The sequence below is a fragment of the Stratiformator vulcanicus genome, from assembly GCF_007744515.1.
Lineage (GTDB): Bacteria > Planctomycetota > Planctomycetia > Planctomycetales > Planctomycetaceae > Stratiformator > Stratiformator vulcanicus.
In genome coordinates, this window is sequence record NZ_CP036268.1 from 3,603,755 (window position 1) to 4,065,127 (window position 461,373).

Here is a 461,373-nt window from a genome sequence, read left to right on the forward strand (position 1 = left end):
GGCGGAGGTGAACCGCGTCTTGACCTGCCTGACGCTCACGCCCGATGTCGCCGCCGAAGCCGTCGAGGACGAAGCCGACCTGATCGTGACCCACCATCCGATCTTCTTTCGTGGGACGAAGCGAATCACGACTGAGACTTCAGACGGGGCGATGATCCTGAAACTCGCTCGGGCCGGGGTGGCGGTATATTCGCCACACACCAGTTACGACAGCGGCCCCGCGGGAATCAATCGCCAGATCGCCAACCGCCTCGGCCTCGACGATGTCCGCCCGCTCCGCGTGATTGAGCCCGCTTCTACACAAGCCCGCAGCGCCAGCAAGGGACCAACAGAGGAATGCCGAGCAGATTTGAACGAGTCAACAAACGAAAATCAGTCCGACCCCGCCGAACTCGGCGCGGGACGCTACGGAGTGCTGAACCCGCCTTTGGAAGTGCATGAATTCCTACGACGGGTCAAAGTCGCCTTCGGGATCGACTCCTTGCGTCACGTGCCGGCTGATACCGAACTGGTCGGTCGCGTCGCAATCGCCTGCGGCTCGGCGGGCGAGTTCCTCTCCGACGCGTCAGCGCACTGCTGCCAATATCTGCTGACCGGTGAAACGAGCTTTCACACCTGCCTGGAAGCCCGGGCCGCAGGAATGGGGCTAATTTTGCTCGGCCACTATCGAAGCGAGCGGTTCGCCATGGACCGACTGGCCGAGATGCTCTCCGGCGAATTTCCGGAAATCTCGGCCACGTCGAGCCACGCCGAAAGCGACCCCATCACCAGGAGCTAAGTGCAATCACCACAAGCCGCGATTCCTGAGAACCGCGGACCGAACGCCGCGTCAAACTTTGAAAAGCACTCTCAAACTGGCAACGCAATCGATCACCGCCAAATAGGAAGCGATACTTTTTTGGAGACCGTTCATTCGATGCTGACTTCTGACGAACTGGTCGCAGCCGACAGGTTGATTGAACTCGCGCTGGCTGAGGATCTCGGGCCAGATCGTGACGACATCACCAGTCGCGTAACGCTGCCGGAAGAGGCGACCGGTTCGGTCGAAATTGTCGCCCGCCAAGCCGGCGTCCTCGCCGGATTGCCGATCGCCGCGCGGGTCTTCGAGCGACTCGGGGCGGAGGTCGCCTTCGAAATGCTGACCCGAGACGGAGCGAACCTCGAACCCGGGACGGCGGTCGCGGCGCTCTCGGGACCGCTGCGAACCTTGCTGACCGGAGAGCGGACGGCTCTGAATTTTTTGACGCTTCTGAGCGGTGTCGCGAGCCTGACGCGGCAATTCGTCGACCGCGTTGAAGGGACGAGTGCGGTGATCCTAGATACGCGAAAGACACTGCCCGGTTACCGCCTGCTGGAGAAATATGCCGTTCGAAAAGGGGGTGGCACGAACCATCGCATGGGTCTGCACGACGGCTGCCTGATCAAGGACAATCATCTTGCCGGTCGGAAGTCGACCCATCCCAATGAGTCTTTAGCCGAGATGTTGCGTAATGTTCGCCGCGAGCTCGGCGCTGAGCGATCGATCGAGATCGAGGTGGACACGTTGGATCAATTGCGTGAAGCGCTGCCGGGGGAACCGGACATCGTGCTGCTCGACAATATGCCCCCCGACACGCTGCGAACCGCGGTCCGACTGCGAGACGAACTCGCACCGGCAGCACTGCTTGAAGCGTCGGGTGGCGTGACGCTTGAGACGGTGCGGGGAATCGCGGAGGCAGGCGTCGACCGCATCAGCATCGGTGGGCTGACGCATTCGGCCCCGGCACTCGACCTCGGATTTGACTGGTCCGACCGGGCGACAGCATGAGCCGAAGATCGATGACCAAGTCAGACCAAATTGCCGCGAGCGAGGATCGTAGTTCTTTGGTTCGGCTGATTCCGATTGCGATCGGAGCCTGGCTGGTACTCGCCGGGATATTGTTCGCCACAGTGACACTCACCAATGCCGGGAGCGACTGGACACGGCTCAAGATCGCATTCGTGCTGCTCGATGGTATCGCAAGGGAACTCCCATCGGGCGTGCAGTTCCTTCCGCAGCGGATCGATCTTCTCCTCACGGCGATCAGTATCGTCGCGGGAGCGTTCGCGATGGGTCGCCTGCTTGTGCGGTCGGTTATCCCGCGAGATTTCGCGACGGCGTTAGAGCGTCAGCTCTTCGCGATCGCGATCGGTTACTCCGCCGTCTCGCTTTTGACGCTGGCTGCCGGACTTGTCGGCGCACTTTCGAGACCGCTTTTCATGGTGGTTCTTGTCGCCGCGGTGCTTGCAGAATGCGCGCTGACGGTGGTCGACCGACGATGCAACAGCGGTACGAAATTGCGATGGCCAAAGCTGGGCCGGGTCGAGATTATCTGCATCGCGACCGCCACTCCGTTTGTGATTCTCGCTTTGCTCGGAGCGATGTTTCCGCCAATGGAATTCGACGTGAAGGAATATCATTTAGGCGGCCCCAAGGAATTTTTCGTAGGCGGAGCGGTCACGTTTCTGCCGCACAACGCCTATACAAGTTTTCCATTCTTCAGCGAGATGCTCTCGTTGTGCGCGATGGTCTTGCGAGACGATTGGTATCGCGGCGCGTTGGCGGGCAAGCTGGTGCTCGCGACGTTCGGCCCCCTGACGGGCTTAGCGATCTACGCGGCGGGCAAGCGATTATTCTCACCGGCCACCGGAGCCGTTGCCGGGCTGTTTTACGTCAGCGCGCCTTGGACGTACCGCCTGTCAGTGATCGCGTACGTGGAAGGCGCGCTCTCGTTCTACGTGGCAATGGCGATCTTGTCCGGTGTCGTCGCGGTCATTGCGATCCGAGAGGGCACCGCGGGTGCATGGAGAGTATCTCTGCTACTCGGACTCATTAGCGGAACCGCGGTCGCGTGCAAATATCCCGGGCTGGTGCAGGTTGTGATCCCCGCGGGTGCCCTGATGATCGCCGCCGTACTCTTTGCTCGGAGACGGTTTGCTCGGAGAAGATCCCACCAACCGGCAGAAGATACCGAATCGACTGAGAGACCGTCCGGTCGTCCGATGCGACTTCTGACTGGTTCCGTCTTCGCACTCGGAGTCTTGCTCACCTGCGGCCCCTGGCTGCTGAAGAACACGATCGAAACTGGCAACCCGGTCTATCCGTTGCTCTTCTCCGTACTCGGCGGAGCAGACTGGGACCCCGAACTCGATGCCAAATGGGGCGATGCGCACTCGCCGCCGCACTTTCGCCCGGTCACATTAGCCACCGAGGCGTTCGGAATTGCTGCTAAGAACGACTGGCAGACTGCTGTGGTCCTGTTGTTCGCGCCTCTCTCTCTCTTAAGAGTCCGAGAGCCTCGGACCGCGATTCTGTGTGGCCTGTCTCTTTACCTTTATCTGGCGTGGTGGCTGCTGACTCATCGCATCGATCGCTTTTGGGTGCCGATGCTGCCTGCGCTCGTGTTGCTGAGCGCTGTCGGATTTGAAACGGCGAGGCGATCAATCGGTAACGCGATGCCGGTCGGAATGGCGGGCATCGCAATCGCCTTCAATCTGGGGCTGATCTTTACTGGCATCTGCGGCCCGGCTGAAGTTCTGGCTGACCTCGACGCCGCCCGAAAATACTCGGAGCGCAGTTCGACCGGCATCGCCGCAGTCAACAAGTTGGTGGAGCCGGGTGACCGAGTGTTGCTGGTCGGCGAAGCGGAGATCTTCGACGCACGATTCCGCCCGATTTACAACACGGTCTTCGACAAAAACATCGTCGAAGAATGGATGGGTGATCGCAGCGGATACCAACCGTTCGGCGGAATGGATTCACTTCCGCCCGAGACTATTGCGAAGACACTCGAAGACCAAGAGATCAAGTACATCCTCGTCAACTGGAGCGAGATCGCACGCTACCGCACGACCTACGGCTACAGTGACTTTGTGACTCCGGCGATCTTCGACGACCTGGTCGCAGCCGGCGTGCTCGGCGAGCCGATTGCCGCGGCGTTTGTCGAACTCGATGCCCTCCCTTCCAATCAGAGGAAGCTCATCGAACGGGAATTCCCGCAATTAATAAAAGAAGGGCGACCGACCGTTTTTCTCGCGGAGACGATCTACCGCATCCGCAGTCGGGCGAAAAAATGATTCAGACTCGCTACTCGGTCGGAAATTGATTCCGCTGCAGTTCGCGATTCGTGCCACCGCGGACGCAGCGCTTGGCGACCTCGGGGATCGCGTAGTCTTCCGGCAGAAAACTGCCGGTATCGACCAATTGACGGTCGTCATCCGCCGCGGTGCCGTACTCCAATGTGCGGTCCTGCGGCCCGGCGAATTCCTCACAATGAGGTTTGAGTTCGTCGATTTCTCTCATCGCTAGGTCTCCCGGGCCCGCACCAAACGAAGCTTGCCGGGAAATGGCCATTTCGAATTCGGCCCTTCCCGACGAGCAGCACCGTTCGCTCACGCGAATGCGCAACGCCAGATTGTGACACGACGGGCGAGAAACTTCAAATTTATTTCGTGCGACAGGCGGTTAGACAGGGAGGATTCCGCTCAAATCGCGATCGCGTGCGGGTCTTCATCGTCCCGTTCGGTCGTCGTTGCCACGCTATATGCGTCACGGTCGCGGGTCGTGTAGGCGACCAGCAATTCTGCCAATAAGCCCAGCGACAAAGCCTGTGCCCCCAGAATGACCGCCACGATCGAATACATCAGCAACGGGCGGTTGCCGATCGGCGTCGGTTCCCACACCCCGAACACATTCATGAAGACCCACTCGACGGCCAGATACGTCAGCCCAGCCGAGCCGATTCCAAAGAAGCCAAGCCCGATCGCTCCCATCAGATGCTGCGGTCGCTGACGGAAGCTGATCAAGAACGCCACCGTGATGAGGTCGAGCAACCCCCGCAGAAACCTGACGACGCCGTACTTGGAATAGCCGTGGACCCGCGGCCGGTGATGTACCGGTAATTCAGCCACGCGAAACCCACGCGAGTGTGCCAGCACGGCAATGAAGCGGTGCAGTTCCCCGTAGATGCGAATTTCCGAGGCGACTTCGCTCGTGAAGAGTTTCAGTCCGCAATTGTGATCGTGCAATTTTAAGCCGGTCATCGCCCCGACGAGCCAGTTGAAGACTTTGCTGGGGTACGTCTTGTGCCACGGGTCGAGACGCCGTTCTTTCCAACCGTTGACGACGTCGAAACCCTCGTCCATCTTCTGCATGAACTTCGGAATCTCCGCCGGGTCATCCTGCAGGTCGGCGTCCATCATCAAAATGCGTTCGCCGCGAGTGGCACGCATTCCGGCAGTCAGCGCCGCGGCTTTGCCGAAGTTACGGCGGAGTCGAATGCCGGAAACGCGATCATCTGCGCCGGCGAGTTCGTCGATGATCGCCCAGCTTCGATCGGTCGAGCCGTCGTCGATGAGAATCAGTTCGAACGTAATCTGAGCGGACTCACACGAACTCTTCACTTGGGTGAACAGTTCGCCGAGGCTGTCAGCTTCGTTCAGGACGGGGACGATGATGGAGAGTTTGGGGCATTCGTCTTGCATGACGACTCCTCAGGGGGGAGGTCGGCTTCCTGCCGAGAAATTGATTCATCCATAGGGCGGGACGCCGACTTGGCCAGTCGGCGCGGGTGGACTGCCATATAGAGTACACCGGCCACGATGATTTCGGTAACGAACCAGACCACTCGGACCAGGACCGTTGCCAGGATCGCCGCCCGAGGGCCGACGTCGGGTTGTAATTTCAGTAGATTGAGCACCAGTCCTTCACGCACGCCGAGTCCGCCCGGCGAGAACACCGCGAGGAATCCGCCGACAGTCCCGATCGTCGATATCTCGGTCCAGACGTTGATGTCGGCCAAGGCCGCATCACTTCCGACGGCCCGCAGGCTCGCCCACAGGCTCAGCCCCTGCAAATACCACGCGACGACAAAACTGACCAAGCCGGCACCAATCAACTTCCAGTCGATCGGTCGACGCAGCGTTTCGGCATCGACACCGGCTGGCGCCGCTTTGACCGCGACGATCGTGAGCAGGCGAGAGATTAATGGCAGAGCGAGCAGGCAGGCCACGAATGTGAGAATCGGGGCGAGGTAGGGCTGCTCGACGAGTGAAATAAGTGACGTATCGGCCAGAAATTTCTGCATCGCTTCGGGCACGCGCGAACCGACTTCGGCGGGGAACAGGGCCGGGGCGAGTGCGACCATCACCGCCAGCCCGCAGCCCATCATGATCAGCGTTTCGTAAAACACCGTCACGACCGCCGTCCGCATTCGGCCGCCAGCCGCGGCACACATCTGCCCGCGAATGATCACCACGAACGCTTTGCCGGGCAGGTATTTGCCCAGATGGCCGCAGTAATAAGCTCGAGCAACCGCTTGCCACGGGATGTGGTCGCCCATCCGCCGCATCAGCCGCTGCCAGAACCAGATCGAAGGGAACCACCCGACCGCGTAAAATAAGCCGGACAGCGCGAGCCACCCGTAGTGCAACTGAATTTCTCCGGCCGAATCACGACCGTCGTTCCAGAGTTTCCAGCCCTGCATTCCGACGAAAATCAGAACGGCAACGCACAGCAACCAGTTGAAGACTTTCCAACTGATGGAGCGGGCTTTGGGGCTGAGCCGAACCGATTTGAACCGTTCGCCGAACGTCATGGCAACTGTATTACTGACCGCCGACATTGTACTCGCCCGAAACCGCTCTGAGGAAAGTCGACGCGGCGGTCACAGGAACTCATCTCCCTCGGCGAGATCCTGCTCCGTCACGACCGTCAAATCTGTCGGCTCCAGCGCCGTCAGCGCCAAGTCGAGGTCATCGACATAAAGCGCGACCGATCCTTGGCCCCTCCGACGGTGCATCAGCGGGTACGCATAATGAATATTGACTTCAGCCCGCAAGAGCGGTCGGCAGATCTCAGTGAACGGTTGCGGATCATCCGGCAGGACAATCCCGATGACATCGTTCTCGAACACGGTCAAACCGGTGAGAGCAAAGATTTCGTGAGCCCGCTCATAATTGTCCATAATCATGCGGGTGACGGCGAAGTCGACCGAGTCGAGAATACTCAAACCGACGACTTTCAGATCATCGCGCTCGATTTGTCGCATCAGGTCGGTCAGATTACCGACGCGGTTTTCCATAAAGACGCTGAACTGCCGCAGGCACGCCCAAGGACGACCGCGCGCGGTCTCTGTCTCCGTTGGTGTCATTGCTCCGTAATCACTCGACATGGCCCGTCCCCGCCCTGTCCGTTACCGATTGCCGACGCATCACGATGAGCCGAGACACTTGTCTCGCCAACGTCGCGAACGCCCGAACTCTTTACCAAGCGGTAAGTTACGAGAAATCATCTGGCGGGTCAATCACCCCGTCAGCGGTCTGCACCGCAGCAGGCGATCGGCATGACCTAAAATGGGCAAGCCTGACGCGGTTGCGATCGGAAATCACTGACCCCAATGATTACTGGGAACCCGGCTTTTCTTTCCGGCCAAATCCGGAGGATCGTCAGCAGTCTGCCGCGTTCAAGAATTGGGCACCAGCGACAATCAGGGAGGCGATTTGCACGGCTTCAAGGATGGCTTCGTCCTGGACGCCGAGAGTTCTCGCCTTCTTGACGTGCCCGGCGACACAGGGCTTGCAGGCGTTGAGATTACTGACGGCGACGCTGAGCAGTTCCACCGTCTGATCGTCGAACGAAGTATTTTGAAACGCGTGCGCCCGCAAACTCACCGGCATGCCTTCGAACACGTCACTCCCGGCGATATCACGAAATTTGAAGAACGAGTTGTACATGGCGTTCGACGCCACAATGGCTCCGATGTCGCCGATGTGCTTTTCGTCGAGACCGCGCGATGAACCCATGTCGGTCAGAAAATCGACGAGGGGAGAACATTCTTCCTTGAGGGCGACCGCGAGCGCGATCGCCGTTTTCGTAGGCGGGTCGAGCTTGCCTTCTTTCACCACGAACTTCTTGAAGTTCATGTAGAAGTCCTGCAGGAACGCCGGCACACGGCCCATGACCAGAAAGACTGGCGGGACCTCGTCGGCGTCCAGCATCTCTTTGATGCGGCCGTAAGTCGTTGCGGTTTTATCGGTCGCTTCGCTTTCCCGCAGTGGCGCAATCCGTTTCATCTCAGCGTTCCTCTCCGAGGAGTTTTGGAGGAGTCTTGATAAAAAAGCCCACGGGTGAATCCCCGCGGGCTTTCAAATTCTTGAACCAGCTCATGCACTAGTTGAGCGTATCTTCGCCCTTTTTCCAGTTGCAGGGGCACAGTTTGTCTGTCTGCAACGCGTCGAGCACACGCAGGACTTCGTCGACGTTTCGACCGACCCCCAGATCGTGAATGGCCATCCAGCGAACGATGCCTTGCGGATCGATCAAAAAGATTCCCCGATAGGCGATGCCCTGAGTTTCATCGAGCACACCGAACGACTTCGACAGGGTATGTCCCGTGTCGGCGAGCATCGGGTACTTCAGGTCTTTGAGCTCAGGGTGCGACTCGCACCAGCCCTTATGCGAGAACACGCTGTCGGTGCTGGCCGTGAGCACCGCACACTCCCGATCTTCGAATTCGTCCAGATTGTTGTTGAACGAGACGATTTCGGTCGGGCAAACGAAGGTGAAGTCGAGCGGATAGAAGAACAGGCAGACCCACTTGCCCTTGAAGTCCGACAGTTTGATGTCCGTGAACTCGGCATCGGCATCGCCGTCTTTGGTGCGATCGTATGCTTGCAGTTCAAAGTCGGGGGCGGGATGGCCTACTCGTGCAAATTCAACGGCTGTGGCAGACGCGCTCACTCTACTGTTCCTTAATCTCAGATGATTCGATTGTCTTCGGGACGGAAAAATGGAATCGGCTCGTGCAGACGCAAAGCCGATATGAGTCGCTATTCAGTAAGGAGTATAGACAGCCCCTTGACCCGTTCAAGCAACGCCGATCTCGAACGGGCCGAGGCCGCTACTACTGCTGAGGCCGCACGGATCAAACCGTATTCGGCTCTCACGACAGTTGAGAAGTGCCCGTATTTCAAAGGCACAAACCGTCTTGGGCGGGAGAGCCGAACGCCTCCCGCCGACCGATCGAGCTGACGCCGAATTACAGTCCGGCATCAATCACGATCAGCGTTCCGGGTGAGAGCGGTTTGCCGTCGCTGGCCTTTTTGCTCTCGTCCGCGGTGCCGACGACACAGACGAACAAACGCCCGTCCTTGTCGAACGCAATCCCCGCCGGTTTATCGAGGCTGAGGACCTTCTTTGTCGTCACTTCATCGCCGTCAATCATGACTTCGAACAAGCCGGCGTTGTCAGGCTCGGCCCAAGCGAAATCGGTGACGTACATCTTGTCGGTCTTCGGGCTGATCGCGAGACCGGCCGGGTCGCTCAGTCCGAGTTCATACTTCTTTTTCAGTTCTTTTGATTCGGCGTCAAAAGCGAGCAGCAGGGCATCGCCCGGGAGATTGATCTCTCCCATCTGCCCGACGTAGAGCGTCTTGCCGTCTTTGCTGAGCTCAACCGGCACGGGAGCATCGACGCCGACCAATTCTTTCGTGGCAATTCCCGGCTTCAGTTCGGTCGGCTTGCCATCTTCAATGGGAATTTCGAGTACCCAGCCCTTGGTGTCGTCGCCATTGGCACTGACGAAAATCGAATTTTCGCCGACGGCCACGTCGTAGAAGTTACCCTCGCCTTTGCCGACTTCGGCATCCGGCTTGAGTGGACCAAGGGTGAACTTGGCGTCTTTGGCCTCGTCCATCGGATTTTCGGCCGGCTCGTTCTTCACCTGATAAATGCGGACGACCTCTTCGTTGTCGGGTCGGCTTCCGTCGCCGACCACGAGCATGTCGGCTCCCATGAAGTCGAGTCCGAGCGGGCCGATGTCATACTTCGGACCCTTGCCGTAGACATCTTTGGGGTAGCCGGCGATCTCAAGCGAAACGGCGTGTCCTTTCGGATCGTAGCGGTAAATGCCGTAGCGGCTGGCGACAAACACGTGGCCGGTCGCTTCATGCACGGCAACGCCTGTCGGCGTTTCAAGATTCGTGACAAGGACCGTCGGCTCAGGGCCTTCCGGCTCCTTCTCGCCTTCTTTCTCTTCGCCCTCTCCGGTCACTTCCTCAGCCGCTTCCTCAACTTTTTCTTTGACTTCTTTTGCGGCTTCCTTGGTTTTTTCAGCCGCTTCTTTGGCGGTCTCTTCGACCGACTCCGCGGCATCTTCGACAGCTTTCTTGGTCTCTTCAGCCGCATTTTCAGCAGCCTCTTTGGTCTCTTCGACGACTTCTTCGGCGGTCGTTTCGCCTTCCTTCTCGCCCTCTTGATCCTGGGCATAGAGCGGCATCGATGCCGCAAACATGAAGAGTGCCGTCAATAGCCAAGCCGCAGTCAATCGAAGGTTCATCGTCGTCCTCAATCCGTATTGTCCGAACGGTTATTCGTATATCCGCGGGATTTCGTCGATCACCCGCAACGCTGAGGCTATCCATCCTGCCCCATTGATTCAAATTGATCCGGAGTAATTCCCGACCAACGAGACGATCACGGGGGTCGGATGAAAGCTTCGTCTACTCCGGTAGGTCAGGTGCGCTGATATCCGGATAGGATTCGCTGCTGAGTCCTTCTTCCAAGAAAATCACGAGGTCGCTCTTCTCGTTCTCCGTCAGGTTGAGTTCGAACAACTCCTCGTCGAGATACTCGTTCTTGATACCGCCCTTGTCGTAATGTTCGACGACTTCCCGAAGCGTCTTGATGCTGCCGTCGTGCATGTACGGGCCGGTCCGTTTGATTTCTCGAAGCGTCGGCGTTTTGAACGACCCGGTGTCGCCACCGAGCCCGCTGACCACGACGCGGCCTTTGTCGAAGTCGGGTTTGTCCATCCCGATTCCGATGTTGTGAAACGCGTTGTCGGTGAAGTTCGCCCCGGCATGACAGGCCGAGCAATTCGCCTTCCCGAAGAACAACTCCATCCCACGCTTCGCCGCGGGCGAGAGGGCCTCTTTGTCGCCATCCTCGAATTTGTCGTACGGGGCGTTGCCCGACAGGATCGTCCGTTCGAATGCTGCGATGGCGACGGCAATTCGCCCTTCGGTCACTTCACCACCGAAGACCTCTTCGAATTGCCGGCGGTACCCGTCAACGGAATTGAGCCGTTCGATGACACCGTCATTGCCTCCCATGGCCATACCCATTTCGATGGGGTTCTGAATCGGCCCGAGCGCCTGTTCTTCGAGCGATTTGGCTCGGCCGTCCCAGAATTGGAAGCGGTTGAATGCCGTGTTGATGACGGTCGGTGCATTGCGACCACCTTTTTGCCCGCCGACGCCTGACGAAACGGGATTCGGATCGGCCCAACCATGTTTCGGATCGTGGCAACTGGCGCACGAGATCGACTTATCCTTCGACAGCCGTTTGTCGAAGTAGAGCTGCTTGCCGAGGCTGACCAGTTCGCCGGTCATCTTCGTTCCCTTGGGAATCGGCACTTCGTCGAGCCCTCCCGGAACCTGCAGAAACGAGTGCACGTCATCGGCTGCGGAACAGATGCCGCAGCAAGTCAGTGTGAAGAGTGCGAACAGGATCGGTCGCATTGGGAACCTCGCAAAAACTGGAACATGCCGTGAGTGATGATCTCCCGTTGTAAATGTCGTTCGAACGCGACACAAGCCGCGTGCGATGTCCACGAGCGCAATCGAGCACAAGCCGCGCACGAAGTAAGCGGGTAAGGGAACACGCCCCACACGCTATCCGCTTACTTCGTGCGCGGCTTGTGTTGTCCCTTCGAATCCCGTGGGCGGCTTGTGCGCGAAATTCGTGGCAGGGATACTCGTCATTCGGAGCGACATTCCATCATTTGCAGGACGCAGCATGACCGCCCTTCCGCGCATCAATCACTTACTCACCTCCGGGAAACCGGGAGAGTCCGTTCGCATCCGCGGCTGGGTCCGCACGCGCCGCGACTCGAAGCAGGGCTTCTCGTTCGTCGAGGTCAACGACGGAAGTTGCATGGGCAACATCCAGGTCGTCGTACCGGGCGAGGTGCCGGGCTACGCGGAGACAATCAAGTCGGTCACCACCGGAGCGAGCATCGAAGTTGAAGGCGAGTTGAAGGAGTCACCCGGCAAGGGGCAGCGGGTTGAGGTCGAAGCGTCATCGCTCCGCGTGATCGGTTCAGCCGACCCGGAGAAATATCCGCTCCAAAAGAAGCGGCACAGCTTCGAATACCTGCGCGAGATCGCTCACCTGCGGCCGCGATCGAATACCTTCGGAGCGGTCGCCCGCGTGCGAAACCGCATCAGCTACGCTGTCCACGAGTTCTTTCAGTCACGCGGATTTCTCTACATCAATACCCCCGTCATCACGACCAGCGACTGCGAGGGCGCCGGCGAAATGTTTCAGGTCACCACCCTCGACCTCGCCAAGCTCGCACAGCTTCAGACGACGCTCGACTTCTCGCAGGACTTTTTCGGCAAGCCGGCTTCGCTGACAGTGAGCGGGCAATTGGAGGCCGAAATCTACGCGACGTCACTCGGTGACTGCTACACCTTCGGTCCGACGTTCCGCGCCGAGAACTCGAATACCGCTCGGCATCTGGCCGAGTTCTGGATGATCGAACCGGAGATGCCCTTCTACGAACTGCCGGAGAATATGTCGCTCGCCGAGGAGTTCATCAAATCGGTCTGTCGGGCCGTGCTCGACGACTGTCAGGAAGATATGGATTTCTTCAATAAGCGGATCGACGACACGGTTCTCGCGACGCTCGACAACATCCTCGCTCACGAATTCATCCGGCTGCCCTACACGGAGGCGATCGACATCCTTGAGAAGTCGGGCCAAGAGTTCGAGTACCCGATCGAGTGGGGCCGTGACCTACAGTCGGAGCATGAGCGCTATCTGACCGAGCAGCACTTCAAGCAGCCGGTGATCCTGCACGACTACCCGCGAACCATCAAACCGTTCTACATGCGGTGCAACGAAGACGGCAAAACGGTCCGGGCGATGGATGTGCTCGTCCCCCGCGTGGGCGAGATCATCGGCGGCAGCCAACGCGAAGAGCGGCTCGATGTCCTCACCGATCGCATGCAAGAACAGGACCTCGACCCCGCCGAGTACTGGTGGTACTGCGAACTCCGCGAATACGGCACCGTCCCCCACAGCGGCTTCGGCTTAGGCTTGGAACGTCTTGTCCAGTTAGTGACCGGGATGCAAAATATCCGCGACGTGATTCCGTTTCCTAGAACGCCGGGACATGCGGAGTTTTGATGATTTCGCGCGAACCTTCAGCCAGCTTGTCCTGTCAGGACCGGAACAAACCGGGAGATCGGCGAAATTCCGCGCGGTACTGTTGCCGATCGCCCCACATCGCCGATAGTATTCCTCGCCCACACATGACGCGGGGTGGAGCAGCCAGGTAGCTCGCGAGGCTCATAACCTCGAGGTCGTCGGTTCGAATCCGGCCCCCGCCACTTTTTCAGTGCAGGTGCCAAGCCAATTGGCACCTGCGACAGAATTTCAGTGCCGGAGCCAAGCCAATTGACTCCGGCGAATCGATCTCAAAGCCCACCGGTTGCAACCGGTGGGCTTTTTGCATTGGCGACATTTCATCTGGCAAAGTGGTCCGTTCGTGTTCTAACTTTCCGGCAGAAGGGAAATTCACAAGTCGCAGCATTCAAGCAGACCCGACATGCCATTTCGCATCCTTTCCCTTGATGGCGGCGGCATCCGTGGCGCCTTTGGGGCCGCATTTCTCGCTGAGATCGAAGAACGGTGCGAATGCCCGCTGGCCGAGTATTTTGATCTGATCGCCGGCACTTCGACGGGATCGATTATCGCGCTGGCGATCGCATCAGGGCTGAAAGCCTCGGAGGTCGTCACGCTTTATGAAGAGCACGGCCATGACATCTTTCATCCGCGGCCGCGATTCGTCCCCCAAAATTGGACGAAGATGGTTTACCCGCTCGTCCGTTTCATCTTTCAGCGGCGCACCGGTTCCGACATCGACGACTTCTTCCGCTCGCTGTATTGCCCGCAGGCTCTTGAATACGCCTTTGAGTCGACCTTCGGGGACCTGCGGATGCAGGATCTCCGTGATTCGCGGGTGATTGTACCATCGGTCAACCTGAGCCGCGGCAAGGTCCATGTATTCCGCACCCCGCACCTTCCCGGCGTGGGTGACGCGGCTGACCTCAGATTGGTCGACATCCTACTCGCGGCCACGGCGGCACCGACTTATTTCCCGCACAAGATGATGCCCGACGGCGACGCCTACTGCGACGGCGGCGTGTGGGCGAACAATCCAGCCGTCATCGCCGTCGCCGAAGCCGTGAAAATTCGCGACTACTACCGCTGCCCCGAAGATACCGCGCCGGTCGACTTGTCCGATGTCCATGTCCTGTCGATTGGCACCGGAGATCTGCGGTACGAACTAACGCCGCCCGGCAGCGACGCCGGCTCGCTGTTCTGGGCGCGACACATCGCCGATGTGATGGGCACCTCGCAGGTGCAAGGTTCGCAGCTCCCGCTCGATTTCATCCTTGGAAATCGGTACGTGACGATCAATTTCCCGCTTGAAGACCCATCGTGGACGCTCGACGCCGTCGATCAGATCGACAATTTTCTCCAACTGGGGCGGGAAAAGGCGAACCGACTGTCCGAGTTTGTCTGCGACCAGTTTCTTGACCGACCGACAGATCGATTCGTTCCCTGTTCAGAGGCGGAACATCGAACCGCGCCGGTCTCGGCGGCGTCTCGTCAATAAGATGATCCGCAGCCGGAGGTATCTCGTTCAGTTCCCACGTGTCGGGATTTCCCCGTTGCCAGTTCGCAAGAGTCGGGATTTCCCCGTTGCGAAGCCCTCTTTCTCCGCGTGGAATCAGGTGAGGCATTTCACCGCAGTGCCTCTTCTTAAATTTCACAAACTTCTTGAATTTCGCAATTCCTGCATCTCGATCCACAATCACCATGTACCGAATTTTCTCGGCCCCCGAGGCGGCAACTGTCTACATCGCCAAGCAAGCGCTGGAGAATCATGGGATCGAGTCAATCGTCCAGAACGATGGCCTCCAGCAAGCGGCCGGCGATCTTGCGCCAATCAATGCGTGGGCGGAGCTCTGGATTCTCGACGAAAGTCGACTCACTGAAGCGTCGGCGGTGCTAAGGGATGCCTTCGAGAACCGTGGCGAGGATGAAAACAGTCTCGGCGCCTGGCAATGCGAATCGTGCGGCGAGAAACTGCCACCGAGTTTTGACGTCTGCTGGAAGTGCGGCGACAACCGGCCGGAGCCGATCACGGGCACGATCAGTTGAAAATAAAAGCCTTCGGGATTGCTACGACGGCGGTTCAGAGGTATTGTCCTGCAGCGATCGTGATCATGATTTCACGATCCACCCACCAACGCGGCGCTGCCGAACGAGAGGCCCACTAAGAAATTCGGGCCACTGTAACGTCGCTTTCTAGACTTTCGGTAAGCTTATGGGGCGATCAGTCGCCCGAGACGCTTGCCACCGCTACCCGCCCTTGGTTCGCTGAACCGATTCGGCCGGTTGCACGCGTTCATTGAAACGCACGATCTCTGCGATCCACTCGTTTGTCGCCGGGCTCAAACCTCGAAATCGACGCGTCAGCAATGTCGCCGACTCGAGGAGCCAACGGCGCGCTTCCGCTCCTTCCCTATCACGGGAATGGTGCTCAAAGCCCGTACGGGCGACATCACGCATCAAATGACCTACCGGACGAGCATTCTTGTCGAATGACCGTCCAACGCTTGGCAGCCGAACCCCTGAAGGGAACTTACGGCTCCGAAGCGACCACCGTTTCTGAAGGAAATACGTTGAAGAATTTTGCAGACTCTCAGTTAATCGCTCCGGTACTTAAAGCACTCGTTCAAGAGGGCTACGAAGTACCGACCGCCATTCAGGCCGAAACGATCCCCGCGGCGATGGCCGGCCGTGACGTTCTCGGCTGTGCGCAAACAGGCACCGGCAAGACCGCCGCGTTCGCGTTACCCCTGCTGCACCGGCTCGGCACCAAGCCCGGCAAGGCAAAGCCGAACCAGCCACGGGTGCTTGTGCTGGCACCAACCCGTGAACTCGCCATCCAAATTGGCGACAGCTTCTCCACGTATGGTCGGCAAATGCATCTGCGGCAGGCCCTCGTCTACGGCGGTGTCGGCCAGCAAAAGCAGGTGCAGGCGCTCCGTCGCGGTGTCCACATTCTCGTCGCAACGCCGGGACGGTTGCTCGACCTGATGAATCAGGGACACATTTCGCTTGATCAATTGGAAGCGTTCGTTGTCGATGAAGCCGACCGGATGCTCGACATGGGCTTCCTGCCGAGCCTCAAGAAAATCATCGCCACGCTGCCCGTTGAACGGCAGTCGCTGTTTTTCTCCGCCACGATGCCGCCGAAGATCGTCGAACTGACCGAGCAACTGCTCAATGATCCGCTTCAGATCACGATCGAGCCCGAACAGGCCGATACCGAGCGGATTGCCCAGCGCGTGTTGTTCGTCGAGCAGAGCGATAAGACCAAAGTGCTCGAAGGGCTGCTGACCGCCGACGATGTCGGCCAAGCGGTCGTGTTTACGCGGACGAAACGCCGCGCGAACGACCTTGCCGCCCGGCTCAGTCACCACGGCCTTGCCGCCGACGCGATTCACGGCAACAAGTCTCAAAACGCCCGGCAGCGGACGCTCGACGCGTTCCGACGCGGCAAATTTCGAGTACTCGTCGCGACCGATCTTGCCGCTCGCGGAATTGACGTCGACGGCATCACCCACGTCATCAATTTCGAACTGCCCGATGAAGCGGAGAACTATTTGCACCGCATCGGCCGGACCGGACGGGCCGGAGCCACCGGCTGGGCGCTGACCTTGTGCAGCGGCGGCGAGCGCGGAGACCTCAAAGCGATTGAGCGGCTACTCGGTAATGCGATCCCGGTCGATCCGGAGCACCCGGCCCGCGGCTTTTCCGGTGGTGGCGGCTCCGGCGAGAAGCCACGTCGCAATCGCCGACGAGACTCGGGTCCCGGCAAACGACCCAAAGGGGGACCTCGTTCAAAGTCGAAGTCGTCGGGTGGTACGCCCTCATCCGGTTCATCGCACTCAGGCTCGTCGAGTTCGGGCTCGTCAAGTTCGCACTCAGGCGGCCCGAAGTCGTCCGGCAAGTCTGATGGCAAGGTTCAACGTCGTCGCCGGAATCGAAGCCGGACCGATCGAAACGCCGCAACGAACATGCAAAGCAGCTGATCGGCGAGTTTGCATCGGCCCCGCAAAGCCCGTGGTGTCGACTGCGGGCTTTCGCGTACTCGGTTTGATTCGGTGTCGCGGTTGATTAGTTTCGTTCAGGCATTCGTCGTTGCGATGACGAATGCCTGTTCGTCTCATTCTTCAAGCTGAACCGCGTGCCCGCATGTCATTCGTTGCGTCGCCAACTCTCTTCGCGAAATCGCTCATCGTCGCCGGAATTCTGACGGTAGCAGCCACCGTGTCGGCTGATTTTAAGGTCACCGACCTCGGCAAGCAATTTTCGCCGAGCGCGTCCGTGATCGTGTCTCAACCGGTGTGCAATACCGGCGGGAACACGAGCGTCCGCAACTTCGACCGCGACAGCATGGTTTGGAAAGACAAAGGCTACTACCAACGCAGTCGCGATCTCGGCCAGACCTTCACCGCCCCGCGCGATTTTACGCTTCAATCAATTGTGCTGAGGACAGGGCCCGCACACTTGGCAGTGCTTCCGGGCACACCGAACGCACCGCTCTTCGTTCAGTTCTTCGAGATCATCGGAGAGCCGGTCATCGACGACAACGGGACGCCCCGCGGAACCAAGGCCAAGCACGGTTTCAGCAAGAATCACCGCTGCGACGATTTCATTGAAGGGATCGAGTACCGCAGCATCGCTGTCGTCAAAGGGGCGGTCTTCCCCGATATGCCGTTGTCGAGAAATGAGCAGGGGGTCACGCTGCCCGGCGACGATGCGAATTTTCGATACATGCGTTGGGCCTTCACCGGCGAGGATCGCCTGTCGTTCGAAGAAGGACGCCGATACGCATTTATGGTCGGTTTTGCCGAACCGGGCGACGGTCGCAATTTCACGCTCGCCAATTCGAATGCCGCGGCTCGACGCGACAAACCGGCAATCAACGGAAAAGGTGACCTTTATGGGGGCGGTTGGGCCATTCGTCGCGAAGGTGACGGCACACTGCCTCCCGACACGGTCCCGGGGGCTGATCCGCCAAAGAACACTGAAGTCCGGAACGAGCTAATTTCGCAATCGCTCTTCGGCGAGGGCGAGGCCCACTACAAGCTCAGCCCCACGACCGAAGGGTATCCCGACGTCGACACCTATCGTGATCTGGAGTTCTATCTCGAAGCGAGCGACGCAGATGGCGAGTAGTTTTGCCGCCGGGCAACGCCGACCGCTGCGTCATCTGCTCATGATGTCGCTCTTGCCCATAGTGGCGATAGCGAATGGCGGTGCCGCCGAGAGCGTAAGCGGTGTTTCGCATGACATCGCCCGGCTGGATTCCGAATTTCTTCCGAATGCCATCCGAGTCCATCCGAGAGTGATTTCGGGCGGAACACCGGACGGCTCGAACGCATTCGCAGAACTTCGCACCATGGGCGTTAGAACGTTGATCAGCGTCGACGGAATGACGCCAGATGTCGAATCGGCGAAGAAATACGGCTTGCGATATGTCCACCTGCCGCACGGCTACGACGGCATCGCCGATGACCGTTTCAAATCGCTGGCTAAGGGGGTCCGCACGCTGCCCGGCCCGATCTACATCCACTGCCATCACGGCAAGCACCGCAGCCCCGCGGCCGCGGCGGCCGGTTGCGTCGGCGCAGGACTCATCTCGAAGGATGAGGCAGAAGAACTGCTGAAATTGGCGGGGACCGGCAAGAACTACAAGGGGCTGTTCGCCGTGGTGCATAAGGCTGAGCCGCTCGACGAAGATGAGATCGACGCGATTCCCGCCGACTTCCCGGAGACTACTGAAATCGCCCCGATGGCCGAGGCAATGGTCAAAATCGCGCAGGCATTTCACAATCTTGAACGATTGCAGGCGTCGGGTTGGAAAGCACCCGCTGATCACCCTGACCTCGACGCCGTTCACGAGGCACTGCTTCTCCGCGAACATTACACCGAGATGCTTCGGACGGACGATGCCCGAAGTCGACCAAAGAGATTTTATCAGATTCTGGCAGAGGGTCGCGATCTGGCTCAGCGGCTTGAGGTTGAGCTCGATGAGCACAGGGCATCAGCGGCGCAGCCGCGAAGTGGCGAGCGACTGCTGACGGCCCTCGGCAACAACTGCAAAGCCTGTCACGTCAAATTCCGCGACAATGCTTTCGCCGATTGAATCGCAGCGGTGGGCGCAGTTCGTCCGGCTTACTTCTCGCTCGATGCTGATCGGGACGCTTCGAGAACCTGAGCCGCTCGGGTAACATCCGGCTTGCCACAACCATCTTGAGCCGACGAGCCGCCTTGCATTTCGACGAACTCATCCATGACCTGCTTGTCATCGTGACCGCAGGATTTTTGGCCGGCTCGGTCTGCCGACGGCTAAATATCTCGATGTTGATCGGCTATTTAATCGCCGGTGCGGTCATTGGTCACGGCGGACTGGGATTCGTTGCCGAGGAAGGCGACGAGTTGGCGCACATTGCCGAAGCCGGCGCGCTGCTGCTGCTGTTCGCCGTCGGAATCGAATTCTCGTTAGAAGAATTAAAACGGCTCAGCCGCTTCTTCCTGATCGGTGGGCCAACGCAGATGATCGCCGTAGCGGCCCCTCTGATCCTGGTGGGGCGGTTTTACGGCTTGCCGTGGAACGCGGCGATTCTGGCCGGAAGTGCCGGTGCTCTCAGTTCGACAGTACTCGTCTTCAAAGCGTTGACCGAACTTGGCCAAACACCGACGCCGCATGGCCGGCGGGCGATCGGGGTGCTGCTATTTCAGGATGTCGCGCTGGTTCCGCTGATGCTGTTGATCCCATTGTTGACCGGCGGTGACGACGGACCGTCGGCCGACCAGTACGGGCGATTATTGGCAGAGTCGGTCATATTTGTGGCTGCCATCGCGGTTCTACGCTGGCTCTTCGCGTCGTTCATGGTGCCGTGGCTGATCCGAATGCGGAGCGTCGAGCTTGTGGTGCTGTTCACGCTGACGCTGTTGGGAGGGATTTGCGTCGGATCGGAATGGATCGGCATTCCCGCCGCCGTCGGTGCTCTGGCTGCCGGGCTTGTGATGAGCGGAAATCGACTCAGCAAACAAATCGATACCGTGGTTCTACCGTTCCGTGAAACGTTCGCCGCGATCTTCTTCGTTTCACTCGGCACGTTGCTCGATGTCCGCACGTTTCTGGAGGCGCCGGTCCTGCTCAGTACCGGCCTCGTCGCGATGATCGCCTTGAAGACCGGCGCCGCCGCTCTCGCCTTGCGCGCAACGGGCCTCAGTTGGCAGGCTGCGTTCGGTATGGGACTAGGGCTGTCACAATTAGGCGAATTCTCTTTTCTGGTGGTTTCCGCCGGCGTCGGCACGGGACTGATCGATGAGGACACGTACCATCGCATGTTGTTCGTCGCGCTCGGAACGCTCATCCTCACCCCTCAATTGCTAAAGATCGGATTGCGTTGGTGCCACGGGTATGCCGATGAATCGCACGACCGCGTTCGATTCGGCGAGGACTTAACGGAACTTCCGCGAGCCTTGATCGTCGGGATCGGCCCGATCGGCAAGGCCGTCGCGTCCCAGCTTGAGACGTCGGGCGTCGACACCGTGCTCCTCGACCAAAGCCCAATCAATGTCTATCCCTTTGCGCAAATCGGGTTTTCCACCGTGGCGGGAGACGCCCGCGATCCGAGAATATTAAGAGACGCAAAAATTGAAGATCGAACTCTAGTTGTCATCTGCGTGCCGGACGACGCGGTTGCACAACAAGTCGTTCGGTCGGTGCGGTCGCTGAACCAATCGGCCTCGGTCTTGGTCCGCTGCCGCTATCAAAGCAACTCGCAAGCACTTCAAAGTGCGGGCGCCGATGAAGTCGTTAGCGAAGAAACGGAAGCGTCGGGCAAACTGTTGGGCCTCTGCCGCGACCTATTAATGCGAGAAAGTGAACACCATGAGCAAGATGAAAGTCTTTAATACCGAACCACCCGAATACGGCAAAGACTACGGGCGCGGATGGATCGGCTTTAATCATGCGGGCTCATGGTTCTCATCGGCGATCGCGCACGTGCAGCGCTGGGACAAGAAAGAGGACATCGACATTTCCCACGTCTTGATCGTCAGCGGTGAAGACGAGTGCATTGAAGCGGCGTACCCGAAAGGCGTTGTTCGCACGGGCCTGACTGAAGGCTATTGGGACAAGACAGATCGCTACGTCGTCTTCCGCCAGCCCAAAGACTTGACGGAAGATATCGCCGATCAATTAATCGAAACGGCCGAGAGAGAGTTGGGCAATAAATTTGATTATTCGTCGGTCGCGAATATGGCGGTCCAGAAGAACTTCGTCGGCTGGATGATTAATAAGATGTTCTTTAACAAGCCTGCGGAACTGGCTGACAAATTAAACACGGATGACGACGAATGGGTCTGCAGTTCACTGGCGGCCTACTGCATGGCACAAATTGATCAATATGAGGACGCGGAATTGCTGCAACGACCGCCCGGCGTGATCTCGCCACAGGAATTGTTCGAAGCGGACGGACTCTTCGAACCGTTTCCCGACGATGACGAGGTCGATGAGTAGCGACCGTTTAAAGGCCGCCGGAGATTTCCTGCCTCGCGTTGAAGCGATTGAAGCCATCTAAGCGGGAAGCCGGGCGATCGGGTCCCTTGCTCGCGCTGCGGGCTTGTGTTTGAAGGCCCCTTGTTCGCGCTGCGGGCTTGTGTTTGAAGACACGCTGGTGCGTGTTTAACGCACCGTAAAGTTCGCCGAATCGGTCGTCACTTTGCCCGAGAGGGTGTCCGTGATCGTCAGCTTAAGAATATGGGGTCCCAAGGCCAGCTTCTGCGGGACTTTTAACTCATAGCTGTGAAAGTAGTCCTGCCGTTGTGAGCGGCATAGATCGACTGTTTCCGGGAAGTCGATCTCATGGACGAGCGGTCCGCCGTTGCCGGAGCGATAAATCTCGATCCGCGACTTAAGCTGGGTGCGATACATCCCGTCAGCCGGCTGAGTCTTACTCGCAAAGTTCTTTACCTCGCAGTACAGCAGCAGACGTTGGCCGGGATTAAATTCATCCCGCTCAAACCGCTCGTAGTTGCCGAAGCTCGCGATTTTGTGGCAGAAAGATAAATTGCGTAGCTCAAGCCGGGCTTTGCCCTGCAAATGTGACGCGGCTTTGCGGAACTGTGAGACCGCCTGTGTCGCGCGATCGGCATGATCGGGCATCGTCCGCGTGTCAAAGTAATTCACCATGCCCCAGATCGCCTGCTGCCAGAACTCCTGTTCCGACGACTCGATGCCGGGGACCGCCAAGACCGCGCGAGATTGATTTCCCGCCATCATGTAAAGCATTCTCAGGTCGACCTGCGCCTTCACATATTCGGCTTTAATTGCCGACGGGTCACCGGTCTCCTGCAAACCGCTCTCGGCTTCGAGGTACCTGGTCCGTGCAGTCTCGGCCCGCTCTTCGGCGAGAGCGATCAGTTGATCGATTTCGTTGTCCCAATCGGAACGTGATGAACCGGAAGCCGGTGAAAGTTCGATCGGAGGCATCTCGGCTGCGTCGACTGGTAATGGTGCCGGAGCCGGACTCGGCGATTTTTCGGCCGACGAGCCGCGGCCGAGAAGGCGGTTGGTAAATCCGATCGGCCCCCCGGCAATGATCGAATGACCGAAACCTTGGTTTTCGGGTTGTCGATTTCCGGCAGGGCGGACCTGCGGATCGGCAAAGGCGATACCGTCCCGTTCTGCCTTCGGCTCCTCGACGACAGCGGGCGTCACAAGCGGATCGGACCGAAACTGCCCCGCGGTCGAGAAACCGTCATCGATCCGCCCCGGGAATTCGCCCCCGGCGAGCTGAATGTGATCGCCCGCCGTCGGGGTCGCAGGGAAAGAACCGTCGGCGATGCCTGTCGATTCGGAATCCTGCATCTGCCTCACCATGCGTCGAATGCGGATGAGCTGACGCACAGCCGGTTCGTCTAATTTCTTCCATTCGGTGATTAACTGCTGCCGTTCGGCGTCACTTGCCTGATCGAGTTCGGATTTGACCAATTCGGAAAAGTCGCCGTCGGTAGCCAAGTCAGCGATTTCTTGAGCCGCAGTGGCGCCCCCGGACTTCTCAGGTTTGAAAGGCGAGTCTGCCCCGGTCAGTTCGATTGCGTCTGGTTCGGCCGACGCTTCGGCCGAATCGGAATCGTCTGGAGAGGCCTCGGCTGCCAACGATTTCGGTCGTTCATCGCGACCGGCAAAAGGCGTCCCGAATCGCGACGAGGCGCATCCCGACAGCGCAAGCGACATCAGCACCGCGTATGCGGCGAATTGTCGATGTTTGCTCGGAGGATTCAGCAGGTTCATGTGCGAAGCGTCAATCGGCGACTTCGACTGTCGGCAAGTCCGGCTCGGCCGTGTCCAATACATTGGGCCGAACGCGCACCGCCGCGATCGTTCTCAGATGGCGGAAAAGCTAGAACAGTCGGCTTGCCACCACAAGATCGGATTTAACACGTGTAAAATGAACAGGTTCGGGCGACCCTCGGCATCGAGTCTGCGGCCTCGCTGCGTTACACTCCCCGGCGGCCTCGCATCCTTATGGCAGACGCGCTCATGCACACCGTTTTCTCCGGCATCGAAAAGCAGTTCGCCGGGCTCGCCAAAGCGAAGGCGTCCTCCCGCCCATTGGCAGCGATGATGTCCGCCATCGTGATCGCTTTCGTCAGCGGCTGCGACTCGACCGAACCGGCAACCAATCCCGGCACTAAGCCACCGGTCATCTCGCCGGAAGTCGTGACGCGGGAATCAAATCAAGATCAGCGGAACATCAAGTCGAGCGAAGACTGGAAGAGCATTTCGGAACTTTCGGCCGAACAAACCGCGGAGCGACTTATGTTGTTTGTCGAGGCCGAAGCATCGACCGAACAGCAGCATCCCACTCTTTCAGACGCACTTTCAGACACATTGGCTTTGATACCGCTGCAATTCCAACATGATCTTGGAACCGTCTGGGACGACTACCAGACGTTGACGCCCCCGGTACGCAAGTCCATCCGCTCCGCGGCGGCTTCGCTGAGCGATCTCATTGCGGAGCAGCAAACGTTCCTCACAACGACTGATCGAATCGAGTTTGGAACCGGTCCGTATCGCGGCGACCGTGAGTCGTTCTTCCGAAACATCCGCACGATCGCCGAATTGATCGCAACCGTCGATCCGGCTTCGCCCTCCGATCGCGATCGTGCCGCCATAAGGCTATTCGCGAGTCCGTTCGGCCCGGCCGACGATTTTGAAATCGTGGGAAGCCGCCCCTCGAACGACGAAGGCGTCCGAGCGCAGGGGGGGAGCGAACCGGAAACGTCGCGCCAACGGGTCGTGCTCATTCTGCAACGCAGGACGAGCGGGCCCAATGATACCGACGAGACTTTGGTGCCCATGATTCGGATCGGAAACCGATGGGTACCGGAACAGATTGCGGGCCGTTGGGAGGGTCTCGTCTCTTCGCTTCGCCAGCAAATCACGCGGTTGAACGACGAGAATGAAACTGAAATCGGATCGACGGTGACCTGGCTGGCACAATTCCGCGATGAGACCGAAAGCCTGACCTCCGCCAAGACGCAGATGGAATTCGATGCGGAGTTGGATCGCATTCGACTGGCGATGTTCGCTCAGCTCGCCGACGCATCGGGAACTGGCGACGAACCAACGACCGCGAACGAGCCGGTCAAGGTGACAGACGAAGAGTCGGTGCGAATCGAGATCGTCGGAAATATCCCGAAACCAATTGCAGCGTCGCTGCTGAAGGCGGCGGCTGACGCGACGGACCGGCCGAATAGTGCCGTCGTTGATGCCGTGACGACTGCGGACCCCGGACTGACGATCTTCGCGGGGCCGATCACCGATGTGCCGACGTTTGCGAATCGGCTCAAATCGGTTCGGGGGTTGTCGATCGATTCCGTTGATGAAAGAACACGTGTCGTCCGTGGGAACTTCTCCACGGACGACACGTGAAACGCTACGGACGACCGACGCAATGGCTCGTGGTCGGAGATTTGCCTGAGGAAATCAGGCGGCTTCGGCGATGTCAGCATCGCCTTCTTCTTCGTAGACGAGGAGGTAGATTTCGTTCGATGCCTCTTCGAGGATTGCGCGGATGTTTTCGCTTTCGACTGTTTCGCTCAGTCGTTCCAGCGCCATGACGACACGATCGACTTCATCACTTTGGATTTCTTCGTATTCGTCGGCAGAGTCAATCTTGAGAATGTTTTCTGACATAGAAGGCGGCTCCTGGGTCGACGGTCTGACCGCCGAAATTGATACAATCCTTGTCCAATCGGGACATTGCCCGGCAAAGGAATTTATCGGAGCTTGACTCGGGCGAATTGAGCATTTGAAGTCTGGCCCCGCAGGGACGGAATGTCCGTCAATGTCCCCCGGTTCGCTCCCTTGGTTACAGTTAGACCCGGTCCACGCTGAATTTTGTTTGAGGCGACCGGCGTTCAAGTCGAGCGGCATGTCCGACAGCGTTGTGGCCCGCCAGACTTCGTTCCGGCCTGACATCGCAGCGGTCACGACTAGCAGTTCCCCTTATGCTCCACCGGTCGAACCGTGATTCGAAGTCCGGTTGTGCGTTCTGGTCGGAGTTCACACAATCCACATCACCATTGGACCCCCGGGGGCCGAGCAGTCGAGAATCTGCGGGACGCCTCGTCGAAATATGTGACTGAAAATGACGACAGCCGAAGTTATCACGCTCGCCCGCTCTCAGGATGGGGGCGAACCATTGCCGGATGATTTTGCCCCGGCTGCATCGGGAACGGGCTCGGCTACTTTGAAGGAAGAGTCGACAGAAAGTGTCGGTTCCCAAGAGAGTCCCGCTCTCTTTGAACAAAATGAGGTCGCGTCGAGTTCGTCGTCGGACGGGACAACGCCACCATCAATCCGGGCGATGCTCAGAGACATCGGGGTTATCTCTACCCAACCATCCAAGTCGGCGAGTTCCTCGTCGCAAAAGCCGGCAGCACGCTCCGCTCCTCCTTCGATCGGACGAATGCTTGCGGAAATACGCGGGGAACAAGCGGTTGGCAATAACGGCTTTGGGAAAGTCGAGCCGCCTTCGATTCGTCAGATGCTGTTGGAGGTCGGCTGCGAACCAAATCGTAGTGCCAAGTCGTCGATTCAGACGAATGAGCAATCTGCCGCCACTGCCGGCAACGGCAGGTCGAGCATTTCTGACGTATTGGCCGCAGCGCGACACCAAGACGCCGGCGAGCCAGCAGCGTCGGCTTCGACTCCGCAACAAAATGAGCAGAAGCCCGCGGGCGAATCGACGCAACAGCTATCGGCGGACGAGTTAGAGGAGCTGCAAGCATTGCCGGTCGAGACGATGCTTACCGCGTTTCGCGATGATGCCACTTACAAAAACTCTGTCCGCGACCGGGTTCGGCGGAATTCGAGGCGATTCCGCTTCATCACGCCTTCGGCTCTGTGGCACCATCTGCTCGGTCGCTGAATCGAGCTTTCGCGACTCCGCTCCAGCGGATTGCGGGGCGGATGCGGCAAATTTGCGGATCGACGCATACCGACCCGCTCGCAAGGATACTGAAGAACTCTTCAGGAGCCTTTTTTGCCATGTGCTCAAGACGACGGGCACTCCCGTTCGCTCTATCACTCACGTTCGTAGTCGGCGGCCTCAGCGGATGCGGCGACGGCAGCGGCGATCAATTTACGCCGAGCGAAGGGTTTCTGAGTCTCCCTGAGATTCTTCGCGACGGCCCGCCTGAGGGAGCGGCCTCAACAACGACAGAATCAAGGAATCTCACCGACCCAAGCCGGACGGTGACCGGACTCGGTCCGCACCTGAATCGGCGATTCGGGACGCTGAAAGATCCCAGAATCTGGAAAGATCTCCCGCTCGACTTCCATACGTTAGAGCAATCGGAATCGGCAGTGTCCGATCACGCGGCTGCGACGGACAATCTGAGCAAGGCAGGAGTCTTGTTTCGCAAGAATTGCGCTCAGTGCCACGGTTCTTCAGGTGCCGGAGACGGGCCGTCCGCGAAGTATTTTTCGCCCCGCCCCCGAGATTATCGGCCCGGCATCTTCAAGTTCACGTCGACCGGCTCGGCAGGTCGACCGAGCCGATCCGATTTGGAAGCGACCATTCGGCGGGGAATTCCCGGGACGAACATGCCTTCGTTCGATCGGCTCGCCGATTCCGATATTCGCCTGCTGGTTGAGTATGTTCGTTGGCTCTCGATGCGGGGCGAACTTGAACTCGCGTTGGTCCGCGAGGTCGAATTCGATTTCGGAGACGAGATATGGAAGGCCCGAATCGCTGATGGTGAGTCGGAAGCCGATCTCAATCAGGAAGCGATCGATTTTTTGCAGCACGATCTTCCATTCGTAGCCGCGAATGCCGAACAAAATTTGATCGAGCGCTGGAGCACCGACGACGTTGACTCGTCAGCCGTAAGCTCCGAACACGATCCGCCGCCTGATACGCCGCAGTCGCGGCGCCGCGGAGAGCTCTTATTTCTGTCCCAACGCGGCAAGTGTGTCTCCTGTCATGGGAAAGCGGGGCGAGGCGACGGGCCACTGACGGCTTCATTTCACGTCGACCCGCGAACCGGCGAAGAGTACCCGCAGCGCGGTCTGCACGACGTCTGGGGCGACGTGATCGTGCCGCGTGACCTGACCGGGGGGGCATTCGGCGGCGGCGACCGTCCCGTTGATCTTTATCGGCGTATCGCTTTCGGAATCAACGGCACACCGATGCCGGCCTATCAACCGACGCTCGACGAGCAGGAGATTTGGGATCTCGTCCACTACGTCAGGTCCTTGTCCGGAACGCCGATACCAGTGTCGCCGTCTGAGGATAACAATTCCGATAAGGGGGAGGGGACATGAGTGCCAATGTGACTGAAATCGCACCAAATCAATTTCGGGTGGTCGACGCAACGCCCGCGGTCGACCACAATGCGGGTGCCCGCGCGATCCTTTCCTCGCCACCTGTCCCCGTTCGAATGCGCTACAAAGCTTGGAATCACTGGATCGCCGTGCTGACGGTCGTGACGTCGCTCTTGCCGATTACCGTCGGCGTGTTGACGACGACGTTCGATGCCGGGATGGCGTTTCTCGACTGGCCGACCTCCGATCAGCAGAACATGTTTCTGTACGACATGCTCAGCGATATCCGGGAAGGGCGAACCGACAAGGTCTTGGAACACGGGCATCGTCTGGCGGGAGCGCTGCTCGGTGTCGTATCGATTTTGCTTGCCGGTGTGCTGTTCGTGAGGGACGAACGGGTTTGGGTCAAGCGGTTGGGAATCCTGGTACTGTTGGGCGTGATCGTGCAGGGTTTGATCGGCGGGTTTCGTGTCCGGCTCGACGAGCGGTTCCTCGCGTTGTTTCACGGAACCTTCGGAGCGATCGTCTTTTCGGCAATCTGTCTGGCGGCGTTGGTGACGTCCCGTCGCTGGCTGTCGTATCGGGTGCCGATTACCGATTCACGACCGCGGGGGCTGATGCCGGTTCTCGTGATAATTCCTGTCGCGATTGTCGTGCAGTACAGCCTTGGTGGTATGGTCAGACATCTCGGACTCGGATTGTATGAGCATCTCGGGATGGCGGCGGTCGTCTGGCTTCTGGCGAATATCGGAGCCGCATTGTCGATTCGCACCGGCGAGAAGTTCTTGATTTCCAACGGTTATCTGCTGGCTGCTGCGGCTACGATGCAGGTGGCGCTAGGCTTTGGCGCGTGGATCGTGAAGTTCGGGTGGAAAGCCCAAGGCTACGTCGCGGTCCAAAATTCCGCGGAGCAGGTGCTTTTCCGGAGCGGTCACACGGTCGTCGGGATGGTCTTATTGGCCGCGGCGGTTTGTCTGCTGGCCAAAGCCGTTAAACTTTCACGTCTTGGGTGGAAACCTGCGGAACGGGAATATTCGAATCACTTCGACGTCGGCGGTGAACCTGCCGGGACTTCGGGCGGGAAATTAGCATGAGTGTTGGCGAAGTCGGAACCGCAGACGGAACGGCCATGGCGCCACACGTGTTTCCGCGTGAGGATGCCGCGCCCGGTCTGCTCGTGCGACTGGCGGATTATCGCGAACTCGCGAAGCCCCGGATCGCTCTGATGGCTCTCATCACCGTTGCCGTCGGCTATTTCGTCGCAGGCGGCGCGGCGGAGCCGTGGCGGCTTCTCGCCACATTTGCCGGGATCGGACTCATCGCCGCCGCCAGCGGTGCCCTGAACCAGTGGCTTGAATCGGATACCGACGCCCTTATGCTCCGGACCGCTGATCGGCCACTGCCGGCAGGTCGACTTTCATCAAATTCCGCGCTGCTGTTTGGAGTCTTTTGCGCGGTCGGCGGAACGGTCTGGCTGCTGGCAGGTGTCAACTTGCTGACGGCGGCATTGGCCGTAGCAACTCTTCTGCTTTACGTCTTCGTTTACACACCGCTCAAACGTGTCAGCTCGGCCAGCACGGCGATCGGCGCAATCCCCGGTGCTTTGCCGCCGGTGCTCGGTTGGACGGCGGCAACCGGCGAGTTGTCGAGCGGAGCGCTCGTGCTGTTCGGAATCCTGTTTCTCTGGCAATTCCCCCACTTCTTGGCGATCGCGTGGTTATATCGCCGCCAATACGAGTCCGCGGGGCTGAAGCTGTTGCCGGGTGGTGGAATCATCGATGGCATGACGGGCTGGATTGCTGTTGTCTACGCCGTGCTGCTGATCCCGACGAGTCTGTTGGCGATTTCGCTCGGCCTTGGCGGGGTAGGCTACGCCATTGTGGCGGGCGTCCTGGGAGCGGGATACGCAGTGTGCAGCGTGGCTTTTGCACTTTCAGAGTCGACGAAGACCGCGCGGCGACTGCTATGGGCGTCACTCGTTTACCTGCCGACCGTGCTGATCGCTTTGACGATCGATGCCTTCGGCGTCTACGGTTAAGCAACACGCCTTCGCGCTCACTCTGCCTCATCGCACCCACATGATCCCTTCGTCAGACGCCATCACCATCAGCGACCTGGAGCACCATTACGGTGAACTCCGGGCGCTCGCGGGCGTAAGTTTCGATGTCCGACCCGGCGAAATATTTGGTCTGCTCGGACCAAACGGTGGCGGGAAGACGACCCTCTTTCGCATTCTGTCGACATTGCTGCCGGTCCAGAAAGGGCGGGCTTCCATCGGCGGTTTTGATGTCGCCACGCAACCCGGTCGGGTCCGCGCCCTTGTTGGAGTGACGTTCCAGTCACCCAGTCTTGATGGAAAATTGACGGTCCGAGAGAACCTTAAACATCAAGGTCACCTCTACGGGCTACGCGGCAAAATGCTGCAGGAACGCATCGAACACGCCACGAATCGTCTGCAATTGAGCGATCGATTGCATGACCGGGCCGATTCGCTATCAGGCGGGTTGAAGCGTCGGGTCGAAATTGCGAAGGGGTTGCTGCACAACCCGGACGTGCTGCTGCTTGACGAACCCAGCACCGGGCTCGACCCCGGCGCTCGGCACGACCTGTGGCGATTCTTGGGCGACCTGCGGGGCGACGGACGGATGACCGTTCTCGTCACGACCCATTTGATGGAAGAAGCCGAGCGATGCGACCGGCTCGGCATCCTGAATCGAGGCGAACTGGTCGCTTGCGACACGCCGGATGCCTTGCGGGCGTCGATCGGCGGGGACTGCCTCACGATTCGCTCCGGGGAACCGGAAGTACTTGCCGAACGGGTCAGAGACCGCTTTCAGGTCGACGTCGGACGGTTGGGAGACCAACTTCGCATCGAATCACAGGACGGTCATGAGTTGCTGCGCGATCTTGTCGCCGAGTTTTCACCGCAAGTCGAAGCGGTCACGCTCGGCAAACCCACGCTGGAGGACGTATTCATCGCACGGACCGGCCACCAATTTTGGGAGGAGGAAAGCCCATGAGTGCTCCCGCCCCTCCTGAAGACGCCGTGGCAACTGTCGATGCTCCGGTTGAAAATTCGAAGACGGAAGCTCCCGAGTACGCGGCCGTTTGGCTCCCGGCGTGGTCGCTGGCGGTCCGTGAGTTGGTCCGTTTCTTCAGACAACGAACGCGAGTAATCGGCGCCGTTGGTCAGCCGGTCGTGTTCTGGATTTTGCTCGGCGCCGGACTTCACGGTTCGTTCGAACCGCCCGAGTGGGCTCCTGCGGAGATGACCTATCAGGAATTCTTCTTCCCCGGCATCGCGGTCCTGATCATCTTGTTCACGGCGATTTTTTCGACCATTTCGATCATCGAAGATCGGCGGGAGGGCTTTCTGCAAGGAGTGCTCGTCGCACCGGTCCCGCGCATTTCGATTGTGATGGGCAAGGTCGGCGGCGGGGCGGCGATCGCGATACTGCAGGCCACGATCTTTCTAATCGTCGGTCCGTTGCTGTCGTTGGTGGGACTGGCTCCGGGCCTGGAACTGTCGGTTTCACTCTCCGTCATTCCGGCAACGCTGGCGATGCTTGTGGTCATTGCCGTCGGATTGACCGCGTTGGGTTATTGCCTGGCATGGCCGATGGAATCAACGCAAGGATATCACGCCGTCATGAGCGTGTTCCTGCTGCCCATGTGGCTGTTGTCGGGTTCGTTTTTCCCGGCCAGTTCTGGATGGCTCGGCTGGGTCGTCTTTCTTAACCCCTTATCGTACGGAGTGGCGGGGCTCCGGCGGGCGATGTACCCGGCCGGCACCCTCGGCGAGGCCGCGGGCCTTCCGTCGGGACCGATTTGTGCCGCGGTCTCGGTCGGTTTCGCCGTCGTCTGCATGGGAGTTGCCGTGTGGCTGTCGAATCGACGCACCACAACTGATCTGCGGTAGAGGTTGATCGCTACAATGTGATGGCTGAACACAGCGTCTAGATTCTCAGCAGCGTTCCGCAAGGATCGAGAACTTTCCGTGAGTATTCCGCAGCAGAGCACTCGTTCGACCGCGCCGATCCGTCGCCCCGCGTTAATATTCGGAGGCGTTCTGTGGCTCGTCGCGTTTGGAGCATTAATTCTTCTGTTCTATAAGATGCCGGAGGGGGCACTGACGTCCGAAGTTCCACCTGTCGAAGAACAGTCGGAATCGATCTGGGGGAATGAACCGATCCGCAATTTCTCGCTCACCGACTCCACCGGGTCGGAAGTGACGCGTCAGGATCTCGCAGGGAAGCCGTTCGTCGTGGGTTTCATCTTCACACGATGTGCGGGACCCTGTCCGAGGGTCAGCGGACAGATGCGGCTCTTGCAGGACAAGATGAAAGCCTTAAAGATCGACGCCCGGCTCGTCACATTGACCGTCGACCCCGATTACGACACTCCGGAGATACTCGCTCAGTACGCTGAAATCTTCGGGGCCGACTCCGAAAGATGGATTTTTTTGACCGGTCAGAAAAGTAATGTCTATCAATTAATTACCGACGACTTCCTGATGCCGGTACAGGAGATGGAAGGCGACGAGCGACAGCCCGGTTTCGAAGTCTTGCACACGACGAATCTGTTGCTCATCGATGAAGACGGCGTCGTCCGCGGAAAATATAACGCGGTGCTGCCGAATGAAATGGAAGACTTGAAACGTGAACTGGCAACGAGGGCTGGCTCCTAAGTGAACGAGCAGCCTGTGAGAGAGATGCTAACTCTCAAATATTATTTCACCAATCGCATTCCCTGCGAACACTGAAGACTTTGAAGAAACTATACAGCCACGTAAACGAAAACCGCCGTGCCTGACGAACTACCAGATTGGATTGCCGCATTGCCCGCGATCAATGCGGCGCTCAATTCGCTCGCCACGCTCTGCCTGGCCGCTGCGTTTATTGCGATTAAGAAGAAGCGAGTTCATCTGCATCGAAATTTGATGCTGACGGCCTTTGGGATCTCGATCGCATTTCTTGCCTGCTACCTGACCTACCACGAGGGCTTGCGACAATACACCGGCGAGGCGGGCCGCGCCTTTACGGGGCAGGGCATCATCCGGCCGATTTACTTCACCATCTTAATTTCTCACATCATCCTGGCTGTCACCGTCCCGGTTTTGGCAATCGCCGCGATTTACCAAGCCTGGCGAAAGAACTGGTCGGCCCACAAAAGCGTGGTGAAGTATGCGTTTCCAGTTTGGATGTACGTTTCGGTCACCGGTGTTGTGATATATTTCATGCTGTACCACTGGGTCGGTCCCGCATTGTGAAAGACCACAAGCCCGCTCTCGTCTTCCGGATGGCCTACACAGCTGCCGGCTTGCTCGTCCTATTCGCGATCCTCACGACCGGTTTTCGGTGGTTTGCGACCGCCGAGCGTGCACTTTCGCTGAATGCGGATCAAATCGTCAAAGCAGAGATGACCGTCTACGACGACCCAGACATCCTGCCGTGGGGCGAATACGAAATCGACCCGGCGGCGGCTCGCCGTGTCTATCACCAATTAGGCAAGAGCGTAACCGGTAGCCCATCGCCTTGGTTTTCCTCCTTCGACATCCGATTTAAGACAGACGACGGCACCGTCGATGAAGTGCAGTTTAGCAGCGAAATTAAACAAGTGAGAGTGAACGGCCGGTACTTTCGAACCTCCGAGTCCGCCCGGGAATTAATTCAAGAGATCTTTCACGAATTAAGCAATCAGAACAAGCAATCTGCTTCGGGAACTTGAGCAGAAGTTATTCCCAGTCTTCACCCACGAGCCAGCGGTAATTCAAGACACGCCGGCCGCCTTCCTGTTCAGCCCGAATCCAGAGTTCTTTACCCCGATGGGCCTCGGCATCGGGGAGCTTGTAAAATTTGGTATCGGTGCCGCTGCCCAGTTTTGTAACGGTTCGAATCTGACGTTGAGAGCCGGGGACGAATAAGCTGCAACGGAAGTCGAGAACCTCGACGGGTGACGTGCGGTTGGTAATTTTCTGTTCGATCTCGAGTAGACCGTCGTTTAATTTCCGATCAGTCACGAGCAGATGCAGGTCGCCGAAGCCGACTTCAAGAGTTCGCCGGACCGTGAATCGGTAGGGGCGATCGCCGACCACCGAGAACTCGAGTTCGACCGGCGTCGTTCCGAGACTGGCGTTGGGCGGCAAAGACAATCCGACGGGCAATCGAAACGCTTCGCCCGGTCCGAGGGAGAACTCCCAGCGATCTCGGTCGGACTCCCACTCTCGTGGTAAATGAAGCGTGACGGTCCCGCTGACTCCCTGATTCAGCGAATTGCGTCCGACGATGGCATCGCGTTGTTCTCCGTGCTGACTCTGCAAGCGTCCATTTTCGAAACGGACGGACGTGCGCCAGCGAGCCACCGCCTCTGAGCCGCCGGTGATGATCAGTGGTTCCGGGCCGATATCGAGGAGCTGACGCCCGGTCGAATCCTTCGGGATCGTCCGCTGCAGGCCGAAGATGTCGATGCTCTTGGCTGTTTCGCCGAGATAAATGATTTCGCGAACCGGCTCATCACTCCAAAGCACGATGCTTGCACCGCTTGCGCCCACGAATACTTCGTTGCGGACGCCGGGGCTCATCGTCAAAGAGCCGAGATGTTCGGCCTCGCGCAGGGCGAGCGCCGTCGTTCTCCAAGGTAGAAACAGATCGGTGGGTGCACCGTCGTCGCGAAGCAAACCATGCTCTTTGTCGAACACGTCCGCTGCAAAAATGAGGTCTGCGCCCGATGTCCGAGCCGTGATCATTCGGCGGATTAAGTCCGCGGCCCGAACGGCGGTTGAATGTTCGCTACGTGGAAGTGGCGTTAATACATCCCAATGGGCGTGCGGACCGTCCCAGGTGGGCGACGTCGAATCGAGAGTGGTCGAATTCCGAGAGAAAACCAACGGAAACTGCGGTGTGATGGCTGCGGTTGGCCGGCCGCCTTCCCAAGGCACGATCAGTTTGGCTTCGCGGCCGACACGTTCGAATTCCGACTTCAGCACCTCGAGCATCGACTCGAAGTCTTTCATTCCGGTGAAGCCGGTATCATTGTCGCCGCCGACCTGCCAATGCCTGACCCGCGACGAATAGCGGGCCACGACCGGCTCGAGCGACGGTAGCCACACGTCGGACGGCAGTGTGAACAGTTCGCTCGCCCCCTTCCAATTGTGGGCAAACTTCGCGCGAAGTTCTCTAGGCGGGTGGTTCAACGTACCGACGGTGCGAAGGCCGGCGGAGCCAAGCTTGTCGATCAATACGGCGGTGCGTCCGGCTGCGATCGGGTCATCAACCGCCTGCTGCCAGACCGGATACTTAATCCAGTTGATCCCCGCCTGTGTCGCCGCAGATGCCAACTCGTCTGCCCCGAGTTTCGTTGGTCGGTCGATGCTCCAACCGAAGTCACCATGGTCGACCGGCTCCACCAAATCCATCACGGCGAACGAAGTCATTTCCCTAAGAACAGGTCGGCCATCGTCTAACAACGTCGCGCGGACTTCGTAATAGCCGTAGTCGAGCGGATCGAGCTTCCACAAAATTTCGCCGGTCTCGTTGGAACGTCCGTCAGCGGCTGCGGAAAGCCGGACCGGCGTCACTTCGAGCGAACCGCGGTCTGTAGCTGCGTAAATGGGCATTCGATCGGATGTGCTGATCGAAAGGAGCGGGTGATTAACCGCGCGGGCCAAGTTCGGCGCACCCAGTGAGAAATCGCGACTAAGAATCGTCTTTTCGCCGGCTACCAATTCGAGTTTCAGGTTGTACTCGTGGCCCGGCTCCAAACCGGAGGCTTTCGATCGGATCTCGACCGGGACGTCACGTCGTCGAAATTGCGAGTGAAAATTGCTGTGAAGTTGCAACTCGGGCAGTCGCCCCAGCCACAAGTCATCGAAGTAGACGCGCCCGGCAAGATCGTGACGCTGCGAACCGACGAGATGGCATCCGATGACCAGAAAATGCTGCTCCGGCGTCGATTTGATCGGTCCGACCGCTAGCCGGACCCAACCGTTTGAGGTCGCAGTGACGGCGCCGCTGACGTGGCGAGAGATGCGGTGACGGCGATGATCAAGGATCGAGACGGTAAACCGCGCCGCGTCGAAGCGAAGCCCCTCGGTCTTCACCCAGCCTTCGAACACGTGTCCGTGAATCCGATCGATGCGGATCGGATCGGAATAGATGGCACACGCCCCGCCATCGGGAGTGATGCTCAATGAGCCCGGCTCCGATCGGCCGACATCGAGATCAAGTTCGACCTCAATGTATCCCGGGAAGTCCGGGCCGCGGCGTCGCGACCATCCGTCCGGAAACCGATCGAAATCGCGATCTGCTTCGTGTCCGAAGCGAAATTTGGTGACTTCCGTCGCCGCCGCGGACATGCGGGCAGACTCTTTGTCAGCAGCGCGCACATCGTCTTGCCCCGCGGCAATGCCGAGCAGGAAGAGAGCCAATGTGCGAAATCCGAGCCGCCAAGTCACAGCGTACCGCCTTAACCACAAACGATATTCGTCGCGCGCGATCTATTTCCATTCTGAAAATTGCGTTGAAATCGAACGCCCGCGTACTTATTGCTTCGGCTATCGACACCGCTTGTCTGCGTGGAAACACGACTTCTGTCGCCGGACACCTCGGGTATTCCGAGTCGAGTCGATTTTGCCGTGAAGTCGACCGCGGTAGAGTGATCCCCTCTCAGACAATCGACTCCCCCCCGCAAAGACACAGCGCCGATTCATCATGCCGGAGACGCTTCTCAAAGCCGCCGTTCCCACGCGTCTGTTCGAAACGGGTATCAAGCAGGCCATCGAAAATGCCGCCACCTTTGGTGTCACTGGCGTGCAAGTCGACGTCCGCAGCGAATTGACGGCCGATGAATTTGGCGAGTCCGCGCGGAGACAGCTCACGAATCTGCTGGGAGATTTCGGCCTGAAAATCGCCGCCGCGGAATTTCCGCTGAAGCGCAAATTTATGGACGAATACGGTCTCGATGAACGCATCGCCGTACTAACCGCCGCCATCGAATTTGCTGCCGTGATGAAAGCGCCGGTGCTCTCGTTCCCGATCTGGGGACTGCCGACGGCCGATCACGATGAAGACCAAAATGAGTACCGATTGGCGGTCGAGTTATTGGCCGACCTCGCCCGTCTCGGCGACCACTTCGGCGTGCTGCTCGCCCCGATGCCGGTGGGCAATGAGGCGTTGCGGCTCGGTCGCATTTTGGCCGAAGTCGATACCGGTCCGACCGGCGTATATCTCGACCCCGCCGCAGTCGCAGTTAGCGGCGACAAACTCCGGACCGTCGTTTCCGAGCTGCACGACCGCATCGCTCAAGTGCGAATCCGGGACGCCGTTCGTGATATGGACGGTCGCGTCCTCGAGGTTCCCGTCGGTCGCGGTGAAGTCGATTGGAGCGAGACGATCGCCGTGCTGCAGGAGGCGTCGTTCGATGGCTGGTATATCGCCGATCGATCCGAAGGATCAGAAAAACTTGGCGACGTCTCGCGGGCACTGAGCTTTCTCCACAATGTCGCGTTCGGATCGTGAGGCGGTGCGATGAATGTTCCCGAGCCGCTCGGCGTTGCCGAATTAACGCGTCAACTCAAGGAACTCGTCGAAGCGAATTTTCCGCACGTCGCGGTCCGCGGTGAAGTCTCCGGGCTGATGCGGGCGGGTTCGGGGCACGTCTATTTCACGCTGAAAGATGAGAAAGCCCAAATCCGCGGCGTCATGTGGCGAACCCGAGCGAGCCGCCTGCGATTCGACCTCGAAGATGGCATGGATGTCATCGCGGCCGGGCCGGTCGAGATTTACGCTGCCCGCGGCAGCTATCAGCTCATCTGCGAAGAACTCATTCCTGTCGGCGTTGGCCCGCTCGAACTGGCTTTTCGGCAGTTGCAGGAAAAGCTCTCGCGTGAGGGCTTATTCGACTCCGAACGAAAGCGACCGCTGCCTCGAATTCCGAATCGCATTGCGATCGTCACCAGCCCGACGAGTGCGGCCGTTCGCGATATGCTGCAGGTGATTTCGCGCCGCTGGCCGGCAGCGCCGATCGTCATTCTGCCGGTTCGAGTGCAGGGGGAGGGTGCCGCGAAGGAGATTGCCGCAGCCCTTGGCCAAATTCACCGACTCCTCGACGTCGACCTCGTGATCACCGGCCGCGGCGGCGGCAGCCTCGAAGACCTGTGGGCCTTCAATGAGGAGATTGTCGCCCGCGCCATCGCGGAGTGTCCGGTGCCGGTCGTTTCGGCCGTCGGGCACGAGATTGACGTGACGATTGCCGATCTCGTCGCCGACCGCCGGGCACTGACCCCCAGCGAAGCGGGCGAACTTGCTGTTCCCGATCGAGCCGAGTGGCGAGCGTTGCTCGATCGCCAGTCCGACCGACTGATGCGGGGACTGCGATCCACAGCCGATCGAGCCCGCACCCGGCTCGAATCCGTCAAGAATCATCGCGTCTTCAACCGCCCCGAGGAGATCATCCGCGAACGGACGCAACACGTTGACCTGTTGCAGGAACGCTTTACCCGCGGCGCCCGCGAACTACTCCGCCGGCAACGCTCGGCCCTTGATGCCCGCGCCGCCGAGCTTGATGCCCTCAGCCCGCTCGGCGTCCTCCGAAGGGGATACAGCGTCACAACTCGCTGTGAGAGCGGGCAGGTCGTCCGCGATGCTTCCTACGTCGAAGTGGACGCCACGATTGAAACCCGGCTCGCATCGGGCAAACTCATCAGTCGCATTGAACAAGTCATCAAAAGCGAGCCGGAAGCGTCAGCGCCCGGAGTTGAGTCTTAGCAACCCGCAATTCTCCGGGCGCTGACGCTTCCGGCTCGCCATGCACCAGTGTTCTAGCCTCTCGCCTTTTTATGCCAAAGAAGTCTGAATCATCCGACGAGCAGCCCAGCTTCGAGTCGTCTGTCGACGAACTGGAGCAGATCGTCCGCGATCTCGAAGAGGGCCATCTCGGCCTGCAGGAGTCGCTGGGACGCTTCGAAACAGGGGTGAAGCTGCTGAAGACCTGTTACCGGACGTTGGAGGACGCCGAGAAAAGGATCGAAGTCCTGGCCGGCTGGAGCGAAGACGGCTCACCCGACCTCGAAGACTTCGACGCCTCCGCAACCGCTGATGAATCGGACAAGAAAGCGGGCCGCAGGAAATCGGCAGGCCGGAAGAAGGCCTCGAAAAAGAAAGCTGAGCCCGAAGAATCCTCCAACGAAGACAATCAACTCTTTTCATGAAAATGCTTACTCCCATGAAACAAGCCCGCAGCGCGAGTAAGGGATATTCTGAGTCGGGTTTGCTAATTCGTGACGCTTCAATTGAGTCCCTTGCTCGCGCTGCGGGCTTGTGTGTCCGCTACAATAGTTGAGTCAGGGCGAACTCCGTTAATCGTTGCCGTGTCGATTCCGAGTCCCACCAGAATATCTGCTTCCCGAGCCCCGCATGTCGCCTTTTCGTCCCGCCGTCGATGCCATCGAGGGCTACGTGCCCGGCGAGCAGCCGCAGGAGACCGGCTGGGTCAAACTCAATACGAACGAGAATCCTTACCCGCCGTCGCAACAAGCGATTGAAGCAATCGTCGGCAAAGCGAACGATCGCCTCAACGTTTATCCCGACCCGCTTGCCCGGGGATTCTGCCAACTCGTCGCGGAGCAGATGGACCTCGATCCCGAGTGGATTCTCCCCGCCAATGGCAGCGACGAAAACCTGACGATTTTGCTCCGCTCGTTTGTCGAGCCGGGCGAGCAGATCGCGTGTCCGTATCCGAGCTACATTCTTTACGAAACCCTCGCGGCAATTCAGGGAGCTGGTACGCAGCGACTGCTTCTCAACGCGGATTGGTCATTCGATTTCGCTGCTGCCGAACGCACGATTGCGAATTCAAAGCTGGTCCTCGTCCCGAACCCGAATTCGCCCTCCGGCACGAAATGGTCGCACGACGATCTTCTTCGACTCGTCCCGCCGAAGGGCGTATTCGTATTGGATGAAGCGTACGGTGCGTTTGCCGACAACCCGCACGATGGTTCAGTCTTACAGTCCGAGGCGGGCCGACGCATCGTAATGACGCGGACTGTAAGCAAAGCGTTTAGCCTCGCGGGGCTGCGATTCGGATACGCGATCGCCCACCCCGACCTCATCCGCGGCATGAGGAAGGTCAAGGACAGCTACAACTGCGATGCCCTCGCGATCGCCGGCGCCACCGCCGCTCTGGCCGATACCGAGTGGCTCACCGAGACGACCGCCAAAATCCGCGCCACCCGTCGACGACTTTCCGCCGCCCTCGCAGAACTCGGATTCGAAGTCACGCCGAGTCAGGCGAATTTCGTGTGGGTCACCCATCCCGACCGGAATCATCAGTCGATTTACCAATCGCTCAAAGAAAACCGCGTTCTTATCCGTTATATGCAATATCCGGAGGCTCCCGCCTTCGGCGCGCACGGCCTCGACGGGCTCCGTATCACGATCGGTACCGACGCCGAAATTGACCGCTTTCTTGACGTGCTTCGAATCGTCCTCGGCCGCGATTCGACTTCCAACGTTTAGCCGCGACCGCCAGGAAGCGCGCCTGATGTGTTTCACGAAGTGAAGAACTCATGCCCCGCACCGCAACGATTAATCGCTCCACCAAAGAAACGACGATCGAACTCTCCCTCGATCTCGACGGGGCAGGCAACAGCGACATCGCAACCGGTGTCGGGTTCTTCGATCACATGCTGACGCTATTGGCCCGACACGGTCTGTTCGATTTAAACGTTAAAGCCGATGGCGATCTTGATGTCGATGCCCATCACACTGTCGAAGACGTCGGCATCTGTCTCGGGCAGGCGATGCGCGAAGCCCTCGGCGACAAAAAGGGCCTGACCCGTTATGGCTCGATTACTCTACCGATGGAGGAAACGCTGATCACCTCCGCCGTCGACTTGGGCGGGCGAATGATGCTGGTCTTCGACGTCGCCTTCGAGACCGAAAAGATCGGCGACTTCGATACCCAACTCGTCCGCGAGTTCTGGCAGGCGGTCGCTTCAAACGTCCCGATGAACCTGCACTTGATCCGGCACCACGGCGAAAACAGCCATCACGTGGCCGAAGGAGTATTCAAGGCGACGGCCCGCGCCCTTCGCACCGCCGTCGCGATCGACCCCCGCGAACCGGGCGTGCCGTCGTCCAAAGGCACGTTGTAGTAAGCGTTTAGCCGCGACCGACGGGGAGCGCTCCCTGTCGGTCACGGCTAACCGATGCCTGCAATCTGGCAATCTAGGCAACCTGCGTTGCCCGCTCCGATTCCGGCGGTTGTAACGATTTTGCTGAGCGCGCCACCCCTTCCGGTCCGATGAATTGATTGGACCACCTTCAAGGGACATGGCTGCGCGATGATCTACGGACTGTATCAATCCGCCCAGGGTGCTGAAGCCCGGCAATTTCAGCTCGATGTCGTGGCGAACAATCTCGCCAACGCCGGGGCGAACGGATTCAAACGCTCACTCGCCGTCTTCGCCGAATTTCCGCCGTACGATCCCGACCACCAGATTCCCGGCGATCCGGGTCACAATTTGAACGAACACTCCGGCGGCATGGGAGTCGTCGGCACGTTGACGGACTTCAGCCAAGGGCCGCTGCAAGAAACCGGCGGGCGATTCGATCTGGCGATCACCGGGCCCGGCTTCTTCGTCGTTTCGGATGCCGAGGGCGACTATCTGACGCGCGGCGGCAGCTTCGCACTTGACCCGTCCGGCCAGTTGGTGACCGCCGATCACGGGCTTCAGGTCAAAAGCGTTCAGGGCCGACCGATCAACATTTCTGCGGACGCCGTCAATGTCTCGGTCTCAGCCGACGGGTCAGTAATCGAAACGAGTTCGGAAAATACCTCGAGTGTTGTGGGGCAGATGGCCCTTGCCGTACCAGACGACTTCAACACCGTCGAACACCTGGGTGAAAATCTCTATCAGGCACGGTCCACATCGCCGCCGGGTCCCGATACCAGAATCCGACAGGGTTACCTTGAGGGTTCGGGCACCAATCCGGTCGTCGAAACGGTCCAGATGATCGAGGCCAGCCGGGCCTTTGAAGCCAACCTCAATATGATTCGCTTTCAGGAAGAAGCACTCGGTCGACTGCTGCAATCAGCCGGCGGGCGATAGTCCACCATTAACGCGACCGAACGGCCTCATTTAATCTGACAGGAAAGGCGACAGCATGAGCCTCAGAGCACTGCACTCGGCCGGCACGGGAATGAACGCGTATTCGTTCAACCTCGATGTCATCGCCAACAATCTCGCCAACGCCAGCACAACAGCCTTTAAGAAGTCTCGAACAAACTTCGAAGACCTTTACTACGAACATATTAAGCCCCCGGGGGCTCCCGATCAGCAAGGACTACCTGCTCCGATCGGCATCGAAGTCGGTCTCGGTACGCGGGTCGCCGGAACTGAAGGCGACTTCACTCAAGGCAGCCTTCGCCAGACCACGCAGCAACTCGATCTCGCAATCACGGGGGACGGCTTCTTCCGAGTGCAGGATCCGACCGGAATCGACCTCTATACCCGCGCGGGAACATTTACCGTCAATGCGAACGGAGACGTCGTGCTTGGGACTGCCGACGTGAGTCGATTACTCGCCGATGGGCTGAACATTCCGCAAGATGCCCTCGACCTCACGATCTCCGGCGACGGTGTGGTGGCAGTTCGAACTGCCGGGAACAACCAGTTGCAACAGGTCGGCAATATTGAACTCACCCGTTTTATTAATCCACAGGGACTGCTTCGCGTTGGCGAAAATCTCTTCCAGGAGACCGATGCCTCCGGCCAGGCCCAGCAAGGCATACCGGGACAGGACGGCCTGGGCACGCTCAAACAGGGATTTCTTGAAGACTCCAACGTCGAACCCGTTCGAGAACTCGTCGACCTCATTAAATCGCAGCGAAACTTCGAATTAAACACCCAAGTCGTCCAAGCCGCCGATCAATTGTTGCAACTGGTTGCCAATATTCGAAGGTTCTAGGGATGAGGTGCGGAACCGATGCCGTTGGTTTCAATCCGTCCGAGATAAAGACCATGAACTTGTACCGCAAGAGCCGACCCTATATCGCCGTGCTCGCCGCTTGCATCTCAGCATCCGGGGCGCACGCGGCGTTGATCACTTTTCATTCCCCGGTCATCGTTAAGTCTCCCGTTATCACCCTCGGCCAGATCGCCGATGTCATCGATGCCGATTCGGAAACGGTTGCCCGACTGAATAATGTGACGCTCGGCCCCGGACCGAGTGACGGTCGCGACAAGCGTTTCGACTTCGAAAACGTCAGAGCGCGGCTCCGGGCCGTCGGAATTGATCTCTCGACAATCGAATTCAGCGGACCGACATCGGTCACGACCACAACCGACGCAAACCTCGCACGCACTCAATATGCACCCAGGCCAACTTCGCCGCCGACCGGCAAGCATTCACAAGCACCGACCGCATCGCGCGAACAATTCGGACCGTCCACGGCCGACACGCGTCTCGCCGAACAGATCGTGGTCGACACCGTAAGAATTTACTTGGGAGCCCGTGCTCCGGCCATCGGTGAGGTCGACTTCACACCGATGTTTAACAGCGAAGACGTCGTCCGCATTCTCGCGATCGGCCGCCGCGGCTTAGATGTCCGCGGTGGTACAGCGCCATGGACCGGGCGTCAGACATTTCAGTTCTCGGCAGCGGGAAGTACGCAATCGACTTCCGAGATTTCGGTGACCGGGCGGGTCGTGCAACGACCTTTTGTTCTCGCAGTCAAACACTCCGTGCCGCGCGGTTCCATTATCACGAAAGACGACCTCGTGTGGGAACAAAGCCGAGAGGATGGTATCTCTGAGCCGGGCCTCGTCATCGGTTATGAAACGACCCGCCCACTGACGGCCGGAAGCATCGTCGCGGCTGACTTCCTGCAGGCCGCCCCGCTCGTGCGTACGAATAATGTCGTGACGGTCACGGTTAAAATGCCGGGATTGGAAGTCAAACGACTGATGCGTGCCCGGAGCGACGGAAAGCTGGGTGAAACGGTCACATTAATGTCTCTCGAAGGGCGCGAGCAAATTGCCGGGCGCGTCGTCGGGTTCCAAGAGGTCGTCGCCGTCACCGACGTCTCCGCGGATTCCGAATCAGGCAAGTCATCCCGACCCGGCGTCATCATCCGACGCGAAGCCAACTCAATATCACGCTGACAAGTCATTAAGAGTTAGAACATTCCGTTCGTACCTTTTGATCACGATCGAGCGAATCGATGACGGTTCATCAATTATACACCGCGACACTCATCGCTCTGGCGGTCGTGTTGTCCCCATTAACAGACGAAGCGGTCGCTCAACAGCAGAGACCGCTCACAGGACAGGTCCCAGCCCCCGGCGTCACTGGGGGAACGGCAATCGTTCCACCACCACCCGCGCCGGGAACACGATCGATCCCGAGTCGGCCATCGCCCCTCGCGCAGGACGCCGGGCGTTCTCCTATGGCAGCAACCGGTCAGTTCCAACCACCGTACAACTCAGCGGTGATCCCCTTCATCCCCGCCATTCCGCGGCGGCGTCCGGGGTTGGTCAGTGAGTACTCGCTCACATTTATTGAGCAACCGCCGCCCCGAGTTATTAAAGAGAATGACATCATAACATTCCTCGTGAACCACAGCTCTGAATTAAGTTCCGATTCACGCTTCAACAGGCAACGAAATGAATCGTTCTCTGCTGAGCTATTGGAGTTCGTGGCACTCGACGGTCTAATCCTTCGCAACTCCGCGGCGACCTCCCCGACGATCGACACATCGGTCCAAAACCGAATTCAAACAACCGGTCAGCTTCAAAACGGGGAAGGTATTAATTTTCGCATTGCCGGGGTTGTGACTGACGTGCTGCCAAACGGCAATTTGGTGATCGAAGCCAGAAAAGTCTTCACCGACACCGATGATGAATGGGAATACCGGCTGTCGGGAATCATCAGCAGTGAAAAAGTGAATAAGGATATGACCGCCTTAGCCGAGGACGTGGCCTTCCAAGGAATTAAGCGATTCCAGAACGGCCGCATCTACGACAGCACAAAACGAAACTGGGGCACGAAGATCGTCGACAAAATATTTCCGTTCTAATCATCTCGCGGCGAACAACATCGCATCAGTAAACCCGAGCTTCAAATGATGCCGACTTCGCAGAACCACTATTCACATCGCATCGCGCAATCGGCGTTCGCGATCGCTGTCGCGATCATCACCGTGTGCGGAAGCGGCTCGGTCTCTGAGGCACGAGTTCGGCTGCAACACATTTGCTCGGTCGCAGGTCAGCAGGAGATTAAACTGACCGGAATGGGACTCGTGGTCGGTCTGGGCGGAACCGGCGACGGAGGACGGAGCCTCCCGGCCATGCAAGCCCTCGCCACGGCGCTTCAAAACAATAACAACCCGGTCCTCTCGCCTCTTGACCTGCGCGACTCGAAGAATGCGGCGATCGTCATGATTGAAGCGACGATTCCAAAGACCGGGTTGCGACGCGGCCAACGCATTGACTGTTACGTCAGTTCCGTGATGGGGGCAAAAAGCCTGCGGGGAGGGCGATTGCTATTCGCGCCCGTCGAAGCACCTTCGGTCACTCGAGATGTCGGCGCGCCGGTTGCCCTCGGTTTCGCATCCGGCCCGGTTTATATCGAGGACGACCTCGTTCAAACGAGCGGCAAAATCCCCGGCGGTATCACACTTCAGGAAGACACTCTCTCCTATTTCATCAATCGAGCCGACGACAAACAGGGAATCACCTTGTTGCTCGACGCATCGCATTCCAGTTTTCACTCGGCCTATGAAGTGGCTCGGGTGATTAACTCGGAGTTCGCCTTTGAAGTCGGTCGGTCGGTTGCCCAGGCGACCGGACCCGGCACAATCAGCGTCGATATCCCGCAGCAATATCATCGCGACCCGGTCAAGTTCGTTGCACTACTGCTCAACGTCGGCATCGACAATCCGCACACGCAGGCGCGGGTCGTCGTCAACGCGAAAACGGGAACGGTGATCGTCACCGGGGAAGTCGAACTGAGCCCCGTCATTATTACCCACCGCAATCTGACGGTCCGCGTCGGTGCCCCCGGCTTCGGACCTCCGCCCGAAGTTCGGTTCAGCGCGATCTCTCCGGAGCCCGATCCGTCACCGAGTCTCGAGCAACTCGTCGAGGCACTCAACCTTTTGCGTGTCCCGCCTGAAGGTGTCATCGACATCCTGAGAGAGTTAAATCGGACCGGAAAACTACACGCCGAGTTCATCGAGTATTAATCGCGGTTCGGCTATATCGCCTTTTCTTCACACTTTGATGGCAGAAAAATTCGATGAATACCAGCAGTTTGAATCCGCAACTCGCAACGCAGCTTGCAACGACGCGGGCCGCCCGTCCGGAGACCTCGAATCTTCCTGAAACTAAGGAGGCCTTTCGAGATTTCGTCGCCGGCACATTTTATCGGGAGATGCTGAAGTCACTACGCCAATCGCACGACAAGCCCGCGTATATGCACGGAGGACAGGCCGAAGATGTCTTCCGCGAGCAACTCGACCGACAAATTGGCGAGCAACTCAGCGTCTCACATGGAGACTCACTCGTCGGAGATCTGTACGCATCTTTCGAGGCGACACAATTAAGATCAACGCGTCTGTAAGGCATCGAATTTAGGTCGCGCGCTCACCTCTCTCAATAATTGATTCTGCCCGCAAGCGTCGCCTGCGGTCATGATCGCGAAGTTCCTGCTCGCTAATGTCGATATAATCCGATAGTCGAATCGGAGACATCGACAGCGCTCTACTGCTACGCGCGCTGACGAATGGGCGTGTTACTAGCGAGCGGGCTAATGTCGACTTCACTACATTCGAAATTCGCTGAGGCGATTGACGGTTTTCTCGACCGCATCGAATCGCGGCAATCCGACTTCTTCACTCACTACGAAGAAAAGGACGCGGCGCTGAAAGCTTCGGACGCAAAGCGTTTGCTCGCATTCGCCGCGCACGAAGAGCAGCTCTGTCATGAGCTCAGGGCATCCGCATTAGAGCGCAATCAGATTCTGCAGGCCGCGCGCGGTGGAAGACTGCCCACTGACTCGCTCAAAGACCTTTGCGAGTCGCTGACCGACGCCCCGGCAAATGAACTGCGGCGCCAGCGCATTGAACGAGTCGGAACGAACGCGGCCCGACTCAGGCAAAAGACATGGTCGCATTGGGTCGTCGCGCAGCGGTCTTACGCCCAGTACTCGGCGTTAATTGACTTGATCGCTCATAGGGGTCGGCAAGCGCCGACCTATTCGGCCGGCGAAGGCGAAGATGGCCGCTCAGAAGGTTCTCTCATGGACGCATCGGCGTAAGCCCGGCAGGAGGCCGCGATATGTCACTTAATTCATCGCTACACGTCGCGGGCCGCTCGCTCGAAGTCTTCAGCGCCGGCCTTTCGGTCGCCGGGCAGAACATCGCCAATGCGAATACGCCCGGTTATGTTCGCGAAGAACTAAAGATCAATGCCAATACGCCGTTCAAGGTCGGCCAGCACATCTTCGGCACGGGCGTGTACGTCGAGGGAATCCAGCAGCAGATCGACCTGTTTCTCGAAACCAGAATTCATACCGCCAACGGTGACCTTGCACATGCCGAAGCCCGGTCCGATATTTTCCTCGCACTCGAAACGACGCTCAACGAACTCGGTGACAGCGATCTTTCGACCGCACTGAGCGACTTTTCCTCGGCGCTCAACAATTTAGCAAACGAACCCGATGACCTCACCCTCCGCTCACTCGTCGTGCAGCAGGGTGAAGAACTTGCCAGAGACGTGACTGACCTTCGTCTTCGGATTGACGAATTAAGATCTCAGCAATCGCTTAACTTGGACAACCTTGTCCAGGAAGCAAATGAATTAATTGACGAAATCGATCGACTCAATCCACAAATCGCGAGGCTCGAAGCATCCGGCCTCTTGCAAAGCGATGCCGGCGCGCTGCGAACCCAGCGTTATCAGGCCCTTGAACGACTCTCCGAAATCGTTCCGGTGCGCTTTCAGGAACGGTCCGACGGGGGAGTCGACGTTTTCAGCGGTTCGAACTGGCTCGTATTGGGAGGCTCCACGCAGCACCTCGAGACGTTTAAGACAGCGGACCGCGGAATCAGCATCACTAGTGTTCAATATGCGACGACGCAGCAAGTCTTAAGCGAAGGGGCCGGCGAGATTCGCGGTATTATCGATGGGCGAGATGAAATCCTGGGATCGTTCGTTGATGATCTCGACACGCTTACGACCAACCTTATCGGAGCGTTCAATGAAGTTTATACATCGGGCGAAGGTCTCGCCGGACATACGTCATTGACCGGGCAGACGGAAGTCGCCGATCCGACACTCGCGTTGAACGCTGCCGGCCTCAGTTTCACACCTCGGCACGGCTCGTTCGAGGTCAAGTTGGTCAACCTTGGAACCGGCGCGATCGAAACGACGGAGATCACGGTCGATCTCGACGGCATCGGCGGCGCCAATACGACTCTCAATGACTTGCAAGCGGCCTTGGACGGCATCATAAACCTGTCCGCGACGGTCGACCCGCTTGGTCGGCTGCAACTATCAACGACAGACGGCTACGAAGTCCGGTTCGCAAATGATTCCAGTGGAACACTGGCCTCGCTCGGTATTAATACATTCTTTACCGGCACCGATTCCGGCGACTTCGGCATCAACGCGAATGTGAAGGCTGATCCGAATCTGCTGGCGACCGGCCGGGGCGGCGGCCCCGGAGACAATAAGAACATCGTCGCCTTGCAAACATTTCTCGAGGACGACCAAATAGACCTCGGCGGACAATCGCTTCGTGGATTTTACGAATTAACTGTCGCCGAAGTCGCGCAGCAATCGGCCGCAGCCAGCAGCCTGCGGAGTGGCTCCGATGCATTTGTCGCCTCCCTTCAAAGCCAGAAGCAACAATTCTCGGGAGTCAGCCTCGACCAAGAGACGATTAAGATGCTCGAGTTTCAAAGAGCTTATCAATCAGCCGCACGATTGATCAGCACGATCGACGAACTCTACGACGTTCTATTAAATGTATGATCGACCAGTATTTATACAACTTATCCGCACCAATATCAGTAGATGAAGTTTTCCGATGCCAGTTAGTCCGATCCTTCCCGGCCGACTTCCCGATACGCTGCGTGCTTCGCGGCTGACGTCGCTAATCGCGCAACAGCAACGGGCGATGCTTCAGTTGCAAGATCAGGCGGCTACGGGTCAACGCTATTTCCTGCCGAGCGAGGCACCGAAGGACTCCATTCGGACGATCTTTTTCCAGCGCGAGATCGAACGCAATTCGCAATTGCAAACGAACGTGCTGACCGATCAATCACTGCTGACGGTGACAGAAACGTCTCTTAATTCCGTCGCGGATTCCTTAAACCGTACAAAGTCGATCATTCTCGCGGGGGTCGGTGATCTGGCCGGCCCGGATGAGAAGGCAGCCCTCGCAGCGGAAATTGAATCAATTCTGTCCGGGGTCCTCAACACTGCTAATTCAACGCACCGCGGACGTTATCTTTTTGGCGGCAGCGAAACTCAGGACCAACCGTTTACCGATCTCGGTGGCGGTCGGATTCTATATCACGGCGATTCGGCTCAGATTGATTCACAGATCGATACCGGTTTCCTCCTCGGCAATAATATCGACGGAGCGACAGCCTTCGCCGCACTGACACCCGCCGTTTCAGCCGATGTCGACCCGGCTTTGACCACGTCTTCGAAGCTCGGCAATTTGTTCAACGGAATCGGCGTCAGCAGCCTGCAATCCATCGAAATTACGCTCGATGACGGAGGAGGGACGAGCGAGACGGCGACGGTGGATCTTTCGACGGCGAAGACGATCGGTGACATCGAAGCTTTAGTCGAAAACGCGTTCACCGGAGCGCTTACGGTCGATGTCGCCGTGAATGGCAACGGTGACGGATTATCGTTGACAGCAACCGGCACCGCCACGACCGTCGCCGTTGCCGACATTAATGGCGGAATTACGGCCCGCCAACTTGGCGTTAATTCCGCGGCGACTGCCGCAATCACCGGGGGCGACCTTAATCCGGCATTAAGTCTTAGAACACCGCTGGCCGATCTGAACGGCGGTGCGGCCGCGACATTCACGGACGGACTCGTCATCACCAGCGGCACGCGATCGGTCACCGTCGACCTTTCCGGCGCCACCGATGTCGAAGACATTTTGAATGAAATCGAACTTCAAGCACGGGCGGCTGACATTCATGTGGAAGCCGGTATTAACGAGCAGGGGAACGGCATCTCCATCCGCAGTCGCGTAAGTGGAGAGCCCTTTTCGATCGGCGAAAATGGTGGGGACGACGCGGCGTCACTCGGAATCCGAACGCTAACCGGTTCGACGTTGCTTGCGGACCTCAACAATGGCCTGGGCGTACCCACCGGCGACGGCAATACGCTCGACATCACGCGACGTGATGGAACCGACGTTTCGATTGACTTGAGTACCGCGGCAACCATTCAGGACGTGCTCGATTTGGTCAACGCCGTCGATCCGGGGGTTCTGACCGCCTCACTCAACTCCGTCGGCAACGGCATCTCGTTCGTCGACGACGATGGCCTCAGCACCGGTGATCTGATCGTCGCTGAGAACGCCCTTTCAACGGCTTTGGGGGTCGCAGGCGAAGAGACCAGTGGCACGACAACGGGAGTTCTCTCCGGCGAAGACATCAACCGGCAAGAAACGGCTGGGGTGTTCAATCTGCTGGTCCAGACCGCCGAAGCCCTGCGGAATGGCGATGATGCGGAGCTGACCCGGTTAGGCGGCCGGATCGACGGCGAGCTCAGCCGATTCGCCGCCGTCCGGAACGAAGTCGCCGCCCGTCTGCAAACCCTCGACCAAATCGAAGAGCGTCTACTCGATACGGAGCTGACGCTCAACCAGTCGCTCTCCGAAACGTTTGATGCCGATTTGACCGAGGTCATCACCAAGGTCACCGAGTTGCAAACCTCGCTGCAGGCGACGCTTCAGATCTCTTCGATATCGATGCAGCTCAATCTCATCAACTTCATTTGATGCGTTCGCGAGATTCGGCGGCGAAACGTCACTGATTCGGCGTGATAGCGTTGAATCGATTCGGGCGTCGGGCTAGACTCCTCGATTCCTTCGCGGTCCGGCCATGGGCATTGTTTTCAGCGAGACGCCCGCTTCTGCCGACCGCCGGCCCGAGATGTTTCAGAGAGTCGTGATGCCCAGTTTGCAAAAATCGCACATGGCGAATGAGTCGACTGTCGAACCGAATTGGTTCGTTATCGATGCCGATGGCCAGATCGTCGGTCGATTGGCGACCCGGATCGCTACCGTTTTGATGGGCAAGCATAAGCCGGAGTACACTCCGCACTGCTTGACCGGTGACTTCGTGATCGTCACGAATGTCGAGCGGGTGAAATTCGGGGGCAAGCAAATGGATCACCCCGAACTGCCTTATTACAGCAAAAAGTGGGACATGAAGTCCTACGATACGTATTCGGGCTATCCCGGAGGCCGAAAGGTCAAAACGGCCTTGGAGACCTGGCAACGACGACCGGAAATGATTTTGCACGAAGCCGTCCGGCGGATGCTGCCCAAGAACAAACTTGGCCGACAGATGATGAAGCGATTGAAGCTTCATGTCGGCGGCGAACACGATCATCAAGCTCAGCAGCCGGAAGCCTTTCCGGATCATATCTGAGTCGATCATTTGCTGAACGAACGCAAAACGTGCCAGGCACGATAATCATCCACCTGCTGCAATCCGACGGAAACCATGGCAAACGATCAGCCCGAAGAAAAACCGACCGAAACTCCGGCAGACGAAGAAGTAACGTCGGCGGAATCTCCGACCGCAGAGACTGCGCCGGAAGAGCCAGCGCTGGAACAGGCAGCAGCCGATGAACCGGCGACGGAAGAATCCGATCCGGTCGCTGCGGCGATTGATGAAGGCGACGCGGCGCCGGCCGAACCGACGCTCGTGACGCCGGAAGAGGCACTGGATGGGACTGATGTCGTTGAAGGGTTGACGATCGGCGAAGGCGGACCGCCGGAGCAACTCGTTCTGCCGGCTGAGTCAGCCATCCGCGGAAAGGTCGATCGTTTCGGCGTTGCCCTCGGAACGGGTCGCCGTAAAACCTCGGTCGCCCGGGTGCGAATCTCGAAAGGGGACGGAAAATTCACCGTCAACGGCAAAGCCCTCGACGAGCATTGCTGCATCGAACGTGATCAGCTCGCAGTGATGGGACCACTCCGTGCGACTGAAATGGAGGGCAAGGTCGACATTTGGGTTCGCGTTGAGGGCGGTGGTCCGACCGGACAAGCCGGAGCCATGATCCTCGGAATCGCCCGTGCCCTGCAGGCGATGGATCCGACGCTGCACCACATATTGCAGCATGGCGGGTTTCTGACCCGTGATGAGCGAATGGTCGAGCGGAAGAAGTACGGGCACAAGAAAGCCCGCCGCAGCTTCCAGTTCTCGAAGCGATAAGTCGCCTCGACTTCTGCAGACAATTTGATGTTCTCTCACGCCTCCGGCTGTTATCGGCCGGGGGCGTGAGTCATTATTGCCGGTATTGAATTGCCCGCTTCGGAGTTGCGCTCCTCTCTCCGGCGGACACTGCCCGCCCCTTGTGCTCCTCGCCGCTCTCACCGCCATGTATCACGAACTTCTGCTGCCCGACATTCGGCAAATGATCGACGAGGGCGATGAAGCCGGGCTGAGGGAATTCTGTGACATCCTGCACCCTGCCGCCGCGGCGGAAGTGCTGCGCGAGATGGATCCGGCTCGAGTCTGGCAGGTACTCGCGTTCGCCCCGATGGAAACACGGGTCGAGATCTTCGAGCACCTCGGGCTGCCGCATCAGGTTGAGCTCGTCGACGAAATTGATCGCGACCGGCTCTCGAAAATCATTGAGGCCATGTCGTCAGACGACCGAGCCGACTTGCTGGGTCGAATGGATGACGAGCAGGTGGAGCAACTTCTCCCGCTGGTGACGAAAGCGGAGCGGGCCGACATCCGGCGGCTGCTTTCTTACCCCGAGGAGAGCGCCGGTTCGATCATGTCGACCGGATACGCTTCGCTTCGAGAAGAAACGTTCGTCCGGGATGCCCTATTACAACTGCGATCGCAGGCGCCAAAGAAAGAGACGATCTACTACATCTTCGTACTCGACGACGGGGGCCGACTCGAAGGCATCGTGACGCTGCGCGATTTGATTCTGGCCAAGCCGGATAAGGTCGTGCGCGACATCATGAACCGCGATGTCATTTCGGTCCGCGTCGACGAAGACCAAGAGCACGTCGCCCGCGAAGTGGCCCGGTATAACTTTCTGGCGATGCCGGTGGTCGACAATCAAAATCGACTGGTCGGAATTGTGACGCACGACGACGCGATGGATATCGTGCGGGAAGAGGCAGATGAAGACGTTCAGCGAATGGGTGCCGTTGAACCGTTGCAAGATGACTACATCGACACCGGCGCGGCGACGCTGGCGTGGAAGCGGGGAAAATGGTTGCTTTTCCTGGCCGTTGTGGCGCTCTTCACGGCCGAGGTGCTCGACCGGTTTGAAGAAACGTCGGCCAAGCACGTTTGGGCGGTCCTGTTTCTTCCGCTGGTATTGGCGAGCGGAGGCAATGCCGGGTCGCAGTCGGCGACTTTGGTGATCCGCTCCCTCGCCCTGAGCCAAGACCGTCGGCAGAATCGCCTGTTGGGTCTACTCGGACGCGAATTAATCGTCGGATTGATCCTTGGCGGATCGCTCGCGTTGCTTGGGTTTGTCGTCGCGGCGACTTGGTTCGAGCGTCCTGTCCTTCAGGCATTGATGGTTGCGATGACCGTGTTTCTCGTCGTGATCTTCGGTACCATCAGCGGGCTCGTGCTCCCCTTCGCGACCCGCAGGGTCGGTCTCGACCCGGCATTGATGTCGACCCCCTTAATCACCGCGCTGGTCGACATCGCGGGCGTGCTGCTTTATTACGGCCTGGCACTTTGGCTGCTAGACGTCTTGGGATGACCCGAGGTCTCGACGGTCCGAAACCGACACAGTCGTCTGCGAAGTGGTATTCATCGCAACAATTAAGCCAGCGTAGTTCTACGCTCGATTCGTGGTTCTCAGGAACCTCGGCTTGTTTGGTTATCACACGAGCCCTTAATTAAGCGTGCCCGTGTAGTTCTGCTCGAACGCGTTCGAGCAGTTTTTTGGTGGCTGTGATGCCCGCTTTTTCGCCGAGGCGATTTCCCTCGTACTCAATGCCGACGTAGCCGTTGTAACCCCAGCCGGTGACAAGGCCCATCATCCGTAGATAATCAATCGTGGTTTCATCGCCAGCGGCATTGAAGTCGTAAGACTTCGCGCTCACCGCTTTCGCGTACGGCATTAACTGGGCGACGCCTTTGTACTTATCATATTCATCGTCGGAGCTGATCTTGAAATTCCCGAAGTCGGGCAGGGTGCCACACCGTGGGTGATTCACGACCTCCATCACCGTCGAGAGCCAAGCGCCGTTCGATGAGAGTCCTCCGTGATTTTCAACAATCACGTTAATACCGTGTTGATCGGCGAACTCCGTCAACCGCCCAAGGCCGTCAGCGGCGAGTTCAACCTGTTCGATGAAGCTGCCGCGACTGGCGGCATTGACGCGGATGGAATGACAGCCCAGCTCTTTCGCCGCGACGACCCATTTTTTGTGGCGGTTGATAGCGGTATCGCGCTGCTCGTCGTCCGGGTCGCCCAGATCGCCTTCGCGGTCAATCATGATTAGGAGCGCCTTAACGTCCGCATCCTGCAGGCGTGACTTTAATTCGGCGAGGTACTTTTCATTCTCAGCCTTGTCGAACATGAATCGATTAACGAATTCAACCGCGCCGATGCCGAGATCTTTCGCCGCCTGCGGGAACTCGAGGTTTGTCATCTCACCGCCGAAGTGGGCTTTGTGAAATGACCATTGGGCCAGCGAAATCTTATAAAGCGAATCGTTGCCAGACTCGTGATGATCGGCAGCGGCACTACTCACCCCGAGACCCAAGCCGACGGCGCCAGCTGTCGCAGTTCCTAAGAAGTTTCGACGAGAGAAGTTCATGTGATGTCCTCTGAGTGAATGCTATCTGTTCAGCAAACCCCTTGCTTGCGCTGCGGGCTTGAATGAGCAATTAAGCGGAGTACTCGCTCCGCACTTTTTTAAGAAGTTCGAGCGTCAGGCGGATGCCTTCTTTCTTTGGGTGATTGCCGCCGCCGAACTCGATGCCGACGTAACCGTCGTAGCCCCAGCCGGTCACGATCCCGAGCATCCGGCGGTAGTCGGTATCAATGTCTTCGCCTTGGTCGTTAAACCGCGTCGACTTCGCGCTGACGCCCTTCGCATAGGGCATCATCTGCATCACGCCCTTATAGCGGTCATATTGCTTACCGTTGCCCAACTTAAAGTTGCCGAAGTCGGGCAGGGTGCCGACGCGCGGATGGTCGGTCAATTCCATCACGGCGCATAGCCAAGCGGCGTTGGACGAGTTCCCGCCGTGATTCTCGACGATCACGTTGATGTCGTGCTCATCAGCAAATTCGCACAGTTGTCGCAAGCCGTCAGAGACGTACTGCATCTGTTCCAGGAACGTGCCCTTGCTGTAGGCGTTGACGCGGATCGAGTGGCAGCCGAGCAGTTTGGCTGCTTCGACCCACTTGAAGTGCTTCTCGACGACCTTGCGCCGATCGGATGGATCGGGCTCGCCGATCGAGCCTTCCTGATCGATCATAATCAGCACGCTTTTGACACCGAGATCATCGCAGCGGGTCTTCATCTGGTTGAGGTAGGCGGTGTCCTTACCCTTGTCGATGAAGAACTGATTGACCCATTCGACGGCATCGATGCCGAACTCTTCCTTGGCGACTTTAGGGAAGTCGAGGTTGTCGAGTTCGCCCCCTTTGAGCAGCGAGACGAGCGACCACTCGGCCAGCGAAATTTTGAAGGGTCGGTGCGCGTCTTTGGAATGGTGATCGGCAAACGAGTTGCCTGCCAAGGCAACCGTCCCGGCAGCGGCGGCAGCGGCCAGAAAGTTGCGACGTTCCAACAGCGGCTGCGATCCTGAATTCATCACGTACCCCGAACGGCTACAGGTCAAAGAATGCTGATAAGTCCGGGAGTATAGGCGGCCTGCGCGGGGGATTACAAACGGTTGCGAATCGTCCCGCATCCAAGCGGCCGACAAGCCGCGCACGCAGTAAGCGGATGAGCGACGATCGCCACCAGCCCGATCGATCAGCTTACTTCGTGTGCGGCTTGTTAAGCGTCTTTCTTCTCCTGCGTCAGCAGCGAGACGACGATCAACGTCAGGAAACCCAGCGGGATCGTCACGATGCCCGGTTGCGTGAACGGGACGATCGCGTCTTCGGCGTTGAGGCCGTAGATGTCTTTGTAGCTGTCGGAGCTGAGCAGAATCCAACTGAGCGAGCTGATCATGCCGACGAGGACGGCCGCGATGATTCCCTGCTTGGTCGTTTTCTTCCAAAACAGCAGCATCACCAGTGAGGGCAGATTCGCCGACGCCGCGACGCTGAAAGCCCATCCGACCAGATAGCCGACGTTCAATTTCTCGAAGAGAATGCCAAGGACGATCGCGATCGAGCCGACGACAACCGAGGCGATTTTCCCGACCCTCATCTGCTGATGCCCGGAGAGCTCGTAACCGCCGACTGCTGTAATCAGATCGTGAGTCACCGCTCCGGCGGAAGCGAGAATCAAACCGCTGACCGTTCCTAAGACGGTCGTGAAGGCGATCGCCGAGATGATCGCGAACAGCAGGTCACTGATGCTCTTGGCCAAAAGCGGCGCGGCCATGTTGCTGTTGGTCGGGTCCATCGCCCCACTCGTCATCGCCCCCAGTCCCATGTAGAGAGTGAGGACGTAAAAGAATCCGATCGTCGCGATGCCCAGAATCGTGCTCTTCCTCGCTGCGACCGAGTCTTTCACGGTGTAGTAGCGAATCAATATGTGTGGCAGCGAAGCCGTCCCGCAGAACAGCGCGAGCATCAGCGATAGGAAGTTGAGCTTCTTGAAGGGATCCTCACTCCGGATTCCGGCGAACTTGGGGTGCTCACCGGGACGCAGCAGGTCCGAACCCTGCTTCAGTTCCGGATAGTAGGCCGTTAGCGTGCGGCCATCATCGGTCGTCACCTTCGACGATCGAGGCACCCAAATCTCCGCTTCGCCGAAAGTGCTGAAGTACTCAACGGGCCCGACCGGGTCTGATTTCTTTCCGGCTCCCGTCTCCAAGTCGGTATCGGGCACGCCGTCCAAGCTGGCAAGTCGCCCCATCGATTTAATCTCGCCGTCGGGTCGACCGTTAATCAATCTGCCTCCCGCCGCCGAAACGATAATTGTTTGACACTCGATCAAGCGGACGGTCGTCGCATCGACCTCACCAATTCGCTTCCAAATTCGCGCGGGGTCACCTTCGGACTCCCTGATCTCGAAGAACGCCGTCTCTCCGCCGTCTTCATCGACGATTGGTGTGATCTCGTGGAGTGACCGCGCCGAATCGACTGAGTCAACAACCTCATTATTGAGGATTGAAACCGTCATCGTTTGGGGCTGATCTTCAGAGACTTCAAAGCCCTGGGCGAGGATCATGCAGACCAGCACAAAGCTGAAGATGACCAGCAGCGTCCCCTTCAGGAATTGCACCCAGGTCGTCGAGACCATTCCGGCTGTGACCACGATCAGGATCACCGTCGCGCCGACCATCACAACGCCGACCCAGTGCGGGAAGCCGAGCAGCGGCTGCACCAGCACGCCGGCCCCGACCATTTGGGGAATTAGATAGAACACGCTGACGGCGAGTGTGCTGATCCCGGCAGCGAGCTTGATGCCGCGGGAATTGAACTTCGCGTCAAGCGCATCGGCAAAGGTAAACTTGCCCATCCGCTTCATCGGCTCGGCTACGACGAACAAGGCCACGACCCAGCCGGCGAGGAAGCCGATCGAATACAGGAAGCCGTCGTAGCCGTAGAAGGCGATCATTCCGCAGATGCCGAGGAACGACGCCGCAGAGAGATAGTCGCCCGCGAAGGCGACCCCGTTGATGGCCCAGGGAATTTGTCCGTGGGCGGCGAAATACCCCTCCGATGATTTCGCCTTCCGGCCGAGCCAGAAGCTCAGAACTAACGTAAATGCGGTGAAGGCACAAAAGACGACGACCGCTAATGTAGACGGTTCGTAAATCATTCGGACGCCCCCGATCGATCATTATTGGCGGCATCGCGGGCCGCGTCGGACGCGTCTTCCGGTCGGCAGGCAAATCCGTAGATGAGTGCGGCGATCAGCGCCGCCACGATCAGGGCGAACCCGTAAATGATCGCGACGTTCAGGCCCCACAGCGGCGTTTGCTCCATCACGCGGGGCGCGAAGGCCGCCAAAAAGACGAAACCTCCGTAAAGCAACAGATATGCGGCAAACAGCGCGAAGCCGATCCGCTGGTTCCGATCCCGCATGGCGACCTCAAGGTGCGAATCACGACAGGTGCTGAAGAAATCGACGTTCGATACTCATGGTGAGATCGAAGCATAACGGCGTGATGATGCGTTTGGGAGTGAGCGCGTTTGCCATCGGTCGAACCGTCAAAATTTCAGCCCGGCGACTTACGATTGGCGTGATGTTCCCGATCAAATTGACTAACCTTCCACAGGCCGCCGCTGCCCGCGGTGGTTGATGTTCCCCGCCATCTTCTAGCCGTCCGGAATCGCTTCTATGGCATTGACGCCACCGCTGTTTGAAGATCAGGAAGACCGCGTACTGACCGCCGACGAGTTGAGCTTCGTGCAGGCCGGCTACGAGCGAGCTATCGACGCTCTGCGTCGAAACATCACCGAGAAGGGATTTACGGCGTGCTCGCTGAACGACAACGAGGTTTACGGCACTGATGAAAACTACCGGGCCGTCTGGGCACGCGACGGGGCGAAGACCATCTGTTGGACTCTCGATTTGGACGACGAAGACATCGTCGCCTGTCAAGATGCGACGCTGCGGACTCTGCTGGCGAAGCAGAGCGATTCCGGACAGATCCCCGGCAATGTGACGATCGATCATGACGAAGCCGAGTTCGGCGGCGTCGGTAACATCGCCTCAATCGACAGCGGATTGTGGGTGATCATTGCCGTATGGGCGTTTTGCTCGACTCGTAAAGACTTCACACTGGCGAAGGATTTCGAGGAGGAGCTCTCCAAAGCGATGGAGTGGCTTAACGCTCACGACTCGAACAACGACGGCCTGTTGGAAATTCCCGAGGCGGGAGATTGGACCGACCTGTTCGCTCGGTCCTATCACGTCTTGTACGACGAAGTGCTGTGGTTCCGCGCACTCGAATGTTTCGCCGCCTTGCAGCGGGAGCTAGGTCACCCTCAGGCCGCAGAACGATTCGACAACATGGCGAGCCGGGCACGGCGGGCAATCTTGCGCAATTTCTGGCCGTCGACCGGTGCGAAGTCTCAAGAGGACGGCCTGCCGAGTTTCGCGGAAATGCAGTTCGGTTTGGGAGATGCCCGCTACCTCGTCGCCGAGGTCTCACCGTTTCAATTCAGTTGGCGGTGCGACGTGTATGCGAATCTGCTCGCCTTTCTGGTCAACCTCGTTGACCGGCAACGAGCTATGATGACGTTCCGCTTTATGTGGGGCAGCGGGGTCAATGAACCGGGGCCGGTCGCGAACCTCTACCCGGTCGTGCAGTCGGGCGATCGCGAATGGCGTGATTATTTCACGGTCAACCTGCTGAACCTGCCGTATCACTATCACAACGGCGGCGTCTGGCCGTTCGTGGGTGGTTTATGGGTCCGCTACATCCACAAGCTCGGCATCCGTGACCTGGCCCGTCGCGAAATGCTGAAACTCGCGCAATTGTGTCATCAGGGCATTCACCGCGAGTGGGAGTTTAACGAATGGCACCACGGCAAGACCGGCCGACCAATGGGTAAGGCCTTCCAGGCATGGAGTGCGGCCAGCTACATCAAGACCTGCCATTCGCTGCACGTTGAGCCCGATTCCATCGAACTCAATTAATGTCTGCGTCGCTCTCGCATGGTATCGGATCGATATGTGCACCGCCGAAGTGGTGATAATTTGTCGCGCGTGGGTGATTCCCCGGCCAACCGGCGTTGAGTTTTTGACATGATCCCATAAGTTCAGGGAGTCGGGGCGGCGGTGCTCCGAAGTTCGAGTTCTACAGGAGAGATGCGTGGCTGCCGCACGACCCACCAAACGGATCATGATGATCTCGACCCACGGCTATGTTGCCGCCGAACCGGAATTCGGAAAGCCGGACACCGGGGGGCAAGTCGTTTATGTGCTGGAATTGAGCCGCCACCTCGCTCGCCTGGGCTATAAGGTCGATATCCTTACCCGCCGATTCGATAAGCAGAAGCAGATCGAAAAAATCGACGACCGGGTCCGTGTCATTCGCATTCCGTGCGGCGGCAAAAAGTTTATTGAGAAAGAAGTTCTCTGCGATGACATCCCCGAATGGGTGGAGAACGCGACGGAATACATTCAGAACAAGAAGCTCAACTACGCTTTCATTAATAGCCACTACTGGGACGCCGGTCTGGCCGGGCAGGGGCTGGCGAATCGACTCGATATTCCGCACCTGTTCACGCCGCACTCGATTGGGGCGTGGAAGCGGGAGAATATGGATGGCGAGCCGGAAGAGCTCGAGAAGAAATACAATTTCGACCGCCGCATCCGTGAAGAGAAAGTGATCTTCGACGAGTGCGACGTCGTGATCGCAACCACCGGCCAGCAGCGATATGTATTGCTCGGCGGAGATTATGACGTCCCCGAAGAAAAAGTCCGCGTCATTCCGCCCGGGTATGACGACACACGCTTCTATCCAGTGTCGAATGCGACCAAGTCGGCACTTAAGAAGGAGCTCGACGCGGAAGGCCCGATCGTTCTCGCTCTGGGCAGACTGGCGCGGAACAAAGGCTACGACTTGTTGGTCGACGCGATGCCCGCCGTGTTCGAGCGCGTCCCCGAAGCGCGACTGCTGCTCGCGGTCGGCTCGAACGAGCTCAACGAAATGGAAGAAGGGCTGATGCAGGAACTGAAGGAGAAAGCCGCCGATCTCGGTATCTCCGACAGAGTAATCTTCCGCGGCTACGTGCCGGACGAACTCTTGGCTGATTACTACCGCATCGCCGATGTCTTCACGCTGTGCAGCCGCTACGAGCCGTTCGGTATGACCGCCGTCGAAGCAATGGCCTGCGGAACGCCGACCGTCGTGACGACCGAAGGCGGCCTCTGGCCGCTCCTGACTTGGGGGGTCGACGCTCTATACGCGAATCCCTTTGATCCGCCGGCCTACGGCCACGCGATTGCGAACATTCTGCAGTTCCCGCGTGTCCACGATCAGCTCGCCAAGTACGGCTCACAAACGGCCCGAGCTCGATTCACCTGGACCGGAATTTCGCAGTCCATCTTGCATCTGCTCAACGGCATTAATCAGCCCGCAGCGTCAGCTCGCAAGACCGGCCCGGAGTTGGCGACGTCGCCCGTCGGCGGAATGCATCCGCCTGGAGAAGATCAATTCGCCGCAACGACACCGTTGATGGAAGCCCAACTCGGAATCCGGTGACCCGCGGCAGAAGACGACAATCGATTTAAGGCCGGACCGAGGTGGCCCGGCCTTTTCTTATAGCGGCTGATCCTCTTCGAGTCGGTCGAGCAGAAATCGATTCACTTCGTCGGCATTGCTGAGGTTGATGAGATGACCGCCTCCGGCAATGACGACATCGGCGTCGCCTGCTCTCACGGGCAAGACGCGATCCCGCTCGCCGTGAATTTGATGCAGAGGTGTCGTCAACTCGCCCGCGTCACCATTGGTGAACGACCATTTTGCGATCCCCTCCGCGGCCCAGCCGAGCAGTTCGAGGTCGGCCTCGCGAGCCATCGACCGGACCAGTCCGATATGCTCCGGCGCGAGCCGATCGATGGCGGTAAACATCGTCGTGACCGGGCCGACCAACACATCGCGGACGATTCTTGCGGGCAGCGACTTCCGCATGTCCTGACGGAGCCGGAACTTTTCGGGAATCGCATCGTAATGCCGAACAGAGCCGACAAGCAGCAATCCGCGCGGCGTCACATTTCGCCGCTGAAGTTGCCGCGTGACCTCGATTGCGACCGGCCCGCCGAATGAAATTCCACCAACGTAAATCGGCTCGTCCTTGTCGATGACGCCTGTTGCTCCACCGAGTCGGATCTCGACCAGGCGATCGGCGTAGTCGGCGAGCAATTCGTTCTCTTCGGGCTGCAGCCACTCCGGCACGATCAAATCGGGGATCGCCTCACGCTGGGGCGCAACCAGTCGTTCGTCGGCACCAGGCGGTGGAAAGAGAATGAGACGAGAACTGGTCATCGAGCGGTCGGGGTCAGCAGCGGAAAATCGAGGCCAGAGCGCGGCCCCATAAGAATCAAACAGGGTTTCGTATTGGGTTCAGCGAAGCAGCCGGGCCGTCTCGACGGCGAAGTAGGTCAGGATGCCGTCAGCACCAGCCCGTTTGAAAGCCAACAGACTTTCCAACATCGCCATTTCGCGATCCAGCCAGCCTCGCTCCGCCGCTCCGGCCAGCATCGCGTACTCGCCGCTGACCTGATAAGCGTACGTGGGCAGACCGAAGGTTTCCTTCACGCGGTATACGATGTCGAGGTAGGGCATCCCCGGTTTGACCATCACCATGTCGGCCCCCTCGGCAATATCGAGGGCCACTTCACGCAACGCTTCGTCCCCGTTCGCCGGATTCATCTGATAGGTCTTCTTGTCGCCCGACCCGAGACTCCCCGCACTGCCGACCGCATCGCGAAACGGTCCGTAGAACGCGGATGCGTATTTCGCCGCGTAGGACAGTATCTGCACGTGCTCGAATCCGTGGCGGTCGAGTACCTCGCGAATGTGTCCGATGCGCCCATCCATCATGTCGGACGGCGCAATCACATCGCACCCGGCTTCCGCTTGCACCAGCGCCTGTTGCCCGAGGGCTTCAAGCGTTTCGTCATTGACGACATACCCCTCTTTGACGAGTCCGTCCTGCCCGTGGCTCGAGTACGGATCGAGGGCGACGTCACAGATCACGCCGATGTCGATCTTCGCCCCTTTGATCGCCCGAACCGCGCGGCAGACGAGATTTTCGCTGTTGTATGCCTCAGCAGCATCGTCGGTCTTCAGCGAGGGATCGGTCTTCGGGAAAATCGCGATTGCCGGGATGCCCAATTCGGCCGCTTCGCCGACGGCTTCCACGAGCAATTCGACGCTCAACCGTTCGACGCCCGGCATCGATGCGATCGATTCTCGCTCATTGTCCCCTTCGATCACAAATACCGGCCAGATGAGATCGTCGACCGTTAGATGATTCTCGGCCGTAAGCCTGCGCGACCAGTCATGGCGTCGATTGCGGCGCATGCGGGTTGTGGGGAATTGACCCGGATTTGAGGGCAGTCGCGGTGATGACATCGGCGAAGTTGATCCACATCTGATTGAGCGATTGAGCAGCCACGGTATCATCGGTTCGTCAGCACGAAAAACGAATCAGCACAATGGAACCAGGCTAATGAGCGATTTCCGCACGGAACACGATTCGATGGGCGAGGTCAAGGTGCCTGCCCAAGCGTATTATGGAGCGCAGACGCAGCGAGCGGTTGAGAACTTCCCGATCTCGGGGGAGGGGTTACCTACCGAACTGATCCGGGCGATGGGACTTGTGAAGTTCGCCTGTGCGACCGCGAACCGCGACCTTGGAAAGCTGACCGGCAGCGGCAAGAACCCTCTGACCGACAAGCAAGTCGATGCACTGCTGAACGCCGCGACGGAAGTAGCCGAGGGGAATCTGGCCGATCAGTTTCCGATCGACATCTACCAGACCGGCTCGGGCACTTCATCGAACATGAACGTGAACGAGGTCATCTCCGCCCGCGCGACGGAATTGCTTGGCGACGATCGCTTCGCCGAGAACAAGAGCGTGCATCCCAATGACCACGTCAATATGGGGCAGAGCACCAACGATACATTCCCGACGGCCATTCACGTCGCGGTCGGGCAGGGAATTCAAGACCGATTGCTGCCGGCATTAAAGCAGTTGCACGAAACGCTCTGTGCAAAAGCCGATGCCTGGGACAAGATTATCAAGATCGGCCGCACGCATTTGGCGGACGCGACGCCGCTGCGACTGGGACAGGAGATCGGCGGATTCGCGCGCCAGTTGGAATTGTCGGTCGGGCGGGCTGAACGCGCTCTGCAGGCGGTACTGGAACTCCCGGTCGGTGGCACGGCGGTCGGCTCCGGTATCAATACGCATCCCGATTTTGGCGCCCTTGTCGCGACTGTCATCGCCAATAAGGCCGGTATTTCATTCGTCGACGCGGTCAATCACTTCGAAGCCAACGCGGAGCGTGACGGTCTTGTCGAGTGCCATGCTCTGCTCAAAGCGGTCGCAACGACGCTGTTCAATGTCGCCAACGACATCCGCTGGCTGGGATCCGGGCCGCGCTGCGGATTTTACGAAGTGAAGATTCCGTCGAAGCAGCCAGGAAGCTCGATCATGCCGGGGAAGGTCAACCCGGTGATGTGCGAGTCGATGATGCAACTGGCGGCCAAGGTCATTGGCAACGACACCGCCATCACTGTCGCGGGGGCCGCGGGGGGTAATTTTCAGCTCAACATCATGATGCCGATGATGGGCGCGACAACGCTCGAATCGATCCGCCTGCTCGCCAACGGCGTAAAGGCTTTCAACGAACTGTGCATTGCCGATCTGGAGCCAAACGAAGAGGCGTGCGAATCGGCGGTCGAGAAATCTCTCTCGATGTGTACCAGCCTCAATCCTCACATCGGCTACGAAAAAGCAGCAGCGTTGGCCAAAGAGGCCTTCAAGACCGGCAAAACGATTCGGGAACTCTGCCGCGAGAAGCAGATTCTGCCGGAGGACGTCTTGGAGGAGGCACTCGACCCGATGCGGATGACCGAACCACAGGGATGAAAGTCGGGAAGGCAAATTCGACGTCGAGCAGCAGCCGTCGTCGAAAGGGTCCAATTCAGAAGCTTCGTCGAACCGAAATGCGAAGCCGCTCCCCTATCGTCCACTAGGGGAACCACGGTGATCCGGCGAAATTACCCTCACACGCGCGACTTAGGCGTGCGACAGATTGGGCCATGACATATACTCGCGAACGCTGATATATCGCCCGAAATCATTTCGGGCTCTTTTTCGGGCGCGGGCAACCAGTTGAATTCTATGCAGAATGACCGGTCCCTTCTGGACATCGGCAGCTATAAGACTGTGCTCGTCGTCGACGAGCCCGGCAACGCGAAGATGCTACGCAGCGCCTTGGAGGCGGAAGGTTTCGAGCCGATCATCGCCACGAACGCCGGCGAAGCCCGCGTGCTGACGCGTACGCGTGAGCCGGCCTTTATCGTGACGGAGCTCGTCCTGCCACGGGAAACCGGCTTCGAGTTGTGCGCCTACCTGAAGGATAAGAACGACACGCTCCCGATTATCATTTTGACGGAAGTCGACCTCGACGCCGCACGCAACCTTTCGATCTGGTGCGGTGCGGATGCCTATTTGACGAAGCCGACCGACGGGAAGACGATCGCCGCGACGCTGCACGAAATCGCCACAATCATGGCGCTTCGCGTGCGGAAAAAGACGAACGTCGAGGGCCGGATCGAATTCAAATGCAATCGCTGCGGCCAGCAACTGTCGGTCAAGCCGGACAATGCGGGTCGGATGGTGCAATGCAAGGGCTGCCAACACATGGCCAAAGCCCCGACCATGAGTATGCAGTCGGGCGGCTACTGGCGTCAGACAGAAGAGGAAGCTGACGGCGAAGCGGACGACGGCGACGGAGGTGGATCGAAAAACCGCGCTAGTTTCTTCTGTGATCTGTGCGGCCACATGCTCGACGTGTTCGACGCGAATGAATCGGGCAAAGTGAAATGTGGCGACTGCGGGAAACAGCACCTCATCCCCCGCTGGATCATTCGTCAGCGAAAGTTCTTCTTCTCTCGCCCGACGGAAAAACAAACCGAAACCATTTCATTCAATCCCGCCCGGTACGTCACCGTCCGATGTGGAAATTGCCAGACGCACTTCCAGTTCTTTCCCGACCGCGAAGGTACCAAAGCCACCTGCCCGCATTGCGACACGGTGCAAACGTCGGTCTCGATCAAAGGCTCCCCGCTATCGCGCGCTGCACTGACGAGTACCGGGCGAATGTTCGTACTCAAAGACGGCCCGATGAAGGGAAAGCGCTTCCTGGTGCCCGAAGACGGTGAAGTTGTGATAGGCACGGGGAAGGGCTGCAACCTCCGATTTCCCCCGATGGAAGGACTCGCCGCGAAACACGCGGCCCTCCGGCACGTCAATGGCATGGTCGCGGTTCTTCCGCTAGACGGTCAGGTGACCATCAATGAAGAAGCCACCGAGCATCGCCACTGGATCAAGCCGGGCGAAAAGCTGGCACTCGGGCCGCTCCACATGAGCCTTTTGGGCAATGTCGATCTCTCCGAGAACCAGTTGCTGAAGAAATCGAGCAAGGCGGCGCAAAAGGCCGGTATTGAAGAAACAGGAGGAGCGGACGAATTTTCCGGCAGTTCGGAGATTGGTGAGCAAGCCGCGAGCATTCTGCAGTTGCATTGGGAGCGATTGCGGAAGAAGCCCGAGCCATCCGATTCAGCTCCGAAAAAGAAACCCGCCAAAATCGGCCCTGCGGCGAAGGCGCCGGACTTAAACCCTACGGTCGCGCCTCCCGCAGACGCACCGGCGGAGAAATCGAGTAGGGAGGATGGCCCGTCCCTCGATTCGCTGACCATGCTCTAGAAGCAGTTTCAATACCAGCCAGAGGCGCAAGCCGATGGTCGATCAACCAGCGATTTTCCCGACGGCTTGCGCCTCGGGCTGGTATCACAAACGAATTGAAACCGCTCCTAAAACATCAGCTATCTCGGTGACGGGGCCATTTTGATTGTCGCTGACGATCCAGCAACTTCGGGTCGGACAAGCGCCGGACGTCACTGTGGACCGTCGCCGTTGGCCGATCCCGACTCGGGCGTTGAGACATCAAAAGGGCAGAAACGAGCCGAAGAATCCGCGGGCGTTGGCGTCGACTCCTCGCGTGTCCCACACATTTGAACCGGCCCCCAACTGCGCGAGAACATACTCGCCGAACGCGAGTTGGCCGATCGCCACATAACCTGTCGCGAATTGACCAAGAGCGAAAATTGCTCCCGCAGCGACCTGGCCCGTCGATGCAGCGCCGATCGCTACTTGCCCGAATGCTGCGATGAGGCCAACCGAGATTTGCCCGACAGAGATCAGCCCGAACGCAAATTGACCCACGGCGATCAGGCCGATCGCGCGGCGGCCGATCGCGACGACACCGCGGGCCGTCGGTGTGCGTCCCTTCTGATTCTTCCCGACCGCGTAGTGTAGGACCGGCAGACGACCGAGCGTCGCCGTGCTTCGGAATTCTCGGTAAACCAATGCCCCCTGCAGACTCATTTCCCGCCAGCGTCCCCAGCGGGTCGACCGTTCATTCCACAGGAACTCGCCCGACTCGATGTCGTCGAGATCGAAGCCGGCCATCATCGCTCCGGGAATGGCCCATTGATCTTGGTCGTCATGCATTTTCGACCTGCAAACCCATTTGTTGCGAAAGGGCCGTTGCCCGAAATCGACGCCGACTCATAACCCTAACGAGCAAGCCACTCAGGCGGTGCAACGATTTCCAACGAATTCGTACGACATTTTTAAAGCCATTGCCCCAACCACCTCGCATATTAAGGGGTGAAGTTAACGTCGCCCCAATCGAATTCCATGCGCTACAGAATCCTCAGTCTCGTTCCTTTGCTCGCGTTGCCCCTTCTCGGGGGCGCGAATGATCTTCCCGATGAGAGAACGTCGCCGTCTGTCTCGGTGGAAATGCGAGAGGCAACCCGCCGCATCGGACGCAGCATCAATCTGGGCAACGCTCTTGAAGCACCCGTTGACGGCGAGTGGGGCCTGACGATCCGGAAGTCTCACTTGGTAAGCATCCGCGATGCGGGCTTCACCGCAGTGCGAATTCCCGTCCGTTGGTCGGCCCACGTCCGACGAACTCCGCGACAGCAGATTGACGAGAAATTTCTCTCCCGTGTCGACTCGGTCATTGATGCCGCTTTGGAGAACGGTCTGGCGGTCATTTTGAACGTTCATCACTTCGAGGAGATGTATCGCGATCCGGCTCGGCATGAACCGACTCTACACGCGATTTGGCGACAGTTGGCCGCACATTACAAAACCTATGATGACCGGCTGATGTTTGAGTTGCTGAACGAGCCGCACGATCGCCTCGACGCACAGACTTGGAACGCCGTCAGCAGTCGTCTCATCCGCACCGTCCGCGAACGCGATTGCAATCGAATCTTGATCATCGGCCCGGCGCGTTGGAACGATCCCGATTTATTTCCTTCGCTGGAACTCCCGCCGGAAGACCGCCGGCTAATTGCGACCTTTCACTATTACAGCCCGTTCGAGTTCACGCACCAAGGTGCCAGTTGGGTCGACGACTCCGAACAATGGATCGGCACGAAATGGAGCACCAACTCTCCGTCAGCCGCTCAGATCAAACGCGACTTTGCGCAGGTCGCTCAATGGGGAAGTCAGCAAGGACGACCAATTCTGCTCGGCGAGTTCGGTACTCGTAGGCAAGCTGACGCTCGATCGCGAATCGCTTGGACGCGGTATGTCCGCCAGATGGCCGAAGAGCACGGGTTTGCCTGGGCCTACTGGGAATTCGGATCGGACGAGTTCGGCATCTGTGAACTCCCCGGACTTCGGTGGGATGAAAAGATGCGGGCAGCACTATTGGGCCATTGAACCGCCGCGACGTGCCCTTGGGGGCGCGAATCATCAGGGTCGCGTCGACTCGCGTGCGAACGACAACATTGACTTCGACGGGCTTTGGATCGGTCAGGTAAGCCCTGCGGGGTCTCGAGGAGAAGCGGCGGTTTCTCCAAACGTCATGATCGCTACCAGCGACCGCTTGCGGAATTCTACAGGCGAAAATGTGGAGGCCGAATCAATGGCGGACGAAGGACCGGACGATGAAAGTTGTGCACGACGGGAACTGCACTCAACGCACCGTCGGCCGTCTCGCCGGGAGGGTGGGGCGAATCGTGAATCGCCAAGACGCGGGCCGGAGGAGGGCGTCCGTCGCGATCCAAACCCCCTCAACTTGCAAGATGTAGGAGTCGAGAAGTATGCGTTTTGCCATCGCTGCGATTGCGATCTTCAGTATGGCCGGCATCAGCGAAGCCGGTTTCATGTCGAAGTCGCCGAGCTGTGCTTGTCCGTGTGAGCCGACCTGTGCCGCTCCCTGTGAGCCGACCTGTGCTTGCCCGTGCGAGCCGAGCTGTGCTGCCCCCTGTGAAGAAGCCTGCCCCTGCGAGCCGAGCTGTGCCGCTCCCTGTGAGCCGACATGTGCCTGCCCGTGTGAGCCGAGCTGTGCTGCCCCCTGTGACGAAGCCTGCCCCTGCGAGCCGAGCTGTGCCGCTCCCTGTGAGCCGACCTGCGCCTGCCCGTGTGAGCCGAGCTGTGCTGCCCCTTGCGACGACGCTTGCCCCTGCGAGCCGAGCTGTGCCTGCCCGACCGCCAAGAAAGACAATGTCTTTCAACAGCTCTGGAAGGCTGAGCAGCGCAAGAACAAGTGGCTCATGGACACTCTCGTTCGCTAGTCGAACGGGAACCTGAGTCGTCTGCTGAACTCCGAAGTGCCGCAATTCGTGGTGAAACCTGCCTGACACGTCCGCCGTCCGATCGGTCCATCCGACGGCGGGCGACAGGCCGGACGAACGGCGGCAACCGAGATCGACGAGGACATCGCGGGAACGAACGTCTGGTCGATCTCTCGCGTCCGAATTCTCTCCCGGACAGCGCACTAACCCTCGGCGGAACCTTCCGCCGAGGGTTTTCTTATTTGCGCATTGATCTTCACGGGACATCGAAAACGAAAAAAGCCCACGGGTCGCAACCCGTAGGCTTTTCGTATGACTCGTTGAGTCTCTGCGTCTTAGTACCGGTAGTAGTCCGGCTTGAAAGGACCATCGACCGGAACGTCGAGGTAATCGGCTTGTTCCTGCGTCAGCTTGGTCAGCTTCACGCCGATCTTCTCGAGGTGCAGGGCCGCAACTTCTTCGTCGAGCTTTTTCGGCAGGACGTAGACCTGCTTTTGATACTTGTCTTCGTTTTCCCAAAGTTCCATTTGGGCAACGACCTGGTTCGTAAAGCTGTTCGACATCACGAACGACGGGTGGCCGGTCGCGCAGCCGAGGTTCACCAGCCGACCTTCGGCGAGAATCAAAATGGCCTTGCCGTCCGGATAAATATACTTGTCGACCGGACCGCCGACATCGGAGTCCTGCTTGACCCGGATCTTTTCGATGTCTTCTCGTTTATTCAGGTAAGCGACCTGAATCTCGTTGTCAAAGTGACCGATGTTGCACACGATCGCGTTGTGCTTCATCTCGTCCATATGATCTCCACAGATCACGTCGACGCAGCCGGTCGTCGTGACGAAGATATCGCCACGCGGCGCGGCTTCTTCCATCGGCAAGACCTGAAAGCCTTCCATCGCAGCCTGCAGGGCACAAATGGGATCGACTTCGGTCACGACCACTCGGGCACCGAGCCCGTCCATTGCATCGGCGCAGCCTTTCCCGACGTCGCCGTAGCCGCAAACGACAACCTCTTTGCCGGCGATCATAATATCGGTGGCTCGCTTGATGCCGTCGGCCAGCGATTCGCGACAACCGTAAAGGTTGTCGAACTTGCTCTTGGTCACCGAGTCGTTGACGTTGATGGCCGGGCAGCCGAGCTTGCCCTGCTTGCTCATCGCATGCAGGCGATGCACACCGGTCGTCGTTTCTTCAGTGATTCCCTTAATCCTTTCGAGAAGCTCCGGGTACTTCTCGTGGACCATCACGGTGAGGTCGCCGCCGTCGTCCAGGATCATGTTGAGCGGCTGACCATCGGGCCAGAAGATCGTCTGCTCAATGCACCAGTCGAACTCCTCTTCGTTCATGCCCTTCCAGGCAAAAACGGGAATGTCCTCAGCGGCCATCGCCGCCGCGGCTGAGTCCTGCGTCGAAAAGATATTGCAGCTCGACCAACGGACTTCGGCCCCCAGTTCGATCAGCGTTTCAATCAGAACGGCGGTTTGAACCGTCATGTGCAGGCAGCCGGCGATCCGGGCACCTTTGAGCGGCTTTGACTCGCCATACTTCTCGCGGAGTGCCATCAGGCCGGGCATTTCCACCTCAGCGAGCTCAATCTCTTTTCGGCCGAGTTCGGCCAGGGCCAAATCCTTGACCTTGTAGGGAAGCGCGGCTGTCGCAGACATGAAAACGAATTCCTCTGAAAATTTGGCAGGGGTGCAGACGGGTTGCGTTCAACACCGTCACGGCTACGGTAGGGTAGAAGGTTCACCCCGATGCGGCAACTTAGATAGAAATTATCGATCACTATTGCGAGTCAAATTGTTACTCTGTCATGGGCGTCTGACAGACGTATGATGCAGAACGGGTTGCCACCAATCGAGAGTGTCTCGCCGCGATCAGATTGGATTTCTTCGCTCTCAGATCATGGCGGCAGACCTGCCTGTAACGACCTGCCACACGATGGAACTGGCAGTACGCCGGAATCAGAATTTCGACTGAATTTCAGAATTCGACGAGAGAAACGGAATGCGTATCGCAGAGATGTATCGAGACGGCGGCTTCGGGTTATCGATCGAGATATTCCCGCCGAAGACCGAGGTCGGTGAAAATAATCTGAAGCGGACCTTGCAACGCGTCCGGCATTTCGAGCCGAAATTCATCTCCTGTACGTACGGTGCTGGAGGGACGACCCGGGGTAAGACGCTCGAGTGGTGTCGGACGATCATTGAAGAGTGCAACTTGCCGGCAACCGCTCACTTCACCTGCGTCGGATCGACGCGAGAGGAACTTCTGCAGTGGCTGGAGGAAGCCGCCGAGGTTGGCGTTCAGAACATCATGGCCCTCCGCGGAGACGCACCGCAGGGCCAGGACAAATTTGAAGCCATCGAAGGCGGATGCGCCTATGCGAACGAACTCGTCGAACTAATTCGGGCAAATCACCCCGAGTTCGGCATCGGCGTCGCCGGCTACCCCGAGAAGCATCTCGAAGCCCCGAGTCTCGATGTCGACCTCCAAAATCTCAAACGCAAGGTCGATGCTGGTGCGGACGCGATCTTTACCCAGTTGTTCTTTGTCAACGACAGCTTCTTTCGCTTCCGCGATCAGGCGCGAGCAGTGGGGATCGACAGGCCGATGATCGCCGGCATCATGCCGATCACCAGTTTTGAGCGCATCAAGAAGATTACTGCGATGTGCGGCGCAATCTTTCCCGTTGACCTGGCGAAGTCGCTCGAGTCGGTCAAAGACGATGACGAGGCGCAATTCGAGATCGGCGTCGATCACGCGATTAAACAGTGCCGCGAATTGATTGAAGCCGGAATCCCGGGCATTCACTTCTATGTGCTGAATAAATCGCAGGCAGCCGAACGCATTCTCGGAGCCCTCGATGTCGCCCCGGCTATCCCGGCCGGAGTCTAAGCGGAGGACCGGCTATGCCTTCACCTTTTCCGGGAATGGACCCGTATCTCCAGTCGCCTCGCCTCTGGCCAGGTTGCCACAACCGACTGGCAGACGAGATATCATCGCTCCTCAACAAATTGCTCCCGGAAGGCTACTACGCCGACATCGAAATGCGCGAAGAGATCGATATCGTTGGCGACATCGGGCCGAAACACTTCGTGGCAGACGTGAGCATTCAGCGTGAGAAAACTTTGGTGGATTCTGCAGTCGCTACGGTGCCACGCGCGGAGACCTCAGCTTGCGTCGAACTCGTGCTGGAAACGGAACCAGTTCGATACGCCAACGTGATGATTAAGGAAGCCGATCAACATGCGGTCATCACCAGTATCGAAATCTTGAGCCCGGCGAATAAGAGGCCCGGCCAAGACCGACAGGCTTTCGTGACAAAGCGAGACGAACTGCTCGCCGCCGGAGTTTCGATTCTCGAAATTGATTTGCTTAGAAATGGGCAGAGGACATGGGATCAACCTGTGTTTCAGCAGGCGATTGAAAACCTTGAACCGCGACCGCAGTACATGGTGACCGTCAGCCGAAGTTGGGACCGCGGTCAGAGATCGAAACTCGCGTTTTACCCTGTGACCCTCCAACAGACGCTCCCGGTTTTGGCCGTTCCGCTTCGGCAATCGGACCCCGACGTCGCCCTCGACCTTCAATACTGCTTTCGCGAAGCCTATGATTCCGGCCCCTACCGTCGCGGAGCGGTCGATTACACGAAGCCGCCCGAACCTTCACTGCCGGAACCGTTGTCCGACTGGGCACGCCGACGGATTGAGCAATGGCGAGATGCCTCGTCCTAAGATTGCCGCCCTCGTTGCGACGCGTTTGCACTTCACTACTAAGATAACCCGCCCACTCTTATAGCAGACTCAGTACACAGGCCATGTCAGTGCGTGCCGAACACAACACATCCGACGTTCTAAAGAACCTGCTCGACGATCGCATCCTCTTTATGGACGGTGCGATGGGTTCGATGATTCACGTGTACGGACCGACGGAAGAGGATTACCGGGGCGAACGTTTTAAGAGCCACTCGATCGATCTGAAGAACGCCAGCGATGTCCTTAATTTCACCCAACCGAGGATGATTGAGGAGATTCATGCCAAGTACTTCGAGGCGGGGTCGGACATCGTTGAGACCAACACGTTCAACGGCAACGTATTGACGATGGAGGAATACGGGCTGGGTGACTTGACATACGAGGTGAATCAAGTCGCGGTGAAGTTGGCCAAGGGCGTTGCGGATCACTTCACGAAGAAGAATCCGGACAAGCCGCGGTTTGTGGCGGGATCGATCGGTCCCACAAAGATCATGCTCTCAATGTCGCAGGACGCGAATGACCCCGGACATCGCTCGCATACTTACGAGCAGATGGTCGACTCGTACTACGAGCAGGTCCGCGGGCTCGTCGATGCGGGAGCCGACCTGCTACTGCCCGAAACGAGCTTTGACACGCTCAATATGAAGGCATGCCTCTTCGCAATCCGCAAGTACTTTGACGAGTCGGGTCGCGAAATCCCCGTGATGGTCTCGGGCACCGTGTTCGATACGGGTACGACGCTACAGGGGCAGTCGGTCGAAGGCTTCTTCCGTTCGATCGCACACTTTCCGTCGCTGACAGTCGGCCTCAATTGCGGCGTCGGCCCGAAGCAGATGAGGAACCAGTTAGAAGCGGTCTCCCGGATCGCCGACCGCCCGATTCACTGCTATCCCAATGCCGGGATGCCTGACGGAATGGGAGGCTTCGACAGCAACCCGAATGAAGTGGCCGAAGAGTTAGAGGGCTTCGCCCGCGAAGGCTGGGTCAACCTTGTCGGAGGTTGCTGCGGCACGACTCCCGAATACATCGCGAAAATTGTGGAGAAAGTCGGGCCGGTCGCGCCGCGAACGATTCCCGACCTTGATCGACGGTCGAACTATTCCGGCCTGGAGCAATTGGAGATTGGTGAAGACTCGACCTTTATGATGGTCGGGGAACGGACGAACGTAACCGGCTCGCGGAAGTTTGCTCGCCTGATTAAAGAGGAGAAGTACGACGAGGCTGTCGAGGTCGCCCGCGATCAGGTTGAGGGCGGCGCGAACATGATCGACATCAACATGGACGAGGGCCTCATCGACAGCGAAGCGGCAATGACTCGCTTCTTAAACCTCCTCGCCGGCGAGACCGAAATCTATCGCGTCCCCATTATGATCGATAGTTCCAAGTTCTCGGTCATCGAGGCCGGAATGAAGTGCGTGATGGGGAAGGGCGTCGTTAATTCGATCAGTCTTAAAGAGGGGGAAGAGAATTTTCTCAAACAAGCCCGACTGATTCGTACTTACGGATTCGCAACGGTCGTGATGGCCTTTGATGAACAGGGGCAGGCGGTCGAAGCCGATCACAAAGTCGCGATCTGCAAACGGGCGTACAAACTCCTGACCGAAGAAGTCGGCTTCCCACCCGAAGACATCATTTTCGACCCGAACATCCTCACCGTGGGCACGGGCATGGAGGAACACGCAAACTATGCCGTCGAGTTCTTCGACGCGGTTCGGCGAATTAAAGAAGAATGCCCGGGAGCCAAGACTTCCGGCGGCGTGAGCAACGTATCCTTCAGCTTCCGCGGCAACAACACCGTCCGCGAAGCAATGAATGCGGCGTTCTTGTACCACGCCATTGAGGCCGGCCTCGACATGGGCATCGTCAATGCCGGCCAGCTTGAAGTCTACGACGAAATCGACAAGGAACTGCTGGGTTACATCGAAGACGTCCTTTTGAACCGCCGGCCGGACGCCACCGAACGGCTGATCGAGTTTTCCGAGTCGGTCAAGGAAAAAGCGGCCGGCGGCAACGTGAAGAAAGACGAATGGCGTGAAGGCACCGTCGAAGAACGCCTCCAGCATTCGCTGCTCAAAGGCATCGACAAACACATCGAAGTAGACACCGAAGAGGCTCGGCAGAAATACGGTCGGCCGCTTAATGTCATCCAAGGCCCACTTATGGATGGCATGAACGTCGTGGGCGAACTGTTCGGTGCCGGAAAAATGTTCCTCCCGCAGGTCGTGAAATCGGCCCGCGTGATGAAGAAGTCGGTCGCTTATTTAACCCCATTCATGGAGGCCGAAAAAGAAGGCGGTGAAAGTTCAAGCCGAGGTAAAGTCTTAATTGCCACGGTCCGCGGTGACGTTCATGACATCGGTAAAAATATAGTTTCAGTTGTTCTTAATTGTAACAACTTCGAAGTCATCGACCTCGGCGTCATGGTACCCACCGACACGATCCTTGATACCGCAATAAAAGAGCAGGTTGATATCATCGGGCTCTCGGGGCTCATTACACCTTCCCTCGATGAAATGGTAGCAGTTGCGCGAGAAATGCAGCGACGACACATGAACCTCCCGCTCCTGATCGGCGGCGCCACCACAAGCGCCCGCCACACTGCGGTTAAGATTGCGCCGGTCTACGACCAACCGACCATCCACGTGATCGATGCCTCGCAGAGCGTCCCCGTCGTCGAAAGACTGCTCGATCCCGACACGCGCGAGAAACTCAACGCCGAAAACCTCGACCTACAGGAACGCCACCGCGAAGCCTTTTCCGGACGCCAGCAAAAAAACCTCGTCTCGTACGAACACGCCCTCGACGGCCGTTTTCAAACAAATTGGGATGAAATCGACATCCCCAAACCGGAGTTCCTCGGACTCCGCACGCTCGAAGACCACCCGCTCGAAGACCTCGTCCCCTACGTCGACTGGTCCCCCTTCTTCCAAGCGTGGGAACTGCACGGTAAGTACCCCCGTATCCTCGAAGACGACGTCGTCGGCGAAGAAGCCCGCAAGCTCTTCGCCGATGCCGAAGAGATGATGGCGCGAATTCTGAAAGACAAGCCGCTCACCGCCCACGGCGTCTACGGCTTCTGGCCCGCCAACTCCGACGGCGACGACATCATCGTTTGGAAAGACGAATGCCGCACGACCGAGCAGTGCCGTTTCCCCATGCTCCGTCAGCAGTGGGAACGCCGCGGCCAAAAAGACTTCCGCTCGCTCGCCGATTACGTCGCCCCGCTCGACTCAGGCCAACCCGATTACATCGGGGCCTTCGCCGTCACGACCGGTCACGGGTGCGATGAACTGGCTAAGAAATTTGAAGCCGAACACGACGACTATTCCAGCATCATGGCCAAAGCTCTCGCCGATCGCTGTGCGGAAGCCTTCGCCGAACGCCTTCATAAAATCGCCCGCGATGCGTGGGGCTTCGGCAAAGAAGAGCAACTTAATAACGATCAATTAATTTCTGAAAAATACCGCGGCATCCGCCCCGCTTTCGGCTACCCCGCCTGCCCGGATCACCTTCCCAAAGGAACGCTCTGGGAATTGCTCCGGCCCGAAGAACACTGCGGAATGACATTAACCGAAAGCTTCGCCATGTATCCCGCCGCCAGCGTCAGCGGGCTCTACTTCGGCCACCCGAAAGCCCGCTACTTCAGCGTCGACCGCGTCACCAAGGATCAGGTCGAATCATATGCCGCCCGCTGCGGCCAATCAGTCAAATATATGGAAAAATGGCTCGCCCCCAACCTCGGCTACGAACCCGGCCAAACCCCAGCCCCCACCGAACCAACCCCCGCTTGAGCCCACCCGTTGAGCCGCGCCCGACAGGAAGCGCGCCTTCCCAAACAATTGAACACGCAATCGCAAATACCCGTCACCGGTTGCGCGGGCACTATATAGATTCGCTTCGCGAATCGGGTGAGCGTTGAGAGTCAAAGGGTTAGAGAAGTTGTTTCTCTCTCACCTCTCATCCCTAAACTCTTAACGGCGAGCGTAGAGCCCCGATCCTCAACCCACCTACAAGCCCAGGCTCCTGAGAGCCGCGGACTGATCGATTTCCATGCCCCCCATCCCGCGGAGGATGCGATTGATCAGACGCCTCCCCCCGCGCTCGATCGGCGTCTCTCAGGAGACGCGGCTTGTGCGACGCTTCTCACAGTTCGCTCAACCCATACGCTCCGAGCATCGCGGCGTCGAGAACATCTTGAATCTCGTTCAGGACCGAGACGAGCCCCTGCTCGCGAATCGTTTTCTCTTTTGCAGTCAATTTCATCTCTACTCCCTGGGGAGAAGATGCCCGCAGGGCAGATGAGGGGATCGCGGGGGCGTTCATCTCGCCGCCATCGCCAAGCGCGTTCTCCCGCCCGCCGCCAGAGCTTCCAACAATGTCGGCGGGATCACCGCCCCCGTAGCCCCTCACCCGGTCCTCCGGACCGCCCTCTCCCGAGGGAGAGGGCACGAGTGCGGCCCCTTCTTCGGTTCGACTTCGCCCCCGGACACCAGCCCGAAGCGCAAGCGAGGGATTCCGCTCTCGACCCCGTCTTACCCAAGGAACCCTCACCGCCGCCGGTCCCTTGCTCGCGCTGCGGGCTAGTAAAACCCTCACGCTCAACCGCCCGAAGTTTTTCGAGGAAGTTATACATCGTTCCTCACGAGCGCCTGATGCTGGGGCACCTCCGCCCGCACCTCGAATTAACCGAGTACTCCGACTGTTGGCGCAACGATATCAAGATTTAGGCCCATTGGGGGCACGAGCGCGAGATGTGTTTTTCAGTCCACTTATGGAGCCTCTCCATCGGGCGGCGAGGGTTCCAGTCAATGGTCCATTCATAGGGAGGGTGGCCATGAAGCCGCGACTGGTAAGGAGCGGATCATCTGGAGGCAGCGATCTCTATTGCACCGATGGCGGCTCGCCTCTGATCCGCTTCCTGCCGGGCGCGGCTGCAAGTAAACCACAGCTATCGTTTTTTGAGAAGTAAGGCACCGCCACACACAAGCTGCCGCAGGCCTAAACACACGAAGTGTGATCCGCTTACTCCGTGCGCGGCTTGTTTGTGTGATATTCAATTTCGCGAAGGCACCGCCGCGCCCAAGCTGCCGCAGGCACAAACACACGAAGTGTGCGCAACCAAGTGGGAAAGGGTGGATAGACTTTTTCTCGAAGAGGGGTTGTGTGTAATGGCTAAACGACGAAATCCGCAGCCGGTCGACTTGCCGACGGAGCGTTTGGAGATCGTGCATCGGCTGGTGGTGTTTGCGGAGGGGCGGGATCCCGCGGACGTGACGGTGGAGCGATTCACGGAGGAGACGGGAATTAATAATCGCCGCATTTACCGACATTTTAAGAGCTGGCTCGACCTGCGGGAGGAAGCGGGGCTGCCTCGGCGGGTGGCCGGGCGGCGGCAGTATTCCGACGACGAATTAATGATCGAATATTACAGCCTGACGCTCAAATTGCGTCGGCTGCCGACGTTTGCGGAAATTAATCAGCACGCGCGAATGTCGGATAATCCGTTTCGCAATCGTTTCGGGTCGATGGACACGATCCAGCGGAAATTCCGCAAGTGGTTGAAAACGGCAAGGAAGGACTTAAATGAAATGGAAATGCATGGGGAGGCAGCCCCGGACGATGGCGGGGCGAGGTTGGTCTTTCAGCGCTGGTCGGCGTTAAAGCCCGGGTTCGCCCTCAAGTCGAGCGAGTATCGCACGGGCGAACGGATCGACCGGCACCACATCGATTTTCTCGTCGTAATGGATCACGACTGGCCGGGCTGCCCGTGGCCGGTCGTGTTGTTGGGCAATGTGTGGCGCGGGCAGGTCGCGTCCGAAGACGACGAGTCGACGCGACAGGGGTGATGATCGCTGCGCCGGAACCCGAATCGTCTTGCGAACAGTAATTGGGGGGCGTAGTTTGGAGTGCCCATTTGATCGGTCTGTCAAACGGGCGGCGTGCGGGGTCGCCGAGCTGCGCACCTGAGTTGAGCGACCGATCCATTCGAACTCTCGGCAGGAGATTTTTCTGATGTACGGCGTGATGCGGTTTGCCGCTGTGTTCTGTTGCCTTAGCCCGCTTGCTCACGCCCAGCTTGGAGGCGAATCGGGAGCGACCGACGGACCGGTCAGCGTGGAAGACGGTCAGGTAATCGATTCGAGCCCGATCCTGCAGGAGCAGGAGAACAATCTCGGCATCTTCCCGAAAGATGATCCGAAGAATAAGAAAAAGGACAACACCGAGCCGGGCGCGTCAGATCGTCATTTCATGTCGCTCTCTGAGGCGGCCGACTCGGTCAAGACTGCGCCGCAGCAATGGGACTATTTTCGCCACGTGAATCTGGCCGCCGATCACCTGCGAGCGGCAACCTTCCATTTGCATCAAGCCGGGCATCACAAGCTGGCCACGGCTTTGGAGAAAAGGCTCGCCGAAGGTGATCTCGATGCCACGCGGGACGGCAAGTCAGGCGATGCCGACGAGAGCGATCCGTCCAAGCCGCCGAAAAAATTGACTGCCGACGAAGCCGATCAGGAGATTCAACAGTTAATCGACAGCACCAAAGGCGACTGATTGTCGATAGCACGGTGATTCCAATCGTCGCCGGACCTGCTGCAACTGTCGCGAATTAATTCGATCTCAAATTAAAACGGGGTCGCCGCTTAATTGCGGCGTCCCCGTTTCGTATTCACCAATAGTCGTTTAACGCACTAGGCAAGCCATGCGGCTTCTTAATTGACCACCGAGTCCGCTTGCAATTATTGGATTCCACCGGCGGTCACGAGCGAAATACCAAGAGCGTTGAGGCCATTGGCCGAACGTTGAACATAACTGGGGAATTTGTTCCGCACAAAAAATCCAGCATCGGGTTTCTTTTGTCGAAAAGAGGCCATTGCTTCGCCCGCCGGTTTATCGTCGGTGCGTAAATAGGCTGGTGCAGTCTTATACTTACTGCTTCGGCTCCAGGCGGTCTCTCCGCCGGCAACAATTTTGATACTGAGATCGTACACCGGCATGCTGAACGTCTCACCAGGGCCATCGGGTCGCGCGAACGAACGGAGCGGAGGCCCGAGTCGGCTCTGAGTCTTGTAGTAGGTCACGTCTTCATTGCCGGCCGACGTCGCGCTGGCAACGACTTGCACATTTGCATTCGGCGTGACGCGGAATCCGGCATTCTCCAAGTTCTCTTTGATCGCGGCTTCGACTGCCGACACCGACTCGGCCGCTCGAACGTTCGAGACGTCGATTGAAACCTCTGACCCGGGTTTCAGTACAAAAAGCGTCGGATCATTGGCCGCGACTTCAAGTGCTTTCAGCGCCGCCGGATGAGGGAGCTTGCCGCCGTAGATCACTTCCGTCTTCGAACGGTAGTCCTTAATTACGAACCACGTCAGCCCGCCAACTGTAAACACGGCTTCTTTGGAGCCGGAGTAATTCCAGAGCGCGATGCGGCTTTCAGTGTCATAGACAATTGAATCCTTAATCATCAGATACCGGTTGTCGAGCATCAAAAGACCCCGCGTCGAGTGATCATCCGGATCAATTGAGGCGACCAGGTCACCGGTCCGAAAATCCCAGATATGCACGTCTCGAACGCCGGCAGCGACAAGTCTTTCCCCAGAGGGAGAAAACGTCAGCCTGGAATTTCCGATTTCCACCTTCGGTATTGAAGCGACTGTTACGCGGCGCTCCAGATCGATAACCAACAGATGCTTTTTGGGCGCCACAACGAGATATCGCCCGCCAGGACTGACCGCAATCGCGTCGCTATCTACTGATGGTAACCTGGCCAAAGGACTAAATTTAATGCCATCCCAGATAATTAGTTCGTTCGCCTTCCCGATCGTCAAAAAGGTGTCCCCGGCACCATAAGCCCCCCATTCAATGTCGCGACGGGTAAAAAGTTCTTGTTGATAAGGTTCGGAAATGAATTCACGCGAAATCTTACTCCCAGAAATATCCCACTGCTCCAAACGGGCCGCGTTGCCGAAGCCCCTTCCTTCGCTGCGGACGAGGATTTTATGTCCGGTCTCGTCGATTGCTAGCGGGACACATTCCGAATCTTCAACTAAGGAACGCGTCATCCGTCCTTCTTTGAGATCGCAAATTTCCAGTCGAGTCGATTTGCTGACACGGTCGGCGAATCCATCATGCGTGTAGCCCAACAGCAATGTCGCGGACTTTGAGCTGATCAGCGTCGCCTGGTGCTTCTCGAAGGCATCACGTCTGGGCGGCGTTGTAATCGGACGACCACCGCGTACCGTCACCCGCGGCTGAGGATCGGGTTCGAGCGACCACCTGGTCTCGATCGGGTCGGTATTGAGTTCGGGCACCTCTTGCAGATCGAATTGAACGTATTTCAGGTCGTTCGACGATCCGCCGGAAGAGTCATTCGAATTACCACTGTCGTCGACGGGGGCGAACGGATTCTCGACCATCGCTTTTGCCGCACGTTCAGCGAAATCGCGGTCCGCAGCACTGAGTTGAGATAGCTTGACTTCAAATTCTTTGCCGGAAGGTTGCTCCAGCGTGACGGTCTGATCGACCAGTTTGACGAACTTGCCTTCCAGATCGAATCGTCCGGTCGCGTCTTTCCACGTTCGCTGCTGGTCGAATTCACCGGCCGCCGCCGGCGTCGCCAATGCCACCACGAAGATGAAAGCGAGCGATGTCGAGAATGCGCGAAAACAATGTGACATCAGTGTTCTTCCAGTTTGTGATCGAAACGAAGTTTGGCTGACCGGGCAAATTAGACCTGAATGGCCCAAATGAACATGACTTGAACGCATTTGACCACCAGTGAATCCAGAGACTAAATAGCGCTGAGCGATCAAGCAACCGGGAGCGTGGCTCGCTTGAAATATTTCGCAGCATCACGGCCACTCGCCCCGAAATCGTGCAACTCGGACGAAAACTTTGCGAAGCCAGTGCCCTCAAGCCATCCGGACACTACAATGCGTCATTCGAGTTGGATCACTAATGAGGAGAAATATAATGCTGCGATCTCTTGTTGCTGCCTGTTTCGTACTGTGCGGTGCCGTTGCGTCAGCCGAAGATTCGGAACTGTTCGACCGAGAAATGGACCTGCTCAACGGGCAGACCGTTGATCTGTCTCGTTTCGAAGGTCGTGTCGTGATGATCGTGAATGTGGCGAGCCGGTGCGGCGCGACTCCGCAATATGAGCCGCTGCAGGCACTTTACGAGAAGTACAAAGACCAAGGCTTTGTCGTTGTCGGCTTTCCCTGCAATCAGTTTGGTCGTCAAGAACCGGGCACGGCGAAGCAAATCCAAGAATTCTGCTCGGCGAACTACGATGTCACCTTCCCGCTGTTCGCCAAGATCGACGTCAACGGAGCCGATGCCGCCGACATCTACAAGCACCTCACGTCCGAAGAAGCCTACCCGGCTGACGCCGGCAAGGTGAAATGGAACTTCGAGAAGTTCCTGATCAGCCGCGATGGCGAAGTCGTCGAACGTTTCCGGACGCGGGTCCAGCCCGATTCGGAAAAAGTCGTCAAAGCGATCGAGCGAGAGTTGGCCAAGAAAGCGTCCGATTCTTCAGCGGAATGACCGCGGTTTATCCGCAGATTTGCAGGCGGGGGAGGGGAGTTCGCCTCCTCCGCCTTTATTCAATGGCTCTGACGAGCCGCTCGCGTGACGTATCTGGCAGGATGGCTGCTTTGGGTGAAACACAGAGACCGGACCCGCAAGCGGGCTCCAAGCGCATCATGCAATTGCGGGGCGAGGTGCCGACCGAAGCCGATCGTGCCAGGGTCGACCTCGCAGGGCTTTGCCGTGCGAGTGCCGATCCGGACGAAACCCGGCGAGAGCAAGCCGTCGCTACGATCGAGAATCTGGGCACCCCGCAGCCGGAAGCGGTCCCGGTGTTGACCCCGTTGATCGGGCCGGACGAACCGGCCGATTCGGTCTATTGGGCCGTGACCCTGCTCGGACGGCTCGGCGATGCCTGCCCCGACGACGCTGCCGAAGCGGTTGCTTCCGCTCTTTCGAAGACCTATTCGATGCACGTGCGGCAGCGAGCAGCGTGGGCGCTTGGCAAAATCGGTATCCGGAGCGACTCGATCAGGGAGTCTGTCGCGGCGGCCGCAAAGGCCGCAGACTCTCGCTTGGCACGCCTCGCCGAGCGGGCGATCGATCAAGGTTGACTCGCACCCAAGGTCGATTCTCAAACTCTTTGGGTGAAAGCATTTCGCACCGCCGTCCCGCTATGGACCGGCCTGCGGAAATTTCCTAGCTTTCCCGCCCCTTCATAAAAAATCGAACCGTCATCGGATGACGGTTCGAATCGCCACCTCGCAGGGATGCGACTCATGCGATCGCACTTCCGTTATCGTTTGACCGCCATCTGCTGCTGCGCCGGGCTGATCTTCGCCCTCGTCGGGTGTGATGCGCAGAACTGGATCGAACAGTTGTCGCAGCAGGCCGAACAGGCCGCGCCGATTCTGTCGGTCTCAGGCGGCGCGGGAGGTTCGAATCCGGACGTCATCCGCATCGCGACGTTCAATATTCAGGTTTACGGTCAATCCAAAGCTGGCAAGCCGGAGGTTATGCGAATCCTGGCCGACACCATCCGGCGGTACGATGTCGTCGCCATCCAGGAAATCCGATCAAAAGACCCGGCCCCGGTCCATGAATTGGTCCGGCTCGTCAACGCCACCGGCCGCAGTTACGACGTGGCCCTCGGACCGCGACTCGGACGGACCTCCAGTAAGGAACAGTACGCGTTCGTGTACGACACGAAGACGCTCGAACTGGCACGCAAAACGGTCTACACCTTGACCGACCGCCGCGACTGGTTGCATCGAGAACCTTATGTCGCCCGATTTCGAGTTCGACGGGAAGATCCGGCCGAAGGCTTCACCTTCTCGCTGGTTAACATTCACACCGATCCGGATGAAGTCGACCTGGAAGTCGACGCCCTCGACGATGTCTTAAATGCGGTCTGGAACGATGGCAGCGGCGAAGATGACGTGATCTTACTCGGCGATTTAAATGCCGCGCCGGACAAATTTGGTGAGTTGGGCCGCGTTCCCGGCCTCTACTGGGTCATCAGTTCGGAAGCAACAAACACGCGACGAACCAAGCTCTATGACAATGTCTTGTTTGATCGTCAAAGAACGCCTGAGTTTACCGGCTCCGCGGGAGTGTTCGACTTTCAAAGCGAGTACCGCTTAAGTCGCGACAAAGCTCTCGACGTTTCCGACCACCTGCCGGTCTGGGCTGAGTTCAGTGCCATCGAAAGCAAGCCGGGCTCGATCGCCACCGCCCCCGGCACTCAGCGACTTTAAGAGCATCTTAAAATCTCGACTCTGGACACTCGACTCTCGACTCTCGACTCTCAAAAAAATTGTCGCGACGAGCTGTCTTAGGTGCTCACCCCCGAAAGCACCGATCGAACAACTCGCCGCGACAAATCTCACGAATCAGTTTGACCGCTTATTGCTCCGTGTCTTCGTAGAGCAATTGCGGCGGCGGGACATTGGCCGCGATTTTGCCGAAAGCGACTCGTAGCTGATCTTCGAGCTCTGCGATCGTCGAACCGCCGGGAGCATCGATCCAGAGGCCGCGGCCGGCGAAGGCCAACGCTTTCATTAAGTTTCGGTCGGCACCGGCTCCCAGGCTCATTGTGTGGACCGTATATCCCGAATTAACGGCCTCTCGCACCTGCCAGAAGACGTACTGACGGTGACGGTTTCCGGTCGTGTAGTCGGCATTTCCGTCGCCGTCGAAGTCGGTCATCTTGTCCCAATCCCAGTCGCTGGGCAGGCTGAAGTCGCCGGGGCTCCGGTTCGCGTTACCATCGGTCATTAAGAGAATCGTCGGCCGCGCGCCGAACCGACCGTGCTCGTCGAGCATTCCGCGGGCTTCTTCCATTCCGTAGCCCATGCCGGTAAAGACATCATAGTGCCCGGCTTGTTTGTGACGCTGAATCGTGTCGAGTGTATCGTAGCTGTTCGAGATCGGATCGCACGAAACATCGACGCCTTCATCGGCGAGATAAAGCTCGGTCTCCCAGCGGGCGTCGCTATCGTAGGTCACCAGTCCGGTGTAATCCCCGAACTCCAGACCTTCCAGAAATTCGTAAAACAGTGAAACGCCGTTCTTCATTGCCGTAAACGGCTGATGGGGCGCCTTCCACATGTCCTGCGTTTTATAATTCTGAGTCTTTTGATCCAAAAGATAATTTACGAAATTTGCCTGCCCGTACTTCCAGTCGTACTCGGCATCTTCGACGGTATCGCTGTACCGGCAGTAGTTGATGAAGTCGCTCCAACTACCGGAGTGGTAGGGGTAGTCGATGTCGTTCAGACCGTACTCTTCGCGAATGTCATAGTTTGTCGCGCCGAACTCTTCGCCGTAGTAGCCAAACCTGTCGTCGTTGTTCCATGACTGAACCCACACGCCGTCGATCATGTCATTGGAATGATCGAAGAACTCGCCCGAGGACACACCGGGCGAATTAAACGAGCGGTAGTTTCCATCCGTATCTCGAAGCCAAATCATGTTGATTTCGTGAGTCGACGTAATATCGACGGAATTTCCTTTGAACGTCACTTCGATATGCGGCGTTCCCTGACTGTTATTTTGCGGCACGCCGACTTGAGTGAAATACTCCGGCTCGAAGGGCAGACTGCCCGTATCGACGCCCAGTGCTTCGATGATCTCCGCCTGATTATCGAGGACGGCTTGACGACCAAGGTGATCAAATCCTCGAAACTGACTGTCGTAGTTCATCGATCGCGAGTAGTCGAGCACGACGACAATGTCGCGTGCCTCGACGAATGCGGCAGCCGACGCGGAAATTTGCTGCGAGTCTTTCCCGAAAATCGGGGCAAAGAATAGTTCCATTTCAGAATCGGGCGCGCTGTGATCAGGATTATCCATCCGGGCGGTCACACCGACGACGTTATAAGGCGTGGCGTCCCACACGACCTGAAATGTTTCCGTCCCCTCGTCGAAAACCCGCTTTCCAAACCGAACGTCGCTGTCGGGATCGACATACACCCCGTTTAATTCCGCGACCTTGGACGCCACTTCACGGGCAGCCGCTTCGGCGATCGAATTGACGTCGGCCGCAGCCGAACCGCCTTCGCCACTCTGACCGGCCGCCTCAACGGTCGCCGTGATCTCTTGCGCCGCCGCCAGCGCGGCCGCATCGACCGCGTTTTGCAATTTCGTTTTCATAAACGAGATCATGGCGATGTCGACACTGAGTGCGACAAAGCCGAGCGCCGCGACCAAGGTCGCCCCCGCGATGACCGCAAAAACCCCTTTGCGCTCGCGTCGCTGCCGCCAAAGTCGGCGGAATTTCTCCCCGAATGGCATCCGATAGTTCTTCATGGCGACTCTCCAGTACTTGTTTCTTGCGAATGGATGCGTGTGGGGGACTCGATTCCAACCCGTCGTTCTTCTTCGTAAATGCTTCCCAATAGCAGGGAAGAAATCGCCTCACCGGATTAACCGGTCCCCTGGGCTCGTCCCGCCCGGAAGGTCATGCTCGACTGAACGCCGTCACTCCCGAGGACCCACCCGTTGAGAAAGGACGACCCTTGCGGAATACCGACTTCGATTGTGAAGAGTTCGAGGTAGTTCTCATCGATCCCGAGTTCAAACGGCTGCCCCTTCTGAGCCCCTTCCGCATGAACAATATTGATCTCCATGTCGTCAGTGGTGATACCGCTGGCGTTCAAGAAATTCTCGATATCGGCTTCGACCTTTTCGTTCGGCGTGGTGCCGTCCGGGAGAACCCCGGACCAATCCATCGACGCCAGACGGCCGCCTTCGCGAATCGCTTGCGAGAGCTGCGTAGTGGTTTGGACGGCTCGAATCGCGTCAATCGACCCGAGAACGAGCGTCAAGAACAGCGGCGCGATGAGTGCGAACTCAACGAGCGCCGCCCCACGCCGACGGTCGTCGCAACGTCGTTTCTTCATTTGGTTTCGTTTTATTGTCAGCGGACTCATGATGGTTGTCCTTCTGTGACTCTTCGTTTCTCAAGGGGAACCGCAATGATTCCGAATTCGTCAGCCCGTCACCGCAATCTCACTCGTGTCGCATGACGCTTTGCCCCGAAAGCATGACGGGTGAGCTTCCACCACCTCCTGTTTTCTTAACAAAGAACGGCGGCAACAAACTGACGGCGTCATACGGAACCTCTGCCCGTACGATAAATAACTGCCGCGGCTCGGCGTCGGAGAGATTAATATCGGAGAGGGCGGAGTAATTCACCGCCGTAGGATCGAGGCCGGGGTTATCAAAGACCGATCCGTCTTTGATATAGACGGTCACCTGGCTGGTATCGATCGCGGCGGAAAGAATTTCGAGCAACCGTTCTTTCACCGCCGTCGTGCTGACATTATCGGAGACGCCTTGCCGGGCAGCCTGCTGACACGCGGCCTTTAGCGTAGAGGAGACCATATAAGCATGGTTAATCTCCATCAGCCCGGCGAGAAAGACGGTGAAGACCGGCAGTACAACGGCCAGTTCCACAAGCGTGGCACCCCGCCGATCGCGGCGGGACCGCAATTGACGATTTCGGCGCATCACAGCAACCCCCATTGAAAATTCACTCGATTAACGGCGCAGTCGTCAAACCATGACCTTGCCCGTTCCATCAACTCGTGATTTCGGGCACTACAGGCGGGGGCAACCTGCCGAGGTCCATCTCGTCGCTATCAAACCATAGGACACGCTTTGCACCTGTGGCGGCGGAGATTTATTCAATCTTGAGGATTTTTCACCTTTGTCGTGGAGGCGCGACTGGTGACGCGACGCGTGTGTGACGATCCGGCTCAATCGTCAAGACCCTCACTGACCGGTGACCAATCGATCGAGAGCGAGGTTTCGCCCACTTACCGCGCACGAAAAAACCGGCCGGGGAAGGTGCCATTCCCCGGCCGGTCGAGAGAGCTCCAAAGGAGCGTTGTCGCTATTTGAGATCGCCGCATAAGCGATGGCAAGAGAGAATGCATTTAGCGTGCCGCCGACTCTTGTTTTTAATTCCACGCAACTATCGGCGGCCGCTTCTTAATAATTGCCAAGCACTTACCTTGATTCTCGATCAGCCGAAGTCGTTAGTCAGCCTACATTAAGACGTCCCGACGTTGCATTGATGCCACACGCCCGATGCCGGTTCGCGACGCCTGTGGCAAGACGGCATCATTTCGCCATTGAACGCTCCGTGCACCGGAGCTAGACTCACACTCAGGTCGAATGCCGCAACACCGGCCGGATCGCAGCCGCGATCAAACGGCGGCTCCCTATTGATGGCGAATGAGAAGCTGCGGCGGCAGATCGTGTTCGAAGCCGCCCGCATGATGTATTCACGGCAGGAGACAGAGTACTACCGAGCCAAGATGAAGGCAGGGCGAAAGCTCTGTCGCGGCTGGGTGAAGCCTTCCGATCTGCCCAGCAACGCCGAAATCCGGCAGGAAATCCAACGCTTCGCCCACCTTTATGAAGGGGAGGAGCGAACCGCCGGCCTCCGCGAAATGCGGCTGGTTGCACTACATTATATGCACTTGTTCGCCGCCTGCCGACCGAAGCTCATCGGCAGCACCCTCACCGGGCACGTCCGCAGAGGCTCGGACGTCGACATCCATCTCTTTACCAATAGCCTTGAACGCGTCACCGGCACGCTCGACGAACACGCAGTCGTCTACGACGTCGAACACAAACGCGTCCGCAAGCACGGCGAAGAGCGGGTCTTCACCCACGTGCATGTGCGGGATCGATTCGATATCGAACTGACCGTCTACCCCACCGACAAAGCAAGCTACCCGTTTAAGAGTTCCATCACGGGGCGGACCATGGACCGGGCAACCATTCCCGAACTGGAAGCCCTCCTAGCCGAGGAAGACCCCGACTTCGATCCCGAGTCGGCTCTGGAGCAATTGGAGAGCGACGTCGATCGCTTTCACATCTATCGCAGCTTGCTGCTGCCCCTCGAAGGCGTGCGCCAAAGCCGCAAGTATCACCCCGAAGGCGACGCCCTCACGCACAGCCTGCAGGTCTACGACCTCGCCAAAGATGAACTGCCATATGATGAGGAATTCCAACTCGCCGCGCTCTTACACGATGTCGGCAAAGCGATCGACCCGCACGACCATGTGAAAGCCGGATTGGAGGCGCTCGACGACTCCATCACCGAACGCACCGCCTGGCTGATCGCCCACCACATGGAGGCCCACCAATTAAGAGACGGCACCCTCGGCACCAGAGCCCGCCGCCGCTTAGCGGAGTCAGAAAACTACGAAGAATTAATGTTACTCAACACCTGCGACAAAGCCGGCCGGCAGCGAAACGTCGCGGTGACCGATGTGGATGACGCGCTGGATGAGGTTAGAGAACTGGCGAGGATGTATGGGTGAGGGCCTCCGTTCAGTCAGACTGATTAACTCTGGTATCTTTCGCGGACCTGAGCGCTACTCGACGTAATCTAAGCCCGTAACCCGATCCAAGTATTACGGCAAAAACTAACGCGACGAGCATCGCCTCTTTATTTGTTCGGAATAGCATTTCAAAAAACAGGATGGTTACTATCGCGACGAACACGCCAACGATCATTGCAATGAAAATCGAGAACACCTGAGTGCCGATGGTCGGGCCGCGAAATTGAGTGCCGTCGTCGTCGTTCATATCACCGAGGTTCCGACGGATGGCTGGAGACGGTCCCAAAGAGCCGCCGTGAACGATCGCGGGCAACGGGGGCCGTCTTAAAATACGCCAGAGCAATGCTTTACCTTGCAGATAGTTAAGCCTCCCCGTACTTGGCCCACAGCTTGGGGAAGCGGCGTTGCAGGTCGTCGCCGTCCTCTTCCCACGGGTCGCCTGCAGGATCGGACGAGTAACTTCGCTGCGGGTCCGGCATCTCCGAACCGGTCTTGTTCTCGTAGGCTTCGCAGGCAATGTAGGCGAACTCTTCAAAGAACGTATCTTCTTCGGCATCAGGGCCGAGATTAATCTCTGCCAACGAGTCCGGGTTCGCGATCGCTTCCTCGTAGACCACGCGCCCCATCGAGATCAGCCAGCTGCGAAAGTCGGTAAATCCATCATCCGAACAACCGCCGCCGATGATGTAAGCAGCCCCCCAAAGGTCCCAGCGATACGCCCGGTCGGCGTACTCCCCGAAGACCCGCTCGAAATCAACGATTTCTTCAGCAGATAGGTGCGATAGCTGACGCCGTAACTCTTCAGCCTGAGCGTCCATGTCGCCATCAGAAGCTGACTTCGACTTAGCGATCATGTCCCAGAATAGCTCATTCGTCATGCGTTTGCCTTTAAGATCAACACATCATTGAAGCCCTGGCAGGTGGCCGAGGAACGGTCTCGAAGAGCCGCCACTAGCGTGCGCGAGGCATCGGTTGCCGTTTATCGTAACGCAATTGCTTATCGGAGCGACCGGTCACGTCCAGGTTCTCAAGGCACTCTGACTCGAACCACCCTATCCAGAGATGAAAATGGCCCCGGCAATATGCGGCCCTCAAAATCCTACGCGATCGTCAACTCTCGTGCATCGCCCGGTTATTCGGCGTAAGGCACCTCCACTTCCAAAGAGTCTCCAATATTCCATCTCGAAAAACCCACGTTGCCACGCCGGACACCATCACGGCAATCGCAACGTTTCCCGCCATGGCCCAAGGATTGAACCACAATACGCCGGCAATCCCGCCCATCTGTTAGCAGCGAAATGGGAAGCCTGCGATTTCGATTCCATCTGTTTCGTATGCCCCACGGGTGAGCACGTAGGGGACGATGTTCGCAACGCCCATCACAATGCCGAACGCCACAAATCGGACGACGCACGCGGTGTCGATCTTGAGTTGACGTGGCGCCGTCATCAATATTCCTCAGGGGAAAGCAGATAGCGGATTAGGCTCCAAGTCCGTTCGCAATAGCGTCACCAAAGCTGAAATCATCGGTGTCAACAAATAATGAATCTTCGACGAGTGACGCTTGGATTGCATCCTCCCAGAAGACTGCTGATCCATCAATCGGGCCGTGTGAAATATCTAGCCGCAAGATGCGATTGTGCCCGCGCCAAGTGAGTCGCAGGCATGGCCGACCTCTGAGAGTTGCTATGCACCCCCGGTTGTCAGCCGCATCGCCGGTTATTTCTCTAAGAGTCCCGCCATGGGCGAGTACCATCGTTCGAAACTTTTCAAACGCGTCATCAACAGTCATTTATATTTTTGGGCCTATAGTCGGCGGGGTGGCTGGGGACGGTCTCGCAGAGCCGCCCCCAGTGAGCGCGGGGTGAAGTTGGCATTGCTTGTTGATCTTAACCACTGGAGGCAGGCGGTCGGCTTGTTCCAGTTAACTCCACGACAAGATCGAAGCCGCAATCTCAGACGCGCCCGTCCTCAGCCACCCGCCGCCAACCCAAAGGAGTGAAACAGTAGGGTTTTTGTTCGGCTTGGAGAAATTACCAATCGTTCCGTTCGGTCACACGGTAGATATAGTCGTTAATTGCATCATTTACGTCGGTATGACATTTTTCGTCAACAATCGAATCATCATTATCCAACGTGCCAACGCACCATTCGCCTCCCTCAAGCGACCGTATAAACGTTGTTCCTGATGACTCAACGCGAACCAATTGTCCGGATTCAGACAATATCCAACGTAAGGATTCGCGGAATTTCTGTGATGGCATTGAGTTTTGAAAAGGCGGGTAAATAGTGTTTGTCAAAAATCATCTTGAATAACGTGCACATGTTATCGTTTACGAAAATCGCCGAGATCGGCCTGGCTCCGCACGCCGCGCCCTCTGCGCTTAAGTATATGTGTGTCGGCCATTACCGTCCGAACATCGCTGCGGCCAAAGAGTTACCGCACTGGTTCGGATGCGGTAGCCGTCTTCCCCGAAGTTAGCGGCGAATCCTCCGACAGTCCGGTCCATGTTTAAGTGTGAACCTCTACCGCCCACGATGTCAATCAATTCGTACAGTGAAAATCGAGCGGCATCAAAACAGATAGCGTGATCGTCGGGCTTGGTCGTCCTTCAACGCCACGCCTGCCTCTACTTGGCCCGTCAGCCGATTTTCAACGCGAAGACGTTCGGTGGCAGACGGATTGGGCTTATTGCCTACAATCCTCCACCCAACCCACCCGGAGGACATCGATGTTCGGACTATTCAAAACCGACCCCATCGCCAAGCTTCGCAAGGAGTACATGCGCAAGATGGAGGAGGCCCGTGATATTCAGCGCAATGGTGACGTCGTGAAGGCGTCGCAGCTCACCGCCGAGGCCGAGGAGATCGGGCGGCGAATTGATGAGTTGGAGGCGCAAGCGAAGTCGTGAGCGCAAAAGGAAGCCCACGGACTGCCCCCCCGTGGGCTTTGAGGGCATTCAAAATGCCCTTTAATTCTCGTCGAGGTTGACGTTCCAGTACGCCTCGCTGAGGAATCGGTCCCAGCTTTCGATACGGACATTCTTCGCCGAGTAAACCGGGTTCCAGGAAGGCTGCTTGGGGCCGCTCTTGAGCGGCATGTGGGCTTCCTTCGGGGTCCGATCCGCCTTGCGATGATTGCACCGCACGCAGGCCAAGACGCAGTTCTGCCACGAAGTGTGGCCGCCCCGCGATTTCGGCAAGACGTGGTCGATCGTCAATTCGCTGGTTCCCGGCGTCGATCCGCAGTACTGACAGGTGAACTCGTCCCGCCGGAACAGGTTCCGCCGCGTGAACGGCACCGTCCGCCGATGCATCTTGTCGTACTTCGTGAGCGAGATCACCTCCGGGACTTTGATCTCGAAGCGGACCGTCCTGACGACGGGCTCGTCGCTTTCGGGCCGCAGGCGCGTCCAGTCATCCCAGGTGTAAAGCTGGAAGTCGCGTGGATCGACGACCCGGGCCGTGTCGTTCCACAACATAACCAGCGACCGGGCGACACTGGCAACGCCGACAGGCTGCCAGTTCCGGTTCAGGACCAGTGTGGGTTGTTTTAATACCGCAGTCGCCATCGTGACGGAAACTCCGTGCGATCGAGGACAGGGGGCCGGCTGATTCTTCCGCTGAAGAATTCTAGCGCCGAGTCAAAGCGAAGACGAATAAGGAATTCGCGAACCCGCGGAAGCCACGCCCCTTCGGCGTCGTCCTCCGTTGCGGCCCGACTAGTCGTCGTGCCGCTGCTTGTCGTCCCGCTCTGTGACGGTGTGGACCGTGTTGGTGCGGTTTGGGTTCGCAAACCAATGCCTTTGGGAGCGAACGGCTGACATCGGCCAGTTGGCGAAGTCAATTCGAACGCGGGGCGGTGGGTTGCACGGGGAGCGTCGGTTGCCCCCGTGGCTCGTTCAAAAAACGATACCCCGCCCGCAACCTCGACGCAACATCCGCAACCGGTCTGAGTCCGACCCTCACACGATATTCATCTTTGTTCGTGACCAGATCAGGGCAAGTTCTGACCGATCGTGACCGAAGCTGTCTAAAGATCAGATACCACGCGCGCGATGCGAGGCAAGTTTTTTGGCCCGTCGACCAAAACGCGACCGCTCTGAAAATTCGCCCGAAGACACAGCGAACAAGAGCGAGCCGCCAAAAAAAACCAAGAAGCCACCAATTCGGAAATCCGATGCGGTTTCTGACTCTCCCGAAGGCGAGTCGGTGCCCAGTCGGAGCCGATTTGCTTGGTTGGGCCCGGCCTTTCTGATCGTGCTTGCCGGAGGAATTTGGTTCGCGCCGGAAATCGTCGCCCGCACCGCGCTGCGCGAAGCAGTGCTGGAGCGAATCTTTCCCGCCGAGGTGCGAAGCCGATTGCAAATCGGAAATGTCTCGGCGGGCTGGCTCAATGGAATTCGAGCCGACCGCGTTCGGCTGCGTGGATCTGCTGATCTTGACGTTTTCCGGGCCGAGACGATTGAACTGCGGCAGCCGCTCTGGAAGTTGATTCTCGACCCGACCGACATCGGAACCGTTGCACTATTCGATCCGGTCGTAACCAGCGCGATCCGTCCCGGCGGAAGCGAATTAGAGGACGCATTGGCGCCTCTGCTGGAAGGGGAAGGGGGGACGATTCCGGCCGGTCGTGTGATCGTCGAAAACGGAACGATCTCGTTGACGTCACGACTCGGGACCCGCGTCACGCAATTGGACGCCATTGACGCCGATTTCACTTGGCCGCGCGGCGTCTTCGATCCGACGCGACTCAGCGCGTCGGCGCGAGTTTCCGACGGCGAACAACATGGCCAACTTAAGATCACATTTCAAGATTCCGAACAGCCGGTTGACACCGCTCAAGATGAATTCCAATTAGTCGGTTCTACCAACGTGACAGCGCGGGCGGCACAATTCTCGGCAGAAGACATTCCGCTGGCAGCCGCTTTGCCAGCGTTCGATCGGCTTGGAATTGACGGTGAGTTGTTTGGCACGCTCGACGGGCGGCTCAGCGGTGCGGCGGTCCCCGCAACAGAGAACACAGCGGCTCAATTGTCGGTCGAAGGACAGATCGACGTTTCACGTTTGATCGCCAGAGGCGGCCCGCTGGCTGAAGGAGACCGACTGACCCTCAGCAAATGCCGACTACTCGGCGAATTAACCGCAAAAAATGGGCGGCTTCACTTCCGAGACGTCGCTCTCGAAAGTGATATCGCCAAATGCGAAATCGACGGCACGCAACAACTCCCGAACCTTGATCCGCAAAATCTCTTAAGAGACCTGCTCGCCAACGCGCCGAATCAGGACTTCAATTGGTCCGGGTCGATCGATTTGGCACGAACCTCCGATATGCTTGGTCGGACACTTCGCCTGAAAGAATCACTCGATTCCGGATCAGTCCGATTCAATTACAGTTCTGAAGAAACTACGAACGGTCGCGAATGGTCGACACGATTGAATGTAACCGACTTGGTCTCACAAAACGGGACTCGCTGGCAAAAGCCATTTGAACTAATCGCCGATGCAAGTTCGACAAATGGGCGATTCTTAATCGACCGGCTGGTTTGCCGTTCCGCTTTTCTTAACGCCGATGGTTCAGGATCGGAATCTGGCGCGACGATTAAGATGGATTGCGACCTGGATCGACTACGTTCAGAGCTCGAACGATTCGTCAGCTTCGGCGACAACCAATTGTCAGGGGTCATCGCAGCGGACCTCGGATTCGAACGCTCTTCTGACAAAGGCGTGACGACGGTGGCCGCCAACGGCATCGGCCGTAACCTGAAACTGGTTTGGGGCGACTTATCGCTTGCCGAGCCGCGGATCGGTTTCGATACAAAGTTCAGCGGTTATCCCGAAGGGCAGAGCTTTGACACTATCGAGTCGCTGACCTGTCGCCTCGAAGCATCCGGAGATGAACTTGACCTGACTCTTCTGTCGCCCCTGACATTAACAGACCGAAATGCCCCGCAGTCATTTCAGTTGAAACTGTCCGGAAATCTTGCCCGCTGGCACGATCGGGCTAAACCCTGGATGCCGGACGATTCCCTAAAGGTAAAAGGAACGGGAGAGCTCACTTCAGAGCTTCGCATTACGCCAACGGAATTGTCCTTGATCGAAGCGAAGCTGAATGCGAATGATTTTGCTCTTGATACGCCCCAACTCGCCATCCGTGATCGCCGTGTTGAAGTAGAGACATCGGCCGTCATCGATCGCCTCACGGGTCGGATTAGAGCCCCGGAAACCGTGTGGATCAGCAGTTCCCTGTCCGCACGAATTAAGAACTTCGAGTATGTCCCTGAGCCGAATGGCGCGCGGGTTGTTGCAGTCGCTTTATTTCGCGGCTCCGTCGGGCGCGTCGGCCAATGGTTCTATACAGCCTCGAAATCACCTCCCTATTGGATTTCCGGCGTTGGGGAAGGGCGAGTCGCGCTCGAACATGATACGTCGGGCCCCGCAATGCAGTGGCAGATGAATGTCGAGAACCCGGTCGTCTCTCGCCTCGCTCAAACCGCGTCGGCTATGCCTGCCGGCAACTGGGAAACCGTATGGAGCGGTCGCCTCGCACAGTTACGTGGGACCGCGAAACTCGTATCGCAAGTCGATTCCGCGGAGCTAATTGACTGTAGCATCGAATTGCCGGAGGGGGCGGCGACGTTCAACGGCATAATTAACGAAGTGTCGGGCAGAGCAATCGCCGACATCTCAGGTCAAGTTAAGTTGGACACTGCGACGCTCGGCCCGGCGCTCTCAAAGATTGTCGGCGGAGAAGTCGCTTTCGTTGGCAGGACCAATAAGCCCTTCTTTATCCGCGGACCGTTGGTTCCACCGGCCGATGCGCTTGTCTCCCCAGAATTGCAGGCCGAAGCCGGTTTAAGTTGGTCGAGCGGACGATTCTATGGTTTGGAAGCCGGGCCCGCCGAACTCGATGTGATATTAAAAGACGGCACGGCATCGATCACGCCGTTCGAAATGCGTTTGAGTCAGGGAAAACTTCTCGGCCGCGGTGATATCGACCTCAAGTCGTCTCAGCCGGTGCTGTCGATGACGCCCGGCCCTCTTGTCGAACGGATGAAAATCACACGCCAGGTCGCCAACGGCTGGCTTAAATATATCGCCCCGCTCGTCGCCGACGCGGCAGAATTGAACGGCAGCTTTTCCCTCGCGTTGGCGGAGGCACAATTACCGCTGAACAATATTTCTTCCGGGCGTGCCGCCGGTACGATTGAAGTGCATTCCGGAACCGTCACGCAGGGAGGCCTGGCGACTTCGCTCTCAAACACCGTTCGCGATGTCAGCCGAATCCTATCGGTCGGCCGGATAAAAGCCGAGCCGCTTCCCCCCCTGAAGCTGCCCCCGCAAAAGGTCGTTTTCCGCCTGGCAAACGGTGCCGTCACGCATGACCGATTTATCGTGCGGGCCGGTGACAATCTCACCATCCAGACGAGAGGAACCGTAACAACTGATGGCCGCCTCGACATCGTCGCGTCGGTTCCCGTTCAGGACCGCTGGGTGAAAGACGACGGCCCCTCCGCCGCACTCAAAGGTCAAACGGTCTCGGTCCCACTTCGTGGTTCATTCTCCCAACCGAGGGTCGAGCCGACGTTTCTGAATAATCTAATGCAACAGGTCGGCGCTCAGAAACTCCAAGAGTCGATCGGACGCGGACTCGACGGCGTGGGCGACGGAATTAACCGTGCCCTCGACGGGCTGTTTGATTAAGCTTCGGAGGATTCATCGGGACTGCTCGCCCCTCTCGACCGCCGTTTCTTGCGCCGCGCCGTCTTTAACCGCCCGAGCAGCCGCTCATAATCTTTCAAACATTCCCGCAGGCCATTTTCGAGATCCTTGAGTTCGCGTCGCTCGGAGAGCGACATCTCCATCAACGGCTTCATCCAGTTTTCCATGAGCCGAAATTGCTCCACGAGCACATTTAACAGCGTCGGCGGAATCTTATTCACAACGGTGATTGATCCACTCGGTGCATCGTCGGCATTGTCCACGACGGACGCCGGCCCCGCCATCGGCTTGGGTGGAGCTGATTTCTCGTCTTCATCATCCGCTTCAACATCCTCGGGCACGGCCGTCGCAACCGCGGCATTTGCAATCGACTCCCGCACCAGTCGAATTTCATCCCGCAGCAGTTGCATCAACTCTTCATTATTGCCGTTTTGCGTAGGGACGGTCGCCGGAGCCGAACTCGCGGTCTTTTCCATCACAGATCCGAACGTTTCGCCGACGGACCGAATCGAACCGTGCAACTGTTCAAGATGCGGCGTGATTCTGGCGTCCCAATCGACCGTCGCGTCCACATCCTCCGGCTTCGCGAGAAGGGCCGCTCCTTCGCCCACCGCCTTTTCTATCTCCCTTAATCCGTCGCCAAGCAACGTCAACTGAGCGATGACCTGTCCCGCGCTGTCGGAGGGATCGACTCCTCGAAGTTTCACATTTTCTTTAAATGTCCGCTTGATGTCTTCCCACCGCTGCCGCTCGTCGATTGTCAGCCAACCCATCAACTCTTTAAACTTCAGAAGGTTCGCCTCGGTCCCGGAGGTCAATGTTTGCGCATCGTTTTGATAATTACTTAGGATTAATGTTTTCATTTCTTCATCGTTCATGACCGCCGCGATCTTTTCAGCGATGCGGTTCATATTGCGATAGGAACCCTGCAGCAGGAAAGGAGGCTCCGTCCGATAGTCATCCGCCTGCGCAGCCGATCTGATATATTCCTGATTGACCTTGAGCACGACGTCACGCACGCGAAGCAGTTTTCGCATCACGCCAACATATTCGTTAAGTTCGGAAGGCGAGAAGTTTCCTTCGAATTCAACGCCGTCAGCATTTCCGCGGTCGGCCACCCGCATGATGCCGTAGATGTCCTTTCGAGACGCCGTCGCTAGCGGAGCAAGGGTAGGATTCGATGTCAGTGAGTTCTCAATATAACTTGACTCAAAAGCGTCGCCGTTGTCACCGATAATTTCGCCGAGGTTATAGATATCGGCCCGGTTGGCGAGCATGTCGGGAATCTTGAATTGCTCACCACTCTCCGTGTAGGGATTGCCCGCCATGACAACGGCGACCTTCTTGCCGCGAAAATCGTACTGTCGGCTCTCGCCCTTCCACACGCCTTCAATTTTTCGCTGAGCGTCGCACAAGCTGATGAATTTCTGGAGAAACTCCGGGTGACAATGCTGAATGTCGTCAAGGTAAATTAAGATATTGTCGCCCATCTCGAATGCGAGGTTGAGTTTCTCCAGTTCCTCGCGTGCTGCGGCATTGTTTGCCGACATCGGGTCGATTGCGGTCACGCTATGGCCGAGTGCCGGGCCATTAATCTTCATGAAGATGATGCCAAGCCGATTGGCGACGTACTCCATTAAGGTCGTCTTGCCATAGCCCGGGGGCGAGACAAGCAGCAGCAACCCCATGCGGTCGGTCCGCGTGTCGTCTCCAGCCGTGCCGATCTGTTTGGCGAAGTTGTCGCCGATCAGCGGCAGATATACTTCGTCCAGCAGCCGGTTCCGCACGAAAGACGTCAACACACGCGGCCGGAATTCTTCCAACCTGAGATCATCCCGGTAGGCGTCTACCAAATCCTTCTTTTGCTCACCGAATGAGCGAAACAGCGGGGCGACAACATTGGAATGCTGCTCAAGTCGCCGCACGAAGTTATTATAGTGAAATTGATACTCGCCGCTTTCGATTAATTGATGAGAACCGACCAGCCCTTTGACCGTCGCGGCAGGATCAGCATTAATCACACGATCGGCGATGCTCCCCGGCGCGCCTGAATTTAAGAGGAGCAGGGCGGCTTCTTCAACAAACTCAAGTCGCTCGTCTTCTTGAAGAGCGAACGCCTCGACCCAATCGAGCGTTAGTCGATAGAGGTCAGCAACTGACTTCTTCAGCGGATCTGTCGACGCACGGAACTCGTCTTCGGTCCCCCGATGTCTGAGGGACGCCTTAAAGTGTTCTGCCAGTGTTTCGGCTCCAGCCGCGATTGCAAACGGTCGCCCCGCGGCAAGCACGTCGACAAGGTAATCGATCGCTTCACTGCGATCGTGGCCTTCAATCGCGAGAAATTCTTCCAATTCTGACAGCGCCAACGCCGTATCAAACACCTCCCGCACAGTGTCGCGATAGGCGTTCTGTTTACGGGATGCGCTGAAGGCTCGATCGACCGTTCCGACGCCCTTTAACTGGGCTTCGGCGCGCAACCGGTCCCGCTTCGGAACGAAGAACTCCCAGACGAGTTCAGCCACGGTTCTGCTTCGACTGCGGTACCTCAAAAGGTCAAGGTGCCGCGCTGTTTTGAAAAACGTCTCAAGAACCAGCGCCGCGTCTTTGTCATGCACGCCTTTTTGATAACCCTCGCTGTAACGCGGCGCCATAAACTTCGCGACACGCTCCACGCGGTCTTCGTGCGTTTCGTCGAGCACCCTACGCACGGCGTCCTCGCCCTCGGCGGTTAACTCACCCGCCATCAAATACGCGAGGAATTCCGCTCGATAGACGGTTTTCGTTTCAGAGACGGTGTCCTGCCCCCACACGTCACGGGTTTTGAGAAAGTCTTCATCATCAATCGGTTCAAAAAAGCCTGTCCCAGTCAGATGCAATTGCATCTGATCGTCTTTCGGAACGATCGTCAAATCGAGCGGCTGCGTATTGACGCTGAAGCGATGCCGGCCAAATCGGATTGCGCTTCGACCATCAACGAACAATTCCTTGCGGTCCTTTAATTGCCGGACGGCATCCTCTTGAGCACTCTTCAGTTGGCTTTGGATGTCGCCCGATTTAACCGCATCTCCCAACTCACTGAGTTGCTTGATGACATCTCTGACCTTGCCAACCATTAAGTCGGACGCGAAATAGCCGTTGATGTCGGCAATCGAATCGAAGCTGTCGGATTTGTTCTTTACACCTTTCAGTATCCGATCGGCGGCTTCCGCCAATGAATTTGCCCGACGGTTTCGAGCCTCGACCAGCGACAGTTTTCTCGATTCGAACGCATCATAAATCTCTTCCCGCTTTAATGAGATTTCGCCAATAAATTCGGGAAACTCGGCGAAGCGGCCTTCGAGTTCTTCTAGCTGCACCATCAGTTTCGTCAAAAACTCGTCACAGCGTTCGGGCGTGTCGGCGACGTCGAGATAGCCCGCCACCGACTGCGAGATTAATTTCATCTGCGAGGCGAACTCAGCCCGCCCCTCGACTGAGGCCAATTCCTGCCGGCGGTTTTTTAAGCTCGACCGCGTGCGATTCACCGAAGCAAAGACCGATGAGATATCATCGATGATCTGCGTCCGCTTCGTCGCGTCATCAATGTCGAGGTTGCTGACAACTTCGATCAGCATCTCTAATTCAGAAGCCGTCTTGTCGATTCGCTCTCCGAGACTTCTTGCCGCCGCAACGGTCTCAAGCTGCGGAACTCCCTCAGACGCCTCTTGGATGGCGGCAATGAAGGGCTTGAGTGCATCGTCCTTCAGCAGGAATTCGACCGTTCGCCGAGAAACGCTTTCTGCCTGATCGACGAGTGACCGCTCCAACTCATCGACAAGATCAAGTTCGACATACTTAAGATCGCGGAGCCCGATGACCTCGCCGCGGGCAGCCCGGAGTTCGCCGAGCGTGTCGACGAAATCCTGAATCTCATCAAAGCGTCGCCGACCGATCGACGAGCGAATCTGATCGACCTTCTGCCGCGCCGCCAACGTCCGCTCTTCGGTCGTCCGGCGAATGCGAACAACCTTTTCGTATTCATCGATCGCCGATTGGGCGGCATCTCGAACTCCGTCAAGCGGTACTCTTAAATCAGCCGCTTCTTCGCGTCCAATCCAGAAGTAAGAGTCAATAATGTCGGTCGTGGTTCGAACGAGATCGACATAGAGATTTTCGTAACTGTCGTCCTTGTCGAGCAGGCTGAGTACTTCCTGGCACTCGCCCATGCCACGGACAAGGTCCCGGTTGCCGATTTTGCCGAGAAACGATTCGGTCACCTCGGGCGTCGAAATCGCTTCGGACGAAAAAGGGGTCTGCCAAATTTGAATTGCGTGATGCTTCTGCGGCTCTTCGTGTGCTTTAAAGCAAATCAGTTCACCGCCATCGAATACGGTAAAGCCGTTGCAGATTAAAGGCGTATCGACCTGTTGCGCGATCAGATTGTAACGCAACAGCACGTAGGTTCCGTCCAGCGGCTCATAAAAGACATAGAGGAAGTCCTCACCGTTTGGGGACAAAATCCGCTGCCGGTATCGCGTCCCCGAAGGAATACCGTCGAATGTCTTGTAGTCGCCGGTCTGCAAATAGTAACCGTTCGGGAAGATCAGGCCCTGATCTTCAGGAAGCAGTACGCACGCATTGGCAATCGCATCGATACGGGTGACCTGCTTCTGCTTGTCGTTAAAAACAAGATATCGAAACTCCTGCTCTTGATACGGTCGCACACGCATTAAGATCAGATTTCCGACCGTGGCGTAGTGTATTTCCGCGTCGTCGAGAACTTGGTCAGGGTTATCGACCGGCTCCGCGTAGATTCCCTCACCGCTATCGGTATTGTCTTCGACCTTAACCGTTAGGTCACCACCAACTGTCTCCACAAAGACCCGATCAAGAATATTAACGTGCGGATGGAGCCCGTGAATGTGCTGTTCCCGCGTCGTCCGCTTCCACTCGAATTCGTGCTGCGGCGGGTCCTTGACCTCGTGGTCGCTGCGATTGTCGAGGTAGCGAAACTCGCCCCCGCGATTGAGCCACTTCAGTGTCTTGAAATCTGTCGCACTCTTGCCGACCTGCATTTGCAAGAAAAGGTGAGGCCCCTTTGTGACGAAGCGTGCGAAGCGAGCATCTTTGTAATAGCGATAGATGTCGCGGAAGTCTTTTGCGAAGTCGTCGCCGGAGAGCAGAGACAGAGACTCGGTATGAAAACCACCCTCACGGAACTTATACTGCGCGAAGACATCGACGAGATTGCGTTCGGTCTTTAATCCGAAATGGACGTTGTAACCGAACAGCAGTTGATCGCCGATCGCGACGATGTCACGGGGAAAGCAATTGTGGTCGGTTGTGATCCGCTCCGTGCCGACCAATTCGACATCGACCGAGCCGAAGATTTCTTTGCGGCGCTCGTTCAGAGTTGCAAGCCGCTGCCGCAGTTCTTTCCCTTGCGCCTGCAGCCGTCCCCGCAGGATCTCGTAAGTCCCGCGTTCGAGTTGGCGTTGCGGCTCGTTCGTCGATTCGGACATGTTTCACGGCTGTCGGCTATCGGCGGTCGGCTGTCTGCAAACGATCGCGATGATAGCCGAAATGACTCAGACTCGTTCGCGCTAAGGATGAAAGCTGATCGCTGAGAGCCGATGGCCCTCAACTGACAGCATCCAAGATCAGTTCTTGTTATCGGCGAGCCCCAGTCCGAGTGCCGCAACTTTCTTGTCTCCGTCGCCGGAGCCACGGACGGCGTCGAGGATATTTCTCAACGCACTCTTATCATCGTCCGACTTGGCCCGTCCGAGCAGATCGAAGATCAACGCCGACACCGAAAGGTCTTTAACGTCCTCGAAGCTTACATTGAACTTCTCGACAAACTCGCCCAGTCGCTCAGTGAAGTAGTCCGGGTTGCCGTTGAAAAACGTATTCTTAATATCGCTGATCGTTTCACTATTGTTGACGAAGCGATCAACGGCCTTTCCACTCTTAATGCTGTCGACGATCTTATCGAAGAACTCGGTCTCGCCGCCGACGATATCGATGCGGGCGGTGCGGAGGGCTTCGCTGACGATCTTCGATTGGAAGTCGGCGATGCGGGCTTGAGCATCGATCGCGGCGATTTCGATATCCTTGTCTTTGTTAAGCCGCAATTTGAACTCTTCATGTTCGCGACCGACGCCGTCGAACAGTTTCATTGCTTCCGCCTTCTGTTCGATGCCGGTCGCTTCGGCCTCGAACTTCTGCTGCATGACGGTCGCCTCGGCCGTACCTTCTTTCTGAATCGCATCGGCCTTGGCTTCCTGGCCTTTAGCTTCGGCAACAGCTTTTTTCTCGATGACCGATGCCTCGGCCAAGCCGTCTTTCTCCTTTGCCGTCGCTTTTGCCGAAATAACTTCGGCCTCAGCCAAGCCAGAAGCGGCTTCCTGCGCTCGCGTCGCTTCGGCAAGCATCTTCGAAGATTCCATCTCTTTCTCGGCACTTTTCCGCTGGGCTTCGGCCTCGACGACGATCTGCTCGGCCGTCTGTTCGGCCGCCTGCCGCTCGGCTTCGGCTTCCTTGACCCGCTTGACTAAAGATTCCTGAGCTTCCTGCTCGGCGAGCGTTACGGCCACTTTCTTTCGACGATCAGCCGTCGCGAATTCTTCGGTGTCTTTAATTCGCTGCTCTTCCTCGACCACCGCTCGCTCAACGACCACGCGCTCGCGGATGACATCTTGAATATTACGTTTTTCGACCTCGATCGCCTTCTCTTTTTCGATATCGGCAAGGCCCACGACCTTCTCGCGCTCGGTCTGCTCGAGTTGCTGATCTTTCTTAACTCGTTCCGATTCAACAGCGTCAGTCCGCTCCTTGCTCTTGGCAGCGACGATGGTCTGACGCATGCGGTTTTCTTCCGCCACGTCGATTTCCTGCTGTGTCTTAATTCGTGCCGACTCGGATCGCAGGCGTTCTTCTTCCTCAACCTGTTTCGCTGCGGCTTCTTCGCGGGCGGTGATCGACGCGATTTCCCGCTTCTGCTGCTCTTCCGCTTCGACGCGTTGGCGTTCAAGCTGATAGATCGCCTCAGATGCCTCGACATCCTGCTTCTTGATCGTCTTTTCTTTTTCGCGGGTGATGCTGTTTGAAAGGACGTGTTCACGGGCCGTAAGGTCCGTGATCTTCTTAATACCTTCGGCATCGAGAATATTTTGCGGATTCAGGAACTCGACCGGAGTCTGCTCCAGATAATCGATCGCGCAGTCGTCGAGAATATAACCGTTGAGGTCGGTCCCGATATGTCGGAGGATTTCTTCTTTGAATTTCTCACGCTCTGTATAAAGCTCGACGAAGTCGAAATGCTTACCAACTGTTTTCAATGCTTCGCTGAATTTTGCGTCGAACAGTTCGACGAGAGCCTGCTTGTCGCTCGCCCTTCGGCAACCGAGTGCCTGCGCGACTTGCAGGATATCTTCCCGCGTGTTGTTCACGCGTGTGAAGAATGCGACCTCAATATCTGCCCGCACATTGTCTTTACAGATTAGACCCGACGCACCTTTTCGCGGGATTTCGATCCGCTTAACCGAAAGGTCCATGTGCTCGGCCATGTGGAGCACGGGAATGACCCAGATGCCCTCGCCCGTGGCAGACTTCAGACCGCCGCGGCCGGAGCGGATGATCGCCTCTTCGGGTCCTACCTTGCGATAGAACTTTGAGAACATTGAGAGCACGGCCATGATGCCGATGATCAGCACGAAGAGCACAACCAAACCGGTCACCAAGGTGCCCGTTTCAAGCCATGCCTGGGCGAACGTCAGGTTCGCGAGAATTGTCGAAAGCATTAGGAGTTCTCCGGTTCACCCTGAGACGCAGGCCCGTCGTTCGGTTTAAGCGGTACAGGTTCGATCCAGTAAAGTCGCTGTTCGGGGTCGTAGTCAACAACAGTCGCCGCGCTACCTTTTGCGATCGGCTCTCCATGCGTTCGTGCATTGAGCATTAGGGGCGCTCCGTCTTCATTAATGCGGATGCGACCGAAGTCGCTATCTACTATTGAGGTCTCCACCTCGCACCGCCGACCGATTAACTTTCCGGCGTCGATGGTTTCCACCTCTTTGAATTTTCCTCGCAGCGGCTGGGTCATCACCTTGGCGCCAACAACGCCGAGCGCGAAGGCCCTCGCAATCGCTCCTAAGATCGGAATCCATGCGAGGTCATAATTCACTCCCTGATCAATCAGCATCGAAGCGGTCCAGTACGACAGACCGAACGCGGTCAGCCAAATCATCAGCGGAACATCACCAATATTCAGAAACTTCAGCGAGAGCGCGCCCCAATCCGCGACCGAGGGGGCCGCCTGTTCCGCATCGAACTCAAGGTCCAAATCGAGATCAAGATCGATGTCGAACATGTCCAGGTCGACCGCGCCGACAATCACGAATGACCAATAAGCCAGGCAAAGTCCGAGCAGGACGGTTCCGGGCAGCGTGGCCGGCGAGAGTAGGGCGGTGAGGAACTGATCCATTTTCGATCGGGGACGCGTATCGGTGTCGGCGCGAATTCAAGAAAACGCGTCTCCACGTTGCGATTGTGGGACACGCGTGAGCTTGCACACTCACCGAACGTCAATCCAGCCTGATCGGATCACAAAATTTGCGCAGCGGGCACAGAGTATTCCCCTCAGCGTGAACGCAACAACATTGCCGGTTCCCGCGATTATGCGGCGGATGTCATTGCCCGCGGATCGCGTTGATCGAATGGCCATCGATTTGCGAAGAAGAAATTGACTTTGGTCAAACACACTCGTGCCGAGTCAATGTTGCCGAAGTGCGTGCAGCCGCACTCCGTTTTGAAGAAGAGGGCTCGCTCAAGCCTAAAAAAACGGCTGGGCCCGCTTCACCAATTGCAGGCAGATGCCCCAAGGATCGCGGAGCATTGCAATTTCGTCGCCGTTCGCAATCGTCGCGGGGGCGGCGTGGACCGTTGCGCCCGCGGCGACCAATCTGTCGACATCGGCGGCAAGATCGTCAGACAACCATGCCAGATGCACAACGCGCGGGTCGGCAGAGCTGTAGTCGGGCGTGGGCACGTCTTCGAACGAATATAGCTCCAACAGCACGGTCCCGCTTTCGTCAAGCAAGAATTGTCCGAAGGGCTTTTCAGTGGAATTGACTTTGAATGTCAAACCGAGATGTTCCGCATACCACCGGCCCATCGCAAGAGCATCCGGCACCTGCAGCGCGACATGTTCGAGTTTCATAAATTCGTTCAGAGTTAAGAAGAACGAAGAGTCCTTTTTAGACTCTAACTTGCCGACCCGAATCACTAAACCGTAAAGCCGTAGCTCCGACGGGCCGCGAGGTGAATAGCGGACTCATCAACGGTCACACCAAGCCCCGGTGCGTTCAAGGCAGGAGCGATGCCGCCGCGGCCGAAGGTCAGGTTTTCGTTGACCAGAGGCGTTTTGACGAGATATCGGTCAAAACTTCCCTCTAAATAGCGGATTCCGCCGACGGAGGTCGCGAAATGGCGCCCAGCGGCGGAAAGGATCCCCGTCTCGCCGACCATACAACCGAGTTGATAGGAGAGCCCGGCCCGATGCGCAAGCACGGCGAGCCGATGACTTCTCAGGATTCCGCCGCATTTGGAGAGTCGAATATTAAAGACGTCGCAAAGTCCATCATCAATCGCGCGGCGGCCGTCGCTCTCACTGCACAGCGATTCGTCCAACATGATTGGTACCTCTGTCTGTCCGCGAATTTTACGCAGCCCTGCAATTTGATCATGGGGCACGGGTTGTTCGACGGCGGAGATTCCGGACTCTCCCAGTGCATTTAAGTGCGGCGCGAGATAGGCAACGTCCCACGCTTCGTTGGCATCCACACGAATATCGATCGACGGACCGATCCAACGCCGCACGCGTTGAAGCGAATCAATATCGTCCACGCCGGGCAAGCCAAGTTTTAATTTGCACTGCTTGAACCCATAGAGCCGGTAGAGCAACGGGTTGACGCACTCCTTCCATCGATTCATCGCCGTAATGACGATACTGTAACGCACTTCATCGACCGACGTGCGAATCGGTTCAGTCACGCTATGTGCTTGTGTGACGGCGCTGAAGGGAACATTAAAGCAGCGGCAAGCGGCGTCGAGAAAGGCGATTTCGATGGCGGAGCGAACCGAATTGCCGAAGCAGTCGCGTCGGCCCGGCGGCGCGACGGGCAGCTCTATCAAATCGACCTGCCCAATGGCATCCGCGAGCGATTCGAAGTCACCGGTGAGCGGTTTCACGTTGATTTCTGGAAGCATCGACCAAGCATCGTCGATCGACTCACCGGTTACGTATGGTCGCGGCAAGCCTTCACCCCAGCCGACCGTGCCGTCGGAAAGTTCGGCGCGAACGATCAGCGTATCGTTCTCACGCCGAACATATCCGGCATGTCCGATCTTTTTCTTAAGCGGAATGCGAAGGTGAAAGGCCTTCAGGGAGCGGAGTCGCATAAATCGCAAAGACCTTAAGCGGCGACGGTCTCGGACTGAGGCTCGGCCGTCCGCTGGTCACGGAACCACGCAATCGTTTCCCGCATCCCCTGTTCAAACTCCACCGCGGGCGCATAGCCGAGCTGGCTCTTGGCCTTTTCAATGCTGAAGTCGAGATTCAAACCCAAAAATTTGTACTTCGCCAATGACAAAAGCGGTGCTTCTTTCTTACCGAGCAGTCGCCAGGCACCTTCCATCCCCTTCGCCAACAACTTTGCGACGCCGAGCGGTACGTGCTTTTGCGGCATCTCGTAGCCGGCCTCTTTGCAAATCGTGCTGATGAATTCCGTTTTCGATACGAGGCGCTGGTCGGTGATATTAAACACCTCGCCGACGACATCATCGGACTCGATCGCCAACATCACGGCGGCGACGAGATTCTTCACGTTCGTGTTGTTGAGCAGTTGATCGCCGGAGCCAAGAAAGGCGAACTGACCGCTCTTAATTTTCTCCATGATCCGCGGCAGCACGGTGCGATCGCGGGGCCCATAGATAAAGCCGGGACGCAACACGACGGCTGGCAGATCGCGCGATTCGACGTGTTCGAGAACGAGTTGCTCCGATTCGAACTTCGTCAGCGTATAGCCGTCGATTCCCGAAGCGTTCGGCGGGGTTGATTCATCGGTGCCGTGATGGTCACGGGCCTCGTAAACGCCGAGAGAACTGATCTGCACAAATCGCTTGAGTGCTTCGGTTTGTTCGGCGAAGGTCAGTAACTTTTCCAACCCACGCACATTGACCGCCCGATAGTCTTCGACCGGTCCCCAGTCGCCAACTTTGGCGGCGCAATGAACAATGACCGTGACATCTTTCACGGCGGCTTGCAGTGCGATGGGATCGGTGAGATCACCCCAAGCCGGTTCGACACCCCATTCTTCGAGCAGGGCGACATCGGCGGACCGCCGGACGAGTGCCCGCACGGCGACGCCGCGCCGGCGAAGCGCCTCTGCCACATGGCTTCCGACGAGTCCGGTCGCACCGGTCACGAGGACGAGGTCGTTTTCGGTCAACGTCACAATCCACTCCGACTAATTCGATTCTCGATCAGAAATCTATGCCTCTGATTTTTTCATCGGGTGGGGAACTCAGAGAATCGAGCCAGAACGCCGAAGGTCGTCACTGCCGCGGCGATCAAGAACCATGATGTGTCTCAATCGACAGAACCCGTTGGTGGCTGGCGGCGGGAGGCTACCTGACGTTCGCGACGATGAGCGTGCGGTCGTCGGACATCGTCTCTTCATCGGCATATTCGGCAACATCCGCGGCAATGTTGTCGGCAATCGCTTGCGCATGCTCTCCGCAACCGACTTCTAGCAGGTGATCGAGCCGTCCGAGCCCATAGAGTTTGCCATCGGCATTCATCGCCTCGGTGATTCCGTCGGTATAGAACACGACTCGGTCGCCGGACGAGAAATAGTGCGTGCTGTTCGCGTATTCGACATCGGGCATCAAACCCAGCGGAATGTTCGGGTCGCCGTCCAGAGAACTGACCTCGGACTGTCCGCATCGCCGTAATCGCGGCGGATTGTGACCGGCGGAGGCGTAAACCAGTTTGCGGCTGGACGAATCAAACACGCCGTAGAATGCGGTCACAAAAGCTCCGAACTCACCGGTATATCGCTTCGAAAGGTGCTCGTTGATGAACTGAAGCATCTGGCCGGGATCGACCGACTCCGTCGGAAACATGTGCGCGATGCTGTGTGTGATCGCCATCACGACAGCGGCGGGGGTGCCATGACCGCTGACGTCGGCAATCAAGATTCCCCACTTGCCATCACGCAGCGGGAAGAAGTCGTAATAGTCGCCACCGGCTCGGTGTGACGTCCGGTAATAGGCGGCGACCTCCAGATTTTTGATCTCCGGCATTGCTCTTGGCAACAACGCTTGCTGAATGTCGGCGACGACCTTCAGTTCTCGGTCGACGATCTCATAGGCCTCACGAAGCTGATCGTTCAGCACCAGATTGTGAGTCGCCCGACCGAACAAATTGGCCAACCAGACATGCTCGGGAAAGTCCTCTCGATCGAACGCTGCTGGCTCGTCCCGCGCCAGCAGCACCATGTTGAGCGCGGCGCCGCGATCGAGCATCGGAATCGCCATCAGTGAACGCTGTCCATCGAGGAATTCCGCCGCCGGGTCGTCCGCATCGACATCCAGTTCGTCGATTACGACCGGATTTTCACCGTAAATAAGGTCAGCGAACAGGCCGCCCTCGAGTAACGGCAACTGGTCTTTTTGCTTCCACGGATTGACTTCTTCTTCCCACTCGCTGAATCGCGTCACCCGAACATACGGCTCGTCCAAGCCGCGCCGGCTCAGTGAAATTCTTCGATTCGCGGGAAAGACTTCCGCCATCCGCCGGCCATAGGCGCGGACCATCTCCTGCGGATCAGACTGCCGGCTCATTTCGCGCATCGTCTCGACAATATGGTCGAGCCGTTGCTGCCAATTCGACTGAATCCACTTCGGCCTTTGCACAGCAGTGGTCTCGCCGACTGCGTCGTCGGCTGAATCGCCGACCGTAGATGTCGAATTCATTCCGTCCCCTCGTGATGGTTATATCAGCGTAGGGAGCACCGGCGCGATCGTAAAGCGCCGGAAAACGTCGCCTTGCCCGAAAACGGACAGGTTTAGGTCTGCGTCGATCTGATCGAAGACGAATTGTGGACGAAACGGACGTCAGGTCGTGGGCCGGTGCAACCACTCGGAGAGTACGATGCGTGGGAAAACGCAGGCATCGCGAAAGTATCGTTTGAATAATCGGCGAGGCTCCGACGCCAGCCGATGCAGCCATTCCATTCCGATCCTTTGGGCCCAGCGTGGCGCCCGCATTTTTTCGCCGGCAAGAAAGTCGATCGTCGCCCCGGCGCAAAGCACGGCCTTCGCCTCAATGCGGTCGCTGTGGCGGGCGACCCAAAGCTCCTGTTTCGGAGCCCCGAACCCGACCACGAGGACATCCGGTGAGACTTCAGCAATTTTCTCGACAATCCGGTCGCTCTCGGCTGTGGAATGCTCGAATCCGAGGGGAGGGCTGTCGGTCCCCACGACGGTCACGTGAGGCCATCGAAGTTCAATTTGCTCCGCCGCCCGCGCGGCCACACCGGGAACTGCCCCGAGCAAAAACACCGTTATGGATCGTTCGATGCTTGCGCGATCAAAGATCGCCGGCACAAGGTCCGATCCGGCAACCCGTTCGGGAAGCGGTCGACCCAGCAAGCGGGCGGCGAGAACGAGCGGCGCACCGTCCGCGGTGACCAGTGAGGCGGTACGATAGGCTTCGTGGAGTTCTTCGTTCTCCCGCAGCATCACGATGTGATCAACGTTGGGAGTGACGACGAATCGCGCTTCGAACTGTGATTCGTCGAACCATCCGACGACATGATCGGCAGTCTCAGCCAATGATGCGGCGGCAATGTCGATATCGAAGATGCGGACGTGACGCAGTCGCTGGGGAGCGATCGTGGCGGTACTCATGGCGAGGCTTTCGTGGAAAGGCGTGAGGGCGAACCGGATCGTGCGGTGCGGACCCAGGAGGTTTGCCCGCGGCCGAGGAAATACCCCGCGTAAATCGGCAACTTCCGCACGATGTACCACGGAATGCCCAAGATGGTCTTTAACGGCACTGTGCGGCGGCAATACGCGGCCCAGCCGCAAAGAATGGTGAAGGCGAAACAGACTCCGGCGGCGGCCAGCACTGCCGTCCCCAGCCACGCGCCGCTTAAGACCGAGATCAACAGGTTCAGCGCGAATAGAGCTGCACCGCCCAGCACGAATAGACTTAAGGGCGGGATCGTCAAATCCAAGCCCAACGCAACCAGCGACAGACTCCGGCGTAAAAGACCGGCGACGACCAATGCGGGAAACAGTTTTGCGGTACTAAGATGCCCCTGTTCCCAACGAGTCCGTTGGCTGCGAAACGCTTCGCCACCGGCTGGCAAACCACTGGCAACCCGAGCCGTGGGGCAGAATAGCGTAGGCAGACCGGCTAACGCGAGGTCCACTCCCAGCTTCATATCTTCCGCAAGCTCACCACCGAGCGACGGAATTTTGCGAACGGCCGACCAAGGCAAAGCCATACCCGTTCCCATTAAATGGCACGGCAGTCCCATCGCATTAAGGCCAAGCGGTCGAATTAAGTTCTTAAACCGTATTCCCAATTCTGAAACCGCCCCGCTGGCAGATGTCTCGCCCGAGCGGCACAAATTCAATGACTGCACGGGGCGGCCCGTTTCGTCAGCCAGACGTGGGGCATCAATGAAGGTAAACCGTCCGACGCGACAATCAGCGTCCAGCACGAAGACGACGTCGGGAGGATCAGCCGAGAGATGCTTAAAGCCGAATTCCAACGCGTAGCCTTTGCCTCGAAGCTTCGCATCGCTGCGTTCGATCACTTCCGCCCCAGCGTTCTTGGCCAGCGCTGCCGTGTCGTCTTCGCAGTTATCGGCAATCACGACGACCCGCCCGTTGCCTGCGAGCCGATCAATCACATGCCGAGCCGTGCGTTCGATACAAGCCTCTTCATTATGTGCTGGAATCAGCACCGCGAGAGACGGCAGTGAAGCCGCCTCATCCCGTTGCCTGCGCTCTCGGATGCCCCGTTTCAAGTCGCGTCCGAACAGCAACGCCGCGAGCGATTCGCCGCAAAACACGAACGCAGCGAAAACCCAGGGCAGGCTCGCGAGAATTGCGATCGTATTCAATATGATAATCGACATTTCAATCTAGTCCGGCTTCCTAAAATGTGCAGGCTTCACTCATCATCTAAAGCGTCATTTCTTTTTCACTCACAGTCGCCGCTCAGCGGAACGACATGCGGTCCTTAATCGGTCTCAGTAGCGCCGCGGTGTTTCGTGCGGGTCGGCCGATCGACGAGGACTTGATGAAATGGCCGATCGCTTTTCCCGCCCGATGAAATGCGACTGAGGCCGCAGTCGACCGCAGCACGCCTTCTCGGACATACCCAACCCTGTCGCCGAATTCATGTTTAAATCTTGTATCGTCTTTTCCGAGATCGATCCGATGGATGCCAAGCTCTTCGCACCGCTTGGCGGTCTCCAGCAAGAGCAGACAACCCGGCGAATATCGGCGATACCGGGTGTTGTAGGACGGAAACCAATAGTGGAGCACTCCCCCGCAGACAATTCCGAAGTGAGCAGCCACCAGACGATCCCCGGCAAATAATCCGCTGACACAACCGCGCAGGTCCCCTTCACTTTGCACAAGCCGTCGGGCCAATTCTTTCGTCCACCCGAACGAAAAGATGTCCGTGTAACCGGTCCGAGTATATTGTTCCGATTTCCAACTCATTAATTGAGAAAGAATACCGTCCGGGCTTCCGCATAGCGTGAAATGAACGGGACCGAGCTCACGGACCATTTTCCGCAACTTCTGAGCCGACTGCTTGACCGTTCGGCAACCGCGATCTTGAATTCGTGCTCGATAGGCGTCGTAGCCGTCTTTCAGGTCGAGCGATCGCACCCTCATTTCAGATACAACACCTCGATCAAATGTAGACTGCCGCCCGACCAGATGACTAAATTCAACTTTCTTCAGCCCGCAAGCCCGCAAGAGAACTCGCCAGTCGCAGTTAAAGTCGGCAGACGCGACAATCCCGTGACTATCATTAAGCCGGCCTCCAACCGGTCGACCTTGTCCGAACAGACTTCGCTGGAACGGAAAGAATGCGACAGGCTGGCCGTACCGCTCGATCACGGCAACGAACACATCCGACCGGACGGCCCCAACGGCCTTTGTAAATTCGGGATGGAAATACGGACTGTCAAACTCATGAGACGAAGAACGGATCGCGTTCCACGCCGCGCAGTGGTCGGCATCAAGATGCCGTGCTTCAATGATTTCGATTCGCGATAACATGCGAGGGTCACTTGCGCCGACTTCGACGGTGCTTTCAGACTCTTAGAAAGATGCCAACGATCTCTTTAACTTTCGGGCGTATCGGACGGGCATTCGCAACGGCTGCGCAATCCGCATCGTGCGGGCCTGTGTCTTCACCAGCTTCCAGTTCCGCCGGAACGCTGACAGCACCGGCCTTAGGTCAACCCCCCCTTCGGCCACCGCGATCGAACCTGAGGCAAAGCTTGCCTTGTATTCTTCCGGTCCTTTTCCGAGCTCGAACCGCCCAAAACCGAGTTCGTCGCAAGACCGCGCGATCTGGATCGTCAACATATGCCCCGGGCAATACGATCGATAACTGCGATCGTACGACGGGAACCAAGAATGCAGTACGTCTTCGGTCTGCATCCCCAGATCGACCGCAATCGGTCGACCGTTCAATCGAAGAACAGACATCCGACCGGTCAACTCACGGCTGTTCTCTTTAAGAACAGTCTGCAGCAGCGAGACGGTCCAGGGCCACTGAAACAGATTGAATATATTGGTCCGCTCGAACTGGTCGCTCTTCCAACGGATCAATGTCTGAAACAAGTCTTCATCGATTTCATTAGGCAAATATTGAACTTCGCCGTGCTCTCGCACGAGCTTCCGCTGTTTGCGGTCGATGCTCTTAATTCGATTCGATCCGGCCGCCCGCCGCTCGGCTCGGTACGCCTCGAAGCCGTTTGACAGATCAAGATAGGGGGAGGGCTGCGTGTCGACGTGGTGGGCTTCAAGCCAGGACTGCGATGCGATGAGGTGATCAAAGTCAAATGCCTTTAATCCGCAACCACGCAGCAGTTCCTCGGGTGTGATCTGCAAATCGTTGGGAGCCACGATCGCTTGGAAATCGGACATCGGCCAACCGACCGGCTGACCGACGCGACGTGACCGCCCCAGGTATTGAAACGGGAAAAAGCCGACCGATTCGTTTCCCGATTTCATAACACCGACAGCCACGCCACCGCGCGCCTCGTCGACTAATTCGGCGAACCGGGGCGTCAAGAACGGATTACACAAACCGACCTCATCCCGCAGCAGTCGCATCCATGTCGCGCGATCGCGGGGACTGAGGTTGTGTGGTCGAATCACGGTAATCTTCATAAATTCTCCTCATGCCTGCGCGACATGATCTGAGGTCGTCTTAGGAACCTCTCCGATGAACGATGAAAACAACAATTGCCAACCGTCTTCGAGGACATCCCGCGCGATGCGGAGCCGACAACGCAGACCAAGAATTGTCTCTGCATCGCCCTGAATTTTGGCAAGCAACAACCGCGGCCACAAAACCCCGAGATATTGCACCCAGCGGGCGCCATAGACCAATGGGTACATTAATTCGCCGCGTGAGGTCCGCTCGTCCTCGGCCATACCGACAGCCATCCGAGCAGACAGGTCTAGCAAGAACTCTCCGGAGAGTCGCTCCGGCGGAATAATGTGATGAATGACGGCTTCCGGAGAGTACCATCCGGTATCGCCCGAGCTGTGAATTCTTAAATAGAGCTCCGTGTCTTCCCCGCGACCGTTCGGCTGCACGCGGAATCGCCCGACGTCATCAAACACGTCGCGCCGAATCATTAAGTTCCCGGCCCCCGGTGTGATTGAAGGGGAATACGGTCGCTCCTTCTCAAGGCCAACGGACTCGCCCAACAGCATCCGGACAACCGGATGCAGCTTACGATCGCAACCTTCGGGCAATCGCAGCACGACTTTCCCGCCGACGCACCGCGTCGCCCGTCGCTGTGTCAATTCGAGGAGTTCAAGTAACCACGCTGGGTCAGCTGCTTGATCATCATCGAAGAATGCCAGCCAGTCGCTACCGCATTCGGCAACAGCCCGATTTCGCGCGTGCGTCACTCCCGGTTGATCTTCGCGGACATACCGAATCGGCACGGCGGATTGAGAACTGAGCTCTTTCCACACGTCGTGCGTGTGGTCATTTGACCCGTTGTCGATAATAAGAATTTCGAATTCGAATCTGTCGTTGGTTTTTAGTTGGCAGAGGCTACGAACTGCGTCGCGGAGCGCGTCAGCACGGTTTCGCGTACAGACGGCGACGGTAATCGTTGGTTTCATAATAGAATTGGAGGTTTCGCTCATGCGACATCTCCTTCAAATGCTGACGAAGCTTGGGGGTCTCGGCTTTGAAAGTCATCCTCCGCGAAAAAGGACAGATGCAACATGCCGGTGATCATTAGGAAGGGAATATACAACGTCATCGCCATCGCCGATTCGGTGAAAGCATTAATAAGACCGAAGACGAGCAGGGCGAAAAGCCAGCCTGCCAACGGATGCTTCGATCGCACATAGAGTCGACCGGCGCGGGCTAAGTGAGCAAGCAGGGCTGCGACTAACAGCGACAGTCCGATCACCCCGACGCTCAAGATCGTATCGAGATAGGCCGAATGGGCCTCGCGCACTCCCCATTGCACTTCTTCGGAGACATCGGCGATATGAGTGGGGGTCCAGAAGGAGTCATATCCGAAACCGAGCAACCAGTTTTGTGCGGCATACGGCATTAGTTCGGTCCAAATCGGCAGGCGTCCGGTCAGCGACTCCGCCTGTTCCTTTCGTCCCATTAATGCCGCATCAGAGACCTCACCGGCAAGATCGACGCCAGCGAGCAGCAGCAATACGACGATCCCCGAGAGCATCCAGCCGGCCAGCGCGATGAGAGTCAATTTGACGCTCAGACGTGTGCTTAATGTCCAGAGCAACGCGATCGCGAAGACCAGACCGGCGGCGGAAGTTCTTGATTTGGTTAAAATCAGAAAAAAGACACCGACACCGCAAATGGCGAAGAAGTACCAGGAACGCCGTGATTCGAATCCGAGCGCAAGGGATGCAAAGCAGAGGGAAGCGATCCCCAGCCCGGTCGTGTTGGGGTGCTGCGTGCCGCTGAAGCGGTATTCGCCGGCCCACGGCCGGAAGCTTCCGAGAGCAAGTTCCGCCAGCACACCGATTATTAAGAAGATCAGCGGTGCATAGATTGAGAGCCGCACGATTTCTCGCCCGCGGAGCATTCGGGCAACGCCGAATGCACAACCGCAAAAGCAAACGAAGGTCGCGAGCCGTCGAGCCGTCATTGAGAATTCATGCGACCACAAAATGCTTGCCAGGCAGAACAGCCCGTAAAAGCAAAGGAGCGGTCCGCCCATACCGTCAATTCGAAATCGACGTCCCGCGCCGTAGCACAGCCCGAGAATCCCGAGCCCGCCCATCATTAAAAATGCGACCCGCCTGAGGGAGTTGCCACCCGACGCCGTCGCCTGCATCTCGTCTGCTGACTGCGTAAATGCGTCCGACAGTGACGTATCGAAGGAATGCTCGGTGATAAAGAAAATGCCGCCTAAAGCGATCGCGATCCACCAGAACGCGGGTCGCAAATTAATCGCTGGCATTTCTGTTGCCGTAGTGAAAGTCGCACTAGCCATTGCGCGCTCCTTCCTGCCGTCTTCGGTTCGCCACGGCGACCCGCAGGATGGCGAAGCGGATGACACAGTCTGCAACCCCCGAGGCGAGCAACGCGAACGCCGCCCCCGCAGCACCGAACGGACCGATCAAGGCGACCGTTGCGATGACACCGACAACGATGGATGCGACATCAGCACGAAAATTAGCCGCCGGCTCATGCATTGCCCACAGGCCGTTACCGGCGGTGATCGAAAGGGCATTGGCGAACATATTCAGTGAGAGAATGGCGATAATTGGCCCGGCCACCGCAAAATCGCCGCCGTAGACGAAGGCCGCCAACACGTTTCCGATACCGAATGCACCAATGCAGAAAATGCCGAGTACCACGATGAAGAGCGTCACTGTGTTTTTAAGAACTGCCACCAATCGATTGACACCACCTTCGGCATAGGCCTCGGCGGTTTTCGGTCCGATATAGTTCGCCACACCAATAACGAACATATTTGCGATGCCGACCAAAGTGCTGCCGGCGGCAAACACGCCGGTCGCCGCTTCACCATGCGTCAGGACGATGATCCACGGGGCAACAAAGGTCATTGCCGAGCCGAGAAGTTGACTGGCGACCGCCCACTTGGCGAAGAACCAGTTTCGATTCCAGTCTTTCACGGACCGCCGAGCATTGAATCGGAACCGTGAAGCTCCGGCGATAAGCCAGACCACCGTGGGCACAAAACAGGCAATCGCCATTGCGGCCAATGCCGTCACAGCCGTCAGGCTGTTCCAATAGAGCAGGGTGGCTAACAGGATCAGTTGAAGAGCTGTCGCCGCTCCGTCGAGCGTGATCGCCCGATAAATCTTAAAGTGGGCAAAATCATAGTGCCTCGCGAATTCCCGCAGTAGCACGGCGGGAATCGCTAAAGTCAATATCGCCAGCACCGATACCATCGGGCTACCGGGACTTTGCCACAACACAACGGGAATCGCGGCTGACAACCCCGCGATTGATAGAAGTGAGAACGTGCCTTGGTGAAGCAGACTGCTCCCCGCATAGCCGGCAAGTCGTCGCCCCGTTTTACGTCGGCAATAAATAACGTAAGGAGCTGAGACGACCTGCTCCTGCACGCTGCGGAGAAAGAGCGTTAAACTCCATGCGAGCGCATATAACCCCAGCATTTCTTTCCCGCCGTATCGTCCGACGAGCACGCTGGTCACAAAACTCGCCCCGGCGACAAGCCCCTGATCAAAGATTGACAAGAACGCGTGATGAGTGGCGAGACCCTTCACCCGTTCGATGATCGACACACGTTGCTGAAGAGCGATTTTCTCCGGCTCAGGAAGACATTCCTGCGACGGACAGCACTCTTGAGCCTCAGCAATATCTGGATCGGAATTCACAGACCGACTTGGCGGGGGTGCAACAACACTCATGAGTCGCCCCCCGTTTGAGCGACATGAATCGGCCCAGTGTTCTTAAAGCCTCCGCGTACGAAGTGCCAGCTTTCTTTAACGACTTCGTACCACCCACTTAACTTGGCAGCTAAAGTCGCGCCGTTATCATCGGCCTCGGCCGTAAAGCGGCCCCAGTCGAAAGGGGTTCGACCCCGCGGTACTAATTCGTCTTCGGTCGTCAGCGCGCACCGCATTCCGGCCCGCTGGGCGATGTCTGCGAAGACGGGTCCCGAGAACCCTGTGGCTTTGGTCCCATAGGGGAAGGCGAACATTGGATCGGCGACGCCGAATTCTTCGTTGAGAATGTCTGCGTTAATCTTCAGGTCAGATAAGAGATCGTCTGGACGCCCGCGAAAATCGTCGTGGGTGTGCGTGTGACAGCCGAGATCGATGAGCGGATGCGATCCCAGCGCTCGGCATTCCTCCGTCGTTAAGGGTCGCCAAGCTCGCTTCGGGACATCGCTTCGACCGGCGGCTTCCCAATCATCGCTGGGAAAGGGTTGGTCGCTGTCCAGATAGGCCGTCGAAATAAAGACCGTCGCCGGAACATCGAGCGATTCAAGGATCGGTAACGCCTCGAAATAATTGTTCGCGTAGCCGTCGTCGAATGTCACGACAAACGCATTGCCCGGGACCAGAGTTTCATTCGCGCTCGCATCGAGTACGTCGCAAAGCCGCCATGGCTCGAAACCACGACGAATCAGTCCTGCAAGTTGCTTGCGGAATTGAGCGGGTGGAACATTCCAAGTCGGCTCAGTCACACCCGGCACCGAATCGGTCACCCGGTGGTACATCAAGATACCGAAGCCAGTAGCTCGACGGCCGAACGAAGCCGCAAGCGGTCGTGAAAGCTGCGCCGCGACTTTAGCCTTCCAGCGCGAAGCTGTCGGCCCGGATGGTCGTTGAATCTGCGGCGCGGCAATCATGTTTCAGCGATAACTTGAGTACAAAGCAGTGCTTAAGAAGTGGGGAATTCGAAGCATCAGCGGCCCGACATCTTGTTGCGTCCGATCGAGGCACATCGAGACAGCCGCGCTTAATGGCTTCCACGATGAAGAATGACTGCGAACGCGGTTCGGATGATTAACGCGGCATCATTCCACAGCGAGCGGGCACGAATGTAGCGGATATCCATTCGCATCCATTCCTTAAACGGCACTTTGCTTTTGCCATGGACCTGCCAGATGCACGTCAGCCCCGGGGTAATCCAGCGACGGCGACGCTGCCAGACTTCGCATTCGGCCGCTTCGCGACTGTCGAGCGGCCGAGGACCGACCAACGTCATGTCGCCTTTTAATACATTCCACAATTGAGGAAGTTCGTCGATACAAGACTTACGCAGGAAACGTCCGATCGGCGTGATTCGAGGATCATTGGCCATCTTAAAGGCCGGACCGTCCTGTTCACTCTGCGCCCGCAACGCGGCTTTCCGTTGCTCCGCATCGCGGTACATCGTGCGAAATTTTAAGATCGAAAATGGCTTGCCACCCCACCCGTCCCGCTTTTGAAGAAAAAAGATCGGGCCGGGCGAAGTGAGTTTAATCAATAATGCCGTCGCGAAGAGCAGCGGTGACAGGGCAACGATCCCGACCGCGGCACCGACGACGTCAAGCGTTCGTTTCCAGCGGGGCATCGGATTAAGCAGTAGCTCTTCGAGGGGACGGACCGGCATCGCCCCGTCGGAGTCCGAGTCGTCCGAGTCTTTGGTGCCACGCTTATTCCGTACACGATCGAGGTCTACCGGTTCTCCACTGGGATGCGTGAATAGTTCGACGGCGGGCAGGGGGCGGATCGGACAATCTTCAAGGACCTGATTGACAAATTTGCGGGCCCCGTCCTCATCCGTATTCCACAGCACCACGCCGATGCGTCCCCCACCGAGACAGCCGGCATGATCGGTAGCACGCAGACGGTTCAATATATATTCGGCGAAGCGGAAATCAGCCGGCGGTACTTGCTCGCGACACGCCACGGTGTCAAAGACGGCCAGGCAGAATTGGGATTCGCTGCGATCGGCGCGCATCAATTCAACCTGCACGATGCGATCAAATCGATCGGCTGCGGGAAGTACGTCTTCGGCCTTCGGGGAGTTCGTTTGGCGACCAAAAAAACTAGCGACCATGAAATCATGCCTCCTGTAACGTCGTGCGCCGACGCGGGATTGAAACGTCTGAAGGAAGTCGGACGCCCTGCGGAACGAGTCGTGGCCAGTACTCCAGTCCGAGGGCGGTCCCGATAGCTGCCAAGACTGCAAAGATGAAACCGGCTGCGAAAATCATTTTCTTCTTCGGGCTGATCGGTTTCGTTTCAAGCGTCGCCGTTTGATAGACGTTCACGTTTGAAATGCTGTCATCTGCCAAAGCGGTATCGATCCGGGCCTGCTCATATTTCTCGGAGTAGGTCCGGAAGTTGGTTTCGAGAATGTCCCGACGTTGCTCGAGCATCGTGAGCTGTGATTCGTGAGCGTTAAGGTTCTCGAGTCTGGCGGTCGCCTGCAGGAATTGTCGGTTTAATGCATCTCGCCGTGCGAGGAGCGAATCGGCCTTCGTTCTCTCATCGAGCAGCCGCAGCGAAATCTGTTGGTGGCCGGGGTTTACAGCCGCGGTTTCCTGAGCGTCCGTCGAATCGAGGCGACTCAATTGCTGCTCAGCCCGTTCGACCTGTTCGTTGACCGACAGGATCGCCGGGTGTGTGGGTTGGAATTTCGCGAGCAACGTTCGCTCGCGAATTCGCATTTCACTAATCTGCCGACGAATCTGATCGGCGGCCGAGTTCGGGGAACCGGTGATCCGCGACGTGACCTGCTGCTGCGGGATTTCTTCCAATACGCGTTCCATCGATGCGATTTGTGCCTTCGAAGTCGCGAGAAGTTTTTCCGTCTCCAGGATGTCGGCTTCGAGATCATTAATCTGCGATTCGATCGCGGAGCGTTTGCCGTCGAGCGTGACCAGGTTCAATTCGGTCTTCATCTCCTGGACTTCGCCGGCGGCGACCTCGAATTGATTCTTAAGCAGTTCGGTTTGCTTCTCGAAAAACTCCTGAGAACCGTCGGTGCGGTGAACCTGCATATGCTTACGGCGGAACACGTCGACAATTTCCGCAGCGATCAATTGAGCCAATTCGGGCGAGCCGGCCGTGGCGACGATCGAGACGACGCTCGATTTTTTACCGGAGCTGAATTGCACGTTTCGGCTCAGCATCTGCACGGCCTGTTCCTGTTCGCTGACGGCGTCGGACAGCCCGATCGTTCGCAGCAGCGGTCGGACCAACTCCATCGGCGACCAGTCGAAGGTCGCTGCGTTGGCCTTGTTGTCGATGGCGACGAGTTCACCCGCTTCGTTTTGAATCGGAGCATCGTGCAGCAGGACGTCGGTTCCGATGCTCGCGGCAACTTCTTCGAGCAGAATGCGGCTGTGGAGCACATCAAGGACCGAGTTCAGTTCGCTTTCGCGTGACTCGTACACCGAAATCGTTTGAGCGGTGGTCGCGGTCGGATCGAGCTTGATGCTCTCACCGCCGATGCGGACGAAGAGCTTGGCTTCGGAGCGATACGTCCGCGGGGTCACCATTACCGCGAAGACGATTAACCCCATCAGCGAGGCGAATACGATGAGTGACTTAAAGCGATGACGCCACACCGCTGCGGCGACATCCCAAGCGATACGGACGATCTGCGGGGAGTCGTCAGACCGTTGGCTCGGAGCGATCATGGTCAAGGCCAGATGAGGGGGACGAAGTTCCTGCGACTACCACGGGAGGAACCGTGGCATCGTTCGAACTCTACGTCACATCCGAGTGCGGTCGGACCGAACTGTAACCGATCCCACAATTAAACCGTTCCGATTTTGCCGGTCGTACGGCCACGTGAGGCAGGACGCCAAACGCCAACGTTTGATAAGTCGAAAGAGACGAGTCGGGTTTATAACGACGAATCGTCCGAGGTGTTGCGATTCGGAAACAAATACATGCACACAAAAAGCCCGCGGGAATGAATCCCGCGGGCTTTCGATCTCACATATTCGCTGCGAAGTATTTAATTACTTTGAGGGACGCCGTAGACAACCGTATTAATGCCGTTTCGTGGTTCGTCGCCCTCGGCCCGTTGCCAATCAGTCCCGTTGAGCGAGTACCACATTTTCCCTCGCCATTGGGTTCCGATTCCGATTTTTTCGTCGGCGTAAATGATCGAGCAGGGGATTTTGGCCGGAAATTTCAGCCAATCGATACCATCTTCGGAGTAATAGCTATCTCCTTGGCCGCCGGCGACAAAGGCTTTGCCGGTCCACACGACATTGCGAAAATTCTCTTTCAAGGCGGGCGTGCCTTTCTCCCAATTCTGGCCGTCTTCGGAGTACAAACGAAGTCCGTCTTTACCGACGGTGACGAATTTACCGGCCCCGAACGTCAGGTCGCTCATCGGGTCCATCTCGCCTTGGAAGTGGGTGATCGTCTCACCGTCCGGGGTCGTCGCGACCCAGTGAATCGAATTGCCGGGACCACCATTGCCGGAGATGACGAACACACCGTTGCCGAAAGCCCCGCGGCGGCGCTGCATTCCGCCATCGTAGGGCCATTCGAGCTTCGCTCCCTGCTTCCATGTTTCGCCATCGGTCGAAGACGCGAGATACGAGAAGCTGCCTTTGCCCCAACCCCCGCCGGGCATCCCGACGACAAAGCGATCGTTTCCGAACACGACGGGAATCACCCGATTATTGAGTGCGTCGTGTTCCACTGCTTTCCAGTTCTTGCCGTCGCGTGTGACGAGGATATGCCCTTTTTGAGTCTCGCGGCTCCAACCGCCGCCGCCGGTCACGACGAACATTCCATTCCCGAAAGCGGCCGACATCAGGTTGTCGGAATCGTCTCCGCCCTCGGCTTTCCACTCCTGAATGTTCTCCCAGTGGATTCCGTCGTTCGACGACATGCGACGACCACCATAGCCGACCGCGACGAACAGCCCCTCCCGTTCGCTTTGTGCGAACGCGGCTGAGGGGGGAAGAACACAAGCAATGACGAGCGACGCAGAAAGGAAGCAGCGGGCGAACACGACGGAATCTCCTGAACGCGAATATTGTCGACAGAAGCCGACTTTACTCGGCCGAGGCAGGCGATTTCCAATGCGGCATGGCTCGATCAGTCCAAGTCGTCCAATTTCGCTGCGACTTCATCGACATGGCCTTTGACTTTGACCTTGGGCCAGACAGCCGCAACTTTGCCCTGCTTGTCGATCAGAAATGTGGCTCGCTGCACTCCGAACGATTTCTTGCCGTACATGTTCTTCTCGGCCCACACTCCATATTTTTCGCAAATGGCGTGGTCTTCGTCCGACAGCAGCGTGAAGGGAAGCTCGTACTTCGCGGCAAATTTCTCGTGCGATTTCAACGAGTCGGTACTGATTCCGAGGACGGCGGTGTCGGCATCGTCAAATGTCGCGATCGCGTCGCGAAAGTCACAGGCCTCGGTCGTGCAGCCGGGCGTCATATCACGGGGATAAAAATAGAGAACCACGTTTTTTTCGCCCTGAAAACTGCTCAGCCGGACCTTCTTTCCTTCGGGGAAGGCGGGCAGATGAAATGCAGGGGCTTTTTTTCCGGCAGCGGGCAGATCGGCCATCTTCGGTTGCTTTCTCGATAGGGTCAAAACTGTCAGCCAGCGATTCGGCTCATTTCCCGATCGCTCACTCTGCGAATGAGTGTAGCTGGATTCATCCCATTTTCGATGTTTCGACCGCAGGATGACCTGGGGCCGCTTATCGGCACGACGGCGGAAGCGGAGGTGTCACCGCGGCAGGTCTTGCAACCGAACGTAAGGAACGCCAGTCTGCCGCCCGGCAAAGCGGTATCCGCAATCATCAGCGAGGCAGGGCATGTCAGCCGGCGACGAGCAAATTGATCCGTTTCATGGAGAACTCAACCGCGTTCAGCGGCGGATATTGGGGACGCTCTCTGAGAAAGCGTTCACGACGCCGGCGCAGTATCCGCTTACTCCCAAAGCGCTGCTGACCGGGTGCAACCAAACGAGCAATCGCTCGCCGGTCACCAACTACGGTGAGGATCAAGTTCAGACCGCGCTGGACGAACTGCAGGAGAATGGGCTGCTCGCCGTCGTGCATACCGAGAGCGGACGCACCGAACGATATCGCCACTATTTGCGCAAGCGATTCCCTCTTTCCGAACCGCAATTGGCCATTTTGACGGAACTGCTGCTCCGTGGGAGGCAGACGGTCGGAGAGTTGCGTGCCCGAGCCGCGCGGATGGTCCCGATCGAAGGGCTTGGCGAGCTGCGAACTGAATTGCAGGGAATGATCGATCTCGGCTACGTCCGCTCGAGTGGACCGCTTGAACGCCGGGGCGTGGAGGTTGATCACGCACTGTATACCGCCAGCGAGAGAGCAACGTCATCGATGGACACCCTTTCCGGAGACGTCGATGAAGCCGCATCGGTCGAAAACGGAGCATCGCCATCACCAGATTCCAACGCCGACCTCGATCAACTGCGTACTGACATTGAGAAGGTCAATCGTCGAGTCGAACTGCTCGTTGAGGAATTCGAGTCTTTGTCGCGCGAATTCGGCCGTCTTCGCGATTCGTTGGGCGGATGAGACAAAGATGGGATCAACCGAAGGTTGCGGGGCGGATGACAGCCGACCGGCTACCGCGTAGGCTTCCTCAACTGACGAAATGACAAATTCATTGGTTGCTTTGATTCGGCAGCGGCGACCCCATTGAAAAGGGTTCGCAGCGGATGAATTCATAATCTCAAACGCTTTGCCCTCTTTGGGTGAATCACAAACTCGACGGAGTTCGATCGTGCTCGACTTTGGTTTTTCGCGAATTCAGCGGACCTACTTCCAAGAATGCTTGCGGGCCCGATCGCTCTTCTCGCTATTGGCATTGGCGGCCGTACTGGTTTTTGCGTCATCCGGGTGCAACGAACCGACATCAGTCGGCGAAGAAGATTCGACGGTCGAGAACGGTTCGTCTGCACTCAGACCGGGTGCTTCGCTGGTACCTGCCTCCGAGCAACAGGGGTCTCGTCGTGAGACCGTTGCGGGAACCTGGCAGTTTCTCTTTTACAATTCGGGAAGCGGCGAGCAACGAGTCGGGCGCGACATCAGCGGCGGATTTATCACATTTGAGAAAACGGACGACGGATACCGCGCCAAAGACTTCAAATCGAACTCGATTTTCAGCGATGCCGAACTCGTCGACTCAGAAGTCACCGCTGAAACGGTGAAATTGACGTTCAAAAACAACAACACTTTCGAGTTCGATGGTTCGCTGTGGGAAGACGGAGTCATTCGTGGCGGAATGCAGTTCAATTTTCCGATGCACTTCCTCCTGCGGTTGGTGCCGCACAGCGGCGAAATTACCGAGGCAGATTTGAAGCCCATGTCGGTCGGCATGACTGATGGATTCGGCCCGGCGAAGATTGCCTACCGATCGGGCGATCCGGTCGATGCGTTTACGAGTGTGCTCGAGGAATACCCGGGCAGTCCGGCCGGATTTGAAGCGGTCGATGACTTCCTGTCGGACATCTCCGAAGTCAAAGCCGTCGATAGCAACGGAGTGCGGGAAATCGGCGACGCACTGGTCGAGTTCGGCAAGCGATGGTCGCCAGCGACGGCGAACTACGCCCGAGTGACCATAGCAACCAGTCTGATGTCGCAGGGCTACCAACTCGACATCGCCGATGAATTTCTGGCGACTGCCAAAGAAGAATCGTCGCCCGAATTCTGGTCGTACTGGGAAGAGGTGATCGACAGCTATCGGGACTTCGCGATCATTTTGTCGGCCCGGCGCGAAATCAAACAGGCTGCCCGCGCTATCGAGTCCGCTGATGACTCTGAGGACTTGGAAGTGGTCCGAAGCATATATGGCAAGCATCCGTATGACCCGATCGTCATGTACCGAGCGGCCGATGCTGAAACGAAAGCGGAGAATCTCGAGCAAGCCGCGGAGATCCTGGGACAAATGGTGGCTCTGCCCGGTCTCGAATCTTCGATCTTGCAAAGCAGCGTTTCGGACGAACTGAGTTTTATCGCGCCGAAGGGACGACTCGGCGGTATCTGGTCGCGGCTCGACCGTGAAGACGATGCGCTCGATGACTTTCTCGACGAATTGCGCGAGAAGCATTTGTTCTACTTTCTCGATAGCGTCGAGGTGCCCTCACTTAATAGCGACGGACGCACGGTTCTCACTGAAATGTTCACCGGACAGGGTTGCCCGCCATGTGTGGCGGCCGACCTCGCGCTCGACGGTGCCCAGCAGGCCGTACAGGGCGATAAACTGATTTCGTTGCGATATCACCTGCACGTTCCATATCCCGATCCGTTAACGAACCTCGACTCTCAGCAACGCTCTGAATACTACGGCGTTCGCGGGACACCGACCGTCTTTGTGAACGGGGTGCAACCGACCGAACCGCTCGCCGGCGGTTTCACGAATGCTCCCGACTCCTACGAGCGACTGCTCGACGCGATCTCAGCGGAAAATCAGCAGACGGCAAGCGGCATTCAGTTGCAGGCTAATTCTTCCGTCGGCGGTCAAACTCTTCATGTCTCCGCACGTGCGACTGCGGAAAAATCGATCCCTTCGTCAGTCCGATTGCGATGCGTGATCGCCGAGCCGGAGGTCGTATACGCCGGCCAGAACGGAATCGTCGAGCATCGAATGGTCGCTCGACTAATGCCCGGAGGGCCGGACGGCGTGGGCGGTCAGGACAACGCGATCAACTTCGAGACGTCAATCCCGTTGAGCGACATTCCGAAGAACACGAACGAGGCCCTCGACCAGTATGAGCAAGCGGTGACGGCCCGCAGCGAGTTCCAGTTCAAGTTTCTCGTTCGCCCGCTCGAGCTCGATGAACTGCGACTGATCGCCTTCGTACAGGACGACGAAACAAAGGAAGTACTCGCAGCGATCGAAGTGCCAATCACCGGCGAATACGACTTCGCAGCCGTCAGTGAAGAGCACGCGAAAGCGAGCGACGCTGAGGAAAATGCGAACGCCGGCACGGAAGAAAGTGGCCCGGCGCTTCGACCGGCCAATCAAAGTGACTCAACGGAAGACGGCGATGAAGCATCGACGTCAGACTCGCCGCAGGAAGCTGGCTCCGCCGAGGAAGCGACTCCGACTGAGTCCGACCAGACGGACAACTCTGAAGAAACAGGCGAGCCGAGCGAGAGCGGTTCGGACGAAGACTGATTCCCTGGAAGCGATTTCAATACCAGCCAGAGGCGCAAGCTGATGGTCGATCAACCAGCGATTTCCCGACGGCTCGCGCCTCGAGCTTGTATTCCGAACGATCTGCGATCGCTTCTTTTGCTTAACTACGGTGCCACATTCAATCCGCCCGCTGACGGCTCAATTGCTCGCGGACGGCGATGACTTCGCGCGCGATCCCGCTGATGATGGATTGCTCGGCGGCGGGTGCCTCGGCGCGATTCATCACCGGCCACGTGTAGGTTTCGATTTCGAGGTGCGGTGCGTACTCAAGACCATCGATCGCCAGCAGGGCTTCATTGAGTTGAGCCCGCGTCGTCGAAAGGCATCCCAACTCCTGCGCATCGACCGGCACATGAAAGTGAATCCGCCATTCATCCGCTTCGGCGAAATCGGGCGACGGCTCGTGACACAACTGCGAGGTTAGGTCGTCCGTGCGACACACGACCCGTCCCGATTTTGCTCCGAAGGTTTGATGCAGGTACTTCGGCTCGGCGAATGCCGCCAGTTCGTCTCGCGCTTGTTTGTTCGACGGGTCTTCGAGCCGAATAGCGCAACTGAGTTGAACCTTATTAAGACGAATGCCGGCTTCGGCGACGGCACGAATCGACTCGGTAATGTCTTCAAATTCGACCGCTTGGTGGCACACATCGTAGCAGAGCCCGATGTGTTGACGGACGACCGCCTCAGCGTCGCCCGCTGAGTCGAACAACTCTCCGAAGAAGGCGACCGCCTGCGGTGTCGTTTCGAGAACGCAAAACGGTTCTGGCTCGATCGCAAGCCGCACGACCCTTCCGGTTTCGTCGTGTAGTTCGTCCAGGAACTGCGCGGTCTCGATGATTTGTTGTCGACAGGTCGCCATGAAATCCGGCGACGGCTCATTCTCCGAGTAGCCTAGCGGGACCGTCGACACGCTCCCTTCGACTCCCTCCGGCATCAGGTCGGCGAGGAGGCGTGCACAGTCTTTGGTGAATTGCAGTCGCTCGGGGGTTGTCCAATCGGGCTGATAGACATCGTGCTTGACGCGTTCGGCGTGAAAGTCACCGAAGGGGAAAGCATTGAGCGTGTAGCACGAGAGCCCGGCGTCATCAATCACCGGACGCAACGAAGCGGCCGCGGTCTCGTCGTCGAGTAGTTCGGTCGCAACGGGGCGGGCCAACCACAATCCGACTGACAGGTCTCCGCCGACCTCTCGAGAGATTACCGAAGAGTACGTGCGCAGCCCGGCGACGACTTCATCAACCGATCGACCCGGATGGACGTTGGCACAATATGCAAGGGGCAGGGTGCTGATGGACATTCTCGCAGCGGTACCTTGGTGGAATCAGAATCGGTTCAGCACGCCGGCCTCGGACATCCGCGAGGTCGTTGACCGCTCGCGTGGGCGTTTGTTCGGCGCTACAATGGATTGACGGAGAATTCGCAACCTACGCCTTCAGACGTTTGACCGAAACTCTGGGGCCGGGGCGGTGTTCCTTCTCTCGGTGTCAATCTTGTAGGACTGACTTGTGGCTGTGGCGGAAGCGGAATCGACCAAGCCGGCGCGGATCACCGATCCAGACGCGCAGCTGATGATGCGCGTCCGCGACGGCGATGAAGAAGCGTTCGCCCAACTCGTCAGCGCTTATCAGAATCGATTAATCGGAGTCTTTTACCATATCGCGGCAACCCGCGACGAGGCGGAGGATTTGGCGCAAGAAACATTCTTGCGCGTTTACCGAGCCCGCGGAACTTACGAACCGACGGCGAAATTTTCGACATGGCTGTATCGCATCGCGCAAAACCTAGCCAGCAATTCGCGTCGTGGAGCCGGTCGTCGCAAAGAAGTTGCCTATGGCGGAAACGAATCGGGACCGCTCGGGCCTCGTCCTGCGGAAAACGTGGCGACCGAGAAGTCGGCCCTCATGCCCAGTCGCATGCTCGCCAAAGCCGAAGTTCAAGATATCGTCCGCCTTGCGCTCGACGAACTAGGAGAGCGGCAGAAAATGGCGGTGTTGCTGCATAAGTTTGAGGGGATGAGTTACGCCGACATTGCCGAATCGATGGAGATGTCGATCCCTGCTGTGAAATCGCTGCTTTCCCGAGCTCGCGAGAAATTACGTTCCCGATTGGAGGCCTACGTCCGCTAGTGCAAGTCGAATTGATCAGAGGGCGAGGGGTCCGCGGAGCATGATCTCGCGTCCCCAAGCCTGACCGATTTCACGAACCGGATGGTATCGACCGATGCCGAAACTCAGACGCCTCACCAACGAAGACCGAGCCGATCTCACCGCCTACCTCGACGGCGAGTTGGGAGAGGACCGCACGCAGCAAATCGACTCGCTCCTCGCAGAGAACGACATCGCCCGTAAGGAAGTCGCCCGCTTGGAGCAAACGTGGAACCTGCTCGACACGTTGCCTCGCACAACCGCCTCACCGGAGTTCACGTCGCGTACGGTCGCGTCGATCCGAGTGGAGCGCAAGCCGCCGCCGGCAGCACTCGTCAAAGCGGCCGAATATGGTCGACGGGGACTGCTGACCTTAGTCTGGATCGCGTTGATCTCCGCCGGCGCGGCCGCGGGGTATCTTGGCGGCCGGGAATTGGTCCCTTCGCGACATGACGACTTAATTCAAGACTTCGAACTGATCGACCGCATCGATCTTTATGACGACGTCGGTGACCTGCAGTTTCTGCAGACGTTGCACGATTCGGGCACGCTGAGGAATTGGAATGCGAACAACGCCGCGTCCGAAGACGGGAGTCCCTGATGACCGATCTGCCATGCGGCTATCGTCAATCACGCCTGGGCCCTGTCGTTTGCCTTGGCGCGGCACTGATCTTGTTGCTGGGCGGCGATTCTTACGAAGCGGCTCGTAGTCGAATCGAGTCGATGACCAAGGCCGAACGTGCCCGTCTGAAGGTGCGATACGAGAGTTTCCAGCAACTCTCCCAAGCAGAGCAGGCTGAGATTCGAGCGATTCACACAGCCGTCTCACAGAACTCCGCCCTGCTGCAAACGGCCCGCACTTACCGAGAATTTCTCGACGTGCTTCCGACCTATCGTCGCGAAGAACTGCGTCAGGAAACGGACCCTGCGAAGCGGCTGACCCTCATCCGCGAGTCACTGGACGATCTCAACGGGACCGGACAGGACCCCGGCGGTGACGTTGACGACAATCGCCGTCGATTCAATCGGCTCGATACCGATGAACTCAATGCGGTCATGCTGGCGGTCTCGCGGGGCCTCGAATTCACGCCCGACGAGCGAAAAAAGTTCGCCACAATGCCAACCGCCGCCAGAAACGCTTGGATCGTAAGTCGCGCGATCCAGTCGGTCGAGAATCGCAAGCCGTCGGCGTGGGCATGGCTCGCCAAAGACGCCGACACGATCATCGCCGCACTACCGGAAGATCGGCGGTCTCGCTTGGAGTCGGCAACACAGGATGAAGGCCAGATGCGACGGGCGCTTGTTCTCGGCTTCCTGATTTTTGACCCGCTGATGCAGCAGTGGCGCGACTATCTCGAAGGACTCGTCTCGGAAGAGGATTTGGAGAAATACGTGACTGATACGAACGATCTGAAACTGTTGTCCGAACTTATCCGCGATCCCGACAACGTCCGTCGCGAAATGACCGCGGTCTACCTGCGCGAAAATCCCGAAAAAATCGGAATCCCGGCTGACGATCTGACCGTACTCCGCGACGCCGCCCGCTCGATGCGACAGTTTCCCGGAGACCCTCGCCGCGGTGGATTTCGTCGGGGCGACGGCCCGCCCGGCCGGCCCGACTTCCGCTTCGGAAGAGACCGTCGTGACGACGACGATCGGCGCCCGCGCCCCGATCGCCGAGGCCCGCGGGGCGGCGGCTCACCTCCTGAGAACTGAGAATAACTCGGGGGAGTGGTGCCTGAGCGGATGAGCCGTTACCTTGCATCGATCGACCGCATAGGGAGACGGTCGGCGTATCGGTACAGGGACGGAGTCCGATGCATTTCGAATGGGCCCGCGATTCTTTCGACGGCTTCGGTCCGAACCCCTACGCCCCAGGAGGACGTTCGGGGAAGGCGTTTCGCGTTGATGGTGCGTCCGGGGCCACGTTGAAAGCCGGCGTCCGGCGGTCATGTGAGAATCGCCCGGGTGTGTATGGCATGCTCGACCACAACGGTCGGCTCATCTATGTCGGGAAGTCGATCAAGCTACGAACGCGATTGCTCAGCTACTTTCGCCGCAAGGTCGCCCGCGAAAAACCGGGACAGATCGTCCGTGAAAGTCGGTCGATCATCTGGGAAACCGGGCCGAGCGAGTTCGCCTCACTGTTACGCGAGTTGTATCTGATTCGCACGTGGCGACCTCGGTGGAACGTACAGGACCGGCCGCGCAACGTCCCGCCGAGCTACCTGTGTGTCGGACGCGCACCGGCGCCTTATCTCTACGTCGCCCAAGGACCGCCCGACTCGGCCGATGCGACCTACGGGCCGTTTTCGAGTCGCGGCCGGCTTTCTCTCGCAGCCGAAGCGCTCAATGAATACTTCCATTTGCGCGACTGCACGCAGCGTCAGCGGATGACGTTTCGTGACGACCGCGATTTGTTCGACCCGCCTGAAAGCCTGCGTCCCGGATGCCTGCGGTTTGACCTTCAAACCTGTTCGGGCCCCTGCGTCGCGGGCTGCAGCCGACGGGAATATGCGGCTCAAGTGCGTAAGGCGAAACGATTTTTGGATGGAGAGGTCGAGGGCCCCCTCGCAATGTTGGAGCAGGCGATGGACCGCGCTTCGCAGGAGCAACGTTATGAAGCGGCCGTGCGACTCCGAGATCGAATCGACGCGGTCGGTTGGCTGATAGACCGCCTGGCTTACCTCCGCGAGGCACGACGGCGGTACCACTTCGTCTATCCGATCACGAGCGGCAGCGGTCGCGTGCTGTGGTACCTCATCGACCGCGGCTCGGTTGCGGGGACGGTCCCGGCTCCGCGGCGAGGACGGCCCTCGAAATCAGCAGAGGCAGCGCTGCGGTCCTGGTTCGAAGATGGAACGGCCCCTGAAACCAAAGACGCGACCGCCCATCCGACGATCACCATCCTCGGCCGATGGTTCAGGAAGCACCCGCAAGAACTCAAGCGAGCGATCGATTTGGAAAGTGCCTTTTCGCTCGCCGTCGGCGAGACGATGGAGGCCGTCGCCTGAGTACAGCTTCAAGACTGTCGGCTCCGATCGGGCAGCTGATCGCATCGGCGCCTTGCGATTGGTCGGACCAATGGGAAAAATGAATTGATTCCTCAAAGACGCTCCAATGCCTCCCTCCTCCACACCAAATAAGTCAATGAATCTGACCTCGCTGCTTCGAAATGCTTTGCTCGCCGGTTGCCTGCTCGCGGTCGTCCTGCTAACGACCGTCGCTCGCGCGGCCGATCGCGAATTCCCGGCGTTGAAAGACGCGAACAAAGAGCCCGCGGCAACGCTCAACGAATTGCCGCTAAAATTCTTTGCGGACTTCGAAGAGGGCGATGCGGCGAAATTCCAACTCACCGACACGTCGGCTTGGAAAGTCACCAAGCAGGACGGCAACTCGATCTTCGCACTGACGAAGCGCAAGAGCGATTACAATCCGCCGGTGCGTGCCCCATACAACCGTGCCCTCGTGAAGGATCTGGATGCCGGGTCGGTCGTGGTTGACGTTCGGGGTCAATCCACAATGGAGCCTTACAACCACCGCGACCTGTGCCTGTTCTTCAATTACGTCGATGAAAGTCATTTCTACTACGTGCATTTCGGCCAGAAGGCCGACCCGCACGCGAACCAGATTTTCATCGTCAACGACGCACCGCGGAAGATGATCACGACCGACAAGTCGGACGGCACGCCGTGGACCGATGACTGGCATCATCTGCGAGTCGTCCGCGATGCCGAGTCGGGCAAGATAGCGGTTTACTTCGATGACATGGATGAGCCGCACATGCAGGCGTCCGATAAGACCTTCACCAGCGGCACCGTCGGAATCGGATCCTTCGATGACACCGGCCACTTCGACCGCCTCGCCGTCTACGCGGAATAGGCGCTGGTACCGGCATCCGTTGGCGATCACCTGCTTCGCACTGTTAATCGGCGTCCATCTGCTCTTCACGCCGCTGGTTCTAGCGCTCTTAGAGCATTGGGCTCTCGGCACGGATCATGTCGAAGACTTCTGTCGCACGCTGGGGATCCACGGCTTTCTCAGCGCAATTTATCGACCAGTGATTGGGTTCTTGGACCTTTGAAGGCTCTCCATTGGCTCCGAATTCGATCGACCCAGTGAGATCGGGCTAGAGTCAACGAGTAGGAATCGAATTACGCGGTCAATCGGAGCTGCCGAAGTTGCAATGGGACTCCAACCGGTTTCAATTTGGTATCAGCTACTGATCACGACCGGTCGGCAACTTTTGCAAGGAGCCGTGATAGCAGCGCTCGCGATTGTCTATCTCGTCTACACGCCTTACATCGTTGTGCGAACAGAGCACTTGGCATTCGGGACAATGCGAACCGCGGAATGGCTGGTTGAAGCCGGTGTTCCGCCGTGGGTCGGTATTTTCTGGAGGCCCGTTGATGAAGCGATTTTCGGTCGCCCCGATTCGGGCTATCGCGCCGGATACGATGACCCGGTCGACATCACCTGAATCGTTCACATTCTTAGCACCAAGCGTTTTGTAAGTTCGGATTGCTCCAGAGTGGCACGGACATCGTCCGTGTCGCGCAGCGACCAGAGCATTCAGCTCACTGTTTGAAGCTTGTCGGGGCGCTGACCATTATTGAAAGAGTCAGCTGGATACTCTTGCGGCGACGCCGCCCGGACGGTGTCCGGGCCACGCTTCAACTCAAGCACAGTAGGTATCCGCGGGTCTGTTATTTGGTCCCTTGCTCGCGCTGCGGGCTTGTTTGGCTATGTGATTCGGCGGTTCAGCCGGACGCTGCTGAAGAGGTAGTAATAGACGTAACGCGCGATGACAGCGGAGACGGCGAGGCCGATCGGCGCCGCGTAGACCGTCAGCGCATCCTGGCCGATTCGTCTCAGGAAGATCGTCAGTGCTGCGTTGATGGCGACGTCGACCGTCGCAACCGGGACGAGGCACATCACGCGGAAGGCCGAGCGCCCCAGCACGTCGGCGGCGTGTTCCGGGGGAGGGAAGTTGGTTTGTCGATCAATCCAGCGCTGCCGCAATCGATCGCGTTCCTCCGGAATGACTTCGCCCGAAAGCACAGCCCTTGGAGCCCCCACCCCGGTGAGCAGCCGCGGGACGTTGTCGAACCCTCTGACGGCTTCGTAGATGTCGAATTGATGGCCCTCGATCGTTTGCACATGAAGACAGCGAGCCGGTCGCCCGAAGAACGCCCCGATCGATTCGCGCACCGAAGAAATCAGTCGCACGGGAATGACGCGACCGTTCGTCGAAAGCAGTGGCTCGTCCGATTCGGAAACAGAAAAGCGGACCGAGCCGAAATGGAACCGGTGCAGCCACGTCGACCGGATCAGCATCGCGATCAGAATGGAGTAAAGCCCGGCCGCAAGTCCGAGATGGACCATCCGACTCAAATTGCCGTCAACGGCGGGCCACGAGCCGACGAACAGGGCCGTGACGATCAATGACAGCAGGACCGTCGAGATGTATTCCGGTAGGTAGACGCTGTTGTAGCGAAGTCGAATCGAACGATGAGGCACGGCGATCGGCGAGGGTTCGAACCGGGTGAGCGATCTATCTTAGACGGCAACCGCGACCTCGGACAGCAATGCGGGGTCGTGACGGCAATAGTACAGCGATCGACCTATCTTGGCGGAGGATCATCTCCCGAAAGGATGCGGACATAGCTGTCGTATCGCACCTTGGGGATCATCTCTTCGTCGACCGCTCGCTTGACCGCACACTCGGTTTCATGAGTATGCGAGCAATCGGGGAAGCGGCAAGACGGCACGAACGGCCGGAACTCGGCGAAGTAGGCTTCGATTTCGCCCGAAGACACATCCCACAACTCGAACTGCCGCACGCCTGGAGTATCAATCACATCCCCCCCGAACGGCAGCGGCAACAGAACCGCGCGGCGGGTTGTGTGTCGGCCCTTCGACGTCCATCCGCTCACGTGAGACGTTTCGAGGCCGTAGTCGGGATAGACGGCATTAAGCAACGAACTTTTCCCGACGCCGCTCTGGCCGGAGAACACGGTCGTGCGATCGGTTAGCAGCCTTTTGAGCCGATCGATGCCGAACCGGTCGGGGACACTTGTGATCGCGACCGCGTAGGCAAGCCGGGCATAGATGGCGGCGACAGCTCGCAGATCGTCGATCGGGACAAGGTCGGCCTTGTTGATCACGATCAACGGGCGGATCGATTCGCGTTCGCAGGCGGCAACGAAGCGGTCGATCAGGGCCGGTTTCAGCGGCGGCTCATTGGCCGAGGCGATCACCGCAGCCTGATCGACATTCGCGGCGATAATGTGTTCCCGCTCGTTTTGCCGACGCGATAGGGCGGACGAGCGGGGCTCGACGCGTTCGATGACACCTTGCTCATCGTGTTCGTCATTGGCGGGGCGGACGAGAACTCGGTCACCCGTGACGACGACGTTTCGCGTATCTCGTGCGAGAGTGCGAAGTACCCGCCGGACGGTGCATTCGAGTCGGCGTCCGTCGTCGAGATGAACCAGAGAATTCAGTCCGATCGCCGACAACACGCGGCCGGGAACGCAGACCGATTCGTCGACTTCGAGCCGGGCGTCGTCGCCTTCGCCTTCGACGATAATGGTCCGCTTGCGGTTGAGGTCGCCCTTGCCGGAAATCCGCTCGGTGCCGGCAGTAAAGTCGTCGGCAGTCGTCGCGTCGACCTCTCGCGTCAGATCGTTGTTGCGTGCCCGTCGTCCCCGGTTCTTATGAAAGTCGACCCGAACTTTGCGACGCTTCTTACCCACGCGGATTACTCCGAGGGAGAGCAGGCCGGAGGTCGCTTATGGTCGATTCAATCATCGAGCAGCCTGCGTATTTCCTCGTCATCGTCACCCCAGGAACGAGACATCGGATCGCGCTCGCGGGTTCGTTCGGCTGGTCGCCCGGACCGCGAAGGCGAACGCCGTTCGATCCCGGCCCGCTCGATCAGACTGCGTTCCTGATCGTCTTGGGGATCCTGCGGCCGCTCCGAACTCATCGGCTCATACTGAATTTCGTACGTGAACTTCCGGGCGATCGTCAGCGTGTCACCGGGCATCAGCCAGTGTTCGTCGATTCGCTCGCCGTTGACCTTGGTCCCATTCTGACTGTGATTGTCGCGGGCTTTCCAATAACCGTTGATGATCTCCAGAATGCAATGCTCTCCGGAGACCTTCGGATACTCGAGCACGATATCACAGGTCCGCCGTCGCCCGATCGTCAACTCTTGTTTGACGAGCGGGACGGGATCACCGCCGCCGATGGGAATCAGTTCGCCGTGCATGATCGTGTAGAACCTGAGGTTAACTACGTGTGTCAAGCCGTGGGAAACATGGGTCGTGGATCAGTTTCGAAAGAAAGTTTTGCTATTTCCTGGGTGGCCGGGGACGGCGCTTTCGCCGCCCCCGGAACGCGAACTCTCAAATCAGACCGGTTGACGAAGGAGTCGCCGGAGACACGTTCCCTGTGGGCGTCGTAAAAGCGCCGTCCACAGCCACCCTCCCGAGCTTCTGATCCCTGCGAACTGACCCGTTACAGAAACTTGCGTGCCGCCGGAGGGCTCCCCAGACAATCGCGGCTTTGTTCCTTCGATCAGTTTGAAGATAGACGCGGCGAGCGGTGCGGTCAATTCGCGGTGCGAGTTGATCGCGGCCGACCGGAAGGCATTCACGTGGGCACGTTGCCATTGAAATGACGACGGAGTGCCCTCAGACGCGGGAACGTGCTAAATTGCCGATTGCGGAGTGGGCCGAGCGGTCGCGACCGAATTCGCTTCGTGCGAATTTGATCGAGGAAAGTCCGGGCTCCACAGGACAGGGTGGTGGGTAACGCCCACCGTCCGTGAGGACCGGGAAAGTGCCACAGAAAGCAAACCGCCGAACGGCGCGACGCTTCGCAAGAGGTTCGCGCGCGTGGTAAGGGTGAAAGGGTGCGGTAAGAGCGCACCGCGGCGCGGGTGACCGGGCCGGCAAGGTAAACCCCACCCGGAGCAAGACCGAGCAGGGGGGAAGGGGGCTTCGGCCCGCTGCGGGTTTGTTCGGCCCGTCACTACCCCCGGGTAGGTTGCTGGAGGCGGCGGGCAACCGTCGTCCGAGAGAAATGACCGCTCTCGACAGAACCCGGCTTACAGGCCCACTCCGCATTTTTTCCGCATCGGTCGAAACCATCTGCAATTTACGGCACGACCGCCGGATCGCCGGGCGACGTGTTCGAGGTCATTTCGCACGCTTTTCGTCCCGAAATGTGAGTGCGCATTCTCCGGCAATTCGCGCGCGGCGGATTCACCGGACCATTCGGTCCTGTCGAAACAAGAACCAAACGGGGGACCTCCGATTTCTGATCACGTTTTCCGGTCGGACTTCCGATTAAAACCGATGCAGTCGTTGCCTTCGGCAGCATCGGAAACCCCTTCGGAATGCTGTCAGGTCAGAGTCGTCTAGTCGTTGAAATGACCGACCCGCTTGTGAATGAGATGAACCTTCCCTATCGCTCGACTCCCGGAGTCCTGTTTCTGTGCGCAGCTGCGGCGTTTGTCGTAGTGCTGCCCGGTTGCGGGGCGGTCCGCGCGGTTTTGGCCCGTCACTCCGATCGTGGCTTTGAGTCACCGGCAGCGGATCAGACGTTTTTCGTCGACTCCGACATTCACGCCGAGCATCAACCGATTCAGACGGCTTTGGCGACCTCCGAATACGCTGGGGAATCCGCTCTGCCCTCGTTCAACTCCGATCACTCAACGGTCGCGAGCTTTGAGGTCGTCACCAAAACCGAAGACGCTGCATCGCCTGCTTACGACTGGAGCAATTGGCTGCGGCGAATCACGCACTCATCGGGATCCGATGAGGCGGTGCCCAAGAAGTCGATCCCACTGCCCCGAACCGACGGATCGTCGAATGGGATCGGCGGTTTGGGCGGCGGATTATCTAGTTTCCGCTCGCTCTTTTCGACCGAAGACGTCGAGTCTTCCACGCCGCCGGAGTTCACCGAGGGAAACGATTCCAACGAGTCGAGTTCGAGCTTCATCGATGCGAGTAGTAACGCCGAGAGCGAAGAGTTCGGCAAATTTTGAGCCTCCGGTCGCCGGCTGAGCAGCAACACCGGGCTGAGACGCTGCGATAATTTCGTGGCCGAAGACCGTTCGGTAACGAGACTTCAGCACCCCATTCTCGCCGGACGAAACTCGACGCTCGCATCTCGATTGTGCGACACCAAGAGGCCAGCCGAAACTTCGCAACGTCGTAGGTTGATTGCAAACGCCCGTGGGCCGACTACAATCGCCGATCCGATGGAAACCGGCCGGATCGACGCGAGAAATTTGCTGGAGCAACCAGGGTGCAAATCGAAGTTGCCGTTCGTCACGGAAGCCTTCGTGATGAGATCCGTGATCTCATTGTGCGAAAGTCTGAAAAACTAGTCACCTACTTCGAACGGGTCACCGCGATCAACGTGACCGTGGAGTTCGCTGGCGAGCGGGTGAAAACCGAACTGCTCGTCGACGCCGAACACAAACACGATTTCGTCGCATCGACTGAGGGCGACGAAATTGTGTCGACCTTCGAAGCGACGCTGCACAAAATGGAGCAGCAGATCAGGCGATACAAAGACAAGATTCAGGATCATCGGCGCGATAAACCGACCAGCGAAGTCGTCACGGACGGCATTGACGACAGTGAAGAATAGTCGGAATCTTAACTTCAATTACTAACGCGATTGACCGGGCGTCGCGGCACGGTTGATCGTTAGGCAGGTCGACCAGAACCTGTTCGACGGGAGATATTGCGACGATGAATTTGAACGATTTTGTGATCTCCGAGGCGATTCTCCCTGATCTGAGCGTCAGCTCGAAAGAGGATGCGATTCGCGCCATGGTCGGATCACTTCGCGAGTGCGACGCGATTCAAGCCGACGATGAAGACAGTATCGTTTCGGCGATCATGAAGCGGGAAGAACTCGGGTCGACCGGCATCGGCAACGGTGTGGCGGTTCCTCACACAAAGCATCCGTCGGTCGATCGCCTGATCGCAACCGTCGCGTTGGCCCATGACGGTGTTGATTTCGCCAGCCTCGACGGCGGCGACGTTTACATTCTGTTTTTGCTCGTCTCGCCGCCCGATAAACCGGGCGACCACCTCCGCGGGCTCGAGAACATCTCGCGGCACTTGCGAAGCCAGAACTTCTGCAACTTTCTAAAGCAAGCAAAGACCCGCGAAGATGTGGTCGATTTGCTCCGGGAAGCCGACGAAGATCAGTTGAACTGATTTTCGGCGGATCGTCCACCCTCGTGTGAAGTCGTCAGCACCACGAAAATGCAGGTGACCGACCTCGCAACCGGATCGGGTCGGCCCTTATCTGATTGCCCCCGCGGGTTGCTCTCGGATATTCTGCAATAGTGCTCACGACTTGCTGCCGGGGCAGGCTCTGCCCCGTGACTACAAATTTCGCCGTCAGCCCGGCGGAGTTATTTGCTCTCGATTCAACATCCGTCGAATTCGACCATGTCGTGCCCGACTCCGGAATTTTGCACCACGGTCGTCATCGAGAACGATGAAGGATTTCATCTGCGCCCGATTTCGATCGTGGCAAAAATTGCCTACCGGTATCCCTGCGAAATTTTGATCGGTCGTCCCGGGCACCTCGTCAACGCTCGGCAGTCGCTGGAGATGATGGGGTTGGGAATCGAAAGCGGCGAGACGGTCGAGATTCTCACGCGCGGCGATCAGGCCGAACAGGCCCTGAATGAAGTTCGCGAGCAATTCCTGAATCGGTTTCCCAACTGAAGTCATTTCCTGCGATCTACGGCGGCGACCAGACGCGTGGGGCCTGCGGATCCGAATTGATTTGCCGACCGAGTCCGCTACTCGCTCATGGCATTCGCATTTGCCCAGAGATCGAAGGACTCGGCGATCGCGGCTCAGGTTGTCTCATTGCCCACGCTTTAAGCATCGGGCCAGAAATAAAGTGACCCGCATTGATTAGTCGCCAAATCGATTGGAGCGGAGCGTCATCCCCGACTAAACCAGCCCTATTGGTCCGCGGCGACCGAACGCGCTACTGGCAGGATCACATCCGGGCGCTGAGAGTGCGAAATCACCTGAATCCTGTTATCCTGTGGGGAAAGGGCATGATGATTGCACGACCACCTCTCATGGGAACATCGATCTCGTCGAAGCCGCCGTCGGCTCCGTCGGTTCGACAAACCTGTTTGAGAAAACTGATCACTCAACGATGTTGATTAAACGGGGAATCGCCGTTTCGCCGGGCACTGCCATCGGGCAGGTGCTCGTGCTTGGTACCGAGACGTTTCGCATCCCGTCGCAGTTCGTCAGTGTCGACGCGGTCGATACGGAAATCGCTCGCTTTCACAGCGCCGTCGATGCGGTCTGTCGCGAAATCGGCGAGAACGAGCAGATCGCATCCGACCATCTCGGCAAGCAATACGGCGCCATCTTTGCGGCGCACCAGCAACTCATTCGCGACCCCGATCTGATCGAAAAGATCGAGTTCCTCATTCGCGATAATTGCTACGCCCCCGAGTTTGCCGTCTCGAAAGCCATCCGGCACTACGCGCGGATGTTTCAAAGTCTCGGCAATCGTTACATGGCCGAGCGTGTCAGCGACCTGTTCGACCTCGAAAAACGCATGCTGCGGCAATTGCTGGGGCAAAGTCGCGAAGAGTTAGCGAATCTGTCGCACCCGGTGATCATCCTCGCCAAGAACCTCACGCCCAGTGAAACGGCCGCTCTCGACAAACGACTGGTCCTCGGCTTCGCGACTGAGGCGGGCGGGCGAACGAGCCACACGGCAATTCTGGCCGGTGCGCTGGAGATTCCGGCAGTGGTCGGCATCGGCCGATTTATGGCAGACGTTGCCGGCGGCGAGACCGTCATCATTGATGGCGACTCCGGCGAAATCATCATCGATCCGTCGGAAGAGACACTCAAGGACTATCGGCGGCGGTTTCGCGAGCAACAAACCGAAGCAGCCCGACAGGAGACGTTCGCCGACGTCGAGCCAATTACAAAGGACAATGTGCGGGTCTCCGTCATGGGCAACATCGAGTTTCCGACGGAGGTCGAGCATTGCGTCAGTCGGGGTGCCGACGGAATCGGGCTCTATCGAACCGAATTTCTATACTTGCAAACCGACGTCGAGCCGGACGAGCAGACGCACCTCGATGCGTATCGAGCCGTGTTGCGTGAAGCCGGCGGCCAGCCGGTCATCATCAGAACGCTCGACCTCGGAGTCGACAAGGTGCCGCCGTCGTTGACGCGAGGTTACCCGGAACAGGCGGCCGAGACGCATTCGGCACTGGGGCTGCGGAGCATTCGATTGAGCCTGCAGCACCTGCCGCTGTTCAAGACCCAGTTGCGGGCGTTGCTCAGAGCTTCGGTCGACGGTGACGTCCGGATTATGTTCCCGCTGATTTCGACGCTGATGGAGTTCCGCAAAGCGCGGATGATCTTCGCCGACGTCATGGAAGATCTGGAGGAAGAGGGCGTAGACTTCCGCCGGGACATCCCTTTGGGCATGATGGTCGAAACTCCTTCAGCCGCTTTGCTGGCCGAAGAGTTTGCCAGAGAAGTCGACTTCTTCTCGATCGGCACGAACGATCTGATCCAGTACACGCTGGCAGTCGACAGGGCCGAAACCTTGGTTTCATCGCTATACACGTCAGGGGACCCCGCGGTGCTGAGGTTGATTGACCGCATAATCAAAGCCGCCGTTGCCGCCGATATCCCCGTATCGGTGTGCGGGCAAATGGCCTCCGACCCCGATTACGTGCCGCTGTTAATCGGCATGGGGTTGCGGCAGGTCAGCGTGACCCCGCACGCGATCGGCCAAGTGAAAGCAGCCATCCGTCGAGTTTCGGTTGAACAGGCCGAAGCCATCGCGACCCATGTATTGAGTTTGGAAACGGCTCGCGATGTCGAAAGTTATCTGCGCAACGTGCGTCGTCGGCAGGAGTCTGCCGCATGACCTACGCTGTGAATCAATTCGATCTGCATCACGATACCCGCGAGTTCGGCGTTGCCGATCAAGTTTCCGAACAGTCGCAACCAGATACAGCTTTATTGCCGATCAACCTATCGCCACCGAATGAACCAGGCGGCGAAACGGCATCGGCCCAAACAGTCAATTTGTTGAAACAGGATCGACCCGATTGCGGCGATCCCGACCTGTCGGCGAATGTTGTCGATGGCGTCATCCAATCACACGTCGAGTTCCTCGACACGAACAGCCTGCTCCCCGAGAGTCCCGCGGGTGGCTTGTCAGATTCGACCGGTCACGCTTCTGAAGCAATACCGGAGACTGTCACAGCTATCCCCACTCGATCGATGGTCTCGATTCGCTCTTCTCTTCCCTCTCGTCGATCCGTAAGTAACCGATCAATTGACGGTGCGGACATACGATCGCTTCGCTCAAATGAGCCGCATCGTCACGACGTGAGCGAGTTCAAAGCGATCGAGCGGAGGGCGAACGAATATCGTCGCCAAGCCGATGTCATCGGCATTGATCAACTGCTCCCGGGAAACAGGCCAATTTCGTGTCCGGACCGATCAACCGATCGAAGGACACCTGATGAAAAAAGAAATGCTGGTCAACGTTCTCCAGCCCGAAGAGTGCCGCATCGCGGTTCTCGAAGACGGCACTCTGGAAGAACTGTACTTGGAACGCAGCAGCCTCGAGAACTTCTCGGGCAACATCTACAAAGGCCGGATCGTCAACATTGAGCCGAGCATTCAGGCCGCGTTTGTTGACTTCGGCGTCGGACGCAACGGCTTTCTGCACGTCAGCGACGTCGAATACCAGTACTACAAGCACCTCAGCCCCGACGAAGATTCTTCGGGCAGTAATGGTCGCGGACGTGGTCGCAAGGATGATCGCCGAAACCGCGACAAGCCGCCGATCCAGGAAATCTTCAAGCGCGGCAGCGAAGTCCTCGTGCAGGTCATCAAAGAGGGCATCGGCAATAAGGGGCCGACGCTCTCGACCTACATCAGCATTCCGGGTCGCTACCTGGTGCTGATGCCCGGATTGGGGCGTGTCGGCGTGAGCCGTAAAATCGAAGACGACGACGAGCGGCGGAAACTCCGCTCGATGCTCAATCGCCTCGACCCACCCGATGGCCTTGGATTCATCATTCGAACCGCCGGTCTCGACCGCACCGACAAAGACCTGAAGCGGGATCTGAACTACTTGATCCGGCTTTGGAAAACCATTTTCAAGCGGCTCAAAGAGAGTAACGGCCCCGGCGGAATCTACGAAGAATCAGATATGATTCTGCGGACGATCCGTGACATCTTCAATTCCGAGATCGATGCCATCTACATCGACGAGGAAGCGGCCTACGAGCGGGCCCGCGAATTTATGAAGGTCGTCATGCCGAAGTCGGTCAGCCGAATTCATTACTACGACAGCGCCGAGCCGTTATTCGAGAAGTACAACGTCGAAGAAGAGATCGCGAAAATCCAATCGCGTCAGGTGCCCCTCAAAGGGGGCGGCTCGATTGTCATCGATCAAACTGAAGCCCTCGTGGCGATCGACGTCAACAGCGGCAGCACCCGAGCCGACGACGATGCCGAAGCGAATGCCTACCAAGTCAACCTGCGTGCGGCCGAAGAGATCGCCCGGCAGTTGCGATTGCGTGACCTCGGCGGAGTGATCGTCAACGACTTCATCGACATGCGGGAAGAGAAGCATCGCCGCGGGATCGAAAACGCCCTTCGCGATGCGATCGTTCGCGACCGCGCCCGCACCAAGATCAACCGCATCAGCATGTTCGGATTGATCGAGATGACTCGGCAGCGCATCCGCCCTTCGTTGCGACGCAGCGTTTACGAAGATTGCCCCTGCTGCCGGGGAACCGGCTACGTCAAGACTGCAGAAAGCATGGCGATCGAGGTCATCCGGATGCTGCTGAACGTCTCACGCGGCTCAGACGTATCCCGCGTCACGATCGAAATTCACGACCGGGTTGCTCATTACGTCTACAACAAGAAACGCCGAGAGCTGACAGAAGTCGAAGAACAACAAGAGGTTACGGTCTTGATCACTTCCCGCGGAGATGTCGGACCCGAGCACATGGTCGTCAAGTGTGAAGACGACAACGGACGGGAACTGAAACTTCTCACTGCGAATGCCTCGCAGTCCGGAGTTTGACGGATTATACTCCCCGACCCGCCGAAATCGGTCTTATGGCCGATGGGATGCTTATTCGGAGACTTCGCTCCGAACATATTCTAATTGAATCTCCTACCGCAGCAGTCGATCGAGTTATGTTCGCGATTATCGAAGACGGAAGTCGTCAATACCGTGTGGAGCCGGGTCGCCGGTTTTCGATCGATTACCGCGACGGTTCCGAAGAAGGCGGCACGATCACCTTCGACAAGGTCATGCTCGCCAATGGCGGAGCGGCCAGCGTCATCGGACAGCCGTTGATCGAAGGAGCGACGGTCGTCGGCGAGATCGTTCGTCCGGAAGAGAAGGGCGAGAAGCTCGAGATTCAAAAATTGCGTCGCCGAAAGAACTCTCGGCGTCACACCGGCCACCGGCAAAAGTACACGTTGGTCTCGATCTCGGAAATCAACGTGCCGGGGCTTGAAGTCGTGGAGCCGGACGACGAAGAACAGGCTCCAGAACCTTCCGCGACGGCAACCGAAGAAGCGGACGCCGAAGAGTAGATCCGCGGTCTTCGCTTCCTGACTTTGCTACCAGTCTCGGCGATCAAGCGCACGACGCCTGTAAAGCGACAAGAGACGACTCTGTCATCCGGCTCAATGACCGGGACAGTTCGATCCGTCAGATTCACTCTTCGTCGGTATCGGCATTGTCGTCAGGGGTTTCCATCGCCTCCTGTTGTGACGGCGTCCGCCGGAAGACGGCGCACACATCGTCGATCGGCACGACGAACAGCACGTTGTCCGGCTCAAGATCGACCGGAATCGCCCGCTTTGGATTGAACAGCACCTTGTCGTACTTCCGCACGGGGAAATCTTCATCCCGGTGGATCTGAGCGCTGATTTCAACGACCCGGCCGGTGATCGTCGGTATCTCGGCGTCATCGGGTAGGACGATCCCGCCGCGCGTTTGCTGGCGACTCTCGTCTTTGCGGATCAGAATCCGCATCCCGAGCGGTTCCACAAAATCATCCAACGGCAGACCTCCACTCCACAACAAATGACAAGAAGTGCTTTCCCGCCTCAGCATTATGCACAGGGGGAAGCATTACGAGCTTTCAACGTCCCCGTCCGGGTTCGCGTCGCGAACCACTGCAATGCCGGTTCCCATCGTACGCGACCGGTCAACCGCCGACGAGACTGTCGCCGACAAATGCCGTTTGAACCGAAGATTAACGCGGCAATCAGTTGAAGCCGTCGCCGCCGTGTGTCCGCGATAGTCACCGCGACCACTGAAGTTCTAGCCTACTTGTTCGGTGCGGCTGTGAATCCTTCGAGCAGTTCCTCGTCCCATTCTTCCAGCAGCGGCCAATCGATCGCGCAAGTGCCGAAGTCGGAGAGGTGCAGGTAGCCCTCGAGCCGCTTGATCGCTTGGTCGAGCAGAGCCGGATCGTTGCGAAAAATCGGCCCGTGACTCGGCAGGAGCCATTGAATGTCGCTGTCGCGAATTCGTTTGAGCGAGGTGATGAAGTCGGGAATGTCGGAGCCGTGATGCGCGTCGATATTTCCGACGCCCCCATCACGGTAGATGTTATCGCCGCTGAACAGCAAATCTCCCATGCGGAACGAGAGCTGGCTGTCGGTGTGACCGGGCGTATGCCAGACATCCAATGACAACGAGCCGAGTTCGACGGCATCGCCTTCGCCAATTGTTTCGTCGAACTTAATCTTCGGCATGTCGATCGAAAGCTCCTGAGCGGGGATCTCCGCATAGGAGGTGATGCGATCGCCTTCGGCGAGTACCCGACCGGCGCTTTCGTGCCCGATCACCGCGGCCTGCGGCATCAGTTCCTTGAGCCGCGCCAAACCTTGGATGTGATCGACATCCGCGTGGGTGGCGATCAGGTATTTGCAATTGGAGAGAGCAAAGTCCATCCGCCGGATCAGGTCGATGATCTCCGGCACCGTATCTTCGAATCCGATGTCGATTAGCATCCAATCGGGGCCGTCGAAAATCAGATAGACGCAGCATCCTAATCGTCGCCGCGCCTGATAATTCATCTCAATTACTTGAGGAAAGACTTCCAATCGGTCGAGCATCGAGCAAACTTTGTAAAACGTCACTGGGGATGGCGAGCGGACTCGCCTGCCTGGCCGCCAGATTTTAGCGCGGGCTGACGACCGCCACAACCTGCGCAGTTCCGATCCGTTCGTCTCGCTCCGGTTGCGTCAGCCGCGCGAAGGCGAAAAAATCAATTCTGAGAGCCGATTTCCGCCGCCGGCGCTTCGCCGGGACTCCCTGAATGCCGCTGGAGAGATCTCGCGACTTATGACGATTGAGTTTGACTGTCCCAACTGCGGCGTCGCAATCCGGGTCGACGATTCGGCCGCGGGAAAAAAGGGCAGTTGCCCCAAGTGCCGCATGAAGCTGAGGGTCCCGGCGATCGCCCCCGCCGATGAACCGCCCGAGCCTGATCCGCCGACCGCGCCCCCTGCGGCAGTTCCGGATCAGCCGGTCGCAGCCGCGCCCGAAGCTCCGCCCGAGCAGATCGCATCACCCCCGGTGCCACCGACAGAGACTCCCGCATTCAACCCGGCAGAATTTCTGACAGTGGAGGAAGAATCCGTCACAGGCCGAACGACAAAGCACCGGCGGAAGCGTGGCCGAGGTCGGTCATCGGGACTGATTTTCAGCACGGTCGTCGCGGTCGTTTGCGGCTTGATGATCGCGGTCGTCGTCTATCGGTATGCTGTCGACACCGGGCCACGGCTGACCGGCGAAGCCGTGGCCGCACCATCGGCTCGCGCGGCATTGCCACCGAAGTCGATCGTGCCTCCGGCGGCGGGCCTACCTGAAGAATCGGTCGCGTTGGTCATGCAAGCGCTTCAGCCGCCCGGCGTTCCGTTTAAGAGTCGGCTGATGGAATTGCGATTCGTCGCCGCGGAGAACGCGATTCTGGTTTCAGTGGCCGAGTCGAGCGCAACGACGCTGTTCGCGGTTCCGCTCGGACAGGAGTCGAAAGTGGCGGCAATCGTCCGCCTCAATCGCCAGCAAGTCGCCGCCTTGAAATATAAAGAACGTCGGGATGAGGTCCTGCAGTTCTTTCGCGTCTTCAGCAATACACTGCGCAACGGAGAAGCCATCGTGCCCGACGATCAGGGCTTTCGCGATACCGTGGGTCTCAATGCACTGACCGGTGTGCTCGGGTATTCGGTCGAAGCGGTGGCCGAAGGCCGCGTTTATCGCTGCGTCTATGAGGACGAGTCCGGCCGAATTTATTTTGCATTGCCGGAATTGACGACCGAGTTTCAAATCCGCGGCCGCGTTCTTCCGGACGGTTCGACACCGATTCCACTCGACTATCAAGTGACGGTCGCCGAGCAATCCCTTGAACCGCCGCGCGTACCCGAGCGATCAGAATTAATCGATTCCGAAGCCGGCGACGTTTCGGAGGCGGGGTCTGTATTCGGCGAGGCAGAGGATGCCGCTTCGCCAGCCATGCCCCAAGTCATCGATTGATCCGGCTTCACTGTGAACACGCTGCACCTTGTTAAGCGGCGTCTGCTCGTTTGCTAAAGCAGATCGGAGACGACCGAGTCCGCCACGAAGCGCCCGGCATTGGTCAGACGGATGCGGGAACCGCGTTGTTCGAGCAACTGCTCGCGAAGCTGATGCTGAAGCGTCGCTCCTCCCAGTTCAATCAGATCGAAGCCGGTTCTTCCGCGAAATTCGTCGAGGTCCAGGCCGTCGACCATGCGCAAACCCAGCATGATTAATTCGCGGGCCGCCTGCTCAGGTTTTAAGCGTTCCTCTTCAGCGACCGGCGAGTGCCCTGACTCCATTCGCTTCAACCACGTAAAAACGCTGCGATGGTTCGAGCGGCGAACCCCATCAATATAGCTCGCCGCTCCCGGCCCAAAAGCCAGGTAAGGCTTTGCATTCCAATATCCGAGATTGTGTCGGCATTCGAATCCCGGCTGAGCGAAGTTCGAGATTTCATAATGCCGATATCCCGCTTCAGTCAGTTGACCGATCGCGTGGGCATACATCTCGCGCTCTAATTCTTCGGGCACCGGCGAGAGCGTGCCTTTCGCCCGCCGCGTCCAAAAGCTGGTCCCTTTTTCGAATGTAAGGCCGTAGGTGGAGAGGTGCCGCGGTCGCAATTGCACCGCTTCGTCGAGGGTCGACTTCCAATCAGTCAGTGTCTGTCCCGGCACTCCAAAAATCAGATCGAGAGCGACATTCGGGATCGATTCGCGAATCGCAGCGGTGACTTCGCGGACGATGCCGCCGTCGTGATCACGTTCTAATATTGAAAGCTCGCTCGAGTTAAATGATTGAACACCCAAGCTAATACGATTAATGCCCGACCCGGCCAGCGACGTCAATTTGTCTGCGTCGAGCAAGTCGCGGGGATTGGCTTCAATGCTCCACTCATACCCGGGAGCAAGCGAAAAGCGGGACCGGAGGACACCGATCAACTCACACAGTCGCTCGTTCGGCAAGTGCGTCGGAGTTCCCCCGCCCAAAAACATTGTATCGACTTCAATCGGCTTATCGATCGACTGCAACTCTCGCTTTAAGGCTGAGAGATAGTCGCCAATAAGATCATCGCGACCGGCAACGAGTGTGAAGTCACAATATCCGCAGCGGTGCCGGCAGAACGGAACGTGAATATAGACCGAACGCGGCAATGACACGCTCAATGAGACCGGCCTATTCTGCATCGGGCCGCGGCGGATTTTTCCAATGTCCGCTCGGATCGGAACCCGAGACGATCACGCCCTTTTCATTCCAGTCCATTCCGGCGCGGACATCAGCTGCCGCGTATCGCAGCGTCAACGCGCATCGCCGGCGATCCGATTCGTTCGCTTCCGATCCGTGAAGAAGCAAGTCGGAATGAATGGAACACTCGCCGGCCAATAGGGGATCATCGACCGGCGTCCCATATTGTTCGGGATGATCAATCGTCTGATTGAGGACGTTTTGCTCATGCGAGCCGCTGGGGCGAAAGGTCATGTGGCCATAATGATGACTTCCGGCAATAAATCGCATATTCGCATTCCCGGCGTCGGCATCATCAATCGCGAGCCAGACCGTCACCGCCTTCGATGGTGACAGCGGCCAGTAGCTGGCGTCCTGGTGCCACGCCACGCTCTTGCCATCATGCGGCATCTTACAAAAGAAATGCGACCCCCACCCCACGACATCGTCGCCCAGCAGGTCTTTCACGAGTGCGACGATCTCCGGCTTCTTTAAAATGTCATAGACGCGGCCATGCTTTAAATGCGCGGTGCTAATCGAATAACTATCCTTTCCCTCCGCAAGATATTTCTGAAGCAATTCGTCGAAATAGGATCGAATCTCAGAAATTTCATTTTCGCCGAAGACCCGAAAAGGACGCAGATAACCCTCGCGGTTGAACCGCTCGATTTGATCTTCGGAAAGTACCGTTGGATCATCATTTCTGATTTTGTGAAATCGCAAGTCGCGTTCCATTGTCGCGAGCGCGTCACCGTCGGGAACTGCTTTGAATTCTTTGTCCGATGCCATCGCGAAGTCGCCTTTCCTCGCTCGTATTAATTTCGAAAAAACTGATTTTATTCGCCATTGCTGTCATCGCCACTGTCGTCACTGGCACCCAGATAGTCGCTGAGAATCTCATTCGGTGGAGGAGCAAACCAGTGCTTCGGCGTCCCTTCCTTGAGTTTCACGACATCGTGCGTGATGCCACCCTCGACTGTTTCCTGACGTAATTGATCCACATCGACATCGAAGTCATATTCGACGAGCTTGAGCATTGCGGAAAACGGGTACTTATACCGTGCATCTTTGTTCTTACGAAGAATATCATGGTACTTCGCCAACGGTCGAAAATCCTCTGGCAACTCATCGCCGTTGTTCTGCATGTAAAAGACAAGTAATTCGGCCGACCAAGCCATCGCGTAATCCTGACGCATGATCGTTGTGGCGCGACCTGCCAACCAAACCAAACCAATGCAGATCGCAACGAACACGAGAATCGCCACGAGCCAGCGTCCGCCGGACCGTTTCTTATTCGGCGATTCTTTATTTTCTAAGCTTTGATCAGATGAAGTCGTCGACATCGTCTCGATTATTCTTTCCGAGAGTATTTAAATTATCCAACAATAAGTGATTTAAAATCGCCCGGCATACAAGCCGTCGGGAAAATCGCTCGTTGATCGACCATCGGCTTGCGCCTCCGGCTGGTATTGAATTCGATTCTCGATGTCCGTCAGGACTCGCGAATGACGGGATTTATTAATTCGCCGATACCGGCGATCGAAATCTTAACGGCGTCGCCGTCCTGTAACGTGAAATCATCCGGCGGAATAATGCCCGTACCGGTCAACAGGACCGCACCCTGCGGGAGCGCGTATTCCTTACCGAGCCAGGCGACGAGATCGGTAAATGAACGGGCCATCTCCGAAAGTCGCGTCTCATCATGAACGACTTCGGTGCCGTCGCGTTTGACAATTAATTCAATCGTAATTTCTTCGAGCGGCAGCGGCTGATCGGCCAGTTTCACATACGGGCCGATCGCGCAGCTTTGATCGTAGACTTTCGCTTGAGGCAGATAGAGCGGATTCTCACCTTCAATATCGCGAGCAGAGACGTCATTCCCGACGGAGTATCCGACGATTCGCAAATCGGGGCTGACGAGCAATGCCAGTTCCGGCTCTGGCACGGACCACTTACTATCGGAGCGGGCTCGGATCGGTTCAAAAGGATGCACGACCCGCTCGGGGAGGGACTTAAAGAACAATTCGGGCCGATCGGCCGTATAGACACGATCGTAATGCGAAGCGCCGCTTTCCGATTCTTCCATGCGAGCCGTCTGGCTGCGTTTATATGTCACTCCGGCCGCCCAGACCTCCTGTCCATTGACCGGCGCGAGCAACCGAATATCGCCCAGCGGCACCGGCGGCAGGTCATGTTCAAGAAGCGATTCGACGAGAAGAATCGGGTTCTCGTCGTGCAGGATGTCAGAAAGCGTCTCCACGGCCGGGCCGCGACCGCGGTCGAGTAGACGGACTGATGCGCCATCGACGACGCCGATCGCATCGTCATCCAACGAAGTTTGCAAACGGCAAAGCAACATGATGATTCTCCTCCGCCGAATATCTTACCGCTTGGCCCGGTCGGTCGTCACGGCTTCGCGGACCCCGTTTTGTTCGACAATCCAATCGCGATTCGATCACTAGAATTACTGCTCGGCACCGGTCTCACCAGCCCGCAGCAGGGAAAGTAACTCCATAAAGTCTGGCGGCAATTCGGCCTCGAATGCAACACGCTCTTCACTCACGGGATGGCTGAATTCGAGCCGACGAGCGTGCAGACACTGGCGTTTGATGACGGGGGCGTGGGCCGGCTCCAGATGAAATTCACTCCGTTTGACGGTCCCGCCTCCGCCGTAGACTTTGTCCGCGACAATGGGATGCCCGAGGTGCTGCATGTGAACGCGTAATTGGTGAGTCCGGCCGGACTTCGGTCGCAGTCGCATCAATGTGTAGCCGGCAAATCGTTCGATTACCTCGTAAAAGGTAGCCGCTTCGCGGGCGTCGCCGCCGGGGCCGGACACCTGCATTTTCTCGCGCTGTGCGGAGTGAACGCGAATGTGTGTCTCGATCCAGTCACTATCGAATGCGACCGACCCACGGACGATGGCCCAGTATTCCTTTGACACCTCGCGGCGTTCAAACTGTCGGCTGAGTCGATGGTGCGTCTGATTGTCTTTGGCAACTACGAGGACGCCGGTCGTGTCGCGGTCTAATCGATGCACAATTCCGGGTCGGTGCACGCCGCCGGCGTCACTGAGCCGGTCGAAGTGATATTGCAGCCCGGCGGCCAGTGTGCCGGAGGGATTTCCGCGTCCCGGATGAACGATCACGCCAGCGGCCTTGTCGAGGACGACGAGAGAGTCGTCCTCGTGAAGGATGCTCAGCGGCAGCGGTTCAGCGGGAATGGTCGCCGCGGGAGGCTCAGGCAACGCAAGGTCGATTTGGTCGCCCGATCGCAATCGGTGTCCGGGCTTCGTTTTTTCACCATTGAGCCGCACGTTCGAGTCGCGAATCGACTTTTGCAGCAACGATCGACTGAGATCGGGATACCGGCTCGCCAGAAAATGATCGACGCGACTTCCGGCATCGGCGTCTTCGACACGATGATGATGCCGAGGTTCCGCACCAGCCGTGTCCGACCCCGGCGATTGCGGCGGTACTATCGGCTCAGACATGGTCGATCATACTCCCGCAACTCGCAATCGGCCTCAGAGTAAACGACCCATTCTGCTTCAGAAGCAAAATCGTTCGCCCTTGCCGAATGAGGACCTCTAAGACCCGGTCGCAGACCCGGCTTCGGTCTCCGGCAGTGGCGGGAACTCGATTTCCGAGGCCCCGGACGACCCAGCGCCACTTCCGCTTTCCGTCGTAGGTGCGGGAATGTCGGGGAATTCAATTTCAGGCAGGTTCGGACCTTCGTCCGCCGTTCCGGTCGTTGAACCCGCTTCGACCTCGCCGGTCGTGCTCTCTGCCGGGGCTGGCAGGGGAAGGCTCGGGCCGTCCTGCGGTGTTTCGAGGTCCGCCGGCTTCGGATTCTGTTCGGCGTACCACGCGTAGAACTCTGAGATTGATTTGTTTTCCAGCGAAGCGACCCGCTCTTCAGATATCTGCTTGTAGACCGACTCCGGGTAGGTTTCGATCAGTTCCTCATAGCGACTGATCGCCCGGGTCATATCACCATCGGAAGTCGCTTCCAGCACGCGGGCCGAGCCGAACAAAGCCCGCTCCCGCGCCATCGGCGGTGCCGAACGATCGGCAAGGATTTGCTCATATTGCTCGCCTGCGCCGCTCAGGTCCCGCAAAGCACCGTCACGGTCTGTGAAGATCAGATCGAGGCCGCTGCGAAGCCGGGCGTCAGCCGCATTGAGCTGTGCCCAGACCGCGACCGGAGAACCGGGATAGGCTTCAGCGATATTCTCAAATTGCTCTGCGGTCGGCACCTGCGACGTCAAAGCGGAGGTCAGTTCCCCCCACTCGGTCGACGAAGCGGCGGCTTGCGAACGGAAAAAATAGATCGCAAGGGCCGTCACCAGCAGCAAACCGGCGACGACGACCGCCACGATGTTCCAATATTTTTCGGCAACGGGACGCACCCGTTCGGTCAGCTTTTCGAGATCGTTCTCGTGGAGCCGGTGGCGTTCTTCCGCATTCATAAACGAGATCTCCCGGATTGCCTTCAGGGCATCCTTGCAGTCGCTCGGGACGCGTCGCACGAAATCGAAGCCGAGCGAATGAATGACCCGGCAGCGTCAAACGGCGAAAAGCGATCATTGCGGCCTCTTGAAATGGCACGAGCCGCTTCAAAAACCCGCTGTCGAACCCGCGAGTATAAAACCGCGAAAAAACGACGGCAAGCCGCTCGCCGGAACAACTCTCGAAGTCGGCTTCGGCATCCAGACGTCAAATGGTCTGCCGACGCTCACTTGGCAGCGACTTCGACGCAACACATTAAATCTCGCTTCACGTGACGTTATGGATGAGCATCAAATCGTGGCCTTCGGTTCCCCAGTCGGTGCTGCCGACCATCACGGCATGGTCTCCGGACTTCACAATCCCATGCTGCTTTGCCCAATCGATCACGATTCGCATCAGCTCACTTTGGCGTTCGTTGACGGCTTCGGAAACCGCCGGGATGACCCCCCAGTACAGCGCCATACGGCGGGCGATCGCTGCATTGTCGGTGACGGCGAGGATCGGAAACGAAGCGCGATATTTGGAGACCGCCAACGCCGTTCGTCCGCCGTGCGTCGTCACAATGACCATGTCGGCCCGAATTCGCTCGGCCGCGTAGACCGCACCAACGGTGACCGCTTCGGTCGCTTCGAGGGTTCGGTTCCGTGTCGGGTCGGTCGGCTCATTAACACCGACCGCATTCGACATGGCTTTTTCAGCTTCTCGGGCGATGCGAGCCATCGTGCTGACGACCCGGTCCGGATGCCGACCGATCGCCGTTTCACCGGAGAGCATGACCGCATCGGTCCCGTCGAGCACCGCGTTACACACGTCGGTCGCCTCAGCCCGGGTGGGGAAGTCGGCGTCGATCATACTTTCGAGCATCTGCGTCGCAGTGATCACCGGGATGCGGCGCTTGTTGCACATCTTGATGATCCGCTTTTGCAGGATCGGAACCTTGGCGAGATCGGCTTCGACACCCAAGTCACCGCGCGCGACCATCACGCCGTCGGTCTCGGCGAGAATCCGTTCCAGGTCGCTAACCGCCTCGACCTTCTCAATCTTTGCCACAATTTGGGGCGGATGAGCCGGGTTCAGCGCGGTAATTGCCTCCCGCAAATCAACGATGTCTTCGGCCTGTCGGACGAAACTGAGGCCGACATAGTCGAGTCCGATCCGGCAGGCGAACTCCAGATCGACACGATCTTTCTCCGTCAGGCTCGGCGTGCTGAGCGTTGCGCCCGGAAGATTGACCCCCTGTCGACTGCGGACACAGCCCGCCTGCTCGACCTTGCAGACGATCCGGTCGGGATGTTTCTCTACGACGCGGTTAATCACCGAACCGTCGGCGAGTACGACCAGATCACCGACTTCCAAGTCGTCGATCAGTTGCCCGTAGGTGCAGGTCAATTTGTTGGGATTGCCGGGCACCGCTTCGCGGACGAACTCCCAAGTTCCACCTTGAATCCAGCAAACCTCGCCGCCTTCGATTTCGTTGAGGCGAATCTTCGGCCCCGACAAGTCGCCCAGCAGTGCGATCGATGCCTCAAGTTCCGTTGCGGCCTCTCGGATTACGCCGACGACCTGCTCAAGCCATTCATGCTTCCCGTGAGCGAAATTTAGGCGAAATACGCTGACGCCCGCTCGGATCAGCTTCCGAATCATCTTCTCGGATGCGGAAGCCGGCCCGAGGGTGGCCACAATCTTGGTCCGTTGAGGCGGGGCAGCAGCGGTCTCTTCATTCGACATCGGTGGTTCTCGCGGCGATTGGATGCCGCCGGAGAATAGCCGTTCCGTTTACGTACCGGTAGACGCCAAGACCGCGTTCGCAGAGAATTCACGGGGAATCCGGCGATCCATCCGGTCGGAACGAGGTCAGTTGCCGATTGACACGGCAATCGTGCTAATTCGACTGGCGTTCTCGCGCCGCTTGCGGCCGGAAGAGCTTGTCGTTGATTGGCCGGACTTTCTCGCCGGGGCGGGCGACCGAGATCGTTCCGTTGAGGCTCTTCGTTTCCGGACGACGACATTCCTGATCGTCGCAAGCCTGATAGCGGACTCCGACGGCAATCGTCTCTTTCTTGCCCGCGGCATCGGCCGGAATTTTCAGCTTGCCGAACAAAATGACCTTGCCGTCGTAAGTCATTAGCGGCTCGTCGATGCCGGCGACGCGGATCGGTTCGCCTTTTGGATACTTCATATCAGCCAGTTTGGTGCCCAACTTTGACTTAATGGCGATGGCCGTGGGCACTAGAAAAGCCGGGCTGGCCGGGTTCGCGTTGATATGCCATCCACGATCGATATCGAGAACGACGGCAAACGGGACGGTTTGACCGGCAGGCAGTCGATCGGTCGACAGGAAGACCCGGCTCGTTACCAAGCCACTATCGTCGCCCGCTGCCAGAACGATCGAGTCATCTCGGTCACTCGAAGTCTTGTCGTCGCGCTGGGCGTTGGCGTCGCTTCCGACGGCACAGCCGACCGCGAGGCCGATCAGCCCGACGTAGACAATCCGATTACTGAATGAACGCATTGAGTTCTCCTGAGTCTCGTTAAATCCGCAAGTGGCCCGCTCCTCGAGAGGAAGCCGCTTAACTGGGGACGGCGACCTCGTCGAGGATCTGATGGATGATCGCCCGCGACCGGTCACGCTGTCGTTCGCGCAAGATGCTCTTACAGACGATCCGATGCGCCAAGACCGGCACCGCAAGTTCCTTGACGTCGTCGGGCGTAACGAACGTCCGACCTTCGCAATAGGCATATGCTTGCACCGCGCGGTACAGCGTCAAGATGCCGCGGGTACTGACGCCGAGTTGCAACTCGTCGTGGTTCCGCGTCGCTTCGACGATGTCGAGCAAATAGTCGTTGATACTGTCCTCGACGGTGACGTCACGCACAGCGGCTTTGAGCCGCTGCAATTCGTCGCCGCTGATCGCAGGTTCCACGACTTCGACCGGTTCGCCCCGTCGATGCTGCTCCAACGCCTGCTTTTCGAATTGGCGGTCGGGATAGCCGATATCCGTACAGATCATGAATCGGTCGAGTTGGTTCTCCGGCAGCGGATAGGTGCCTTCGGACTCGAAGGGATTCTGCGTCGCGATGACAAAGAACGGGTCTTCGAGCGGGTATGTCCGTCCTTCGACCGAGACCTGATGCTCGCTCATCGCTTCCAGCAGCGCGCTTTGCGTCCGCGGCGTGGTGCGATTGATTTCGTCGGCCAACAACACATTTGTGAAGATCGGTCCGCGGCGGAATTCGAATTCCCCCATATTCGGCATGAACAGGCTCGCCCCCAGAATGTCGCTGGGCAGCATGTCGGGGGTAAATTGCAGCCGGGTGAACGTGCCGGCGAGCCCTTTCGCGATCGATTTCGCCAGCGACGTCTTACCGACGCCGGGCGAGTCTTCGATCAGAATGTGACCGTCGGCGAGCAGGCAGACGACCGCCAATCGAATCGGCCGCGGCTTTCCCAACAGCACGCTGGCGACGGTCTCTTCGAACTGTCGTAGCGGAGAAGTAAGTTCGGCAGTCGACACAAGAGGCCCGATCAATTGGTGGCAGGTGGTCTCGGCCGGTTGTTCTTCCGGCGATTCAGCCGGTCTGCATGCAGACCGTTCCATCTAAGGTTATCGCCGCAATCGAGTCCCGCCTCAACCATGGACGCTAACGGGCAAGCTGCGTACGAACTCAGTGGTGACACGCAGAGCGACGACGCCCCCGTGTGACGAACTGACTGTTTGACCGTTGCGTGGGGTCGCTTGATAATGTTCTGACACGTAAATCCGTCTTCATCTTGAAACCCGCCATGTCCGCTTCGACACCCGTCGCGACTCCTGCATCCTCCGCCGTGCCCGATGCGTCCGGTCGTTTCGGCGAGTACGGCCGGCGTTTTGTACCTGAAACGCTAATGTTCGCCCTCGAACAACTCACCGAGGAGTACGCCAAAGCACAGGCCGATCCGGAATTCCAAGCCGAACTCGATGGCTTACTCAAAGACTTCGTCGGACGGGCGACGCCGCTGTATTTCGCCGAGCGGCTCACCGAAAAGTGCGGCGGGGCGAAAATCTGGTTCAAACGCGAAGACCTCAACCACACCGGCGCCCACAAAATCAACAACTCGCTGGGGCAGCTCCTGTTGACGCGGCGGATGGGCAAGAATCGCGTGATCGCGGAAACCGGGGCCGGTCAGCACGGCGTCGCCACCGCGACCGCCTGCGCCCGTTTCGGCATTCCGTGCACCGTCTTTATGGGGGAGGAAGACGTTCGTCGGCAAAAGCTGAACGTCTTCCGAATGAAACTGATGGGTGCCGAAGTCTGTCCGGTCACTTCCGGTTCCAAGACGCTCAAGGATGCAACTAACGAAGCCATGCGCGATTGGATGGCGACGGTCGAGTCGACGCACTATATCATCGGCTCCGTCGTAGGGCCGCACCCGTTTCCGATGATGGTCCGCGACTTTCAAGCGGTCATCGGCCGCGAAACACGCGAGCAGTGCCTTGAGAAGTTCGGTTCACTTCCGCAGGAAATCGTCGCCTGCGTCGGGGGCGGATCGAACGCGGCGGGAATCTTCTATCCGTTCGTTGAAGACGACGACGTCAAATTAACCGGCGTGGAAGCAGGAGGTCGAGGCATCACCCCCGGCGAACACGCCAGTACGCTCAGCTTCGGCAAACCGGGCGTGCTGCACGGCAGTTTTTCATATGTTTTGCAAAACGACGACGGGCAAACGTCCGACGTGCATTCGGTCTCCGCCGGGCTCGACTACCCCGGCGTCGGCCCTGAGCACAGCTACTGGAAGGACACGGAGCGGGTCGATTATTACAATGTGACCGACGCCGACGCGTTGGAGGCCTTCCAGCAGTGCAGCCAACTCGAAGGCATCATCCCCGCCGTCGAAACCGCCCACGCCATCGCCCACGTGATGAAAGCCGCCGCGGAACGCGGCCCCGATGAGCACGTCGTGCTGTGTTTGTCTGGTCGGGGGGATAAAGACGTCAATGAAGTGGCCCGACTGTTGGGGCAAGAAATTTAATAACTCAGGCGAGCCGCAAGCATCAGCGCCCGGAGTTCGACAGTGCCTTCTTTGAATCCAGCAACTCTGATTTTGAGCTGGCTCTTTATTGCGATCTCAACAGCGCAAGCCGGAGACCTCGGTTTCATCCCCGGCGATGCAGTGTTCTTCAGCAGGCTCACCAAAGACTTCATTAATAATTTAGAGCCCGACTCCGGTGAAATCAGCCTGTCTTACGACTCACCGCTCGAACCCGGCCTTTGCGGACATGCCGGCATTTGGAAGCTCAAAATCACCGACTGCGAACCAGCACTCTATAACCGCTTGAGAGAAGCCTCGCCGGGGATCCGAAACTTCGTCCGTGCGGAAGACGGCACCGAATGGGAAGTCAAAGCGCCGCACCTGTTCGCCTATCCAAAATCGTACGAGCCTCATTACCCATTAGGCTTACGCTTCAACGAAGGCTGGCCTGATATCGAAATTGAGGTCCCTAAGCTGTTCGCAAAAGATCGTTGGGGAACGGCTCGCCTGGGAAGCCGATCATCTTCCTACCGTGGCCACCTTTCCGACCCGGACGCAATCTTATACGAATGGGCTCACGCAAAGTCAGTTTCGCCCTTACCAGTGAGAATGCCGGCTGACGTAAACTGGAATCGATTTGCTGATCCAGTTGAGGAACCGGCTACGGTTCGGGCCGATGACATTCGCCTGTTCGTGATCGAAGACGGGGCTTTGCTAAAGCACTATCGGCGTGAAATTAAGAATGGAGCGGAGATTTCTGACCTGAGTTTAAAAGTGCTCGGAAATGAAGAGAGCCAGGAATTATACTGGATTCCCGGCGGAGAATTGATCAATTGGAAAGAATACGAACGCCGCGAGCTTGATGATTCCGGCCGAATTGATTGAGCGAGGAGACGAATGATGAGCACGGCAATCGAAACCTGCGAAGTCGATGAGTTCATCGCCTTCATTCAGAACGTCGTCGGCGATCGCCGCAAGCAATCGACGCCGGAAAAGTGCGTGAAGGCATTTCGGCGGTACCAAGAGATGAAAATCGAGCTCGACGAAGCAGCCGAGCGGCTCGATCGGGGGGAGGGAATTCCATGGGACCCGGAGAAATTTAAGGCCGAAGCCCGAAAACGACTCGCCGAGAAAGGCATCTTTGACTGATGGCATCAGTTGAACTTGATCCAATCGCTCAGGCCGATATCGACCGAATCTATGACTATCTCGGCGACGCGTCTCGCAGTCCTGCTGCAGCCGATCGACTTGTCGACGATATGACGCAAAAGTCGCAAATTTACGCCGAGAATCCCCTCCTCGGTACCGATCACTCGGACTTGCGACCGGCCCTACGCTCCTTCACATTCGGCACACCGCACAACCGCAACGGCTGGGTCGCGTTTTACCGCACGATTGACGGCGGCATCGAAATCCTGCGAATCTTCAGGGGCACTGAGAGTTACGATTCCGAATTTTGATTAGCGCCGCCGCATGTCGTCGACCATTGCTGAAACTTTCAAATCCGCGAAGCGGGGGAACCGCCTCGCCTTCATGCCGTTCGTGACCGCGGGCGATCCCGATATCGGGACCACAATCGACGTCGTGCGGGCGCTCTCGGAGCAGGGAGTCGATCTCATCGAAGTCGGCTTCCCCTACAGCGATCCAATCGCCGACGGCCCGGTGATTCAGGCGTCCTACTTCCGCGCCTTGGGCAACGGCATCACGATCGATCGCATCTTCGACGCCTTCGCCGAGGTCAAAGATGAAGTCAAACCGGTCCGGGTCTCGATGGCTTCGTTCTCCCTGATGCACCGCTACGGGTTGGAGAAGTTCCTCAGACGCGCATCGGAGAGCGGATTCAGCGGCTGCATTATTCCCGACCTGCCGGGCGATGAATCGGCCGAAGTCGCCGAGAGAACGAGGGAAGCCGGGCTCGACCTGATCCAACTCGTCTCGCCGCTCACGCCTCCGGCGCGTGTGGAACGCATCGTCAAATCGTGTAGCGGCTTCGTCTACTGCATCTCAGTAGCCGGGACGACCGGAGAGCGCGACGGACTTGATCCGAAACTCGCCGGTCATCTGAAAACGCTGCGTGAGAAGACTGATGTGCCGCTCGCTGTCGGCTTCGGCATCAGCAAACCTGATCAAGTGGCGATGCTCAAGGGGCAAGCCGACGGTGTGATCGTCGGCTCCGCCATCGTTCGCCGCTTCGAGAAATTTGACGGAGGCAATCGCGACGTTGTGCTTGAAGAAATCGCTGACTACGCGAAGTCGATGGTTGAGGCGTGTCGTGATTCCTGACTTTGGAACCTTGAGAGCATATCCGCTTACTTCGTGCGCGGCTTGTTTGTAAGTCTCTGCGAGAACGTCGTCATGAGAGTGCTTGTGATCGGAGCGAACGGCCGGACGGGCGGGTTGTGCATCAAGCGACTGGCCGAATCGGATCATCAGCCCGTGGCAATGATTCGCAGGCCCGAGCAGCAAATCGCTTTCACCGAGGCCGGGATTCCGACGGTGCGAGGCGATCTCGAACACCCGATCGACGAGGCGGTTCAAGGCTGCGACGCGGTGATCTTCGCAGCGGGCTCCGGCGGCAATACGGGCAAAGATAAAACCGTCTTGATCGATCATCTCGGCGGAATACGTGCAGCCGTCGCCGCGGCGACGAACGGGGTGAAGCGGTTCCTCATGCTCAGTTCGATGAATTCGACACCGACTGCTCAGACGCCGATCAAGCACTACCATCGGGCCAAGGCCGCGGCCGACGACTTTCTGATGAACATGGACCAGGTGCTCGACGAGCCCCTCGATTGGACGATCGTGGCTCCCGGTCGGCTCAATGACGACGAGTCGACCGGCTTTGTGGAAATCCGTTCGGAGATCACCGGTTCCGGCTCAACGTCCCGAGCCCATACGGCGGATGTCCTCGTGGCCTGCCTCGACCTGCCGAATACTGTCGGCAAACGCTTCGCCGTCATCGATGGAGCCCAACCGATGAATGAAGCCCTCGCCGATATTTGAGGTATTCCACTGCTGCAATCGGGAAAAATCGTTGCTATCGGGAAAACACCGAGAAATCGTGACGCGATAAGCGGTCGGCTCAATGGCGGTTTCAGACCGTTTGGCTTAATCTAGGGTCTGCCTCGCGACGCACACCATTGAGGATCCCGCCATGATGATGTTTCGAACGGTTCACGACGACCATGAGCAGTTGTTCGAGGTCAAACGCCTGTTCGATGCGTATGATGGTCGAATGCTGGGCTACTACGTTGAGTTTCTGGTTGCCGGCGAATTATTTTTTCGACGCGGCGTCCTGAAAGACCCCGAGAGCGAAGGCACAATGGTCTTCGGATCTCCGGATGAAGCCCGTAGCTTTGCACCGCAATTGATCATCGAGCAGTTGTCGTCCGACTAATGCGACCGAACCCGAAGCCGATTCGGCACCCGCGGTCGTGACTCGACGAATACGCTACGGCCCTGCGCTCACCACATCCTTTTCCGAGAACAATCCGCCTCCATGTCGACGACCGCCCCGAGGAAGACGGGCTCTGCTAAGAAAATCGGAAAGTACACCGGAGCCGATATCGAGGTTCTTGAGGGCCTTGAAGCGGTCCGACGACGCCCGAGCATGTACATCGGCGGTGTCGACAATAAGGGCCTGCATCACCTGATCTGGGAGATCGTCGACAACAGCGTCGACGAATTTCTCGGAGGTCATACCGACCGGATCGACATCACGCTGCATAAGGACGGCCAATCGATCACAGTTCGCGACTATGGTCGCGGCATCCCGGTCGATCAGCATCCCAAGCTGAAACGGAGCGCACTTGAGGTCATTCTCACCACGCTGCACGCCGGCGGAAAATTCTCCGATAAGAACTACGCTCGCAGTGGCGGCCTGCACGGCGTGGGTTCGTCGGTGGTCAACGCGCTCTCATCGCAAATGACCGCCGTCGTGCACCGCGACGGCAACGAATGGACGCAGGAGTACGAGAAAGGTCTTCCCACCGGGCCGGTCAAGAAGGTCAAACCGTTCCGCGGCAACGGCACGACGATCACATTCCGCCCCGACAAGAAGATATTCAAAAAGACCCATTTCTCAGCCGACCTGATCCGGCAGCATCTTGAGGACATCGCCTACATTCACGCCGGGCTGAAGATCAAATTCGTCGATGAGACCGTCAAGGGCGGGCAAATCGATGAGTACGTCCAGCCGGAGGGCATCAAGGCCTACCTCGAAAAGGTGATGAAAGACGGCAAGAAGCGACCGGTCCACGAGCCGGTCTTCTATGTCGAACGCGACGAAGCGGGCGTGAAGGTCGAAGTCGCGCTGCGCTGGACCGAATCGACCGACGAGCAGGTCCGCAGCTACGTCAACGGCATTCGCACGCACGCGGGCGGAACGCATGAAAGCGGACTTCGCTCCGGCGTCGCCAAGGCCGTTCGCAATTTCATGGACGTGCATGACGTCAAAGTCAAAGGGGTCTCGATCGGTAACGAGGACGTCCGAGAGGGTCTCGCCTGCATCCTCTCCGTCTTTCACGGCGACCCGATGTTTCAGGGGCAGACGAAGGAAAAGCTGAACAATCCCGAAGTCTCTGCCGTCGTCGACGGGTTGGTGCGGCCGAATCTCGAAACCTGGCTCAACAACAACAAGTCGGTCGCCGACGCGATTATCGGTCGGATCATCATTGCCGCCCGGGCACGAGCGGCCAGTCGTGCCGCTCAACAGGATGTGCGACGCAAAAGCGGCACGGGAAAGAAAACGAACCTTCCGGGAAAACTGCTCGACTGCCGCAACAAGAGCCGCGACGAGTGCGAACTGTTCATCGTCGAAGGTGACAGCGCCGGCGGTACCGCCGCGATGGGACGTGACGGAAACTATCAGGCCGTTCTGCCGCTCCGCGGAAAAATTCTCAACACCGAGACGCTCGCGCTTCCCAAAATCTTGCAAAATGCGGAAATCAAAGACCTCGTCGACGCCATCGGCACCGGCGTCGGGCCGAGTTTCGACATCAGCGGGCTCCGCTACGATCGCATCATCCTGCTGATGGATGCCGACAGCGACGGGTACCACATCAGCACGCTGCTGCTGACGTTCTTCTTCCGGCACATGAAAGAACTGGTCACGGCCCGCAAGCTCTACATTGCTCAACCGCCGCTCTACAAAATCACGATCGGCAACAAGGTCGAGTACGCCCGTGACGACGCGATCAAAGAAGAGATTCTCGAAGCGGCGCCGGCAAATCGCAAAGTCGAGGTCCAACGGTTCAAAGGCCTCGGCGAAATGGATGCCGAGCAACTCCGCGAGACTACGCTCGACCCTAAGAACCGAATCCTGCTGCAGGTCGATGTCGAGAGCCAGGTCGAAGCAGACGCGACCTTTGCCCAACTGCTTGGCAAAGACGCGAGCGAACGCTATCGCATTATCATGGACGAAGCGACATTAGCGGACGATCTGGACCTTTAAGTCGAGGTCGTCACGCCCTGTCCCTGAGACCTTCGACATTAGCCCCTCGACTCAATTCACGTCCTGCCAGGCGTCGAACGCGAGGTAGCCGAGAATTCCGGCTCCGACCAGGAACAGGATGTCCATGAGCATCTGCCCGGAGAAGGGGATGCCGAGAACGAGGTCGAGCAGGCTGAGCAGGGCAACGAATCCCGCCACGGCCCAACCGAAGATCGCAGCTCGTTTTGTCAGTTTGACTTGGGACATACTTGAAGAGCAGGGAGCGAGGAGCAGGGAGCGAGGAGTCACCGCGGACGCCTTAACTCGTTGATTTCTCTTCGGCAAGCATAGCTTCTCGTCACTATCATCCGCCAGCTACGGATGACTCCTGATAGCCGCATTTTCAATTCGGCCTTGGCCAAGCCGCACATCCTGACCCCATACCTGCTCCTCGCTCCCTGCTCGATTATCCCGAGCACAACTCCACCACGTGCCCGTCGGGGTCGGTGACGAAGACCTGACAGGCTCCGTCAGGCCGGAGTTTGGGGGGATCGAGAAACGGGACGCCGGCGGCTTCGAGTTCGGACGCCGCCTCTCGGGCATCGGGGACGCTGAAGGCAAGATGAGTGCAGCGGCTGTTCTTGTTGCGGCCATCTTCATTCACACCGGCGGGTCCAGATCGTTCTGACTCCAAGATCAGGTGGATCAGCGTTTCCCCGGCACGAAACCAGCTTCCGGCAAAATCAAAGTTGGGGCGTGGGACGACCTCCATCCCGAGCGTATCGACATAAAACTGCCGACTCGCTTCCAGGTCTTTCACCACGAGGGTGACGTGATCGATTTGCTGCACTCGCATGTTTCTATCCGTTGAGCCACCGCCGCCATGGCGCGCACTCGAAAGGTGATTTTCAGTTCGCCGCGGGGCGCTCCCTGCCTGTCGCGGCTGAACACGAGGTCGCATTCACTCTTTCGACGCCCCGTGATTCTCCAACCATGTCCCGTATGAGTGCCGGTGGCTGCCGACGTATTCGTAGGTGTCGAATATCCAGCCGCGGCCGAGCATCCGGGGGTCGCCTTCGTCACGAAGCATCTCTTCCATTCGGCTGCCCAGCTTCGCTTTCGTATTGGCCAATTCGGCCTTTTCGGTCAGATTGTCTACGCACCGCGGGTCTTGGTTGATGTCGTACAACTCCTCCGCCGGACGTTTGCCGAAGGAAAGTTGATAGTATTTATTGTAGTTGCGGATCAGCGATTGCATCGTCGGTGACCAATCGCAATTCGGGTAATTCGTTTCGGGATTACAGGCCGGCCAGCGATCGGGTTCGTAGTTGCGGAGGTAGAGGTAGTCCCGCGTGCGAATGCCCCGCGTCGGATACCCCCAGTCGTGAGGCCGACCGAGGTCGTGCCGTTCCTTGCCGACGAGCATCACGTCGCGTGACTCGTCGATCCAGCCCGACTTTTTACTCTCCAGAATATCGACGAAACTTCGCCCGGTGACGGTTTCGGGAACCTCAACCCCTGCCAATTCGAGGTAGGTCGGCATGAAGTCGCGGACGTTGATGAAGTCTTCGACGACACGGCCGCCGGTAACTTTGTCTTTCCACATCACGGCGAGCGGCAGGCGGTAGCCATCTTCGTAAATCTGCCCTTTCACCCGCGGGAAGGGGCAACCGTGATCGCTCGTGACCACGATCAGCGTGTTCTCCATTTCTCCGGAACGTTCGAGGATGCCGAGCGCGTCGCCCAGAACGGAGTCGAACCACTCGACTTCGATCGCGTAGTCGAGAAAGTCGCTGCGGATGACGCTGCTGTCGGGGAAATAAGGCGGAATCACAACATCCTTTGGATTTCTGCCCGATCGGCGTCCCGCCCCCTCTTCATAACTGCGATGCGGCTCGTAGGTGCCCAACCAGAAGCAGAAGGGCTGCCCGCCCTCACGTTCTTCAAGAAATGTCGCGAAGTTAGCCGCGTAGTCGATCCGACTCATCTCCTCATGCGGCGGAGAGAGTTTTTGCCTCTGATAGGGCTTTCCGGCGGGCGTCGTCTCGAACCCGATCGCTTTGCCCGGTCCCCAGCCCTTGCCGGTGTATCCGACGTGATAGCCGGCCTCGGTCAATATCTCGGTGTAAACGGACCACTTCTTTTCGAACTTGCCGAAGTGATTGCAGGCTTCCTCCAACTGCCAGGTGTTCCGCCCCGTCAGGATCGATGCCCGACAGGGCGAGCATTTGGGGTTCGAGGTGTAGCAGTGTTCGAACCGAACACCCTCATTGGCGACGCGGTCGAAATGGGGTGTCTTCACCCAGTCGCAGCCGTAGACTCCCGCGTGCTCCCGCGACCAATCGTCGGCGATCATAAAGAAGATGTTTGGCCGCTCGGCAGCGATCGCAGGCGAGGCCAAAGACAGCCCGAACAATAGCAGCGAACAGAGCCGGAGCGTCATAACAAGTTGGTGTTCGTAGACTCGGAAACACTCGGATCAATACATACCGAGCAGTCAGTTGCCCGAGAGCCTGTTCGATAAACCCGGCCAAAACAAGTCCGCGAAGTGTGGCCCAAGCTTTGCGATCAAAGTGTGGCGAGGATCAGCAGTAGGAGTGGAGCCAGCAGCGTCATCACGGCGACGATGAGGAAACAGTAAACGAACACCACCAGACCCGGCGGCGGTTCCTTCTTCGCTCGCAGATCGAGCCACATAATCCAAGCGACGACCGACAATCCGAAGCCCGGCGTGGCGGCAAAAGCGATCGCCGCAGCAGCAAACCAATGGTCTTGATCACCGAGCATCACGAAACTCACGGCTTCAGCCAGAACCACAGGAAGACCGCCACGGGGACCGGTCCGGTCACGACCCACGCGACGGCGGCCAATCCGTACAGTTCCAATAGCCCCGCCTGCCGCGACGCCCGATTACGGACCTCATTCGTCATAAAGACAAGGAGCCCCGCGATGAACGTCGCCGGCAGGAGCCCGATGGCGATGATCAGGATGACGGTCGCGTTGATCATTCTAATTGCAATCCGGGGAAGGGGACTCCCGATTAACCGCCGCCGAGGCCGATGATCTGGTCGCCATCAAAATAATAGGTCTTCCGCGCCGGAACGTCGGCCCCGCCCGCGGTCTCCCACTTCAGGCCGGTGTCGTCGAAGAGGAAACCAGTGTCGATAAGATCACCCCGCGGGAGATTATGGGCACTCGATCAGAACTCTTGAGTATTCAGCGCGCTGACGTAGGTTCTGGCGCCCTATCGCGAATTGCTTCTCACCCAGAGTGAAATGCGACCGCAGCGGCGTCAACCGCCGCGCGGGCGGAACGGATAGAACCAGACACCGTACGGCAGGAAGCGGACCTTCAACGGCTCGTCGAGCGACACCGGATCAGCCACTTCCCAGGCATACTTCCCAGCCAACAAGGTCGGCGAGACACAGGCCGCCGGCGCATCCTCGACCGCAGCGGGTCGGCAACCGACCAAGCGTACCGTCCCCACAATTCGCCCGAGGGTCAGTGCGGAGACATCGATCCGTCGGGTCCGGGCAGCCTCCTTGGCGGCGGGAATCGTCGCAATCTTCTGCGCGGCGTAGATATAAATCAGCCCACGCATCCGCGTCGGTTGCGACCGAATCTCCAACGATTTCTCGCCCCGGACGAGCAGCTCCGCCCAAGGTTGCCGAACCCCGAGCGCGGGAACAGTCGGGTCCGGAGAATGACTCGGCACGATGACAGTTGCCTCAATATTGATGGACCGGCCGGTAGCGAAAAATTGATCTCGCTACCTGAATCCTACCGGCTGTGACCGACGCGACGATACTCCGCGAACGGGCCGACAATTGGCGCGTTGGTCGACACGTTGACCCGGCGAAAATCAGACGGTTACACTGTCGAGTCGGCGTCCGTCGCTTTGCTGGAGCGCGGCGGACGCGATGAATCGGCTCTGCCGTCATTGTGGAACCTCGTTGTGCCGTATCTGGTTGTTGATCAGGGGGCGACCCCGGGACATATCTTCGAACTCGATCGTGAGACGACGATCATTGGTCGTCATCCGACTTGCGATATCGTCGTTGAGAATGCCGCCGTCAGTCGGCAGCACGCCGCCGTCGCCGAAACGCACGGCGAATTTCATGTCGAGGACCTTCGCAGCCGGAATAAGACGTTCGTCAACGGCTGCCTGCTCGAAGGCACAGCGGCCCTCGAAGACAATGATCTGATTCAGATCTCCGACCACCTGTTCCGCTACCGCGTGGCGAAGCCGGCGACGGGCGACGCGGCTGACACGGACCCGAATCTCAATGCTCGCGGGCAGATCTTCTCGCTCGACGAAGACACCCTCGACGAAGGTCCGACACATTTCGAATCGTCTTCGGTCCTCGGCACGCTCAATCTGAGCGATCCGCAGGCCGTCAGGCGTGCCGATCCAGAGCAGAAACTGCAAGCCGTCCTCGACATCGGACGGTCGCTCGGCAATTCCCTCGACCTCAGCGAATTATTGGCGTCGGCACTCGATTGCCTCTTCCGCGTCTTCCCGGAGGCCGATCACGGATTCGTTCTGCTGACGGAGACCGATCAGCACAAAATTCGTGTCCATGCCGCGAAATCACGCGACGGCAGCGAAGCCGATCCGCGTGAGCACGTCAGCATGACCGTTGTGAAGCGAACATTGTCGACCGGTGACGCGGTCCTCAGCGCCGACGTGGCCGACGACACGCGGTTTCAAAAGAGCGAGAGCATCGGCGAGTTGCAGTTGCGATCGATCCTCTGTGTGCCGTTGACCGATCCGAACGGATCGACGTTCGGCGTCGTCCAACTCGATACCTCTCAGATCGAACGGCAATTCGGGTCCGAAGACCTCGACACACTCGCCTCGGTCGCCTCGCAGATCGGATTGGCCGTCCAGAACGCGCGGCTGCACAAAGAAATGCTCACGCAGCGTGACATGCAGCGCGACCTTGAGTTCGCAATGCAGGTGCAGCTCGGCTTCCTGCCGAGCACGCGGCCGAACACGGACGGCTATGAATTTTATGACTATTATGAAGCCGCGAAGCGGGTCGGCGGCGACTACTTCGATTACATCCTTCTGCCGGGAAACCGCATCGCCGTCACGATCGGCGATGTAGCCGGCAAGGGAATGCCCGCGGCCTTATTAATGGCCCGGTTGTTCTCATCGGCCCGGTACCACCTGTTGACGAAGCCAACGGTCGAGAGCGCGCTGACCGAGTTGAATCAGGAAATCGCGGCCAGCCGTTTAGGGCATCGCTTCATCACGTGTCTGTTCGCAATTGTTGACCAAACCGCAAATACGATTACAGTCGCCAGCGCCGGGCATCCTGGAAGTCTGATCCGCAGCACCGGCGGCCAAGTCGAAAGTTTTCCTGTGAAATCTCGCGGCTTGCCGATCGGCATTTCTTTGGATCAAACATTCGAGTCGGTCACTCGACCGCTCGACGTCGGCGACACCTTCGTCATCTTTACCGACGGCATTACCGAAGCGATGGATCCCGAGAACGACCTGTATGGAACCGACCGCCTCTCCGCCTACATATCGAGCGGTCCGGAGTCGATTGCCGACCTGATCGAAGGAATCGTCCAGGACGTCGACAAGTTCGCCAAAGGGCAGGGCCAGCGCGACGATATGTGCCTGGTCGGATTTCGAAGAATTCAATAATGATCGCAGCCGCGTCATCATTTCGAGCTGGTGAATTGAATCATCGCTTTGAGCAGCTTGGCAGTGAACGGCGTCAGTTTACTCTTTTGATATTGATCCCCTAATTTACGGACGGCTTCAGCGCGGGTCGGGTAGGGGTAGATCGTTGCCGCGAACTGACCGAGGCCGATCCCGGATGTCATTGCGAGACTGAATTGAGAAATCAATTCTCCGGCGTGCTCGCCGACGACCGTCGCTCCGACAATTTTGTCCGTTCCTTTTTTGACATGGACCTGGACAAACCCGGCGGTCTCTTCTTCAACAATGGCACGGTCGATATCGCTAAATTCCTGGCGAAACGTCCGAATCGCCGGGCCGTTCTCGACTGCTTCGCTTTCGGTCAGCCCGACATGAGCCAATTCCGGTGACGTATATGTGGCGTGCGGAATGGTTAGCGCAGAGGCTTTCCCCCGCCCCCAAAAGAAAGCATTTCTGATGACCGTGCGGGCGAGGAAGTCAGCGGCATGGGTAAATTTATATTTTGATGCGACATCGCCGGCGGCATAGATTCGGGAGTTTGAGGTTTGCAATCGGTCACTAACCTGAATGCCCTGACGCTCGTCAAATTCGACACCCGCCGCATTAAGATTTAGATCGATATTCGGCACCCGGCCCACCGCAATCAATAGCCGGTCCGCCTGAATTGATTTCTCATCCCCGTTCGACTGATACCACACAATCGTTTCTCCGCCGCGCGACTCGACCCGTTGAACGGAGCTATTTAGTTTCAGGTCGACCCCGTCTTCAATCAAAGCATTTTGTACGACGGCGGCGGCCTCGGAACTCTCCCGCGCCAGCACATGTGCGGAGCGCTCAATTAGAGTCACGTCGCTACCAAATCGTGCGAAGCACTGCGCTAATTCACACCCAATAGGCCCGCCTCCCAAGACGACGAGCCGCCGTGGTAGTTCGGTCAACGAGAATACCGTTTCATTAGTGAGGTAGTCCGCATCCACCAAGCCGTCGATTGGTGGGGCCGCCGCGCGACCGCCGGTGGCGATGCATGCCTTGGAAAACTCGAGTCTGGTTCCCTCGACTTCCACAGCATCTTCGGCAACGAACTTCGCCTCGCCAAGGTAAACGTCGACTCCGAGCGATCGAAATCGCTCGGCCGAATCGTTGGGGCTGATATCGGCCCGCAACCGCCGCATCCGCTGCATCACCGCCGGAAAATCGACGATGAGTTCTTGCCCATTTGCGACAATACCGTCGACCGCTCGACGGCGCCGGGCGGCCGCGTGTGCTGCTGAAAGGAGCGCCTTGCTGGGAACACATCCGACGTTCAGGCAGTCGCCACCCAACAGCGATTTCTCGATGAGTGCGACTTTCGCGCCCAAGCCCGCGGCTCCCGCTGCGGTGACCAAGCCGGCCGTTCCGGCACCGATGACGACCATGTTGTACCGGCCCTGCGGCGTGGGGTTTTCCCAAGTCTCCGGTCGGACGTTTGCCTGCAATCGAAGATTATGGTCGATCAATGGCTCCAACGCCGTGATTCCAGATGTCATAAACTCGCTTTCACAGGCTTTGTTAATTGCACCGAATTATTCGATTGATAAAGTCGCTCTTCAATCGCGATTATAGATTAAATCGGGCGTTACTCGAACATCAGATCACCGGGCCATCGTCCGATAGTTCACAACACTGACTGTGTATAGCGACCGACCACTGTAAGTGAAGGCGAAAAAACGTCTCAACGTCACTCTCTGTTAGCGTCTTTTCTCGTCGATTCATGCGACGCATCGGGTGCTTCCGAAGCACGTTTGGCAACGTCTGGGGCAAGTTTCTTAATTATAAACCGAGCGAATAGGGGAAACAGGCCGAGGGCCGCAAACGCGATTAAAGTCGGCCAGGTGAGCACACTCGAAATGCCCCGTTGGGCCAATACTTCCAGCGTGGGAACCTGCGCCCCTGCCAGAATATAAACGACCGTCCCCGGCAGCATCCCTAACTGGCTGACCCACCAGAATGTCAAGACGCGGATCGGCGTCAAACCCATGACCGCATTGATCACAAAAAACGGGACCGCGGGGATTAATCTCAGCGTGAACAGGTAAAACGCACCTTCATCTCGAAACGCCCGATCGAAGCGCTCCGCATAGCGAGGAAAACGATCCCGTATCGTCTCACGCAATAAATATCGGCTGATTAGAAACGAGATGGTAGCCCCGGCCGTCGATGCGAAGCTGACCAGAATCACTGCCGTCACAACCCCAAGCCCGCCGGGCATGAGCCGGGCAAAGAGCCAGCCGTAAAGCAGTGTCACGGCCCCCGCGGCCGGCAGCGACGCCGCGGTGATCACGACATAGGCGGCGAATGCAATCGCGATCATTGCCGCAAGATTTCGTCGACCGAAATCGAGAAACGTCGACTCATACCCCGCTAATGCCGAAAGTTTGAACAAGTCGCCGAACGCGAGGTAGAGTCCGCCAACTGTGACGGCCAGAACGGCAATAATGAGTACCCGCTTCCAGAGCGTTACGTTTGAACGTTCTTTCGAAACATCTTCGGTATGGGATTGACTCCCTGCTTGATCATCGACCATCAACATCGCTCCGGAAGTGCTGGGCGACGTTCGTCCTGCCGCTTCAAATTAATAATAAGATCACCTCACGCATCTATGGCGAATTTAATAGTTCAGCGACGACGCCGTCGCCCTGATGCCCCGGCTCGAACTGACTTTCTCGAACCGGGAGCATCGTCTTCGAGTTCGGAAATATCTTTCCGAGCATCGGCGATGGTCGGAGCCCCCGAGTCATCGGCCAGTTCTTTTAATTGACTGAATCCACCACGAATTTCTTTATTGGTCAGCAATCGAATGACCAACGGCACCATCCCCACGACGGCAAGACTCCCCCACAAAGCAACGCTCTCGACTGATTCACCGGGACCATTAAGCAGCAATGTCTCCAGTGAGGTCAAATCGGCCCCCGCGCTGGCATAGATGAGATAGATCGGCAGCAGTCCCAACACGCTGACGAGCGTAAATGTGATCGTGCGGATCGGACTCAGTCCGATCACGAGATTCGTAATCAGATACGGCATGCCGGGAATCAGCCGCAACGAAAACAGGACGAAGGCCGCCTCGGATCCGAAGATCGTGTCAATCGCTTTCACCCGCGACGGATTGACCCGCTTGACCATATCGCGGAGGAACCAATGCACGAACCAGTATTGCATCATCGCACCGATCGCCTCGCCCGCGGCCGCACATAAGACCGCATAGATAACGCCGCTATCGTCATAAACCTGGTGAAATAAATACCCGTACGCTGCCACCAATGTGAGCCGAACCGGCAGACCGATCGCCGCCGCCATTAGTGAAAGGCCAAAGCAGATGCAAAGAAGTCGGAATCCGTCCGCGTGGCCGTAAGCGACGTAAGACGCTTCGCGTTCTCGCAACTCGGCCAGATCGGCGGCCCGCGCCTCACTGGCTTGCGTGATTTCAGAATTAATCCGTGTGACCTCGCCGCGAGCTTTTGCCTCGGCATCGGGGCTCAGTCGAGCGCGCTCTCGCGCCGCAGCCGCCTCCATCTGCTGTTGGAGGTCCGTGATCTTGGCATCGTGCGCGGGCAGCCGATCAGTGGGGAGCAGCGCCTGCCCGTTCCAGTAGATCAGCGCAACGCCCGCGTACAAAAGCAGCAAAATCACTGCTTGGATGAGCAGCGTCGTCGGCGAACTTACTTTCAGCGTCGGCGGTTTTTCTTTCACCGCACGGCGAACAGCGGCGCCGCGAGGGTTCGACCGCTGACGGCCGCCGTCCGACCGAGAACTTCCGTATGACATCGATCAGAAAACTCCGTGGCTGTGTCAGGACGACATCAATTGGATGGCCGCGATCGACCGGTCATGACGCACACGCGGTCATGTCCCCGAGTCGATCGCCCCCTGACAGCCGGAACCCGCACCTGCCATGCAACCGAAACAATGTCGGTTCACGATCACCCGTCGGCCCGCCACCGCTGGTCGGTCCTCCGCAACCTCCGGCTGATCGAGGTCGCGGATATTGTTCGGGATCGAGGCGTCGACTTCCAGACCCAGCATCTGATTGAAATCGCAGTCGTACAGCCGCCCGTCCCACCCAACGCTCAATGTATTGCGGCACATCAGCCCGTCGACGGCCGCCGGGTTAAATGCACGCACAAGTTTCATCAAATATTCATCGAAGCGACCCTGATCGACGAGTTCCTCCAAGAACCGACTGATGGGCATATTCGTGATCGTAAACAGCCGGGTGAATTCGACACCGAAGCGCGACCTAAGCTCTTCGCGGTAGTCGGCTTCGAGCGATTTCTGCTCGGGCGGCAGTGAAGGACCAACCGGATTGTAGACAAGCGTGAGCGACAGTGGTGAACCGGGCCAGCCGTACCCGAGTTCGTTCAGCCGGAGCAGCGCCTCGATCGACCGTTTGAAGGTCCCGTCGCCGCGCTGCTTGTCGGTGTTTTCTTCGAGATAGCAGGGCAGCGACGCGACGACCTCGACCTGATTCTCAGCCAGAAACTCCGGCATGTCGCGGAACTTGGGCGTGGTGAGAATTGTCAGATTGCAGCGATCGATCACGTGCACCCCGAGCTCGCGGGCCGATGTCACCAAATGGCGAAACTGCGGATTCATTTCGGGCGCCCCGCCCGTCAGGTCGAGCGTATGCACGCCACCGCGCTTTAAGACGCGCAGGCACGCGTCGGCCGTCTCCCGATCCATCATCTCCCGCCGATCGGGCCCGGCGTCGACGTGACAATGCCGACAGGTCATGTTGCAGAGCTTGCCGACGTTGACCTGCAAAATCTCCACCGGCCCCGCCGTCAATGGCCCGAGGCCGTGCTGTTCGAGATGTTCCTCGAACGTCGAATGCTGCTCCGCCTCAGACAGCAACCGCACCTGCGCCTGCCCATCGGCAAGTGCATGCCCCCGTCGGGCCAGCGACTGCGTCGGTCGATGGAGTTGGACCAAGTTCATCGGCAGATTCTTCGGGATAAAATATCGGGTGGCCCGGCCGAACATCGGCCGGGTCGCGCAGCGACAAGATGCTGTTCGAGAAACTTTCGCATGTTCTACAAATGCCCAACGCTTCAAGCGATTGATTCACTGCCGAAGATCACTCAAGACTATCCGGCCAACCAATCGGCACGCCGACCGAACGTCCTAACTCGTACCAACCCACTGATGACCAACGCCAGTCGGTGGCTCGGTCAACCAGCCCCGCTCGAACAGGATTCAAATGCATGTAGTTTAATTTCTCCTCGGCCTTCGCAATGTTCAGCACATTGAAGTCGTAGTACCGTGCCTGCCAGACTGTTTTGTCATCAAGACCATTCCAGTATTTGGGCATCCATATCTCATAATGTCTCGCAATCAATGAGGATGTCTGCATCTTCCAGACATCCATGAATTCACAGAGTTGCCCCGGCGTCGGAAACCACACCATCGCATGCACGTGATCCGGCATGAGTACAAATCCGAGGCATAATCCGCTTCTGTCGGAGAGGCGTTGGCCGAGTTGGCCGAGGACGATCCGACATTGCTTGTCATGCTGAAGAAGTTTGCGGCGTTTAAAGCATGAGAACGTAAGAAAATGGACCGTCGGCTGGTCGTCGATGACCTGGCGGTGAGACATCTTTAAATCAGGTCACTGTGACTGGCGAATCGGTAAGGTTCTCGAAAAGCATCTTGTCGCTGCGCGACCCGGCCATGAAAGGCCGGGCTACCCGTTGGTTTCAACAACACGCCCCGCCGTCGCAGCCCTCCGTCTCTGCCTCGGTCGTCGCGTCGTAATCCTTACCCTTCGTTTCTTCCGGGTGTCGCCGTGCGTTCTTTCGGCAGTCGTATTCCGCAGCTTGTTCGAGCGGGATGTTGTGCCGCGGTTCGACCGGTAAGAACTGGCCTTCGTACGGGCCTTGTTGCAGCAGTCTAAAAGTCTTGTCGCAGACGGCCATGCGTTCGCCGCGGTAGTAGGTGTGGCCGTCGTCGTCGGTGACGTGTTGAAAGGGGCCGCGGTAGATCATCGCCTGATTACGGTCGAGGCACGGGCCCTGTTTGCCCTTGTACGCGACGACGGTAACAGAGCGGAATTCGATCCCATTGACCGTCCGCCAAGGTTTTTCTTCGCGTTTTTCGATCGCAATGCCGTGGAAGCCGGCCGCTTCGAATTCCTTAAGGAACTGGTCCTCCCGCCAAGCACCGGAGATACAGCCGGACCACAGCTCGGGATCATTGCGCATCTGTTCGGGGACGTCTTCATCGCTGACGATATCACTGATCGCCGCTTTGCCGCCTCGCTTGAGCACGCGGAAAATCTCAGCAAAGAGCTGCCGGCGGTCGGCTGGGCGGACAAGGTTGAGCACACAATTGGAGACGACACAATCGACCGAGTCGTCGGCGATCATCGGCTCCTCGCGGCGGATACGATCTTCGATCCGCCGGGCTTCGAGGATGCCGTCGACTGTCGAAACGTCGACATCGCTAAGCGATTCAGCAAGCTCTTCCAAATCGATCGCGAGGTCCTGAATTCGGCCGTTGCGGAAGTCGACATTTGAGAATCCGAGTTTGTCGGCCATCTCGCCGCGATATTGGCGGGCGAGTCCGAGCATTTCGCAATTGCAGTCGACACCGATGACCCGGCCCGACTCGCCGACGACCTGGGCGGCGATGTAGCAGAGCTTGCCGCCACCGGAGCCGAGGTCGACGACGGTGTCGCCCGGTTTCAAGAAGGGGGAAGGGTCGCCGCAGCCGTAATCGCGCTCGATGATTTCGTCGGGAATGATCTCCAGCAGCGAGCGGTCGTATTCAACGGGGCAGCACAGCGCCTCTTCCCGCTGTGTCGCAGCGGCGGAGTAGCGTTGCCGCACCGAGTCATCTTCCGTGAGAACCTGCAATCCCTTTGAGCTAACGGTGGCCATCGCGTTCCTGATGCTGATCGATTTCTGTTGGATCGGCGTGACGTGCCAGCCGAACCTTCGTGCTTGTTGCAACAAAGATACGCATCTTGTCAAACGTCATGCTGTGATGCATCCCACAAAAACTGACACGCGCTGGATGCGGGCGACCACCGCCGGAACCGGTAGAATCGGCACATCTGTTCGGACTGATCGCCGACAGTGCTCAAAAGTGCGAGAATCGACAATGACCACGTTTCGATTTGACAGCGCACCGGTGCGACCTAAGTTTTCGGCGAATCGCAACTCAACGACGGCGATGACCATCTCCAAAAGCCGTCGCAAATTCATCCCCGGAAAGAGACAGTCCCCATGCGGTGCCCCAACACTCGTCGCCAGCGACGCGGATTCACGCTCGTCGAAGTCTTGATTGTCGTCGTGATTCTCGGAATTCTGGCCGCGACGGTTCTGCCGTCGTTCACCGATTTCAGCGGTGACGCCCGCGAATCGGCACTGAAGCAAAACCTTCAGATGCTTCGGAGCCAGATCGAAATGTATCGGCTCGAACACAACGGGAAATTCCCGGCCAATGGTTCGACGACAGAGTCCGATTTCATTGAAGCCTTGACGCTTTCGAGCGATACCAACGGCACCACTGGTGCGATCGGGACGAAGCCGCACGGGCCGTACATTGTTGGATCGGTCCCCGCGAACCCGCTCAACGGCGAGAACTCGGTTACGATCATCGCCACGTCGGTTTCGGCCGCCACGCCGGATGACTCGACCGGCTACATTTACAACCCCAGTACCGGCCAAATCAAAGCGAACAGCACCGGGGTTGATGCCGACAACGTCGACTACGATTCGTACTAAGTCGGTGCCGGGTGATCCTCGGGTCGAACGACAGGTCATCCACGTTTGACCCGCACCTTTTCAAATTGAACCGGCAACCGCTTGCGGTTGCCGGTTTTTTCGTGCGCCCTATTGTGGCACTGTCCTCTGATAGTCCGCCCCCCAAACTTCGCCACGCTTGTCGGATGAGCCTGCCGATCGACCTTCCCGTCCTGCAGAACTGGAGTTGCCACAATTGCGGCGGCTGCTGCCGACAGCACCTCGTCGAAATCACGGCGGCCGAAAAAGACCGAATCGAGAAGCAGCGGTGGGCCGACGATACCGCCCTCGGCCCCGGGACACCCGCGGTGGTGCCGCTCTCGCCGAGACAAAAGCGTTGGCGATTGAATCAACGGCCCGACGGCGCCTGCGTGTTCCTTGATGAAAACGGCCTGTGCCGAATTCACGCCAAGTTCGGGGAGGCGGCCAAACCGCTCGCCTGCCGCGTCTATCCGTATGCGTTTCATCCCGCGGGCAAAAATCGCGTCACGGTCAGTCTGCGCTACAGTTGCCCCTCCGTTGTCGGTAACCGCGGGGCCTCCGCCAAAGAAAGCGCTCAGGAAATACGAAAGATCGGGCGGGAAGTTGTCCCGAAAAAGAAGCAGGATTACCCGGCGCCCCGAATCTCCGCCCACGAGAGCGTTGGCTGGGAGGATGTTGGTCGATTCGTCACCGCGCTCGACGCGACCTTCGATCGCGAGCAACCGGTCTTGCACAATCTCCTGACGGCCGTGTTCTGGATGAGCATCGTCGATCAGGCAAAGTTCGAAGACGTCCGGGGCAAGCGACTCGAAGAATTTCTCGATCTGATCATCGCCGGAGCGGCCGCCGAAGTGCCCGATGACCTCGGCGAATTCGATCCGCCCTCGCGGATGGGTCGGCTGCAATTTCGCATTCGCCTCGGATATTACGCCCGCAGGGATACCGCGGCGATGATGGCCACGGGGCTGCGCGGGCGATGGCGTTTACTCTCGGCCGCGCTCGGCCTAGCAAGGGGGAAGGGACAGCTTCCGATGCTGCGGGACGATCTGCCGCGAGTGCCGTTCGAGGCCTTGGAGCAATCATTCGGGCCGCTGCCGGAATCGACCGATGCCCTCTTCGCCCGCTACTTCCGAACGAAAATCACGGGTATGCACTTCTGCGGCCGGGCGTACTACGATCGCCCGCTGTGCGAGGGGCTGTTCTCGCTCGCCCTGGTTTTTCCGATCACGCTCTACCTGGCCCGCTGGATCGCCGCCGCCGATGGCCGGTCGACCCTTTCGGACGATGATCTCGCCCATGCGCTCACGATCGCGGACCACAATCACGGGTACTCCGAGGCGCTCGGCTCAACCTTCGCGACCCGGCAAGTCCGTCAACTGATGACACTGGGTGACCTGCCGAAGCTCTGCGTGTGGTATGCGAGGTGAGTTGAGTGTTGAGAGTCGAGAGCTGAGAGCTGAGAGTCTCACGAATCGGATTTCATTTTTGGCCGTCTGACTGCTGAATTCGACGTACTCAAGACAATCGTTGGCTTCGTCGGTGCGCTTTAAGACGCTCAGCGATTCGCTTAAGCTGGGGGAACATTCGTACCAGAACGGAATCGGACATGTCGACATCGCCGAACGGGTTGTTTCGCGGCTACGAGGACGACGAAGCGGACGATATTCAGAGTCTGCCGGTCTCGATCCCGCTTGAACTCGTGGTCCGCGATCACGAAGTCATCCGCGAACTGCTCCAACATTCTGAAGGTCGCGACCGGGACGATTTTGCCCTCTCGGCGCTTCGGCTCGGCGTTCTCTCGATTCGACAGGCCTCCGGCGAAATCGACTCCTCAGCCGTTCGGCGGGAAGGGGAGCGACTGATCGAGGGTGTCGAACAGTCTCTTTCCCAACACAAAGCACTGCTCGAATCAAAACTTCAGGACACGCTTCGCACTTACTTCAATCCTGAAGATGGCCATTTCACCGAACGGGTCCAGAAGCTCGTCGACAAAGATGGCGAATTTGCCGGCGTGATCGAACGCATGGTGACGGGCGAAGGCTCCGAACTGGCCCGCCGGCTCGATCAACAGTTCGGCCCCAATAGTTCTCTTGCCCGCATGCTCTCGAGCGATCCCGAAGCGGGGGACGGCTTCCTTTCGGCGCTGCGACGGACGATCGAGGGAGACGTCACCCGGCAGCGGGAAATGTTGCTTAAGGAATTTCAGATCGAGAATGACCAGTCGGCTCTGTACCGCCTGCTGACACATGTCGCCAACAAGAATAAGGAACTGCGCGAAGGTCTGGCTTCGGAGGTCACCAAACTGACCGACGAATTTGATTTCGGCCGTGACGAGTCGGCGATTTCACGCATGAAACGGTCTCTGGAGCAGACACAGTCGAAGATCGATCAAAACCTGACGCTCGACCAGGAAGACAGCGCCCTGTCGCGGCTCAAACGAGAGATGTTCGAACTGCTCAAGGAACAGGGCAAGTCGGCCAGCGAGTTTCAGGAGGAGATCAAGAGCACGATCCGAGAACTGAAAGCCCGTGAGAAAGAACGAGCCGCCTCAACGCGACACGGCGACGACTTCGAGGCCGATGTGCTCGCCGCTTTTCAAACGGCCGCCGAGCCATCGGGAGCGATCGTGACCCCGTGCGGGAACACGACCGGCAGCATTCCGTACTGTAAGAAGGGCGACATCGTCATCGAACTCGGTTCCGATCACGCGGCAGCCGGAAGCAGAATCGCGATCGAAGCCAAGGAAGACCGGTCTTACTCGCTGAGCGCCGCGCTGGCTGAGATCGAAGAAGCGCGGAAGAATCGCGGAGCCGAGGTCGGCATTTTCATTTTCTCTTCGAAAGTAGCCAGCGAAGACTTCGAACCCTTCTCGCGAATCGGAGACGATCTGCTCGTGGTGTGGGATTCGGAAGACCCTGACGATCAGCTCAAGGTCCGGCTCGCGTTCAGCGTGGCCACGGCGCTGTGCACTCACAAAGGGGCACAGCGAGACCGAGTCGAAGTCGACTTTACGGAGATCGAAACTTCAATCCGAGCGGTCGAGAAGCAGGCCGGCAGCCTCGACGAAATTCGCAAATTCGCTGAGGGCATCGAGGATCGGGCGGGCAAAATCATTGCCAAACTCGATACCCGGCAGAAGACACTGCGTCGGCAAGTCGATCGTCTTGACGATCAGGTCGAGGAGCTGAAGAACGTATTCAAGACCGTGGCCGAGGATGCGTGATCAGCGACGATTCCAATCCTGATTCCGGTCGAAAACCAAACAATCGCCAAAGTCGGGCGTCCTTACTAGCACGAGCGACGGATGCACATTAGGGTGCCGATCTGTTGGCACAATTCAGTCGCAACAGCGGCTTGAAACGTCAGTTTTACCTCACGACCTTGGAGCATGACGTGGCAGACGAAACGACGAATGGCGATGCGGCCGATGACGGCAATCCTCCGCAGCAGCAGGTCAAATTCAACGTGGATGATTCGAACGTCCACGCGACCTACACCAACTTCTGCCGGGTCAACAGCACTGCGGAAGAGTTGATTCTCGACATCGGGCTCAATGCTAATCCCGCGACCGCGCAGGAAGGCAACGTGCGGGTCGATCAGCGGGTGATCATGAATCATTACACGGCGAAACGACTCTTGGCCGCGCTTTCGATGGCGGTTCAGCGACACGAGCAGGCCTTCGGTGCGATCGAACTCGACGTTCGCCGTCGGGTCCAGGCCATGCCGCCCGCGTCATCTTGAATTCCAGCTGGCGTTGGCCGCGCTCGCTAAATCGATCATTCGGACGTTCCGATGCCCGACGTTCGCCGAATTGACCAACCCCCAGAGCCCCCCGATCGTGAATCGGGGGGGCACAAGGGGACGTTCGGTCGCGTCGTGGTCGTGGCCGGATCCCGCGGAATGTCAGGAGCGGCTGCGCTTTGTGGCTTGGGGGCTCTGCGCGGCGGAGCCGGGCTGGTTTTTGTCGCGATCCCCGATCGCATTGTCGAGACCGTCGCCTCGGTCGAGCCGGCGCTGCTGACGGTTCCGATACCGGATGACGCGACGGGGCGATTCACGGCTTCGTCACTTCGTCCCGCACTCGACGCGATTTCCAAAGCCGACGCCGTCGTGCTTGGCCCCGGCATTGGTCAGATCGATGAGAGTCGCCAATTCGTGCGGTCGGTCCTTGACGCATTCGAGGGACCGCTCGTGCTTGATGCCGACGGCCTTAACGCGGTGGCTTCGAGCGGTCCGCCGTTCGACTTTGGCCCGGGACCGCGAATACTGACACCTCATCCGGGCGAATTTTCTCGGCTGACGGGGCGATCGATTCATGACGTGCAGGCGAGCCGTGAGACCTCGGCGATCGAGTTTGCCAAGCAAACCGGGGCGGTGGTCGTGCTGAAGGGAGCGGGGACCGTCGTGACCGACGGCGAGCAACTCTTCGTCAATTCGACTGGCAACTCCGGTATGGGAACGGGCGGAACCGGTGACGTCCTCGCAGGACTTCTCGCAGCGCTCCTCGGGCAGGGGATGTCGCACTTCGACGCGGCCTGCTTCGGTGCCCATTTGCACGGACTGGCCGGCGATCTGTCCGCGGCGGAACTGACCGAGCCGGGAATGATTGCCACCGACCTCGCGTGGTTCCTCACGCGGGCTTGGGAAGTCGTGCTTGGTGAGGAAGGGTAGCGGAAATTGAAATGCCGACGCAGGGACCCACGGGGCGGTGCCCGTGGGCTTTGCGGAGGGACTTTTTGCTATTCGATGCGCAATTGGAACGGGACGAATGTGAGGACGCGTTCCTCGGCGAGCTTGTTGACGATGTCGAGGTGACGCAGTTCTTCGCGAACCGTTTGGGGCAACAGCCTCATCGCCTCTTTCGCTGTGGCTTTCGCTCGGACCTCTTCGTCGAGCGAACTGAAGAGCGATTCGAACGGGCTCTTGGCCTTAGGCAACTTCAGGCGTTCGACGCGATCGCGCTCGCTCGCCTTCAGGGTTCCGGCTTTGATCGCCAGTTCCTCGGCCGCCTCAACCGCGTCGTCGAGCGTGCCGATCTCGTCGACCAACCCGAGTTCTTTGGCGATTAACCCTGTATAGACGCGACCGCGGGCGAGTTCCTCCAACTTCTCGACCGGCATGGCTCGACCGGCCGCCGCTTTCTCGACGAACAGTTCGTAGGTCTCGTTGAGCATTTGCTGCACGGCTTTACGTTCAGAATCGCTGAAGGGCGTTAACAGACTGAACGTGCCGCTATTCTTGCCGCGGGCAACGATGTCAGTCGTCACGCCGACTTTATCCATCAATCCCTTCACTGCGACTTTGCCGCCCACGACTCCGATCGAACCGGTCAGCGTGCCCGGCTCGGCGAAAATCTTCTCGGCTCCCATCGAGATGTAATAGCCGCCGCTCGCCGCGACGTCGCCCATGCTAACGACGAACGGTACTTCGAGGGTCTCCAATGACCGCCACATCAGATCGCTGGCGAGAGCACTTCCGCCGGGACTGTTGACCCGGACGACGACCGCTTTGACCGTCTCATCCTCTTTCGCTTTCTCAACCGCTTTAACGAACGTCTTGCTTCCCAACGACTCGCCGCCGAACAGGTCGGACGAGCTCTTGCCGTCCATAATCGCCCCGCTCGCGTAGATGACGGCGATCTTCGGACGAAATGTCTTCTGCTCGACGGTGTCTCCCGAGAGCAGATTCATCAGCTTCACGAATCCGTTGAAGCCGCTGAAGTCTTTGTCGATATCCTCTTTGCCGAATTTCTCGGCCACCTTCAGTTCGTCAACCGTATCGATCGCCTCATCTCGGGCGGCGAGGTCTTCCTTGATGTAAGCATTCAATTGATCGGCATAGGCGAGACGATCAACCAGCCCCAGCTTCTGTGCCGACTTCGCCGTGTGGGGTCCGGAATCAATCGCGGAACGCACGGCGTCTTCGGTCATCCCGCGTGACTCGGCGATTCCGGAAACGGTGTAGGCGTAAAGGCTGTCGAGCAGCGTCTCCATTTCTTCGCGAAAGGGTTCGCTCATGCTGGTGCGGGTGTAAGGCTCCGCCGCCGATTTGTACTTGCCGACGCGAAGAACCTCGGGGTCGATGTCGAGCTTGTCGAACATGTTCTTGTAGAAGGATATCTCCGCTCGGATTCCGAGAACGGTCAGCGAACCGCTTTCCGGAATCACAATCTTGTCCGCCGCGGACGCGACGACGTACTGGGGTAGATTCGCCGAGTCGAGATAGGCATAGACCGGCTTTCCCTTCGACCTGACTTCGCGGATGACCTGCACAAACTCATGCACCTTGCCCCAACCGAGGGTCGGCGAATCAAGCTTCAGAATAACGGCGTTAACGCGTTGGTGGTCGCCGGCTGAGCGAATACGGCCGAGCACGTCATCGAGCGTTTCGCTGACTTCGCCGAACAGTCCCGGCAAAGGTGCTCCTTCGCGGTAGGAGCCTTTGAGCGTGATCTCTGCGGCAACCCGCGAAATCTCTTTACCTGTATTCTTTTCGCCGCTGTCTTTGTCTTTCGCCAAGGCAATTTGAGGAACGCTGAGCGTGAGTGCGCAGCCAATCGCGAGGGCGGCCAGCAATGCGCGTCTCGCCCGAGGCACATTTCCCGTGAACGTTGCGTTGTCCGTGAACATAGAGCGGTCCGTCGATCGTGGGGGGAGTTTGATATGATTGAGCCCGGTGAGAACTATCTGACGCCGTCGGCAGAACATTGATTTTGCCAACACGCCGTCGGGAGTCGCTCACGCAAGTTGTACCGGTTGAAAATAGGATAGCGGGCCCCGCGTCATCCGACCAATGCCCGCACTCCCGGCAGGATCGCTACGATCCGATCGACGCCGCACGATCGGGCTGCCTCACCTCCCAAAGTCGAGCGTTATCGCAGTTGAAGTTCCTCGGGCGCGCGGCGACACTTGGTGACCTTCCATTTCTCGAAAAGGTATCGCCGTCCTCATGACGCACACCCTGAAACGATTGGCCCGCGGGGCATTCTTCGCCATTGTCGCCGGATGTTATGCCGCAAGTCCTGCCGCGGCGCAGGGGTTGATATGGTACCCGCCGAAAGAAGACGGTGCGGAGTTCCGCTACGAAGGCACGTTCGAACAAACGAACTTCGAACCGAATAGCGTCGAAGACACGTTCACGTGGGATCGTCGGCTGACGATTCGAACTTTCGGGCCGGTCGATGCGGATTTCGACGGCAAGACGCAACCGTGCTGGTGGCTCGAGTTCAAACTGGAAACCGGAAAGATCTCTGAGACCGGGATCGACACCGGTCCCGCCGGCCCCGTCCTTTCCAAGGTTCTGGTCCCCGAGTCGGCAATTCGCGACCAACCGGTTGATGAACTCGGATTGCCGGTCTCTTTTCTGCCGATCGTCCGCGGTTACATTCGCGTCGGAAATGGGCCGGTGCAGGAGCTTGAGGCCAAAGCGTTTCAGGTGTTCCCGCGATTGGCCACTCTCAGGCACTATCGGCCGACGGAACTGACTAAGGGTTCGGAGTCGACAATCGACACGCCGGCCGGCTCATTTACGGCGACGGAGTATGAAGCCGACTCAAACGTCGAGAGCCGAGACTTTCAGGTCAAGAATCAGGCGACGCTATTCGTCTCACCTGAAGCCGGCGTCGGCCCGGTGCGTTGGTCGTCAAGGACCGAACGCTCTCGGAAAGAGAGCACGCAGCCAAGGGCGACGTTCGAACTGAAGTCGCGCACAAGCGAGACGATGGAACTGCGAAACATCGGCACGGCGCTGCAGAGCGAACTGATCACGCCGGGCGAATGAGATTCGAGTGGCCCGGGGCATTTTTTTCGCCACTCCCGGACGGAGAAATCTTGAATTCGCAATTGCATCAGTGATTTATGGTCAACACCGAGTTGGCGTCGGGATCGGAACGATGACTCTTGCCGCCATCGCCGCGTGAACGAAGCAACGCAAACTACCGCGACAATCGGCTGTGGCGGTCGACCCACGGGTCGTTGAGGTCACGCAGTTTCTGATCGAAGAAACCGGTGATGCGTTCGACGATCTTCGTCGAGCGCGCGACCTGCGGTTGAAACAGGTCGGTACCGCGTTGGCCGACGCCGGGGAACTCGCGCAAAAATGAGTTCATTTTGCTTTCCGGGACGTTCTGATATTCGGGCCAGCCGGTGACCTTTTTGAACGCTCGATCCGCGGCGTTTTTGTCCTCTCGATCCTTTTCGCCGACGAGGATAAAGAATGAGACCCCGAAGGCTGGAACCGACAACTCCCGCACCGCGTTGTTCATGGGCATGCCGGGCGCACCTTCCGATGGCGAAAGCATCACGATGGCCCGCACATCCCGGCCGCGCGGCGTGCGTGTCTCGAAGGTCGGGGCATCGGGATAGGGCTTCTTGTACCAGTCACGCAGGGCGAACGTGACTCCGACGGCGCACATCGTATCGGCGCACACGATGCCGGTCTTACGAACGTTGAGCCGCTCCGCGTGATGCTCTTCCATCAGAAATTCTTTGACGGCTTCCAGATCCTGCGCCGCCATCGCGCGATAGTCGAACGGCGTCAAACGCTGCCCGCCGCGCTGATTCTGAGCCGACTGGCTTTCGCCGTGCTTGCGTAAATCAACGGCCACGACGGCATAGCCATTGTCATGCAGATGCTCCGCCAACGGCTTCCACAACACGCGGTTTCCGTCTTTGCCATGCACAAGCACGACCGCCGGTGACTCTTTGCCGGCACCGGAGCGATAGTAAGTGATCGGAAGAGTCCACCCATCGTCGGTCTGCACGGAAGTCGTGATGACCTTCTTGTCGTCATCCTGCGCAATAGCCGGCGAAACGGCAGTGACGCACAACGCAAAAGCGACGGAGCAGGCGACGCCGGTTCCGATCTGATAACGTCCGGGCATGGCTCGTTCCTCGACTTGTTGAAAAACAGTGTTGTTTCCGCAGTGATGTTTCGATCCGAACGCCGTTGTGACCGAGGCGTCGATCGCAACGACGATCGGTCTATTCAACGAAGTTTTTGAAAGCGGGCGATTGCCCATCGATCCTGACAGGAAAGACCGCGAGTCAATTCGCTGTCCGCCGACGCAAGACCCGCACGGGGCGATCAGTCACCCGGCAAGAAGGCCCAACGGCGGCTCCCGCGATCCTATCTGTTGACGCGACGGTTCGCAGCGAAAAAACTGCGTTTTAGGTAAGCCCCATCGAACAGAATCGTCTCACCAGCAGTTTATGAGGCTCACGCATCCGTGGTCAATTACGACCGACCTTGCGGCTCCGAATGATTCCCCGAGTTCGACTTGAGTACCGCGACAGCTTCAAGCAGTGACAAGCTGATGCCGACTGACCGCCCGATCGTCACACTGATGACCGATTTCGGACTGCGCGATACCTACGTCGCTCAGATGAAGGGCGTCATGACGTCTCAGCGACCCGGCGTCAACATCGTCGATCTCACCCACGCGATTCCACCGCAGGATATCGTGGCAGCCGCGTTTCAATTGGACGATGCGATTGATGCGTTTCCCCCGGGAACGATTCATCTCGTCGTTGTCGATCCGGGCGTCGGAACCAATCGCGACATCCTCGCGGTGCGAAGCGGCGGCCAGTTCTTTGTCGGACCCGACAACGGAATATTTTCTCGCATTCTGCGGCGTGACCAAAGCGCGATAGTGATTGCCGTTGATCAGTCGAAATTCAAGCGGAAAGCCGGCTCAGCCACGTTTCACGGGCGCGACATCATGGCACCGATTGCTGCCCGACTGGCGACGTTCAAACGAGAAGTCTCCGAAGTCGACCTTCTCCAACTCGGGCAACCGACTCGGCCGATGTTGCTCGACGCCACAGCGGACATCGAACCCGATCTCTTCGAGAATACCGAAGGGCGGGTTATCTGGTGTGATCACTTCGGCAATTTGATCTCGAACATTAAGGTCGGTCAAAGATCTGACTTACCCGAACGCGCTGACGTATCGATCGGCGAAACGGAGGAGATTCCTGTTGTTCGCTGCTACGCAGAAACCCCGCGAGGTTCCCTATTGGCGTTGATCGGCAGCGCCGGGCGACTGGAAGTTGCGGTCAACGGAGGGAACGCCTCGGAGCGTTTGAATGTCGGCGTGGGTACCTCCATCACTCTGACCTGCACTCCGACGGAGGCAGCGGACCGATGAGTGTGAATCTTGCATCTGAAGCAGTTGCCAAACCGGCAACCGGGCTGTTTGTCGTCGGCACCGACACTGACATTGGAAAAACGTACGTCACATGCCTGATTGCCCGCCAACTCGTTTCAGCGGGGAGCATTGTCGGCGTCTACAAGCCGGCGTGCAGCGGAGCGATCTCCTTACCGGACGGCTCGCAATCGTGGGGGGACATCGAAGCACTTTATGCCGCGACCGATGGCCGGTTCGAACGATCGCTGATCTGTCCGCAACGATTCGTCGCCCCGTGCGCACCTCCCGTGGCGGCAGCAATGGAGGGCTGCCGAGTCGATGATCAGCGCCTGACCTCCGGATGCGAGCTTTGGCATGACCGCTGCGAAATACTGTTGGTCGAGGGAGCAGGGGGCCTTTTGAGCCCGGTCAGCGAAGAGTCGACCGTCGGTGACGTAGCGGGTCGGATCGATTACCCCCTGCTGCTGGTGGCGGGAGCCGGGCTGGGCACAATCAACCACACGCTGCTCACGATCGAAGCGATCGAGCGTCGCGGCCTCAAATTGGCCGGAGTCATTTTGAACGAGCATACCCGTTGCGAGGACGACCAAAGCGTCGCCACAAACTGGCAGGAGTTAGCCAAGCGAACGAACGCCCCGATCCTGGGACGCATTGGGCACGGAGGAACCGAGGTCTTGCGGGACGACGGCGGCTCGGCGAGAATCGACTGGCTCAACATTGTCCACTCTTCAGGTCACTCAGCCCGCGAGTGAAGATTGATGCAGCGATGACGATTCGAGTCTGAGTAACACCGGGCATTGACTCGTTGTCTGCACGCGATGGTTGGGAATTTTCGGGGACCGTAACCAGTGTCGACGAATGCGAATTTGCCGTCATCCTTCGTGATCCGTTGCGGTTCGTGTGGCGAGAGCGTGCGTATCACGCTGACGAACGATGAGATCGTCTGTCCGCATTGCGGGTCGCGGTTGATGATTCCCGACGAGCCGGACGAGTTGAAAGACGAGCCACTTCTGGCCGTCCGACCGGTCTCGCAAGATGCCGAGACCGTTCCGATCGACCCGCGGACTGATGTCGACGACTTCGATGACCAAGGCGAAGACCCGCCCCAAACCAGCCCCCTCACCGCCGACGACGTAGCAGCCGACGACAACGACGACGGTGAAACCGATTTCTCACTGGATCAAACGATGAACGACGACAAGCAGACCGACGAAGACGGCGCAAAGCCCGGTGACGCCGATACGGTGGCTGAGGCATTCGACTGGCCCGATACCGAGACGCCTGACCTCGGTAATCCCGACACGACCGAGACGGTCACCATTCCTTCGGGCGCCCCCTTGGTCGATGAAGATGCCGAGACCGCGGAATTCGTGATCCCCGCGATCGATACGTCGGCCGATGATTCGCCGGCAACGCGGTCACCGAGCAAGCCGTCCCGATCGCGGAAAAAGAAACCCGAGAAATCTGCCGAGGACGGCGAGACGGTATCACGTCAAAAATTTCTCCTCGTCCTGATTTACGCCAGTGCGGCCTCAGCCCTCTGTCTCGTCTTACTCTATCTGCAGTTGACGGCGCGGACCCATCAGCTCGAGTCCCTTCCTGACACCGTCGTTCCCAGCGTCGATCAAGACGGAAATGTGACCCGCGTGCGGATTCCGCCCAGTTCTGAGTTGCCGCCCGGACACACCCTTGAGTTGGGCGAGTCTCAGCGTTTCGGTGACCTGCGCGTCACGCCGCTACGAGTCAGTCGCGGGCCGCTCCAATTCACGCACTATTCGAACGGCACCACCCGCACGGAGGATGACTTATCGACCCTGAAACTCTCGGTAAAGTTTGAGAATGTCGGCGATGAGGCATTCGTTCCGCTCGATGCCGACCTGCTGTTCTATCGCGCGGTCGAAACCGGAGGCTCGGAGGGAATCTTCCAATGGGCCAACAATTTCGTTCGGGAGGCGGGGGCCGAATCCGGATGGGAAGACGTGTCTTTCCTGTACGATCACGTCACCACCGGCGAATGGGATCTCCAAGACCAAAAACTGGGCACAAAACTCGAACCGGGCGAATCGATCGAGACATACATCCCGATGAATCCCGAAGCCGCTTCGGATGTGAATGGCCCGCTTTTTTGGAGAATCCACCTTAGAAAAGGAATTGCCGACAACGGCTGGGGGATCACGACTTTAATTGAAATCCCATTCGACCCGGCGAAAGCGACGCCTGAAAGTCAGTCGAAATCGAAGGAGTCGCAAGGCCCCGACGCATAAAGATGTTTTCTTCGTAATTAATTTTTCGGCGGCTCAGGCGCCGTCAGCAATAACTCCGGAAGTGAACTACTTCTGGTTTGAGGCAGCGGCGAATTATTGAACGATCGAAACGTGAACACGGCCGAAAACTTTGGTTCCTCGGTAAAATTTCGAGTCGCCGCGTGAAAGAGACGGGCGTGAAAAAATAGCACGTCGCCCGGGTCGAGCTCCACGTCGACCGCATTGTCGATTAGTTTCGTGTTCGCCTCGAGATCGGGGATTAAGAATTGTTCGGAATCAAACTGTTCCGGCTGATATGAACCGCGGTGCGAACCGGGAATGACTCTGAGGCATCCGTTGCGGCGATACTCCGGGCCGAGCGCCAGCCACAGGCTGACGAGATCGGGCTGAGAAAAGGACCAATAGCGAACGTCCTGATGCCACCCGGTGTCGCTGCTGAATCGCGGCTGTTTCGTCATCAGGCAATTGTGATGCGATAGCGGCATCACCACGGGTGGATCGAGTAATTGCTCCAATCGCCCGCGGACCCCGCGTGAGACGATCCACTCCATAAAAATCGCATTGCGACTGAGCGCCGCCTTTAATCGCCGGGCCGTCCGTCCGCCAGTGTCGGTCATCGCGGACGGAGCGCCGGGGTAGTTTAATTCGGCTTCATATTCGATGGGCTGAACTTCGCGCCCCAAATCATCAATCGCGACTTGCAGAATCCGCTGCCAGATCGATTCTCCCACCATCCCCCGCACGACGACGTAGCCGTCTTCCTGGAATTGCTGAAGTTGCCGCTCGGTGAATCGATCTTGCACGTTTAAGCCTTCCTTCCGTTTTATTTGCCGCCCCGCGATCCGTTACTCATCTGCCGTTGTTTCCGAAGTGATAAATTGCGACATGAGTACGGTCGCGTAGCTGCCGGGGGGAAGCATAAATTGAAATTTCGTTCCGTCCGAGACCGGTTCGATCTCTAAATCCTTAACGCGGACCATCAATGGTCGGCGAGTGCCGGTCGTTAATTTCGGGAAGCGGCGAAAGTCTTCGCTGGTGAGCCCGAATTCATCCAATACAGCAGTTTCCAGTGTCGCCGCATCCGATTGCGGGGACCGCATTTTCGGCCCGGAGATCGGCCCCGTCGGCACGATTTCGCCTTCGTCGAACCGATGCTGTTCTGCATCCACATCCTGAACCACGAATGGCCCGCCGGAGTCGACCTTTGCCGCTACGTCGCCGGAGATCAACCTGTCGAATCGCCCGCTTCGCATTCTGATCGCGACGACCCGGTTGAACAGGGCCGATTGAACCGACGAAAGAGCCAGACGCAGGAGGAACTTCCGTCGTCGGGGCGGAATTGCTTTCTTGGTCGTTCGCCCTGTTAATAAATTGAGACCGAGTTCAAGCGTCGAACCGTCGCGGCCGAATCGCTGCGGCCCAAAGAAATTCGGCATCCCTTTCGACTTCAGCAGTTCGGATGTCGCGGCGGCGGTCAAGGTCAGTTGATCCGGAGCGTCTCGAACGACGATCTCGAAGCGATTGGCCTTAAGATGCCCCGTCCTCAATTTATTCGTATGTCGCTTGGCCGACAGAACGGTGATCCCGCCCCCGTCAATATCGGCGATCTGTTCTTCGCACGAACCGGGTACCGAAAGGAACTGACGGGTGACAGCGAACCGGTCTTTCATGCCGGCGACGCCGACGTCTCCGCGGGCAATATTCAATCGGCGGGCGACCTGATTGACCAGCTCTTCGGCGGAGACGTCACGTTTTTCGACCTCGATAAAGAGGTGGTCCCCCTCACCGCATGGCTCGTAGGCGGGAACTTCAGTCACTCGAAAGTCTTCGGGGCTCGCTTTGAGCCGACCGGGGCAGGGAGCAGTGGCGCCGATGATGCGAGGCTGATCGAGCGCCGCCTCCAATATGGCCGACTTGAGACCGGTGAAGTCGTCCTCCGGCCCGACCTCCGATTGATCTTCCCCCACCGGAACCGTTGTTCTAGATTCCACGCCCTCTCCTCAGATTCCCAAATCCTATCTTAGTCACCCCGTCCCGATGCTCTGTAGAGCCGGCACGTCGCACGTTGCGCTTTTGGCGACCGTCATCCTGATTGGATGCACGGCTGACGGTAACGTTTCGCGCCTTGAGCACCAGCTTCGGCGACAGGAAGACGTGATTTATTCGCTGGAGGAAAGCCTCGATCGCGCCCGCAATGAACTGACCGTCACACGACGCGAAGTCAACGAGTTGCGGACGCAGGTGGCTCAGGACGGGCCTCCCGCGATTCTCGCCGAACAGGCAGATGCACTCTACCGCGTCGAAGAGATTTCCATTTCGAAGATGCTTTCGGGAGGGCTCGACACCGACGACCGGCCCGGCGACGACGTGCTGATCGTGCATCTGGCACCGCTCGATGCCGATGGCGAGTTGATCAAACTTCCCGGCGACGTCGAAATCGAAATGCTCGATCCTCTTTCAAGCCGATCGGACCGCACGATCGGGCAATGGTCGTTTACGGCGGAAGAATCGCGTGAGTTCTGGCAGAACGGATTGATCGCAGCCGGTTTCACCCTCCGCCTGCCGTGGCAGGGCATTCCGCAAAGCGACACGGTCGTGATCAATGCGAGATTTCGCTCCGCCGATGGTCGCGAGTTTCGGACAACCGAGACAATTCAGGTCGATCCCCCACGCGAAGACCTGATTGCCGTTCCGGCGGCCCCGGCCCCGCGTGCTCCTGCCGCACTTCCGTCGGATACCGACGAAAACCCGTTCGCCAAAGTGAGCGATCGGGAACAATCCGGCGCGACAAACCGAAATTGAGCGTCGACTTCGCATGCGGGCATTGAGCGTCGCGCAAAATCGGTAATTTGCCCGGCTGCGACTACTCGACCGTTCGCGGCTACCCGCCCATTTGCAACTGCCGGGCATGAGCCATCGCATCTTCGGCTTCGGGGATCTTCCCGCACCGTTGGCAGATCACAGAGAGCTGAGTGAACGAAAACGGATCGTTTGGTTCCAACTCGGTCACCTTCGTCGCGTGAGCGAGCGCCTCATCGTGCTGTCCGAGTTTTTGCAAATGAACGGCCAGCGCCGAATGCGTCAACGCATGCTCGGGCGCGAATTCGAGGATCGACTTCCATTTGGCCACGGCCCCTTCGACATCACCCGATTCCTTAATTGCCATCGCCTGATCGTACATGGCGTCGGCATTGTTCCCTTCGCTCATCGATTGCTCCTGATTTCATTCTTCGCGGAAGCGACCAGCCGACATCCCGTCGACGGCGTCCGCATTGCGACCCGTTCTCGAATTCACCACGATGCGACTCTAAACCGTTTCCCACTCCGATGGAATCCGCCGCGGGCCAGATATGCCGCGCTCCCCCCGCAATTCCGGCGGCCGACGCAAATCGCGAGAGAATTCACCAACGCCGGACGCAGTCGTTCGCGATCGTCCGTCGCGGAGTGAAGTGCTGCTGGTACTGGCCCTGACGCTGTGCGGCATCGCGATTCGTCTCGCGTTCCCCGGTCGGATGGCGATCGAGCACTACGATGAGGGCATTTACGCGTCGAACATTTTTTTCGGTCCCGATCAGGGGGGAACGCATCCGGCTCTTGGCCTGCACGCACCACCGGTCGTGCCGTTTCTGATCGAGATGTCGTTCGTCCTGTTCGGGATCAGCGATTTTGCCGCGATGCTCCCCGCGATTCTAATCGGCTCACTGACCGTCCCACTCGTCTGGAAGGTCGGCCGGGATTGGTTCGGACCGGGAGCGGGACTGATTTCGGCGGGCCTCATCGCAACGAGCGATATCCATGTGCTCTACAGCCGAACCGCGCTGACTGACGTGCCCGCGGCATTCTTCCTGATCGCCGGAACCTGGGCCGTCTGGAAGGCGTTGGTCGTACCCTCGGCACGTTCGGTCTTAGTCGCAGCCGTGCTGATCGCCTTGGGATGGTCGACGAAATACACGGGCTGGTTGCCGATCGCGATCGGTTGGTCGGGAGCAATCGGCTACTACGTTGTCGAATCCAACCTGCGAAAGAGTTCTTGGCGACCGTCACTGATATCAATGGCCGCCGTAACGGCACTCGCGATCGTTTGCTGGCTCCCGACACTCTATTGGACGCAGCGATTCGGCGGGATGTCGGCGGTCTCCGGTAATCAAGCCGGATACGTCGTGGCCTATTCGCAATGGGTCGTCACTTGGGCAGCGCAAGTCGTCAACCAATCTGTCTTGGAAAGTTCCGTCTCTCGTTTCGCGATTTGCGCGTCGGTGCTCGCCGCGGTGGTGATTGTCCCGGGGACGCGGTGGCGAATCGCCTCCGCCCTCGCGGTCGGCTGCGGATTGTTGATCTTCGTGATTGCGACCGGCGTCACGGCAGCGTTGTTCTTGATCGTTGTCGGCGTGTTTGGATCGGTATGCCAATTAGCATTTCCTTCCAGCAAGGAAATTCAGCGAAGCGAATCGGCCGCTGTTACTACCGGGTCGGGTACGCCACCGGAACGGCTCGCGTCTTGGATGCTCTTGGCATGGCTCTGCGGATTGATTCTAGCCGTTGGTCGCTACACGCCGTATCCACGGCTAATTTTGCCGCTGCTCTGCGCGGCCTGGCTTGCCGCAGGGCCGACCTTCATAGCCGTTGGTCGCGTGCTGACTCGTTGCGGGGACCGATGGTCAACCGCGAAACTCTTCGCGTTCGGTGGTAGCGCGCTCGTGTTGGCAGCCGTCGGATTCGCCGTAATTCCGACTACCAATCATCTCCCTCTTGCGGTCGCACTTCAGGATCGCACTGGAACCCGTCTCGCAGCCGAAAAAGTCATTGCCGATTGCGACGGGCTTCTCGCCGCCTCGCAAGGCTCTGTCGACTATGTCATCGCGACACGCTCCGACCCGGCACTTTATTTCCACCTAATGTGCAGCACTAGAAACCGGCCGGATGTCCTGATCGGACTCAGTCCGATCTCCGCAGTCGAGCGAGTCGCGGCCCGCGGTGTTCCCGCGTACTTCGCGCGCGGGATTCATTCGAGCCAAGAGACAGCACTCACTTCAGAATTGACGAAAGCCGGTGCAGCCGCCGTCAATCTCCCGAAAATCGACTGCTCGATCAGTTCGTTCGTCGCCCTGAACTACGAGCCCGGTCTCCGCGATCCGGACCGGCAGGGCACTGTCAGTTTGCTGAAGTTTCCTCAATCACCGTGAGCGACTTCGCCATCTTGCCGAACCGGCACGATTGCGCGAAAAGGCCGGACCGTCGCACCCGTCCCGACACGTCTGCCGGTCGTGCGGTTCTCACGTCAAATCCTGATTCCTCGGACTGATCGGTTCGATAATCTGCGTAAGCCGACGAACGCGCCGGGCCGCAATGGATTGCAAGCCCGATCGGAACGCAGGAGCAAAGTCATGGATGATCACGGTCAGCAGTCGCAGGATGCCCACGATGACCAAGCACTGACGCCAATGCGTCGGCTGGGGCGAGGATTGAACGCCCTGCTTGGTGGCGAAGAATCCACCGAAGGTGCCGCTTCGGTCGGTGGGGCCACAGTGGAATCGAACCACATCCACGTCGAATTGATCGACCGGAACCCGTTCCAACCGCGCAAAGACTTCGGTGAGCCGGAGATCATCGAACTGGCGACGAGTATCCGGCGTCACGGCGTGCTACAACCCCTTCTGGTCCGTCCGGCCGAAGGCCAGTACCAACTGATCGCCGGAGAACGCCGCCTGATGGCCGCCCGGCAAGTCGGATTGGAAACCGTGCCCTGCCGTGTGCTGGAGGTCGAAGATCGACTCGTCTGCGAAGTCGCGATCGAGGAGAACCTCAAACGCAAAGACCTCAACGTACTCGAAAAAGCGCAGGCTTTTCGCGACTATATCGATCGTTTCGACAGCACTGTCGAGGAACTCGCTCAGAATCTCGGTCTGAATCGCTCGACGGTCAGCAATTACATCCGGCTGCTCGATCTGACCGAGCCGGTGAAACGGTCGATCCGCAAAGATGAAATTTCGAACGGTCACGCCAAGGCGTTGCTGACGCTCGATGCCGACGAACAGGTCGCCCTGTGCAAACAGATTGCGAAAGAGGGACTCTCCGTCCGTGCGACCGAAAAAGCCGTCCGAGAGTTGCAAGGCCGCGGCGAATCGGCAACCGAAGCACAAACGGACGAAGCCGCGGCCGGAGTCGAAGGCGAAGAGCCGAACCCCGATGTCCTCCCGATGAATCCGGAGGGAGCCGATGACCCGCACATGACCAGCCACGTGCAATCAATCGTCGATCAGCTTCGCGACATGCTCGGAACGAAGGTCGAAATCAAGATGCGCGGCAAAGACGCCGGCAAGATCATGATCGACTTCAACACGAGTGAAGAATTCGAACGAATCGTCGGGCACCTGCGGTCTGCTGCCTGACGCCGCTGACAACGAACTGCGGGACGTCGTTGCGAAAACAGCCGGTCGCCTCAGGCGACCGGCTGTTTTATTTGGGGTATGACATCGGGATGAAGATATTCCCGTCTTTGCGGAATCAGCGAATGCGTCGATTCCGCTTGGGTGGGAGTCCGACAGAACTGGTGACCTTCGCGGGCGGCAGGTCGACCGTGTCTCCGTCAAAGCCGTTGATCGCCGCAACGCCGCGGAAGCCGGGATTAAAGAACGAATCCCCGTTCTCATCGACAAAGTTTTGCACCGACCCGTCGGCCATCAGCAGATTCAGCGACTTCTTCGACCCGGCCCCGTGCCGTGCTGCCCAGCCGCGCGAATCTTGAAGCAAGTGGTCAAGACTCTGACCATTCACCGTGCCGGGATTGGACACGTAATTCGTCATCGACGCGTCGACGTTTTCATCGTCGATGAAGCCGTCCGACTCTGCGGTGAGCGGTACTGCCGTGCCGATGTCTTTATACAGCCCGGCGACCGTGGAACCGGTAACGTAAGAGGGTCCCATCGTAAAACTCTCGGCGAGTTCACTTCCGGAATCGAGGAAGCTCTCGTTGCGCTCATCGGTCAGCCCGGCCACTAGAGTCACGAGGGTGTTGTCCGTCGCTTTCATCTCCAGCGCCTGTGCCGGGGCTCCGCAGCCGACGAACGGCAGCGTATTCGAAAACACGCCGGAGTTGTCCATCAGCAACGTCGTCAGTGGACCGCGTGTTGCGTTCAGTGCGATCGAATTGACCGCCGTCTGATCGTCATCGATCCGCTCCAATCCGCCACGGACCAGAAACCAACTGGCCGTGTAGTTCGTGTTGTAACCATCGCGAAGAATCGTTTGAGCAGCGGCCGGGTCGACCGAACTGCCAACCGTCAGATCGGCCCCGGCTCCGACGTCGCCGGCACTGCCGACCGTCGTTGCGATCGTGCTCGCGCAAATTCCCGATTGGAGTTGCGACTGATAATCCTCGTCTTCGTCGGCCGCCCCCATCACGCCCGCCTCGCCGTAGTACCAAAAGTCGGATGAACCTGCCGATCCGTTACCCGGCGCGGGATCCCCGAGCAAATGCGCCAGCGTTTCACTACCAACGGCGGTCGAACCGGGGCAGAGCATTCCGCCCGCGTCGACCGTGCTGCTATTGACCACGTCGGCAATCCATCCGTAGCTGTCCGGGCAGCCGTCAAAATGAAAGTCGGAAGCACCCGTGCAAAATCGGTTACTCGGATCGCCGGTGGCAAACGCGTGCAGCGCGATTCCAACCTGACGCAGGTTGTTTTGGCACTCCGCTTTCCGCGCCGCCTCACGAGCGGCGAACACAGCGGGAACCGAAATCGCGACCAGGATCGCGATGACCCCGAAAACGGCCAGCAGTTCGATCAGCGTGAAACCACGTCGCATTGAAATTCCCGCGAATGAAGACATTTGATCCGAAAACGGCCAGCGGTTCTCGAGATACGAGCAATCCGAAAATTCTTCCGATCCGGATCGCGACCGCGCCACCTAGATTACGCGGAACCGGCATTCGATTCGCCCGGTCAGTACGAAATTCGCGAAATCCTCATAATTGAGAGGCTTTCCGCCATATTCGACGAGAAAGAGAGTTCGAGGTGAGTACGCGTTACCCTGAACCAATCGCCAAAATGACATGTCATGATGTCACCGCTTCGGTGACCACAGATTGCAACGATCCCGTGGCTCATCTACGATACGCTAACTGAAAGACAAACTCGGGGCGTAGCTCAGCCTGGCAGAGCGCCTGCTTTGGGAGCAGGAGGCCGCACGTTCGAATCGTGTCGCCCCGATTTGAAGTTTCCCGGTTTGGGATGAATGCCGCGGTGCGGTGAGTTCTCCGCTGGAATGCGAAGACGACCAGCATCAGCCGATACAGCGCGGCGGCCGACGAACATTGGCGGGTGGCTTGGGACGGTCTTGTAGAGCCGCCCACACAGGCGCGGCCGGCCGATTATAGTTCTCAACAGCGGCGGTCGCGGCGTCCGTAGCCCCGCCGACTTTGGCGATTTCCGTTCCGAATAACGTGCGCACGTTATTCGGAATCATTCTTTGTAAACACTAGTTATCTGCTAAGCATCTCATCATGACCAAATGGAACCATCCCGACCTCGGCGACTTTAAGTTCGACTGCACCGGATGGGCAAAGCAATATGACTTCGCGGCGTTCAAGCCATTCATCTATCGGTGGCACGGTCGCAACGTAGGATGCAGCAAGATCAAGCTTGAATTTGAGGCCGAGGACGAGACAGAACTTCCGTCAAAGCAAGCCGTGACCGTCGCGCGACGCGTCATCAAGAATCAAGAAACGCTGGCGAAACGGATTGCCAAAGCCGTCTGGAATGATCTCCAAGGCAAAGGCGAAGATTCAGGCATGTGGTGGCACGGAGACACAAACACAATCAACGAGATGATTGATGCCGGCTTCAAAGATCGCAAGCGTAAACCATTTGACAAGCTGGATGACATTTATCATTTGATTGGCGGTGCATCCGTGTGGATCCGGGAGTCGATTTGGCTTTACGAGAAGCCTTCGGCAACAATCACGTTCGAAGCCGCGTTTGACATCGAACACGGCTTGGGTGTTCTAACGGATGGCAGTCGCATCTTGGGTACGGGCTACCAAACGTCCGTCACTCCATATTTCAAAGAACAGTTCCACAAGAAAAGCAGATAACAATTCAATGCACCGGAGTTGCCGTCCGGGCTGAATCTGAAATCAACGTCGCTGACGGCAACCCGGTGATCGTGGTCGTTATGCTTAATTGAGACATGCCGAGATCACACTGGAAACTGCACCTTAACTCCGATAAGGAGAAAAACGCTACGGCGACTGTAAATCGCTGCACAAAGCTAATTAACCGCCCACCTATAGAGTCAGAAATTAAGGAGTATTCTAAGGGTGGTTTCATAGCAGATTTACAGCTCTTCCACGATGAGGAAATGCAGTGGTCTGAAGTGGTGCTAGAAGTAATAAGATTTGGAGAGTGTTTAGGTAGTGGATGGCTTTTGACCGGAAAAATATCGGAGAACCCATCCGGTGTACTGAGTAGTCAATCTCCCTCTACCACGATAAAGGAAGCAGGACTGAATTGGGTATTGTGGGAAATCGAAAATTAAGCATAACAAGCGCATGCAGTTCGACCATCTCATTCGCTCCGCGAATGATCTTGCGGATGATGCGAGGCGTTATGCGTCAATGCTGTCAGGGGCCGATTTCCTGACTAGATGCTCAATGGCAATCAGGGTGTCCGTATCGAGCCAAGGCTGCCGCTGCAGCAGATAGTTCACAACGGCTTCGGCGTGCTGGGGCTGAAGAAGCAGGCAGCGAGTAATTCAAAGGCGTATTCGCCAACTCGCTCGGCGGGTGGCTGGGGACCGGCTCGTAGAGCCGCCCCCAGCGAGCGCGGGTTAAGGCTGCTGTTGTTTTTGAATCCCGGTAATTGGCATCTCTTCTCCGCGCATCACCTGGCGATTGCTGCTCTGCTAAATGTCGCTCAACGGTCCGTCACTGTCGACGAATGAATCGACAGGGCAGCCCGCGATTTGAGCCATCCGCACGTAAAGGTTGGCCAGCGGTTGTCGCCCGCTCGCAGCGTAATTGCCCGGGACGCCGATGTTGTCATAGTCACGAAAATCGACGTGACGATCGGGCGACAGTGCTCCACCGCCGTGTCCGGCCAGAAGATTGGCGAGATGGTCGCCGTCCGGCTCGCCCTCACCGTGCCGTGAACCCATGCCCGCGCCGTAGTGGACCATGCTGTGATAGAGCAGGTCGTGGCCGCCCTCGTCCACGTTTCGCATTTTCTCGAGCAGGTAAGCGAAGTGGTCGACGCGCTGCCGGTCAACCGCGACCATTTTGGAGCGTGCGACCTCGGAGCCGGTCGCACCGTGAGTATAGCCGTGATAGCCGTCCGGGCAGCCGATCTCCGGATACTGGCATCCCATTTCACCGAGCCAGAACGTGACGATCCTTGTCTGGTCGGTCTGCAGGGCGAGCACGATCAGATCCATTAATGTTCTGACATGCTCGTTCCGTGATTTCGGCACCCCCTTCGGCGCGGTCGCGCCGGCAGGCGCGGGGACTGGTCCTTTCGAAGCCCACTCACGCTCGATCGCGAGCCGTTGCTCGACTTCACGAACCTGAAACAGGTATTCATCGAGCTTCTCGCGATCGGACTGACCGAGGCGCCGGTTAAGGGAACTCGTCTGCTCGGACACGCTGTCCAAGATGCTTTTATTGCGACGATGCAGCGCTTCGAGCTTCGCGAGCGAATCTTGACTGCGTTCACCGAACAGGCGATCGAAGATGATTTCCGGGCGGTGCTCGCTCGGTGACGCCGAGCCGTTTTCGCTGAAAGAGATGGACGACCTGTTAATCGAAAGATTTAAGGTCGGCAGCCGAGTCTTATCGCCGATCGAGCGGCTCATCACCTGATCGATGGAGACGCTGTTGCGAGCGGCGACCCCCGGGATGCGGCCCAAGTCGGCCGCCGTCAGGTGACATTGATTATCTTGCGAATGCCGATTGACGACCGGATTGCGTTTAAAAGCGTTGGCGTGACGCAGGCCCGAAAGGACCGATACGTGCGGCTTTAAATCGGCTAACGGTTCGAGCGTGGGTGACAGCTCCCACTGTGATTTTGTCCCGGTTTTGGCGGGAGTGAATTCCTCCATCCACACGCCGCTTTGCGTGAAGAGGAACACAGACCGAACCGGAGACTGCTGCGATTCGGTCCCGCGGTCCGCACTGGCCAAGCTGTCGAGCAGGGGCAGAGCGATAATCGAGGACGAACCCCGCAATACGGTGCGTCTCGAGATGGAATGATTCATGGGGAGACCTCGTGATATTAATCGAGTATTTGTTGATGAAAGGTGTTCATTAAATATTTTTTATTGTCACTCGCAACGAGTCACCGGATTCGAAGGAGTTAACGGGTCCGAAAGGGTTCGGACAGAACCACTTCGCGGATGAGTGCGTTAAAGCGATTGTCCTGTTCTCTAACACCTTCGACAATTTGCTGGACGGCCTCTTCATCGGTGACAAGTAACTCACGGCCGATCGCGTAGGTCAGCATCCGCTCGGTCAGGCCGAGCAGAAACCGATCTTGGTTTGAGAGCAGGTGGGTTTTCAGGCCGCCGAGTCCGGTGAGCGGCTCACCCGATCCGAGTGTCGCGTCGGATGCGACCGCAAACGACTTTTTGCGGCGTTTGTAATCGGGTTTCGAGAGGTCGTCCCAATGGATGACGATGTCTTCGTCACGCCAGCGTCCGATGGGATCGAAGTTTTCCATCGCCAAGCCGTAGGGATCGATTCGTTGATGGCAGGACGCGCACGCGGGGTTCTCCCGGTGGGCAGCCAGCTTGCTCGACACGGGTCGCAATTCGTCGGTCTGCTGTGCCTCGAGCGATCCCGCGTTCGGCGGCGGCGGGTCGGGCGGGCGATTAAAAATTGTTTCCAGCAGATAAATTCCGCGCTTGACGGGCGACGTGCGAGTCGCTTCCGACGTCATCGTTAAGATTCCCGCTTGCGTCAGCAATCCGCCCCGCGGACTGTCATCGGGCAGGTCGACTTTGCGAAATGCGAAGCCTTTCACGCCGTCAATTTGATAGAGTTCCGCCAGCGGGGCATTAATCACGACAAAGTCGGAGTCGATAAAATTAATCAGGCTGCGATTCTCTCGCCGCACGGTATCGAAAAATTCGCTCGGCTCGCGAGCCATCGAGTCGTGCAGGGCGGTCGAAAAAACGTTCTTAAATAGAAACGGTTCGGGCATGACCCCGCGAATTCGATCCGCACCGGTCCAACCGACGCCGAACCCCTCGCTCAGCTCCGCGGCTTTCGGATCGGCAAGCATGCGTTCGGCCTGTCGCCGGAGTTCTTCGGGCTTGGACAGTTTTCTTGCGCGGGCGACGGCGAACAATTCTTCATCCGGCATCGTCGACCATAGAAAGTAGGAGAGCCTGGACGCGAGCTCGAAGTCAGTGAGTTGATAGGAGCCTCGTTCCGCGTCCGAAGGCGGTTCTTCGACGAGATAGAGAAAATGAGGCGAGTTGAGAATCGCCGCGAGTGTTAAACGCAGTGCCTCCGTTCGGCTCGCACCGTCGGCACTGGCTGACTGCCCGATCGCGACGTAATGCCGAATCTCCGCGTCGTCGACATCCCGTCGGAAAGCGAGGGGAAGAATCCGATTCACCAGTTGTTCGATGGAGAGATTCGAGAGCGATTCGGAACTAATGACAGATGACGTTGCGTTCTCAATCGACCCGCCCGTTGTTCGCGGCCCCTCCACCTCGACTTGAACGTAGCGGAAGTGGGGCCACTCAACTTCTTCCGGCCAATGCGTGAACGCCCGCCCGCTCTTAATTCCCTGATCCCGCGCAAGCTTGCTGATCTTGTAGTGAACCCGTGGGATCGTCGCCCGAATTCCGTTGCGCCACGTCAATTCCGCCGTGTTCAATTTCTTATTATGAGGAACGAATACCTCGGTATCTAATAAGACTCCGTCTTTGAAGTCTTCCTCGGTCAAATCGAAGTCGGCGACCTGTCGGTTATTCACCGTAAATCGAAACGAGAGCACTCCGTCGTCGAGATCGACCGGACGACAACGGACGATGAAACGGTAATAGCCCGAGGCGGGGGACCGAAATTGGACATGAAACGGGCCGTCGATCCAGTAGTGGGGCGAGTTCTTCCCGTCCTCGCCGACGGCGATAAAGCTGTTGCCGTTACGAACCTTAATCGGCCCGTCGACCTCGAACGGGTTGCCTTTATAGAACTGATAATCGAATGCCGTCGTCATCGGGGCGGGAGAGGTTTTTTCGGGAATCACTTCCTCCGCGATCCGTTGAGAAGCGCTCAGAAAACTATTGATATGCGTCGGTGATACCGACAGGCTCTCGCCGATATTATCGAATCCGTGAAATCTCGGCTCCTCCGGGAATCGCGAGGCGAACGGATAGTCAATCCCGAACAGGTCTCGAATCGTATTGTTGTACTCGCGGGCATTCAGTCGACGCATCGCCCGCGGTTTTTGCATCGCCAGAGCCTGATCGACCTTGCGAATGCTGACCTTTAGCGAAGCAATGGTCTGCTCGTACTCCGCTTGCGTAGGCTGTTCGGAGTCGGCTGGCGGCATCTCACGATGGATCAGCCGCCGGAGCATCGCCTTCCAACCGTGGATGTGATCCGCATAGCTCGCCGACCGCCCCAGCTCGCTTAGGTTATAGCTCGCCTCGGCATCAGCCCCGGAGTGGCAATCGAGGCAGTACTTCTGATTGAAGGTGAGGACTTCATCCGCGACGGGCACCTGCGGAAGTTTAAGATGGTTCGACTCAATATCGGCGGCCTGCGACAGACGGCTGGCTGGCAGCAGCAACGCAAACAGCAATGCCGTTCGTACCAAGTAAGACGGCCGAAGTGATGACACCTTAAACGCCAGGCGAATCGGCTTCCCAATAACCATTTGTGAATTTGGTCCACTATTCATATTTGTAATGCCGGGGATATCGAGTTGCCCGCCCTTTTTCAGCGTCAGAATTAATCGTCGAGTATCGAACCATACCGGGCGGAAATGTTTTCCGTCGGGTGCGCGTCACGTTCTTCATGAAATGCGGAGATGCGGCCGAGCAAATAGGTCCGAATGGCCTCGGGTACGCGTTCGAACCCGCGGTCCGAATACGGCTGCGAAAGGGCACGCCGCATCATGTTGTGCATCAGGAAGCGGCCGGGGCCATAGGTCATATGAATATCGTCTCGATAAAGATCATTCAGGTTCTCGACGGGTCGGTCGCCAGCTTGCAAATCCTTACCGATGAATTGCAGGATTTCGGTCGAGTCGGTCGACACGATCCGCAGGTCGGTGAAAGTCTCGTTTAATCGCTTCGAGAGGGCCGCAAAGTAGACCGGTCCGTGGTGCATGCGATCATCGACGGTTGACTCATACTCTGCGTCACGAGCTTGTTTCGTCGCCCAGCCCTGATGAAGTACCAGCACGCACTCGGGTTGCAGGCGAATCCAAGCCGAGATCACGCGAACGTCCTGTTCCAGCGTCGTACTGCCGTGGGGCTGCACGCAGAGGTAATTAAAAATTTCGGAACGCAAAGTCTTCGGCCAAAGCACTGACGTTTTTACGCAGGGTTTTTCGGGCGAGTCATGAAGTTGTTGCAAGGACTTTCCGCACCCCACATGCCACGTGACATCGCCGTCGAGGCGTGACGGCACCGTGTCCCAAGTCAGCGAGTTACCGATCAGATAGGTTCGCGGTTGCTTCGAATTTTCTTCGGCGCGCAGCAGGTCGGTGCCGGAAAACAACAGTGCCGGCACAGCCAACGCGATGAGTGTGACGCGACGGCTTAACTGGCGATGTTTCAATCCCGAAAAGCAATAGTTCATCGGCGGCCTTCGAGTGGGATGTCATGCCACGGTTTGTGAACCGTCGACGGTGGCGGTGAACTGCACTCCGCGCATGGGACGACGTTCGCCTTGGACAACAGCATGTCGGCGTGGATTATCCCGGCGAAAAGCTGCTGCTCGTCAAAAAAGTTCAAGCTTTCGCTCGACGATCCAATTTCAGGGATAAGCCGCACCACGGGCGTAAGTTGTTTCACAGAAGTGTTTTGTGGGGTGCGCGAGGACCGGTTTGTTGCGTCGGGTGACGCGATCTGGTTGCGTGAAATGTTTTGCGTGAGAAAAGTGCGTCCGTAACGCTGTCTTTTATCTGACACCCGCAATTTTGTAGCCACGTTGCCCGCGCAGCCAGCGGTTTCGGATATGCAAAGCACCAGAAATCAACAGGCGATTTTTGCTGATGAGGTGCCGAGCGTGAAGAGTGCGTTGCAAGCGCAGATCTCCCGAACGGCCTGCGAACTGAAATTCCCCGCTCGGGAAGTGCGGAGACCAAGTCGCTTTGCCGGAGCCTTACGCTCCATTGCGGCAGTCCTCGGAGCCTGCACGATTATTGGAGGCTGTGGTGGCGACCCGCAGAAGCCTGATCTCGTTTCAGTCTCCGGTCAGGTCACTTTGGACGGTGACCCGCTGACGACCGGTGTCGTCCTGTTGCAACCTTTAGATCCGACAGTCGTGTCGCACACGGCGAACGGACTCATTGATAACGAAGGACGTTTTAATTTGGGAACTTTCGAACGTGGCGACGGCGTGGCTCCCGGCGAATTCGCGGTCGCCATTATGTCCTACGAAATCGACCCCGAAACCGGTGCCGAGGGGGACTTACTAATACCCCGGCGGTACACCTTCGCCGATCAGTCAGGTCTGTCGGCAGAAATCCCTCACGACTCCGTGGGGACCGAACTGGCTTTTCATCTCAACAGTGATTCCGTCGACTCTGGTTCGACAGCGCCATAAATCCGTTCCCTTCACTTCTCGGAGTTCTCATGCGGCCGACCGACCCCCGAAAACGCGGCTTTACACTAATCGAATTACTTGCGGTCATCGCCGTGATCGCCATTCTCATTGCACTTCTGTTGCCGGCGGTGCAACAGGCACGCGAGGCGGCTCGGCGGTCCGACTGCAGTAATCGAATGAAGCAGTTGGGATTGGCACTGCACAACTACCACGACACGTTTCAATCGTTGATGGCCGGTTCTCATGATCGCGTTCCCCGGCCCGGTGGCGGTACGACGGCCCTGAGCTACAACTGGGGGGTGCTGGCTCTTCCATTTATCGAGCAGGGGGCGCTTCGTCGGCGGATCGACATAAGCCAACGCATTTCAAACGGATCGAATAAGAGCAACTTGCAGTATCAACGCTGGCCGGTATTTTCCTGTCCCACCAATCCTTACGCGCATCTATATGCCAAGCGCGACGGAACTAATTTCGGTTATATGGGGGGCGTGCAGGCCCAATGTTACGTTGCGTGTGTTGGCCGGATGAACGTCAACGGCGGAGCGACCCACGATTGCTCCTCGAAAGGAACCTACTGCCTGGGTCCCGACGGCAACCTCCGGCAGAAGGTGGGGATTATGGGGCCTTGGGATTTCCAGAACGCCACCCAAACGTGGAAGGGCGTACCGCCCACGAAATTTCGGCAGGTGACCGACGGCCTCAGCAACACCTTTATGCTGGGCGAAAAAAATAATGAGTCGTATCACAATGGAGCCCTGTTCTGGAATCAGGCCGGTATCGCCCGCACTTCGCTAAAGCTGAACAGCCCTTCCATGGTGTTGCCGGCCGCCAGCAGCGAGAGATCTCAGGGCGGCTTCTCAAGCCACCACCAAGGGGGGGCGTTCTTCACGCTTGCGGATGGGTCGGTGCGATTCATGTCCGAAACGGTCGACTTTCTCTTGTATAACTCCTTGGGCGATATTGCCGACGGTCGGACCGTCGGAAAATTCTGATGAAACTTAAATTGTGACGTTACGGCGTTCAATGAATATCAGCCGCACTTGATGGCTCACCGATGACTTCATTTTTCAGTTCATCCGATCACGATGACTCTGAATTCGTGGTTTTGATTACCAAGTCACAGCGAGCGATTTATGGATATATCCTGTCACTCGAACCGAATCGGAATGCGGCGGATGACATTCTGCAACGCACGAACGTCGTGCTATGGCAGAAACAGAATCAATTCGAGCGAGGAAGCAGCTTTCTCGCTTGGGCCTGCCGAACAGCCTACTTCGAGGTACTGGCATTTCGTAAGGAAGTTGCGCGGCGGCGCGTTCGTGTTGACGCCACGCTTCTGCAGCAGGTCGCCGATCGGTCTCTGGGCATTGCGGAGGAATTGAATGACGCCACAGAGCGGCTGACTCAATGCGTCGAACGATTGGCGTCGAAAGATGCCGAGCTACTTCGTCTGAGGTACACAGAAGGACATTCGGTCAAAGAAATTTCGACCATCGCGGGCCGAACCGAGAAAGCGATTTATCGAGCCTTAGCGTCAATACATGCCCGACTACTTCGCTGCATCCGTGTCGGCGTCTCCGACGGCGGGCGCAATACATGACATTTGGGATCAATTCATTGTCTGAGACAGATTTTAATGCTGTCGACGAACTGCGAGCTCGAGTTGCCGATTCCTCGGCAACCGAGTCCGATGTCGTCGCGCTGCAGGAATTATTATCCGACCAGCAAAACTTGGAATATTACTGCGGTCTCGCGGTTCTGGAATCACACCTGCGTTATGAGGGCGCGTCGCCAGGCGAATTGGCGGGGTTGATCCTGCCTTCTCAGTCGGAAAGTCATTCATCAGCATATTCAATTAAACGCTCTCGCTTTCGTTTAGTGACGGCCGGCTCGGTCGCACTCGCAGCAGTGGTCTGCATCGTGATGGCCCTTGTGTGGACGATGCCGCCGGGAGGTCAAACCGCTTCGCCGCTCGCGACGGTGACGGCCGCTGAGCATTGTCGCAGCGTCGCGGGCCGGAGCGTCCACCTCGGCGATGAATTCGGGACCGAACGCATCGATCTTGCCGAAGGGCTGTTGGGTCTCACGCTTGCCGGTGGCGTCGAACTGTTGCTGGAGGCCCCGGTGCAATTGCGACTGGAGAGCGCCCAACGTTGTGTATTGCTCGACGGGTATGTGGTAGCGAAGGTGCCGGAGCAGGCGATCGGATTCGAAATTACGACTCCCGATGCCACCGTGGTCGATCTGGGAACGGAGTTCGGCGTTGCCATCGACTCCGACCGTCGGACCGTCGTGCAAGTATTCGACGGCGATGTCGAAACGCACTTCAATCGTGAAGAGCATCAACCGAAGCAGTATTTTCAGGCCGGCGACGCGGCGGTGCTCTCCGACAACGGTTCCACCGAGGTAGAGCGAATTAAGTTCGATCCGAATCGATTCGTCCGGCGGTTCCCGCTTCCCGAAAGCAGGGAAGGGGATGAATTAAGCCCTTATAATACGTCAAAACTTAAGTCCGTCACCGTGGCGAAAATCGAGACCCCGCTTCAAATCGATGCGGACCTGTCCGACTGGCCGAGCGACTCAACATTCTCGGCCCAGTGCGACCCTCCATATGCGAAAACATATCGAGTCGTCGGTCGCCTCGGCTATGACGAGAATTTCCTCTATGTCGCCGCCGATGTTTCAGACCCGTTTCCGTTAAGAAGCGTCATCACCCCGGACGGTGATCCGAATGTTGTCTGGCGCGGGGGCAGCGTCCAACTCCGCATTTCCTGCGATCGCGCCATCGGCTGGCCCGTCGATGCTCACATCCGACGGCACGACGTTCCATTAAATCCCTCCGAACCGCGGACCCGGCTCGGCTATCGACCGCAGGATGTCAATCCGAAGCTGGCACACCTCACCATGTGGCATCACCAACCGGCCGGTAAATCCTGCCTGCAGATTGCCTACGGCATGGATTTCACCAACGTGAATAGCCATCCGGCTGGCTGGCGAGGCCGATTTCGACAGAAGGAGCAGGGCCGCGGCTACCTGATGGAATATGCGATTCCCTGGGAATTACTTAACGCGGGCGACGATCCACCCCAAGCCGCGGATGTCCTGGCCGCCAACTGGACCGTCCACTGGAGCGATGAAGGCGGCCGTATCTGGCGAGGGCATCTCGTCGAAGTCACCAATCCCGATGAGCCCGGACTGACCTTCCATCGCGCAGCGACCTGGGGACAGGCGATCTTCGAGTAGCTTCGACGCTCGATATCACGCGACTGCCAATCGCGGCCTATTCGCAGTCATGACTTAACATTCCGCCGCATTATTAAAGATGCGTTTTGTCTGTGCGGACTCATATTTTTATTCTGACAACCACAACTTTAGGCCTGACGCATATGCACCCCCATTGTTCGATTGCGATGTCCTTAGTTCTTCTTGGCGTTGCAAGCACATTCAGTCACGCGCGTGCGGAGGATGACCCGTCATCGAAATTGCTCCCCCCGCTGAACTGGCAAGAGTGTGATGATTGGATCAACGTGACTACCGACCTCGATCCGCCCGCGCTAGGCGACGGTCGTTCTGATGACACCGCTGCGATTCAATCGGCGCTGGATCAGATGCACGGACTCGGAGGCGGTCCGAAGGTGATCTACCTTCCGCCGGGGACGTACCGTATTACGAAAACGCTGGTCATGCCGAGCAGTGTGAGTTGCCAGGTCGTCGGTCACGGTGGAGAAACACGCATCCTCTGGGACGGAGTCGCATCGACGGCCAAGAATTCGCCCAGAATGTTTCTCAGCAATGGATCGGTGATGACCCGTTATACCGGAATTATCTGGGACGGCAACGACCGTGCCGCGACAGGAATTCATCATCAATCCGAGGACCGATTCGAGAATAAAATTCTGCACGAGTACGAGGCATTCATCAATTTTCGCGATGCGGGTCTCGCGATGGGACCGGCCACTCGGTTCGCCTCATCGGAGAGCGTACTCCGCAACTGCCGCTTTATTAATTGCGACACCGGCGTGCGGATCGAAAGCTTTAACTACTACAACGAAGTGGTGGAGCAGTGCGAATTTATCGACTGCCGGGTGGGGATTAATTGTTTCAAGTACGGCGAAGTGTTCGCGCGAAATTGCCTGTTCGAGCGGTCGCGTGCTTCCGACATTTGGGCGGGCGAGTCGCACGGGCATTCCGTCCGGTGGTGCGTATCGCGGGGCTCCAAGCAGTTCTTTGCAGGGCGGGATACCGTCATGCAAGGATGTCGCATCACCGATTGGACCGGCGACGGGGCCGCGATCAAAGTTCCTCGCAATCGCACGAAACCTATCTTGATTATTGACAATATCTTCGAGAAGGCGACTTCCACAACGCCGCCGATCGCGATTGGTGATCCGAAGCTGGAGGTCATCGCAGCCGGCAACGCCGACTCGGCTGGCAATCCGATCTTTGAAGGCGGCGAAGGCGTGCTGAATTTATCGGCTGTCGACCCGTCGCTCGGCGTCAGTCCCGAGTCGGACCAGCGATTCTTTGACGATTCCCCACGCATACCCGGAAAGGTGTTCGATGCCGTGCGTGATTTTGGTGCGGGCGGGAAGGATTCGACCGCCGCTGCTCAGGCGACAATTGATGCTGCCGCAGCTCACGGGAATGATGCGGTCGCTTACTTCCCACCGGGTCGATATCGAATTAGTCAAACGCTGCAAGTGACCGGCGGTAATTTCTTTTTGGCGGGGACTGGTTATCACTCCGAGTTTCATTGGACCGGTGAACCGGGCGGTGTGGCGATGAACGTCCACGACTGCGAAGACGTCGTCCTTCGCGAGTTTCATATCCTCGGCCACACCAAGCCGAAGGCGTTCATCGCAATTGTGCATCGCGGCGGATCGTCCAAGACAGCAGTAACCTACGACCGGCTCTATCTCCCGAAAGGTTGGCAGCCCGACTCGCAAGAGCAGGTCAGAGGAGTCGTCTTTAAGAATTTAACGGAAAGAGATCATTTGCGTGTCTTGAGAATTAACGGCAGTGGCCAATTCCAGAATTGCAACTACTCAAACGTGTTCGTGAACTTCTGGGACGGGGCTTCACCGTTGGTTGTCGAGGGTGATGCGAATGGTGACTCGCCGCTATCAATACTTAATGTGAACTGCGAGCAACTCGTTTTACGCGACGGACCGAACATTGTGATCGGCGATCTTTACGTGGAGCAGGCGAAACAGAGCGTGTTTAAGGTGACGGGTCATTCGGAAGCGAATGAAAGCCAAATTACGATCGGCGCCGCCCGCATGCACGCGTGGGAAGAAGCCCGGCCCTTCGCGCGGTTTGACGGCTACAAGGGACAGTTTTCCTACTTTAACCCCCACGTCACCGTTCATGATCGCGGGAAGAAACCATTTGAGTTTGAGATCACCGGTAACGATCCGATGACACTCCTGCTGGCCGGCTTGAGCAGTCCCGACGTCACCGTCCAACCCGCACCTACCGCGAATGTCGTCTTACTGCAGAATCGCAAGCTGGAGAATTCTGGTTCCAATCGGACCGAAGCTGCCGAGGCCGCCATTAATCAGTTCCGCACACTCGGTCGCAGGAATCTAGATGTACTCCGCGCCGGGCACAATTAGCCAAGAGTGGAACGCTCTATAACGATTAACGAATTGATCAAGTTGTTAATCAACCGATCACGCGTTGCACGAGCTTGCGTGAACGCCGGACGAAAGTGCCTCTTTGTATTTATTCTCCTCTGAATTGGTACGGAGAGGTCGTTCAAGACTGCCAAAGTTCGGTACGAGGTGCTGCTCGCGTTGGCAACGTGCCCGCTCTCAACATTGCCCGACGCCTCACGGACCTCACAAACTTTGTGATCGATCTGGTTGGTACCGGCGAAAATCCTGATCGTCACTCGGCGATATGGGTTTTGCTCGCACAAGTTGCGACTGAACCAGTAGCATAGTTGGGCTGTCGATCCTTCGACGCGATCGGTTCGCGTTGCCGAAGTTCTTGCAGTCCCAACTTGCGAATTGACGTGCTGCTCACTCTTTCGACCACGCACCAACCAGCCACCGACCTCGGCTATCTGCTCCACAAGCATCCCGATCGGGTCCAGACTTTCCGGCAGAGTTTTGGGAACGCAGTCGTCTACTATCCCCATGTCGCTAACGACCGCTGCGAGGCGTGCCTGCTACTTGACGTCGATGAAGTCGCACTCGTGCGGGGGAAGGGAAGGTCGGCCACGAAATTCTTGTCCGACAATCAATACGTCAATGACCGTCCGTACGTGGCGTCTTCCTTGATGAGCGTCGCGATCGCCGATGTCTATCGCACGGCGCTCAACGGAGCCTGTAAAGATCGCCCCGAACTTGTGGAGACCTCGCTGCCACTTAAGGCTCGCATTGACGTCCTGCCGATGAGAGGCCCTGAGAAGTTTCTGAATGAAGTTTTTGAACCGCTGGGATACACGGTCGAAGCCGAGCGCAAACCGTTGGACCCTCAGTTCACGGAATGGGGTGACAGCCCCTACTTCTCCGTCACACTCACCGGAACAAAGACTCTTGTCGATCTTCTGAAGCACCTCTACGTGCTGATTCCGGTCTTCGACGGGCGAAAGCACTATTTCATTAGTGACGATGAGTTGGACAAATTACTCACAAAAGGCGAACACTGGCTGGCGGCGCATCCCGCAAAGGAAACGATCACGCGGCGCTATTTCAACAACAAGCCGAGCCTCTATCGGCAGGCGCTGGCCCGACTGGTCGAAGAAGAGCAATTAGATATCGACGAGGCGCAACCATCGCGGGCCGAGGAGTCGCTCGAACGAAAGTTAAGCCTGAACGAGCAACGGCTCGGCACTGTGTTGTCGGCTTTAAGATCCAGCGGAGCACGCAGCGTTGTCGATCTCGGCTGCGGAGAGGGCAAGCTGTTAAAAGAATTGATCGAGGATCGTCAGTTTCATCGCGTTGTCGGCGTCGACGTTGCCGTCCGTTCGCTCGAGATCGCCTCTCGGCGATTAAAGGCTCACCGCCTGCCGCTGTGGATGGCGGAAAAACTCGAACTCCTCCACGGCTCCCTCATATATCGCGACAAACGATTGGAGAACTTCGACGCCGCCGCCGTGGTCGAAGTCATTGAACACCTTGATCCGCCGCGGTTGAAAGCCTTCGAGCGCGTGTTGTTCGAGTTCGCGCGCCCGAAGACGGTCGTCCTGACGACACCGAACCGCGAATATAACGTGATGTGGGAAACCCTTCCCGAAGGAAGATTGCGTCACCCCGACCATCGCTTTGAGTGGACAAGGGCAGAATTTCAGGAATGGGCCGACGGCGTGGCAGAACGATTCGGCTATCAGGTGCGTTTCGCGCCGGTGGGGCCGGTCGACGAAATTGTCGGTTCACCGACACAGATGGGGGTGTTTACTCATGACAAATAAAGTCCACCTCTCCGAGTCGCTCATTTATTCCAGCGGGTCCCAAGTCGTCACACGGTCTGACGTCGTGGGTCCGTCCGGAGTTATTCTTCATCCCGCCGGTGCCGTCGGCGTGGTGGTGAAGTCGCCGCCCGATCTGGATCATCATTATCGTGTTCGGTTCCCGGACGGCGTGGAGGAGTCGCTGAAGCCATCCGAATTAACGCTGCTCGCAAAATATAAAGAGGGCCGCATCGGCGAAGGTGCCGAAGGACTGCACGACGGCGACCTGTTCGACCGTGTCATTTTTCGATGCGTGATCGGCTCGCAAGCATACGGCCTTGACGATGAAGCGTCCGATGTCGATCGCCGCGGGTGTTTTCTCCCGAAGGCGGAGCGACACTGGTCGCTATTCGGCATTCCGGAGCAACTCGAGTGTCACGAGACGCAAGAGTCTTACTGGGAAATTCAGAAGTTTGTCGTTCTCGCCCTGAAAGCGAACCCGAACGTGTTGGAGTGCCTCTACACACCACTCGTGGAGAAAGCGACGCCGCTTGCCGAAGAACTTCTGGCGATGCGGGAGTCATTTCTCTCGCGGCTCGTCTATCAAACTTACAACGGCTACGTGCTATCACAGTTTAAGAAAATGCAGGCGGGTCTCCGCAATCAGGGCCGGGTTAAGCCGAAGCACGTGATGCACTTGATCCGCCTGTTAATCTCCGGCATCGGTGTGCTCCGTGACGGTTTCGTCCCGGTTCGCGTCGATAAGCACCGCGACGAACTGCTCGCGATTAAACGGGGTGAACTGCTTTGGCAGGAAACGGAAAAGTGGCGGACGCAACTGCATCAAGAATTCGACGAAGCACTACAACAAACATCGCTACCGGAGCGGCCTGATTATGAGAAGGCAAACGCCTTTCTGGTCAAGGCAAGGCGGGCGGCAATGGCGAAAGACCTCCCGTGACCGACGATCCCCGGCTGACTCAACAAGTCGAAGACCATCCCTACCCGCTACTGTTCGCCACGATCAGCGGGGCGCATCTTTACGGCTTTCCCTCGCCCGATTCCGACTATGACCTCCGAGGCGTTCACCTGCTGCCGCTCCGGGATGTGATCGGTTTAAAACGCGGTCAGGAGACCGTCGAGCGGTCCGGGGTGCATGACGGCTTGGAGATTGACCTCGTTACGCACGACGCAGCCAAGTTCTTCGGGCTCATGCTGAAAAAGAACGGCTACGTTCTGGAGCAGGTGCTCTCTTCGCTCGTCGTGCACACCACGCCCGAGCACGAAGAATTAAAGGCAATTGCACGGCAATGCGTAACCCGTCACCACGCCCACCATTACCTCGGTTTCGCCGCCACGCAGTGGAAGCTGTTTAATAAGGAGGACCCACCACGTGTGAAACCGCTGCTGTATGTCTATCGCGTGCTACTGACCGGCATCCATCTGATGCGCACCGGCGAAGTTGAAGCGAACCTCGTCCGGCTCAATGAAGTGTTTCAACTGCCTTACATCCCGGAGTTGGTCGAGCGAAAGACGCAAGGCACGGAGAAAGGCACGCTCGACGATGGGGACTTGATGTTGCATGAGCACGAGTACGAGCGGTTGCGGGGAGAGTTGGAGCTGGCTCACTATGCTAGTGCGCTACCGGATATAGCAGAGGTCACGGAGCCGCTGAATGAACTCTTGATCCGCGTTCGCCTTTCCCAAACCTGACTCTTATCCGTAGACGTTTCAGATTGTGCAGTGAAGATCAACGTCCCCAAACTCTCTCTCGTTGTCCTCATCGGCCCCAGCGGGTCGGGGAAGAGCACGTTTGCGCGGACGCATTTTCTGCCGACGGAGGTGCTTTCGTCCGACTTCTTTCGTGGCTTGGTCAGCGATGATGAGAACGATCAGGATGCCACGCAGGATGCGTTTGCTCTGCTGCATGAAGTGGCGGCGACACGGCTGAAGCGAGGGAAACTGACGGTCATCGATGCGACCAACACGCAGCCGGAGGCGCGACGGCCTTTGGTGCAAATCGCGCGAAGGTATCACTGTCTGCCGGTGGCGATCGTGCTCAACCTCCCCGAAGCCGTCTGCCGGGACCGAAACCGCGATCGCCCTGATCGCGACTTTGGGCCGCATGTGATTCGCAACCAGCGGTCGCAATTAAGACGGTCACTGAAGTCTTTAAAACGCGAAGGCTTCCGGCACATCTTCGTGATGGACTCTGTCGAGAAGGTAGACGCGGCGACGGTCGAGCGCGTGCCGCTTTGGAACGATAAAACTGACGAACACGGGCCGTTCGATTTCATCGGTGACGTCCACGGCTGCGCCGATGAACTTGAGACCCTTCTGTCCGAACTCGGCTACGAGAATACGAATGCCTCGGACCTCGGCCCCGGTTGGGGAGACACGCGCTATCGGCATCCCGAAGGACGCAAAGCGGTCTTCGTGGGTGACCTTGTCGACCGTGGGCCGCGGATCGTCGATGTGTTACGGATTGTCCGCAATATGGTCGAAGGTGGTTCGGCGATTTGTGTGCCCGGCAACCACGACATGAAGCTGCTGCGAAAATTAAATGGTCGTAATGTGCAGGTGACGCACGGCCTCGCCGATTCGCTCGCTGACATTGAAGCATTGCCCGACGCCGTTCGCGAGTCCTTCGTTGAAGATCTTAAGACCTTTCTCGACGGACTCGTCAGCCACTATGTCCTCGACGATCGCCGCGTCGTCGTCGCACACGCGGGTATTAAAGAGTCAATGCAGGGGCGCGGCTCGGGGAAGGTCCGCGACTTCTGCCTCTATGGAGAGACGACCGGCGAGACCGACGAATTCGGCTTGCCGATCCGGCACAACTGGGCCGCCGACTACCGCGGCTCGGCAATGGTCGTTTACGGACACACGCCGGTTCCGGAGCCGGAGTGGCTGAACGAGACGGTTAATATCGACACCGGATGCGTGTTCGGCGGCAAGCTGACGGCGATGCGCTATCCCGAGCGGGAATTTGTTTCAGTTCCTGCACAAATGATGTACTGCGAACCTTCCCGCCCATTCTTGACGCCTGACGTCGAAGCCCTCTCCGCGCAGCAGCGGCACGATGACGTGCTTGATGCCGAGGATGTCATCGGGAAGCGGATCGTATCGACACGGCTGCAGCGGAATATCACGATCCGGGAGGAGAATGCGACGGCGGCCCTCGAAGTGATGAGTCGCTTTGCGGTCGATCCGAAATGGCTAATTTATCTACCGCCGACAATGTCGCCGTGCGAGACCTCGTCGGAGCCCGGAATGCTGGAGCACCCTGCCGAAGCATTCGCCTATTACCGCAATCAGGGCGTGCCACGGGTGATCTGCGAAGAGAAGCACATGGGCTCTCGGGCGGTCGTTGTATTGTGTCGCGATGAAGAGGCTGCGGTAGCGCGGTTCGGCATCGACACCGGCGAAACGGGGATCGTTTATACGCGGACCGGTCGACGGTTTTTTAACGATCAGACTTTGGAACGACAATTCCTTAACGTGCTGCACGGTGCAATTAATGACGCCGGGTGGTGGGAGCAATTCGAGACGACGTGGGTTTGCCTCGACTGTGAATTAATGCCGTGGTCAGCAAAGGCGCAAGAACTTCTGCGCTCGCAGTACGCCGCGGTCGGAGCCGCAGCCGGCGCGGCTTTGCCTCGCGCGGTGACTTCGCTGCAACGCGCTGTGGCTCGGCTTAGCGGCAGTGACGAAGAGACGGCCACGGCTCTGGTGGATCGATTCGCGCGGCGGTCATCCGCGGTTGAGAAATATGTCGCCGCCTATCGGCATTACTGCTGGCCGGTCGCGTCGCTGGCCGATCTCAAGCTCGCCCCGTTTCACCTGCTCGCCACTGAGGGCCGTGTTCACATCGATCAGGCCCATCCCTGGCACATGGAAACGCTCGCCAGCTTAAGTCGAAACGGTAACGGGCTGATCACCGCCACCGATTGCCAAACCGTTAGTCTGACTGATGTCGACAGCGTTGAGGAAAGAGTGCGGTGGTGGAATGAAAAGACCGCGACCGGCGGCGAGGGAATGGTCGTGAAGCCGACCGACTGGGTCGTCCGCGGCAGGAAGGGACTGGTTCAACCGGCCGTGAAGTGCCGTGGCAAAGAGTACCTGCGGATCATCTACGGCCCCGATTACGATGCGGAGGAGAACTTGTCACGGCTCCGCAATCGCAGCCTCGGTCGTAAACGATCATTAGCACTGCGGGAGTTCGCCCTCGGAGTCGAATCTTTGGAGCGATTCGTTCGGCAGGAACCTCTGCGACGCGTCCACGAGTGCGTTTTCGGCGTGCTCGCGTTGGAAAGCGAGCCGGTCGATCCGCGGTTGTGAGAGTTTCCGGGTAAAATCGCCCGATCAACAAAAGGCCGGTCGACCGTTCTTCCGGCGAATCTCAATCAGTCTGGACCGCAGGCGACCGGGACGGATCTCGCGAATTGGTCGAAATCGCCAATAATTCTTGGCCGGTCGACAGTCCCGCATCCGCTGAGTGAGAAGGACGGTCCGCATTTGGGCGATTGGCCCGGCTTTTCATCCCCTTTTTGAAACAGAATGAATTCTCGAAGCAACGCTTTCACTGACTTTTAGAGCGGGAAGTCTCATGATTTTTGAGTAAAGCGCCCCATGGACTACTCACCCTGCCACTTTTGAATCGATTAATTTCCTACCGCGCCGCTCGCCCGATCGCCAACTGCCGTTTCCGCTCATCTCCGTCCTGGGAGTCGCACCGCGGGAACTGCGTTCACCACTTGAAATCTCTCGACGGACCGAGCCACGTGCTCTCTCGAAGCCAACGACAAATCGCACTGCTCGGTGCCGCCTATGTGGCCGCGGCGTTTCTACCGGACGTCGGCATTTGGCTGCGCGGAGAATGGTCTTTTGAATTGGCCGCCGCGCCGTTCACGTCTTCGCCGGTCCACTTTTTGTTGGCGTTTCTGCTTTTCAGCCTCGGCATTAAGTCGGGCGGGAATTGGCTCGCTCAATGGCGAAAATTACTGCGGGGGTTGGCTGTGTTTTGGACGATTCGCACAGCCGCGGTGCTTGCCATACTAGCGGCGATGTGGAGTTACACGATCATTGTCGGCCCAGTCGCCGATGCCATTAGTCTGCTTGCCATCGGGATGCTGCTTGCAGTGACATTACCAGCGGCAGGTTCGTCGGCCGGTTGGATCGTGCGTGCCCATGCTGACGCACCGATGGGGGCTGCGGTCGTGGCGGGTTCGACTTTGACCTCTGTGGCCATGACGACCGTCTTGCTTTCCTTGCCGCTGCCGCAACAAACAGAATCCTCGCAGGTCTTCTCGGCAATCCATTCCGCCTTCCAACCCGACTTCGCCATCGCGTGGGTCTGCCTGCCGCTGCTCGCGGGAATGATCGCACAGTTTCTGCTCAGACGGTCGGGGCGCGACATCAAGAGTCGACATTTCGATACGCCGAGCCTAGTCGCACTGCTCTTGCTCAACTACGCGAACGGAGCCGTTTGCCTCCCGCAATTGTTAGCTCGCGGGCAATTCGGAGCCGTCGTAGCCACCGCGCTGGTCGCCCTCGTTGGCACGTTCGCCCTGCGCGAAGCAGCGGACCGGTTCGCGCGACTCTACTTTCCTGACCGGGCTGCGGCGGATTCGCTCGGGATTACAACCGCGATGAGCAATACCGGGCTCGGACTGATAATCGCAACCACCGCGGTTCCAGACGAACCACTCGTTCCGCTGGCGTTAATCGGATTTACATTCGGCCAACATGCGGTCGCGGCTTGGCGGGCCGACCCTGTTCTTAATGAACCGAGCGAGGACTGACGCGACGTCGCTTTCGATTTCAATCAATATCGATTGCAGCGCGTGATTTCTCAGCCGATTCGGAACTATCGATGAGGACGACACCCCATTGCGTGTTGGCCAACGTCCACTCCCGGCCCTCGAGAAAGACCGGTGCAAAGAGCGCCGGTCCGACTCTTCCGGTGACCGGATCGGAAAATTTTTCGATCATGTGCAGCGGTGTTCGCCGCAAGCGTTGCTCTTTATTCCACTGCCGCTCAGTCTTTTGAAATAACTTGTCAACGGCCGTCACCAATTCCTGATCGACCTTGTGAATCTTAGGGCTGTGAACGGCATCGGAGTGGTGCAATATCCACCCACGCCCGGCCGAAACCTCGTCGATTTCGTTTGGGCGAAGATCGATCACTGAGACGCGATGATTGCCCGACAATTGCTCTTTTAATTCGCCGAACTCGTTGACGCCGATCGACAAACCTAACACCCCTAAGAACTGACGACCATCGGTGTCGTCCCAAATGGGGGCGGACAGCGCGACCTTTAATTCCGACGTGTTCGAACTGCGATAAACCTTCGAAAGGTTCGGCTGCCGGATGTATCGAATCGTGTCGGTCGGCTCGTCTGAACCCAGCCCGTGGAAGTAGTCGCGATATGCGTAATTGTTCTGCCCGACTGTCTCCTTATAAGGAAATCGACCGACCTGAAGACCATCGGCCCGACAGATGAACCAGCTCAGCGCGTTAGCGGCACGATGTCGGGCAACTCGGTCTCGAAAATACGCATCGAGCCGATCGAGCGTCTCAGCGGATATCGATTCGCCTTCCTGATTGGCCGCCTTCATTAGCTTTAAGAAGGCCGGGCGAGACGTCTCCATTTCGAGAATTCGGAAGCGGTCGTTTTGCTTTAATGCAATCGTCTGCGCCGTCATTCGGGTCGCGAACTCCATCGACTCGTCCCGTGCGACACTGGCGGCCAAGACCGCCGCCTCCGCCGACTGCCGGGCCGTTGACTCCGCCTCGGCCTGCTCGACGCTCCGCCAGGCAAACAACGAACTGAGCACCGCGAGCACGACACAGGCCGCTCCCGCCGTGCGCATTAACCCGTAGTGGTGACGCATCCACCGCGAAACGCGGTGCCCCATTGTCTCATGCATGGCCTCCGTCGGTTCGTCGGCCAGATAGCGTTCGACATCCCGTGCCAGATCCGCTGCGGTTAAGTATCGCTCGCGATGTGACTGATGCATCGCTTTCAGACAGATCGCTTCTAATGAACGATGAACCTGCTTACGGACCGTTCGCGGCTTCGGATAATCGGCGGCGACGGCAGCTTCGCGGATCTGCGAAAATCTCCTCATCCCCTGAAAGGGACTCTGGCCGGTCAGGATGAAATAAAGCGTGACGCCGAGAGAATAGACATCCGCCGCCGGCCCAAGGCTCGGGTCGTCCGTACACAGCAGCCGTTCCGGGCTCATATAAGGCACGGTGCCGCCTGGGTCGGAGCTGAGCCGCTCCGGCACGGGAGGGTCTTCCGAACGTGGCAACGTCCCCTCGACATCGCCTGAGTAATGCGAATCACGGCCGGTAATCAAGGCCGAACCCCAGTCGCTGACGAGCGTCTCGCCGAAGCGACCGATTAGAATATTCTTGGGTTTAATATCGAGGTGCAGCACGCCGCGGGAGTGGGCGTATTCGATCGTGCGGGCGGCCGACATAAAGGAGTTGAGCAGCCGGCGAAAGTGGATGTCGTGACGGGCCCGCTCACCCCGATCCTGGGGTTGATGCCGATAGTATTCATTGACGGCTTCGTCCAGCGTCCCCTGCTCGAGATAACGCATCGCGTAGAACGGCTGACCGGTCGAGGCGTTGCGATCGCGTGCATAAATCGGCACGACGCCGGGATGATCGAGCAGGGCGGTGATCCGCGCCTCCTCGACAAATTGTTTCACGGCAAGTTCGGTGTCGACGTGATCCTGTTTCAGGAACTTCACCGCGACGGTTCGACCAAGCCGAATATCGGTCGCTTCATAGACTTCGCCCAGCCCGCCTGAACTGACAAGGTTTAAGTTGGTCAGACGGGTCGTGAGCTCAACATCTTCCATATTTTCGCTCGGCGGCGCCGGCGTCGTATGAGCCAGGTTCGTCGGCTGTTCCAGAAAGTCGTTGGCCCGTCGGAGTTGCTTGAGCTTCTCTTCGATGACCGGAATCGCCTCCGGGCAATCACGACAAAGTTGCGACGAACTGAGAACGACGCCCCTATCACAAGCGGCCTCCCACTCGTCGAGCAGGCGGTCGATCAGATCGTCGGGAGCTTTCGAATTATCCAACTCTTGCGAATTCTCGGAGGGTTCTGAGATCATTTCGGTTTCCCGGGCTGCTCGGGCGCCAAACGCCCTGCCAACTCCAATTTTGCTGCCCGCCACCTTCGCCGGACTGTCCGAGCCGACGCGTCGAGCACCGTCGCGGCCTCCTCCTGAGTCAGCCCATGGTAATACAATAGATCGAACATCTCACGGCTGTCGTCGTCCAACCCTTCAACAAGCTGATGAAAATCGCTCCACTCGGCCAATGTATCGGGACGATGTGTTTCCGATCCACCTTCATAAGGGAGTCGTGATTCGCTATCGCCCCCGCGGCCAGCGGCCTGAGTCTGGTGTTGGCGAGCCGCTCCTTCCGGACCGAAATGATGCCTGGCCATGTCGATCATCGTGCGCCGCACGATCAGCGCGGCTGAGCGGTAGAAGTGCCGGGCGTCGACATAATCGCGACTGCGGACTTCTTCGAACAACTTGATCGCGACTTCCTGAAACACGTCCTCGGTCTGCTCCCAGCGATCGAGCCTGTCATAAGACAGCTTCACCCGGCGGACGATCGCCATCAGACGACGTTCGCACAGCCGAAATAGCTTATCGTCGGCACCTGGTTCCCCGCGCCGGGATTCCGCCAACAGGCTTTCGATCTCTTGGGATTCGGCTTCCATGGGCAATGGGGGCGACGTGGCGTCAGACGGAACTGCAGGGGGTTTCTCAAAGGCTGACCTGTATCTCATGTCCCGGATCGATCACGGTCAAGGAACTGACCGGGCTTTCTGCGAAAATTGATCAATCGACTGTGGAGAACCGAGGCTGGTGAAAATAGCGAATTGGGTACGGTCAGACAGACGAGACCGTCATTTCGTTCGGAAACCGGAAGGCAAGCAGAAGGTTTGCAAGAACCGAACTCGGCCCGTATCGAGCGGCAACAATAAATGCCTCACAATGCTCTTCAGATCGCGACCGACCTGCGGCAAAGTACGATTCGCAGTCCTCGAGCAAGCCTTTTCTGCCGAATGATCTTCGCCGTTGGCTTTCGGCGTCACCGGGCAACATTATGGCCAAGCGTGGGTTGTCTTACTGCACCGCCACAATCGACTATAGAACCGGGTATCTGCCCGGTCGCATCGGTGTTTCTACCCGGTACTGTTCAACGGGCGAAATAGAAATTACCGGGCGAACCGAGCCTCGACCCGGATTCTTGGAGCGAAACAATACGCGAGCGCCGCCCGTCTTAAAATCGACCTGTGCCCGCAGGGCGAAGATATCCGCATTGCTCGACGGAACGGCAGTGCCGTCGAGCAACGCGTGAATCCAGTTGAATTGAAACTTCGTGTGCTGATTTAAATACCAATTCAAGCCGACGGTCGTGTCGGTTAACCGATTGCCGGTCACGGGGTCGTCGTCGAGATCGATCCACGACAGCCGACCGGCGAGTTCCCAAGCTCCGAGCCCTCGGCCCCATCGAAACGACTGACGGGGCACAACGGCTCCGAACACGCCGGCCGCACGTTGATAGGGCCGCACCTCACCTGTTAGCAGCCAAGCAACCTGTCCGTAGGCAGACCAGAATTCGTTTGTGTCTCCGCCCAATTCAAGTACTGCGCGGCCGAAATGACCTCAAAGTCGATGTCGCCAACCGCCGCACATTTATCAGCCTATCGCCTCAATCGGAATAATCGCCGCGACCGCTTGAGATCGTTTGATCGGTAAAGGTCGCCCAACCCCCACAATTTGACCACGGCCGCGGGATGACCTCTCGGGAACCCTCTAAACATGCTTTGAGAGTTTTGGCTGCCAAACCTCATGACGCGCGAGAGAGTCGGTCCCTTCAGGACGCTCTTTCTGGCTCAGCCAAACCGGGCCAATGGGCCGCCTCGGCGATGCCGATGAGTCCGGGACGATTTCAGGTTGAGGATTCCAAGGGATCGATGTCACAATGCGTTCGCCCCGTCGTGTTCCAAGAGGTCATTCGATGCGTCACCCGCGTTTCGCCTTTTTCCCGGTCATTTGTCTGGCTGCCTGTGGTGCGGGCCTGCACGTCACGAAAGCGTTCGCGCAAGACCGATACGCTGGCGTCCGGGCTGAAATGGTCGCTGAATTCATTGAAGCGGAGGGCATCGACAATCGCAGGGTGCTGGCAGCGATGAGGACCGTGCCGCGTCACCTTTTCGTGCGTCCGCCGATGCTTTCAAGGGCATACGAAGATGCTGCGTTAGCGATTGGTCATCGCCAGACAATCTCCCCGCCATTCGTCGTGGCCTATATGACGCAGTCGATCGACCCGCAGCCTGAAGACAAAGTCTTGGAGATCGGCACCGGCAGCGGCTATCAAGCGGCCGTGCTGGCCGAATTGGTAAACGAAGTCTACACGATCGAAATTGTCGAACCGCTCGGCAAGAGCGCCGCCCGGGTGCTTAAACGGGTGAAAGCCGACAACGTGAAAACACGAATTGGCGACGGCTACAAAGGTTGGCCGGAGGCCGCGCCGTTCGACAAAATTATCGTCACCTGCTCGCCCGAGAAAGTGCCACGACCGCTCGTCGATCAACTGGCCGAAGGCGGCCGAATGATCATTCCGCTCGGCGAGCGGTATCAGCAGGTGTTCTACTTATTCCGCAAAGAGAACGGGAAACTCGTCTCTGAAAAACTGATCCCCACGTTATTCGTTCCGATGACCGGCATCAGCGAAGACAATCGCGAGCAGAAGCCCGACCCCGCCAATCCGAGGGTCGTCAACGGCAGTTTCGAGATCGATGCGAATGATGATGGGAAGGCCGACAATTGGCACTACCAACGGCGGACCGAACTTGTCGATGAGGGTGCCGCCGAAGGCTCGAGGTTTTTGCGGATCACCAACAGCGAACCGGGGGAACTCTCTCAAGCGCTGCAGGGAATGGCGTTGGACGGGCGAGAGGTTCCCGCGATTCGGCTTATGGTCAAAGCGCGACCGCAGGGTGTGACGGCCGGCCCTGATCGCCGTCGCCTGCCCGGCCTGTCCGTCGTGTTCTATGACTCGATCCGCAAGGAAGTCGGCAGCGTCGCCCTCGGCCCGTTCGGCAGAACGGAGAGCGACTGGCGCACCTACGCCAAGACATTCCGCGTCCCCGCGAACGCCCGCGAAGCCATCATCCGCGTCGCCTTAAACGGCGGAGCGGGGACGCTCGACATCGATGCGATTTCGCTGGAGGCGGTGCGTTAGGCTTCGTTCGGCGCATTCGGAGTGATGTCCTTGGCCTCGTTCTGCCTGAAAAGAAGCTCGTTTCGGAGATTTTGGATCGAGAAATCGTCTGCCCAACGGTGGCGATCTACAGCGTAATCGCCTTCGCCTCGCTCAAATTGAGCCAGGAAGCGAAGCATGCCTCCTTGCCCAAGCCGCTCACGCAGGGCTTCGAGCCCTTCGCGTCGAATTTCTTCTTGCGTCTGCATCTTCGGTCTCTAATTCCGGCCGGATCTCGCCTCAGGTTGACGCAGGATACAGCGATCTCGTCGAATGTAGTTCGGAAAAATATCAGGTCCTTTCGGACGAAAAAGCTATGTTGGATGCCAATCAAGATGGAAGTCCCGTTGATGGAGTCGATTGCGCTCAAGATCACACCCTCCTGTTCGACTTCCCCAACCGCACCCAGCTTCGGCTGACGGGGGACGATCGGGCGAAATTGCTGCAGAATCTCTGCTCGAACGACGTTTCAAAGTTGCAGCCGGGGCAGGGGTGTGAGGCGTTTCTCACGAACGTGAAGGCGCGAGTGCTGGGGCATATCTTCGTCTACGCTGCGGCAGACGAACTTTGGATCGACTCCGCCCCCGGACAGGAGGATGCCCTGTTCGAGCATCTCGATCGATACGTGATCACCGAGGACGTGACGATCGAACGGATGACCGAGAGCCGGGGCGATCTGCTGCTCGTCGGACCGCAGGCGGAGTCGTTGTTGACGCAGTGCGATCTGATGCCCGCGGAACTGGAAATCGGCCATCACGCGACACTCAGCGACGAGCATCACACGCAAGTCCGTTGCACCGGCTGGCTGAAGCAGCCGACCTTCGTCATTTCGTCGGGGACTGCTGGTTGTGCGGCTATTCGAGGTCGACTGACGGAAGCTGGCGCCAACGACGGAGACCCCAAAGTCTGGGACATCCTCCGCATCGAAGCTCTGTTCCCTGAGTTCGGGCGCGACATCACTGAAGACCGCCTCGCACCAGAAGTCGGTCGAAATGATCTCGCCATCAGCTACACGAAAGGCTGCTATTTAGGGCAGGAGCCGATCGCACGCATTAAGGCACTCGGCCACGTGAACCGTGAGCTTCGGGGCCTTCTGATTGAGGGGCAATATGACGAACTTGCGGATGCACCGATCCTGGCGGATGGCAAGGAGATCGGTCGCGTCACGTCGTTCGTCGCGGTTCCGGGAGAAAATCGGACCGTTGCCTTGGGCTACTTGCGAATGAAATGGGCGGGCCCCGGCACGACTGTCGAAATCGGAGACCAAACGCAAGCGATTGCGGCGAAAGTGTTTGCAAACGAATAACGCACGCCCACGGCCGTTCAAACCGTTCGCCGATTGTCAGCAAGAATTCGCCCGTCGTCTGGTCGCGACGCGGCAACCGCGCGGTTACGATGGGTGAGATTCATTCCACCCACTTCCGCATTATTTCAGCGCCGCCCTCGCCATGAGTCTCGGTCATAAATTGCAGCGACCGTTCCGCGCCGTCAGCCGTGCCGGTTTCGATTTCATCCATCCGCGGATTCTCATCTACAACCAGTGTTGGGAAGATCCGCGTCTCGATCGCAAGGCGTTGGAGCTCGGCCCGGACGACTCGGTCGCGATGATCACGTCGGCCGGGTGCAACGCGCTCGACTACGCGCTCGTCGGCCCCAAAGCGGTGCACGCGATCGACATGAATCCGAATCAGACGGCTCTGCTCGAGCTCAAGCAGACCGCGATTCGGAATTTGTCCTTCGAGGATTTCTTCGACCTGTTCGGCAAAGGGTCGTCGCCGCGTTGGAAAGAGATATACCGCGACACACTTCGCCCCGAATTGTCGGAACGCGCTCAGAAAATCTGGGATCGCCAAGGCAGCTTTTTTGAGGTCCGGCGCAGGCGGTCGAGCTTCTACTTCCGCGGCTCCTCCGGCACGTTCGCGTGGATCGTCAACATGTACATCGACCGCATCGCCAAGGTGCGGGACGTCATTAACGAATTGCTCGAAGCCGAGTCGGTCGAGGCGCAGACCGAGATTTATCGCCGGCACCGCATGAACGAAATTTTCTGGAAGCCGATGCTAAAGTGGATGCTCCGTCGTGACGCGACACTCGCAATGCTCGGCGTCCCGCAGCCGCAGCGACGAATCCTCGACCAAGGATACCCCGGCGGCATCGTGCAATTCGTCGTCGATCGCGTCGATGAGGTCTTCACAAGACTTCCGCTCTCGGACAACTATTTCTGGCGGGTCTACTTAACCGGTTCGTATTCCGAGGACTGTTGCCCGGAATACCTGACACGAGCGGGCTTCGATCAACTTCGAGACGGCGCCGTCGACCGGGTGCATCGCCATACCACGACCGTGACCGACTTCCTGAACGGACACGACGAGCCGATCTCACGTTTTGTTTTGCTTGATCACATGGACTGGCTCAGCGTGCCGAAGCGCAAGCACCTGCTCGACGCCGAATGGCAGGCGATCGTCGACAGCGCCGCGCCGAACACGCGGCTGCTGTGGCGCAGCGCCGGACTTGATGTCGACTTTATTGATCCGATCGAGGTGACGATCGACGGCGAACAACGACGCGTCGGCGATGTGCTCAACTACCACCCCGAATTAGCAGCCGAGCTTCACAAGATTGATCGAGTCAACACGTACGGCAGCTTCTATATCGCGGACCTAAATTCGTCGGCTTAAGATTGGCGCCCCCTATATGAACGCGACCAAACAAGCCCGACGCCCAAGCGAGGGACGCGAGGGAAAACTCACGAGTCTCTTCCGCGATTGACCGCCAACCGAAATTACTGATTCGACTTCGTTAAGACCATTCTCCATGTCTGCTTCGGCCGGAATTTTTAACGACCTGCGCATCCTCTGGCAGCTCACGTTTAATCGCGTCAAAGGTGATTCCCACGCCGAGCGGCTCGAAAGTTTCTACCGGCATCAAGCCTCTGGGTATGACGCCTATCGCCGCCGTCTGCTTCACGGTCGGACCGACATGATTCAATCCCTGCCCGTCGTCGAAGGCGGTACGTGGATTGATATGGGAGCCGGCACCGGCGAGAACGTCGAGCACATGGGCGACAACCTTTCGAAATTTGGGAAGGTCTATCTGCTCGATCTCTGTAGGCCACTACTGAAAATCGGAGAGGAACGGGTTGCTGAAAAAAATTGGCAGAACGTCGAACCGGTCCACGGCGATGCCACCGCGTGGACGCCAACCGAAGGAGCAGGGCAGGTCGATCTCGTCACGTTCTCCTATTCATTGACGATGATTCCCGATTGGTTCGCCGCGATCGAACACGCCTACCGCTTACTCAAGCCGGGCGGCACAATCGGGATTGCCGACTTCTACGTCGCTCGCAAACACGCCGGCGAATCCGAACGTCGCCACGGCTGGCTGACCCGCGAATTCTGGCAGACGTTTTTCGCGGTCGACAACGTCTTCTTAAGTCCCGATCACCTGCCTTATCTCAAGAACCGGTTCGAAACGGTTCAAATCAAGGAACGTTTCGGGTCCGTCCCCATCGTCCCTTTCCTGTATGCTCCGTACTATATTTATCTGGGTCGAAAGCCCGATGACGTCGCAGCCCCGGAGTAACAGCCGTGCGCAATTCCCGACCGAATCCGTTCTCTTATTCGCAGGAAATTGACGGTCGCTGGAAACGGGTCCTCGCCCGGCAGGTGGAGAACCTCTCAGGTCTGCGAAAGCTCGGCCGGGTCTACGAAGAAGAGCGTCGCGAGGCCGACCGCTACCCCAACCCCTGGGCAGTCGCACTGGGGGCACTTGATTTGCGAGTGCATATCAGCGGGCCCGTCGAGGACATCCCACGCCAAGGGCCATTAGTCGTCATCGCCAACCACCCGTTCGGCGTGGTCGACGGCATGATCCTGTGTGATCTGATCGCCCGCGTCCGACATGACTACCGCGTGATCATTAACCGCGTCCTCGAATCGGTCGAAGACATCCGGCCCTACCTGCTGCCGATCGACTTCACCGGCACAAAAGAGGCCACGCGGGTTAATCTGGAGTCACGCAAACAGGCTCGCCAATTCTTAAAAGAGGGCGGCTGCGTCATCCTGTTTCCGGCCGGCGGCGTCTCGACCTCCAAAGGCCCCCTCGGCCCCGCCGTCGACCCCGAGTGGGGCACCTTCGCAGCGAGACTGATCTTACAGAGCAAAGCCGACGTCCTACCGGTCTACTTCCACGGCCAAAACTCCCGCCTCTTCCAAGTCGTCAGCCAGTTCAGCAAAACACTAAGGCTCGCCCTGTTGGCCCGCGAGGTGCGCAAAAAGGTCGGCGAGGCGGTGGAGGTCACCGTGAGACCAGTTTGCCATTTCCGCGACTATGCCGAAATAAACGACGCGCAAACGCTCACGACAACGCTTCGTAGAGCGGTTGACGGAAAGTCGACTTGTTAGACGGCAACAAAAAACGCCCCGACGTTTCCGTGGGGCGTTTGCGGGTTATCTATCTGCAACTTCTTAAAACGCACCGACTGTTTGCCGGTCCTTACGATTCAAGAGCCGTTGAAAGACCGCCGAGCCATTAGCCGTTGCATCCTGCCCGGGATTCTGCTCAATGTTCTCACTAATGAAATGCACCGAGCCATCGGCTAGAACGAATTGAACGCCACCCGAATGCGGACTACTGAAACCCATATAAGGGCTTCCGCAAGTTGGGTCGTTTAATTGGCACAGCGTGTTCGAAGCGATGACCGAATTTGCGTATTCTTCGCCTTGATCAATCCGAGTGGTATTACCGACAGCAGGAGTGCCCAGGGCAACACCCGCGCCAGCCACCGTGCCATCTCGGAAGGAAAATATCCGCTCACCGACCATAATCGTATTGCTCGTTCCATCAGCCACGTTTTGGAAGGCAACCGACGCGCCGAACACTAGCATACCGTCGATCCGGCCATTCGTAACGACGAGTTCGACATCCGAGCCGGGACCGGCGGTTGCGACGTTGTGATCATCTTCATCCATCACGCCGATGTAGTTCGACGTTGCCAGCAAGAAATCAGTTCCGTCATTGAAAGGCCGCTCATCATTCAGTTGCGGGCCGGTATCGGACGGGCATCGAAATCCGGGAAGAATCGATTGAACCGCAGTACGATCGGCGTCGGCAATCGTCGTCTGCCCGACCTGTAACCGGTCATAGAGCGGCTGCTGATCCATTTGAGCCAGAATGCGAGCGCCCCAAGCCCAGTGCCCCTCAGTATCAGTTCGGTTCCCAGTCGAATTTACCGATACTCCGATTGGCAACATGTCGTAGACGTCGTGATAGTTGTGCAGCGCCAGCCCGATCTGTTTCAAGTTGTTCTGGCACGCATTTCGCCGCGCCGCCTCTCGAGCCTGCTGAACTGCTGGCAAAAGTAGCGCGATCAAGATCGCGATGATCGCAATCACGACCAGCAATTCGATCAGTGTAAATCCGCGAGCGCGAGATGATTTGTGCGACATGATATCCTGAAGTGTTAAGTTATTTGGCATTTCGCCAATGGGCCGAATGAAACGAACACCTTTTAAAAGGCTCCAATTGAATTACCGTCGCGACGATTTGCGAGACGCTGAAACACGCCGGAGTTGGCATTTCGACCGTCCACGCCGCTGACGAACTCAATATTTTCGCTGATGAAATGCACGGAGCCGTCGGCCATGACGAACTGCATGCCGCCAGCATGAGAGCTCGCGTAAGTTCGGCGGAAACTATCATCTGAACTGCAGTTAGCCTCGACCGGGTTGAGAGGACAGCTCGTGGCCAGATTCATGACTGAGGTCAGTCCTGTCCAGCCATAGCCCGTTCCTTCAAGAATCGAAGGCGATGCATAGATCAACGCACCGTTCTTGCGTGGCGTGTAGCCGTCTCGATAGGCCCAGACGCGTTCGCCGAGAGCTATCGTGTTACTTGTACCGTCGGAAATGTCTCCGGTATTAAGAGATAGGCCAATCCCGAAGACGCCGTCGAACGAGGTTGGTCGTTTCTTCTGCGTCTTTTTGAACAAGGCACGCGGCGTTGTATTCCCTTCGTCCTGCTCTTCGAAATAACCCCGACTCGTCGACGTATCTTCGAAGTTCGCCACGTAATTACTAGAAGCGTGCGAATCGCCGTTAATCTCATTTGCACTATTAAGTTTCGGCATCTCATCCGACGGACACAGAAAGACCGGCAATGATGTTTGGAGTGCCGAGAGCGGCGAACTCGAAACGGGAAGCACTGTCATTTCGAGTTGTTCGTATAACGGCTGTTGATCGAGGAACGGCAAAATCCGCGCCCCCCAAGCCCAAACACCACTGGCGTTTTGCAATGCGTTGTAATTCGTAGTCGAATTATTGAGCCAGGCGTTGTTCGGCGTTACGCCGGGCGGAAAAGCGCTGTTCGCGTCGTGGTAGTTATGCAGTGCCAGCCCCAACTGCTTTAAGTTATTCTTGCACTGACTCCGACGCGCGGCCTCTCGAGCCTGCTGAACGGCGGGAAGCAACAACGCGATCAATATCGCGATGATTGCGATGACCACCAGCAACTCGATCAGAGTGAAACCACGTCTTGTCCCTAATTGATCAGTCATTATTTTCAACAACAATTAAAGGATCGGCTCGTCAATGAAATACTTGCCATTACTCTCGCCAGCACTAGAAGGCTCCCACCGTGTTACCATCGCGACGGTTCGCCAAGCGTTGAAAGACGCCCGAGTTCGCATTACGACCGTCGAGACTCGTCGAGAAATCAATGTTCTCGCCGATAAACTGAACTGAGCCGTCCGCCATCGCGAAGTGGACGCCCCCCGCGTGAGCGCTGTGATAAGTCCAATCATAATCTTGAGAACAGGTGGCCGCGGTCGGATTGAGGCCGCATCTGGACGCCAGACCGAAGACCGAAGACCCCGCGGAATCAGTCTGAATGATATTGTTCCCTTCAAGGACCGAGCGAGCCCCATAGATTGTGCCAGCCTCTGCGATTGTACCGTCTTTTAAAGCCCACGCGCGTTCGCCAATCGCAATAGTATTGCTCGACCCGTCCGAAATATCGGTCACTTTAATCCCGACTGAGTAAACGAGCACCCCATCTTGGTTTCCGTTTGTATCCAGCTTCGCACCCTCGGCGTTGGCATACTGCCGCGTGTCATCGAAGTTTCCGACATAGTTCGAAGTAGCGACCGAAATCGTTGTCCCCCCACCGCCACTTGCGGTATTGAATGTACGGCCTGAATTGACCTCAGGGGCTTCGTCCGACGGACAGCGGAAGACGTCTAGACCTCGCTCGATATCATCACGATCAGCGACGCGGCTCAGAAAATGAACATTGTTGATATTCAATCGCTCGTACAACGCTTGTTGTTCCAAGAATGGCAGCAAACGAGCCCCCCAGCTCCAAAACCCGACATCGGGGTCATTTCGGTGATTTGCTGGGACCGAGGTTGGATTAACCATTCCGATCGGAAACATGCCGTTGGCATCATGGTAGTTGTGTAAAGCAATGCCGAGCTGCTTCAGATTATTCTTACACTGGCTCCGACGCGCGGCCTCTCGAGCCTGCTGAACGGCGGGAAGCAACAACGCGATCAATATCGCGATGATTGCGATGACCACCAGCAACTCGATCAGAGTGAAACCACGTCTGCCGGAATCTTTAATTGTTCGTCGATTATTGACCACTGTTTCCCCTCGATGAGCTTGAGCGATTGACTTCGTTCGTATCTGAAGAATTAGAACTTGCCGACGGTCATTCCATCCACTCGATTGACAAGCCGATTGAGGACACCAGAGTTGGCAAGCCGAGCATCGCCTGAGCTTCCGCAGCAGGTGAAGGAAATGTTTTCACTCAGAAAATGGACCGACCCGTCACCGAACACGAACTGGGAACCACCGGCGTGCTTGCTGCTGAATCCATTGCCAGCAGCACGGCGTGCCTCGGTCTCATTGGTGTCGAAGTCGCCAACACCGGCCCCGTTGATGCCGCCATAGCCCAGCGTTGCGAACGCTAAATTGATCCCGTTACTGTCTTGCGCCCCGTTTAGCCGACGAGTGGCATAAGCAAATGCCCCGTATGCCCGGTTCGGATAGGAGGTGTCGACCTGAAAAGCCCGCTCGCCGACAAGAATGGTGTTACTCGTACCGTCTTTAATCATATCCAGGGTATAGGCGACATCGATTCCGAAAGCACCACTAAACTCCTCCCGGTCGCCTATGATCCCTGATCCGCCCCAAGTATTTTGTCGCAAGATATCACTCGTACTGGAGACGTAGCTCGAATAGGCGGCAGGAACGTCATTGTTGAAGTCTTGAAACGGGTGAATCGGATCGACTTCGTCAGCCGGGCACCGATACTCCGCCATCGGAGTACTGATCAATGCGCCAGCCGCTTCAGGGCTCTGTCGTCCGGGTGAAAATTGATCGTAGAGTGGCGCCTCATCCATATACGGCAATATGAAGCAACTCCAAATCCAGTGCCCCCGCGTATTCGTGTAGCTCCCGTTGACGTTCGCCCCATACAGCCAAACCGATGCTCCGGTCGGCAGGTAGCCGAAGGTGTCACTGTAGTTATGCATCGCCAGACCAATTTGCTTCAAATTGTTTTGACAGGCACTTCGCTGCGCGGCGGCGCGTGCCTGCTGCACGGCTGGCAACAGAAGGGCGATCAGGATCGCAATAATTGCGATGACCACCAGCAATTCGATCAACGTGAATCCACGAACCCGATCATGACGCATGAGCTAACTCCAAACCAATTGTATGAATTCAGTACGAATGCCTTCGACGGCAAGAACCACTGAGGTGTTTCCGCGTTAGAATTTCCCGATGGGCTGACCATCATTCCGGCTGCAAAGCCGTTGCAAGACGCCATAATTTCTTGACGAAGGCGCACTGGGGGTGCCCCCAAGCGTCGGGTCGGCATCGAAGTCAATATTCTCACCCAAGAAGTGAACAGAGCCGTCGGCCATCAAAACGAACGCGCCCCCCGGATGCTCGCTTCCGATCGCCCCCATCGTGTTCGGGTAACAGTTGCGGCGCTGCTCGTTATTGTCCCACGAGTCTATACTGTTGATTGGCCGGCCTCCTGTGGCAAGAACGGCGCCCTGCGTTCCCGAATGCGTGTAAAGTGTTGAAGTTGAGCACTGCGTTCCGGTCCGCCCCAGGTTCGAAAAACCGAGAGCAATTCCAGCCGCATTCCCGTAAGCCGGCTTTTGCCAACTCGCCAAACCGACTTGAACCTCGGGACCCCATGCCGCCTCGGCCATCGCGATCGTATTGCTTGTCCCGTCCGTGACGTCGCGTAACCGGAGAGAGGTATTAATTCCGAACAACCCGTCAAAGTTCGTCGACCCCTCAAGCGGTAAAGACCGGAATGCGTTAGAGTCATTCATCGCCCGATAGTTCGATATCGCCAGAGCATAATTTAAGATGCCCGAGTGCTTAAGCCGCCGGGTGTTCAACTTGTCGGCACTCGTGCTCGGGCACCGAAATGCGGGAAGAGCCTTCTGCAATTCATTCTGATTATTGCTGAGAGCCTGTTGAAAAGTCCGGTCACCCGGTTGCAGTGTTTTGAATAGTGCTCCCTGATCGAGGTAGGGCAAGATGAGCGAACCCCAACCCCAGTAACCTTGGCTGCCCGATTCGGTATCGCCTGAGCTGTTGTTATTGATCGCTGCGTTCGGGTCATTGGTGTGAGCGGAAGCCCCCATCGGAAACCGCGACAGCGCCTCATGATAGTTGTGCAGAGCCAACCCGATTTGCTTCAGATTGTTCTGACACTGGCTCCGCCTGGCCGCCTCGCGGGCTTGCTGCACGGCGGGCAGCAGCAGGGCGATCAGGATCGCGATGATCGCGATCACCACGAGCAGTTCGATGAGCGTGAATCCGCGGCGCGAGGCGCGAAGGCCGGCGTGGACCTGCATTCCGTTCTCCAATGATCAGAGTTTTCTGTGACGATGCACCCGGCTCGTGAAATTCTGCCGGCACATCGCGATGCGGGGAAATCCCGCAAGAAATTTTGAATTGTCTGCCCGATTCCACGTAGCGACGGGGGAAGTGAATACGCCCCTACGAAGACATACTACCTGCGACTGGCCCTCTTATCAACACGTGCTGATATACTTCGCCCACTGAGGTAGCACCTGTAAATGCCGATCTCGCAGAAATATTCTCAAGAAATCTGGTCGGATTGATAATTTTTGCCCAATTGACGTTCGACCAGATTCTGCGACGATGCCGCGAACCTCATGATTTCTGAGTCCCCTCCTGCCCAACGCCGAGGACACCGATATGACGCAAACCGCATCCAAAAAACGAGTTATGATTTTCGCCGGGGCTGATTACGAGGACCTTGAATTGTGGTATCCGAAGCTCAGGCTGGAAGAGGCGGGGTGCGACGTTGTGCTCGCGGGAGCGGCTGCGGGCGAAGCATTTCAGGGAAAACACGGCTACCCCTGCCGGACCGATGCCTGCGTTGATGAGCTCTCAGCGGCCGATTTCGACGGCCTCGTCTGCCCCGGCGGGTGGATGCCCGACAAATTGCGGCGGCACGAAAAAGTGCTCTCGCTGACTCGCGACTTCCATGAGGCCGGCAAATTGGTGGCTGCGATCTGTCACGGCGGGTGGATTCCTATATCCGCGGACATCTACGAAGGTGTGCGCGTTACGGGATCCCCCGGAATCAAAGACGATCTGGTCAACGCCGGAGCCGCGTGGGAGGACGCGTCGGTCGTCGTCGATCGGCATTTCGTCTCGAGCCGACGTCCTGACGACCTGCCTGATTTTATGAAAGGGATTTTCGAAGTCATTGGCTGACGGTTATGTTGATCAGCCCGGCACCGCTTGAATCACTGAGATCAGCAGCGGTTCTCGAACGTCGGGAACAGCCGGTGCTGACTCATTTCGCGTGATCGAGGAAAACATCGATGGTCCGAAGTCGCGTCCGCTCTGCCTCTTGCAGTTGGGTGGTCTTGCTGTTGGTTTTCGGTGTGTCGTTAGTTTCAAGCGCGGCAGAGCCTGTTGAAGCCCGGCACCCGTTGCGGCCGATCGAACGGCTGCTGGTTGAGTTGGCGTCCCCTGACTTTGCCGTTCGCGTGGCCGCCGAGCAGGAACTGGTAGCCCACGGCGAGCCGGCCATCGAACCGCTCGCGAACGTGATGGATGAGAAGTATCCCGAAGTCACCGCCCGCGCGCTGGCCGCAATGACCGAGATCGCGTGGGCCGCCCGGGACGACGATCGCTGGGACATCGTCGACAAGGTCATGACCTTGCTCGAAGACGCGGGCAAAACGGACGACCCGCTGGTCGCGATGATGGCCCAAGGCCGACTCGATGAGCAAGAACCGCTCGATGAAAAGAGGATGGTCGCCAAGGTCCGTGAACTGGGCGCGATCGTTGAAATGATCGAGGACAAAACTCCGGACGCTAACGGCAACCGGCAGAACGCCGCGCAGATTCAGCACGTCTTCCTTGGACATCGTTGGAAGGGTGGCGAAGAAGGGCTGCGTTACATCGGCCGTCTCGCACCGTTCCAAACCCTTTATTTCACGAAGAATGCCAAAGTCTCCGAGCAAGCGTTGCTGAAGTTAAGGCAGTCCCGACCGCAAATGACATTGCAGCGTCGAGGACCGACCAAATTGGGCGTGTCCGCCGACCCGTTTGCGGGCGTGTGCCGTGTGGGCGAAGTCACTCCTGATTCTCCCGCCGACCGGGCCGGGATTCGATCCGGCGACGTAATCACGTCGTTTAACGGCCAGGAAATCACCACGCTGCAGTCTCTCGTTCTGGCCATTGAGGACGTCATTCCGGGCGACAAAGTCGACGTGATGATTCAACGCGGGTTTACCGACGTGGAACTGGACGTCACCATGAGGCGGTGGGGCGAATGAGTGCGGAAGAGGAGCCGTCAGATGGTGGACGGCCGGGACAGATCGTACTCGCTTCGAGCTCACCGCGGCGACGGGAATTGCTCGAACTGATCGTCGACGCAAGCCGAATCGAAGTCGTTCCACCTCCCGATGCCCGTGAGCAATCACTCGATCACCTTCGATCGGTCCCGGAGATCGTTCAGGGTGTTTGCTCAATCGCCAGTCAGAAGGCCCGCAGCGTCGGTGAAATACTCGGCAGTCGCAACGATGTCGCGGCGATCGTGGCGGCCGATACGACGGTCATCGTTGATGACCGCGACCAAGCCCGCTCGCTCGGAAAACCGGACGGATCGTGCTGGCGTGATCAGGTCAGCGAGTGGTTTCGGCGATACTACTCCGGGCAAACTCACTCTGTGGTCACGGGTGTGTGCGTGATCGCGGCGGGAAGGCAGTTCGACTTTTCGGTGACGACGGCTGTCACAATGGTCGACGATCTGGATCGCCATCTCGAATGGTATCTTGCCACCGAAGAACCACTCGGAAAGGCAGGGGGATATGCGATTCAGGGTGCCGGTGCGACCCTCGTCAAACGAGTCGACGGCAGCCTGACCAACGTCGTCGGGCTTCCGCTGCGCGAACTCAACGATCTCTTTGGCGAGTTGGGAATCGATGTCGGCTGACCTGGCTACGCCGCCCCGACCCGGCCTCCGGATCGGCGACCGCGAACTCGCAACACGATACTTTCTGGCCCCGCTGGCCGGATACACGCACCTTGCCTTCCGGACGGCGATTCGCGAACTCGGCGGTCTCGGCTTGGCGACAACCGACCTGATTCCGGCCAAGCACGTGATCCGCGGATCGCGAAAGTCGGATCAGTTGTTGGAAACGTCTCCCGAAGACAGGCCGCTCACCGTGCAGATTTTCGGCCGTGACGCCGCAGAAGCCGCTCAGGCCGCGCAGGTTCTCGAAGACGACGGCTACGGCGGGGTCGATCTTAATATGGGTTGCCCCATGCGAAAGATTAATAAGTCGGGCGGGGGCGCCAAATTAATGTGCGAGGCCGACAGCGCCGTCAATATGGCCCGGACTGTCATCGCGGCCGTCTCGATCCCGGTCACCATTAAAATGCGGTTGGGCTGGGACGCCGATTCCATCACGGCTCCGCAACTGGCCCGGATGTTCGAACAGGAAGGCGTTGCCGCCGTCACCGTGCATGGTCGAACCCGGGCACAGGGTTTCTCCGGAAGCGTCGATCTTAATGGCATCGCGGCCACTGCCGCGGCCGTCGACTCAATGCCGATTATCGGCAATGGCGATGTTAGAACACCCGAAGATGCACTTTACATGCAGCAGTTCACTGGTTGCGATGCGATCGCAATCGGTCGCGGTGCGATGATGGACCCGTGGATATTTCGCAAGCTCGACGACATCGCCGCGGGGCGTGAGCCTCACGAGCCAGAGCCGGCCGAGATCATCGCATTCCTGCGTCGACACTTCACCCTGATGACCGAGCAGCACGGCGATTACTCATGCACGCTATTCCGCAAATTCGCCGCCTGGTACGGGGCGAAGCTCGGGGTTCCCGAAGACTTGGAAGACCGACTTCGCCTGATCGGATCCGTCGAGACCTTTAACGAGATCGTCGACGAGATTGAGCAGCGACACGGCGAACGAGAGTCATCGATCCCGACGGCATTGGTTAAGGTTCCGAACGGTCCAGTGGAGCGGTGGTAGCGTTAGCTTCCGCCAGTGCGAACATCTCGCAGCAAGCCTGGTGTTCCCTTTGCCCCGCGGGACCAGATCGCTGCCAGGAACGGGCCGGTGATGTTCATCATGGTGGCGAAGATCACCGGGGCAGCTCCCATCGTACCGGCTTTTCCGATCGAGGCGGCCAGCGCCGAGGCGAGGCCGCCGTTCTGCATACCCACTTCGATGGCGACGGTCCGGCAGTCTTGCTCGCCGAGCCTCAGCAGTCGCGAGAGTCCGTATCCGAGGCCGAACCCGCAGACGTTGTGCGTGGCGACGGCCGCAATTAAGAACAGGCCTCCGCTGGCGATCGCATCTCGACCGAGAGCCGTGATGATCGCCACCACGATTGCGATCGAAGCCATTGAGACGATCGGCAAAACCTGATGTAGGTATTCCGCTCGTTTGCCGAGGATCGCGTTGAAAACCAGTCCCCCGGCAATCGGCAGCAGCACGATCTGCACCATGCTCCACATCATCGCGACGGCATTGACCTCAATATAGGCCCCCGCGAGATACTTCATCAGCGGCGGTGTGACGAATGGGCCGAGCAGCGTCGCACAGGAGGTCAGCGTTATCGATAGAGGAACGTTCGCCTTCGCGATGTAAGTAATGACGTTTGAGGACAGCCCGCTCGGGCAGCAGCCGATGAGGATCAGACCGGCGGCGATCTCATCGGGAAAGCCGAACGTGCGGGCGAGCGTCCAGCCCAGCAGGGGCATGATCGTGAACTGGCAAATCAGACCGACAAACACGCCCCAAGGCTGCGTCGCGACTCGGCCGAAGTCGCGCCACGTCATCGTGGCCCCCATGCCGAACATAATCACTTGCAAAAGGGGCACGATGGTCGGCTTGAGTTCGATGCCGAACGGCGCGGTACACGGCCCCGGAAACACGTACCCAAGCACGGCTGCGGCCACGACGGCGAGGGCGAAGGCGAGATGCTGCATGTCGGCAGGTTAGCGACTTGTGACTGAACCTGCGAAAGCAAGCACTCTTCGCTTTGCGGCCAACACCGCATACCTACGGACAAAGGCAAGTTCGCTCTGCCGGCTACGCAGTCGGCGGTCCGAAGGTGATCACGCTGCCGCCGAGGCCCAGTTTCCAGGCAAGTACGATGATCCAGTGAAACAGCACCGGTGCCCAGACCGATCCGGTCCGGCGATAAAGATAGGTCGCCCCAACGCCGAGAATCGCCGCGATCACCAGAAAATCGAGTCTGAAGAACAGCGGCTTCGTCCACGGTGCAAAGAGCGCCGCATTCATCGGGTGCCACAGCACGAATAGTATCAGCGAGACGGCACAAGCAAGACGTAGTCGCCGCTCGGAGACTCGCTCCGACGGGTGCGGAATAAATAGCACCCGGAAGATCGTCTCTTCGATCAGGCTCGGCAGCACGAACGAGGCGGGGATGTAGAGCAGCAGCGTTGAAATCGCGTCGGCCGGCGGCGCAAGCCGGAGCAATCCCGTCGCCAGACCGAGCGGAACGGCAATGAGGCTGAAGCCCCCGAGGCAGCCGGCCAGTTGCAACAGGTCGCCAAGCGTCAGCCCCGACCGAAAAGCACGGATGAACCGACTATGGACAAGCTTCAGCGGCTTCATTCATCACCACCGTGCGACGCCACTATCCCCGGTCGGAATCGAACCGACGCGGACGCGTCTTATAAGGACGCCGCTCTCACCACTGAGCTGCGGGGGCGCGATCGTTGTCGCGGCCCCGTATTCGTTTGGCCGTTTCCATTGTAGTGCCGATCAGGCCGATTTCGAAATCGAAGTGATGGCGTCCCTCCAAATTTCGTCAATCCATTCGAGGTCGCCGTATGGGACAGTGCGGCGGACATCCCAGTCGGCATCCGCCAATTCGAACTGCATGGCGTCGGCTGCGGCCCGGTTCGTCGAGTGGATTATGACAGGGCAAATCGGCGATCGGTTCGCGAGGTACTTGCTCACGTCGCGCCCGCTGCCGAAATCGTCGACGTGATCGCCGTGCGTCATCAGCGGGAGGTCGTGATCGAGGCAAATCAGGTCGAGTTGCTGCCACAGCAACTCGACAATCTCGATGAACGCCGATGAACGGTCGGAGTCGACCAGTTGATGCGCTGGGAAGTGGGACGAGACTACCGGCCGCATTCGTTCGAGCCGAGCGGCTTCGTCTTCGAGAATGGCGACGCAACGTCGAGCCAACATCAGCACGCACCTCAGTCTGCGGCACTGTCCGTCAATACTTAACCGACCTCAAACCTTGATGGCGTGACTCAATATTCCCCGCAATCCTGCAGAGCTAGTCGACAGTCTGCACGACTTTGCCATACGGAAAAGCGCCCTGCATGAGATCGTAGAGTCGGTCTTTATCCTCATCCACGACGCTCCGATACTTCTCAATTCGTGCAAGGCATTCGGCCAGGACTCTATTTTTTTCAGCCTGAGTCAGCGGCGGCACGTCTTCGAACGGGTCATCGTCTAGTTCGTATTGCAACTTGATCGCAGTTGCCGAAGCCCCTTCGCGATGGAAGGGGCCTTTTACCAATTCGTTATTTTCAAACTTCGCGCGAACCGCAGCTGCCAAGCTGTCGAAGTACCAGTTAAAAACCGCCGCCATCGACTCCGGCGATTCGAAGAGGGCGACAACCAACTCGTGAGAGTCACGCGGTGCGGCAGAAGCATAGGAGCCGTAAACGTGATTATGAAACACGAACTGAAGGTCGAAATAAGGATGGTGCAGCGCGAATGGCTCTAAACGATGCCGCTGATCCGGCGTCAGGGCAATCTCAAAGTACCAGCCGTTATCGGGTTCGACGGTACGGCGAAGTGACGTGGCAATCGCCCAGCCTTTCGGCTGCTTAGAGTCGACCTGAATGATTACCTCCTCGACACGGTCGGTCGGCCACTTTCGCTGAGGATAGCTTGCGCCCACAACGATGGTATGCAGGATGTCGTCCTGGACCGAACGTCGACCTTCCCGACTCAACGACCTCTCCCACCGGACCTCGAACAGAGACTTCCGACCTCCTGCGGGATCGCTATCGATGCGCACGGCGTCTTCCGGCATTACTGAATCGGCGGCGGCAAGACTCGCGGTAAAGAGCTTTCGCAACGACGGATCAGCAAATTCGTGCTTCGAGAGGTCAATCCGTCCAGACGTGTGTGTGACGTATTCAGAGGCTCCGAAGATGGTCGTGGCGATCAATACGCACACCGCTATCGCGGGTGCAAGTCGCCGGCAGCGGATTGCCGACGGCCGTTGTGGAGTCTGTCGGGTGGTATTCATTCGAGTTTTGGTCTCAATTACGTCCTCTCGAACCCAATAACCCCGTCCTCCGGGCTGCTCGCGGTGGCGTAGAGCTTCTTTGGGATCCGCCCCGCTTCGAATGCTTCCCGACCTGCGAGGCAGGCGTGTTTCATGGCGGACGCCATCTTAAGCGGGTCGGTGGCGCCGGCGATGGCGGTGTTGAGGAGGACGCCGTCGCAGCCGAGTTCCATCGCCCCGGCGACGTCGGAGGCGGTGCCGACGCCGGCATCGACGATCACCGGGTAGCTCGGGTCGCCCTCCTTCAGATACTCAAGGCAGATGCGGATGTTGTTGGGGTTGAGGATGCCCTGGCCGCTGCCGATGGGGCTGCCGGCGGGCATCACGCTCGTCGCCCCGGCGTCTTTGAGTCGCTTCGCGGTGATCGGGTCGTCGGTCGTGTAGCAGAGGACTTGGAAGCCGTCTTTGACGAGTTGCTCTGTCGCTTTGAGCGTGCCGACGGGGTCGGGGAGCAGCGTCCGCTTGTCACCCAGAACCTCGATCTTGACCCAGTTCGCACCGGGGTTGTCGAGACCCTCCAGAATCTCGCGGCCGAGCCGGGCGACGCGGACGGCGTCCTCCGCATCGAAGCAGCCGGCGGTGTTGGGCAGGATCGTGTATTTCGCGAGGTCGATGTAATCGAGGATGTTCCGTCCCTCGGCATCGACCAGCCGCTCCCGCCGCACGGCGACGGTAATCACATTCGAGCCGGACTCTTCGAGGCAGTCCTTCATCAGTTCATACGTGGCGTACTTGCCCGTACCAACGATCAGCCGGGAAGTGAGAGTGTGCGTGCCGAGTTGGAGAGACATCGATTTGGTTGATTGTTGAGAGATGAGGGTTGAGGGGCGAGTTCGAAGTCAGAAGTCAGAAGCCAGAAGTTAGAAGTTAGAAGTTAGAAGTTAGAAGTTATTTAGCCGACTTCCAGCGTAACCGAAGACGAGCCGCGCACGAAGCAAGCGGATGACGGGGTTGAGGTACATCCCACTCGAGGGCTGGAAGGGAGGAGCGGGGAGCAAGGAGCAGGACGACGAAATTCGGCGAACGGGTCTCCGACCCTCGCCGCCGATGCGGGGAGCGAACGCGTCTCTAAACTCGCTCGGCACAAACGCGGGCTGTGCCCGCTAGCCGCCGCCAACCAACGTCACGATCTCCACGCGATCCCCCTCCTCTAACACGCACTCGGCGTGACGGCCGCGGGGGACGAGTTCGCGGTTGCGTTCGACGGCGAGGTACTTGTTCGACTTGCCGAGGAGTTCGAGCAGGCCGGCGATGGTGGTGCCGTCGGGCAGGTCGTGGGGTTCGTCGTTGAGGGTGATTTGCATGGGACGATCAGAGGCTAGCCGCGGACGCCAGACTGCGGGTCTTTGAGCTGTGGCCCATGAACCATATCCCCCCCATTTGAGCGTGTCTATTGGCGGCGACCTGAGGTGGAGAGTGGCCCGCACATCGTCCGGGTCGCGTAGCGACTAGAGCACTCAGCTCAATGCTTGAAGCGTTTCGGGGCGCTGCCCATCATCGAAAGAGTCAGCTGAATGCTCTTGCGGCTCTGCCGCCCGGACGTTGTCCGGTCCACTCTCCGAAACGCTAGCCCGCCTCTTTCGCCACGCTGGGGGCGATCGTTTTCTGATTCCCGCGCTCCCGCTTCCGCTCGCTCAGGCCTTCGCCGGAGATCAAGTGGACGACGTCTTGGGCGAGGGCGTCCATGTCCATGACCAGCGAGTCGATGCGGCCGGCGAGGTACATGTAGAGGATCAGGCTGGGGATCGCGATCGTCAGGCCGAGGGCGGTTGTCGAGAGGGCCGTGACGATGCCGAAGGCGAGTTCTTCGGTGCGGTTCGCCCCGGTCGGGGCACCGGCGATGTCGACAAAGGCGATCATCATCCCGAGTACCGTGCCCAACAGCCCCATCAAAGGCGTGACGGTCGCGACGCCGTTGAGTACGCGGAGGTGCTTTCGCAGTTGAGCGACCTGACGTTCGCCACCGTCGATGATCGCTTGTTCGACCTCGACCGAGGGCTTGCCCCATTTGCGAATGCCATGCGCAAAGACGTGGGCGACCGGACTTTGGTTCTGCTCGCACAAGTCGAGTGCCGACTCGGCATCGAGTTCGCCCTCGCGTAGCAGATGCAGGAATCGGCTCACGAACGGTTTCGGTATGACCCGGCCACGGCGGAGCACGACCATGCGCTCGATGCCAAACCATAGCGCGATCAGCGAGGCGATCGCGAACGGCGCGGCGGCCAACGCGATCACGATCGGCGTCGCCTCCGTGAGTTCGGCGAGCGATCCGAGCGCGTCCTGTCGGTCGATGGCCGAATTCGAGACATCGTCGGGGCTATCGTCCGTCGCGTCGGATGCCGTTGACGAGTCGACGGCGGTCGCCGCACCGTCCGTCGCTTCGACCGCCGGGGACTCGCCCTCCGACGGATCCTGAGCGACGACCGCCGAGGAGACGGCGAGGCAAAGGGCGAGGGCGAGCCACATCTGATGCGGCAAAGCTAAGCGTCCGGTCATCCGTTTCGGCCGCAATTCGAGGTCGTTCGCTTAAGATTCTGATCGAGCGCGTGGGCAAAACGGTAACGACCGACGAACCGATGGTCTATGGGAATCGGCCCCAGGCGCGGGGCGGAGACACAATTTGCGGTCGAAACCGGTGCGCAGCTTGCCTCAATTACTTGAACCGTCATTCAATTCTTTCAGACGTTTGGACGCCTGTTCGGCAAAGACGGTGGACGGGAACTCTTCGGCGACCGAGGCGTAAAACTCGCGGGCTTCGGCCGTATTGCCGAGTGCTTCATCACAGCGGGCGGCCATCAGCAGGGCAGGGGCCTGGACGTCAGGGACCTCGTAAATCGAATAGGCGCGAAACGCCGCATCCCAAGCGGCCTGCCACTTCTCCTGCAAGAAATAACTCTGGGCGATGCCGTATTGGGCACGTGCCGCCGTCGCAGTCAGTTTTGCATCGGGATTATCGAGGACCTTCTGAAACGAACCGCGAGCCTCATCGAATTTCGCTTTCTTCAGCAGTGCTTGGCCGAGCAACTGATCGGCCTGATAGACAATTTTGGGGACCGGATCGAATGCCCGAAGCTCCTCCACATAGGACTTCACGGCGGCAACATCGCCTTTTTGTCGCTCGACCTCGGCCGAGAGTACCCATGTCCGCGGGAACCATTCGGACTCGCGGGCGGCATCAGATTCGGGGGTCTCGCGGACGGTTTTGAGAATCGGGCGGGCCGCGTCGAACTCTTCGAGTTGAATCAGCGCTTCGGCCAATTGATAGCCGATCGCCGGTCGATCGGGCGCATTCGGAAAGGCCTGAAGATACTCGGTTCCCGATTTCTTGACCGACTCCCAGTCATTGCTCTGCCCGGCGATTCCGACCATGAGCGCGAGCGACCGCCGTTTGACATCGGCGTCAGATTTGGCCGACGTGGCCAGTTCGCTGAGCATTTCACTCGCTTTGTCGAGACGACCGGCGGCGATTTCACTTTCGGCGAGCGAGAGTCGCGCGTTATCAGCGACAGGGCTGTTTGGCCGTGCCGCGATCAATCGCACAAAGAGTTCGTCAGCCCGGTCGTAGTCGCCCGCCTCGTAATGCAGCAACGCCCACTCGTCGAGGAGGCGATCCAAATTGCGAGGTTCGGGAAAGGCGTCGAGGACATCTTTATAGGCTTCGGACGCGTCCTCCAACTTGCCGGCGGTGCGCAGGTTTCGCGCCAATTGAAGTCCAGAAAGATAGACGTTGCGTAAGGCCGTATCCTGTTCGAACTCCGCGGGCGCCGGTTTCTCCGGCCGGTAATTTGCGAATGCTTTTTTGTACGCCTGCCGAGCTTCGTCCGGCTTCCCCGCTTCTTCGAGCGACCGCGCGGCCATGTACGCGGATTCCACGGCGACCGCCGGTTGCAACTGCGCCGCTTGCACCGCCGCTTCAAATCGTGTCGCCGCGTCGGCATATTTGCGGGCTTCGAACATCGCCCAACCGGCCCCCGACAGCAGCCCGGCCTTCGCCTCTTCATCGGCCAGATCAGCCGCTACGCCGAAGAGTTCGGCTGCCTCCGCGTAAGACTTCGATGCGTAGGCGCGCTCGGCTAAATCGGACGTCACCCCGGGGAGCAACTTCGACTTGGGATAGTCGTCCCGCAGGCGATTCCAATCCAGCATGGCATCGTCGACTCGACCGGAAGCCATGCGACTGATCGCTCTGGCGGCGAGCGCGGCGTCATCGAGCGGCGAGTTGCCCGACAGAGACAGATAGGCATCGGCCAACTGATCCGCTCTGTTCCAATCCTTTTCGGCAACCAAGGCCCGTGCGGCAAATACGAACGACTCGGTAAATGCTCTCAGCGATGCCTGTTGATCGGGCTCCGCGGACGCATAGGCAGCTCGAATTTGTTCGGCGGACTCGGCCGCAACATCAGAATTGCCGAGCCGTTCGGCCAAAGCGGCGCGATAGTAATGGGCCTTCATCCGTGTCGGCATTTTCGCGTCGGACTTGGTGACGACCGTGTAACGATTGATCGCTCGGCCCAACTCTTGTCGTTGCGTTGCCGAAAGGTCTCCGTCTTTGGATTCAATCGACGCTTCCAGCAAACGGGCCGTCAGGATCTGATTTTCTTGCGATAATGATCCTTCAGGAAACTTCTCCGCGTATGCGGAGGCGATCGAGTTCGCCCTTTCCAGTTCGCCTGCGAAGAATGCCGCCTGCGCGGCGAAAAAGGTCGACTCTTCCGTTCTCGGGCCGTCAGCAACGAGCTTGAAGGATTGTTCGAAGGCTTGGCTCGCCTCGGCATATCGGCTTGCGCGGTACTCGATTTCGCCGAGCCGATACAGGCTTTCCGCCCGCAGCTCTTTGTCGCCCTCGGACGAGGCGATTGTGCGGTAGATTTCCGCGGCCGCTTCCGGCTTCTCCTGCTTTTCAAGCGACAGCGCCGTCCAGTATCGCGCGGTTGGGAACTCCGGGGATTTATCCTCGACCTGCGCGAATCGTTTGATGGCCTCGTCAAACTGACCCTGACGGTAAAAGGCGAACCCGGCATTGAGCCGGGCCGTGGTCGTCACCTTTCCGGGCGGTTCGAGCTTCGCCGCTCGATCGAAGAATTCCGCCGCGGCGGCGAAGTCGTCTTGTTCGAATCGAATGGAACCGAGACTGACCAGCGCATCATCGAGGTACGGGCCCGGTCCGCTCTGGATCAGTTTCGTATAGGCCGAGGCCGCTTCCTTGGGTCGATCGAGTCGCTCCAACGCCCGTGCGAGCCCAAATTGCGACTCGTCCGCGAGGGAACTATTGGGGAACTGCTTCAGCGCAGCCTGAAAAATCGGCTCGGCCTTGCCCGGGTCCCCGAGCCGCAACCGCGCGTCTCCCAAGTAGGGCAGGGCCCATTGGCGCAGGCTGTGCCGGGGATAGGCGGTTAAAAACTCCGAGAGCTGCTCCTCCGCGGCTTTGTAGTCCCCGAGGTAATAGCTGGCTTCTCCGATGCGGTACTTCGCGTCGGCGAGATTTTTGCTTTCCGGATAGCGTCGCACGAAATCTCGAAGGACGTCGCGAGCCTGCCGCTGCTGATTCAGATTGATCAACGTCAGCCCATAGTAAAGCTGAGCATTCTCGGCTCGCGGATGACGCGGGTTTTGCTGCAGAAATGCCTGAAACCGCTGGGCTGCCTGATCCCAGCGCGATTTCCGGTACAAGGCGACGGCGAATCCATAGTCTTCGTTCGGACCGCTCGACGCGACCGCGGCAAATGTCGCCAGCATTGCGCAGGTGAGAACGCCGATCGTCAGCCTCCGCATGAGCGATGAAACCGGTGATCGATTCAACGTCCGCGGAACGGGGCGGTTGAAATCCGTTGTCGAAGGCAAAGCTTACTCCGCAGCGGTAAAGTTCGCGTCTGCGTGCACTGGGGACGCGGCAGGGAATGCATGAGTGTATCTCCGCCTAAACGAACCCGACAACCCGCGGTCCGTTCCCAAGTTCAGATTCGCCGGGGAACGGCTTCCGATCGGCGCAACAAAAAACCGCACCGGAGTGACTCCGGTGCGGTTTGGTCGAATTGATTTTCCGGCGACGACCTAAATCGGGCCGATCTGACCGGCCGGCGGACCGGCACAGCGAATCAGGTGGTCATGGTCGATGTAAACGACTTCGGTCGTCTCATCGGTGAATTCGTGGGGCACCGGCCAACCGGAGCGGATCGTCTTATCGTAGTAGACGGTGCACTTATAGTGGCATTTGTGAAGGCGGGCCGGCCCGACAAGCGGGTAGAAGCGGCACTCTCCGACATCGTCGACCATCGGCTCGACGACCATCCGCACGTTGTTGCGGAACGACTCGGCGACGAACGGGATTCCGCCGCTGATGTCTTCCGGTAACGCCCGGATGACTTCATCCGGCGTTGGCGGATCGAGACAGAACAGCGGGGCAAACTCGCCCTCGACCGGATCGAGGATCGGCGTGCGGCCGTAACGCTCTTCTTCCCAGAGCGTATCTTCGATCTGGTTGCTCATGTAGGAGGTGACCGGAATTAACCCGGTCGTTCCCCAGAACTCGCTGAGTGTCCACGTCACTTCGGCGAAGCCGGTGACGATCCTCAGCCCGTTGAAATACGTGCATCCGCTCATCGAGCCGGTGAGACACGAGAGTACGGCAAGTGCCACGATTCGGCGAAGCAGACGGCTGGGCGTCTTCCAGAGTTGCATCTTTGCCATCCCCTCAAGGTCGTCTCGGAAATCTTGACTGTCGCCCGACAACCCGGACGCGCTGTTTCCTACTGGGTTTATCGTTCGTTCGGGTTACGCAGCTTGTGAGAATCTTGCTGTTTTTTCAGTCTCAGTACGATTCGTGCCTTCGGACCGGGTCGCGCGCTCCCTGGCGGTCGCGGCTAAACAGCCCTATTGCTCATGACGCGTCGCTCATTGCTTTAACGCGAGGCATCAACGCGAAAAAGCGGGTACCCGATGAACGGGCACCCGCTTGGCCTCTCGCGTCACGTCATCCGACCCAACGGGCCGGCCATGCCGGAATCGTTACCAGTTCTTCGGGCTGAGGAACCACCACCAACGATCGGTCCGGTCGTTGAAGTCGAGGTACCATTGGCCGTCATCCCATTCGAGCGTCACGCTCCGCCAACCGAGCGGAACCTGCGGATAGGGATAGAACGGTCCGATGTAGGGCCAGGCACTCGCGGAGTACTGCTCCGGATAGGTGACGGCCGCGTAGTTCGGGTACTTGGCGTAAGTCGGCCAGGCGTGCTCCGGAACGCTCGGGTTGTTGTAGACCGGCGAGGCCATTCCCGGCGGCACGAACTGAGCCGGAACCGGACCGCCCTGAGGCGGCATTCCCATTTGCGGACCCATCGGCATGCCTTGGGCCATGTAGTTCGTCGGCGAGACCGCCTGGCCGCCCATCCCGGCCTGAGCGGCCGCGTAAGGATTGCCGTACGACTGAGGAGCTCCCAACTGATTGTTGACCGACTCGACACCCGGAGTCGACGAAGCGGCCTGAACCGCCGCGACGATATGAGCCGGCGAAGCGACTTGCCCGCCGAGCGTGCAAACGCCGTTCGAGTAGCGGATTTCGATGTCGTAGCCGCTCAGCCCTGCCGACTTGAGCGAGGTCGCGACCTGTTCGGCCACTTCCTGATTCGACAATCCGCCGTTGTTGAAGTTGCCGACCTGACTGACCGGCGGCTTAGCGGCACCAAACTGCGGAGCCGGGGCCGGGGGTGCCGAGGGGTAGTAGGTCGAATCGGCCGTCGGTGTCGCAGCGACCGGCGTCGTATTCACCTGCGGTGCGACGGGGGGCCGTTGTTGCGCTCGCGGCGTGTACTTCGGCTTGGGCTGCTGCCGCGACTCGGTCCGCTTAGGCTTGTGGGCCGCAACGGTTTCGATCGCCGACTTTTCACCGAAGGGCGACTGGAAGGCGGCGTTCTGAACCGACTTCGTGGGAGCGGCAGTGGTTTCGGCCGAAACCTGACGGATCGGCGAGGCGACGGTCATCTGGTTTGTGACGCCCTGAACGCCCGGAACGCGCGAACAAACCGAGCTGGCCAGAGCTTTCTGCCCCGCGTCGGAGACTTCTCCGACCAGAGTGACGACGCCGTCCTGAAATTCGATTTCAATGCCCCGGCCCTTCAGTCGGGCGGAGCGGAGGGCGTCGGCAATCGCCTCGGCCATCTCCTGATTGTTCACGGCGGGGGCAGCCGAGGCTTGCTCTCCGCGACGGAACATGTTGAGCGGGTTCGACAGACCGAACGGTCCGGCGAGGGCCAGCGTCGGGCTCGCGACGAGTCCCAACGTCAGGACCCATGAGGTCATCTTACGCATCGGAGTTACTCCTTCTGACGTCTTGCGAGAGGCGGCGGTCCGGCGACGGGCGTTGCCCGCGGCGTCGACGGAATCCCGTGACGGCGAATTCCTGAATGTCGATCGCCGAGCGGCGACGCAAAAAACAGTTCATGCGCCCGCCGACCGCCGAGGGTGAGCGGACTCACTGCCCTCTACATCGGACACGTCGGACCGATTCGGTGAACTTTTCTGGTTGGTTCGGTCGAATCGGCCGTATCGAAGTTGCCGCCTCTAAGGCCGCCCGGTCGCGGTACGGTGGAGGATTCGCGGGGGCCACGTTATTCTCTTCCGCTTCGGAACTGAACGATTTCATCACCCCCTCGATTGGGCGGGGAGAGGACTTATGGCACGTAAAACAAAGAGCCGCGTTGACTTACGACGCGAAGCCGAGGCCGCTGAGGCGATCGACGCCGCCGACGAGAAGTCGGGCGTCAAGAAGAAGAAGAAGGCGACCCGTAAGAAATCGGCAAGCCGGGCACGAACAAAAAAAGAGGCGCCGCGAAAACGCCTGATGTGGGCGATCTTCAACGGCAGCATGAAAGAAGAGGCCCGTTTCACCTACGGTGAGCGGAAGCAGGCCGACGAAAAACTGGAGCAATTGCGGGCCAAAGCGACCAAGAAGCTCTATTTTATCCAACCGCTCAAAGTGTCGCTCAGTGACTCGACCGGGACCCTCGAAGTCGAACTCGACGACGAGATGGATACCGACGATGAGCCTGTCAAGAAGAAGGCGAAGACCGATTCGGACGAGGAAGAATAAGCTCGAGCAGAGCGATTTTCGCGACGACCGAAGATAGTCAACGAAAAGCGGGCGGTCAGAGTGATCTGACCGCCCGCTTTCTATTTCAATTGATTCGAACTGATTGCAGTTCGGCAGAATCCAAGCCGCTGGCAGGACTACTGTCTGCTCTAATTGCCGCTCAGTCGGCTCAAGCGTGCGCGACGTTCCGCACGTCGGCGGGCTCGGCGATTTTCGTCGCTGGGCTTCTCGTAATACTCGCGACGCCGCATTTCCTTCTTGATCCCGGCGTGTTCGACCAGTTTTCGAAACCGCCGAACCGCGTCGTTGATCGATTCATTCTCACGTAACCGCAGCCGAACCACGCAAATCTCCCGTGAATTGTGCAAATATCGGACGGACCGGGCGAAAGCTCGGTCAAAATTTCAGCCTACAAGCTAACAGTCTCGCCGTCGTCTGCAAAGTCAATCGTCTGACGTCTCGTCGGTGAGTAACCCAAGTTTGACTAATTTCTGGTGACACTCATCTCTTTCCCGGCAGCGTTTCAGGTCGCGCCACTTGTCATCCTGGGCTGAGAGAAACGCGTCAGCCCCATAGGGAGGGGTATGACCGGAGGCAGCCAGACGGGTGATGACCCCCCGATCCTGATTGGTCAGGAACATCGATCCGAGCCGGTAATCCTCGAAGGCCTCCCACACGACCGGAAACAGAGGTTTGACGATTTCCTCCCCGATCATCGCGGCGTATTCACGAATCTCAAGTTGCGCGTGGGCATCCATTCGCAACGCGAGGAAGTGCAGCAAATTGTGCAGGTCAATCTTCCAGTAGGCTTCCGTGTAGGTCGAAAGCGGAAGGTCTTTGCGGGCCTGTTCGCGAGCCACACCGGCTTCAAGTCGCTGTTCATACAGGTGACGGGCCGCGGACTGAAATTCGGTCTCGGAGTCGGTCAGCGCGCCGCCTGCTTCGGTGGGGAGAAACCCTTCGCTTCCCTGTCGGTTACTTTGAGCCTGCGAACGCCAGGCGTCCGGCGGCGTTGCTTGAGCCGCGTCGATCGCGACCGAGTAGCGTGTGCTGTACTCGTTGACGTTCGCGGTGCGATGCCGAATCCATTGCCGCCACGTATCCATCGGTACGCGCACCAGCAATTTCACTTCCGCCATTTCGAACGGTGTCGAGTGGCGGTGCCGCATTAGATATCGGATCAGCGTGCGGTCATCCGAAACCTTTTTGGTTCCCTCGCCGTAACTGACGCGGGCCGCCTGAACGACGGCGCCATCGTCACCCATCACATCGACGAGACAGACGAACCCGTCATCGAGCACTGGAAATTTCTTCCAGCGTAAGTCGTCAAGAAATTGCTGTCGCTCCGACATGAACAAAACCGCGGCGAGGAACTGGGCGCTGAAAGTCTGGGCGATCCTAGCGCGGAGGTCGCCGGGCGGCAATCGAACCGCGGCAACTGGCGGCCTCAAAACCCAGGCCAAGGCTCTTCGTTGCGGTGATAACGGCCGTATTCAAACCCGTCGAAGTAAGTCGCGATCAACGGATGAGCCAGCGGATCGCCCGCGTCATCCATTTCCAGATTTTCTTCCGCCGGATAGGTGCATTCGGAGGTGCCGTCGACCAGCACATGATACCAAGGCTGATCACGGGCCGGCTGCGTCACGTTGGCGAAATACCACGCCGGGTCGGCCTTGCAATGACCATCGACCGAGACAATGACTCCCCGATAACCGTAGCGACGATGTCTGACGATATGCCCGACGGCGAAGATCGGTACGCGATCCGGTAGAGGATCGACGAGGAAGTTCGTGTTCACACTAATCATGTAACTGCCTTTCGAGGCCCACCGACCTATCAATCCCTACCCGGTCTGTGCCGGACTCGCAACCACCGTTTTTGCAGAAGCGGGTAAGCAGATCGGGATTCGGCAATCTTTTCTCAGGACTCCGGGCGGAGGCGACGACGGCAGGCAATGTCGGTTAGACTTCGCCACTGGTGACGTTCAAGAACTTCAACGACAGTCCGGCGCATCAGTTTCAGGGCGGTATCCGTGTCGAAATTTGCGAGCTTTGATACCGACCTGGCACCCGGCAAGCCCGACGGTGTTCGGGCATGGGTTCGGGAGCGACTACGCAAAGACCTGATCACCTATTTGGTCGTCGCTGCGGTCCTGCTTCCGGTGGCGATGGTCGCAGCCGGGATCACATACGCCGTTATCTTTGCCGTATCCTACTTTCTTTTGGCCGTCTGGCTGGGCTTTTCGATCCCGCTGTACGTCCTCCACATCATCGCCTCGGTCGGCCTTGTCGCCTTGTTCTGGCTCAACAAGCGGGTGGAGCAGGCGGCATGGGCGCCGGTCCGAATTCGCAATGAGGTCGTGAATACGACAGTTCGGGTCTCACAGATGACCGGTGCCGGCTGGCTGCTGCTCCTGCAAAGCCCGCGCGACATGAATCCGGTCCTGCGGGGAGCGTCCAATCTCTTTTTGTTCGCCCCGCGCCTGTTCGATTTGTTCGGGGCGATCATCGGCCGGGTTTGGAACATGCGGACGATCGACGTCGCATCATGCGGACGGGCCGTCACGCTTCTGCTCAACGCCCGCGGAAAGGTCAATCTGGCAGAACTCGTCAACGAGTTTCAGCAGCACGACCCGCAAAAACTGGTGGACGATCTCGCCGCAGTCGATGGCGTCGTATTCCTGGTCACAGATCCGCCCGGGGTCACGCTCTCCCCGTTGGTCGCTGATGAATACAAAGCATGGCGCGATGCGAAACGCGGGCAGACGACGTCCACCACTGATTAACGGGGCTGCCTCGTTACTCGTTCTCGTTACCTCACGGAAACCTCTCACTCATACCATCGACCGTGGCATTGCAATCGACCGACGACCGGCCCGACCCGGTATTCGAAATCGTTCCGGCCATCGGGGCCGCTCCGATTGAGCAACTCGTCGCTGCGTTCTATCGGCGAGTCGCCACCGATGATTTGTTGCGACCGATGTATCCGGACGAAGCGCTCGACGAAGCCGAGCAACGCCTGCGTGACTTTCTGATCTTCCGCTGTGGCGGCAGCGAGGCTTATTTGACGAACCGCGGACATCCACGCCTGCGGATGCGGCACGCGCCGTTCGCGATTGACCAAGCCGCGCGAGATCGGTGGGTCAAACTGATGGACGAAGCATTCGAGGAGGTCAATATCCCCGACCCGCAACGTTCGACGCTTCAAGAATTCCTCAGGGCGACAGCGACGTTCTTGCGGAATCGCGAATAACCAATTCGACGCCGGATCGACGGACCAAGGGCGTCGCCTAAGTATTACAGGTCGTCGCTCTTCTTGATCGCTTCCCGTGCGGTCGAAGCCGCGTACCGGACCGAAGACTCTTCGTCCTCGCGTTGAAGCCGCGTCATCTGTTGCACATAGCGGCTCGCTCGCGGTCCGAGGCTCTCGATGCTTCGAATCGTTTCCACTCGGACATCGGTCTCGGAATCGTCAAGCCCCGCTTCCAAGGCATCCAGTGCGCGATCGTCATCAATCGCCATATGCGCCAGCACCCGGACCGACGTCACCCGCTCTTCGACGGAGCTCGATGTCGCCAGCACTTCCGTCCAATGACTTCTGGTTTGCTGATAAGCCACTGCCGGGCCGCGGAGAGACCATATCCACAGGCAAAGGATCAGCAGCAAGGAACCCGCTGCCGCGATCGACCACGAGGGAAACTCGAAGCGGGTGGGGAATCCCGCGTTTGTGCGGCCCGTCTTCGTTGATCGTGTCGACGTACTTCGACTCGAACCCCGCCGCACCGGGGCGGTCACGGTCGCTTCAGGATCGGAGTCTTTCGAGGCCGCCTTCTTTGATCGTCCGGTGCGTGAGACCGGAGCCAGAAATACGTCATCCATCCGGTCGAGCGCACGGGCCACTTCGGTGGCTGACTCGGGGCGGTCTTCGATCGCCTTTTGAAGCAGGTTATCGACCACCCCGACCAGTTCGTCAGGCGCGTCGGGCACGACCGACGACAGCAGCGGCGGTTCTTTTTTCAGATGCTGGTTCAGGACGTCAGCCGGGTTATCCGCTTTGAATGGGGGCTGCCCCGTCACCAATTCGAACAGAACCACGCCGAGCGCATATAAGTCGGTCTGTGGACATGGCTCCGGGCGACCGCGGATCTGCTCCGGGGCCATGTAGCGAAAGGTTCCCAACGTCCGCCCGGCAGCCGTCAATTTTGAGGCCGCGTGCACCGTTGCGAGGCCGAAGTCGGCAAGCTTCAAACGGCCCTTGGACGTGAGCAAAAAGTTGCCCGGCTTGATATCGCGATGGATGATGCCCCGCTCATGGGCGAATTGCAGCCCGGCACACATTTGCCCGGCGTACAGAATCGTCAGGTCGGAAGAAATCCGTCCCTTGTCGCGCAACTGGTCATCGAGCGTTCCCCCGTCGATGAACTCCATCGCGTAGAAGCGACGATCGCCTTCACAGACGCCACCGAAACTCGACACGATGTTCGGATGCTTCAGACCCTTAACGATCTCAATCTCACGCTCGAAGCGGGAGAGGATCGTCTGATCGCTAATGTCTGTGGGCACTAACTTAACCGCGAAAATGCGATCGTTCTTGACGAATCGAGCCTTGTAAACGACTCCCATGCCCCCTTCGCCGACTTTCTCAAGTAGCTCGAAGGGCCAGAGCCAGCGGTTTTCGATCATGGCCCGATCAGGAGAAGAACGTTGTGGGCATTAAACGTCGCAGTTGAACGTCGAGACTGACAGGAGTCTGAGAAACCGTCCGCCAGCCGATCGACCGAGAGTCCGAATCGATCGTGGATGGTCACAAAGGTCTATCGTAATTGACCGGATGCCTCCGACGCAAAAGCACCACTTTGTTCACGACTCTGTGCGGGGAGTGATCCTCGAATCGCTAGTGGGTGAAAGCGTGTTTGGGTCCTCTGTCTCAGTCTTCGAACGAGGGCAGCCTCATCTTGAACTGGTCGACCAAAAAGGCGAGTTCATCGGCCGTTTCCTCGATGATTTTACTCGTCGGTTTTCCCGCCCCGTGGCCGGCTTTCGTTTCGATCCGAATCAGCACGGGGGCATCGCCGGCATGAGTCGCTTGCAGGCGCGCGGCGAATTTGAAGCTGTGACCGGGCACCACGCGATCATCCGTGTCGGCCGTGGTGATCAAAGTGGCCGGGTAGCGCGTCCCTTCCTTCAAATTGTGATAGGGGGAGTAAGCCAGCAGGGCTTTAAAGTCTTCGGGGTCGTCCGGGGAGCCGTAGTCGTCGACCCAATAGCGCCCCGCCGTGAAGCGGTGGAACCGCAGCATGTCGAGCACCCCCACCGCAGGGAGGGCGGCCCCGAACAGTTCGGGTCGCTGGGTGATGGCCGCCCCCACGAGCAGCCCGCCATTGCTGCGGCCCTGAATCGCCAATCGTTCCGGCGTCGTATAACCCTCGTCGATCAGCCACTCGGCGCAGGCGAAAAAATCATCGAACACGTTCTGCTTTTGGCCCTTGGTGCCGGCACGATGCCACGGTTCGCCAAACTCCCCGCCGCCGCGCAAATTCGCCATGGCGTAAACGCCGCCGAGTTCCAACCACATCAACCGCGTAATCGAGAACCGCGGCATCAACGAAATCTCGAAGCCCCCGTAACCATAAAGTAACGTGGGGTGAGAGCCGTCGAGTTCGATGCCGCGCCGGTGTACGACGAACATCGGCACCCGAGTCCCATCTTCACTTTCACAAAATACCTGTCGCGACACGTAGTCGGTAGGTTCTATATCGATGTCCGATCGATTGAGCAACTCGCTCTCGCCCGTGTCGAAGTCATAACGATAAATGCTAGGCGGCGTGATCATCGACGAGAACGAATAAAAGGTCTCGTCGTCGGACTGACGGCCGCCGAAGCCTGCAGCCGTGCCGAGTCCATCGAGCTTAATTTCGTCGCTTGGGGTACCATCGACCTGATACAGCAGCACCTTGGACCGCACATTCTCCAGGTATTCGCAGATAAACTGACCCGCGACCAAATCCACACTTTCGAGGACCGAAGCCGCTTCGGGGACGATCTCGGTCCAGTCGACTTCGGGTTTTGATACATCGACAGAAATCAACCGCTTCCGCGGAGCGTCTTTCGTCGTGATGAAGTAGAATGTCGACTCCCGCGCGGCAACAAAGCTGTACTCAAGATCGAAACTGTCGATGAGTCTGCGGAAGCCAAAATCTGGCGCAGCCTCGTCGCCCGAATTAAGGTCTTTGTAGTAAACGCGATAGCCGTGGTCGGTCCCCTCGAAGATCGTGAGGATGAGATATCGGCCGTCCTCGGTCACGTCACTGTAAAAGCCCCATGTCGGCTCATCAGGGCGTTCGTAGATGAGAACGTCGTCGCTTTGTGGCGTCCCAACTTTGTGAAAAAACACTTTTTGATTCAGGTTTAAGTCCTGAAACGCGGCTTCCTCATCGGGCTGCGGATAGCGAGAGTAATAGAAACCCGATCCGTCGGGCTTCCATGAGATGCCCGTAAATTTAATCCACTTAAGTTCCTCATCAAGCAGCGAACGATCTGCAATATTCATAATGCGATAGGTTCGCCAATCAGAGCCCGCTTCCTGCACGCCGTAGGCCACGTAGCGACCGTCATCGCTGAAGGCGGTTCCCGCGAGCGCGACGGTCCCGTCTTTTGACCACTCGTTCGGATCAATTAAGACCTCGGGCTTCTCATCGAGCGAATCCTGCACGTAGAGCACGTACTGATTTTGAAGCCCATTATTCTTGCGGAAATAATATCGTCCGCCGGCCTTGAACGGAGTGCCGAACTTTTCATAGTTCCAAAGCTCAGTCAGTCGCTCTCGAATTGGTTCCCGGCTTTCGATCTGCTCCAAATATTGAAACGTCACCTTGTTCTGAGCCTCGACCCACGCGGCAACCTCTTCGGACTCTCGCACGTCGGTCTCAAGCCAGCGAAAGGGGTCCGGGACGTCCCGCCCATGCAACCGGTCAACGACCTCAACCCTTTTCGTATCCGGATAATTAATCATGTTGTTGTCTTCAGCCGGGCAGTCCTGAATAAACAGCAGCCCCACGCCAATAAGGATAGTTAGGTTTGCGAAATAACGTTTACGAATGCAAAAACTCATTGCAATGACTCATATGACAATAAACTTACCCAAATCCAATTAGCCGACAGGTGCGAACCGCCGGACCACCTCTCGTGCCGATCTCAGCCCGTCGACCGCGGCGGTTACGATTCCGCCGGCATAGCCCGCCCCCTCACCGATCGGGTAGAGGCCGTCGATATCCGGACAGACGCGTGACCGCCGGTCACGGTCGATTCGAACCGGGCTACTCCCACGCATTTCAGGCCCCACGAGCACGGCGTCCTTAAGAAACTGGCCGCGCCATTTTTCATCCATCACGGGCAGGCCCGCTCGAACGGCATTCGCGATGACGGGTGGCAACACTTGTGACAACTCCAACGGCGTGGAGCCGCGGCGATAGGAACAGTCGATCGGGCTGCCGGTCGCCGGAGCGCGACTGTTGACGAAGTCGTCCGCCCGCTGAACCGGGACCTGATAATTTCGTCCGGCCAATTCAAAGGCAGCAGCCTCATATTGACGTTGGAGTTCAACCCCGGCGAGGGGATGACTCGCACCGAACTCGTGAGGTTCGAGCGTGACGACAAGGCCGCTGTTGGCCCATTCGGTATCGTGCCGGGAGTTGCTCATTCCATTGGTGCAGAAACGCCGCGGCTCCGAAACACTCGGAATGATCCATCCGCCTGCGCACATGCAAAACGTATAAAGATCTCGCCGGCCGTTCGCGACGAGCGAGTAATCGGCCGCGCCCAAAATATCGAGATAGCTCTCGCGCCCGTATTTGTGCTTATTCACGATCTCTTGCGGTTGCTCGATCCGCAGCCCCAATTGAAACGCTTTCGGCAGCAGCGGCACCCCGGCGGCGAGCAGCATCTCATAGGTGTCTCGGGCGCTATGTCCGATTCCGAGCAACAGTTGATTCGTTTTCACGTAACCGCCGCTGGTCATGGCGCCGCGGACCCGACCATCAACGATATCGAGGCCCTCCAGCGTCGTATCGAAGCGGTACTCGCCGCCCAAAGCTTCGATCTTGCGGCGAAAGTTCCGGCAGATCATCGGCAATTTGTTGCTGCCGAGGTGTGGCCGATGCTCGTAGGTCAGCGACTCGCGGCCGCCGCATTCGACGAACCGCTCCAGCACGTAATCGACATCGGCCCCGGTCACGCGGCACGTCAGCTTGCCATCGCTGAAGGCACCGGCCCCGCCTTCACCGAACAGGTAATTGTTCTCCGGTTCGAATTCGCCGCCGCCATCAAAAGCCCGAATGGCGGCGACACGTTCTTTGACGGGCCGCCCGCGTTCGATAATCAGCGGCCGATATCCCTTCCTGGCGAGATAATATCCGGCCAGGAGGCCGGCCGGACCCGATCCGACGATCAGTGGCCGATCGTCGGTCGGTTCCTGACCCGGATCAGGATCATCAAATTGCGGCGGTTCAAATGCCTGCACCGCTCCCCGCTGTGAGACGCGAAATTCCTCCGGTGCTTCGACGACCGCCGTGTAGACAAATCGCAAGTTCGACCGCTGCCGGGCATCCAGACTCTTTCTCACGATCCGCCAGCGCGGCAGATCGCCCGGAGCGCATCCGATCTGTTTGGCGAGAATCCTTGGGACAGACTCCTCGGGTTCTTCGACGGGCAGGGCGAGGTTCGGGACCTTGAGCATCGCAACGCATCTGAAAACGGAACAAGCCGGTTAAGACGGGACCAACAATCGCGTGCCGAATGCTACGCCTGAGCGGTCGCGGATAAAATGGCACCGCATCGACACCGGCCGACAAGTCTGTCGATCACTCTCGAAATGCCAATCGCGCTGCAGCGGCGATCGCCGCCGTTTCGGTCCGAAGAATATGCGATCCCAAGCGGATTTTCGTGGCCTCAAGCTCTTCGAACAACTTCAGTTCCTCGTCGCTGAACCCGCCCTCTGGGCCGATAAACGCGGTCGTCGTTGAAGTTTCTTTGATTCCGACAGGATCAGTCGATCCGTGCGGATCGAGCAACACGATTTGCTCTTCGGATGCCTGCTTCAGCAACTTCGGCAAGGCGATCGGTCGATCGATGACCATCAGTCGCGAGCGGCCCGACTGCTTGCAGGCGGCGATGACGTTCTGCCGGAGTCGTTCCAGTTTGCTGTCGCGCGGATCGACGACACTGCGTTCGGTAATCAGCGGGATCACGCGGGCCACCCCGAGTTCCGTCGCCTTTTCGATGAGCCAACGGAACCGATCTCCTTTCGGCGGGGCGACCGCCAGCGTCAGACGCGGTTCGGGTTGCTCGGTCAACTGAACCGACTCAACCAAAATTCTGACCGACTTCTTCGAAACGTCGGTGACATTTCCGAACGCCTCGCGGCCGGTGCCATCGAAGAGTTGAACAGTGCTACCGACGGTGCCGCGCATCACGGTGGCGAAATGCTGCGACTCGCCTTTGTCGAGCCGGATTTCCCCGACTTCCAACTGCTCCACAAAGAATCGTTCCGACACACTTGCTCCGCGCGCAGAGGATAAGCGTCTGATGACGCCCGCATTGTCTGCCGATAATAACATAAGCGCATTTCTTCGCCGCGCCGTTCGGCATCCCCATCTCGCAGCCGAGGCAGCCTGTGTATCGTCAGCATTGGTCCGTTCAAGGCTCTCCGTTCGCGGACCGGCCCGACCCCGACTGCTATTACGCCGGCTTCGGCCACGACGAAGCGATGTCGCGGGTTCTGTATTGCATTGAAGAGCAGCACGGCGTTGCGGTCATCACCGGAGCGGCCGGATGCGGAAAAAGTCTGCTCCTGACGATCTTGGAGCAAGGCCTCGGACGGACCCGCAGAACCGTCTGCCGGCTCGGCGCGATCGGCGAGGGCGGTTTGATCGATGATCTGACCCGTCGCCTTCTCCCCTCTGACGAAGACCGCAGCCATCGCCGCCTCTATGAGGAATTGGCAACGCGGAGCGAGGCTGCCATGCACACCGTCGTCCTGATCGACGACGTCGACCGCACTCCCAGTTTCGCCCGCGAAGCCAGTTCACTGATCAGGCTGCTCGAACAGTTCTCGGCGCGGATGACCGCTGTCGTGTCGGCAGCGAATGCGGAGGCGCTGCCGACTTCGCTGACCGCGGGTCGATTGAAAATCGAGGTCGGCCCATTGGCCGCGCACGAGATCGAACCTTACGTTCGACAGCAGCTTGGAGACGATGCGAACGGCGAAATCTTTACGCCGGAGGGCTATCGGGTGATCGCCGAACTTTCCGGTCGCGTCCCCCGGACAATCAACTCCCTGTGCGAACTTGCCCTGATCATCGGCGCCAATCGTCGGGCCTTAGCCATCGACGGCGAGATCGTCGAAGCCGCCGCGAAGGAACTGCGTTTATCGGTGACTAGTCACGAGTCGGCCAAACAACCCGCATCGCCGTCGCCCGTCAGCGAACAACGCCGGGTGTTCGTGAATTGACGTGCGCTCGGTCATCCTTATCCGCTTACTACGTGCGCGGCTTGTAGGTCCGCGGCTTGTTGGGCTCGATTAACCAGCCATTCGCGGTGCGGGGGTTCGCTCGCGGGTGGGCAACCAAATTGGCTCGACGCCCCGGGATTGGAACAGGTGCGCGAGGTGCAGGTGACACGTGAAGTACAGGACCTGCCGACCTTGCCGGGCGAACTCGATGATCGTCTCAGCGGCTGCTTCGGTCCGCTCCTGATCGAAATTGACGAACACGTCGTCGATCAGAACCGGTAGTTCGATCCCTTCGTCCGCGAGCGTCGCGACGAGCGCGAGTCGGATCGACAGGAAAATCTGCTCTCGCGTTCCGCCGCTGAGACAATCGAGCGACCACTCCTCACCGCGGTCATCGGTCACCAAAATATCTTTCGTGCCAATCGGCGATCGCAATTGGTGATACCGACCGCGTGTCATCTGCGACAGTAGATCAGAGGCCGCGGCCAGCACCGGCGGCTGACAGTTGCGCTCCAACTCACTGCGCATCGAGTTGAACGTCCGTTGGGCGAGGTTCGCGGCGAGGTAGTCTCCGGCGACTTGGTCGAGTTGATGCTCGACGCGGGCGAGCTCGTAGTCGACTTCGCTTCGGTCATCGGCCGAGGTGAGCGTTTCAAGTTCGCGACCGATCTCGCCCCGGCGTTCCCGGGCTTCTTCGATCTTTGTGGATAAGTCTTCGAGTTCCATCGTCAGCAATTCGATGGCTTCGCTATTCTCTTTGGAATCGAACCGCTCCAGGTCTTCTTCGACGATGGCCAGTTGCGGCTCGTCGGAAGCAGCCGCTTCCAATTCTGCCTCGGCGATCGTCAGGAACTCTTCGGCCTCCTGACGCCGTTCGGCCAGACGATAGAGATTTTCATATTCTTCGCGGGTTGCAACACCCGCTTTGGTCAGCAGGACCTGCCGCTGGCGGGAAACCTCTTTGGCCCGCGCTTCGCAATCGGCCGATTCGTCGGTCGCCCGGCGATATTCGTCGAGCAACGTCTGTCGCCGGTGAGCGTGATCGCGTGAGGAGGTCAGTTGTTCGGCCCAGCGATCGAGTACTTCGACCGGTCGAGTTCGATCCACATTCCAAAGATGCAATGCCCGTCCGACTCGTTCCAACTCTTTGCCGAATGACTGCAGAGTCGCGTCGAGCGATTGGTGGCGCGACTTGGCTTCGGTCCAATTTCGCAGGGCAGCGGCAGCCGCCGAAATCGTTCGGCAATGCTCGAATGCCTCAGACGACTCGAGTGTTTCGGGAATTCCGAGAGACGACAGCGTTTCGCACCACGTGCGGCGTTCATCGTCCGATTCCTGTTGAATCCGACGATATCGAGCGCGCGCTTCGGCGAGTTTGCGGCGGCTCGCCGTCACACGTTTTTGCAGTTCCGGCAGGCGTTCCAAATCGGCCAGCCGGCGGTGTTCGGCGCGGATCAGCCCGCCCAAGTCGATCGATGGGTCGTCGAGCGACTGCAACGAGCGGCCTTGGGGAGTTCGGAAGAATCGTTCGATTTCCATTCGCAGTTCACGCTGCGAAACTTCTTCGCGACGCAAATCGTCATAGAGTCCGTCGGTCACTTTCCGCACGGCTTCTTCGTAGTGCAGCTTCATTTTGAACGCGAGGCCGCCGCAGGTGATGCCGAGCAGCATGTAGATCAGTCCGACGACCACGTTGGTGCTGAAACCAAAAATGGTCGTGCCGTTTTCTACGAACTGGGTGCTGATCCAAGCGATCAAACCCATCAGCACGAAGAAGGCACCTCCGGCAGTAAATAGGCCGAACACCCAGTACATCCAAGCCGGAATCTCCAGTTCGGCCGCGAGTCCCTCGACCTGATCGCGGATCGTGCGGGTCTTGAGCAGTACGCCGTTTTCTTTGCGCTGAAGGTCGGCCAGCGCTTCGAGAGCGTCGATTCGCTGCTTCGTGGCCTCGACGGCTTCGTCGGGACTGGTGGTGCCGAGCGATTTCAGTCGTTGTTCCAGCGAAGCCTCGCGCCGACCGACCCGTTCTCTGAGCCGTTTGTAACGTCGACGGTAACTCGTCAAATAAGTCACCGAGTTCGTATAGGCTTCCGAGGCCTCTGAGAGAGTGCTCAGGCTCAAAGCTTCGTTATCGAGGGCGGCGAGTCGATCTTCTCCCCACTGCCGGGGCGTCCCGACCCGAGCGACGTCGTAGCTGCTGCGGGCCTGCTTGAGGTCTTCGGCCGCGGCATCCCGCTTCTCCTGCGTGCTCGCGACCCAGCCGCGAAATCCGACCATCAGCCGAATCGTTTCGCCGTGTTTTTCGATCTCCGCATCACCCGACAATTTGTCGGCCTGTCGCTTCAGGTCAGCGGCCCGAGCCTTAAGTTCATCTCGATCACGCGTGAGCGTTTCCAGTTCTTTCGATAGCGCATCGAGTTGTCGAAGCCCGCCATCGGGAACGCCGGCGGAGCTCTTCAATCGATTCAGCTCATCGCGGTATTGGCGAACCTGCTTCCAAGGGCGGTAGACCTTGTCGAGGAAACGATGCCCGGACAATTCACTTCGGATTTCGCCCTGTCGTCGACGGTCACGCTCCAACGCGGCTTCGATCTGATCGCGCTCCGCCGTCAACCGCGCGTATTCCGTGCGCGAGTCGGTCCGCACGAACCGTCGTGACTGCAGGTCACGTTCCTGCTTCAGTAATTCAATCAGGCGTCCGGCCGGCTGGGAGCCCGGTGTGATGATCACACTGCGGGCACGCTCGGAAAGCGATGACGCGTCGATTAGGCGGCGACCCTGATCGCCGAGGGAAAGGCCGTAGATTCGATCGGCGAAATCGGCCTCTTCGAGCGTTGCCAGTTCTTGGAGTTCGTATAAATCGATCGCGAAGACGGCTTCGTAGACCTCGCGAGAGACATTCCCGAGAGACCGATCGAGCCAACCGGCGTCGTGTGATCGGCCGTGCTCGTCGGCGATCACGATTCGATCAAAACCGCTCGAAGCATCGGAGCGGCGGATCGTGTGAGTCGAGCCCCCGGTGCGGAGCCTGAGTTGTCCTGAGCCCGGTTCCGGATAGGGACGGCCCCGGCGATCGGCCGACGGAAAGCCGTACAGCATTCCCCGGACGAACCGGCTGAGCGTCGTCTTTCCGGCTTCATTCGGGCCGTAGATGACGTTGACGTCTCCCTCCCGTAGCGACAGGGAGAGATCGCTCCACGCTCCGTACTGCTCGACATCGAGATTATTCAGTTGCATCCGTGCATCCTTGATGTGCTCCCGACGGGAGCGATCGACTGTGTCTTACGGGCGTGCGATCAAGTCAGTCTGTCAGTTTCTGTACTGCATTTGTGCTGCATTTGTTCGAGCGAAACTCTGGTGCGAGCGAACGCTCACGCGGCCTTGTATTCTTGCTCCAAGAGGTGAGCCATCGCGCCGGCTCGCGATCGAGCGGTGTTCGGATCGACCGATTGAAGTAGCGTCCGAATCCGACGTTCGACGGCAGGGTCCCACCGAACCTCGCCGAGCAAACTATCGATCGGGTCCGAAATGTCGTCGCTCGAACTGTCGCGAACTAACTGAGCGAACTGCCGCACACTTTCGGCACTAGCCCGATCGGCCAACATCGCCAGATCGCTCTGCACGGCGATCTCATGGGCTATCAAACGCGGGCCGGCTGGAGCATCCAATTCAGCCAACTCGCGTTCGAGTTTTCGCATCAGCTTCGAGGATGACCAACGCCGTGTATCTGCTTCGGACGAGCGAATGGTCCATTTGATGATCCACAGCTTCTCGAAGCGTTCCGATCGCCATTCCGTCAGGCGCTCCATGGCCGTCAGAACGACATCATCGGTCGTCGAAGACTCATCAACCTGAATCGACACTTCAATTCGCCGAACGGCCGAAGCTGCAATGAAGTTGATTTTCGGGGCGGACTCGGGACGAAGTTCCACGAGGCTCACGCCGCGCGATCCGTCTTGCTCCGGCTGCCAGGGAAGCACGGCTCCCGGCGTATGCGCGGCAACCCGGCTTCCTCGTCGCACTGAGCGATCGCCGGTGCGATCGGCGGGAAGGACGAGGTAGTCAGCGGCCAGGTCGTCTGCGCGGACGGCATTCTGAGACAGCTCCGAATGCTCCTCGCCGAAGTGAATATCGGACAGCAAGTCCTGGCGATGACTCCCCTCCGAGTGCAGGCAGATGATGCGGGGAATACGGTAGGGATGGGAACTTCGCTCGTGTTGAGTCCGGTGATGGAGCCGTCCCGCCGCGTCCGATTCGATCGACGCGATCGGACGACCATCGGCCGAGACATCGAGAACGACGCCCGGCTCGTGATCGAGCACCGTCAACCCGTCGATTCCCAGCAATGCGGCGGCGGTCTCGGATTGAGCCGTCTGTGTCGTCCAGACAACCGACTTGCCGGCCGCCCGCCACTGCTCGAGGCAGGCTCGCAGCCGAGTTTCGTCACCGAGCGACCAATCGGCCGGCACGGGCGAATCGGTCACCAGCAAAAAGTCGGCCGATTGTTGCTCGGCCACTTGGAAAAGGTGCTCAAAGACTTCCCACGGGGCGGCGTGAACGATCTCACGCCCCTCTTGCGGTAGTTCCGGCAGGCTGTGGAGCCGTCCACCGGGAATTAAGCCCGATACATGGAGAAAGCGAACCGATTCGCGGTTCATGGGTGGGAATCCTTTCCCTCCTGTTGCTCAAAAACGGCCGCCGGGCACTCGACTCGCACGCACGACCGATGTGAATGTGCGCGGAGTCTAGAGAGATCGTAAATTTTGCAAAACCCCGAAATCGGTCGAGGCGGCTGATAAGCCGAAAGCCGTGACATCTCTCGATCACCTTAGAGGTCGGTTGCGACCGCCACCCGACTCGGGGCATAGTCGGTTATGACTGAAACGTCGCCAAAGGGTCTCGACCTCAATCCCCGGCTCGTCGGGCTGATCGCCCTCGGTTGCCTGCTCGGCGCCGGCGGAAGCTACCTCTTCCTGCCGCATAAGCCCTCGTTATACGCGGGCTTCATCCGCGTCGGACTGTTGATGTCCGCCCTCTGGCTGGCATTGCCATCGAAGAACCGCGAAGCCGCGTGGGCAAGGCTATCGCCCTTAGGCGTAGCGATCTGGGTGGCGACGCTGCTGCTCGTCGCGATCAGCCCGAAGCTCGGCGTGCCGCTATTGATCGTGCTGATGGTGATCCGCTTCATCCGTCGCCCGCTTCGCGGCTCCGCCGCAGCGAAACGCAAGAGCTCCGACGAAAATCGGCCGGACGATCAGCGCGGCTCTGAGACGGCCGTACGCACCGGCAACTCTTGATAGCTGGAGAGGTCGCCCTTGCGCTGCATCTCGTGGACATAGACGCGGGCGGTCAGCTTAACCAGTTCGGGCTTTCGCTCTTCCGGCACGCCGTCGAGTCGCGAGGCGATTCGCTCGACCCAGCCCGGTTGCCGCTGCATCGCCAGGTTCATCATGTGAACGAACAGGGCGACTTCGCGAAAGTTTCGATCGACAACGTAGTTCGTCACCGGCGAAACCAACTTCGCCGCCGTTTCCACCGCGCCAGACGCGAATGACACGAACATCGAACCACGGCACCGCACGACGGTCTTGCCTTCGTCGTTTCGCATCAATCCCGTTTCGAGGTGGAACAGGGCGGTCGCTCGGATCGGCTTGACCAGCAGCGGGTGAGAGAACTGTCCGGTCCCCAGCACAAGGTGATCGGCCTCGCTGTGGAAGAGCAGTTCGAGATCGCCGACGGAGCCATCCCCGATGTCGGTGCGGTACACGCCGTCTTTTACTTGCGTCAGCCGCACTTTGGAGACACCCATCGCCCGCCACACGCTGACGGCGACGTCGGGATGCTCCAGGAAATAGCGATAAACTTCGGGATCGGCCTCGAATTCGATCAGCGGCAACCGGCGAAACATGCTGACGTCTCGCAGCACGCTATCGACCCGGCTGCGATTGCGTCGATCGAGCCGCTCGAGCGGCAGGCCTCGCAATGCCTGGGCTTGCGTCGCTTTATCGCCGTCTCCCTCGCGGATCACGTTGACGAGGTCGTCGATATTTCGCTGATGCGAATCCGACTTCCCGCCCACCAATCGCGTGGAAGCAGGAGGATTGTTCCGACGCTGTTCCGAATCGATTGACAAGACTTGGGAGAGCGACGCGGCGAATCCGGGCAGCGTCGCTTCGGACGCCGATTGTTGATTCGCGTTCGCAACAGTCTTCGAACTCGGCAAATTGCTGATGGTGTCGCCGATCTGCGAATCGATCGAAATCGGCTTGGCATCGGCAACTGCCTGCGGCATCAGACGCCGGGGCGGCGCAAATGTCTGATGCAGCGACTTCGCCGGCGCGGGCTCTGCCGGGCTATCATCCCCGCACGCGACCACGCTTACCGACAGCACCGCGAAGCACAGTGGTATCCGGCCGAAGAATGATTGTTCGCCGGTCATACCATCGACTCCGGAGCGGGACGCGATGGCGATTCCGTCCGACCTGCGAGCGTCCCTGCCGCAAACCGACCCCGTCTCCGGATACATACCTTTCTACGATCGGCATGAGATGGCGTCCGACGACAACGGTTTTTCAGCCTTTGACGACATCGCACAACTCCGCAACTTCTGCGCGTGAAACCGGCATGAATTCGGCCGCAAATTCACCTTGCCGAGGCCTTCTTGGCGACCGAACATTCGGAGGTCGACGATTCGCGACCGGAGCATCTCGCACGCGCATCGGGGGCGATTGAGCCATCACTTCCAACTCGATTTGATCATGAACCGATTCCTAACATCGGGTGGCCGGGGACGGCGCTTTCGCCGCCCCCGGAACGATGAATCTCAAAGGCGCAATCGCTCAAGCAAGGTGCCGTCAAGGGCGAGTCCGCTGAGGACACTGTAGGATTACCGCCCTCAGACGCTCGACGGGCGCGAGCAGACTCCCGCCGCACACTCTAACGAACTGCCATGAATCACAACTCATTTCCGACAGAGTTGGACAACCTCGCCGCAAACCTCTTGGAAGCACTCCGCGGAAGCGGGGATCGCCTCGTCCTTGCGGAGAGTTGCACCGGTGGATTGATCGCGACCGCGATCACACGGCAGCCGGGTGCGTCACAGGTTTTCGCGGGATCGGCGGTCGTCTACCAAGAGGCGACCAAGTCGGCCTGGCTTGGTATCGCCCCCGATTTCATCGACAGCCACGGGGTGGTCAGCCGGGAAGTCGCGCAGGCGATGGCCCGTGGCGTCTTGTCCTCAACCCCACACGCGACGGTGGCGCTGGCGGTCACCGGTCATCTCGGACCGAATGCCCCTGCCGGGCAGGACGGAGTTATCTTCATTGGAACAGGTTCGACAGACGGGCAAACCGCCGAGCGGTATGAGTGTCGAAGCCTTCCCCAAGACGATCCGCTTCAATTACGGCGAGACCGCCAAATCGAAGTCGCCGCGGCGGTGTTGAGGCGAGCCCGTTCGACGCTCGTGTTGCCATGAGCAGCGGGTCGTGGCCGGCGCATAAAGAGAGCCCTCGAGGGCAAGCGAAGCTGGGTCATTGACGGCAAGATGGGGAGATAGCGGACTGCAGAGTGGGTCAGGCTGCAATCAGTGGAACCTTCCTCAGCCGGTCAAACTTCGCCTGTCAGCCCGAGGGCTCACTGGGTCAACCCGCAGAGGAGGAAATACCGTTCCGCAAACCCTGAGACATAGGTCAGAATCGCAAAGAATTGTGATAAAGCCGTATTCCCCCTGCTTCAGGACAACCCAAACAACCCATTCAACCCCGTCTGATCAGCAATCGCTTGTATGCCTCTCCCGATTCGGCGCCGACAATTGCTTTTTCGGCGCCGAGGCGTCACGCTGTTCGTATTGTCAGAAACGTGTCGGCGCCGATCGGCGCCCCTTGACGGTCGATCATGTTTTCTCGAAGTCGACTCTGGATTCTGTTGCTCGCGCTGGTGACCCACGCCTATGCGATCGCCGTCTTGATCTACGTGGCATCGACGCCCGACATCCGGATTCGTTGCCTGTTGGTCGACGATCAAGCGGAGCAGTCGCCCGGCGAACAAGCCGAGGGCGTGATTATCCGCGGAACCCCCGGCTTGGCCGTCGCACTTCCGGACGCCGGCAGGCCTCAACCGGGTGATCGCCTGCTCTCGCTGGCGGGCGTGCCGACTTATACGTTGATCGATATTTTCGAGGCCAATGAACGAACATTCGACATCAACGATCGCAAGAGTTGGCCGGTCGATGCTGAGACCGAGGAGGTCTGGGCGAAGTTCCTGATCAACCCGATTGTGGTCGAAGCGAACGGCCCGCGGATGTGGGTCCGCGCAAAGTACTTCTCACAGGCTGAGCAGCGGACGCGAACATCATATATTGAGGTGCAGTCGACCCCCTGGACCGACTTCGCCTTCACCCTCGCGTGGCTCATCCCGCACCTGACGCTCTCGGCAATCGCAGGCCTGGCGTGGTGGAATCGACCGTACGATCCGGTCGCCCGCATGTTCTTTCTAATGCTGACCGTCACGCTCGGAGCTTATCTCGGCGGCTTTCACTGGTGGACGATCGCGAACAGCGTCTGGCTCCTCGCGCCGTTCGCCGTCTACGGGATGCTTCTGCCCGCGGTGACGCTCCATTTCTTCCTGACGTTCCCGCAGCCCTATCCGCCGCTTCAGACTCCCGCCCGACGATTACTGGCGATTCCGTACGTCGTGGGATTGGGTGGCGCGTTCGTGATTGTCGCCGGGATCATTGCCGCGACGGTCGCGTCGGGAGCGGATTCGACGACCGAACAGGTCACGCAGAATGAGTACATCCTGAGATTGCTCCGCACGGGAGTCGAAGGCTTCCTCATCTTCGCCGGCAGCCTCTATCTGCTTAGTTGCGTGGCGCTCATTCGCGGTTTCATCCGCACCTCGGAGTCTTCCGTCAAATCGCATTCCCGGCTGATCTTGATTGCCGCGGCTTTCGGTCTGATTCCGTTGGCCTACGTCATCGGACTGGCAGTCTTCGACCGTCCGACATTCGCCTTCGGCGGCGCTCGCATCCCCATGCTGCTAATCGGACTAGGATTCAATATCGCGTACATTGCCGGAATCGGGCAGGAACGACTCCTGGTCATCGACGAGATTTTGGGCCGAGGCAGCCGCTATCTCGGCGTCACCGCAGCAATCAGCGTCGTGTTCGGACTGGTGATCGGCTTGGTCAGCATGACCGGACATCAGGAGAACGCCGGCGACACGACCGAAGCGGCCATCCAAACGTCGTTGGTTGTGGCGGTCGTCGCGGTGGCTTTGCTTTGGATTCGTGACCGCCTGCAGGGCATTGTCGATCGACGTTTTTATCGCGATAAATATCAATTGGATGAGGCGATCGGCAACGTGAAAAGAGCCTTCGCTGGCGCGACCGATCCGGAGTCGATCGGTACGCAAATTCTTAAGTCGTGCCACGAAGGACTCGGCGTCTCGTCCGCGGCCCTTTATCGTCGGGATGCGTCAAGCCCGTACAACTACAAGCTCGCCGCGCAGAACGGCGTTCGTCAGTTTGCCTCGGAAGTCAAAGTGACGCCGCGATTCGTGAGCGAATTGCAATCGGGAGCCATTCAGCGGGTTCCGGCCGCATTAAACGACCCGACTCCTGTTCAAGCCGTCTTGAAGCAAATCCCGGCCGCCCGACTCGTGTATGGCCTGCCCGATTCCAACGGCGTTGCGACATTCGTTGCTCTGGGCGGCAAACCGAACGGCGGCTTCTCGGCCGAAGATTTAGCCTTTCTCGATGCGGTCGGGCAACTGACGTCCGCTCTGTTCGCGATCCGACTGCAACTCGATGACGAACTCGATCGACGTGACGAAACCATCGCGGTTCAAGCCCGGCAGATGGCCGCATTGCGATCTGAACTCGAGCTCTCGTACGGACGCAGCCTGATCGTGGATCGTCAGGATTCCGAATTCCGACGCGACGTCATCCGTGGCGACAGTCCCGCGATCGCGGAGGTTTTAAATACGGTCAAAAAAGTTTCGCGGACAAATGCGACCGTGTTAATCCGCGGTGAGAGCGGCACCGGCAAGGAATTGCTCGCCCAGGTCCTGCACGAAAATAGTTCCCGCAAAGATGGGCCGTTCGTGAAGGTGCATTGCGCATCGCTCGCCCCCTCGCTGCTGGAGAGCGAACTATTCGGTCACGTCAAAGGCGCTTTTACTGGGGCCCATCGCGACAAAGTCGGACGCTTCGAATCCGCTGACGGCGGGACGTTATTTCTCGATGAGATCGGCGACATCTCCTTGGAAACACAGGTGAAGCTGCTTCGAGTTCTGCAGGAACGCTGCTTCGAGCCAGTCGGTGGGAGCGAATCGATCCGCGTCGATGTGCGGCTGATTACGGCGACCAATCGCGACCTGGAATCGCTGATCGAACTCGGGCAATTCCGAGATGATTTATATTACCGGCTTAACGTGATCAGCCTCACCGTCCCGCCGCTCCGCGATCGCAAGGAAGACATTTACGAGTTGGCTTATACCTTCTTGCATAGCACCGCCCGAAAGAGCGGGCACGCGGTACGAGGTATTTCCGAAGCGGCGTTTGCGATGTTGATGCGGCATGACTGGCCCGGCAACGTGCGGGAACTTCAAAACGTCATGGAACGCGCCGTTGTCCTCGCGGACGGAGACGAAATTGGCCCCGCCGATCTTCCGGCCGAGATGGCCGCGCTGTCGCGACGAAATCGGATCCCGGCCCAACAACGCTCACTCAAAGTCGCTCGGCCGCCCGGTCAGCTCGAACATCGTTTCGACTCGACTGCGAGCCCGGCGAAAGAGGACGACGCATTACCGCCGACTGCGAGTTCAGACAGTGCAGGGGACACGTCGGAGCAGACTCAATTGGTCGAGGCACTTGAGGCTACAGGGGGGAACAAATCGGCCGCCGCCCGTCGCCTGGGCATCCCGCGCAGTACGTTCTTCAGCAAACTGAAAAAGTACGACATGACGTAATGAGAGCGGTCGACGCCGACCAAACAGCGTTGACCGAATAAGGCGACACCGCCACTTGACCAGTGATGGTCAAGCACTGTCGGCCGACCTTGCATTAGAAGTTCGGTCCGCTGCGGGCGGGAGCACTCTGCGAAGGAGCACCGGGGCCGATCATCGCCGGTCCCGACAAATTCCCTCGGCGGGACGCGTACCGGACTACGAAATCGGGCATCACGACCTCCGACGGGTTAATATCGACGGCGGCGCGAGGCACCTGCCAATCGACGGCCGTTCGTCCGTCAAAAATGCGCCCGTTGCGCGAGCCGAACGGCTTCTCCGTGAGGTATTGGAAGAAGCCGAGAAATTGACGATCGGGCGCGGAGATATCGAACAGATTCCGCCGCAGCGGTTCGAACCCAAGAAATCGTTCCGGAAAAGGAGAAACGTGTACGGCGATCAGCAGCATGGCCGCGACGAGATACCCGGTCATCAGTCCGCCCACCCAGCGAATTCCTTCGTGGGCATAGGCGTGAACGGCGACGAAGCGGGGCGAAAGTGAATCGGCGGCGAAGCGGAATCCGAACGCCAGTCCCGCGAAAATACCGAGCAGCGCGACCATATCGGCCTGCATTCCGAGCGCGCCGGATAGCGCCCCGGCGATCGGCTCAAAGAAGTTCATTGCGATGATCGCGGCGAACAGCGTGCTGAAAAACGTCGTGACTGCCCCATGGGCACCGCCTGAGGCGACACACCAGGTCACCCCGGCAATCACGATCACAATCAGGATGTCGATCATGGACGAACCCCGCCGATCCGATTCGACGTGCCCGAATTGCTCGGACACAAGTTGTTATGAAGCTGAGGAAGGAACCGAAACATGGAAGCTATTTGACCACTCGCAGCAATTCATCGACCGAAGTGACTCCCCGCACGATCAGCCGGAGTCCCTCTTCCCGCATGCTGAGCATCCCGTTCTTGCGGGCCTCTGCTTTAATCGCATTCATTGAGGCTTTCTCGCGAACAAGATCGCTCAGTTCGTCGCTCATCTGCAGGAATTCGTAGACACCGATCCGCCCTCGGAACCCGGTGCCGCCACAAGTCTCGCAGTCATTCTCTCCTGCCGGCGGCTTGTAGAAGACGTCGACCTTCTTTGGTGGTATTCCGACTTTCTGCAAGAACTCCGGCTTCGGCTTATACGCCACCCGGCAATCGGGGCAGAGCCGACGCACCAAACGCTGACCAATCAATCCGCTCAACGAGTTCGCCACCATGAACGGTTCGACGCCCAATTCCAGTAGGCGGAACAACGCCGTAATCGTGTCGTTGGCGTGGATCGTCGAGAGCACCATGTGTCCGGTATTCGCCGCCTGACAGGCGATCCCGGCCGTCTCGGCGTCACGAATTTCACCGACCAGCACGACGTCGGGGTCCTGCCGGAGCACGCTGCGAAGGGTTCCGGCGAAGGTCTGTCCCGCCTTCGTGTTGATCTCGATCTGGTTGACACCCTCCATCCGATATTCGACCGGGTCTTCGATCGTGATGATATTTTTGCCGTATCGATCAATCGAGTTGATGCCCGCGTAAAGGGTCGTCGACTTACCGGCACCAGTCGGGCCGCAGCACAGCATGAGGCCGTGCGGCTCACTGATGACGTTGCTGATTTTTTCGTATAGCCCTTTACGCATCCCAAGCTTCGCGAGTTGCGCGACCACGTTACCTTGGTCGAGCAATCGCAGGCTGATTTTTTGGCCGTAGCGGGTGCCTTGAGTGGCAGAACGAAAGTCGACGAAGCGATCGGCGACCTCGGCCCGGAAACTTCCGTCCTGCGGACGACGTTTCTCGGTGATGTCCATCGCGCCGAGGACTTTGAAGATGTTGATAACCGCGTTGCCCGTTTCCATGTCGAACGGCTCAGCGGGGAACATGACGCCGTCGATTCGCAGACGAATCGCCATTTCGCCGTCGGACGGCTCCAGGTGAACGTCGGTCGCGCGTCGTTGAATCGCGTCGTAGACCAGTTCTTTGGCAGCCTGATAGCCTCGAGAACTCTTCACCTGTCGGGACCGATCCTCTTCGCGATCGCCACCTTGCGAACTCTTGCCAATAAATTCGATGGGGACGTCGGCGAGGTCCACTCCCCCTTCACGCTCACCGAAGTGGACGCCGAATCGACCGAGCGTTTGATTGGCGACTTTCTTCAAGTGCCGCGGCGTCATCACGCGCCCCGACGCGGGAACCTGCGCATTACGTTCGACGATATACATGCCAATCGGGACGCCCGCCACGATCAGGCAGGCCGCGCCTCCGAGCAGGATCGCGGGCATGATCAGGGCCAGAAGGAACGCCACCAGACCACTGACCACCACGATCGAATTCCAGAAATCGCGACGAACTTTGAGTGCGTCGGAATCTTCGTCGATCCAGGCGCTCAGCTTGACCCACAGGAAGAACAGCCCGAGGACCGGGATGAACGCAAACAGATTCACATAGAATCCGTTCAGACCGGGAGCATTGCCCCGGTAGAAGGCGGCCGGATGAGAAAGGGACGGTGCTTGCGGCGGCGGGGCAGGGGCCGACACTCCCGCCGGGGCGGGTGCGGGTTGCTGTGCGAGTGCTGATGCAGGCATCGCAAAACAATGCACGACGCAAACAAGCGTCAGGCAGATCGCAAAGAACGTCAGCGCGGTTCGGGATTTCGTCATTTCAGCAGTGCTATCGTTTTCCGGGTTCCCTCGCCGTCCGCATCCACGCAGTCACGGCCCGTTCACACACTGTACATTGCAGAGCCGACCGTCGCGAGCCGACCCGCAATCCTAAAATAGCGGGGTCCGACCCGTCATCCGCCGCCATGCCGACAATTGACCGAGATGAAACGCATAATGGGAGGTCATCAGGTGAGCGATCATGGTCCCGGCGGTCGGGAACGCATCTTCGAGCATTTCCCCCGACCGGACCCGAGCTAATTCCGGCCCCTCGACGGCGTCGAGAGCTTTCACCGCGTTCGCGTGGCAGCGATTGAGCGTCTGGAGTAATTCCGGCTTGTCCGGCACCTCGTGGGAGTACTGCCCTGCCGTGGAACCGGGCCCAAAGTTCTTGAGCCAGGACTCTTCGAGAATGCCTGATTGCCCCAGTTGCTGTGGAATGAAGTCAGCGCCGATCGCCAGATGTCCCAAGATCCAGCGGGGCGGATTCACATTGGCGATCGGTTGCAGGTCGAGTTCGTTCTCTTCAATTCCCTCGGCGAGCCGCTCGGCCAGAGCGAGATTGAAATCAAAAATGTGCCGCGGAAGTTCAAGCATGACAGCACTGCCGCCTTGAAGAGGTTACGAACGTTTCTGCCCGACCCATTCTTCGACGAGTTCGGGTGGGAATAGTTCCGCGACCGGCGGTCTATTCTCGAGTGAGAAGATAAATTCGAAACGGCAAAACATTGACCCACTAGCTCGACTTCGTGGTGATCCCTTTCATCCACATCTTGAGTTGTTCGGGGTTTGGTGAGATTTCGAAGGCGGCCGCCCGGCTGACGATGTCCTGATCCAAGAAGTGTTGCAGGCTGTGGTTGAAGGCCTGCATCCCGTCTTCCCGCTCGTAGATCACGCTGTAGAGCTTCTCGTCTTCCTGCTCGGCGACGAACTTCTTGACCGACGGGTTGAACCGCATGATTTCGACGATCGGGACGCGGGACGGTTCATCGACGATCGTTTTGAGCAGCTTCTGGCCGACGATCGCCCGCATATTCATTGCCATCGTGGCGCGAATCGCTCCGTGCATCATCGGAGGAAACAGGTCGAGAATACGGGCGATCGTACCCGGGGCGCTCGACGCGTGAATCGTCCCGAACACGAGGTGACCGGTCTCGGCCGCGTGAATGGCGGTCTCGAATGTTTCCCGGTCACGCATTTCGCCCACGAGCATGATGTCGGGGTCTTCACGCACGGCGTGCTTCATCGCCACGTGAAAGTCGATCACGTCCATGCCGATCTCTCGCTGATTGATCAGGCAATTGTCGGACGTGTAGACGAATTCGATCGGGTCTTCGATCGTCAAAATATGCTTGTTCATATTCTGATTGATCCAGTTGATCATCGACCCGATGGTGGTCGACTTGCCCGACCCGGTCACGCCGGCGAGCAACACCATGCCCTGGTCGAATTTGCACAGGGCCTCCATCACGGGGGGCAACCCGAGTTTTTCGAACGGCGGAATCGACCGCTCGACCTTTCGAGCGACCATCCCAACCTTGCCCATCTGAATAAACAGGTTGACTCGAAATCGCCAATTCTCGCCGTCAATCTCGACCACCTTCGCGTAGTCGGCCCCGCCGTCGCGATGAAAGATGTCGAGATTCCGCTGGTCCATCATCGGGAAGGTCAGCTTGGTCATCGCGTCGTCATCGATCGGCGGCATGTCGAGCGGCTTGAGCCCACCCTTGATGCGAAAGATCGGCGGACTGCCCACCTGCAGGTGGATGTCGGAGCACTTCAGCTTGACGGCCGCTTTGAAGATCTTGTCGATTTCGATCGGCTTGCCGATCTGGAAGGTCGACTTCGTCCACTCTCGATAATGGGGCATCGCGTGCCGCTCCCGGACGGGCTGAGGGATTCAGGGGTCGTCTTGCTAGGATAAGCTAGTCGAAAGGCGTGGGGAAGTGCGTCGAGAACGACACAGCTCCGGAGTTGAACTTCCGCGGATTTCGATCATTTGGCCTCAGACAACATGAGCGAGGAGAAATACGAATGCGTTACGAAGCGATTTCGCGGTTCAATGCCGTATTCCTCTTGATGATCGGAATGGCCACCGGGAGCGCCGCGAACGATCTCGTCCCGCTCGCCAATTCAAAAACGCTGTCGAGCGAAGAGCTAGAAGATTGGCTGAAAGACAATCCGACGCCGGAACAAACGCAATCGCTTTCCGAGAATTCGAGGACGATCCGAATCAAGGTGCATCGAAAACAGTTCTTCCGATTGAGCGGCGACGATCGTGCGCAACCTGATCAAGGTCATCGAAAGCTGATCTCCGACATTTCGTGCGGAGGATTCTTTCAGGTCGGAACCGAAGGCTTGGCCATCGCGGAGGTCAATGACGCCAAACTGATCATCCGAGGCAAGATTGTCGAAGAGAAAAAGCAATACGTCTTCGACTATAAGATATTCTTCTTTCGAACTTCAGTCGCCTTCACAGAGTCTCACCAGAGGCAGGGCCGCGTCATCCTGGAAAACGGGAAAGAGCACCAACTGACAAAAAGTATTGGGAAACAAAGCGGGAGCGCTCGATCCTCCCTGATGCATCTATCGCTGCAGGCCGATTGGACCTCGGATGAAGCAAGAACCTTGCCCAACGATTAAATTTCATTTGACTCGCGCACCGCCACACCGCGCTCGGCCAGATACCGCTTCACGTCCGGGATGGGGTGTGTGCGATTTGAAAGAAGCGATGGCGAGAGTCCGTGAGCAAATCCCTTGCTTGCGCTGCGGGCTTGTGGGGGCGACGCAATTCGATTTTCTAACAAGCCCGACGCGCGAGCGAGGGATTTCCTCAACGACTCTCCCGAACAAAAATTTCGCAATCCTTTATCAGCAGAGCGTGCGACTTGAAATGAGCGATGGGGAGATTACGAGCGGAATCCCTTGCTGGCGCTGCGGGCTTGTGTGATGCGTCATTGCCCGTCACGGACGTAGCGGATCGCTGCTTCGAGGTGGTCTTCATCGTTGATGAACCGTCCGCTGCCGCCTTCGGTCCACCAATTTGTGCGTTTTGCGTCAAACTCGGACTTCAATCGCCGCGTGCACCACGCCTTGAACTCTTCGCGCACCTTTTTCGGTGGCACGGCAGCCGCGGTCACCACGACATGCGCGTGATTCGAGCGTGCGTTGACCGCATGCAGCATCCATTTCCGATGGTCGCAGTGATCACCGATCGTCCGCTCGATCAGCGCTCGTTGCGATCGCGAAAGCAGCAACGGTTTCTCTTTCAGCCGAGCCGAAGAGTCTTCTCGCAGAATCGGCTGCGGCTCTTCAATTCGGAACACGCCTTTGTCGACCCATCCCCGATCATCCCCCGGCAGCCACGTCCCGTAGGTCGTCCACGTGATGAGGTACGCGAGTGCCTCACCGTGCGAGGGTATCGACATATGAGGACTCTTAAGACAAAGAAGACGTCACACAAGCCCGACGCGCAAGCGAGGGATTCGCTCATGGGCTTGCCCGCCACGGGGCACTGTACATTTAAATCACCATTGTGGCAAAAACGCAATGTTATTCGGGATTCTAGGAGCGAAATCCCTTGCTAACGCTGCGGACTTGTGAGGGGCATTTATGACGCGACGGGCATCCGCACGGCGACGCCGCGTTCGGCCAGATACCGTTTCACATCCGGGATGGGGTGCGTGCCGTAGTGGAAGATGCTCGCCGCCAGCGCCGCGTCGGCTCCGCCATCAGTCAGCACGTCGTAGAGGTGTTCCGGGGCACCAGCTCCCCCACTGGCGACGACCGGGATCGTCACTGCCGCGGCGACGGCTTTGGTCATCTCGATGTCGTACCCGTTTTGCGTGCCGTCGGCATCCATACTGGTGAGTACGATCTCACCCGCCCCAAGTTCCTCCACGCGCTCCGCCCACGAAACTGCCTCCAACCCCGTCCGCTTTCGCCCGCCATTAATGTGCACTTCCCATACTTCGGGCAGCTCACCATCGCGGACCTCGTCCGTGCTCTCGATACTCGACTCTCGCTTCTCGACTCTCTTCGGATCGATATTCACCACGATGCACTGGCTGCCGAACCTGAGCGCCGCCTGCCGGACGAAATCGGGATTCTTCACGGCTGCGGAGTTGATTGAGACCTTGTCAGCCCCCGCGTTGAGCAGCCGACGGATGTCGTCGAGCGTGCGAATTCCGCCGCCGACGGTCAGCGGCATGAAGACCTGATCGGCGGTCCGCTCGACGACATCAAGAATGATGTCCCGCTCTTCGTGGCTCGCCGTGATGTCGAGAAAAACGAGTTCATCCGCCCCCTGCTGCTCATAGCCGGCGGCGACCTCCACCGGATCGCCCGCATCACGCAGATTGACGAAGTTGATGCCTTTGACGACCCGCCCCGCGTGAACGTCAAGGCAGGGAACAATGCGTTTGGCGAGCATGTGCGAGTCGAGTGTCGAGAGTCGAGAGTCGAGGGACCGACTCCCCCGGGAGGCCCATCATAGTTTAGCCGCGCCCGACAGGAAGCGCGGCCGCCTACTCATCCGACTCCTCCTCACTTTCCGGCATCCAAAACGCAATGGTGCAAAACGCGAGGATCACGCTCCACGTCAAAATTTGAACGGCGGCAAGCAGCGTCAATTCGGATAACAGAGGTAAGACTGATCCGTACGGCACTCCGAACGCGACAACGAACATCGCGGTGCTGATCACAATCCCCGAGACAATCACGCTCCAGGAATTCAGCAATCCGAATCGGCTCAGCACCCACGCCGTCGGTATGCCGATCACCCACAGGCCGAACATCGACGGGAAGATTCCGATAAAGCCGAACATCATCCCGAAGAAAATGGTCTTTTCGGCATCGAATGCATCTGCGAGGCCGTATTGCTGCCCTGTACCAACACAACTCAACAGAAACTCGCCAGCCGCGATGATAAACCCGCCGCCAAAACTGGCGAATGGGGCGACCCCGAACGCACCGTAGAGTCGAATTCGACTTGTTGCCGCCATGGTTGCTCAGTCCGAAACCTGGACGCGATGAGAGGGTCCACCCAATTTGATACGCAAATGGACCTGCGATTCAACGAATGGGGTCGGTTCGTCACGATTCGCCCCTGTCCGCCATGCTTGAGGCGCGGCGAACCCTCAGCCTACCTTTCGCCTCTGAGGTATCGGCAGATATGATACCCGCAACACGCCCCCGTAGCTCAGCTGGATAGAGCAGCGGACTTCTAATCCGCAGGTCGTAGGTTCGAATCCTACCGGGGGTGCTTGCAGAGGTGAGGGTTGAGTGGTGAGAGGTGAGGGGAAGAAGGGCGGCTGCTTTCGCCTGCTTATCGGTGACAGGACTCGGGGACGATCGACGGTTCAATGCGTATCGCGATCGTGACTGCGGGTGGGGCCGGGATGTTTTGTGGGTCGTGCATGCACGACAACACCTGGGCGCGGGCCCTACGCGATGCGGGAGAAGATGTCACGCTGATCCCGCTTTACACACCGATCCGCGTTGATGAGGAGAACCTCAGCACCGACCGGGTCTTTCTGGGCGGCATCAATCTCTATCTCGACTCGCAGTACCACTGGTGGCAACGCGTGCCGCGCTGGATGAAGGGGATGCTTGACTCCCCACGGCTGCTGAACTTCGCATCACGGCTCGGCGTCAGCAATGATGCGAAACAGCTCGGCGAATTGACGCTTGTGACGCTGGCCGGCAGCGAAGGCCCCCTCAAGCGGGAGATCGAACCTTTCGTCGATTTTCTCATCCGCGACATTCAGCCCGATGTCGTAATTCTGAGCAACGCACTGCTCGCCGGTGTCGTCCCGGCACTGCGTGAAAAATATAAGGGCCGCCTCGCCTGTGTCTTGCAGGGGGATGACATTTTCGTCGATGCGCTCCTGCCCGACTACCGGTCACGCGTGCTTGAACGACTAGCTGAACTCGGCACCTATTTCGACCTGTTCTTCACGCACAGTCGCTACTACGCCGACTACATGGCGACTTACCTTTCGCTGCCGCGGGAGAAGTTTCGGACGCTGCCATTGGGAATCGATTTGTCGCCCCATCACGGCCTGCCGCGCGAGCAGCCGGGAGAACCGTTTACGGTGGGATATTTCGCGCGGATCTGTCGGGAGAAAGGCCTCCAAAATCTGATCCCCGCCTTTCGAGCGTTTCGCGAGCAACATCCGACCGCACGGCTCGTCGCCGGGGGTTATTTGAATCCCCACGACAAACCGTTCTTCGAGTCGATTCGCAAAGACGCCGCCGACCTCGGCGATGCTTTTCATTACGCCGGATCTCCTGAGACGCTGGCGGAAAAGATCGAGCTGCTCCGGTCTTTCGATGTGCTGTCCGTCCCGACCGATTACCATGAGCCGAAGGGGCTTTACGTCATCGAAGCGTTGGCCAACGGGGTTCCGGTGGTCCAACCAAGGCACGGCGCGTTTCCCGAATTAGTCGAAGCAACCGGTGGCGGACTCCTCTATGCACCGGGCGATCTCGAAGAACATGCGGCCCACCTGAGCCGACTCGCTTCCGAGCCGGAACTCCGCCACGGACACGCCTCCCGAGGCCACGCGAACGTCCGCGAACACTACGGGCCGGATGCACTCGTGCGGGCAACGCGCGAGGCGCTGAGCCAATAAATATCGACCACGACAAGCCGCGCACGTAGTAAGCGGATCGAGCGCGGGTTGATGCCCGCTTGGTTGATCCGCTTACTACGTGCGCGGCTTGTTGAGTGCGCGTCCTTTATGGGCTTGAGCGCTCGACTGCGACGATCTCACCGAGAAGTTCGGCCATCCGCCGGTGACCTTGGGGTGAGAGATGAATGGAATCGAGCGTTGCCCCGCCGGAGCGGAGGATCGTCGCGAAGTCATGCTTTGGGATGAGTCGGGCACCATACCTCGAGGCAAGCCGACGTTGGCTCCGCCCGTACTCGACCATCAGCGGCGGGAGGGGGAGTTCGAACATCAGAATCTGCCGCCCATCGGCGACGCACTTCGCCAGCAACAATTCAAGATTTCTGTCAAAGTCGCTCAGCGTTGTACTGCCGAGCAGATCGTTGCCTCCGATCTCAATCACGACGAGATCCGCGTCTTCAATGCCGTCAGCTTGCTCGATCGCCAATTCGGCGGTCGCGCCCGCTTGAGAAAGATTATTCACGTCCAGTCGCGTCGACCCAGCGAGTAACTGCGGCCAGAGGATCGACTCACCTCCGACCCCGGCGGTCACGGAATCACCTATGATTGCCACTCGGCTTCCGTGGGGAAGGGCCAGCGCAGGTCGCACGTGATAGGGCGCCTCGACGGCAATAAGCACGACCCAAAACGCAGCGAGCAGCATCGTCGAATGCTTCGGACTGATCCGTCGAGCGATAAACTTGCGAGTCCGAAAGAACGCCCACAGCAGCGTGAGCAGACCGATCATCCAACCGGCGTACAGAGGCGTCGGCGTTGAACTGAGGGCGACCAGCAGTAAACCGATCACCGCAAGCAGGCCGACCCATCGATTGACGATCGATCGCTCGGAGCGGGAGGCGCCGCAGGCCGCGAGAATCAGGGCCGCGCCGACAAAGAAGATTCGGCCACCCACAATCCAAACGATCAACCAGTCGCTCGCCACGTGATCGCGTTCCCGCTGGTCGCTCTATTGTAGCGCGTCACAAGCCGCGCACAAAGTAAGCGGATCGAGCGCGGGTTGATGCCCGTTTGGTTGATCCGCTTACTTCGTGCGCGGCTTGTCAAATTTCCCTCGAAGAGATCTATCTTACTCGACTTCGAGATCACGCAGGGACACTTCGCGATCGCCGGCGGCATTGCGATCGATGGCGGACCAGTCGCGCTCGGCGGCGATTTCTTCTTCGGTCAGCCCCTGCTCCTCGATCATCCGCTGGGCTTCGACCGAGTAGCGGGTGAAGGGGAGAGCTTCAAGCCGGGCGATCGGGATCGGTGCCCCGGTCATTTCGCAAATGCCGTAGCGACCGAGCTGAAACTTCTTGACGGCCGTCTCGATCGCGACGATCTCTTCGCTGTGGTGAGCGGCGAGCATCGTGCCGAGTTCGGCCATCGAGTTCGAGGTGGCGACATCGCCTTCATCCCCGCTGGAGTCGTTGCGGGTCTCGTCGTTGGCGAGCATCCCGCGGAGCTCATTGCGACGGGTGACCAGACTCCGTCGAAGCCGTTCCAACCGTTCTTTCCGAGTCATAATCCCACTCTCCGGCTGTGACTGTTCGCGGTCGAGCTATCGTTTTCCGCCGAACTGAATTGTCTGACTGATCTGCAACAAGGCACAGCCGATTCCGTCGTTCGAACGAACTCCGAACCGATTGAATTCGAAAAGTCCGGAAAAGTTCCCCCGACCGGCAAAGGCGGAGAGGGCCTCCGAGCTACCTACAGGGCAATCCCTGCTATTGTGCCACCCACGTTACGTCAAAACGCTCAAACGTGTTGGCAAGTTTTGATCGGTGCGGCACAAAAGTCAATCCGGGCAAATTGATCCGGAGCTCGGCCAACACAACCGTAAATCAAATAGAGATAAGAGTTTACAGCTTAAATCTGATCAAAGACCGAACGAGAGCACGTACAGAATCAGGAAGACACCGACCATGAAAATCATTGTTTTGACAAAAAACGACAGGGCCCGTTTGAGAATGACATTGGGCAATTCATAGCGGCTCGCGTTGTAGACGAGACAGATGGCAGCCGCGAGCGGCAGAAGATAGATCAATTTATTGTCCATTTGGTCTCATCCCGAAGCGGAATCGGCCGTTGCCGGCTCCGCGGCTGATTCGGAATCGTCCGGCTCATCTCCATCGGACGACTTCGGCTCATCTTTTTTGGCTTTGTACCCGGGCTGAAGCTCTGGCTCGTCACCGCGTCCGTAGGCGGGACCTTCGAAGGCATCCCAGACCGCGAAAATGTTGAGCAGGCCCGCGATCCACGTAAATACGAACGCGATTTCGAGGCCGCTGCCGAATCGCAGATGGAGCCGGTCTTCAAGCTCATCGTCGAGCGGGACCTGATACCAATTCAAGATCGACCGCGGGATCACGCCGTCAAGTTCGACCTTCCGAACGTTCGGCTGCTCCGCAAAAGTGCGGGGGACACGCAACTCGATCTCACGATCGGCCGATGCCCGGACCGGTTCCTCGAGCCGTTTCAGCCCGTCGAGCGGAATCTCGATCGGCTCGCCCTCGGCATCGAAGCCGGTGAACACGCCTTTCTCGCCTTCGAATCCGAGACGAATACGTCCTCGGATTTCCGCGCCGGTCGATTCTTCTCCGTCGAGAAAATCGATGTCGATCTCCCCGCGGAACGGAGCATCGATCGGATCAACGAGCACGCTTTGAGGAATGTTCTCTCGGCTCACGAACCGCCGCTGCTGAAGCATTGCCCCCCAGGCGGGAAGCCCCGCGAAGAACTGGGCGCCGTAACCTTGCAGCACGCGTCGGCCCAGTCTCTGCCGCGGTTGCAGCTTCATTACGGCTTCGGTGCTGTCGACGTAAACGATCTTCCAACCGCCGAGCGCCTGTCCCCACAGGAACAACGTCATGATGCAGCCGCAGTAGACGGCCGCTTTCACGAACCGCCCCTGATACAGATGCCCCAGGCCCGGGAAGGCCAGCGCGAGCAGCCCGGCGAGCCAGCGGTTTTTCAGATCGACCTTCCGGTCCGTCTCGGTCATACGATCGGGTGCAAAGAGAGCGACTGTCAGGGTGCAGGAAGAACGGTCACCGGGCGAGCGGTGCTGTGCGGTCGAAGCCGGGCCGCATCATCCTTCGCGACCGACCAGTGGGGCAGTCTAAGTGGAAGTGAAAGCAGAGACTAGCCCACGGCATCAACGTCGTTGGGGAAGGCTGTTCGGATTTGAATATCTCGACGATAGCAATTGCCCGGCACGACGTTCTCGCATCCCTGTTCGCTGGGAACGACGCGGCGCTGGAAAACCAAGTCAAATCGGCCGGGCAATTCAGAACGACCAGTACAGTACGACCAGATCAGAACGGCCAGTTCAGAACGGCCAGATAAATGGCGTCAGCACGAGCGTGATCGCAGCCACGATCAGCGACAGCGGGCCGCCGAGCCGCAAGAAGTCGCTGAATCGATATCCGCCGGGGCCGAACACCATGAGGTTCGTCTGATAGCCGATCGGCGTCGCGAATGTCGCCGCGGCTGAGACCACGACCGCGATCGCGAACGGCTTGTGACTGACGCCAAGCCCGGTCGCCCCGGCCATGGCGATTGGGAAGAACAAGACGGCTGCCGCTTTCGCCGTGATGAGGTTCGTGAAAATCATCGTGAGAAAATAGACGATCGCCAAGACCACCCACGGGTTGTCGCCAGCCGCTCTAATCAGCACTTCCGCGATCACTCGGGCACCCCCGGTCTTGTCGAGGGCCGCCCCCAAACCGAGACCCGCCGCCATCGTGATTAGAACCGACCAATCGATCGACCGCCGGGCGTCGGCAATCCGGCAGCACCGGAACACGACCAGCAGACCGCCCGCCAGGAGCGCGGCGGTCATCATGGGGAGGAGCCCGGCCGTTACGACGGCCACCATCGCAACCATCACCAGCCGGGCCAGCCACGCCTTGTCGTGTCGTGGAGGAGTGGAGTCTTCAACTTCACTGACGAGAAAGAAATCGCGACTATTACGGCGGGAGGTCAGAAACCCCGGCGGCGCCTCCAGCAGCAACGTGTCGCCCGGCAACAGCTCGATGTCCCCGATCTTCTGACGCAGCCGCTGCCCGTTACGAGCCACCGCAATCACGACCGCGTTGTAGTGCGAGCGGAACCGCGCCTCTCGAATCGACATCCGCAAGAAGGGACAAGTGTTGGAGACGACGGCTTCGACCATGACCCGTTTGTCGGTCGGCGCATTCAATTTGAATGTCTGATCGGTTGCCGGAACGAGACCGGGAATTTTGCGAAGGTCGACCACCGAATCAACAATCCCGACGAACACCAATCGGTCGTTGGCCTCGAGGCATTCCGTCGGGGCGACCGCGACGAGCGTGCGGTCACCACGCTCGATCTCCGAGAGATACATTTGCGACAGGTGCCGCAGGCCGGCTTCTTCGATCGACTTGCCCACCAGCGGACTACCCGGCTCGACCGTCATTTCAACGGTGTATTCCCGCGGGTCATCTCCGAACGTGATCGCGGGACGACGTTCGGTCAATATTTTCTGACCGGCGAACAGGAGATACAGCAGGCCAAATATCGTTGCCGGAAAACCGACCCAAGCGACCTCAAACATCGACAGACCGGCGCCGGTCCCGAGGTCGTTAAGCCGCTCATAGTCCCTGAGCAGTCCATGCACAACGAGCGTGGTACTCGTGCCGATCAGCGTGCAAAGCCCGCCCAGAATCGCCGCGAACGACAGCGGCATCAGCAGGTAAGTCACGCTGATCCGATTCTTGCGGGCCCAGTCGGCAACGATGGGCATCATCATGGCCACGACCGGGGTGTTATTCAAAAAGGCGCTCATCACCGCCGAGGGCGTCAGGATCCGCAGTTGGGCCACGATCAACGAGGTGGGCCGACCGATCCATTGCTGACCAATGAAGCTCAAACCGCCGGTCTGCTTAAGCCCTTCGGCCACAACGAAGAGCGCCGCCACCGCGATCAGACCTTCATTGGCCATCTCTTCGAGGGCGTCTTTCGGGGCGATAACACCGCAGGCCAGCAGGACCGTCAGACCCGCCGTGAGTACCGCATCGGGCGCCGCTCGCAAGAACGTGAGCGCGGAGACGACCGCCGCCAGAACGACGAAGACCGCCGGAATATGGAACGCCTCCGGAAGCATCACACGCCCGCCTTACGCACCGCGGCCAGTACGGCTTCATGAGCGGTCCCGTTCGACGCGACCACGCCGCGATTGGCCGAGAGGCCAGCCCCTTTCGTGAAATCGAGAGGCTTGCCGTCGACATCGGTCACGGTTCCCCCGGCTTCCTCGACTACAAGGACGCCCCCCGCGTGATCCCAAATTCGTTCGACGTATCCGGGCCGCGTCGGCAATCGAAGGTAGAGGTCTGCCTCCCCCCGGGCGACCGTCGCGTACTTCGCCTGACTGTCGAGCCGCACGGGATCGGAGCTGATTCCGAGTTCCTCGGCGATCTGCGCCGAGTGCCCGTGCGAACTGTGACCCGACTCGACCGATTCACAAAGTCGAAGTTGAGAGGTCTCCGAAGTCGACGAGACACGAACGTCTGCGGTCTCGTCGGAGTCGATCGCCATTACCGAAATGCCGGCTCCGCGTTCGGCCACAGAGATCGCGCCGACCGGTCCGTCCGCGCGGTCTGGATCGAACACCAGATTCGGGCAGCCGAGCAACCCGAGGACGATCTCGCCCTCCACGATCAGAGCAAGGGCGACCGCATATTGGCCACCGCGCAAAAACCCCTTTGTGCCGTCGATCGGGTCGAGCGTCCAGAACCGTGGTGAGAATTCGGTCGCGTGCCCTTCGTCGATCCACTCGCAAACCTGTGCGGCATCGGCTTCGATCCCGACGGCCGTCACCTCCGCGGCGATTCGGCCGCGGAACTCAGCCATCTCCGCCTTCTGTAACGCCGCCGCGTCTTCTTCGGCGATGATCGGATCGTCGGGAAATGACCGGCGAATCGCTCGACAGACGATGGCCTGACTGGCGAAGTCGGCGATCGTCACCGGGCTGCGATCCGATTTATCGAGCTTTGCCGGATCGACGGCGGAACGCACATTTCGGCAGGCCAGGCAGGCCGTGCGCACAGCCTCGAGCGCTACTTCTCGCTCGCGTTGATAACGACTCGACATGCTTAGTCCGTGACTCGAAATGGGAAGACTCGCGCGAAGTGTATCCGATGATGCCGCCGATGTAGACCGAACGTGAGTGGCGCTGCGAAAGCGGATGACACATCGAAGTTGATGATCGTTCGATCGCGCGAAAAATGACTAACGCCGTTGAGGAATCAAGATTTCTCGTTCCGGGGGCGGCGAAAACGCGGTCCCCGGCCACCCGCCGCCGGCGACCGCCGAAGTGGACGACGCACTTCGAAAGCCGAGATAGCTCTTAGGCTGCGACTCTTGACTGCGGTTGCATTCCGCCAAGCCGCTCGAGAATCGCATCGGCCGCCCGAGAGGTCGCTCCCGGTTCGGCGGCGCCGGCGGCAAGCTGACTCAGTTCGCGCCGAGACCGGTCGAGGTCCTGCGGACAGGCCAACCAGCGATCGACCGCGTCGGCAATCACTTCGGCGTGCCAATTATCGTCCGAGGCGAAGCGGAACTCCGGCATGACCTCCCGGCCCGCGATCAGATTGACGAGCGTGATAAACCGGCATTGCAGAAAGATCTTGTCGAGAACGGCCCACAACATGTTGTACCGGAACACGACCACCGCCGGTGTGCGACGGGCCATGACTTCGAGACTGACCGACCCCGAAACGATCAGGCAGCATTCCGCCAGTTCGATGATTTCGGATGTCTTCCCGACCGAAAATTCGACCGGGAACGGATTTTCGAGGTCTTCGTAGGCCGCCTGACAGATTGTGCGATGTTCCTCGCGATAGTTTGCGACTCGGAAGTTGACGTTGGGATGCTTCGCGGCGAGCCGCTGCATCACGTCGAGCATGATCGGCCAATTGCGTGCAATTTCCTGCCCCCGCGACCCCGGCAGGATGCCAACGGTGCGACGCTCGTCCGTGGAGCGCTCCACCAGAAAATCCTCATCGAGTTGCTTCTCGGCGACAGCATCGAAGAACGGATGTCCGACGAAAACCGCATCGACGCCGCGATCCGCATACCATTCGGCCTCGAATGAAAGCCCGCAAAGCACGCGGTCGACGGTGCGGCGAATCTTGCCGATCCGCCAGCCGCCCCAGGCCCACATCTGCGGCGGCATGTAATAAATGACTGGAATTCCGAGCTTCTTCGCCGCTTTGGCCACCACGAAATTGAATCCCGGAAAGTCGACCAGAATTAGGGCGTCGGGTTTTCGCTCTCGCATCAACTGCTTCGCCAGCCGGGCAAGTCGGATGAATTGCCCCAGCAACGGGATGATTTTGAACAGCCCCATCACGGCGAGATCGGTCAGTTGAAAGTCCTGCCGCTGCCCGGCGGCGGCCATCTGCGGACCTCCGTAGCCGGAGAATTCCGCATTCGGAACCCGCTTTCGCAGTTCAGCGATCAGGTGCGCGGCGTGTTCATCGCCGCTCGGCTCGCCGACCGAGAAGAAAAAATGCATAGTGCCATCCATGGCAGGGCTGCGACCGCGGTCGCGGAAATCTCCAAGTCGCAATTCTCGACAACCGCCCGAGTCGGTCAATACCAGCCCGCGGGAGGAGCCAAAAGAGTGGCCCGGACAACGTCCGGGCGGCGAAGCCGCCAGAGCAATCAGCGGAGCCGGAAAGGCTAACTCATACAAGCCGCGCACGAAGTAAGCGGATCAACCCGTGCGATATCCGCTTACTTTGTGCGCGGCTTGTCGAGCGGCGAAACAGCAATCGCAGCCTAGACATCGTCCAGAAGTCTTTTCACATCGCCATCCGGTGTCATGAAACAAGCGGCAGGGTGGCCGGGGACGGCGCTTTCGCCGCCCCCGGAACGCGATATCTCAGACTCGTGATTCCAATAGACAAGCGTCGCCGGAGACAAGCTCGCTGTGGGCATCGTGAAGACGCCGTAGAAAGCCACCCGTTCGGGGTCCTGATTCACTCAGACTGATGTACTATCCGAAATAGCAGGGGGCCAAATCAATATTCGGTCGATCAGCTACTCTCCGGACCGCCGCCTACGCTTCAGGCTTGCCGATCAGCCGAATCGAATCCGCCTCATGAGAGTCGCCGCTACGAACTCTCGGCACCGCACAGTTCGGGCCGGGGCGACGCGTCAGAAGCCTTTTCGAACTCCTCTTCCGCTTCGGCCGCCTCGCGTTCGCGGAGGGCTTCCATCTGGTAGTAGGACAGGTCGGTGTCCTCGACCTTCGCGCCCGTGAAGAGATAGACGATCCCAGTGCCGAGCGAGAGCGTCGCCGCCAAGGCGAAGGTTTGCGTGAACCCGCCGCCGGGAAAGAAATCGATGAGGAACCCGATCAGCGGAGCGAAGACTAGCGTGCCGGCTTCGATGCTCCCCAGCGCCATGTTCGTTCCGGTGCCCCGAAACGGCTTCGGGTAGGCCTCGGTAATCATGGACACGACGGCCGGGAAGAGCAGGGCGTGACCGAAACCGGTGAAGACGGCCGGGATCAGGAACATCCATTGATTGGTCACGAAGATTAGCGTCGTCTGCCCGACGGCATAACCGGCCAGTCCGTACAGAATCATGCGGTGCCGTCCCATCGATCGGCTCCAGCGCCGAGTCAATACCCGAAAGGCAAAGGCCGACGCCGCGTATCCCACAAAGAACGGCCCGATGCCGCCGAGGTCGTAGAACGTCGCGTAACGCGTCAGGAAGACGGTCGTGATACAGAACGTCATGCCCATCATCAGGGCGACCAGAGTCGTCGACACCGGCTGGTACTTGAAGACAAGCCGATAGGCGGGCAGCGTCTCATGCGGTGGCTCATGCACATCCCGCCGGGTCAGCAGGGCGACCGTAAAGACGTAAGTCGCGGTGAGGGCCGTCGCGATTCCGAACAGCAGGGCGAAGCGGAATCCGCCATCGAAGCCTTCGAAGACGAAGTCGCCGATCGTTGTTCCCAGAATCAGCCCGAGAAAGCCCGATGTCCCGAGCGTGCCGATCGCTTCGGTCCGGCGGTGAAAGGGAACCTGATTCTGAATGTGGACGTTCGAGCCGGTAAAGGCCCCGGCGAGTCCGATCGAGAAGAAGATGCGGGAGACATAGATCGGCCAGCCCACGCTGTTGGAGAGCAGCAGCCCTAACGCACCCACGAAGAACGCGATCGCCGTGGCAATCCAGACCCGGCGGAGCCCGAAGTGATCGATCGCCTGCCCGAGAAACAACCGTGACAGCAGCGCCCCGGCGAGTCCGACACTGACGATATTACCCGCCGTCTGATCGGTTCCGCCCAGAAAGACCACAAGCTCCGCGAAGCGAAACGTCACCGCATTAGCCGTCACGACCGTCAAGTGGCCGATGTACGCGATCCAGAACGTGCGCGTGTAAATCGACTCCTCGGCAGCGAAGCGATCAGCAGGTTCGGCGGCGGCAGGTGGGGCGGACATACGTGGTGGAGGACTCAAGGAGGGACCGCGAGGTTCGCGATGAGTCCGATTGTAGAGGGAGGTCGGACCGCAGCACAGTTTGCTGCGTGACAAATCGCTGGGTTCGACTCATATCCATCGACGCCAGCGCGAGGCAAAATCACTCAACCGCCGAACGCACCATACCTTCGGACACCGGCAGCGAACACGATTCGATTCAGGACCAGCAGCCCGAGAAACCAGCCGAACGCGATCGACAGTTCGAACCACGCCTCTGCCGGAGTGAATTTGCCGAGCATGATCGCCGCGGGCGTGTAAGCGAGGTATTGAAGCGGGAAGTAGCGGACGACCTGCTCGATCGGCCCCGGGAGCCAGTCGAGCGGGATCATGTGACCCGAAAGGAAGAAGTTGAACATCATGTAGATGAACAGCAGCGAACTAACTTCCAGAAACCAGAACGAGATCAGCCCGATCAGCGACTCGATCAGAAATCCGATCAGGAACGCCAGAATCAGCGAGCAGACCCACGCCGCAATCAACGCGGGCTCGGGCCAACCGGGCAGGTAGTCCCGCATCAGGTAGAACACGACCGCGAACGGAATGCCCGCCATCACGTAGTAGACCAGCTTGTGCGCGACGCGGTGCCAGAAGAGGTACCCGATCATGTCAATCGGCTGCGTCAGGTACTTCTTGATTGTGCCGTCCCGCACATCGCGCGCAATTCCCGACGCCAGCCCCGGCATACTGCTGAAGGCCCGGGCGACCATCGCCAGCAGGTAGTACGCCACCATGTCGCGATAGGTGTAACCGTTGATCGATCGCCCCGGGTCGGCGCTGCCAACCGTCACACCGTAGACCGCGCCCCACAGGAAGATTTGCGTCACGATCGGCAGAAAGCGGACGAACGTCGAGAAGATAAAGTCGGCCCGATAGACGAGCCGCTCCGAGATGCTCGTCTGCAGAATGAACCAGTTAACCCGCAGCGTTCCGAGCATTGGATAAGGCAAGAGTCGAGGGGCTAGGGGCGAGAGAAGAGAGTCGAGAGAACAGAGACCATTCAGAGAAAATCACCCATCACGCGACAGGGCGAGCCGGGCGTCGTCCGCCCCCGGAGGGCCGTCCGATGGCAACACATCCGCGGCGTCATTCGGTCGATCATCACTGGCAAACAACTCGGCGATCACGTCTTCGAGCGGGCGTTCGTTGACGCTGACATCATCAATCTGCGCCCGATCGAGCAGGTCGGACAGCACCCGCGCGACATCGGCTCGTTCGACTTCAATTTTCACCCGCGGCGGTGTCGCCTCAAGGAGCGTTCCGTAGCGGGACAGGTCGCCCGGAATCGGTCCACCGAACAGGACCTCAACCACCTTGTGCTTGCTGAAGCGATCCACAATGTCGGCGATCGGACCGTCGTGCTTGATGACGCCCTTGTTAATGACAATCGCCCGCTTGCACAGCGCCTCGACGTCTTTCATGTAGTGACTGGTCAGCAGGACGGTGAGCTTTCGCTCGGACTGATAATGCTTGAGAAACTCCTGGACCTTCCGCTGCGAAATTACGTCGAGTCCGATGGTCGGCTCGTCCAGCAGCAGTAATTCGGGACTGTGCAAAAGAGCCGCGATCAGCTCCATCCTCATGCGTTCGCCGAGCGACAGCTCGCGCACCGGCTGCCCGATCAGTTCACGGACTTCCAGCATCGCCGTCAGCTCATCAACGCGGCGGTCGAAGTCCTGAGTGGGGATGCGATAGATCTCGCGGTGCAGCCGGAACGACTCTTGGGCGGGGAGGTCCCACCAAAGCTGATTCTTTTGTCCCATGACCAGCGAGAACCGGCGCCGGAAGGCGACCTCGCGCTTCCAGGGGACGTGGCCGAGGACCGTGGCCTCGCCGCCGGTGGGATAGATCAGCCCCGAAAGCAGCTTGAGCGTTGTCGTTTTGCCGGCACCGTTCGGGCCGAGGAACGCGACGAGTTCGCCCTTCTCGACGGTCAACGACACTTCGCGCACGGCATTGACGGTGCGATACGATCGCCGGAACAACCCGCCGACCGAGGCGAGCAGCCCTTCTTTCTTTTGATAAACCCGGTACTGCTTCTTCAGACCGCGGACGTCAACTGCGTTCATAGCCGCAGTCTAGGCTCGACACGTAAGCGGGTCGAGCAACGCCCGCCGAATGTTCGGCGGGCGTGATCTCAAATCGCGATCGCTCAGCCATTAGTCGTTCGCTGGAACTCGAACGTTGGACTGAACCGTCTTGGCCGGGTTGAGCAGGTCGACGTAGTCGACGCCGATCTGCAACACCTCATCGTTGTAATAGCCGTCGGGAAAGATCGGCTTGTCAGAGCCGGTGAGCTCTTCGTCTTCCGACTCTTTCTCCTGATCATCTTCGCGCTCGTCGGCCTCACGCTCGGCTCGGCGGGCCGCTTCGTTGAGAGAGGCCGTCTTCCGATTCTTCCGGGCTTCGATCCGGTCGATCCTTCGCAGCAGCTTTGCGAATTCAGGATCGGCGGCGACCCGTGCCTGGCTTCGATTCTTCAACGTTCCGATCATGTCCCCGCTGACCAGCCCGAGCGACTCGGCATCGGTATTGGGATCGATCTTGCTGAACGCGAGTGCGTTGTCGAGGTATTGCTCGCCCAACTCCAGGTGATCGAAGATCGAAGGCAGTACGACGTCGGACGGAATGCCGCGGTTCTGAGTGCTCGCGCCGTTGACGCGGTAGAATTGCTGGATCGTCAACTTAAGCGCACCGCTTTCGTCCCGGCTGAGGAAGCGGAACAGCCGCGGCGGGACCGGCATCACGTTTTGAACCGTTCCCTTACCATGCGTCGTCGTGTCACCGACCACGATGCCGCGGTCGTAATCGCGAATGGCCGCGGCGAAGATTTCAGAAGCCGATGCCGACAGCCGATTCGTCAGCACGACGAGCGGGCCGGCATAAGCAACGCCCGGGTCGACATCTTCGTGCGACTTGGTCGGCTCGCCCGGCTCTTTGACCTGAACGACCGGGCCTTTGTCGATGAACAAACCGGTGACCTCGATCGCCTCGGTCAGCGCGCCGCCGCCGTTGGAACGCAGATCGACGACGACCAGATCGACGCCACCTTGTTGATCAAAGCTGTTCAAGACTTCTAAGACGTCGCGAGACGTGCTCTTGAAGCCGTCACGCTGAGCCTGAGCTCCGCGGAAGTCGCGATAGAACGACGGGATGTTGACCACGCCGACCTTCACCGATTGGCCGCCCAGCCGCTTGCCCGTATCGATAATTTCACCGCGGACGGCAGCCGATTTGATTTCAACGGTCTGGCGAGTCAGGTCATAGGTCTCGATTCCGCCCGACTTCTTTTTAACCCGAAGCCGAACCACCGTGTCCTTCTTGCCGCGGATCAATTTCACGACCTTGTTGAGCTTCATCTCAACCACATCGACGAACTCATCCTCGCCGCCTTGGGCCACGCCGATGATCTGGTCTCCGGCCTTGAGGCGACCGTCCGCAGCGGCGGCTCCGCCACCGATGATTTCCGCCACGGTCGTGTAGCCGTCTTCGTATCGCAGCGCCGCCCCGATCCCTTCGAGGCTCAACTCCATGCTGATGCGGAAGTCTTCCAGAGTTGCCTGCGACATGTAGCTGGAGTGCGGATCGAACGCGTGGGCCAGAGCCGACAGATAGGACTCCAGAATCTCTTCACGGTCGATCTGCCCACGTGTGACGAGCAGATTGTGATATCGCTTCTTGAGACGGTCACGAATCTCCGTCTCATCGGTATCTTCGAGCTTGAGGATCAACACGTCCTGCTTGACCCGCTTTCGCCACCGCTCGTTCAGTTCCGCGGGAGAACGGGCCCACTCGAGCGCGTCAGGGTCAATGATGATCGTTTCTTCTTTCGTGAAATCGAAGTCGGACTCGGCCAATTGCTCCGCGTAGGCGACACGATTCTTCATCCGTTCGAGGAACCGGCCGTAAACGACGAACGCGAATGACGAATCGCCCCGGCTGACGAGATCGTCGAGCTGAGTGCGGAACTTGCCGAATTCATCGATGTCCGATTGAAGAAAGTACGACTTCAGCGGGTCGACCTGATCGATGAAATGATCGAAAAACTGCTTCGATGCCTCATCGTCGATTTCGGCCCGCTTGATGTGGTAGCGTTCCAACATGCTGGCCACGAGCTTGACGGTCGTCGTCTCGTCGCCGCGATTGCCCTGTGCGAAGATCGTTGTGGCCGTTGCGACGATCATCGCGACGGCCAGCGTCGCAGCGATTTGAGCTCGAAACTGAGATTGCATGTCCGATTTCCTATCCACGTTCGTGCGGCCGCTCGGGCGCGTGTCCGTCCACTGAGGCGATTTAACGGGAAGTGTTTTTGCAGAAACCCGATCGAAGACGAACCATTCGAGCCGTCAACGAAAGGCACCCTGCCACGGCACCGCGAGGCTGCAAGAATGCGTGCTCCGCGGGAAAGCACCGAGTACTGGGTATTTCAGTGAGTCTAGTGACGTAGGCAAAATTCGACAATATCGGTCCTGCGTCACCCATTCGAAGACCAGAGCGTCAGACTTCTCAGTCTCGAGGGATCAATTTGGCAGAATCGCTGCCGTTCCATTGCTCCGCCTTGAGTGCTGAAGTCGTGACGAAATCCATCGAGACTTCCCGACGGCACCCCGTGCTACGTTCAAAACCGACGGACCGTTGGCTGCGGTTCGGCAGCCGACAGAATCATCGGCCTCCAATTGAATTGACGCAGTTGCGCGATTAGCTACGGCGTGGCGACCACCGGTCGACTGCCGTCGTGAAGGTGAACGAGGTTCCGACCGCGGCGTTCAGATCGCGTGAGCGCCTCAATCGCGCGATCGATCACAAGGCGGGCGTTCTCGCTTGGCCGACAGGGACCGTAGCCGAAACTGGCGGTCGCAAAGACTTCGGGACCTTCGGCCCCCGATCGAAACACGCAATGTCGGACGGAGTCTCGAATTGTCGCCACCCGTCCGGAGACTTTGTCTCGATCAAGACCGCCGAATAACACTGCCAAAGTCAGTCCATCGAATTCGAACACAACATCCTCGTCGCGGACCGAACGGATCACAGCGCGACTGAGCTGACCAAAGACGTATCGCACCCCGGCGTCGCCCAGCCGTTTCGCTAATGAATCGGCACGATCAAGCCTGACCAACAGCAGCCCGGCTTCGGCATTTGCCTCATCACAGGCTGAGACCAACAAGCCCAAGTTGAGGTCGAAGGTCTCCCGCGAGGGAAGTTCATCCCCGGCTGACTCCTCAAGCTGCCATTCGATTTCGATCTCTCCCGGGGCGTCCGGTTCCGGCTCTGCCGGAGCTTCGGCACCGATACCCAGGCCGGTCGCGGCCCGCCCCATGGCCGAGATCAACTCGGTCCGCGCGGCCTCAAAGCGATCGACTTCCGGCGAACCGGCGAATAGATCGGCGTGCTTCGTCAACGCATCACACGCCGCCCGCGCAGAATCGAGCCGCTCAACCGCCAACTTGCAAAGGCGATTCAACTTCTGCGACGTTTTCAGCAACGCAGCCAACGGATCTCGCCGCCCCAGCAGATAGCCGAGGGAAAAACCGGTCGCGGCCGACGTGAGCACCGCCACGCCGAGCGCCACGAGTGCGGCACCGGTTCCGATGTGTTGGAGATCGGCGAATACAACCGTCACGGGATTGCACGGACTTGGAGGTTTACTGTCGAGATATGGGAGGCGGTCGAGTCTTTCGCGACGCAACGCGCAGGCTCATCGCATCAGAAACCTAGCTCGGCAAACGGGCCGACGGGTACACATTGGCCCGACGAAAAGCTTCTTAGGAATTGCGGTCGCATCGATTGAACCGATCGCAGCATTATTGATGACTCGGACTCGGGCGCAGTTACCGGCACAACTGGTCGGCTACGCCCGCGAATCGATGCAGTTCGCGATCGACGGGGGGCTTAGCGAAATTTCAGCCCGTCGGTGAATCGATTCTCGGTCTCCGCAAAGTCGGCCCCGGTCTTCTGATCGACCGAAAAGAGCAGGGCGACCTGCCGACCGTCCGGAGCCGTCAGCATAACGTAATTCCAGTTCATGGTCAGTTCGCCGACCGTACCCGTGGTAGGAACGCGAATCGCCTTCACGCCGTCGGGGCGGGTGTAGGTGGTCACCTCGCCGAGCGAGCCGAGCCGATCACCGAGTGCTTTTTGAACGTCGATCACAAATTCATCGGGCGAGGTCTGCGTTCCCGATTCGACCTTTCGCACGCCAGAGATATTGCACTGGGCGTCGAGCGATCCGTCTCGCAGCAGTCGCACAATGACGACCCCGGACGCCGAATGAAATAACCGCCAGTCACGCTCGCAGCTCAGTCGCGCCTCGGACGGGACAGCCAGTTCAAGTTTCACCAAGTCGGCCGGAGGATTCAGCGGCACCTCGGCGGCAGGAGCCAATTCGACCGATTTCGAACGGTCTAGCAGAGACTGAGTGAGAGTCGCCTCGGTCGTGACACTCATTCCCGGTGAGACCGGCCCGATCTCACGCTTCTCCGTCCGCGTGATCACGGCGGACCGCACATATTGCCCGGTGAGATCGAAATCGAATTTGCCGTGCAAACGGACGTCGCACCCGGCTCCGCGGTCCGCTCCTTTGAGTCGGCCGGCGAAGATCACCTCCGCAATTCCGCCTTTCACGCCGCGGAGTCGGCAGCGGACATTCCCTTCGAGAACCGCTTCGATCCCAACGAGACTCTGCGTCGCCCAAGGCTCGGGCGTCCAAGACTCGCCGGGCGCGACCTCCTCGCTGGGCAATAGGGCCAACAGCGCGAGCCCGTCGAGCGGGGTGCGGAGCAGATCGGCCTCACCATGGGTCAATCGGCCTTCGGGGCTGTATCCGAGAATTCCGTCCGCCCGCAACTGGGCCACGATCGGACGGCGGTTCTCCCGCAACGATGTCTTCGTCGACTTTTCGCCGACTTTGACCGTCGAAGCTGCTTGATCAAAGAGCCGATACGACCGAAGCGAGAGCGCGTCCCGCCCGGTTCCGACAATGCGTCTTTCCCCATAACCGAACGTGGCGCTGAGGGTCATGGGCAGCGTGCCGTCATCCCCGCCGGCGGTTTGCAGATCACCGCTGATCTCAGTCTTGAGTTCGACCTGCCAGCAGCGGTCGTCGTTTTCGCGAAGTTCGAGGCGGACCGGCTTCGATGGTTGCGTCGGACCCTCGTCGCCGAGGCTCAAATTGGCGTTGCAACACGCCATCACAGCGATTGAAGCGAGAACGGCCGACCGGCCGAAGTTGAAGCGGAATGACATCGAACTTCCCCTATCTTATTGCGTCCGATCAGGTTCGCTAATCGCGCCCGCTGCCGATGTAAAATTGCAACGGAGGCGAGGTATAGCGAAATACATACCGGTACGGCAGACGGATTTTCGATTCGCCCGTCCCCGTTTCGAAACCGCGCCGAAGTCGATACCGGGTATCAAATCTGCGATCGACTGCTTCTTGACGTATTGACGGAACCTCGATACACAAAGAGAATTGTGTCGATGCGTTCGTCGGACGCTCGACCGCGGCGCTCGCGGTACCATTATCGCGACGGACGGGCTGACTGTTTTTCAAATTCGGATTTTTCCGCAGAGCCGATGTCGGCTCCCCGGGTGATCCGTTCCTGTTTCGAGGGCGAATGAGGCTGGATGTCGAAAGGTACTCAAGAGAATCAAGGACAACGACTGAACGATCAAATCCGGATCACGCCGGTGCGGGTGGTCGATCAGGATGGCGAAATGCTTGGCGTGATCCCGACTGAAGACGCACTGCAGCGTGCTCAGGATGCGGGACTCGATCTGGTCGAGGTCGCTCCTGCGGAGCGGCCGCCGGTTTGCCGAATCATGGATTTCGGCAAATTCAAGTATCAGCAAAAGAAGCGGCTCCAAAAAGGTAAGACCACCCATCACGGTCAGATCAAAGAGATTCGGCTCCGTCCGAAGACCGGTCAGGCCGACATCGATGTCCGCTTGAAGCGGGCGGTCAAATTTTTGGAAGATCGCGACAAAGTCAAAATCACGATTATGTTCCGCGGGCGCGAAAACGCGCACCACGACCTTGGTCGCGATATTCTGCTCGGGCTGATCGAGCAGCTCAATACCGTCGCAAAGGTCGAGAAGCCGCCGGGGATGGAAGGCGGTCGAATGATGTCGACCGTACTCGCCCCGAAGAATTAGACTCACTATCAGCGGTAGCAGGGCCATTGGAATCGCGGTTTGACGCGACCGACGGCGTTATAACGATCAGACGAACGAATTTTTGGGCGCGGCTCGCTGGCATCAATGCCGTGGGTACCGATATACTTCTCGCCCTTCCTTCCGGAAATACTGAGAGAAAGCGTTCCCGCCCTTGTGGCAGGATCGATTGCAATACCGATGCACAAGCGCAAAACCCACAAAGGCATGAAGAAGCGGTTCAAGGTGACCGCTTCGGGCAAGCTCAAACACCGCTCGGCGAACCGCCACCACCGCATGGGTAAGAAGGCGGGCGAGCGGAAGTTGCGGCTGCGCCATGGCGAAGTCGTGAGCGGCCCGATCGCCAAGAAGATCGTCGAAGCCCTTCAACCGGGCATGTAGGTTCATCTCCGACCCGAGGATTGCTCCGGGTCGCGTAAATTCATTTTGAGATTCTGGAATCGAGTAGCGTTATGCGTGTTCGGATCGGCAAAGCACGCCGCCAAAAGAAGAAGCGGCTGTTCAACGAAGCCAAGGGTAACCGCGGCGGACGCTCGAAATTGCTGCGCACCGTCAAAGAGACGGTCATCCGTTCCCGCGCTTTCGCCTACCGCGACCGCAAGGTCCGCAAGCGAGATTTCCGTCGGCTCTGGATCACCCGCATCACCGCCGCAGTCCGCATGCGGGGTATGAGCTACTCGCAGTTCATCTACGGCTTGAAGAAGGCCGAAATCGAACTCGACCGCAAGAGCCTCAGCGAGTTGGCGATCAACAATCCGGCGATCTTCGACGAGATCGTGGAGATCGTTCGCTCTGCCGCTAAGCAGGCGGCGTAATTCCCGCCGAGGCAGGAGCCTTTCGCGGAGACGGCGATGGACATTGCGGCTTCCTTCGATGAATACGAGCAGGCCGCACTGGCGGCCATCGCCGGCGCCTCGTCCACCGACGAGCTCGAGGCGGCGCGTGTCGAATTCCTCGGTAAGAAAAAAGGCCGGCTCAAAGACCTGCAATCGGTGCTCGGCAAAGTCGCCCCCGAAGACCGGCCAGCCGTTGGCAAGCAGTTCAACGAGGTCAAGCAGCGAGTCAGCGGGCAGCTCGAAGCCCGCAAGGTTGAACTCGCAAAGCCTGCTGCGGAGGTCGAAGGCCTCGACGTCACGCTGCCGGGAAATCGATTATCGCGCGGCTCGCTGCACCCGCTCACGCAGACGATCGAAGAATTCAAAGAGATCATGACCCGGCTCGGGTTCTCGGTGGTCGAAGGACCCGAACTCGAAGACGAGCAGCACAACTTCGTCGCCCTGAATATCCCGCCGGAGCACCCGGCCCGTGACCCGCTCGACAACTTCTATCTGGCGACCGCCGAAGCCGCCGCCGGCGGGCAGACGCTGCTTCGCAGTCAGACCTCGACGGTGCAGATCCGCACGATGGAGCACACGCCGCCTCCGGTGCGGATCGTCTCGATCGGCCGCGTCTATCGACCGGACGAACACGATGACACCCACCTGAGCATGTTTCACCAAATGGAAGGGTTAATGGTCGGGGAGAGCGTCACGATGGCGCAGCTCAAGACCGTCCTCTCCAAATTCGCCGATGCTTACCTCGGCGGCGACGTCGCCGTCCGCTTCCGACCATCCTTCTTTCCTTTCACCGAGCCGTCGGTCGAAGTCGACATGTACTGGGACGGCCAGTGGATTGAGATCGGCGGCGCCGGCGTCGTCGATCCAAACGTCATGAGAGCGGTCGGGTACGACCCCGAAGCCGTCACCGGTTTCGCCTTCGGCCTGGGCGTCGAGCGCTTCGCCATGCGACGCTACAACGTCTCCGACATCCGCCAGTTCGTCAAAAACGACCTGCGATTCCTCGGCCAGTTTTAGGGCGCGGGAAGGGCGAGACGGGCGAAGAGGAGAGGTGAAGGAGCGGGTGCATTAGGGTAACGCGGGTAGCCCGGCCTTTCATGGCCGGGCTACCCGTTTAAGAGTGGCCCGGACATCGTCCGGGTCGCGAAGCGACAAGAGCACTCAGGCAGAGATGTCCTTACCAGTCCGGCGTCCAATGTTAATTGTGGCCGGCAACTGAATGCTCTGGCGGCTGCGCCGCACGGACGTTGTCCGTGCCACTCGGGATTTATTAATTGCACTCCCGTCGTCGGCCTTCAACGATCTCATATTGTTCTCAAACAGTAAATCAAAGTGTGGCCCGGACAACGTCCGGGTCGCGCAGCGACAAGAGCATCTGGGCAGAGATGTCCCTACCAGTCCGGCGTCCAATGTTAATTATGGCCGGTAGCTGAATACTCTGGCGGCTGCGCCGCACGGACGTTGTCCGTGCCACTCGAAATTCATTAATTTCACTCTCGCAGTCGGCCTCCAACTCTCTCTTAATGTTCTCGAACGGCATCTTGTGCCTGTCGGCACCCGGCCATGAAAGGCCGGGCTACCCAAGTCTTGCTGGTAGCTGACAGCCGATAGCTGACAGCTCTTAAAAAAAAACGGACGCGCGCCCGGCAGTTTTGCCGCGGCAACATCCGCCGCATGGGGATAACGCAGTCAGATGACTGCTCCCACCGGCGGGGCGAACAGAGGCGGTGCGCACCGTGTGTTCCTCCAACCATGGAAAGATGGTTGCGCAGCTCTACAAAATATTGCCTGACGCGTAACAACCACAGCCCGATGGTTGTTGTCTCAAAAATTAACCGTCGCCATGTCGGGTCGCCTTCTCAGCTGCATACACCCGCAGCCGGTCCTTAAAGGCCTCCAGCAGTCGGCTTTGAAATCGATAGGGGTTCCAGACCGCCGCAATCGTTCGGGTCGGCTTCTTTCCGCTGAGCGAGCGGTAAACACGACGTCCGCTCCCATCAACATCGCGGGCCATCGCCGGGATCATCGAAATGCCGTGCGACAGCGCGACCAGCTCTTGCACCATCGCCAATTGGCTGGTCCGCTCGACCGAGACGGGATGAAAATTCCGATTTCGGCAGAACGAGACGATGTTGTCCGACAGGCAGTGCGCTTCGTCGAGAAGCACGAAGGGAAGCGGTTCAATATCGGTCAGGCGAATACTTGTCTTCTGAATTAAGTCATGACCGGGCGGCAGGACCAGAAAGAGTTCTTCGGCAAACAATTCTTCGATTTCGATGTACTTAGCCGGGAAGGGTAAGGCGACGACGGCCAAATCGACTTCTCCCTGTGTGATCGCTTTAAGAAGTAAGTCAGTCGTCTGCTCACGAACGATCACTGAGGCCCCCGGAAATTCTTCCGCGAACCGGCCGAGTAATTCCGGCAAGAAATAGGGCGCGATCGTCGGAATGGCCCCGATCCGAATTCGACCACTGCGCCCGTCGTCGGAGATTTCAGCTTTCGTCTCATCGACTAACGTTAATACCTGCCGGGCCCTTGACTGCAAAAGTTGCCCCGCATCGGTCAGCGTCACTGCTCGGGCTCGGCGATCAAAAAGCGGTTGGCCAAGTTCTTCCTCGAGCTTTTGAATCGATCGGCTCAGAGCCGGCTGCGAGATGCCGAGTTCAGCCGCGGTCCTCGTGAAGTTCTCCCTCGTCGACAAGGCCAAGAAATAGCGAAGTTGATCAAATTCCATGCTTCCACTCGCCCACACCTATGCATGCAAAACATTCGGCACACTATATGAATGCACTGGAGATATCGAGCACCGATGGCATAATGATTGATCGAACGACTAAACTTACTTGCCAAGATGTACGCAGAGAAATACTGATCAGATCAGACTTCGCACGATTTCAAGTCGGCCCGACGGCTATTATGACCCGGCTTCCTCATGAAGATTTCTTACCTCGCGCCACAAACAAGATCGCTCGCCCATGTTTCGATCGCTTTGCCTAATTGCCGCTTTGGCCGTGATGCTTCCGCTTCCCGTCGACGCGGCCGATCCCAAGCCCAACTTTGTGATCATCTTCGCCGATGACCAAGGTTATGGCGACCTCGGTTGTTTTGGTTCCGAGACGATTCAGACGCCGAACATCGATCGCATGGCTGATGAAGGCCGCCGCTTCACCAGCTTTATGGTCGCCTCGCCGGTCTGCACGCCGTCCCGCGCGGCACTGCTGACCGGCTGCTATCCAAAGCGAGTCGGGATGCACCGACACGTGCTGTTCCCACATTCCGCGAAGGGGCTGCATCCCGATGAATACACAATCGCGGACCATCTCAGCGGGCTCGGTTACGCCACAGCCTGCTTCGGAAAGTGGCATTTGGGCCATCACCCCGAAACGCTGCCGCAGCAGAACGGGTTCGATACGTATCTCGGCATTCCTTATTCGAATGACATGAATCATCCGGACAATAAAGGGAAGCCGAAATTAAGTTCGGATGAACTGTGGCGAAATCAGTCGACTGCCGTCACGAAATGGAACACGCCCTTAATGCGTAATGAAGAAATCGTCGAACTGCCGGTCGACCAGCGGACCGTCACGCGGCGTTATACCGACGAAGCAATCGACTTCATTACCAAGAATATAGATCGACCGTTCTTCGTTTATCTCCCGCACACCATGCCGCACATCCCGCTCTACGTCCCCGAGGACGTCTACGATCCCGACCCGCAGAACGCTTACAAGTGTGTCATTGAGCATATCGACCAAGAGGTAGGCCGATTGATGAGCCAACTGCGCGATCTCAGTTTGTCGGACAACACCTATGTCATTTACACGTCGGACAACGGCCCTTGGCTTCAGTTTAAAAATCACGGCGGATCGGCCGGACCGTTAAGGGCGGGGAAGGGGACCACCTTCGAAGGGGGTCAACGGGTTCCTTGCATCATGTGGGGACCGTCTCGAATTCCGGCCGGCACAGTCTGCGATGAACTGGTCACGACAATGGATCTGCTGCCGACGATCGCTGCGCTAACCGATTCCACGCTGCCCGAGGAGAATAAAATTGACGGCCTCGACGTTTCGGAAACTCTTTTTTCGGATTCAGCAAGTCCGCGGACGGAGTTCGTCCATTATTCGTCCCGTGGAAATATCGAAGGCCTCCGGCAGGGCGACTGGAAACTTCTCATCAAGCCCGCTAAGGGCAAACAGAACTCGCTGAAGTCACCGAACGTGATGCTGTTCAACCTGTCCGAAGATATCGGCGAGCAGCACAATCTCGTCGCCGATCACCCGGACATCGTCGCCCGGCTAAAAAAGCGAATGCGCGAGCTCGATACCGAAATCGAAACCAACGCCCGCGAACCCTGGCGCCTGCGGTCACCTTAATTGGCATTTCAACTGCAGAGCCATAAACCCGCGAAGGCATCTATTACTAATTCGTTTCGAACGCACCAAGCGGAGACCTCAGTAACCGGTCACCGCGATGTATCGAGGCGGAGGTTTGGATCGTACTCGAGTCCGTTTGGCGGGAGATCGGGCACCGGTGAGGCTCTGGATTCCGAACGCTATAGACTCTCTGCGAGCGATTTCGCCTTAGAAAGCAAATTGAGCACATTTGGCCCCGGCTTCTCGATGGCTTCAATGTCGCGCCCGACCGCCTCCAACTGATCGATCTGCTGCTTGGAGCGATCGCTCAGTTTCGGATGCGAGTCATACACGAGTTGAAACCCGGTATCGGTATTATCCCACGCCCCTTGAGCATCGCTTTGGTACTGTTGCACATAGTCAAGTACCTGCTGCTTGGTCGCTGCCAAGTATTGTTCGGCCGTATCAAAAGTGGGCGTAACCGGAACCTTCGAGGTGTCATAGGGGTCGGGACTTCCGTCGCAACCCATGGTTCCGCAACTGATGACGGAAAGAAGCAATAAACAAACCATTCTCACAGCGACTTGTCTCCGGCGTCTTTGGAACGAAGTGGGCGAAGCGAATATACGCGTGCGTATCTCCAAAAGAAATGAGGACACCCGACTCGATGTCGAGCGTCCTCGTTGAGTTTCGAACGAGTGGGCTTAGAAATCTCCCACGCTATTCCCGTCATTCATCAGGGAAAGGTACTGATAGACGCCGAGACCGTTTAACTCTCCACGCAGTGCTTTCTTGTCGTACGTGCCTTTATCAAAACAGTTGTCGCCCGCATCCCAGAATTTTGCTTCGTCAGCAGAATCGGGTTCAACAGATTCGATGTTGTCGGAAATGAAATGGACCGATCCGTCGGCCAGGACGAACTGGGCGCCGCCGGAGTGGTTGCTGTGAAACGAATAGTAATTCGGATCACGGATCGTCTTTAATTCTGCGGCCGTCGGTGGAGTTGCGGAGGCGTCCCACCCGCTGTCAGTCCATTTCACCGTACGGACCGTGGCATCCGGGTTTGGTGGATAAAACGCGATTCGTCCCAATTGCCACCCGGTATTGTTTGTTCCGTCAGTTCCGAACGCCCGCTGATGGTCCGAACGTTCCCAAGTGACTTCGCCGACGAGCAGCGTGTTCGAGGTACCGTCGGTCATATTCTCCCAAGAAACTTCGAACGGTCGTTGCTTGTGCTGATCGACAGCCGGGTTCGCATAAGGGGAGTAGGCGGCGGCGGAAGACATGGCCTGTCCCCAATGGGAACTGCAAGCCCCTTCCTCGCGGTTGACGCCAGAGGGCCATGCCCCCGCATTCATGCAGTAGCTGGAGACGGTGTGTTGATAGCTGTCTCCCGGCGTGACATCAGTCTTAGGCGCGATATCGGACGGGCAGCGGTATGTCGGCACAAATGCCGTTTGCAATTGGTTAGGCCACTGATCGAATCGGTCGGACAGATTGACCTGCGATGCAACAGCCGCCTGGTCGAGATAGGGCAGTATCTCGCCGCTCCAGCCTACGTTTCGGCTGGCATCGTTAAGGCCGGGGGCCTCACGAATCTTTCCGTAGGGGAGCCGATTCTTGACGTCATAGAAATTATGAAACGCTAGACCGATCTGCTTGAGATTGTTCTGGCACGATGAGCGACGGGCCGCTTCCCGAGCCTGCTGAACTGCCGGCAATAACAAGGCGATCAAAATGGCAATGATCGCGATGACCACGAGTAACTCGATGAGCGTAAATCCCTTTCGGGTTTTGCGAGTGTTCATTGTCCGCTCCCTGAGCGATTTGAAGTGACTGGTCCTGATGCTGCCACAGACGGTACCGGCTTAGAATTTTCCGAGCGGTCGACCGTCATTTCTTGCCGTCAAACGCTGATACACACCCATCGCGGCCTCAAAGTTGGCGCCGCTGTCCCAAGTTGCGGGGTTGGTGGGATCGTTACTGCTTTGGTTATCGTAAATGGTGCCAAGAGAGAACCCGGACACTGTCCCATGCGCCGATTCCAAACTCCTCAGCGAATCGTCGATGTTTTCATTGAGAAAATGGACCGAGCCATCGGCGATGAGAAAATGTGCTCCGCCGGGATGCACGCTTCTCCAACCCATCTTGCTTCCCCGGTACCCATTCGCGGGCGCGTACCAGAATTCGATCACGTTGAGACCATGGACGCTCCCCCCCAATACCTCGGGGGCATCAATGTTTCCAAGATCGGTGTAGGTCAATCCGTTTTGGCTGCGGTACGAAGCAGACCCGTACCATCTTGATCCCCCTGACGTTCGGAAGTCCGTTTCGCCGACGGCAATGGTGCTCGATAAACCATCCGTAAAATCTCGAATTTTGATCACGTCGTTGAACATGAACATCCCGCACCATCGCGCGTCCGACTTCTTCGCACCGAATTGGCGGTCCGGTTTCGGGAAGTTGTAGTCGCCTCCGAAACCGATACCAAAGTTCCCGCGGTAGGTGGCCACGGCTTCGTTTCCGGCCGTCGTCTTCTTGGGAGCTTGCGTCGACGGGCAAATTACGGTTCGGATCACCGTATCGGTCAGATCGGAGTTGTTCGGATGACGGGGCGACACATCGAAATCCAATTGAACCGCCAGAGCCTCCTGCTCGAGATAGGGCAGGAGGCCGGCACCCCAAGCCCAACCGACCGCGCCGCCCGAACCGACACCGTTCTGGTTGTAGTGCGTTCCCTGGCCCTCAGTAATGTATCCGATCGGGAAGGAGCCGTAGACATCGTGGTAGTTGTGAAGTGCGAGACCGATTTGCTTCAAATTATTCTTGCACTGCGAGCGCCTTGCGGCTTCCCGTGCCTGCTGGACCGCGGGCAAAAGCAGGGCTATGAGGATCGCGATAATCGCGATGACGACCAACAACTCGATCAGCGTGAAACCGCGATGTTCGCGGCTCGTGCCTGAATGACAGAGCATCTTCGGTCTCCGAGTGATATGACTGACGGTCACAGACGACCGCGGATCGAATGATCCAAAATGAATGCCCAAGCCTGCGCCGATAGAATTAGCACACGCCGAGACTAAGTAGAAATACTCGTGAAACGCGGCAGAAAGCCCCGTCGTAATGTGTGACTGGCTCTACATTTCATTGTTTAGACGGGTCAGCACATCAGTATAATCTTATGAAACTGGCTTTCTCATCAATTTTTTACAAATTGGCAAGATTCGGTGATTCCCCCGGAGAGGTGTGAACGCACCATCACATCACTTCTCGAAATTTAAGTGAAATACCCTAAACCCTCTCGGCGAGACAGTGTAACTTGGCCAGTGTAGACCTCTCGGCCCAGCCAGAGATAGTACATTGATGCGAGCCGTGCACATCGACGCCACCGCGTCCAGCAATCCGCGAACGACGTACGCCTTGGCGTTTGCCACCGGCCATCCGGTTAATCCACTTCTGTGATCCTCAAACCAGCTTCGACAGCAGCAATGTCGCCAGCCCCAGTACGAAGAAGAAGCCGCACATGTCGGTGACGGTGGTGAGGATCGGGCCGGAGGCGACGGCGGGGTCGACGTCGAATCGCTTGAGGATGAGCGGGACGAGGCCACCGATGCTGACGGCGACAACGGTGTTTAGAAACAGGGCTGAGCCGACCACCAGTCCCAGGAAGACATTCCCCTTCCATAAATAAGCTACGATTCCGATTAAGAGTCCGAGGGCGGAGCCGTTAATTAAGCCGACGGCGAGTTCTTTCCCCCACACCCACATTAATTCGGCCGGGCGGACGAGGCCGAGCGCGAGTTCGCGGCCGCTCACCGCGACCGCCTGATTCCCACTGCAGCCGCTCATGTCCGAGATGATCGGCAAGAAGACCGCCAACGCGATCACCGAGGCCAGCGTGTCCTGATAGAGCGCAATCACACTCGCCGCGATGATATTTAAGAAAATATTGACGCTCAGCCAGGCGAGACGCCGCGATGACCGCCGAAACAGCGGCATCGAACGGACTTCTTCTTTAATCAGCCCCTGCGTATTTAAGTAAGCGAGGTCCTTGCGTTCGCCAAGACGTTCTTCGACCGCAGAGGCCCGCACGACCCCGAGCATCCGGCCGGCCCCATCGACGGCGGGAACGCCGATGAAGTTATGCTCGTCGAAAAACGTTTCCAGCTCTTCCAGCGTCATGTCGTCACGTACGGCGAGCGGATTCCGGATCATCAGATCGAGAACCGGTTTCGCTCGCCGCGACAGCAGCAGATCGCGCAGGCGGAGGACCCCCGTCAGTCGCTCGTCCGCGTCGACGATGAAGGCGTACTGCACGTCATAATCGCGATAGCGGTCGGCGTTCTCCCGCATATCGTCGATGACGTCCTGCACCGTCGAAGACTCGTCGTAGCGGACGAGTTCGGTGATCATCAAACCGCCGGCGACGTCATCTGAGTACTGGGCCAGCTCGCGGGCCGACTCGGCTTCCTCAGGATCCATCTCCTCAAGAATTGCCTCGGCGTCGTCCTTCTCCAGCTCATTAATGACGTCGGCCCGGGTATCGCTGGGCAACGCCTCCAGCAGGTCGGCGGCGAACTCGGGCGGCAGCCCGGCCACGACATCAACCGTCTGCTCCCACGGCAGCCGTTCGACGAACTCCGCCGCATCATCGATGTCGAGGCCGCCAAGCACCTCGGCCTGCTGGTCTTCCGGCAGACGGGAAAATTCGAGCCGGGCGTCTTCGGGCAGCGGCTCGGCCACAACGGCGGCGGGCTCTTCGGTCGAAGGATCGAGAGGCACGTCAGAGTGATCGTAAGACATAAAGGCGATTCGGTCGGAGGTCGGTGATCGCCAAAGTCTACCGAATCACCTCACAATGCCGAATCAGCGCGCCGAATCATTATCGCGAGAAATCGTTGTCCGGCGGGAAAGGATTCGAGCGTCGCGGCCGGGACTTCAATGCCAGCTCGAATTTCAGTTCGGCCAAGTCGCTCCTGAGGACGGCAATATGGTCTTCGATTTCGATGTCGGCGAACTCTTCTTCGAGGCTTTCAGAGCGGAGCTCTCTTTGGGTCGTCTGGAGTTGTTCTTCGTAGGCCCGCGCCTGAGCCTCCATGGCCTGAACGTTTAATTCCGCCTGATTCGCCAACATTTCGATCCTGTCGATTTTGCTTGGCTCACTCCATCCACTGAAATCTGACGGACGGTCGGGTTCACGTGCGTTCGACTCGTTCTCTCTTGCCGCCGCAAGGTTCTTCCTTACGCGGATCAGTTCTTCCTCAGCTTTTCGCTGCGTTCGAAGTGATTTCTCGACGTCTTTTCGAACGCGGTTCAGCTGACTCTCTCTACCCTCGTTCGCGAGTCGCCGTAGCTCCGCTCGGATTTCCTTCCGCCGCTCCGCCAGTTCAATCCGGTGCTGCAGTAGTTCACGGCGTTGCTTGAGACGAGCGAGGTAGAGCTTCTCAGACGAATCGATCTCAGTCCGTTCTTCACCCGCGACGGAATCGTCGGCCAGGAGTGGTTCGGGCGGTACGACGCAAAACCCGACCATGAGCACCGCAATCAAGCCGCTGCGAACAGAATGCGAGCGCAGTATTGGGACGACAGGCATCGCCGGAATCCTCTGGTGAAGGGAAGGGGACGTACTTTGCCGAGAACCGGCACCGTCCCACGCTACCCGATCTCTGAACGGATGCCAAGGTTGAGCCTCGAATAATTGAGCTCATGGCACGCAAGCGAGGTGACGTGAACGTCGCTTGTCGCGATTCCTTTGAGCCGATCACCCACGCCGTCTACACTCCGCAAACCAAATTGTTTCCCGCGCAGGATGCCGACCGATGCCCAAAGCTCCCAAGAATGCTCTCCCCGTCACGCGGGAGCAGAACTATCCAGAGTGGTACCAGCAGGTGATCAAAGCCGCCGACATGGCGGAGGCATCGCCGGTGCGGGGGTGCATGGTCATCAAGCCGTGGGGCTATGGGCTGTGGGAGAACATCCAGAAGGCCCTCGACGCCAAGTTCAAAGCGACGGGGCACGTCAACGCGTACTTCCCACTGTTCATCCCGATGAGCTTTCTGGAAAAGGAAGCCGAGCACGTCGAGGGCTTCGCCAAGGAATGCGCGGTCGTCACACATCACCGATTGGAGCCGAAGCCGGACGGCAGCGGCGTAGGAGTCGGGAGGGGCGTCGGGGAAGTCGTCCGGCATGCCGCAGGTCTTCAAGGGGCACTAGTGGTCAGCGTGATCTTACCGGGTCGCGACGTTCGTCCAAATGACGAGACATCGCGCATAAGAAAGCCCACGGATCGCAATCCGTGGGCCTCGACCCGCCGCGTCAGCTAATAGTCACCGGAACGTGTTAAGCGTCAAAAAGTGCACTCAAGGTTCCGGGTCGAATTCGGTGGTGCACCTCTCAGTCTTCGTCTTCCAACTCAATTAAGTCCAATCGCAACTCGGCGACGTGCGCGTCGCGTTCCGCCGCGATCAACTCGACTTCGAGCTCGCTCGCACTTCGCTCCTGTTCCCGCTCGACGAGTTCCATCCGGGCCTCGATCAATTCGGATTCCCGCTCAACGACCTCCGATTCGGACGCGGCACCGCGTTCGTGAAGTGACCGCGCCCGCCCGAGTTTTTCCTGCTGTAATTGGACGCGTTGCTCCAACAGTTCGAGTGTGCTCCCCGCAAACTCGCGTCGCAGCCGAAGCAGCTCAATTCGAATCTCTGCTTCGCGCTCGGCAGCATCGATCCGACGTTCGAGGAGTTCGAGTCTTTCTTCGATCCGCTCGTCCTCGAACTCATCCTCAAACTCGTCACGCTCTCCGTATTCCGACTCAAGCTCTCGTTCGCGTTCGTCTATCTCTTCTCGCTCTGAGTACTCCAACTCGCGTTCCTGTTCCCGATCGTCTTCTTCCTCTCGCTCTCCGTATTGCGACTCAAGTTCTCGTTCGCGGTCGTCTATTTCTTCTTGCTCTGCGAATTCCAATTCACGTTCTTGCTCGCGATCGTCCGCCTCGAGTCGCCCCTGTGGTCCAAGCAGGACGCCGGTGCCCAAAAGGGCGACCGCGGCCATCGAGGCGAAAGAAACGATTCCGAATCGACCGACTATCATGGCATTCTCTCCGTGAAATTTGGCGACGAGTTTTGTTCGGTCACATCAGCACATCGTACCACGACTTGTGCGGAATGCCTTCACTTTTCTGACCCCTCCGCCCAATTCGTCGCCTGTTCGATGAACCGCCGAGGGCCTTGTCCGAGGTCGCCGTTGTGAGCCGATTCTGATCCGCCTAGACTCTGCGATCTAGTCGCTGAAAACGGATCACCCCGACGGACCGACCGATGCCCAAAGCTCCCAAGAATGCTCTCCCCGTCACGCGGGAGCAGAACTATCCCGAGTGGTACCAGCAGGTGATAAAGGCCGCCGACATGGCGGAGGCATCGCCGGTGCGGGGGTGCATGGTCATCAAGCCGTGGGGCTATGGGCTGTGGGAGAACATCCAGAAGGCCCTCGACGCCAAGTTCAAAGCGACGGGGCACGTCAACGCGTACTTCCCGCTGTTCATCCCCATGAGCTTTCTGGAGAAGGAAGCCGAGCACGTCGAGGGCTTCGCCAAAGAGTGCGCGGTCGTCACGCACCACCGGTTGGAGCCCAAGCCCGACGGCAGCGGTCTGCGGCCGGCTGGGGAATTGGAAGAACCGCTTATCGTGCGGCCGACGAGCGAGACGATCATCGGCTCGATGTATGCCAAGTGGGTGCAGTCGTACCGCGACCTGCCGATCCTGATCAACCAGTGGGCCAACGTCGTGCGCTGGGAGATGCGGACCCGGCTGTTCCTCCGCACGGCGGAATTCCTGTGGCAGGAGGGGCATACCGCTCATGCGACCGAAGCGGAGGCCCTCGAAGAGACGCGAAAGATGCTCGACGTGTACGCCGACTTCGCCGAGAACTGGATGGCAATGCCGGTCATCAAGGGGGAGAAGACTGCCGATGAGCGGTTTCCCGGGGCCGTCAGCACGTTGTGCATTGAAGCCATGATGCAGGACCGCAAAGCGCTGCAGGCGGGAACGAGTCACTACCTCGGGCAGAATTTCTCCAAGGCGCAGGAAATCGAATTCCAGAATGCCGAGGGCGAGCAGGAATATGCCTACACGACGAGTTGGGGCGTCTCGACGCGGCTGATCGGCGGGCTGATCATGACCCACGCCGACGATGACGGCATGGTACTGCCGCCGAAGTTGGCGCCGTCGCAAGTCGTGATCCTTCCGATCTATCGCAGCGATGAGGAACGGGCAGAGGTACTCGACTATGTGAAGTCATTGGCCGAAGAGTTGCGACAACAGCGTTACGGCGATGAACCCATCCGGGTCGAAATCGACGATCGCGATCTCCGCGGTGGCGAAAAGAAGTGGCAGTGGGTGAAGAAGGGTGTGCCGATTCGCTTAGAAATCGGGCCGAAGGACATCGCGAAGAACGCGGTCTTTCGCGGCATCCGCGACACCGGCGAGACGGCGGGGGTCAGTCGTGACGAATGTGTCGCCACGATCCACGGTACGCTCGATGCCATCCAATCACGCATGTTCGCCAAGGCACTCGCCTTCCAAGAACAAAATACGAAAACGATGACCGACCTCGACGAATTTAAGTCCTTCTTCAAAGGAGACGACGATTCTTCGACGGTCGGCGGCTTTGTCATCGCCCACTTCATCGAAGGCTGCCCGGTGATGGAAAAGATATTAAAAGATTTAAAGGTCACACCGCGTTGCGTCCCGCTCGACTTCGAAGACGAACCAGGCCAATGCCTCTTCAGCGGCGAGCCGACGAACAAGCGGGCGATCTTCGCGAAAGCGTATTGATTGGGAAGACGGAAGATGGAATTCAGAAGACAGAATTCAGAAGACAGAAGACAGAAGTTGGAAGTTAACAATTAAGATTTAGAAGCCGAGACTTCGGCGTCAATTAAAAACGACTGGGTCTTCCGTTTCTCGATGAATCGCTATAACTATTTTGTTTACCGACTTCTAACTTCTAACTTCTGTCTTCTAACTTCCGACACCCCCCACCCACCAATCACCTCTAACCTCTCACCCCTCATGTACCAATCACTTGAATCGAAAACGATGGGCGACGTCGATGTCGTCTATCACAACGGGCTATATCACCTGTTTCATCTGGTGCTGCCGAACCACGATTTTATCGCGCACGCCGTCAGTCCCGATGGGCTCAACTGGAAGCGAATTCAGAACGCGATCTTTATCGGGCATCCCGGCAGTTGGGATGATCACATGCTGTGGACGATGCACGTGACCCGCGACCCTTGGGACAAAGATAGCTGGCGGATGTTTTATACGGGGCTCTCTTCCAGCGAAGAGGGCAACGTGCAGCGGGTCGGAATCGCCCGCAGTCGCGATCTCGTCCATTGGAAAAAGCTGCCTTCGCATTGGATTCCCGAGGTACAGGGCTGCGGCGATGAAGATGCCGCGGAGGCCCCGGCGATGATTCAAGGCGGCGTCGATCAGGACAGCCCGATCCCAATTTCAGCGCAGTCGCCGCATTATGAATCAACGCTCGAAGAAGGCCGCCGATGGGTGAGCTTTCGCGACCCCTACTTCGTTCAGGAAGGCGATACCGGGCACCTTGTCGTAGCCGCGCGCGTTCCTCACGGCCCGGTGATTCGCCGGGGTTGTGTCGCGCATTATGTCGAGGTCGCAAAGGACACGTTCGAGCCCCGACCACCATTGCACCATCCCGGCGTTTATGACGATGTCGAGGTTCCAAATATTTTTAAGCTCGGCAAATTCTTTTACCTCGTCGGCAGTATTCGCGAAGACGCCAAGGTCCGCTACTGGTATTCGGAATCACCTACCGGCCCGTGGAAGAACTTTTATGACAACGTTCTTTTGCCCGGCGGCAACTACGCCGCCCGCATCAGCTTCGATAACGACGGTCCGATGGTCTGGAATTTTTTCGCGAACGACGAGACCCGAAAAAAAGCGAACTTAATGCCGCCGCCGAAACGCATTCGACAGGCAAAAGACGTACAATTAAGAATCGAACCATTCGAAGGATTTAATACCCGAGTCGAAGAAGTCGCATCTGCGAAAGAGGTCTGCTCCATCCATCGAATGACGAAAGACAAGAACGCCTCTGCGGATATTGATGACGACGGCAAGGGAATGTCGCTGCAATCGACCTCCGGTTTCGAGGCGTTCTTTATCGATGGCGAACTGGAGTCGTTCCGGCTCACCGCCGACCTCACCCTCGACGGCGACGGCAAGTGCGGGTTCCTGTTCCGCTTCGATCAGGAATCGTCGAGCGGGTATCACCTCTCGCTCGACTTGTTAAAGGGCGTCGCTCAACTGCGTCGCTGGGGAGTGAATCCCGGCGGATTAACAGAACATGCCTTCCGCTTCTTTACGATTCAAGCAAGCTACTGGCGCACCTTCGAGAACAAGTCGTGCTCTGTGATCTTAACTGTGATGCAGAATTACATCGAGTTCTGCATCGACGGCAAAGTGCTGCTCAGTTGTGCCGATCGTCTTTATGACAGCGGCTCACTCGGCATCTATGTCGAGTCAGCTTGCCTGCGGGTCGACAATATCAAGCTCGAAAGAATCATCCCCCCCTCAGCGCCGACTGACAATCTGGCTGCAACGTAGTTCGACGACATGGCGAGCCGGAAGCGTAAGCGCCCGGAGAATCGTCGCTTGCCACTGTGTCGTGATCTCCGGGCGCTGACGCTTCCGGCTCGCCGTTACTCAAGTGAAACGCCCTCGCTCTGAGCACCAGACGACCAGTGGATTGGGCTGCTTATAGAGCACGTAATTGATCGCATCCTGAACGGCTTTCGCGTCGTTCAGTTTTCGCTTTGAACCTTTCGTCGTCCACCACGTGTCCGACTGAGGGCGTTCATAGTTGGCGTTGAGCTTGCGACTGGCATACGCCTTGAAGTCGGAGAGCAACTTCTTCGGATCAGGATCGTTCTCGACCTGTACGACGAGATGAAAATGATTCGGCATGATTGAGGCGGCGAGAAGTGACCATGCTCTGTAAGCGGCCGTTTCCTGAAATTGGGCAAGAATCAACTCGGCCTTTTCACCATCGAGCAGGATCGGCGGGCCTTTTAAGTTGTCCATTGCTGAGCGGTATAGCCCGGGAAGGTCACGATCATAAGGCCTCAGAGGCTGATCGTGCTCGCGACGTGAAATCGAAGGCGACTCCCCCGGACGACGATCACGGACACTGGTGACAAAGCCGCGCCGGTCGCCGGGGAGCCATGTGCCGTACGTTGTGTTGGTCAGGAGCCAGTGGCGCATGGGGATCTCTATATTTTATCTCCGGGCGCTGACGCTTCCGGCTCGCCATTCGCATAGAAATTTCCAAGCGAGCCGGAAGCGTCAGCGCCCGGAGCTTAAATCTTCCCCTTTTCAATTTCCTCGACGACTTTCGCCAGTACGGTGGGGTCGTCGCTGGCGACGACGTGATCGATGCGGCTTTGCGGGACTTTGAGCCGTTCCATCACCCCGGTCGCCGTCTCCCACGACTTCGCCCGTTTCTTACCGGTCGCCAGATAGAGCGTCGTCACCAACTCGGCCAGCTTTTGCTTATCGATATCTTCGCGGTTGTCGTAGTATCGCTGAATGACCTTCTTTTGGTGCTTAGAGTATTCGCGATCGGCCATGATTTTTTCTCGGGTAGTTGCTTCTTTTCGCGGGAATATACGAGCGGAATCCCTTGCTTGCGCTGCGGGCTTGTGATTATCTCCCCAGCATTAATAGTCGCGGGGGTTGATACGGCCTTGCACGCGGCTGGGGAGGCCGACGATTCTTAAGAAACCTTCCGCATCGGTTTGATCATACGAGCCGCCACCTTCCATGCTGGCAATCTCTTCATCGTAGAGGCTGAGCGGGCTGCTGCGGCTGGAGGCGAGGATGTTGCCTTTGTAAAGGTTGACGGTCACTTCACCCGTCACCGGTTTTTGGGCCTCTTCGATGAAGGCGAGCAGGGCGTCGAACTTAGCCGTGTACCACAGGCCATAATAGACCATCTCGGCGACTTCCGGCGCGATGCGATCGCGCAGGTGGGCGAGGTCGCGATCGACGGTGAGCTGTTCCAAGAGGCGGTGCGTTTCATAAAGGACCGTCATGCCCGGGGCTTCATAAACGCCGCGACTCTTCATCCCGACGAAGCGGTTCTCGATAATGTCGATCCGCCCGACGCCGTTGCGACCGGCCCGTTCATTAAGAACTTGGACAATCTCAAAAGCTGAGAGCTTCTCGCCATCGACCGAGACCGGCACGCCCGACTCGAAGCCGACGGTGATCTGCTCCGGCTGATCGGGCGCCTCCTGCGGCGAGACGGTCATGCCGAAGTCGACGACCTCGTAACCGTCGACGGTCAGCTCTTCGAGTTTGCCGGCTTCGTAGCTGATGTGAAGGCAATTTTCATCAGAGCTATAGGGCTTCGCGATCGAGGCCTTGACGGGGATGCCTTTTTGTTCGCAGTAGTCGATCATCTCCGTCCGGCCGGGGAACTTCTCTCGGAAGGCTGGAATTCGCCACGGGGCGATGATTTTGACGGCGGGGTCGAGGGCCTCGGCCGCGAGTTGGAAGCGACATTGATCGTTGCCCTTGCCGGTCGCTCCGTGAGCATAGGCTTCGGCTCCGACTTCGCGGGCGACCTGCAGGCAGACCTTAGAGATCAGCGGCCGGGCGATCGAGGTGCCGAGCAGATAGATGCCCTCGTACCGCGCCTGCCACTGCAGCACGGGGAAGGCGAAGTCGCGGCACAGTTCCTCCTGCACGTCGACGAGGCGGGCCGACTTCGCGCCGCAGTCGTGAGCCTTCTGCATGATCGCCTCGCGATCTTCACAGGGCTGACCGACGTCGACGTAGACGCAATGGACGTCATAGCCCTCATCCTGGAGCCAACCGAGAATGACGGACGTATCGAGGCCGCCCGAATAGGCGAGAACGCAACTGGGCATCGTAATTTTCCTTCAGAGGCAGCAATCAAAGAGCGGGCAGTATATCACGATGAGTTCGGACTTCACTTGAATCGACCGAATCGTTTGGACAGGATTGTCGTCGATCGATGGGAGGCCTCCCCCGACGCACGAGTGAGGCAATGCCGGAGTGGTTCACCAGAGAGTTCGCACGTGCCAGAGTTCATATTCCGGGGGGTGAACCCCGACGGTCGACAGGTCAAAGCCAAGGCAAAAGCGTCGTCGCGGCAGTCACTCAAAGAAAAACTTGAATCCAAGGGCTGGACTCAGGTAGCCATCAAAGCGAACGAGACGGTCCCGTCGCCGCCAAAACCTCGTCCGAAGCCCGTTGCGGAAGATGACCCGTTCGGCGATTTTAGTTCCGACGACCTCTACGGCGGCCCCGCCGATGTCGCCGAACCGCCTTCCAGGCAGCGGCGCAGTAAAAATCAGCGCAGTGAGGAGGGACGCCCTAAGAAGAGAAAGAAAAAGCGAAAATCGTCGGGAGAATATGCGTCGTGGGGAGCCCGGTTCATCGCCTATTTTATTGACCTGTTCCTGATCTACATTCTGATTTTCGTCGTCTTTTTCGGACTCGGCATGATTGCCGGAATGCTGGGCGACGACGAGAACGCCGTCGATTCATTGATCGGAGTCATCGCAGGCTTCGGCCCCATTGTTATGGCGTGGCTCTACTTCGCGGTGCAGCAAGCCTCGGAGGTTCGGGCCACATTAGGCAAGCGGTGCCTCGGCATTCAGGTCGTGAACTCCGCGGGCGGGACGATCACCTTCGGACAGGCGACGGGCCGATTCTTCGGCAGAATTCTGTCGGGATTCTTTATGATCGGCTATCTCATGCCGCTGTGGGACGCCGACAGCCAGTCGCTGCATGACAAACTCGCGAGCACTTACGTTGTCGATAGCTGACGTGCGATGGTGAGGGCGAACTCGGCTGCCTATACTCCAGGAGCTTGCCGAACGCTGCCCTCCGCCAAATCGATTTAGCCCGCCGTCCGCCTTTGTCCTGGCACCTGCTTTACCCGCTGCTTAGCAGTGTGCTGTACGTCTTCGCGACGCTGTTTATCAAGCGGAGTGGCGATCTCGGCGTCGGCGTCATTCGGGCGACGGTCGTCACCAATGTTGTCACCGGCGTGCTGGCGCTCTCTTTGATTCCGCTGGGAGGGACGATTCCCAGCCTGCTGGCCTTGTATCAGCCGCTGACGGTCGCAGCGCTGTTCGTCCTTGGGCAGGTTTTGATCTTCTGGTCGCTGCAAATCGGAGACGTTTCGGTCGCAACGCCGGCGTTGGGGGCCAAGCCGGTTCTTGTGGCCCTCTTGGCGGCGTTCGTGTTCGGTCGCGAAGTCGGCTGGCAGATCTGGCTCGCGGCGGTGCTCAGCGTAGTCGCCATTTCTCTGCTTTATGCGGTCGGGCGCGTGCCCAAGCGACGCATCCCCGAAACGCTGCTGCTTTCACTCGGCGCGGCGGGGGCCTATGCGATGGCCGATGTGCTGCTGCAGCAGTGGGCCCCGGCGTGGGATGGAGCCGGCCGCATTACGCCGATCCTGTTCGGCTTCGTCGCGCTATTGTCGCTTCCGGCCCTGCCGTGGATGAAGCCGGTCAAGAAAGATGAATTCGCAGATTATCGCCCCTGGTTGATCGCCGGCGCGATGTTCTTCGGGGTGCAGGCGATGCCGCTCACGTACGCGCTGGCGACGTTCGACGATGCGTCAGCGATCAACGTCGTTTACAGCGCCCGCGGGCTGTGGAGCGTCGTCTTCGTGTGGATGCTCGGGCATCACTTCTTCAACGATGAACGCGGCCTGGGCATGGCGGTCCTGCAGTCGCGTCTTGCCGGGGCCGTGCTGATGACGGTCGCAGTGGTCCTGGCGCTGTTTCGCTGAGTAAACTCCGTGAGAAAGCGGCCGCACAGCTCGAGCTTCTTCAGTTGGCAAAACACGACATGACCGATCTTCCGAAGTCCGTCGGCATTTTAATGTTCGCAGCGGTTTGCCTGGCAGGCACGCTCGCATCGGCAAGTGAACCATTTCTCCGGCAGCAAAAGCTGTTTAAGGAACAGCAAGGGGGCTACTACGCCTACCGCATCCCGTCGTTGCTCGTGACGCGGTCGGGTGTCGTGCTCGCTTTTTGCGAAGGCAGAAAGATTGGTCGCAGTGACGCCGGTGATATCGACCTGTTGCTGAGACGATCGGAAGACAACGGCCGCACGTGGTCACGACCCGAAATCGTCTTCGAAGAAGGCGGAGATTTGCCGATCACGATCGGAAACCCGTGCCCCGTCGTCGATCAATCGACCGGAATCATTTGGCTTCCGTTCTGTCGCAATAACGAACGGGTCATGCTCACGCACAGCACCGACGACGGACAAACATGGGCAAAGCCACGCGACCTCGGAAGCGAGGTCCTACAAGAAGACTGGAAGTGGGTCGCGACCGGACCCGGCGTTGGGATTCAACTCGCTGCCAGTCCTCACGCCGGTCGAATGCTCATTCCCTGCGACCATCGGGACCGTGTGCGGGTGCCCGATGACACCCGCACACGAAGTTTCAGCCATGCCATGATCTCCGACGATCACGGCGAGACGTGGCGGTTGGGCGGGGTGACTGAAAGTGGTCCGAATGAATGCCAAGCCGTCGAACTGAACGATAGCCGAGTCCTGCTGAGTGCGCGGATGGCTCAAAAGCGGACGGGTTATCGCGGCATCAGCTATTCGAAAGACGGCGGCGACTCGTGGTCAAAAATTGAATATGACCGTGAACTACCCGACCCGGTCTGCCAAGCGTCGATCATTAGAATCTCGCCGCTCGATACCGATGGCGACGCCACCGACGAGGTCGAATTGCTGTTCTCAAACCCCGCCGTAGTGCCGCCGACCGGTCGATTACATCTGCCGTCACGAAAACTCATGACGGTCAGATTATCGCGAGACAGCGGGGAGACTTGGACGGAATCGCGTGTCCTCCATCGCGGCCCGGCGGGTTACTCGTGTTTAGCCGAGCTGCAGGACGGTTCGATCGGTTGCCTCTACGAAAACGGCGACAAGCATTACCGCCAACGGCTGACCTTCGCTCGTTTCAACCGCGATTGGCTGACCGAGTCGGAAGACTCTGTCGAGTAATGGGCATCACTTACTCAGGCGAATGAACGCGAGCAGCGGCAAAGCCAGCAGCGACACACCGCACATCGTGGCTATGCCGATTGGGGGGGCAACATCGTCTGCCGGCGAGCGGAGGAAATCGAAATGTGAGTTCCGCCCACTCGCGTCCAATTGGGATGACCGCAGCCCATCGTTGGGTTGAGTTTGCATCGGCGACAGTATGATGGTGCCGCAGTTCATTCCCAACGTCACCTGATCTTAACGGCCCCACCTTTGGCATGGATACGCTCAATCTCGCCGACTACGAGTCGGAAATCGTCGTCCGGCAGATCACGATGGACGATTTCGACGCCTTGGTCGATATGCAGCAGCGCTGCTTTCCGGGCATGAAGCCTTGGACGCGGGAGCAGCTTGAAAGCCAACTCCGCGTCTTCGCAGCGGGGCAGCTTTGCGTCGAAGTCGACGGCAAGGTCGCCGCCTCCTCGAGCAGCCTGATCGTTGACTACAGCCCGTCGATGAAGTGGCACGACTGGTCGGCCGTCTCCGACAACGGGAACATCAGAAACCACGTAAAAAAGGGCGATACGCTCTACGGGATCGAGATCATGGTCGATCCCGAGTTCCGCGGCATGAAGCTCTCTCGCCGGCTTTACGATGCCCGCAAGGAGCTTTGCCGGGAGTGGAACCTCGCCCGAATTTTCATCGGCGGACGGATTCCCGGCTACCACGAACACGCCGACAAACATTCCGCCCGCGAGTACGTTGAACGCGTGATGAACGGCGAGTTCTTCGATCCGGTCCTCACGGCGCAACTCGCCAACGGCTTTACGCTGAAAGGATTAATTCCGAATTATATGCCGTCCGACAAAGCCTCGTGCGGATACGCGACGTTCCTCGAATGGCCGAACCTCGATTACGAACATGGTGCAAAGCGTCGCTATCATCACGTCGTCGAACCGATTCGCATTTGCGTGGTGCAATATGAAATGCGATCGGTCAAGAGCTTCGAGGAGTTCGCCCAAAGCTGCGAATTCTTTCTCGACGTCGCCTCGGACTACCGCTCCGACTTCATTCTGTTTCCGGAGTTATTTACCACGCAACTTCTCTCCTGCGTCGAAGCAACCCGGCCGGGGCTCGCGGCCCGTAAACTCGCCGAATTTACGCCGCAGTATCTCGAGTTTTTCGGCGAGATGGCGATTAAATATAACTTAAATGTGATCGGCGGTTCGCAGTTCGTCGTCGAAGACGATGTGCTCTATAACGTCGCCTATTTGTTCGGCCGCAACGGGTCGATCGGCAAGCAATATAAATTGCATATTACGCCCAGTGAGCGGAAGTGGTGGGGCGTCAGTCCCGGCGACACCGTCGAAGTCTTCGAGACCGACTGCGGGCCGATCGCGATTCAGGTTTGCTACGATATTGAATTCCCCGAACTGGCCCGCATCGCGGCCAAGAAGGGGGCTCAGATCATCTTCGTCCCCTTTAATACCGACACGCGACACGGCTATTTAAGAATCCGCAATTGCGCGATGGCCCGCTGCGTCGAAAACCATGTTTACACCGCGATCTCCGGCTGCACGGGTAACCTCCCTTTTGTGGAGAACGCCGATATCCACTACGCCCAGTCGGGTATTTTCACACCCGCGGATGCCGAGTTCGCCCGCGACGCGATTGCCGCAGAGTGCAATCCGAACGTCGAAACCGTGATTATCCACGACCTCGACTTAGAAATGCTCCGCCGACATCGTGAATACGGCTCTGTCCGCAATTGGAACGACCGGCGCGGCGATTTATACAAAGTTCGCTACTGGGAGAACGGAGTGGAATCGGATGTTTAGGCCGCGTCGATTAACGCCGCCTCAATCGTCAGTCCGGGGCCGAAGCCCAGTGCCACGATCGGCCCGGTCCGGCCCTCGTGACGCATGCGGTCGAGAATGAACAGCAGCGTCGGCGACGACATATTGCCGTGATCGGCCAGCACGCGCGCACTTGTTGCAACCGCGTCCAATCCCAGCCCGAGCGTCTCAGCAGTGGCAGCGAGAATACGGGGTCCGCCGGGATGGACGGCCCAACCGGCGATTTCATCTCTCGACACTCCTTGGCGGCCGAGCCACTCATCCATCCACGGCGCTAAATGACGACCAATCAGGTCGGGCACTTGCGACGAGAGGGTCATTTCGAATCCGAAGTTGCCGATCTTCCAGGTCATCGCGTCGGCGGTGTTCGGGATGACGAAGGAGCCGGACGAGCGAAGTCGCAATTGCGTGAGGCCGTCGGACTGTTTCGGCGACCCCGCGGTGCAGACGACGGCGGCGGAACCATCCGCGAATAGAGAATTGGCGACGATCCGATCGGGGTTCCAGCCGTATTGATAGTGCAGGGAACACAACTCCGTCGCACACAATAACACGACCGCTTTCGGATCAGCCGCCGCGTAGGCTTGCGCGGTCCGCAGCCCGTTGAGCGCTCCATGGCAGCCCATAAAGCCGAGGTGCGTGCGGGCCACGTCGGGCGGCAACGGCAATTCATTAAACAGCTCAAGATCGAATCCCGGGGCAGAAAATCCGCTGCATGAAACGGTCACAAGATGCGTGATCCGCTTCGGCTCGATCCCCGCCGCTTCAAGGGCCGCCCGAGACGATTGCGTGGCTAAGCCGACCGCCTCCTCGGCGTACCGCTGCATCCGTTGCTCGGTGCTCGGACCGTCGAGACACTGTTCCGACCTCGGCGGGAGAAATTCCTGCAGTTCCTGGGTCCCTTCGCCAGTCGTTCCGAGCAGCACGCTCCCCCGGTGCTCGACACCCGACTTGCGATAAAGTGCAGCGAGGACGCGCTCCTGACCGGCACGCTCGCAGGAAATCCCCTTCGCATATTCGAGCGCGGTCTCTTGTGAGGCGCTGTTGGGAGGGACGGCGGTACCGAAGGAAAGCAGATTTAAAGTCATAGCGGCGGGCAATCGAACCGGAAGGCGAGGAGGTTCCTCAGGAACCGACCGCGGGTGCGGCCGAAAGCTGAAGGTGTGACAGCAGAGGCTTCGCAACCTGCGGAAAACTGGAAAGGAGTCGAACCGAGCAGCCCGTCAGCCATGGGCTACGTAGTCCGGTGGCGATCGGATGACACAATCGCTGCTTCGACACGACCGCGCGGCGATAATCCCGGTGCCATCGGCTGGCCAATTGGCTCGACCACCGCTCGCAGGCATCGTCGACCAAAGGGGCGACCGCTTGACCGGATAGAAGCCCCCAGCCAATGCCCTCGCCGGTGAACGGCTCAATATAGCCGGCCGCATCGCCGACAATGAAAACGCGTTCGGCGGCAACGGGCCGCAGCGTTCGAGTCAACGCGGGTGTCCCCGTCCAATCGGCGGAGAGCAGGCACTGCGGATCAATACGACCGGTCCGGTCCGCCAGCGTGGCGATTGCTGCGGCCATGCCGTCGCGTTTGACCGATGTCGCGTCGACCGCCGCGGCTGCGTGAATTGCACCGTCGCCGGTGCGGACGAGTCCGCAATAACCTTCCGGCCCCGAAAGCATCAGCAATCGCCCACCAACAAGATCGCAGGCATCGCTCGATGCTTCCGGCGCAAGGATCGCCCCGGCTCCGAGCCGTGACTTTGGGCGAACCCGCAAGGCAAATTCGTCCGAGGGAGGGCGGGTCACTAGTCCGGTCGCCAAGACCACGGTCGAAGCAGTAATTCGCTCAGACCCGGACGGCGACTTCAAAGTGACTTCCCGAACGTCACCTGCGACCGGTCCGAGTGTCGCCGACGTGCCGTCGCGAAACTCCACTCCCGCGTTCACAGCTTCTCGCACGAGAAGGGCATCGAGTTCCGATCGCGCGATCGACCATCCGCCGGAGGTCGCCAGTTCCAATTGAGAAGTCCCGTGCCGCAATTCGTAGGATGTCAGCCGCCGGGCCGTGCCTGCCTCATCGAGAATGTGCCGCAGCCCCATTGATTCCAAGCATTTCACAGCGGTTCCGCTCAGGCAGGTGCCGCAGACCTTGGGCCTCGGAAACGCTTTTCGTTCAACCAGCAAGACCCGGCGTCCCCGCCGCGCGATCTGAAGCGCTGCGGTCGCACCAGCCGGACCGGCGCCGATCACCACAGCATCCCAAGCGGAAGACGATCGACCATTTGATCGACCATTCGACTGACCGTGGTCGCGACTGCCCAATGCGTCGGTCATGTCGATGCCCCCGCCGTCCCCGGCCACGTGAGAACGAATCGCTGGGGCCACACTCGACGAACTTGATGCTCGGTGATCCCGGCTTCGGCGCACAATTCGGGAAGCTCCGAGAGTTGAAAGGCCGCTTTGACCGACAGCGGGCCGTCGTTATGCACGATCGGCGATCGCGACAGAATCCGCGTGCCCGCCCAGGCGAGGGCGTAACCGAGCCGGCTGCGTCGCAAGTCACACACGATCACCCGTTGCCGGGCCGCCGCCGTCATGGAGCGCATCAACTCAACGGCGCCGGGTCGTTCCAGATGATGGAGAAACAGGTTACAGGTGATCACGTCATAGCCGGTCGGAAACGCGTCGCCGAACAGATCGCAAACGAAGAAGTTGATCGCCACGCCGCGATGCTCGGCCGATTCATTCGCAAAATTGACGGCGGTCAGGCTGATGTCGCATCCGGCGACGTCGATGTCGAGCGACTCCCGCCGGGCACGCTCGGCGACGTACTGCGCGAAGTCACCGCCGCCACACGCCAAGTCAAGCACCCGCAATCGCTCGCCATCGGGCAGGGCAGTGGCAGCCGCTTTGATCTGTTGCCAAACCGCTTGTCGAGCGCGGCTGAAGCGGTTGATCGTGGCCAGTCCCCGGAGCGCCGCGGCATGGTCCGATTCATCCAGCCCCGGCTGATCCATCACCTCAGCCTGGCGGTCACGTCGGTCGAGCTGAGGGAGGATCGGCATCCCCCAAGCATATCGACTTCGCACGATCCCGACACTCCCTGCGGAAAAACCGTCGCCGGGCCGTAACGCTTGGTGAACCACTCGCGGCGAACATGCGTTGCGATCAGCAATGAAACCGAACAAGGTAACCCAGTCACCGGAGGCCAAAGCGACCAGCCACATGAACGACCGATACGATGAGCTTGCCGATCGAAAAATCATTCAGACCGTCGAGCGACTCGAACTGCGGATCGCCGACCGATTCCCGAAATCGGGAATCCGGGCAGTCTGCGGTCGATTGCTGGAAATCTCGCAGCAGGCTTCCGCCCGCTGCCGCAAAATTCGCAGCCCGCTCTGGGGCATTCGGCTGCTGATCGGCACGTGCGTGTTGGCGATCATCGCGGGGAGCACCGCCGTGTCGATCTACCTCATTCGTCCGCCCGACGGAGGTCGGTTCGGATTTGCCGAGGGCGTGCAGATCTTCGAAGCCGGGATCAACGACTTGATCCTGTTGGGCGCGGCGATCTTCTTCCTGACGACCATCGAAGCCCGCATCAAACGCTCCCGCGCACTGCGGGCCCTGCACGAGTTGCGATCGCTGGCGCACATCATCGACATGCACCAGTTGACCAAGGACCCGGAGCGGACGCTGACCGCGACGGGGCGGACGAAGCACTCGCCGCAGTCCCAACTGACCGCCTTCGAGCTGAGCCGCTACCTCGACTACTGCAGCGAGATGCTCTCACTGATCGGCAAGAACGCCGCGCTGTATGCCCAAGGCTTCAACGACGCCCAAACCGTCGCCGCCGTCAACGACATCGAATCGCTGACCTCCGGCATGTCCAGAAAAATCTGGCAGAAGATCATGATCTTAAACACGTACCGCCAAGGCCCGACTTCAGCGAGCAGTTCGCCGGCGGAACAGTCCGAACCAACCCGCCCAACCAACCCATTCGAAGCAGCCCCGATCGATCTGCCGGGGAAGCGGGAGAAGGAATAGAATCAAACCGAAGGTGGCCCCCAGGTTGCCACCTCCGGGCGGCGGAACCGCAAGAGGTTTGATGTTCAATTCCATCGGCTGCGGGATGGCACCGAGTCCTCGTCGGCCTTGGCTGAATATTAATTATGAACCGGCGCTTTGCATTGAAAGCCCGCCCCAAAACCTCTTGTCGCTTCGCGACCCGGAGATGTGATCTCCGGGCTATCTGCGGCTATCCCAACAAATTTAGAATGAATATAACAAAATAAAATAGACCGCTTGCACAGGTTAAGGCGAGTGGCGTAATGGTTTTTCGTTGAGCATACACGACTACAAGAATTGATATAGCCATGGAAATAACTCCGACTGGTATTCCGGTGACAATCACTATCGACCACCTGGCGGCAAGCGCTTTGTAGTCATATTCGGCTGTGCCAACCGCCGTATCTAACGAGAAATCGTAGAAGAGAAGCCCAAGTGGCCCGAGAAGATTAATCAAGATGCTCGTCAATGCCATGATCCAAGCAATACGAATGAGAGTTGTCACGGTATTTCCTCTTGCTCGATGACGTAGCATCTTAAATATTCTGTAAACAAGTCTAATCTACGTAGTAGCCAAGGCCACGGAACGTGGCCATGGACGAGGAGCCTCCATGCGGAGTGCCCCGAAGGTGACCACCTCCGGGCGGCGGAGCCGCAAGAGGATTTGTGTTCGGTTCCATCGGCTGCGGGATGGTACCGAGTCCTGGTCTGCCTTGGCTGAATATTAATTGAGAATCGGCGTCGTGCATTGAAAGCCCGCCCCACAACCTCGTGTCGCTTCGCGACCCGTCTGTCGTCTGAAAGGCAATCGTCTGAATTAAATTTGCTAAGTCAGATTAATGTTACGTTCGATAACTACCTCACTCGGCTCTTCTCCAAATCCTCGAAAGAAGATGCGATTTTCGACGCAGCAAGCTAACAGCTTATCCGAGAATTTTTTTATTGCAGATATAAACTGGCCGATGACATCCAATTCAAGCCGACGCAATTCCGCGACGAATTCATCGTCGCTTTCAGAATGATCCTCGGCAATATGATAGTACTCGTCTTGCACCCACTGAAGGCGAACACTCCAACTATCGCGCGGCGATTGGTCGCTATCCCCCGGAGCCAAGAAAGCAACCGTAAGCATTCCCGTCCCGCTGTAGCAGACAAAATCGACTGCGATGATTTCTCTTCCATTGGAGCCACTTGCAAACGTATCCACTGAGAAAACGAGTAAATCATCTAGCACTGCAACAGCTTGCTGGCGACTCTGCAGATTCGTCATCCCGATATATGTATTGAACTGCTTACCAGAGTTTTTTTGCCAAGTGATCATAGTAATAGTCTCGTTATTTCTTGCAATTGGCTTCGCGAAGGTGCGCGCCCGCTTCCAGGTCCGCGAGGAATGATTCTTTCGCCTCGTCTTGCATCGAACTCTGCCAACATTCTGCCTACGCGTATCCCGCTGAATTTTCGATCACCCCGGCTGCAAATTCCAGTCAGGACTTCGATCGGTCGGGTTTGGGGGCTTCTCTTTTGCCGCGAGGCGGTTAACATCTGCCAGAAGCCTGTTGTCACAACCTTTTTCTTCAGGGACGCACGTTATGGCCGGCGAACTGATTTCTGCGTATGAACTTGGCGATCTGACCCTGAAGAATCGCATCGTGATGGCCCCGATGACCCGCGGACGGTGCGGGTCGAGCGGCGTTCCGGGGGAGATGAACGCCACCTACTACCGGCAGCGAGCCGGGGCGGGGTTGATCATTACGGAAGGGACTTTCATCTCGCCGCAGGCCAATGGCTGGGTCGGGGCGCCGGGCATCTTCTCGCCGCAGCAGGTCGAAGGTTGGAAGCCCGTCGTCGATGGCGTGCATGACGCAGGCACGCCGATCTTCTGCCAGCTTTGGCATTGCGGACGGGCGTCGCACAGCACGTTTCAGCCGGGCAATCAGAAGCCGGTGGCCCCGTCGGAAATCGCGATCAATTCCGATTACATCCACACTCCCAATGGAAAGCAGCCGAATGAAACGCCGCGGGCGCTGACGACCGAGGAACTCCCCGGCATCGTCGAGGACTACCGGCTGGCCGCCCGCAACGCCAAAGCCGCGGGCTTCGACGGCGTCGAGATTCACGGGGCAAACGGTTACCTGATCGATGAGTTTCTGCAGACCAAAACGAACGAGCGGAGCGATCAATACGGCGGCTCCCTTGAGAACCGTTTTCGATTCCTGAAAGAAATCGTCGAAGCCGTCACTTCGGTCTTTCCGTCGAATCGCGTGGGCGTCCGGCAATCGCCCAACGGCGTCTACAATGACATGGGTTCGCCCGACTATCGTGACACGTTTTTGTACGTCGCAGAGCAATTGGCGAAGTTCGACCTCGGCTATTTGCACGTGATGGACGGCCTCGGCTTCGGGTTCCATGAACTGGGAGAACCCGTCACGCTCGGCGATTACCGGAAAGTGTATCCCGGCACGTTGATGGGCAATTGCGGTCACACCAAAGACGATGGCGAACAACGCATTGCCGACGGTGTGGCAGAGTTGATCGCGTTTGGTCGACCGTTCATCACTAATCCGGATCTCCCAGCCCGATTCGAGAATGGCTGGCCGCTCGCGGACGATCCGCCGCAGGCGATCTGGTACTCGCCGGGCCCGGAAGGCTATATCGATCAGCCGGCCCATTCGGCGTGAAATGGAGTAACTAGCGCGACGCCCGAGCGAGGGGGATTTTTACGCAGGTCGACCTGCGGCACGCTATCACCGGCAAGCCAGTTGCGAGTGGCACGGACAACGTCCGTGCGGCAAAGCCGCCAGAGCATCTAGCTACCGGCCACATACGACATTCGATGCCAGATTAGCAGGGATATCTCTGCCTGAGTACTCTTGTCGCTGCGCGACCCGGACGCTGTCCGGGCCACGCTTCAACTAGATTTTCGCACGCCTTTTGGACGGCACCTTGTGCTTATTGGCATTCGGTCAAGAGAGGCCGGGCTACTCGGTTTGCTTTGCTCAGGGAGATAGGGCATTCAGTTATTACGTCCCTTACCTGCGCTGCGGGCTTGTGTGGCGTCGTTGCGGAACGAATCAGCGCGGACCGTTGCGTTTGGTGCGGAATCTGTCGACACTGGCACGCAAGCGATCCACGCCGAGTATCAATTTGGAGCGACCGATGAAGCTGCCCGTTTCCCGTCGAGACTTCCTGCAGACGACCGCTCTCGGTGCAGCGGCCGTTTCCGTTTTGCCGAAACCGCTGTTCGCGGCGGAAGCTGGGGGCCGGTTGAAGGTCGGGTTTATCGGCACGGGCAATCAGGGCATGGGGCTGATCAAAAGAGTCCTGAGGTTTGACCTGGCCGACATCGTCGCGGTCTGCGACGTCAACGAGGGTAGTCACGGCTACCGCGACCCCGGTCACTTCTACGGACGCGAACCGGCGAAGAAGATGGTCGAAGACCACGGCAAGCGGCACAAAGGTAAGGCGGCCCATGAGTGCAAAGCGTACGCCGACTTCCGCGACCTGCTCGCCGACCCGCAGATCGATGCCGTCTTCGCGATCGTGCCCGATCATTGGCACGCCCCCGTTTCCATTCTCGCCGCGAAGGCCGGCAAGCACGTTTACTGCGAAAAGCCGCTGACGCTGACCGTGGCTGAAGGTCGGGAGATCATGGCTGCGGTCGATGAAGCCGGCGTTGTCTTCCAAGTGGGAAGTCAGGAACGTTCCAACCCGGTCAGCCAGTTCGTATGCAACTCCGTCAAGAATGGCGCGATCGGCGACGTGACCCGCATCGAAACGGTCGTCGGTTACAACAACAAGGTCGGCCCCGGTCCCGGTTGGTCGGCCGATCCAGTACCTAAAGAATTCGATTATAAGATGTGGCTCGGGCCGGCTCCGCAGGTTCCGTATCACCACGACCGGTGTCTCTATCGATTCCGGTTTAACTACGATTATTCTGGTGGGCAAATTACGAATTTCGGTGCGCACTCCAATGACATGGCTCATTGGGGCATGGGAATGGACACCTCCGGTCCGACCGAAATTCAGTGCAATCATGCCGAGTTCCTGCCGGAGGGCAGCCTGTTTAATACGGCGACGGTCACCAGTTATCGTTGCAAGTATCCGAACGGCGTCGAACTGGTTTGCAAGTCGAGCGAGGAGAAAGTCCAGACGCGGTTCGAAGGCTCCAACGGCTGGATGCAGACCGGTTACGCGGGCACCACGGCTTCTAGCCCGGAGTTGTTAAAAGGGCTACCGGACAAGAACGGTCCGGACGGAATCGACCCTCACTCGGCGCACATGAAGAACTTCGTCGAATCGGTGCAGGGCGATGCGACGGTCAATGCGCCGCTCGAAGTCGGCCATGCCTCCGCCGTGCTGTGCCATATCGCCAATGCGGCGATTCGTCGCTATCCAGAACACGGCGACGAAGTGCTGAAGTGGGATGCCGAAGCGGAACGCTTCACCAACAGCGACGGCGCGAACGATATGCTCGCCCGCCCCCGCCGGGCACCTTGGGATGACTTGGCTTAAGGATCGCTCCTTTAGCGATAGCCCGTCGCGCCAGCGAGGCCGTCACTGGCGGACGATGGATCGCGCTAGTGCTGTGGGCTCACCGCCTTCGGCTAAAGTTCACCCTCGCTTGCGCGTCGGGCTATTCTCGTTGCCGGATCGATTCGCTTGCTTGCAGAGCTATTCGCGGTATCGATCAATTTCACCGTCACGGCGTGTCGGGCTTTCACCAGAGCATTCAGGCAATAGTTTACCCGTCGAACGGGCATCAAATTTTAATGTGGTCGGTAGCTGCATGCTCTAGCGGCTGCGCCGCACGGACGGTGTCCGTGCCACTCGCATTTGGTAATTAAGGCCCGTCGATTAATTACATCGATCTGCTAAATTCATTTCCCCTATGCATTAAGTCGATAGCCCGACGCGCAAGCGAGGCCGTCACTTTCGGACGATCGAGTGCGCTAATGCTATGGGCGCACCGCCTTCGGCTAAGGCTCACCCTCGCTTGCGCGTCGGGCTATCTGAGTTACGAAACTTTTCGGTCGCGCATCGGCTGCCAGCAGTACCGCGCTGATGCTAAGCTCGAACTAAAGCGCATCGATCAACTGCATGATCTTGCCGAAGTCGTTTTCGACCTGCGTCGGCGCGTTGGCGTGGGGGAACTCGGTGACGTTGCTGAATTTTGACTGCGTGGCAAACTTCTCGGCGTCGGAGCTGTGATAGGCGACGGTGGCGTCGGGGTCTTTCAGTTCGTGTCCGGTAAGAATACAGACGACGCGGTCGGAGGGGGCGATCGTCCCTTCACGGCGAAGTCGTTTCACCCCCGCGACGCTGGCGGCTGACGCTGGCTCACAGCCGAAGCCACCGGCCCCGATGATCGCCTTGGCATCGAGGATCTCCTGGTCGGTGACTTCGGTCACCAGTCCGTCGCACACTTCGAGAGCACGCAGGCACTTGTAAAGATTGACCGGTCTGCCGATCTGAATGGCGGTCGCGAGCGTATAGGCTCGGCGATCCTCGGCGTCCATCTCGCCGTAGAACTGGCCGATCAGATTTTCGTCGGGCCGACCGTCGTTCCAGCGGAGGCCTTGTTGCCACAATCTGTTGAGCGTATTCGAACCTTCGGCGTTAATCACCGCGAGCCGCGGGACGCGATCGATCAGGCCGAGTTGCTTCAGTTCCATGAAGGCTTTGCCGAACGCGGAACTGTTCCCCAGGTTGCCGCCCGGGACGACGATCCAGTCAGGAACTTCCCAGCCGAGGCCCTCGAGCACGCGATACATAATCGCTTTCTGCCCCTCGAGCCGGAACGGGTTCACGCTGTTGCACAGGTAGATGCTTCCTTCCTGACAGACGGCCCGCACCTGTTTGAGGGCGTCGTCAAAGTCGCCGAGAATTTGGATCGTCTTCGCGTCGTAATCGAGAGCCTGGGCAAGTTTGCCGAGGGCGATCTTGCCGGAGCCCACGAACACGATCGTCTTGAACAGCCGCGAGACGGAGGCGTAAATCGCGAGGCTGGCCGACGTATTGCCGGTGCTGGCGCAGGCGGCGAATTTCGCTCCGACCATGCGGGCATGAGTCGACGCCGCGGTCATGCCGTTATCTTTGAAGCTGCCGGAGGGGTTCATGCCCTCGTACTGCAGATAAAGCTGCCCGGAGTCCATGCCGGCGTAGCGGCCCGAATAATCGTTTTGCTGCAGGATCGTCTGTCCTTCACCGATCGTGACGATCTGTTCCGGCGGGGCGAAGGGGAGCAGTTCCCGGAATCGCCACACGCCGCTGAAATCGAGAGGATGACGCCGCGTCGACCAGCGTTTCTCAAACTCCTTCAGCGAGGACGGAACCTCAACTCGGTCCCAGTCGTATTCAATGTCGAGCAATCCGCCGAGGCCTTTGACCTCCGGCAAAACGGACCCGAGATCAAAAGTGGAGGCGTCGTCGGGATCGAGCGCAGATTGAAAGGCGATATCGGTGGCGGAGACCATGGAACTGATCCGGTTGGATGCGTAGAGTGTCGGCGCGTGGTCAGGTCGTCGGAAATCGGAACTTGCCGCCACGACCGGACCAAACGCAGCCCGATTGTCCTGAGTTGCCCGCATCCGGGCAAGCCGCGATCCTCGATTCGCCTCGCATCGCAACGGAGTGTGTCCGAAATGAACGCTCGCAAGGCCGCTGAAGAACTTCTTCAGCAATGGTTGGAACAGGCGGACCCGACCGATCGCCATCGCCTCGCGTCGGCCTGGGAGTTGCGGCGTGGTCCGAAGCCGCTGGCGTGGATCGTGCGGCAGGACGAATGCGACCGCGGGACGGCGATGCTCATCTATTGGCGGGTCGCCGCGTGGTGGGCCCGGACGCGCAACGACGGTCGCTGGCTCGACTTGGCAAAGAAGATCAATCGACGGGATGACGAGGGCTTCTATTCACGTGCCGAGTTGGCGTTCGATCCCGCGACCGTCGAGGGGGCCGACCGCATCAAGGCGGAGCCCCGGCTGAGCGAGCCGGTGGCGGGCGCGTCAATCGAGCCCCCCGACGACTTTCTCGGCGGCGTACCACCGGAGGTGCGTCAAAAGGTCCATGACCTCATCGCCGAGGTTCCGGCCGAAAAGCACCGGCTGTTCGCCGATTGGCTGCGGAGCGCCTCGCCCGCTCAGTGGCACAAGGTCGCTCGTGGTTGGAACTGGCAGGGCGGGATTCGCGAACTGTCGTGGATCGCACGACAGCCGACTTGTGATCGGGCTACGGCGCTGATGATCTTTTGGCGGGGTTCGCCTCGCTACTTCGCCCAATTTCATTTCGCCGATGAGGTTCCGGAATCGCGATTCGACGAGTTCCAATTGCTCCGCGACATCGAGCGGCGTTACCTGAGCGGGTTTTACGAGCAGTGCCGTTTCACCTACGACCCGCGGGGCGACGCGGGGCACGATTTGACGACGGAGATTGAAGTCCCGCAGCGACACGTGATTTCGGAGGACTTGTGTCTGCCCGCGTGGGGCGACGAGGCTGCCCCGGAGGAGAACTATCCGAACGGTATCCCTCCTGAGGTCGCCGAAGCTCATCAGCAGTTTGAGCGAGAGATTGCGGAACATTACGGCTTCAGTGATGCCGTTTTGAACATCGACGCCGAAGTCGTCTCAATCGGATAATGATCAGCCCGCCGCTGATCCGAGAAGAGCGATATCGGGCAGGAAGTCGGGTTTCCCCAAGTGGCGGCTTCGTGCTAAGAGTCGACGGCGTGCCCGCAGGTGCTTCCTTGCCGACGCCGCCGGGCAGAAAAGATGAGCCTGAGTCGCAAATCGCACGAGGACGGACTGATGCCGCTGTTGGAATGCACGGGAATGGTGAAGGTCTATCCGGGCGGCAAAAGAGCCGTTGACGGTATCGACCTGTACGTCAATCCCGGCGAAATCGTCGGTCTGCTCGGCCCGAACGGTGCCGGCAAGACAACGACGTTTCGGATGACCTGTGGGATGATCGGCCCGACGCAGGGCAGGGTGATCCTCAGCGGGACCGATGTCACCCGCTGGCCTATGTACAAACGGGCACGCTGCGGTATGGGCTACCTGCCGCAGGACGACAGTGTCTTCCGCAAGCTCAGCGTCGAACAGAATCTCTACGCCGTCCTCGAATTCCTTAACATTACCCGTCGCGAACGCTACGAGCGAACCGACGAATTGCTCGATCAGTTCGGACTGGACGAAAAGCGGAAGCAAACGGCCGGAACCCTCTCCGGGGGTGAACGACGTCGCCTCGAGATCGCCCGCTGTCTCGCCTGCCGACCTGATCTGATTCTGCTCGACGAACCCTTCACAGGGATCGACCCGGTCACGATTCACAGCATTCAGGACATCATCCGCGACCTCCGCGACTCCGGAATCGCGATCCTGCTGACCGACCACCGCGAGCGGGAAACACTCACGATCACCGACCGCAGTTACGTCGTGTGTGCTGGGCGAGTGATTGTCTCCGGCGATGCTCAGACGGTCTTGAGCGACGAGACGGCCCAGTCGCTTTACTTCGGCAAACGCTTCGACGCGACATCGATTATCGAAGGTCGCCAGTCCTTCGATATCGGCCGAGCGGCGTAAGGCTATTGGATCGTCGCTCGCAGATATTTGTTACAGCGTGAGCAACTATTCTGCGGACGCCGCTTCCTCGCGCCGCGTTTTGACTTCGTCCCAAATTGGCCCGTAAACCTCCTTATCGAACGGCGGGCAGCCGGTCGGGTATTGGCCGAGCGGGTGGTCTTTGGCCCGCATCAGGTTCGTGCAATACGAGAAGGTCCGGCAGACCGACTTGCGGCGCAGAGAACCGGTTTCGCGCAACGTTTCAGCGAAATCGGGATGAGACAACGCGCCGCGACCGATCCCGACGATCGCACAATTCCCCGCGGCAACGTTGGCCGCCCCGGCGTGGGGCGCGAAGTCCTGCAGCCAACTGTACCCGCTGCCGATCACCGGGATGGAGACTGCCTGCTGAGCAGCCCGGGTGAGGCGAAAGTGTCGCAACACACCAAGTAGCGGATGCTCCGGCGCATCGTAACCATCGACCGGTGCGAACTCGGCGGGGCGAACGTAATGCGGGGCCGCGTAGGGATTGCCCGCGGAGACGTTCAGCATCGTCACGCCCCATGCCTCCAATTGCCGACAGAGTTCCAGCGGCTCCTCGGATTCTTCGCTTTCGGCGTCGTCGATATTGACTCCGAAACCGGCCTTTAACGGCAGTTGCTGCGGAACAGGCACGCCGGTCCCGTTCGAATCTTTGACGTAAGGCACGCCGTCGTAGAGATTGACTCGAGAGGCAATAAGCAGGTCGGGCAACTCGTCGCGGATGCGGCCGACGACATTGCGAATCAGGCGGGTCCGATTCTCAAAACTGCCGCCGTATTCGCCCGGCCGATTCTTAGCGCCGAGCAACTCCGAGAGCAGATATCGATGGCATTGTTTTAAGTCGATAAAATCGACGCCGATGCGAAACGCGAGATGGGCGGCCGACACGAATTGGTCCTCAATTCGCTTCAGGTCGTCATCGGACAGCAACGGGTAATCGCGGCCGACTGCCTTGCCGGTTGATTTGTCGATCGTGTGTTCGGCGAGTGCCGGGTCGTTCATTGCCAGAAGTGGTTTGCGAAAGCTGTAGCGCCCGGAATGCGTCAGTTGCAGGCCGAGAACCAGATCGTCGTCGGTGCCGCATTGCTCGCGGTGTCGCCCGCGGCAGTCGAGCAGCATTCGGTCGAGATCGGGCAGATTCTTTTCATTAATCCAAAGCTGCCGAGGATTCATTCGGCCTTCGTCGGCGATCGCCGTCGCTTCGCCCCAAATGATCTTCGCACCGCCGGCGCCGAATCGTTGATACCGCCGATAGGTGAGCTCGTCCGGCCGGCCGTCGAGGGTGCCGTCGCAACCCTCCATCGGTTGGATGGCGAGCCGATTTCCCGCCGTGCGAGCGCCGATCTCGACCGGCTTGAACAGCGGTGAAAAATCTTCGGTCAACTCGATCGCATCGCCGAGTTCTTCCGCGGCAGCGCTGAGGTCACTGAGCGACTTAAATTTGAAGTATCGAGCCACAGATTGCCGTCCTCGCTCAGGCGAACTCATTCGCCTGCGTCTGTTGTCGGATCAAGGTCCGATTATAGCGAGGGTCGTCTCGGGACCGCCATTGACTCAGATCGTGTCACCACAAGTTGCGAAATTCCGCGGCGAGGACATCGGCACTTCGGCCCGCTTCATACCGGGCCGGCGCCTCCGCCAATATTCGCAGCCACACCTGATACCCTTGATATTGCCCGATCACGGCCACGTTCGGTCCGACTTCGTCGCCCTCACCCGCTTCGACCGCTTGCCACCCGAACGATGCGACTTCCGTCATGATGCCGCGGAGTTGATCCAGATCGAGCCAGAACCGGCTGGCTGTATTGCGGCCGTCATCGGGGCCCCCAATGATTTCGGTCTTCGCGGCGAACAGGGTGATCTCCCATTCGTCGCGCAGTTCGTTGTGACGATAGTGACAACCGAGGGGAGCCGGGACATCAATTCCAATGATGCTTTCGACGGCAGATGTAACGAGCTCCTTCAGTTCTTTGGGGAGCTCTCTCGAAGATGACATATCTTACTTGCCGGCACGCTACCCGGGTCGGTAACACAGCGGCCCTCAGGAGTGCGGCGGCCTGCATTGCTTCAATTCGGCGAGGCTGGGAATGGCGCCGTGCCGGAGAACAATCGATTCGATTGCAATACCGATGCCGCTTCGCAGAGTGGTGGGTTTCCGGAGTCAACAGACCGCTAAAATCGTTCCATTGATTACTGACGTAAGGGAGAACCCCGGCAAAGAGGTCAGCGTGTTAAGATTGGCGATACATTCGTGAAACGCGGATGTTTCAATATCTTTACAAGTTAACACCGCGTTCTGCGCCAACTCCGACCCGAATTAAGTCGTGAGCAAGCCGTCGATCATCATGATTGCGGCCGGGCCAACGAGCACGACGAAGATGCCCGGGAAAATGAACAGCACGAGAGGAAAGATCATTTTCACCGCCGTCTGCTGGGCCCGCTCTTCGGCAAGCTGGCGACGTTTGACCCGCATGCTGTCCGACTGCACCCGCAAGGCCTGCGCGATGGACGAGCCGAATTTGTCGGCCTGAATCAGGATCGCGGCGAGCGCTTTCATATCGTCGACGCCGGTCCGGATGCCGATGTCGTGCAGAACTTCACGACGGGGACGCCCCATTTGCAACTGCATATTGCATAGGTTCATTTCTTCGGTCACGGCTTTGTGAGAGTCTTCCAACTCCTCGGCGACTCTTCGCATGCCCGCATCGAGCCCCAGACCCGCTTCAACGCAGACGACCAGCAGGTCGAGCACGTCGGGAAGGCCCAGAAAGACCTCTTCCTGACGCTTCTTGACCATCAGCATCAAAGCCAGTTCGGGCAGATAGAATCCCGCACCGCCGCCAATCACGAACGACACGAGGCCATTATAGGTCAGCCCGAAATTCGCCAATCCGTAACCGGTGCCGATCACGCCGCCCGCGACGAGCATCATGACCTTGATCGCCAGATACAATTGCGGGGCGCCCGGTGAATTGAAGCCTGCGTTCGCCAAGCGAACCTTGAGCTTATCCTGCTCAAGGTCTGTCTTGGGTTGAATCGCCTTCGAGATCGTCGGGGCCGCTCTGTTGAGCATTCCCTTCATTCCGCCTTCTTCGGGCGCGCCGCCAGTGCCACGACGGCGGGAAGGGTCGCGCAGTTCGTCGAGCCGTTCGTCGGCCCGCGTTCGGTCCTTCATCAGGACAGCCGCGATCGACCAGACCAGAAAGGTGATCAATCCGAAGATGGCGTAGGGCAGCAGATCGGTAAGTGACATATCGAAGCTCTCGGCGGATGCTGCGAGGGTTGAGCAGGTTGAGACTTAGCGGAAAACCGGCCGCGTCGGATCAGATCTTAATGGCCACAATCTTCTTAATCACCACGGCACCGAGGACCTGCAATACGGCGGCGACCGCGATCATCTTCCGCCCCAGTTCTTCGGTGAACAGCAGCATGACATAGTCGGGATTGAGGTACCAAACGGCGACGAAGATCGCGACCGGCAGAATCATCAGCACGACGCCGCTGATGCGGCCTTCGCCCGTCAAAGCCATCACCTGGCCCATGATCTTAAATCGTTCGCGAATGATGTAGCTGATTTTGTCGAGGATCTCGGCCATATCGCCGCCGGCCTGACGTTGAATTGCGACGGCGGTCACGAAGAACTTCAGGTCCATGTTCGGCATCCGCTTGAGCATGTTCTTAAGAGCCTGCTCCAGCGGGACGCCGAGGTTCTGCTCTTCATAGGCATTGCCGAATTCTGTCGAGATCGGGTTGGGCATCTCCTGCACAACGACATGCAGGCCGGAGGCGAGACTGTGTCCCGAGCGCAACGCCCGCCCGACCAGTTCCAACGCGTCGGGCAATTGGGCGGCAAATGCTTTGAACCGCTGTTTGCGGCGATACATCAACCACATCAGCGGGAGGAGTGCGGTCAGCACGGCGGCGAGCGGGACAAGCGGCAGCGGTGCTTGAAAGGCGACCGCCGCGACGGCACCGACCAACGCACATCCGCCTGAAATCAGGAAGAACGTTTCCGGCTTGATCGGAGAGTCGGCCTGTTCGAACAGCAGCCCCAGAGAGTTTAAGCGATCGCTGAACCCGCGGAAGATTCCGCTCAGGCCGTCCATCCCTTCCTTGACGATTTCCTCGCGCATCGCGCCATCCGACTTGCGCCCGGTGAGGGTCGCCAGCCGGTCCTCGGCGGTGCTCGTTCCCATTTCACGAACCAGAATCATCACCGCGGCAACCAGGGCAGCGGCCGCGCAAAAGACAGTCACGCCGACAAGGAGCGTCGGGTTGATTCCGCCGGTGAATTGACTCAGTTCGCTGAAGATTGCAAACAGGGCGTTCATGTGCGAATGCTCAAAGTTTTCGATCGAAAGAAATGTCGCTGTGATGCGTCAGATCAGCTTCCAAGGGCACGGGCCGAGAAGAGGTTCTGCGGCAGTCGGACGCCGGCCGATTCGAGCCGGTCCATAAAGGCCGGGCGAACGCCCGTTGATTCGAAGTGACCGAACGCCTTGCCGTCTTCGTCGATGCCGTCCTGCACGAACAGGAACAGGTCCTGCATAATGATCGTGTCCCCTTCCATGCCGACGACCTCAGTGATGTGTGTCACCTTCCGCGGGCCGCCCTGCAGCCGGTTCGACTGGATAATGAGGTCGACCGCGGATGAGAACTGGTGTCGCAATGCGCGGATCGGAAGTTCGATGCCGCCCATGCTGATCATCGTTTCCAGACGACTGACGGCATCCCGCGGCGTGTTGGCGTGAATGGTCGTCAGCGAGCCTTCGTGGCCGGTGTTCATCGCTTGAAGCATGTCGAGCGATTCAGGGCCACGACACTCACCGATGATGATTCGGTCTGGCCGCATCCGCAGGGCGTTCTTCACAAGGTCGGTCGCATTGACGCGGCCTTTGCCCTCGATATTCGGCGGTCGGGTTTCGAGCCGCAGCACGTGCGGCTGCTGCAACTGCAGTTCGGCCGCGTCTTCGATCGTGATGATTCGATGGTCGGGCTGAATGAAGCTCGACAGCGTATTGAGCAGCGTCGTCTTACCGGAACCGGTACCGCCCGAAATGATGATGTTGAGCCGGGCTTTCATAGCCCCTTCGAGCAGCATCACCATCTCCGGCGTGAACGCGCCGAAGTTAAGCAGCTTTTCGAGTGTAAGCGGGTTCGAACCGAAACGACGAATCGTCATGCTCGGCCCGTCGAGCGCCAGCGGTGGGATGATCGCGTTTACACGCGAGCCGTCCGGCAGGCGGGCGTCGCACATCGGGCTGGTTTCATCGATCCGTCGGCCGACCTTCGAGACGATCCGGTCGAGCACCTGCATCAGGTGATCGTTATCGCGGAAGGTCACTTTCGACTTAATGATCCGGCCGCCTTTTTCCAAGAAGATGTTCTTGGGGCCGTTGATCATGATGTCCGCGACGTCTTCTTCTTTGAGGAGCAGTTCGAGCGGACCGAAGCCGAAGGTCTCATCGAGAACTTCTTCGATCAAACGCTCGCGTTCGCTGCGGTTGAGCAGTGGGTTTTCGGTATCGCACAGGTGCTCAACGACGAGGCGAATTTCTCGGCGGAGCGTATCGCCTTCGAGCGCACCGAGTCGCGACAGGTCGAGTTTGTCGACGAGCTTGCCGTGAATCAGCCGCTTGAGGTTCTCGAAGTCGAGCTGCTGGTTTTCCATGCCGCGTCCGAGGGCGCGGGCCGTTGTACTTGGGCTGGGCATTATCTCTTCCGCTATCGAATCCGGAGGGGGAGAATCCGAGGTCTGACGGGATGTCGTCTCCTGCGGAAACCTATCTCACGAATCCGCCCGATGACGGCGGACTTTTTCGATTCGTTGCGAAAAGGCAGCGCCGCAAGCGAAGTGATTTGCCGAAGTTTCTCCGGTCGCGCCGGTCGTTACGAAAGAAACGATTTTGATGTCGCCACCAGCGAGCAACGACCATCCACCGGCGATGGCGCAGGCTCAGTTTCCAACCGAAGCACGCGAATGAAGAATCTGTGAAATCGGGCGGACCGGCCTATCCACGTTCAGACATCGCTTGTCTCGCATGCCCGGCTGAACTATCGTGCCGGAACCAAGGACAAACCGTCCCGCATCGCCGTCATCGAGGTTGATGAATGACCGAACGCGTGGGTGAGTCGGAGGTCAGGAAGACCTTCGTACTCGATACCAACGTCATCCTTCACGATTCCGACTGCATCAGGAACTTCGAAGAACACGACATTGCGATCCCGATCACCGTGCTCGAAGAGCTCGATCGGTTCAAGAAGGGGGGCGAGGATATCAATTTCCACGCCCGGCACTTCCTGCGGGTCATCGACGAGTTGACCGGCGATCTGCTCTCGCCCGAGGGCGCCCCACTGGGCGAAGGGCTCGGTCATCTCAAAGTAGTCATCGGCGGTGAGTTCCGTAGTGAACTCGCCGCCGCTTTCGTTGAGGACGCCCCCGATCACCGCATTCTCAATACCGCCCTGACGGTGCATCGCGAAGACCGGAGGCTGCAGCGCCAGACTATCTTCGTCACCAAAGACGTCAATCTGCGGATGAAGGCAAAAAGCTTCGGCCTCATTTCCCAAGACTACGAGAACGACAAGATCGAGTCGTTTGACGCCCTCTATATGGGCAAACGGATGTTTGAAGGCCTGCCGTGCGACCTGATCGGTCGCTTCTATCAGGACGACTATCGCGCGGGGGTCGAAGCCGAGCGATTCGACATGATCAACGAGCCGGTGCCGAACGAAAACTTTATCCTCCGCAACGGAACCTCGGCCTCGGCACTGGCGACCTACGATCATGTCGGTCAGCGATATCACCGGGCCGAAAAGGTCACGGCTTACGGCATCACGCCCCGCAATGCCGAGCAGATATTCGCCTTACGTGCGCTGCTCGATGACGATGTGCGGCTCGTCACGCTGGCTGGCAAAGCGGGTTCCGGCAAGACCTTAATTGCGCTCGCCGCCGCGCTGCAGCAGCGAGCGAACTTCCGGCAAATTTTGCTCGCCCGACCGGTCGTGTCGCTCTCCAATCGCGACCTCGGCTATTTGCCGGGCGACGTGAAGGACAAACTCGACCCCTATATGCAGCCGCTATACGACAATTTAAACGTCATCCGCCACGCGGTCGGCGAAGAAACCGAAGACGGTAAACGCATCGGGTTGATGCGGGAGACCGGCAAGATCGAAATCTCACCGCTGGCCTATATCCGCGGACGATCGCTGCCGAGGATTTTCTTTATTGTCGACGAAGCCCAGAACCTTACTCCGCACGAGATGAAAACGATCATCACCCGGGCGGGGGAGGGCACCAAGATCATCTTCACCGGCGACATCCACCAGATCGACCACCCCTACCTCGACAGCCTCTCCAACGGCCTGAGCTATCTAATCAACCGCATGAAAGGCCAACCGATCTACGCCCACGTCACTTTAGAGAAAGGCGAACGAAGTGAGCTGGCGGAACTGGCGAGTGACTTGCTATAGGAGGGGTGGCTGCAAAGTAATCATGGGTGGCCCGGACGCTACACGTCCGGGCGGCGCAGCCGCAAGAGGTTCGGGGTTAAATATCGGCTGCTGAGTAGACTGTTGATTCTCTTTTAGCGGCTACTCAATGCAATTCGTGATCGGTATGATTGAGTTAAAGCCTCTCCCTGAGACCTCGTGTCGCTGCGCGACCCGGACGTTTCGTGTCCGGGCCACCCGCGTACCAGGTAAAGACTCTTGAGGATGCCCGCGATGAAGGCTGTTCTTCTCTTCGCTGCCCTCATTCCGCTCGAAGCCCCTAAGCCGGAGCGGGTGCCTGCTTTAAAAATCACGGTCATCGTGCACGAAGTTTGCCAAGCCACGAAAACCGCGGAGGTAAGCCGAAAGGCGGTGAGCGAACACTCGTTCCTGGTGACGGAAGGTCGCTGGAACGGCGTCGTCTTCACGCAGAAACTTCGACCGTACCGAAGCAAGCGCGGCGATCATTTCATCACGATCGACTCGGCTCGAATTCGATTCGATGCCCGGTCAGCCCGCGTGGATTCCTTCCAAGGCAATTCAGAGAAATTGAAGGTCGTCGAATGTCAGGTTATAGCCGGGCCGATTTCCGATGGGCAGATCCGGGGAGTCGCGATTGGCTGGGATTGGACCTCGGGCGAAGAGCTACCGCAAATCGATCAGAAAATTTTCAGCGAGGAGTCTCATACTTACCACTACACAGTGGAACTGCATCAAAGTGTGGCCGATGGAGACGTCGCATCGTTCGGCTCTGTCGATGAGCCCAAATGCTATGTCCCCAAAGTGTCATTGGCCCTAGCACAGATTTTGCAGTTCAACCGTGACGGATCAAGTGATTACGTCCCGCCGTACTTCCGCGAAGTCAGTTTCGAAGACCGATTGGGCGCAGCTTGGAAAGTTAATCCGCTATCGCTCCGTGAGCCCGTCGAAGCCGCCCGACCCGAGCCGCCGATCGAATGGCCGTGAAGCGAGCAGCAGACTCGCCATCAGAGGTTCGGCCTCACTTTTCTTAACACGTTCACCGGCACGGTCGTCATGAAGGAATACAAAACAATATCAGTCGAAACCGATCAGAATTGGGGCGGCGCGAAGGGGAGTGTGAATACGGCAGCGCTGGACGAAACATTGAATTTAATGGCAAGGGAAGGCTGGGAGTTGGTCTGCGTTGAAGACTTGAAACACACCGCGGGGAGTGGGACGTTGCTGTGTATTTTTTCGCGGGATATGCAATCTTGAGCCGTACAGCGAGCGAAGTTCCGGCCGGCCATTGCTCTTTAATGCTGTCAGCTTCGTAGGCCCTCACGCCTCGACGGCCGCTTCCACGCATCGAATCCGACGTATCTTGCTGCTCGCCGGTCTCTTGGTAAATTCAGGTTGGAATTGCTGGAAGACCACGTGGGCTTTGCCGCTGCTCTTCGCTTGATAAAGCGCCGCGTCAGCGGCGCGGACGAGGTCTTCCGGCGTGCCGACTTCTGACGTCGTCACGGCCACGCCGAGACTCGCGGTTAACTTAAATGTTCCGCGGGGTGTTTCGATCGGACGCGAAACGCTTTTTAAGATTCGTTTCGCGACGAGTTCGGCGTCGGCGGGCGAGGCCAGATTGGTCAGCAATACGACGAATTCGTCGCCGCCCAGACGTGAGGCGAGGCTGCTGTCGGTTGCGCGTGAGACACTGTCCGTCGTGCGCAGCGTGTCGCTCAGGCGGTCGGCAATTTCGCACAGCACGAGGTCACCGGCCTCATGACCATGATTGTCATTGACCGCCTTAAAGCCGTCGCAGTCGATCATGACGACCGCGAAGTCATGCCGACCGGTCCGCCGTGACGTCTGCATCGCCTGGCCGATGCGGTCGAACAGCAAGGCCCGATTGGGCAGCCCGGTCAGCGGGTCGTGCAGAGCGGCATAACGCAGGCGGTCTTCGGCTTCTTTGCGACGCGTGATGTCTTCGACTGTGCCAACATACCCGGTGACCTGCTCACCGACGAGAATGGGGGACGCAGTTACGTGCGTCCAAATCGAACTGCCATCCGGCCGCAGAAAGCGATGATCACTTTCATACGTTTCGTTTAAATCAGCTGACTCGTGCCACTCTTGAAAAACTCGTTCGCGATCGTCGGGATGAATCGCCCGCGACCACCCGTCGCCGGAGCATTCCTGATGCGAGTAGCCGGAGAGTTTCGTGTATTGCTCATTGACGCGGAGGCAAAAACCTTGTTCGTCGGTTTGAAACATCCCCAGCGGTGACGCGGCTTGCAGAGCGGACCATTCCGATTCGCGACGCTTTAAACGATCCTCGAGAGCGTCCCGATTTAATTTTTCTTCAAACCATTGGGCGGCAAGCGTAACCAGTTCGAGCTCTGCCGGGCTGAAGTCACCGAAGCGGGGAGTAAACGTTGAGAAATTAATTGTGCCCCAGACTTTTCCTCCGACGACAAGCCTTCGTCCGATATAGGAGTCGATGGGAAACGATTGATAAGCCGGATGCCTGGCCCACTCGGACCGACTCGCGTTGACGAAGCGGACGGTCCCTTCGCACCGAATCGTTGTTTCGCAGAACGTATCGGCGCAGCGAAACGAGGCTCCCTCTCCAACTTCCACTGACCCACGATTCGCCACGTAGGCGACGTGGTAGGCTTCACCATTGATCTTGGCCACGATACCCAGATCGAGCCCGAGTCGGTCGAGGCAGACGTAAAGCACGTCGCGAATACGGTCGGCCTGGTCCCGGTCCGGCGAGTTCATCGCCCGCATCAGCCGGTATAAGACGTCGGCGGAAAGACCGCCAGCGCAGCGATCGAAAGATTGCATGGAAATGATTTTTGAAGGGAAGGGCGTGCGGAGAACCCGCGGGAATCCGTCCTCAATCTCACTGTGGGACAGAAAGCCCGACGACGTTTCGACAATGGCTCCGGCGTTGCCAGCTTAAAACAACTCAGGTCCGAATATTCTTAATTTGCCGAATGTAAGGCCCAGTCCGGCTTAAAAATATTCAGCGGCCACTGATAGTCACAACCAGATAGCTACCCGGGTTGCTCTTGGCGAACTGTTCGACAGACATCGCTCGCGTGGCGATGAACGGTCGATCGCCTTCGACGTAGAGGAGGTATTCGCGATCGCCGCCGAGGTAGCCGTGGAAGACTTGGCGAGCCGCGATCACCGGGCGGGTCAGGGCAATGCCGTAGTCGCCACCACCTTGGGGGGTGGCCGGGCGACCGAACGATATGTGAACCGTTTCGGTCTTTTTTGCTGCGGGCGTGACGATGTTGTACGGAGGGACCGAGTTGGCTCCGATCGGAGTCACGGGATCGGTCCGCAGCACGAACGCACCGTCGATGGCGAAGGGCGTTCTGGTTCGGCGACGCATCCAGCCTGACATGCTGCCTGCTTCTACGACGCTTCCCGCGTTCACGATGTAGTACTTCATCGTAAAGCCCTGATCGAACCGCCCGTCGATGACGGCGAGCGTGCGATCAACGGTCGCCGCGCTGGGAGTTACTCCGCGCGGCGGAAATTTTGCAAGGGGCTTTTCCCACACCCGCAGGGGCCTGAGCCGGGGATAATCGAGCAGTCGCCCAATCGACCCGTTTCGCATTCCCCAATAGAGCATGACATGCCCGATCAGGAGTCCGATGACCGCAAAGCGAATCCATCGGTTGTTCCAACCGCTGCGAAACGTTTTAACGATCCAAGACACTGACGCCGCAACTTTCTAATCGAAGCAGCAGAGCCTTCGAAGGACGAAAGTTACTCCACCACGATCTCAACCGGATAGGTCTTCCGCCGGTCACCGGTGCGCTTAAATATTTTGAGGAGCGTCTTCACGGAGGGTTGCACGAAATCGTTAAATCGAATGCGGCCGCCGGAGCGGACGCGGAGCCGTTGATCCAACTTGATTAAGTCGCCGGTTAATCGGAGGGTGTTTTTTCGTGCGCCCGATTGCAGGTAGATCGAATTGCCCGGTGTAATTTTCGCGGTGACTTTCAGTGCTCGCTTGGCATAGCCTGCCGTTGGATCCACCCGCAGCGGGGCATCGTCGAATGAGAGCCAATAGAAGCGGTCTTCGCTCGGTCGCAGCACTTCGACTTCCAACTCGCTCGGGTCGTCAACCCGCCGGTGCCGGTCCATCCAATCAAAGATGTTGTGGATTTCCTCATAAAAGGTTTCATACCCGCGACCGATGTATTCGGTGTAAATGACGTCGAACTTCGCCTTCAACATGCGATAGACGACCATCGAATTGACTTCGAGGGAAAAGCGATCGAGTTCGCCATTGACGATATAAAACGGCACGCGTTCGACGTTCTCCCAATTCCATATCGCGGTCTTACGGGCGAGGCCGGAGATCGGGACGACACCGGCGAACAGGTCGGGGTGCGACATTGCGATGTCGAAGCAGGCTTCGCCTCCCATGCCGTGACCGGCGAGGAACACGCGATCGGAATCGATATGAAATCTCTGACAGGCGTCTTTAATCACCTTTAAGACGGCGTCATGCTCTTGAGCCGAATAGCCGTACTCCTGTTGGACTTCATCGGCATAGTCGGGCGCCACGACGATATAGCCACGTCGCTGCGATTGCCCAGCGCTCGGTGTCGATCCGCCCGACGTATTAGCGCTGCCCCACCACGCGACCGCGCCTTCGATCGTCGTCTCAGACGGTCGGAGCGTGACGATCAGCGGATAGGCTCGATTCGGGTCATACTCAGACGGCAGGGCCACGGCGTATCGCGTGCCTGACGCTCCGTCGTCGCTTGAGTCCGGTTCCACCACTCCGCCGGCGCCGGTGCGGAGGGTCGCGATTTCGTCCGGGGCGACGCCGATCGCGTCGGCCCAGGCGGGGAGATGTTCAATGATTCGCCGGGTCGACTCGATGCCGACCCCTTCCAAGCCGGCAACGGCGTCGAGCAATTGGTCTTCGCGGAAGGGATCGTCGCTACGAAGAAATTCCAAAATCAATCCGCGTCCTCGCCACAACGCGAGCGCTTTGTCGAGACTCGTCTCCGCCCCCGTGGGGCCCACGACCCAGCCGGAAATGGCCAGCGCGAGCCGTTCGCGGGCATCGAGTGACGGGTCGTCGGCGAAGTCGAGAAACGGCTTGAGACGGTCCAACGTCTCCCAGCCGATTTGATCGCGAATGATCGGTCGGATGGATGCGATCAGGTCCCGCTCGGCATCTTCGGTTAACTCCGACTCAGCTTTTCCCAGCAAGAACACCGCTCGCTCGGCCCTTTCGCGTACCGCGTCATATTCGTCGAGGATCGTGCGGACCTCATTGGCGATTGCGGCATCGAACAGGTCGGTCGGAAACGTCCGTGCCGCGGCGACGGCGAGGCGGTGCTGACCGACCCGTTTTCGTCGACGAAGTTCGGCCAATAGCTCCTGCGCCTGAAAACGTCGGATTTCCTTCTCGACTTCGTCAATGCGATCGCTGAGCTCGGGAAAATCGATGCGGACTTCAGCCAGCTCAGCCAACGCCTCGCGATGCAGCCCCGATTGAAGAAGAAATCGCACGATCCCGAGCCGCTCATCGGGATTCTTCACATCGACGGCGGTTCGCAGCATCCGCTTCAGTTCATCGATGGGAATCGATGTGGTCGCGAGTCCGAACTCCCATTCGTTGTTGAGTCCCTCGACGGAGACATACCGGGGAGACAGTTCCCGCACCCCCTGAATGACTTCGAGCGGCCCGCGGGAAGTTTGAATTGTGACTGAGCGGCGCCCCTTCGCATCGAAGGGCGTGATATTGGCGACCCGACCGAGCTGTTCCAACTTCAGCCCGCGACTGGTGCGGCGCTGTGGTAACTGGAAGCTATCAAAGCGAGACAGTTCTGCTTCGCGCTCGGCCCGCTCGACCTGAATTTGCGACACGAAGTATCGCTTGTAGCCCGCATCGACCATCAAGATCGGATAGACATCGATCGCGCCGCTCTTCTGCATCAACTGCCGCTTGGACAGGCCCTGCACCGGGACGAGATCACCCGACAGGACGGTCCCGTTCTTCAAGACGGCTTTGCCGCCGGCGACGGCAGATGTCGCCCCGCTCGCGAGAAGTGCGAAACCGGCACAAAGTACAACCGCCAATCGTAGGCGACCGAAGTTAGCAAGTGATCGGGTGCGGATGCTCATTCCGCTATCTTCGACGGCTGCGGACAATGAATCCAGCCGAATTGATGCGTCATCGGGTAGGAAAATCGGGTTCGATCTTCAGTTTGATGCAATCTCGCACGATTAACGCCAGGGCGATTTCAATTTACTGGGCGTCAGGTGCGTCGGGCGTCGATGTCGGAGCCGACGTCGCTGCACCCGGCAGGTAGGGCTGCACGTAGCCCCAACCGAAGTATACGACCGCCCCGATCCCGCCGAAAACGATTGCCAACCACAGCAGCAGGCTGAGCAGTCCCTTCATCCCTTGAAACAAATTGGTGATCGGTTTAAGCCGCTGCTGCCAAAGTCGCTTTCGTTCCAACCTCGCGATTTCAGCAGCCATGCCGACCGATTTCTTCCCGGCCACATCGTGGGCCGCGCGGGAATTCGCGATTGCTTCGAACTCGTTAAATTGCGCGAGAGGCAGGAAGGAGCCGTCCTTTGATTTCCGCGCTTTGGACTGCAGGTCGAGCAAGTTCCCTTTCAGACCGCGGATGACCTGCTCGGTGGTCATCTTGCTCGTAACCGGCTTGCCTTCTTTGTTGCGGTACGAAACCTCCCAGAATTGGCCTTTAGCCGATGTCACGGATTTCTTGACGGCATCGGCTCGAGAATCGGCCGGCTTTGACATCCGCTTCGTTTTGCTTTTCGGGATCGCGGTCACCGCGCCCGTCCCCGCGAAGGAGGCGGGCAGGGCGTCGTCGATGAAGCTCAGTTCGACACCGGCGAGATCGAGCTTTCTCAGATCCGTCAGAAATTCGTCGACCGTCTGGTAGCGATGGTCGGCCTCTTTGGCCATCGACTTGTCGATCATCAGATCGAGTCGTTCCGGAATCTCCGGGTTCATTTTCCGAGCCGAAGGAAAGGTCGCGGTCTCTTTTAATGTGATCAGTTCGATCGTGTTTTCCGCCGTAAACGGCAGTTTGCCGACGAGCATATAGTACAGCGTGCAACCGAGGGCATAGATGTCGGTCCGCTGATCGACGTGCTTGGCGTTGCGGGCTTGTTCGGGCGGCATATAGAGCGGCGTGCCCAAGCCGATTCCGCTGGCCGTGAGACTCTGGTCTTCGTCAACGGCTTTGGCGAGGCCGAAGTCGGCGACTTTGATGACGCCCCGTTTCGTGACAAGGATGTTGTCGGGCTTGATATCCCGGTGAATCATGTTGATCTCGTGGGCGTGCTTAAGCGCCTCGCCGACCACGAGCGTCACGCACAACGCGTCGGCCTGAGATAGCTTGCCGAGCTTGTCCATCCAGTCCTGCATGCTGCAGCCGTCGACGTACTCGATCGCCACGAAATTCATGCCCCGGACGGTGTCGGCAGCGAAGACCTTCACAATGTTCGGGTGATCGAGCTTCGCCATCGATCGGGCTTCACGCAGGAATCGCCCGACAAAATCGGTCCGCTTGGCCAACTCTTTCGACAGCGTCTTGATCGCGACTTTTCGATCGAGGCTGACCTGCTTGGCCAGATAGACCGTCCCCATCCCGCCCTGTCCCAGTTTCTTGACGAGTTGAAAGTCGCCGAGCTTCGTGACCTTTTTGGGAGCCCCGGCGGGTGATTTTCCCGCCTGCGGTTTGCTCGATGGACGAGACTGCTGCCCGCCGGCGTTCTGGCCGGGGGAATCCAACTGCGTTTGATCGCGATCGGCGTCCGGCGTCCGTTCGGGCACGTAGGTGGAATCGGGATCGACCGCGGTTTCTTTGGGTTCTGTTGACATTAATTCGATCCTGATGCGAGACGGGATGCGTATTCTCGGATGGTCGGATGATCGAAACCGTCGACCGACCTTCCGACAGGCGACGAAAACCGGGCAGTGTCAGTATGCCGAGAACAACCTCGTGAGCCAAAGGTTTTCGGCACGCCTTACCCGCAGCGGCCGCAATCTTATTCGAGAATTCACAGAGACCGAGCTTCTTTTCGTCTCTATTTGTGTGGCCCGGACAACGTCCGGGCGGCGGAGCCGCAGGAGAACTCAGTGGGCGACCGCGACCGACATTCGACGCCTGTTCTGCGGGAATACGGTCAGCGAAATGCTCGGTTCGCTACGCGGCCTAGCCCGGTTCACCTCCCGAATAGTCCATCAAGGTCAGGCATTCGAAGTTGAAAACGGATGACCGGTCAGTCTCTCGAAGGCCTCGCGATAGCGGTTGACGGTTCCCGCAATCACGTCTTCGGGCATCGGCGGCGGCGGGCTGTTCTTGTCCCAACCGCATGACGAGAGCCAGTCGCGGACGTACTGCTTGTCGAACGAGACTTGCGGGCCGCCCGGTCGATATTCCTCGGCGGGCCAGAACCGTGAGCTGTCCGGCGTAAGGACTTCATCAATCAGGATGACCGAGCCGTCGGGGAGCCGGCCGAACTCGAATTTGGTATCCGCGATGATGATGCCCCGCTCGGCGGCCCGCTCTTGAGCGAACTGATAGAGATCGAGCGTCAGACCGCGGAGCTTGTCGGCGAGGTCCGCCCCGACGAGACGACACATCTCTTCGAAAGAAATGTTTTCATCGTGACCTTCCTCCGCCTTCGTCGCGGGAGTGAAGATCGGTTGCGGCAATAGGTCCGACTCACTCAGCCCGTCAGGCAGAGCGACGTCGCAGACTGAACGTGACTGACAATATTCCTTCCAACCGGAACCGGCGAGATAGCCCCGCGCCACGCACTCGATCGGCACGACATCGGTCTTGCGAACGACCATGCTGCGACCGCGCAGAGCGTCAACGTCGGTTCCGGATGGCAGCGAGACATCCGACGGATCGGTGGAAAGCAGATGATGAGGGCAATCGACCTGAGCGAACCACCACTGACTGATCGCCGTGAGAATTCGTCCTTTCTCCGGGACCGCGTTCGGAAGGACCCAGTCGAACGCGCTGATGCGGTCGGTTGCGACGATCAACAGGCGATCACCGAAGTCGTAGACGTCCCGGACTTTCCCGCGACGGGGCTGGAGGCCGGGAAGTTCGGAGTGCAGCAACGATCGGGGCATGAGATTAAGTGTGCCTGTGTCACCTGAAGTCGCAAAGCCGGCCCGCGATGCGAGTTTCGCTGCGCGGCCCGAGTCGCACGCTAGCGGAGGCCGCCCGGTTGAACAATCGAGTCGGGCGGGCTAATACGTTGGGGCAACATGATTCACGCATTGCTCGCGCTTGCGGGCCCATCGCGCGGTGTTCGCTCGTTGGAGATGCGGATTCGACCGACATCACCGATTCAGATTGCACCCGAGGCATTCGGATGGCCGAGTTACGATTTCGTCTCGCCGATCCGAACGATCCGGCCATTCAAGACGGCGTATCACAGGCCCATTTCTCGACGGCCGAGGGACAGATTCATCAGGTCTCCTTCAGTTGGGATGGCGAAATTCTCATCTGCGATCGTCCGATGGCCGAAAGCGGAAAGCTGACGATTCCGTGGTTGGTGCCGGGTTACGGGCGTCTGATGCTCAGCACTGCCTCCTTGATGCAGCGAGACGAGCCTTACTTTTTGCCGCTGGAATTGGCCCGCGGCAAACTTGTGCAGCTACGGGATCAACTCTCCGCTTGGTCAATGAACGGGATGACCATTCCGGGTGAGATCGCTGAATTGCTGCGAATCGCCCACCGCCATTTCGCTCTGGCGGCAACGTCTCAGGATGACGTCGAAACCGCTTCCGCCGAAGCGGCCGAAGCACTTCGCGTCACCAAGCAGACGATCGACGTGTTGACCGCCTCATTCAGCGATCAACGCTTAAAGTTGATGCCGCGTCGTCACGGCAGCCTCCCTGCCGCGCTGATGCTCGAAGTGAACGAGATTCCGACCGGAGACGCAGAGTCGACCGTCCTTTCCGGCTTCGGCACGACTTCGATCAACTTTCGATGGCCGGAAATCGAAGAGAACGAGGGGGATCGGCAATGGGAGAAGAGTGACCGGCTCGTCGATTGGTGTGAGCAGCACCGACGTTTCATCGTCGGTGGTCCGTTGCTCGACCTCGGACCGGCCGGACTGCCGCAATGGGCACTGTCATGGTCGGACGACCCCAACAATCTTCAAAGCCTCATCTGTGACTTCGTCGAATCGGCGATCTCGCGGTATGCCGGACGAATCCGACGGTGGCAAATTGCGACCTGCGCCGCGTCCGGAGGCGGCGTGGCCGTAACGGAAGAGCAGCGGCTGGTGCTGGCGGCCCGAGCGATCGAGGTCGCCCGTCAGGTCGATACCGAATGCGAACTCTTCCTGCGGATCGATCGGCCGTGGGGCGAATACCGTCGGCACGGCAAACACCGGGTTTCGCCGATTCAGTTCATCGATGCGATGACGCGATCGGGCGTGCGGCTGGGCGGGCTGACTCTGGAATACGCCGTCGGCTATCGGCCCGGCGGAAGCGAACGACGGGATGAAATCGAATTGAGCCGGTTAGTCGACACCTGGTCGAAATTCGGATTGCCCCTCTCGGTCATGCTGCGGTTCCCGAATCAATTTCCCGACCCTAAAGATACGATCAAAGAAAATTGCCAAGCGATTACGATCGAAAATGCCGATGAGGCCGCGCAGGCGGAATGGTTGCTACGGACGGCCAAATTTCTGGCGGCGAAGCAGCCGGTCGTCTCGATCGATTGCGGCCCGCTGATCGACCCCGGAATGGACTCCGCCTTTCCGGCGTCCGGCTTGTGTCGCGACGCGGCAACACCGCGGCAGGCATTGTCCGACTTGGCAGCGCTCGGCAACGCGAAAGCGGCGGACTAGCGATTTGCGGCAGATTCGGAATCTGAGGGCAAGTCGCACTGTCCCTCTCGGCTGCCCCTGCGATATCCTTACGATATGATGTCGACCGAAAGTGCCGGGTCGGAGACCGGGCTGCGCGGCCGATTGCCAGGAACGCTTTCAAACCCGAAGGATAGGATGATCCGACGCTTCGCCCTTCGCATCGTGACGCTGCTGGCAATCGCCCTGCTTGCGATCGCGGTCCCCGGTTCCGCCGCCGCACAGTTTCTGATTCGCCCCGTCGCTCCGCCGGCGGGACGGATGAATCGGGAGTGGCAGCCATATTTGTTCGATCGTGATGCGGCGAGTCGGCTCGATGCCGCCCGGCAGGCGATCGACGACGGAGAGTACGCCCAGGGCGTGCGGCTTTTGATGCGGCTGAATCGCACATTGAACGAAGACGTATTTCTGCGTGCCGAGAGCAAGGACTCCGAATACGTCAGCGCAAAGACGACCGTGCGTGAATTGCTCACCACGCTACCTCCCGAAGGCCGACGAACCTATCGCGATCTGGCGGAAACGGAATCGGAAACGGCGCTGCGTGCGGCTCGGGCGCGCGGCGATGCCGAGTCGCTGCGGGTCGTCGCGGATTCCTACCCCGGACTCGCGGCCGGTGAAGCAGCCGCTTACGAACTGGCGTGCCGACATTTGGACCGGGGGGACTATCTCAGGTCGGCATTGCTCTTTGAACGACTGATTGAACGACCGCAGTCACCCGGCACCGTCGATAGTGCAATGGTCCGAGTTCTCGCCGCGGTGGCATGGGCGCGGTATGGATTGGTCGACCGGGGACTGGAGCGACTTTCGGACGTCAACCTTCAAAAAGTCTTGGCAGTCAGCGGTACCGGCATCGGACGCGAGGAATTCACCCGCGCTGAAATCGCTCGACCGCTCCTAATGCGTCTGGCTTACGGAGAGGGTGCCAACGGTCCCCGTCGCCCGTTGGAAAGACCTCTTGAGTGGCGTCGCCCCGGTGGAGACGGAACCGGAAATCTGATCGCGCGGGCGGCCGCGCCGATCGACATCGACGCAACCGCAATCGACTTGATTGAAGCCAAGCCCGGAACAGATCGGATTGGCAAAACAGCGGCGACCCTAATTCGCCGACAGTTCGATGACCTCGTACTGAAGCATGACGGCACTGAATTTTTGCAGTTCCCAGCGACGTATCCGCTCATCGTCGATGGTCAGGTCGTCGTGCGGTCGTTCGATGGAATTTCCTCATTTTCGGCCCAGTCGGCAGCGCGACGATGGTCCTCCGTGCGGCTGCCCGGCGCGATCCTCGGCCGAGTCGCGACTCACACCGATGCGAGTCGAGGTCCGACGGTCTTTGCGCGGCGTCAGACGAGCGGATTGGAAGTCTTCACTGAAGAGCGGGCGTGGCAGGACCTGGCGACCGGCACGCTGACTTCCGATGGCGAATATGCGTACGCGGTCGAGCTCTCGGGTGTGTCGAGACCGCTCGTTTCATCGACGCCCGGTCTCGTCGGCGGTACCCCCTTCGGCTCTCCGTCGTCGAACATCATCGCCGCTTATTCAGTCGACGGCGGTCGACTTGTCATGTGCAGCGATCCGGCTTTGGAGACGTTCTTTCTCGGTCCGCCGCAGCCTTGGGGCGATCGGCTCTATGCGATTGGCGAGGTCAAAGGTGAGGTTCGGCTCCACGAGTTCGCTCGGCGACCGGGACTCGGCACACTCGAACTTGTCTGGTCCCAGTCGCTTGTCGTTCCAGAGATGGAGTTGCGGGGCGACTCGCTGCGACGTTTCGCGGGGCTGACCCCAGTTGTTGCCGGGGGAGTTCTAATATGCCCGACTGCCTCGGGCGTCGTCATCGCCGTCGATCCGGCCTCGCGCCGCCTCCTCTGGGAGTCGCGCTATGAGCGGAATTTGGAGAATCTCAATTTAACTCCGCGGGCGCGGTTGATGGCGCGGTTCGGGACCGGCCAATTCGGCGTCAGCAGCCAGGATGCGGTCGACCGCTGGGCAGCCGGGCAGGTCACGATCAGCCATGATCGTGTCTTCGTCACATCGCGCGACAGTGACGAACTCCTCTGCCTGTCACTGACCGACGGCGAACTCCTTTGGAAAACAGAGCGGGGCGACTCCCTGTATCTCGCTTCCGCGGATGAAGAGCGCGTCTATTTGGCTGGCCCGACTGCGTTCACCGCGCTCGATGCGAAGACCGGCGAACCAGCTTGGCCCGCGCCGGTACCAATCAAGGAGCCGAGCGGTCAGGGCGTGCGATGCGGGGACGTTTACCACATCCCGCTGCGAACCGGTGTGATCTCAACGATCTCTCTTGAGCAGGGAATGGTTCTGACCTCAAGCCGTTGTCCGGATGATCTTGTGCCGGGCAATCTGGCCGTCGCTGATGGGGTCCTTGTGGCGCAGTCGCCGGAACACCTCATCGTGTTCCCGCCGCTGGCTCACATCCAAACAGCCGCGAATCAATTCGAGCAAACAGATCAAACAGCCTCAGCGCTGGAACTGAAAGCGGCGAGCCGACTCCATTTGGGCGACGAAGAGCAGGGGATCGAATTGCTCCGAGCCGCCGCGCAGCAAAAGGAGGCGACATCGGCCCGCGACCGACTCTTCGCTTATCTTGAAGAGCGATTGCGAATCGACCCCGCGAGTAAAGAACGTCTCGAGGAGCTTTATGGACTGGGCGACGCCGAGGATGGCGATTTCGATCTGCAGCGCCGCCGCGCCGAAATGAGACTTGCGGCAGGTGAAACCGCCGAAGCGGTCAAAACATTCTTGAATCTGGCGGTCGACACGCCGCCGGGCGAATTAGAACGGATCGATAAATTATGGTCCGCGTCGCGGCTTCACCGAATCGCCGGTCGACTTGCCGAGATCTATGCCGGAGCCGATCCGGCAACGCGGTTGCTGCTGGACCGAACGGTGATCGACGACATCGGGCGAGAGGTATTTTCGACCGATGAACCCGACAGGCACCGGCGATTTGTTGACGGAACTCGTCCCTTCGGCGCGGCGCGGCCCTATCAGGAGCAGTGGATTAACTCTCTATCGGCGGAACGTCGATGGAGCGAAGCGGAACGCGAAATTCAATCGCTGGTCGTCCCGGAGGAAGAACGACGGGAACGACTCGCGGTCCTATATCGTCGGGCCGAGCTTCCGTACGCCGAGGCTGCGAACCGTGCCGATCCCGATGCAGTGAAAGCGGTATCGGTCGAAAACGACAGACGTTGGACGACCCGCCCGCTTCCCAATGTGCCCGATACGACCTACGAAGTGCAGCAAATCGGTGCGTTTCCCCCGCAATTTGATCTGTGGAACGCGCAGATCGAATCGGATCGCACCACGATGTCGTTGTCGGACGGTAAGGGAAGCGTTCGCTTCCGACTCGACATCCGACCCGATGACGAAACGATCGATCCGCGAGCTGATACGACGAACAACAAGATATTGATCGACGGTCACATCGCTGTGGCAGTCCTGACCGATCGATTCGTCGTGTTCGATCTGCTCTCCGATCCCCGCTCGCCTCGCCGGCTCTATGCGGGTCAGTTGCAGCCGCGTCGCGGAGAAGATGGCAGTCGGCGAATCACCATCGGTCAGGTTCAGCAGGGGGGACGCATTCAAATCATCGCGACCGATCCCGACGGATTCGAGTTCCCCGACGTCGGCCCGCTCATCGGTCGTCAGTTGATGGTTCAATCGGAGCGGGAATTGCGTGCCGTCGACGTATTGACCGGCAAGACGATTTGGACCCGCGGCGGCATTGCCCCCCGCAGCGAGACGCTGGGCGACCAGAAATATGTCATCTCCATCCCACCTCGAAGTGACCGCGCCCTCGTGCTTCGGACCGTCGACGGGGCGAAGATCGGTTGGAGCGACGTGCCGGAGAATTATCTTTGGGAAGCGACACACGGACGGCACGTTGTCATCGGGGCGACAAATGCCAACAACCAATACGGCCTGGCGGCGATTCCGCTTGGCGAGGGCACTGACGCGCGGCCACGCTGGTTTCGACGAATCGGGGAACGATCGCAAATCGTCCGTGTCGGCGCAGCCGAATTGTCGTCGGATCACATCTCCGCCGCAGAACTCGCGGTTGAAGAATTGGCCGTCAAAGACGAAGACGGGACCGTTCGGATCATCCGCGTGTCCGACGGGCACGAGGTGCTTTCGACGCGTCTTCCGATCGAGGTTCGACGATCGCCGATCTCCGATTTCGTCGTGATGCGAACGCAATCTCGCTACCTGTTATTTTGGCGGCTGCGCGATCAATTGAGCCGATCTTTCGTTTCGCTGCCGACCAACCGGAGCGACTACGGCAAGGTCGATGGCCCGATCGTTGCCATCGACCGAGACAGCGGCGAGGTCGAATGGAGCCGAATGCTGCGCGGCACCGGAGTATTCTACAATCAACCGCGTGGCTTGCCGTTGGTGTTCTTGTTCGGCAAGGCCGGGACCGCCGAGGATGCGAGCCGGAATCTTCACGTGACGGCGCTCGATCTGAGCACCGGCGATATCGCATTCAACTCGAGTGAGATCACGCGGCTCTATCCGTTCGAGCTTCGCTCAGCCGGACGAGCCGAGCCGCAGGGGGTCGACCTGCTCCTGCCTCGCGGCTCCGTTCGCATTCAGCCCGAAGCGCGCAATCCGTAGTTTCTGCGAGCAACGATTGCCGAAATCTGGGCGTTTACGGACCCCGCTCTGAATCGCGATTCGTTGACACTTGGCGATCGCGTTCTTACGGTGCCGGTCTGCCCTTTGACCGATCTCGACGTTCTCGTCACGGGTTTTTCGCCCGCTCGATCCGTCTTCCATCCCTGTTTTCATCGCCGTGAGGTACTCGCCATGGCCCGTCCTGTGACGCTCTTTACCGGCCAATGGGCCGATCTGAAACTCGAAGACCTCTGCAAAATGGCCGGCACAGCCGCCGACGGCAGCGGATTCGGGTATGACGGCCTCGAACTGGCCTGCTGGGGCGATCACTTCGAGGTCGACAAGGCTTTGGCGGATGACACGTACTGCGCGAAAAAGCGGGAACTGCTGGAGCGGCATGGGCTGAAGCTGTTCTCGATTTCGAACCACCTCGTCGGGCAGGCGGTGCTCGACAACATCGACGGCCGACACCAGGCGATCTTGCCGGAATACGTCTGGGGTGACGGCGACCCGGCCGGCGTCAACGAGCGCGCCTCCGAAGAAATGAAGAACACCGCGCGAGCCGCACAAAAGCTCGACGTGAAGGTCGTCAACGGATTCACCGGTTCGAGCATCTGGCCTTTGCTCTACGACTTTCCGCCGACGCCGCGCGACATGATCGACGGCGGTTTCGACCTGCTCGCCGAACGCTGGAATCCGATCCTCGACGTGTTCCAGGAATGCGGCGTCCGCTTCGCGCTGGAAGTCCACCCGACCGAAATCGCGTTCGACATCTATTCGGCGGAACGCTCCCTTGAAGCGCTCGGCCATCGCGAAGAGTTCGGTTTCAATTTCGACCCCAGTCACCTGATTTGGCAGGGCATCGATCCGGTCGAATTCATCCGCGCCTTCCCGGACCGCATCTATCACGTCCACATGAAGGACGCGAAGGTCACGCTCAACGGGAAGACCGGCATCCTGACGAGCCATCTGCCATTTGGCGATGCGCGACGCGGATGGGACTTCCGCAGCGTCGGCCGAGGCGGCGTCAACTTCGAGGACATCATCCGCGCCCTCAACGATATCGGATACGACGGACCGCTGAGCGTCGAATGGGAAGACAGTGGAATGCAGCGTGAGCAAGGGGCCAAAGAAGCAGCCGCCTACTGCAAGAACATCGATTTCCAACCCTCCGGCCGCGCCTTCGACTCTGCCTTCGGCGACTGATTTCATATTGAATTCGAAAGCATTTCCCCCCAAAGCCCACGGGCCACGCCCCGTGGGTCCGCCAATCGCGGGTTCTCGTCGGCACGTCGAACCTCTACAATCGACCACGACGCCGTTTTGAAACTAAACGCGAAGGGCGGATATGAAATTACGACACTCCGTTGGGGTCGTGGCCGCGCTCACGTTGGTCTTCGGCATCTCGGCATCGACCGAGGCGCAATTTTCGAGTTCGATCGACGAACGACGACTGGAGTCGTTGAGGCAACGGTACACGCAGGAGCAGGACCGGCTGGTCCTGAAACTCGAAACGATCGCGGTCAGCCGCGAGAGTGCCGGCGACTTCGACTCGGCTCGGCAAATCAGAGATCTGGCCGTCCCACCCGATCGCCGCGTGATTACCGTCCGGAAGCTGCCGGAGACACTGCGGCCCGAAATCCCGCTCAGTCTCCAACCGGATGAGCGGGCGTGGCGGCTGAAACTGCGGCAGACGCTCGATGACTACTCGCTCGATCTGTACCGGCTCTCCCGCCAAGCCGTGGGATTGAGTCAGGCCAGTCTCGCGTTCGAACTGCTGCGTCAGTCAGCACATTACAATCCGGACAACGTGGCTGCCCGCAAGTTGCTCGGATACGTCCGCGGAGGCGACGGCTGGGTTCGGCCGTACGAGTCAATTAAGCGACGGCGCGGCGAAGTCGACCACGCCACCTTCGGTTGGATTCCCGCCTCACACGTGGAGCGCTACGAGAACGGGGAACGGTATTTCCGCGGCACGTGGATCTCGGCCGATCGCGAACGAGAGATCCGGCGCGATTTTAAGAACGCGTGGTCGGCTGAAACCGAACACTACATCGTAAAGACCAATCACAGCTTGGAGCGGGGCGTCGAAATCGCGCGGGCGTTGGAGACGTTTCACTCGGCGTTCTTTCAGGTCTTCGCCGCGTTTTTTGAGTCGCCTGACGAGATGCAGCGGCTGTTCAACACGTCGTCACGGGCACGGACTTCGGATGACCGGTACGTCGTTCATTTCTACGCCGATAAAGATCAGTACGTCGATGCGCTGATCCGGAAGATGCCGCAGATCGCGATTACCAACGGCTTCTATTATCCCGCCGACCGTGTCGCCTACTTCTACCACTCCGACGACCCGGCGAATTTGGAGACGGTATTCCACGAAGCCACGCATCAATTGATGTACGAGGCCCTGCCGTTCGATCGCGCGATCGCGACGCGGGCTCACTTCTGGGTCGTCGAAGGAATTGCCTGCTATATGGAGTCGTTCCGCGTTGAAGATGGTCGGGGCTCGCTGGGCCGTCCCGACCATGTCCGATTTCGCGCCGCACGGTTTCGACTCGACCATGATGAGTACTACGTGCCGCTGGCCGCGTTCTCCTCAATGGGCATGGCCGAATTTCAGACGTCGCGGAACATTAAGCAGAACTATTCGCAAGCCGCAGGACTGGCTCACTTCTTCATGCACTTCGACGACGGCAGTTATCGCGACGCCCTGATCGAGTACCTGTCCGACATTCACGCCGGGGACCAGGGCCGCCGGCGAGCGGTCCGCAATCTCGCCGCCCTGACCGGGGTGGCCTACCAGACTCTCGACAAGCAGTACAAGCAGTACATTGCGGGATTAGGAGAAGTGCCTCGGGCAGAGGCAGCGCAGCCTCGGCGTGTGCTGATTAATCCGCAGCGGTAACCGGCCCGCCAATCCAATCCCGAGACCGTTGGCCGTGTAGATAAACGTCATCGCCGGTCTGCTTGATAGAGAAGTCACGGAACTGCGACTTTGAAGGTATTGTCGCAAGCCCTTCGCCACCGACCGGGTCAATCGCGTCCTTTCCACCGACCAGCTTCGGGGCGACGAAGACGTGGGCTTCGTCGATCAGATCGCGATCGAAGAACGACCCGAGCAGGCCGCCGCCGCCTTCGATGAGGACGTTGGTCATCTGCCGCCGGCCGAGTACCTCGAGTACTGCGGCGGGGTCGAGATGTGAGGCGCCGTCGACCGGAAGCTGGATCACTTCCACTCTGGCGGCTTGCAGCGCAGCGACACGTTCTGCCCCCGCTTTCTCGCCGGCAAAAACGAGCACGGGAACCTCGCGGGCGGTCGCCACCAGTTTCGATTCGAGTGAGAGCATCGCCCCGGAATCGATGACGATCCGGGTGGCAGTCCTTGGACCCGGCGGGCGGGCGGTGAGTTGGGGATCGTCGGCCGCGGCCGTTCCCGCGCCGACGATTACCGCGTCCATCCGACCGCGAAGTTCGTGCACGACTTGCCGCGACTCTGCTCCGGAGATCCATTGCGAGTGACCGGTCCGGCTCGCGATTTTGCCGTCGAGAGTCATCGCCCACTTGGCATGAACCCACGGGCGTTTTTCACTGATGAGTGTGACGAAAGGGGCTGTGAGCTCGCGAGCTTCGCGTTCGCACAGCCCGACCACAACTTCGAGACCCGCCGCTTCGAGTTCACTGAGGCCTCCGCCGTCGACGTGCGGAGCCGGATCCCGCATTGCGACGACGACGCGTTTGATACCGGCTTCAATAACCGCCCGGCTGCAGGGGCCTGTCTTACCGGTGTGACAGCAGGGTTCGAGTGTGACAAACATCGTCTGGCCACGGGCACGATCGCCCGCAGCGACGAGCGCGTTGACCTCGGCGTGCGGGCCGCCGAAGCGTTCATGAAAGCCTTCGGCAATCAAGTTTCGGTGCTTATCGACGATCACCGCACCGACCGGGGGATTCGGCTCGACATACCCGAGGCCGCGACCGGCCAGTTCGAGAGCGCGGCGCATGGCCGCTTCGTCATTGGGGAAGGTATGCGCCATGGCGGCATCGCCCGTCGTCAGCTTCCCGGAACCCAAAGTTTGCCGCCGCCCGTCTTCGGCTCCGCCGCCGATTCGGGCGTCCAAAGTCCGCCGCTCGAGGCGTCGGGTTCGTCCTTCCCGACGATCGAAGGGCCGACATCAATTTTATAGGCGGCGATCAATTGCTGCAGGTAGTCTTCAAACTGCGGCAGCTTCGGCCCGTAGTACGAACGCAGGCGTGAGATCAGTCCGGGAAGCTCCGGGTCCTTCGGGTCTTCCATGCGGAGAGACAGTTCTCTCATGTCCCAGCGAAAGACCTCCTCGAAGCCTTCTTCTTTTTTTGCCCGCGAGACGTCACGACCGGCTGACAACATTTCCAGAGCCCGTTCGACTTCGCCACGATCGCGGCACAGGTCGGTCATCGTTTGATAGATGCGGACCATATCGACGTCGGCGGGGGGCCGCTCCAAGGCCTCGCCGAGTACCTTGTAGAGCATTTGCCGGTGCCGCAGAATCAAGGCCCGATTGAGAATCAGCCCCAGTTGTTTTTCATCGGTCTCGGCAAGCGGGACGCGGCGAAGCTGCAATGTTGAGAACGAATTGAGCGACTCCGAAGCCGCCGCCCGCCGCTCCAATGCCGGAAGCCCGAGTGCGGTTCGGAACTCGTCGAGATCGAGTTCGTAGCGGGCCCGGTCGCAGAACGCATCGAGGACATGGATCGCCCCGACCACGCGGGCTCGCATCGATTCGTCGCCGGCCGCGACCGCGGGTGTTTTGCCGTCAAGGGCATGCAGCGGCGAGTCTTTCCAATCTTCGAAAACGACTTTGCGGTAGCGATGATGTTCGAGTTCCCGCTGCTTTCGAACCGGCATCTCTTCGGGGAACGCCGGAGTCCAGTAGAGGGCGGCGAGATCGGCCGGCCAGCCTTCGCCCGAGTCAACGGCCTCTCCGTCGGCATTCAGCGGCAGGTCGGCGTCGCCGAGTAATTGCGCCGCCGAGTCGAATCCGGTTCCGCTCAAGCCGCTTAAAATAACGATACCGGCTCCGTTATCACTTCGGTCGTAGACCGCCACCTGCGCAATGACGCGGGGCGTGTCTTCCAAAGCGACCTGACCGGCATCATCGGTCGCGGGGATCGGCTGATCGAGCACTTCGAACATCGCGTCAGGCAGGTCGTCTCGCTCCTCCTGCGGAGGCTGTGGGAGTCGCCTCACGCGGTCGACGTCATCGAGCACGGTGAGCAACCGAGAGACTCCCTCGCACTGAAATCTCTGCGAGCGAATCGGCAGCAGTCGTTCTTCATCGCTCAATTCGAATAGCTGAGCGAGCGCCTCATATTCGGCGGCGACTTCGAAATCAGACTCCTCACCGGCGGCCCGGTGAAGCAGTTCGGCCGCCTTCGACTCATCACCGGTCCACGCGTGAGCAAGAGCGGCGTTGTAAGCCAAGGCCGCATTGACGCTTTCTCCCAAAAGCTGCTCGTAGCGGTCCGCCGACTTCCCGAACACACCAAACGAGGCGAGTACATAGGCCTTGTGAGCCTGATCTGCTTGCTCGCCGGACAAATCGGGCACCGGCTCGATCAAGTTATGTGAGCCGCGCAGCAGATAGGGGACGTCGGAATTGCCGTCGAACTCGAGCAGCCGGACGAAAATGTCCTGCCGGTGTTCGGGCGGGGCGAATCGCATCGCGAGGACGAGATGCTGCCGGGAGGCCGGGAACTTTCGCATCGCGAAGAACTCGGCCGAAATGCCCAGCGCAAGGCTGCTGATCAAGTCGGCGTGCGACTCGACGCACCGGTGAAACGCCCTCCAGATCGAGTTGCGAGCCGAATCGTAGCCTTCGGCGGCGAAATTGGTGACAGCGTGCAGAGCGACAACCGTCAGATTCTTCGAGTCGACTCGGATGAGCCGCTCCATGATCTCGAACGCCTGTTGAGGATCGCCTTCGTTCAGCAGGATCGACGCGCGAGTCGCCTGATTCCAAATAGTGTCCGGGTTCGACTCGGCCAACTTCTCGAGGATGCGCAGCGCTGCCCGTGGCTGATTCGATTCCTGCAGCTTGGCGACTTTGCCCATTTCTTCGGCAATGCCCGCGCAGCAGAACTTCATTTTGCGGTCGGTACACAGCGGGCAAGGCTGGTAAACGTCGTAAGCCATGCGATTGATTCCGGTTAGGCGGGAGCGAGCCGCGGCGGTCGGCCGTCTGGTGCCCGACAGGGCGAAGCCGTTCGGCTGCGAAGCATGTCTGAATGGAAGCGGTTTCGAAGCGAGCCAGTCTACCAAATCGACTTGTGGACTGCACCGGTCGGTCGATTCTCGCCCGGTCGCCAGTCAGGTTGCGGACCGAATCGTCGTTCCGCCGATGTTCTCGGTAATGGTGATTCAACGTTGAACTCACTTCGATCTTTTTTGTTCCGACTCTGTCAGTCGCGGTCATCATGTGCGGAATTCTGGGAATCGTCGATCTGCCGGGACGATCACCGCGACTATCGCGAGCCGATGTCGACGCGATGCGCGACACCATGGCCGATCGCGGTCCCGACGGAGCGGGGACATTCGCCGAGCGAAATGTGATCCTGGCCCATCGCCGACTGGCCATTCGCGACCGAGAGGGTGGCACGCAGCCTTGGGTCACCGAACGGCCGCCGCTGGCACTCGTTTACAACGGCGAAATCTACAACGACACCGAACTCAAACGGCTGTTATCGACCGGCGTCAGTGGTGAGTTTCAGACCCGCTGCGACACCGAGGTCATCCCGGCGGCTTATCTCCGCTGGGGGGAACGCTGCGTCGAGCATTTCGCGGGCATGTTCGCATTCGGCCTGTATGATTTGCGACAGGACCGCTTGCTGCTGGCTCGCGATCGATTCGGAGTAAAGCCTCTGTACTTCAGTGTGATCGGGTCGCAGTTCGTTTTCGCCAGCTCGATCGCGTCGATCCTGCGACATCCTGAATTGACACCTGAGCCCAACTATCGAGCCGTCAGCCATTACCTGTCGACACTGCGGCTCACGTTGGCTCGAGAGACAATGTACCGCGGCATCTTCTCGCTACTGCCGGGAGAGCGATTGATTTGGGACCGCGGACAAATCCGCATTGAACGGTATTGGAATTACCCCTCCGCCGGCATGGCATCAGAAAAGCCGGACGATGTCTGGGAGGCCGCCGAGACACTTCAGCAGGACCTTCGCCGATCGGTTTCTCGGCGTCTGCGGGCCGATGTTCCCGTCGGATTGTTTCTCAGCGGAGGGGTCGATTCCTCGACGTTGTCAGTCGCCGTTCGCGATCAGACGAATCGCGATCTGCCCGCCGTGTGCGGATTCGGCACCGGCGCGGAGGAGGACCTTTCCGCCGCGAAACGCTGCGCAGACCATGTGAAGGCCGATCTCACACCGGTCAGGGTGGATGCTGATCGGTACCGGGGCAGGTGGGAGGCGATGGTCGAACGCTTTCGGCTACCGATGGCAACGCCGAATGACGTCGTGATCGCGGAGATTTCGGCGGCGATCAAACCGACCGCGGGCGTCGTGCTCGGCGGCGAAGGGGCGGACGAATTGCTGGCCGGATATGACGCCGTCAGCCGCGGGGCCGATGACTTTGATCGACTGCGAGCGATCGAAACGGGGCAGTCCGGACTGACCCCATCGGCCGAGCGACTCTTTCGAAGCTCGTTGCTTCGCTATTCGGGCCGGACACAATTTGAATCGGCGGTCGACTATTACTTCGCCACAAACAGCCTCTTGTTGCCGGAAGCGAAACGGGCTTTGTTGCGTCCCCAAGTTTGGGAGGCGATTGATGCCGACGACGCGGTCCGCCAATGGTATGCCGGCTTCTTCGAAGCTGGGCAACAGACGGCAGACGGATACGCGCGGCTGCTGCATGAGGTCAATTTGGAATCGCTGCTGTCGAGACTGGATCGCGCGACGATGTCGGTCGGGCTGGAAGCTCGAGTGCCCTATACCGATCACGAGTTGGTGGCGACCGCCTTTCGCATGCCGCACGAGTTGAAAATCGCCGTTGCTCCGGAGGAGCCGGCACCGTTTCTGGCGGCGGGCGAATTGAAACGGCGTGGGACGTTGGAAGGCAAGCGCCCGCTCCGCACGCTGGCTCGGTCGGTTTTGCCGCATGCACTTGCCGATCGGCCAAAAACCAGTTTTCCGACTCCGGTCGGTCGTTGGCTCTCACAGGAATGGTCTGCCTCGACGGCCGAACGGCTGCGTTCGAGCGAATTTCTGCGGACGATGCTGACCGATGAAGCGGTCGATGGACTCGCCGACGCCACTCCTCATCTGGGAATGCAGGCGTGGCCGCTGGTCAATTTGGCGATGTGGGGCGATTCGGAATTCGAAAATCGCGCCGCGGCGTGAGTGACGAGCTTCCCGCAATAGCCAGCAGTGATCGCGTTTGATTGCGACCCGCCACGGCAAGCCGTTCCGCCTCGTTCAAACTCATGCGAAAACGGTGGGGTTTCGCGACGTGGGGCGTTACACTCCCGATTTGTCGGCGGGACAAAGCAGTCCTGCCGGTCGTGAGATCGCTTTCGCACCAAGGGTATTCTTCGATGTCTCAGCACGATATCGGCCTCGTCGGCTTGGCCGTGATGGGCCAGAACCTCGTCCTCAATATGGCGAACAAGGGGTTCTCGGTCGGTGTCAATAACCGCACCACGTCGACGATGGAAAAGTTCGTGAACGGACTGGGCGATCTGCCGGAAGGGGTCGTCCATGAAGGGACGCCCGACCGAATCGCCGGGTACGAGACGCTCGAAGAACTCGTCAAAAATCTGAAGTCGCCGCGCCGCGTTATGTTGATGGTCAAAGCCGGACCAGCAGTCGACGCCATCGCCGATACGCTCGTACCGCTGCTCGATGAGGGCGACATTATTATCGACGGCGGCAACGCCGACTTTGAGGACACCAACCGCCGCGTCCCGCACTATCGCGAGAAGGGAATTCAATTCCTCGGCGTCGGTGTGTCCGGAGGTGAAGAAGGCGCGCTCAAGGGGCCGTCGATTATGCCGGGCGGCTCCGAAGATGCGTGGCCACACGTCAAAGACATCTACCAAGCGATCTCCGCGAAGGTCGAAGACGGCAGCCCCTGCTGCGAGTGGGTGGGGCCGGACGGAGCCGGGCACTATGTAAAGATGGTGCACAACGGCATCGAATACGGCGACATGCAGCTCATCTGCGAGGCGTACTTCCTGATGAAGGAAGCCCTTGGCCTTTCCAATCAGGAGTTCCACGAAGTCTTCAAAGAGTGGGACGAAGGCACCCTCGACAGTTACCTGATTGAAATCACAAAAGACATCTTCACCGTGAAGGATCCCGAGACCGGCAACTATCTGGTCGATCAAATCCTCGATACGGCCAAGCAAAAGGGCACCGGCAAATGGATGAGCCAGCACGCCCTCGACCTCGGCGTACCGACCACGCTGGTGACCGAAGCCGTCTACGCCCGCTGCCTCTCCGGTCAGAAGGACGCTCGAGTGCGGGCGTCGACTCAATTGCCCGGCCCGGCCGAACCATTGCCAACGATCGAAGACAAGAAAGCTTTCATCGAAGACATCCGGCAGGCCCTGTATGCCTCGAAGATCGTCTCTTACGCACAGGGTTATGTGCAGCTCGACGCCGCTGCCGAAGAGTTCGGTTGGAAGCTCAATAACGGCGACATCGCCCTATTGTGGCGGGGCGGCTGCATCATTCGCTCGCGCTTCCTCGGCGACATCAAAGCGGCGTTCGATAAGAATCCCGAGCTTGAGAACCTGCTGCTCGACGACTTCTTCAAAAACGCGATCGGCAAGGCGCAGGCCGGTTGGCGGAACGTCGTCGCGACCGGTGCCCGCTTGGGAATTCCCATGCCCGCCTTCACCGCCGCACTCAGCTATTACGATGGCTACCGACGCGATCGCCTCCCCGCGAACTTGTTGCAGGCGCAGCGTGATTACTTCGGTGCGCACACCTACGAACGCATCGACAAGCCGCGCGGCGAAACGTTCCACACCGATTGGATCCGGGAACGAACGCTCTAAGCGAGGTCGAGTGGCGGGGCGAAGGTGCTCGACATCGGCCCGTCGCTATTGCGAAAACCAGTCTCGGGATCGTTCAGAAAATTACGGCTGACACATGGAAGTTCGACAAATCGGACAGGAAGATCGCGACGAATGGCTGAAGCTGCGAACGCGGCTTTGGCCGACCGAATCGGGCGAGCCGATGACCTCCGCATCGCACGTTACGCTCGACAATCAACACGCGGCCGTATTTGTGGCTGAGCATGAGGGCCGGCTCGTCGGGTTCGCGGAAGTCTCCGTTCGCGCGCAAGCGGAGGGTTGTCGGACGTCGCCGGTCGGCTATTTGGAGGGTTGGTACGTCGACGCGGCCAACCGTTCCAGCGGCGTGGGCGGAACGCTGGTGAAGGCGGCCGAAGACTGGGCGAGTCAACAGGGTTGCCGCGAAATGGCATCCGACTGCGTGCTGGGAAACACAGTCGGACTCGTCGCGCACGAGCATCTCGGCTATCGTCCCACGGTGAAAAGCGTATTTCTGCGAAAGTCGCTGTCTTAAGGACAAGTATGCAATGAGGGGTCAGCGGCACCGAAGTGAGCAAGCAGCCGCGAACGCGATGCTCGCCGGAACGCTCCGTTCTCATTCGTCGCGGGGCCTTCTATGAAGTTGATCTTCCTCGGAACCGGTGGATTTCAGCCGACCGATTCGCGCCACACGCTCTGCCTGATGATTCCGGAACTCGGAATCGTATTCGACGCCGGAACCGGGGCGTATCGAATTAAGAATTATCTGGCGACGAAAGACATCACGTTCTTTATGTCGCACGCCCACCTCGATCACATCGTCGGGCTGACCTATCTGCTCCCGGAAATGACGATGGGTACGGTCGAAAGCGCGACCGTGCATGGCGAGCAGGCCAAATTGGATGCGATCCAAGAGCATCTTTATTCAGAGCATGTCTTCCCGGTAAAAATGAAATATGCGTGGACGCCGCTGGATGGTCCGGTCGACGTGCCGGGCGGCGGTCGTCTGACATACCGCCACCAGGAGCACCCCGGCGGTAGTATCGGCTATCGGATCGACTGGCCCGATCGCTCGATCGCTTACGTGACCGATACGACCGCCAACGGCTCACCGGAGTCGATCGATTTCGTTCGAGGGGTCGACCTTCTGGTGCATGAGTGCGACTTCGAAGACAAGGATGAATCATTTGCCCACATGACGGGGCACAGCCACACCACGCCCGTCGCCGAACTCGCCCGTGACGCGGAAGTGGGGCGATTGATGCTGGTTCATTTCGATCCTCTCGCTGCCGACACCGATCACCCGATCGACATCGAAGTGGCCCGAAATATCTTCCCGAAGACCACGATCGCCAACGATCTGGATGAGATCGACTTCTGATTGCCCGTGCCGATTGTGTAGAATTTTCGGACGGCCCCGTTCATCCGGAGAATTCCGTGACGCAAACGCTCATCCACCGTCGCCAACAGTCCCCCACGCGGGGCAACAGTCTCGCGAACGGCGATCATCTCGACCGACCGACCTTTCATCGGCTTTACGAAGATACGCCTGAGTCCTTCCGAGCGGAATTGATTGGAGGAATCGTCTACGTGGCCTCTCCCGTCTCACGGCAGCATAGTAATGCCACGGCGACATTCACCGGTTGGCTCGTCAATTACAGAGCGATGACCCCCGGTGTGAAATCTCCGACGGATGGGACCGTCCTGCTGGGCGAATTCGACGAAGTGCAACCTGATTGCATGCTCTACGTTCTCCCACAGTTTGGCGGTCGCCTTTGCTATCAGGACAAGTACCTCGCCGGCGGGCCCGAGTTGGTATGCGAAGTCGCGACGACCAGCGCCGCGATCGATCTGCATCGGAAGCTAAAGTCTTACCAACAAGCCGGAGTTCTCGAATATCTCGTTTTGACGACTGATCCCGCTGAACTGTTCTGGTTCCACAGGGTCGACGGAAAATTTGAACGCCTTGACTTACCAAGAGACGGCACCTTTAAGTCGGCCATATTTCCCGGGCTGTGGCTGAATGTCGAGGCAATAATTTCGGACGATACAAGAGCGGTGCTGGCGACGCTGCAGCGGGGCCTTGCCGACGAGTCGCACGCCAAGTTTGTTGCTGAGTTGGAAAGTAGGCGGACGTCTTGACCGGAGCAAGGGCGCAACCGACGCCGGATTTGGTCGAGTCACTGCGTTCTCCTCGTGGCGGTGGGTTTCAGTACGACCGCGCCCGTGGCGTCCTTCGCGACGAAGGCGGCGCGGAGATTCCGGTCATCGGCGGTATTCCACGCTTTGTGCGATCAGAGCATCTGGAGAGCTTCGGGCGACAGTGGACGACTTATGATGTCGCCCACGATGAGGAGGACCGGGCGACCTTTCAGGCGAAGACCGGGGTGTCCCTCGATGAGCTTAAGGGCTTAAAAGTTCTTGATGCCGGCTGCGGGGGAGGGCGGTATTGCAAAATAGCCGGCGAAGCCGGGGCGTCGGTCGTCGGTGTCGATCACACGCAGGCCGTCGATAAGGCCCAAATACTATGCGGTCACCTGCCGGACGTTTCTTTCGTGCAGGGCGACCTTAAGAGACTGCCGTTCGAGCCGGGATCGTTTGACTTCGTGTTCTCCATCGGAGTGATGCATCACGATGCCGACACCCGGAAGGTCTTCGACGCTGTCGCGAACATGGTGCGCCCCGGTGGTCGATATTCGGCCTGGCTTTACCGCCGCAATCAATGGTGGCAGGAACGAATTAATGACGCGCTGCGTGCTCGCTCGACGAAGATGAATCCGGAACAATTAGAGCGGTACTGCCGCCTCGGTGCGACGCTCGGCGGTATTCCGATCTTAAAGCAGACGCTCAACAAGGTCATTAATTTCAGTGCTCACCCCGACCCCGAGAACCGGCTGTGCGACACCTTTGACTGGTACGCACCGCAGTATCAATATCACCACACAGTCGAGGAACTTTGTGACTGGTTTGGCGACGCCAGCTTCGAAAACCTCCGCGTCTTGCCGCCGGAGAAGAGCGGGCGGTTTTACCGTTGGGCGTATGAACGGAATCTGTTGGTGGGAAGCGGGGTGAACGTGACTGGGGTGCGGGGCTGAATCCTCACGTTCGTGCCTTCCAGTATCCGGGTTGCCTGCGAACATGGGCGACAGCGACGATGAGTAGTTGCTCATCGCCGATGAACTCATAAATGACCAATTAGGGAAACTTCACTAACTTCAGGAAGCGATAAGGATCCTCGTAGCGAGGCCATCGCAGCGGAAATTGAGAGACCTGAACCATGACGCGGTCGATCTCCGCCACGAAAGCGTCGCGGATTTCCGCCCAGCCTCCCTGCGGTACCAGCGTTTGGCTTCCCGCAACTCCCTCGCGGCATCCGGATGAAAAGTAACTCGAGCGGGCATACCGCTACTCGTCACACTCGTTCTTAAGAGTTTCCCACGCAATCCCAATCGAAGGGTCTGCGGAAAACTCGTCGCTACGGCGGTTCAATTCCGCGACCCAATCCGTGTCACGAACATCCGATAAATCAGGTCCCACGCTCAGCATGAGACTCGAAGCGATCTGAAGCCGCTCCGCATCGGGAAGTTCTAGAGCCTCGGAAATGAGCTGTTCGGTCTTCGATGACATCTGACTGACTATAATTTTGAGGCAGGAATTGGCGATATCAGGAGCTGAATCACTTCACATTAAAACACAGCAATTTGTCCTGATCCCTTAAAAACAGCCGTCCCTTAGCCACGACCGGGTGTGGCCATGCCGGTCGGCCGCTACGTTCGGGTTGGTCGAAGCGGGCCATTTCTTCGTAGCCGTTCGATGTCGCGCGGACTAACGCGACCGGGCCGCGTTCACTGCGGACGATTAATTTCCCGTCGACATAGATCGTCGCCCCTTTGCCGACGCTGCGATCACGCCAGATGGTTTGTCCGTTGTTAAGATCGACACAGGCGAGGATGCCTGCATCGCCGCTCGTTCCATAGACGTAGTCGCCGTCGATGGCCATTCCGCCGTGATGGTTCTTCAGGTCGTCGGTGTGAAAGGCGACCGCGGCCTGAAATCCGCCGCCGCGATTATTGATGCGGACGAGCGATCCGCCGGTGCCGTAGTCGGACGAATAAAATACGCTTGAACCGAATTGCAGCGGAATAGAGCAATTCGCCGTTCCGTTGGAGGCGGAGTCGTCACCCCACAGGGGCATGGCGTTCTCGACGCTGATCCCGACGAGACCTTTTGAGGTGAATACGACGTACTGATTCAATCCGCCGGCTCCAAAGTTTCCGCCACTTGAGAGTTTAATCGGCGACGAATAACTCGGCTGCGGGTTGCCCGGGATGGAGCACGTCCAACTGGTCGCGCCGCTCTCTTTATTCAGGCCGACGACCGTCCCCTGTCCGTTCTGGCTGCCCGGCGTGACGACCACGGTGTCACCGTCGACAAGTGGCGACTCGCTGATGCCCCATACGATGTTCTGTCCGCCGAATTTCTGAAGGATGTTCAGATTCCAGTCGATCTGCCCGGACGCGGCGTCGATGCGGGCGAGATCACCGTTTGCTCCCAGGCAGTAGAGCTTACCGTTGTCATAGGTTGGCGTACTCCGCGGGCCATTGCCCTGACCGTCCTTATAAACGGTGCCGATCGGTGTCGACCAGACGGCTCGCCCGGAAGCAAGATCGAGGGCGAAGACCGTCTCCTGTCCGCCCTTCGTTCCGATCGTAAAGACGCGATCACCCACCACCGACACGCTCGAGTAGCCTTCGCCGAGACCGGATATCGTCCAAAGCCGCGGCGGGCCGTCGGCGGGCCAGTTCTCGTTGATGCCGGTCGTCGCGGAACGATTGTCACGATTCGGGCCACCGAACTGCGGCCATTCGTCGCTGCCGTCGGTCGGCGGAGCAGGACCGGCTTGGAAGCCGGGCGATGCGACCGGTGTTCGGGGCGATCCCGGCGGAGGTGTGTTCGATGCAGCCGGTGCTCCCGCACTGGTCGCCAGAATTAGTCGCGCTTCGCCTTTGCGACTGGCACTGATTTTGACCTGAAAGCCGGGACGCAAATCGGACAGCTTGGCCGACTTATCGTCGAGTTCGATCCGCGTTCTCGTCGGAACTTGGAGCGTCTGGCTGCCCGACCCGTCGGCAGCCGAAATCGTTAGTTGACCTTCGCCGACCTCCGAGATGGTGCCGGTGACGATCGCCCCACTGGCGGAGCAGGAAGCGAGTGAGAGAACGGAAAACGCGATAAGCCAGCGCATAGGAAATTCCGGTGGAGACGCATGTGCCTAAGAACTCCGCTACTATCCGCACCTGCCACGATCACTGCAACATCAAACTTTGTTGATCCAATTGTCGAACATGTCGCCACGGACGCAACGACAACTTCGCACCGGCCTCGCCTTCGTCTCGCCGTGGCTGATCGGGTTCGGCCTGCTGGTGCTCTACCCGTTCGCGGCCACGCTTTACTGGACGTTCTGTCGATACGATCTGCTGTCGTCACCCGAGTTCATCGGCCCCGATCATTTTGAACGGATGGCGAGAGAGATTGCCGATGCGAGCGGCTTCGGTGAGGCTTTGTGGAACACGTTTTACTTCGCAATCGTTTCGGTGCCCGCGAGCGTCGTGCTGGGTGTGATGCTGGCGGTGATTTTAAACCGGCCGACGCGGGGCCGAGGCATCTACCGCACGCTCGTGTTTCTGCCGTCGATCGTGCCGACAGTTGCAGCAGCGATCGTGTGGATGTGGCTGCTCGATCCGACCAAAGGCTTGGTCAATCGAATGCTCCAACCGCTCGGAGTGACGCCCGGATGGTTCAACAGCCCCTCCGAGTTCTTTAACCTCATGTCGTTGCTGAGTGGTCAGGCAGGACCCGGCGCGAAAGACGGCCTGATCCTGATGAGCCTGTGGGGCATCGGGAACTTTGTGATTATCTATTTGGCAGCGCTCGGCGGGATTCGGAAAGATCTTTACGAAGCCGCGATGCTCGACGGGGCCGGCCCGCTGTCTCGCTTTCGGCACGTGACGCTGCCGGCACTAAGCCCGGTGATCTTCTTCAATCTGATCATGGGTTTGATCGCGTCGGTGCAGTACTTCACTCAGGCATACGTCGTCAGCGGAGGCAGCGGGGGTCCGCAGGGCACGACGACGGTGCTCTCGCTGTACATCTTTCTGTGGTCCTTCAAGTACGCCGAGGCGGGCTACGCGAGCGCGTGCGCGTGGGCGGTGTTCGTTGTGGTCGCGGTAGCGACGGTGCTCCTGTTCCGCGGTTCGAAATCGTGGGTGCATTACAGATGAGCGCCGAACACAAACCCGAAGCGCGAGCGAGGGACCTTAGAAAAACATCACCTCTTCCCGGGAAATCTCTCGCTCGCGCGTCGGGCTTATGTGTTGCTTGCGTTGCGGGCTTATTTGGCATCGCCTTTGTCATGTGGGCGATGAGTGGCGAGGCGGGTCTTCCCGCGGGGCGTGAGCGGGTCGTCTTCTGGCACTTTTGGGGCGGTGCCGAGCGTGAGGCGGTGCGGGACGTTGTCGCGCGCTTTAATGCCTCACAGGACGAGTACGAGGTCGAAGAAGTGCCCGTGCCCGGCCAAAACCTGGACATGAAATTCTTCATGGCGGTCGCCGGCGGCAGCTATCCCGACTTGATCAATCAAGACGATCAAGTCATCGCTCAATGGGCGTCACGCGGCGTGCTGACGCCGATGCGTGAGTTGTGCGAGGACGAAGCCGAATACGAACGACTGATGCGATGGCTCTCACCTCCGGCAAAGCGGATCGGAACCTACGAAGGCGAGCTTTTCGCCCTTTGCAACGCGCTGGACATCCGCGCGATGTTCTACCGCTCCGACTTTCTCGCCGATCGGCCGGTGCCGCAGACGATCGAAGAGTTTGACGCGCTCGCTATGAACCGAATCGCCGACCCGAACCGGATCAGCTACCTGCCGGATGATCGCCGCCTGTGGGCATGGGGCACGGCCTTCGGCGGAGACTTCGTCGATCCGATTTCCGGCGAGACTTCGATCGATGATCCCGAAGTCGTCACCGCGTTGGAATGGATGCGGTCGTACGCCGACTTCCACGGTCGTGATACAGCGGTCGCATTTCGCAGCACGGCTCGGGAGACGGGTGCGGGCTCGATGTTGCTCGACGGCCGCTACGCGATCGTGATGGACGGCCAATGGCGGGTGGCCGAACTTGACGCTGCCGCGGAACAAGCGATTGCTGCGGGGCAGATGCCAATCCGCTACGAAGTCGGGCCGTTGCCTTATCCGCCGGGCGGACGTCCGCGGGCCGGTTGGGTGAACGGCAACTTCTTTCTCGTTCCCCGAGGCGCTCGGAATCCGGACGGAGCGTGGGCCTTCATGAAGTTCTGGGCAGGCTTCGACAATGAATCCGAGGCTGCTGACACAGCGGCGACGGGCGGTTGGATCCCGGCGAGCCGCAAGGTGATTGAGCAGCCGACGTTTCAGGCTTACCTCGACGAGCACCCGAAGTTTCGACTGTTCGTCGAACTGACGCAGAGTGAGGCGCAGATTCCAACGCCCGCCGTTTCCGTGCAGACTTTTCTCTATGAGCGGGTCAACCGGGCGGCCGACGAAGCAATCTCCGGCGGTGCCGCCCCCGCCGAAGCACTACGGCGGGCCGACGTTGCAGTTGAAGCTCGCCTCAAAGCGGGAGGCGGCCTATGAGGCGTTCGACACTCCCGGCGGAACTACTTGGCCTCGCGACCGCGGCGTTGTTCGCCTTGCCCGTCGTGTGGATGCTGCTTTCGTCGCTGAAACCTCCGGGGCAGCCGGAGTCTGAATTCTGGCCCGCGACGTTCTATTGGCAAAACTATGCCGAGGTGATCGAAGACGAACGGCTGCTGGTCTTCCTCGGTAATTCGCTCTTCTATGCGGTCGCGACGTCAGCCGGCACGACGGTCAGTTGCTGTGTTGTGGCGTACGGGTTCGCAAAGCTGGAATGGCCGGGACGTGATGCCCTGTTTCTCGTGCTGATCGCGACAATGCTGCTGCCGTTTCACGTCACGATGCTGCCGCGGTTTCAGCTGTTCGCCGCGCTGGGCCTTTACGGCACCTATTGGCCGCTGATTCTGCCGAACTGGTTGGCTCAAGAGGCGTTTTCCGTATTCCTGTTGCGGCAGTTCTTCCTGACGATTCCCGACGAAGTATGCGATGCGGCAAGAATCGACGGGGCAGGGGAATGGACGATTCTGTCGCGGATCGTCGTGCCGATGTCCTATCCGGCGCTGGCGACGGTCGCGGTGCTGCAGTTTTTGGCGACTTGGAATGAGTTCGCCGGCCCGCTGCTTTATCTGAACGACCCGGCGAGATATCCGCTCGCTTACGCTCTGCAGCAATTCGTCAGTGCCTATCGCACGCAGTTCGGCCCGCTGATGGCCGGAGCGGTTTTGTTCACGCTGCCCGCGGCGATCCTCTTTATGATCGCCGGCCGCATTTTCACCCGAGGCATCGCCGCAGGGGGCCTCAAGGGATGAGGCAGACGCGTTTCGCCCCCCCTTTGGAGAGCGCGTACGCTTATCGCCAAGCAATCCCGACGGGAAAGCGATCGGAGGACTGGGGCGAGGAACTCAGCCTTTGCGGTGACGGATCTTGGCCCGCATCCGCCGCTTTTTGCGACCGATCTTGCGGCGACCCTTACCTGTTTTCTTCGTTCCCATACCCTGTCTGACTCTCAATCGAAAAGAATGGCGTTTGCCTGTGATATTTCCGGATCGACGAGTCTATCGTGGATCAAATAATCACGCAAATGAATCCCGCTCGATCTGGGGGAAATGCCGACATGGACGAGATCGAATTCCGAGAGGATGACGCCACCTACGATTGCCCGTCGTGCGGCGAGGCCATCGTCATTCCGCTCGACCTGACCGAAGGGAATGAGCAGCAGTTCATCGAAGATTGCCCGGTCTGCTGTCATCCGAACCAGATTTACGTCAGCTTCGGCCCGGAGGGCGAAGCGGTCGTATCTTCCGAGTCGACATAAACTCGCTGCGCTCGCGGTTGAGAGTTGATAGTCGAGGGTCGAGAGTGGGAGAATCGGAAACGTTGCTATTGCTTCGCTCGTTCCCCCGCCTCTCCCATCGCCCCCGCCGACGGCCCCGCGCCTCGCCACTTCCCGCCGGTTCCTTGACACATTCTTCGGGCCGGAACTACGATGCCGCCTCGATCGATCGCTCTGCCTGTCCGTCCGACTGACATCAGCGTACGCCGCCTGACGACGTTCGCCCGGTCTACCGCCTCGCTGAGGCCACGGCCGCTTTCGCTGCTCGTCGGACGAATTGCTACCGTTAGGAATTTTGAAGATGGCTGTTCCCAAAAGAAAAACATCGAAGGCGCGAAAGCGGAAACGCCGCAGCCACATGGCTGTCAAACCGATGAATTTGGCCGCCTGCACGCAGTGCGGCAACATCGGGCCGACCCATGTCGTCTGCCCCAATTGCGGCTACTACATGGGCCGCACGCTCGTCGAAACCGAGGAAGACTGACGCTATGCGGATCGCCCTCGACGCGATGGGCGGCGACCATGCTCCCGAGCCGAACGTGCACGGGGCGATCGCGGCTCTCGATTTGCTGCCTGAAATCTCGGTTTGTCTCGTCGGAGACCGCCCTCGCCTTGAAACACTGCTCTCAGAGGCAGCTTACTCGGGCGACCGGATCACCGTGCACGCAGCCGAAGGCTTCATTGAGATGCACGAAAAGCCGGTCGAAGCGCTTCGGAAAAAGCCGAAGTGTTCGCTGGCGGTCTGCTGGCAGATGATGGCCGGCAAAGAAGTCGACGCCGTCGTTAGTGCCGGAAATACCGGGGCGGTCGTCGCCGCGGGTCTGCGAACGCGACTGTTCCTTAAAGGTGTTAAGCGGCCCGGCATCGCCGTGACGCTTCCAACCCTCAAAGGTAAGAGCGTCTTGATCGACGTCGGCGCTAACCCGCAGGCCCGGTCGGAACACCTCTATCAATACGCCGTGATGGGCTCGATCTACGCGAAGTCGATCTTCAAGATTGATTCCCCGCGGATCGGGCTGATCAACATCGGCAGTGAAGATGGCAAAGGCAACGAACTGTATCGCGAGACTCACCAGCTCCTGACTTCGAGCGACTTGAAAGATCAATACGTCGGCAATGTCGAAGGTCGGGGGCTTTACGCCGGTGAAGCCGACGTCCTCATTTGCGAAGGGTTTGTCGGCAATGTCGTGCTGAAGACCAGCGAGGGAATTGCCGACTTCCTCATGAAATCGATCTCCGAAGCGATCATGCCCGCCTTGGACGCCGACCGAGACAAGGTCATGGAGGCCTTCAAAGGCCTTGGTAAACGGTTTCAATACCATGGCACCGGCGGGGCCCCGTTGTTGGGCATCGACGGAATTTGCATTATTTGTCACGGATCGAGCAGCGCAGACGCAATTACCAACGCTCTGCGTGCGGCGACCAACTACGAACATCAGCACGTCAACGAGCGGATCACCGCCGCCCTCGTCCGCGACTGACGTGACCACACGGTCGCGGCTTCATGTCGGGCGAGCATGCCGAAACGATTTGCGTCGTGGCGGTTGATCGGGCTCTGGCAATTTCAGGGAGGCCATTATGGCGAAGCGCGCATTCCTCTTTCCCGGCCAAGGCGCCCAACACTTGGGGATGGCCCGGCAACTGACCGAAGAGTTGCCGGCTGCCAAGGATCTATTCGATCACGCGGCCGATGTCCTCGGATTCGACCTGCTCGACGTTTGCGTGAACGGGCCGAAAGAAAAACTCGATCAGACCGACGTCAGCCAACCGGCGCTGTTCGTCGCCGCTTTGGCCTCGCTGGAAAAGCTTAAAGCGGAGTCGCCGGAGCTGATCGACGAATGCGAATTGACAGCCGGGTTGAGCCTGGGCGAGTACACGGCCCTGGTCTTTGCCGAATCTCTCACATTCGAAGAGGGGCTTAAGGTCGTCAAAGTTCGCGGCGAGGCGATGCAGGCCGCCGCGGAAGCCAGTCCTTCGGGGATGGTCAGCGCCCTGTTGCTCGACCGCGATCAGGCCAAAGCCATCCGCGATGAAGCGTCCAACACCGGGCTGATCGAACTGGCGAACTTCCTTTGCCCCGGCAATACGGTTCTTTCGGGCGAGAAAGCGGCGTGCGAGAAAGCGATCGAACTGATCGAAGCCGCCGGCGGTCGACCGATCGAATTAGCCGTCGCCGGAGCGTTTCACACGGAGCTGATGCGACCGGCCGTTGATCGGCTGGCTGAAGCCCTCTCGGAAGTTCAGTTTCAGCCGCCGAGGATCCCAGTGATTTCCAACGTGACGGCCGAGCCGACATCGGACGCCGCCGAAATTCAAAAGGTTCTCGCTCAACAGGTCGTTTCACCGGTACGCTGGGAAGACTCGATCCGTCACATGCTCGATCAGGGTATCGAAGAATTTGTGGAAGTCGGTCCGGGGCGAGTGCTCACGGGACTGCTGAAGCGGATCGATCGGAAAAAGAAGTGCACCGCGACCGAGTGCCCGTAAACCCGTCGTGAGTCCGACGGACAGTGGCAACGATCGCTCAGAGGGAATTGACTCCTCTAATTGCTTGCCAGATCGTGCCACCGCGGTTGAACCGGAGAATCTCGCTGTGGTACAAGAGCGATGCGTGCAGAGAACCTGAGCAAGCCGCGTAAAGACGGATGATTTCTCGGCACAATTGCCGTTTACAGCCGAGAATTTGCAAACTATACAGCGTCGCTCCCCTGCGGTCTTGATCCGGGAAGCCCCCTCTGGGGCGACAAGAAATCACAACTCAATCCAAAACTTACCGAAGTTCCGGACTGCCCCATGGAGGCCACAAGAGTGTCTGACGAAAATCTGGAAGAAGGCGTCATTGCGATCGTCAGCGATCAACTCAACGTCCCCGTTGAAGAGATCACGAAAGAGAGCAGTTTCATCGATGATCTCAAAGCCGACTCGCTCGATCTCGTTGAGCTGGTGATGGAGTTCGAAGACCGTTTCGAAGTCACCATCCCGGACGAAGACTACGAGAAGATCAAAACTGTCGGCGACGCGATCTCGTACATCAAGGAAAAGAGCGGGAATGCGTAGACGGGTGGTTGTCACCGGCGCTGGTGTTGTCACCGCGCTCGGGTGCAATTTGGGCGAATATTGGGACGCGATCCTCGCCGGGAAGAGCGGGGTCGGTCCCATTCGACGTTTCGATCCGAGCGAATTCAAAGTTCGCTTCGGCGGGGAAATTTCGTATTTCAACGCAACCGAACTCGTCGATCTGCCCAAGAAAGAGCTCCGCCGGCTCGATCGCTTCAGCCAATTTTCCGTGGTCGCAACTGATCAGGCTTTCAAGCAATCCGGACTCGATCTCGGGGCCGAAGACCTGACGCGTTTCGGCGTGCTAATTGGCAGTGGGATCGGCGGCCTCAACGAAATCGAGGAGCAACACTCGACGTTGTACGGTCGCGGACCGACCCGCGTGTCCCCCTTCATGATCCCGAAGCTGATGGTCAACGCCGCCAGCGGGAACGTCTCGGTGCAGTGGGGGCTGAAAGGACCGAATTCGGCCGTCGCGACCGCCTGCGCTTCGGCGACAAACGCGATCGGTGATGCCTATCGGCTGATTCAGTACGGTACGGCTGACGTCATGGTCACCGGCGGTTCCGAAGCGGGTTTGACGCCGATGGGGCTGTCCGGTTTCGGACGGATGAACGCACTTTCGACTCGCAACGACGATCCCGAGAAGGCAAGCCGACCATTCGATGCCGACCGTGACGGCTTTGTGCTGTCGGAAGGGGCGGGGATTGTCATTCTGGAAGAATACGAACGGGCGAAAGCCCGAGGCGCGAATATTCTGGGAGAATTGAACGGGTACGGCATGAGTGCCGATGCCACCCACATGACTGCCCCCGATCCCGAAGGCCGCGGTGCGGCAATGGCGATGGCGACCGCGATTCGTGACGCCGAACTGAATCCTGAAGATATTCAGTACATCAACGCCCACGGCACGAGCACCCCACTGGGAGACAAGGCGGAAAACGTCGCAATACGCACGGTTTTCGGCGATCACGCTTCCAAACTGGCGGTCTCGAGCATCAAGGGTCATCTCGGTCACACGCTCGGTGCCTCCGGTGGCGTCGAAATCGTGGCCTGCCTGCTCGCTCTGCGCGATCAGGTCGCACCGCCCACGGCTAATCTCGATAAGCCGGGAGAAGGCTGCGATCTCAATTACGTGCCGAACGAGCCGCAGCAAATGCCGATCAAGTCGATTCTGAAGAACAGCTTCGGATTCGGCGGCCATAATGCCTGCTTGGTGCTTTCCGGGGTCCGATAAGCCGCAAGCAACGATACGGCTCAGCTTTTTTGTGATTTGCGTCGAGCGTCACGGTCGCATCGATTGTTTAATTCCGCTTTCCGATTTGCGGGAATTGGCCTACTCTTTGGCTGATTGGGGGCCAGGTGGTGCGATTTGGCAACACGTCGCCGCCTGTGTGCTACATTCGAGTGACACGATAGGCGCAGGCCGCCGATTGTGCCGCCTTTTACCAAAATGACGCCCCGCTCGGCCCGAACGCCCTTCGTCGCCGTCCCATTCGCGTACGGCTTAAGTGACATGCCTAACACCAGTAGTGAATCGTCGATTGTCGTCACCGGACTCGGTTTGGTCGGACCGCTCGGTCTGACCGCGGATGAGTACGGCCAGCATCTCTTGGCAGGCGAAAGCGGTATCCGCCGAACCGACCTGATCAAAGGCCTCGCCGCACCTGAGAACGTCGGTGGTCAGGCATGGGGATTTGACGACAGCGTGACCAAAACGGTCATGCCTAAGAAACAACGAAAATTCGTGCGGGTGATGTGTCGGGAGATCGAAAGTGGCGTCGTCTCGGCGCTGAACGCCGTCGAACATGCCGGTCTCAATCTCGATGAAATGGACCGCTCCCGCATCGGGGTCGACTTCGGCGCTAACCTGATGTTCAGCCCGCCGGACGTGCTGCTCGATGCCTGCGTCAAATGCAGTGACGAAAATGGCGACTTTGATTACGACCAGTGGGGCACCACCGGTTTGAATGTGATGGAACCGCTGTGGCTGCTGAAATATCTCCCGAATATGCCGGCCTGCCACATCAGCATTGCGCTCGATGCCCGCGGTCCGAGTAACTCTTTAACGCTCGACGAAGTCTCGGGAATTAATGCAATCAGCGAAGCCTGTTCGATCATCCGACGCGGTCGAGCCGACGTCATGATTGCCGGCGTGACGGGAACCCGACTTCATCCGGTCAAGTCGATGCACGTCGCACTGTGGGACGATCTGGCTCAATACGATTCGCCGCCCGAAACCTGGTGCCGGCCTTTCGATCAATCGCGAAAGGGACAGGTTGTGGGGGAGGGAGCGGGAACGCTGATCCTCGAACGTCGCGATCACGCTGAGGCCCGCGGCGCAGAGATTCTTGCCGAAGTGCTCGGGACCGGCTCCTCGTGCGTAATGGATCGCAGTGGCAAAGGCGACATGGTGAAATCGCTGACCAACGCAATTCGCGCCGCCCTCAGTGCTGCCGGCATTGCTCCCGACGAACTGGGGCACGTCAACGCGAATGCCGGCGGATCGCCTTCGGGAGATGCGGCCGAAGCCGAGGCGTTGCATCAGTCGCTCGGGGCGAAAGCCGCCGATATTCCGGTGACCGCCTTGAAGAGCTACTTCGGCAGTAGCGGAGCGGGATGCGGCGTCTACGAATTGGCAGGCTCGATTCTGGCCGGTCGGCAGGGTGTGATTCCCAAGACGCTCAACTATGAATCGGGCGATTCAACTTTCCCGCTTAATGTCGTGCATGGCGAACATGCCTCAGCGGGCAGCAAGCTGTTTCTGAAGACGAACGTGACGCGGATCGGTCAAGCCGCCGCCGTCGTTTTCAAGACGGCCTAGTTCGCTGACTCGATCGACATAGCCACGGTGGATCGGCGGGCGCGAATGGGGTTACGATCCCGCTGCTGAGCTTGCCCGCCTCTTACCGCTGGAAACCGTGCGTCATGGAAGAAGCCGTCCCGGGGGAGGCTCCCGCCCGAGCCGAGATCGATACCGCCACGTTGCCGCCGCTCTGGCATGACCGCGCATTTTTGGGCATGACCGCGACCCAGTTTCTGGGTGCCTTCAACGACAACGTGTTCAAGCAGATGATCCTGCTGTTCATTGTCGTGATGATTGTCGACAAGCAGTCCGCGGCTTCCTATCAGTTCGCGGCGACGGTCGTTTTCGCGGTGCCGTTCATTCTATTTTCCGGCTTCTGCGGTTTCTTGGCCGACCGGTGCGGAAAGTGGACGATCGTCTTTTCGAGCAAGGTCCTTGAGATCGCGATCATGCTTCTGGGCATGGCCGCATTCTACACCGGGCAAATCTGGCCGCTGCTGGTCGTGCTCTTTCTGATGGGTTCGCAGACCACGCTCTTTTCACCCGCGAAGTACGGAATTTTGCCCGAGATCTTTCGCCACCGCGATCTGCCGCGCGTCAACGGCATCATTTCGATGACCACGTTTCTCGCGATCATCTTCGGGATGGTCATCGGTGGAGCGGCGAGCGAACTGGCGCGAAAGTATTTCGACGGAGAGTACTGGCTGGTCAACTCGTTCTGCGTGCTGGTCGCCATTGGTGGGACCGTCACTGCGCTGGTGATCCGTCGCCCTCCGCCCGCCAGTGCAAACCTGCAATTCCGACCGAGGGACGTCTTCATGACGTCTGAAACATGGACGATGCTCCGAACAGATCGTCCCCTGACTTTAGCCTTGGTGGTCAGCAGCACCTTCTGGTTTTTAGGGGCCATGGTGCAACTCGCGATCACCCAGTTCGGCGTGCAACAGTTAGATATCGGCGAACTGCGCACCAGCATCATGAGCGGCACGCTCTCGGTCGGCATCGCAATCGGTTTTGTCGTCGCCGGCCGGCTGTCTGAAGGAACGATCCGCTTTTCGCTTCTCAAATACGGAGCCTGCGGGATTGCCGCTTCAATGATCGGCATCGCGGTCGTCGCCGTGTTGCCAATCGTTTGGGGGCTTAAATATGCGGCGCTGCTGTTCGTGTTTCTGACGTCCGGCTTTTCGACGGGGTTATTCGCGCTACCGATCACCACTTATCTGCAGGTGAGACCCCCGTCCGATCAAAAGGGACGGGTGATCGCGGCGATGAATTTATTCAACTGGATCGGTATCTGCTTTGCGGGCTTCGCCTATTTCGCCTGCGTCGCACTTCTAACCGCTTTCAAACTGCCGATGAGTTGGACCTTCGCAATTATCGGTTTGCTCATGGTTCCGGTTCCCCTGCTATATCATCCGCCCAACGAAAATATCGAAGCGGAAGACGATCAGCTTTGCCCGTCGTGCGGCGAAAGAAATCGGGCCGATGAATCAACGTGCGGCATGTGCGGCGCACCGCTCGACCCGCAAGACGAGGCCGTCGAAACTTCGGCCAGCCCGGCATCGTAGGCAATCGATTTCGGGACGCTGAATACGAGAGTCGGGCCGCGCAATAGAAACGCCTTCGCGAAGATCGGGAAGGCGTTGTTGCGGTGTCGAATGAACTGAACTCGCCGCTGTTCAATCAACCGGGCGGATGTCTTCGGCGCGCGGGCCTTTGGGGCCTTGGCCCTCATTGTATTCGACCTTTTGACCTTCCTGAAGCTCCTCGAAAGTCACGCCTTCGAGTGCTGAGAGGTGAAAGAACAGGTCGCCTTTGTCCGTGCCGATAAATCCGAAGCCTTTGTCTGTCAGTTTCTTAATTGTTCCCTGAGGCATGGCTGCCCGAATCTCCTGCAATCCCCCAAAAATCCGCGGGCAATTCGCGTCGCCGTTCCGCACAGAAATTAAGAAGCGTTGCGCCCCTTCGTACCCTCTGAGCCGTCAGCAAGACGGGACGTACGAATCCCCGTCAGAACGCACTTTCCTCCCGCCGCCGGACCCATCGGATCGCTGTTCGGTCCGGCTGTGGAGCGACCGGAACAGACCGCCCATTCCGTGATCGCCATAGTTCCGAATGGTAACCAGCGAAATTGCGACATGTAACCCTAATCTCAGGGATTACCCGATGGCCGGCCACAGTTCGAGGAGCTCATCGACGGCTTCGAAATCTTCGGCCAGATAGTCGGGAGCATGTTCGGCGAGTTGGTCACTCGAATAGACACCGGTCGCGACGGCGACAACTTTGGCACCGATCGCTCGTCCACATTTCACGTCGGCAGGGGTATCGCCGATGACCCACAGCCGCCGCAGATCGATCTGTTCAGGATGCCGATGTGCTTTTAGCGTGTTGAATGCGACACGGGCGACTTCGTCACGATCGGCATGCGTGTCTCCGAAACCGCCGAGGGCGAAATCGAAATAGGCATCCAAATGGTAATGGCGAAGTTTTAAGCGGGCGCCTTCAATGAAATTACCGGTCAGCAAACCGAGAATCACATCTTCACGCTGGTGCAAATGCGCGAGCAATCGTTCGACCCCGGGCAGCACCAGTCCGGGGGATTGGCCGAGCATTTCGTCGAGATGCTCAACGTATCGGCCGAGAAAGTTTCGCAGCGCCGCGTCGCCGAAGTCGAGTTCATAGTGGCGAAAAATGTCGGCGACGATCGCACGGTCAGTGCGACCGGCATAGGGGATGTCGAGGGGGCGGTCCGACCCATCGGTCAACTCACCGACCGCCCGCTCCATCGCCAAAGCACCGGCACCGCCGGTATTCAATAGCGTACCGTCAATGTCGAACAGACAGACGTGCATAAAAGTTCGCTCGGCGGGTGCGTTTGCAACGGCACGAGTATAGACCGGACGGAGAGATTTGTCCGCTACTGCAATGCGAACTTCGCACCGCGATAGGCCGAAAGGTGTTGCTGGTTGGTTGAAAGTGTCTTTTGGAATTCGGCCTTGGCCGCAGCGGTCTGACCGTCACGCAACAATTTTCGCCCGATGAAGTAGTGAGCTTCGGCCGATTGTGGCGGATTCGTCTTCGCATCCCCACCTACGGCCGCGAGCAACTCCTCGGAGGAGATACGCCCGAATTCGAAATTAATCAAAGAGTCGACCCAATCACGTTGATCCGGTGACTGGGCCAGACTCTCGGCGAAGTCGGAACCGGTCGGCTCGGGCTGCTGCCCCAACGCCCGGAGCGCTTCGATCTTCCATGGCAGCAGATGCTTAAATCCCGGCTCCAGTTCGCGGGCGGTATCGAAACTCTCGATCGCCCGCTTGAAATCCCCGGCGAAGAAGTAGGCGAAGCCCAGATCGGCGTGCGCCACCGCGCTCTTAGAAACCATCGAGACGGCACGGCGATGATCGTCGATCGACTTTTGAAACTCGCCCTGCGCCAAGTACGCAGTTCCGCGAAAGCCGTAAACCATCGGCTGCCGCGAATTCAGTTTGAGCGACGAGTTAAAGTCCGCTTCGGCGGCGCTGACCTGATTTTGCTTCAGCAGCGTGTAACCACGATTCGTGTAGGCGTAGAAGAAATTGCGATCGAGTTCGAGCGCCCGTGTGAAGTCGGCGACCGCGGCGTCCAACTCATCCTGCTGCTGTAAGAACATCCCGCGATTGTTGTACACGAGCGGGTTGTCCGGAAAGGAGCGGACGGCCCGGTCGAAAGCCGCCTTCGCCTTCACGGGTTGCTCAGAGCGAGCGTAGAGGTCGGCCAGTGCGGTGAATGCGGCCAGCATTTTCGGGTTCAGGCGAATCGCCTCATCGAAAGCCGCGACGGCCTCGTCTTGTTTCTTCAGGTAGGAGAGCGCCAGTCCTTTCTGATAGAGGAGATTGGCTTTCTCTTCCGGCTTGATGCCTGCGCGACCGACGGTCTGTTCGGCGATTTGGACGGCGACCTCGGCATGGTCGTCCCGCTCTTCGATGATCGAAAGATTCGTCATCCCGTATAGGTACGGCAAATAGTAGATGACCAACTCGCGGCCCCGCAGCCGAATCGCTTCGCGGGCATCGGCAATGCCCTCGCGGACCGAGTCGGCCTCGCCCGAGCGGAGTCCCTGTTCAATTTTGGCGCTCCCGCGGAGATAGTAAGCGACATCATCTTTGGGCTGCCGGCGCAGGCGGGAGTCGGTCAGTTCGACGACACGATCAAATTCGCCCCGCTGATAGGCCTGCTCGGCATCACGGTTGGGGTTCTCCGCCGCGGGAGGGGCATTGCGCGTCTGTGCGAAAGCGTACTGAGTTTCCAGAAGGCCGAACGAGATCGCGGCGAGGGCTGCAGCGTGCAGACAACAAGAGCGGGCACAGGCCGACACATTACACATAATATCTCTCCGGCGAATCACGCGAACCTGAATAATCAATGGCGTCAGCCCACGCTGATGCGGGCTGAAAGCACCGTTCAATAAGTCTGTTTATCCAAATACTAAGTCGGATTGTACCGCAACGGCATCGCCCGGAAAGCCGAAGCCCTCACTTGCGTGCCGCTTGACAGCGAAAAACCTCGTGGATAACTTTCGGGGTTCGAATGCACCCGTGTCGGCGGAGCTTTCTGTCGATTGTGGGTGCCGGTGCGTTGTCGTTGTGCCGCAAAGAGACTTCGGTCTCTATCGTGGTTTCGACATGCAATGCATTGATTACTCGGTCGTACGGGATCGTCCAGTGATGTGATTGTCCTTGCTTGAATCCATTTCGGATGGCTGTTGCGGTCGGTGAGGGGATTTCGTCCTCAAACTGGCGCAATGCCTGTTACCGAAGATCAAGGCGGGCGAGACGGTCGACCTCTTGCCCGCTTTTTTTGTTGCCGGACTTCGGTGACGGGACCGGACGCGGCGGGCGGGAATCGGGATCGCAAGAGTAACTTTCGAGCATAAAAAATCATTGTTTCAGCAGGCAGGGTCAGAAGTCAGGGTCAACGGATGAATGTGCGGCATAGACCGGGCGGATCGGCGAGCATGTCAGCGACGACATGATTTGCGATCGGTCGGCCACACTGTCGCAGGGACCGGCAAGAGTCAGAAGAGCCATCAATCGGAAGAATCGTCCGAGTCGATTTCCGCCGAGCCGCGAGAGCGGCCCGTTCGGCAATCCCGGCCCCGGCGGCCGACGAGACGAGTTGAGGTAAGTCAATGAAGGGCACGGAAATCCTGCGGATCGTCGATGCGATCCATCGCGACAAGAGCATCGACCAGAACATCGTCTTCGAGGGGATCGAACAGGCGATCGCTTCGGCTGCGCGCAAGCACTTCGGCGAAGAAGAAGAGGTTGAAGTCGCAATCGATCGGGTTAGCGGCGATGCCGCCGTCAGTGTTGCCGGCAAAGCACTCGATGCCGACGAAATCGGTGACCTGCTTGGCCGGATCGCCGCGCAGACCGCCAAGCAGGTGATGATCCAAAAGATCCGGGAAGCCGAACGGGATAGCCTGCACGACGAATACACACAGCTTCGCGGTCAGATTGTGAACGGTCAGATCGCCCGGATCGAAGGCGGCGGAACGGCCGCCGTCAATCTCGGCAAGGTCGAAGCGATTCTGCCACGCGGTGAGCAGATTCCCGGCGAGCAGCATCACGTCGGCGAACGCGTTCGCTCCGTCGTTATGGAAGTCCGCAAAGCGGGAAGCCGCGTCAAAATCATTCTTTCGCGCAATCACCCCGAGTTAGTGCGGCGACTCTTCGAGATCGAAATCCCCGAAGTCGCCGAGCACGTCATCGAAGTTCGCTCGCTCTCCCGCGAGGCCGGTTATCGCTCAAAGGTCGCGGTCTCCTGCTACGACCCGAAGATCGATTGCGTCGGTGCCTGTGTCGGCGTCCGCGGAGCTCGGATTCGCAATATCGTCGAAGAATTGGCCGGAGAGCGGATCGACATCGTCCGCTGGAACGACTCTTTGCAGGTGTTGGTGCCCAACGCGCTTCAACCGGCCGAAGTTGAAGACGTCATCCTCTGCCCTCAACTGGGCAAGGTGATCGTGCTCGTGCAAGACGATCAGTTGTCGCTGGCGATCGGCAAGAAGGGCCAGAACGTTCGCCTCGCCTCGAAGCTGGTCGGTTGGGACATTCAGGTTCTCACTCAGGAGCGGCTCGACGTTCAAATCGACAAGTCGCTCGCCGGGTTCACACAGGTGCCGCACATCACTGATGAACTGGCGGAAAATCTCGTCGCGCAAGGCTTCTTCACCTTCGACGAACTATCGATCATCGAACCCGATCAGCTGGCCGAGATGGGCGGACTGACCGAAGAACAGGTCGACGTAATTGTCGCCTATGCCGATGTCGAATCGTTGAAAGCCGAAAAGCAGGAGAAAGAGGATCGCGACCGCCGTCGCAAAGCGGCGGCACTGGGCGAAGTCGCGGAATCCAACAAGGCATCGGCTCCCCCGGAGACCACGGAAGCCGCAAAGCCGGAAGGAGACGACTCCGAAAGCGACAAGACATCGTCGCCGGAAGGAGAGTCTGCTGCCGAGAGCACGCCTGAGTCCGAGTCGGAAGCCGCGACGACCGACGATGCACCCGCTGCGGAAGAAGTCGCCGAAACACCCGTCGCCGACGCGAAGACGGATTCGGAGATGGAAGTGAAGATCGAAGAGACAGAATCAGCCGCTTCGGCTGTTGAAGTCGAGGTGGCTGAGGAGACCAAACCGGTCGAGGCGGCCGCAGAAGCGACGGAGACTGAGACTTCGGAGGAGTCGAGCGAGTCCGACGCGACATCGGAAGCCGACTCAGCGGAGCCGGAGATCGTCGAGGAGACACCCGCCGGTTCATCGGAGGGTCGAAGTTAATGTCATTTGTTTTGCACGCATCGGTTTTGAACCTGTTGGTTTCAAACCGTTTGAAATCGAACCACACGATTCAGGTCGCGGGCCCTTTCTAATGGGTGTGCGATTTCGTCGACAACGCGTTTCGGAGCAGTCGGGAGAACCTGTTGAAGATACGGATTTTCGCTCTGGCCAAAGAACTGGGCCTGGACAGCAAAGAGTTGATCGAACACGCCAACGCGGCGGGAATTTCGGTCAAGAATTCTGCGCTCGCCAGCATTTCGCCGGAGGAAAAAGACATCATCCTCGAGCAGCTCAAGAGCGGCTCGTCATCGACCGCAACGGCAGTGGCGGACGAACCGGCTGCGCCTGCGCCGCCGCCACCGGATCGCTCGGGAAAAGTTCGAAAGCTCGATCAACCGGCAAAGCGTGCGGCGGCAAAAGCTGAGCCGATCCAGGAAGAACCGGCTCCCGAAGAGGAAGCACCGCAGCAAGCGGCGGAAGAACCGGAGGTAGAACAACCGGTCGAGCAGACGGCCGAACCGGTCGCCGAAGCGGACACTGAAACGGTCGTCACAGAAGATGCCGAAGCCGACACGCCAGCGACTGCAGAGGAAGTAGAATCGCCGGTTGCCGAGACGGCTGAGGTCGAAGTCCCCGCAGCCGAGCCGACTGCCGAAAGTAAGGCCCCTAAAGCCGCCGATGACAATGCGGACAAAGTCGAAGAGACGAAGGCCGAGTCTGCCAAAGAGAAGTTGAAGCAGAGCGGTTCTGGCGGGCTCTCACCGGACGAATACGTCCCGTCGCCTCACGCATCGCGGGGCAAAAGCTCGCCGCGTGAGATGCGGCCGGTCGGAACGGTGCAGTCGAACGAGCAGCGGGCCCGCGGCGAACGCGAAAAGAAGCGTCCGCAATTGGCGCGACCAGCCGTGGCGGCGCCGCCGAAAGTTCCGGTCAGCAAGCCGAAGCCGAAAGCTGATGAAGCGCCGGCACAGAAGCCGGAAATGCCGCTGACGCCGGAGATGCTCGATCGTCAGAGTCCGCTCTCGGCGCACATGGCGCAGCGGACGGCCGAGAAAGACGGAGTGAAACGACCGCGGCGCGGATCGACGCGAATGATCGATTCGCCCGATGATGCCCAGAAGCAGAAGCGATCGAGACGGCCTCGCCGGGGGCGGGATGATGATGATGTGCCTTACGGGTCTCGCCGACGAACGTTGACCCGCCGGAAGCGGACGGGGCCGGTCGAATATAGTGATGCCGCCGTCGTCGAATTGCCGATGACGGTCCGCACGCTCTCGGAAGCAATGGGGCGCCCTGCCAATCAGATCATCGGCACCCTGATGAAGCAGGGCGTGATGGTTCGCATCAACGATGCATTGACCGAAGAGCTAGCGCTCGAAGTCGCGATGGAGCTCGGCGTCGAACTCGAAATCAAGCGGGAGCGCGACCTCGAGGATGAACTCGCGGCTATGCTTTCGGATGAATATGACGAAGGGGCCGAGCTCGAACCGCGGCCCTGTATCGTGACCATCCTCGGGCATGTTGATCATGGTAAGACCACGATGGTCGACAAACTTCGCTCCGCCAGCGTGGCGGCCGGCGAAGCCGGAGGTATCACGCAGCACATTGCCGCCTATCAGGTCGATCACGGCGACCATCGCATTACGTTCGTCGACACCCCGGGCCACGCGGCCTTCGGTGAGATGCGGGCTCGCGGTGCGAACGTGACCGACATCGTCGTTTTGGTCGTCGCGGCCGACGACGGTGTGATGCCTCAAACCGAAGAGTGCATCAGCCACGCTAAGGCAGCCGGTGTGCCCATTATCGTCGCGCTCAACAAGATGGATCTCGAGGGCATCGACGATCAGAAAATTCTGCAGCAACTCGCCACCCGCGAGCTGTTGCCGTCGGAGTGGGGCGGTGATACCGAAGTCATCCGCACGTCAGGCGAAACGGGCGCAGGGCTCGACGAACTACTCGACACGATCAACATCACGAGCGAACTGCAGGAGCTGCAAACCAACCCGGACCGCGACGCCGTCGGGGTCTGTCTGGAAGCATTCCGCGACGAGGGTCGCGGCGTGATTTCATGGCTCATCGTGCAAAAGGGAACACTGGAAGTCGGCGACGTCATCTTATGCGGTTCGGCGCACGGCCGCATTCGCTCGATGTTTGATGAGCATGACAACGAAATCGAAGCCGCCGGCCCATCGACACCGGTAAAAGTCACCGGTCTCGATAAAGTACCGGAGACCGGCAGCCACTTCTTCGTACTCGATGAGATCGAAGAAGCTCGGGAAGTCGCCGAGAAGCGTGGTCACACCGGACGCAGCGCGTATCTTGCGGCGACGGCGCGACGACCACAGACGCTCGAAGACATTCTCGATCAGGCCCGTGGCGCGACAGTCAAAAACCTGCCGCTGATTATTAAGGCTGATTCCCCCGGATCGATCGAAGCGATTCGCGGCGAAATCGAAAAGTTCGAACATCCTGAGGTGCGAACGGCGGTTATCCACAGCGGTGTGGGGGGCGTGAACGAAAGCGATGTCTCACTGTCGGCGGCATCGGGCGCGGTGATTCTCGCCTTTCACGTGATCGCCGACGATCGTGCCGCATTGCTCGCCGATCGCGAAGGCGTCGAAATTCGCCGCTACAGCATCATCTACGAGGTCATCAACGACATTCGTGATGCCCTCGAAGGCTTGCTCGATCCCGAGCGACGCGAGGTGCAGACCGGCCGTGCGATCGTCCTGCAAACGTTCAAGACAAGTCGTTTCGGCATGATCGCCGGTTGTCGCGTGCTCAGCGGAAAAGTGGAACGCAACAACCGGGTCCACGTGATCCGCCAGCAGACGTTGGTCAATACCTACCCCCTCGCCTCGCTGCGTCGGGAAAAGGACGACGTCAAAGAAGTGCGAGAAGGAATGGAGTGCGGTATTCGCCTTGATGGCTTCAACGACATCAAGGAAGGCGATCTGCTCGAAGCGTTCAAAATTGAAGAACACAAACGAAAGCTCGAAGACGTTCCCAAGAAAACGGAAGAAGACGCCGAAGTGTAACGAAACGCGAACTGGACTCCGCTGAGGTTCGTTCGACCTTGGCATTCCGATGTCTCGGCTCAGCATTTCGTCTCGATCGGTTCTTCTCTCTCCGCCAGCCGCACCAATCAAGTCACACGCGTCCGATGAGCGACCGCCGCCTCGCCAAAATGTCCTCCGCTATTCGTCAGGTCGTCAGTTCGTCGATCCTGACGGAGCTGCGCGACCCGCGCGTCAAGAACGTGACGGTCATGGGGGTCGATGTCGATGGCGACCTGCGCGGGGCCAAGGTGAAGGTCTCAATCATGGGCGACGAGAAGACGGAACGGCTCTGCCTGAAGGGCCTGCACTCTTCGCGGGGCTATTTGCAGTCACGGCTCGCCGACATGCTCGAAATGCGATACACGCCGGTGCTGCGATTCGAGGTCGACCGGGGCGTGAAAAGAAGCCTTGAGACCTCACAACTGCTGCGGACCGAAATCGGTGGCGGATCGGATGACGGGCCGGCAGACGGCGAACTCACCGAGGAGGGAGTCGAAAAGGAAGATGTCACGGCGGATAATGTGACAGACGAAATTGATGGCCCGGTCTCAGCCGAATCAGATGACCCGGGCGACACGAAGGTAGCGAAATACGGCGGCGGCGAGTCGCTTGAATAGGTGCTCGGTCGATCGACGTCCGGCCTAATGAAGAAGCAACCCTGAATTGCGATCCGACGAATGAAAGCCTCCGAGAAGCAACAGGTCGCCCGCAAGATCGTCGCGTTCTTGAAAAAAGAACTTCCGGCTCCTCCCAAGAAGCCAGAAGAACGCAACGTCATTGAGACGTTGCTGTACGCCGTCGGCTATGAGAATGCGACGTTAGCCGAGTCCGATCTGGCGGCGAAGAAACTCGACGATGATTTCTTCGACCTGAACGAACTCCGCGTCAGCACGATCACCGAGTTGCGGCAGCCGTTCGCGCACCTCGATGATTCGGCTCTCCGTGCGCACCGCGTTCGTTGCATCCTGCAGGGAACATTCGAAGACCAATACAACTTCGATCTGGACGGGATGCGGAAGAAGACCCTCGATCAGGCGTTGAAACAACTGAAGAAAATCCGGGATCAATCGCCGTTCGTCCGCCTCTACTGCCTGAAAGAGGCGCTCTCGGCGCACGTGGTGCCGCTCGACGACCTGTCGTGCAATGCCGCAATCTGGTGCGGACTGATCGATGTCGGAACAAAGCCCGAACAGGGAGCCGACGTGTTGAAGTCGGTCGTCCGAAAACCCGATGCGTCCGAGTTCTTCCACTACCTGCATGATCTCGCTTCGGCGAAGCGAGACGTCTTTCACCCCGATCAATTCGTAATTCCGGAAGAGGGCTTCGACCCGGGCAATGTGACGTCACGCCTCCCGGAGCTGTTCGGCAGCCCAAAGAAGACGGCATCTGCCAAGCCCGCAGCCAAGAAGTCGCCGGCCGAGGGTACGGCGAAGAAATCAGCGGGATCGAAAAAGGCTACGACGAAGAAATCGGCCAAGAAGAAACCGGCATCGAAAAAATCGACGAAGAAAGCCGCGACGAAGTCTTCCAAATCCGCCGGCGATGCAAAGTCGAAGAAAAAAGCGACGAAGAAAGCCAAAGCCTCGTCCTGACCGGTCTCTTCCTCAGTTGGTGCAGTTTCCGATCGATGGCTAAAATGACTCGATTGCGTCAGGTTGGGTCAAATTCAGGTTGGTTCGAAAGCTGTGAAGAGGACCACTCCGGCTCAGCACGCGGTCCGTATCGCGACCCTGAGCGAAACGAGCGCGTCTCTTTTTGGCGTCGGGCTTTTGGCCGTGAAGGAATCACCAGACTCGTGACGAATAACGGCGCGGGTCTTCCTGTCGAAGGAACCATCCGATGAAAATCGATTTCCGAGGTCGCAATACTTCGACGAGGTGGCCGCACGGCCTGGTCCTCGGAGTCGTTTCCCTGTTGATCGCGCCGCTGCTTTCGCCGCAAACGTTTGGCAGCGAAACCGATCCCAGCGAGCCGAATCCCGCTGAAACAGTGAGCGGTGAGAATGAGCCGACCGATTCGGGCTCCGGCAACCCTTCGCCTATTCCCGCGTTGGTGCCATGGGAGGATCCCCCGGAACGACTCGAACCGGTCAATCCTGAACCGGAACAAGCCAAATCAGCGCGCGACGCGCAAGCTTGGTTCGCTGTCGGTCGAGTCCGCGAATCGCGCAACGACTTCCGGCAGGCTTTGGATGCGTACCGGAAGGCGATTGAACTGGCGCCGCAGCAACCCCGCTATTATAAGTCGCTCGTTCCGCTCGCATTCAGTCTGAATGAATCGGAAATGGGGCTGAAATACGCGTTACAACTCGTTGAACTCGACCCGAGTGATTTCCGGCTGCTGCGGCAACTCGGCACCCTGATGGCGGCACGAAATGACATCGAGAAGGCGATCGACCTGTTGGAGAAAGCGGCCGAAGTCGATGGCGTCGACCATCTGGAGTCGCCGTATGTACTGCTCCAGCGAGATCTGGGGGTCCTCTATCAGGCGACCGACGATCTGGCAAAAGCCGCCGACTCGTTCGAGATCGTGCTCGAAGCACTCACCCGCCCGGAACTATACCGATTAAACCTGCCGGCGCGGGCGGCGCTGCTAGCCGATGCCGAGTCGACGTTCGAAAAAATGGGGGACTTGTTTGTCACCGCCGAGCGTTACGAATCAGCCATTAAGGCGTTCGAAGAGGCCGATCGGGCGCGTCGCGGTCGACCGGCCATCTTAAAATTTAACGTCGCCCGCATTTACGAAAAGACGAACAAGCACAACGAAGCACTCGCCGCGATTGAAGAATATATCAAGTCCGGAAGCACCGAGCGCGGGGCAGCCGCGTACGAACTGTTCGGTCAAATTCTAAAATCGCTCGAGCGTGAAGACGAAATCGTCGGACGCCTCCAATCGATCGCCGACAAGTCGCCCCGTAACGCCGCTGTGCGTCTGACCCTTGCCGACCTGCTGATCGAACAAGACCGGCTCGACGATGCTTCACAGATCCTCGGTGAAATCGCACCGCGCGAATCCGAATCGCAGGTGCATTTTGCGCTAGCGCGCATCGCGGCAAAACGCAACGACGCGGCTGTCCTGCTCAGCGAATTAGAACAGGCCACCAGCGAATCAGAAGACCTGCAATCGTTGGCGGAATTCCTGAAGTCGATTTCTGAAAACGAATCACTCTTAGCATCGCTCGTCAAAATCGGTCGAGAGCGTGTCGCCTCGGATGACGCGCAATTGTCGTTTCGTCAAAGTTATCTCTTGGCGAAATTGGCACGCGAAGCCGAACAGGTCGATGAAGCGGTCGAGTTTTATCAAGTCGCCATGGCCTCGGCCGGCGAACGCGAGTTAGTGATCGCCCAAGAGTTCGCCGATTACCTGCAGTCGAATGATCAGCTGGCCGAGGCGGCTGATGTCTTAGCTGAAGCACTAAAGAGTGCGAACGCCGAAGGACCCGCTCGAGCGCAACTTCTGTTTCGACGCTCTGAAATTCTGGAGTCTGCCGGACGAACTGAAGAAGCCATTAAGTCGATCAGTGACGCGCTGACGATACTCCCGGGCAATCCGACGCTCGAATTCCAACGGGCGTGGATCTATTCGCACGCACGACGTGACGCCAAAGCGGTGCAACTCTTTCGAGAGTTCATCAACGCCCATCCGGAAGCTCCGCCGCTGGTTCGTCAGGCAAAATTTATCTTGTCGAACGTGCTGGTCCGTTCCGGGCAGCTGGACGAAGGCGTGCAGGTTCTTGAGGAAGTCTATGAGAACGACCCGGACGACCCCTCGGTTAATAACGACCTCGGCTACCTCTATGCCGACCAAGGCATTCAACTGGAAAAGGCTTTGAAGATGGCGAAGCTGGCGGTCGAGTCAGAACCGGACAACGCCGCTTATCTCGACACGCTGGGCTGGGCTTTATTTAAACTCGGCCGATTCGAAGAAGCGGTCAAACACCTTTCGAAAGCGGTCACCTTTGAAAGCGGGCAAGATGCCGTGCTGTACGACCACCTGGGCGACGCCCAATCGGCATTGGGCAACACGGACGCCGCCGAGCAGGCTTGGCAAAAGGCACTCGACTTCGCCGAAAAACAAAGCGTGCCCGATCCTGAACTCATCGGGAAGCTCAAGTCAAAGCTTAATACTGAATCTTAATTATCGCGGCCGCAGGCACTTGATGCCCGGCTCTTAAAGTCGCTGAGGTCCGTATGGCTGGTCATTCCCATTGGGCGAACATCGCCCGCGCGAAGAGCGTTGTCGACAAAAAGCGGGGCAAGCTGTTCGGCAAATTAAGTCGAGCCATTATCGTCGCCGCGCGAACGGGCGGGGCCGATCCGGCAATGAACCTCCGGCTGCGGTACGCAATCGATAAAGCTCGCAAAGCGAGCATGCCGAAAGACAACATCGAGCGAGCCGTTAAAAAAGGAGCGGGAGAAACAGACGGGGAAAATTACGAAGAACTGCTCTACGAAGGTTATGGCCCCGGCGGCACCGCGATCCTTTGTGATATTTTGACGGAAAACCGGAACCGCACCGCCAGCGAAGTGCGGAAGATTTTCGAAATCCACGGCGGTAACCTCGGCACAACAAACTGTGTCGCCTGGATGTTCGACCTGAAAGGCGTGCTGCGCGTTCCCGCTGAAAACGTCGAAGAAGACCGGCTATTTGAAGTCGCCTTAGAAGCCGGGGCAGAAGACGTGCGTCGAGACGGCGAGTTCTTCGAAGTCCATACGCCGCCGGAAATCTTTCAGCAGGTTTGCGACGCCTTTGAGGAGGCGAAAGTCCCAACCGACTCGGCGGAGACCACCCGCGTCCCGCAAAACACCGTCGATTTGGACGGGGATGATGCCCGCAAGCTACTCAAGCTGCTGGACGGACTTGAAGATCAGGACGACATTCAGACGGTCACGGCGAACTTTAACATTTCGGATGAATTGATGGCAGAGGTGGGGGCCGAGTGAACCGGGTCGCCTTCTGATCCGTTCGCCGTTAAGTCACCTTGAGAGTTTTCTTCGAGCCGTTGAGAGATTCGTCCATGCGCGAGGGAAAAGTCGAGTTCCGCTGCGACACCTGTGAGAAGTTGCTGAGAACCGACGCATCGCACATCGGGGACGAGACGGCTTGCCCGTCGTGCGGAGCGGCGCTCGTCGTGCCGGATTATGAACCCGCCTTCGCCGATGATACGGCCGAGCCGTTGGAACATGCCGGCTTCGATCAGGCACCGGAGACGGCATGGCATCAGCAGACCTCGGACCCTGCCGCCCCCGTAAATCGTTCAGCTTCAAGTAATGCCGGGCGATTGAAGCCGCACCGTGGGGTCGCCGTGCTGATTCTCGGAATTTTCAGTTGGTTTACCGGCATCCCGTTTCTCGCCGTTGCCGGGGTCGTGATGGGGGCATCGGATCTCAAAGCGATGGACCGTGGCACGATGGACCCCTCCGGACGAGACATGACCCGTTGGGGCTACTGGATCGGACTCGCCCACCTGATTTTGGTCGGCGTGATCCTGGTACTCGTGTGCGGTGGAGTTTTGGTCGCTATTATCGCGTAGAGCGAATTTCCGTTAAGTGTAGCGGTTTCCGGCGACGATTCTCCAAAATTGCGGGCATTCTGCGCTCGAAAGCCGCTACAGATAGCAGGAATCTGCTCCAAGCATCATCGGCCTGACTTCTGTCGAGTCCGCACCATGGCGATCGAGTTCCGTTGTCCGTCCTGCAACAAATTACTGCGCACACGCGATGACAGAGCCGGGGCCACGGCCAGTTGCCCCGACTGCGGTTCATCAGTGACCGTCCCCGACGACAACGCCCAGCCCGAAGCCGGCCCGGACGACTTCGGTTCCGACTTCGACACGCCCGCTGAGACGGCGTTCGCCGGTTCAGTCTCGTCGCCCTCCGCTCCACGGTCGCCAAGATCCCCAAGCGGTAGGATGATCGACTGCCCGATGTGCGGCGCGTCGGTGCCGGCGGGATCATCGACGTGTCACGCCTGCGGAGAAGAACTCAGGCCGTCGATTGCGGAGGAGGACACCGGGGGAGAAATCGATTTTAGCGAGTGTTTCCGAGAAGGATGGGAGAAATTTACGAGCAATCTCGGTCCGGCGGTCGGGTTTACGCTCCTTTCGGTCTTCGCCGGTTTCTGTGTGATCCTTCCGATCGTGGCTGTCCAGATCATCGGGCTGTTCATGGCGGAGCAAAACGGGATCCCGGCGATCGTCGATCTGGCAATCAATCTTGGCGGAGCCGTCGTTGGGATCCTCATTCAAACGTTCTTTGTCGCCGGACTGACGCGCTTCCTGCTGCTGCTCGTTCGAGATCAGGAAGCCGGTATCGAAGAACTGTTCTCCGGCGGTCGCTACTACGGCGCGGCCATTCCCAACGCGCTTGTCTTCGGCTTGGCGACTCAGGCCGCGCAGCTTCTGGCGAGCCCGTTTCAACGTGAAAATGCCGATGTGGAAATGCAACTTATCGCGGGGCTTCTTTCAATAATCGGTTTGATCGTTTCATTGGTGCTGACGTGCTACTTCTGGTCATACATGTATATCATCGTGGACGATCGCCAGCCGAAGTACGAAGGGCTGGGCTACCTCAAAGCCGCAGCCGGGTTGTCCAAAGGGAGTCGGCTGATCTTTTTCGCATTGATTATTGTGCTCGGTGCGATCAACCTCGCCGGGGCCGTCGCGTGCCTTCTGCCGGTCCTTTTCACGATGCCATTGACGCTCATCCTGATGACGGTCGCTTACGAGCAGCTCAGCAATCACGGCCGCAGGCATGCTCCGTCCGCGACGATTTCCGAAGCCGACTGGGCTGATTCACCTGAGGACGGCATCCGCTGATGGCCATCGAATTCCGCTGCTCCGGTTGCGACAAACTGCTCCGCACGCCCGAAGACAAGGCCGGCAAGTCGGCGAATTGCCCGGAGTGCGGCCATCGCGTCACCGTTCCCGCGGTCGCACCTCCGCCGGAGGTCGCTTTCTCCCCGGCTGATTCTAATGCATCCGGCCCGGGCGAGGATGATTTCGACAGTTCGTCTGACTTCGACCAAAACGTCGACGGCGGGGATGATGGCTACGATCCGAACTGGGATCTGACACGTGAGCGGCAGAGCACTCCGGATGGAGACCAGACCTGTCCGATGTGCGGCACTGTATCCGGCCCGGAGTCCTCTCGCTGCCGGGCCTGCGGCGAAGATCTGAGCATCTCGAATTTGAATGCCCGACCCGGACGCCAATCGATCGACATCGGCGAGGCGATGCGGGACGGCATGGAGTGGCTCAAGCCCGATCTCAGCATCATGATCGCCGCGACGCTGATCTTCGGGATGCTGTTCTGGTTTATCTATATGGTCGCCTATTTCAGCAGCCTCATTCTGGCCGGCTTAGTCGCCGCGATGGTGCAGGGGGGAGGCGGGGGTCGACCCGCTGATGAGACGCTATTCGGTATGATCGTTTTTCTTGGCGGCGGATCTCTGATGACGATATTGCTCGGACCGCCTTACACGTTTTTGACTCTCGGATTCACACGGCTGACCTTCAACGTCCTCCGCGGAAACACGGCCGATCTGACCGACCTGTTTCGCGGCGTCCAAGGATTTCTACCGGCGATCATCATCAACCTGTTCTACGGCGTGTTGGTCCTCGTGACCTCCGGCCCCGCGATGGCGCTGTTCATGTTTGGTGCCTTGGCCGAAGACGAAGTGGCAGGCAGTGGTGTCGGCCTGATACTACTTAGCGGAACGATTTTTCTGATCGGTAGCCTGTTGCAACTCGCATTCTGCGTCTATCTGTGGCCCTACTACTGGGTGTTGGTCGATCGCAATACCGGCGTCGGCGAAACGATCGGGCTTTCGTTGGCAATTACGCGGAAGAGCCGCCTCACCGTACTCGGTCTGATGCTGATCTACGGCTTCATTTGGACCATCGCTTACACGATGTGCAGCCTTCCGCTCTTGTTCGCTTATCCCTACCTCGTGATGATGATGGGGGCGGCGTACATTCAGGTCCGCAACAACTCCGGCACCATCGACGCCTCAACCGACCCCGTATAGTTGCGCCCGCCGGGAAGCAGGCCCAGAGGCAACAGGATGCCCCGAGAAACCAAATACCGCCGCACCACCGCAGCCGATGCCGAGATTGACCTGCCGGACGAATTGACCGATCCGCCGGCGCCGAGCAATCGCGTCCTCGACGAACAGCGGACGTTCGACGAGCAACTCCGCCCGACCCGCCTCTCGCAGGTGATCGGTCAGCGCAAGGTCAAAGAGCGGCTGCAGATCGTGCTCGACGCGACCCGCATGCGTCAGACGCCGCTGGGGCACTTACTCCTCGATGGCCCGCCCGGTCTCGGCAAGACGACCCTCGCCACAGTCATTCCCCGGGAACTCGATACCGAAATTCAATTTACCTCCGGTCCGGCCCTCAAAGCCCCGAAGGATCTCGTCCCGTACCTGACGAACGCGATCAGCGGATCAGTGCTGTTCATCGACGAAATTCACCGGCTCCCCCCCGCGGTTGAAGAATACCTCTACTCGGCGATGGAAGACTTTCGCGTCGACATTGTGCTGGGCGAGGGGACCAACGCCCGCACGCTGAGCATCGACCTCAAGCCCTTCACGGTTATCGGTGCGACGACCCGCAGCGGAATGCTGACCGCGCCGCTCCGCGACCGTTTCGTCCACCAGGAACGGCTCACCTATTACGACACCGCAGAGCTCACCGAGATTGTGCAGATCAATGCAAAGAAGCTGAGCAGCGACATCTCCGATGACGCCGCCCGTGAGATCGCGATCCGCTGCCGGGGGACGCCCCGCCGAGCCAACAACCTGCTCCGCTGGGCCCGCGACTACGCCGAGGTCCACGGCGGCGGCACCATCACCGACGACATCGCCAATCGAGCTCTCGAAATGCGAGAGATCGACAAGCACGGGCTCGACGAACAGGACCGCCGCTACCTGACGACCCTCATCGACGTCTTCACCGGCGGCCCCGCGGGCCTGTCGACCCTCTCCCATTCCCTCAGCATCCCCGCCGATACCTTGGAGGACGAGGTCGAACCGTTCCTCTTAAGAACGGGTTTAATCCGCCGTACGCCCAGAGGCCGCACCGTCACCCCGGCGGGCTGGGAGCATGTAGGGCGGGCAAAGCCCGACAATGACGGTGATCGGAGTTTGTTCGGTTAGTCGACTTTCGAAGCGGTTTCCAACAAGCCACGCACGAAGTAAGCGGATCATCCCACTACGGCAGACGTCGCCAAACGAAGCGACGCACTCCCGCCAATATCCGCTTACTTCGTGCGCGGCTTGTAGCGTGACATCCGCTTTGCGCCGTCGTGCCGCGTTCAGAAGGGGCCCACTCACGGGAGACCGACAGCCGCAGCAAGATGAACAGGGAGGAATTAAAAGAGGCGGTGGAGGAACAGAGGGAGTAAAAGACGCAAGAGAGTGCTGTGTGCTTAAGGGAAAACTGTCTTTGCGGGTGGCGCGGACATTGGTCGAGGCGATCTCAAAATCGATGAAGTCGCTCGGCTTACGCCTCGGTTTTGTGCTGTTGTCGATTAATTCACGCGGTGCTCTTCAACGGCTTGTTTTAATTCGTCGCGATTCATCTTGCTGCGACCGTCGATTTCGAGGCGCTTCGCCTCTTCATAGAGTTCCTGCTTGGTGGGTTCGTCATTGCGCGAACGGAAGTGCTGGTAGAGGGCCCGCGCGAGTTTCCTCTTGCTCATGCGGCTGCGCCCCGAAATGCGTTCGGAGCGGGCGATGTCTTCGAGGTCGCTCTTGTCGAGCTGCCGAAGTTGTTCCTCACGCAATTGCGATACGTCGCGGGAGTCGCCCTGATCCTCCTTTTCGCCTGTTCGCAGCCAGCCTCTTCGATCGCCAGCGCGACGAGTCGCCGCCGGGTTTCGCGGTATTCCTCGATGACTTCGCCGGTGTCGACGTCGGGATTCGGTCGCAGGCCGACTTCTTTAATCGCTTCGAGGTCGAGGTGGGCGATTTCCTGGTCGCCTTTGATCGAACCTGGCATGACAATTCCCGCCGTCGCCAACTCGGCATAGTCGCGGATCGTCTCGTCCGCGACGTACAACAGGCCGGCGGGCGGTCTTCTTTAGCGACGAAGTGTCGCATTAAGAAAACGGCATCCGACAGAACCAGGATGGCTCGGCTGCTCGACTTCGATTTTGTGCGGCTGTGAAAGAAATTGAGAATCGGGTAGGCGAGATGTTGATGCGAGTGCTGACCGAGCTGCCCGAGCGTCGTTAAAACGTAGGAGTCGATTCCTCCGGGCGTCCTGCCGATCGCGAAGATCGTTTCGGCGAGGGCTTTCTTTTCAACGGCCGACGAGACAACCTGCAACAGATACGAGAGGGATGTTGTAATGACGAGCGTCGCCGATAACGTGGCATAATTTCCGAAGAGCGTCCAAGGAAACCGCGACGGCACGAAGTCGCCGTACCCGAGCCCCGATAGCGTGACGCCGGTGAAATATAGTTTTTCCAGCAATGTCGAAGATGCCTCGTCTTGTAACTTTATGACCGAGTCGGCATGCGACGCGAACACGAGATACCAACCCAGGTTCATAAGGGCATACCACACGATCACTGTCCCGATCAGCATAAAGGGACCGAGCAGACTTAGCAGCTGGTGGATTGCCCAACGACGGTGAAGGCGAGGCCGCAGTACCACACGGCTCCCGTCCAGAGCCGCGTGAGCGGCCCCGCGCCCTGGGTGCTTAGCACCGTGATCACGGCGTCATAGATCGTGAAGTAGAGGATCGCGACGCCAGCGGTCAGGATCACAAAGGACATCTTCAGAGATCGATTGCGGTTCAATCTGACGTTGGCAGCTGTATCATCGATTGTCGAACGGTTTTTGCGTCGGATGTGTGCGACAATCCTGGAAGTTAAAGTCGTCTATTTCAACCCAACGCACCACCGGATAAAACCCGATCGGAGCCCCGGCGTTACACCTGCCTGAGCTGATACTGCGACTCGTTCTTCGCGCCGAGCAATCCCAAGGACGCCGCGACCGTGACCACGATCGAACATGCCGCCGCGAAGATTCGAGCAGCCAAGTCGCTCGCGATCCTCACAGGCATCGGGCTTGTGTTCTCGAAGTCTTGAAACTGCTTCTAGAACCAAAAAGTCAGCTGCGAAAAAGGTGGCGGCTCAGACGGCGTGTGTCTGAACCACCACCCTGGCTTCCCATTCTATGACGTCAGATGCTCTCGAAACCTTGTTTGATCACGATCGTTTGAGGAAGCGACGCTGCTTGATAAAGCCGAGTGTGAGGGCCTTCGAAATCGAGTTGAATACCGTCATTATCAAATTCAATGGTAATGCACTCCTTCGCACTCAGCGATATGACAGAACCGTCCGCCATTAGGATGTTCATCGATTTATTAAAGGCACCGTGAATGAACCCTCCCGGCCCGAAGGTCTGGTATTCGGTCTCCACGGGGTCAACGAGATAGGCTGTCATCGAAGAGGTCACTTCCTGCGTTGTCGCACCATTAACATCTGGCTCGCCCCATGGTGTGGTCAGCCCGTTTTCAAAATATTTGTCGGACAGAAAAGGAATGATATTGCTACCGACTTGTGATTGCTCCAGAGTTTTCTCCCGCATGACGCCAATTGTCGGGAATGGAGCCGAATATGTACTGTCAACCGCTTCTAAAGAGGTGTTGTCGACGAACCAATTAGTAATGACGTTGGGCCACGTCTGGTCTTCGCTCGTTGGGCATAGCATTGCCCCCAGACCGATGTCTGGATCATCGTTAATGTCAATCAGCCCCAGCTCAATCATAGCCGAATACCAATTTCCGCCGCGTATGAAGCGACCCGCGCTATCGTCTTGTGCCACAGTATGAAACGCTATCCCGAACTGCCTCATGTTGTTTTTGCATTGGGCGGCGCGGGCGCTTTCGCGGGCAGCAAAGACTGCCGGCGTAACAAGCGCGACAAGAATGGCAATAATGGCAATGACAACCAGCAATTCGACTAAAGTAAAGCCCACTCTTCTCATCAATAACTCCCGATGGTTGATTCCTGTTTACCAAACGCACCGTCGACCATATCGCCAATCATTAAGCCAATATTAAGCAGTCGCTAAACACGAAAAAAAACTTTTGTCCATAAGTACTTTACAAGGCATTGTTTTGCGCGGAATACGGTGACAACCCTTATGTAACTTTGACCAGACGACATGGTGCGTAATCTTAATGCATTATTGGGGATGCTCGATGATGTTCTCAACATCACTATTTCCGATGTGGAACCGGCGGATGCGCCGAATCTTTGAAGTGTTCCGTTACCTCGGCGTCCGTGAGAACGGTACTTAATCATGTCAATATATAAGCGTATCTCATCGCGAATTTCTTCGGCCGGTTTTGTCGCGATCCTCACAGGGGCGGGTGTCTCCGCACCGAGCGGGGTGCCGACGTTCCGCGATCCCGGCGGGTTGTGGCGGAACTATCGCCCCGAGGACCTGGCCACGCCGGAGGCGTTCGCGCGGGATCCGAAACTGGTGTGGGAGTGGTACGAACTGCGGCGGGCGGGAATTGCGAAGTGCCTGCCGAACGCGGCACACCGGGTCATCGCCGAGTGGCAGCGGACGCGGCCGAACGTGACTTTAATTACGCAGAATGTCGACGGCTTGCACGAAGCCGCGGGATCGGACGACATCGTTCGGCTGCATGGGTCACTGTGGCTCATCCGCTGCAGCACCGGTTGTTCCGCCGAACGCTGGGATCGCACGGTGCCGCTTCCCGAGCTTCCCCCGAGATGTGCCAATTGCGGGGCATTCGAACGTCCTGGCGTGGTGTGGTTCGGAGAGCGGCTCAATGAAGAATCGCTGCATCGGGCTGCGACCGCTTGCGAGGCCGACGTCTTTCTCAGCATCGGAACAAGCTCGCTTGTCTCCCCCGCAGCCTATCTTCTGCCACGTGCTAAAGAACTCGGAGCCTATACGATCGAGATCAATCCGGAGGCGACCGGGCATAAGTCAACCGTTGATTTGGCAATGCCGGAATCGGCTGACACCGCCCTCTCGGCAATCAATGATTTATTATGAGCGTTCATAAATCTGGCTTAGATATCCGAGGCGATGTAACATGCCTGAAAAGAAGCCGCCTCGACTCTATCAACTTCTCGTCAAGTTGAACCTTAACGACAAACCGGGTGTCGTCGGAGACCCTTGTCTCGGATTTGACCTTCTTGGGTGGGTTTCGTCGCTCATTGGGATCGTGACCGCTGCGACAGTCACGCTTTTGGAGACTTTAATATTTGAGCTTCACCAGTCGAAAAACGGAATGACCGGGGCATTTCTGTTATTTATGATTGGGTTTCCGCTGATCACCGCTATCGTCGATGATAAATTCATTGAACCGACCCGGACCGAAATTCGCAAAGCGAAAGCGACTGCCAGGCGAAGTCGGTTGGCATCTGAGAATTAAGACCTATTCGCGCTCAGACTGCTTAACGAGATTTGATTTAAGTCGACTTATCAACGCTTCAAACCCGCGAATGCTGCCGCAGGCGCAAAGGCACGCAGTGCCCCCTCTCCGCTTGGGAGAGGGTTGGGGTGAGGGGGTGCGGCGGCTGTTCATCGAACAGCCGCGGCAAGATGCTCTTTCGCGTGAAATTAAGAGCAAACAGCGGTGCCGTTGGATCAACGCCCCACCAGCCCCTCATCCGGCCTATCGGCCACCTTCTCCCGAGGGAGAAGGCCCGTGGTTGCTGCCGCAGGCACAAAGGCACGAAGTGCCCCCTCTCCGCTCGGGAGAGGGTTGGGGTGAGGGGGTGCGGCGGCGGTTCATCGGACAGCCGCGATCGAATGCTCTTTTGCGCGAAGTTAAGAGCGAACGGCGGTGCCGTTGGATCAACGCCCCACCGTCCCCTCATCCGGCCTTCGGCCACCTTCTCCCGAGGGAGAAGGCCCGCGGTTGCTGCCGCAGGCACAAAGGTGCGCAGTGCCCCCTCTCCGCTCGGGAGAGGGTTGGGGTGAGGGGGTGCGGCGGCAGGTTGATGGACAGCCGCGATAGAATGCTCTTTCGCATGAAATTAAGAGCAAACAGCAGTGCCGTTGGATCAACGCCCCACCTGCCCCTCATCCGGCCTATCGGCCACCTTCTCCCGAGAGGAGAAGGCCCGTGGTTGCTGCCGCAGGCACAAAGGTGCGCAGTGCCCCCTCTCCGCTCGGGAGAGGGCTGGGGTGAGGGGGTGCGGCGGCGGTTCATCGGACAGCCGCGATCGAATGCTCTTTTGCGCGAAGTTAAGAGCGAACGGCGGTGCCGTTGGATCAACGCCCCACCTGCCCCTCATCCGGCCTATCGGCCACCTTCTCCCGAGAGGAGAAGGCCCGTGGTTGCTGCCGCAGGCACAAAGGTGCGCAGTGCCCCCTCTCCGCTCGGGAGAGGGTTGGGGTGAGGGGGTGCGGCGGCGGTTCATCGGACAGCCGCGGTAAGACGCTCTTTCGCATGAAATTAAGAGCAAACAGCAGTGCCGTTGGATCAACGCCCCACCGTCCCCTCATCCGGCCTTCGGCCACCTTCTCCCGAGGGAGAAGGCCCGTGGTTGCTGCCGCAGGCACAAAGGCACGAAGTGCCCCCCTCTCCGCTCGGGAGAGGGTTGGGGTGAGGGGGTGCGGCGGCGGTTCATCGGACAGCCGCGATCGAATGCTCTTTTGCGCGAAGTTAAGAGCGAACGGCGGTGCCGTTGGATCAACGCCCCACCGTCCCCTCATCCGGCCTTCGGCCACCTTCTCCCGAGGGAGAAGGCCCGTGAATGCTGCCGCAGGCACAATGGCACGCAGTGCCCTCATCCGGCCTGCGGCCACCTTCTCCCCAGAGGAGAAGGCCCGTGAATGCTGCCGCGGGCACAAATGGCACGAAGTGCCCTTAGCCTTCCATTAGGTTTGCTTCGACGATGTTTTCCGCGAAGCCGGAATAGGCTTCGCCGACCTGTTTCGCCATGGTGTCAGGAAAGAGGTGGAAGCGACCGTCGGCGAGGGCGGCGACGATGCCGTCGGCCACGACTGAGGGCGGCTCCGCCATTTCGGTGAGGCCGGCGCTATCGGCCATGTCGGTGCCGATCGGCCCGGGATGCACGCTGAGTACCTGCGTGTTCTGGTCGGCCAGTTTGTCGCGTAGCGCCTGCGTGATGGAGTACGAAGCCGCTTTGGAGGCAGAATAGGTCGCGAAGTCGGCGAAGTTCTTGATCGACGCGACCGAATTCAACTGCACCAACGCGCCGCCGCCGTTGGTTTTCAGCACCGGGGCGAACGCTTGGGCCATGTGCATCAACCCGTGCACATTGACCTTCATCTCGAAGTCGAGTGCGTCGAACGCGGCGGGATCGAGCGGATCGGCCGTTTTCAAAACGCCAGCATTATTGACCACGAGTTCGACATCCTCCGCCTGCTTCGCCGCGGCGGCGATCGTCGCCGGTTTGGACAGATCGATTTCGAGCGGTACGACCTTTTCGCCATGTTCCTTCACCAATCCTTCGACCGAAGAAGTGTCACGCACAGCGGCGTAGACCTTCGACGCTCCTTCGGCGAGCAGCGTTTCCAGAATGACCTTCCCGATGCCGCGATTCGCTCCGGTGACCAGCGCGACTTTGCCTTGAACGTCAAATCCCATGACTGTGCTCCGTTTAAAAAATAGTTCTGCGATCGAAAGTTCGGCCTCGAACGCTTTTCAACGCGTCCGCCGGCTATGTTACGCGTCGGGGCGGCAAGGTGTTTGTTAAAACAAATAAAATATCGGGAAAGTGGTGTCTTCGATGCAGATTTGCGGTCGGCTATCCTTCCGAAATCGGTTTCGACGGCTGTGGTCCGAGTCGTTCCGACTCCAGGTAGATGTGCCGGAACTGAGGAAATTCCGCGGTAATGGCCGCCTCGAATCGGTCCACGGCTGCTTCAATTTCGTCGGAATCGAGCCCGTCGACGAACTCGACATTGAGCGCGAGCAGCACGTGATCAGGGCTGAAGTGCAGCGTCATCGGTCGGCCGATGCGGGCGATGCTCTCCCGTTCGCCGGCCATCTGCTTGATCCGCTCGACGATTTCCGGGGCGGCTCCTTCGCCGATCAACAGGCCCCGCGCCTCCCGCATCAGCAGCAGTGCGACCCCGGCCAGGATGACTCCGATCAGAATGGTGGCCGAGGCGTCGATCAGCGGCTCCTCGAACAGGTGAGCGAGGAAGATTCCGATCGCGGCCACGATCAGGCCGAGCAGGGCGGCCGTATCTTCGAACAGCACGGCAAAGGCGGTCGGGTCTTTGCTCTTGCGGATCGCTTCCCAGACCGAATCGGTTTTCCCCTTGGCCTTCTGAAAGCCCGTCCAAGCGAGCCACCACGCGACGCACTCGAATACGGCGGACAAACCGAGCACGATGTAGTTCGGCAGGGGATTGCCGAGTTCCCCCGGATGAATGACGTGCTTAACGCCCTCGTAGACAGAGACCCCGCCGCCGACACCGAAGATGAGAATCGCCACGATCAGCGTCCAGAAGTAGAGTTCCGGCCCGTAGCCGAACGGGTGATTATCATCCGCGGGGCGCTTGCTGAGCCGAATCCCCAATAGCAGCAGGCAGCCGTTCCCGGAGTCGACCAGCGAGTGAATCCCTTCGGCAATCATCGCCGAACTGCCGGTCAGGGCCGCCGCGATAAACTTCGTCACACAGATCAAAGCGTTCGCCGCAATTGCGGCGTAGATGGCGGTCTTGTGTGAAGGTGCGGCCACGGCGTTCATCCTGCGGGCAAGAGGTCAATCATCAGGTGGCGTCACGCTACGGCGGGAGTGCCGACAGTGCGACCGCAGCGGCGGCAGAACCGATGAATATCGGGAAAGTCTTGACCTTATTCGATCGGTTGGTTGATCGCTCCGCACGATTCGGCTTGACGCTCAGACGTGCTTGCGGTCCATTGCCGCTGTGAAATTCCATCAGCAGGAGACTTCGGCATGGCGGCCGTGATTCACGTGATGTCTTTCTCCGACAAACCGGGGCGGGGCGTCTTCAGCGGAGCGGAGAATCATCTGTTCGACCTGATGCGCGGGCAGCGTGACCGCGGTTTGCAGCCCTCGTTGGCGATGCTCAACTTTCGCCCGGGACCAAGACTCTCAGCCAAAGCAGCTCAGTTGCGCGACGAGGGCTTTGAAGTGTTCGAGCTATCGGCTCCACTCTCATGGCGACCGATTCGCGATCGCTACTTCCGCCGCAGCCTCCGAAAGCTATTTCAATCGCGTCCTGAGAGCATCGTTCACACGCACATTGAACATGCCGATTATCTCGGCAAACTCGCGGCGGGCGATGCCGGTTGTCGGCAGGTCGTGACCACGATCCATAACGACGCTCCGAAGTATGCGATCGATCCTTGGCGTGGCCGCTATCAAAAGACCGACCCCGTCACGAGCCGCTATATCGCGATCACCGATTCGGTCGGAAAATTCGCCATCGAAAAGATTGGGCTGCCCGCGGAGAAAATCGTCACGGTCCGTCACGGGATCCCCGAACCGAAATTGATCCGCGGCCGCAACGAGGTGCGCGACGAACTGGGGCTGCCGCGTGACGGCTTTATTGTCGGCTTTGTCGGCCGGATGACGGCGCAGAAGAATCTGCCCACACTGCTCGACGCGATGAAAGAACTGCCAACCTTCCACGCTGTGTTGATCGGAAGCGGGAAAGAAGAGGACTCGTTAAAGGCTCACCGCGATCGGCTCGGCCTTAAGAACGTGCATTTTCTCGGCCAGCGCGATGGCGCCGCCGACCTAATGCCCGGCTTTGATATTCTCTGCCTGCCGTCGACGTGGGAAGGCTTCGGCATCGTGCTCTTGGAGGCGATGTTTCGCAACGTGCCGATCATCGGTTCGACAGGGGGCGCGATTCCGGAAGTTCTTGGCGACGGCCGATTCGGACGGGTCGTCGATTGTTCCTCGGCGGACAATCTTGCCGCCGCAATCCGGGACGCCGCCGCTGATCCGCAAGCAATGCTTGATCTCGCCGAACAGGCGTTAGGGCACGCTCGCGAGCAGTACAGCCTGACGGCGATGTTGGACGGAACCCTGAGCGTTTATCGAGATGCGCAAGCCGATGGCCCCGCGCACTCGCAAGATGTCGCCGCATAGCAATATCGGGCAGACCGTCGGCAACGCGTTCGACTATTGATCCGCCAAGCGGTACGAGCAAAGCCGATCGCCGTACACGATAGCCCGATAGCCCGACGCGCAAGCGAGGGAGACACCAACCCCAACGCCTGATAGCCCGACGCGCAAGCGAGGGAGTCATCAACCCGACTTCTTTAGGAAATAGACCTAACAAGCACGCTCGATACGTCTTCAGTCATGAATTAATTCGCTACAAAATATCCACACCCTCGCTGGCGCGTCGGGCTATCGGAATACCGATTGGCGATATCGCAAGTGCTTCCCATCACGGCCAGTGCTCAGCAATTTTCGTTCTTAAGAACTGCACGCTGCGACTGAGCTCGTGAACCCCATTCTCCCCGTCTTCAATACTGACCCAGCCATCGAACCCGACCTCTTTTAAGGTTGAGAAGATGGCGTCGAAATCGTTCATGCCTTGGCCGATTTCTCCGTGCGAGAGCCGTTTTGCGTAGCCTTCGGTCGTTTCTTCCCGCCGGAGGTCTTCGATCGTGCCCTCTTTCAAGTAGCGATCCGAAGCGTGCATCGTCACGACGCGATGCTTTACCAGTTCAAGGACTGCGAGCGGATCCTCGCCCGCGAGAATGGCATTCGAGGGATCATAATTCACACCGAAGTGCGGCGAATCGATCTGCTCAATGATCTCGACGAATAAATCGGACGCCTGTGCAAACTCCGGATAGGTCCAGTAGCCGTCCTTGTAATGGTTCTCCATGATCAAAGTCACGCCGACCGCTTCGGCGACCGGCAGGCATTGCTCGATCGCATCGACCGTGTAACGAATCCCCTCTTCGCGCGAGACCTCCGGACGCCGCTGCCCCGAGAGGATACGGCAATATTCGCAGCCAAGCTCGGCGGAGAGCTTGATGAAATCGGTTTCGATTTCGATTTGCTCGGCACGAAAACTCAGATCAGGGTGCGTGAAATCAGGCGAGCAGCACAACATCGGAATCGGCAGACCGTACGACTCGGCGATCGTTCGGTAGTGCTTCGCGGCTCCGTCTGTTTGCAGGTCGAGAAAGCCGCTGTAAAACTCGAGCCCGTCGACTTCGAGTGTCGCGGCCAGTTCGATCCACTCCACCAACTTCATCTCACCCGTCTTACAAAGCGGGTCCAACCACGCCTTTGGAAATGCAGCAATTTTCGGCATCATTTTTCCTTCTCAACTATCGACCATCGACTCTCTACTTAAGGAGTCAACACCGCCTTTGCGATCGACCCACCGTGCATCGTTTCGAAGGCTTCGTGCCAATCTTCGAGCGACCACACACCACCAATGAGAGGGCCGACATCGAGCGTGCCGTCGGCCATCATGCGAATGACCGCCTCCCAGATCGGCCAATTGTGACTGAAACTCCCTTGCAGTGTGACGTTCTTCTGCACAAGCGGGTCGAGCGAGAACCCAACCGGATCACGGCCCCAGCCGACCTTGCTGATCCATCCGGCGGGGCGAACGCAATCGAGCGCAATCTTTAAGGTGGCCGAAACGCCCGCTGCGTCGACAACACCCTCAACCCCGAGTCCGTCCCCCGACATCGCCCATTCGCGCGGGTCATCAATTAAGGTCTCGCAGCCGTATTGTCGGGCAATCGCGAGCCGGGCTTCGTCCCGCTCTAATCCGGCGACGGCAACGCGGGCCCCTCTTAATTTGGCCATCACTCCGCACAGTATCCCGATCGGCCCCGGGCCGAGCACCAACACGCGGTCGCCCGGATTGACGCTGACGTTCCCCACCACCGCGTTATACGCCACGGCGCAGGGCTCGCATAATGCGGCTTTCTCGGCCGGTAATGCACCGGGGATATGATGCAGGCATCGCAGCGGGACCCGCACGAATTTTGTCATCGCGCCATTGACCCCGTACCCGAATCCCTTGCGGGAGGGATCAAGGTTATATTTTCCGGCGCGCGTCATCGGGGATGATGGGTCGACGATCGCAGCCGTTTCACTGACGACGCGATCCCCTTCGCGGAACTGGTCGCCGTCTGTCTTAATTTTTGCAATCGTGCCGCAAAACTCATGACCCAGCACGACCGGATAATTGACCGGCCAGCTATGTAGCGCCTGCCATTGATGCAGGTCAGAGCCGCACACACCGACGGCGGCGACTTCAACGAGCGCATCCCCGGGGCCTAATTCCGGTTCATTTAAATCTCTTAATTCGACGGCGCCGGTTTCGTTGGCGTAGTTCACAACGGCGGGCATGTGTGGCATAAGTCACATTCTTTAATGGCGGAGCGCCTCCTGGCGGTCGCGGCTAAACGGACATTATATCAAATGGGGATGTCGCCGTAGGCGTGGACGCGATCGCAAATCTCGGTGAGGATTGCATCGAGATCGCTACTTGCGGCCTGAAAGCTGTCGGCATCAATTGTGAGCGGCGCCCCCAAAACGACCAGCGGCGCGCCATACTCCGGCGTGCGGATTGAGTCTTCCAGCGACAAGCCGCCGACGGCTTGCACGGGGACATCGACCGCATCGACGACCTGTTTTAGCTGGTCAAGTGGCGACGGCATTCGTTCCCCACGATCGCGGTATTCGTTGCGTTCATCATAGCCGATGTGATGGATTACGAAGTCACAGCCGAGATCGGCCAGCAGTTTCGCGCCATCGACCATGCTCTCGCAGCCGAGGTTATCTCCCATCGCCTTAATGCCGTTGTCGTGCGCGGCCTTCACGACGCAGCGGATCGTGGCGGGATGAGAACGGGCCATCACAACCACATGCGTAGCCCCCGCATTGGCCATCATTTCGGCCTCCAGGTAACCGCCGTCCATCGTTTTCAGATCGGCCACAATCGGGTGTTCCGGGAACCGCTCTCGAAGCGCCCGCACCCCGTGAAGCCCTTCGGCGAGAATTAAAGGCGTGCCCGCTTCAAGCCAGTCGACACCGCACCGGACCGCCTGCTCGGCAAGATCGAGCGCTTCGGCTGAAGAGGTGACATCGAGTGAAATTTGTACGATCGGTTTCATTGAGTCTTTAAGTTGTGGAATTAGCGGCTCGTATTGAGTGCTGGGAGTCCGGCATCGACATCGGCCAGCCATCGCAGCAGTTTCATTCGCAATCGCTCAGTCCGGCTCGCTTCCGAACTGCTTAAATTTTCTTGTTCGCTCAAGTCGGCTTCCAGGTTGAACAATTCGTCGCGTCTGTTGGTGAAGTAGTGGAGTAATTTCCAATTGCCTTCACGGATCGCCGCGACGGGCGAGGTCGTTGCGTAATAGTGCGGGTAATGCCAATAGAGAGTGCGCTTCGGGGGAGACAGCCCGTTCCCGGTCATGAGTCCGGCCAAGTCGACACCGTCGCCCGGAAGGTGGTCCTGCATCTTGGTATCGAACCCGGTGAGGGACAGCAGGGTCGGATAGAGATCAGTTAAGACCACCGGAGTTTCGCAGCGGCCAGCCTTAATGTCGGGGCCGCGAACGATCAGCGGGACGCGAATCCCACCTTCATAGCAGGAGCCCTTACCCGAACGGAGCGGGGCGTTCGTGGTGACCTGCCCTTGATCTTCCCAGTCGCCGATAAAGCCGCCGTTGTCGGAAGCGAACACGACCAGCGTGTTGTCTTGAATCTCGAGTTGCTCAAGAACGTCCAGCACTCGCCCCACATTCTCGTCAAGGCTTGCGATCATCGCGGCGTAAGTCGGATTAAGATCGACGCCGAGCCTGGTCGCCTTACGGCGATACTTCTCCGCAGCATCTGCCTTGGCCTCGATCGGCAGGTGCGGCGTGTGAAACCACAACTGCAGATAGAAAGGCTCGGGGCGTTTTGAAACCTCTTCGATCAGTCCGATCGCTTCATCTGTCAGGCGATCTGTTAAATAGTCGCCCGGCTTGCCCAGCCCCAGGCCCGGCACGTACCTGCGACCGTCTTTCCTTTGCCCCGCGAAGGGACGGAAGAACGTGGTCGGAGCGCCCCAGATCGTGCCGCCGATATTAACGTCGAACCCGTGATTTTCGGGGAAGTTCCTGGCGTCGCCGAGGTGCCACTTCCCGACGTGTAACGTCGAGTAGCCTGCCGCTTGCAAGCGTTCCGCCAGCGTGTCGAGTTCTGCGGGGAGATCCTTCCGGGTCACCGGCGGGATCATCGTGCGACGCATGTACGCGGGTGGGTCGCCGGCGGCCTCACGCCAGATGGTCATGCCGAGCCGCGCGGGCGAGCGTCCGGTCAGCACCGCCGCACGTGTCGGCGTGCAGACGGGGGAGGGGGCGTACGCCTGGCGGAACAGCAGCCCCTCGTCAGCCAGCCGATCGATCCGCGGCGTCTCGTGGAACTCATTCCCGTAACAGGCGAGGTCAGACCACCCGAGGTCATCGGCGAGGAGCACAACAATGTTCGGGCGATCGGCGGCCAGAGTTGTCAGGCCGATCGACAAAGTCAGGCAGAAAACGATCGCCCGCGTAATGATTGCGATCTGCTCCCGATTCCGGGCATGTGCCTCCACGGTCTATCCCTCTCGCCGACACTGGTTCAAATCCTCGCATAGCCTAAGTCTGATGCGACGGAAAGAAAATCCTTGCCGGTTCGAAGAGGTCGCCCAATAGCAAAAGGGCCTCTCCCCCGCGGGGTGAGGCCCTTGCCGCTCTAAAGCGAAGGCTTGTCACGCTACATCCCGGCCTAGAGGCTGCCGTCGTTCTCCGCGACCGTGACGGCCTGGGCCGCCGGGCCTGTTTCGATTACCGAACTCGCGACTTGGCGGGTCCAGCGGTCGAACTCCAACTCATAGTAGGCCGAGGTCTGATTGTCGAGGACAATCAGAGTCACCGTTCGATTCGTTTCCGCCATCGCGAAGCCGACGTCGGCCTTCGTCGCGATGCGCAGGTCATTGATCCCGAGAATATAGGTCCCGACCTCGATGCCCATCTCCTCCGCAATGGAGCCGGGAACGACCGACGTCACGTAGATCCCATAACTCTCCACCGGTTCGCCGAAGATGCCTAACTTCGGACCCCGAGCCGCTGCGTCGGTCAGCGGTGCCGGAGGATGCGGCGGGCAAACGACGTGCGGGGGACAGGGCGGCTTGATCTCCGGAAGACAGGGCTCGGGCGGACAAATCGGCCTCGGAGGACAGATCACTTTCGGAGGACAAGGCTCAACCGGCGGGTAAATCACCGGCGGGCGGATCGGCGGGAGAATGATCTTCGGAGGGCAGGGCCGAACCGGCGGGTGAATGACCGGCGGGCGAACGGGCGGAAGAATGATCTTGGGCGGGCAGGGCTTCACGACTGGCGGATGAATGATCTGCGGGGGATGAATCGGCTCGATCCTGCGCTGCCCGCCGCCAATTCCGATTTGAAACCCCCCGCCACGTTTGTTTCCGATCCCGATTCGAATACCGCCCTGATTGCCGAAGCGGTTTCCCGCGACCGCAGCCGCCGATTTGAACCCGCCCTGACTAATGCCCCGAACCCAAGGCGGAGCCGCCTCTGCCGTGGCAACTCCCATCGCCGCAAATCCGATCAGCGACACCAAACCCAAAAAGACCTTGCTCGTTCGCCCCACTCTAGTCATCTGTCTTCCCCGTCTTGAGAAACGTGTGTGTTGATGAATGAGTCGAGAAGCGACGCCTGTGCCGAACTCTTGCCGCCCCCGCAAAAATCGACGTAATGCACTTCAAAATAAAGGCTTACAACACATCTCTCTCGACACGCCAGAAAACGACCCCGAGTCGCCTCTGTTATCAATAAGGTGTCACCATCGAATCATATTGTTGTTATTTCGCCCTTTCAACAATCCGATCGATGTCACACTGAAGCACTCGTTTGGACCGCGATTTTCGTGATTCGTGTCGTCCCGCGAGACCCATTTGGTAGGCTGACGCGTTGGAGTTCGTGTCCGCTCATCCACGCGAGGAAGTCAGCGATGGCTCACACGCCCGGCTTGAAGACCAACGATCAAGACCTGCTTAAGGACCTTGACGCCTTCCGGATCGATTCCGGCGATCCGGTCCTCTCATTCGAACGCCGGCTGGCCAGAGAGAACGGCTGGACGGTGCGCTTCGCTCGCCGCGTCGTCCGGGAATACAAGCGGTTTGCCTTTTTGGCGATGCACGCCGGGCATTCTGTGACGCCTTCTGAGGAGGTCGATCAGGCTTGGCATCTGCACCTGACATATTCGCGTTCTTATTGGGAGCGATTCTGCCCATTGCTCGGCGGTCCGCTGCACCATTGCCCGACCCAGGGCGGGCCGGCCGAAGGACGAAAGTTCTTCGAGCAATATGAGCGGACGCTCGCCTCATATCGCGATGTCTTCGGCGAAGAACCCCCGAGCGATGTGTGGCCGCCGCCGACCGAACGATTCCAGAATGCGGGAGCCGGGTTATGGGTCGATCAATCGCAATATTGGACGATCCGCAAGCCGCGCTGGTGGAGCCGTCGGCGAGGCGTCTCGACGTCCGCCGGTCTCGCGCTGCTGCTCGTGCCCGCCGCGGCGGTGTGGAATCCGTTCGACCTCAACGCGATCGAGTTCCTAACGTTTTACGGCACTCTAATGATCTCAGGGGCCTTGATCGCACTGATCCTCAAATTCTCGAATGCTTCGACCGGAGAACTGGAGGATTGGCCGCAACAGCAAGACACGTTCGAGGCCGCCTGCTTGGCGAACGGCCCCGACGGCGCGGCGGCTGCCGCATTGGCCGGGCTGATCCAGAATGGGTCCCTCACACTTGAGCGAGTGTCCCATCCGGGCCTCGGCGGGATGTTCGGGAAGAAGCTGAACCATATAAAAGTCGCCGGCGACCTGCCCCCGGACGCCTCGTCGATCGAAAGAGATATCTATGCAGCCAGTGCGGTATCGGAAGGGGGAGTCGATTTGAAAACGGTCTTTCACGCCGGCAAGTCTCGTGGCCGGAATATCGAGACCGATTTGCAAGAGGCTGGACTCGTCCACCCCGATCCGAATGCGAGTGCGTTTCGACGGGCGTTGCCGGCGGGCCTAATGACCGTGGTGACAGTGATTGGCGGAATGCGAATTCTGGTCGGGCTCAACCGAGAAGAACCGGTCGGAGCGATCACCGTCCTGACAATTATCTCTCTGATTGTCACGATCGCCCTCGCCGCACGCGGCTATCAGACGGCAAGAGGGAATCGCCAGTTGAATCGCCTGAGACTGCAAGCCACTGACCTGAAGTCCGCCTGCCGTAACGCGATCGATCAGCGTTCCGGACGTGACGTCGCCCTCGCGACGGGTCTGTTCGGAGTTGGCATTCTCAGCACCACCAATCTGAGTGACGTTTCCGACGCAATGACGGCGGACCAACTCATCCGCTCGAGCGGTTACGGAACGGACGCCGGTGGCGGATGCGGCGATGGAGGATGCGGCGGTGGAGGTTGTGGCGGTGGAGGTTGTGGCGGGTGCGGGGGCTGTGGTGGCTGCGGCGGGTAACGAGAGTGTCGACCCGCGCGGTTGCGATCACGTCTCCGTCTGAGGTCGCCGCTTCGGGGTGGTCGAGCGGGCGAAAATCTCCTCACCGACGACACCCAGGCTGAACACGCCCGTTGCGACTCCGGCACCGATGGGACCGCCCACGACGCATCCGACACCGGCGGCCGTGACGAAGCCGGCTCCCCGTCCGGCGAGCGTCGCTCGCTGTGGGCTCAGGCCGTTCGCTTCGCCCAGCTTTTCGGTTGCCAGTTGCGTCGCGTCAGCCGCCCAGTTCCAAGGAGAGGCGATCGACTTCGTGACCGCCTTGACCGCCGATTTGCGAAGGACCGTTCCAGCAACGCCACGGAGCGTCATCCGCATGACAGGCCCCGCTGTCCGCCGAACCTGTTCCGAACGAGCACTGCCCGAGACGCACCAATTCGCGAAGTGCTCGCAGTTGTTCCAGACCAGACAGTAGCCGGCTTCGCCCACGCGAGAGCGAGCTCGGCGGAGAATTTCCTCCCGGTCGACCGGGCCGTCATGCCTCACCACCAAGATTTTGTCGACCGGGCCGAACCGCTCCAGAGCGACTTCGCGGATGACCGCTTTGAACTTGGTACGCACGGACGAATCGAAATGGACGACCTGCCCGTCGCCGACGTAAATGCCGTGGTGGGTGTAACCTCCGGCGAGCCGCGTCGAGGCAAGGTGGTCGCCCGGCTCGAAGCGATCATCGGTTGAGGCTTTCGGATCGTTCACGACTGCGGCTCCGCGGGTGGTAATGACTTAGACTCGCATTCTACGTCTGAAGTGGGATCAGCCAAGGTGTTTGCTTCGAAGGAGGCTGTTAGTTCCTGTCGACTTTGAACCTGCTGCTTCCGCAGGCGGATCATTCCGGCAATCACACAAACCGCAATTCCGCCGAGGAATCCGACGGTATAGCTGGTGTTGTGGGCCGTCCAGACGGCTTCAATTTCGTTGCCCAATCTTGAATAAGAGAGAGAACCCATCGTCGCCGCGGCGATCGCCGACGTACCGAACAGCCCGGCAACCAACGGCAGAACGTTGCGCAGCGAGAGTTTCGGCCACGGTCCGACCCGGGCAGAAATCGCCAGCGGCACGCCGAGCATCAATCCGACCCACCATGTCGCCGCCGTGCCCCAGGCAAGAGCCACGATGTTAGGATTTCGCGATTCAACCAGCACCGGGTGATAGGGTGGGAAGAAATAGTCGATCGCGATCCGAGCCGTGACCATGTCATGCGCGACGCCATAGGTCATCGCGGCGAGGACCGCAAACAGGACGATGCCGTACGATTGAAATCGATCGGAATTGAAGAACTTCGACATTGATCGCGTCACCCGTTTAGCCGCGCCCGACAGGAAGCGTGCGACCATAATATAACGGCGCGCCCCCTCTCGGTCGTGGCTAAACACGAATGCGATTTGCCCGCTGACTTAAATCATCCCGCGGCGCTGTAATTCGGTAACGACCGTCGAAATGACTTCGGCGATCTCTGCGATGTCGCTCTCCGCCGCATCGCCGACGGGACAGCCGCCGACCGGTTCGTTGGTGAAACCGTGTTCGGCGAGCAGACATTGCAACGTTTTCCGCAACACTTCGAGATCTGCCGCTTGGGTCTCGGACTGCGGCATCCGCCCTTTGCCCATCTGAAATCCGCGGAGTTCAATTGCGGCGCGGATGCCGTTAGGGAACTCGGCGTGATAAACGATCGCGTCGAACAGCCGAACGATATCGTACTGCAACCGACGGGCGTCTTCGATTTGATGCGATTGCGTCAGGTCGAACAGCCGGGTGACAAGTTCAGGCACGATACCCGCCGAGGCGTTTGTGCCGCCGTCGGCCCCTGCAAGCAGCATCGGCATTAAGGCGGCATCCCAACCGGTGAGAAAAGAAAACTCGGGCCGGTTCGGGCGGACCGCATCGATCATGCGAATCATGTGCGGCAGATCGCCGGAGCTGTCTTTAATGCCGATAATACGCGGACAGTCTTCGCTTAATCGCCGCACGGTCGTCACGTCGATCGGCGACGCGAACATCGGAATGTTATAGAGCGTCACGTCGATCGGGGAATTGTTCGCGATCTCGGCGAAATAGGCGTAAACGCTCTCCGGACCGAGCTTGTAATAGAAGGGGGCGACGATCGCGACTGCCGCCACGCCGAGTTCGGCCGCGTGCTCGCACGCTTTCAGTGTCTCTTTCACATTGGCCTCAGCCGCGCCGGCGAGAATCGGCACGCGTCCCGCCGTCTGATCGGCCACCATTTCGGCAATACGTTTGCGCTCCTCGACCGTAAAGCGAGTGAACTCGCCCGTCGAGCCGTTGGGGTACAATCCATGCACCCCTTTGGCGATCAGCCAATCAATATAGCGACGGGTCTCGGCTTCGTTGACATCGCCGTGCCCGTCATAGCAGACCATATTGGGGACAAAGATGCCGGACAGTTTAGCGGTGGTCATGGCGAGCTGAGTGACACGAAGGGGCGATTGAGGGTTTGACCTTAGTTTAGCCGCGACCGCGAGGGAGCGCTCTTGTTTATACCCCGTATCAAACCGACTTCCGACCGAACACACGGATTGTAAGGAATATCGTGGCGAAACCGATCGGCAGGAGCAGCCAGGGCGAGACGCCGAAGCCGCTGGGGACATAACCGCACACCAGGGAGATCACCGCGACCGTCACCGCATAGGGAGCCTGAGTGATCACATGACGCAAGTGATCGCAACCCGAAGCAGCGGATGAGAGGACCGTGGTATCGGAGATCGGCGAGCAATGGTCACCGAAGATCGCCCCGGCGAGAACCGCGCCCACCGTGCCGAGTTGCACGGCAGAGAACGGCTCCGGCACGCCTCCATTCAGATCCGCGGCGATGGCCATCAAACTCGGGATTAAGAGCGCCATGGTCGTCCAACTGCTGCCGATACAGAGCGCAACGACTGCCGCCAACACAAACGCGATGGCAGGAAGCATCGCCGGCGATACGATCCCCGTGGCGAGTCCACTTAAGTACGTGGCGGTTCCGAGATGATCCGCATCGCATATTGTCGCGATCGCCCAGGCGAGGATCAATACCGTCACAGCTTCGACCATACTTTTCACGCCTGTCAGCCAACCGGCGACGAGTTCGGCCAGCGATGTGCTGCGCGTTGCAACACCCATTAAAACGGCAATGGCCGATGCCGCGGCCGACGCCAACAGCAGCATCCGCGTGGAGTCGGAGCGATCGAGAATATTTTGGACGGTATACTCGACCGGCTTCGCTTCGAAAGATGAATCTATATTTTCTGCGGCAATACTCGAAGTGCCGGCCCAGATCATTCCGGCGGTGAGCGAGATTAGAAGCACGGCTAGTGGGACGGCCGCATTCCAGATGTTCGGTCGCGCCTCGTTTGCATTGTGCTCGACGGAGGGATCAGTAGTCGCAGCCGGGGCTTCTTCAATATCGCGAGCACGAGCTTCCGCCTCTCGCATCGGACCGAAATCGCGGCCCGTCCAACCAATTAAGAACACGAAGGCGATGAGATAGAGCGGATAGAAGCGATACGGCAGAGTGGCCAGGAAGATCGCGTAGGCGGAGTCTGGATTTAGCCCGGCCTCCTTGCATCCCTCGCCGATATAACCGATCTCCACGCCGACCCACGTCGACACAATTGCGAGCCCCGCGATCGGGGCAGCCGTGGCATCGACGAGAAACGCCAGCTTCTCACGCGAGATCTTTAGTCGATCGGTCAGTGGCCGCATCGTGCCGCCGACGAGAATCGTGTTCGCATAATCGTCGAAAAAGATCAGAAAGCCGGTAGCCGCCGTTAAGACCTGCCCGCGCTCGCGCGTCGTGGCAAATTTCAGCAGCGGCTGAATTAAGCCCGCCGCACCACCGCTCCGAACCAGCACGCCGACCAGACCGCCGAGGAAAAAGGTCATTAAAATGACCTGCATATAAAACGGATCGGCCGCGGAACCATCGACCGGCACGAGAGCCCCGACAATATAGGTGTCGACCGTGCGCACCGCCGCGGTAAAAGGTTGCCAATCTGCAAGTGGCAACGCCCCGGCGAAGATCGCACCGACAAGGGCAACAATCACCTGCCGCGTCGCAATTGCCAGAATTACCGCCACGATAGCGGGCAGCAGGGAGAGCCAACCGTAATCGGAGATCGCGACCTCTGAGCCATCGGCCGCATTGGCGACCGCCGCATTAAGAATGAGGGCACAGAGCCCGATGAGACAGCTGAGTGAGTTTTTCAAACGATCGACCCGGACGGAAGCGTCAGCGTGAACTCCGTCTCATTCGATTCTTCCAAATATCGAATCGCCCCACCCGCCATCTCCGCGATCCGCCAGGCCTTCGGTAGTCCGAAGCCCAAGCCGCGTCCCGCCTGCCGGCCGGAGAAGAAGGGGTCGAACAGGTGTCGGCGTTCGACGTCGGTAAATCCGGTGCCGTTGTCTGCCACTTGAATCTGCGTCGTTGCGCGGTCGTCTTTCTCAACTGAAGTTGCAGCGACTTTAATCGCTCCATTCTCAACGGCGGCATTAATCGCATTCTCAATTAAAGCGGTAATGGCGACCCCGATTTGATTTCGATCCGCAAAGATTGAAATTGATTCTTCGCATTGAATCGAGATGGTGCAGGGGACCGCCGCCGCGCTCTCTTGCAGTGGCGGCAGAAGTTCTTGAAGCAGGGAGGCGAGTGGAAAGACCGTGGGTTCCGGCTGCGGCGGACGGGCGAAGAGCATCGCGTCGCCGATCATATCGCGGATGCGATAAGCCTGCGCACCGATCGTGGCGAGCGATCGCTTTCGTTCCGGATCGGTTTCATCCGCCAACAGCATCCGTGCTCGACCGGCAATCGTCGCGGCGGGGTTGTTAATCTCATGCCCCGCGCCCGCGGAGAACTCCGCCATCGCTTCGAGCTTCTCTTCGAGCAGGCGACGCTCGAACTCCTCAACCGACGGCCGGCGATCAAGTTCCATTGCCTGTGCGAGCAGCCGCTCGATCAGCATCCGCTCCGGTTGCTCCAGACTGACGGCTGGGTCGAACGCGAGTCGCCATTCGCCGCCGGGTGTTTGGAGAGCGATCTCCGATTGCAGGTCGTTCCGCTCGACCTCGTAACCGGCCACGAAGCACGCACGGCCTTCCACCGCCACGACCGCCCGTGCCGATCGACCCGATCGCGACGCCTCGGCCAGCGTGACCCGATTTGCTGCGAACGCCTCGCGCAACGTTTCTGCTAGTTTCGGAAGGAACTGCTCCGTCGACCGGATCGGCAGCAAACCGAGCAGTGCTCGGGTTGCATCCCCACGGGTTTCGGGTCGCGGCTCGGTCGACACGGGCCAGTTTCTCAAGGCTCAATCAATGGGAAAAGCCCACGGGTCACAACCCGTGGGCTTTGGATTTCATCGCAATGACGCGTCCCGCTCAAGCCGAGACGGTTTCCATGTCGAGTTGGCGGCAAACGCGGCCGAGCAATGTTTCAACTTCGAACGGCTTTTGCAGGAACTCATTCGCTCCGGATGCTTTGAGTTCGTCGATCTTGTCCCGCTCGACCATCCCGCTGATGCAAATGATCTTCACGTCATCGAGGCTCGAATCGCTGCGGACCCGCTGGCAGACCTCTTTGCCGTTGATGTCCGGCAGCATCACGTCCAGCACAATGATGTCCGGATGATACTCCTTGACCATCATGCCGGCGTCAAAGCCGTTGTTCGCGGTGCGGATTTCGAACCGGCCGTCCGCGTCGAGCACGTCGGTGATCAGGTCGACCAGTTCCGGATCGTCATCCACGATCAAGGCCTTGCGGCGACCGCTTTCGAGGGCATCGGTCGGGATGCCGTTGTCCTTCATGAACTTGAACAGCACATCGCGCGGGATGCGGCGGAACCGCGACCCCGGAACCCGGAAGCCCTTGAGCTGACCGGAGTCGAAGCAACGAATAATTGTCTGTTGGCTGACCTTGCAAATCTTGGCGGCCTCGCCGGTGGTGAAGACGGTCTTCATGGCACTCCATCGGTCCTAATTCTGGGCCCTGCCCGTCAACAAGTTGAACGGGCTGCGGGGAAAGTTCCCCGATCGGAAGACTCCTCCTTGACGGGCGACCGCCACCATGCGGCCCGCCGTTCCGATCACCGAAGCCTGCGAACAACGCCGACTCCGTGAAGGTGGGATAATTGAATCGGGTTTGAGGGTCAATAAGACTTTACCCGATTTATCATTCATACCGATTGTATCTATTCCCCGGCGTTGCAAAAACTTCAACAAGCGGCCGCAACCGCCTCATCCTCGCAAAGCCAGTTTTCGCAGAGAGTTACGCGAACTACGGCCCTCACGATTTCCGATCGGTCGACAGGAGGTCACGTCGTCGCACGCGACGGCTCCCGCAAATAAAGCATCAGCACGGCCAAATCGGCGGGCGTGATCCCGCTGACTCGACCCGCCTGACCGACGCTCGCCGGAGCGACGCGAGCCAGCTTCTCGCGGGCTTCGTGCCGGAGCTGCGTCACCGCCGCGTAGTTGAAGCTCGGCGGGATGCGAACGTTGTCGATCTTCCGCAACTTCTCGATGTCGGCCTGCTGCCGCTTGATGTAACCAGCGTACTTCACGTCGGTGACGAATTGCTCCACGGCCCGAGCGGGCAGCCGGAGTTCGCCCAATCCTGGGTCCCGATTGAGTAACTCCTCCCATGTGACGTCGGGCCGCCTTAGCAGTTCCTCCAGCGTGTGGCCCTGATGCCGGTGCTCTCGGAGGTATTTTTCACCCCGCCCGATCTGGGCCTCGTGCTGCTCCAACTGGCGGACTCGCTCGCCATCGACGATACCCGCCTCGTGGGCGAGCGGGGTCAGCCGGCGGTCAGCGTTGTCATGCCGCAAAAGGAGCCGATACTCCGCCCGGCTCGTAAACATGCGATAGGGCTCATCGGTCCCCTTTGTGACGAGATCGTCGATCAGCACGCCGATGTAGGCTTGAGAGCGATCGACCACGAATGGCTCCCGCCCCGCGACCTTGAGCGCCGCATTCGCTCCGGCGATCAGTCCCTGTGCCGCGGCCTCTTCATATCCGGTGGTTCCGTTGATCTGTCCGGCAAAGTAGAGCCCGTCGACGCGCTTCGTCTCCAATGTCGCAAACAACTGCGTCGGCGGGGCGAAGTCGTACTCCACGGCGTACCCGTACCGCATGATCTCCGCCCGCTCCAACCCGCGGATCGACCGCACCATCACGTCCTGCACATCTCGCGGCAGGCTTGTCGAGATGCCGTTGCAGTAGAACTCGAGCGTGTTCCGGCCCTCCGGCTCCAGGAAGATCTGGTGCGAGCCTTTGTCGGCAAAGCGGACGACTTTGTCTTCGATCGACGGGCAATACCGCGGCCCGGTCGAATTGATCTGCCCGGAATACATCGGGGCTCGCTCCAAATTCGCACGGATGACATCATGGACCCCCTCATTGGTTGCGGTCAGCCAGCAATCCATCTGCGGCTGCGTGATCGCCTCGGTCAAAAAGGAAAAGGCCCGCGGGTCTTCATCCCCCGGCTGCCGCTCCAATGAGGAGAAATCGATCGTTCGCCCGTTGATCCGGCAGGGCGTCCCCGTCTTGAATCGCTCCAGCTCGAAGCCCAATTCTCTCAGCGCGCCAGATAACCCTTTCGTTGTCCCTTCGCCAGCCCGACCGCCTTCGGCCTTCGCCTCCCCCGTATGCATGATCGCCTGCAGAAAGGTGCCGGTGGTGACCACCACGGCTTTCGCGTGGTATTCGGCGTTGCCTTTGACACGGACGCCTTTGATTTTGGGGCGAGAGTCTGGAGGCGAGTGTCCAGTGCTCTTGTCCGCTTTCGGCTCTCCGCTTTCCGCTTTCGCGATCTCCGGTCGCTGACGCTCTCGGCTCGCCTGATTTCCCTCTGGCCTCTCGTCTCTCGACTCTCGACTCTCAACGATCAGTCCCTCAACCGTCTCCTGCCGGAGCGTGAGGTTCTCGTATTCCTCGGCGCGGAGCTTCATCCAGAATTGATAGGCTTTCTTGTCAGCTTGGGCGCGAGGGCTGTGCATCGCGGGGCCTTTGCCGCGGTTGAGCATGCGAAACTGGATGCCCGTCGCGTCGATCGCGCGGCCCATCTCCCCGCCGAGGGCGTCGACCTCGCGCACGATCTGCCCCTTCGCCACGCCCCCGATCGCGGGGTTGCAGCTCATCGCCCCGACCTGGTCGACGTTCATGGTCAACAGCGCCGTCTTCGCCCCCGCCCGCGCCGCCGCGAACGCCGCCTCCGTCCCGGCATGCCCGGCTCCAATGACCACAACGTCGTAGGTGTAAATGCTTCGCATTTGGTTGAGAGTTTGGGGATGAGAGTTGAGAGTCGCACGATTTTAAGTCTGCACGACATCGTACGCGTCAGGCTGTTCGGTTTGCAGTGACATCGCCTCCCTCTGACCTCTCGTCGCTCAACTCTCAACCGGCTGAGCAACGCTCAGCCCACTCTTGCGACAGCGGATGGACAGCGCATACTCAAAGCGATCCACTCATTCCAAAGGAGGCTTCTACGATGTCCGAAGTTCGCACCGCTGCTGTCACGCTCAAAGGTAACCCCATCGATTTGGTCGGTCCCGAGTTGAAACCGGGGGACAAGGCTCCTGATTTCACGCTGCAAAACACCTCACTGGAGGAAGTCTCGCTCGCCGACACGGCGGGCAAAACTCGGATCATCGCCACGGTCCCCTCGCTCGATACCTCAACCTGCCACACCGAGACGAAGCGGTTCAACGACGAGGCCGCCAAGCTCGATGCCGTGGTCTACGTGGTCAGCATGGACCTCCCGTTCGGCCAAAAACGCTGGTGCGGAGCCGAGGGCGTCGAGAATGTCCACACCTTAAGCGCCCACCGCTCGACCGACTTCGCCGAAGCCTACGGCGTGTTAATCAAAGGCGGCCCCCTCGACCGCTGCACCTGCCGAGCGGTGTTCGTGGTGGACGGGGATGGGACTGTGAAGCACGTGGAGTATGTGGGCGAGATCGCGGATGAACCGGATTATGGGAACGTGTTGGGGGCGGTTTGAGTGATCGGCATTCGGGTATCCCAAAACTTAAGAGCCGAGAGGCGGGACAAATCAATCACCGATGGCAATTCCTGACTATCAGACCGTGATGCTCCCATTTCTTCAGAACTTAGCAGACGGTAGCCCGAGGCGAACGCCTGAAATGCGTGAATGGCTTGCCGACCATTTTGAGTTATCTGACGCCGAGAGGGAGAAATTGTTGCCGAGCGGGCAAGAGCCCGTCTTCTCTAACAGGTTTGGCTGGGCGAGGACATACCTAAAGAAATCCGGATTAATTGATTACCCAAGTCGTGGAGTCTACCAGATCACAGACTTGGGTAGGAATGTCCTCGCCGAAAATCCAACCGCGATATCCACTGAGTATTTGCGACGTTTCGAGCCATTCCGAGAATGGATCGGCAATAGCGGTGACAGCGATTCCAATCTAACTGAATCCACAGAGTCAGACGAATCGCAAACGCCCGACGAAAAACTCGAAACTGCATATCGGACACTTCGCGACTCTCTCGCGAGCAACATTCTTGAAAAGCTTAAGTCGGCTACTCCCAGCTTCTTTGAGCGAGCTGTCGTCGAAGTGTTGGTAGCTATGGGCTACGGAGGCTCCATCGCTGACGCCGGGCGTGCCGTAGGACGCAGTGGCGACGGAGGCATAGACGGAATCATCAAAGAAGACCGCTTGGGGCTAGACCTAATCTGCATTCAGGCGAAACGTTGGACGAACACTGTCGGCCGTCCAGACATCCAAGCATTCGCTGGGTCGATGGAAGGTTTCAGGGCTAAGAAAGGTGTCTTTATTACCACATCTGCGTACTCACGCGAAGCATACGCTTACATTGATCAGATTGAACGCAAAATTGTATTAATCGACGGTAAGCAGCTCGCACAATTTATGATTGACTTTAATGTGGGGGTCACCCCTGACAGAACTTATATAGTTAAGCAGCTTGATAACGACTACTTCGAAGAAGAGGACTGACGCGAGTCCGGGTAACCCGGACGCTATACGTCCGGGTCGCGCAGCGACAAGAGGTCCCGGAAGGGTGCTGGCACTTCCGGCCACTGTCTGAGAGCAGATTAAACCCTGAGACCTCTCGCGACGGCGCCGCCCGGTTCTATAGGAACCGGGCCACCCAGATTCAGGGTTGCTCTCGCGCATCCCGACGGCTGGCGCCTCGGGCTTGTATCGTGTTTTGTCTCTCACCCCTCACCTCGAAACACTCACCTTTCTCACTGCCTCTCACCTCTCATCCCTCACCTCTCAACTCTTAAAAAAAGCCGGACGCGTCCGGGCAGGTATGCCGCGGCATCATCCGCCTCTAACGGCGATGCCAATCGGCACCGCCGCCAGGCGGGTTCGTGAGGAGGTCGACCATTTCCTCTACCCATTGTGGTCCGGTTGCGCGGCGGCTGATGCATCAAGATCGGCCGATGTCTTGAAAAGAGTGCTGTGGGTGGTCACGCTGAATTGCGTTCGCAATGTCAGTCAACGAAAGCGTGAAATGATGAAACTGTTGCTCGCCGCGGTGCTGTGTGTTTGGACGTCGCAGTTGGCCCGAGCCGATGAGGTGGTTCAGGCGGGCGAACCAGCGGGGCCGCATCTGTTTATTTTAAGCGGGCAGTCGAACATGAAGCGACTGATGCCCGAGCAAAACTTCACACCCGCCATTAAAGAGAAACTGGGCGAGAATACCGTGGTGGTGCACTCGGCCGTCGGCGGAAAGCCGATCCGCATGTGGGTGCATGACTGGAAGTCAGCCGACGGAAAGCAGAAAGAGAATCAAGGCGACTTGTACGACGCGATGATGCGCGAAGTGCGGGCGGCGATGAAGGACGAGCCGCCCGCTTCAACCGTGACCTTCATCTGGATTCAAGGCGAACGAGACGCCAAGGAAGGGCACGGTGACGTCTATGAACGCAGTCTCGGCCAATTGCTATCGCAACTGCGGCGGGATTTAAAACGGGACGACATTACCTTCGTAATCGGCCGGCTGCATAAATTTGAAAACAACCTCAAGGACTGGGAAAAGATCCGAGAAGCTCAAGTTTCCTATGCCGAAAGTGAGCCGGCCGCTGTGTGGGTCGATCGCGACGATATAGACCCCAAGCGAAAAAACATCCACCACTCCCGCAAGGGCTACGACATCCTCGGCAAACGGCTGGCTGACACGGCGGCGGAAATCGTGCAAGGCAAAGTCGCGGACTCCAGTCAGTAAGCCGACGCGTCGAATAAGGTCTTTGCCTCTCGCGGGATCGGCTTCGACCGGTCAGGCTGCCATTGCTTCCGACTTTTTCGATCGGGTGACAATGAGGTCGCGACGCAGGCTCTCGCTGCAGTTCATGTGGTTGTTCGGAATCATGGCGTTCTTCGGCACGCTAGCCGCAGGCTTCTACGGCGTGGGAATTGTATGGATGCTGATTGCCACGCCGTTTCTTGCCCGCTGGATCACCAAAGCTCGGCAAGAGTAATTGCCCGGAACCTTTTGGCCGCCGCCGATACGAGTGCTGATTGTGGCGGTCTCGCTATTGATCGCCGGGGCCGCGGCATGGGGGCTGGGCGGATTGGGTTTTTATGTGTTCGCGCTGATCGGCTGCAGTTTGGTGCAAGAGCCCGCGGCAGGGCCAGGCTTCGGCGGCACGCGGGACGATATTTTCGACGATATCGGTCTATATGGAGGTATCGTGTTCGGACTGTTGGTGGCGGTGGGCGTCGTTACCGCATCGGCCCGCTGGTTGAACTGGTATCTCATGGGCGGGTCCGCCAGCGAGCCTCGTGCTCCTCGGGAGAAGGAGTAAGGGGGACGGATCCGTTTGCCTTACCGGAAACACTCACCCGCAGTTAACATCTGAAGGGCTCGATGGACCGGGCCAATTGCGAAGGCGTGAGTTAAGCTCTGTTTAAAAAACTACTCCTGCGGAATGACAAAGTCGAAATTATTCTCCCCGCTTGGCGAAACGTCAGCCGTCAGATCGGATGTTTTCGCCATCGCAAATTGCTCTGGAACCGCTGAGCCGAGGTTATCTTCCTGATCTTTACTCTGGCTGATCGTCACGATGTTGGGGCCGATGGGAGCTCCCCATTTCCCTTTTTTGTAAAGCATCCGGTAGTTGCCTTCGGCGTCGGTCCGGCCGATCGACAAAACGCCCAGGCTCTTTGATTGAAAGCCGATCGACGCGAATTGGACAGGATCGCCGTTTTCGAAGGTCACAGTCCCGGTGGTCTCGGCGATATCGGGCGCATCACTCGGACCACCGCACCCGATCAGCGTGAGGGCCAGAAAACCGCACAACGCGATCTGGCCGGGAATGTATCTAAGATGGTGAGTGAAACGCACGGTTTGATCGATCTGGTTCAACACGCTGGAGTTCATTTGCTGCTCGAAAGATTCGCCAATAAATTTGATGACCGCGAAGGCTTATTTCAGAATCGCGCAATCGCAGTCTGTAAGGGCAATTGGCCCGAACATCGTTCGGGCCAATTGATGGTCTGAACGATCAGAACTGCTTCAGAACGTCACAACTTCGCCGCCCGATTTCGTGCTCATGGCGAGGAGCACATCCAGACTGATGTTCTCGCTTAAGAATTGCACGCTGCCGTCGGCCATGACGACATGGCATCCACCGACGTGGCTGCTGCCGATCCAACCGGCTTCCGGCAACTCTGTCCCCGGATCGACCTTATTGATCCCGAACCGTGAGTTCGAGAAATATCCGACCGAGTAAGCCTGCCAATAAGCCGAGTTCCCCTTGGAATCGACCCCTTTCGCCATTTGAGACTCGGCGAACGTAAAGGTGTTGGAAGCGCCGTCGGTGATGTCACGGAAGCGGGCGGCTCCGTTGACCCCGAAGATTCCGACGAGCACATTCTTTGAACGGAACCAGTCGTCTGGTCGTCCCCAGTAAAGGAACTGCCAGTTCGCTGCGCCTTGGGTTTCGGTATCGCCGGCATTAGCGACGTACGAGGTCCGGTAGTAATCTTCGGCGGCGTTCTCGCTGGTGCTCGTTGTCGAAGGCTGGTTCCGCAACGGATCGGACGGGCACCCGTAGACGGGCAAAAAGACATTCTGCATCGCCGCCTGAAACGTCCCGTTGTTGATGCAATCCGACTTTCCCTTTAATTCGTTGACCGGAATGTTGAAATTGACTTGTTCATATAAATTGTCTTGGTCGAGGTACGGCAAAAGGTACAAGTGGGCGACATGATTGCGAATATCTTTATACTCGGCCGGCAGGCTTTTTGATGCCCGTTCATAACCGCACAGACTGGCCCCGGGCGTCGTCGCGGCGTTCATCGCGCCGATGGGGAAGATGCCGTGGGTGCTATGGTAGTTCGCCATCGCGATGCCCATCTGCTTCATATTGTTGCGGCATTCGCTGCGGCGTGCGGCTTCCCGAGCCTGCTGAACAGCCGGCAGTAGCAGCGCGATCAAAATGGCGATGATCGCAATGACAACGAGCAGTTCGACGAGCGTGAAGCCACGCGATGGACGATGAGTGGAATCGGATAGAGGCATCGGGTCATTCCTTGGCGGGAGTCGAAGACAGACGTCGGCGGAATGCGAAAGGCGGGATGAGTCGCAAACCGGGGTGTGGTGGCTGAAGTATCAGCTTCAATCAATGGTAAAGTGCGGCCACAACACACACTAGAGGGAATCAGCAAGACCTGCGCCTTTTTCATGGCAATATCACCATGATTTTGGAAATGACTCACAGGGCATGCACACAGAGGACCACTCCGAGCACACGGCGGTAAAAACGCCGCTGCACGGCTCGTCTGCGATCCCCAAAACGAAGATCATCGGTCCGGAACGGATCGTCAATTTTCGTTCGACCGGGCCAATGAGCGTCGGGCATTGCCCGCAAAAAACACAGGCTCGCCCAACGAATGCGCGAGCGGTCACACCGGCTTCGACAGCCCCGCCCCGGTCGCGGCACGGGCCGCGATCCGAACGTCTTTCAAGTCGGCTGACGGAATCAGTCCCCCCGCCGCGCGGCGAAGAAAGTGATCGACGAGCACCAACTCAGCGGGGCGATCATTCGACAGAGATTCCTGCCGCGACTCCCGTCCCGCCGACCAAGCGATGTCAGTCGGACTGGAGAGTTCGGCCCGACCGCGCTGGCATCGAACGGAGAGACTGGGCCAGCGATCTTGAACGGCCGACGCGGCCATCGTTTCTGTCGAGCATTCGATCGTCAACATGGCCGTTCGCCCGCTGCCGCGACGGGCGAACTGATAGCGAAGGGGCTGATCGCCAGATGCGGGCCAGACGCGAACGGGATCCCGCCCGGAAAGGTAGCGGCACCAATCAATAATTTTTGCGACGCGATCGGTCGAAATCGAATGGGGCAACCGGGCCGTCAATTCCCAAGGCGCGCCCAGACGGGTCACGATCAGTTCTTTGGCTCGAAACGTCGAGGGAGCGAATCGCAGCGGCAAAGCGGGGGTGATTGACGTTTCGAACTTGTCGGCCGACTTCGCGAGTCGCACAATCGCAGCCGGGTCTGACATGGCCGGCTGCCCCCACAAGACCGGCAGCCTCGATTTTGCGAGCAACTGGCACGTGGGCAGTGACGCGTGAAGATCGCCCGATAGCAGGATCGCCCGCAACCGGGGAAATCGGGACAGGGCGACTACGCCCGGCGACGCGAACGCCGAGAGCCGACCCGCTTCGGCATCGGCTCGGCGACGCAGCGGGTCATGCAATACGACGACCTTAACGCGTTCCGCCAGCGCTTCGAGGGCAGGGCGGTAGCGGGCGTTCCATTGAGGGCCCACTCCAATCACGCCGACGCGGATCATCGGTCGCGGCCCTTCGGCGATAAGAGACGTGCGAGGTAAAAAGCGAGCAACGCGGACATGGACGACTCAATTATTAAGCCCGTGCGGCGCTTCTCAGACAGCGATTATCGCGCCTTATCGACCGACCAGCCGTCGGGCAATTCGGCGTGTTTGGGCAATACCAGAATTCCGTCGCGCATCAGGACGGGGCCGAATTCGCGATCCTGCTTGTCTCCTTCCGGAGGAACGAGATGCACATTCCGGCCGACGCGGCAGTTCTTGTCGACGATCGCCCCGTCAATCACGGAACCTTCGCCGATTCCGAGGGGAGGGCGGTTCGACTCCAGATCATAGGCCCGATGCTCGGGCTTCTGATAAAAGTCGGCCCCCATAATGAATGTGTTCCGGATCGTCGCGTTTCGCCCAACGTGCGTGCGCAGGCCGATCACGCTGTTCTCGATCGTGGTGCCCGGCTCAATCACACAACCGTCGGAGATCAGCGAGCGATGATACGCACCGCCCAGCAGCCGACTCGCCGGTAGGTACCGCGACTGCGTGTAGATCGGGGCATCTTCGTAATTGAATTCGAACGGCGGATTCGGCCCCGCCAGAGCGAGGTTGGCATCGTAAAACGCCTTGATCGTTCCGATGTCTTCCCAATAGTCGTCGAACAGGTGAACGTGAACCTTGTGATCGCTGATCGCCTGCGGAAAGATTTCTTTGCCAAAGTCTTCGTGCGAGGTCGACTTGAGCAGATCGACGAGCAGATCGCGGTTGAACAAGTAGATGCCCATGCTCGCGAGGTAGTCGCGGCTGTTGGCGATGATGCCGAAGCTCTTGAGCCACTCGGGATCGGTGCGGACCTGCTCGAGTTGCTCGTCCGTTTGCGGCTTTTCGACGAAGTCTGTCACGCGGCCCGTCGAGTCGAGCTGCATGATGCCGAAGCCCTTGGCCGCGGCGGCGTTGACGGGAGTCGTCGCGATGGTGACGTCGGCCTTGGCTCCGCGGTGCGTATGGAGCATATCGTCGAAATTCATCCGGTAGAGCTGGTCGCCGGAGAGGATCAAGACGTGCTCGATTCCATGCTGCTCGATATAACGCAGGTTCTTGCGGACGGCGTCAGCGGTGCCCTGATACCAATCTGATTCTGCCTGATCCATCGCCTGCTGGGCAGCGAGGATCTCGACGAAACCGCCGCTGAAGCGGTCGAATTTGTACGTCTCGCGAATGTGACGGTGCAGACTCACCGAATTGAACTGGGTGATCAGGTAGACGCGATTGATACCGCTGTTGAGGCAGTTTGAGATCGGCACGTCGATCAGGCGATATTTTCCCGCCAAGGGCACAGCCGGTTTGGAACGGTCGCGAGTCAGCGGGAACAGGCGGGTTCCTTTTCCGCCGCCGAGGATGAGGCTGATCAGGTTGCGATTCATAGCGATAGCGTTGATAGATGCGCTCGGTTTGGTTCGGTCGAGCTACAAGGCTACAGGTGGCGTCGCGGCCTCGCAATCGCGTCGGCGCTCCACGAAACGCCACATCGGGTCAAGGTACCGGAACGTTCCGATTGAACGCTCTGCGTTGAGCCAACCGGCGTCGGGGAGATAGACTTGTTCGGCTTGCGAACGCATTCCGCACGCACATTTTCAGGTCGGGTCGATTTCTCGCCCCAAACACAATACCCGGCCCGTGGCAACAGCGGGTCGAATCTTGCAAAGAGGCATCATCGTGCAGCGCCATGCACTTCTTGTCGGTTCTAGTCTTTTCCTGACAGGTCTATTCCTGCTCGGTCGTGTCTCGACCGCGGGCGAAGTTGTGCCGGTGTCGCCGGAACAGAATTACGCCCCCGAGATCGCCGAAGCATCCAACGGCGGCGAGTTGGCGTTGGAGTCGTTCCAAATTCCCGATGGCATGACCGGGAAGGTCACTGCCGCCGAGCCTGACTTGGCCAACCCGGTCGCGTTCTGGATCACGCCCGACGGGCGGTTTTACGTTTGCGAAACATTCCGCCAGCAAAAAGGGGTCGAAGACAACCGCTATCACCTCTACTGGCTGTCGGACGATCTGAAAGCTCAGACCGTCGCCGACCGCCGAGCGTATATGCTCAAACATCTCGGCGACGAAGCCGGTCTCTACGAACTCGAGCACGACCGCATTCGACTGCTTATCGACAACGATGGCGACGGAAAGGTGGAGGAATCGAGAGTCTTCGCCGACGGGTTCAACGACCTCGTCGACGGGACCGGCGCGGGCGTGCTGGAGCACAACGGCAACGTCTACTACACCTGCATTCCGAAACTCTATCGACTCGAAGACACGAACGACGACGGCGTCGCCGATCAGCAGGAAACGATGTTCGACGGCTTCGGTGTCCGCTTCGCCTTCCGCGGGCACGACATGCACGGCCTGACGATCGGACCGGACAACCGGCTCTACTTCAGCATCGGCGACCGCGGGTTTCACGTGATGACCGAAGAGGGTGAACTGCTCCACAAACCCGACACCGGCGCGATCTTTCGCTGCGAACTGGACGGCTCTGACTTGGAAATCTTCGCTTCCGGTCTGAGGAATCCGCAGGAACTGGCGTTCGACAACTACGGCAACCTGTTCACGGGCGATAACAACTCCGACAGCGGCGACCTCGCGCGATGGGTCCACGTCATTGAAGGTATGGATGCCGGCTGGCGGATGTATTACCAGTACCTCGACGATCGCGGCCCGTTCAATCGCGAAAGGATTTGGTATCCGTACCGGAGTGATCCCGAGACGACCGCGATTCAGCCGGCCTATATTCTTCCCCCGGTGGCTAACATCAGCGACGGGCCGTCCGGTTTGGCGGCCTATCCCGGGGTGGGGCTTCCGAAGCGATATGACAATCACTTCTTTCTGTGCGACTTTCGCGGCGGGCCGACAAATAGCGGCGTGCGGTCCTTCGGTGTGAAGCCGAAGGGGGCGTCGTTCGAGTTGGTCGATTCCCACGAATTCTTGTGGCGAATTCTCGTGACCGACTGCGACTTCGGTTACGACGGCGGATTCTTTGCGCTCGATTGGGTGCAGGGCTGGGAAGGGCCGGGGAAGGGGCGAATCTACCGCTTCGCCCACCCGGAATTCGAAGAAGCGGCGGCGAAGTCGGGAGAGATCCTCCGCAACGGCCTCGGCGACATGTCGTCGGCCGAATTGATCGGGCTGTTTGAAAATAGGGACAAGCGCGTTCGCCAAGCCGCTCATCTGCAACTGGCGTCCCGGCCGATGTCGGATTGGCCCGACGACAAGATTCGCGGCGTGGCCTCGACCGACGAAACGATTCCGCGACTGCACCTGCTGTGGGCACTGGGCATTCAGGCACGCGCAGGCAATAGCGACGCGGTTCCCGCGATCACGGCGCAGCTTTCGTCGAGCGATCCTTGGGTCCGCACGGTCGCATTGCGAGTGCTTCGCGATGTCGTGTGCGGGTCTGACTCGCCTTCCGGCGAGCCGTGCGATGCGGCCTCGCCGGCCATCATTCGGCAAGCCGCTTCTCTATTGGCCGACCCGGATGCCCGAGTGAGGGCGGAAGCGGCGCTGCTCATCGGTCGGGCGGGCGGGCGTTTCATGGGTACCCAAGACGAAGCCGGCACGGCGACTGAGGCGATCGAGCCGCTGCTCAATGTGCTCGTTCAGAACAGCGGTAACGATGCCGCCTTGAGACACGCAGCCGTCATGGGTTTGACCGGCATCGCCAAGCGAAATGTCGCCCCACTGCTCGAATTTGCCGATCACAAGAATCCGGAAGCCCGCCTCGGCGTGCTGCTGGCCCTGCGGCGGATGAAGAGCCCGGAAATTGCCGGATTCCTGACCGATGAAGACCCCGGTATTCAACTCGAAGCAGCCCGCGCCGTGCACGACCTCGCGATCGACAATGCCGCGGAGAGATTGGCCGCCGTTCGATTCGACCACTCAGACGACGCCGCGCGGGTTGATGCTCTGGCTCGACGAATCATCGCTGCGAACTTTCGGCTCGGCGGCCGCGAACATGCGGCCCGTGTTCTCTCGACCGCTTCGAATGAAAAGTTGTCGAAATCCCTGCGCCTTGAGGCCTTGAGTGCTATGGCGGCCTGGCAGGAACCGGGTCCGCTCGATCGGGTGATTAATAAGTATCGCCCGATCGAAAGTCCGCGTCAGACCGAGTTCATGGCCGAACTACTCGCGCCACATCTGTCTGACTTCTTCAAAAGCGATGTCGACTTCGCGCGACCGGCGATTGAGTTGTCGGCCCAATACGGTGTGGAGGCCGTTGCGGACGAGGTCGCTGCGATCGCGGATGCATCCGACGCCGATCCGGCGACTCGAGAAGCCGCGTTGCAAGCAGCCGTTTCGCTGCGGGGCGATGCAGCTTCGGAGGTCGTCCGCCGTGCGGTCCGAGCGGATTCCCCGCTTGTTCGCTCCACGGCACGACGCCTGCTCATCAAAATCGACCCGGACGACGCGGTGAAACAACTCAAGCTCGCGCTTCGTGACGGGACCGTCGAAGAACAGCAGTCGGCCATTGCCGGTCTGGTCAAACTGGAAACGGCCGAGGCCGATGCGGTTCTGCTCGAATGGTTCGACAAGTTCCTCGCCGGTTCGGCACCGGCCGCGATTCAACTCGATTTAATCGAAGCCGCCGAGCAGCGGAATTCAGTCGCGTTTGAGGACCGGATTGCCTCTTATAGTTCGACACTCTCGGACGGCGATCCGATCGCCAAATACCGGGTCAGCCTCGAAGGCGGAGACCCGGAGAACGGCTATGCGATCTTCTTTGGGCGCAGCGATGCTTCCTGCCGCCGCTGCCATGCCGTCGTCGACAACAAGATTCTGGTCGGGCCGAATCTTGCGGGCATCGGCGCGGAAAAGACCAAGGAGTATCTGCTGGAATCGCTCGTTCTGCCCGGTAAAGCGATCGCCAAAGGTTTCGAGACGGTGATTGTCGTGACCGCCGAGGGCAAGATCGTCGCCGGGATCAAACGCTTTGAGGACGACGAGAAACTGATTCTGGTCAAGCCGACCGGCGAGAACGTCACCATCTTGCAGGATGACATCGACGATGTCGCCCCCGGCAAGTCGGGCATGCCCGAGGACCTGATCAAGTATCTGTCGCGCTCCGACGTCCGCGATCTGGTCGCGTACCTGGCGTCGCTTAAAGACAAGAACGCCACGACGGAGTCAGCCGCCGGTCACGAGTAGGGCCACTGTTCGCGGCGAGTGAAATATTGATGTGAAATTAAAAAGAAGGGCCCGCTCAGTGAGCGGGCCCTTCTTAACTACTGCTGGTTTCACCGCACCCGATGATTGGTCGAACTCAGAACAGGTCTTTGAGCGCCGCAAGGATCGCGCTGGTTCCCGCCGTCGGTTCATCGTAGTGCCACATCGTGCGAATGAGATCGAACATCATCATTCCGCAAACGGCCAGGGCCGTACTTGTTGCGAAGAGGCCGACGACGGTCATCACACCGAATTCGTGCTCGACCGGGGCGGCTTTGGCAACCGGAGTGAAATCGCCCTGACTCTCGCCGGCGTGAATCTCTTCCTCGAAGTCTTCGTCGGCCGCATCGAAGACGTCTTCTTCCTCGTCGCCGAAGTCTTCGTCCGCCTCATCAAATTCATCGAACGATTCATCCGCGAACGATTCATCATCCTCAATGTCGAAGTCGTCCTGATCTTCAAGCTCTTCGGTCTCTTCGTGATCGGACCGCTTGACGAAGGTGGCCGATTCATCGGTCGCGTCATCGTCATCAAACAGGATGATGTTGTCCGCGCTGTCATCATCACCGGTCGCAGCGAGTTCGAACTCGCTATCGCCCGAGACGCCTTCTACCGCAGCCATCTCGAGTTCAGTGTCCTGACGGTCTTCGAACGAACCACCGGCGGCGTCCATCGCGACGGTCTGACCAAGGTCATCACTGTCGGCTTCAAGAGCAATACCGCTGTCAGCGGGGCTCGACAGGCCGATCCCGCTGCTGCCTGGGGCGTCGTCATCGAGCAGTGAGATGCCGCTGTCGTCATCGAGCGAGATGAACCCGCTGCCGTCCGCCTCGGGTTCATCATCGGCTGCCAGAGCGATGCCGCTGTCGTCTCCGACCATGTCGTCGGCGTCGTCATCCTCGATCCGAATGCCGCTGGCTTCTGAAAAGACGACGGAGTCACCTTCCTCGTCTTCGAGCCTCACGCCGCTGTCGAGTGCTTCGAGCGAAATTCCGCTTTCGGCGTCGAGGTCGCCCAGTTGAATGCCGCTACCGGTGACGGCGATCGTCTCGCTTTCGCCGTCGTTTGGGTCGTCGAAGACGAGCGACACATCACTGTCGCTACCTGATTGTTCCTCTTCGCGGGGATCCTTAACGATCCGAATATCGCTGGACGTACCCGCCTTCTCAGAGACGAGTTTGACGTCGCTGTCGCTGCCGGCTCCGGCTGAGTCATCGGCCAATCGCACGTCGCTGTCGCTATCGGAGGCCGGAATCGCGACATCAGGTGCGGAATCGTTGTCGGTACCCGACAGCGGGTCGTCCAGAATCAACCGGACATCGCTGTCGGAGGTCTCCATGCCGAGGTCGTCATCCTCGTCATCGAAGACGCTGCCACCGCTGCTGATCACGGTCGCCGAATCTTCCTCGCCGTCGCTATCGGCGAAACCAAGAATCGAATCGTCGTCGAAGATCGGCACGTCGGGATCGGAGTCGGCCTGCCGGGAGCGGGCGTACTCTTCGACGTCTTCGGCCTTGTATTTGAACGTGCCGCGATCCTTCAAACCGCGGAGAGCCTGCTCGGAGCGAAGCTTGTTCAAATCTTCCGAGGAGATCCCGAGACGTTCAACGACTTCCTCGTGGCTGAGATATTTTTTCGACATGAGTTTCCGAGCGAGAACTTCGCGGTCAGTGGTGCGGCCGGGCACACCGAGCCAATTTGGGAATTGTCCGAGGCGATTTGGCACTTCCCTGCGCGACGTCGACGCCTCAACCAGCATAAGTGCACAGGCCCCCGATGCAAAGAGGTAGCTCGGCTGATCGGGGCGGGTTCGCACAGAACAATGTCACGATTCCCTACGACCGTACCGATTCGTCCCGTTCCCGTCTCGAAGATCGGAACATGGTTAAGTCGGCCTCGCGACCGCGAACTTCACTCGAATCCACTTGGCAAGCCCCCTCCGATTCCGTTTCCCTGACGGCGAAACCGTGAAAGCGATGCCCCGGCCCGGGGGCAAAATTCGCCCCGAAATCGTGCCCAAAATCTGGCATGGGTCTTGGCCTGCGAAGCGCAGAAATTCTTCATGCTTCGACAAAGTCCAAAGCAATCCGGCCCGATTTCACGCCACGCTAGCCGTTTCAGACGGGATATTGCGAATTTTGACCCGCGCCGCGGCAGCGAATAGCAGCAGGCCGAGCCCGGCTGAGGCGATGAGCGAAAGTAATTCGGGAACTCCCCACGTCGTGAGCATCGCCCAGCCACGGTAGTCCGGCCACCAGAACTGCATCGTCGACCAATCCCACAGGACGAGCTGCACCAGTGCCGCGGTAGCGAATGCAGCGATGGCCGGAATTGAAACGAGAACAGGGATCATCCGGGTCGCCGTCTTGAGCGCGACCTCAATCAGACCGGCCAACAGAATCGTCGCCATGATGAATTGCCAGCCGAACGTCAGCCCGACGATCGCGGCGGCGAACGGTAACCCGAAGCGGTCCCGACCGCCTACGACGGCGCGCGCCGTAAATCCGATGACCATCCCGACCGTCAGACCGATCACGGCATCGATCACCCCGGCCAATTCGATCGTCAATCTGACCGGAGTTTGCCCAAGGACGAACTCCGCCAGCGTGAGCGAGATGCCGTAAACCCACTCCGGACGAGGGTTGAGGAAGCCGATCGGGTGCAGGTGCTCCCCGAACAGACTCACAATCAGGCCGACCCCGATCCCCCAGCGCCACAGTCCGGCCGGAGTCTCATGACCATCGACGGCCATCAGCGCCGCCCCGAACAGCAGGGTCATCGCCCAAGCATGAAAGAGGCACGTGCCAATCAGATCCCAAGGCGTCTCCCACATCAGCCACACCAAGGTCTGATCGGAATAGCGGGCCTGAAACGGCAGATTCCATCCGCCGGCGAAGACCTCGACCGTCGCCAACAATAGAAAGATCAGACCGGTGGAAGCTTCAACGAGCGGGTACCTCGGCGAAATCGGTTCGCGACAGGCCCGGCAACGTCCGCGGAGAATCAACCATCCCAAAACAGGTATGTTGTCCCGAAGTCGAATGGGCGTCTCGCATTTCGGGCACCGCGACGGCGGGTGATTGAGCGACAGCCCGGCGGGCATCCGATAAACAACGACGTTCAGAAAGCTCCCGATCGTCGCCCCGAGGCAGAAGACCCAGCCGACCGTGAAAGCCACGAACAAGAAGTTCATCGAATCAAACGTGGAGTTCGCTTCGCTGTAGCCGCTTTCGCCGGTGATGCCGCAACCACCGAGAGCGAGCGCGACGACCCCCGTCCAAACCAGGATCAACCTTCGATGAAGTGACGAACCCATCGGGAAATCGTTTTTCACGGTCAGACGACAGCCAGTTCGATGCCAGTTCGTTGAACGATATTACCGCGATCGTCGCCACCAACGGCGCAAAAGAAAACAGCCCCAGCAGGAAAACCTGCAAGGGCTGTTGCGTATTGAAGCGACCCCGACGGGACTCGAACCCGCAACCCCCGGATCGACAGTCCGGTACTCTAACCGATTGAGCTACGGGGCCGGCTACAATTCGACGGACACACGACGCCGGGCGCCGGTTCACTGTGTCCTGCCGAAGCAAATGGTATGTTGGGTTTTTCGCAGAGAAGTTTCAAGTAAGCAGCACTGGTCGCAGAAATGTGATGATGGCCCGCAGTTCCCGGGCTGTTCAAGCATCGCACCAATCGCTGCGGACAAATCCTCTTGGAGTATCGGTCGATTCCCGTGGCAGCTTTGAGCGAATCGCCGCGTGATTCACGGTTCGCGGCTCAGAACGACGCGTCCCCCATGACCCACAAAATAGCCGACGACACAGCCCGATCTTATTCGACAGCGAAAGCCGGGGCCGCGGCGTCATCCGCACGACGATCGATCGCCCTGTTTCATGTCGGAATCGCCGGCCTGTTCGCTACCGGTTGCGGCGAGAAGGCCGAATTGCCGCCGGCCTCCGAAACGACGGTGATCGAGTTGCCCGAGCCCAATCCGGCTAACAGCGGCGGATCGGCGGAAGTAATCGAACCACCAGATCCCGTGGAGGGAATCGACCAATCGACATCGATCGACGCTGAAACCGCGCCACTCAATGCTGATCCCGCTCTCCAGCAAGATCGACCGCCCTTTACGCAACCGGTATCGCGAGGTGCCGATCGACGACCGGTGCTCAACCAAGCGAAGTTAGAACGTGCGGGACTTCGTCATTTCAAATCCCGTCGGCTCAGCATGTATACCGATTCCGAAGCGATGTCCTGCCGAGATATCCCGGCCGCCGCCGACGAATTGTTTGCCGCATTGGTTGAGTATTTCGGCCCCTTGCCCCCGGCCCGTGACGGCTCCGATTTTCAGGTGACCGGGTATCTGATCGACGATCAGGACACGTTCGAACGTCTCGGCTTGATTCCCGTGAATCTGCCGCCGTTTCTGAATGGACGGCACCGCGGGTTGCAGTTTTGGGCCTATGACCAAAAAGCCGACTACTACCGAGCACATCTCGCTCTGCACGAAGCGACGCACTGCTTTATGACCTGCATCCGCGGCACGTGGGGGCCGTCATGGTATATGGAGGGAATGGCCGAGCACTTCGCGACCCATCGCCGCTCGCTCGACGGCGATCGAGAGGGAGAGTTTGACTTCGGGGTCATGCCCGCCCGGCCCGACGAATTCGAGGAATGGGGCCGCATCAACGTGATTCAGGACACTGTGGCTGAGGGTCGCGCCATCGAAATCGACGAACTTCGCCGCTTGCCCGCCGAGGCATTTCTCAAGAATGATCCTTACGCGTGGTCGTGGGCCCTGTGTCACTTTCTGGCGACGCATCCTCGCTATCGGGACCGTTTCCGCGAACTCTCCCCACCGGCGTTGCGAACGCGACTCAATCAGGAATTCGACCGACTCTTCGCCGACGATTTCCGCGAAATGAACGACGAATGGCGACTGTTTGTCCGAAATCTCTGCTACGGCTACGACACTACGCGAGCGGCGATCGATTTCTCCGAGGGGACGACGCTTTCGGCAACGCAGCCTCGAACCGTGACCATTCGCGCGGACCTCGGATGGCAGTCGTCAGAAATCCATGTCACGGCGGGAGAGCGATACGAAATTGCCGCCGACGGGCAATTCACCCTCGCTCAGCAGCCCAAGCCATGGGTCAGCGAGCCGCAGGGGATCACCTTTCAATACTCCGCGGGCCGACCGTTGGGACGACTCATCGGCACGATCCGTCCTGATGATGCGACCGCCGGCGGCTTCGGGACGGACATCATCAATCTGGGCCGGGGACAAGTTCTCACCGCGCCTCGATCGGGCACGCTGTACTTTCGCCTCAACGACGATTGGGACAAGTTGTCCGACAACCGCGGCGAGGTCGTTGTGCGAGTCGGAAACCGCTCGTGATCCGCCCCCGCTCGATCGGCGGGTGCCGATCTGCGGCTCACACGTGGCTTGTCAGGACGCAGATTGACCGGGCAGCAACCACTGCGGCGGCAATCGACGGGTCTCACCGGAAGTGATGCGTCGTTTAACGCTTGATTGACACGATCTGAGCGGTGGGACTCATTGGAATGCGCTTTGCGAATAACCATGAGCGGACGTCGCCTTCACTTCACAACGCTTGAAGGCGATCGCGTTCGAACGGTGACCACTATTTGCGATCGAAACGAATCAGAAGGAGACCACGATGACTTTTCAATACCTACAAAGAGCCGGAATTTTCGGGACGTTGACCGCACTGGCCGTTTTGGTTGGTTGCCAGGATGCCGGGACACTGAGTGCGGGCGGTAGCGAAACCGTAACCGACATCGAAAGTGACTCCGAATTAGAAACCAACTCCGCCGAATCGTCGGAAGAAACGGTCACGTTCGAAGACGTCTACGACCAAGCGAAGAAGACCCTCGGGCTCGCGGGCGAGGCTGCCGCGGACAATCGCGATGAATATCTGGAAAAGCTCAAAGCGCGAATGGACGAGATGAAGGCGGAGGTTGCCGAATTGAGAGAGCGCGCGGACGAAAAAGCCGACGAGGTATCCGAGGACATGCAGGAGTCGATCGACGAGGTCGAACGGCAGATGGCTGCCACGAAGGAACGGCTCAATAAGCTCGCCGCAGACGGAACGGACGCGTGGGAAAAACTGACCGGGGGTGTCTCCGACGCGATTGACGAGTTGGGACAAGCGGTCGAAGATGCGAAAGCCGAGTTCTCTGATGAGTCGTCAGAGTGACGAAGCGTGATAAACTGATCGGGGCGTGTGCGATATAATGTCGCTCGCGACACGTCGGCACGACCGCAATTTCATCACCGCCGCTTAACTTGAAGCTTTACTTAAAAAGGGCTGATTCGATGTCGACTGCAACGGCGGACAGAAAACATTTCCAGGAGATCCTCGGCCATTTTGACGCCGGGATGCTCGTGACTCGATCGAAGACGGACGAGCTGCGCGTGCGACCGATGCTCGTGGCGGAACTTCAAAGCGATGCGGACCTGCTGTTCTTGACGCGGGCACATTCTGCGTTGGTGGAAGAAATTTCCGAGCACGCCGAAATCGTTATTACCTTTCAAAGCGACTCGCAGTACCTGTCGCTGTCGGGGACGGCGAAGTTGGAACGCGACGCCGGGAAAATCCAAGATTTGTGGAGCGAAGAGTGGAACAGATGGTTCCCCGAGGGCAGCGGTGACGAGACACTCGCCATCGTGCACGTTCAAGCGACCCAAGGTGAATACTGGGACGCCGGCCTCGCACACGGCTTGAATTATCTGTTTGAAGCAGGCAAAGCGATCGTTTCCGGCAAAGACAAGCCGGACGATGAGGCCGCCGAACATGGCAAAGTCGATTTGGGAAGCGAATAGCCGTCCTGTCCTGTCCACCAGGCGATGATCATTGATGGTCAATCGACGGCGGTCTTGAATTTGACGGTCCGCGGTGACAGATTGCGGACGCAAGCACGCATCCTCCGTCGATGATCCCAATGTCCGCTCCATTGCTCAGGCTCACTCGATTCCTTCCGTTTGCGGTCGTAGCCGCGGCCCTGTTCTATCTGGCGTTCTTCGGGAATGAACGACCGGCGACACTCGCGTTTCGCGGCGAAACGATGGGCACGACTTATGAGGTCAAAGTCTATTCCGCGGAAGGCTCGAAGCTTCAGGCCGCCCAACAAGAGCTGAAGCAACAAGCGGATCGGCTGCTCGAAACGATCAACGATCAAATGTCGACCTGGTGGCCCGACTCTGAACTTTCTCGCTTCAACCGCGCGGCTGGCGACGAACCGTTCGAGGTCTCGCCGGCGACGGCACTCGTTGTTCAGGAAGCGATCCGTGTGTCTCGGCTTTCCGGCGGCGCATTCGATCCGACCGTCGGTCCGCTCGTGAATCTTTGGAGCTTCGGCCCGGAAGGCAGACCCGAAGAGATCCCGGATGACGAGCAAATCGCGGAGGCCCGATCCTCGATCGGGACCGACATGGTCGAAGTGAATGATGATCCGCCCACGCTGACAAAACGATCCTCGGCGACGGAGCTCGACCTGTCAGCGATCGCCAAAGGCTACGGTGTGGACGCGATCGGCGAGTTGCTTTTGGACCGCGGATACGACAACTGGCTCGTCGAAATCGGCGGGGAGATTCGAGCCTCCGGTTTTAAAAAGAACAGTGATCCCTGGGTGATCGCCGTCGAAAAGCCGGTCGCCGGTGAACGGGCGATCGAACAAGTCGTCGAACTGCCGACGGCTTCTGGCGGCGCGATGGCGACCTCGGGCGACTATCGAAATTTCTTCGAACAGGACGGCGTCAGGTATTCCCACACGATCGACCCGCGGACGGGCCGTCCGATTTCTCATCGGCTTGTTTCGGTGAGCGTGATCCACAAATCGTGCATGACCGCCGATGCCCTCGCCACGGCGGTGATGGTCCTTGGCCCCGACGAAGGCTACAATCTGCTCGAATCAGAGGGGGTCGCGGCTCTGCTCATTTCGCGCGGTGAGGACGGCTTCGTCACCCGAGCGACATCGACGTTCCCTCGATAACAAGCCGATTCGAAATCGAGAACCGTGATGGAACTCGTGACTGAAATCCTGCCGATCTTACTGATTGTCGCGGTGGCTTTTGGCGCAACGATCGTCGCCATGGCCGTCGGCGTGATCGTGACGCGCAAGCCGATCAAAGGGAGCTGCGGCGGACTCGCCACAATGACCGATGCGACAGGAAAATCGATCTGCATGGCCTGCGGCGATAGCCCCGACGATTGCGATCGGGACTCACCGCCACCCGTCGAGGTCTGCGACGGCACGGCCAAATCACCCTGTGAGGGGCTGCAGTGCGACAACGTCGCCGCGTGCCGAGCGAAGTTGGCCGCCGCGGGCGTCGAGGCGAGCCCCGGGAGCTAAATTGGCTCTACGATTTAGTCCGAAGTCTTTCGCACGAAATGTTCGATCGCAGTGCGATCGAGGAATTTGCCACCCGTGTCGTTCCCCGGATGCTAAGATTCGTCTCGGGAGCAATGGACGGGATGCTCCGTTCAAACATCACATTTTACTGAGACAGGTCTGAGATGAGCGCCGACACCGCCACGGCAAAACCGGACGCCGCCAAAGCCCCGAAGAAGTTCGAAGTTCCGCTCGCACTGGTCGCGATCCTCATTGCGGCCGGCGCCATCGGGTATTTCGCAGCATTTGTCGTCGGCCGCGATAGCGGCATCGACGGCGGGCTCGCCGTCGGAGAAGTCGCGCCGGAATTGACCGCCGCCGGCTGGCTCAATGGCGAACCGCAGCCGGTGCAGGGGAACGTGACCGTCGTCAACGGATGGTTCTACAACTGCCCGCACTGCTGGACCGAAGCCCCCGAACTGGCGGCATTGAGCGAACAATTCGAAGGTCGGAGCGTCCAATTCGTCGGTCTCTCACCCGAAGCTCCCGAATCGATCGAGCAGGTGAAAGACTTCGTTGCCAAGAACGGTCTGAAGTACCCGAACGGCTACGGAGCGATCCCGACATTGCAGGCGTTCGAGGTCCGGGCCTTCCCGGCCCTCTGGGTTCTCGATCGTGACGGCACCGTGATCTGGAACCGCTCGCTCGAACATCGCGAAAGCCTCGAAGACGCCATCAACCGCGCCCTCGCCAAATCGTAGCTCGGACTGTTTCCTACAGAACAAGCCGCGCACGCAGTAAGCGGATCTTCATCCGCGACGCCTCATCCGCTTACTACGTGCGCGGCTTGTCGTCGCGGCTCACCACGCCTCCGCTGCCGCAGGCCCAAAGCCCGGTGACCGGGCCGTGAGGGGGCCGGGTCGCAATTGAGGGGAGTGGGCTTTATTCTCTGACGCGCGGGCGGGTGGCCGCCGGGGGAGTCTGACGCGAGGAGAAAGAGGGAACGATGCTGCACGCTGTAATCATGGCCGGGGGAAGTGGAACGCGGTTCTGGCCGCAGAGTCGCCAAGTGATGCCGAAGCAACTGCTGAAGTTGGCCGGCGACCAGACGATGATCCAGGATACGGCCGGCCGGGCCGGGTGGATTGGTCCCGAGCGAACATGGGTCGTGACGAATGCCGTGCAGGCGGACGAAACCCGCAAGCAGCTCGGTGACGTGCCGCCCTCGAACGTGCTCGTGGAACCCTGTGCCCGCAACACCGCCCCCTGCGTAGGGTATGCGGCCGCCGAACTGCTGCATGCCGATCCCGATGCCGTGATGCTCGTCATGCCGGCCGATCACGTGATCGGTCCGCCGGAGGTGTTCCAGAAGGCGGTCGAACAGGCGGCGGCGATCGTTGAAAGCGATCCCGAACAACTCGTGCTGTTCGGTGTGAAGCCGAACTACCCCTCGGTCGGCTTCGGCTATATCGAACGTGGCGAGGAATTGGCCGATAGCGAGAAGGCCTACAAGGTCGAGTCGTTCCGAGAAAAGCCCGACCTCGACACCGCTCAGCAGTATCTCGACAGCGGCAAATTCTATTGGAACTGCGGCATCTTCGTGTGGAAGGCGTCGCGCATTTTGGAGGCGCTCAAAGAGTACGAGCCCGACATGCACGAACGGCTGATGAGGGTTTCTGAGAAGATCGGAAAAGACGATTTTCAATCGACGCTCGAAACCGAATATCCGGAAATGAATTCGACGTCGATCGACTACGCCGTGCTGGAGCGGGCCAAGTCGGTCAGCGTGCTGGAGGCCCCCTTCGAATGGGACGACGTCGGCAGTTGGGAAGCGCTCACCCGGCTGCTCGGTGAAGACGAGGCTAAGAACACAATCGATGGACAATTCGTCGGTCTCGAAACGACCGGATGCACGGTTCGCGATACCACCGGCGGGCACCTGATCGGGACGATCGGGATCGAAGACTGCATCATCGTTCATACGCCCGATGCCACACTCGTCGCCAAAAAGGGGGATGAGAACGCGATCAAGCGGCTCATCAGTGAAATCCGTGATCGCGGTCTCGATCAATACCTATGAGTGACGAGCAAGAAGACGCCGGGACAGCCACCGACTTTCCAACCGAAGGTCGGTTGCTCGGCATCGACTACGGCACCAAGCGGGTCGGTCTCGCGGTGACAGACTGGGAGCAGTCGATGGCGGTCCCGCTGTCGACCATTCAGCGATCGCACGAGCGAACTGAGACGCGAGAGTATCGAACCGCGGTCGATGACTATTCGATCAAAGGTCTCGTCCTCGGTCTGCCGGTTCATATCAGCGGCAATGAAAGCGGCAAGTCGCAGGAGGCACGTCGCTACGGCAATTGGCTCGCCGATATCACCGGTCTGCCGGTCACCTATTGGGACGAACGCTTCACGTCAGCCATTGCCGAGGAGCATCTGCTCGCCGCGGGCCTGACCTCGAAAAAACGCAAGCAGCGGATCGACAAACTCGCGGCGCAAATCATGCTCCAATCGTTCCTCGACGCGAAAGATCGCGAAAAGGAACCGGGCGAGTATTGATACGTTCTAAACTCAACGAACAAGCCCGAAGCGCGAGCGAGGGACCACTCTGAAAATCCCTTGCTAGCGCTGCGGGCTTGTTTGTTGTTTTCCCATCATGCGAGCGGTAACACCGTGGCGTACAGGCAGGTCAACAGGAACGACGTTACGCCGAGAATCGCGAGCGTGATCGACAACGTTTTGAGTGTATCGGCGGCACTGAAGCCCCCCATTTTTGCGACGATCCAGAAACCGGAGTCGTTCATCCACACGCCGACCAGCGAGCCGGCCCCGATCGACGTCGCCAGATAGACAGGGTGGAAGCCGAGCGTTTCCGCGTTGAGCGCCGCTCCGAGCATCCCGCTAGTAATGATCATGGCTGTGGTGCTCGATCCCTGAGCCACTTTGATCAGAGAAGCGATCCCGAAGGCCAGTGCGAGAAACGCGAGGCCGGACGCATCACCCGATTCTCCGGCGAACAGGTTTCGGATCGCGTCCCCCACCTGAGCCTGCTGGAGCATCGCCCCGAACGCCCCGCCCGCGGCCGTAATCAGAATGATCATCCCGCCCGACATCAGCGAGTGCTCCATCGCGTTAGTGAAGGTCTTGTGATCGGGCTTGCGCTGCGTGACGTAGAGCAGGATCGAAACCGCCGCCGAGAGAAACAGGGCGAAGTTCGCGTTACCGATCAAGCCGGCGTAGGTCGCCGCCTGTCGGACCGGCGTATCCCACTCGTGGTCGCCGACGAGATCGGGATAGCTCAATTCGAGCAGCAGGCGATTAAGGTGCTGCACCTGTGACAGCGGCATCCGCTCGATGTTCCCGGCCAGCAGGCTGTATACCTCATCCACCTTTTCAAGCTGTGCTCGGCGGTCCTCGCTTAGATCGCCCGAATCGAGTTCCCGCTGCATCTCCCACTTCGGCGGAAGTTGCTCGGCAAAAGCGGCGGGGTCGTAGAAACCTCGCTTCGAAAGCACTTTGTTCCACGCATCGGCTTGCGGCCCGCTCGCATCCTCGGCGAGCAGATCGGTCCCGTCGGCGAGTTCGCGAATTCGCCCGCCCGGCGTATTCTCTTCCGCCGATTCCACCTGCTGGCGAAGCGCCGACCAGTCGCTGACGTCACCTTCGGTAAGGGCGGCAGCGCGTTCGGCATCAGCAAATGTGCTCAGTCCGGTCGCCAGCGACACCAGCAGGACCGGCAAAATGATCGGAACGAGTGAGATGCCCAGTCCCGGAAGATTCTCGTCTGATGGCGGCGGGCTTTCCGTATCAGTGATGTCGTCCGGCACCGACACGCCCATCGAACGATCGGCGAATCCGCAGTAGAGCAACCCGACGAATGCGGCCGGCATTGCGACGCAAATTCCCGCGAGAATCATCACGCCGATGTCGACGCCCAGGTTGGCGGCGATGATCAGCGGCCCCGGGGTCGGCGGCACGAGTGTGTGCGTGATTCCCGCCCCGCAGGCGATCGCCGAAACATAGAGCACGTAATGCTTGCCCGTACGGCGATAGAGCGAGCGGGCCAGTGGGACGAGCAGGTAGAAGACCGTATCGAAGAAAACGGGCACCGCGAGCACAAAGCCGCTGCCCATCATCGCCGAAGCGGCCCGCTTTTCGCCGAGCGTATTGAGAAACGATCGCACGATGCGATCCGCCGCACCGCTCTCCATCAGACAGGTGCCGATGATCGCGGCCAACGCGATCACGATGCCGATGCCGCCGCAGGCCGAGCCGAACGCCCCCGCCACCCGGCTGATCTTATCGCCGACTTCTCCCGGCGCCAGCAGGCTGACCACGAAGGCGGCCGTCAGCAAGGCGAGAAACGCGTTGATCCGCAGGGCGAGGATCATCCCGAGTACAATCGCAATCCCGATCGCCAGCACGATCAGCGGGTAATAGTCCATGGTGAGCGTCTCCGGGTGCACGGTCGCCCACGGGGCAGGCATTACCGCATGTCGATTCGTTTGAGCGACCGGAGAATCGCACAGCGGCCCACGCGTGACAACCGAACGCCATCGGTTGCAAAGGAGCCGCAACGCCAGACGCTAAGAAGTCCCGGGCAATCGCCCGGGACTTCTCACGAAGTGCGGCTTGTTGGTGGGGAGTGATGAAGGTGAATTTCCACAAGCCGAGGTTCCTAAACCGCGGGCCGATCGCGCGTTGCGAGTGGAATGGTCGTTGAAACGTTTCGCCGTGCTCAATCCGCACTTCACAGGAAGTGCGGATTGTCGATGACGCCCACGAGCCGACATACTAACGAGCGGCGAGTTGACCGCCGAACTGCATCGCCTGACGAACCAGTTCTAAGAAGCCTTTTCGATACCCGTGCGGGTCATCGCTCGAGGCGCCTTCGGCGATCTCTAATGTCGCCGCGAGATTGGCGTCTCCTCGATACTTCGATTGCCGCAGCAGCAATCCGAACTGCGCGACAGCGGCCGCGAACTGGTAATCGTCCGAGGCTTTATCGAACTCCGTGCCGGCATCGACGGCGGGCACCTCGAATGGCGTGCTGACGTCTTCGTCCGGCAATTTGTAGCGGAGCCGGACCGTCAAAGCCTCATCACTCGCCGCAGCAGCCGGTGACACTTCGGCAGGCTGCTGATATTTCGACGCCTCCACGTCACCGGCCGGAATCTCGCCTCCCGGCGGGATTAATTCATAGAGCGCCGTCACAGTATGGCCTGCGCCAATCTCGCCCGCATCTTTAGTATCGTCTTTAAAATCTTCGGCTCTAAGCATCCGGTTTTCATAGCCGATCAATCGATACGCCGCGACCTGAGTCGGATTAAAATCGACTTGAATTTTCACATCCTTGGCGATGGTGACCAGCGTGCCGCTGAGTTGATCGACCAGCAGCTTCTTCGCCTCGGCCAGCGAGTCGATATAGCCGTAATTTCCGTTGCCTTTGTCCGCCAGCTTTTCCATCGTGCTGTCTTTATAATTCCCCATACCGAAGCCGAGCACGCTGAGGAATACGCCGGTCTTGGCTTTCTCTTCGATCAGATCGACAAGTTCGCTCTGAGAGGTCGTACCGACATTAAAATCACCGTCCGTGCAAAGGATCACCCGGTTCACGCCTCCTTCCATATAGTTCGCCACCGCCGTGTCATACGCCAACTGAATACCCGCGCCGCCGTTGGTAGAACCGCCGGCGGAGAGGCGATCAATCGCGGCCTGTATCACCTCCCGCTGGTCTGCGGTCGTCGAAGGCAATACGAGACCCGAGGCGCTCGCGTAGACCACGATCGCCACTTTGTCGTTCTCGCCCAGTTTTTCGATCAGCATCCGCATCGACTCTTTCACGTAGCCGAGCTTATTCGGGTTCTGCATCGACCCGGACACGTCCAGCAGAAACACGAGGTTCGTCAGCGGGCGATCTTCGTTCTTAATTTCCTTCCCCTTAATACCGATGCGACACAGCCGGTGCTCCCGCTCCCAAGGACAACCGGCAAACTCGACATGCACGGCGAAAGGTTTGTCATCGGTCGGGGGCTCGTAGCCGTAGTCGAAATAATTAATCATTTCTTCAATGCGGACCGCCCCGCGCGGCGGCAGCGAGTTATTGGTCAGGAAGCGACGAACATTCGCGTAGGAGGCCGTGTCAACGTCGATCGAGAATGTGGACAGCGGATTCTGCGTGACCTTTCGGAAGTCATTCTCCACAACGTTGTCATACGACTCGGTGTTAAACGCTGTGTCTTCAATGACAGCAAACTCATCCGCGTCGCGGCTTGCTACGGGCGATTCCCTTAACATTGACTGCCGGGCTCTTGGCGACGCCGGCGGCGCGCCTTCAAAATTTGACTTCAACAGGTCATTGGATCGGCTTCTGTAGCGGCTCTCACCGGACACCTGCTCGGCGGGCGACGCCTGCCCGGTTTCGGCGGTGGAAAAGGCGATGTCGAATTGTTCGGTGCCCGATCTTCGTGACGCTTCTCTCGCCTGATAAACAGCGGGGAGTAGCATCGCGACCCCGAAGCCGACGGCTATGACAGCGACGCCGAGGCCAAGCCACCAGCCGCGACGACGACCGCGTGCGGCAGGGGCCGGTCGCTCTTGTGCGTCATCGCCGTTTGTCGTTCCGTTGGAATTTGTTTCGGCCATCGTTCCATCCCGAGCTCAAAGATCGCGATCGGCCACGACAACTCCGCCGCGGCACGGCTGAACATTCGACGCTACGAGAAAAACGAGAGTTCCCGAAAAATTTCGACCGAAGAATTTATGAAGATACGAAGGACCCCCACATTAAAGCCGCGCCCGGTAGGAAGCGGATCAGGGGCAGGGTGCGAATCACGTGGCGTGTCCCACTCTATCTTGATTTTGTCGCCGCCGTGAGTTCGAAGCGTCGGCTCTGATCCGCTCCTTACCAGTCGCGGCTTCAATAGTTTTATTTGCGATCTTGATCTTCAATCACATAGCGAACGGCATTCTCGAAGGCGAAATCGTCCCACAAGACGCGAGCGCTGCCGCCGCGGGTCCAGAACTTTTTTCGATTCGAGATGACTGATTTCAAACCGCGGGTCGCGTAGGACTTGAGGCTGCTCATCACGCGATCGCCTGCTTTGCCCACGGCCGTCATAACAATATGAATGTGATTGGAACGTACATTCAAAGCATGGACGGACCAATTGACGACTTCGCAATGCTCACGAATCGCGGACTCAGCAATCCGACGTTGGTCGGTTGTGAGTACAAAGGGAGGTTCTGTCAGCCGCTCACGGCACGACGCGGCGAGCGCAGCACATTCTTCCCAAACTCCCGGCCGGTCCGCTCTCACCCACCCTCGCGCGTCACCGGGAAGCCAAGTGCCGTACGTCGTCCAAGTGAGAAAATAGGCGAGTGGTTCGCTACTTGTATTCATAGCCCTTCGCTTAAATTGAAGCCGCGCCCGGCAGGAAGCGGATCAGGGGCAGGGTTCGAAATTCGTGGTGCGTCCCACTCCATCGCAATCTCGTCGCCGCCGTGAGTTCGGGGCTGCGGCTCTGATCCGCTCTTTGCCAGTCGCGGCTACATCGTTACCTTAAAAATCGCATCTCTCTTTGCGAACGTCACGCTCTTAAACCTCGAATGTTTCGCCGAACTCTGGGATTTCGGGGTCTTCATCGCAGCAGTCCCGGATGATCCCCGCGAATCGCTTCGCGACGTCGGGGTCGCCGTGGACGAGGAAGCAGCGGCCGATGCCGCCTTCGCTGGCGAGTCCTTCGAACCACCACTTGAGATCTTCGACGTCGCCATGAGCGGAGAGGCCGCTGATCTGCTCGACCTTGGCCCGCAGAGGAAGTTCACGATCGAAAATGCGGACCTTCGGGTGGCCTTCCTGTAATCGCCGACCCAGTGTGTGCGGGGCCTGATAGCCCGCCAGAATAATACGATTATTCGGGTCGGCGACGGCATGTTTTAAGTGATGCCGCACCCGGCCGTTCTCGCACATCCCGCTGGCCGAAATAATCACACAGGGCTCCTTCAACGAATTAATCGCCATACTGTCGTGCCGGCTGCGAATATACATCAAGCCTTCGAATTCAAATAAATCGTCATCGGTAATTAAGACCCGCTGCGCGTCTTCATCCAGAATGTCTTGATGGTCGCGATAGACGTTCGTCAGGCGTGTCGCGAGGGGTGAATCAACGAAGACTTTCATCTCCGGCAACAGTTTTAATTCCCACAGCTCATTTAAATAATAGACGATCATCTGGGTTCGGCCGAGGCTGAACGCCGGGATAACGACCCGCCCGCCATTTGATTGGGCCTCGGTGAGAATGCGAAGCAATTCGCCTTTGATATCACTCTGTGGCGGATGAGTCCGATTGCCGTAGGTGCATTCGCTGATGAGCACATCACAGCCGGGCACGATCGTCGGGTCGGGCAATAGCGGTTTGCCCCGTCGCCCGAGGTCGCCGGTGAAGACAAGGCGTTTGCGACCGCGGCGATCGTCGACATCAATTTCGACAATCGATGAGCCCAACACATGGCCGGCCGAACTGAAGCGGACTGATAGAGCAGGGGAGAGTTCATGCCACTCATTCGAACCGAGCGGCTCAAATAGCCCGATCGCCCCGTGAGCGTGTTCTTTCTCGTAAAGCGGCTCCGAGGCGGGAGCATCCGGCCCAAGCCTGCGCTCCATGTACTTGGCGTCTTCCTCTTGAATATGAGCCGAGTCGAGCAGCATGATTGACGCGATGTCGGCCGTCGCCGGGCTGCAATAAATCGGCCCGCGATACCCTGCTTTATAAAGCCCCGGCAGGTTGCCGCAGTGGTCGATGTGGGCGTGCGACAGGAACACCGCGTCGAGCTTTTGCGGCTCACAGTGAAAGCGACGATTCTTCTTATCACTTTCGGCCCGCCGTCCCTGAAAGAGCCCGCAGTCGAGCAGGAATCGCAGCTCATCGGTTTCGACAAGATGCTGGCTGCCGGTGACTTCGCCCGCGGCGCCGAGGAAGGTGAGTTTCATGGGAGGTGAGAGTTTAGGGGTGAGTGGTGAGAGACGCTTTTTAGTGGCGTAATCTATTTATTTCATCAAGATCGACTGCGCCGGGAAATGCATTTTCGAATGCGGCGGCGATGGTTTCGTCAGCACCGATGCAAAGGATCGCGCTCGAATCCCAGCAAACGATTTCGAATGCCGCGAGCGAGTATTGAGGCGAGGGCACCCCACTCCAAAAACCCGTGTTTCCATCGGCATACGGCGCTTCAGCAAGCGTTGTTAAATCATCCTGACAGTGTGCCGGAATCGCGGATACAACCGCCCATTGAAAATGCGGGCACTGCGCGACGGCAGCCGCAAATTCATTTTCGGTCAAATATCGCATAGAGTCCGATTGGCGGCATCGGGTGAACTCCGAGATTGGTTCGACATCGTCGAAACGCCAAACGTAATCGGCGACTTGCGGGCCCAATGCTTTAATGAAGGGCCGCAGGTCACCATAGATGCGAACTCCCGGCACGCGTTCGAAAATCAGATTCACGCTACCCGATCCTCATTCTCGACTCCGGTCGCAACGCCACGTTTTGATCTCCGCTTCCACATCGAGTTGCTGCACAACGATCTGCGGTTAGGGCACATGTGAATAAGAACGCGGTGAAAGTCCGTAATGAGATCGGCGACTGAATGCTCTTGCGGCTTCGCCGCCCGGACGTTGTCCGGGCCACTCAGGAATGCTCAACATCGCGCTTGCGTCTCGCGGTTGTCTCTCATTTTTCGGACGTGACCTGCTCGTCCAATCGTTCAAGGCTTTGCTGGTAGTCGGCGGTGAGTCCGTCGACGATGACGTCGGCCATCATTCGGGTGAAGGGGTCGTTATGGACGCCGCCGTCGGTCCACGTGACCTGCGTTGTCGAGCCGTCGTCGGTGGGTTCGAGTGTGATGGTGCCACCGTCGGAGAGGTCGCGACCTTGAATGCGGAACTTGTACCGCAGCATTACGGGAGGCTTTGACTCGATAATCTCAACGGTGCCATTGCCGAAGGCGCGGCCTTCCCACACCAGTTTGCCGCCGACGCCTTCCGAGATTTCTTTGTCGGGCGTGAAGGCGAGCGTCGGGTCTCGTCCGTCTCCCCACGCGATCCAATCGGGCCAGCGCTTGAGGTCGATGAGGTACGGGAAAATCTCCTCCGGCGGCGCGGCGATTTCCTGAGTGACTTCGACCGACCATTCATTCGGGAGCGTCATCGAATAGACGGTGAACCCGATCACGGCGAGCACCAGGACGAGCGCCATCAGGAACATCAATTGAAGCCACAGCGGTCGCCTCGGCGTGGGCAGTCGAGTCGCGTCGGAAGGATCAGGAGCGGTGTCGGTCATGGATTCCGGCGATGATGAGGGCGTGAAACAGCGAATTTGATCGATAACGGAACAAGCGGCGAAGAAAGACTACGGCGACACCTGTCGGCGTGCCACATCGACGAATGGGGATAAGCCCGGCGTTGCCAATGTTGTTGTCGGTCATCCCAGTCGAGTCGGGGCTGACCGACGACCGGCAAATGCGGTAGAATCGTCACCCGTCAAAATCATTTGGCGGGAAACGTTTCGAACTTCCAACAAACGTCCGTCTCCGTTCGTAAGTTACTTCGGAGGCAAAGTGTATGATCGCTGAGATGGCGAAGCCCACGATTCAATCGGATTCGACCGCACCGCCGGGTGCCGGAGTGAGTGACGCGCGGCTGGTCGAGATGGCCCGCCGCGGCGATCAGGAAGCGTTCGGCGATCTGGTGCTGCGCTACGAGCGGCGGCTGATTCGTGTGATCATGCGTTTCGTCGACAACACGGAAACGGCCCGTGACCTGGCACAGGAAACGTTCTTGAAGGTCTACGGGCGCCTCGATCAGTTCGATACGAGCCGACGTTTCGGACCGTGGTTGTTTCGGGTGGGCGTGAATTTAACGCTCGATCACCTCCGCAAAAAGAAACGCCGGGGGCGCTGGTCGCTGTTTTCCGATATCGGAAAAGAGCGGTCGCCCGATCCCGAGTCGGACGATCCCCGCTTGGCGATCGATACCTCGCAAGAGGTGCGAAAGGTCTTGGAGCAAGTGCCGGAGAAATACCGCTCGGTACTCGTGCTTCGCGATCTGGAAGGATTTTCGACATCGGAGATCGCTGCGATCATGGGTCGCAAAGAAGCGACGATCCGGTGGCGGCTGGCCGAAGCTCGGAACCGATTTTCAAAATTGTGGATGACACGACTCAATCCGGGCGATGCCGACAGCGGCGATTCGTCCGATGAGTCTTCGGATGCGGAACAGAAGCAGGACGGGGCAGAGTGATGAGTACGTTGCCGAGTGATATGGACCGCCGCGATATCGCATTGCTGGCCGGGGATGACCTGGAAGACACTCAGGTCGAGCCGGTGCGTTCGAAGGTCGATTCGTGCCCGCACTGCAAAAACCACTGGAATGAGGTGACCCGTTCCTTGGAAGTGCTGGAAAGCACCGCCGAAGACGTGACGCCGTCGATTGAAGACTCGGTCTGGCCGGAGGTTTCCAATCGGATTCGCAGGACGCGAAATATCCGGCCGAGTCAGTCGGAAGCGGCTCGATGGGTGCCGGCGATGTCCTTTGCGGCTGCGTGTATCGCCCTGTTCGCGGTGACCTCAATGCCCGGGCAGGAAAGCTCCTCAGGCAGCCCGCTGTACCACGGCGCCTCATCGAGCAACCTCTTCGACAACTCTTTTACGCACGCCAACTGGCAGCCGGAACGGATCGCCCCGCGTGTGGAGCAATGGCAGCCGACGCCGAACGGCGATCGCTGGCACTCAGACGAGGATAGTGAGGAACTCTCACGAGGGCTTTCACCGGAAACGAACTTCCGCCTGCCGCGGACCGCCTCTCGCTGATCTCGATCCTTGCCTCGCCAAGTGGTCGTTCGGTAAGAAACGCCGGAGTCGATCTCTATCGCGGTCTGGCTTAGTGTGAAAATACCGCGAGCGAGATCACGGTCCGGCTGTTGAATGGTCGATGATCAGGATGGCGAGGATGTGTTGCGATGCCGTTGTTCGAGTACCACTGCGATCGTTGTCAGAGCGAATTCGAATTGCTCGTGCGAGGGAACGATTCGGTTCGCTGCCCGGATTGCACTTCTGAGACGATCACCAAGCTGATCAGCTCGCCGGCAGCCGTCCGAGCGACCGCCGTGAGCCAACTACCAATGGCCGGAGAATGCCCGCCACCGCAGATCGGCCCTTGCGGACCGGCCTGTTGCCGAGTTCCGACCGACTAAACCGACCGGATGCCGATCGGTTCGACTTGTGACTAGCGCGGCACGAAAGAACCGGTCATGATTCGACTTACCGAAACGAATCAGGAACGATCCGAAGCCCTCGGCTGGATGATCGGGGGTGACTTTTGCGATCACGCCGCTGCGGCACCATTGCTGAATGCAGAAGACGCTCAAGACGATTCGGTGAATCGCTGTTTCGGAGCCTTCAACAACCGCGGCGAAGTGATCGGCGGCGTTCTCGGAGTCGTCGCCGCCGACGGTACCGGAATGACGTGGATCCCCGGCGGAATCGATCGGCTCGTCCGCCAGCGGCTGCTGCAGGCGATCGCCGATGAACTGGTTGATATGGGAGCCGCGTTCTCGCAGGTCCTGTTGCAACCGCCGCTGGACGCGCCGAATCGCGATCTGCTCGCTGCATCGGGATTCCAGTTCGGGACGTCAGTCCAATGCCTGGGCCGCGAGCTGGGGAGCCCGGTCACGACTGTGAACACCGCTGTGAAAGCGCTGCCCTCCGATCCGCCATCGCGCGGGCCAAGGTTCCGAGCCGTCGCCTTCTCTGAATTTCGAGACGAGACCGCGCTCGCGGAACTGCTGGAGCGAACCTATATCGACAGTCTCGACTGCCCGTTAATCGCCGGGCTCAGGAGCGGTCGACAGGCGATCTCAGCAATGCGTGAAACGGGCATCGTGCGAGAGGATCGCTGGTTCGTTTATCTGTGGGATGATGCCCCGGTCGGGACGTTGCTGGCGAACGATACGGCTGATGGTTGTCGCGAGATCGTGTATCTCGGAGTCGATCCCAATGCCCGTCGCCGCGGTCTCGGACATCAGATGCTCAGTGACGCGGTTGCGACGGCATCCGCGGACGGCTGCCTCAAAATCGGGACCCAGTGCGACGACTCAAACTACTCTGCAATTAGGCTTTATGGCAACCACGGCTTTTCAAGTACCGCGACGCACCATGTCTTCTTCAAGCTCAAAGCGCGCCGCAAATCTGCGGCATAGGGCATCTCTCCCACAATTTCTTCACAGAAATCTTATCAACGGTAAATAAGCGCGGACGCCGGAAAAGTTGCCCTAGCAAGAACATCGGGCGAGCGTGGCGGGAAGTCCGAACGAGCGTTGCGGAAACTGTCGCGAGAGTGTTTGACAGTCGCACCTGCCGGGGTAGGATCGTCCCCCAGCTGAGTGAGAACGGAGTCCGCCGAAGACCGAGGTGGTGCCAAGGAATTTCGGTCTGCGGACGGCTCTCTAAAATTCATAACGTTGTCCCCATGACGTCTTGATTCCCGACTTCGGTCAGGAGGACCAAGCCGCTTCGGCAGGTTGGAATTCGGGCGGTGGGGCTGCGCGCGTTTAACGGGGGTGGTTGCAAGATGCAGCCTGAGAGGTCGCGGGGTTCCGCGTCGGAAGAGAATCCGACAGTCGAGATTGAGAACACAGTCCGAGCCGCATTAGACGGCACGACTTATCGGAACTGGTTCGGCGACAAAGTGCGATTTGAACTCGAGGACGATCTCCTGATCGTTCGCGTGGGCAGTCCGTTTCTCGTTTCTTGGATGCAACGACATTTCTCGGGCGTCCTGCGTGACGCGTTGCGAGAATCGATCGGGCGCCCCGGACAGTTACGATTCAGCGTCGACGGCACACTGCGAACGGCGACGTCCCAATCGGAATCGAGTGGGGAATCGTCAGGGGCGCAGAGTCATTCTGATCGCTCTAACGGTGCCGATTTTTCGCCCGTTGATAGTCCGGCGGTCGCCGTGGCAGGAAAGATCGGACGTCGCCCGT

Annotated in this window: 389 protein-coding genes, 5 tRNA genes, 1 other RNA gene and 3 pseudogenes (2 of these 398 only partly in view); 200 read left to right on the plus strand and 198 right to left on the minus strand. The window is 58.7% G+C overall.

Annotation, left to right across the window (positions count from 1 at the left end; translation table 11 throughout):
* From Pan189_RS14215 to Pan189_RS14225, 3 genes are all read left to right on the plus strand, one after another.
* Positions 1-778, plus strand: partial view of a Nif3-like dinuclear metal center hexameric protein gene (locus Pan189_RS14215; protein WP_145364637.1) — the 3' portion only. The gene continues 101 nt to the left of window position 1, outside the view; 778 of the gene's 879 nt are visible here — the last part of the coding sequence; its start codon lies off the left edge, out of view; its stop codon occupies positions 776-778.
* A gap of 138 nt (positions 779-916) precedes the next feature.
* The gene (gene nadC, locus Pan189_RS14220) at positions 917-1,807 is read left to right on the plus strand and encodes a carboxylating nicotinate-nucleotide diphosphorylase (RefSeq protein ID WP_145364638.1); all 891 of its coding nucleotides are present in this window, start codon (positions 917-919) and stop codon (positions 1,805-1,807) included.
* Positions 1,808-1,818: 11 nt separating this feature from the next.
* The gene (locus Pan189_RS14225) at positions 1,819-4,095 is read left to right on the plus strand and encodes an ArnT family glycosyltransferase (protein WP_310820503.1); all 2,277 of its coding nucleotides are present in this window, start codon (positions 1,819-1,821) and stop codon (positions 4,093-4,095) included.
* Between the two features lie 10 nt (positions 4,096-4,105).
* Here Pan189_RS14225 and Pan189_RS14230 read toward each other — a convergent pair whose 3' ends face one another.
* The 8 genes from Pan189_RS14230 to Pan189_RS14265 form a co-directional block, all read right to left on the minus strand.
* On the minus strand, positions 4,106-4,321 hold the full coding sequence (locus tag Pan189_RS14230) for a hypothetical protein (RefSeq protein ID WP_145364640.1): 216 nt from the start codon (positions 4,319-4,321) through the stop codon (positions 4,106-4,108).
* Between the two features lie 182 nt (positions 4,322-4,503).
* Positions 4,504-5,502 carry a glycosyltransferase family 2 protein gene (locus Pan189_RS14235; protein ID WP_145364641.1) on the minus strand — a complete coding sequence of 333 codons (999 nt, stop codon included), beginning with the start codon at positions 5,500-5,502 and terminating at the stop codon, positions 4,504-4,506.
* A complete protein-coding gene (locus Pan189_RS14240; protein WP_145364642.1) occupies positions 5,457-6,641 on the minus strand; it encodes a lysylphosphatidylglycerol synthase transmembrane domain-containing protein in 1,185 nt (394 codons plus the stop codon). Before Pan189_RS14240 ends, Pan189_RS14235 begins: the two co-directional genes overlap by 46 nt.
* Positions 6,642-6,683: 42 nt before the next feature.
* Positions 6,684-7,190 carry an ACT domain-containing protein gene (locus tag Pan189_RS14245; RefSeq protein ID WP_145364643.1) on the minus strand — a complete coding sequence of 169 codons (507 nt, stop codon included), beginning with the start codon at positions 7,188-7,190 and terminating at the stop codon, positions 6,684-6,686.
* Positions 7,191-7,464: 274 nt separating this feature from the next.
* Positions 7,465-8,091: a carboxymuconolactone decarboxylase family protein gene (locus Pan189_RS14250; protein ID WP_145364644.1), complete on the minus strand. Its 627-nt coding sequence runs from the start codon at positions 8,089-8,091 to the stop codon at positions 7,465-7,467.
* Between the two features lie 97 nt (positions 8,092-8,188).
* Positions 8,189-8,758 (minus strand): peroxiredoxin, encoded by a 570-nt coding sequence (locus Pan189_RS14255; protein ID WP_310820504.1) that lies wholly within the window; start codon positions 8,756-8,758, stop codon positions 8,189-8,191.
* Positions 8,759-9,056: 298 nt separating this feature from the next.
* Entirely contained in the window at positions 9,057-10,355 is a 1,299-nt protein-coding gene (locus tag Pan189_RS14260) for a YncE family protein (RefSeq protein ID WP_310820505.1), read from the minus strand.
* Positions 10,356-10,518: 163 nt separating this feature from the next.
* Positions 10,519-11,538 (minus strand): cytochrome-c peroxidase, encoded by a 1,020-nt coding sequence (locus Pan189_RS14265; RefSeq protein ID WP_145364646.1) that lies wholly within the window; start codon positions 11,536-11,538, stop codon positions 10,519-10,521.
* Between the two features lie 277 nt (positions 11,539-11,815).
* Here Pan189_RS14265 and asnS point away from each other — a divergent pair, with 277 nt between their 5' ends.
* From asnS to Pan189_RS14310, 9 genes are all read left to right on the plus strand, one after another.
* Positions 11,816-13,210, plus strand: a complete 1,395-nt coding sequence (asnS, locus tag Pan189_RS14270; RefSeq protein WP_145364647.1) for an asparagine--tRNA ligase — start codon at positions 11,816-11,818, stop codon at positions 13,208-13,210.
* Between the two features lie 129 nt (positions 13,211-13,339).
* Positions 13,340-13,413: transfer RNA gene (locus Pan189_RS14275), tRNA-Met, on the plus strand.
* Positions 13,414-13,631: 218 nt separating this feature from the next.
* Positions 13,632-14,705: a CBASS cGAMP-activated phospholipase gene (locus Pan189_RS14280; RefSeq protein ID WP_145364648.1), complete on the plus strand. Its 1,074-nt coding sequence runs from the start codon at positions 13,632-13,634 to the stop codon at positions 14,703-14,705.
* A 203-nt stretch (positions 14,706-14,908) separates the two neighbouring features.
* Entirely contained in the window at positions 14,909-15,253 is a 345-nt protein-coding gene (locus Pan189_RS14285; RefSeq protein WP_145364649.1) for a putative signal transducing protein, read from the plus strand.
* A 443-nt stretch (positions 15,254-15,696) separates the two neighbouring features.
* Positions 15,697-17,193, plus strand: coding sequence for a DEAD/DEAH box helicase (locus Pan189_RS14290; protein WP_145366202.1), 1,497 nt, complete (start codon positions 15,697-15,699; stop codon positions 17,191-17,193).
* 163 nt (positions 17,194-17,356) lie between these two features.
* Positions 17,357-18,343, plus strand: coding sequence for a hypothetical protein (locus Pan189_RS14295; protein ID WP_145364650.1), 987 nt, complete (start codon positions 17,357-17,359; stop codon positions 18,341-18,343).
* Positions 18,333-19,313 carry a protein-tyrosine phosphatase family protein gene (locus Pan189_RS14300; RefSeq protein WP_145364651.1) on the plus strand — a complete coding sequence of 327 codons (981 nt, stop codon included), beginning with the start codon at positions 18,333-18,335 and terminating at the stop codon, positions 19,311-19,313. Before Pan189_RS14295 ends, Pan189_RS14300 begins: the two co-directional genes overlap by 11 nt.
* 125 nt (positions 19,314-19,438) lie before the next feature.
* Positions 19,439-21,094: a cation:proton antiporter domain-containing protein gene (locus Pan189_RS14305; RefSeq protein WP_310820506.1), complete on the plus strand. Its 1,656-nt coding sequence runs from the start codon at positions 19,439-19,441 to the stop codon at positions 21,092-21,094.
* Positions 21,072-21,701 carry a C40 family peptidase gene (locus tag Pan189_RS14310; protein ID WP_145364653.1) on the plus strand — a complete coding sequence of 210 codons (630 nt, stop codon included), beginning with the start codon at positions 21,072-21,074 and terminating at the stop codon, positions 21,699-21,701. The genes Pan189_RS14305 and Pan189_RS14310 overlap by 23 nt, the downstream gene beginning before the upstream one ends.
* A 165-nt stretch (positions 21,702-21,866) precedes the next feature.
* Here Pan189_RS14310 and Pan189_RS14315 read toward each other — a convergent pair whose 3' ends face one another.
* Positions 21,867-23,477: a hypothetical protein gene (locus Pan189_RS14315; RefSeq protein ID WP_145364654.1), complete on the minus strand. Its 1,611-nt coding sequence runs from the start codon at positions 23,475-23,477 to the stop codon at positions 21,867-21,869.
* Between the two features lie 249 nt (positions 23,478-23,726).
* Between Pan189_RS14315 and Pan189_RS14320 the strand changes: the two genes are divergently transcribed.
* On the plus strand, positions 23,727-25,121 hold the full coding sequence (locus tag Pan189_RS14320; protein ID WP_310820507.1) for a hypothetical protein: 1,395 nt from the start codon (positions 23,727-23,729) through the stop codon (positions 25,119-25,121).
* A 54-nt stretch (positions 25,122-25,175) separates the two neighbouring features.
* On the opposite strand, the gene Pan189_RS14325 is transcribed toward Pan189_RS14320, so the two are convergent.
* Entirely contained in the window at positions 25,176-25,385 is a 210-nt protein-coding gene (locus Pan189_RS14325; protein ID WP_145364656.1) for a hypothetical protein, read from the minus strand.
* 775 nt (positions 25,386-26,160) lie between these two features.
* On the opposite strand from Pan189_RS14325, the gene Pan189_RS21440 reads away from it, so the two are divergent.
* The 9 genes from Pan189_RS21440 to Pan189_RS14370 all read left to right on the plus strand — a co-directional run bounded on the left by Pan189_RS21440 (position 26,161) and on the right by Pan189_RS14370 (position 33,746).
* Positions 26,161-26,622 carry a hypothetical protein gene (locus tag Pan189_RS21440; protein ID WP_310820508.1) on the plus strand — a complete coding sequence of 154 codons (462 nt, stop codon included), beginning with the start codon at positions 26,161-26,163 and terminating at the stop codon, positions 26,620-26,622.
* Between the two features lie 119 nt (positions 26,623-26,741).
* Complete coding sequence (locus Pan189_RS14335) at positions 26,742-28,019, plus strand: cytochrome c (protein ID WP_310820509.1); 1,278 nt, start codon at positions 26,742-26,744, stop codon at positions 28,017-28,019.
* On the plus strand, positions 28,016-29,113 hold the full coding sequence (locus Pan189_RS14340) for a COX15/CtaA family protein (RefSeq protein ID WP_145364659.1): 1,098 nt from the start codon (positions 28,016-28,018) through the stop codon (positions 29,111-29,113). The genes Pan189_RS14335 and Pan189_RS14340 overlap by 4 nt, the downstream gene beginning before the upstream one ends.
* On the plus strand, positions 29,110-30,057 hold the full coding sequence (gene cyoE, locus Pan189_RS14345) for a heme o synthase (protein ID WP_145364660.1): 948 nt from the start codon (positions 29,110-29,112) through the stop codon (positions 30,055-30,057). Before Pan189_RS14340 ends, cyoE begins: the two co-directional genes overlap by 4 nt.
* Positions 30,058-30,097: 40 nt before the next feature.
* Complete coding sequence (locus Pan189_RS14350) at positions 30,098-31,039, plus strand: ABC transporter ATP-binding protein (RefSeq protein ID WP_145366203.1); 942 nt, start codon at positions 30,098-30,100, stop codon at positions 31,037-31,039.
* Positions 31,036-31,938, plus strand: a complete 903-nt coding sequence (locus Pan189_RS14355) for an ABC transporter permease (protein WP_145364661.1) — start codon at positions 31,036-31,038, stop codon at positions 31,936-31,938. The genes Pan189_RS14350 and Pan189_RS14355 overlap by 4 nt, the downstream gene beginning before the upstream one ends.
* A gap of 78 nt (positions 31,939-32,016) precedes the next feature.
* Positions 32,017-32,706 (plus strand): SCO family protein, encoded by a 690-nt coding sequence (locus Pan189_RS14360; RefSeq protein ID WP_145364662.1) that lies wholly within the window; start codon positions 32,017-32,019, stop codon positions 32,704-32,706.
* 117 nt (positions 32,707-32,823) lie between these two features.
* The gene (locus Pan189_RS14365; protein WP_145364663.1) at positions 32,824-33,288 is read left to right on the plus strand and encodes a DUF420 domain-containing protein; all 465 of its coding nucleotides are present in this window, start codon (positions 32,824-32,826) and stop codon (positions 33,286-33,288) included.
* A complete protein-coding gene (locus Pan189_RS14370; protein ID WP_145364664.1) occupies positions 33,285-33,746 on the plus strand; it encodes a hypothetical protein in 462 nt (153 codons plus the stop codon). Before Pan189_RS14365 ends, Pan189_RS14370 begins: the two co-directional genes overlap by 4 nt.
* A gap of 7 nt (positions 33,747-33,753) precedes the next feature.
* Here the strand turns inward: Pan189_RS14370 and Pan189_RS14375 are convergent, their stop codons facing one another.
* The gene (locus tag Pan189_RS14375) at positions 33,754-36,444 is read right to left on the minus strand and encodes a hypothetical protein (RefSeq protein WP_145364665.1); all 2,691 of its coding nucleotides are present in this window, start codon (positions 36,442-36,444) and stop codon (positions 33,754-33,756) included.
* A 283-nt stretch (positions 36,445-36,727) separates the two neighbouring features.
* Here Pan189_RS14375 and Pan189_RS14380 point away from each other — a divergent pair, with 283 nt between their 5' ends.
* The 17 genes from Pan189_RS14380 to mgtE (Pan189_RS14460) all read left to right on the plus strand — a co-directional run bounded on the left by Pan189_RS14380 (position 36,728) and on the right by mgtE (Pan189_RS14460) (position 54,021).
* Positions 36,728-37,534 carry a sugar phosphate isomerase/epimerase family protein gene (locus Pan189_RS14380; RefSeq protein WP_145364666.1) on the plus strand — a complete coding sequence of 269 codons (807 nt, stop codon included), beginning with the start codon at positions 36,728-36,730 and terminating at the stop codon, positions 37,532-37,534.
* Positions 37,535-37,543: 9 nt separating this feature from the next.
* The gene (gene xseA, locus Pan189_RS14385) at positions 37,544-38,782 is read left to right on the plus strand and encodes an exodeoxyribonuclease VII large subunit (RefSeq protein WP_145364667.1); all 1,239 of its coding nucleotides are present in this window, start codon (positions 37,544-37,546) and stop codon (positions 38,780-38,782) included.
* Positions 38,783-38,853: 71 nt separating this feature from the next.
* Positions 38,854-39,225, plus strand: a complete 372-nt coding sequence (locus tag Pan189_RS14390; protein ID WP_145364668.1) for an exodeoxyribonuclease VII small subunit — start codon at positions 38,854-38,856, stop codon at positions 39,223-39,225.
* A 205-nt stretch (positions 39,226-39,430) separates the two neighbouring features.
* Entirely contained in the window at positions 39,431-40,531 is a 1,101-nt protein-coding gene (gene hisC, locus Pan189_RS14395) for a histidinol-phosphate transaminase (RefSeq protein WP_145364669.1), read from the plus strand.
* Positions 40,532-40,581: 50 nt separating this feature from the next.
* Positions 40,582-41,169 carry an imidazoleglycerol-phosphate dehydratase HisB gene (gene hisB / locus Pan189_RS14400; protein WP_145364670.1) on the plus strand — a complete coding sequence of 196 codons (588 nt, stop codon included), beginning with the start codon at positions 40,582-40,584 and terminating at the stop codon, positions 41,167-41,169.
* Between the two features lie 189 nt (positions 41,170-41,358).
* On the plus strand, positions 41,359-42,126 hold the full coding sequence (locus tag Pan189_RS14405; protein ID WP_145364671.1) for a flagellar hook-basal body protein: 768 nt from the start codon (positions 41,359-41,361) through the stop codon (positions 42,124-42,126).
* Positions 42,127-42,181: 55 nt separating this feature from the next.
* Positions 42,182-42,985: a flagellar basal-body rod protein FlgG gene (flgG, locus tag Pan189_RS14410; protein ID WP_145364672.1), complete on the plus strand. Its 804-nt coding sequence runs from the start codon at positions 42,182-42,184 to the stop codon at positions 42,983-42,985.
* A 53-nt stretch (positions 42,986-43,038) separates the two neighbouring features.
* Positions 43,039-44,181, plus strand: coding sequence for a flagellar basal body P-ring formation chaperone FlgA (gene flgA / locus Pan189_RS14415; RefSeq protein ID WP_310820511.1), 1,143 nt, complete (start codon positions 43,039-43,041; stop codon positions 44,179-44,181).
* A 59-nt stretch (positions 44,182-44,240) separates the two neighbouring features.
* Entirely contained in the window at positions 44,241-45,095 is an 855-nt protein-coding gene (locus Pan189_RS14420) for a flagellar basal body L-ring protein FlgH (protein WP_145364674.1), read from the plus strand.
* A 48-nt stretch (positions 45,096-45,143) separates the two neighbouring features.
* A complete protein-coding gene (locus Pan189_RS14425) occupies positions 45,144-46,262 on the plus strand; it encodes a flagellar basal body P-ring protein FlgI (protein WP_145364675.1) in 1,119 nt (372 codons plus the stop codon).
* Between the two features lie 53 nt (positions 46,263-46,315).
* On the plus strand, positions 46,316-46,639 hold the full coding sequence (locus Pan189_RS14430) for a rod-binding protein (protein WP_145364676.1): 324 nt from the start codon (positions 46,316-46,318) through the stop codon (positions 46,637-46,639).
* 189 nt (positions 46,640-46,828) lie between these two features.
* A complete protein-coding gene (gene flgN / locus Pan189_RS14435) occupies positions 46,829-47,335 on the plus strand; it encodes a flagellar export chaperone FlgN (RefSeq protein ID WP_310820512.1) in 507 nt (168 codons plus the stop codon).
* A 20-nt stretch (positions 47,336-47,355) separates the two neighbouring features.
* Positions 47,356-49,053: a flagellar hook-associated protein FlgK gene (gene flgK / locus Pan189_RS14440; protein WP_145364678.1), complete on the plus strand. Its 1,698-nt coding sequence runs from the start codon at positions 47,356-47,358 to the stop codon at positions 49,051-49,053.
* Positions 49,054-49,108: 55 nt separating this feature from the next.
* Complete coding sequence (gene flgL / locus Pan189_RS14445; protein WP_145364679.1) at positions 49,109-51,052, plus strand: flagellar hook-associated protein FlgL; 1,944 nt, start codon at positions 49,109-49,111, stop codon at positions 51,050-51,052.
* Positions 51,053-51,224: 172 nt separating this feature from the next.
* On the plus strand, positions 51,225-51,707 hold the full coding sequence (gene rplM / locus Pan189_RS14450) for a 50S ribosomal protein L13 (RefSeq protein ID WP_310820513.1): 483 nt from the start codon (positions 51,225-51,227) through the stop codon (positions 51,705-51,707).
* A 75-nt stretch (positions 51,708-51,782) separates the two neighbouring features.
* Positions 51,783-52,496, plus strand: coding sequence for a 30S ribosomal protein S9 (gene rpsI / locus Pan189_RS21715; RefSeq protein ID WP_145364680.1), 714 nt, complete (start codon positions 51,783-51,785; stop codon positions 52,494-52,496).
* A 166-nt stretch (positions 52,497-52,662) separates the two neighbouring features.
* The gene (gene mgtE / locus Pan189_RS14460; protein ID WP_145364681.1) at positions 52,663-54,021 is read left to right on the plus strand and encodes a magnesium transporter; all 1,359 of its coding nucleotides are present in this window, start codon (positions 52,663-52,665) and stop codon (positions 54,019-54,021) included.
* A gap of 139 nt (positions 54,022-54,160) precedes the next feature.
* Here the strand turns inward: mgtE (Pan189_RS14460) and Pan189_RS14465 are convergent, their stop codons facing one another.
* The 4 genes from Pan189_RS14465 to Pan189_RS14480 form a co-directional block, all read right to left on the minus strand.
* Positions 54,161-55,087, minus strand: coding sequence for a sugar phosphate isomerase/epimerase family protein (locus Pan189_RS14465; RefSeq protein WP_145364682.1), 927 nt, complete (start codon positions 55,085-55,087; stop codon positions 54,161-54,163).
* 70 nt (positions 55,088-55,157) lie between these two features.
* Positions 55,158-56,093, minus strand: a complete 936-nt coding sequence (locus Pan189_RS14470; protein WP_310820515.1) for a sugar phosphate isomerase/epimerase family protein — start codon at positions 56,091-56,093, stop codon at positions 55,158-55,160.
* 188 nt (positions 56,094-56,281) lie between these two features.
* Positions 56,282-58,222, minus strand: a complete 1,941-nt coding sequence (locus Pan189_RS14475) for a sodium/solute symporter (protein ID WP_145364683.1) — start codon at positions 58,220-58,222, stop codon at positions 56,282-56,284.
* Complete coding sequence (locus tag Pan189_RS14480; RefSeq protein WP_145364684.1) at positions 58,219-58,488, minus strand: DUF485 domain-containing protein; 270 nt, start codon at positions 58,486-58,488, stop codon at positions 58,219-58,221. The genes Pan189_RS14475 and Pan189_RS14480 overlap by 4 nt, the downstream gene beginning before the upstream one ends.
* 256 nt (positions 58,489-58,744) lie before the next feature.
* On the opposite strand from Pan189_RS14480, the gene Pan189_RS14485 reads away from it, so the two are divergent.
* Entirely contained in the window at positions 58,745-60,049 is a 1,305-nt protein-coding gene (locus tag Pan189_RS14485; protein ID WP_145364685.1) for an amylo-alpha-1,6-glucosidase, read from the plus strand.
* A gap of 175 nt (positions 60,050-60,224) precedes the next feature.
* Positions 60,225-61,619 (plus strand): glycosyltransferase, encoded by a 1,395-nt coding sequence (locus tag Pan189_RS14490; protein ID WP_310820517.1) that lies wholly within the window; start codon positions 60,225-60,227, stop codon positions 61,617-61,619.
* A gap of 57 nt (positions 61,620-61,676) precedes the next feature.
* Here Pan189_RS14490 and Pan189_RS14495 read toward each other — a convergent pair whose 3' ends face one another.
* Positions 61,677-62,402, minus strand: coding sequence for an alpha/beta fold hydrolase (locus Pan189_RS14495; RefSeq protein ID WP_145364686.1), 726 nt, complete (start codon positions 62,400-62,402; stop codon positions 61,677-61,679).
* Positions 62,403-62,480: 78 nt separating this feature from the next.
* A complete protein-coding gene (gene hemB, locus Pan189_RS14500) occupies positions 62,481-63,494 on the minus strand; it encodes a porphobilinogen synthase (protein ID WP_145364687.1) in 1,014 nt (337 codons plus the stop codon).
* 97 nt (positions 63,495-63,591) lie between these two features.
* Between hemB and Pan189_RS14505 the strand changes: the two genes are divergently transcribed.
* On the plus strand, positions 63,592-65,016 hold the full coding sequence (locus tag Pan189_RS14505; protein ID WP_145364688.1) for a class II fumarate hydratase: 1,425 nt from the start codon (positions 63,592-63,594) through the stop codon (positions 65,014-65,016).
* 255 nt (positions 65,017-65,271) lie between these two features.
* A complete protein-coding gene (locus Pan189_RS14510; RefSeq protein WP_145364689.1) occupies positions 65,272-66,858 on the plus strand; it encodes a response regulator in 1,587 nt (528 codons plus the stop codon).
* Positions 66,859-67,098: 240 nt separating this feature from the next.
* On the opposite strand, the gene Pan189_RS14515 is transcribed toward Pan189_RS14510, so the two are convergent.
* Positions 67,099-67,665 carry a hypothetical protein gene (locus Pan189_RS14515; protein ID WP_145364690.1) on the minus strand — a complete coding sequence of 189 codons (567 nt, stop codon included), beginning with the start codon at positions 67,663-67,665 and terminating at the stop codon, positions 67,099-67,101.
* Positions 67,666-67,854: 189 nt separating this feature from the next.
* Between Pan189_RS14515 and Pan189_RS14520 the strand changes: the two genes are divergently transcribed.
* Positions 67,855-68,895: a glycoside hydrolase family 5 protein gene (locus Pan189_RS14520; protein ID WP_145364691.1), complete on the plus strand. Its 1,041-nt coding sequence runs from the start codon at positions 67,855-67,857 to the stop codon at positions 68,893-68,895.
* A 256-nt stretch (positions 68,896-69,151) separates the two neighbouring features.
* On the opposite strand, the gene Pan189_RS14525 is transcribed toward Pan189_RS14520, so the two are convergent.
* Both Pan189_RS14525 and ahcY read right to left on the minus strand, forming a co-directional pair.
* Positions 69,152-69,682 (minus strand): hypothetical protein, encoded by a 531-nt coding sequence (locus tag Pan189_RS14525; RefSeq protein ID WP_145364692.1) that lies wholly within the window; start codon positions 69,680-69,682, stop codon positions 69,152-69,154.
* A gap of 405 nt (positions 69,683-70,087) precedes the next feature.
* Positions 70,088-71,416: an adenosylhomocysteinase gene (gene ahcY, locus Pan189_RS14530; RefSeq protein ID WP_145364693.1), complete on the minus strand. Its 1,329-nt coding sequence runs from the start codon at positions 71,414-71,416 to the stop codon at positions 70,088-70,090.
* A gap of 343 nt (positions 71,417-71,759) precedes the next feature.
* Here ahcY and metF point away from each other — a divergent pair, with 343 nt between their 5' ends.
* The 3 genes from metF to metH all read left to right on the plus strand — a co-directional run bounded on the left by metF (position 71,760) and on the right by metH (position 77,301).
* Positions 71,760-72,650 (plus strand): methylenetetrahydrofolate reductase [NAD(P)H], encoded by an 891-nt coding sequence (metF, locus tag Pan189_RS14535; RefSeq protein WP_145364694.1) that lies wholly within the window; start codon positions 71,760-71,762, stop codon positions 72,648-72,650.
* Positions 72,651-72,664: 14 nt separating this feature from the next.
* Positions 72,665-73,489: a DUF4058 family protein gene (locus tag Pan189_RS14540; protein WP_145364695.1), complete on the plus strand. Its 825-nt coding sequence runs from the start codon at positions 72,665-72,667 to the stop codon at positions 73,487-73,489.
* Positions 73,490-73,572: 83 nt separating this feature from the next.
* On the plus strand, positions 73,573-77,301 hold the full coding sequence (gene metH, locus Pan189_RS14545) for a methionine synthase (RefSeq protein WP_145364696.1): 3,729 nt from the start codon (positions 73,573-73,575) through the stop codon (positions 77,299-77,301).
* 352 nt (positions 77,302-77,653) lie between these two features.
* Here metH and Pan189_RS14550 read toward each other — a convergent pair whose 3' ends face one another.
* The gene (locus Pan189_RS14550; RefSeq protein WP_145364697.1) at positions 77,654-77,959 is read right to left on the minus strand and encodes a hypothetical protein; all 306 of its coding nucleotides are present in this window, start codon (positions 77,957-77,959) and stop codon (positions 77,654-77,656) included.
* Positions 77,960-78,344: 385 nt separating this feature from the next.
* Between Pan189_RS14550 and Pan189_RS21450 the strand changes: the two genes are divergently transcribed.
* From Pan189_RS21450 to Pan189_RS14560, 3 genes are all read left to right on the plus strand, one after another.
* On the plus strand, positions 78,345-78,479 hold the full coding sequence (locus Pan189_RS21450) for a hypothetical protein (RefSeq protein WP_310820519.1): 135 nt from the start codon (positions 78,345-78,347) through the stop codon (positions 78,477-78,479).
* A gap of 199 nt (positions 78,480-78,678) precedes the next feature.
* Complete coding sequence (locus tag Pan189_RS14555; protein WP_145364698.1) at positions 78,679-79,356, plus strand: hypothetical protein; 678 nt, start codon at positions 78,679-78,681, stop codon at positions 79,354-79,356.
* A 166-nt stretch (positions 79,357-79,522) separates the two neighbouring features.
* Positions 79,523-80,062: a hypothetical protein gene (locus Pan189_RS14560; protein WP_145364699.1), complete on the plus strand. Its 540-nt coding sequence runs from the start codon at positions 79,523-79,525 to the stop codon at positions 80,060-80,062.
* A gap of 185 nt (positions 80,063-80,247) precedes the next feature.
* On the opposite strand, the gene Pan189_RS14565 is transcribed toward Pan189_RS14560, so the two are convergent.
* Positions 80,248-82,188, minus strand: a complete 1,941-nt coding sequence (locus Pan189_RS14565) for an SHD1 domain-containing protein (protein WP_310820520.1) — start codon at positions 82,186-82,188, stop codon at positions 80,248-80,250.
* Positions 82,189-82,483: 295 nt separating this feature from the next.
* On the opposite strand from Pan189_RS14565, the gene Pan189_RS14570 reads away from it, so the two are divergent.
* The 3 genes from Pan189_RS14570 to Pan189_RS14580 all read left to right on the plus strand — a co-directional run bounded on the left by Pan189_RS14570 (position 82,484) and on the right by Pan189_RS14580 (position 84,798).
* The gene (locus Pan189_RS14570) at positions 82,484-83,059 is read left to right on the plus strand and encodes a glutathione peroxidase (protein WP_310820521.1); all 576 of its coding nucleotides are present in this window, start codon (positions 82,484-82,486) and stop codon (positions 83,057-83,059) included.
* A 158-nt stretch (positions 83,060-83,217) separates the two neighbouring features.
* Positions 83,218-83,655 (plus strand): HEAT repeat domain-containing protein, encoded by a 438-nt coding sequence (locus tag Pan189_RS14575; protein WP_145364702.1) that lies wholly within the window; start codon positions 83,218-83,220, stop codon positions 83,653-83,655.
* A 165-nt stretch (positions 83,656-83,820) separates the two neighbouring features.
* Positions 83,821-84,798, plus strand: coding sequence for an endonuclease/exonuclease/phosphatase family protein (locus Pan189_RS14580; protein ID WP_310820522.1), 978 nt, complete (start codon positions 83,821-83,823; stop codon positions 84,796-84,798).
* A 148-nt stretch (positions 84,799-84,946) separates the two neighbouring features.
* Here Pan189_RS14580 and Pan189_RS14585 read toward each other — a convergent pair whose 3' ends face one another.
* The 3 genes from Pan189_RS14585 to Pan189_RS14595 all read right to left on the minus strand — a co-directional run bounded on the left by Pan189_RS14585 (position 84,947) and on the right by Pan189_RS14595 (position 88,054).
* Positions 84,947-86,851: a pilus assembly protein TadG-related protein gene (locus Pan189_RS14585; RefSeq protein WP_145364704.1), complete on the minus strand. Its 1,905-nt coding sequence runs from the start codon at positions 86,849-86,851 to the stop codon at positions 84,947-84,949.
* Positions 86,852-86,967: 116 nt separating this feature from the next.
* A complete protein-coding gene (locus Pan189_RS14590; RefSeq protein WP_310820523.1) occupies positions 86,968-87,444 on the minus strand; it encodes a TadE family protein in 477 nt (158 codons plus the stop codon).
* A gap of 109 nt (positions 87,445-87,553) precedes the next feature.
* A complete protein-coding gene (locus tag Pan189_RS14595) occupies positions 87,554-88,054 on the minus strand; it encodes a TadE/TadG family type IV pilus assembly protein (protein ID WP_310820524.1) in 501 nt (166 codons plus the stop codon).
* A 722-nt stretch (positions 88,055-88,776) separates the two neighbouring features.
* Here Pan189_RS14595 and Pan189_RS14600 point away from each other — a divergent pair.
* Positions 88,777-89,880 carry an HD domain-containing protein gene (locus Pan189_RS14600; protein ID WP_145364707.1) on the plus strand — a complete coding sequence of 368 codons (1,104 nt, stop codon included), beginning with the start codon at positions 88,777-88,779 and terminating at the stop codon, positions 89,878-89,880.
* 10 nt (positions 89,881-89,890) lie between these two features.
* On the opposite strand, the gene Pan189_RS14605 is transcribed toward Pan189_RS14600, so the two are convergent.
* The 3 genes from Pan189_RS14605 to Pan189_RS21455 all read right to left on the minus strand — a co-directional run bounded on the left by Pan189_RS14605 (position 89,891) and on the right by Pan189_RS21455 (position 91,350).
* Positions 89,891-90,148, minus strand: a complete 258-nt coding sequence (locus Pan189_RS14605; RefSeq protein WP_145364708.1) for a hypothetical protein — start codon at positions 90,146-90,148, stop codon at positions 89,891-89,893.
* Between the two features lie 115 nt (positions 90,149-90,263).
* Entirely contained in the window at positions 90,264-90,779 is a 516-nt protein-coding gene (locus Pan189_RS14610) for a DUF4240 domain-containing protein (protein WP_145364709.1), read from the minus strand.
* A gap of 409 nt (positions 90,780-91,188) precedes the next feature.
* The gene (locus Pan189_RS21455) at positions 91,189-91,350 is read right to left on the minus strand and encodes a hypothetical protein (protein WP_310820526.1); all 162 of its coding nucleotides are present in this window, start codon (positions 91,348-91,350) and stop codon (positions 91,189-91,191) included.
* Between the two features lie 1,283 nt (positions 91,351-92,633).
* Between Pan189_RS21455 and Pan189_RS14615 the strand changes: the two genes are divergently transcribed.
* The gene (locus Pan189_RS14615) at positions 92,634-92,813 is read left to right on the plus strand and encodes a DUF6435 family protein (RefSeq protein WP_145364710.1); all 180 of its coding nucleotides are present in this window, start codon (positions 92,634-92,636) and stop codon (positions 92,811-92,813) included.
* Between the two features lie 60 nt (positions 92,814-92,873).
* Here the strand turns inward: Pan189_RS14615 and Pan189_RS14620 are convergent, their stop codons facing one another.
* Positions 92,874-93,473: an HNH endonuclease gene (locus Pan189_RS14620; RefSeq protein ID WP_145364711.1), complete on the minus strand. Its 600-nt coding sequence runs from the start codon at positions 93,471-93,473 to the stop codon at positions 92,874-92,876.
* A 640-nt stretch (positions 93,474-94,113) separates the two neighbouring features.
* Here Pan189_RS14620 and Pan189_RS14625 point away from each other — a divergent pair.
* On the plus strand, positions 94,114-97,605 hold the full coding sequence (locus tag Pan189_RS14625; protein ID WP_145364712.1) for a hypothetical protein: 3,492 nt from the start codon (positions 94,114-94,116) through the stop codon (positions 97,603-97,605).
* Here the strand turns inward: Pan189_RS14625 and Pan189_RS14630 are convergent.
* From Pan189_RS14630 to bcp, 19 genes are all read right to left on the minus strand, one after another.
* A complete protein-coding gene (locus Pan189_RS14630; RefSeq protein ID WP_145364713.1) occupies positions 97,602-103,124 on the minus strand; it encodes a DNA repair ATPase in 5,523 nt (1,840 codons plus the stop codon). The two genes, Pan189_RS14625 and Pan189_RS14630, sit on opposite strands and share 4 nt — an antisense overlap.
* A gap of 138 nt (positions 103,125-103,262) precedes the next feature.
* The gene (locus Pan189_RS14635) at positions 103,263-105,404 is read right to left on the minus strand and encodes a flotillin family protein (protein WP_145364714.1); all 2,142 of its coding nucleotides are present in this window, start codon (positions 105,402-105,404) and stop codon (positions 103,263-103,265) included.
* Positions 105,404-106,084 carry an OB-fold-containig protein gene (locus tag Pan189_RS14640; protein WP_145364715.1) on the minus strand — a complete coding sequence of 227 codons (681 nt, stop codon included), beginning with the start codon at positions 106,082-106,084 and terminating at the stop codon, positions 105,404-105,406. The genes Pan189_RS14635 and Pan189_RS14640 overlap by 1 nt, the downstream gene beginning before the upstream one ends.
* A 348-nt stretch (positions 106,085-106,432) precedes the next feature.
* Entirely contained in the window at positions 106,433-106,819 is a 387-nt protein-coding gene (locus tag Pan189_RS14645; protein ID WP_145364716.1) for a VOC family protein, read from the minus strand.
* Between the two features lie 65 nt (positions 106,820-106,884).
* Positions 106,885-108,060, minus strand: a complete 1,176-nt coding sequence (locus Pan189_RS14650; RefSeq protein WP_145364717.1) for a dipeptide epimerase — start codon at positions 108,058-108,060, stop codon at positions 106,885-106,887.
* 14 nt (positions 108,061-108,074) lie between these two features.
* On the minus strand, positions 108,075-109,115 hold the full coding sequence (locus tag Pan189_RS14655; protein ID WP_145364718.1) for an NAD-dependent epimerase/dehydratase family protein: 1,041 nt from the start codon (positions 109,113-109,115) through the stop codon (positions 108,075-108,077).
* Between the two features lie 172 nt (positions 109,116-109,287).
* The gene (locus Pan189_RS14660; RefSeq protein ID WP_145364719.1) at positions 109,288-110,637 is read right to left on the minus strand and encodes a PP2C family protein-serine/threonine phosphatase; all 1,350 of its coding nucleotides are present in this window, start codon (positions 110,635-110,637) and stop codon (positions 109,288-109,290) included.
* Between the two features lie 141 nt (positions 110,638-110,778).
* Positions 110,779-111,573: a WecB/TagA/CpsF family glycosyltransferase gene (locus Pan189_RS14665; RefSeq protein WP_145364720.1), complete on the minus strand. Its 795-nt coding sequence runs from the start codon at positions 111,571-111,573 to the stop codon at positions 110,779-110,781.
* Complete coding sequence (locus Pan189_RS14670) at positions 111,570-112,814, minus strand: glycosyltransferase family 2 protein (protein WP_145364721.1); 1,245 nt, start codon at positions 112,812-112,814, stop codon at positions 111,570-111,572. The genes Pan189_RS14665 and Pan189_RS14670 overlap by 4 nt, the downstream gene beginning before the upstream one ends.
* 82 nt (positions 112,815-112,896) lie before the next feature.
* Complete coding sequence (locus Pan189_RS14675) at positions 112,897-113,973, minus strand: GNAT family N-acetyltransferase (protein WP_145364722.1); 1,077 nt, start codon at positions 113,971-113,973, stop codon at positions 112,897-112,899.
* Between the two features lie 42 nt (positions 113,974-114,015).
* Entirely contained in the window at positions 114,016-115,095 is a 1,080-nt protein-coding gene (locus tag Pan189_RS14680; protein WP_145364723.1) for a GNAT family N-acetyltransferase, read from the minus strand.
* A gap of 9 nt (positions 115,096-115,104) precedes the next feature.
* On the minus strand, positions 115,105-116,091 hold the full coding sequence (locus Pan189_RS14685; protein WP_145364724.1) for a glycosyltransferase: 987 nt from the start codon (positions 116,089-116,091) through the stop codon (positions 115,105-115,107).
* Positions 116,088-117,392 (minus strand): O-antigen ligase family protein, encoded by a 1,305-nt coding sequence (locus Pan189_RS14690; protein WP_310820530.1) that lies wholly within the window; start codon positions 117,390-117,392, stop codon positions 116,088-116,090. Before Pan189_RS14690 ends, Pan189_RS14685 begins: the two co-directional genes overlap by 4 nt.
* 25 nt (positions 117,393-117,417) lie before the next feature.
* Positions 117,418-118,800 carry a lipopolysaccharide biosynthesis protein gene (locus tag Pan189_RS14695; protein WP_145364726.1) on the minus strand — a complete coding sequence of 461 codons (1,383 nt, stop codon included), beginning with the start codon at positions 118,798-118,800 and terminating at the stop codon, positions 117,418-117,420.
* 29 nt (positions 118,801-118,829) lie between these two features.
* Positions 118,830-119,780: a polysaccharide deacetylase family protein gene (locus Pan189_RS14700; RefSeq protein ID WP_145364727.1), complete on the minus strand. Its 951-nt coding sequence runs from the start codon at positions 119,778-119,780 to the stop codon at positions 118,830-118,832.
* A 110-nt stretch (positions 119,781-119,890) separates the two neighbouring features.
* A complete protein-coding gene (locus Pan189_RS21720; RefSeq protein WP_375154878.1) occupies positions 119,891-120,526 on the minus strand; it encodes a sugar transferase in 636 nt (211 codons plus the stop codon).
* A gap of 454 nt (positions 120,527-120,980) precedes the next feature.
* Positions 120,981-122,564, minus strand: coding sequence for a GumC family protein (locus tag Pan189_RS14710; protein ID WP_145364729.1), 1,584 nt, complete (start codon positions 122,562-122,564; stop codon positions 120,981-120,983).
* A 323-nt stretch (positions 122,565-122,887) separates the two neighbouring features.
* Positions 122,888-123,901 (minus strand): hypothetical protein, encoded by a 1,014-nt coding sequence (locus Pan189_RS14715; RefSeq protein ID WP_145364730.1) that lies wholly within the window; start codon positions 123,899-123,901, stop codon positions 122,888-122,890.
* A gap of 86 nt (positions 123,902-123,987) precedes the next feature.
* Complete coding sequence (gene bcp, locus Pan189_RS14720; protein WP_145364731.1) at positions 123,988-124,467, minus strand: thioredoxin-dependent thiol peroxidase; 480 nt, start codon at positions 124,465-124,467, stop codon at positions 123,988-123,990.
* Positions 124,468-124,720: 253 nt separating this feature from the next.
* On the opposite strand from bcp, the gene Pan189_RS14725 reads away from it, so the two are divergent.
* Both Pan189_RS14725 and Pan189_RS14730 read left to right on the plus strand, forming a co-directional pair.
* The gene (locus Pan189_RS14725; protein ID WP_145364732.1) at positions 124,721-125,455 is read left to right on the plus strand and encodes a DUF480 domain-containing protein; all 735 of its coding nucleotides are present in this window, start codon (positions 124,721-124,723) and stop codon (positions 125,453-125,455) included.
* Between the two features lie 208 nt (positions 125,456-125,663).
* Positions 125,664-128,060, plus strand: a complete 2,397-nt coding sequence (locus Pan189_RS14730) for a hypothetical protein (RefSeq protein WP_145364733.1) — start codon at positions 125,664-125,666, stop codon at positions 128,058-128,060.
* 139 nt (positions 128,061-128,199) lie between these two features.
* Here the strand turns inward: Pan189_RS14730 and eboE are convergent, their stop codons facing one another.
* Positions 128,200-129,378 (minus strand): metabolite traffic protein EboE, encoded by a 1,179-nt coding sequence (gene eboE, locus Pan189_RS14735; RefSeq protein WP_145364734.1) that lies wholly within the window; start codon positions 129,376-129,378, stop codon positions 128,200-128,202.
* Between the two features lie 208 nt (positions 129,379-129,586).
* Here eboE and Pan189_RS14740 point away from each other — a divergent pair, with 208 nt between their 5' ends.
* The 6 genes from Pan189_RS14740 (at position 129,587) to Pan189_RS14765 (ending at position 134,705) form a co-directional block, all read left to right on the plus strand.
* Complete coding sequence (locus Pan189_RS14740; RefSeq protein WP_310820533.1) at positions 129,587-130,207, plus strand: RNA polymerase sigma factor; 621 nt, start codon at positions 129,587-129,589, stop codon at positions 130,205-130,207.
* A 94-nt stretch (positions 130,208-130,301) separates the two neighbouring features.
* Positions 130,302-130,826 (plus strand): anti-sigma factor family protein, encoded by a 525-nt coding sequence (locus tag Pan189_RS14745; RefSeq protein WP_145364735.1) that lies wholly within the window; start codon positions 130,302-130,304, stop codon positions 130,824-130,826.
* On the plus strand, positions 130,826-131,941 hold the full coding sequence (locus Pan189_RS14750; protein ID WP_145364736.1) for a hypothetical protein: 1,116 nt from the start codon (positions 130,826-130,828) through the stop codon (positions 131,939-131,941). Before Pan189_RS14745 ends, Pan189_RS14750 begins: the two co-directional genes overlap by 1 nt.
* A 101-nt stretch (positions 131,942-132,042) precedes the next feature.
* Complete coding sequence (locus Pan189_RS14755; protein ID WP_145364737.1) at positions 132,043-133,239, plus strand: GIY-YIG nuclease family protein; 1,197 nt, start codon at positions 132,043-132,045, stop codon at positions 133,237-133,239.
* A 136-nt stretch (positions 133,240-133,375) separates the two neighbouring features.
* Positions 133,376-134,107: a LamG domain-containing protein gene (locus Pan189_RS14760; RefSeq protein ID WP_145364738.1), complete on the plus strand. Its 732-nt coding sequence runs from the start codon at positions 133,376-133,378 to the stop codon at positions 134,105-134,107.
* A 304-nt stretch (positions 134,108-134,411) separates the two neighbouring features.
* Entirely contained in the window at positions 134,412-134,705 is a 294-nt protein-coding gene (locus tag Pan189_RS14765) for a hypothetical protein (protein ID WP_145364739.1), read from the plus strand.
* A gap of 263 nt (positions 134,706-134,968) precedes the next feature.
* On the opposite strand, the gene Pan189_RS14770 is transcribed toward Pan189_RS14765, so the two are convergent.
* The 3 genes from Pan189_RS14770 to Pan189_RS14780 form a co-directional block, all read right to left on the minus strand.
* Positions 134,969-135,745: a hypothetical protein gene (locus Pan189_RS14770; RefSeq protein WP_145364740.1), complete on the minus strand. Its 777-nt coding sequence runs from the start codon at positions 135,743-135,745 to the stop codon at positions 134,969-134,971.
* 104 nt (positions 135,746-135,849) lie between these two features.
* Complete coding sequence (gene rsgA / locus Pan189_RS14775; protein WP_310820534.1) at positions 135,850-136,983, minus strand: ribosome small subunit-dependent GTPase A; 1,134 nt, start codon at positions 136,981-136,983, stop codon at positions 135,850-135,852.
* 47 nt (positions 136,984-137,030) lie between these two features.
* Entirely contained in the window at positions 137,031-137,501 is a 471-nt protein-coding gene (locus tag Pan189_RS14780; protein WP_310820535.1) for an FHA domain-containing protein, read from the minus strand.
* A 457-nt stretch (positions 137,502-137,958) separates the two neighbouring features.
* On the opposite strand from Pan189_RS14780, the gene rnpB reads away from it, so the two are divergent.
* The 8 genes from rnpB (at position 137,959) to rplU (ending at position 145,896) form a co-directional block, all read left to right on the plus strand.
* Positions 137,959-138,360: RNase P RNA component class A (rnpB, locus tag Pan189_RS14785), an RNA gene on the plus strand.
* Between the two features lie 305 nt (positions 138,361-138,665).
* Positions 138,666-139,283 carry a hypothetical protein gene (locus tag Pan189_RS14790; protein ID WP_145364743.1) on the plus strand — a complete coding sequence of 206 codons (618 nt, stop codon included), beginning with the start codon at positions 138,666-138,668 and terminating at the stop codon, positions 139,281-139,283.
* A 263-nt stretch (positions 139,284-139,546) separates the two neighbouring features.
* The gene (hpf, locus tag Pan189_RS14795) at positions 139,547-139,894 is read left to right on the plus strand and encodes a ribosome hibernation-promoting factor, HPF/YfiA family (protein ID WP_145364744.1); all 348 of its coding nucleotides are present in this window, start codon (positions 139,547-139,549) and stop codon (positions 139,892-139,894) included.
* Positions 139,895-139,998: 104 nt separating this feature from the next.
* Positions 139,999-140,472, plus strand: coding sequence for a PTS sugar transporter subunit IIA (locus Pan189_RS14800; protein ID WP_145364745.1), 474 nt, complete (start codon positions 139,999-140,001; stop codon positions 140,470-140,472).
* A gap of 237 nt (positions 140,473-140,709) precedes the next feature.
* Entirely contained in the window at positions 140,710-140,991 is a 282-nt protein-coding gene (locus Pan189_RS14805; RefSeq protein WP_145364746.1) for an HPr family phosphocarrier protein, read from the plus strand.
* 331 nt (positions 140,992-141,322) lie between these two features.
* On the plus strand, positions 141,323-143,191 hold the full coding sequence (gene ptsP, locus Pan189_RS14810; protein WP_310820537.1) for a phosphoenolpyruvate--protein phosphotransferase: 1,869 nt from the start codon (positions 141,323-141,325) through the stop codon (positions 143,189-143,191).
* A 603-nt stretch (positions 143,192-143,794) separates the two neighbouring features.
* Positions 143,795-145,375 (plus strand): Rne/Rng family ribonuclease, encoded by a 1,581-nt coding sequence (locus tag Pan189_RS14815; RefSeq protein ID WP_145364747.1) that lies wholly within the window; start codon positions 143,795-143,797, stop codon positions 145,373-145,375.
* A gap of 116 nt (positions 145,376-145,491) precedes the next feature.
* Positions 145,492-145,896: a 50S ribosomal protein L21 gene (gene rplU, locus Pan189_RS14820; RefSeq protein ID WP_145364748.1), complete on the plus strand. Its 405-nt coding sequence runs from the start codon at positions 145,492-145,494 to the stop codon at positions 145,894-145,896.
* A gap of 124 nt (positions 145,897-146,020) precedes the next feature.
* On the opposite strand, the gene Pan189_RS14825 is transcribed toward rplU, so the two are convergent.
* Together Pan189_RS14825 and Pan189_RS14830 are read right to left on the minus strand one after the other, a co-directional pair.
* Positions 146,021-146,368, minus strand: coding sequence for a co-chaperone GroES (locus tag Pan189_RS14825; RefSeq protein WP_310820539.1), 348 nt, complete (start codon positions 146,366-146,368; stop codon positions 146,021-146,023).
* A 269-nt stretch (positions 146,369-146,637) separates the two neighbouring features.
* Positions 146,638-147,432 (minus strand): MBL fold metallo-hydrolase, encoded by a 795-nt coding sequence (locus tag Pan189_RS14830; protein WP_145364750.1) that lies wholly within the window; start codon positions 147,430-147,432, stop codon positions 146,638-146,640.
* A 229-nt stretch (positions 147,433-147,661) separates the two neighbouring features.
* On the opposite strand from Pan189_RS14830, the gene Pan189_RS14835 reads away from it, so the two are divergent.
* On the plus strand, positions 147,662-148,852 hold the full coding sequence (locus Pan189_RS14835; protein ID WP_145364751.1) for a zinc ribbon domain-containing protein: 1,191 nt from the start codon (positions 147,662-147,664) through the stop codon (positions 148,850-148,852).
* 53 nt (positions 148,853-148,905) lie between these two features.
* Here the strand turns inward: Pan189_RS14835 and hemW are convergent, their stop codons facing one another.
* The 9 genes from hemW to Pan189_RS14880 form a co-directional block, all read right to left on the minus strand.
* The gene (gene hemW / locus Pan189_RS14840) at positions 148,906-150,033 is read right to left on the minus strand and encodes a radical SAM family heme chaperone HemW (RefSeq protein WP_310820540.1); all 1,128 of its coding nucleotides are present in this window, start codon (positions 150,031-150,033) and stop codon (positions 148,906-148,908) included.
* A gap of 16 nt (positions 150,034-150,049) precedes the next feature.
* Positions 150,050-150,886, minus strand: coding sequence for a phytanoyl-CoA dioxygenase family protein (locus Pan189_RS14845; protein WP_145364753.1), 837 nt, complete (start codon positions 150,884-150,886; stop codon positions 150,050-150,052).
* A 47-nt stretch (positions 150,887-150,933) separates the two neighbouring features.
* Complete coding sequence (locus Pan189_RS14850) at positions 150,934-151,440, minus strand: hypothetical protein (protein ID WP_145364754.1); 507 nt, start codon at positions 151,438-151,440, stop codon at positions 150,934-150,936.
* A gap of 149 nt (positions 151,441-151,589) precedes the next feature.
* Positions 151,590-152,456, minus strand: coding sequence for a fumarylacetoacetate hydrolase family protein (locus Pan189_RS14855; protein WP_145364755.1), 867 nt, complete (start codon positions 152,454-152,456; stop codon positions 151,590-151,592).
* A 105-nt stretch (positions 152,457-152,561) separates the two neighbouring features.
* Complete coding sequence (locus Pan189_RS14860) at positions 152,562-153,590, minus strand: RluA family pseudouridine synthase (protein ID WP_145364756.1); 1,029 nt, start codon at positions 153,588-153,590, stop codon at positions 152,562-152,564.
* Positions 153,591-153,686: 96 nt separating this feature from the next.
* Positions 153,687-154,568, minus strand: coding sequence for a tetratricopeptide repeat protein (locus tag Pan189_RS14865; protein WP_145364757.1), 882 nt, complete (start codon positions 154,566-154,568; stop codon positions 153,687-153,689).
* 307 nt (positions 154,569-154,875) lie between these two features.
* The gene (pyk, locus tag Pan189_RS14870) at positions 154,876-156,336 is read right to left on the minus strand and encodes a pyruvate kinase (RefSeq protein WP_145364758.1); all 1,461 of its coding nucleotides are present in this window, start codon (positions 156,334-156,336) and stop codon (positions 154,876-154,878) included.
* A 154-nt stretch (positions 156,337-156,490) separates the two neighbouring features.
* On the minus strand, positions 156,491-157,120 hold the full coding sequence (locus Pan189_RS14875; protein WP_145364759.1) for a protein-disulfide reductase DsbD domain-containing protein: 630 nt from the start codon (positions 157,118-157,120) through the stop codon (positions 156,491-156,493).
* A 58-nt stretch (positions 157,121-157,178) separates the two neighbouring features.
* Positions 157,179-158,207: an AAA family ATPase gene (locus Pan189_RS14880; protein WP_145364760.1), complete on the minus strand. Its 1,029-nt coding sequence runs from the start codon at positions 158,205-158,207 to the stop codon at positions 157,179-157,181.
* Between the two features lie 185 nt (positions 158,208-158,392).
* On the opposite strand from Pan189_RS14880, the gene trpB reads away from it, so the two are divergent.
* From trpB to Pan189_RS14920, 8 genes are all read left to right on the plus strand, one after another.
* On the plus strand, positions 158,393-159,619 hold the full coding sequence (trpB, locus tag Pan189_RS14885; protein ID WP_145364761.1) for a tryptophan synthase subunit beta: 1,227 nt from the start codon (positions 158,393-158,395) through the stop codon (positions 159,617-159,619).
* Positions 159,620-159,661: 42 nt separating this feature from the next.
* On the plus strand, positions 159,662-160,504 hold the full coding sequence (locus tag Pan189_RS14890; RefSeq protein ID WP_145364762.1) for a hypothetical protein: 843 nt from the start codon (positions 159,662-159,664) through the stop codon (positions 160,502-160,504).
* Positions 160,505-160,519: 15 nt separating this feature from the next.
* Entirely contained in the window at positions 160,520-160,768 is a 249-nt protein-coding gene (locus tag Pan189_RS14895; protein WP_145364763.1) for a hypothetical protein, read from the plus strand.
* Entirely contained in the window at positions 160,768-161,079 is a 312-nt protein-coding gene (locus tag Pan189_RS14900) for a type II toxin-antitoxin system RelE/ParE family toxin (RefSeq protein ID WP_145364764.1), read from the plus strand. The genes Pan189_RS14895 and Pan189_RS14900 overlap by 1 nt, the downstream gene beginning before the upstream one ends.
* A gap of 13 nt (positions 161,080-161,092) precedes the next feature.
* Positions 161,093-161,902, plus strand: a complete 810-nt coding sequence (gene trpA, locus Pan189_RS14905) for a tryptophan synthase subunit alpha (protein WP_145364765.1) — start codon at positions 161,093-161,095, stop codon at positions 161,900-161,902.
* 72 nt (positions 161,903-161,974) lie between these two features.
* Complete coding sequence (locus Pan189_RS14910) at positions 161,975-162,622, plus strand: SDR family oxidoreductase (RefSeq protein WP_145364766.1); 648 nt, start codon at positions 161,975-161,977, stop codon at positions 162,620-162,622.
* Positions 162,623-162,773: 151 nt separating this feature from the next.
* Positions 162,774-163,016: a hypothetical protein gene (locus tag Pan189_RS14915; protein WP_145364767.1), complete on the plus strand. Its 243-nt coding sequence runs from the start codon at positions 162,774-162,776 to the stop codon at positions 163,014-163,016.
* 102 nt (positions 163,017-163,118) lie between these two features.
* Positions 163,119-165,071: a DNA gyrase/topoisomerase IV subunit B gene (locus Pan189_RS14920; RefSeq protein WP_145364768.1), complete on the plus strand. Its 1,953-nt coding sequence runs from the start codon at positions 163,119-163,121 to the stop codon at positions 165,069-165,071.
* 51 nt (positions 165,072-165,122) lie between these two features.
* Here Pan189_RS14920 and Pan189_RS14925 read toward each other — a convergent pair whose 3' ends face one another.
* The 6 genes from Pan189_RS14925 to Pan189_RS14950 all read right to left on the minus strand — a co-directional run bounded on the left by Pan189_RS14925 (position 165,123) and on the right by Pan189_RS14950 (position 168,765).
* Positions 165,123-165,317 (minus strand): hypothetical protein, encoded by a 195-nt coding sequence (locus Pan189_RS14925; protein WP_145364769.1) that lies wholly within the window; start codon positions 165,315-165,317, stop codon positions 165,123-165,125.
* Between the two features lie 199 nt (positions 165,318-165,516).
* Positions 165,517-165,906 carry a VOC family protein gene (locus Pan189_RS14930; RefSeq protein ID WP_145364770.1) on the minus strand — a complete coding sequence of 130 codons (390 nt, stop codon included), beginning with the start codon at positions 165,904-165,906 and terminating at the stop codon, positions 165,517-165,519.
* A gap of 105 nt (positions 165,907-166,011) precedes the next feature.
* Positions 166,012-167,493 (minus strand): sulfatase family protein, encoded by a 1,482-nt coding sequence (locus Pan189_RS14935; RefSeq protein ID WP_145364771.1) that lies wholly within the window; start codon positions 167,491-167,493, stop codon positions 166,012-166,014.
* Between the two features lie 125 nt (positions 167,494-167,618).
* A complete protein-coding gene (locus Pan189_RS14940) occupies positions 167,619-167,837 on the minus strand; it encodes a hypothetical protein (RefSeq protein ID WP_145364772.1) in 219 nt (72 codons plus the stop codon).
* 8 nt (positions 167,838-167,845) lie between these two features.
* Positions 167,846-168,058, minus strand: coding sequence for a hypothetical protein (locus Pan189_RS14945; protein ID WP_145364773.1), 213 nt, complete (start codon positions 168,056-168,058; stop codon positions 167,846-167,848).
* A 284-nt stretch (positions 168,059-168,342) separates the two neighbouring features.
* Positions 168,343-168,765 (minus strand): ASCH domain-containing protein, encoded by a 423-nt coding sequence (locus Pan189_RS14950; protein WP_310820541.1) that lies wholly within the window; start codon positions 168,763-168,765, stop codon positions 168,343-168,345.
* Between the two features lie 120 nt (positions 168,766-168,885).
* Between Pan189_RS14950 and Pan189_RS14955 the strand changes: the two genes are divergently transcribed.
* The gene (locus Pan189_RS14955) at positions 168,886-170,709 is read left to right on the plus strand and encodes a SpoIIE family protein phosphatase (protein ID WP_145364775.1); all 1,824 of its coding nucleotides are present in this window, start codon (positions 168,886-168,888) and stop codon (positions 170,707-170,709) included.
* Between the two features lie 17 nt (positions 170,710-170,726).
* On the opposite strand, the gene Pan189_RS14960 is transcribed toward Pan189_RS14955, so the two are convergent.
* From Pan189_RS14960 to Pan189_RS14985, 6 genes are all read right to left on the minus strand, one after another.
* Positions 170,727-172,253: a mercuric reductase gene (locus tag Pan189_RS14960; protein ID WP_310820542.1), complete on the minus strand. Its 1,527-nt coding sequence runs from the start codon at positions 172,251-172,253 to the stop codon at positions 170,727-170,729.
* A 191-nt stretch (positions 172,254-172,444) separates the two neighbouring features.
* The gene (locus tag Pan189_RS14965; RefSeq protein ID WP_310820543.1) at positions 172,445-173,290 is read right to left on the minus strand and encodes a TVP38/TMEM64 family protein; all 846 of its coding nucleotides are present in this window, start codon (positions 173,288-173,290) and stop codon (positions 172,445-172,447) included.
* A 92-nt stretch (positions 173,291-173,382) separates the two neighbouring features.
* The gene (locus Pan189_RS14970; RefSeq protein ID WP_145364777.1) at positions 173,383-174,531 is read right to left on the minus strand and encodes a TVP38/TMEM64 family protein; all 1,149 of its coding nucleotides are present in this window, start codon (positions 174,529-174,531) and stop codon (positions 173,383-173,385) included.
* A gap of 78 nt (positions 174,532-174,609) precedes the next feature.
* Positions 174,610-175,701 carry an arsenosugar biosynthesis radical SAM (seleno)protein ArsS gene (arsS, locus tag Pan189_RS14975; protein WP_145364778.1) on the minus strand — a complete coding sequence of 364 codons (1,092 nt, stop codon included), beginning with the start codon at positions 175,699-175,701 and terminating at the stop codon, positions 174,610-174,612.
* A gap of 139 nt (positions 175,702-175,840) precedes the next feature.
* Positions 175,841-176,359, minus strand: coding sequence for an REP-associated tyrosine transposase (locus Pan189_RS14980; RefSeq protein WP_145364779.1), 519 nt, complete (start codon positions 176,357-176,359; stop codon positions 175,841-175,843).
* Between the two features lie 100 nt (positions 176,360-176,459).
* On the minus strand, positions 176,460-177,641 hold the full coding sequence (locus Pan189_RS14985) for a DUF8838 domain-containing protein (protein ID WP_145364780.1): 1,182 nt from the start codon (positions 177,639-177,641) through the stop codon (positions 176,460-176,462).
* 348 nt (positions 177,642-177,989) lie between these two features.
* Here Pan189_RS14985 and Pan189_RS14990 point away from each other — a divergent pair, with 348 nt between their 5' ends.
* The 5 genes from Pan189_RS14990 (at position 177,990) to Pan189_RS15010 (ending at position 183,161) form a co-directional block, all read left to right on the plus strand.
* On the plus strand, positions 177,990-178,490 hold the full coding sequence (locus tag Pan189_RS14990; protein ID WP_145364781.1) for a type II secretion system protein: 501 nt from the start codon (positions 177,990-177,992) through the stop codon (positions 178,488-178,490).
* Between the two features lie 164 nt (positions 178,491-178,654).
* Complete coding sequence (locus Pan189_RS14995; RefSeq protein ID WP_145364782.1) at positions 178,655-179,917, plus strand: YkgJ family cysteine cluster protein; 1,263 nt, start codon at positions 178,655-178,657, stop codon at positions 179,915-179,917.
* Between the two features lie 179 nt (positions 179,918-180,096).
* Positions 180,097-181,713, plus strand: a complete 1,617-nt coding sequence (locus tag Pan189_RS15000) for a hypothetical protein (protein ID WP_145364783.1) — start codon at positions 180,097-180,099, stop codon at positions 181,711-181,713.
* A 131-nt stretch (positions 181,714-181,844) separates the two neighbouring features.
* The gene (locus tag Pan189_RS15005) at positions 181,845-182,231 is read left to right on the plus strand and encodes a DUF3467 domain-containing protein (protein WP_145366210.1); all 387 of its coding nucleotides are present in this window, start codon (positions 181,845-181,847) and stop codon (positions 182,229-182,231) included.
* A gap of 51 nt (positions 182,232-182,282) precedes the next feature.
* Positions 182,283-183,161 carry an NAD(P)H-hydrate dehydratase gene (locus Pan189_RS15010; RefSeq protein WP_145364784.1) on the plus strand — a complete coding sequence of 293 codons (879 nt, stop codon included), beginning with the start codon at positions 182,283-182,285 and terminating at the stop codon, positions 183,159-183,161.
* A 68-nt stretch (positions 183,162-183,229) separates the two neighbouring features.
* On the opposite strand, the gene sppA is transcribed toward Pan189_RS15010, so the two are convergent.
* Entirely contained in the window at positions 183,230-185,119 is a 1,890-nt protein-coding gene (gene sppA, locus Pan189_RS15015; protein WP_145364785.1) for a signal peptide peptidase SppA, read from the minus strand.
* A gap of 319 nt (positions 185,120-185,438) precedes the next feature.
* Here sppA and Pan189_RS15020 point away from each other — a divergent pair, with 319 nt between their 5' ends.
* A complete protein-coding gene (locus Pan189_RS15020; protein WP_145364786.1) occupies positions 185,439-186,269 on the plus strand; it encodes a hypothetical protein in 831 nt (276 codons plus the stop codon).
* Positions 186,270-186,423: 154 nt separating this feature from the next.
* Here Pan189_RS15020 and Pan189_RS15025 read toward each other — a convergent pair whose 3' ends face one another.
* On the minus strand, positions 186,424-187,371 hold the full coding sequence (locus tag Pan189_RS15025; RefSeq protein WP_310820545.1) for an alpha/beta hydrolase: 948 nt from the start codon (positions 187,369-187,371) through the stop codon (positions 186,424-186,426).
* Positions 187,372-187,767: 396 nt separating this feature from the next.
* Between Pan189_RS15025 and Pan189_RS15030 the strand changes: the two genes are divergently transcribed.
* The 3 genes from Pan189_RS15030 (at position 187,768) to Pan189_RS15040 (ending at position 190,901) form a co-directional block, all read left to right on the plus strand.
* Positions 187,768-188,637: an SAM hydrolase/SAM-dependent halogenase family protein gene (locus Pan189_RS15030; protein ID WP_310820546.1), complete on the plus strand. Its 870-nt coding sequence runs from the start codon at positions 187,768-187,770 to the stop codon at positions 188,635-188,637.
* Positions 188,634-189,389 carry a dethiobiotin synthase gene (gene bioD / locus Pan189_RS15035; RefSeq protein WP_145364789.1) on the plus strand — a complete coding sequence of 252 codons (756 nt, stop codon included), beginning with the start codon at positions 188,634-188,636 and terminating at the stop codon, positions 189,387-189,389. Before Pan189_RS15030 ends, bioD begins: the two co-directional genes overlap by 4 nt.
* A gap of 96 nt (positions 189,390-189,485) precedes the next feature.
* The gene (locus tag Pan189_RS15040; RefSeq protein WP_145364790.1) at positions 189,486-190,901 is read left to right on the plus strand and encodes a TFIIB-type zinc ribbon-containing protein; all 1,416 of its coding nucleotides are present in this window, start codon (positions 189,486-189,488) and stop codon (positions 190,899-190,901) included.
* Positions 190,902-190,918: 17 nt separating this feature from the next.
* On the opposite strand, the gene Pan189_RS15045 is transcribed toward Pan189_RS15040, so the two are convergent.
* On the minus strand, positions 190,919-191,704 hold the full coding sequence (locus Pan189_RS15045) for a phytanoyl-CoA dioxygenase family protein (RefSeq protein ID WP_310820548.1): 786 nt from the start codon (positions 191,702-191,704) through the stop codon (positions 190,919-190,921).
* 42 nt (positions 191,705-191,746) lie between these two features.
* Complete coding sequence (gene truD / locus Pan189_RS15050) at positions 191,747-192,892, minus strand: tRNA pseudouridine(13) synthase TruD (RefSeq protein ID WP_145364791.1); 1,146 nt, start codon at positions 192,890-192,892, stop codon at positions 191,747-191,749.
* 163 nt (positions 192,893-193,055) lie between these two features.
* Between truD and Pan189_RS15055 the strand changes: the two genes are divergently transcribed.
* A complete protein-coding gene (locus tag Pan189_RS15055) occupies positions 193,056-193,703 on the plus strand; it encodes a hypothetical protein (protein WP_310820549.1) in 648 nt (215 codons plus the stop codon).
* Positions 193,704-193,782: 79 nt separating this feature from the next.
* Here Pan189_RS15055 and Pan189_RS15060 read toward each other — a convergent pair whose 3' ends face one another.
* The gene (locus Pan189_RS15060) at positions 193,783-194,109 is read right to left on the minus strand and encodes a tetratricopeptide repeat protein (protein ID WP_145364793.1); all 327 of its coding nucleotides are present in this window, start codon (positions 194,107-194,109) and stop codon (positions 193,783-193,785) included.
* 142 nt (positions 194,110-194,251) lie between these two features.
* Here Pan189_RS15060 and Pan189_RS15065 point away from each other — a divergent pair, with 142 nt between their 5' ends.
* Together Pan189_RS15065 and Pan189_RS15070 are read left to right on the plus strand one after the other, a co-directional pair.
* Positions 194,252-196,084, plus strand: coding sequence for an ArnT family glycosyltransferase (locus tag Pan189_RS15065; protein ID WP_145364794.1), 1,833 nt, complete (start codon positions 194,252-194,254; stop codon positions 196,082-196,084).
* A 201-nt stretch (positions 196,085-196,285) separates the two neighbouring features.
* Positions 196,286-197,290, plus strand: coding sequence for a ParB/RepB/Spo0J family partition protein (locus tag Pan189_RS15070; protein WP_145364795.1), 1,005 nt, complete (start codon positions 196,286-196,288; stop codon positions 197,288-197,290).
* A 115-nt stretch (positions 197,291-197,405) separates the two neighbouring features.
* Here the strand turns inward: Pan189_RS15070 and Pan189_RS15075 are convergent, their stop codons facing one another.
* Positions 197,406-198,707: a type II secretion system protein gene (locus Pan189_RS15075; protein ID WP_375154881.1), complete on the minus strand. Its 1,302-nt coding sequence runs from the start codon at positions 198,705-198,707 to the stop codon at positions 197,406-197,408.
* A gap of 330 nt (positions 198,708-199,037) precedes the next feature.
* On the opposite strand from Pan189_RS15075, the gene Pan189_RS15080 reads away from it, so the two are divergent.
* A tRNA-Pro gene (locus tag Pan189_RS15080) sits at positions 199,038-199,111 on the plus strand.
* 293 nt (positions 199,112-199,404) lie between these two features.
* Positions 199,405-199,995 (plus strand): DUF6985 domain-containing protein, encoded by a 591-nt coding sequence (locus Pan189_RS15085; protein ID WP_145364797.1) that lies wholly within the window; start codon positions 199,405-199,407, stop codon positions 199,993-199,995.
* 809 nt (positions 199,996-200,804) lie between these two features.
* Here the strand turns inward: Pan189_RS15085 and Pan189_RS15090 are convergent.
* From Pan189_RS15090 to Pan189_RS15100, 3 genes are all read right to left on the minus strand, one after another.
* Positions 200,805-202,151 (minus strand): DUF1552 domain-containing protein, encoded by a 1,347-nt coding sequence (locus tag Pan189_RS15090; protein WP_145364798.1) that lies wholly within the window; start codon positions 202,149-202,151, stop codon positions 200,805-200,807.
* Between the two features lie 98 nt (positions 202,152-202,249).
* Positions 202,250-204,748, minus strand: coding sequence for a DUF1592 domain-containing protein (locus Pan189_RS15095; protein WP_310820550.1), 2,499 nt, complete (start codon positions 204,746-204,748; stop codon positions 202,250-202,252).
* A 110-nt stretch (positions 204,749-204,858) separates the two neighbouring features.
* Positions 204,859-205,713: a hypothetical protein gene (locus Pan189_RS15100; RefSeq protein ID WP_145364800.1), complete on the minus strand. Its 855-nt coding sequence runs from the start codon at positions 205,711-205,713 to the stop codon at positions 204,859-204,861.
* A 378-nt stretch (positions 205,714-206,091) separates the two neighbouring features.
* Here Pan189_RS15100 and Pan189_RS15105 point away from each other — a divergent pair, with 378 nt between their 5' ends.
* The 10 genes from Pan189_RS15105 to Pan189_RS15150 all read left to right on the plus strand — a co-directional run bounded on the left by Pan189_RS15105 (position 206,092) and on the right by Pan189_RS15150 (position 219,882).
* Positions 206,092-206,682 (plus strand): hypothetical protein, encoded by a 591-nt coding sequence (locus Pan189_RS15105; RefSeq protein ID WP_145364801.1) that lies wholly within the window; start codon positions 206,092-206,094, stop codon positions 206,680-206,682.
* 29 nt (positions 206,683-206,711) lie between these two features.
* Positions 206,712-207,674: a DUF1559 domain-containing protein gene (locus Pan189_RS15110; RefSeq protein WP_145364802.1), complete on the plus strand. Its 963-nt coding sequence runs from the start codon at positions 206,712-206,714 to the stop codon at positions 207,672-207,674.
* Positions 207,675-207,736: 62 nt separating this feature from the next.
* Positions 207,737-208,282 carry a sigma-70 family RNA polymerase sigma factor gene (locus Pan189_RS15115; RefSeq protein WP_145364803.1) on the plus strand — a complete coding sequence of 182 codons (546 nt, stop codon included), beginning with the start codon at positions 207,737-207,739 and terminating at the stop codon, positions 208,280-208,282.
* 17 nt (positions 208,283-208,299) lie between these two features.
* Entirely contained in the window at positions 208,300-209,925 is a 1,626-nt protein-coding gene (locus Pan189_RS15120; protein ID WP_310820551.1) for a FecR domain-containing protein, read from the plus strand.
* 284 nt (positions 209,926-210,209) lie between these two features.
* Positions 210,210-212,297 carry a right-handed parallel beta-helix repeat-containing protein gene (locus Pan189_RS15125; RefSeq protein WP_310820552.1) on the plus strand — a complete coding sequence of 696 codons (2,088 nt, stop codon included), beginning with the start codon at positions 210,210-210,212 and terminating at the stop codon, positions 212,295-212,297.
* A 401-nt stretch (positions 212,298-212,698) separates the two neighbouring features.
* Positions 212,699-214,099, plus strand: a complete 1,401-nt coding sequence (locus tag Pan189_RS15130) for a 3' terminal RNA ribose 2'-O-methyltransferase Hen1 (RefSeq protein ID WP_145364806.1) — start codon at positions 212,699-212,701, stop codon at positions 214,097-214,099.
* Positions 214,089-215,039 (plus strand): nucleotidyltransferase domain-containing protein, encoded by a 951-nt coding sequence (locus Pan189_RS15135; protein ID WP_145364807.1) that lies wholly within the window; start codon positions 214,089-214,091, stop codon positions 215,037-215,039. Before Pan189_RS15130 ends, Pan189_RS15135 begins: the two co-directional genes overlap by 11 nt.
* Complete coding sequence (locus tag Pan189_RS15140) at positions 215,036-215,791, plus strand: nucleotidyltransferase domain-containing protein (RefSeq protein WP_145364808.1); 756 nt, start codon at positions 215,036-215,038, stop codon at positions 215,789-215,791. Before Pan189_RS15135 ends, Pan189_RS15140 begins: the two co-directional genes overlap by 4 nt.
* 30 nt (positions 215,792-215,821) lie before the next feature.
* Entirely contained in the window at positions 215,822-218,419 is a 2,598-nt protein-coding gene (locus Pan189_RS15145) for a polynucleotide kinase-phosphatase (protein ID WP_145364809.1), read from the plus strand.
* A 443-nt stretch (positions 218,420-218,862) separates the two neighbouring features.
* Entirely contained in the window at positions 218,863-219,882 is a 1,020-nt protein-coding gene (locus Pan189_RS15150; RefSeq protein ID WP_310820554.1) for a bile acid:sodium symporter family protein, read from the plus strand.
* 19 nt (positions 219,883-219,901) lie between these two features.
* On the opposite strand, the gene Pan189_RS15155 is transcribed toward Pan189_RS15150, so the two are convergent.
* The 3 genes from Pan189_RS15155 to Pan189_RS15165 form a co-directional block, all read right to left on the minus strand.
* Positions 219,902-222,214, minus strand: coding sequence for a protein kinase domain-containing protein (locus Pan189_RS15155; protein ID WP_145364811.1), 2,313 nt, complete (start codon positions 222,212-222,214; stop codon positions 219,902-219,904).
* Entirely contained in the window at positions 222,211-222,834 is a 624-nt protein-coding gene (locus Pan189_RS15160; protein WP_310820555.1) for a sigma-70 family RNA polymerase sigma factor, read from the minus strand. Before Pan189_RS15160 ends, Pan189_RS15155 begins: the two co-directional genes overlap by 4 nt.
* A gap of 430 nt (positions 222,835-223,264) precedes the next feature.
* On the minus strand, positions 223,265-223,759 hold the full coding sequence (locus Pan189_RS15165; RefSeq protein ID WP_145364813.1) for a porin: 495 nt from the start codon (positions 223,757-223,759) through the stop codon (positions 223,265-223,267).
* A gap of 382 nt (positions 223,760-224,141) precedes the next feature.
* Between Pan189_RS15165 and Pan189_RS15170 the strand changes: the two genes are divergently transcribed.
* Positions 224,142-225,368, plus strand: a complete 1,227-nt coding sequence (locus tag Pan189_RS15170) for a protein-L-isoaspartate(D-aspartate) O-methyltransferase (protein WP_310820557.1) — start codon at positions 224,142-224,144, stop codon at positions 225,366-225,368.
* On the opposite strand, the gene Pan189_RS15175 is transcribed toward Pan189_RS15170, so the two are convergent.
* Complete coding sequence (locus Pan189_RS15175; RefSeq protein WP_145364815.1) at positions 225,365-225,595, minus strand: hypothetical protein; 231 nt, start codon at positions 225,593-225,595, stop codon at positions 225,365-225,367. The genes Pan189_RS15170 and Pan189_RS15175 overlap by 4 nt on opposite strands.
* A 107-nt stretch (positions 225,596-225,702) precedes the next feature.
* Here Pan189_RS15175 and ygfZ point away from each other — a divergent pair, with 107 nt between their 5' ends.
* From ygfZ to Pan189_RS15195, 4 genes are all read left to right on the plus strand, one after another.
* Positions 225,703-226,692 (plus strand): CAF17-like 4Fe-4S cluster assembly/insertion protein YgfZ, encoded by a 990-nt coding sequence (gene ygfZ, locus Pan189_RS15180; protein ID WP_145364816.1) that lies wholly within the window; start codon positions 225,703-225,705, stop codon positions 226,690-226,692.
* 142 nt (positions 226,693-226,834) lie between these two features.
* Positions 226,835-228,064 carry a BtaA family protein gene (locus tag Pan189_RS15185; RefSeq protein ID WP_145364817.1) on the plus strand — a complete coding sequence of 410 codons (1,230 nt, stop codon included), beginning with the start codon at positions 226,835-226,837 and terminating at the stop codon, positions 228,062-228,064.
* A 136-nt stretch (positions 228,065-228,200) separates the two neighbouring features.
* On the plus strand, positions 228,201-228,968 hold the full coding sequence (locus tag Pan189_RS15190) for a class I SAM-dependent methyltransferase (protein ID WP_145364818.1): 768 nt from the start codon (positions 228,201-228,203) through the stop codon (positions 228,966-228,968).
* A 5-nt stretch (positions 228,969-228,973) separates the two neighbouring features.
* Entirely contained in the window at positions 228,974-229,789 is an 816-nt protein-coding gene (locus Pan189_RS15195) for a lysophospholipid acyltransferase family protein (RefSeq protein WP_145364819.1), read from the plus strand.
* Positions 229,790-229,852: 63 nt separating this feature from the next.
* On the opposite strand, the gene Pan189_RS15200 is transcribed toward Pan189_RS15195, so the two are convergent.
* From Pan189_RS15200 to Pan189_RS15220, 5 genes are all read right to left on the minus strand, one after another.
* A complete protein-coding gene (locus Pan189_RS15200; protein WP_310820558.1) occupies positions 229,853-230,833 on the minus strand; it encodes a DUF1559 domain-containing protein in 981 nt (326 codons plus the stop codon).
* A 62-nt stretch (positions 230,834-230,895) separates the two neighbouring features.
* Entirely contained in the window at positions 230,896-231,939 is a 1,044-nt protein-coding gene (locus Pan189_RS15205; RefSeq protein ID WP_145364821.1) for a DUF1559 domain-containing protein, read from the minus strand.
* A gap of 64 nt (positions 231,940-232,003) precedes the next feature.
* Positions 232,004-233,026, minus strand: coding sequence for a DUF1559 domain-containing protein (locus Pan189_RS15210; RefSeq protein WP_145364822.1), 1,023 nt, complete (start codon positions 233,024-233,026; stop codon positions 232,004-232,006).
* Positions 233,027-233,076: 50 nt separating this feature from the next.
* On the minus strand, positions 233,077-234,081 hold the full coding sequence (locus Pan189_RS15215) for a DUF1559 domain-containing protein (protein ID WP_145364823.1): 1,005 nt from the start codon (positions 234,079-234,081) through the stop codon (positions 233,077-233,079).
* A 75-nt stretch (positions 234,082-234,156) separates the two neighbouring features.
* Positions 234,157-235,266 (minus strand): DUF1559 domain-containing protein, encoded by a 1,110-nt coding sequence (locus tag Pan189_RS15220; protein WP_145364824.1) that lies wholly within the window; start codon positions 235,264-235,266, stop codon positions 234,157-234,159.
* A 367-nt stretch (positions 235,267-235,633) separates the two neighbouring features.
* Here Pan189_RS15220 and Pan189_RS15225 point away from each other — a divergent pair, with 367 nt between their 5' ends.
* The 4 genes from Pan189_RS15225 to Pan189_RS15240 all read left to right on the plus strand — a co-directional run bounded on the left by Pan189_RS15225 (position 235,634) and on the right by Pan189_RS15240 (position 238,944).
* The gene (locus Pan189_RS15225; RefSeq protein ID WP_145364825.1) at positions 235,634-236,158 is read left to right on the plus strand and encodes a type 1 glutamine amidotransferase domain-containing protein; all 525 of its coding nucleotides are present in this window, start codon (positions 235,634-235,636) and stop codon (positions 236,156-236,158) included.
* A 110-nt stretch (positions 236,159-236,268) separates the two neighbouring features.
* The gene (locus Pan189_RS15230) at positions 236,269-237,231 is read left to right on the plus strand and encodes a PDZ domain-containing protein (protein ID WP_145364826.1); all 963 of its coding nucleotides are present in this window, start codon (positions 236,269-236,271) and stop codon (positions 237,229-237,231) included.
* Positions 237,228-237,890 carry a Maf family protein gene (locus Pan189_RS15235; protein ID WP_145364827.1) on the plus strand — a complete coding sequence of 221 codons (663 nt, stop codon included), beginning with the start codon at positions 237,228-237,230 and terminating at the stop codon, positions 237,888-237,890. Before Pan189_RS15230 ends, Pan189_RS15235 begins: the two co-directional genes overlap by 4 nt.
* Positions 237,880-238,944, plus strand: coding sequence for a tRNA dihydrouridine synthase (locus Pan189_RS15240; protein ID WP_145364828.1), 1,065 nt, complete (start codon positions 237,880-237,882; stop codon positions 238,942-238,944). Before Pan189_RS15235 ends, Pan189_RS15240 begins: the two co-directional genes overlap by 11 nt.
* A gap of 2 nt (positions 238,945-238,946) precedes the next feature.
* On the opposite strand, the gene Pan189_RS15245 is transcribed toward Pan189_RS15240, so the two are convergent.
* The 11 genes from Pan189_RS15245 to Pan189_RS15295 all read right to left on the minus strand — a co-directional run bounded on the left by Pan189_RS15245 (position 238,947) and on the right by Pan189_RS15295 (position 250,567).
* The gene (locus Pan189_RS15245; RefSeq protein WP_145364829.1) at positions 238,947-239,906 is read right to left on the minus strand and encodes a bile acid:sodium symporter family protein; all 960 of its coding nucleotides are present in this window, start codon (positions 239,904-239,906) and stop codon (positions 238,947-238,949) included.
* Positions 239,907-240,009: 103 nt separating this feature from the next.
* Positions 240,010-240,558: a CPBP family glutamic-type intramembrane protease gene (locus Pan189_RS15250; protein WP_145364830.1), complete on the minus strand. Its 549-nt coding sequence runs from the start codon at positions 240,556-240,558 to the stop codon at positions 240,010-240,012.
* 24 nt (positions 240,559-240,582) lie between these two features.
* Positions 240,583-240,654, minus strand: a tRNA-Ile gene (locus tag Pan189_RS15255).
* Positions 240,655-240,708: 54 nt separating this feature from the next.
* Positions 240,709-241,143 (minus strand): cyclic-phosphate processing receiver domain-containing protein, encoded by a 435-nt coding sequence (locus tag Pan189_RS15260; RefSeq protein ID WP_145364831.1) that lies wholly within the window; start codon positions 241,141-241,143, stop codon positions 240,709-240,711.
* Positions 241,144-241,237: 94 nt separating this feature from the next.
* Positions 241,238-242,224 carry a hypothetical protein gene (locus Pan189_RS15265; RefSeq protein ID WP_145364832.1) on the minus strand — a complete coding sequence of 329 codons (987 nt, stop codon included), beginning with the start codon at positions 242,222-242,224 and terminating at the stop codon, positions 241,238-241,240.
* Between the two features lie 17 nt (positions 242,225-242,241).
* Entirely contained in the window at positions 242,242-243,054 is an 813-nt protein-coding gene (locus Pan189_RS15270) for a thiazole synthase (protein WP_145364833.1), read from the minus strand.
* Between the two features lie 312 nt (positions 243,055-243,366).
* Positions 243,367-243,567 (minus strand): sulfur carrier protein ThiS, encoded by a 201-nt coding sequence (thiS, locus tag Pan189_RS15275; protein WP_145364834.1) that lies wholly within the window; start codon positions 243,565-243,567, stop codon positions 243,367-243,369.
* 262 nt (positions 243,568-243,829) lie between these two features.
* Complete coding sequence (locus tag Pan189_RS15280) at positions 243,830-244,759, minus strand: MotA/TolQ/ExbB proton channel family protein (protein WP_145364835.1); 930 nt, start codon at positions 244,757-244,759, stop codon at positions 243,830-243,832.
* Between the two features lie 153 nt (positions 244,760-244,912).
* Positions 244,913-248,104 (minus strand): tetratricopeptide repeat protein, encoded by a 3,192-nt coding sequence (locus tag Pan189_RS15285; protein ID WP_145364836.1) that lies wholly within the window; start codon positions 248,102-248,104, stop codon positions 244,913-244,915.
* Positions 248,105-248,314: 210 nt separating this feature from the next.
* Positions 248,315-248,941 (minus strand): hypothetical protein, encoded by a 627-nt coding sequence (locus Pan189_RS15290; RefSeq protein WP_145364837.1) that lies wholly within the window; start codon positions 248,939-248,941, stop codon positions 248,315-248,317.
* A gap of 327 nt (positions 248,942-249,268) precedes the next feature.
* Positions 249,269-250,567, minus strand: a complete 1,299-nt coding sequence (locus Pan189_RS15295; protein WP_145364838.1) for a BON domain-containing protein — start codon at positions 250,565-250,567, stop codon at positions 249,269-249,271.
* Positions 250,568-250,931: 364 nt separating this feature from the next.
* Between Pan189_RS15295 and Pan189_RS15300 the strand changes: the two genes are divergently transcribed.
* Entirely contained in the window at positions 250,932-251,348 is a 417-nt protein-coding gene (locus Pan189_RS15300) for a hypothetical protein (RefSeq protein WP_145364839.1), read from the plus strand.
* Between the two features lie 149 nt (positions 251,349-251,497).
* Here the strand turns inward: Pan189_RS15300 and rpsU are convergent, their stop codons facing one another.
* From rpsU to hspQ, 3 genes are all read right to left on the minus strand, one after another.
* A complete protein-coding gene (rpsU, locus tag Pan189_RS15305) occupies positions 251,498-251,692 on the minus strand; it encodes a 30S ribosomal protein S21 (RefSeq protein WP_145364840.1) in 195 nt (64 codons plus the stop codon).
* A 99-nt stretch (positions 251,693-251,791) separates the two neighbouring features.
* Positions 251,792-252,700 carry an FAD-dependent thymidylate synthase gene (gene thyX, locus Pan189_RS15310; RefSeq protein WP_145364841.1) on the minus strand — a complete coding sequence of 303 codons (909 nt, stop codon included), beginning with the start codon at positions 252,698-252,700 and terminating at the stop codon, positions 251,792-251,794.
* A gap of 95 nt (positions 252,701-252,795) precedes the next feature.
* A complete protein-coding gene (gene hspQ / locus Pan189_RS15315) occupies positions 252,796-253,155 on the minus strand; it encodes a heat shock protein HspQ (RefSeq protein WP_145364842.1) in 360 nt (119 codons plus the stop codon).
* 225 nt (positions 253,156-253,380) lie between these two features.
* Here hspQ and Pan189_RS15320 point away from each other — a divergent pair, with 225 nt between their 5' ends.
* Both Pan189_RS15320 and Pan189_RS15325 read left to right on the plus strand, forming a co-directional pair.
* Positions 253,381-254,133 (plus strand): hypothetical protein, encoded by a 753-nt coding sequence (locus Pan189_RS15320; protein WP_145364843.1) that lies wholly within the window; start codon positions 253,381-253,383, stop codon positions 254,131-254,133.
* Positions 254,134-254,195: 62 nt separating this feature from the next.
* Positions 254,196-254,600 carry a globin domain-containing protein gene (locus tag Pan189_RS15325; protein ID WP_310820564.1) on the plus strand — a complete coding sequence of 135 codons (405 nt, stop codon included), beginning with the start codon at positions 254,196-254,198 and terminating at the stop codon, positions 254,598-254,600.
* 44 nt (positions 254,601-254,644) lie between these two features.
* Here the strand turns inward: Pan189_RS15325 and Pan189_RS15330 are convergent, their stop codons facing one another.
* The 4 genes from Pan189_RS15330 to Pan189_RS15345 form a co-directional block, all read right to left on the minus strand.
* The gene (locus tag Pan189_RS15330; RefSeq protein ID WP_145364844.1) at positions 254,645-256,030 is read right to left on the minus strand and encodes a serine/threonine-protein kinase; all 1,386 of its coding nucleotides are present in this window, start codon (positions 256,028-256,030) and stop codon (positions 254,645-254,647) included.
* 244 nt (positions 256,031-256,274) lie between these two features.
* Positions 256,275-258,458 carry a prolyl oligopeptidase family serine peptidase gene (locus tag Pan189_RS15335; protein ID WP_310820565.1) on the minus strand — a complete coding sequence of 728 codons (2,184 nt, stop codon included), beginning with the start codon at positions 258,456-258,458 and terminating at the stop codon, positions 256,275-256,277.
* Between the two features lie 39 nt (positions 258,459-258,497).
* On the minus strand, positions 258,498-260,081 hold the full coding sequence (locus tag Pan189_RS15340) for an NAD(P)/FAD-dependent oxidoreductase (RefSeq protein WP_145364845.1): 1,584 nt from the start codon (positions 260,079-260,081) through the stop codon (positions 258,498-258,500).
* A 124-nt stretch (positions 260,082-260,205) separates the two neighbouring features.
* Complete coding sequence (locus Pan189_RS15345) at positions 260,206-260,898, minus strand: RsmE family RNA methyltransferase (RefSeq protein WP_310820566.1); 693 nt, start codon at positions 260,896-260,898, stop codon at positions 260,206-260,208.
* Between the two features lie 119 nt (positions 260,899-261,017).
* Between Pan189_RS15345 and Pan189_RS15350 the strand changes: the two genes are divergently transcribed.
* Positions 261,018-261,854: an ExeA family protein gene (locus Pan189_RS15350; protein ID WP_145364847.1), complete on the plus strand. Its 837-nt coding sequence runs from the start codon at positions 261,018-261,020 to the stop codon at positions 261,852-261,854.
* A gap of 69 nt (positions 261,855-261,923) precedes the next feature.
* On the opposite strand, the gene Pan189_RS15355 is transcribed toward Pan189_RS15350, so the two are convergent.
* A complete protein-coding gene (locus tag Pan189_RS15355; protein WP_145364848.1) occupies positions 261,924-265,094 on the minus strand; it encodes an AAA family ATPase in 3,171 nt (1,056 codons plus the stop codon).
* Between the two features lie 134 nt (positions 265,095-265,228).
* Positions 265,229-266,515, minus strand: a complete 1,287-nt coding sequence (locus tag Pan189_RS15360; RefSeq protein WP_145364849.1) for a hypothetical protein — start codon at positions 266,513-266,515, stop codon at positions 265,229-265,231.
* 216 nt (positions 266,516-266,731) lie between these two features.
* On the opposite strand from Pan189_RS15360, the gene Pan189_RS15365 reads away from it, so the two are divergent.
* The gene (locus tag Pan189_RS15365) at positions 266,732-267,154 is read left to right on the plus strand and encodes a hypothetical protein (protein ID WP_145364850.1); all 423 of its coding nucleotides are present in this window, start codon (positions 266,732-266,734) and stop codon (positions 267,152-267,154) included.
* Here the strand turns inward: Pan189_RS15365 and Pan189_RS15370 are convergent.
* The gene (locus tag Pan189_RS15370) at positions 267,112-268,296 is read right to left on the minus strand and encodes a hypothetical protein (RefSeq protein ID WP_145364851.1); all 1,185 of its coding nucleotides are present in this window, start codon (positions 268,294-268,296) and stop codon (positions 267,112-267,114) included. The genes Pan189_RS15365 and Pan189_RS15370 overlap by 43 nt on opposite strands.
* 25 nt (positions 268,297-268,321) lie before the next feature.
* On the opposite strand from Pan189_RS15370, the gene Pan189_RS21460 reads away from it, so the two are divergent.
* From Pan189_RS21460 to Pan189_RS15380, 3 genes are all read left to right on the plus strand, one after another.
* Entirely contained in the window at positions 268,322-268,474 is a 153-nt protein-coding gene (locus Pan189_RS21460; protein ID WP_310820567.1) for a hypothetical protein, read from the plus strand.
* A 332-nt stretch (positions 268,475-268,806) separates the two neighbouring features.
* Positions 268,807-269,331 carry a CinA family protein gene (locus tag Pan189_RS15375; protein ID WP_145364852.1) on the plus strand — a complete coding sequence of 175 codons (525 nt, stop codon included), beginning with the start codon at positions 268,807-268,809 and terminating at the stop codon, positions 269,329-269,331.
* Positions 269,332-269,750: 419 nt separating this feature from the next.
* A complete protein-coding gene (locus Pan189_RS15380; RefSeq protein WP_145364853.1) occupies positions 269,751-272,825 on the plus strand; it encodes a sigma-54 interaction domain-containing protein in 3,075 nt (1,024 codons plus the stop codon).
* 94 nt (positions 272,826-272,919) lie between these two features.
* On the opposite strand, the gene Pan189_RS15385 is transcribed toward Pan189_RS15380, so the two are convergent.
* The 4 genes from Pan189_RS15385 to Pan189_RS15400 all read right to left on the minus strand — a co-directional run bounded on the left by Pan189_RS15385 (position 272,920) and on the right by Pan189_RS15400 (position 277,376).
* Complete coding sequence (locus tag Pan189_RS15385; protein WP_310820568.1) at positions 272,920-273,600, minus strand: CvpA family protein; 681 nt, start codon at positions 273,598-273,600, stop codon at positions 272,920-272,922.
* Positions 273,601-273,688: 88 nt separating this feature from the next.
* Positions 273,689-275,506, minus strand: coding sequence for a GspE/PulE family protein (locus Pan189_RS15390; protein WP_310820569.1), 1,818 nt, complete (start codon positions 275,504-275,506; stop codon positions 273,689-273,691).
* 111 nt (positions 275,507-275,617) lie between these two features.
* Positions 275,618-276,103: a DinB family protein gene (locus Pan189_RS15395; protein WP_145364855.1), complete on the minus strand. Its 486-nt coding sequence runs from the start codon at positions 276,101-276,103 to the stop codon at positions 275,618-275,620.
* A 139-nt stretch (positions 276,104-276,242) separates the two neighbouring features.
* Positions 276,243-277,376 (minus strand): type IV pilus twitching motility protein PilT, encoded by a 1,134-nt coding sequence (locus tag Pan189_RS15400; RefSeq protein WP_145364856.1) that lies wholly within the window; start codon positions 277,374-277,376, stop codon positions 276,243-276,245.
* A 164-nt stretch (positions 277,377-277,540) separates the two neighbouring features.
* Here Pan189_RS15400 and Pan189_RS15405 point away from each other — a divergent pair, with 164 nt between their 5' ends.
* A complete protein-coding gene (locus tag Pan189_RS15405; RefSeq protein ID WP_145364857.1) occupies positions 277,541-278,149 on the plus strand; it encodes a hypothetical protein in 609 nt (202 codons plus the stop codon).
* Positions 278,150-278,460: 311 nt separating this feature from the next.
* Here Pan189_RS15405 and Pan189_RS15410 read toward each other — a convergent pair whose 3' ends face one another.
* The 3 genes from Pan189_RS15410 to Pan189_RS15420 all read right to left on the minus strand — a co-directional run bounded on the left by Pan189_RS15410 (position 278,461) and on the right by Pan189_RS15420 (position 280,509).
* Complete coding sequence (locus Pan189_RS15410; RefSeq protein ID WP_145364858.1) at positions 278,461-278,934, minus strand: transposase; 474 nt, start codon at positions 278,932-278,934, stop codon at positions 278,461-278,463.
* A gap of 182 nt (positions 278,935-279,116) precedes the next feature.
* A complete protein-coding gene (hisF, locus tag Pan189_RS15415; protein WP_145364859.1) occupies positions 279,117-279,938 on the minus strand; it encodes an imidazole glycerol phosphate synthase subunit HisF in 822 nt (273 codons plus the stop codon).
* A 94-nt stretch (positions 279,939-280,032) separates the two neighbouring features.
* Entirely contained in the window at positions 280,033-280,509 is a 477-nt protein-coding gene (locus Pan189_RS15420; RefSeq protein ID WP_145364860.1) for a hypothetical protein, read from the minus strand.
* Between the two features lie 186 nt (positions 280,510-280,695).
* On the opposite strand from Pan189_RS15420, the gene Pan189_RS15425 reads away from it, so the two are divergent.
* Together Pan189_RS15425 and Pan189_RS15430 are read left to right on the plus strand one after the other, a co-directional pair.
* A tRNA-Arg gene (locus tag Pan189_RS15425) sits at positions 280,696-280,769 on the plus strand.
* A 100-nt stretch (positions 280,770-280,869) separates the two neighbouring features.
* Positions 280,870-282,141 (plus strand): glycosyltransferase family 4 protein, encoded by a 1,272-nt coding sequence (locus Pan189_RS15430; protein WP_145364861.1) that lies wholly within the window; start codon positions 280,870-280,872, stop codon positions 282,139-282,141.
* Between the two features lie 106 nt (positions 282,142-282,247).
* Here the strand turns inward: Pan189_RS15430 and Pan189_RS15435 are convergent, their stop codons facing one another.
* From Pan189_RS15435 to Pan189_RS15495, 13 genes are all read right to left on the minus strand, one after another.
* Positions 282,248-283,120 (minus strand): SGNH/GDSL hydrolase family protein, encoded by an 873-nt coding sequence (locus tag Pan189_RS15435; protein ID WP_145364862.1) that lies wholly within the window; start codon positions 283,118-283,120, stop codon positions 282,248-282,250.
* A 144-nt stretch (positions 283,121-283,264) separates the two neighbouring features.
* On the minus strand, positions 283,265-283,702 hold the full coding sequence (locus Pan189_RS15440; RefSeq protein WP_145364863.1) for a TraR/DksA family transcriptional regulator: 438 nt from the start codon (positions 283,700-283,702) through the stop codon (positions 283,265-283,267).
* A 354-nt stretch (positions 283,703-284,056) separates the two neighbouring features.
* Entirely contained in the window at positions 284,057-284,236 is a 180-nt protein-coding gene (locus Pan189_RS15445) for a hypothetical protein (RefSeq protein WP_145364864.1), read from the minus strand.
* Positions 284,237-284,242: 6 nt separating this feature from the next.
* Positions 284,243-285,181: a DUF6677 family protein gene (locus Pan189_RS15450; protein WP_145364865.1), complete on the minus strand. Its 939-nt coding sequence runs from the start codon at positions 285,179-285,181 to the stop codon at positions 284,243-284,245.
* A 327-nt stretch (positions 285,182-285,508) separates the two neighbouring features.
* A complete protein-coding gene (locus Pan189_RS15455) occupies positions 285,509-287,305 on the minus strand; it encodes an SLC13 family permease (protein WP_145364866.1) in 1,797 nt (598 codons plus the stop codon).
* The gene (locus Pan189_RS15460) at positions 287,305-288,291 is read right to left on the minus strand and encodes a 3'(2'),5'-bisphosphate nucleotidase (protein ID WP_145364867.1); all 987 of its coding nucleotides are present in this window, start codon (positions 288,289-288,291) and stop codon (positions 287,305-287,307) included. The genes Pan189_RS15455 and Pan189_RS15460 overlap by 1 nt, the downstream gene beginning before the upstream one ends.
* Before the next feature lie 256 nt (positions 288,292-288,547).
* Positions 288,548-289,717: a lipid-A-disaccharide synthase gene (gene lpxB / locus Pan189_RS15465; protein ID WP_310820572.1), complete on the minus strand. Its 1,170-nt coding sequence runs from the start codon at positions 289,715-289,717 to the stop codon at positions 288,548-288,550.
* Positions 289,718-290,318: 601 nt separating this feature from the next.
* Positions 290,319-291,656 carry an MFS transporter gene (locus Pan189_RS15470; RefSeq protein ID WP_145364869.1) on the minus strand — a complete coding sequence of 446 codons (1,338 nt, stop codon included), beginning with the start codon at positions 291,654-291,656 and terminating at the stop codon, positions 290,319-290,321.
* 143 nt (positions 291,657-291,799) lie between these two features.
* The gene (locus Pan189_RS15475) at positions 291,800-292,630 is read right to left on the minus strand and encodes an ABC transporter permease (protein WP_145364870.1); all 831 of its coding nucleotides are present in this window, start codon (positions 292,628-292,630) and stop codon (positions 291,800-291,802) included.
* Between the two features lie 72 nt (positions 292,631-292,702).
* Positions 292,703-293,761, minus strand: coding sequence for an ABC transporter ATP-binding protein (locus tag Pan189_RS15480; protein WP_145364871.1), 1,059 nt, complete (start codon positions 293,759-293,761; stop codon positions 292,703-292,705).
* 90 nt (positions 293,762-293,851) lie between these two features.
* Complete coding sequence (locus tag Pan189_RS15485) at positions 293,852-295,924, minus strand: carboxy terminal-processing peptidase (protein WP_310820576.1); 2,073 nt, start codon at positions 295,922-295,924, stop codon at positions 293,852-293,854.
* A gap of 470 nt (positions 295,925-296,394) precedes the next feature.
* Complete coding sequence (locus Pan189_RS15490; RefSeq protein WP_145364872.1) at positions 296,395-297,312, minus strand: GGDEF domain-containing protein; 918 nt, start codon at positions 297,310-297,312, stop codon at positions 296,395-296,397.
* 269 nt (positions 297,313-297,581) lie between these two features.
* Complete coding sequence (locus Pan189_RS15495) at positions 297,582-298,934, minus strand: hypothetical protein (protein WP_145364873.1); 1,353 nt, start codon at positions 298,932-298,934, stop codon at positions 297,582-297,584.
* 381 nt (positions 298,935-299,315) lie between these two features.
* Here Pan189_RS15495 and infC point away from each other — a divergent pair, with 381 nt between their 5' ends.
* The 4 genes from infC (at position 299,316) to pheS (ending at position 301,714) form a co-directional block, all read left to right on the plus strand.
* Positions 299,316-299,843 (plus strand): translation initiation factor IF-3, encoded by a 528-nt coding sequence (gene infC, locus Pan189_RS15500; RefSeq protein ID WP_145364874.1) that lies wholly within the window; start codon positions 299,316-299,318, stop codon positions 299,841-299,843.
* Between the two features lie 198 nt (positions 299,844-300,041).
* Complete coding sequence (gene rpmI, locus Pan189_RS15505; RefSeq protein ID WP_145364875.1) at positions 300,042-300,242, plus strand: 50S ribosomal protein L35; 201 nt, start codon at positions 300,042-300,044, stop codon at positions 300,240-300,242.
* A gap of 71 nt (positions 300,243-300,313) precedes the next feature.
* Positions 300,314-300,676, plus strand: coding sequence for a 50S ribosomal protein L20 (gene rplT / locus Pan189_RS15510; protein ID WP_145364876.1), 363 nt, complete (start codon positions 300,314-300,316; stop codon positions 300,674-300,676).
* 36 nt (positions 300,677-300,712) lie between these two features.
* The gene (gene pheS / locus Pan189_RS15515; RefSeq protein WP_145364877.1) at positions 300,713-301,714 is read left to right on the plus strand and encodes a phenylalanine--tRNA ligase subunit alpha; all 1,002 of its coding nucleotides are present in this window, start codon (positions 300,713-300,715) and stop codon (positions 301,712-301,714) included.
* A gap of 814 nt (positions 301,715-302,528) precedes the next feature.
* On the opposite strand, the gene Pan189_RS15520 is transcribed toward pheS, so the two are convergent.
* The gene (locus Pan189_RS15520; protein ID WP_145364878.1) at positions 302,529-303,431 is read right to left on the minus strand and encodes a LysR family transcriptional regulator; all 903 of its coding nucleotides are present in this window, start codon (positions 303,429-303,431) and stop codon (positions 302,529-302,531) included.
* A gap of 241 nt (positions 303,432-303,672) precedes the next feature.
* Between Pan189_RS15520 and Pan189_RS15525 the strand changes: the two genes are divergently transcribed.
* Positions 303,673-305,070 (plus strand): sulfatase family protein, encoded by a 1,398-nt coding sequence (locus tag Pan189_RS15525; RefSeq protein ID WP_145364879.1) that lies wholly within the window; start codon positions 303,673-303,675, stop codon positions 305,068-305,070.
* 179 nt (positions 305,071-305,249) lie between these two features.
* On the opposite strand, the gene Pan189_RS15530 is transcribed toward Pan189_RS15525, so the two are convergent.
* The 5 genes from Pan189_RS15530 to Pan189_RS15550 all read right to left on the minus strand — a co-directional run bounded on the left by Pan189_RS15530 (position 305,250) and on the right by Pan189_RS15550 (position 310,642).
* Complete coding sequence (locus tag Pan189_RS15530; protein ID WP_145364880.1) at positions 305,250-305,621, minus strand: hypothetical protein; 372 nt, start codon at positions 305,619-305,621, stop codon at positions 305,250-305,252.
* Between the two features lie 132 nt (positions 305,622-305,753).
* Complete coding sequence (locus tag Pan189_RS15535) at positions 305,754-306,857, minus strand: DUF1559 domain-containing protein (protein WP_145364881.1); 1,104 nt, start codon at positions 306,855-306,857, stop codon at positions 305,754-305,756.
* Positions 306,858-306,917: 60 nt separating this feature from the next.
* The gene (locus Pan189_RS15540; RefSeq protein ID WP_145364882.1) at positions 306,918-308,024 is read right to left on the minus strand and encodes a DUF1559 domain-containing protein; all 1,107 of its coding nucleotides are present in this window, start codon (positions 308,022-308,024) and stop codon (positions 306,918-306,920) included.
* 490 nt (positions 308,025-308,514) lie between these two features.
* Complete coding sequence (mgtE, locus tag Pan189_RS15545) at positions 308,515-309,852, minus strand: magnesium transporter (RefSeq protein ID WP_145364883.1); 1,338 nt, start codon at positions 309,850-309,852, stop codon at positions 308,515-308,517.
* A 79-nt stretch (positions 309,853-309,931) separates the two neighbouring features.
* The gene (locus Pan189_RS15550; protein ID WP_145364884.1) at positions 309,932-310,642 is read right to left on the minus strand and encodes a hypothetical protein; all 711 of its coding nucleotides are present in this window, start codon (positions 310,640-310,642) and stop codon (positions 309,932-309,934) included.
* A 226-nt stretch (positions 310,643-310,868) separates the two neighbouring features.
* Between Pan189_RS15550 and Pan189_RS21725 the strand changes: the two are divergent.
* A pseudogene (locus tag Pan189_RS21725) lies at positions 310,869-311,192 on the plus strand (proline--tRNA ligase); the annotation flags it as partial.
* 250 nt (positions 311,193-311,442) lie between these two features.
* On the opposite strand, the gene Pan189_RS15560 reads toward Pan189_RS21725, so the two are convergent.
* Positions 311,443-312,138, minus strand: coding sequence for a TolC family protein (locus tag Pan189_RS15560; protein WP_145364885.1), 696 nt, complete (start codon positions 312,136-312,138; stop codon positions 311,443-311,445).
* Between the two features lie 227 nt (positions 312,139-312,365).
* Between Pan189_RS15560 and proS the strand changes: the two genes are divergently transcribed.
* The gene (gene proS / locus Pan189_RS15565; RefSeq protein ID WP_145364886.1) at positions 312,366-313,880 is read left to right on the plus strand and encodes a proline--tRNA ligase; all 1,515 of its coding nucleotides are present in this window, start codon (positions 312,366-312,368) and stop codon (positions 313,878-313,880) included.
* Positions 313,881-314,144: 264 nt separating this feature from the next.
* Positions 314,145-315,683, plus strand: a complete 1,539-nt coding sequence (locus Pan189_RS15570; RefSeq protein ID WP_310820580.1) for a glycoside hydrolase family protein — start codon at positions 314,145-314,147, stop codon at positions 315,681-315,683.
* A 99-nt stretch (positions 315,684-315,782) separates the two neighbouring features.
* On the opposite strand, the gene Pan189_RS15575 is transcribed toward Pan189_RS15570, so the two are convergent.
* The 3 genes from Pan189_RS15575 to Pan189_RS15585 all read right to left on the minus strand — a co-directional run bounded on the left by Pan189_RS15575 (position 315,783) and on the right by Pan189_RS15585 (position 318,010).
* Entirely contained in the window at positions 315,783-316,340 is a 558-nt protein-coding gene (locus Pan189_RS15575) for a transposase (protein ID WP_145364888.1), read from the minus strand.
* A 95-nt stretch (positions 316,341-316,435) separates the two neighbouring features.
* Entirely contained in the window at positions 316,436-316,705 is a 270-nt protein-coding gene (locus Pan189_RS15580) for a hypothetical protein (RefSeq protein WP_145364889.1), read from the minus strand.
* Positions 316,706-316,795: 90 nt separating this feature from the next.
* Positions 316,796-318,010 (minus strand): argininosuccinate synthase, encoded by a 1,215-nt coding sequence (locus Pan189_RS15585; protein WP_145364890.1) that lies wholly within the window; start codon positions 318,008-318,010, stop codon positions 316,796-316,798.
* A gap of 171 nt (positions 318,011-318,181) precedes the next feature.
* On the opposite strand from Pan189_RS15585, the gene Pan189_RS15590 reads away from it, so the two are divergent.
* The 4 genes from Pan189_RS15590 (at position 318,182) to Pan189_RS15605 (ending at position 322,960) form a co-directional block, all read left to right on the plus strand.
* Complete coding sequence (locus Pan189_RS15590; protein ID WP_310820582.1) at positions 318,182-318,934, plus strand: RDD family protein; 753 nt, start codon at positions 318,182-318,184, stop codon at positions 318,932-318,934.
* A gap of 92 nt (positions 318,935-319,026) precedes the next feature.
* Positions 319,027-319,908: a DMT family transporter gene (locus Pan189_RS15595; RefSeq protein WP_310820584.1), complete on the plus strand. Its 882-nt coding sequence runs from the start codon at positions 319,027-319,029 to the stop codon at positions 319,906-319,908.
* 59 nt (positions 319,909-319,967) lie between these two features.
* Positions 319,968-321,143, plus strand: coding sequence for a sialidase family protein (locus tag Pan189_RS15600; protein WP_145364893.1), 1,176 nt, complete (start codon positions 319,968-319,970; stop codon positions 321,141-321,143).
* A gap of 257 nt (positions 321,144-321,400) precedes the next feature.
* Positions 321,401-322,960, plus strand: a complete 1,560-nt coding sequence (locus Pan189_RS15605) for a bifunctional GNAT family N-acetyltransferase/carbon-nitrogen hydrolase family protein (protein WP_145364894.1) — start codon at positions 321,401-321,403, stop codon at positions 322,958-322,960.
* On the opposite strand, the gene Pan189_RS15610 is transcribed toward Pan189_RS15605, so the two are convergent.
* From Pan189_RS15610 to Pan189_RS15620, 3 genes are read right to left on the minus strand one after another with little or no spacing between them, the layout of a single operon-like run.
* Positions 322,957-324,066: a type III polyketide synthase gene (locus tag Pan189_RS15610; protein ID WP_145364895.1), complete on the minus strand. Its 1,110-nt coding sequence runs from the start codon at positions 324,064-324,066 to the stop codon at positions 322,957-322,959. The two genes, Pan189_RS15605 and Pan189_RS15610, sit on opposite strands and share 4 nt — an antisense overlap.
* A 37-nt stretch (positions 324,067-324,103) precedes the next feature.
* On the minus strand, positions 324,104-325,309 hold the full coding sequence (locus Pan189_RS15615; RefSeq protein ID WP_145364896.1) for an NAD(P)/FAD-dependent oxidoreductase: 1,206 nt from the start codon (positions 325,307-325,309) through the stop codon (positions 324,104-324,106).
* Positions 325,306-326,064, minus strand: coding sequence for a methyltransferase domain-containing protein (locus tag Pan189_RS15620; protein WP_310820586.1), 759 nt, complete (start codon positions 326,062-326,064; stop codon positions 325,306-325,308). The genes Pan189_RS15615 and Pan189_RS15620 overlap by 4 nt, the downstream gene beginning before the upstream one ends.
* A gap of 85 nt (positions 326,065-326,149) precedes the next feature.
* On the opposite strand from Pan189_RS15620, the gene Pan189_RS15625 reads away from it, so the two are divergent.
* On the plus strand, positions 326,150-327,019 hold the full coding sequence (locus Pan189_RS15625; protein ID WP_310820587.1) for a hypothetical protein: 870 nt from the start codon (positions 326,150-326,152) through the stop codon (positions 327,017-327,019).
* Between the two features lie 847 nt (positions 327,020-327,866).
* Here Pan189_RS15625 and Pan189_RS15635 read toward each other — a convergent pair.
* Complete coding sequence (locus Pan189_RS15635) at positions 327,867-328,361, minus strand: hypothetical protein (protein WP_145364898.1); 495 nt, start codon at positions 328,359-328,361, stop codon at positions 327,867-327,869.
* Between the two features lie 268 nt (positions 328,362-328,629).
* Here Pan189_RS15635 and Pan189_RS15640 point away from each other — a divergent pair, with 268 nt between their 5' ends.
* Both Pan189_RS15640 and Pan189_RS15645 read left to right on the plus strand, forming a co-directional pair.
* The gene (locus Pan189_RS15640) at positions 328,630-329,718 is read left to right on the plus strand and encodes an alkene reductase (protein ID WP_145364899.1); all 1,089 of its coding nucleotides are present in this window, start codon (positions 328,630-328,632) and stop codon (positions 329,716-329,718) included.
* Between the two features lie 478 nt (positions 329,719-330,196).
* Positions 330,197-331,552: a Gfo/Idh/MocA family protein gene (locus tag Pan189_RS15645; protein ID WP_145366217.1), complete on the plus strand. Its 1,356-nt coding sequence runs from the start codon at positions 330,197-330,199 to the stop codon at positions 331,550-331,552.
* A 563-nt stretch (positions 331,553-332,115) separates the two neighbouring features.
* Here the strand turns inward: Pan189_RS15645 and thrC are convergent.
* Complete coding sequence (gene thrC, locus Pan189_RS15650) at positions 332,116-333,513, minus strand: threonine synthase (protein WP_145364900.1); 1,398 nt, start codon at positions 333,511-333,513, stop codon at positions 332,116-332,118.
* Between the two features lie 168 nt (positions 333,514-333,681).
* Between thrC and Pan189_RS15655 the strand changes: the two genes are divergently transcribed.
* Both Pan189_RS15655 and lptB read left to right on the plus strand, forming a co-directional pair.
* Positions 333,682-334,671, plus strand: a complete 990-nt coding sequence (locus Pan189_RS15655) for a DUF4274 domain-containing protein (protein WP_145364901.1) — start codon at positions 333,682-333,684, stop codon at positions 334,669-334,671.
* A gap of 132 nt (positions 334,672-334,803) precedes the next feature.
* Positions 334,804-335,613 carry an LPS export ABC transporter ATP-binding protein gene (gene lptB / locus Pan189_RS15660; protein ID WP_310820588.1) on the plus strand — a complete coding sequence of 270 codons (810 nt, stop codon included), beginning with the start codon at positions 334,804-334,806 and terminating at the stop codon, positions 335,611-335,613.
* A gap of 45 nt (positions 335,614-335,658) precedes the next feature.
* On the opposite strand, the gene Pan189_RS15665 is transcribed toward lptB, so the two are convergent.
* The 5 genes from Pan189_RS15665 to Pan189_RS15685 all read right to left on the minus strand — a co-directional run bounded on the left by Pan189_RS15665 (position 335,659) and on the right by Pan189_RS15685 (position 341,347).
* Positions 335,659-337,092, minus strand: a complete 1,434-nt coding sequence (locus Pan189_RS15665) for an oxidoreductase (RefSeq protein WP_145364903.1) — start codon at positions 337,090-337,092, stop codon at positions 335,659-335,661.
* A gap of 106 nt (positions 337,093-337,198) precedes the next feature.
* Positions 337,199-337,630, minus strand: a complete 432-nt coding sequence (locus Pan189_RS15670; RefSeq protein ID WP_145364904.1) for a hypothetical protein — start codon at positions 337,628-337,630, stop codon at positions 337,199-337,201.
* A 321-nt stretch (positions 337,631-337,951) separates the two neighbouring features.
* On the minus strand, positions 337,952-338,887 hold the full coding sequence (locus Pan189_RS15675; RefSeq protein WP_145364905.1) for a type II secretion system F family protein: 936 nt from the start codon (positions 338,885-338,887) through the stop codon (positions 337,952-337,954).
* Positions 338,888-338,957: 70 nt separating this feature from the next.
* Positions 338,958-339,965: a type II secretion system F family protein gene (locus Pan189_RS15680; protein WP_310820589.1), complete on the minus strand. Its 1,008-nt coding sequence runs from the start codon at positions 339,963-339,965 to the stop codon at positions 338,958-338,960.
* A gap of 53 nt (positions 339,966-340,018) precedes the next feature.
* Positions 340,019-341,347, minus strand: a complete 1,329-nt coding sequence (locus Pan189_RS15685) for a TadA family conjugal transfer-associated ATPase (RefSeq protein ID WP_310820590.1) — start codon at positions 341,345-341,347, stop codon at positions 340,019-340,021.
* A 398-nt stretch (positions 341,348-341,745) separates the two neighbouring features.
* On the opposite strand from Pan189_RS15685, the gene Pan189_RS15690 reads away from it, so the two are divergent.
* The 3 genes from Pan189_RS15690 to Pan189_RS15700 all read left to right on the plus strand — a co-directional run bounded on the left by Pan189_RS15690 (position 341,746) and on the right by Pan189_RS15700 (position 344,361).
* Positions 341,746-343,107, plus strand: a complete 1,362-nt coding sequence (locus Pan189_RS15690) for a PhoH family protein (protein ID WP_145364906.1) — start codon at positions 341,746-341,748, stop codon at positions 343,105-343,107.
* A 252-nt stretch (positions 343,108-343,359) separates the two neighbouring features.
* Positions 343,360-344,091, plus strand: a complete 732-nt coding sequence (locus Pan189_RS15695; protein ID WP_145364907.1) for a hypothetical protein — start codon at positions 343,360-343,362, stop codon at positions 344,089-344,091.
* Between the two features lie 69 nt (positions 344,092-344,160).
* Positions 344,161-344,361: a DUF4177 domain-containing protein gene (locus Pan189_RS15700; protein WP_145364908.1), complete on the plus strand. Its 201-nt coding sequence runs from the start codon at positions 344,161-344,163 to the stop codon at positions 344,359-344,361.
* 63 nt (positions 344,362-344,424) lie between these two features.
* On the opposite strand, the gene Pan189_RS15705 is transcribed toward Pan189_RS15700, so the two are convergent.
* From Pan189_RS15705 to Pan189_RS15725, 5 genes are all read right to left on the minus strand, one after another.
* Positions 344,425-345,933 carry a diguanylate cyclase domain-containing protein gene (locus Pan189_RS15705; protein WP_145364909.1) on the minus strand — a complete coding sequence of 503 codons (1,509 nt, stop codon included), beginning with the start codon at positions 345,931-345,933 and terminating at the stop codon, positions 344,425-344,427.
* A gap of 181 nt (positions 345,934-346,114) precedes the next feature.
* Positions 346,115-346,819, minus strand: coding sequence for a hypothetical protein (locus Pan189_RS15710; protein ID WP_145364910.1), 705 nt, complete (start codon positions 346,817-346,819; stop codon positions 346,115-346,117).
* Between the two features lie 50 nt (positions 346,820-346,869).
* Entirely contained in the window at positions 346,870-349,251 is a 2,382-nt protein-coding gene (locus tag Pan189_RS15715; RefSeq protein WP_145364911.1) for a carboxylesterase family protein, read from the minus strand.
* A gap of 124 nt (positions 349,252-349,375) precedes the next feature.
* Positions 349,376-350,989, minus strand: coding sequence for a serine/threonine-protein kinase (locus tag Pan189_RS15720; protein WP_145364912.1), 1,614 nt, complete (start codon positions 350,987-350,989; stop codon positions 349,376-349,378).
* A 369-nt stretch (positions 350,990-351,358) separates the two neighbouring features.
* On the minus strand, positions 351,359-352,255 hold the full coding sequence (locus Pan189_RS15725; protein ID WP_145364913.1) for a phosphoribosylaminoimidazolesuccinocarboxamide synthase: 897 nt from the start codon (positions 352,253-352,255) through the stop codon (positions 351,359-351,361).
* A 245-nt stretch (positions 352,256-352,500) separates the two neighbouring features.
* Here Pan189_RS15725 and Pan189_RS15730 point away from each other — a divergent pair, with 245 nt between their 5' ends.
* The 4 genes from Pan189_RS15730 to Pan189_RS15745 all read left to right on the plus strand — a co-directional run bounded on the left by Pan189_RS15730 (position 352,501) and on the right by Pan189_RS15745 (position 361,546).
* Positions 352,501-353,988, plus strand: a complete 1,488-nt coding sequence (locus Pan189_RS15730) for an endo-1,4-beta-xylanase (RefSeq protein WP_310820592.1) — start codon at positions 352,501-352,503, stop codon at positions 353,986-353,988.
* Positions 353,989-354,144: 156 nt separating this feature from the next.
* On the plus strand, positions 354,145-358,641 hold the full coding sequence (locus Pan189_RS15735) for an outer membrane protein assembly factor BamB family protein (RefSeq protein WP_310820593.1): 4,497 nt from the start codon (positions 354,145-354,147) through the stop codon (positions 358,639-358,641).
* Positions 358,642-358,833: 192 nt separating this feature from the next.
* Entirely contained in the window at positions 358,834-359,847 is a 1,014-nt protein-coding gene (locus tag Pan189_RS15740; RefSeq protein WP_145364916.1) for a sugar phosphate isomerase/epimerase family protein, read from the plus strand.
* Positions 359,848-359,989: 142 nt separating this feature from the next.
* Positions 359,990-361,546: a DUF1570 domain-containing protein gene (locus Pan189_RS15745; RefSeq protein ID WP_145364917.1), complete on the plus strand. Its 1,557-nt coding sequence runs from the start codon at positions 359,990-359,992 to the stop codon at positions 361,544-361,546.
* On the opposite strand, the gene ribD is transcribed toward Pan189_RS15745, so the two are convergent.
* Positions 361,530-362,759, minus strand: coding sequence for a bifunctional diaminohydroxyphosphoribosylaminopyrimidine deaminase/5-amino-6-(5-phosphoribosylamino)uracil reductase RibD (gene ribD, locus Pan189_RS15750; RefSeq protein WP_310820594.1), 1,230 nt, complete (start codon positions 362,757-362,759; stop codon positions 361,530-361,532). The two genes, Pan189_RS15745 and ribD, sit on opposite strands and share 17 nt — an antisense overlap.
* On the minus strand, positions 362,693-364,813 hold the full coding sequence (locus Pan189_RS15755; RefSeq protein WP_145364918.1) for a tetratricopeptide repeat protein: 2,121 nt from the start codon (positions 364,811-364,813) through the stop codon (positions 362,693-362,695). The genes ribD and Pan189_RS15755 overlap by 67 nt, the downstream gene beginning before the upstream one ends.
* 281 nt (positions 364,814-365,094) lie before the next feature.
* On the opposite strand from Pan189_RS15755, the gene asnB reads away from it, so the two are divergent.
* The 6 genes from asnB (at position 365,095) to Pan189_RS15785 (ending at position 371,776) form a co-directional block, all read left to right on the plus strand.
* The gene (asnB, locus tag Pan189_RS15760; RefSeq protein ID WP_145364919.1) at positions 365,095-367,023 is read left to right on the plus strand and encodes an asparagine synthase (glutamine-hydrolyzing); all 1,929 of its coding nucleotides are present in this window, start codon (positions 365,095-365,097) and stop codon (positions 367,021-367,023) included.
* A gap of 194 nt (positions 367,024-367,217) precedes the next feature.
* Positions 367,218-368,684: a decarboxylating NADP(+)-dependent phosphogluconate dehydrogenase gene (gnd, locus tag Pan189_RS15765; RefSeq protein ID WP_145364920.1), complete on the plus strand. Its 1,467-nt coding sequence runs from the start codon at positions 367,218-367,220 to the stop codon at positions 368,682-368,684.
* Between the two features lie 94 nt (positions 368,685-368,778).
* The gene (locus Pan189_RS15770) at positions 368,779-369,216 is read left to right on the plus strand and encodes a GNAT family N-acetyltransferase (protein WP_145364921.1); all 438 of its coding nucleotides are present in this window, start codon (positions 368,779-368,781) and stop codon (positions 369,214-369,216) included.
* A gap of 102 nt (positions 369,217-369,318) precedes the next feature.
* Entirely contained in the window at positions 369,319-370,062 is a 744-nt protein-coding gene (locus Pan189_RS15775; RefSeq protein WP_145364922.1) for an MBL fold metallo-hydrolase, read from the plus strand.
* A gap of 56 nt (positions 370,063-370,118) precedes the next feature.
* Positions 370,119-370,823: a Uma2 family endonuclease gene (locus Pan189_RS15780; protein WP_310820597.1), complete on the plus strand. Its 705-nt coding sequence runs from the start codon at positions 370,119-370,121 to the stop codon at positions 370,821-370,823.
* Between the two features lie 29 nt (positions 370,824-370,852).
* Positions 370,853-371,776, plus strand: coding sequence for a class I SAM-dependent methyltransferase (locus Pan189_RS15785; protein WP_145366221.1), 924 nt, complete (start codon positions 370,853-370,855; stop codon positions 371,774-371,776).
* Between the two features lie 310 nt (positions 371,777-372,086).
* On the opposite strand, the gene Pan189_RS15790 is transcribed toward Pan189_RS15785, so the two are convergent.
* Together Pan189_RS15790 and Pan189_RS15795 are read right to left on the minus strand one after the other, a co-directional pair.
* Positions 372,087-372,308, minus strand: a complete 222-nt coding sequence (locus Pan189_RS15790; RefSeq protein WP_145364924.1) for an addiction module protein — start codon at positions 372,306-372,308, stop codon at positions 372,087-372,089.
* 49 nt (positions 372,309-372,357) lie between these two features.
* Positions 372,358-373,926: a PQQ-binding-like beta-propeller repeat protein gene (locus tag Pan189_RS15795; RefSeq protein WP_145364925.1), complete on the minus strand. Its 1,569-nt coding sequence runs from the start codon at positions 373,924-373,926 to the stop codon at positions 372,358-372,360.
* A 100-nt stretch (positions 373,927-374,026) separates the two neighbouring features.
* On the opposite strand from Pan189_RS15795, the gene Pan189_RS15800 reads away from it, so the two are divergent.
* The 11 genes from Pan189_RS15800 (at position 374,027) to Pan189_RS15850 (ending at position 385,120) form a co-directional block, all read left to right on the plus strand.
* A complete protein-coding gene (locus Pan189_RS15800) occupies positions 374,027-374,962 on the plus strand; it encodes a carbohydrate ABC transporter permease (RefSeq protein WP_145364926.1) in 936 nt (311 codons plus the stop codon).
* Between the two features lie 131 nt (positions 374,963-375,093).
* Positions 375,094-376,356 carry an extracellular solute-binding protein gene (locus Pan189_RS15805; protein ID WP_310820600.1) on the plus strand — a complete coding sequence of 421 codons (1,263 nt, stop codon included), beginning with the start codon at positions 375,094-375,096 and terminating at the stop codon, positions 376,354-376,356.
* On the plus strand, positions 376,353-377,165 hold the full coding sequence (locus Pan189_RS15810; protein ID WP_145364928.1) for a carbohydrate ABC transporter permease: 813 nt from the start codon (positions 376,353-376,355) through the stop codon (positions 377,163-377,165). The genes Pan189_RS15805 and Pan189_RS15810 overlap by 4 nt, the downstream gene beginning before the upstream one ends.
* A gap of 305 nt (positions 377,166-377,470) precedes the next feature.
* Positions 377,471-377,671 (plus strand): CPXCG motif-containing cysteine-rich protein, encoded by a 201-nt coding sequence (locus Pan189_RS15815; RefSeq protein ID WP_310820602.1) that lies wholly within the window; start codon positions 377,471-377,473, stop codon positions 377,669-377,671.
* A 319-nt stretch (positions 377,672-377,990) separates the two neighbouring features.
* Positions 377,991-378,173, plus strand: coding sequence for a 50S ribosomal protein L32 (gene rpmF / locus Pan189_RS15820; protein WP_145364929.1), 183 nt, complete (start codon positions 377,991-377,993; stop codon positions 378,171-378,173).
* 4 nt (positions 378,174-378,177) lie between these two features.
* On the plus strand, positions 378,178-379,170 hold the full coding sequence (plsX, locus tag Pan189_RS15825) for a phosphate acyltransferase PlsX (protein WP_145364930.1): 993 nt from the start codon (positions 378,178-378,180) through the stop codon (positions 379,168-379,170).
* A gap of 97 nt (positions 379,171-379,267) precedes the next feature.
* Entirely contained in the window at positions 379,268-380,176 is a 909-nt protein-coding gene (fabD, locus tag Pan189_RS15830; RefSeq protein ID WP_145364931.1) for an ACP S-malonyltransferase, read from the plus strand.
* 321 nt (positions 380,177-380,497) lie between these two features.
* Positions 380,498-380,746, plus strand: a complete 249-nt coding sequence (locus Pan189_RS15835) for an acyl carrier protein (protein WP_310820603.1) — start codon at positions 380,498-380,500, stop codon at positions 380,744-380,746.
* Positions 380,739-381,983, plus strand: coding sequence for a beta-ketoacyl-ACP synthase II (gene fabF / locus Pan189_RS15840; protein ID WP_145364933.1), 1,245 nt, complete (start codon positions 380,739-380,741; stop codon positions 381,981-381,983). The genes Pan189_RS15835 and fabF overlap by 8 nt, the downstream gene beginning before the upstream one ends.
* A 279-nt stretch (positions 381,984-382,262) precedes the next feature.
* Positions 382,263-383,570 carry a beta-ketoacyl-[acyl-carrier-protein] synthase family protein gene (locus Pan189_RS15845; protein ID WP_145364934.1) on the plus strand — a complete coding sequence of 436 codons (1,308 nt, stop codon included), beginning with the start codon at positions 382,263-382,265 and terminating at the stop codon, positions 383,568-383,570.
* Positions 383,571-383,674: 104 nt separating this feature from the next.
* A complete protein-coding gene (locus tag Pan189_RS15850; RefSeq protein WP_145364935.1) occupies positions 383,675-385,120 on the plus strand; it encodes an MFS transporter in 1,446 nt (481 codons plus the stop codon).
* Between the two features lie 111 nt (positions 385,121-385,231).
* Here the strand turns inward: Pan189_RS15850 and Pan189_RS15855 are convergent, their stop codons facing one another.
* The 3 genes from Pan189_RS15855 to Pan189_RS15865 all read right to left on the minus strand — a co-directional run bounded on the left by Pan189_RS15855 (position 385,232) and on the right by Pan189_RS15865 (position 387,918).
* A complete protein-coding gene (locus Pan189_RS15855) occupies positions 385,232-385,429 on the minus strand; it encodes a cold-shock protein (RefSeq protein ID WP_145364936.1) in 198 nt (65 codons plus the stop codon).
* A gap of 282 nt (positions 385,430-385,711) precedes the next feature.
* Positions 385,712-386,404: an HAD family hydrolase gene (locus Pan189_RS15860; RefSeq protein WP_145364937.1), complete on the minus strand. Its 693-nt coding sequence runs from the start codon at positions 386,402-386,404 to the stop codon at positions 385,712-385,714.
* A gap of 65 nt (positions 386,405-386,469) precedes the next feature.
* On the minus strand, positions 386,470-387,918 hold the full coding sequence (locus tag Pan189_RS15865; RefSeq protein WP_145364938.1) for a tetratricopeptide repeat protein: 1,449 nt from the start codon (positions 387,916-387,918) through the stop codon (positions 386,470-386,472).
* An 804-nt stretch (positions 387,919-388,722) separates the two neighbouring features.
* On the opposite strand from Pan189_RS15865, the gene nusA reads away from it, so the two are divergent.
* From nusA to ruvB, 10 genes are all read left to right on the plus strand, one after another.
* Positions 388,723-390,369, plus strand: a complete 1,647-nt coding sequence (gene nusA / locus Pan189_RS15870; RefSeq protein ID WP_145364939.1) for a transcription termination factor NusA — start codon at positions 388,723-388,725, stop codon at positions 390,367-390,369.
* Positions 390,370-390,512: 143 nt separating this feature from the next.
* Positions 390,513-393,407 (plus strand): translation initiation factor IF-2, encoded by a 2,895-nt coding sequence (gene infB, locus Pan189_RS15875; RefSeq protein ID WP_145364940.1) that lies wholly within the window; start codon positions 390,513-390,515, stop codon positions 393,405-393,407.
* 125 nt (positions 393,408-393,532) lie between these two features.
* Positions 393,533-394,045, plus strand: coding sequence for a 30S ribosome-binding factor RbfA (rbfA, locus tag Pan189_RS15880; protein ID WP_145364941.1), 513 nt, complete (start codon positions 393,533-393,535; stop codon positions 394,043-394,045).
* Between the two features lie 60 nt (positions 394,046-394,105).
* The gene (locus Pan189_RS21470; RefSeq protein WP_310820606.1) at positions 394,106-395,020 is read left to right on the plus strand and encodes a hypothetical protein; all 915 of its coding nucleotides are present in this window, start codon (positions 394,106-394,108) and stop codon (positions 395,018-395,020) included.
* A 247-nt stretch (positions 395,021-395,267) separates the two neighbouring features.
* Positions 395,268-397,565, plus strand: coding sequence for a tetratricopeptide repeat protein (locus Pan189_RS15895; protein ID WP_145364943.1), 2,298 nt, complete (start codon positions 395,268-395,270; stop codon positions 397,563-397,565).
* A gap of 53 nt (positions 397,566-397,618) precedes the next feature.
* Positions 397,619-398,371: a YebC/PmpR family DNA-binding transcriptional regulator gene (locus Pan189_RS15900; protein ID WP_145364944.1), complete on the plus strand. Its 753-nt coding sequence runs from the start codon at positions 397,619-397,621 to the stop codon at positions 398,369-398,371.
* A 74-nt stretch (positions 398,372-398,445) separates the two neighbouring features.
* Positions 398,446-398,961, plus strand: coding sequence for a hypothetical protein (locus tag Pan189_RS15905; protein ID WP_145364945.1), 516 nt, complete (start codon positions 398,446-398,448; stop codon positions 398,959-398,961).
* Between the two features lie 135 nt (positions 398,962-399,096).
* Positions 399,097-400,245: a hypothetical protein gene (locus Pan189_RS15910; RefSeq protein ID WP_310820607.1), complete on the plus strand. Its 1,149-nt coding sequence runs from the start codon at positions 399,097-399,099 to the stop codon at positions 400,243-400,245.
* Complete coding sequence (locus tag Pan189_RS15915) at positions 400,245-401,456, plus strand: TFIIB-type zinc ribbon-containing protein (protein WP_145364947.1); 1,212 nt, start codon at positions 400,245-400,247, stop codon at positions 401,454-401,456. Before Pan189_RS15910 ends, Pan189_RS15915 begins: the two co-directional genes overlap by 1 nt.
* 36 nt (positions 401,457-401,492) lie before the next feature.
* Positions 401,493-402,587 (plus strand): Holliday junction branch migration DNA helicase RuvB, encoded by a 1,095-nt coding sequence (ruvB, locus tag Pan189_RS15920; RefSeq protein ID WP_145364948.1) that lies wholly within the window; start codon positions 401,493-401,495, stop codon positions 402,585-402,587.
* 374 nt (positions 402,588-402,961) lie between these two features.
* On the opposite strand, the gene Pan189_RS15925 is transcribed toward ruvB, so the two are convergent.
* From Pan189_RS15925 to Pan189_RS15935, 5 genes and pseudogenes are all read right to left on the minus strand, one after another.
* A complete protein-coding gene (locus Pan189_RS15925; protein WP_145364949.1) occupies positions 402,962-403,216 on the minus strand; it encodes a hypothetical protein in 255 nt (84 codons plus the stop codon).
* Complete coding sequence (locus tag Pan189_RS21475; protein WP_310820609.1) at positions 403,129-403,431, minus strand: hypothetical protein; 303 nt, start codon at positions 403,429-403,431, stop codon at positions 403,129-403,131. The genes Pan189_RS15925 and Pan189_RS21475 overlap by 88 nt, the downstream gene beginning before the upstream one ends.
* 329 nt (positions 403,432-403,760) lie before the next feature.
* A pseudogene (locus Pan189_RS21730) lies at positions 403,761-404,021 on the minus strand (ion channel); the annotation flags it as partial.
* A 17-nt stretch (positions 404,022-404,038) separates the two neighbouring features.
* Positions 404,039-404,212: a hypothetical protein gene (locus tag Pan189_RS21480; RefSeq protein ID WP_310820610.1), complete on the minus strand. Its 174-nt coding sequence runs from the start codon at positions 404,210-404,212 to the stop codon at positions 404,039-404,041.
* 409 nt (positions 404,213-404,621) lie between these two features.
* Positions 404,622-405,428 (minus strand): type II secretion system protein, encoded by an 807-nt coding sequence (locus tag Pan189_RS15935; RefSeq protein WP_145364951.1) that lies wholly within the window; start codon positions 405,426-405,428, stop codon positions 404,622-404,624.
* A 318-nt stretch (positions 405,429-405,746) separates the two neighbouring features.
* Between Pan189_RS15935 and Pan189_RS15940 the strand changes: the two genes are divergently transcribed.
* Positions 405,747-406,475 (plus strand): SIR2 family NAD-dependent protein deacylase, encoded by a 729-nt coding sequence (locus tag Pan189_RS15940; RefSeq protein WP_145364952.1) that lies wholly within the window; start codon positions 405,747-405,749, stop codon positions 406,473-406,475.
* A gap of 40 nt (positions 406,476-406,515) precedes the next feature.
* Complete coding sequence (locus Pan189_RS15945) at positions 406,516-406,857, plus strand: hypothetical protein (RefSeq protein ID WP_145364953.1); 342 nt, start codon at positions 406,516-406,518, stop codon at positions 406,855-406,857.
* Positions 406,858-408,300: 1,443 nt separating this feature from the next.
* Here Pan189_RS15945 and Pan189_RS15950 read toward each other — a convergent pair.
* Both Pan189_RS15950 and Pan189_RS15955 read right to left on the minus strand, forming a co-directional pair.
* Positions 408,301-409,044: an SDR family oxidoreductase gene (locus tag Pan189_RS15950; RefSeq protein ID WP_145364954.1), complete on the minus strand. Its 744-nt coding sequence runs from the start codon at positions 409,042-409,044 to the stop codon at positions 408,301-408,303.
* A 160-nt stretch (positions 409,045-409,204) separates the two neighbouring features.
* The gene (locus Pan189_RS15955) at positions 409,205-410,146 is read right to left on the minus strand and encodes a cation diffusion facilitator family transporter (RefSeq protein ID WP_310820611.1); all 942 of its coding nucleotides are present in this window, start codon (positions 410,144-410,146) and stop codon (positions 409,205-409,207) included.
* Between the two features lie 219 nt (positions 410,147-410,365).
* On the opposite strand from Pan189_RS15955, the gene Pan189_RS15960 reads away from it, so the two are divergent.
* The gene (locus tag Pan189_RS15960; RefSeq protein ID WP_145364956.1) at positions 410,366-411,529 is read left to right on the plus strand and encodes a glycosyltransferase family 4 protein; all 1,164 of its coding nucleotides are present in this window, start codon (positions 410,366-410,368) and stop codon (positions 411,527-411,529) included.
* 304 nt (positions 411,530-411,833) lie between these two features.
* Here Pan189_RS15960 and Pan189_RS15965 read toward each other — a convergent pair whose 3' ends face one another.
* The 5 genes from Pan189_RS15965 to Pan189_RS15985 form a co-directional block, all read right to left on the minus strand.
* The gene (locus Pan189_RS15965) at positions 411,834-412,715 is read right to left on the minus strand and encodes a sugar phosphate isomerase/epimerase family protein (RefSeq protein WP_145364957.1); all 882 of its coding nucleotides are present in this window, start codon (positions 412,713-412,715) and stop codon (positions 411,834-411,836) included.
* Positions 412,716-412,753: 38 nt separating this feature from the next.
* On the minus strand, positions 412,754-413,770 hold the full coding sequence (locus tag Pan189_RS15970) for a zinc-binding dehydrogenase (RefSeq protein WP_145366223.1): 1,017 nt from the start codon (positions 413,768-413,770) through the stop codon (positions 412,754-412,756).
* A 68-nt stretch (positions 413,771-413,838) separates the two neighbouring features.
* On the minus strand, positions 413,839-414,537 hold the full coding sequence (locus tag Pan189_RS15975; protein ID WP_145364958.1) for an orotidine 5'-phosphate decarboxylase / HUMPS family protein: 699 nt from the start codon (positions 414,535-414,537) through the stop codon (positions 413,839-413,841).
* A gap of 20 nt (positions 414,538-414,557) precedes the next feature.
* The gene (locus Pan189_RS15980) at positions 414,558-416,006 is read right to left on the minus strand and encodes a sulfatase (RefSeq protein WP_145364959.1); all 1,449 of its coding nucleotides are present in this window, start codon (positions 416,004-416,006) and stop codon (positions 414,558-414,560) included.
* Between the two features lie 173 nt (positions 416,007-416,179).
* Entirely contained in the window at positions 416,180-417,007 is an 828-nt protein-coding gene (locus tag Pan189_RS15985; RefSeq protein ID WP_145364960.1) for a PDZ domain-containing protein, read from the minus strand.
* 417 nt (positions 417,008-417,424) lie between these two features.
* Here Pan189_RS15985 and Pan189_RS15990 point away from each other — a divergent pair, with 417 nt between their 5' ends.
* Positions 417,425-418,945 carry a TIGR04222 domain-containing membrane protein gene (locus Pan189_RS15990; RefSeq protein WP_145364961.1) on the plus strand — a complete coding sequence of 507 codons (1,521 nt, stop codon included), beginning with the start codon at positions 417,425-417,427 and terminating at the stop codon, positions 418,943-418,945.
* Between the two features lie 27 nt (positions 418,946-418,972).
* Here the strand turns inward: Pan189_RS15990 and Pan189_RS15995 are convergent, their stop codons facing one another.
* The 7 genes from Pan189_RS15995 to mnmG all read right to left on the minus strand — a co-directional run bounded on the left by Pan189_RS15995 (position 418,973) and on the right by mnmG (position 427,251).
* Positions 418,973-419,683: a lecithin retinol acyltransferase family protein gene (locus Pan189_RS15995; protein ID WP_310820614.1), complete on the minus strand. Its 711-nt coding sequence runs from the start codon at positions 419,681-419,683 to the stop codon at positions 418,973-418,975.
* A complete protein-coding gene (locus tag Pan189_RS16000; protein WP_145364963.1) occupies positions 419,680-420,273 on the minus strand; it encodes a hypothetical protein in 594 nt (197 codons plus the stop codon). The genes Pan189_RS15995 and Pan189_RS16000 overlap by 4 nt, the downstream gene beginning before the upstream one ends.
* A gap of 108 nt (positions 420,274-420,381) precedes the next feature.
* Positions 420,382-421,404, minus strand: coding sequence for a dihydrodipicolinate synthase family protein (locus tag Pan189_RS16005; protein ID WP_145364964.1), 1,023 nt, complete (start codon positions 421,402-421,404; stop codon positions 420,382-420,384).
* An 88-nt stretch (positions 421,405-421,492) separates the two neighbouring features.
* A complete protein-coding gene (locus Pan189_RS16010) occupies positions 421,493-423,190 on the minus strand; it encodes a Na+/H+ antiporter NhaC family protein (protein ID WP_145364965.1) in 1,698 nt (565 codons plus the stop codon).
* Positions 423,187-424,272: a sensor histidine kinase gene (locus Pan189_RS16015; RefSeq protein ID WP_145364966.1), complete on the minus strand. Its 1,086-nt coding sequence runs from the start codon at positions 424,270-424,272 to the stop codon at positions 423,187-423,189. Before Pan189_RS16015 ends, Pan189_RS16010 begins: the two co-directional genes overlap by 4 nt.
* 88 nt (positions 424,273-424,360) lie before the next feature.
* Positions 424,361-424,939: a response regulator gene (locus Pan189_RS16020; protein WP_145364967.1), complete on the minus strand. Its 579-nt coding sequence runs from the start codon at positions 424,937-424,939 to the stop codon at positions 424,361-424,363.
* Between the two features lie 353 nt (positions 424,940-425,292).
* A complete protein-coding gene (gene mnmG, locus Pan189_RS16025; protein WP_145364969.1) occupies positions 425,293-427,251 on the minus strand; it encodes a tRNA uridine-5-carboxymethylaminomethyl(34) synthesis enzyme MnmG in 1,959 nt (652 codons plus the stop codon).
* 218 nt (positions 427,252-427,469) lie between these two features.
* Between mnmG and tpx the strand changes: the two genes are divergently transcribed.
* The 5 genes from tpx (at position 427,470) to Pan189_RS16045 (ending at position 430,772) form a co-directional block, all read left to right on the plus strand.
* Complete coding sequence (tpx, locus tag Pan189_RS16030) at positions 427,470-427,979, plus strand: thiol peroxidase (protein WP_145364971.1); 510 nt, start codon at positions 427,470-427,472, stop codon at positions 427,977-427,979.
* Between the two features lie 61 nt (positions 427,980-428,040).
* A complete protein-coding gene (locus tag Pan189_RS16035; protein WP_145364973.1) occupies positions 428,041-428,955 on the plus strand; it encodes a restriction endonuclease in 915 nt (304 codons plus the stop codon).
* 523 nt (positions 428,956-429,478) lie between these two features.
* The gene (locus tag Pan189_RS16040; protein WP_310820617.1) at positions 429,479-430,192 is read left to right on the plus strand and encodes a sialate O-acetylesterase; all 714 of its coding nucleotides are present in this window, start codon (positions 429,479-429,481) and stop codon (positions 430,190-430,192) included.
* A gap of 91 nt (positions 430,193-430,283) precedes the next feature.
* Positions 430,284-430,445, plus strand: a complete 162-nt coding sequence (locus Pan189_RS21485) for a hypothetical protein (RefSeq protein ID WP_310820618.1) — start codon at positions 430,284-430,286, stop codon at positions 430,443-430,445.
* On the plus strand, positions 430,446-430,772 hold the full coding sequence (locus Pan189_RS16045; protein ID WP_145364977.1) for a hypothetical protein: 327 nt from the start codon (positions 430,446-430,448) through the stop codon (positions 430,770-430,772).
* 110 nt (positions 430,773-430,882) lie between these two features.
* On the opposite strand, the gene Pan189_RS16050 is transcribed toward Pan189_RS16045, so the two are convergent.
* The 4 genes from Pan189_RS16050 to Pan189_RS16065 form a co-directional block, all read right to left on the minus strand.
* Entirely contained in the window at positions 430,883-431,347 is a 465-nt protein-coding gene (locus tag Pan189_RS16050; protein ID WP_145364979.1) for a carboxypeptidase regulatory-like domain-containing protein, read from the minus strand.
* Between the two features lie 135 nt (positions 431,348-431,482).
* A complete protein-coding gene (locus Pan189_RS16055) occupies positions 431,483-432,490 on the minus strand; it encodes a DUF1559 domain-containing protein (protein ID WP_145364981.1) in 1,008 nt (335 codons plus the stop codon).
* Between the two features lie 383 nt (positions 432,491-432,873).
* On the minus strand, positions 432,874-433,776 hold the full coding sequence (locus tag Pan189_RS16060) for a Gfo/Idh/MocA family oxidoreductase (RefSeq protein WP_145364983.1): 903 nt from the start codon (positions 433,774-433,776) through the stop codon (positions 432,874-432,876).
* Between the two features lie 104 nt (positions 433,777-433,880).
* A complete protein-coding gene (locus Pan189_RS16065; protein WP_145364985.1) occupies positions 433,881-435,188 on the minus strand; it encodes a glucose-1-phosphate adenylyltransferase in 1,308 nt (435 codons plus the stop codon).
* Positions 435,189-435,480: 292 nt separating this feature from the next.
* On the opposite strand from Pan189_RS16065, the gene Pan189_RS16070 reads away from it, so the two are divergent.
* A complete protein-coding gene (locus tag Pan189_RS16070) occupies positions 435,481-438,954 on the plus strand; it encodes a PVC-type heme-binding CxxCH protein (RefSeq protein ID WP_145364987.1) in 3,474 nt (1,157 codons plus the stop codon).
* A 115-nt stretch (positions 438,955-439,069) separates the two neighbouring features.
* On the opposite strand, the gene Pan189_RS16075 is transcribed toward Pan189_RS16070, so the two are convergent.
* The 3 genes and pseudogenes from Pan189_RS16075 to Pan189_RS16085 form a co-directional block, all read right to left on the minus strand.
* Entirely contained in the window at positions 439,070-440,614 is a 1,545-nt protein-coding gene (locus tag Pan189_RS16075) for a hypothetical protein (protein WP_145364989.1), read from the minus strand.
* Positions 440,615-441,889: 1,275 nt separating this feature from the next.
* A pseudogene (locus Pan189_RS21815) lies at positions 441,890-442,165 on the minus strand (prepilin peptidase); the annotation flags it as partial.
* Positions 442,166-442,428: 263 nt separating this feature from the next.
* Positions 442,429-442,502 (minus strand) — tRNA-Asp (locus Pan189_RS16085).
* A gap of 266 nt (positions 442,503-442,768) precedes the next feature.
* Between Pan189_RS16085 and Pan189_RS16090 the strand changes: the two genes are divergently transcribed.
* The 8 genes from Pan189_RS16090 to ruvX all read left to right on the plus strand — a co-directional run bounded on the left by Pan189_RS16090 (position 442,769) and on the right by ruvX (position 449,889).
* Complete coding sequence (locus Pan189_RS16090; RefSeq protein ID WP_145364991.1) at positions 442,769-444,370, plus strand: hypothetical protein; 1,602 nt, start codon at positions 442,769-442,771, stop codon at positions 444,368-444,370.
* 283 nt (positions 444,371-444,653) lie between these two features.
* Complete coding sequence (locus Pan189_RS16095; RefSeq protein WP_145364993.1) at positions 444,654-445,193, plus strand: sll1863 family stress response protein; 540 nt, start codon at positions 444,654-444,656, stop codon at positions 445,191-445,193.
* 119 nt (positions 445,194-445,312) lie between these two features.
* Entirely contained in the window at positions 445,313-445,819 is a 507-nt protein-coding gene (locus Pan189_RS16100; protein WP_145364995.1) for a pyridoxamine 5'-phosphate oxidase family protein, read from the plus strand.
* A 119-nt stretch (positions 445,820-445,938) separates the two neighbouring features.
* Positions 445,939-446,988 (plus strand): FAD:protein FMN transferase, encoded by a 1,050-nt coding sequence (locus Pan189_RS16105; RefSeq protein WP_145364997.1) that lies wholly within the window; start codon positions 445,939-445,941, stop codon positions 446,986-446,988.
* A gap of 27 nt (positions 446,989-447,015) precedes the next feature.
* Positions 447,016-447,348 (plus strand): (Na+)-NQR maturation NqrM, encoded by a 333-nt coding sequence (gene nqrM / locus Pan189_RS16110; RefSeq protein ID WP_145364998.1) that lies wholly within the window; start codon positions 447,016-447,018, stop codon positions 447,346-447,348.
* A gap of 164 nt (positions 447,349-447,512) precedes the next feature.
* The gene (locus Pan189_RS16115; protein WP_145365000.1) at positions 447,513-448,088 is read left to right on the plus strand and encodes a peroxiredoxin family protein; all 576 of its coding nucleotides are present in this window, start codon (positions 447,513-447,515) and stop codon (positions 448,086-448,088) included.
* Positions 448,089-448,333: 245 nt separating this feature from the next.
* Positions 448,334-449,407 carry a mannose-1-phosphate guanylyltransferase gene (locus tag Pan189_RS16120; RefSeq protein WP_145365002.1) on the plus strand — a complete coding sequence of 358 codons (1,074 nt, stop codon included), beginning with the start codon at positions 448,334-448,336 and terminating at the stop codon, positions 449,405-449,407.
* Complete coding sequence (gene ruvX / locus Pan189_RS16125; RefSeq protein WP_145365004.1) at positions 449,404-449,889, plus strand: Holliday junction resolvase RuvX; 486 nt, start codon at positions 449,404-449,406, stop codon at positions 449,887-449,889. The genes Pan189_RS16120 and ruvX overlap by 4 nt, the downstream gene beginning before the upstream one ends.
* Before the next feature lie 95 nt (positions 449,890-449,984).
* Here the strand turns inward: ruvX and Pan189_RS16130 are convergent, their stop codons facing one another.
* From Pan189_RS16130 to Pan189_RS16155, 6 genes are all read right to left on the minus strand, one after another.
* Positions 449,985-451,817 carry a GntP family permease gene (locus Pan189_RS16130; RefSeq protein ID WP_145365006.1) on the minus strand — a complete coding sequence of 611 codons (1,833 nt, stop codon included), beginning with the start codon at positions 451,815-451,817 and terminating at the stop codon, positions 449,985-449,987.
* Between the two features lie 307 nt (positions 451,818-452,124).
* Entirely contained in the window at positions 452,125-453,975 is a 1,851-nt protein-coding gene (locus Pan189_RS16135) for a vWA domain-containing protein (protein WP_310820623.1), read from the minus strand.
* A gap of 283 nt (positions 453,976-454,258) precedes the next feature.
* Entirely contained in the window at positions 454,259-454,732 is a 474-nt protein-coding gene (locus Pan189_RS16140; protein ID WP_145365008.1) for a transposase, read from the minus strand.
* 195 nt (positions 454,733-454,927) lie between these two features.
* Positions 454,928-456,322: an MBL fold metallo-hydrolase gene (locus Pan189_RS16145; protein WP_145365010.1), complete on the minus strand. Its 1,395-nt coding sequence runs from the start codon at positions 456,320-456,322 to the stop codon at positions 454,928-454,930.
* 40 nt (positions 456,323-456,362) lie between these two features.
* Positions 456,363-456,671 (minus strand): hypothetical protein, encoded by a 309-nt coding sequence (locus tag Pan189_RS16150; protein ID WP_145365012.1) that lies wholly within the window; start codon positions 456,669-456,671, stop codon positions 456,363-456,365.
* Positions 456,672-457,062: 391 nt separating this feature from the next.
* Positions 457,063-457,671, minus strand: coding sequence for an SRPBCC family protein (locus Pan189_RS16155; RefSeq protein WP_145365013.1), 609 nt, complete (start codon positions 457,669-457,671; stop codon positions 457,063-457,065).
* 281 nt (positions 457,672-457,952) lie between these two features.
* Here Pan189_RS16155 and Pan189_RS16160 point away from each other — a divergent pair, with 281 nt between their 5' ends.
* The 5 genes from Pan189_RS16160 to dnaA all read left to right on the plus strand — a co-directional run.
* Positions 457,953-458,630 carry an RNA polymerase sigma factor gene (locus tag Pan189_RS16160; protein ID WP_310820624.1) on the plus strand — a complete coding sequence of 226 codons (678 nt, stop codon included), beginning with the start codon at positions 457,953-457,955 and terminating at the stop codon, positions 458,628-458,630.
* Positions 458,630-459,199: a hypothetical protein gene (locus tag Pan189_RS16165; RefSeq protein ID WP_145365015.1), complete on the plus strand. Its 570-nt coding sequence runs from the start codon at positions 458,630-458,632 to the stop codon at positions 459,197-459,199. Before Pan189_RS16160 ends, Pan189_RS16165 begins: the two co-directional genes overlap by 1 nt.
* 149 nt (positions 459,200-459,348) lie before the next feature.
* Positions 459,349-459,582: an FmdB family zinc ribbon protein gene (locus Pan189_RS21735; protein WP_145365017.1), complete on the plus strand. Its 234-nt coding sequence runs from the start codon at positions 459,349-459,351 to the stop codon at positions 459,580-459,582.
* 57 nt (positions 459,583-459,639) lie between these two features.
* A complete protein-coding gene (locus tag Pan189_RS16175; RefSeq protein WP_145365019.1) occupies positions 459,640-460,587 on the plus strand; it encodes a GNAT family N-acetyltransferase in 948 nt (315 codons plus the stop codon).
* A gap of 335 nt (positions 460,588-460,922) precedes the next feature.
* Positions 460,923-461,373: the 5' end (the start) of a chromosomal replication initiator protein DnaA gene (dnaA, locus tag Pan189_RS16180; RefSeq protein ID WP_310820626.1), read on the plus strand. 1,070 nt of this gene lie beyond the right edge of the window; only the first 451 of its 1,521 coding nucleotides appear in the window; it begins with the start codon at positions 460,923-460,925; the stop codon falls past the right edge of the window.

Coding starts and splice junctions, on each gene's coding strand:
- Pan189_RS14520 (WP_145364691.1), top strand. CDS start 67,855: ATGCGCTACAGAATCCTCAGTCTCGTTCCTTTGCTCGCGTTGCCCCTT.
- Pan189_RS16000 (WP_145364963.1), bottom strand. CDS start 420,273: ATGTCGAAGTTCTTCAATTCCGATCGATTTCAATCGTACGGCATCGTC.
- Pan189_RS15575 (WP_145364888.1), bottom strand. CDS start 316,340: ATGCGCCACTGGCTCCTGACCAACACAACGTACGGCACATGGCTCCCC.
- Pan189_RS14835 (WP_145364751.1), top strand. CDS start 147,662: ATGACGATTGAGTTTGACTGTCCCAACTGCGGCGTCGCAATCCGGGTC.
- bioD (WP_145364789.1), top strand. CDS start 188,634: ATGAGTGTGAATCTTGCATCTGAAGCAGTTGCCAAACCGGCAACCGGG.
- hisC (WP_145364669.1), top strand. CDS start 39,431: ATGTCGCCTTTTCGTCCCGCCGTCGATGCCATCGAGGGCTACGTGCCC.
- Pan189_RS14230 (WP_145364640.1), bottom strand. CDS start 4,321: ATGAGAGAAATCGACGAACTCAAACCTCATTGTGAGGAATTCGCCGGG.
- Pan189_RS14755 (WP_145364737.1), top strand. CDS start 132,043: ATGCATTTCGAATGGGCCCGCGATTCTTTCGACGGCTTCGGTCCGAAC.
- sppA (WP_145364785.1), bottom strand. CDS start 185,119: ATGTTCACGGACAACGCAACGTTCACGGGAAATGTGCCTCGGGCGAGA.
- Pan189_RS14470 (WP_310820515.1), bottom strand. CDS start 56,093: ATGAATTCAGGATCGCAGCCGCTGTTGGAACGTCGCAACTTTCTGGCC.
- Pan189_RS14290 (WP_145366202.1), top strand. CDS start 15,697: ATGACCGTCCAACGCTTGGCAGCCGAACCCCTGAAGGGAACTTACGGC.
- Pan189_RS14495 (WP_145364686.1), bottom strand. CDS start 62,402: ATGACCAGTTCTCGTCTCATTCTCTTTCCACCGCCTGGTGCCGACGAA.
- Pan189_RS16005 (WP_145364964.1), bottom strand. CDS start 421,404: ATGACCACCGCTAAACTGTCCGGCATCTTTGTCCCCAATATGGTCTGC.
- Pan189_RS15355 (WP_145364848.1), bottom strand. CDS start 265,094: ATGCAACTGAATAATCTCGATGTCGAGCAGTACGGAGCGTGGAGCGAT.
- Pan189_RS14945 (WP_145364773.1), bottom strand. CDS start 168,058: ATGATCAACGCGACCGTCATCCTGATCATCGCCATCGGGCTCCTGCCG.
- Pan189_RS15135 (WP_145364807.1), top strand. CDS start 214,089: ATGACAAATAAAGTCCACCTCTCCGAGTCGCTCATTTATTCCAGCGGG.
- Pan189_RS15990 (WP_145364961.1), top strand. CDS start 417,425: ATGGCTCACACGCCCGGCTTGAAGACCAACGATCAAGACCTGCTTAAG.
- Pan189_RS15935 (WP_145364951.1), bottom strand. CDS start 405,428: ATGAGAAGAGTGGGCTTTACTTTAGTCGAATTGCTGGTTGTCATTGCC.
- Pan189_RS14800 (WP_145364745.1), top strand. CDS start 139,999: ATGAATTTGAACGATTTTGTGATCTCCGAGGCGATTCTCCCTGATCTG.
- Pan189_RS14250 (WP_145364644.1), bottom strand. CDS start 8,091: ATGAAACGGATTGCGCCACTGCGGGAAAGCGAAGCGACCGATAAAACC.
- cyoE (WP_145364660.1), top strand. CDS start 29,110: ATGAGTGTTGGCGAAGTCGGAACCGCAGACGGAACGGCCATGGCGCCA.
- Pan189_RS14645 (WP_145364716.1), bottom strand. CDS start 106,819: ATGAAACTCGAACATGTCGCGCTGCAGGTGCCGGATGCTCTTGCGATG.
- eboE (WP_145364734.1), bottom strand. CDS start 129,378: ATGTCCATCAGCACCCTGCCCCTTGCATATTGTGCCAACGTCCATCCG.
- Pan189_RS15450 (WP_145364865.1), bottom strand. CDS start 285,181: ATGACCGAGACGGACCGGAAGGTCGATCTGAAAAACCGCTGGCTCGCC.
- Pan189_RS15445 (WP_145364864.1), bottom strand. CDS start 284,236: ATGGACAATAAATTGATCTATCTTCTGCCGCTCGCGGCTGCCATCTGT.
- Pan189_RS16130 (WP_145365006.1), bottom strand. CDS start 451,817: ATGCCTGCCCCGTGGGCGACCGTGCACCCGGAGACGCTCACCATGGAC.
- Pan189_RS15240 (WP_145364828.1), top strand. CDS start 237,880: ATGTCGGCTGACCTGGCTACGCCGCCCCGACCCGGCCTCCGGATCGGC.
- metH (WP_145364696.1), top strand. CDS start 73,573: ATGTCAGTGCGTGCCGAACACAACACATCCGACGTTCTAAAGAACCTG.
- Pan189_RS15460 (WP_145364867.1), bottom strand. CDS start 288,291: ATGTCGAGTCGTTATCAACGCGAGCGAGAAGTAGCGCTCGAGGCTGTG.
- Pan189_RS14320 (WP_310820507.1), top strand. CDS start 23,727: ATGCACACCGTTTTCTCCGGCATCGAAAAGCAGTTCGCCGGGCTCGCC.
- Pan189_RS16165 (WP_145365015.1), top strand. CDS start 458,630: ATGAGTACGTTGCCGAGTGATATGGACCGCCGCGATATCGCATTGCTG.
- Pan189_RS15975 (WP_145364958.1), bottom strand. CDS start 414,537: ATGAAACCGATCGTACAAATTTCACTCGATGTCACCTCTTCAGCCGAA.
- lpxB (WP_310820572.1), bottom strand. CDS start 289,717: ATGCATTTTTTCTTCTCGGTCGGCGAGCCGAGCGGCGATGAACACGCC.
- Pan189_RS15155 (WP_145364811.1), bottom strand. CDS start 222,214: ATGATCTCAGAACCCTCCGAGAATTCGCAAGAGTTGGATAATTCGAAA.
- Pan189_RS14790 (WP_145364743.1), top strand. CDS start 138,666: ATGACCGACCCGCTTGTGAATGAGATGAACCTTCCCTATCGCTCGACT.
- Pan189_RS15380 (WP_145364853.1), top strand. CDS start 269,751: ATGTTTTCTCGAAGTCGACTCTGGATTCTGTTGCTCGCGCTGGTGACC.
- Pan189_RS14280 (WP_145364648.1), top strand. CDS start 13,632: ATGCCATTTCGCATCCTTTCCCTTGATGGCGGCGGCATCCGTGGCGCC.
- Pan189_RS16060 (WP_145364983.1), bottom strand. CDS start 433,776: ATGATCCGCGTCGGCGTGATTGGAGTGGGCCCTCAATGGAACGCCCGC.
- Pan189_RS15685 (WP_310820590.1), bottom strand. CDS start 341,347: ATGCCCAGCCCAAGTACAACGGCCCGCGCCCTCGGACGCGGCATGGAA.
- Pan189_RS15850 (WP_145364935.1), top strand. CDS start 383,675: ATGGAAGAAGCCGTCCCGGGGGAGGCTCCCGCCCGAGCCGAGATCGAT.
- Pan189_RS15520 (WP_145364878.1), bottom strand. CDS start 303,431: ATGGAATTTGATCAACTTCGCTATTTCTTGGCCTTGTCGACGAGGGAG.
- Pan189_RS14895 (WP_145364763.1), top strand. CDS start 160,520: ATGAGCACGGCAATCGAAACCTGCGAAGTCGATGAGTTCATCGCCTTC.
- Pan189_RS15090 (WP_145364798.1), bottom strand. CDS start 202,151: ATGAATCATTCCATCTCGAGACGCACCGTATTGCGGGGTTCGTCCTCG.
- flgN (WP_310820512.1), top strand. CDS start 46,829: ATGTCGACTTCACTACATTCGAAATTCGCTGAGGCGATTGACGGTTTT.
- Pan189_RS16135 (WP_310820623.1), bottom strand. CDS start 453,975: ATGGCCGAAACAAATTCCAACGGAACGACAAACGGCGATGACGCACAA.
- Pan189_RS14630 (WP_145364713.1), bottom strand. CDS start 103,124: ATGTCCGAATCGACGAACGAGCCGCAACGCCAACTCGAACGCGGGACT.
- Pan189_RS15695 (WP_145364907.1), top strand. CDS start 343,360: ATGAAGGCTGTTCTTCTCTTCGCTGCCCTCATTCCGCTCGAAGCCCCT.
- Pan189_RS15105 (WP_145364801.1), top strand. CDS start 206,092: ATGCAAAGCACCAGAAATCAACAGGCGATTTTTGCTGATGAGGTGCCG.
- Pan189_RS15400 (WP_145364856.1), bottom strand. CDS start 277,376: ATGCCCCATTATCGAGAGTGGACGAAGTCGACCTTCCAGATCGGCAAG.
- Pan189_RS14340 (WP_145364659.1), top strand. CDS start 28,016: ATGAGTGCCAATGTGACTGAAATCGCACCAAATCAATTTCGGGTGGTC.
- Pan189_RS21720 (WP_375154878.1), bottom strand. CDS start 120,526: ATGCCGGTCCGTCCCCTCGAAGAGCTACTGCTTAATCCGATGCCCCGC.
- Pan189_RS15680 (WP_310820589.1), bottom strand. CDS start 339,965: ATGAACGCCCTGTTTGCAATCTTCAGCGAACTGAGTCAATTCACCGGC.
- rplU (WP_145364748.1), top strand. CDS start 145,492: ATGTTCGCGATTATCGAAGACGGAAGTCGTCAATACCGTGTGGAGCCG.
- Pan189_RS16160 (WP_310820624.1), top strand. CDS start 457,953: ATGATCGCTGAGATGGCGAAGCCCACGATTCAATCGGATTCGACCGCA.
- Pan189_RS14555 (WP_145364698.1), top strand. CDS start 78,679: ATGGCTAAACGACGAAATCCGCAGCCGGTCGACTTGCCGACGGAGCGT.
- Pan189_RS15715 (WP_145364911.1), bottom strand. CDS start 349,251: ATGAGCATCCGCACCCGATCACTTGCTAACTTCGGTCGCCTACGATTG.
- Pan189_RS15745 (WP_145364917.1), top strand. CDS start 359,990: ATGAAATTACGACACTCCGTTGGGGTCGTGGCCGCGCTCACGTTGGTC.
- plsX (WP_145364930.1), top strand. CDS start 378,178: ATGCGGATCGCCCTCGACGCGATGGGCGGCGACCATGCTCCCGAGCCG.
- trpA (WP_145364765.1), top strand. CDS start 161,093: ATGTCGTCGACCATTGCTGAAACTTTCAAATCCGCGAAGCGGGGGAAC.
- Pan189_RS15940 (WP_145364952.1), top strand. CDS start 405,747: ATGTCAATATATAAGCGTATCTCATCGCGAATTTCTTCGGCCGGTTTT.
- Pan189_RS14845 (WP_145364753.1), bottom strand. CDS start 150,886: ATGGCATCGGACAAAGAATTCAAAGCAGTTCCCGACGGTGACGCGCTC.
- Pan189_RS15430 (WP_145364861.1), top strand. CDS start 280,870: ATGCGTATCGCGATCGTGACTGCGGGTGGGGCCGGGATGTTTTGTGGG.
- Pan189_RS16145 (WP_145365010.1), bottom strand. CDS start 456,322: ATGAAACTCACCTTCCTCGGCGCCGCGGGCGAAGTCACCGGCAGCCAG.
- Pan189_RS15020 (WP_145364786.1), top strand. CDS start 185,439: ATGACGCACACCCTGAAACGATTGGCCCGCGGGGCATTCTTCGCCATT.
- infC (WP_145364874.1), top strand. CDS start 299,316: ATGTCGAAAGGTACTCAAGAGAATCAAGGACAACGACTGAACGATCAA.
- Pan189_RS15800 (WP_145364926.1), top strand. CDS start 374,027: ATGTCGCCACGGACGCAACGACAACTTCGCACCGGCCTCGCCTTCGTC.
- Pan189_RS15280 (WP_145364835.1), bottom strand. CDS start 244,759: ATGACCGGACGCTTAGCTTTGCCGCATCAGATGTGGCTCGCCCTCGCC.
- Pan189_RS15085 (WP_145364797.1), top strand. CDS start 199,405: ATGACCAAATGGAACCATCCCGACCTCGGCGACTTTAAGTTCGACTGC.
- Pan189_RS14855 (WP_145364755.1), bottom strand. CDS start 152,456: ATGTTGCTTTGCCGTTTGCAAACTTCGTTGGATGACGATGCGATCGGC.
- thiS (WP_145364834.1), bottom strand. CDS start 243,567: ATGCAAATCACCCTCAACGACGAACCCCACGACCTGCCCGACGGCACC.
- Pan189_RS15675 (WP_145364905.1), bottom strand. CDS start 338,887: ATGTCACTTACCGATCTGCTGCCCTACGCCATCTTCGGATTGATCACC.
- Pan189_RS15775 (WP_145364922.1), top strand. CDS start 369,319: ATGAAGTTGATCTTCCTCGGAACCGGTGGATTTCAGCCGACCGATTCG.
- Pan189_RS14300 (WP_145364651.1), top strand. CDS start 18,333: ATGGCGAGTAGTTTTGCCGCCGGGCAACGCCGACCGCTGCGTCATCTG.
- Pan189_RS15690 (WP_145364906.1), top strand. CDS start 341,746: ATGACCGAACGCGTGGGTGAGTCGGAGGTCAGGAAGACCTTCGTACTC.
- Pan189_RS15440 (WP_145364863.1), bottom strand. CDS start 283,702: ATGACTCGGAAAGAACGGTTGGAACGGCTTCGACGGAGTCTGGTCACC.
- Pan189_RS14265 (WP_145364646.1), bottom strand. CDS start 11,538: ATGCGACCGATCCTGTTCGCACTCTTCACACTGACTTGCTGCGGCATC.
- Pan189_RS15910 (WP_310820607.1), top strand. CDS start 399,097: ATGGCGATCGAGTTCCGTTGTCCGTCCTGCAACAAATTACTGCGCACA.
- Pan189_RS15480 (WP_145364871.1), bottom strand. CDS start 293,761: ATGAACGCAGTTGACGTCCGCGGTCTGAAGAAGCAGTACCGGGTTTAT.
- Pan189_RS15010 (WP_145364784.1), top strand. CDS start 182,283: ATGCCCGACGTTCGCCGAATTGACCAACCCCCAGAGCCCCCCGATCGT.
- Pan189_RS15770 (WP_145364921.1), top strand. CDS start 368,779: ATGGAAGTTCGACAAATCGGACAGGAAGATCGCGACGAATGGCTGAAG.
- Pan189_RS16065 (WP_145364985.1), bottom strand. CDS start 435,188: ATGAATCGCAACCTGATCAGCCTCATCCTCGGCGGCGGAAAAGGAACC.
- Pan189_RS15475 (WP_145364870.1), bottom strand. CDS start 292,630: ATGCTCGGAACGCTGCGGGTTAACTGGTTCATTCTGCAGACGAGCATC.
- hspQ (WP_145364842.1), bottom strand. CDS start 253,155: ATGATTAGTGTGAACACGAACTTCCTCGTCGATCCTCTACCGGATCGC.
- Pan189_RS15405 (WP_145364857.1), top strand. CDS start 277,541: ATGCGTTACGAAGCGATTTCGCGGTTCAATGCCGTATTCCTCTTGATG.
- ruvX (WP_145365004.1), top strand. CDS start 449,404: ATGAGTGACGAGCAAGAAGACGCCGGGACAGCCACCGACTTTCCAACC.
- Pan189_RS15790 (WP_145364924.1), bottom strand. CDS start 372,308: ATGTCATCGAAGACCGAACAGCTCATTTCCGAGGCTCTAGAACTTCCC.
- pheS (WP_145364877.1), top strand. CDS start 300,713: ATGGACATTGCGGCTTCCTTCGATGAATACGAGCAGGCCGCACTGGCG.
- Pan189_RS15100 (WP_145364800.1), bottom strand. CDS start 205,713: ATGAACTATTGCTTTTCGGGATTGAAACATCGCCAGTTAAGCCGTCGC.
- Pan189_RS14505 (WP_145364688.1), top strand. CDS start 63,592: ATGAGCGATTTCCGCACGGAACACGATTCGATGGGCGAGGTCAAGGTG.
- Pan189_RS14850 (WP_145364754.1), bottom strand. CDS start 151,440: ATGTCGACGACTTCATCTGATCAAAGCTTAGAAAATAAAGAATCGCCG.
- Pan189_RS14805 (WP_145364746.1), top strand. CDS start 140,710: ATGTCGTGCCCGACTCCGGAATTTTGCACCACGGTCGTCATCGAGAAC.
- Pan189_RS16120 (WP_145365002.1), top strand. CDS start 448,334: ATGCTGCACGCTGTAATCATGGCCGGGGGAAGTGGAACGCGGTTCTGG.
- Pan189_RS15260 (WP_145364831.1), bottom strand. CDS start 241,143: ATGTTGGCTCGACGTTGCGTCGCCATTCTCGAAGACGAAGCCGCTCGG.
- Pan189_RS15190 (WP_145364818.1), top strand. CDS start 228,201: ATGTCTGCTTCGGCCGGAATTTTTAACGACCTGCGCATCCTCTGGCAG.
- Pan189_RS15615 (WP_145364896.1), bottom strand. CDS start 325,309: ATGACCGACGCATTGGGCAGTCGCGACCACGGTCAGTCGAATGGTCGA.
- Pan189_RS15530 (WP_145364880.1), bottom strand. CDS start 305,621: ATGGTTTGTTTATTGCTTCTTTCCGTCATCAGTTGCGGAACCATGGGT.
- Pan189_RS14980 (WP_145364779.1), bottom strand. CDS start 176,359: ATGTCTCACCGCCAGGTCATCGACGACCAGCCGACGGTCCATTTTCTT.
- Pan189_RS15810 (WP_145364928.1), top strand. CDS start 376,353: ATGAGGCGTTCGACACTCCCGGCGGAACTACTTGGCCTCGCGACCGCG.
- Pan189_RS14815 (WP_145364747.1), top strand. CDS start 143,795: ATGAAAAAAGAAATGCTGGTCAACGTTCTCCAGCCCGAAGAGTGCCGC.
- Pan189_RS15370 (WP_145364851.1), bottom strand. CDS start 268,296: ATGACCGGCGAACAATCATTCTTCGGCCGGATACCACTGTGCTTCGCG.
- Pan189_RS14760 (WP_145364738.1), top strand. CDS start 133,376: ATGAATCTGACCTCGCTGCTTCGAAATGCTTTGCTCGCCGGTTGCCTG.
- Pan189_RS14390 (WP_145364668.1), top strand. CDS start 38,854: ATGCCAAAGAAGTCTGAATCATCCGACGAGCAGCCCAGCTTCGAGTCG.
- Pan189_RS14600 (WP_145364707.1), top strand. CDS start 88,777: ATGGCGAATGAGAAGCTGCGGCGGCAGATCGTGTTCGAAGCCGCCCGC.
- Pan189_RS16050 (WP_145364979.1), bottom strand. CDS start 431,347: ATGAACTCCAGCGTGTTGAACCAGATCGATCAAACCGTGCGTTTCACT.
- Pan189_RS14310 (WP_145364653.1), top strand. CDS start 21,072: ATGAGCAAGATGAAAGTCTTTAATACCGAACCACCCGAATACGGCAAA.
- Pan189_RS15290 (WP_145364837.1), bottom strand. CDS start 248,941: ATGCAACTCTGGAAGACGCCCAGCCGTCTGCTTCGCCGAATCGTGGCA.
- Pan189_RS15470 (WP_145364869.1), bottom strand. CDS start 291,656: ATGTCCGCCCCACCTGCCGCCGCCGAACCTGCTGATCGCTTCGCTGCC.
- Pan189_RS14380 (WP_145364666.1), top strand. CDS start 36,728: ATGCCGGAGACGCTTCTCAAAGCCGCCGTTCCCACGCGTCTGTTCGAA.
- Pan189_RS15730 (WP_310820592.1), top strand. CDS start 352,501: ATGGCCGAGTTACGATTTCGTCTCGCCGATCCGAACGATCCGGCCATT.
- Pan189_RS14515 (WP_145364690.1), bottom strand. CDS start 67,665: ATGCATGACGACCAAGATCAATGGGCCATTCCCGGAGCGATGATGGCC.
- Pan189_RS14750 (WP_145364736.1), top strand. CDS start 130,826: ATGACCGATCTGCCATGCGGCTATCGTCAATCACGCCTGGGCCCTGTC.
- ahcY (WP_145364693.1), bottom strand. CDS start 71,416: ATGTCTGCGACAGCCGCGCTTCCCTACAAGGTCAAGGATTTGGCCCTG.
- Pan189_RS15220 (WP_145364824.1), bottom strand. CDS start 235,266: ATGCAGGTCCACGCCGGCCTTCGCGCCTCGCGCCGCGGATTCACGCTC.
- Pan189_RS15340 (WP_145364845.1), bottom strand. CDS start 260,081: ATGCTCAAGGTCCCGAACCTCGCCCTGCCCGTCGAAGAACCCGAGGAG.
- Pan189_RS15720 (WP_145364912.1), bottom strand. CDS start 350,989: ATGTCAACAGAACCCAAAGAAACCGCGGTCGATCCCGATTCCACCTAC.
- Pan189_RS14620 (WP_145364711.1), bottom strand. CDS start 93,473: ATGGCGACTGCGGTATTAAAACAACCCACACTGGTCCTGAACCGGAAC.
- Pan189_RS15215 (WP_145364823.1), bottom strand. CDS start 234,081: ATGCGTCATGATCGGGTTCGTGGATTCACGTTGATCGAATTGCTGGTG.
- Pan189_RS14915 (WP_145364767.1), top strand. CDS start 162,774: ATGATGATGTTTCGAACGGTTCACGACGACCATGAGCAGTTGTTCGAG.
- Pan189_RS14970 (WP_145364777.1), bottom strand. CDS start 174,531: ATGTCATACGGAAGTTCTCGGTCGGACGGCGGCCGTCAGCGGTCGAAC.
- Pan189_RS14880 (WP_145364760.1), bottom strand. CDS start 158,207: ATGGAACGGTCTGCATGCAGACCGGCTGAATCGCCGGAAGAACAACCG.
- Pan189_RS15985 (WP_145364960.1), bottom strand. CDS start 417,007: ATGGGAGTTGCCACGGCAGAGGCGGCTCCGCCTTGGGTTCGGGGCATT.
- Pan189_RS15115 (WP_145364803.1), top strand. CDS start 207,737: ATGACTTCATTTTTCAGTTCATCCGATCACGATGACTCTGAATTCGTG.
- Pan189_RS15270 (WP_145364833.1), bottom strand. CDS start 243,054: ATGTCTCTCCAACTCGGCACGCACACTCTCACTTCCCGGCTGATCGTT.
- Pan189_RS14560 (WP_145364699.1), top strand. CDS start 79,523: ATGTACGGCGTGATGCGGTTTGCCGCTGTGTTCTGTTGCCTTAGCCCG.
- Pan189_RS15655 (WP_145364901.1), top strand. CDS start 333,682: ATGAACGCTCGCAAGGCCGCTGAAGAACTTCTTCAGCAATGGTTGGAA.
- Pan189_RS15705 (WP_145364909.1), bottom strand. CDS start 345,933: ATGCAATCTTTCGATCGCTGCGCTGGCGGTCTTTCCGCCGACGTCTTA.
- Pan189_RS14595 (WP_310820524.1), bottom strand. CDS start 88,054: ATGCGCCGAAATCGTCAATTGCGGTCCCGCCGCGATCGGCGGGGTGCC.
- Pan189_RS14690 (WP_310820530.1), bottom strand. CDS start 117,392: ATGCCAGCGATTAATTTGCGACCCGCGTTCTGGTGGATCGCGATCGCT.
- Pan189_RS15945 (WP_145364953.1), top strand. CDS start 406,516: ATGCCTGAAAAGAAGCCGCCTCGACTCTATCAACTTCTCGTCAAGTTG.
- Pan189_RS14295 (WP_145364650.1), top strand. CDS start 17,357: ATGTCATTCGTTGCGTCGCCAACTCTCTTCGCGAAATCGCTCATCGTC.
- Pan189_RS15805 (WP_310820600.1), top strand. CDS start 375,094: ATGTGGGCGATGAGTGGCGAGGCGGGTCTTCCCGCGGGGCGTGAGCGG.
- Pan189_RS15540 (WP_145364882.1), bottom strand. CDS start 308,024: ATGCTCTGTCATTCAGGCACGAGCCGCGAACATCGCGGTTTCACGCTG.
- rpmI (WP_145364875.1), top strand. CDS start 300,042: ATGCACAAGCGCAAAACCCACAAAGGCATGAAGAAGCGGTTCAAGGTG.
- bcp (WP_145364731.1), bottom strand. CDS start 124,467: ATGGCCGATCTGCCCGCTGCCGGAAAAAAAGCCCCTGCATTTCATCTG.
- Pan189_RS15245 (WP_145364829.1), bottom strand. CDS start 239,906: ATGCAGCATCTCGCCTTCGCCCTCGCCGTCGTGGCCGCAGCCGTGCTT.
- Pan189_RS15625 (WP_310820587.1), top strand. CDS start 326,150: ATGAAACCGAACAAGGTAACCCAGTCACCGGAGGCCAAAGCGACCAGC.
- Pan189_RS14675 (WP_145364722.1), bottom strand. CDS start 113,973: ATGTTATCGCGAATCGAAATCATTGAAGCACGGCATCTTGATGCCGAC.
- Pan189_RS14565 (WP_310820520.1), bottom strand. CDS start 82,188: ATGTCACATTGTTTTCGCGCATTCTCGACATCGCTCGCTTTCATCTTC.
- Pan189_RS14350 (WP_145366203.1), top strand. CDS start 30,098: ATGATCCCTTCGTCAGACGCCATCACCATCAGCGACCTGGAGCACCAT.
- arsS (WP_145364778.1), bottom strand. CDS start 175,701: ATGAACTTGGTCCAACTCCATCGACCGACGCAGTCGCTGGCCCGACGG.
- Pan189_RS14325 (WP_145364656.1), bottom strand. CDS start 25,385: ATGTCAGAAAACATTCTCAAGATTGACTCTGCCGACGAATACGAAGAA.
- Pan189_RS15915 (WP_145364947.1), top strand. CDS start 400,245: ATGGCCATCGAATTCCGCTGCTCCGGTTGCGACAAACTGCTCCGCACG.
- Pan189_RS14485 (WP_145364685.1), top strand. CDS start 58,745: ATGGCATTGACGCCACCGCTGTTTGAAGATCAGGAAGACCGCGTACTG.
- Pan189_RS14865 (WP_145364757.1), bottom strand. CDS start 154,568: ATGAATGCGGAAGAACGCCACCGGCTCCACGAGAACGATCTCGAAAAG.
- Pan189_RS15670 (WP_145364904.1), bottom strand. CDS start 337,630: ATGTCATCTTCGAGAGAGCTCCCCAAAGAACTGAAGGAGCTCGTTACA.
- Pan189_RS15845 (WP_145364934.1), top strand. CDS start 382,263: ATGCCTAACACCAGTAGTGAATCGTCGATTGTCGTCACCGGACTCGGT.
- Pan189_RS15060 (WP_145364793.1), bottom strand. CDS start 194,109: ATGAGCGAAGGGAACAATGCCGACGCCATGTACGATCAGGCGATGGCA.
- Pan189_RS14940 (WP_145364772.1), bottom strand. CDS start 167,837: ATGCTCGGTGATCAAGACCATTGGTTTGCTGCTGCGGCGATCGCTTTT.
- Pan189_RS21460 (WP_310820567.1), top strand. CDS start 268,322: ATGGCGATTCCGTCCGACCTGCGAGCGTCCCTGCCGCAAACCGACCCC.
- Pan189_RS14465 (WP_145364682.1), bottom strand. CDS start 55,087: ATGAACTTCTCTCGTCGAAACTTCTTAGGAACTGCGACAGCTGGCGCC.
- Pan189_RS15395 (WP_145364855.1), bottom strand. CDS start 276,103: ATGCTTGAACTTCCGCGGCACATTTTTGATTTCAATCTCGCTCTGGCC.
- mgtE (WP_145364883.1), bottom strand. CDS start 309,852: ATGTCTTACGATCACTCTGACGTGCCTCTCGATCCTTCGACCGAAGAG.
- Pan189_RS14405 (WP_145364671.1), top strand. CDS start 41,359: ATGATCTACGGACTGTATCAATCCGCCCAGGGTGCTGAAGCCCGGCAA.
- Pan189_RS15960 (WP_145364956.1), top strand. CDS start 410,366: ATGGCGGCCGTGATTCACGTGATGTCTTTCTCCGACAAACCGGGGCGG.
- Pan189_RS15065 (WP_145364794.1), top strand. CDS start 194,252: ATGCCGCGCTCCCCCCGCAATTCCGGCGGCCGACGCAAATCGCGAGAG.
- flgL (WP_145364679.1), top strand. CDS start 49,109: ATGCCAGTTAGTCCGATCCTTCCCGGCCGACTTCCCGATACGCTGCGT.
- Pan189_RS15795 (WP_145364925.1), bottom strand. CDS start 373,926: ATGCGCTGGCTTATCGCGTTTTCCGTTCTCTCACTCGCTTCCTGCTCC.
- Pan189_RS14700 (WP_145364727.1), bottom strand. CDS start 119,780: ATGATTGCCGCGCCGCAGATTCAACGACCATCCGGGCCGACAGCTTCG.
- Pan189_RS15250 (WP_145364830.1), bottom strand. CDS start 240,558: ATGAAGCCGCTGAAGCTTGTCCATAGTCGGTTCATCCGTGCTTTTCGG.
- Pan189_RS21485 (WP_310820618.1), top strand. CDS start 430,284: ATGAGGTCGCGACGCAGGCTCTCGCTGCAGTTCATGTGGTTGTTCGGA.
- mgtE (WP_145364681.1), top strand. CDS start 52,663: ATGTATCACGAACTTCTGCTGCCCGACATTCGGCAAATGATCGACGAG.
- Pan189_RS14585 (WP_145364704.1), bottom strand. CDS start 86,851: ATGAAGAACTATCGGATGCCATTCGGGGAGAAATTCCGCCGACTTTGG.
- metF (WP_145364694.1), top strand. CDS start 71,760: ATGCGTATCGCAGAGATGTATCGAGACGGCGGCTTCGGGTTATCGATC.
- Pan189_RS16155 (WP_145365013.1), bottom strand. CDS start 457,671: ATGACCGACACCGCTCCTGATCCTTCCGACGCGACTCGACTGCCCACG.
- Pan189_RS14830 (WP_145364750.1), bottom strand. CDS start 147,432: ATGCTCGACCGATTGGAAGTCTTTCCTCAAGTAATTGAGATGAATTAT.
- trpB (WP_145364761.1), top strand. CDS start 158,393: ATGTCCGCTTCGACACCCGTCGCGACTCCTGCATCCTCCGCCGTGCCC.
- Pan189_RS16175 (WP_145365019.1), top strand. CDS start 459,640: ATGATTCGACTTACCGAAACGAATCAGGAACGATCCGAAGCCCTCGGC.
- lptB (WP_310820588.1), top strand. CDS start 334,804: ATGAGCCTGAGTCGCAAATCGCACGAGGACGGACTGATGCCGCTGTTG.
- Pan189_RS14225 (WP_310820503.1), top strand. CDS start 1,819: ATGACCAAGTCAGACCAAATTGCCGCGAGCGAGGATCGTAGTTCTTTG.
- Pan189_RS15295 (WP_145364838.1), bottom strand. CDS start 250,567: ATGCGTAAGATGACCTCATGGGTCCTGACGTTGGGACTCGTCGCGAGC.
- fabF (WP_145364933.1), top strand. CDS start 380,739: ATGCGTAGACGGGTGGTTGTCACCGGCGCTGGTGTTGTCACCGCGCTC.
- Pan189_RS16095 (WP_145364993.1), top strand. CDS start 444,654: ATGACTTTTCAATACCTACAAAGAGCCGGAATTTTCGGGACGTTGACC.
- Pan189_RS15755 (WP_145364918.1), bottom strand. CDS start 364,813: ATGGCTTACGACGTTTACCAGCCTTGCCCGCTGTGTACCGACCGCAAA.
- Pan189_RS14910 (WP_145364766.1), top strand. CDS start 161,975: ATGAGAGTGCTTGTGATCGGAGCGAACGGCCGGACGGGCGGGTTGTGC.
- Pan189_RS14965 (WP_310820543.1), bottom strand. CDS start 173,290: ATGGTCGATGATCAAGCAGGGAGTCAATCCCATACCGAAGATGTTTCG.
- Pan189_RS15335 (WP_310820565.1), bottom strand. CDS start 258,458: ATGAGTTTTTGCATTCGTAAACGTTATTTCGCAAACCTAACTATCCTT.
- hisB (WP_145364670.1), top strand. CDS start 40,582: ATGCCCCGCACCGCAACGATTAATCGCTCCACCAAAGAAACGACGATC.
- Pan189_RS15735 (WP_310820593.1), top strand. CDS start 354,145: ATGATCCGACGCTTCGCCCTTCGCATCGTGACGCTGCTGGCAATCGCC.
- Pan189_RS14780 (WP_310820535.1), bottom strand. CDS start 137,501: ATGCACGGCGAACTGATTCCCATCGGCGGCGGTGATCCCGTCCCGCTC.
- Pan189_RS15950 (WP_145364954.1), bottom strand. CDS start 409,044: ATGGGATTTGACGTTCAAGGCAAAGTCGCGCTGGTCACCGGAGCGAAT.
- Pan189_RS15410 (WP_145364858.1), bottom strand. CDS start 278,934: ATGTCGATACCCTCGCACGGTGAGGCACTCGCGTACCTCATCACGTGG.
- Pan189_RS14570 (WP_310820521.1), top strand. CDS start 82,484: ATGCTGCGATCTCTTGTTGCTGCCTGTTTCGTACTGTGCGGTGCCGTT.
- Pan189_RS15865 (WP_145364938.1), bottom strand. CDS start 387,918: ATGTGTAATGTGTCGGCCTGTGCCCGCTCTTGTTGTCTGCACGCTGCA.
- Pan189_RS14660 (WP_145364719.1), bottom strand. CDS start 110,637: ATGAATTCGACATCTACGGTCGGCGATTCAGCCGACGACGCAGTCGGC.
- Pan189_RS14355 (WP_145364661.1), top strand. CDS start 31,036: ATGAGTGCTCCCGCCCCTCCTGAAGACGCCGTGGCAACTGTCGATGCT.
- Pan189_RS14685 (WP_145364724.1), bottom strand. CDS start 116,091: ATGAGCGAAACCTCCAATTCTATTATGAAACCAACGATTACCGTCGCC.
- Pan189_RS15550 (WP_145364884.1), bottom strand. CDS start 310,642: ATGCCTGTCGTCCCAATACTGCGCTCGCATTCTGTTCGCAGCGGCTTG.
- Pan189_RS14575 (WP_145364702.1), top strand. CDS start 83,218: ATGCAATTGCGGGGCGAGGTGCCGACCGAAGCCGATCGTGCCAGGGTC.
- flgA (WP_310820511.1), top strand. CDS start 43,039: ATGAACTTGTACCGCAAGAGCCGACCCTATATCGCCGTGCTCGCCGCT.
- Pan189_RS15000 (WP_145364783.1), top strand. CDS start 180,097: ATGTCGACATCGCCGAACGGGTTGTTTCGCGGCTACGAGGACGACGAA.
- Pan189_RS14605 (WP_145364708.1), bottom strand. CDS start 90,148: ATGAACGACGACGACGGCACTCAATTTCGCGGCCCGACCATCGGCACT.
- Pan189_RS14765 (WP_145364739.1), top strand. CDS start 134,412: ATGGGACTCCAACCGGTTTCAATTTGGTATCAGCTACTGATCACGACC.
- Pan189_RS21470 (WP_310820606.1), top strand. CDS start 394,106: ATGAAAGCCTCCGAGAAGCAACAGGTCGCCCGCAAGATCGTCGCGTTC.
- rplM (WP_310820513.1), top strand. CDS start 51,225: ATGCCCAGTTTGCAAAAATCGCACATGGCGAATGAGTCGACTGTCGAA.
- Pan189_RS15330 (WP_145364844.1), bottom strand. CDS start 256,030: ATGATCGAAAACCGCTGGCTCTGGCCCTTCGAGCTACTTGAGAAAGTC.
- Pan189_RS14640 (WP_145364715.1), bottom strand. CDS start 106,084: ATGGATCAGTTCCTCACCGCCCTACTCTCGCCGGCCACGCTGCCCGGA.
- Pan189_RS15635 (WP_145364898.1), bottom strand. CDS start 328,361: ATGATCACTTGGCAAAAAAACTCTGGTAAGCAGTTCAATACATATATC.
- Pan189_RS15725 (WP_145364913.1), bottom strand. CDS start 352,255: ATGCCCCGATCGTTGCTGCACTCCGAACTTCCCGGCCTCCAGCCCCGT.
- Pan189_RS15855 (WP_145364936.1), bottom strand. CDS start 385,429: ATGCCTCAGGGAACAATTAAGAAACTGACAGACAAAGGCTTCGGATTT.
- Pan189_RS15365 (WP_145364850.1), top strand. CDS start 266,732: ATGACTGAAACGTCGCCAAAGGGTCTCGACCTCAATCCCCGGCTCGTC.
- nqrM (WP_145364998.1), top strand. CDS start 447,016: ATGGAACTCGTGACTGAAATCCTGCCGATCTTACTGATTGTCGCGGTG.
- Pan189_RS15815 (WP_310820602.1), top strand. CDS start 377,471: ATGGACGAGATCGAATTCCGAGAGGATGACGCCACCTACGATTGCCCG.
- Pan189_RS14900 (WP_145364764.1), top strand. CDS start 160,768: ATGGCATCAGTTGAACTTGATCCAATCGCTCAGGCCGATATCGACCGA.
- Pan189_RS14610 (WP_145364709.1), bottom strand. CDS start 90,779: ATGACGAATGAGCTATTCTGGGACATGATCGCTAAGTCGAAGTCAGCT.
- Pan189_RS14580 (WP_310820522.1), top strand. CDS start 83,821: ATGCGATCGCACTTCCGTTATCGTTTGACCGCCATCTGCTGCTGCGCC.
- Pan189_RS15455 (WP_145364866.1), bottom strand. CDS start 287,305: ATGCTTCCGGAGGCGTTCCATATTCCGGCGGTCTTCGTCGTTCTGGCG.
- Pan189_RS15900 (WP_145364944.1), top strand. CDS start 397,619: ATGGCTGGTCATTCCCATTGGGCGAACATCGCCCGCGCGAAGAGCGTT.
- Pan189_RS15025 (WP_310820545.1), bottom strand. CDS start 187,371: ATGCCCGGACGTTATCAGATCGGAACCGGCGTCGCCTGCTCCGTCGCT.
- Pan189_RS14245 (WP_145364643.1), bottom strand. CDS start 7,190: ATGTCGAGTGATTACGGAGCAATGACACCAACGGAGACAGAGACCGCG.
- rpmF (WP_145364929.1), top strand. CDS start 377,991: ATGGCTGTTCCCAAAAGAAAAACATCGAAGGCGCGAAAGCGGAAACGC.
- hemB (WP_145364687.1), bottom strand. CDS start 63,494: ATGTCATCACCGCGACTGCCCTCAAATCCGGGTCAATTCCCCACAACC.
- Pan189_RS15375 (WP_145364852.1), top strand. CDS start 268,807: ATGAATCACAACTCATTTCCGACAGAGTTGGACAACCTCGCCGCAAAC.
- Pan189_RS14935 (WP_145364771.1), bottom strand. CDS start 167,493: ATGACGCTCCGGCTCTGTTCGCTGCTATTGTTCGGGCTGTCTTTGGCC.
- Pan189_RS15110 (WP_145364802.1), top strand. CDS start 206,712: ATGCGGCCGACCGACCCCCGAAAACGCGGCTTTACACTAATCGAATTA.
- proS (WP_145364886.1), top strand. CDS start 312,366: ATGCCCAAAGCTCCCAAGAATGCTCTCCCCGTCACGCGGGAGCAGAAC.
- Pan189_RS15160 (WP_310820555.1), bottom strand. CDS start 222,834: ATGGAAGCCGAATCCCAAGAGATCGAAAGCCTGTTGGCGGAATCCCGG.
- Pan189_RS14430 (WP_145364676.1), top strand. CDS start 46,316: ATGAATACCAGCAGTTTGAATCCGCAACTCGCAACGCAGCTTGCAACG.
- Pan189_RS15645 (WP_145366217.1), top strand. CDS start 330,197: ATGAAGCTGCCCGTTTCCCGTCGAGACTTCCTGCAGACGACCGCTCTC.
- Pan189_RS15185 (WP_145364817.1), top strand. CDS start 226,835: ATGAGTCTCGGTCATAAATTGCAGCGACCGTTCCGCGCCGTCAGCCGT.
- Pan189_RS14925 (WP_145364769.1), bottom strand. CDS start 165,317: ATGTCCCAAGTCAAACTGACAAAACGAGCTGCGATCTTCGGTTGGGCC.
- nadC (WP_145364638.1), top strand. CDS start 917: ATGCTGACTTCTGACGAACTGGTCGCAGCCGACAGGTTGATTGAACTC.
- Pan189_RS14875 (WP_145364759.1), bottom strand. CDS start 157,120: ATGCGTTCATTCAGTAATCGGATTGTCTACGTCGGGCTGATCGGCCTC.
- Pan189_RS14235 (WP_145364641.1), bottom strand. CDS start 5,502: ATGCAAGACGAATGCCCCAAACTCTCCATCATCGTCCCCGTCCTGAAC.
- rpsI (WP_145364680.1), top strand. CDS start 51,783: ATGGCAAACGATCAGCCCGAAGAAAAACCGACCGAAACTCCGGCAGAC.
- Pan189_RS14745 (WP_145364735.1), top strand. CDS start 130,302: ATGCCGAAACTCAGACGCCTCACCAACGAAGACCGAGCCGATCTCACC.
- Pan189_RS15485 (WP_310820576.1), bottom strand. CDS start 295,924: ATGCAATCTCAGTTTCGAGCTCAAATCGCTGCGACGCTGGCCGTCGCG.
- Pan189_RS15225 (WP_145364825.1), top strand. CDS start 235,634: ATGACGCAAACCGCATCCAAAAAACGAGTTATGATTTTCGCCGGGGCT.
- Pan189_RS14680 (WP_145364723.1), bottom strand. CDS start 115,095: ATGAAGATTACCGTGATTCGACCACACAACCTCAGTCCCCGCGATCGC.
- Pan189_RS14315 (WP_145364654.1), bottom strand. CDS start 23,477: ATGAACCTGCTGAATCCTCCGAGCAAACATCGACAATTCGCCGCATAC.
- Pan189_RS14475 (WP_145364683.1), bottom strand. CDS start 58,222: ATGATTTACGAACCGTCTACATTAGCGGTCGTCGTCTTTTGTGCCTTC.
- thyX (WP_145364841.1), bottom strand. CDS start 252,700: ATGTCGGAGCGACAGCAATTTCTTGACGACTTACGCTGGAAGAAATTT.
- Pan189_RS15200 (WP_310820558.1), bottom strand. CDS start 230,833: ATGTCGCACAAATCATCTCGCGCTCGCGGATTTACACTGATCGAATTG.
- Pan189_RS15075 (WP_375154881.1), bottom strand. CDS start 198,707: ATGCGACGTGGTTTCACGCTGATCGAACTGCTGGCCGTTTTCGGGGTC.
- Pan189_RS16105 (WP_145364997.1), top strand. CDS start 445,939: ATGTCCGCTCCATTGCTCAGGCTCACTCGATTCCTTCCGTTTGCGGTC.
- gnd (WP_145364920.1), top strand. CDS start 367,218: ATGTCTCAGCACGATATCGGCCTCGTCGGCTTGGCCGTGATGGGCCAG.
- Pan189_RS15525 (WP_145364879.1), top strand. CDS start 303,673: ATGTTTCGATCGCTTTGCCTAATTGCCGCTTTGGCCGTGATGCTTCCG.
- Pan189_RS15535 (WP_145364881.1), bottom strand. CDS start 306,857: ATGAACACTCGCAAAACCCGAAAGGGATTTACGCTCATCGAGTTACTC.
- Pan189_RS15265 (WP_145364832.1), bottom strand. CDS start 242,224: ATGAATACCACCCGACAGACTCCACAACGGCCGTCGGCAATCCGCTGC.
- Pan189_RS16140 (WP_145365008.1), bottom strand. CDS start 454,732: ATGAATACAAGTAGCGAACCACTCGCCTATTTTCTCACTTGGACGACG.
- Pan189_RS14240 (WP_145364642.1), bottom strand. CDS start 6,641: ATGTCGGCGGTCAGTAATACAGTTGCCATGACGTTCGGCGAACGGTTC.
- Pan189_RS15300 (WP_145364839.1), top strand. CDS start 250,932: ATGGCACGTAAAACAAAGAGCCGCGTTGACTTACGACGCGAAGCCGAG.
- Pan189_RS14590 (WP_310820523.1), bottom strand. CDS start 87,444: ATGAAGAAACGACGTTGCGACGACCGTCGGCGTGGGGCGGCGCTCGTT.
- Pan189_RS15385 (WP_310820568.1), bottom strand. CDS start 273,600: ATGATCGACATCCTGATTGTGATCGTGATTGCCGGGGTGACCTGGTGT.
- Pan189_RS15905 (WP_145364945.1), top strand. CDS start 398,446: ATGCGCGAGGGAAAAGTCGAGTTCCGCTGCGACACCTGTGAGAAGTTG.
- Pan189_RS14285 (WP_145364649.1), top strand. CDS start 14,909: ATGTACCGAATTTTCTCGGCCCCCGAGGCGGCAACTGTCTACATCGCC.
- Pan189_RS21450 (WP_310820519.1), top strand. CDS start 78,345: ATGAAGCCGCGACTGGTAAGGAGCGGATCATCTGGAGGCAGCGATCTC.
- Pan189_RS14480 (WP_145364684.1), bottom strand. CDS start 58,488: ATGCGGGATCGGAACCAGCGGATCGGCTTCGCGCTGTTTGCCGCATAT.
- Pan189_RS21480 (WP_310820610.1), bottom strand. CDS start 404,212: ATGTCCTTTGTGATCCTGACCGCTGGCGTCGCGATCCTCTACTTCACG.
- Pan189_RS15600 (WP_145364893.1), top strand. CDS start 319,968: ATGACCGATCTTCCGAAGTCCGTCGGCATTTTAATGTTCGCAGCGGTT.
- Pan189_RS14335 (WP_310820509.1), top strand. CDS start 26,742: ATGTGCTCAAGACGACGGGCACTCCCGTTCGCTCTATCACTCACGTTC.
- mnmG (WP_145364969.1), bottom strand. CDS start 427,251: ATGCGAAGCATTTACACCTACGACGTTGTGGTCATTGGAGCCGGGCAT.
- Pan189_RS15420 (WP_145364860.1), bottom strand. CDS start 280,509: ATGGCGGCAACAAGTCGAATTCGACTCTACGGTGCGTTCGGGGTCGCC.
- Pan189_RS16055 (WP_145364981.1), bottom strand. CDS start 432,490: ATGCCTCTATCCGATTCCACTCATCGTCCATCGCGTGGCTTCACGCTC.
- Pan189_RS14860 (WP_145364756.1), bottom strand. CDS start 153,590: ATGTCTGAGCCGATAGTACCGCCGCAATCGCCGGGGTCGGACACGGCT.
- Pan189_RS15640 (WP_145364899.1), top strand. CDS start 328,630: ATGGCCGGCGAACTGATTTCTGCGTATGAACTTGGCGATCTGACCCTG.
- Pan189_RS15360 (WP_145364849.1), bottom strand. CDS start 266,515: ATGAACCGCGAATCGGTTCGCTTTCTCCATGTATCGGGCTTAATTCCC.
- Pan189_RS14995 (WP_145364782.1), top strand. CDS start 178,655: ATGAGCCTGCCGATCGACCTTCCCGTCCTGCAGAACTGGAGTTGCCAC.
- Pan189_RS14665 (WP_145364720.1), bottom strand. CDS start 111,573: ATGAGTACCGCCACGATCGCTCCCCAGCGACTGCGTCACGTCCGCATC.
- Pan189_RS16040 (WP_310820617.1), top strand. CDS start 429,479: ATGATGAAACTGTTGCTCGCCGCGGTGCTGTGTGTTTGGACGTCGCAG.
- Pan189_RS21475 (WP_310820609.1), bottom strand. CDS start 403,431: ATGCCAGGTTCGATCAAAGGCGACCAGGAAATCGCCCACCTCGACCTC.
- Pan189_RS15570 (WP_310820580.1), top strand. CDS start 314,145: ATGGGCGACGTCGATGTCGTCTATCACAACGGGCTATATCACCTGTTT.
- Pan189_RS15175 (WP_145364815.1), bottom strand. CDS start 225,595: ATGCAGACGCAAGAAGAAATTCGACGCGAAGGGCTCGAAGCCCTGCGT.
- Pan189_RS14930 (WP_145364770.1), bottom strand. CDS start 165,906: ATGCGAGTGCAGCAAATCGATCACGTCACCCTCGTGGTGAAAGACCTG.
- ruvB (WP_145364948.1), top strand. CDS start 401,493: ATGCCCCGAGAAACCAAATACCGCCGCACCACCGCAGCCGATGCCGAG.
- Pan189_RS15860 (WP_145364937.1), bottom strand. CDS start 386,404: ATGCACGTCTGTCTGTTCGACATTGACGGTACGCTATTGAATACCGGC.
- Pan189_RS16020 (WP_145364967.1), bottom strand. CDS start 424,939: ATGAAGACCGTCTTCACCACCGGCGAGGCCGCCAAGATTTGCAAGGTC.
- Pan189_RS16115 (WP_145365000.1), top strand. CDS start 447,513: ATGAGCGCCGACACCGCCACGGCAAAACCGGACGCCGCCAAAGCCCCG.
- Pan189_RS14990 (WP_145364781.1), top strand. CDS start 177,990: ATGCGGTGCCCCAACACTCGTCGCCAGCGACGCGGATTCACGCTCGTC.
- Pan189_RS15965 (WP_145364957.1), bottom strand. CDS start 412,715: ATGCCGAAAATTGCTGCATTTCCAAAGGCGTGGTTGGACCCGCTTTGT.
- Pan189_RS14710 (WP_145364729.1), bottom strand. CDS start 122,564: ATGATCGCTCCGAGCCAACGGTCTGACGACTCCCCGCAGATCGTCCGT.
- Pan189_RS14510 (WP_145364689.1), top strand. CDS start 65,272: ATGCAGAATGACCGGTCCCTTCTGGACATCGGCAGCTATAAGACTGTG.
- Pan189_RS15235 (WP_145364827.1), top strand. CDS start 237,228: ATGAGTGCGGAAGAGGAGCCGTCAGATGGTGGACGGCCGGGACAGATC.
- Pan189_RS15070 (WP_145364795.1), top strand. CDS start 196,286: ATGGATGATCACGGTCAGCAGTCGCAGGATGCCCACGATGACCAAGCA.
- xseA (WP_145364667.1), top strand. CDS start 37,544: ATGAATGTTCCCGAGCCGCTCGGCGTTGCCGAATTAACGCGTCAACTC.
- flgK (WP_145364678.1), top strand. CDS start 47,356: ATGTCACTTAATTCATCGCTACACGTCGCGGGCCGCTCGCTCGAAGTC.
- nusA (WP_145364939.1), top strand. CDS start 388,723: ATGAAGGGCACGGAAATCCTGCGGATCGTCGATGCGATCCATCGCGAC.
- Pan189_RS14985 (WP_145364780.1), bottom strand. CDS start 177,641: ATGGCCACCGTTAGCTCAAAGGGATTGCAGGTTCTCACGGAAGATGAC.
- asnB (WP_145364919.1), top strand. CDS start 365,095: ATGTGCGGAATTCTGGGAATCGTCGATCTGCCGGGACGATCACCGCGA.
- Pan189_RS16090 (WP_145364991.1), top strand. CDS start 442,769: ATGACCCACAAAATAGCCGACGACACAGCCCGATCTTATTCGACAGCG.
- Pan189_RS15970 (WP_145366223.1), bottom strand. CDS start 413,770: ATGCCCGCCGTTGTGAACTACGCCAACGAAACCGGCGCCGTCGAATTA.
- Pan189_RS21455 (WP_310820526.1), bottom strand. CDS start 91,350: ATGACGGCGCCACGTCAACTCAAGATCGACACCGCGTGCGTCGTCCGA.
- Pan189_RS15605 (WP_145364894.1), top strand. CDS start 321,401: ATGGATACGCTCAATCTCGCCGACTACGAGTCGGAAATCGTCGTCCGG.
- Pan189_RS21735 (WP_145365017.1), top strand. CDS start 459,349: ATGCCGTTGTTCGAGTACCACTGCGATCGTTGTCAGAGCGAATTCGAA.
- Pan189_RS15610 (WP_145364895.1), bottom strand. CDS start 324,066: ATGACTTTAAATCTGCTTTCCTTCGGTACCGCCGTCCCTCCCAACAGC.
- Pan189_RS14670 (WP_145364721.1), bottom strand. CDS start 112,814: ATGTCGATTATCATATTGAATACGATCGCAATTCTCGCGAGCCTGCCC.
- Pan189_RS14960 (WP_310820542.1), bottom strand. CDS start 172,253: ATGACATCTGGAATCACGGCGTTGGAGCCATTGATCGACCATAATCTT.
- Pan189_RS15585 (WP_145364890.1), bottom strand. CDS start 318,010: ATGCCCAGTTGCGTTCTCGCCTATTCGGGCGGCCTCGATACGTCCGTC.
- Pan189_RS15700 (WP_145364908.1), top strand. CDS start 344,161: ATGAAGGAATACAAAACAATATCAGTCGAAACCGATCAGAATTGGGGC.
- Pan189_RS14725 (WP_145364732.1), top strand. CDS start 124,721: ATGTCAGCCGGCGACGAGCAAATTGATCCGTTTCATGGAGAACTCAAC.
- Pan189_RS15560 (WP_145364885.1), bottom strand. CDS start 312,138: ATGATAGTCGGTCGATTCGGAATCGTTTCTTTCGCCTCGATGGCCGCG.
- Pan189_RS15205 (WP_145364821.1), bottom strand. CDS start 231,939: ATGACTGATCAATTAGGGACAAGACGTGGTTTCACTCTGATCGAGTTG.
- ygfZ (WP_145364816.1), top strand. CDS start 225,703: ATGTTGGATGCCAATCAAGATGGAAGTCCCGTTGATGGAGTCGATTGC.
- tpx (WP_145364971.1), top strand. CDS start 427,470: ATGTCCGAAGTTCGCACCGCTGCTGTCACGCTCAAAGGTAACCCCATC.
- thrC (WP_145364900.1), bottom strand. CDS start 333,513: ATGGTCTCCGCCACCGATATCGCCTTTCAATCTGCGCTCGATCCCGAC.
- Pan189_RS16035 (WP_145364973.1), top strand. CDS start 428,041: ATGGCAATTCCTGACTATCAGACCGTGATGCTCCCATTTCTTCAGAAC.
- Pan189_RS14635 (WP_145364714.1), bottom strand. CDS start 105,404: ATGCTTTCGACAATTCTCGCGAACCTGACGTTCGCCCAGGCATGGCTT.
- Pan189_RS14540 (WP_145364695.1), top strand. CDS start 72,665: ATGCCTTCACCTTTTCCGGGAATGGACCCGTATCTCCAGTCGCCTCGC.
- Pan189_RS21440 (WP_310820508.1), top strand. CDS start 26,161: ATGCTTGCGGAAATACGCGGGGAACAAGCGGTTGGCAATAACGGCTTT.
- Pan189_RS15230 (WP_145364826.1), top strand. CDS start 236,269: ATGGTCCGAAGTCGCGTCCGCTCTGCCTCTTGCAGTTGGGTGGTCTTG.
- fabD (WP_145364931.1), top strand. CDS start 379,268: ATGGCGAAGCGCGCATTCCTCTTTCCCGGCCAAGGCGCCCAACACTTG.
- Pan189_RS14615 (WP_145364710.1), top strand. CDS start 92,634: ATGTTCGGACTATTCAAAACCGACCCCATCGCCAAGCTTCGCAAGGAG.
- Pan189_RS16100 (WP_145364995.1), top strand. CDS start 445,313: ATGTCGACTGCAACGGCGGACAGAAAACATTTCCAGGAGATCCTCGGC.
- Pan189_RS14425 (WP_145364675.1), top strand. CDS start 45,144: ATGCCGACTTCGCAGAACCACTATTCACATCGCATCGCGCAATCGGCG.
- Pan189_RS16075 (WP_145364989.1), bottom strand. CDS start 440,614: ATGTCGAAAAAATATCTCAGCCACGAGGAAGTCGTTGAACGTCTCGGG.
- rplT (WP_145364876.1), top strand. CDS start 300,314: ATGCGTGTTCGGATCGGCAAAGCACGCCGCCAAAAGAAGAAGCGGCTG.
- Pan189_RS15895 (WP_145364943.1), top strand. CDS start 395,268: ATGAAAATCGATTTCCGAGGTCGCAATACTTCGACGAGGTGGCCGCAC.
- Pan189_RS15495 (WP_145364873.1), bottom strand. CDS start 298,934: ATGTCATTCCGCTTCAACTTCGGCCGGTCGGCCGTTCTCGCTTCAATC.
- rbfA (WP_145364941.1), top strand. CDS start 393,533: ATGAGCGACCGCCGCCTCGCCAAAATGTCCTCCGCTATTCGTCAGGTC.
- Pan189_RS15390 (WP_310820569.1), bottom strand. CDS start 275,506: ATGACGAAATCCCGAACCGCGCTGACGTTCTTTGCGATCTGCCTGACG.
- hisF (WP_145364859.1), bottom strand. CDS start 279,938: ATGCTCGCCAAACGCATTGTTCCCTGCCTTGACGTTCACGCGGGGCGG.
- Pan189_RS14260 (WP_310820505.1), bottom strand. CDS start 10,355: ATGAACCTTCGATTGACTGCGGCTTGGCTATTGACGGCACTCTTCATG.
- Pan189_RS14420 (WP_145364674.1), top strand. CDS start 44,241: ATGACGGTTCATCAATTATACACCGCGACACTCATCGCTCTGGCGGTC.
- Pan189_RS14920 (WP_145364768.1), top strand. CDS start 163,119: ATGTCGACGACCGCCCCGAGGAAGACGGGCTCTGCTAAGAAAATCGGA.
- Pan189_RS15580 (WP_145364889.1), bottom strand. CDS start 316,705: ATGGCCGATCGCGAATACTCTAAGCACCAAAAGAAGGTCATTCAGCGA.
- Pan189_RS14650 (WP_145364717.1), bottom strand. CDS start 108,060: ATGCGACTCCGCTCCCTGAAGGCCTTTCACCTTCGCATTCCGCTTAAG.
- Pan189_RS15740 (WP_145364916.1), top strand. CDS start 358,834: ATGGCCCGTCCTGTGACGCTCTTTACCGGCCAATGGGCCGATCTGAAA.
- Pan189_RS15170 (WP_310820557.1), top strand. CDS start 224,142: ATGCGTCACCCGCGTTTCGCCTTTTTCCCGGTCATTTGTCTGGCTGCC.
- flgG (WP_145364672.1), top strand. CDS start 42,182: ATGAGCCTCAGAGCACTGCACTCGGCCGGCACGGGAATGAACGCGTAT.
- asnS (WP_145364647.1), top strand. CDS start 11,816: ATGACCGCCCTTCCGCGCATCAATCACTTACTCACCTCCGGGAAACCG.
- pyk (WP_145364758.1), bottom strand. CDS start 156,336: ATGTCGAATGAAGAGACCGCTGCTGCCCCGCCTCAACGGACCAAGATT.